Genomic DNA, 459,301 nt, shown 5'->3' with positions numbered 1-459,301 from the left:
CGACATTTCCTCCGGCGGTCTGGCGATCGCGCTCGCCGAAATGGCGATCAAGTCCGGCAAGGGCGCGAAGATCAGCCTGGAAGAAAGCCGCGGTCCGGCGCATGCGCTGCTGTTCGGCGAAGACCAGAGCCGCTACGTCATCGCGGTTCCGGCCGACCTTGCCAATTTCGTCTGCGCAAGCGCCGAAGGTTCCGGCATTTTCTTCCGCCGCATCGGCACGGTCGAGGGCACCAGCCTCGTTGTTGACGATCTCATCTCGCTGCCCGTCAGCCGATTGCACGAAGCCTATGAATCATGGTTTCCTTCCTACATGGACGGCAAGGGCGAACTGCCCGCCGCCGCCGAATAACAACAACAAGGGAAAGAACCGTCATGGCCATGAAACCAGGTGACATCGAAGACATGATCCGCTCCGGCATTCCCGGGGCTGTGGTCAAGATCCGGGATCTGGCGGGCGACGGCGACCATTATGCAGCTGAAGTCGTGGCGGAGGCTTTCCGCGGTAAGACCCGCGTCCAGCAGCACCAGATGGTCTACGACGCGCTGAAGGGAAACATGGGCGAAGCGCTGCACGCGCTTGCCCTGCAGACCTCCGCGCCGAAGTAAGCGGCGCGGCCGCAAGGGGGAGCGACAATGGCTGACTTGATGAAGGAACTGGTCGACGGCGTCGTCAAGAGCGTCGTCAGCGAAATCCTGAAGAAGACGGGGCTGACGGGCACGACCCGGCGCAAGAAGCGCACGACGACGAAGCGCAAGCCCGCCACCCGCTCGACAGTCAGCCGCACCTCCGGCACCCGCAAGAAGACGACGCGCTCGCCTGCAAAGAAGCAGGTCAGCCGGCGACGGACGGTCAAGGCCAGAAGCAAGCCGCGTCAGCGAGCGCGCTAGCCGGAAAGTCAGGCTCACGTATCTTTTTTAGACCGCCCTGCTGGAATTCCGTCCCGGGCATGTTATTTAGCGGCTACACAGTCAACATCGGGCCTTGACCCCGTATGTCAGAGGATATTTGCAATGAGCGCCATTCACGATTTTATCGACAATGAAGTGAAGTCGAACGACGTCGTCGTCTTCATGAAGGGAACGCCGCAGTTCCCGCAGTGTGGTTTTTCCGGCCAGGTCGTCCAGATCCTCGATTACCTCGGCGTCGACTACAAGGGCATCAACGTGCTCGAGGATATGGAAATCCGCCAAGGCATCAAGGATTACTCCAACTGGCCGACCATTCCGCAGATCTACGTGAAGGGCGAGTTCCTCGGCGGTTGCGACATCGTGCGCGAAATGTTCCAGGCCGGCGAACTGCAGACCCACATGCAGGAAAACGGTATCGCGGTGCGCGGCGCCGCCTGACATAATCGGTCCAACAGGCAAGCATGCAGGCCGGACCACATCCGGCCTGCATGCATTTTGGACACCCTCAAGACTTTCGATCCGCCTCCCCGCCCCCGATCCTGCCTTCGGCCCGGGCGTATCAAGACGACAATGACGAAACACCGGCCATCTGCCGCAGCTGCGAATTCCTGCCTGCGCCATGGCTTGCCGACCGAGAAAGCCAGACCATGACTGCCCTCGCGCCCCAGTCCTATCGGACATCGAAGACGGAATTCATCGCGCTCTGCGCCGGCCTGATGGGCATCAATGCTCTGGCGATCGACATTACGCTGCCGATCCTGCCGCATATCGGCGAAGCGCTGAACGTCATGATCGAGAACGACCGGCAGCTGGTGATTTCCGCCTATCTGTTCGGCTTCGGCATAGCGCAGCTGTTCTTCGGCCCGATCTGCGACCGTTTCGGTCGGCGCTGGCCGACGATCATCGGCGTCGGCATCTATGTGACGGCGGCGCTTGCCGCGATCTTCATGCCAACCTTCACGAGCCTGCTCGCCGTTCGCCTCCTGCAGGGTCTGGGCGCCGCCGCCACCCGCATCGCGCTGCAGGCGGCCATCCGCGACCGCTATGACGGCCGCGACATGGCGCAGGTCATGTCGCTCGTCTTTATGGTATTCCTTGTCGTCCCCGTCATCGCGCCCACGGTCGGCCAGCTTCTCTATCTGACAGGCCACTGGCAGGCGGTCTTCCTGTTCATGGGCTTCTTCGCGCTCCTCATCGGTCTCTGGAGCTACCTCCGCTTCGACGAGACCCTGCATCCGGAATATCGCCGGCCGATCAGCGTCGCGGCGATCTCGTCGGGATACATGACCGTCCTGAAGAACCGCTTTGCGCTGGCCTATGCGATTGCCGGCACCTGCATGATCGGCGCGCTGCTCAGCTTCATCAACACAGCCCAGCAGATCTATGTCGACGTCTACGGCCTCGGCGATCTCTTCCCGCTCGCCTTCGCCGCCGTCGCCGGGCTGATGTCGGTGTCGTCCTTCCTCAACTCGCGTGCGGTCGGCCGTTTCGGCATGCGGCGCCTGTCACACGGCGCCCTGCTCGCCTTCATCGGATTGAGCGGTGTCTGGTTCCTGCTCGCCTGGCTGGAGCTTCTGTCGTTCTGGCTGTTCTTCGGACTGTTCGCCTCGATCATGTTCATGTTCGGCTGGTGTTCGTCCAACATGAACTCCCTGTCGCTGGAACCGCTCGGCAGCCTGGCGGGCACGGCCTCGTCCGTGTTCGGCTTCCTGCAGACGGCCGGCGGTGCCGTCATTGGCGGATTGATCGGCCATACGTTCCAGGGGGACGTTCTTCCGATCGCTGCAGGCTTCTTCTTCCTCGGCCTGATCTGCCTTGTCTGCGTGCTGGTGGCCGAGAAGGGCAAGCTCTTCGGCGTCGGCGAGAAGTATGCCCATTCAGAGGTGGCGGAAGCCGGTCATTGACCGGCTTCCCAGCCTTCAGACGGTAAACACCTCACGGCGCAGCATCTCCCACGTCTCCTTGTCGGGCGCGATCAGAAGTCCGCCGCTCGTGTGTTGCGGGCGATAGGCGGAACCGTCGAAGCGCGCGGCATAGGCGCCCGCCTCCTGCGACATCAGCGTGCCGGCAAGGTGATCCCAAGGCATCAGCTTGTTGTACATCAGGAATTGGATATGGCCGCCGCAAAAGGCGCGGTATTCGTGTGCGGCGCAGCGATAGCTCGTCGCGTAGCGCGCCTTGGCGAGATTGGCCATGATTTCCGGACGCTTCTCCTTAGGCAGGAAACCGACCGAGGCGATACCCATCATCTCCTCAAGCGGAAGCGGCTCGGCGACCTTCGCCCGCTCGCTATGGCCGTCCGGCCGAACGAAATAGGTGCCGGCCCCCTTCTCGGCGATCATCCAGTCGTCGCCCATCGGATCATAGATGATGCCCGCGACCGTCTCACCACCCGAGATGACCGCAGCCATGACGCCGAACAGCGGCAGGCCGGAGGCAAAATTGAAGGTTCCGTCGATGGGATCGACCACGAGCGCCTTGTCTGCGGTCGCGAGTTTTCCGAGAAGGTCCGGATCGGCGGCCACGCTTTCCTCACCGACGAAGAGATAGCCGGGCGCCAGCGCTTCGAATTCTGCGCGGATCCTGCACTCGGCGGCTTCGTCCGCTTCGGTCACCAGATCGGTGAGTTCGCTCTTGATTCGAACGTCATCTCCGCCAAGCCGCCGGAACCGCGGCAAGATTTCCGCCTTGGCGGCGCTGCGCAGCAGGTCCGCAATGGATTTCACGTCCAAAGTCATAAATTACCTCTTCCGGTTTGATTGTGCGGCAAAGCAATGTGCAGCACTGCAGATAGCTTAAAGACGCGCGGCAGGTAACCATGCGCCGAAATCTTTTTGAATATCGCTCGGCGACGATCCGAAACTATTGTCTGCATTGATAAAAGATGCATGATCGCCGATGTTTCCAACCCATAGGAGCCCTTGCCCGCATGTATTCCCGACGCGCTATCCTGTCTTTCGGTGCAGCTCTTGCCGCGACGGCCGTGCTGCCGGGCGCAGCAGACGCCAAGACCGCCACGCCCGCCAAGGCGATCGACGGACAGGTCTACCTGATCCGCGGCCTTGCCAACATTTTCTCGACAGGCCTCGATACGCTTGGCCGCGAACTGAAGAAGCAGGGCATTCCTTCCGAAGTGGTTTCGCTTCGCGACAGCGACAGCTTCGCCAGCCAGATCGCGCAGAAATACGCCGCCTCCAAGGCCGGTCGACCGATTGTCCTGATCGGCCATTCCTTCGGCGCCGACGAAGCCTATAATGTCGCCAAGTATCTCAAGAGGCGCAATGTCCGCGTCGACCTGATCGTCACCTTCGATCCGACCGGCCAGGGTCCCGTGCCCTCGAACGTGCGGCGCGTCGTGAATTTCTACACGGGGTCCGACGCCCTTTGGGCACCGGTCAAGCCTGGCGACGGCTTCAAGGGCAAGCTCTCGAATATCAATGTGAGCAAGGGCGATGACGCGATCAAGGGCATAGGCCACTTCAACGTCGAAAAGAACGAAAAGCTGCACGCCCAGACCATCGCGGAAATCAAGAAGGTCCTGCGCATCCGCTGATCGACGCCGGGGAGCCTGGCGCTCCCCGCATCCCTCAGAACAGTCCTGGAACGATCCGCTTCGTGCGGGCGCAATAGGCGTCATATTCCGCGCCGAAGGTCGCCCGCATCATGGCCTCCTCGCGCGCCTGACGCTCGATGTAAAGGCAGGCGATCGCAAACAGGCCGGCAAGACCGGCAACCCAGTTGGCGATCAGCAGTGCCTGCGTCACACCCCACAGGAAGAATGACGCATACATCGGGTGACGGAGATACGAATAGACGCCATTCGTCACCAGCCGATGGCCTTCGCGGATTTCCAGCGTCACCGACCAGTTGCGCCCAAGATCCTTGTGGCTGCGGCGAAACAGCCAGAGAAAGACAATGCCGGTCACGACCCCGATGGCAATCGCCCACGGGTTCTGCGCGCGATCGGCAAAGCCGTGGAAGACGCCGATCCGCCACAGGACCGGAATGATCGATAGCCCCACCACGCACAGCGTCAGCAGGAAAATATCGAGCGGCGTACGGTTGTCGCGCGCGGTCTTCTGCTTGCGGGCGCGACGCATTGCCGGGTAGCGCAGCGCCGCCCATGCCGCCATGAAGGCGACCCAGATCCAGAACGACAATCCGAGCATCAGGCAACCTCTCGGCAGCCGGCACCGGCGACACCGCCGGGTTTGCTCTTTTCGGAAACCGCCGAGAGAGGCCGCGGACCACAGGTGATCATGAAGAAGTCGTAGAAATACTGCCGGTTGTTGGCCGAAATGAACTGATAATGCACGCGAAAGAAGTTCCTCTTGATGCGCTTGTACTGCTTGGCGTCCAGCATGCCCTTGAAGCGCACCTGATGGAGCTTGGGGAAGGCATCGCCGCGCTCATGGCGCAGTCCGGCCATGCGATAAGGATCGCACTTGTAGAAATTGATGATGTCGGTCAACGCCTGGAACTCCGTCCAGCGGATATCCGGGTAGTCGGCAAGGCTTGCGAGCCGTCGGCGCGCCTTCTTCGCCGCCGAATGCAGCGCCACCTTGAGCGAGGTGGAGCCGACCGTCATCAACGAAAAGTCGACCGGCCGTCCCTCCTGCCTAAGCTTTTCGGCAAGGATCGCTGCGAGATCGAGGATCAGCGCGCCGCCGGTGGAATGGCCGACCAGCAGCGCCTCGTCGTAGCGATTGGCGGCGATGCGATCGGCAATGCGCTCCGCCCACAGCGAATAGTGGGCTTCGATATCCTGCCGACGGCCCCTCAGATGTTCGCGGCTGAACGACCACAGGTCCATCAGGTGAAACACGAAGTAACGCTGTCCGAGATACCGCCCGACACCGACGGCCGCGGCGATACCGAGGAGCGCCGGGATGATCGGGCCTCCCGGCAGGCCAAGCAACGCAGTCAGCCTGTAGACCATCCAGCCGACGAATGCGAAGAAACAGAGCGAGGCGAAGGGGTAGAGGAAATACAGCGCAAACCGCCAGTTTGCGGCAAAGAACCGGAACATAGTGCCGCTGAAGATGTAGTCGAAGAAACCGGCGAGATAGACGGCCAGCCGGACGACGAAGGGTCGAGCACCGTCCTTCTTGACGATGTCGTCGAAGCTCAGAAATGTGAAATCGGTTTGGCAGGAGGCAGCGCCGTCTCCGTAGGAAATGCGTGCGGTCGCCATGTGCCCGGCATCATCGAAGGTCGGATCCGAGATTTCGGCGCGAACGGTCCAGCAGGCGGCAAAGCGCTGCAACTCCTTGGCGATCCGAGCAAAAAACCGGCGTGCGTCATTGCGCTCGTAGCCGCCGATCAGAAAGACCGCTCGCGTCGTTACCGAAGTGTCCAATTCCGCGGTCAAGTCAAAGCTTCCCTGCAATCCGTCTCTTCTGCAAACCAACAGACAGCAGCCAACCACCCATATGCGGCGGAAACCTGTCTGCAGCTCCATCGTTCCAAATAGGCTCCCGCCTCAAGACCGGCGAAGCCCCATCCCTGTGTCCTCAATAAAAGGAACCGCATGGATGGGAAAGACCCTATGTGGAAGAACCCTGTGATATTGCTGTCAGACCCGAGAAATCGAAAAGCGCCGGGTCGAGAAGATGCGACGGATTGACGTGCGACAGCGCCCGCAACATCGTGTCCTTGCGCCCCGGCATGCGCCGCTCGATATCGGCGAGCATCGACTTCATGGCATTGCGCTGCAGGCCGTCCTGAGATCCGCAGAGATCACACGGAATGATCGGGAACTGCATGGCCGCGGCAAATTTTTCGAGATCGTCTTCGGCCGCATAGGCAAGCGGTCGCAGGACAAAGAGATCACCCTCGTCATTGAGGAGCTTCGCCGGCATGGTGGCAAGCCGGCCGCCATGGAAGAAATTCATGAAGAAGGTCTCGAGAATGTCTTCGCGATGATGGCCGAGGACCAGCGCGTCGCAGCCTTCTTCGCGGGCGATCCGGTAGAGATGGCCGCGCCGCAGGCGCGAGCAGAGCGAACAATAGGTCGCCCCCGCCGGCACCTTCTCCGTCACCACAGAATAGGTGTCCTTGTATTCGATCCGGTGCTCCACACCGATCGAACTGAGGTATTCCGGCAAAACATGCTTCGGAAAATTCGGCTGCCCCTGGTCGAGATTGCAGGCCACAAGCTCCACCGGCAGCAGGCCGCGCCATTTGAGATCGAGAAGCAGCGCCAGCAGCCCGTAGGAATCCTTGCCGCCAGAAACCCCGACAAGCCAGCGCTTCTGGCCCTTCAGCATGTCGAAATCGCCAATCGCCTGGCGGACCTGTCTAAGCAGACGCTTGCGCAGCTTGTTGAAGGACACCGATCGCGGGGCTTCGGCGAACAGCGGATGTGCACCCTGCTCTTCCGCCGGCTCCTGTTCGTCCGTCTCGATCCTGTTCAACATTCGCATCGCTCCCAAGCGTCTTATACCGGCATGCCCTCTGGCAAGACCAAGATCAAGCCCTGCTTTCGCTGCCATGGCCGGCAAACACCGACCAGCCCGTTCGCGCAGCCAGCATTTCCAGCGCCACGGAGCCAAGGAGCGAGTTGCCGACCTTGTTGAGGCCCGGCGACCAGACGGCGATCGACGCCTTGCCCGGTGCGACCGCCAGAATGCCGCCGCCGACGCCGCTCTTGCCGGGCAGACCGACGCGGAAGGCAAAGTCGCCCGAGCCGTCATAATGGCCGCAGGTCAGCATGAGCGCATTGATGCGCCGCGCCCGCTTGGCGGATACGACGGAATGTCCGGTCAGCGGGTTCTTGCCCTCCGCCGCCAGGAACAGCCCGGCCCGGGCCAGCTGCGTGCAGGTGATCGACAGCGCACATTGATGGAAATAGACGCCAAGAACGTGCTCGGCCGGATGGTGCAGATTGCCGAAGCCGCGCATGAAATTGGCAAGCGCGAAATTGCGGTAGCCGGTCTCGTTTTCGGACCGCGCCACCTTGCCGTCGATGGTGATTGCGTCGTCATCGGCAAGCATGCGCATGAAGCGCAGATATTCGCCGATCGCTTCCTTCGGCTGGTAGCCAGCAAGTACGATGTCGGTGACCGCGATAGCGCCGGCATTGATGAAGGGATTGCGCGGAATGCCGTGCTCGTGCTCGAGCTGGACGATGGAGTTGAAGGCGGAGCCCGACGGCTCGCGTCCGACCCGGTTCCAGACCGCCTCGCCGACCTTGCCAAGCGCCAGCGTCAGCATGAAAACCTTGGAGATCGACTGGATCGAAAACGGCGTCGCCGCGTCGCCTACGGTAAAGAGCTGTCCATCAACGGTTGCGATCGCCATGCCAAACTGTTTCGGATCGACCTTGGCGAGTTCCGGAATGTAATCGGCGACCTTGCCCTCGCCGAGGCGCGGCGTGAGGTCGGAATAGATACCGTCTACGATGGATTGCAGGTCTGCCATCTGCGTCTTCCTTGCCCGGAATGCGAAAAAGCCGCCCCGAATGGAGCGGCTTTTCCAAAGAACGGATATCCGCCCGGATTAACGCGAATAGAATTCGACGACCAGGTTCGGTTCCATGACGACCGGATACGGCACGTCGGCGAGAACCGGAACGCGAGCGAAGGTGGCAACCATCTTGTTGTGGTCGACTTCGATGTAGTCCGGAACATCGCGCTCGGCGAGCTGGACCGATTCGAGAACCGTCACCAGCTGCTTGGACTTTTCGCGAACTTCGATGACGTCGCCGACCTTGCAGCGGTAGGAACCGATGTTGACGCGAACGCCGTTGACCGAAACGTGGCCGTGGTTGACGAACTGACGTGCAGCGAAGACGGTCGGAACGAACTTGGCGCGGTAGACGATGGCGTCCAGACGCGACTCGAGCAAGCCGATCAGGTTTTCACCGGTGTCACCCTTGCGACGGTTGGCTTCGTCGTAGGTGGCGCGGAACTGCTTCTCGCGGATGTCGCCGTAGTAGCCCTTCAGCTTCTGCTTGGCGCGCAGCTGCACACCGAAGTCCGAAAGCTTGCCCTTGCGGCGCTGGCCGTGCTGGCCGGGGCCGTATTCGCGACGGTTGACCGGGGACTTCGGACGGCCCCAGATGTTTTCGCCCATGCGGCGGTCAATTTTGTACTTGGACGATTCGCGCTTGCTCATCGCATTTCCTTTCAATCAGTTACACCGGTCTGTTGCCAAACCGGATCAAGGAAACACGCCCTCCTCTGAACCCCTTTTTCGAGCTCTGACAGGTCTCTGCACGATTACGCGACCGGAGAGACCACGGGACATGTCAATGAAAACACCGGGCTTTCGACCCGGCGTTGGCGCGGTCTTTAGGCGGAAACATGGGGCAAGTCAAGCGGCCCAGTCGGATATCATGAGCAAAAAGACCGCGATTGCGACTGTCTTCAAGGTCTCGTCAGCTTTGCCAGCTCGACATTCCGGATATAGCTGCCAAGCATGCACATGGACCGCCACGAGGTTAGCTCGCGGCGAATGCAGCGGCGCACGCCAAGGCGGACGGCTCGACGCATCTGCCTGCCGGGAGATCCCAACAATCGGCGGAACCGCGCATAGGCGGCAATGGCGCCCGACACCGTCTCAAACTTCAGTGGAACACCACGGCCACGGCTGAGGCCGATGATCTTCACATAACTGGAGCAGATGAGGTACGCCTCCTCTTCCGGAGCAAGGCCGGGAACCTGCCTTGCCATGTCCTCGATCGTCCGGCAATTGCAGATGACGTTGGCAAGATCCTGTGTGACCAAGATATCCGATAGTCCAGCAACTCGCCGCCGGACCGACAGCGCCGAAAGTTGCGAATAGAAGCCTTGAATTTCCCGATAGCTCCCGCTGACGCTGTCCGCATGGACCCGGTAGGCGCCAAAGATACACGGGAGATTGACGAGCCGCCCTCTCAGCCATAGTCGCCAGCAGAGATCTGCGTCTTCCGCGTAGACAATGTGACGATAGCCGCCAATTGCCCGCAAGGCATCTGTCCGCGTCATCATGAAAGGGTGTTTGAGATAAGGTTCCTTGGCCGGGATGAAAAAGGGATCGGCCACGTCCGGATCCCTGGAAGGGTACGATCTGGCACGCGACACCCCCGCGGCATTCATGTTGAAGTACGAGCCTGAAACAGCGATCACCTCGGCATTGTTCTCAAGGTAATCGAGCTGGATCTGTAATCGCCCCTCTGTCGAGACGTCATCGGCATCGTGCCGGGCAACATAGGGCGCCGTCACCAGTGAAATGCCGTGATTCAAGGTCGAAACGATGCCCGCATGCGGCAGATCGATGGTCATGAACCGTGCGTCACGACTGGAAAACTCCCGGGCAATGTCGAGGCTGCCATCGGTCGAGCCGTCATCCAGCACCAACACCCGAAAATCCGTGAACGACTGCGCGCTCAAACTTTCCAGCGACTGACGCAGATATTTCTCACCATTGAATACAGGTACGAGAATGTCGATTCTGGAATTCATAAAATAAGGTCACCATGTCCGGAAATATGCGGCACTCAATGCACAAAATTTCCGCCAGGCAATGGACCATTTTTGACGTCACGAAGAATTTCAGTGGCTCGAAATAGCGATCTTCGCGGTCACATCACGATGGTCGGCTTATCACGTCCCCGCGGCATCGACCTTCTTCAGCCAGCTCTGCAGGTGATCGCTCCAACCGTAGCTCGGCTTGCCCGGCTTGCTCATCCCGAAACCATGTCCCCCCTTCGGGAGCTCGACAAACTCGACCGGCACCTTGGCCTGCTCGCAGCACTGTTCCATGATCAGGCTGTGATGAACATTGGCGATCGGGTCATCCGCGGCATGGACAAGCAGCAGAGGCGGCGTGTCGGCATTCACATAGGTCTCGACGGACCATTCCGACACTTCTTCCGGTGTGGGATGCGGCCCCAGCATCTGCCGCCTGGTCGACGTGTGGTCATAGGGCGTCTTCAGCGTGATCACCGGATAGACGAGCGCGGTCCAGTCCGGGCGGTCCGGCTCGCTGTCGATATCATCGACCGGAACGTAGCTCTGGAAGTCGGAACGCACCGACGCCAGTCCGGCGAGATACCCGCCCGCCGAAAAGCCGAGGATGCCAACGCGCTCCTTCTCGATCCCGAAATCGGCGGCGCGTGCCCTGATCATCCGGATGGCACGCTGTGCATCGGCGAGCGGCGCCTTCGGCCCGGCGTGCCAGCCCTCGCCCGGCAGGCGGTATGTCAGCACGAAGGCCGTATAGCCAAGCGCATTCAGCCATTTCGCGGCTGTATATCCCTCCGCCTTGCGTGAGATCAGCCTGTAGCCGCCGCCGGCTATCACCAGCATCGCTGCGCCATTGGGCTTTTCCGGGCGGAACACGTGGATATCGGGCGTGCTGATATTGCTGACCACACCCCAGGGCGTTTCCTTCAGCGGACCATGCGGTCCGCCGCCACCCGGCGGCTCGCCCGGCCAGAGCCTAAGGATTTCCATGGCACCGCTCTCGGCCGCCGATACACCGCCGGCGATGCCAAGCGCTGCAAGGCCGGTCGCCGCGATGAAATGCCTGCGCGTCAACATCAGACGGTTCTCCGGTCGGAAAGGGACAAAAGCAGCGGCAATTTTCAGCAGTCATTTACTAACAATTCCTCAAATTTGGCGAATGTCATTTTGGCCGGGATGGCTCTGCGCCGCCTTCAGGCAACGGGTTTTCCCACAATGTTGCCGCATTGTGACAGTTCCTTGCAGGCAATCTGTTTCCCACGTCAGGCAGACGACGTTATACCCCTTCAATCGATTTCTTCCCGCCAATGGATTTGCCATGACCGATACCGTTCTTGACCGTTTTCTCCGCTACGTCGTCATCGATACGCAGTCCGATCCCCTCTCGACAGCCCAGCCATCCACCGAGAAGCAGAAAAACCTCGGCCGGCTGCTGGTCGATGAACTGAAGGCGATGGGGCTGGAGGATGCCCATATCGATAATCACGGCAATGTCTATGCGACGCTTGCCGCGAATACCGACAAGGACGTGCCGGTCATCTGCTTCTGCTCGCATATGGATACGGCTCCCGATTTCACCGGGACGAACGTCAAGCCGCAGATCGTCCGCAACTATGCCGGCGGAGATATTCAACTCTCAGGCGACCCCTCGCAGGTCATCCGCGTCGCCAGCCAGACGGAACTGACGAACCAGATCGGCAACGATATCGTCACCACCGACGGCACCACGCTGCTCGGCGCCGACGACAAGGCCGGCATCGCCGAGATCATGACGGCGGCGCGCTACTTCCTCGATCATCCAGAAGTCAGGCACGGCACGGTCAAGATCCTCTTCACCACCGACGAGGAAATCGGCCGCGGGGCCGACAAGGTCGACCTCGACAAGCTTGGCGCGAAATTCGCCTACACGATGGATGGCGGCACGGCCGGTGGGATCGAGAACGAGACCTTTTCCGCCGACGGCGTCGAGATCGAGATCACCGGTGTCGCCATGCATCCGGGTTACGCCAAGAACCGCATGGAAAATGCCATCAAGATCGCCGCCGAGATCGTCGCACGTCTGCCAAAATCGATCACGCCGGAGCGCACCGACGGCAAGGACGGCTTCATCCACCCGGTCTCCATGCAGGGCGCCATGGAAAAGGCGAGCCTCACCTTCATCATCCGCGACTTCGTCGACGAGAAGCTGAAGGAAAAGGAAGAGTTGCTCGAGGCGGTCGTCCGCACGGTCATGGCCGACTACCCGGGCTCAAGCTACATATTCAAGGTCCGCGAACAGTACCGCAACATGAAGGCCGTGCTCGACCGCGATCCGGAAATCGTCGACTATGCCGTCGAGGCCGTCCGCCGCGCCGGCATGGAACCGAAGCTCGGCCCCATCCGGGGTGGCACCGACGGCTCGCGCCTTTCCTATATGGGACTGCCCTGCCCCAACATTTTCACCGGCGGCCATGCCTATCACTCACCGCTCGAATGGGTGAGCGTGCAGGACATGGAAAAGGCGGTGCAGACGATCGTGGAACTGGTGAAAATATGGGAAGAACGCGCCTAGACGCCACAACAGCGCCGCAAAAATCCGATGCATCGTTGCGCTCTGCTGACCAGTCGCAAAAACTCCGCTATTGCTGATACGGCAATGCATTCACCCGGACCGTTACCGATGACCTTTTTCAAAAGTCGCCTGTTCAAGGGCATTGCTCTCGCCATCGCCTTGACCGTCAATGCCGGTGCCGCGCAAGCGAGCCGCGCGCATCTGGTTCTCGACGCCGACACCGGGGCCGTTCTCGAAGCGGAGAACGCCGACGTGGTGAACTATCCCGCCTCGCTCACCAAGATGATGACGCTCTACCTCACCTTCGAGGCGCTTCACGAGGGACACCTGTCGTGGGGCGGCAAGCTGGTGATGACGGAAAACGCCGAAAGCAAGGATCCGTTCAAATACGCGATCGGCGTGGGCCGCTCGATCACGGTCGAAGAAGCCGTCCTCGGCATGATCGTTCTGTCCGCCAACGACGCCGCCGTGGCGATCGCCGAAAAGCTGACCGGCTCGGAAGCGGCCTTCGGCAAGGTGATGACCGCGAAGGCGCGGGAACTCGGCATGAAGGACACAGTCTTCACCAATCCCGCCGGACTGCCGGACCCAAACCAGGTCACCACCGCCGCAGACCTCGCAAAGCTCGCCCAGGCGCTGATCCGCGACTATCCGGACGACTACAAGCTGTTTTCTACCCGCCGCTTCGAGTTCCGCGGCATGAAACTCCACGGCCACAACAACGTGCTCGCCCACTACCCCGGCGCCGACGGGATCAAGACGGGTTACACGGAGGCCGCCGGCTACAATCTGGTGACGTCTGCCACCCATGACGGCAAGCGGCTGATCGGCGTGGTTCTCGGCGCCAGGAGCGCCGCGGAACGGGACAAGGAAATGACCGCGCTGCTCGACAAGCATTTCGGCATCACGTCGAACGTGCCCGCACCGCCGGCGGATGAAGCCGGCGCGCCCGCGGTCGACCAATAAGCCTATTCAGCCGCCTGCTGCCCCGGCATGTCGGGCGCATCGGGGTTGCCCGGCGCGCTTTCGGCATCAAGGTCCGGAAACGCGGCAATCCGTTTGCCGGCGAAATCCGTGTGCAGGACGATCAGACCCTGTTCCTCGAAATAGCTCAAGAACCGGCGCGCGCGGCGGGCGGAATGGGTGCCGTACACGCGGGCTATCGCGGCATCCGGCGGGCATGGCTCGCGCCGGATCGCCGCCTTTGCCAGCATCAGGAACACGCCCTGAAGATCGTCGGTCACGGAGCGCGCCAGATCCAGCGCCTTCGCCCAGGTCTCCGTCCCGGCCGTCTCCTCGTCCACGCCCGAACGGGAGACCGCCAGCCGGTGTCTGAACTCGGCCAGCGACATCGGCGGTCCGGAAATGCGGCGCATGCGGGCTCTCACCAGAAAGTCCTGATAGAGTTCGGCGTCCGAGCGGAAGCCCGCATCCGGATTGCCGAGGATTTCGGCCAGCACGCCCTCTATCTTCTCGGCCCGCTCTTCGGGGTTGAGATCGAGCGTTGCCTGGCGCGGTGTCGGCTCGGCCTGTGCTGCCGGTTCGGCGCGCGCCAATTCGGCGAGAATGTCCGTCGTCGGACGCGGCTGCGGCGCGGCACGGCGCACGATCGGCCGGGTGAATTCTTCCGGATCCGGCGTGAAGATAAGATCCTCGACATCCTGCGGCGCATCCGGCAGCGGCATCAGCTTCGGGCTGGAAGAGCGCGCCGATGTTTCCACCGTACCGATCGAGATCGGCAGCGGCCGGCGTGACAGAGCCGGGCCGAGCGCGACGAAATTGCCACGCTTCAGGTCGCGAAACATTTCCGCCTGCCGACGGTCCATGCCCAGAAGATCGGCGGCGCGCGCCATGTCGATATCGAGGAAGGTGCGGCCCATCAGGAAGTTCGATGCTTCCGCCGCGACGTTCTTGGCGAGCTTCGCCAGGCGCTGCGTCGCGATCACGCCGGCAAGGCCGCGCTTGCGGCCACGGCACATGAGGTTGGTCATCGCCCCGAGCGAGATCTTGCGCGCGTCGTCGGAGACCTCGCCGGCGGCAGCGGGCGCAAACATCTGCGCCTCGTCGACCACGACCAGCACCGGATACCAGTATTCGCGATCGGCGTCGAACAGGCCGTTGAGAAAATGCGAGGCCGCACGCATCTGATCGTCGATTTCGAGACCTTCGAGCGTCAGGACGCAGGAGACGCGGTGCTGACGGATACGCGTGGCAATGCCGACGAGCTCGGCCTCCGTCCGCTCACCATCGACGACCACATGGCCGTACTTGTCGGCCAGCGTGACGAAGTCGCCTTCCGGATCGATGATGACCTGCTGAACCCAGGGAGCGGATTGTTCGAGCAGGCGGCGCAGGAGGTGTGACTTGCCGGAGCCGGAATTGCCCTGCACCAGAAGACGGGTTGCCAGCAGCTCCTCGATATCGAGCGTCGCAGGCTGTCCGCCCGAAACCGTGCCCATGTCGATGCCGACTTTCACCGCCTTGATAACCTCGCTCGAATTGAAACAGGATCGGCCCGCCAGCCGAAGTGCCACCTCTCTATCATCGAGACACAGGACGGCGGCAGGTCAAATTTCAGAAACCCACAGCCGATTCGCAAGCGGCAGACCGCATCTTTCTCACAGGATTTCCCCGGCCACAACCGGCTCGTGCTTCGGCGGTCGGCCTTTCGGCCGCAATGAACCGGTGAGGAACAGCGACAGGATGAGCGGCGGCAGAAGCATGGCGAGCCCTTCCCTGAGCCCCGAATATTCGGCGACGAAACCGATCATCGGCGGCCCGACCATGAAACCGGAGATTGCCACGAAGGTGAGGATGGCGACGCTCGACGCCGGCGGCCGATCCGTGAGGCTCGCGGCAGCGGTGACACCAAGCGGGAAGCCGACGGAAACGCCGAAGCCGATCAGGGCGAAGCCGGCAAAGGCAATCGCTGTGACGGGTGCCAGAAGAACGATGACGAGGCCGAACAACAAGGTCACGCCACAGAGCCGTGCCGTCATGACTGGTCCGAAGCGTCCCCGCATCCAGTCGCCGATAAACCTGCCGCCCGCCGCCGTCATCGAAAACAGCGCATAGCCGAGACCGGTCGCCACACCGCTCGTGAAGAAGATGTCGCGCAGATAGACGCCGGACCAGTCGGCGATCGCTCCCTCCGCCATCGTCACGCCAAACAGGAAGAAGCAGATGGCCAGAAGCGGCTTGCCGGGAAGCTGGAACCGCTTGACGGAGGTTGCATCATCCCCTGTCTCCGTCGCTTGCGGGACGGGCAATCGCATCGAGACATAGAGGCATATGGGCAGAGAGAGAATGGCCGCGATCAGCAGCGACCAGCGCGGTTCCAGCGTAAGCCCGGCAAAGCCCGCGCCAATCAGGCTGCCGGCCATCATGCCGAGGCTCCAGAAGCCGTGGCAACGGCTCATGATCGCCGATCCGGTCTCCTTCTCGATTGCGTCCGCCTCAACGTTCATGCCGAGCTCGATGATCGAGAGAGTCGCGCCCAAGACGGCCAGCGCCAGATAGAGCATCGGCCCGTTCCAGGCGAAACCGGGCAGGCAGACCGCGGCGAGATAGGCATAAAAGCCGTAAATGATCGTCGCCCGTCCGCCGATCGCGGAGGCCAGCCGTCCGGCAAAAGGAAGCGTCGCCAGCGTTCCGGTGGCGGTGCCGAGCAAGGTCAGCGCCAGCTCTGCCGGGCTCAGACCGAGCTTTTCCTGGATATCGGGAATCCGCGGGATCCAGCTGCCGAAGGCAAGCGCCTGCAGAAAAAACACGGCCATGATCAGTCTTTGTGGAGACATGGTGTAAACGTCCGGATCAGGAATGTGGGGTCACGGTCGGGCGGGATGCCGGACGGGGAATCGCTGCGATGGATTTCACAGCAAAAAGCAGCCACCGCATAGTGCGAATACTGACAATACGAGCGTTCTAACGTCAACTGCTGACATCATATGTCATCAGTGGTAACTGTCTCCCCAAGATGTCACGCTCGGAACGCCTTCTCGATCTTCTGCAAATCCTCCGCCGCCACCGCAACCCGGTCGCTGGACAGACGCTTGCCGACGAACTGCATATTTCGCTCAGAACCCTCTACCGCGACATCGCCACCCTGCAGGCGCAGGGCGCCGACATCGAGGGCGAAGCGGGCCTCGGCTACATATTAAAGCCGGGTTTCATGCTGCCGCCGCTGATGTTCACCGAAGACGAGCTGGAAGCCCTCGTGCTCGGCTCGAGATGGGTGGCCGGCCGAACCGACGGTGAACTGGCCTTCGCCGCCCGCAATGCACTCGCCAAGATCGCCAACGTCCTTCCGCAGGATCTTCGCGACAATCTCGACGCCAACAATCTGATGGTCATTCCCGGCGAACCGGTCGCCGCGGGCCCCGTGGATTTGGCGCCGATCCGGCGTGCGATCCGCGCGGAGCGAAAACTGGACATCACTTACCGCGACGAACGCGGCGCCGACACGCAAAGGGTTATCTGGCCCTTTGCGCTGGGCTTTTTCGAACGGGTGCGTGTCGCCGTTGCATGGTGCGAGCTGCGCCAGGATTTTCGCAATTTTCGCGTCGACAGGATCGCCGACCTGACCGTCACCGAGACACGCTATCCCAAAAGGCGCGCCGCGCTCCTGAAAGCGTGGAGAGAGAAGGAATTCACCGAACACGGCAAGCTCCGGCGCAAGCAATCAACCGGAACAGATACTGACAAAAACTGACAGTATCCGCACCTATGGTCTCCTCGTCACCAACAAGGAGCCCACCGATGCATACTCCCAATTTCAACATTCTCTACGTCGCCAATCCGACCGAAAGCGCCGCCTTCTACGGGGATATCCTCGGATGCAAGCCGGTCGAATCCTCTCCCGGCTTTGCCATGTTCGTTCTCGACGACGGCTTCAAGCTCGGCCTCTGGCTGAAGAATGCCGTCCGCCCGCCGGTCTCCGCCGAAGCCGGCGGCAGCGAGATGATCCTTGCCTGCGACAGCAACGATGAAGTCGACCGGGTGCATAACGCCTGGAAGCTGAAGGGCATCGCCATCCTGCAGGCCCCGGAAACGATGGAATTCGGCTACACCTTCACCGCGGCCGATCCCGACGGCCACCGTCTGCGCGTCTACTGCGTGTCGGAAAGCCCGATGTGAGGCGACAATGACCCGTTTCTGGATTGCCGTCGCCTCCGCCGACCATGTCCGCACCGGACTGACCGGAGGGTTCATGCAGGTCTGCCATGGCAAGGCATCGCCGCTTGCAAGGCTTCACCCCGGCGACGGGGTGGCCTACTACTCGCCGACAGCAAGCTTCGCCGGAAAGGAAAGGTTGCGGGCGTTCACCGCCATCGGCCGGCTGACTGAAGGCGCACCGTATCAGTTGGACATGGGCAACGGATTCCGGCCGTTCCGCCGCAATGTCGACTGGATGCCGGCAACCGAGGCCTGGATCGTTCCGCTGCGCGCCCATCTGGCGTTTGCCGCAGGCAAGGCAAACTGGGGCGCACCGTTCCGATACGGCCTGTTTGCCATCAGCCGGCCGGATTTCGACCTGATCCGGACCGCCATGAACGCGACCGACAGTCAGGCAATGCAGACGACGGATTATCGCCGCTCGGCGTGAGGGCTCAACTCCAGAAGGTCACGGGAAACGCCGAAGACTTCAGCGAAGCCCGCCTGCCCCTTCCGCGTCAGGGCCAGTGCCCGGCTGTCCGGCCTCCGCTTCAGCCAGTCGAGCTCGGTCGCCCGACGCAGCATATCGGCGCCCAGCCGCCCGCCGATATGATACCGCCGCTCGCTCCAGTCGAGGCATGCCCGGCACAGCGGGCGGCGGCCTTTTGCCTCTCCTTCCGTATCGATTCCGAAATCGCAGAAGAAGCGCTGCCCCTCGTCCGTCACCATGCCCGCCCCGTCGCCGAGCCGCAGCATACCCGTTTCGACCAGCCGGTCGGTCAGCGCCACCGCCAGTCCGCCGGCCATATGGTCGTAGCAGGTGCGGATGCGCCGCATGGCCTCGTCGCGCGGTCCCGTCGGCCGGTGGCGCCTGGGGCCGGCCGCGGCGAGCGCCGACAGGGCCTCGATGGCGCTGGCGATCTCGGCCGACGCCAGGCGGAAATAGCGGTGACGCCCCTGCTTCTCCGGAACGACGAAGCCGGCGTCCGACAGTTTGGCCAGATGCCCGCTGGCCGTCTGCGCCGTGACGCCGGCGCAATGGGCGAGTTCACCGGCCGTCAGCGCCCGGCCGCCCATCAGTTCGCACAGCATGTTGGCGCGCGCCGCATCGCCCATCATCGCGGCGATCTCGGCAATCGAATTGGCGGAAGCAAAATTGTTCATGGAGGAAGACTACCGGAAAGCGCCCGTCCCGGTCACGCGCTTTCGCTTCGGTCCTCGCCGAAGCATGGACCACGCCGGGACCGCTATGCCTCGGCCTCCCGATCACAGGAGGCTGCCGCCGATGTTCCCGTCAAACTTGAAAACCGCCCGCCTGACCTGGGTTACCATCCAGGCTTCGACAGTCCTGAACGCCCTTCAACGCCAGTTGCGGCTTTGGTGGCGCAACAGCTGGAGCCGCTCCCATCTGCGTGATCTCGACGATCATCTGCTGCGCGATGTCGGGCTGACGCGGAAGCAGGCCGAACGGGAATCGCTGAAATGGTTCTGGCAATAGCCGCAGTTCAGCGCGGATCGCGGCTCAGCCGCTTTTCCGCCAGTTCGCGTTCGTACTCGGAAAACAGCGTGTCGCCCTTTTCGCCGAGCTCGCGCAGATAGCTCCAGGTGAAGATGCCGCTGTCGTGCCGGTCGTCAAAGACGATCCGGACGGCATAATTGCCGACCGGCTGCACGGCGACAATGGTGATGTTGCGCTTCCCCGGAACGGTGACCTTCTGCCCGGGTCCATGGCCCTGCACCTCCGCCGAAGGGGACAGCACCCGCAGCATCTCCGCCGGCAGCGCAAACGTCCTGCCGTCGTTGAAAGTCACGGTCAGCGTGGTCTTCTCCCGGTTGACGCGCAGTTCGGTCGGCCACATATCGCTCATGAGCACTCAATTCCCTGTTATCCGGGTTTCAACTATGCCTCGACCACTGGAGGCGCAAGCGCAGTCTGCTATATATGAAGTCAGAACAGAGAAAGAAACCGATCGGAGGAGACGTGAACAGCGTTCCCGGAACATTCGACAAGGCGGCGGAACTTCCGCGCGCTGATGGACCGATGGTCGACCCGTTCGGTCGTCATGTCAGCTATCTGCGCGTATCGGTCACCGACCGTTGCGACTTCCGCTGCACCTATTGCATGGCGGAAAACATGACCTTCCTGCCGAAGAAGGACCTGCTGACGCTGGAAGAGCTCAATCGCCTCTGTTCCGCCTTCATCGCCAAGGGCGTGCGCAAGCTGCGCCTGACCGGCGGCGAACCGCTGGTGCGCAAGAACATCATGTTCCTCATCCGCGAACTCGGCCGGCATCTGGAAACCGGCGCGCTCGACGAGCTGACGCTGACCACCAACGGTTCGCAACTCGCCCGCCATGCGGAAGAACTCTACGACTGCGGCGTGCGGCGCATCAACGTCTCCCTCGATACCCTCGACCCCGAAAAGTTCAGGGCCATTACCCGCTGGGGCGATTTTTCCAAGGTCATGGAAGGCATCGAAGCGGCACAGAAGGCAGGGCTCAAGATCAAGCTGAACGCGGTGGCGCTGAAGGATTTCAACGAGCATGAAATCCCCGACATGCTGCGCTTTGCTCATGAGCGCGACATGGAGCTGACGCTCATCGAAACCATGCCGCTCGGCGAAACCGGCGAGGACCGTACCGAACAGTATCTGCCGCTTTCCAAGGTCCGTTCCGATCTCGAACGTCAGTTCACGCTGACCGATATCGCCAAGCGCACCGGCGGCCCCGCCCGCTACGTCTCGATCGCCGAGACCGGCGGAACGCTCGGATTCATCACGCCGCTGACCCATAATTTCTGCGAAAGCTGCAACCGGGTCCGCCTCACTTGCACCGGCACGCTCTACATGTGCCTCGGTCAGGAGGATGCAGCCGACCTGCGGGCGCCTCTGCGGGCCAGCGAGGATGATGCACTGCTTTTCCAGGCGATCGACGAGGCGATCACCCGCAAGCCGAAGGGTCATGACTTCATCATCGACCGCGATCATCGACGCCCGGCCGTGTCGCGGCACATGAGCGTCACCGGCGGGTGACGCAGGCGCAGGGGGGCGCCGCATGATGCACGTTTCGCAGATCGTACTGATTGCCGTCTCGGCGGCCTTGCTGGCTTTTGCCGGCGGCGGCCACGCGGCCGAAACCGCGCCGGGGGATGATCTGAAGGCTGCCGTCGCTTTCGTCTTCCAGGCCTTTCCCGGTCAATGCGACGAGCGCGACGACAGCGATGCCTCCGGACTGATCGAGGACGATCAGGCCTACGAAATGCGCTGGAAAAGCAGCTATGACGACAGCGGCGAGGAACAGAAGGCGACGCTCTACCGGATTTTCTGCTATGCGGGCGCCTACAACATCGCCAGCGTCTTCGCCATGCGTCCCGCCGACGGCGATCTGGCGCTCGTCTCCTTTGCCGAACCGACCTTCAAGGTCGACTATGTCGAGGGCGACGAGACCTACACGAAACTCAAGGCGGATCCGGCCGCGACGGGATTCGGAACTACCTATCTTCTGGTGAATGCCGATTTTACCCCCGAAAACAACACCATATCGAGCTACTCGAAATGGCGCGGCATCGGCGATGCCTGGACGCAGGGCGAATGGCGGCTGCGCGATGGTCAGTTCGTGCTTACCGGCTTCTCCATCGACCCGATCTACGAAGGCAATCTCGACAATCCGTCCGATGAAGAGATCGACAAGCATTTCCAGCTGTATCCGGAAACAAAATAAGATCATTTCGCAGGATGTCGCCTTGGCATCCATAGTATCGCAGGGCTATGACTTGGTCCGAAACTCACCGGACATGATTCATGGCACTTTCCAACAACGTCAAAGGCGCCCTCTACATGATGATGGCGATGGCGACGTTCACCTGCAATGACGCTCTGGTGAAATCGCTGACGCCGGTCATGAACACCGGCCAGATCATCTTCCTGCGCGGGCTGATGACCACCGTGCTCCTTCTGCTTTTGGCATGGAGGCTGAAAGCGCTTAGGCATCCGCGCGTGATGCTGCAGCCGGCCCTGATCGGCCGTACCATCTTCGACGCGCTGGCAACGGTCGCCTACCTCCTGGCGCTGCGCGACATGCCGATCGCCAACACCTCGTCGATCCTGCAGTCGCTGCCGCTTGCAGTCACCTTCGGCGCCGCCATCTTCCTGCACGAACCGGTCGGTTGGCGGCGCTGGACGGCGATCCTCGTCGGTTTCCTCGGCGTCCTGGTCATTCTCCGCCCGGGACCGGAAGGATACGGGCTCTCGGCCATATTCGTGGTTCTGACTGTGCTCTTTGCCGCCGGGCGTGATCTGACCACCAAACTGGTCCACGCCGACACGCCATCGACCACCGTCAGCGCCTACAGCTGCGCCATCATCACGCTCGTCGGCGCGGCACTGATCGAACCGCTTGGCGTCTGGCAGCCCGTCAGCGGCCATTCGTGGGCTGTTCTGGCGGTGACCTCCGTCCTCGTGCTCGGCGGTTATCAGGGCATCGTCATGGCCATGCGCACCGCAGAAATCTCCTTCATCGCCCCGTTCCGCTACACAAGCCTCCTCTGGGCCATCCTGATGGGTTATCTTATGTTTGCGGATATTCCGGATGTGTGGATGATTGTCGGCGCGACCATCGTCATCGGCTCCGGTCTCTACACGTTCTACCGCGAGAACAAGACCCGGTCGCAGAGCGCCGTCAGCCAGCGCGCCTCGGTCGGGCCGAATCCCTGGAAGGTCCGCCCGTAACACGACGGCTCAGGAAGGAGAGACAGCGATGCAATGCGCCCTGCCCCACGGAACGCGGCCCGGTCTTGTTCTCGCCGGCGGCCTGTCACGGCGGATGGGCGTCAGTAAGCCGGATCTTTCCTTCGATGGCTCCTCGCTTCTCGCGTTTGTCGCCCGCCGACTGGCCGCCCAGGTCTCCGACCTCGCGGTCAATGCCGACGGCGGCTCGGCCACCGAGCTGTCACTCCCCGTGGTCCCCGACATCATTCCGGGCCATGCCGGGCCATTGAGCGGGGTGCTCGCCGGTCTGCGCCACTTCGAGGCGCGTTGCCCTGCGGCGAGCCACATGATCACCGTTCCCGTCGATGGCCCGTTCTTTCCGGTCGATTTGGCCAACCGTCTCATGGAGTTTGCCGACGGTGATGCCATCGCGATTGCGACTTCGTCCGGCCGCGTCCATCCGGTCTTCGCAGCCTGGCCGTTTTCGCTCGCCGACGACCTCGGATCCTGGCTGGCCGACCCTGAAAACCGACGTTTGACCAGCTTTCTGGCCCGCCATCTGCACCGCGAAGTCGCCTTCCCGCTGATCGACACGCCGCTCAGACCGGTCGATCCCTTCTTCAATATCAACACGCCTGCCGACCTCGACGAGGCGGTTTCACTGCTGGATGCCATCCGATGACAACCCGACCTAAGATCTTCGGCATTGCCGGTTGGAAGAATTCCGGCAAGACAGGACTGATGGTCCGGCTTGTCGCCGAATTCACGGCCCGCGGCTTCAAGGTCTCTACCATAAAGCATGCCCACCACGACTTCGACATCGACAAGGTTGGCGCAGACAGCTACCGCCACCGCGAGGCCGGCGCGCATGAGGTCGCGCTGGTCTCCGGTACACGCTACGCCATCATGCACGAGTTGCGCGGTGCCGCCGAGCCGTCCTTCGAGGAAATACTGTCCCGGCTTGCGCCTTGCGACCTGGTCCTCATCGAAGGCTACAAGCGCGAGCCGGTGCCGAAGATCGAAGCCCGACGGATCGAGTCCCGGTGCAATGAGCCGCTGGCGCCGACCGACCCGCACATCGCGGCAATCGCCGCCGATCATGCAGTCCCCGATGCCGGCCTGCCGGTCTTCGACCTCGACGATACGATCGCCATTGCCGATTTCATCGCGGCAACCCTGGACCTTCGGGGGAGCCCGACGGACACCTGAAACCACGCCAAACGGAAAAGGCCGCCGGAATTGCTTCCGGCGGCCTTCCTGTTGTCGTTGCTGTCAGTCGCTTACTGGTTGGAAGCGACCGGACGAACCAGCGCGGTGATCCGGCGGATCGTGACGCGGCGGTTTTCCTGCGACGGACCATCCGTCTGGATCTTCAGATAGCGCTCGCCATAGCCCTGGGTCACCAGGTTTTCCGGCGGGATCTTGTAGAAGCGGCTCAGGACTTCCGCGACCGACTCGGCGCGTTCGTCCGAAAGCACCAGGTTCGATTCGTCGGAGCCGACGGCATCGGTATGACCCTCGATCAGGAAGGTCTCACCCGGATCCTTGTCGATGATCCGCTTCATCGCCTCGGCGACGTTTTCCAGCGAGTCGGCCTGATTCATGGACACGTCGGCACTGCCGGTGGCGAAATGAATCGTGTCGAGGTCGATGCGACGCATCTTGTCACGGACACGAGCCGAATAGCGGACTTCGTCCAGCGAGTAGACCCGTTCGACACGTTCGACCGGCGGCTCGCGCAGGAAGTCGTAGTAGTCACGATCCGGATCCTCGGCCGAATCGATGATGTACTGGTCTACCGGGATGCGCAGACGCATCGGCGGCAGGTCGAGACCCGGGTCACGATAGACGCGCTGCTCGTTTGGACGCTGGTTGAGCTCCGGCGAATAGAACAGCACCGTCTCGCGGCCGCGACGATCGATCCGCGAACGCTGGATGATGTCGCCGTAGCGGTTGCGGATCGTCACGATCTGCACGCCGTTCGGGCGGGTCACGATTTCACGGACACGGCCCTGCGAGAGCTGCTCGTAGGTCGTTTCGCGATCATCACCGAAGCGGCTCGAATCGTCGCTGCGAACGATGATCCGGCCATCGAGGCGCAGCACGTCACGGCCGCGGACCCGCTTCTCGACCTGCGCGCCCTGCGGCTCCTGGAAGTCCGGAGCACGGCGGATGCGCTTGCCTTCTTCCTGCGTGGCCTTCTCGATCACGATCGGCTTGGCCTGTTCGGCGCCAGCCTTCTGCGCATCGGCGTCAGACTTTGGTGCCGGCGGCGGCGGCGGAGCCGAAGCGTCGGGCGCCGGGGCGGCCTGCTGCGTGGCGGGCTCTTCACCGTCCTTGGCGCTGTCGAGTACCGGACGACGCTTGCCTTCGGCCGTCTTGTCGCGCTTGCGATCCTTGCGCGGCGTCGCGTCCTGCGTCTGATCGGGTGCCGGTGCAGCATCCTGCGTCTGCGGAATAATTTCCGGAGCCGGCTTTGGTTCGGGAGCCGGAGCCGGTGCCGCTTCCGGAGCAGGAGCGACTTCTGCTGGCTGCTCGTCAGCCGGCTTCTTCTTTTTCTTCATGGCCGGCTTTTCTTCCGGCGCGGGAGCGGCCTCGGGTGCCGGCGCGCTTGCTTCCGGCTGCGGCTTGGGCGCCTCGGCCTTGGGCTCCGGCGGCGGCGGCGGCGCCGGCGCGGCTTCCGGTGCAGGCGGGGCTTCGGCCGGCGGGGCTTCAGGTGCCGGTTCGGGGGCTGGGGCGGCTTCCGCCGGTGTCTGATCGTTCATCTCTGGCTTCTTGTCGCGCTTCTTGCGCGGGGCTTCTGCCTGGTCGGGCGCAGGTTCGGCTGCCGGAGCGGGTTCTGCCTGCGGCTGGCCCTGATCGGCATTCTGGTCGCCACCGGCCGTCTGCGCAGCCTCGAGTTCGGCTTCGGCCTGCTGCAGGGCTGCCTCGGCGCCTGCCACGTCTCCGCCGTTGGCCTTGGCGTCCTCAAGGTCCTTGCGAGCCCTGCGTACGGCCTGACGCGCCTCCTTGACGCTCATCGCCACCGTGACGACGGCGTTTTGCGAAATGCCCACCGCCGGCTTGACGACGGGCATCGCGGCGGCCGGCGACAGCATCAGCGGCACGCCAACGATCGGCATGAACACATGGGTAAGAAGCAATTTCTTGTTCGGCATTTGGGGTTTCCTCTTTTTATAATTCGGCACATTGGCTGCGCACTGCGAAAAACAGTTCGACCCAACTTTCGTCAGACTAAGTGGATGGCCGTGAACCCTGCATGAACGAGCAATACAGACGAAGTTCATGCGATCCGCGCGTTGACCAATGACAATTCATCCGCATGAACGCGGCACCTACCCGTGCGGTTCCCCGCAATCGCCATTGCAATTTCCCCAAAAAAGGTTTGATTATCACCGAAGTTGGTTGCTTTTTCTCAGCCAGCAGCTACGTCCGCATCGAAAAACAAGCAAACGGACGTCAACAGAGAGGAACTATTGAAAATGTCCAAACGTCTGATCGCGGTCGCATCCCTCATTGCGGCCAGCCTCTTCGCCGGCTCGGCTCTCGCCGATGGGGAGAAATATGTGATTGGCACCGATTCCACCTATCCGCCTTTCGAATACGTCGATTCCGCCGGCAACTTCCTCGGCTTCGACATGGATATCGGCCGGGCGCTCTGCGAAGAGATGAAGGCGGAATGCACATTCGTTTCGAACGACTGGGATGGCATCATCCCTGCCCTTCAGGCCAAGAAGTTCGACATGATCCTGTCGTCCATGTCGATCACCGACGAGCGCAAGCAGCTCGTCGACTTCACCGACAAGATCTACAACACGCCGCCGGCCATCGCCGTTCCGAAGGACAGCGACATCAAGAGCGTCGAAGACCTCGCAGGCAAGACCGTCGGCGCGCAGACCTCGACCACGCACGCCAACTATGTCGAAGCGCACCTGAAGGATTCCGAACTCAAGCTTTATCCGAGCTCGGACGAGTTCAAGCTCGACCTGTCGGATGGCCGCGTCGATGCCGTCATGGACGACGTCGTCGTGCTGACCGAATGGGTGAAGTCGAATGACGGCGCCTGCTGCAAGATCCTGACGACCATGCCGGTCGATCCGAAGATCAACGGCGCCGGCGCCGGTATTGCCGTACGCAAGGGCGACGACGCCCTGCGTGAAAAGCTGAATGCGGCCATCGCCGCCATTCGCGCCAACGGCAAGTACAAGGAAATCCAGGACAAGTACTTCGATTTCGACGTCTACGGCGCCGAATAAAGAGACAAGGAAGGGCGGGACGAAAAACATCCCGCCCTTTTCAAGAAATGCCAAATGGCAGACGGTAAGCGGCAACGACCGCAAGGGGAATTGGCATGAACGACATCCCGTCCGCGGGCATGTCCTGGTGGGACAGCGTTCTGTACTGGCTTGATCCGCTTTGCGGAAAAATCGGCCTCTTCACATGGCTCGGAGAAGGTCACCTCCTCTCCTGCGGCGACACCGGCTGGGGCGACGAACTGGCAAGCGGCGTGCTGATCACCGTGACGCTGGCGATTGCCACACTGCCGGTCGGCGTCATCCTCGGCTTCCTGATCGCGCTCGCCATGCGCTCGCAGGAAAAATCGCTCCGGCTTGCGGCCGGCATCTACACGACGATCTTCCGCGGCCTGCCGGAACTGCTGACCCTCTTTATAATCTATTACGGCGCGCAGATCCTGGTGCAATCGCTGCTGGCGAGCTTCGGCTACGACCAAGGCGTCGAGATCAACGCCTTCGTGGCCGGAATGGTGGCACTTGGCGTCGTCAACTCTTCGTATTTCTCCGAAGTCATCTACGCCGCGATGCAGGCGATCCCGAACGGCCAGTTCGAGGCATCGGCCTCCCTTGGCTTGAGCCGGGCCCGCACCTATCGGCTGGTGATCATCCCGCAGCTCGTGCGGATCGCCCTTCCGGGCGCGACGAACCTCTGGATGATCCTGCTCAAGGACACCTCCTACGTCTCGATCGTCGGCCTTGCGGAACTGTTGCGTCAGACATCCGTCGCGGTCCGCGTGACCAAGCAGGCCTTCTTCTTCTATTCCATCGCCTGCCTGATCTATCTCGTGCTCGCGGTTCTCTCCTCGTTTGCGCTGCGCTACATCGAAAACTGGGCGAAGCGTTCGGAGATCAGCCGATGAGCGTTGCAGAAAAGCTTGTTCCGGCTCAACCGGCGCCTCCCGTCCCGCCGCAGAAAATGTCTGGTGCGCGACTGACCGGCTATCTGCTCCTTCTCCTCTGGGGCATCCTCGCCGTCAGCCTCGTGCTGATGGTCGTCAACGGCTTCGATCCGGCGAAATTCGCCAAATACGGCCCGCGCTATCTGCACGGCCTGATGACGACGATCATCCTCGTCGGCATTTCGATGACCTGCGGTGCGATCGTGTCGCTGCCGCTGACCTTCGCGCGCATGTCGAAGAACCCGCTGCTCAGCGGCTTCGCCTATGGATATGTCTATGTCTTCCGCGGCACGCCGCTGCTGGCGCAGCTCTACCTCATCTATTACGGCCTCGGCAATTTCCGCCACGAGCTGGAAGCCGCCAATCTGTGGTGGTTCTTCCGCGACGCCTGGTATTGCGGCCTGTTCGCCATGTCGCTGAACACCGCCGCCTATCAGACCGAAATTCTCCGTGGCGCGATCCAGAGCATCCCGAAAGGCCAGCGCGAGGGCGCGTCCTCGCTCGCCATTCCGAAGGCTGTCACCTTCTGGAAGATCATCCTGCCGCAGGCGATGATCGTCGCGCTGCGCCCCTACAACAACGAGCTGATCCTCTTGATCAAGGGCTCGGCGGTCGTCGCCATCATCACCGTCTTCGACCTGATGGGTGAAACGCGCTACGCGTTCTCGCGCACCTTCGACTACCAGACCTATCTCTGGGCGGCGATCTTCTATCTGGCGATCGTCCAGACGCTCAGCCACGGCGTCGATTTCATCGAGGCGCGGCTGACCCGCCACCTCAAGCGCTGACGCAAAAAAGCCGGCTCACAGCCGGCTTTTTTCTGGACTAACATCCGGAAAATTCAGGCCCGACGGCGGTTCTTTTCGACGGCTTCGTAATAGCGCTGCTTCTCGCGGTACATTTCCGCATCCGCCCGCTTGACGACGTCTTCGATCTTCTCGTTCGGTTCGCTGGTTGCCGCACCCATGGAAACGCTGAGCGTCAGGTCGGAGTAGAACTTGTTGTTGATCTCCAGCAGCTTGTTGATGTTGTCGATCAGCGCAAGCGTCGCCGGACGATCGTAGCCGGGCAGCAGAATGGCGAATTCGTCGCCGCCGATGCGGGCGCAATGGTTCGGCGGCGTGACGACGCCGTTCAGCACCTCGCCGATGCGCCGCAACAGCGAGTCGCCGGCATCGTGACCCAACGTGTCGTTGGCTTCCTTCAACCCGTTGAGATCCAGCAGGATGGCCGAGACGGGCCTCAGCGACTTGCGCTCAAGCCGGTTCAGTTCGTCCATGTAGAAGGCACGGTTGTGGAGCTTGGTCAGCACGTCGTGCTTGCCGAGATATTCGAGATAGGCCTCAGCCTTCTTGCGGGCCGTGATATCGGTCAGCGCCACCTGCACCAGCGACCAATCCAGCTCATGGCCCGGCAGAACGGAAAACTGCAGCAGCACGTGGCGCTCGCTGCCGTCCAGGGCGTAATTGACCACTTCGCGGGAATGGAAAAGGTTGTTGTTCCAGAGCTCGATCAGCTGCTCGCGGAAGTGATGCTCCATCTCGTCACGGAAGACATCGCCCAGACGCTGCATGATCGTATGCTTGTCCGGCGCAGCGAAAAGGCTAAGCGTCGCCTTGTTGACGTCGATTAGCCGGATTTCGCTCATGCACTGGCGGACGAATTCGGGATGGACGTCGGTGAACACCCGGAAATCGACGATGCCGCGCGCCCTCACCTCCTCAAGCAGGATCTTGATCCGGCTGAAGTCCTCGACCCAGAGAGAAACTGGCGAGTGCTCGAAGATGCCTTCGGCATATTGCCGGCTCGCGAGTTCCTGACGGCGTGCCGACTCGCGTGCGGTCACGTCCTCGGTCGTCAGCAGGACCCGCTCGAGCGTCTCTTCCGATCCCGGCAGCACCGTGGCGCGCAACTGGATGTCAAGGCGCTTGCCCGACAGGGTGTAGTTGATCGCGGTCCCGGAGAACTGACCCTTGCCCTCCCAAAGCTGCGACAGTTCGCCGACGTGGCTTTCCAGCATTTCGTCCCGGAAGACCATTCCCAGATTGCCGACCAGTTGATCGAAATCGTCCGCCTCGAACAGCTCCAGCGTCGCGCGGTTGACCTTCAGAACCTTGATGGCCTGCGAGCTTGCCATGACACGCGACGGGTCTTCCCGTAGAAAAGCCTTGATATCGGTAACGCCCTCGACCTTCCAGCTATCGAGCAGGGCCTTGACCCCGCTGAAATCCTCCACCCACATCGCGATGGGTGCCAGATCAAAAGTGGTTTCCGCCGTATCAAGAACAGGCATGGTCAAATCTCTTCGGAATGTTGGATGTCAAAAATGGGCCGTTACTACATAAGCCTCAAACCTTACCGGGAAAGCTAAATATTTGTTAAACCTCAGGCTTTTTTCGGCCTCGAAATGCAGGAATTCCCAATCAATTTTGGTAATTGGACACGTCCGGCATCCAGCGCCTGCCAATGGACCACAGCAATGGCAGCACTCACCGGATGAGGATGCTAACATACTATAATTATTAAATAAAAGCCGATAATGACGGAATTGTAAAGCCTCGGGTAACCGTGGCATGTTCAAATCGCTGAAGACCGGGACAACCCGGCGACAAGAGCGGGAACCATTGTTGAACTGCGAGGTCATTGCATGAATCAGGACATGGAAATGCAACTGAAAGGCTATGGCGTGACCACGGCCGAAATTCTCTATCGCATGCCCGATCACCAGACCCTTCTGCAAAGCTATATCTGGCAGCATTACGATCTGGCGCCGGATTTCCCGGAAATGAAGAGCTTTCTCAAGTTCTGGCAGGAAAAACTGGACGGTCCGTTGCATTCCGTCCGCTACGTCCATCGCCGGCTGATATCGGCCAGCGAATGGCGGGCGCTGAAAGGGGAATTCATCCTCCACTAGCAGCAGAACTCCCGATTTCGGTTGCGCTGCCTAGCCGGGCCGCGTAGATCAGGCCGACTGCAATCAGGCACCGGAAACTGGGACCATGACCGCGAAAAAGATCGACGAAGACGCACTGGCCGAGGCCTACAACCGGGCGCTGGCGCTCGAAAAGGCCGGCGATATCGACGCCGCCGTGAAGGCCTATGAGGAGGTGCTCGCCATCGATCCGGAAGACCATGGCGGCGCGGCCGTGCGCATCGCCTCCATGGGTCGTGGCGAAACGCCGCCGAAAGCCCCGGACGCCTATGTCGAGACGCTGTTCGACCAGCACGCCGAAGCCTTCGAGGACATCCTCGTCGAGCAACTCGGCTACTGCGTGCCGCTGCTGATGCGCCAGCGCCTGCAGGCTCTCGAACTGACCGGCCCCTATGCCCGCATGCTCGATCTCGGCTGCGGCACCGGGCTTGCCGGCGGCGCCATGCGCGACATGGCCGGCGACATCACCGGCATCGACATTTCCGAAAACATGGTCGAGATCGCCCATGAAAAGGATCTCTACGAGACGCTCTACGTCGCAGAGGCGGAGGACTTCCTCGAAGACAACGACGAGGAGCCGTTCGATCTCGTCACCGCGACCGACGTGCTGCCCTATCTCGGCGCGCTCGAGCCGCTGTTCTTCGGCGCGGCCGAAAATATGAATTCCGGCGGCCTGTTCATCTTCTCCTCGGAGACCGGCAGCGACGAACTGATGGCCGGCCGCCCCTATGCCGTCGGACCGCATCAGCGCTTTCTCCATTCGGAAACCTACATTCGCGAACGTCTCTCCGCGACTGGTTTCGAAGTCGTAGAAATCACCGACATCAACGTCCGCATGCAGGACGGCGAACCGTCTCCCGGTCATCTGGTGATCGCTCGCCTGAGCTGACGATCGGCCGCCTCCGGGACTGGAATGTAATCAGACGAAGCGCGTCGGCGAGTATCTGGAAAATAGCGGTCATGGCGTGGGCTCCTTTTCAGGAGCTTATGCCGCCGCTTGCGCTTTCCGTTCAAACGAGCTTATCGTCGGCATCGATTGACTTCTGGTTATGTCAGGATGAGGACATGAAACGAGGACGCCTGCCGCTGACAGCGCTCAGGAGCTTCGAAGCCGCCGGCCGACTCTCAAGCTTTACCGCCGCGTCGGAGGAACTCTTCGTCTCCCAGGCGGCCATCAGCCGCCAGATTCGTCAGCTGGAGACGATGCTCGGAAAGCCCCTTTTCGATCGCCATCACCGTTCGGTGACGCTGACCGACACCGGCCAGAGCCTGCTCGCTGTGCTGACCTCGTCCTTCGACATGATCGGCGGCGTGATCGACGGAATTGTCGCGACACCCGCCCGCGGCCGCGTCAAGGTCAGTTGCGAGCCGGCCTTTGCCTCCAGCTGGCTCGGCCCGAACCTGCCGGACTTTCATCGCCGCCACCCCGATGTCGACGTTCTTATCGAATCCGACATGCGGCTGATCGCGTTTCGTGCCAACGAGGCAGATCTCGCCATCCGCTACGGCAAGTCCGACGAGACATGGCCCCGCACGCAGGCCCACCGCCTGACGGGGGTGGAAATGACCCCTGTCCTTTCTCCTGACCTGTTGCGGGCCGGCCCGCCGATCCAGACGCCAGAGGACATCCTGAAATACCCGCTGCTGCATGAAGACGACCGCGCGCTCTGGCGCGCCTGGTTTTCCGCCGCGGGACTTCCCTCTCTCGACGTTCCGCCGGGACCCTATTTCACCGATTCGGCACTGGTTCAGCAAAGCGCGCTCCGCGGCAGCGGTGTCGGTCTCGCGGACACCCGCCATGCGGCCGATGACATTGCCGCCGGAAGGCTGGTACGCCCCTTCGATCTGGCCATCGCCTATGGCGCCTATCACCTCGTTGCCCGGAATTTCAGCCGTCTTTCGCCGGCCGCCGCCCTCTTTGCCGCCTGGCTGGAAGGTCGGATCGGCTGGACCGAAACCATCAGCGCCGTCTGACGATCCATCACGAAATCTTATGCAAACACGGTTTCGGTTGCCAGCGGACCGCTCAACGCGTTTACTGACACCGCTAATATAAATTGCTCGACGTTCGTGGGAGGGGACCTGTCCACAAACGGCGATCATCAATAAGGAGAGGCACTTATGACTATCGTGAACTTCGCGAAGGCCGTCGCCGCGGGCGCGCTTGCCCTTGCGTCACTGTCGCTGACGGCATCCGCCCAGGATCTCAACTTCTTCACGATCGGTACGGGCGGCACCGCCGCCACCTATTATCCGGTCGGCGGCGTCATCGCCAACGCCATTTCCAACCCGCCGGGCTCGCGCCCCTGCGCCGAAGGCGGCAGCTGCGGCGTCGAAGGCCTGATCGCCTCCGCCGTCTCGTCGCGCGGTTCGGTCGACAACATCAACGCCATCGTCTCCGGCCTTCGCAATTCCGGCTTCGCCCAGTCCGACGTCGCCTACTGGGCCTACACCGGCACCGGCACCATGGAAGGCAAGGAACCGGCCAAGGATCTGCGCGCCATCGCCGCCCTGTTCCCGGAGCACATCCACCTCGTCGCCGGCAAGGATAGCGGCATCAATTCCGTCGCCGACCTCAAGGGCAAGCGCGTCTCGCTCGACGAACCGGGCTCCGGCACCTATGTCGATGCCAAGCTGATCCTGGAAGCCAACGGGTTGTCGACCGACGACATCGAAGCCGAAGCCCTGAAGCCCGACGCTTCGTCCGACGCGCTGCGCAACGGCAAGCTCGACGCCTTCTTCTTCGTCGGCGGCTATCCGACCGGCGCGATCGTCGAACTGGCGGCCTCCGCGCCGATCAAGCTCGTGCCGATCGACGGTGCTGCCGCCGATGCGCTGACCAGCGAATACGGCTTCTTCTCGGTCTCCGACATTCCGGCCGGCACCTATGAAGGCGTCGATACCGACACCTCCACGGTCGCCGTCGGCGCCCAGTGGCTGACCAGCGCCAAGGCCGATGACACGCTGATCTACAACATCACCAAGGCACTGTGGAACGACAACACCCGCAAGCTGCTCGACACCGGCCATGCCAAGGGCAAGGTGATCACGCTCGACACCGCGCTCGACGGTCTCGGCGTGCCGCTGCATGCCGGCGCAGAGAAGTTCTACAAGGAAGCCGGCCTGATCAAGTAAGGGCCTTTACGACGAAGAAGAGCCCGGAGCGTCACCGCCCCGGGCTCTTTCTGTCTTGATGATTGCGGGGACAAGAACATGACACACGACGCCACCGGTCACACCCTGACGGCCCAGGAACTCGAGGAACTCGAGCGCCGCTACGATCCGGAGACGGCCTTCCGACCGACCGGCCCGCAGATCGGCTTCTTCATTGCATCGGCGCTCGTCGCCATGTCGGTCTATCACTTCTATGCCTCGGGCTTCGGCAATGTGCCGGAACTCCTGCACCGCGGCATTCACCTGTCCTTCGTGCTCGGCCTGACCTTCCTGCTGTTCCCGTGGAAGAAGGCCAGCAGCAACGAGATTCCGCCGGCCGCCTGGTATCGCTTCCAGGGCGTGGCGATCGCCGATATCGTCTTCAGCATCCTCGCGGTCGCCGCCGCCATCTACCTGCCGCTGCTGCCGCCGCAGATCGTCGCCGAGCGCGTCGGCAATCCGTCGCCGTCCGACGTCTATCTCGGAACGGTGCTCCTTCTGGTGACGCTTGAAGCCGCAAGACGCTCGGTCGGCCCGACCCTGCCGGCGATCGCCATCATCTTCATCGGCTTCGCCATCTTCGGCCCATGGATGCCCGGCGCGCTGAAACACGGCGGCGCCAGCTGGCTCGCCTTCATCAACCACATCTACATGACCAACCAGGGGATCTACGGCGTCGCCATCGGCGTCATGGCCCAATACGTCTTCCTCTTCATCCTGTTTGGCGTGCTCGCAACCCGCATCGGCCTCGGGCAGCTGTTCATCGATCTCGCCATGGTGCTCGCCGGCCGCTATTCCGGCGGTCCCGCCAAGGTGGCGATCTGCGCTTCGGCCTTCATGGGCTCGATTTCCGGCTCGTCGATCGCCAATACGGTCACGACCGGCGCGCTGACCATTCCGGCGATGAAACGCATCGGTTATCCGGCGCATTTTGCCGGCGCCGTCGAGGCCACCTCCTCGACCGGCGGCCAGATCACCCCGCCGGTGCTGGGTGCCGCCGCCTTCATCATGGTCGAATACCTGCAGGTGCCGTTGCGCGACATTCTCGCGGCCGCCCTCATTCCTGCCCTGCTCCACTATTTCGGCATCTTCGTCATGGTCCATCTGGAGGCCAAGAAGCTCGGCCTCCGTGGCCTCACCAAGGACGAACTCCCGAACGCGCTGCTGGTGCTGAAGGAAAACTGGCTGGCGGTCGTGCCGCTGATCCTGCTCGTCTACTTCATCCTTTCCGGCCGGACGCCCGATTTCGCCGCCGTCTACGGGATCATCGCCTGCGTCGTCGTCGGCTTCCTGAAACCCACCAACCGGCTGACCGTCAAGGATCTCTGGAACGCGCTGGCCGATGGCGCCCGCAACACGATCGCGGTCGGCGCTGCGGCCGCCTGCGTCGGCATCATCGTCGGCATCGTCACCCTGACCGGCGTCGGTTTCCGGCTCGGCTTCATGGTCGTGCAGACGGCCTCCGACATGGGGTCGATGTTCTCGGCCATCTGGCCGCTGAGCTACATCCCGCTCAACGAGTGGACGCTGTTCTTCTCGCTGGTGCTGATCGCCTGCGCCTGCATCATCATGGGCGCCGGCATTCCGACGACGGCAACCTACATCATCCTCGTCGCGGTCGCCGGCCCCGCCCTGCAGCAGCTGCAGGTCCAGCAGCTCGTCGCCCACTTCTTCGTCTTCTATTACGGGGTGCTTGCCGATATCACGCCACCCGTGGCGCTCGCGGCTTACGCTGCGGCGGGGATCGCCGGCTCCAATCCGTTCACCACCGGCAACACCGCCTTCCGACTCGGCATTGCCAAGGCGCTGGTGCCGTTCGTCTTCGTCTACTCGCCGTCGCTCCTGCTGGTTGCCGACGGCTTCAGCTGGACCGCCTTCGTCATCACCGTCGTCGGCGCGGCCGCCGGCATCTCGCTGATCGGCATCGCCTTCTCCGGCTATCTCTTCGGCCGCATCGGACGCTGGCAGCGCTTGTGGACGGGGCTCGTCTCCTTCTTCTTCATCGCTCCCGGCCTGACGACCATGGCGATCGGCGCAATCCTCTTTGCACCGGTGCTGCTCTGGCAATTGAAGGCCAGCAAACCAGCCGGAGCGAACGGATAGCGGCCAGGAACGGCTTGGCCATTCCCGACCTTTTCTCTAAACCGGACAGCAAGACACATATCCAAGGGAGTGAATGCATATGGCAAAGGTTGCTTTCATCGGTCTCGGCGTCATGGGATATCCCATGGCCGGCCACCTGAAGAACAAGGGCGGACACGACGTCACCGTCTATAACCGCACCACCGCCAAGGCCGAGGCCTGGGCCAAGGAATTCGGCGGCACCTTTGCCGAAACGCCTGCCGCAGCGGCGAAGGATTGCGACTTCGTCTTCATGTGCGTCGGCAATGATGACGATCTGCGTTCGGTTTCGCTGACGGAGACCGGCGCGATCGCCGGCATGAAGTCCGGTGCCGTCCTGATCGACAACACCACAGCTTCCGCCGAAGTGGCCCGCGAGCTGGCCGAGGCGTGCCAGGAGAAGGGCATCGGCTTCATCGATGCACCCGTTTCCGGCGGACAGGCCGGCGCCCAGAACGGCGTGCTGACCGTCATGTGCGGCGGCGACGAGGAGACCTTCAAGAAGGCCGAGCCGGTCATCTCCGCCTATGCCCGCATGGTCGGCCTCATGGGTCCGGCAGGATCGGGGCAGCTTACCAAGATGGTCAACCAGATCTGCATCGCCGGCCTCGTCCAGGGCCTTGCCGAAGGCGTGCATTTCGGCAAGCGCGCCGGTCTAGACATCGAAAAGGTGATCGAGGTCATCTCCAAGGGCGCGGCCGGCTCCTGGCAGATGGAAAACCGCTACAAGACGATGAACCAAGGCAAATACGACTTCGGCTTTGCCGTCGACTGGATGCGCAAGGACCTGTCCATCGTCCTCAACGAGGCGCGCAACAACGGCGCCAAGGTGCCCGTCACCGCCCTCGTGGACCAGTTCTACGGCGACGTGCAGGCCATGGGCGGCAAGCGCTGGGACACGTCCTCGCTGCTCGCGCGTCTGGAGAAATAACGTCGTTCGCTGCGGTCTGCCGAGCGGACACGCGGACGATATAATGGCCGGCACAAGAGCCTAGCGCATCGTGCCGGCCATCCTTGCAAGCCTGACGTCGAACCCGGGGACGGCAAGCGATGTTCGATCACTTTATTGTCGCCCAGGCGCCGGTCTATGACACGGCATTCGCCGAAATCGAGGCCGGCCGCAAGCGCAGCCACTGGATGTGGTTCATCTTCCCGCAGATCGACGGCCTCGGCGCCAGCGAGATGAGCCGGCGCTTCGCCCTGCACTCGCTCGAAGAGGCCCGTGCCTATCTCGCCCATCCCGTGCTCGGCGAACGGCTCAATGCCTGCACGCGGGCCATGATGAAATACGCGGACCGATCCGCCCGCGAGATCCTCGGCTCGCCCGACGACATGAAATTTCACTCGTCGATGACGCTCTTCCACCGCGCGGCACCGAACGAACCGCTGTTTGCCGACGCTCTTGCCGCCTTCTTCGACGGCACGGAAGACACAGCCACATTGGCGCGGATCTGACAGAATCTCATCGCATGAGGTAAAGGGCGCTGGGCTGACCATCGTTCGCCACGCCCACAGCGCCTGTGGATTTCCGTTTCTCCTTCATTGCAATCCGTTATGTAACTTTATAACGTAACTAGCGATATAAAATTCATCACGCCTGAAGGAGGCAACATGCCGAAAAAACTTCCCGTCACGGTCCTGTCCGGCTTTCTCGGCGCCGGCAAGACGACCGTTCTCAACCATATCCTCAACAATCGCGACGGCCTGCGCGTCGCGCTCATCGTCAACGACATGAGCGAGGTCAACATCGATGCCGCCCTGGTCCGTAGCGGCGGCGCGGATCTTTCGCGCACCGACGAACAACTGGTGGAAATGACCAATGGCTGCATCTGCTGCACGCTGCGCGACGACCTGTTGAAGGAAGTCCGCCAGCTCGCCGAGCAGGGCCGGTTCGACTATCTGCTGATCGAATCCTCCGGCATCTCGGAGCCCCTGCCCGTCGCCACCACGTTCGACTTCCGCGACGAAGACGGCGAAAGCCTCTCCGATGTCGCGACCCTTGACACCATGGTCACCGTCGTCGACGCGGCAAACCTGCTCGCCGACTACGCATCGTCGGATTTTCTCGCCGATCGCGGCGAGACGGCTGGCGACGGCGACGATCGCACGCTCGTGGACCTTCTGGTCGAGCAGATCGAATTCGCCGACGTGGTGATCCTCAACAAGGCGTCCGCCGCAGGACCCGAGCGGCTGGATGCCGCCCGCAAGATCGTCATCGGCCTCAACCCCGACGCCCGTCTGATCGAGACCGATTTCGGCCGTGTTCTGCCGCAGGCGATCATGGGCACCGGCCGCTTCGACCTGATGAAGGCCCAGCAGCACCCGCTCTGGTTCAAGGAACTCTATGGCTTCAAGGACCACATTCCGGAAACGGAGGAATACGGCATCCGCTCTTTCGTCTACCGGGCGAAACGTCCCTTCGAGCCGGTGAAGCTGCGGCAGCTGCTCGACCGTCCCTGGCCCGGCGTGATCCGCTCCAAGGGACTGTTCTGGCTGGCGACGCGGCCGCATTACGTCGGCGAATTGAGCCAGGCGGGCCCGATGGTGCGGACGGGCAAGATGGGCCTCTGGTGGTCCGCCGTGCCGAAAGCGCAATGGCCGAAGGACAGTCAGTTCAAGGAGATCATCGGCCGCTTCCTCGATCCGGTCTGGGGCGACCGGCGGCAGGAACTGGTGTTCATCGGCGCTGATCCGATGGACGAGTCGAAAATCCGCGCAGATCTCGATGCCTGCCTGATCGCAGACACCGATTTCACCCCCGAACGCTGGCGCAACCTCGAGGATCCCTTCGCCAGTTGGTCGCCGCAGGCCGCCTGAGCCATTGCGACGACTGGGCCCGCCAAGGTCTCAGTCGTCGTTCGATTTCGACGCGTCGAGCACCATGTAGTCGAGCGGCAGTTCGGTCGTGTACTTGATCTGCTCCATCGCGAAGGCCGACGACACGTCGCGGATTTCAATCTTGGCAATCATCCGCTTGTAGAAGGCGTCATAGGCAGCGATGTCCGGCACGACGACCCTGAGGAGATAGTCGACGTCGCCGCTCATCCGGTAGAACTCGACGACTTCGGGGAATTCCCGCACCACTTCGGAGAAGCGCTTCAGCCATTCCACCGAATGGCTATTGGTGCGGATCGACACGAAGACCGTGACCTTGGTGTTGACCTTTTCCGGATTGAGCAGCGCCACGCGACGGCGGATGACGCCATCTTCTTCCATCTTCTGGATGCGCCGCCAGCAGGGCGTCGTCGACAGGCCGACCTTCTTGGCGAGGTCGGCAACGGCAAGGGTGGTGTCTTCCTGCAGGAGGCGCAGGATCTTCCGGTCAAGTCGATCCATCGGGAAAGAGCCTTTCGAATATTTTCCTCCCTATACCGCGATTCCGGCGCGGATGAGGAATGAATTTTCAATGCGTGAGCAGAAATACCTTCTCGCGCAATACCGGGAGAAGTTCGGTCTCGAACCACGGATTCTTCTTCAGCCACCCCGAATTGCGCCAGCTGGGATGCGGCAGGGGCAGCACCTGCGGCCGCGAGGAGCCTTCGAAGATCGCCCGCCAGTCCCGCACCGTTTCGGTCAGGTTGGCCCGCCGTTCACTGGGCATATGCCATGCCTGCGCATACTGGCCGATGGCCAGTATCAGTTCGATCTGCGGCATGGCATCCATCACGGTCTGCCGCCATTGCGGCGCGCATTCCCGACGCGGCGGCTTGTCGCCGCCCTTGGCGTCGTAGCCTGGAAAGCAGAAGCCCATCGGCACGACGGAGAACTTGGCCGGATCGTAGAACGTCTCGCGGTCAACGCCCAGCCAGTTTCTCAACCGGTCGCCGGAAGGATCGTTGAACGGTATGCCGCTGTCATGCACCCGGATACCCGGCGCCTGCCCCGCAATCAGGATTCGCGCTGTCGAAGACAGCACAGCGACCGGATTGGGTTTATGCGGCAATCGGTCGTCCGGCCCCTTGGCGGGATGGTCACGACAGAGACGGCAGGCCGCGATCTCGGCTGACAGTCGCTCGATATCAATAGTTTTTCTCACGTAACGTAATGCCCTTACGAAAGTCGGTATGTCGCACCGGTTTCCATCTGCTCTCGCCGCACCCCTCGCCTTATCCATGCCACAGGTCGAAACGAAACCTTGAAGAAGATGGCAAACAAAATCTTAGCTGGCAGCATCTTCTTAAGATTTCTCCGATAGCGTCCCATCATCCGGATTGTAGCTTGTTTGGAACGATGAGTAAGGGCGTAGTCAGTACCAGTACCGACAAGATCATTGTCGACAGAACGCGCGGCCACCGCAACAAGCCGGTGTCCAAGGCCGTTCGCGCGACGCGTGAGCGCCTGCAGTCCAGCCATTCGGGCGCGGGCGTATTCGATCGCGATGCGATGAAAATGTATGCGGAATCCTGCCTGCAGGGCGCCGCGATCGCCCCCCTTCTGATCATTCTGGTCACCATTTTCGGCCTCCACTTCACGAGAGATGTCAGCTTTATCGCGTGGGCAGTCTTCGCCCTGACAGCCAATTCTGCCAACCTCCTGATGATGCGCCGCATCAGCCAGATGGAACTGACCGCCGGCAACACCACGCAGACCCGCAGGCTGATGCTGATCGGCCAGGTTCTGATCGGCATCAGCTGGGCCGGTCTGGTCATCATCGACCATCCGGAACTTGGTCAGAACTATCAGTTCTTCAAGGGCGTGGTGCTGCTGATCGCGCTATCGGCCAATTCCATGTCCAGCTTCATGCTGCGGCAGGCAACATTGTTCTGCTTTGCGCCCGTCGTCGTCATCCTGGCCGTGCGCGCAGCGCTGAGCCAGGACCTTTCGGCCATCATCCTGACCTCCGGCTTCGCCAGCGCAGTTGTCTTCTTCCTCTACATCACCGACAAGCTCTACAAGTCCAACATGCGCCTGATCGCCATCCAGTCGGAGAAGGACGATCTCATCGCCGAACTGGAAGTGGCCAAATCCATGTCGGACGAAGCCCGCCGCCGCGCCGAGGAAGCCAACCTCGCCAAGTCCCGTTTCCTCGCGTCCATGTCGCATGAACTCAGGACGCCCCTGAACGCCATCCTCGGCTTCTCGGAAGTCATGTCGGCGGAAGTGATGGGGCCGCTCAACAATCCGACTTACAAGGAATATGTGGGCGACATCCACCGGTCCGGTCAGCATCTCTTGAACCTCATCAACGAAATCCTGGACCTGTCGCGCATCGAGGCCGGTCGCTACGAACTGAATGAGGCGTCTCTGTCGCTGACTGAAGTCGCCGAAGACTGCATCGGCATGGTGCAGCTCCGGGCACGCTCGAAGAACATCACCATCAACGAGCAGTTCGAGCCGGGCATGCCGGATGTCTGGGCCGACGAGAAGTCGATGCGCCAGGTGATCCTCAATCTCCTGTCGAACGCCGTGAAGTTCACGCCGCAGAACGGCATCGTCACCGTCAAGGCCGGCTGGACAGCCTCCGGCGGCCAGTACGTCTCGATCAAGGACAACGGACCAGGTATCCCGGAAGAGGAAATTCCGGTCGTCCTCTCCGCCTTCGGTCAGGGCTCGATCGCCATCAAGAGCGCCGAACAGGGAACCGGTCTCGGCCTGCCAATCGTTCAGGCGATCCTCTCCAAGCATGAGGGCAAGTTCGTGCTGAAGTCGAAGCTGCGCGAAGGCACCGAAGTCATTGCCATCCTGCCGGCCAACCGCGTGATGCAGGGTCTACCGGCGGCTGAAGAGGCCGTCGTCGTACCGCCGCGCAAGAAAAGCTTTGCCTGACTGACCGTTGTGCCCGACCGATCTGATCGGTCCGGACCACATGCTCAGGGCAGCAGGCTGGAAATCACCACATAGGCGGCGAACAGGCCGTTGGCGATCAGCATGCAGAAGACGGCAAACGAGCCGAGGTCTTTGGCATGCTTGCCGACCGACGAAATCTCCGGCGAAACGCGGTCGACAAGTTCCTCGATCGCCGTGTTCAGCGCTTCGGTGGCAAACAGCACCATCATCAGGACGACATAGATCAGAAACTCGATGATGGTCGCGCGGATAAGCGCAAACACGACGAGACCAACGACGAAGGCGAGCAGCTCGTGCCGGAAGGCCGATTCCTTCAGCAGCCTTACAAAACCCTGCTGCGAATATTGCGCGGCGGCAAAGAGGTGGCGCAGGCCGGTTTGCTTCTTGATCGGACCGGAGTCCATGGTCTTGTCCCTGACGTCGATTGTGGCGATGCCGGAGCCCCTGCCCCGGCATTGAGCCAAAAGAATGGCGATCGACGCGATGGCGTCAGTCCTTGTTGCTGACGCCGGCGCTTTCGAACGTGGCCATGCCCGAATGGCACGCCGCGGCCGCTTTGACAATACCTGCGGCAAGTGCCGCACCGGTGCCTTCGCCAAGCCGCATGCCAAGTGCGAGAAGCGGCGTCTTGCCGAGCTTCTCGATTGCGCGAAGATGGCCCGGCTCGGCGGACACATGGCCGATCAGGCAGTGGTCGAGCGCGGACGGGTTGGCCGCCTTCAGGATGGCCGCGGCCGACGTCGCGACATAGCCGTCGATCAGGACCGGGATCTTTTCCATGCGCGCCGCCAGGATCGCGCCGGCCATGGCGGCGATTTCGCGCCCGCCGAGACGCCGCAGCACTTCCAGCGGATCGTCGAGATGGTCCTTGTGGAACGCGACTGCCGTCTCCACCGCATGGATCTTCTTCTGCAGGAGTTCGCCATGCGAGCCTGTGCCCGGTCCGACCCATTCCTCGGCCGTGCCGCCGTAGAGTGCGAGGTTGATGGCCGCGGCGATCGTCGTGTTGCCGATCCCCATTTCGCCGATGCAGAGCAGGTCCGTGCCGCCGGCGATCGCCTCCATGCCGAAGGCCATGGTCGCCGCGCAGTCACGCTCCGAAAGGGCTGCCTCGCAGGTGATGTCTCCGGTCGGATAGTCGAGCGCCAGGTCGAACACCTTCAGGCCGAGGTCGTGGGTGACGCAGATCTGGTTGATCGCGGCGCCACCGGCGGAAAAATTGGCCACCATCTGCTTGGTGACTTCCGGCGGGAACGGCGTGATGCCGTGCTTGGTAACCCCGTGATTGCCGGCAAAGATCGCGACAAGCGGACGATTGACCGATGGCGTCCGGCCGGTCCAGGCCGCGAGCCACATGGCGATTTCTTCCATACGCCCGAGCGCGCCCGGCGGCTTGGTCAGTTGCGAATCGCGAGCTCTGGCTGCGGCGAGCGCCGCCGTGTCCGGACCTGGCAATTCCTTAATCAGGGCGCGAAAATCATCGAATGGCAGGCCGGTAACACTCATCGAACGACTATCCTTGTAATTCCATTTCAAATGGGCTCTGGTGGCCCGTCTTATCGAGAGGCGAACCGCCCCACAAGAGAACAATGAGCCGCAGATGTTCAGCGACTATGGCAAGGACATTGTCCGATCGATCGCCTTTTTGAGCCGGTTGCCGGTCCCGGCGCGACTCTTTGAGGGTCAGGACCACAGCCTGTCCGTGATGATCCGCGCCTTTCCGGCCGCCGGTTTCATCGTCGCCATGCCCGCCGCCCTGACGCTTCTCATCCTGTCTGCCGCTCACGCCCCGCCGCTGCTGGCCGCTCTCATCGCCCTTGCCGTAAACAGTATCGTCACCGGCGCGCTGCACGAGGACGGGTTGGCGGACGTCGCAGACGGCTTTGGCGGCGGCCAGCGCAAGGACCGCATCCTCGAAATCATGCGCGACAGCCGCATCGGCACCTATGGCGGGCTCGCCCTCATCCTGACGCTGGCGATCCGCGCAGCCGCGCTTTCGAGCCTCCTCGCCGTGATATCACCGATCGGTGCGGTGCTTGTGTTCCTCGGCGTTGCTACTGTCTCGCGCACAACGATGCTGTGCCATTGGTACGCCCTGCCGGCTGCCCGCAGCGATGGCGTGGCGGCGAAATCCGGCCTGCCGGATCGCACGGCACTCCTAACGGCACTCGTCGTTGGAGCCGTCATCGCGATCTGCTGCTTTTCACCCGTCATGCCGGTCTATTCCTGGACGACGGCCATCGTGATGGCCCTTGTATTGGCCGGCCTGTTCACCATCTTCTCAGACAGAAAGATCGGCGGCCACACGGGTGACACCATCGGCGCCTCGCAACAGATATCCGAAATGGCGCTGCTTGCCACGTTCGCCATCGTCGCCTAGCAACGGTCAAAAAGGCCCGGAAAGAAACGTAAGCCCTTGGAAACGCCCTGCATCAATGTCTGCATCATCGACAACCTGACCGGCTATTGCATGGGCTGCGGCCGCACGCAGACGGAAATCGGCGCATGGACAACGATGACGTCCGCGGAGCGCCGCGCCCTGATGGAGCGCCTGCCCGATCGCCTCACCGAGATTGCCGATACCCCGCGCCGGCCGCGCCGCATGACCCGGCGCCGGCAGATGGCCGACAAGGAGACCGGCGAATGAATGTCGTCACCATCGTCCTTGTGATACTGGGTGTCGGCCTCGCCGTCCTGATGTTCAACAACTCCGCCGGCCAGACTTTCGGCATGGACAACGACCGTTTTGCCAGCCTGCTCTATTTGCTGCCGATTGCCGCCATGATCTCTGTTGCCGTGCTGCGCAGCCGGCGATCGCTGAACCAGACGCTACAGCAATTCATGGTCTGGGTGGTGATCGTCCTGGCGCTGGTCACCGGCTATCTCTACCGCGACGAACTGCGCCCGGTGGCAGACCGCGTTCTCGCCGGCCTCATGCCCGGCAGGCCGGTGATTGCGACTGCGGTCGATGGCGGCAGCGAGGTCATCGTCCACAAGGGGTTGAGCGGGCATTTCCAGATCGAGACGACGGTCGACAAGACCTTCATCGACATGATGGTCGACACCGGCGCAAGCTCCGTCGTGCTCACCTATGACGACGCCAAGCGCGTCGGCCTGCCGGTCGACACGCTGAGCTTCACCATGCTGGTCTCGACGGCCAACGGCGAGGCCCATGCGGCCCCCGTTCGCCTCGACAGCATCTCGGTCGGTCCGATCACCCGGACCAACGTGACGGCGATCGTCACGGAACCCGGCAAGCTCGACAAGAGCCTGCTCGGCATGAGCTTCCTGTCGACGCTCTCGTCGATGCAGATGCAGCCCGACGAACTAAGGCTCAGGGACTGACGCCAAAATCCCTCGTCAGTTCTTCAGCCGGTAACCCGTCTTGAACATCCAGTAGACGATCGACAGGCAGACGACGAGAAACAGCGAGATCATGCCGAGGCTGATCAGCGGGTTGACGTCCGAGACCTCGTAGAAGCTCCACCGAAACCCGCTCACAAGATACAGCACCGGATTGAGGTGGCTGACCCACTGCCAGAACGGCGGCAGCATGTTGATCGAATAGAAACTGCCGCCAAGGAAGGTCAGCGGCGGGATGACCAGCATCGGAATGAGGTTCAGCTGCTCGAAATTCGTCGCCCAGATGCCGATGATGAAGCCGAGCAGGCTGAAGGAAACCGCCGTCAGCGCGAAGAACAGCACCATCAGGGCCGGATGGGCGATGGAAATGTCGACGAAGACCGTCGCCGTCAGGAGGATGATCGCCCCGATCATCATGCCTTTGGTCGCCGCGGCGCCGACATAGCCGATGACGATCTCCGTCATCGCCACCGGCGCCGACAGCACTTCATAGACCGTCCCGGTGAAGCGCGGGAAATAGATGCCGAACGAGCCGTTCGACACGCACTGACCAAGCAGCGTCAGCATGATCAGCCCCGGCGTGATGAAGGAGCCGTAGGACACCCCGTCGATCTGCTGGATGCGCGACCCGATCGCCGTGCCGAAGACGATGAAATAGAGCGAGGTGGTAATGACCGGCGAAATGACGCTCTGCAGGATGGTGCGGCGCGTGCGGGCCATTTCGAAGAAATAGATGGATTTGATGGCCTGGAAATTCATTACGCCTCTCCTACCAGCGATACGAAAATGTCTTCGAGCGAGCTCTGCCGGGTCTTCAAATCCTTCAGATGCAAGCCTTCGCTGGCCACATGTCCGAGCAGCGCGTTCATTTCGGCCTGCTCGCCGTTTTCGACATAGTCATAGGTCAGTTGATGCCCGTCTTCGGAAAGGCTCATGCCATAAGGCGCGAGCGTCGGCGGGATCGCGGCCAGCGGCTCGCTGAGCTCCAGGATCAGCTGCTTGCGTCCGAGCCGCTTCATCAGCGTGGTCTTGTCCTCGACCAGCAGCAGCTCGCCGCCGCGCACGACGCCGACCCGATCGGCGATCTCCTCGGCTTCCTCGATATAATGCGTCGTCAGGATGATCGTCACGCCGGTTTCCCTCAAGCGTTCGACGACGCGCCACATGTCCTTGCGCAGGCCGACATCGACGCCGGCGGTCGGCTCGTCCAGGAACAGGATCCGCGGTTCGTGCGACAGCGCCTTGGCGATCAGCACGCGCCGCTTCATGCCGCCCGAAAGTTCGCGCAGCATGTTGTCCTTCTTGTCCCACAACGACAGGTCGCGCAGCACCTTCTCGATGTACTGCGCATCCGGCTTCTTGCCGAACAGCCCGCGCGAGAAACTGACCGTGTTGAAGACCGTCTCGAACTGATCCGTCGTCAGTTCCTGCGGAACGAGTCCGATCAGCGCGCGGCTCTTGCGGAATTCCTTGACCACGTCGTGGCCGTCGACGAGGACCTGGCCGGAGGACGGATTGACCAGACCGCAGATGATCGAGATCAGCGTCGTCTTGCCCGCTCCATTGGGACCGAGAAGCGCCAGGATCTCGCCCTCACGAATGTCCAGATTGACGCCCTTGAGGGCCTCGAATCCATTGCCGTATCGCTTCGTCAGCTCTTTGACGGTGATGATGGATGTCATGATGTCTCACTGATGTTTCATGCGACAGACGCATGGAATGGGTGGGCTCGCTCTCTCCCCCGAAAGGTGCGCGCGGACACACATATAGAACGGCGGTCAGGGTTTGCCACCCGCTTTACCGAGAAAATCAACCAGACGCTGGATTTCAGGTGATCACGGAATAGAAGAAGCGCAGCGCGACGATCAGGAGGAAGATGCCGAAACCGATTTCGAGCTGCCGGCGGCTGAGCATGTGAGCAATCTTCGCGCCGATGGGTGCGGCGATCATCGTCACCGGAATGACCAGTGCGACCGCAGCCCAGTTGATGAAGCCGGTGGAGAACGGCGGCAGGCCGGGATCACCCCACCCGGCAATCACGTAGCCGACCAGACCCGGCAGCGAGATCAGAACGCCGACACCGGCCGATGTGGCGATCGCCTGATGGATCGGCCGACCATAGGTCGTCATGAAGGTGTTGTTGAGCACGCCGCCGCCAATTCCCATCAATCCGGACAGGAGGCCGATGATGCTGCCCGCCATAAACCGGAAGGGATTGGGCGGCAGGTCGTCGCCGAGCTTCCAGTGACTGCGGTTCGCCAGCATGCGGAAGGAAAGCAGCAGGGCGATGACCGCGAATGTGGCCCGCAGCACTTCGCTGGATGCGTAGGCGGCGATTGCCGAGGCCGCGACGACACCGAGCGGAACGGCGATGACCCAGCTCTTCAACAGCGCGGTGTCCGCAAGCCCGCGCCGGTAGTGCGACTGGAAGGAACGCAGCGATGTCGGAACGATGATGGCGAGCGAAGTGCCGACGCAAAGATGCATCCGTACGCTGTCATCGACCCCGGCAAGCGCGAAGATCTGGTAGAAGACCGGCACGAGGATCGCGCCGCCGCCGATGCCGAAAACGCCCGCAAGCAGCCCCGCGACGACACCCGCGGCGAGCAGCGCCACCACGAAGGGCGCAATTTCCGTGAACGAGGCCGTCATCCCACTCTTCTTCCGTTCGAACACACCCGGCAGCGCCAGACGAAGGATCGTCATCGCGCTGCAATCTTCTTAGGCCATGTTCGTGGGGCGACGGCAATGCTGCCACGGGCGATATCGGTACGCCGCCCCGATATCCGGCTGATGAAGCACTGTGTCATACGGCATGGCCATGAAACGACCGCCGATGAGAAACGTCGCGCCCGGGCCGTAGCAGCCCCCCGCCCCGACCGGGCACCTATTCAACCGGCTCTCGCAGCCGGTTGTTTTCTCAGGCACTCAGCCGCAATGCCGATAGCCGGACTTGCGGGCACGAAGGTCCAGATGGAAGTGATCCTTGTGATTGGGATCGCTGCCCGGGCCGAGAACGGTATTGAAATACTTGCAGCTGTCAGTCCGCACGGCCTTCAGCAGACCCTTTTCGCGAAAGGCGAAGAAGCCCTTCTTGCTTACATCGATCTCCTTGCCGTTGTTGAGCACGATGCTGCCGATGTCGATGGCGTTGCCATGCGCGTGTTCCGACCAGGGATTGGACGACCGGTTGTTCATCCGCCGGCAGGAATAGCCCCCCATGGAGACGATCTTCTTCACGCCGGAAAGGTAACGCGTGCGGGCGGCCGGAACCACCTCGTTGCGAACCCATTTCGTCAGCGTCAGCGCCATCTGACAGTTGAGCGTCGTGTCCGGCGTCACGTCAATGCCGCCGCCGAGCCCCTCGAGCTTGATCGGATGCGCGATGCCGCAGCTTCCGCCCTTCGAGATCGGGTCGACTTCATGATACTGGACGCCAAGCCGATCGAGCTCGCGACGGCATTGCAGCTCGGAGGCCGGCATCGGCTCGAATTGCGGCTCCGCCGGCGCGCCCAGCATCATCGGGTTCTGGGGACGCGACAGCATCGCCACCTGCCGCTCGCCGCCAGCCGGCTGCGGCGCAATGGAAACCTGGCTGTTCAGAAGCTGCGGGCTGTCCGTTCCGATGCCATCGACGACCGGCTCGCTGGTCGCACCTTCGGCAATCTGCAGCGTTCCGAGAGGCTGTGCCGGTACGCCCCTGCCGGGCGTAGCGACGGCATTGTCGATATTGATGCCTTCCGACGTCACGACGAGACCGTTCGCGCCGGCCTGCACCGGCGCCGGCATGGTCTGTGCGTGGCCGCCGTTCAGCGCCAGCGCCTCGTCGCTGTCGATCATCGGCAGGCCGGAGGAGCGGCGCGGTGCGGCCGCCTGCATTTGCGGCTGGGGCTCCATGGTCGGCGATGTCGCGAGATTGGGAGTGTCGAGGTAACCGAGCGTGCCATTGGTCCGGGCGACCGGCGCCGAACCGGAGGCGTAACCGATCTCGTTGACCATGCCGGCGTCGCGCATCGCCATGGGCTGCATGTGCGCGTCCGGTACCGGACGGATGGCGCTCACCTGTCCTCCATCGATCGGTGCCGGCGGCACCAGCGACGCCGCCGAGCAAGCCGAAAGACCGCAAGACATAAGAAGGACGATCGATCGCCGTCTAAGAAGGGTGGAATACGCCATACAGATTGACCACTTCTTCGCCAGACCGGATCGACGGCCCGCATTTTTAGAGAAATCCGGTGAATTTTAGGAAAAAGCGGTAAATGAACCGTTGCCGTCGCCAACGGCGTCCAAACACATCCGCAAACTGCCGGCTTGCATCCTGAAAACAGGCCGCCTACCCTCGCCGTCGACACGCGATTACCGACATGATTTCAGGGGGCTGCGAATGGTGGATAAGATTGGTCCGGCGGGTGAACTCACATTGCGCACACTTGCCATGCCGGCCGACGCCAATGCAGCCGGCGACATCTTCGGCGGCTGGGTCATGGCGCAGATGGACCTGGCCTGCGGCATCCGCGCCGCAGAACGCGCCCGTGGCCGCGTGGTCACCGCCGCCGTCAAGGAAATGGCCTTCGAGCTACCGGTCAAGATCGGCGATACGCTCTGCATCTATACCGATGTCGTGCGCGTCGGCCGCACCTCGATCACCCTCTGGGTCGAGGCCTGGGCGCAGCGCTATCTCACCCACACCATGGAGAAGGTGACCGACGCCACATTCGTCATGGTCGCCCTCGACAGCGACGGCAAGCCGCAGGCCGTACCCGCGGAGTAAATGCGTTTTCAGGGTTGATCTTTGTCAAGGCAGAAAACACCGTAGGTTTGCACTATATTCATATAGACAAACCGAAACGGCCTTCCCAAGGAGGAAACCGACATGTCCTACCGCACCATCCTGGCAATCCTCGACTCGGCTGCCGACGCAGCACAGACGACCGACTTCGCCGTGGCGCTTGCCCGGCAATTCGACGCCCATGTCATCGGTCTGCATGTGGAATCCTACGCGACGATGCCCGTCGCGGCGCCGATGGAAATTCCGGACCCGGCGGCGACGCTCGCCCTGCAGGAGCAGGAACACTCCGTGACCAGCGAAGTGGAGAAGATCTTCAAGGAAAAGGCGCGTCGGGAAGGCATTTCCCACGAATGGCGGACATTCGTCACCATGGGCGGCTACAGCGCCGCACAGGCGATCGACAGCGCCCGGTGCGCCGATCTGATCATCGCGCCGCAGCTCGACAAGAACAGCATGCGCAGCGATTACGACCAGCTGCTGCATGAAGCGGGCCGTCCGACGCTCTTCGTACCCTACATCCTCAAGACGCCGAAACTGGTGAAGAAGGCGCTGATCGCCTGGAACGGCTCGCGGGAAGCGGCCCGCTCGACCTTCGATGCCATCCCGCTCCTGAAGACCGCGGAAGACGTCGAGATCTACACCGTCGACGCCAAGGAAAGCGCCAGCCAGTCGGCGGAAACCATTGGCGCCGAGATCGCCTCCACTCTCGCGCGCCACGGTGTGAAGGTGACGCTGGAGAGCCAGAAGAGCGACGGCACCAAGCCCGCCGTGATGATCGAAAACCGGCTTGCCGATGGCAATATCGACCTGCTCGTCATGGGCGCCTACACGCATTCGCCCCTTTGGGAAGTGCTGTTTGGCGGCGTGACCAAGGAATTGCTGACCTCGATGCCGGTCATGACGCTGATGTCGCGCTGAACGCATCCGCGCCTGACCTCACAAACCTGATGAAAAGACCCGGCCACTCTGGACCGGGTCTTTTAGCAACATCCACGATCTTGCCTTTCGCCTGCAATTGTCGCTAAAGCTCTTTCCAACGACAGCCCGGCCAAGATTTGACGGACCGGGCCATGATGGACGATTTTCGACGGAGCAACGACATGTCCCTTCCCGACAAGGCCTTTCCGGTTTCCTGGGATCAGTTTCACCGCGACGCCCGCGCGCTCGCCTGGCGCCTCGCCGGCACGGGAACGGAGTTCCGGGCCATTGTCTGCATCACCCGTGGCGGCCTCGTGCCGGCGGCAATCATCTCGCGCGAACTCAACATCCGGCTCATCGAGACGGTGTGCATCGCCTCCTACCATGACTACGTCAACCAGGGTGATATGGTGCTCCTCAAGGGCATCGCCCCGGACCTGACGACCGATGGCGGCAAGGGTGTGCTCGTCGTCGACGACCTGACGGACACCGGCAAGACGGCGGCCGAAGTGCGCGCCATGCTGCCCGACGCCCATTTCGCCTGCGTCTACGCCAAGCCAAAGGGCGTACCGATGATCGATACCTTCGTGACCGAGGTCAGCCAGGATACCTGGATCTACTTCCCCTGGGACATGGGCTTCACCTATCAGGAACCGATCGCCAAGGGCCACAAGGGCTGATCGACATTTTTTGACAATCCGGTGCGCCTGAATCGACGGCGGTCAGCCATGACATCCGTCGCAAGGCACACCTGCGACCAGTTTTCAGCCATCAGAAAAAAGCCGCATGAATTAATGAGTGCTTAAAGATTCATGGTTCATTGTCGCACTCGAGACACAGTCAGACCTTGTCCGGCATGACGCCGGGCATGTCCGCCCCAGCACTGACCCTCATGAGACGTTCAAACGGCATGCTCCTGCTTCAGGCGGGTCCATGTAATTTTGCAATGCCAATGAGGTGTTTATGCGCCAGAATCCGTTCTCCCGCCTGTCCCTGACTGCCCGCATCGCCAGTATCATCATCGCCGTCAACGTCGTTGGCCTGGCGATCAGCGCCTATTTTTCGTGGTCTTCGGATGTCGCTACCGCCATAGAACGCGCAGGCGACGACTGGACCAAGAGCACTCGGCAGATTGCGGACGTCGCCCAGGGCGGCATCAAGTGGAAAAAGGCCGAGGTCGTCCAGGACGCCTATTCTCTCTATCGCAATGATCCGACGCTCGGCATGACCGACTTCATCGCCATCGGCGGCACCAGCGACGTGGTCGACAGATGGGCATCGACCGACAATGCCGAGGCCGATTTCGAGGCCAACGTCACTGGCGTCATTGCCGGCGACCCTCAGGACATCGTCGTTAAGCGCCAGTCCGGCCGTATCGATGTCGTCGTCCCGCTTGGCAAGAACAAGAAGGGCGAACAGGCAGGCTATGTTGCCACCTCGTGGTCGACGCAGCCGATCGTTCAGGCGGCCAACACCAAGGCCATGCTGTTTGCCGCCAAGCAGGCAGCCGTCATTGCCGCCGTTCTGATCGTCTTCCTCATCGCCATGCGCATTTATGTCAGCAAGCCGATGACCGCCCTGTCCGGCCGCATCCGCGCCTTCCAGGAGGGCGACTGGGAAACGCCGGTCCGCTACGCCGACCGCGCCGACCATATCGGCATCATCGCAAAGGCGATCCGCGACGCCATCGAAACGAGCCGCGCCAAGCACCAGCAGGAGCTGCAGGCGGAGACCGAACGCCGCGCCATCGACGAGGAACGCAGCCGCTTCACCGAGAAGGTACAGGAAACGGCCGCCCATCAGGTGACCATCGTCAACAATATCGGCGCCGCCCTCGCCGCGCTGGCAACCGGCGACTTCACCGTCGAACTGTCGGAACAGGGCGAGGAATTCGAGAAGCTTCGTCGCGACTTCCACCGCATGGTCCAGGCCGTTTCCGCGTCCCTGCAGGAAATCGCCGGCGCGACCGCCCTGATCGAATCGGGTTCTGCAGAGCTTGCCAAGGCGGCCGACCAGCTCGCCCAGCGCACCGAAACCCAGGCCGCGTCGCTCGAAAAGACCGTTGCCGCCGTCGACGAGATCACCGTCACCGTCCGCAATACGATGAACATGGCGAACGCCGCCGGCTCCCAGGTCTCGACCTCGCGCGAAAGCGCCCGCAAATCCGCCGACGTCGTCGGCCAGGCGATCGGCGCCATGGACAAGATCCAGACGTCCTCGCATGAGATCGGCGAAATCATCGGCGTCATTGACGATATCGCCTTCCAGACCAATCTCCTGGCGCTGAATGCCGGCGTCGAAGCCGCCCGCGCCGGGGATGCCGGCAAGGGCTTTGCCGTCGTCGCCCAGGAAGTCCGCGAACTCGCCCAGCGGACCGCCGAAGCGGCCAAGCAGATCAAGACGCTGATCTCCACGTCCGGCAGCGAAGTCGCCTCAGGCGTCGAGCTCGTCAACCGCACCGGCGAAGCGCTCCGGCAGATCGAGGTCCAGATTGCCGAGATCAACGACAGCATCGACGCCATAGTCGTCTCGGCACGCGAACAGTCCGCCGGTCTCGACGAGATCAATGGCGCGCTCAAGAACATGGACGCGACCACCCAGCAGAATGCGGCGATGGTCGAGGAAACCAACGCGGCCTGCCAGGAACTGCGGACACTCGGCAACAGCCTGAAATCGGCAGTCGGGCGGTTCTCGATCCCGGCATCCGGCGGCCACTCGGCGCCTGTCGCGAACCACCGGCCGGCAGCGCAGGCCCGTCCTGCGCCAAGCGCCCCGGCCCCGCGTCCGCGCGCTCCGGCAACCAGCTACCACGGTGCCAATGCGCTCGCCGCAGCCGCATCCGACTGGGAAGAATTCTGAGACCCCGTTTCGACCGACATGACCATCCGAAGCTTCTGAGAGGAGACACACCATGAAACTGCATGCCATTCTCGCATCCGCCGCCCTGCTGGCGCTCCCCATGCTTGCCCATGCCGAAGAACCCTACGTTGCCGCCGTCACCGACTATGTGAACAGCGACATCAAGCCCTGGCTGTCCGATCCGACGGTCATCGAGGCCATCAAGGCGCAGAACGCCGCCAATGCCAATCTGCAGCAGTCCGACATCGATGCCCTGGATCAGAAATGGCGGGCCGAAGTCGAAGGTGGCGACCATCCCATGATCGACGGCGTCCTTTCCAATGCGCTTTCGAAATTCCTCGCAGACAAGAAGGCAGGCTCCAACGGCGTCGTCACCGAAGTTTTCGTGATGGACAATCACGGGCTCAATGTCGGCCAGAGCGATCCGACCTCTGACTACTGGCAGGGCGACGAAGCGAAATTCCAGAAGAGCTACGGCGCCGGCGCCGATGCCCTCTTCGTCGACGACGCCGAGAAGGACGAATCGACCCAGATGCTGCAGTCGCAGGCTTCGATGACGATTGTGGATGAATCCGGTGCGCCGATCGGCGCCATCACCATCGGCGTCAACCTCGACGCTCTTTGAGCGCTCGTTCAGCATCCACGGCTAACATCCCGAGCAGGCGGCATTTTTGCCGCCTGTTTTCGTTTGTGCAAACGCACCCTGCCAACCGATTCGGGCGTCCTTCACAGTCCGCCGCCGACGCCAATACCGGGAAAGCGGGATCGGCGAATTTTTCGTCTGTTTTTCCTCCGCCGTTCACATTCAGGGTTAACAGCCGTCCAGCATCCACCCGCAAGCGGTTGATTCTAAAGGCCTGTCGCGCTGTCCCCGTTTTCCACAGCCTCCGACCACAACATCTAGTGTATAAAAATCTGACACAAACCAGCCCTTGACGAAGGGGGCCGAGTCAAACTTAATGGGCGTCATGTTGCGGCGGCGACTGGATCGGCATGAACGAGGCCGGTTCTTCCTCAAATCGCTGGGTGTTCAGCGGCTTTTTGGCCCATGACGGGCAAGACAGCCGGTGCGGTTTTGTGCGCTTTGAAAAAACGTCGCGACAATGGGGCTTGGGGACTGGCGCAATAATCTGTTAATACTATATTTAGTGTTTGCAGCCACCATCCACACAAGATACAGGGTCTTCATCTCACCGAGTGGAACCCGATGTGACACGGATTGAGCACTGGCTGCGCGGATGAAACCGGGCAGCCGGACAGGACATTTGCGCCCGGAAACACAAGCCGGCAACGCCAGACTTTTTAAGGGGATGAATACGATGCGGATCGAACGGCGATTCACCAAAGACGGCCAGTCACGCTATGCGGAGATCGAATTCCGCAAGGCGGTCAGCGAAATCAAGAACCCGGACGGCTCGATCGTTTTCCGTCTGGCCGACATCGACGTGCCGGCGCAGTTCTCCCAGGTCGCGACCGACGTTCTGGCGCAGAAATATTTCCGCAAGGCCGGCGTGCCGAAGATCCTGAAGAAGGTCGAGGAAAACGACGTTCCGTCGTGGCTATGGCGTTCCGTCCCCGATACCTTTGCCCTCGAAGCCCTGCCGGAAGACGAGCGTTTCGGCTCGGAAACCGATGCCCGACAGGTCTTCGACCGCCTCGCCGGCACCTGGACCTATTGGGGCTGGAAGGGCAAGTACTTCTCCACCGAGGAAGACGCCCTCGCCTTCCGCGACGAACTCGCCTACATGCTTGCCACCCAGCGCGTTGCCCCGAACTCGCCGCAGTGGTTCAACACCGGCCTGCACTGGGCCTATGGCATTGACGGTCCCGGTCAGGGCCATTTCTACGTCGACCCCTTCACCGGTGAACTCAAGCAGTCCGAATCCGCTTACGAGCATCCCCAGCCGCATGCCTGCTTCATCCAGTCCGTCGGCGACGACCTCGTCAACGAGGGCGGCATCATGGACCTGTGGGTTCGCGAAGCCCGTCTCTTCAAGTATGGCTCCGGCACCGGCTCCAACTTCTCCTATCTGCGTGGCGAAGGCGAACGGCTTTCGGGCGGCGGCAAGTCCTCCGGCCTGATGAGCTTCCTCAAGATCGGCGACCGCGCCGCCGGCGCCATCAAGTCGGGCGGCACGACCCGCCGCGCCGCCAAGATGGTCGTCGTCGATATCGATCACCCGGATATCGAGGAATACATCAACTGGAAGGTCAAGGAAGAGCAGAAGGTCGCAGCCCTCGTCACCGGCTCCAAGGTCGTCTCCAAGCACCTGAAGGCGATCATGAAGGCCTGCGTCAACTGCGAGGCCGACAACGACGCCTGCTTCGACCCGAACGAGAACCCGGCCCTGAAGCGTGAAGTCCGCGCCGCCAAGAAGGCGCTGGTTCCGGAAAACTACATCAAGCGCGTCATCCAGTTCGCCAAGCAGGGCTACAAGGACATCGAGTTCAAGACCTATGACACGGACTGGGATTCGGAAGCCTACCTCACGGTCTCCGGCCAGAACTCCAACAACTCCGTCTCGATCAAGGACGAGTTCCTGCGCGCTGTTGAAAACGATGGCGACTGGAACCTGACAGCCCGCCGCGACGGCCGCGTGATGAAGACGCTGAAGGCCCGCGACCTGTGGGACAAGGTCTCCTACGCCGCCTGGGCATCGGCCGATCCGGGCCTGCACTTCAACACGACGATGAACGACTGGCACACCTGCCCGGCGGCCGGCCCGATCCGCGCCTCCAACCCGTGCTCGGAATACATGTTCCTCGACGACACCGCCTGCAACCTGGCGTCTCTGAACCTCCTGCAGTTCAAGGACCAGGCCACGAAGAACATCGACATCGCCGACTACGAGCATGCCGTCCGCCTGTGGACCGTCGTTCTCGAAATCTCGGTCATGATGGCACAGTTCCCGTCGCGCCAGATCGCCGAACTCTCCTACAAGTACCGCACGCTCGGCCTCGGCTACGCCAATATCGGCGGCCTGCTGATGTCGTCCGGCATTCCGTATGACAGCGCCGAAGGCCGCGCCATTGCCGGGGCCCTGACCGCGATCATGACCGGCGTCGCCTATGCGACTTCGGCGGAAATCGCCTCCGAGCTCGGCCCGTTCCCGGAATATGCGCCGAACGCCGCCAACATGCTGCGCGTCATGCGCAACCATCGCCGCGCCGCCTATGGCGAGAAGCAGGGCTATGAAGGCGTTGCCGTCAATCCGGTCGCCCTCATCCACGGCGATTGCCCGGATGCCGACCTCATCGCCCATGCCAAGGCTGCCTGGGACAAGGCGCTGGAACTCGGCGAACAGCACGGCTACCGCAACGCCCAGTCGACCGTGATTGCGCCGACCGGCACGATCGGCCTGGTCATGGATTGCGACACGACCGGCATCGAGCCCGACTTCGCGCTGGTGAAGTTCAAGAAGCTTGCCGGCGGCGGCTACTTCAAGATCATCAACGGCGCCGTGCCGGAAGCGCTCCGCACGCTCGGCTACACGGAAAGCCAGATCGCCGAGATCGAGGCCTATGCCGTCGGCCACGGCAACCTCAACCAGGCGCCGGGCATCAACCCCTCGACGCTGAAGGCCAAGGGCTTCACCGACGAGAAGATCGAAGCCGTCAACGGCGCGCTGAAGGCCGCCTTCGACATCAAGTTCGTCTTCAACCAGTGGACGCTCGGCCCCGACTTCCTGAAGGACACGCTGAAGGTCTCCGACGAGCAGCTCGCCGACATGAGCTTCAACCTGCTCGACCACATGGGCTTCTCGAAGAAGGAGATCGAGGCTGCCAACATCCACGTCTGCGGTGCGATGACGCTCGAAGGCGCGCCCTTCCTCAAGGAAGAGCACCTCGCCGTCTTCGATTGCGCCAACCCGTGCGGCAAGATCGGCAAGCGCTACCTGTCGGTCGAAAGCCACATCCGCATGATGGCGGCCGCCCAGCCGTTCATCTCGGGCGCCATCTCCAAGACGATCAACATGCCGAACGAGGCAACCGTCGAGGATTGCGGCGCGGCCTACATGCTGTCCTGGAAGCTCGGCCTGAAGGCGAACGCCCTCTACCGTGACGGCTCCAAGCTGTCGCAGCCGTTGAACGCCTCGCTTATCGAGGACGAGGACGACGAGGATGATGCCGTCGAGGCGCTGGTTGCAGCCCCGGCTGCCGCCCAGGCCGTCACCGTCACCGAGAAGATCGTCGAGCGCATCGTCGAGAAGATCGTCCGCGACCGCGAAAAGCTGCCGAACCGCCGCCAGGGCTACACCCAGAAGGCCGTCGTCGGCGGACACAAGGTGTACCTGCGCACCGGCGAATTCGGTGACGGCCGCCTCGGCGAGATCTTCATCGACATGCACAAGGAAGGGGCTGCCTTCCGTGCGATGATGAACAACTTCGCCATCGCCGTCTCGCTCGGCCTGCAATACGGCGTGCCGCTCGAAGAATACGTGGAGGCCTTCACCTTCACCAAGTTCGAGCCGGCCGGCATGGTTCAGGGCAACGACGCCATCAAGAACGCCACCTCGATCCTCGACTACGTGTTCCGCGAACTGGCCGTCTCCTACCTGAACCGCCACGACCTTGCCCATGTCGACACCTCCGACTTCGGCAACACAGCGCTCGGCAAGGGCATCCAGGAAGGCAAGACCAACCTGATCTCGACCGGCTGGACCCGCGGCCACAAGCCGACACTGGTCTCTTCCGGCCACGGCCCCTCCTCCGAGCCCAAGGGTTCGGCGGCCGGCGCCCCGGCAACGGCGCGCGTCTCCGGCGGCAACGTCACCGCGATCGGCGCCACCGCGCGCAAGATCGATGCCGTCGCTGTGACCGAGACGGTCACCTCCACCTCGGAAGTCGTCGCCTTCAAGCGTGACTACGAGGAACGCGCTGCAGAACTGGCAGAGGAAATCGCCGACGAGGCCGCCCAGGAGGCAACCGCCCTGTTCTCCGACAAGGCCGCCGCCGACGCCGCCACCGCCAAGGCCGACGCCAAGAAGCTCGAGACCGAACGCCGCATGCGCTCGATCGCCCAGGGCTACACCGGCAACATGTGCTCCGAGTGCCAGAACTTCACGATGGTCCGGAATGGGACGTGTGAAAAGTGCGATACTTGTGGTGCGACGAGCGGGTGCAGCTGAGCAAGTTGTTGAAAACTGAGAAATTGATAGCCCGGGGGAAACTCCGGGCTTCTAACTCACAAAAACTCGCATCAGTATTTTGATACGAATACTGACTCTACGCAGCAGAAAAGAGTCACATTAAAGAAACAAAGATCACATTCAGTCAAATCAAAGGCCACCGGCGAATGACTCCCAGCACTTTATTTGTGCGAACAAAAATATAAATACCAAATCAATATAAGAGTTATCCACAGAACTCTGTTGACATTAGAAAAATCGCAAGCTAATGTGAGAAATAATTGAAATTTTATTACTAATTAATTGACTTATACACCAGCCTCGCACTAATATGATTCGCAGATGCAATGCGAATAGCCACGAAAGCGAGGTGATGATCGATGGCTACCAATCCCCCAAAAGGCGACGGGCACCGCATAGGTGCAGTAAGGGACCGCTCACAGGTCTACAATCCAAAGACTGAAACCTGGACCAAACGCGCTCCAGATGGAAAGTTCATGGATGGAAAGAAAGACGGCACTCCATTCAAAGGAGTGCGAAAAGAGAAGTGATCATTCGCATGTGCCGTGACCGAGCGCCAACTCGACCACGACACACCGCGAATAGCCAAAGCCTTCGCTAGGCAAAGAGACTAATGTCCCTATACCGTTGGCAAACGAATTATAGGCTGTTGGCTCTCCAAGTCGAGCGGGCTTTGGCACCTTATCCACTTTTGTAATCAAGAGGATTTGAGCATGCCACAAATACCGACGATGGGATTCTCTGCATTCTTAAAGCTGATATCTCTCAGCGACAAGAGGCAAAAAAGCACCATACGCGAGCGGCATAAGCCCTCCAAAGACAGCAAGCCATACGATCGCCACCGCAGCTTACGTCGTGCAATTCAAAAATTGGCAACGGGCACCCAAACTCCAGCAGAAGTTTTTGCTGCTACATCACTTATCAAGAACAAGGGAGAAAGGCGTTCCACTCGCCTAGGGATTATCCGCTTTCTAAAATGGCGAAAAGCAAATCCGGGCCAAATCAATTTCTGCGATGCAATCGTGATCCAAAGCCCCGGAGGCTTCTTTCGTATCCGCTTTGAAGCGAATTGTGTTATGGAAATGGGCGGGCGTCGAACAGCAATCCATATATGGAACACAAAGGAACCAAAACTTCAAAAAAGTATCGTGATTGCAGCCTTGACTTTGGTTCAGCGCAATTGGCCCAAAGAATCTGACTTAGTTGATGATTTTGCAATACTTGATCTTCGAAACATGCAACTTCACCGTTGGTCAGAAAATCCAAAAGCTTACTCAACTATCGTTGATGCTATAATGCAATATCTGGATCTGCAGTGCAAACTTTCACGTAATGAATTCGGGCTTCCGACAATCGGCCCCCAACCTAAGGGCCCACAACTGGAAACGTAACTCCCCTCACCAGTGATTTCTAACACTTAGCCTTTGGCTAAGACGTTGAAATCACGTCCTCTCCCGCAAGGGGAGAGGTGGAGCGTCGAGAGCGCCGCAAGTGCCCATCTCCCCCTTGGCGGGGGAGAATGGAATTTCAACATCTTAGCGAAGCTAAGTGTTAGAAATTCCAAGAGAGGGGGTCGGTGGGGGTGGTCGGACATATCCCCTCACCTGAAAAATCTAGCACTTAGCGCTACGCACTAAGACGCTGATTTTTCTTCCTCTCCCGCAAGGGGAGAGGTAGGATCCATCATTCCCCAGTATTCTTCAGCTCCAGCAATATCACCCGGCAGACATCAACAAGATTGCGTTCAATCTCGTCGTTCCAGAAGCGCAATACCCGAAAGCCGGCGTCGCGAAAATGGCGATCACGCTTGGCATCCCGGACGCTTTCGGCATGCTGGCCGCCATCTGCCTCGACGATCAGACGAGCCTCGAAGCAGACGAAATCGAGGATATAGCCGTCGAGCGGCACCTGGCGTTTGAACTTAAACCCGGCCAGCTGGCGGTTCTTCAGTGACTGCCACAACATTGACTCTGCCGCCTTGCTGTCGGCACGCATGGAGCGGGCAAAATTACGGTGATGGGGCGGAACGGGCTGGCGCATGTGGGGATGATTGCAAAGCATTTGCAGAATGCAACCCGTTTTGTGACCTGATCCCCTCACCAACAAAATCTATCACTTAGCCGAAGCTAAGATCATAATTTTGTATTCTCTCCCGCAAGGGGAGAGGCGAAGCGCCGAGGATGCCGCGGGCGCCCATCTCCCCCTTGGCGGGGGAGAATGGAATTTCAACATCTTAGCGAAGCTAAGTGTTAGAAATTCCAAGAGAGGGGGTGGCGCAGCGTGGGAAGGCATACCCCCTCACCTGAAAAATCTGGCGCTTAGCGCTATGCGCTAAGACACCGATTTTTCTTCCTCTCCCGCAGGGGGAGAGGAAAGTTCACCCGAACGTCGTCGTCAAGCTGATCGGCACCGCCGAAAGCGCCTTCGAAACCGGGCAGCCGGCCTTGGCCTTGTCGGCGATCTCCTTGAACTTGGCCTCGTCCATGCCGGAGACGGTGCCGGAAAGGGCGAGTTCGATGCCGGTGATGGCGAAGCCGTCGTCCTTCTTGTCGAGGGAGACGCTGGCGGTGGTTTCCAGGCTGTCGGCCTTGAAGCCCGCCTCTTCCAGCATCAGCGACAGCGCCATGGTAAAGCAGGCGGCATGCGCCGCGCCGATCAGTTCTTCCGGATTGGTGCCGGGCTGGCCCTCGAACCGGGTGCGAAATCCGTAAGGCTGCTTGTCGAGCACGCCGCTCTCGGTAGACACCTCGCCCTTGCCGTCCTTCAGTCCGCCGCTCCAGTGCGCCGAGCCCTTTTTGACGATAGCCATCGCTTCCTCCTGATCCGTTGTTGATGGGGTACAGTGTAATAATGGTCGGCGGCGCGTTCTGTTCCGAAATGCGAACCATTCAGGACGGAAATGCGCACGCCGCCACAAGGCGCAATGCTACACCGGTATCGTGACAGGGAGGAGACCCGAAAACGAACGGCCGAAGCCCGGCCCGGGGATCAGATGACGCCGAGCGACCAGGTGACGATCTGGCTGGCGATATCGGCAAAGGCGCGGTCGAGGCCATCGACGAAGGCCGGCGCCTCGGAGCCGGTGACCGGCGCGGTGGCGGTAAACAGCTTCGTCGCCCGCACGGAGCCGTTGCGGTCGTTGAGGATCTTGACGGAAATCGCGATATTCGCCTGCTTGACGCCGCCATAGGCCTGCACCTCGAAGGTGCGGATTTCGGTCACCACCTGCTCGTCGATCGCCAACCCCTGCCCCGGCACGCCGACGCCGCCGAGCTTGCCGGTCGCCTCGAAGGCCTGCACGAGCTTGGCCTGCACCATGCGCGGCAGCGTGTCACTCCATTGCGAGCCAGAGAGATACTGCACCTCGGACGGCGAGACGCGCACGACGATCTTCTCGCTGTTGATCGCCTTGATGGCGGTCGGCACCGGCACCAGGATCTGGCGGCGATGGGCCGAGCGATCGGTGGAGACGGCCGGCGCTGCAAGGTCGAACGTATCGCTGAGCGGCGTCGTAGAACAGCCGCTCATCAGCACGGCGGCCAGCGCCCCGGCAGCCAGTGCGGGCATTCCCTTGCGCATGATCGACACCCTTGCCACTCCGCTCATAAACTCACTCCTCAGCGACGGGTGCGCCCGTCATATTCCTTCACGCCGCCACCGCCGAACAAAAGCCGCTGCGGATTGTCGTCGAGATTGTTGATCGTGTCCTCAAGCGACTTCACCGTACGGCGCGCATCGTCCACGAGGCCCTCGACGTCGCGCAGACCGCTCGACGAGAACTTGTTGAGATTGGCGGCGATCGGACCGACCTGCGCATTCAGATTGTCGGCAAGCGTCTTGATCGACTTCAGCGTCTCGCTCGCCTGGGCGAACATGCCCTGGGAGTCGTCCGAGCTCACCATGCCGTCGACCTTGGCGAGAATGCCGTCGACGCGGTTCGAGGCCGCATTCAGCTTCTTGGCCATTTCGGTGACATTCTTGATGGTGTCGTCGATGTCCTGCTGATGCTTGTCGACGATATCGCCGACATTCTTGAACGAGGCGATCGCCACGCGGGCATCGGCGGCAGCCGCCGAAATATTGTCGACGGCCGTGCCGAGTTTCGCCGGATCGATCTTGACGATCAGCTTGTCGGCATTGTCCAGCACACTGGCCGCCTTGTCGCCGGCCTTGCTGATCGATTCCGCCGTCGTCTTGAAGCTCTGGACGGTCGACTTCAGCTCACCCGACGAGTCCGCCACATCCTTGCTGACCTTTTCGGCATTGGCGAGAATGTTGTTGATGCGCTCGGCATCCACAGCCTTCACCAGCTTCTCGATCGCGTCGAGCGTCGAGTCCAGTCGCCCGGAGAGACCGCTGACGCTGTCCGAGAGCGCCGAAACGCTCTGCAGGAACTTGTCGATACCGTCGGCATTGCGGGCAAGCGCATCGGAAAAGGTCTTGGCATTGTTGACCGTCTGCGTCAGCGGCTCGCGCGCATCGCTGATGAACCCCTGCAGCTGGCCGATCGCGTCGTCGGCCCGGTCGAGAATCTTGTCGGCGGTCGCAAGAAGGTTGGTCACGGACGACTGGTCGGCGACGATCACCGCCCGCTTGCCGCTCTCCGCCGCCTCCTGCAGGATGCTCTTCTTCGTCTTGTCGCCGCCCGAAAGCTCGATATAGGCGGCACCCGTGAGGCCCTGGATTTCCAGAACCGCCTTGGTGCTGGAATAGACCGGGGCATCGGCCCGGACTTCGGTGAAGGCGACGGTAAACCGCGGATCGTTGTCGATCCTCAGATCCCGCACGGAACCGATGGCAATGCCATTGAAGCGCACCGGCGATCCGACGCTCAGACCATTGGCGGAACCGGGAATGCGAACGAGTAGTTCAACCGTCGGCCCCTTGCCACCGAAACCGGACATCCAGTAGACGAAGCCGAACGCCGCCGCGATGATCAGCAGCGTGAAGATACCGACGATGGTGTAGTTGGCTTTCGTTTCCATTCAGTCCTTCCACTGTACCGACATGGCGCTCATGTCCGGCCGACGATCGAGCGGGCCCGCTTGCCGCGGAAATAGGATTGCACCCAGTCGTCCTCGAACGAGAGCATGTCTTCCAATGTTCCCTCGACCAATACCCGCTTCTGTCCAAGCACTGCAATACGGTCGCAGACGGAAAACAGACTATCGAGGTCGTGTGTCACCATGTAAACGGTCAAACCCAGCGTATCGCGCAGCCGGGCAATGAGTTCGTCGAATTCGGCGGCGCCGATCGGGTCTAGGCCGGAGGTCGGCTCGTCGAGGAAGACGAGGTCGGGATCGAGCGCCAGGGCGCGCGCCAGCGCCGCGCGCTTGATCATGCCGCCGGAAAGCTCCGACGGGAACTTGTCGGCCGCGTCCGGCGCCAGTCCCACCATCTGGATCTTCAGATAGGCGAGCTCGTCCATCAGTTCCTTCGGCAGGTCCAGATACTCGCGCATCGGAACCTGGATGTTTTCCTTGACCGTCAGCGACGAAAACAGCGCACCGTGCTGGAAAAGCACACCCAGCCGCATGTCGAGCTGGAAATGTTCGCTCTCGCTGAGCTCGTCGTAATTCTTGCCGAGAATGGTGATCTTGCCGGATTGCCGCGGCAGCAGGCGCAGAACCGTGCGCATCAGCACCGACTTGCCCGTCCCCGAGCCGCCGACAAAGCCGAGAATCTCGCCGCGATATACGTCGAGATTGAGCTTGTCGAGCACCAGCTTCTCGCCGAAGCCGACGGTCAGGTCGCGCACCGAGAGGATGACCTCCCGTTCGCCCTCGCTCGTCTTTTCCTGAGTGGCCTGATCCATCCCCGCGCCCTTTAAAAATCGATGGCCGCGTAGAACATGGCGAACAGCCCGTCCACGAGAATGACGACGAAGATGGATTTCACCACAGAAGCGGTCACGTGCTGGCCGAGCGATTCCGCGCTGCCGCCGACCTTCATGCCCTCGAGCGCCGCGACCACGCCGACAATCAGCGCCATGAACGGCGCTTTCACCATGCCGGAAATGATCGTCGAATAGTCGATGGCATCGCGCAGCCGTGTCAGGAACACTTCGAAGGTGATGCCGGAATAGACCCAGGCGATGATCGCCGCCCCCCCGAGCGCCGCGAAATTGGCGACGATCGTCAGCAGCGGCAGAGCGATGGTGAGCGCGACCAGGCGCGGAAAGATCAACACGCCCACCGGATTGAGCCCGATCACCTTCAGCGCGTCGATCTCTTCGCGCATCTTCATCGAGCCGATTTCGGCGGTGATGGCGCTGCCCGAGCGGCCGGCGATCATGATCGCGGTCAAGAGGACGCCGATTTCGCGCAGCTGCAGGATGCCGACCAGATCGACGACAAACACCTCGGCGCCGAAATAGCGAAGCTGGAAGGCGCCCTGCTGGGCGATGATCGCGCCGATCAGGAACGACATCAGCAGGATGATCGGGATAGCCCGAACGCCCATGCGGTCGACCTGGTTGGCAATCGCCGCCGGCGAGACGCCGCTGCCGCGCCCGAGTTTCATCTGCGCCCCGCGCACGGCGGAACCGAGAATGTACATCGACGCTTCGAAATCGCTCCAGAAGGCGATGGTCAGCCGGCCGACCGGAGCGAAGATGCGCTCCGTGAGCGCCACCTGGCGAGGTGCCGTCTTGCCGTCGGAGACCTTTTCGGGAATGGCGGCCAGCAGTTCCTTTAACCCGGCGCTTTCGCCCGTGACCGTCACGTCCGTGCCGGCCTCGCGGGCCTTCATCTCGATCCGTCGGATAAGCCAGGCACCCGCCGTATCGATACCGCCGAGACCCGAGACATCGATCACCAGCGCCCTGGGCAGTCCCTTGGCGGCGATTTCGCGCAGCGGATCGATGACCGGTGAAATCGTCGTGTTGCGCCAGTCGCCGGTCAGCACGAGCCGACTGGCACCAGACGCCCCGGGCGTCTCGAATACGAAGGCTGCAGGAGTACCCGTTTCGGCAGACAATATACGCCAATCTTCATTGCATTACTGAGTCTTGCCTGTTTACCCTCCGGCAGCACCGGTGTCACGGCTGCCGGCAGCCACAGTCCCGAATGTCGCGGCAAAATAACCTTCGCATTGCAAACGTGCCACTGTGGTCGCACCCTGCCGGGACAAGCCTTGGGGCTGTTCCCGGCAGCGGGCAAATCCGGCGCTCAGGCGGCCTTGTCGGACTGCAGCTTCAGCGGCGGAGCCAGCTGTATCGGCAAAGGTTCTTCAGCCGTGATCTGCTGCCAGGTGATCAGCTCGAACGTGCCGTCGTCATGCTCGGCAACGGCCGTGCAGCTTTCCACCCAGTCGCCGGTGTTGATGTAGCGGATGTCGTCCATGTCTTCCATGACGGCGTGGTGAATATGACCGCAGATGACACCGTCGACATTGTGACGGCGGGCTTCGTCGACGACACACTTCTGGAACTCGCCGATGAAGTTGACGGCGTGCTTGACCTGCAGCTTGGCCCATGCGGAGAACGACCAGTACGGCAGGCCGATGCGACGGCGGATGGCGGCAATCACGATGTTGAGCCGAATGGCGGCGTCATAGGCCCAGTCGCCGAGATAGGCGAGCAGACGGATGTTGCGAACGACGACATCGAATTCGTCACCGTGCAGGATCAGGTACTTGCGGCCGTCTGCCGCTTCGTGGATGGCCCGTTCCATCACCTCAATGCCGCCGAAATGCATGCCGGGGAAATCGCGCAGGAATTCGTCGTGATTGCCCGGAATATAGATGATGCGGGTGCCCTTGCGCGCCTTGCGCAGAAGCTTCTGAACCACGTCGTTGCAGTTCTGCGGCCAGAACCAGCTGCGCTTCAGACGCCAGCCGTCGACGATATCGCCGACGAGCACGATCGTTTCCGCCTCGTGATAGCGCAGGAAATCCAGAAGGTAGTCCGCCTTCGCGGCCTTCGAGCCCAGGTGCACGTCCGAAATGAAAAGGGTCCTGAAACGTCTGGCTTCCATCTTGTCATCCACCGATCGACTGGTTCAATCCAATTATGACTGTCAAAAACAGAGTCTTGTTTCAGGAAGATGACAATGGCGGCGGTGGGCTTCATACGAAGCTAAAATGCGCGCAATATCGCCGCTGAGACGATATTTTGGATACCCCCGGCGACAGGATTGATGTAACAGCCATCGCCAAAGCGCCACAAAAGACGGAGAAGCATGGGATGAACGCTCCAGACAAGCCGAACAACACCACTGGCCCGCGCAGCGGCGATCTGGACGAACAGGCCCTCTTCTACCACCGATATCCGTCCCCCGGAAAACTCGAGATCCAGGCGACCAAGCCGCTCGGCAACCAGCGCGATCTGGCGCTCGCCTATTCGCCCGGGGTCGCAGCCCCCTGCCTCGCCATCCGCGATAATCCGGAAACGGCTGCCGACTACACCTCACGCGCCAATCTCGTCGGCGTGATCTCCAACGGCACAGCCGTCCTCGGCCTCGGCAATATCGGCCCACTCGCCTCCAAGCCCGTGATGGAAGGCAAGGCCGTCCTCTTCAAGAAATTCGCCGACATCGACGTGTTCGACATCGAAGTGGCCGAACCGACCGTCGAAGGCATGGTGAGCACCATTTCGGCGCTCGAGCCGACCTTTGGCGGCATCAACCTCGAGGATATCAAGGCGCCGGAATGCTTCGAGGTCGAGCAGCAGCTGCGCGAACGCATGAACATCCCGGTCTTCCACGATGACCAGCATGGCACCGCCATCATCGTCGCCGCAGCCGTGCTGAACGGTCTGGAGCTTGCGGGCAAGGACATTGAAAAGGTCAAGATCGTCGCCTCGGGCGCCGGCGCGGCGGCACTTGCCTGCCTCAACCTGCTGGTGAGTCTCGGCGCCAAGCGCGAGAACATCTGGGTCCACGACATCGAAGGCCTGGTCTACGAGGGTCGCGAGGCCCTGATGGACCGCTGGAAATCGATCTATGCGCAAAAGAGCGACAAGCGGGTTCTGGCCGAGTCGATCGCCGACGCCGACGTCTTCCTCGGCCTGTCCGCCGCCGGCGTGCTGAAGCCGGAGCTGCTCGCCCAGATGGCGGAAAAGCCGCTGATCATGGCGCTCGCCAATCCGACGCCGGAAATCATGCCGGATCTCGCCCGTGAGGCGCGGCCCGACGCGATGATCTGCACCGGGCGGTCGGACTTCCCGAACCAGGTCAACAACGTTCTCTGTTTCCCGTACATCTTCCGCGGCGCACTCGATTGCGGCGCGACCACCATCAACGAAGAGATGAAGCTCGCCGCGGTTCGCGCCATCGCGGCTCTCGCCCGCGAGGAAGTCTCGGACGTCGCCGCCCGCGCCTATTCCGGCGAGACGCCGGTCTTCGGCCCCACCTACCTCATCCCCTCGCCCTTCGACCCGCGCCTGATCCTGCGCATCGCGCCTGCCGTCGCCAAGGCCGCCGAGGAGAGCGGCGTCGCAAGCCGTCCGATCGCCGATTTCGACGCCTATCTCGACCAGTTGAACCGTTTCGTCTTCCGCTCCGGCTTCCTGATGAAGCCGATCTTTGCCGCCGCCAAGAGCGCCGAGCGCAAGCGGGTGATCTTCTCCGAAGGCGAAGACGAACGCGTGCTGCGCGCCGCCCAGATCCTGCTTGAGGAAGGCATTGCCCGGCCGATCCTGATCGGTCGTCCGCAGATTCTGGAAATGCGCCTGAAGCGCTACGGCCTGAAGATCCGGCCCCATACCGATTTCGACGTGGTCAACCCGGAGGACGATCCGCGCTTCCGCGAATATGTGGACGACTATTTCGCGCTGGTCGGACGCCGCGGCGTCACTCCGGAAGCCGCGCGTACCATCGTGCGTACCAACACCACCGTCATCGGCGCGCTTGCCGTGAAGCGTGGCGAGGCGGATGCCCAGATCTGCGGCCTGGAAGGCCGCTACGACCGCCATCTTCGCGACATTCGCCAGATCATCGGCAAGAAGGATGGCGTCCTCGATTTCTCCGGCCTCAGCCTGCTGATCTCGCAGCGCGGCGCAACCTTCTTCACCGACACCTACGTCACCTACAATCCGTCGGCCGAAGAGGTCGCCGAAATGACGATCATGGCCGCGCAGGAAATCCGCCGCTTCGGTATCACGCCGAAGGCCGCTCTCGTCTCGCATTCCAACTTCGGCTCGCGCGATTCGGAAAGCTCGGCGAAGATGCGCCGCGCATTGGCGATCGTGGAGGAAAAGGCGCCGGAACTGGAAGTCGACGGCGAAATGCACGGCGACTCGGCGATATCGGAAGTCCTGCGCAAGCGTGTGATGCCGCAAAGCCGTCTGGCGGGCGAGGCCAATCTCCTTGTGTTCCCGAACCTCGATGCCGCCAACATCACGCTCGGCGTGGTCAAGACGATGATGGACGGCCTGCATGTCGGCCCCATCCTGCTCGGCGCCGCCCTGCCCGTGCACATCCTGTCGCCTTCCGTCACCTCCCGAGGCGTCGTCAACATGGCGGCCCTTTCCGTGGTCGAGGCCTCGCAGCCGCTCTGAGCCACAACTCTGGGCCGCCACTCTGAGCTACTGGGCAAGCTGTCCCGTATTGGTCAGCTTCCCGCAATGCCCGGCTGTATTATGATGGCCAAAGACGACCTGACCCGCTTCGCGGTGCGTAAAGGTCATCTGCGCGATGCGACTGCGCCATCCTTGAGAAACCGGAGACCTCCGACGTGGCTTTGAACCGGTTCGGACTTGCGTTCCTGTCCATCTGCCTCGCTTTGCCGGCGGCGGATCGGGCGCTGGCGCAGTCGGAAGAGGTTTGCGCGACGCTCTACCATCAGCTGACCTCCGGCATCGAAGTCATCGGCACCACCGTCCAGACGCGCGCGCTTCGCCGTGAATTGTCGGAAAAGGATCAGGAGATCCGGGCGGCCCGCCAGCGTCTGAGGGACATGGGGTGCTCATCGGGCAGCGTGGTTGTCATCGGCGGCGCCAACCAGGATGCCTGCAACGTCCAACAGGCGGCGATCGACGGCATGCGCCGGGCGCGGGACGAACTGGCCTCCGGCCGCCAGCCGATCTCCAACCGCAGCGGTGCGACGCGCGAACAACGGCAGAAGATCCTCGACGCCATCGCCGCCAACGGCTGCCACAGCGACACCTATCCAACGCTCGCCTCGACCGATCCCGACAGCGAAAGCGACGTCCGCCGGCCGGTCGAGACATTTATTCCACCTCTCGACGACAAGAAGCACTTCTGGCCATCGGCGATCCGTCCCACGCTCGGTTATGAGGTCGGCAGTCCGTTGAAGACGATCTGTGTCCGGACCTGCGACGGTGGCTTTTTCCCGATTTCGTCCAATGCTAGCCCCGCATCCTTCCAGCGGGATGCGGAGACCTGTGCGGCCATGTGCCCCGGAACGCAGACCGAGCTTTTCTACTCGTCACTCTACGATACCAATGCCGACGAGATGATCTCGGCCGCCACTGGCGAAACCTACGGGCAGATGCCGTCCGCCAACCTTTTCAAGCAGCGCAAGCCGGGTACGGATCCAAAGTGCGGCTGCGACATGGAGGCCTATTACAAGGACATCATGCGGCGCGAAAAATTACAGCAGACGCCAGCGGGGTCCGGCTATTCGACCATCACCGCCGTGCCGCCACCATCCGAGACGCCTCCACCGGCAGCAACAGCCTCGCCGCCGCAGCCGAGCCCAACGGAACGGGACTACGATCCGCAAAAGCGGCACATCCGTCAGGTGGGTCCGTCCTTCATCGTCGGGGACGAGACGACCGGGACACTGGAAAAGCAGGAAAACTGAGTGGAGACGGCTCAGGCGAAGAGCTTGACGCCGCCGGCCGCCGGGTGCTCGCCGGACATGATGGCGCAATTGCGCCCGGCGTCCTTGGCCGCGTAGAGAGCCTCGTCGGCAATCAGGACGAGTTCGCGCACAGACTTTGCCTGCGCGGGGAAGATCGCCGCCCCGGCGCTGCCGCCGACCTGCAGGATCACTCCGTCATGCAGCACGGGAACCTGAGCGTCCCGGACGAGCCCGGTGGCGATCGCCATGACTTCGTCGCGATCGGTAATCCCGTCGAGGAAGACCATGAACTCATCGCCTCCAAGGCGACCAACCAGCCCCTGCCTGCCGACGCGCTCCCTGAGCCGTCCGGCAATGTCCTTGAGAACCGCGTCGCCGGCGGCGTGCCCGTAACGGTCGTTGACCGCCTTGAACAGATCGAGGTCCATGGCAATCAGCGCGAACGGCCGTTGCTCGCCTGCCGCCTTGGCCAGCGTCTCGTCAAAGCCGCTGCGATTGGCAAGCCCGGTCAGGGCATCGTGATTGGCGAGGAAGCTGTTCTTCGCCTCGCTACGTTGTAGCGCCTGGACGACGGAACCGAAACGGACGGCGATATAGCCAAGCACCAGAACGGCGACCAGCACGGCCACCACCACCTTGGGGCCGGCCTTTGACCAGATATATGTGTCCGGCGTGTTGGGTGACCAGGCGACGATATAGGGCCCGTCGGTAAAGCCGTTGCCGACGGGGGTCGATGCATCCGCAGGGTCCTTGCCAGATTCACTGACGACATGCAGGTTGCGGATATGCAGGCGCTCGTTCATGCCGGCAAGCATGGCATCGGAGACCGGCTTGACGGTGACGAGCAGTGTCGGACCGTTGAAAAGAAGCGCACGGTCCGGGCTGCGGGGAATGACGGCCTGGACGACCACGATGCTCATATGGCCGAACAGCATCCGCATGTCGGATGCGTAGATGTCGGGACGGGGCAACTCGAGCAGATCCCGATCCGGCATCGAGCGCGCAATCGAAAGGCGGCCGCCCTCATCCTCCAGCGCGTCGCGGAATTTCTGCTTTGCATCGTAGATCAGGTCGTCGATCCAGAACATGAGATCGCCGGCGTCGCTGTCCTCGACGCGCTGGCCGTTCTTGACAGCAAGCAGCGGCGTGTTGTCGGCGGCCGTGAAAAGTACCCATGAAAATCCGAGATCGTTCCACAGCGAGCGCACAGTCGGGTCCGCGGCGAGAAGATCGATGCCGTCAGGAGCCAGCAGATTGCTGACGGTTCGGTCCGAATAGGACAGTTCCGCCTGCAGCTTGGCAACCTGATCGATCTGGTGCTGGAATTCCTGCTGCACCAGCTTGCGTTCGCTGGCGATCGCGAAGACCTCCGCCTGCTTGACGGAATAATCAAGGACCATGAAGCCCGCAGCCGCAAACACGCCAGCGATGACGGCGCAGGCAAGATAGATGACCGGAACCATCCGGCGATCCATCGCTCTGGCACTTCGATACTGCATACTGCCCCCAAGGCCACACACGGCGATGAGAGCATCATGCTCCAACGCCTGATTGTGGTCCAAACGTTAGCATGCAAGCAGCAACGAAGGCTTAAATTGAACAGTAAACAAACGCTAAAACGTCAAAAATCTCAGCGGTCGCGGAAGCGGTTGGTGATGGGATAGCGACGGTCGCGCCCGAAGTTCTTCTTGGTGATCTTGACGCCCGGCGCAGACTGGCGGCGCTTGTACTCTGCAATGTAAAGCAGGTGCTCCACCCGATGCACGGTCGCCGCATCATGACCACGTGCGACGATATCCTCGACCGACATCTCGCCCTCGACGAGGCACTCGAGAATGTCGTCGAGCACCGGATATGGCGGCAGCGAGTCCTGGTCCGTCTGGTCCGGCCGAAGCTCGGCGGACGGCGCCTTGTCGATGATGTTTTGCGGAATGACCTCGCCCGACGGGCCGAGAGCGCCCGGCGGCACATGGGTGTTGCGCCAGCGTGACAGCGCATAGACCTGCATCTTGTACAGGTCCTTGATCGGATTGAAGCCGCCGTTCATGTCGCCGTAGAGCGTGCAATAGCCGACCGACATTTCGGACTTGTTGCCGGTCGTCACCACCATCGAGCCGAACTTGTTGGAGATCGCCATCAGGATAGTACCGCGGGTGCGGCTCTGCAGGTTCTCCTCGGTGATCCCGGTTTCGGTGTCCTCGAATAGCTCTGAGAGCGCAGACAGAAAGCCGGCCACCGGCTCCTCGATCGCCACGATGTCGTAGCGGCAGCCGAGTGCCTGGGCGCAGGCCGCCGCATCCTTCAGCGAATCCTGCGATGTATAGCGGTAGGGCATCATCACGCAGCGTACCCGCTCCTCACCCAGCGCATCGACTGCGATCGCCGCGCAGATGGCGGAATCGATGCCGCCGGACAGGCCGAGAACGACGTTACGGAAGCCGTTCTTGTTCACATAATCGCGGAAACCGAGCATGCAGGCGCGGTAATCCGCCTCCTCCGCATCCGGAATCTTCGACATCGGACCGCCCTCGCAGCGCCAGCCCTCCTCGCCACGTCGCCAGGTGGTGACGGCAAGCGTCTCCTCGAACTGGCTCATCTGGAAGGCAAGCGTCTTGTCGGCGTTGAAGGCAAAGGACGCGCCGTCGAACACGAGCTCGTCCTGGCCGCCGATCTGGTTCGCGAAGATGAGTGGCAGGCCGCTTTCGATCACCTGGCGCAGCGCAACCTGATGACGGACGTCCAGCTTGTCGCGGTAGTAGGGCGAGCCATTCGGCACGAGCAGCAAATCCGCACCGGCTTCGGCAAGCGTCTCGCAGACGCCGGCATCGTTCCAGATTTCCTCGCAGATCGGAATGCCGATCCGCACACCACGGAAATTGTAGGGGCCGCTGATGCTGCCTTCGGTGAAGACGCGCTTCTCGTCGAACTCGCCGTAATTCGGCAGGTCGATCTTGTCGCGCAGGGCGACGATCTTGCCCCCGTCGAGGAGCGCTACCGAATTGTGGCGGCCCTTTTCACCCTGCCGCGGAAAGCCGATGACAACGCCCGGACCGCCATCGGCTGTTTCGGCCGCCAACTCCTCGACGGCCTTCAGGCACGCCCTGAGGAAGGCCGGCTTGAGCACCAGATCTTCTGGCGGATAGCCGGAGATGAAAAGCTCCGTCAGAAGCAGGAGGTCAGCCCCCTGCGCCGCCGCATCGGCGCGGGCGCTGCGGGCTTTCTGCAGATTTCCGGCAATGTCGCCAAGCGTGGGGTTGCCTTGCGCAATCGCAATTCGGAGCAGCTTTGGATCGGGCGTTTCTGTCGTCATGAGCGACGTTTAGCGCGACTTGCGCCGGCCTGCAACGCGAGATCAACACGCCCTTCGCATTTGCGTGTTTCGACCCTCTTTCATGCGGCAGCGCAACAGAATTGCCACGCACGAAATATTTCATTCATGCTCGGTTCAGGCGCCCTTCTGTAAGTTTCATGACAGTCGTATGACGCTTGCATGAAACTTTTGTGAAATCCGGAGATTTCCTTGGCCTATTTCATATCCGGCGCGCCTGCCCAGAATGCCTATCTTGACGACGGCGATACCGCTATCCGCCGCAGTCACAAGGCGATGGTTTTTGCATCGGCGATGATTGCCACGCTTTTCCTGTCGTTTGTGACCGTATTTCTCGTCGAATGGATCTCGCGCGGATCGCTGCCGGAAACCCTCTCCTATTTCGCAACCCTCAGCCAGCCGTCCTGGACGACCGTCGGCGTGGTCTTCCTCGCCTATCTGGCCGGTGACGCCCTGCTCGGCCGCGAGCACAAGGCCATCCTGATTTTCGCGCCGCTGCTGGTCGGCATGGCCATCGTCAACGCGCAGAAGCAGCTCTATTTGTCCGACCCCTTCTATCCGTCCGACATGCTGTTCGGCCGACAGATTATGGAACTGATGCCGGCGCTCGTCAGCGATCGGCCGATGACCGCGATCCTGCTTGCCGTCGGCACCGTCATTGTTGTCGCCGCCGTCATTGGTTCTTGGATCTTCGCCTGGCGCACCTTCCCGCGCCTGTCCGCCCGTCAGCGCATCCTGCGGCTCGCCGTCGCCCTGCCGCTCATCGCCGGCTTTGCCCACATGATGGACTATTCGAAGTTCTTCTGGCTGCGCGACCGCCTGCAGGCAATCCCGATGATGTGGGACCAGAAGGAAAACTACAAGCACAACGGCTTCATCCTCGCCTTCATCTTCAACGTGCCGATGGCCCATGTTGCCGCACCGGCCGGCTACGGCCCGGATGCGATCGGTGCGATCCAGAAGGAGCCGGTCGGCCTCGCCGTACCGGCGAACTACCGCCAGAAGCCGGACGTCATCGTGCTGATGAGCGAGTCCTTCTGGGATCCGACCCGGCTTCCGAACGTCAAGCTTTCGCCCGACCCGATGCCCTTCATCCGGTCGATCCAGGGCGGACACGTCTTCTCGCCGGAATTCGGCGGCATGACGCCGAACATCGAGTTCGAGGCGCTGACCGGCTTCTCCAATGCCTTCCTGCCGTGGGGCAGCATTCCCTACCAGCAGTATGTCCGCCGCCCGTTGCCGTCGCTCGCCACCTTCTTCAAGAGCGAAGGCTACACCACACGTGCCATCCATCCCTTCCAGGAATGGTTCTGGAACCGCTCGAACGTCTACAAGGACTTCGGCTTCGACGAATTCATGTCCGAAGACAAGATGCCGCCCATGGAAAAGCGCGGCATCTTCGCCTCCGACGAGTCGCTGATGAAGGAAATCATGCGCGAGGCGGACGACGTCGAGGAACCCTTCTTCTTCTTCGCCGTCACCCTGCAGGGTCACGGCCCCTATGAGCCGCACCGCTACAAGGTCAACACGATCTCCGTCGACGGCAATATTCCGGAAGACGACCGCGAGCGCGTCGCCACCTATGCCCAGGGCGTCAAGGAGGCCGACGACAGCCTCAAGCGCCTGACCGAATGGGCGAAGACCCGCGATCGCGAGACGATCATCGTCCTCTTCGGCGACCATCTGCCGCCGCTTGGAACCGCCTATGTCAGCGGCGGTTACATGGAGCAGCAGACCGCCCTGCGCCGTGCCCCTGCCGATCAAATGAAGCGGGAACACGAAACGCCGCTCCTGATCTGGTCGAGCAAGACCGGGCCGGTCAAGGACATCGGCACGATCAGCCCCGCGCTGCTGCCCTACCGCATCCTCAAGCTCGCCGGGCTGGAACATCCCTACTACACGGGCTTCCTCGGTGATGTCGCCAAGCACTACGATATCCTCGACCGCTACATGCTGGAACAGGTCTCGGGCGACGATGTCTCCGGATGGCAACAGAAGAAGGGCGTCGCACCGCTGATCCGTGACTACCGGTACCTGCAGCACGACATGATGTTCGGCAAGGAATACGGCTTGAAACGGTTCTTCCCGGAAAGGGCCGGTGCTATAGATACCGGCACCTGATCCCTCGCGCCCATCGGCCACAGACGGTTGACACCATGAAACCGATCGACCTTGCCCAGAAACTGTTCGGCAAATCGCATGAGCAACTCGGCGAATCCGAAAGACGTGTTCTGAAATACATCAGCGAGCGTCGGACGCTGTCGACGGATACCAACGAGGCTTTCGACGCCGACAAGACGTTCGGCGAGCGGCTCGCAGACAACATTGCCACCTTCGGCGGATCCTGGAGCTTCATCATGAGCTTCGGGGTCTTCATGGCCTTCTGGGTGATCGCCAACACGGTACTGCTCACCCGCGATGTATTCGACCCCTACCCCTTCGTTTTCCTCAATCTGGTCCTCTCCATGCTGGCGGCGCTCCAGGCGCCGATCATCATGATGTCGCAGAACCGGCAGGCGGCCCGTGACCGCTTCGAGGCAGCCAAGGACTACGAGGTCAACCTGAAGGCCGAACTCGAAGTGCTCGCCCTGCACCAGAAGATCGACATGCAGGTGCTGGGCGAGATCGCCAGGCTGCGCGAAGACGTCGCCCGACTTGCCCAGGCGCTCGAGCGACCGGTTGACGACGCAACCTTGCAATAGCGGATATCAGCCGGCGCTGGAGCCGGGAAACTGCGGCAGGTCGTCGCCGATCGCGTAGTAGTCGCCCTTGTCGGCGCAATAGATATGCCGCGTCAGAACAAGCGAAGTCGGCGGGTCGAACACGCCCGCTCCGACCGACGTATGGCTGCTGCCGTCCCTTTTCCAGAACAGGAATGACCCGCACACGCTGCAGAAGCCACGACCGATACCTGGCGTCGCGGAATACCAGGTGACCTTTTCTGCGCCATCGACCTCAAGCGCGTCGTCACGAACATCGGTCGATGCCCAGAAATGCCCCGATTGCTTTCGGCACTGGCTGCAGTGGCAGGCAACGACGCTGCCAAGCTCGCCATGGGCGCGAAAGCGGACTGCACCGCAAAGGCATCCGCCGGAATGGTTTTCACTGTTGGTCGGCATCGTTCTTATCCCCGCAAATGATGAAGGGCCAGCATCGCTGCCGGCCCTTCGAATGCAAGTTCAATCGACTGAAACGATCGATCAGCGCCGCTGATCAGCCGTTGACGACCATGCGCTTCTCGTCATGGGCTTCCTTCATGCGTTCGGCGAGCAGGAAGGCGAGTTCGAGCGCCTGGTCGGCGTTGAGACGCGGGTCGCAATGCGTGTGGTAACGGTCGGCGAGATCGTCGCCGGTCAGCGCGCGGGCGCCACCCGTGCATTCGGTGACGTTCTTGCCGGTCATCTCGAAATGAACGCCGCCCGGATGCGTGCCTTCCGAACGGTGGATCTGGAAGAAGCTTTCGACTTCCGACAGGACGCGTTCGAACGGACGGGTCTTGTAGCCATTGAGCGTGATCGTGTTGCCGTGCATCGGATCGCAGGACCAGACGACCTTGCGGCCTTCCTTTTCGACGGCGCGGATCAGGCGCGGCAAGTTGTCGGCCACCTTGTCGTGACCGAAACGGCAGATCAGCGTCAGGCGACCGGCTTCGTTGGCCGGGTTCAGGATGTCGATCAGCTCGATCAGGCCATCGGCGGTCATCGACGGACCGCACTTCAGACCGATCGGGTTCTTGATGCCGCGGCAGAATTCGACATGCGCATGGTCGGGCTGGCGGGTACGGTCGCCGATCCAGATCATGTGACCGGAGGTCGCGTACCAGTCGCCGGAGGTGGAATCGACACGCGTCAGCGCCTGCTCGTAGCCGAGCAGCAACGCCTCATGGCTGGTGAAGAAATCCGTCTCGCGCAGCGAGTGATTGTTCTCCGACGTAATCCCGATCGCCCGCATGAATTCCATGGTCTCGGAAATGCGGTCGGCGAGCTTGCGGTAGCGTTCCGCCTGCGGGCTGTCCTTGACGAAACCGAGCATCCACTGGTGGACGTTTTCGAGATTGGCGTAGCCGCCCATGGCGAAGGCGCGCAGAAGGTTCAGCGTCGCGGCCGACTGACGGTAGGCCATGATCTGGCGTTCCGGGCTCGGAATGCGGGCCTCCGGCGTGAACTCGATGCCGTTGATGATGTCGCCACGGTAGCTCGGCAGCTCCACATCGCCCTGCTTCTCGATGTTCGAGGAGCGCGGCTTGGCGAACTGGCCGGCAATGCGGCCGACCTTGACGACCGGCAGCTGTGCGCCGAACGTCAGCACGACGGCCATCTGCAGGAAGGCGCGGAAAAAGTCACGGATGTTATCGGCGCCGTGTTCAGCAAAGCTTTCGGCGCAGTCGCCGCCCTGCAGCAGGAAGCTGTCGCCATTGGCAACGCTTGCCAGCGCGGACTTCAAACGGCGTGCTTCACCGGCAAATACCAACGGCGGAAAAGTGGCGAGCCGGTCTTCCGTTGCCTTCAGAACTGCCTGATCCGGATAATCCGGCACCTGCTGAATGGGCTTGTTGCGCCAGCTGTCGGGTGTCCAAGTCTGTGCCATGTCAATCACCTACTCACGGTCCGGACCATTGAGCCCGGAGATACGTCCTCTTCAAGTGGGCGGCTTATAGCGCCTGACAGCCGCCATGTATAGCGCCAATCGAATGCACAGCCGACACGGGGCTCGGAAAGATTTTGTTAAGCAAGATGGCGACATTTGCCCCGTTTCTGCCACACTTAGCAACGCTTTAAGCTTTGTCGTGCTAACTCCGTCAATATAAAGGGATTTAAACAGCCTCAACGACATCGGGGCAAAGCGACGGCAAGATGAAGCGGGCAATCGGCAAACTCTGCTCGGATCGATCCGGCAATTTTGGCATGCTTTTCGGGTTGTGCCTTGTCCCACTTGTGGGGATGTCGGGCGCGGCCATCGATTTCGGTTATGCCTATTCGATTCACCAGGAAATCCAGAACTCTGCCGACACAGCAGTTGTCGCGGCCCTTTCCGAGCAGTCGATCGGCGTGGTGACCGGCATCAACAACGATATAAACGGCACCGTCAAGGTTGCCCAGAAGGATGCCAAGGCCCTGTTCCAGGCTCAGATGAGCGAACAAGCCAAATCCTTGATCGACAAGGTCAGCCTGACGGTCAAGCGCAAGAAGGGTGTGTTTACGGCGACGCTGACCTACCAGGCCCATGTCCCCACGACGTTGATGGGCATCCTCGGCTGGAAGCAGATCGCGATATCCGGCACGGCGACGTCCCGGTATGACGGCGCCACCTACATGGATTTCTACATGCTGCTGGACAATACGCCATCGATGGGCGTCGGCGCCACGACAGCCGATATTTCCACGATGGAGAAAAATACCTCGGATAGTTGCGCCTTCGCCTGTCACGACATGTCCAACTCGAATAGCTATTATAATCTCGCCAAGAAACTCGGCGTTCAGACGCGCATCGATGTCGTTCGCCAGGCAACACAGAACCTCACCACCACAGCCGACGAAACCAAGCGTTACGCCAACCAGTTCCGGATGGCAGTCTACACCTTCGGAAGCAAGGCCGAAGCTGCCGGCCTGACCAAGGTTGCAGATCTGTCATCCGATATGTCGAAGGTGCGCAAAGACGCCGACGCCGTCGATCTGATGACCATTCCGTATCAGAACTATAATGGCGACCAGCAGACCTCGATCGATACCGCAATGACAAAAATTGCCGTCGACATGGGCAAGGGTGGCGACGGTTCGAGCGCAAGCTCTCCCGAAAAAGTCCTGTTCTTCGTATCGGATGGCGTCGGCGACAGCTACAAGCCCTCTACCTGCACGCAACCCACGACAAACGGCCGCTGCCAGGAGCCAATCGATATCTCCTTTTGCAAGCCTTTGAAGGATGCGGGCATCAAGATCGCCGTGCTGTACACCACCTATCTGCCTCTGCCGAAAAATGGCTGGTACAATACCTGGATCAAACCGTTCCAGAGCAAGATCCCGACCCAGATGAAGTCCTGCGCCAGCGACGGCCTGTTCTTTGAGGTTTCCCCCACGGAAGGCATTTCCGACGCGATGAAGGCGCTCTTCCAGAAGGTGATCAACTATCCGAAGCTCACAGGCTGACGAGCGAGCCGATCAGACCCGCTCGCCGTTCCTGATCCGGTAGGTCGGCTGATACATCGTCACCAGTTCTTCGGACGCAGTCGGATGCACGGCCATGGTCCGGTCGAAATCGTCCTTCGTGCATCCGGCCTTCAGCGTGATGCCGAGAATCTGCGCCATTTCGCCGGCATCGTGACCCAGAATATGTGCCCCGACCACCTTACGGTCCGCCGCATTGACGATCAGCTTCATCAGCGTCTTTTCCGTTCGACCGGAAAGCGTCGCCTTCAGTGGACGAAACTCTGCCCGATAGACTTCGATTTCCTCGAACGCCTTGCTGGCCTCCTCCTCGCCGTAACCCACCGTGCCGATTTCCGGCTGCGAGAAGACGGCAGTGGCGATAAGGTCGTGATCGGGAGAGGTCGGATTGCCCTTGTATTCGGTTTCGATGAAGCACATCGCCTCGTGAATGGCGACGGGCGTCAACTGTACCCGATCGGTGACATCACCGAGAGCGAAGATTGAATGGACATTCGTCCGCGAATATTCGTCGACGACGATCGCGCCCTTGGCGTTCGTCTCGACGCCGGCATTTTCGAGCCCCAGCGTTTTCGTGTACGGATCGCGACCGAGCGCCAGCATGACCTGGTCGACGTTCAACACCTCGCCGCCCTTCAGCCGCGCGGTACGGGCACCGCTCGACGTCTCGCGCACCTCCTCGATTACATCGTGGCAGATGATCCGGACGCCCTTGGCTTCCATCGCCTCATGCAGCCGGCGCCTGAGGTCGACGTCGAAGCGCGACAGGATTTCCTTGCCGCGATAGACCAGCGTCGTCTCGACACCGAGCCCGTGGAAGATATTCGCAAACTCGACGGCGATATACCCGCCACCGGCGATGAGGATCGACTTCGGCAGCGCCTCCAGGTGGAATGCCTCGTTGGAGGAGATGCAGAGCTCGTGGCCCGGCAGCGCCTCGTGCGGGTTTGGCGCACCGCCGACGGCGATCAATATGCGCTCGGCGGTGACCACATGCCCCGTGCTGACCAGCCGCACCGCATTCGGCCCCTCGATCAGCGCCCGCGTCTCGAAGACCTCCGCGCCGGCATTGGTGACACCCTTGCGGTAGAGACCCTCCAGCCGTTCGATCTCCTTGTCCTTGGCGGCGATCAGCGCCTTCCAGTCGAACCGGCTTTCCCCGACCGTCCAGCCGAAGCCGGCGGCGTCCTCGAAGTGCTCGCTGAACTGCGAGGCATAGACAAAGAGCTTCTTCGGAACGCAGCCGCGAATGACGCAGGTGCCACCAAAGCGATATTCCTCGGCGATCGCCACCTTCTTGCCCATGGAAGCCGCCAGCCGGGCACTGCGCACGCCGCCGGAACCGCCACCGATGACAAAGAGATCATAATCAAAGGAAGGCATGGGCGACTCCGGAGTGCAGCAGGAAATTTGAATGTGAAACGCCTAAGCCATATGGGCCTGTCATGCAAAAAAGAAAAGCCCGGCGAACCGGGCTTTTCGAAACGCGCGTGTTAAGGCGATCAGGGCTTGGGGGCCGGAGCCGCGTCGGACGCGGCCGGAGCCGGCTGCTGGGCCTTGATCTTTGAATCCATTTCCTTGGCGACGGCGACAGACAGATCCCGTGAAACGCCCGAAGCCCAGATCTGGGCGGCCTTGTTCAGTTCGCGGGCGGCGATCGGATTGTACTTCAGGAACTTCTTGCCGAGGTCCGAAGAATAGAAGGCGGCGATCTGCTTGAGCTCGTCGAGGGTGAATTCCTTTGCGTAAACGACGGCCGCCTCATGCTCGAGGTCGCCGCGACGCTTGGCGATCACCAATGCCTGCTCGTCAACAATGTCGTTGATTTCCTTCTCCAGGTTCGGAGATGCCTGGATGAGCTGGGTCTTCAGGCTGGAGGCGATCTGCGGAAGGATGTTGTCAAACGGGGCGGTGGCGCCAAGTGCGTCGAGCACAGTGTAGGCCTCCTTGACCTGCGCTTCACTCGGGTCCTCGGCCCTAGCCACGGATCCGAACGCCAGACCGGAGAAAATAAGGGTCACGATTGCCGCGCGGCCAAGACCAGCGAATTTCATCATACGCTTCAAGCTCCTGTTTCCTATGTTGCCTGCAGGGTCCGCACGCCGTCGGCGCCGGCTATGATTGCAAGCGAAGCGATGTTGATAAACAGCCCGTGTTCCACCACACCGGCTATTGAAAAAAGTTCTGCCGACAAGGCCTCTGCATCACGAATACGGCCAAATGATGCATCCAGAATGTAGTGTCCGCCGTCGGTCGTAAACAGCTCGTCGTCCCGCGTGTGGCGCCATGTCAGGGCACCCGAAAGACCAAGCCGGGAGGCCGCTTTCTCGACGGCGAGAAGCGTTGAGGCACTGCCGAACGGATTGACTTCGATCGGCAGCGGAAAGGCGCCCAGCGTCTCGACCACCTTGCTCTCATCGGCAATGACGATCATCCGGTCGGAGGCCGTGGCGACGATCTTTTCGCGCAACAGCGCGCCGCCACCACCCTTGATCAGCCGCAGCCGGCTATCGAGTTCGTCGGCGCCGTCGATCGTCAGATCGAGATGGGGCAACTCGTCAAGGGATTTGAGTGGAACCCCGAGTTCCAGGCAGAGCCTTGCGGTCCGCTCGGATGTCGGTACGCCCTCGACGGCCATGCCGTCGGCAACCTTCTCGGCCAGCAGCCGGACAAACTCCTCGGCCGTCGATCCCGTACCGATGCCGAGACGCATTCCATTCTCGACGTGAGCAAGCGCCGCAGCAGCAGCCTTGATCTTCATTTGACGGGCGTCCATGCGCCGCGTTCCTCCCTTTATTGCACCGGACTGCTGTTTACACGGCTGAAGCGCCAAACGAAAGCCCCAAGAGCGATCGAAACCGGACATTGCATTCCGGCCCGCCATCCCTTACCGAACCTCAATCGCTCCCGCTCAAAAAGAAAGGCCGCCCATGACCTCGCCAGTCGTCGTCTTCGATCTCGATGGCACGCTCATCGATACTGCCACCGACCTCGTGACGACCATCAATTACACCATCGGCACGGCGGGCCTCGCGCCGGTCACCTATGAAGATCTGACCTTTCTTGTCGGACAGGGCGCACGCACGATGATCGAACGCGCCTTCTCCATGCGCGGAGAAAGCATCGACGAGGCCAGGCTGACCGAGTTGATGGGCGTCTTCGTCGAGCATTACCGTGCCGGCATGCCGGGAGAAAGCACGCCCTACCCCGGCGTCATCGCCGCCATGGAGCGGCTTTCGGGCGCCGGCTACAAGCTGGCCGTCTGCACCAACAAGATGGAATCGCTCGCCGTCCGGCTGCTGGACGGTCTCGGCCTGTCCGGGCATTTCGCCGCGGTCACCGGCGGCGACACCTTCCCGGTGCGCAAGCCCGATGCCCGCCACCTGACGGAAACCATCGCGCGCGCCGGCGGAACGCTCGGCGGCAGCGTGATGATCGGCGACAGCGTCAACGACATCATGGCCGCCCGCAACGCCAACGTGCCCTCGATCGCCGTGCCGTTCGGCTATTCGGACGTTCCGGTGGCGGAACTATCTCCCGGACGGATCATCACGCATTACGACGAGCTGACCCCCGGCCTCGTCAAAGAGCTGACCAGCGCTTGAAACGCCTGGACATCGATTGAAAAAGGCGGCCCGAGAGCCGCCTTTTTTATTCCGTTGCTTCCGCTTTCCGCTCAGCTGTTGGCGCGGGCGTCGCTCGTCGCCTTGAAGGCGCGGTCGAGATACATGTCGCGGCTGTAGACGTCGTCGAAATACTCAACGACACCGTCCTTGTTCGGCCATGCGGTGAAATAGGAGACGTAGACCGGGAACTTCTGCGGCAGCGGCACGGCGCGGTTCTGTCCGCTGGCAATTTCCTGGTTGACGTAATCGACGTTCTCGCCAAGCACCGCCGCTGCCATCTGGCGCGGTTCGGCAAGACGCACGCAGCCGTGGCTCAAGGCGCGGACATCGCGCTGGAAGAAGCTCTTGGCCGGCGTGTCATGCATGTAAATGGCATGCGCGTTCGGGAACAGGATCTTCAGGTCGCCCAGAGCGTTGCTGCTACCCGGCAACTGACGCACGTCGACGCGCGGTGCCCGGCTCCAGTCGATGGCCGACGACGAAACCTTGCGGCCGTTATAGCTGACCTCATAGCCGTTGCGGTCGAGATAGCTCGGGTCGCGGCGCAGCTTCGGCAGCATCTCGTTGATGATGATCGACTGCGGAACGCCCCAGTACGGATTGAACTCGACGGTCTGGATCTCGTCCTGGAAGAAATAGGTCTGGTGGTTCGGCTGGCCGACCACGACCTTCATCGACAGCTGCTCCTGGCCTCCATTGATGTAATAGGCCTTGTAGGCGGGCTGGTTGATGAAGACGTAGCGCGGGCCGAGATTGTTCGGCAGCCAGCGGGAACGCTCCATGGCGGCGACGATCTTGTTGATCTTCGCCTGGTTGGTTTCGCCGACCATCGCGTTGATCGTGTTCTTGCCGATGATGCCGTCAGCACCGAGGCCGGCTTCCTTCTGGAAACCCTTGACGAGGTCGACCAGCTCCGGCGTGTAGTCCGGTGTGCCCTGATAGCTTGCCAGCACCGGCGCGAAGCTGGTCTTCAGGTCTTCGGTGCCATGCTTGCGGATGGCGGCAACGACGTTCGCCAGTTCCGGATCGCTCATGCCGGGCTTGATGAAGGTACCGGGCGCGATCACGATCTGGTCCTGATCCTTTGCCTCGGCCTGCAGGCGGGCGAGCTCAGCCTTCAGTTCCTGGAAATGCTGCTCGGTCGGCTGACGCTTGTCGAGATAGCTCGCCACATCGGTCGACAGCGAAAGGATCGGCAGGATGGCCTTCAGGTTGACCGTCTTCAGCTTGAAATCGTGATAGCCGGAAATCTTGTTGGGATCGACGCGACCGCGAATGTCGTCCTGGACATAGGCAAGCACCTTGGTCGACAGTTCCAGTTCGAACTGCATGAGTTCCTGGTTGCGGGCAACGGGATCGGCAGCGTCAAAACTGTCTGAAGGCACCTTGACCGCATAGTCGGACGGGTCGAGCCCGACGGAGGCCGCATCCTCGAGCTTGGCGACGGCGGCCTTGGCCTTGTCGGTCACCTGCATGCCGGAAACCCAGATCAGCGGCTGGCCGCTGCCGTAATAGGCTTCGACGGCGCCGGCAATGTCATTGGTCGCCCGCACCCGCGCATCGGCCAGCGACTGGCGCTGATCCACGGCCGTATCGGTCGAGACCTTGACGACGCTGGATCCGTCCTCGTTGACGGAACCGGTGGTGATTTCATCGGTCCCCTTGTTGGCCTTGACGGCAATCTTCACCAGCCGCATCGCTTCCGGCTTGTAGGTGTAGTAGCGCGGCGAGGACACCGTCGGCGTGGGATCGTAATCGTCGGCACTGATCAGGTTGCGTGAGGACTGCGGCTGGACCTGGCCGGGAGCGGGCTGGGAAACATTACGCTCGCTGGTCCGGCCGCGGATGATGTCCATCAGCGTGAGCGCATGGGCCGGCGCCGCCGCACCCGCCGCCGCCGCGCAACCGAGCGCAATTGCCAACATGGATGCGGATGCATGTTTAGTAAGGGTCATACGTGTTTCCAGTTCCCGTAATTCAGTCCAGTTTTGGTGCCCGCCTCTTCCGGTCGGAAAGTTACAAGGCACCGTTTCAGTGGCATTCTGCGATGATTTTCCGGTTTGCCGCTGCCCAGGCAAGACCGCAACGCCCATCGGCCGCAAATCAGCCAGGACTCCCGTCGCCCTGTTTAGCCGATAAGACTTAAATTGAAAAGAAATTGGCAAAACCGTGACCGTTGTTTGACCTGTCACAATTCCGTGAAATGACTACACTCCATCCCGATTTCTTGGTTAATTTTATGAAAATACATCTTAATTTTTTATGAACACAAGAAGCCCCGGCTCGCCCCATTTCACTCAACGGCAGGCAGGCAAACCGCAAAGCGAAACGGCGTGTCAAAAATGGCACGATCAGAAGGCGAACAATTGCGGGCAGATGCCGTCAGAGGCTCAGCCGGCCGGCTTCGATCGAACCAGAAACCAGCGGCAGAACAGAAATGCCAGCAAAGCCGAAGCGAACTCAGCCGCGACGAAGGCCGGCGCATCGAGCGGACGAATGCCCGCAAACGTGCGCGATAAGGTGCGGGCGATCGTGACCGCCGGGTTGGCAAACGACGTCGACGCGGTGAACCAGTAGGCGGCTGTAATATAAAGCCCAACGCAGGCCGCCACCGCTTGCGGCCTGGCGTTCAATGCCCCGAGGATCACGGTCACCAGCCCGAAGGTGGCCACGCCCTCGGCAAACCACTGGCCGGGACCGCTTCTCACCTTGTCGGAATACTGCAGGAGATCGAGATCGAACATCAGATGCGCCGCCCAGACGCCGATGATAGCGCCTGTCACCTGCATGACGACATAGCCAAACGCCATCTCCAGGGAAACCTCCCTGCGAAGATGAAAGACCATCGTAACGGCAGGGTTGAAATTCGCACCAGAGACGGGGCCGAAAACTGTGATAAGCACAAAAAGGATCGCCCCGGTCGGGATCGTATTGCAGAGAAGGGCGATGGCGACATTTCCACCCGACAACCTCTCCGCCATGATGCCCGACCCGACGACGGTCGCCAGCAGCAGTGCTGTTCCCAGAAGCTCGGCCACAAGCTTGCGCGATGATGTCATGACGGCCTCGCGGTCAGCATTTGCGATCGCCGACCAGCGGCGCACAGACCGCGGGATCGCCTTTGCAGCAGTCTTCTGTCAGAAAGCAAAGCAGACCGGCCATCGTCGAAAGTTCGCTTCGATACCGAATTTGGCGGCCTTCCCGGACGCCGTAGATCAATCCGGCCTGCGACAGGATTGCCAGGTTGGCCGAAAGCGTGTTCGCTTTCATATTCAGCGCAGCAGCAATATCGCCGGCGACGAGCCCGTCCGGCTCCTCCGTCACCAGAAGACGAAAGATGTCCAGCCTGACATCGTGACCGAGCGCCGAGAGCGCCAAAAGGGCTGCCTTCTTTTCCATATTTCCAGAAATCATGAATTGTCGAATTATTCAACCGCGCTTTTTGTGGTGGCGAGCATTTTCAACAGGGGCGCGGCTGCCCTATATGTTCCCACAAAACATGATACGGAGAGTCAGCTATGAGCACGGACAAGACCACACGGACGGAGAGCGACACTTTTGGCCCGATCGAAGTCGACGCGAGCCGGTATTGGGGCGCCCAGGCCGAACGCTCGCGCGGCAATTTCAAGATCGGCTGGGAAAAGCAGCCGCCGGCCATCGTCCGGGCCCTCGGCATCGTCAAGCAGGCGGCGGCACTCACCAACATGGAGCTGGGCCAGCTCGACAAGGACTTGGCCAGGACGATCGCCGCGGCAGCACAGGAAGTCATCGACGGCAAGCTCAACGACCACTTTCCGCTGGTCGTCTGGCAGACGGGCTCGGGCACGCAGTCCAACATGAACGCCAACGAGGTGATCTCCAACCGGGCAATCGAAATGCTCGGCGGGGTCATGGGATCCAAGAAGCCGATCCACCCCAATGATCACGTCAATATGAGCCAGTCGTCGAACGACACCTATCCGACGGCGATGCACATTGCCTGCGCCGAGGAAACGGTCCGTCATCTGATCCCGGCGCTCAAGCACCTGCATGATGCGTTGGACGCAAAGGCAAAGGCCTTCGCCGATATCATCAAGATCGGCCGTACCCATACGCAGGACGCCACGCCGCTCACGCTCGGACAGGAATTTTCCGGCTATGCGGCGCAGGTCGCCTCCGCGATCAAGCGCATCGAGGCCACCCTGCCCGGCCTGTACGAACTTGCCCAGGGCGGCACCGCCGTCGGCACCGGGTTGAATGCGCCGGTCGGCTTCGCGGAAAAGGTCGCAAATCATATCGCCGAGATTACCGGTCTGCCCTTCGTGACCGCCCCGAACAAGTTCGAAGCACTGGCCGCCCATGATGCCATGGTCTTCGCCCACGGCGCGATCAATGCCGCCGCCGCGGCCTGCTTCAAGATCGCCAACGACATCCGCTTCCTCGGCTCCGGTCCGCGTTCGGGCCTGGGCGAACTGGCATTGCCGGAAAACGAACCGGGTTCGTCGATCATGCCGGGCAAGGTCAACCCGACCCAGTGCGAGGCGATGACCCAGGTCTGCGCCCACATCTTCGGCAACAATGCCGCACTTACCTTCGCCGGCAGCCAGGGGCATTTCGAATTGAACGTCTTCAATCCGATGATGGCCTACAACTTCCTGCAGTCGGTCCAGCTGCTTGGCGATGCGGCCGTCTCCTTCACCGACAATTGCGTCGTCGGCATCGAGGCCCGCGAGGACAACATCAAGGCCGGGCTCGAGCGCTCCCTGATGCTCGTCACCGCGCTCGCGCCCAAGATCGGCTACGACAATGCCGCAAAGATCGCCAAGACGGCACACAAGAACGGCACGACGCTGAAGGAAGAGGCGCTGGCGAGCGGACTGGTGAGCGCCGAGGACTACCATGCGATCGTCCGGCCGGAATTGATGATTGGGCCGAAGGATTGATATGAACTGGCTTATTCGAGCCAGTTATCGCGATCGCGCGCCCCGTGAACGACGGCAATGACAAAAATGCCGTCGTTCGTGGGCTCGTACAACACTATGTAATTCCCTTCGATCAGTATCCTGAGCCTTGGACTCACATCACTACGTGGTGACCCCATCTGCGGCTGCCCGGCCGCCAGCTCGATCTTGTCGAAGATGCGCATGAGCAACCTGTCCGCAGCATCCGGATTGTTTTCGGCAACGGCGCGCCAGATGTCTCGAAGGTCCTGCTCCGCCTTCGGACTGTAGTTGATGCGGGTCATGTTTTGTCGAAGGCAGCCTTCAACTCTGCCAGAAAGGCGGTGGGGTCGATTTCCCGTGGCTCGCCGCTCGCAATCCCATCTTCATAGGCTTTTCTAAGCAGCTTCACTTCAAGTCGCTTTTTCTCCTCCCGCTCCTCCCAAAGCCTGAGCGCATCGCGCACGACTTCGCTGTTGGAGGCGTAGGCGCCGGATTTCACTGCCCCTTGCAGGCGCAGCACCTGCTGGGGCGAAAGGGAGATGGTAAGGGTTTTCATCGGTTCGTTCTTCATGGGCGGACAATACAGCAGCTAACAAGAACTAACAATATTTGTTAGCATCGCTCTTTCCTGCCCGCCAACCGCCACCAGACAATCCTGCCGTTGAAGCAATTGCATTTGTGCACCGCAACGCATAGAGAATGCGGGATATTTCCCGCTTTCTCGGCATGAAAGGCATTGCATATGGCTGACGACCTTTTTCCGCTTGGCAAGGACGAAACCCCTTACCGCAAGCTCTCCTCCGACCATGTTTCGGTCGACACCTTCAAGGGGCAGGAAATCCTGACGGTCGAGCCGGAGGGAATGCGGCTGCTCGCCGAGGCTGCGTTTGCAGACATCAACCACCTCCTGCGTCCCGCGCACCTCAAGCAGCTCGCCTCGATCCTCGAGGATCCGGAAGCGACCGACAATGATCGCTTCGTCGCCTACGATCTCCTGAAGAACGCCAACATCGCCGCCGGCGGCGTGCTTCCGATGTGCCAGGATACTGGCACGGCCATCATCATGGGCAAGAAGGGCCGCCGCGTCTGGACGGAAGGCGGCGACTATTCGGCGCTCGCCAAGGGCGTTCTCGACGCCTACGAACACAAGCATCTGCGCTATTCCCAGCTCGCGCCGATCAAGATGTTCGAGGAAAAGAACACCAAGAACAACCTGCCGGCCCAGATCGACATATATGAGGAAGGCACCGACAGCTACGACTTCCTGTTCGTCGCCAAGGGCGGCGGCTCGGCCAACAAGACCTTCCTGTATCAGGGAACGCCATCGCTGCTGACCCACGACCGGATGATCGACTTCCTCAAGGAGAAGATCCTGACGCTTGGAACGGCAGCCTGCCCCCCCTACCATCTGGCGATCGTCATCGGCGGCACATCGGCCGAGATGAACCTGAAGACGGTAAAGCTCGCCTCCACCAAATATCTCGACGCTCTTCCGACCAGCGGCTCGGAATCCGGACACGCCTTCCGCGACGTCGAAATGGAGAAGGAAATCCACAAGCTGACCCAGCAGATGGGCGTCGGCGCCCAGTTCGGCGGCAAATATTTCTGTCACGACGTCCGCGTCATCCGCCTGCCGCGCCACGGCGCGTCGCTGCCGATCGGGCTTGGCGTTTCCTGTTCCGCCGACCGCCAGGCCAAGGGCAAGATCACCAGGGACGGGATCTTCCTCGAAGCGCTCGAAACCGATCCGTCGAAATACATGCCGGAGGTCGATGAGGCCGCCCTCTCCTCCTCCGTGGTCAAGATCGACCTCAACCAGCCGATGAGCGCCATTCTCGCCGAACTGTCGAAGCATCCGGTCAAGACGCGTCTGTCGCTGTCCGGCACGATCATCGTCGCCCGCGACCTGGCCCACTCGAAGATCCGCGAACGGCTGGAAAACGGCGAAGGCATGCCGGACTACATGAAGAACCACCCGGTCTACTACGCCGGTCCGGCCAAGACGCCGGAAGGCATGCCATCCGGATCGTTCGGGCCGACGACCGCGGGCCGCATGGACTCTTACGTCGACCAGTTCCAGTCATTTGGCGGCTCCATGGTCATGCTGGCCAAGGGCAACCGCTCGCGCCAGGTGCGCGAGGCCTGCAAGACGCATCGCGGCTTCTATCTCGGCTCCATCGGCGGCCCGGCTGCGCGCCTGGCACAGGACTGCATCCGCAAGGTTGACGTTTTGGAATATCCGGAACTCGGCATGGAAGCCGTCTGGAAAATCGAAGTCGAAGACTTCCCAGCCTTTATCGTCATTGATGATAAAGGCAATGACTTCTTTCAGGAACTGAACCTCGGTTAGTATATTACCCAAAAATGATCGCGGCGACCAAGATTACGGTCGCCGCGCTCATTCAGAAAAAGACAAATAAAGCCGTTTCATATCAATTATTTATTTCACAGCATATAACCGGTTGACGTTACGAAACGTCGGCAAGCGATGCTTCAGATTTCGCTGATTTAATCCTTTCCAAAGAATTTCTGCCTATGCTCGAAAATAATTGCATAAGCTGAATTCTTTCTTCGGAGCCTGTCATGAGTGGCCTACCAGCCTCCAAGGCGCATGTGCCTGACATCGCGGGGCAAGTCACCTACGCCATGCGGACAATGGGCGTCGCACCCATTCCCAGGAACTATGAACTATTCTACGAAGCCTATATCGGCTCCAATCCGACACTGACGAAGGAACTTGCGAGCCTCGGCGGCAAGGCAACCCAGGCGGAACTCGATTCGATCGGGGAACGATACTTCGCCGCCCATCAGCCGCGCGTCGTGGACAATGCTCACACACGCATCCTCGGAGAACTGGATTCGTTGATGCGCCTGCTCAAGCAGGAACAGTCCTCGCTGGAAAGCTACAGCAAGCTGCTCGGCGAGACCTACAGCCGCATCTCGACCAAGAACACCTCGAGCGCCGACCTTCTGCGCAACGCCATCCAGCTCTTGAGCGACGCCACCGGCAATACGATGGCTCACGGCGCCAAGACGGTGGAGAGCGTGGTCGTCAGGTCGCAGGAGATGGATCAGGTCCGGCAGGAGCTCGACGAATACAAGCGTATCGCCAACACCGATTCGCTGACGCGCCTCAGCAACCGCCGCGCCTTCGACGAGAAGCTGGCCTCGATCTACGACAGCCCTCTCGGCCGCAACAATGTCGGTCTGGTGATCGCGGACATCGACCACTTCAAGCGCGTCAATGACACCTACGGCCATCCGGTCGGCGACAAGATTCTCGCCACAGTCGCCAACGTCATCAAGGCCAACCTCCGCCGCGACGTCTTCGTCGCCCGCACCGGCGGCGAGGAATTCGCGCTTATCGTCGACGGCACCAGCGAGGAAGAACTCGTCAACATCTGCGAACGCATCCGCATGTCGCTCGAGCGCACGCCGTTCAAGAATTCCAAGACCGGCGTGAACTACGGACCCATCACCATGTCGCTCGGCTCATGCCTTGCCGGCCAGGCCGATGATCCGGGCGATCTCTACAACAAGTGCGACATCGCGCTCTATTGCGCCAAGAATGCCGGCCGCAACAAGTCGGCCCATTTCGAAGACGGCATGAAGAAGGAATTCCAGAAGGGCTGGCTGATCTACAAGCGGTAGAAACACGCGCCAGTGCACAAGCTTGGAAGCGCCCATCGTGGGCGCTTCTTGCGTTTTGGGTCGCGGCGTTCACAACCCTGTAGACCCGGCACGCGTCACCACATGGTCTTGCGGGCACGCTCCGGCCATTCGCGATCGTAAGTATCCTTGTCGAAGCCCGCCTTGGCTGCCTTGATCATCGCACCGGCGCTCGGCAATGCAGAGGCATCGTGAAACCGTTCCGGGTTCCAGAGATCGGCCCGCATGACGGCACGGGCGCACTGGAAATAGACCTCGTCTATCGTTGTGACGATCACGGTGCGTGGCTTTTTGCCATCGATCTCGAAGCGGTCGACGACCGACGGGTCGGTGGTGATCACCGCCTGGCCGTTCACCCGCATCACGGTGGCCGAACCGGGGATCAGGAACATAAGCGACACCCGCGGATCGCGCACGATGTTGCGCAGCGAATCGATCCGGTTGTTGCCGCGCCAGTCCGGCAGCAGAACCGTCCTGTCGTCCTCGATCGTCACGACGCCATCCGGTTCGCCGCGCGGCGAACAGTCGAGACCTTCCGGGCCGACAGTGGCGAGCGCCACGAAGGGCGAGGCTTCGATCATCTGCCGGTATTCCGCCGTCAGATGCGACGTCACCTTCGCCACCGATGCATCGGCAAGCCCGGACAAGCCGCCATAGATGGCCTCAAGCGCTTCGATCGACGTGATGGTGGACATGGAAACATCCTCGGATTGCAGAACGATGGCTGTTGCTATCACACTCGCCCGAGAACGGAAATCCGTCAGGCCACCGCGCTACCTTCAACCTGCCTCAAAAACGCGGTGACCTCGGCAATGACGGCCGCATCGCTGATGATCCGCCGATGGCCGAGGCCGTTTGCCCAGTAGAGGCGCACATCGCCACCGCTGTTGGCGTAGCGCAGGGCGTGCGAGGCCGCGACCTCCTTGTCGTCCTCGGCATGAACCGTCAGCACCGGGATCGACAGCCGGTCCATGCCGGCGGCAATGTCGAAGGCCTCGATGCCGACACCGGCGACATGCCGGACCCGCTCCATCATGTGGCCCAGCCCCTTCCGGGAAAGTCCGGCCATGCCGGCAAACCGCCGAAAGACACCCGCCATCTCGCTCGGCGAGGCGATCGTGACGATTTTTCCCGGCATTACCGGCGGGATGGAGGGGATGATTCCGCCGGCAGCGACCATCAGCGCCGCGCCGCCAAAGGAGTGTCCGACGGCACTGTCGAAGGGGCCGTACAAGTCCGCGGCTGCAGCAATCGCCTGCACCGCCTTCAGCATGTTGAATCGGTTGCCCGAGGAGCGGCCATGGCCCGGAAAGTCGATGACGATCACCTCGAAGCCCAGCTTGGCAATGGCCGCCGACAGCGGCGCCATATATTCCGCCCGCGAACCCCAGCCATGGACTACCACGACCGTCGGCGCAGTCTGGTTCCTTGCGCCAAACCGGTACCCGGCAACCCTGTCCTGACCGGTCGTAAAGCTGATTCTCTCCGCTGCAGAAAACAGGGCCTCGCCGGCCTGAAAGACACGTCTCGCCCGATCACCCTTCGGCTGTCGCGCCGGTGTCAGGCTGAACAATTCGAACGCCAGCCGTCCGGCAAGCCTCGGCGACACCTTTTCGGTTGCATGCAACGCCAGCCGGGTGACCTTCAACGAAAACGATGCCATAGTGAGAAATCCGATTAATGTTCAATGATGAACAATAAAGTACAACGATGAACAAAAATCAATCCCTGCCCTGGGATCATCCACGTTTCCGCAGCTGGATCGCCGTCGGACGGGCTTGCCAGCTGATGCAACAGGTTCTGACCCGCGCCCTGGCAGACCTCGACATCAAGCCGCCGCATCTCGATATCCTCGCCAATCTCTACAGGCACGATGGACTGACCCAGCAGGAACTTGCGCGCAAACTGCTGGTTGGCCGCTCCAACATGAGCATGCTGCTGCCGCAGATGGAAAAGCGCGGCCTGATCGAGCGCAAGGGCGATCCGCGCGACAAGCGCGTGCTGCGGCTGAGCCTGACGGAGCACGGTCGCGACATAGCTGAAAAGGCACTGAAAATTCAGACGGAGGTCATCGACAAGACCTTGTCGCCGACACCGATCGAGCAATGCCTGCAATTGGCAGAGGTCATGGAAGAGACCTTCCACCGTCTTCAGGACATGGAAGACCAGTACGACTGACCGATGCCCGGGGCACCTTTCCTAAAACCGCATTCCCCGACATGAAAAGAAGCCCCGGGCCGCCTTCGCAGCCCGGGGCATGAACAATCACCATCTGACGTCCCAGACGCTCAGCGGACGCATTCCGTTGAGTTGAGTGGGACCCCGCGGCTCGGCGGGCAGGCCGATGTCGCGCCGGAGACGATCATCCAGATGCGCCTCCCTCAGCTTGACGACGGTCTGGCGACGCCGATGCAGCGCCTTGGCGAATGCAGCGAGCATCTGCCACGCGCCGTGCTTGTTGATCATGTCATCCAGTGCGAAAGCGAGGCTGTCCGCACGAACAGTTTGCTGTTCCATAATGTTACCTTTTGCACCGGCCCGACGATGGACGGACCGGTCCCTTGTTGAGGTTGAAGTTTTGGACGGATCGCCGGAAATGAGGACACAATTGTCCCCTGTGGCGAAACGTCATTCAGGTTTTAGGAAGGTGCCCCGTGAGGCGATCACATGCGGGTGAGATAACCCGCAATGCCCACGACGATTCCGGCAGGGAAGCAGCCACGTCGAGAGGCGCCAACACCGAGGCGTGTCGTAGAAAAAGCATTAAACATCTTACGCCCCCTTCTGAGGTTGGTGTTGGATGATGGCAAGATACATGAGGACCGGCTTTGCACAAGCCGCCATTTCCCGCATCACGCGCATAGGCGCAACCTGTGGTTTTTCTGCCACAGACCTTATTGCGGGTGACTGGCGAGCATCATGCGCCGGCAGGCGACCCGGCCCTCACCGTGCCGCTACCTTGAGACCAAAACCCTGCATCAGCCGAACCGTCGAAAAGTCCGGACTGCCGGACGTGAAGAACGCGGTGTCCTGCGCTTCCCCTGCTCCGCCGCCAGCCGTTTCTGGCACCACACGGCGCACCTGCCGCGCAATCGCCTCGGCCGGGTCGAGCCAGTCCACCGGCCAGGGCGCCAGTTTGCGAAAGACATTCGCCATGAACGGGTAGTGAGTACAGGCAAGCACGACGATATCGGTCTTGCGGCCATCCTTTTCGAGAAAGCACTGGCTGATCTCGGAGAGCACGGCGTCAGTGTCGACGGGTTCGCGGCGAATATAGGCCTCTGCCATCGCTGCCAGATTGACCGAGCCGACGAGGCGGACATGGCACTGGCTGGCAAAGGACTGGATGAGGTCGCGGGTATAGGCGCGCTTCACGGTGCCCGGCGTCGCCAACACGGAGACGAGGCCCGAACGGGTCCGCTCAGCCGCCGGCTTGATGGCCGGCACGGTCCCCACGAATGTCATGTCAGGAAATGCCGCCCGGAGCGCCGCGCCCGCCAGCGTGAAGGCGGTGTTGCAGGCAATCACGCAAGCCACCGGATCATAGGTGGCGATCAGCTCGGCAAACAGGGTGAGAATGCGCTCCGTCAGCGCCGCCTCTTCCCAGTTTCCGTAGGGAAAACCGGCGTCGTCGGCGACATAGACGAACCGGCGCTCCGGGATCAGAACTCGCGCCTCGCGCAGGACCGTCAGCCCGCCAATTCCCGAATCGAACACCAGAACCGGTCGGTCGCCGCCATCACCCTGCGCATTCAATGCCATTGCCACCCGTCACCCCGCCATGGAAGGAGCATCGGCATCGGGATAGAAGCGCGTCAGTGTCGCTTCCAGCATGCCGAGACTGTCGCTTATCTTTCGCCTCTCGAAATTGGCAGTATCAAGGCGTGCGCTGGTGCGCAGCCGCTCAAGATAGAAACAATCCGCCTTTCGCTCCGCCAGCGCGTCGATCTCCGACAGCAGATCGCCGATCAGCGCGAGAAGCGGCTCCGTCCTCTTGGCATTTCCAACGGAAACATTGCGCGCGAACAACCTCGCCCAATAGGTCGCCGCGCGGTGCAGGGCCAGTGTCTGACGGACATGGCCTGGGCGGACCACCAGCTGCCATGGCGCGCCGAGCGGCCGCGCCGCCGTCACAAGTTTGCCATAGGCCTTGTCCAGCCGGTGCGACAGGTCGATCAACTCGGCACCGCGCTCCTCAGACCGCGTCGCCTCCAGCAAGGACTTCAATGCCGCATACCAGTCCGCTTCTGCCTTGTTGAGGGTCGCCCGCGTGCGCGTCGGAAAGACTGTCGCCGACACCAGAATGCCCGCGACCGAGCCGATCAGTGTTTCCTCGACGCGAAGCCACATCAGGTCGAGCGTCAGAACGCCCATCAGCGCATAGGCAAGCGCGATGACGATCGAGATGAAGAAGGTCATCCGGCCGTAGGAAACCGGCAGGTTGTAGAAGGCGAGGAAGATGCTGGCGAGCGCCAGGAAGGCGAGGATCAGCGGGTGCGCGCCGAAGGCAACGGCGAGGACAAGACCGGCAACGATGCCGACCGGCGTCCCGACCGCGCGTTGCACCGCCTTCATCGCCGTGTCGCCACGTGACTGGGTGTTGATGAACACGAGGAAGGCGCTGAGAACCGCCCAGAACCAGCGTTCGCGCGAAAGCGCCAGTCCAGCCGCCATGGCGATCGCCGCCGCAAGCGTGATCTGGATGGCCGTCCTGACCGCCGGATGCTTGAAGCTCAGCCGCACCGGTCCTGAACTGCCGGAGACTGGAGACGCCGATGCGAGAGCGGTGATTTTCGCCGCCTGCTGCAAGACATTCGATCGCGCATCCGCCAGCCAGGCGATGGTCGCAGCGCTCTGATCAGCCTCGGTACCGGACGCTTCGCTGTCGCCACCCTTGTTGCCCTGACCATCCCGGTTGAGGGCGGCCCGCAGAATGCTGCGGGGCGGCAGCGCCTTCTGCGCGGCAACGATCGCGCTTTCCGCCGCCAGCTGCAGTTCGATCAGCCCGACGCGAAGATCGACAACCGCCTCGTTCTGTCCGCCCTCATCCGGGCCGAGCGCGCCGATGGCGGACAACACCGTGCCCTTCAGCCGCTGCGCCTGCACACGAAGCGCGTCGCTGTCCGCCCTGGCAAGCACTCCGCCCCGCTCCGAGGCCTCTTCCAGCGTGACGAGGATTTCCTCGCAGCGATGCAGTGTCGCCCTCACCGCCCCGCGCATGCTGGCAATCGGGTTTTCACGAATGACGACGAAACGCACCGTCTGCGCGACGGCCGCCGATATCGCGATGCCGACGGTCGCCCACGGCACGTCTGCAAGGGCCGGATGAAAATAGGCGGCCATGAAGTAGGCCATGAAGGCATACATGCCGACGGCATTCCAGCGCGGACCGAAAGCGCGTCCGACGCAGGCGACGAAGATGACGGCGAGAAATGCAAGATCCGATACCAGCCGGTACTCTTCCAGCAGGGTCGCAAGCGTGACCGAAAGTCCGGCCGCGACAACGCCGGTCGCGCGGGTGACGAACTGCGCCGGACCCGTCGTTTCACGGACCATCAGCACGCCCTGGACGGACAGAATGATGCCGAGACCGTAGGCGGCCACCGGCAAGGCGTGCACATGGCTTGAAAACAGGTAGATCAGCCCGAGCGACAGGCAGACACTGACGACCACGCGACTGCCGAGGCGAAGCCGCATGAGGGTCGGATCTCCGGCAAGAAGCATGTTCCTCAAACGCAGGCGTTCGAGCATCGGTGGCGACTCCGTTTCACCTTGGGATGGAACAGACCCGGCAAAGGTCCGTCAAGGCCGCTCAGCCCTCGCTGTCGTCATCGACGGCTTCGGGCGCGCCTTTTCCCCGCGGGTTTTTGCGGCTGTAGCGGTCGAAGGTGGCGAACACGCCGCGCAGCACGCTGATCTCCTGCCCGGTAAAGGCGCGACGCGACAGCACCGCCCGCAAATTCTCGATCATTCGCGGCTTTTTGCCCTCCGGGCGGAAATAGCCGCGGGCATCGAGCGCCTCTTCCACCTGCCCGAACAGGCCGAACAGCTCCTCCTTCGTCGCCGGCCGCTGCTCGACGGCGGCAAACGGCGTCTCGCCCAGATCCTCCATGCCGGACTTCATCCATTCATAGGACATCAGCAGCACCGCCTGGGCGATATTGAGCGAGGCGAAGGCGGGATTGACCGGAAAGGTGACGATTTCGTCGGCGAGCGCCACCTCCTCGTTCGTCAGTCCCCAGCGCTCGCGTCCGAACAGGATGCCGGTGCGCTCGCCGGCCTTAAAGCGGCCCCGCAGCGTTGTCGCGGCGATCACCGGCGACCGCACCGGCTTGAACCCGTCGCGCTGGCGCGCCGTCGTCGCATAGACGAAATTGAGATCGGCGATCGCCTCCTCCAGCGTGTCGAAAACCCTGGTGGCGTCGATGACGTGATCGGCCTTCGACGCTGCCGATCGCGCCTTTTCCGACGGCCAGCCGTCGCGCGGATTGACCAGACGCAGCTCCGCCAGTCCGAAATTCGCCATGGCACGCGCCACCATGCCGATGTTTTCGCCAAGCTGCGGCTCGACGAGAATGATCGCCGGGCCTTCGGCCAGAAGTTCGCGTTCGCTGTTGGTGCCTGCCATCGGATGCCTTCGGTCTTTGCAAAATTCGGCGTCTCACTGGCACAGAACGGCGGGGAAATCAAAGGTTCCGCGAAGCCGGGCCGAGGTTCCGGGTGAAACCCCTCAATGCGCCGCGTGCTCTTCGCCCCACGCGTAAAGCTTAAGGAAGATCGGCCCCAGCGCCTCTCCGGATGCCGTCAGCGAATATTCGGTCTTCGGCGGCACGACCGCATAGACCCGGCGGTCAACGACGCCGGCATCCTCCAATTCGCGCAATTGCTGCGTCAATGTCTTGTGGCTGATGGTTGGGATCGCCTTCTGCAGCTCACCGAAACGCCGGACCCCGCCGCCGAGCGCGAAGAGGATTGCCGGCTTCCATTTGCCGCTGATCGTCTCCAACGCGCGGACCGCAGGACAGTTGAGGGGATCGAGCTTGTGCCACTCGCTGATGTCCATCGTTACCTCCGGGTGCGTTTCGCACAAAAAAGTGCATTCTTTTCAATGATTAAACGAGCATTTATCTGTGCTGCCGGCAGCCAGGCAGAAGGGATCCACTAGTGCAGCACAAGATCGTCCGAATTCCCATCGCACCTTTCTATATGATCAACGCCTATCTCGTCATCTCGGACGGCGGAGCGATCATCGTCGATACCGGCCTCCCCGGCTCGGCGCCCCGCTTCCTGACAGCCCTGAAGCGAGAGGGCCTGCGGCCGACCGATGTCAGGCTGATCGTCGTCACCCATGCGCATGTCGATCATGCCGGCGGCGCGGCACGCCTGCGCGAACTGACCGGCGCCCCGATCCTTGCGCACCGCGAAGACCGTTGCTTCTATGCTCAGGAAAGACCGGTGCACTATTGTCCGACCGGACCGTTCGGCCGCCTGTTCAAGGCCTCCGGCCTCGCCAGTGCCGCGTATGACGGTTTCGAGGCCGATATCGAACTTGCCGGTGCGGAAGTGTTTTCCCTACTCCCCTTCGGCATTGCCGGCAGCGTGCGCCATACGCCCGGCCATACCGGCGGGTCGCTCTCGGTCGAACTGGATGACCGTAACATGCTCGTCAGCGACCTGATCTCCTCCGGCATCTTGCTTGGCGGCATCATTCGCCTCAAGACGCCAAAGCGGCCGCCCTTCGAGGACGATCCAGCCCTTGTCGCCATGCAACTGCAATCGCTGCTCGATGTAGGCGGTCAACATTTTCATATCGGCCACGGCGCGATGCTCGGGCGCCAGCAAATCGCACGCCACATTCAAACCCTCGAAAGGCTGAGCCGCTAGTCACCATCCGGTGACTTACTGCTTCTGGGCGAGATAATCCTGCATGATCTTCTTGAACGAGTCCTGCTCTTCATCACCCCGCTTGACGACGATGTCGTCGATCACCGGCTTGCCGTTCTCCTCGATCACCCGGAAATGCGTCTGCGTCACCGCTTCGGAATCGTTGTCGTCGCCGAAGCAGCTCTCGGCCTTGAAGCTGGCGACCACATCGTAGACGCCGTCCTTTTCACCGGCGAGTTTCACGTCCACATCCTTCAGCGGGCAGAAATCCTGCGCACCGATGACCGGCTCGTAGTCGATGAAAGGTTCGTCCTTTTCCGCAGCCCGCTGCGAGCCCTCGCGGTAGAGCTTGGCGATCTCGGCGCTGAAATCGCGGTCGAGCCATTCGTCGGAAAGATAGTCGATATAGGGAATGTCGGAATCCTCGTCGCCGCCGTCGGTCGCCTGCGCGTCGCCACTGGCGCCCTGTGCCGACTGGTCGCCCGTCGACTGGTTGTCCGTCCCCGTGTCGCTGTCTTCGCCCGAGGCGCCGTCCGGCCCGGCATTGGTGACGACCGCCTGCATGACTTCCTTGACCGGCACGAGCGGATCGACGCCGGCCTGCGCGGCCACGGTCGAAGACAGCAGGGAAACAACAAAAAGAGCACAGAGGGATCCGGTTTTCATCAGTCTGACCTTCCTGAAAAAGGCGGCACCGGACGACATATCCGGCAACGCGGCGCGATCGCCCGTCGATTAGCAGCTTTTTGCGACGTTCCCTATCGGCCAGAAGGCCGCGGGCGGCAAAAAATCACCGGCCGTTGCAGCCGTGCACGCGGCCGGGGCAGCAAGAAGACAAATTGCCGGCAGCGGCCGCGATTTTCTCGCACTTTCGCCGCTCCTTATCTTTGCCTTGCCGCGTCACAATGCTATAGGCGACCGGATTTCATTCTTCCGGGCGTTGCGCCCCATTGAGCGAACAAGAAGAGGCATTCATGGAAAAGATCAAGGTAGCAAACCCTGTCGTCGATCTCGACGGCGACGAGATGACCCGCATCATCTGGCAGTTCATCAAGGACAAGCTGATCCTCCCCTACCTTGATCTCGAGATCGAATATTACGACCTCTCGGTCGAAAACCGCGACGCCACCGACGACCAGGTCACCGTCGATGCCGCAAACGCCATCAAGAAGCACGGCGTCGGCGTCAAGTGCGCCACGATCACGCCGGACGAAGCCCGCGTCGAGGAATTCGGCCTGAAGAAGATGTGGAAGTCGCCGAACGGCACCATCCGCAACATTCTCGGCGGCGTCATCTTCCGCGAACCGATCATCATGAAGAACGTTCCGCGCCTCGTTCCGGGCTGGACCAAGCCGATCATCGTCGGCCGTCACGCCTTCGGCGACCAGTACCGCGCCACCGACTTCAAGTTCCCCGGCAAGGGCAAGCTGTCGATCAAGTTCGTCGGCGACGACGGCCAGACGATCGAGCACGACGTCTTCGACGCGCCCTCCTCCGGCGTTGCCATGGCCATGTACAACCTCGACGACTCGATCAAGGATTTCGCCCGCGCATCGTTCAACTATGCCCTGCAGCGCGGCGTTCCCTGCTACCTGTCGACCAAGAACACCATCCTCAAGGCCTATGACGGCCGCTTCAAGGATCTGTTCCAGGAAGTCTTCGACGCCGAGTTCAAGGACAAGTTCGACGCCGCCAAGCTGTGGTACGAGCACCGCCTGATCGACGACATGGTCGCGTCCGCGCTGAAGTGGTCCGGCGGCTATGTCTGGGCCTGCAAGAACTACGACGGCGACGTCCAGTCCGACATCGTCGCCCAGGGCTTCGGCTCGCTCGGCCTGATGACCTCGGTTCTGATGACGCCGGACGGCCAGACGGTCGAAGCCGAAGCCGCCCACGGCACCGTGACCCGTCACTACCGCCAGCACCAGAAGGGCCAGGAAACCTCGACGAACTCGATCGCCTCGATCTTCGCCTGGACGCGTGGCCTCGCGCACCGCGCCAAGCTCGACGACAACGCAGCACTCGCCAAGTTCTCCGAGACGCTGGAAAAGGTCTGCATCGAAACCGTCGAATCCGGCTTCATGACCAAGGACCTGGCGCTGCTGATCGGCCCCGATCAGCCTTGGCTCTCCACCACCGCCTTCCTCGACAAGATCGACGAGAACCTGAAGAAGGCCATGGCAGCCTGATCGGGCTCACCATCGACTTTGACGGAAACCCGGCCTCGCGCCGGGTTTTCTTTTTTAACGACCGTCTTTTCTTCCACACACAAAGACGGCAAAGTCTCCCGAAAACGGACGGGAGGCCGGCATGGCGCAGATCATCTTCTATACGAACCCGATGTCACGCGGCCGCATCGCGCGCTGGATGCTGGAGGAGACCGGCGTTCCCTACGAAGCCCGGATCATCCCCTTCGGCCCGCCGATGAAGACGGACGCCTACAAGGCCGTCAATCCGATGGGCAAGGTGCCTTCCATCCTGCACGGCGATGCCGTCGTCACCGAATGCGCGGCGATCTGCGCCTATCTCGCCGATGCCTATCCCGAGGCCGGCCTTATACCTCGCCCGCACGAACGCGCCGCCTACTATCGCTGGCTGTTCTTCGCCGCCGGCCCGCTGGAAGCCGCCGTCACCAATCGGTCACTCGGTGTCGAAGTTCCCACCGAGCGGCGCGGCATGGTCGGCTACGGCAGCTTCGAAAGGGTCATGGATACGCTGGAAGCGGCCGTCTCTGCCCACCCGTTCATCACCGGCGACCGCTTCACCGCCGCCGACGTCTATGTCGGATCGCACATCGACTGGGGCCTGAAATTCGGCTCTATCGACGACCGTCCCGCCTTCCGCGATTATCATGCCCGCCTGTCCGCGCGGCCGGCCTATCAACGCGCCGAGGCGCTCGACAACGCAGCGGCCGCAGAGATGCAGAAGAACGCCTGACTTTCGATTGTCGCGGCGATCTGAGGCCCCTCCACCGTTCTGATTGAACCGCCTTCACGGTTGGAGCCCTCTTCTTATTCACGAGACTCTGGTGCATCATCGGTCATCTTTCATTGGCCTATGTCCCGGCCAATCTTTCAGGACCGAAGTTTAGCCATGACCGACCGCCTGGTTCCAAAACTCGTCACTGTGTTACAGGAAGGATATTCGTCGGCGCGCTTCAAGCAGGATGCGCTGTCGGGCCTGACGGTCGCGATCGTCGCCCTGCCGCTTTCCATGGCAATCGCCATTGCCTCCGGCGTCACGCCAGACCGCGGCCTGTTTACCGCCATTGTCGGCGGCTTCTTCGTCTCGGCGCTTGGTGGCAGCCGTCACCAGGTCGGCGGACCGGCCGGCGCCTTCATCGTTCTGGTCGCTGCGACGGTCAACCAGTTCGGCGTTGACGGGTTGTTGCTGGCGACAGCGCTCTCCGGCCTGATGATGATGGCCGCCGGCTGGCTGAAGCTCGGCAACTACATCAAGTTCATCCCCTATCCCGTCACTGTCGGCTTTACCGCCGGTATCGGCGTCATCATCTTTTCGAGCCAGATCAAGGATCTCTTGGGGCTGACGCTCGCCGCGCCGGAGGCCGGCCCCATCATTCCCAAATACCAGCAGCTGATCGCATCGCTCGGAACGCTGAACCCATCCGCGCTTGCCATCTCAGCCGGAACGATCCTGCTGATCCTCGCCGTCAAGCGGCTGCGCCCCAACTGGCCGAACATGCTGATCGCCGTGGCGCTCGCGTCACTCGCCGCGGCCCTCCTGTCGCTGCCGGTCGAGACCATCGGCAGCCGCTTCGGCGGCATTCCACGCACCCTTCCCGCCCCGAGCCTGCCGGAAATCAGCCTCGACAAAGTGCTGGCCGTCCTGCCGAGCGCCTTCTCCTTCGCGCTGCTCGGCGCCATCGAATCGCTACTCTCCGCCGTCGTCGCCGACGGCATGACCGGACGCCGCCATCGTTCGAACATGGAACTGGTCGCCCAAGGGGTCGCCAATATCGCCTCGCCGCTCTTCGGCGGCATCTGCGTGACCGGTACGATCGCCCGCACGGCGACCAATGTTCGCGCCGGCGCCACCAGCCCGTTTTCGGGCATGATGCATTCCATCTTCCTGCTTCTCTTCATGCTGATCGCCGCACCGCTCGCGGCCTACATTCCGCTCGCCGCGCTTGCCGGCCTCCTGGCCGTGGTCTCCTACAACATGATCGAGAAGCACGCCTTCGCCGCGCTCATGCGTTCGTCCCGCGGCGACGCCATGGTGCTGATCGTCACGCTGGCGCTCGTCATCTTCCGCGACCTGACGGAGGGCATCATCGGCGGCTTCGCGCTCGGCGCTATGTTGTTCATCAACAGGATGGGCAAGGCGATCGTCGTCAGCGAGGCCGCGCGACGCAATTTTGCGGTGGAGCTGAAAGACGAGGAAAACGAGAAGGAGCGCCCCGTTGTCGCCGACGATCCAGATACCGTCGTCTATCACATCAACGGCGTCTTCTTCTTTGGCGCGGCGGCCACGGTCGGCTCCGTTCTCGACCGCATCGCCGACCAGCGGCGCAACTTCCTGCTCGACTGCTCGTCCGTGCCGTTCATCGATTCCACCGCCGCCAATGTCATCGAAAGCTCGCTGCGCAAGGCCTCGCGTAACAACGTGTCCTACATGATCTGCGGGGCAAGTTACGACACGGCCAAGATGCTGCGTGCGCACGGGGTCGCGGAGCCGCGCGTGGCGTTCTTTGCCACGGTGGACGATGCCCTGAACGCCATCAGATCGTCGCGGTCAAGTGCTGATTGATAACCGTGGATCGCTGACCTGCCGTTCGTCATGCGCCTCAGCCTCCCCGATTGTCTGCAGCGCGTGAACCGGATCATAAAGACAGAGCTGATTGCGCCCCTGTCCCTTTGCCACATAAAGCGCCACGTCAGCGGCGGCCATGAGATTGTCGAAGCCCCCCAGGCCGGCGGCGGAGGTGACGGCACCGATGCTGACAGTTACTCCGGGCACACCTGCCAATATTCCCGGCTCCAGGCTTTCCGTCGCCATCCGGACCGCTTCCAGAACCCCGATCGCGGCCTTTTCCTCCAGTTCACCGATCAGCATCGCGAATTCCTCGCCGCCGATCCGGCCAAACATGGAGGCGCGCGGCAAATGCGCGCTCAGGAGCTCGGCGAATGCCTTGAGAACCTGATCGCCGGCCAGATGCCCGTAGCGGTCATTGATCAGCTTGAAATTGTCGAGATCCATCAGTGCGAAGACAAAAGGCTCGGTCTTGTTCGCGAGATACCGCTCCACGGAGTGAACGAAATGGCTGCGGTTCGGAGCCCCGGTCAGACTGTCGGTTTCCGCGGCAGTCCTGTACCTTGCCTCCGCCCGCTCCTTGATCAGCACGATGATCGACAGGGTCGTGAAAAGCACGTGCACGAAGGCTTCCAGCGTCAGGAATGCAAACCAGGGCGACCAGGCGGTGCCGAGATAAGGGTCGGCCGGACGAATGATGGCGAACGGGATGCGCACGAGATAGGTAACGCTATGGGTGAGGAAGAAAAGGCTGCAGACAAGCGCGGTCGGCAAGCGCTCCTGCTTCCAGCCCGCCCACGCCTCCAGGCAAATGGGCAGCGTATAGGCCGACAGAAGCAACGCCATCAGCATGATGCGATAATTGACGTCGCCGCGCACCCAATCGAGACCTGCAAGGCAACCAAACCAGACCAGCATGCCCAGAAAGGCAAAATGCCATTTCGGATCCTTGCCGAAGAACACCCGGAACCCCGTCCACAGCAGTCCGTATGCCGCAACGGTCAGACCATTGCCGAGACCCACCGTCAGCCAGAATGGCCAACTCGCCCGGAGGGCAAGGAGAACCATCGCGCCCGTCGCCATCCACATCGTCGCGGCCCACAACCGGATTGCCGTGTCCTGCGGGCGAAACACCGCATGAATGGAAAAACCTATTGCCATGAAAACCGTGATGATCGACGTACAGATCATCATCGTCGCGATATTGAGCAGATTTTCCAACTTTGCGCCTTCGGGTCTCGCCGCACACGCCTGTCATCAAGGCGACACGTCCGTCGCCTTCCTGCGAGCACTGATATATCTAACTTATCTCGAAGGCGTGAAAGATTGACTAACCGCCACGTATAAAACACCCGTGAAGCGGTGCCAGAAAGGCAAAAAGCCCGAAGGCTGACCATGTCTGCACGGTCCTTCGGGCCTATCAGGATTGCGCTATCTCTTAGCCGGCGAGCGCCTCGGCCACGGCCTCGATCGCTGCATTGGCCTTGCCCGCATCCGGCCCGCCGGCCTGCGCCATGTCCGGACGACCGCCGCCACCCTGGCCGCCAAGTGCTGCCGATGCCACGCGCACGAGATCGACAGCGCTGAAGCGGCCCGTCAGGTCCGGCGTGACCGCGACGACGGCGCTTGCCTTGCCGTCATCCGAAATGCCGATGAAGGTGACGACACCCGAGCCGAGACCGGCCTTGCCATCGTCCGCCAGACCCTTGAGGTCGCGCGGCGAGACGCCGTTGAGTACCTTGCCGAGATATTTGACACCGCCAACCTCACGGACATCGCCGGCGCCATCGCTCGATTTGCCACCACCGAGCGCCAGCTGACGCTTGGCCTCCGCCAGTTCCTTCTCGAGCTTGCGACGCTCGTCCATCATGGCGCTGACCCGCGACAGCACGTCGGCCGGCTGAACCTTGAGCGTCGCGGCGAGCGTCTTCACGCGTTCGTCCTGCTCGGCCAGATAGGCGCGTGCGCCCTCGCCCGTCACCGCCTCGATGCGGCGGACGCCGGCGCCGACCGCGCTTTCGGACAGAACCCGCACGAGACCGATCTCGCCGGTTGAGCCGACATGCGTGCCGCCGCAGAGTTCGACGGAATACGGCCGGTTGGACTTGGCGCCGCGCACGCCCGTGCCCATCGACACCACGCGCACCTCGTCACCATACTTCTCGCCGAACAGCGCCATGGCGCCCTCGGCGATCGCATCGTCGACGCTCATCAGGCGTGTCGTCACCGGCGAATTCTGCAGGATGATCTCGTTGGCCATGTCCTCGACGACCTTCAGCTCCTCGACCGACATGGGCTTGGGATGCGAGACGTCGAAGCGCAGCCGCTCGGGCGCCACCAGCGAGCCCTTCTGGGCCACATGCGTGCCGAGAACCTCGCGCAGAGCCTCGTGCAGCAGATGCGTTGCCGAGTGGTTGGCGCGCAGCCGCGACCGGCGGGCGTGATCGACGGTCAGAACAACTTCCTCGCCGCTCTTGACCACACCTTCGCTGACCGTGCCGTAATGGACGAAGACACCTTCGCCCTTCTTCTGGGTATCGGTCACCGTGATGGCGAAATCTTCACCTGAAATGACACCGGTATCGCCCATCTGGCCACCGGATTCGCCGTAGAACGGCGTCTGGTTCACGACGACCTGGACCGCGTCACCGGCCTTTGCTTCGCCGACGGCGGCGCCGTCGCGCACGACCGCCTGGATCACGCCTTCGGCGGTCTCCGTGTCGTAGCCGAGGAATTCGGTCGCACCGAACTTTTCCTTCAGCTCGAACCAGATCGTTTCGGTCGCCTTGTCGCCGGACCCGGACCAGCTGGCGCGCGCTTCCGCCTTCTGGCGCTCCATGGCGTCGGTGAAGCCGGCAATGTCTACGCCGATGCCGCGGGCGCGCAACGCGTCCTGCGTCAGATCGAGCGGGAAGCCGTAGGTGTCGTAGAGCTTGAATGCGGTTTCGCCGTCGAGCATGCCGCCCTTGGAAAGATCGGTCGTCGCATCGTTCAGGAGAACGAGTCCGCGCTCGAGCGTCTTGCGGAAGCGGGTTTCCTCGAGCTTCAACGTTTCGGAAATCAGCGCCTCAGCGCGCACCAGTTCCGGATAGGCGCGGCCCATCTCCTGAACCAGCGTCGGCAACAGGCGCCACATTAGCGGATCACGGGCGCCGAGCAGTTCGGCGTGGCGCATGGCGCGACGCATGATGCGGCGGAGCACATAGCCGCGACCTTCGTTCGACGGCAGGACACCGTCGGCGATCAGGAACGCAGCCGAACGCAGATGGTCGGCGATGACCCGGTGGCTCGCCCGTCTCTCGCCCTCGGCCTTGACGCCGGTTGCCTCTTCCGACGCCGCAATCAGGGCCCGGAACAGATCGATGTCGTAATTGTCGTGCTTGCCCTGCAGGAGGGCGGCAATGCGCTCCAGCCCCATGCCGGTGTCGATGGAGGGCCGCGGCAGGTCGAGGCGCTCTTCCTTCGTCACCTGCTCGTACTGCATGAAGACGAGGTTCCAGATCTCAATGAAACGGTCGCCATCCTCTTCCGGAGAGCCGGGCGGACCACCCCAGATATGATCGCCGTGGTCGTAGAAAATTTCCGAACAGGGACCGCAGGGACCGGTATCGCCCATCGCCCAGAAATTGTCGCTCGTCGGAATGCGGATGATCTTCTCCTCCGGCAGGCCAGCGATCTTCTTCCACAGGTCGAAGGCTTCGTCGTCCGTGTGATAGACCGTGACCATCAGCCGGTTGCGGTCGATGCCGAATTCCTTGGTGATCAGGTTCCAGGCAAGCTCGATCGCGCGATCCTTGAAATAGTCGCCGAAGGAGAAGTTGCCGAGCATCTCGAAGAAGGTGTGGTGACGCGCGGTATAGCCGACATTGTCGAGGTCGTTGTGCTTGCCGCCGGCGCGCACGCATTTCTGCGCGGTGACTGCCGTCGAATAGGGCCGGCTTTCCAGACCCGTGAAGACGTTCTTGAACTGCACCATGCCGGCATTGGTGAACATCAGCGTCGGATCGTTGCGCGGCACGAGCGGACTGGAGGCGACCACCTCGTGTCCGTTCGTCTTGAAATAGTCGAGGAATGTCGACCGGATGTCGTTCACGCCGCTCATGCTTGACCCTTCACTGCCACCCGCCGTGCAGGCGGATTATTCAACAAAACCACTGGCTTTTATCCAACGCCCCCATGACTGTCCAGAACAAACGGAAACGGCCGCACATCATCATGATGTGCGGCCGCAAAAGCCGGGAACAACGCTGTCCCTATGTTCAGCTGACCGGCGAAGAATTGGCCGCCAGCCCACTGACAGTCTCAGCCGTCGGCAGCCGCGTCGCCGTCGTCGTCCTCGCCGCCCTTGTCCAGGAACTGCTCAGCAATGAGACCGGCATTCTGGCGCAACGCCATCTCGATCTCGGCCATCGTGTCGGGATTATCGCGCAGGAACTGCTTGGCGTTCTCGCGGCCCTGCCCGAGGCGCTGGCTGTTATAGGAGAACCAGGCGCCGGACTTCTCGACGATGCCGGACTTGACGCCGAGGTCGATCAGCTCGCCGGTCTTCGACACGCCTTCGCCATACATGATGTCGAACTCGACCTGCTTGAAGGGCGGCGCCATCTTGTTCTTGACGACCTTGACGCGCGTCTGGTTGCCGACAACTTCGTCGCGGTCCTTGACGGAACCGATCCGGCGGATGTCGAGGCGAACCGACGCATAAAACTTGAGCGCATTGCCGCCGGTCGTCGTTTCCGGCGAACCGAACATGACACCGATCTTCATGCGGATCTGGTTGATGAAGATGACCATGCAGTTCGAACGCGAGATCGAGGCGGTCAACTTGCGCAGCGCCTGGCTCATCAGGCGCGCCTGCAGACCCGGCAGGCTGTCGCCCATTTCGCCTTCGATTTCGGCACGCGGCGTCAGGGCGGCAACCGAGTCGATGACGAGAACGTCGAGCGCACCGGAGCGCACCAGCGTGTCGGTGATTTCAAGCGCCTGTTCACCGGTGTCCGGCTGGGAGATCAGAAGGTTCTGAAGATCGACGCCGAGCTTGCGGGCATAGACCGGATCGAGCGCATGTTCGGCGTCGATGAAGCCGCAAATGCCGCCCTTCTTCTGGGCTTCCGCAATCGTCTGCAGCGCCAGCGTCGTCTTGCCGGAGCTTTCCGGTCCGAAGATCTCGATGATGCGGCCCTTCGGCAGGCCGCCGACGCCGAGCGCGATGTCCAGGCCCAGCGAGCCGGTCGGAATGGTTTCGATTTCGACGACATTCTCATTGGAACCGAGCTTCATGATCGATCCCTTGCCGAACGACCGTTCGATCTGGGAGAGTGCAGCTTCAAGTGCCTTGCTTTTATCCACGGATTTGTCCTCTACGAGCCGCAAAGAATTTTGTGCCATTTGATCCACCTTTAGGTTATTGAAGCCGCACAGGCAATGAAGCCGTCGATGACGAATATGTACACATTTTGTTCTCGTTGCGCAAGACCCATGCAAGCCAATGAAAGAAAATAACAATATGGCGTTTGTTCTCTTTTCGTTTTCGGGTGTGGAAACAAGGGCTTGCCGCAGCCGGCAAAGAACCTTCGGGATGCCTGTTTCGTCCGAATCGCGCATCTCCGGCAGGCTTAAATGAGCAAACGAATCCTCGTCATCGGCGGTGCCCATATCGACCGGCGGGCGCGCATTTCGACAGCGACCGTGCCGGGTGCCTCCAATCCGGGCCGCTGGTTCACCGAACCCGGCGGCGGTGGCTTCAATGCCGCGCAGAACCTGGCCCGGCTTGGCCATGCCGTCACGCTCATTTCTCCACGCGGCGGCGATCAGGCCGGAGAGATGGTGGCGGACGCCGCCGAGCGGGCCGGCATCGACGACCGTCCGCTCACCTTTCTCGACCGGCAGACGCCGAGCTATACCGCGATCCTGGAGAAGGACGGCAATCTGGTGATCGGCATCGCGGACATGGAGCTATACAGCCTCTTCTCTACGCGCCGCCTCTCCATGCGCCAGATCCGCGATGCGATCACGGCGGCCGACCTTATCCTGACCGACGGCAACATGCCCGCCGAGACGATCATCGCACTGGCGGACGTGGCGGCCAAGCGCGGCATTCCCCTTGCCGCCATCGCCATCTCGCCGGCCAAGGTCGTCCGCTTCAGATCTGCCCTTCCTCATCTGCACATGCTCTTCATGAACGAAGCGGAAGCCGAAGCGATTGCCGAAACAAGGCCGGACGATCCTTCAGGCTGGCCGGACCTGCTGCGCGGCCAGGGTTTGCGTGGCGCAGTCATCACCCGCGGCAAGAACGCGCTCGTCGCCTTCCGCGACGACATGGCCTGCGCCCTGGCACCACCGGCGTTACCCGAAATTGCCGATGTCACCGGCGCCGGCGATGCCTTTGCCTCCGGCGTGATCGCGGCGACCCTCGACGGCGAGAGGTTGCCTCAGTCCTTGCGCGCCGGCGCGGCAGCCGCCGTAATCACATTGCAATCGCCTCTGGCAGCCGCGGAAAATATGAGCCGTGCCACGCTCGATGCCGCCTTGGCGCTTGTACCCGAACCCCGCCTTCTGGCATGAACACCGAAACACGTCTGATGATGGATCCGATTATGACCACACCCGCCCACAATTTCCCGATCACCTATTCGAAGGAAGTCGCCGACGCCAAGGTGCAGGGTCTGCCGATCGTCGCACTCGAATCGACCATCATCACCCATGGCATGCCCTATCCGGGCAACCTGCAGATGGCGCGCAGCGTCGAGGCGATCATCCGCGCCGAGGGTGCGGTTCCGGCAACGATTGCGGTCATCGCCGGCAAGCTGCATGTCGGCCTGGAAGATGCCGAGCTGGAGGCGCTGTCGCAGACGACCGGCGCCATGAAGGTTTCGCGCGCCGACATCGCCTTCGCCATCGCCGAGCGGCGCACGGGAGCGACGACGGTTGCCGCGACCATGATCGCCGCCGCCCGCGCCGGCATCCGCGTGTTCGCCACCGGCGGGATCGGCGGCGTGCATCGCGGCGCGGAACTGAGCTTCGACATTTCCGCCGATCTTGAGGAACTGGCCCGGACGTCCGTCATCGTCGTCTGCGCCGGCGCCAAGGCGATCCTCGACATTCCGAAGACACTGGAAGTGCTTGAGACACGCGGCGTGCCGGTCGTTACCTATGGGTCGCACGAATTCCCCGCCTTCTGGTCGCGCTCCTCCGGCCTCAAAAGCCCGCTGATGCTCAACAGCCCCGAGGCGATCGCCCATTTCCAGAAAACGCGCGAGGCCCTGGTGCTTGGCGGCGGCATGCTGATTGCCAATCCGGTGCCGGAAGAAGACGAAATCCCGCGCAACGAAATGGAAATCTATATCAAGCGCGCGCTCGCCAATGCCGAGGATGCCGACATCAAGGGCAAGGAAGTCACGCCGTTCCTGCTCTCCGACATCTATCGTCTCACCGACGGCCGCAGCCTGAAGACGAACATCGCGCTCGTTGAAAACAACGCCCGCCTGGCCGCCGGCATCGCCGTCGCCATGGCAAGCTGACGGTAACGCATCACCGACGCAAACAAAAATGCCGGCCCTCGTGGCCGGCATTTTTTATCTCTGCAGAAGGCAGCGCGGTTGCTTAGCGACGCGATCAGTCCTTCTGGCCGAGCATGTCCCACACGGCTTCCGCCAACTGCTTCAACGAGAAGGGTTTGGGCAGGAAGCCGAACTTCGCATCCTCCGGCAGGTTCCGGGCAAAGGCGTCTTCCGCATAACCGGAAACGAAGATGAACTTCATGTCCGGGTAGATCTTGCGGATTTCTTTGAGCAGGCTCGGCCCGTCCATCTCCGGCATGACGACGTCGGAGACGACGATATCGACTTCGCCGTTCAGCTCCTCGATGATCTCAAGCGCCTCGACGCCGGAGCCGGCCTCGTGAACCGTATAGCCGCGGGTCTCCAGCATGCGCTTGCCGCCGCGGCGCACCGCTTCCTCGTCCTCGACGAGGAGAACGACGGCGGACTTGCCGGTCAGGTCCACCTGCTCCGGTGCCTTTGCCGGCGCCAACGGTGCGGCGCTGGCCGCCGCCTGCGCACCGTCGACTTCCACGACGGTCGGCTGCACCTCCGGAATGTGGCGCGGCAGGAAGATGCGGAAGGTCGTGCCCTTGCCGACTTCCGACTCCGGATAGATGAAGCCGCCCGATTGCTTGACGATGCCGTAGACCATGGCAAGCCCGAGACCCGTTCCCTTGCCCACTTCCTTGGTGGTGAAGAAGGGTTCGAAGATCTTGTCCATGATCTCCTTCGGAATGCCCGTACCGGTATCCGCGACCTCGACGGCGACCATCTCTTCGGCCGGCATGCCGGGGTAATTGAACGCGCCAACCTCGGCCGAAGACAGGTTCCGAGTCCGGATCGTCAGGGCCCCGCCCTCCGGCATGGCGTCACGGGCATTCACACAGAGATTGATCAGCACCTGCTCGAACTGCGACAGGTCGGTCTTCACCGGCCAGAGATCGCGGCCATACTCGACCGTCAGCTTGACGTTCGTGCCGGAAATCAGCCGTTCGACCAGCATGCGCAGGTCGCCGATGACGTCGGTCAGGTTGAGGATCGCCGGCCTCAGCGTCTGCTTGCGCGAGAAGGCGAGCAACTGACGGACGAGCACGGCAGCGCGGTTGGCGTTGCGCTTGATCTCCATCAGGTCGGAGAAGCTGGCGTCCGACGGACGCGCCTGCAGAAGCAGATGGTCGGAGGAGAGCAGGATCGCGGTCAGCACATTGTTGAAGTCATGAGCGATACCGCCGGCCAGCGTGCCCACGGCATTCATCTTCTGCGTCTGCGCCATCTGTGTCTCGAGCGCCTTCTGCTCGGTCACCTCGACCGCATAAACGATCGCCGCCTCTTCCGGCGCCTCGTCGCTCTGGTCGATGACGGCATTGACGTAGAAGCGGAAGTGCCGCGTCTCGTCGCCGGGATGGCGGCTGTCAATCGGCGCGATGTCGCCCTGCCGGTCGCGCGCGGCGGCCAGCGCCGCCTCCATCTTCGGACGCTCCAGTTTCGCCAGCACCGTCTCGATCATCGCGCCCTGATCGACATCGTCGCGGCTTACCAGATCGGAAAACAGCTTCAGGAACGGCGCATTGGTCCGGAGAATCCGTCCTTCGCCGTCGACGGAGGCGATCGCCATCGGCGTATTGTTGAAGAAGCGGGTAAAGCGCATCGAGGCGGCGGTGGCCGCGCCGTCACCGGAGGCGGATGCCTGCCGCGTCAGGATCACCGTGCGGCTTTCGCCCGGCGCACCATCACGCGTCGAGCGCACCTGATGGACCAGATGAACCGGCAGGCTGCGCCCGTCGGAACGGCGCATGTCGAGGTCCAGCGCTTCCGTCTTCTTGGTGCCAGGCTCGGCCTGCACCGAGTTGATGAGCGACAGCCCCTCGCCCGCCACCAGATCGGCAATCGCCATCGAACCCGGTGTGAACGTTGCAAGATCGAGCCCCAGCCACTCGGCAAGTGTGGCGTTGATGTAGAAGATCTCGCCCTTGCGGCCTGCAGAGAAGAAGCCGACCGGCGCATGGTCGAGATAGTCGATGGCGTTCTGCAACTCCTTGAAGAAGCGCTCCTGATCTTCCCGCTCTGCAGTGATGTCGGTGATCTGCCAGATGAACAGTTCGGGCTTTTGCGTGCCCTGCGTCGCAAGGGCGCGCGCCTTCAGCCTGTACCAGTGGGCGCCGGACCCCGACCCGGTGACCGCCCCGCCGAAGGGGCGCAGCAGGCGGAATTCCTCCTGGCCTTCGGTCTTTTCCCTCAACGCATTGGTCAGCTTGTAGAGCGCTTCATTGGATTCGTCGCTGCGCGACAACAGCGTCTCGAGCGTCTGCACTTCGGTCGCCTTTGTCGCCCCGGTCAATTGACCATAGGCGGCATTGGCATAGATCACCCGCCCGCGGATGTCGGTGATCAGCATTCCGTCGGGATGACTGTCGAGATAACCGCGCGCCAGCGTATCGGCAGACGCCGGCGGCATCACCGAAACGAAGCCGATCACGGTCGACACGAGAAAGAAGATCCCGACCATGGCGAGGATGCCGAGCAGGCCGAGCACCAGTTCGCTGTCGAGAGAGGCCTGGAAATACACGATCGCCGCCGCCGCCACGATCAGTGTCAGCGCCAGGAGAACGATGCGGAGGCCAAGTCCCGATTGAGCGCTCCGGTCAATCAACGGTGCGCGTCTTGTGTCGCCTGCTTGCAGTCTCGTCATCGAACCTCGTGTCTGGCGCCCTGTTCGTCCCAGCGAAGAAGGTGGCATGTGATGGAATCGGCGCAGCACCCCTGTTTAGCAATTTGTCAGAAGCGCCAAAAGCTTCCAATGCATCATTCGCGCACACATTCACAGACATTCATGACCTTTTGCCGATGTTGTTCGGACAAAAATCATCACGGCGCCTCTTTGCGGCCAATTTATCTCTGGACAAGTTTTCAAGGATGATTGCGCGATGCACCCAAAAAAGGTTCAATCGAACCGAGCGACACAGGAGTGACAGACTGAGATGGACGACGTGCTGGCAGGCTATGGCGGACGGTTCCTTCTTGCGACGGCGATCGTCTCGGTCGCCCTCATCGTTTTCATCGGCATGCTGTGGGTTCTGAAGCGCCGCGCGCCGACGTCCTTCGTCGCCCGGGTCAAGCGAAACAAGAAGAGCCGCCTTCAGGTCCTCGAGCACGCCGCCGTCGACACCCGCCGCCAGATCGTGCTGATCCGCCGCGACGACGTCGAACACCTCGTGATGATCGGCGGCTCGACAGACATCGTCATCGAAAGCAACATTCCCAACCGCTATTCCGCCGCAGACGGCCAGAATGCCGGCACGTTCGAAAATCCGAGCGCCGCCGACACCTTCGATATCGCCACGATACAGGCGGTAACACCGGTCGCAAAACCGGTTGCGGAAGCCGCACCGGACCAGGGCCCGGCAGACGACGACGTGACCGTCAAGAGGGTCGAGGATATGGAGCGCGGTCTGGACGAGGCCGTCAGCATGCTGCGCAGCGAAGCGGCGCTGTCGCGCGGCGCCGCGGAACCCGCCCCGGCTGTGTCCGCGCCGGATCAATCGGCAAGACCCGCCAATCCTGCTGCCCCGAATCCAGGTGGCCAGACGATGTCGGCGACCGTTGCGCCGCAGACGGGCGCATCACGGGGCAATCCCGTTTCGGTCGAGCCGATGGGCTTTTCCACACCGCCCATGCAGCCTGCCAAGACCATACTGACAGGCACGGGCAGCATCTTCACGGACGACGCGGAAGACGCCCTGGAGCGTGCCCGCCAGCGGATCATCAAGCCCGCGCCGCGCCCTCAAAGCGGGGCCAACCGCAATGCCGACACCCCCGAGACGTCGCCAGAGAGCAGGACGCAGGAACCTTGGATCCCGTCGCCAAGAAGCGTCGAGCCAGCCGCCTTTGACGCGCCCCCAAATGCCACGAACTTCGAAAGCATCCTCCAGGCGGAAATGGATCGAATCCCGCTGTCGCCCGAGCCAAAGCCGGCGCAAGCCCGGCCGGCCCAGGCGAATGTCGCCCCGCCGATCACCGGCGTCAGCCGCGACGAACAGATCCTCCAGAACGAGATCGCCAAGATCTTCGGCGAGATGACCTTCGACCGCAAGAAGACCTGACCACATCCGGTCCACACTGACGCTCACGCCGTCAGGATCAAACAAATAAAGGCCATGCATCCATCCGGACGCATGGCCTTTTCAATCTGCAATATGCCGCTTTGATATGGGCGATGGCCGAAAGCAAGAACATCGTTCCGCGAGACCTGATCAGTCTCGAAGACTTCAGCCCTCGCCAGAACCCGCCTGCCGACGGATCACTCGTCGCGGTAGACCTTCTCGCGCCGCTCGTGGCGTTCCTGCGCCTCGATCGACAATGTCGCGATCGGCCTTGCATCCAGACGGCGCAGCCCGATCGGCTCACCGGTCTCTTCGCAATAACCGTAAGTCCCGTCATCGATCCGCTGCAGGGCGGCGTCGATCTTGGAGATCAGCTTGCGCTGTCTGTCGCGGGCTCTCAGTTCGATCGCTCGGTCTGTTTCGGAGGATGCCCGGTCCGCAAGATCGGGATGGTTCGCGCTTTCCTCAGCGAGGTGGTCGAGGGTCTCGCGCGCTTCACGAAGGATGTCATTCTTCCACGCAACCAGTTTGGCCCGGAAGTATGCCCTTTGATTTGCATTCATGAACTCCTCGTCTTCCGAGAGCTCATAACTGCTAAGATCGATATTCTCACTCAACGCTTTTCTCCAGCAGAACATCTCACATGGCGGGTGTATATCCCAAGCAACATGCATTATTCAAGCCAAATGCCACTATCATCAACAATTTTGAAAGTAATATGAAAATCAGTAAGATAGATGACATATCATTCAAAAATTGTCCGAAGCTTGAGGCTGGCCGTGATCAATTTTAGGACAATCGGCCACTTTGAGACTTTCAGAGGCAAATTGCCGGAGAGAGTCGCTACGCGGTCGTTTTCCCAAATCATCTGATCCTGTCCGCCTGCCTCCGCCACGCTTCCACGGCCTAAAAATTCCGTGAGGCCGCGCAAAACGCGTTCCGGTTTCATCGCCGATACGCTAAGGCAAATGGAGTTGCACATCGGGACCGCTCCATGGATCTGCTGACACCACCTCCCTTCCGCCTCTATCTCATGCGCCATGCGAGCGCCGCCTGGCCCGGGCCCGGTCAGAGCGATTTCGACCGTCCGCTCGATGCGCGCGGCTATGCGGAAGCGGAACTGGTCGCCGAAAGGGCGGCGGATCTCGGATATCGTCCGGACCGGGTCATCGTTTCGACCGCGCGTCGCTGCCGCGAGACGGCCGAACCGCTGAGGCGCGCCTTCGACGAAGAGCTGGACATACGCTTTTCCGACTCGCTCTACCATGGCTCGGCGAGCGTCTACGCCGAGATCATCGCCGCTCAGAGCGATTGCCAGTCGGTTCTGCTGATCGGCCATAATCCGTCCATAGAAGAGCTCTTCGGCGATCTGGTCGGCCATGAGAAATCCGAACCCTATGCCGGCACCGGCTATCCGCCCGCAGGCTTCGCCGTTCTGGATTCGTCCGATGCCGGCTGGTCGATCACGCGCTTCCTGGCGGATAAGGACCGCTGAAATCGCTCTGGGCCTTTCGACGGTCGGCGACCTTTCCTATATGTTCAGTCATAACCGCAATGTGAAACGCTGACTGCCACCCTCGATGACCTCCTTTTCCGACGCCGCGCTGACCGCCCTCGACAATCTGGCCGATCGCGCCTCCAATCTGGTCAATCCGTCCGTTCGCCTGGGCGTGACCGGTCTGTCGCGCGCCGGCAAGACGGTGTTCATCTCCTCCCTCGTCCACAATCTGCTCCACGGCGGCCGCCTGCCGATGTTCGAGCCGTTGCAGTCCGGCCGGATTTCGTCGATCTGCCTTGAGCCGCAGCCGGACGACACCGTTCCACGCTTCCAGTACGAGGATCACATCAAGGCACTGGTCGAGGATCGCGTCTGGCCGGATTCCACCCGCGCCATTTCCGAACTGCGGCTGACCATCGCCTATGAAAGCGCCAGCACCTGGAACCGCTTGACCGGTCCCGGACGGCTGTCGATCGATATCGTCGACTATCCCGGCGAATGGCTTCTCGACCTGCCGCTTCTCGATCAGGACTACGACACCTTCAGCCGCAAGACGACCGAACTCGCCCGCACCGGCGTGCGCGCAGAGCTTTCCGAGGAATGGCTGCAACTGGCAGCCACCGTCGATGCCGACGCACCGGCCGACGAGATGCGGGCGCGCGCCTTGGCCGAGGCATTCACCCGCTATCTGAGGGCCTGCAAGACGGACGAGCGATCGCTCTCCACCCTCCCGCCGGGACGCTTCCTGATGCCCGGCGACCTCGACGGTTCGCCGGCGCTGACGTTCGCGCCGCTCCCGGATCTCGAAGAAAAGAGCGCCATCCGCGGCTCTCTTCGTGCGATGATGGAACGCCGCTATGAGGCCTACAAGACGTCGGTGGTGAAGCCCTTCTTTCGCGAGCATTTCGCCCGCCTCGATCGGCAGATCGTGCTCGTCGACGCGTTGCAGGCGATCAATCGCGGTCCCGAGGCCGTCGCCGATCTCGAACGGGCGCTGACGGACGTGCTTGCCTGCTTCCGCGCCGGCCGCAACACCTTCCTCTCCTCACTGGTAACCCGCCGCGTCGAAAAGGTCCTGATCGCCGCGACGAAGGCCGACCATCTGCATCACGAAAGCCACCGCCGGCTGGAAGTGCTGACCGCCCGCCTCGTCGACCGAGCCGTCAAGCGCATCGGCATGTCGGGCGCCGGCATCGACGTCATCGCCATGGCCGCCGTGCGCGCAACCCGTGAAGGCACGGTCAAGCATGACGGCCACGAACTGCCGGTCATCACCGGAACGCCGATCGCCGGCGAGACGATTGCCGGCAAGACGTTCGACGGCAATGAGAAAACCGCCATATTTCCCGGCGACTTGCCGGAGAATCCTGAATCATTCTTTCAACATATGGATGCCGACGCCGCCGGGTTTGGCAACTGGCAGAAGCCCGAGGTCAACGTCGTGCGCTTCCGTCCGCCGCATCTGGAGCAGACGGGCGAAGGCATCACGCTTTCGGTGCCGCACATACGCCTGGACCGCGCCATGCAATTCCTGTTCGGAGACCGCCTGGAATGACCGCCGACGAGAACAGACCGCGCCGCGCGCCGGCGTCCTTTCCGATGATGGAGGATCCGTCACCGTCGAAACCGCAGGCTGCCAAGCCGCGCCAGCCGGAAAGCTTTTCGGTCGAGGTCGTCCCGACGCCCGACCATGAAGACCCGTTCCTCTCCGAAGCCATAGCCGACGACAGGGTGCCGGTCGCCGTCCCCAAACCGCGCAAGCGCTTCTCCTTCGCCAAGCTCGCCGCCGGCGCGTTCGGCGCGGTGTTGTCGCTCGCCGTCTGGCTGTGGATCGACCAGCTCGTGCGTGACCTGTTCAACCGGGCCGACTGGCTGGGCTACACGGCGATCGCGCTGGTCTGCCTCGGCGTCCTGGGGCTGCTCGGTATCGTCCTGCGTGAAACCATCGGCATCGCCCGGCTGAACGCCGTCCAGAAAATAAAGCGTGAAACCGCGGAAGCGGCCACGCAGGCCAGTCCCCAGCCCGCCCGCAAGGCCGTCGCCCATCTCGCATCGCTCTCCGCCAGCCGACCGGAAACCGCCAAGGGCCGCGCGACATTGACTGCTACCGAAGGCGAAGTGGTGGATGGCGCCGACCTCATAAGACTTGCCGAGCGGGAACTGATGGGGCCGCTCGACCGGATCGCGGCAGCCGCCGTCCTGTCGTCGGCCAAGCGGGTGTCCGTCGTTACCGCCGTCAGCCCGCGCGCCATCGTCGACCTCGCCTACGTGCTCTACGAGGCCGCAAGACTGATCCGCACCATTGCCGATCTCTATGGCGGCAGGCCCGGCTCGCTCGGCATGCTGCGGCTGATGCGCGACGTGCTGGCCCACCTCGCAGTCACCGGCTCGATTGCCGTCGGCGACAGCCTCGTCCAGCAGGTCCTCGGCCACGGCCTGGCCTCGCGGCTCTCCGCTCGCCTCGGTGAAGGCGTCATCAACGGACTGATGACCGCGCGCATCGGCATCGCCGCCATGGACCTCTGCCGGCCGATGGAGTTCAAGGCACTGAAAAGGCCCGGAATTGGTGAATTCTTAACCAAGCTCGCTCCGGAATTCCGTTCGGGAAAGTCCGCGAAGGAATAGAAATAGCTTCTACGGCTCAATCACTTATGCCAATTTTCCGCGCAGCGCGCCGTCATCCGGCGCAACGATCCCAAAAGCCTTGGCTTGCAACGATTGAAACAAAGCATTAACCATTATCGTGCAAGTATCGGGGTACTTGCAAAGCTTGTTCATTCGGGGAATTTCCATGTTTTCGCACCGCTTCGTCAGTGCATCGGCCATAGTTGCGCTTACGCTCGCCCTGCCTCTGGCAAATGCCGGCAATGCGCTGGCCACCTCTCGTGACAAGGTCTTCTTCTCGTCCGTCTCGGGACAGTGGAAGGGCCCGGGAGAAATCGTTGCCGGCAAATACAAGGGCACGAAATTCACCTGCAACCTGACCGGCGAAACGCCCGACGACAAGATTGGCATGTCGCTCGACGGTTCGTGCCGCGTCGGCGTGTTCAGCCAGCCGATGAAGGCAGTCGTCGCCCAGGCCGGCAGCGGTTACAAGGGCAAGTTCCTCGACGGCGCCGCCGGCAAGGGTCTCGACATCGTTTCCGGCTCCGTGCGCGGCAACAGCGTCGTCATGGGCATCAATCGCCAGAAGCTGAACGGCGCGATGGTCGCCCGGATGGCCAGCGACAACACCATGAACATCACGATCTCGGTCAAGGTCGGCGAGACGCTCGTACCGGTGATTGGACTGACGCTGCAGCGCGATCCGGACTCGATTCAGGTCGGTGCCATCAAGTAAACCCGCCACAATCTCCGCGAATAGTGTTCAAGGCCGCAACAGCGGCCTTTTTCATGCGCTCTGCCACCAGTCGGCATCCGCATCGGCGACCTCGATGCCTGTGCGGTCCACGCCCGCCAGCCAGTCGCCCACCGATTTCCCAGAAACCGTCAGATCGGCCGCGATGTCGGCCAGCGGCAGCAGCACGAAGCCGCGCTCGGTCATACGCGGATGCGGAATTTCCAAGGGCTTGCTGGAGATTTCGAGGTCACCGTAGGTGAGGATGTCGATGTCGATCGTTCTCGGTCCCCAACGCTCCACCCTCACCCGCTTCATGTCGAGTTCGGTCGAAAGACAGAGCTCGAGAAGCTGGTCGGCTGCAAGCCTGGTCTTGATCAATGCGCAGGCATTGAAGAAGTCCGGCTGGTCGGTCTTGCCCCAGGGCGGCGTCCGGTAAAGCTTGGAGACCGCGACGACGGACGTGTCTTCGCGAGCGTCGATCGCCCGCAAGGCTTCGGCCATCGCATGCGGCGGATCACCGATATTGCCGCCGAGCCCGAGAGTGGCAGCAATGCGCCCGCCCTCAGACAAAGTGCTCAATGCTCACCTGCACGTAGTCGAGGACGCCAGGCACCGGAGCGCTGGGCTTGCGCACCGTGATGCGTGCGCGGCGGATCTGCGAGAATCGGTCGCAAAGCGCCTTGGCGATTTCCAATGCCAGCGCCTCGATCAGATAGCGCCGCTCGCCGGTGACGATCCTTTCGATGACCTGGAAGGCGACGCCGTAATCGACGGTCGAGGTGATGTCATCGGCCTCCAGCGCATCGCCCGGTTCCACATCGAGTTCCGCATCGACAAAGAAGCGCTGTCCGAGCACCTCCTCTTCGGTGTGCAGCCCGTGACGGGCGAAGAAGGCACAGTTCTTCAGGGTGATCGTGTAAATCTTGGTCATTGCTGCGGCCTCCCGGCCATGCGTTGTTTGGCGACCAGCATAGCATCCGCGACTGCGAGCGCATCCCGGTTCATTGCGACATTATGCACCCGGAAAATCGCCGCGCCCATCATCCGCAGCACCACGGTGGTCGCGGCCGTGCCGACATCGCGGTCGGCAGCCTCCCTGCCCGTCAGCGTGCCGATGAAGCGCTTTCGCGAGGTTCCGGCCAGAAGCGGCAGGCCCAACTGATGCAGCTCCTCGAAGCGGGCCATCAGGTCCATGTTGATCTCGACGGTTTCCTTGGCAAAACCGAAGCCCGGATCGAGCACGATTTGCGCAGGCGAGACGCCGGCCGCATCGGCAATGTCCAGCGACCGGGCAAAAAACGCGCGCTGGTCGTCGATGACGTCCGCCAGCACGTCGCGTCCGCGGCCGGTGTGCATCAGCACAAGGCCGGCGCCGGTCTCCGCCGCGACCGTGGCGATCTCCGGTTCACGCTGCGCGCCATGCACGTCATTGATGATGTGTGCACCAGCCTCGATCGCCAGTCGCGCGGTCTCCGCGCGATAGGTATCAACGGAAATCAGCACCCTCTCATGCCTGGAAAGCGCGCCAATAACGGGAAGGATGCGGTCCTGTTCCTCCCTCGCCGTCACGGATGCTGCACCCGGGCGGGTGGATTCTCCGCCGACATCGACGATCAGCGCCCCCTGTTCGCTACAGGCGAGCGCATGTGCGACAGCCGCTTCCGTCGCCTCGTAGAGGCCGCCATCGGAAAACGAGTCCGGCGTCACATTCACGACCGCCATGACATGGCCCGTCGCGCCCAGCGAGGCGCTGCGGCCGTGGGCCAGCCGCCACTCTCTTTCCCTGAGTGCCGTGGATGCGAAATCCGTCACTTCACCTGCCTCGTGAAATTATCTTCGCGCCATGTTGCGCTGTCCCCGGCTATGCAGCAAGCTCGGCTCAAGTGCAAGCACACGGAACCGATACATGCGCGACATCCGCAACCGGACCAGGGTCTCTATTCTTCTCGCGACGGCATTGATTGCGGCGATCGTCCTTCCCGCCCGTTCCGAGGCCCGGCCCGTCATCCAAAAGACCTATCGCTACTTCCCGATCCACGGCAAGACCGCCGAGGATCTGGACCGCGAGCTGATGCGCCGTGGCCCGAAGAGCCGGACAAGCGGGCTTCATCACCCTGGACTGACGCGCATCCGCTTTGATGGAAAGGCCACCTACCAGCAGGCCAACGGCCGCTGCCGCGTGACCAAGGCGCAGGTCATCCTCGACACGACCATCTATCTGCCGAAATGGACCAATCGCCGTCACGCCGACCGCAGCCTCGCCATCGTCTGGGATACGCTGTCGACGGACATCAGACGGCACGAGGAGCGCCACGCGGAAATTGCCCGCACGCACGCCTTCGAGATGGAACGCGCGCTGCTGGCCCTGCCGCCACAGCGCGATTGCGACCGGATGAAGGAAAAGGTGGATGCCGTCTCTGCCGAGATGCTGGCTGCCCATGACGCCGACCAGAACCGCTTCGACCGGGTGCAGGCCGCGACCTTCGACCGCCGGATGATTCGCATGCTGCGCATGAAGATCGGCCGCGGCAGCCAGTCTCAATAGATGGACATGTGAAACTACACCCGCAAGTTCTTCTAGTTTGAAGTTAAAGCTTATCTGAAACTTGCGGACAATACTGTGAATAACTGGTCAAAACTGGCGATGGATATTGCCAGCGGGTTCGTTTAGAAATCAAATCAACGAAGGCAGAAATTCACGAACGTTTTCAAAGTTCTCCTGGCGCGTCCTATGCCGCAGGTGTTTCCTCCCTCGCCTGAGCGGCGACGTGCCCGACTTGCCTCGCTCCCGTAAAAGAGCGAGGCTTTTTTTTGCTTGCGAAATCTGTGATCAGGCCTGCTTTTCAGGCGTATGGACGATGAGGCCGTCAAGCTCCGGCGTCATCTTGATCTGACAGGACAGCCGCGACGTCGGACGGACGTCATAGGCGAAATCCAGCATGTCCTCTTCCATTGGTTCTGGCGGCCCGACCTTGTCGGTCCACGCCTCGTCCACATAGACATGACAGGTGGCGCAGGCGCAGGCGCCCCCGCATTCTGCCTCGATGCCCTGCACGGAATTGCGAACGGCGTTTTCCATGACGGTCGAGCCGTCTGCCACGTCGAGATCGACCCGGCTGCCGTCGAAAGCGACAATAGTCAGTTTGGTCATTGCTACCCTTGTCCGACGAAATTGGGAGGATGTTATTATCCGAATGGTGTCTTCCGACAAAAATATCGGCCAGTCAACCATTCCCGAAGGCGATCACAGATCAGTAAGGAAACGCGCCGCGCCGTTCGCTCCGGCATGCCGCAACGCAGGCTTTGCGCAAGGCATTAAGACTTCATAAACCAAGTAAATGGGGGCCTGGGCAAAACCGGCAAAAGCCGCGCGGCGGACCGAACGCAATGGCGTCATTCGGCCAATCAGCACCAATTCGGCACGAAGACCCGGGATAGGCTCAGCGGTCGAGTGCCAATATGAAATTGTGCACGTCGATGACGGCGGCGCTGACGGCGGCAAGCAGCGCCGGATCGGCGGGCTTGGCCTCCAGAAGACCGGCCGCTTCGGCGAGCTCGAAGGCCCCGATCGACGCCGCCGACCCCTTCAGCCGATGCGCGGTCGCGGAGGTCTTCGCCCTGTCCGGGCCGGAGAGCTCTGTCATATAGATGCGGACTTGGCGCGCGAATGCACGCAACACCTCTATTTCCAAAGCCTTGTCGCCCATGGTCTGCCTGGAAAGATGGACCATATCGACCGGTCGCGCATTGGATGAAATGGCGCCCGCAGCGTTGTCCGGCGCCGCAAAGGCTATGTTATATGCCGCCATGACTTATCCTCGTGTCCTGTTTGCATGACCGAGTGTGACGCCGAATATGTGGCTTAAAGCTGAACTGGCTGAATTCGGGACAATGTTTTTGCCCGTATGGTTAACAATGTGTGAGTGCCCGTATTTCCTAGTGTTTTTGGGCTTAAGGATTGTTTATAAAGTCTTAACGACCAAGAATGGCCCTTCACCGCCACCGGGGGGTTGATTGTGTCTTCGATATGAATGTGTCAGTACGATACTGTTTGGGACACCCGGACTGGCATAGCGCGCCGTCCAGTGAAAAAAGCTTGGGAAACACGAGCTTCGGTCACATCGGCGCCAGAATGATGCTTGACGGCTGTGACATATGAAGCAGAAGCTTCTCGTTTGTCACTTCCATATGGGGTCCGGCCGCGTCAGCCGCCGGACGGAATGTGAAAGTACAAAGATGCCTGGCCGGTGAATATTGCCGACCGATTTGGAGTGAGGCGTAATCGAATGGCGAACAAGAAATCCAGCGGCTCTCTTGATGATGCAGCGTTCAAGGCTCTCGATGATGCCTTGAAGATCGATTTCGACGACGAAGACGATGCGGTTGTGGCCGCCGCGAGCGGCAAGCCTGCAGTTCAGCGCGCGCAGCCCCGCCCGCAGCCTTCACCGGGTCCGGCTCCGGCAGCCGAAGCGCCGCGCCGCGCCGCGACCCAACCGAAGTCTCCGTCGCTGGCACCCGCCAACGATCGCAGCCGCCGCAACCCGGCGGCCATCATGCGTTCGCTGGAAGGCACCGCAGCAGGCTCGGCCATTCTGAACGCCGTCATCGTGTCGCTCGTCTGGGTCGTCGCCTGCGTCGGCCTCGCTCAGCTGGTCTATGGTTCGGACATGTGGAAGGTCGGCTCCGCGGCCGGCTTCATGGCCCTGCCCGGCGCCATCGCCATCGTGCTGATCACCGTCATTCCCGTCATCATGTTCTTCGCCTTCGCGCTGATGATGGCGCGTGCCCAGGACCTGCGCAACACGGCCCGCTCTATGGCAGAGATCGCCATCCGCCTCGCCGAGCCGGAAACCTCTTCCGCAGACCGCATCATGACCGTCGGCCAGGCCGTGCGCCGTGAAGTCTCCGCCATGAACGAAAGCATCGAGCGCACAATCGCCCGCGCCACCGAGCTGGAATCCATGGTCCATTCGGAAGTCTCGGCACTCGAACGCTCGTTCTCCGACAATGAAATGCGCGTGCGTGGCCTTGTCCACGAGCTCGGCTCCGAGCGCGAAGCGATCGTCAACCACGCCGAGCGCATCCGTTCGTCGATCGTTCATTCGCACGAACAGCTCAAGGAAGACCTGTCGCTGGCGACCGAGGAGATCTCCGTTCGCCTGGCAACCTCCGGCGAAGCCTTCGCATCGCTGATCGACACCCGTGTCGCCACGCTGATGGAAAAGTCCGACGCGATCACGCAGGACATCGGTTCGCTGCTCTCCGAGCGCGCCGACGCCTTGCTCGACGTCATCAACAATTCCGGCTACGCGCTCACCAACGAATTCGACAACCGCCTGGATTCTCTTGCCGAGAAGCTTTCCAAGCGCGGATCGGAACTGTTGACCGAGTTCGAGACCCGCGCCTCGACCCTCGACGCCAATACCGAGCGCCTGAACGCCGCCCTGGTGGAACGCGCCCAGCAGTTCAATGAATCGCTGATGGCCCGCACCAAGGAAATCAACGACACGCTGACCGATGGCGGCCGCACGATCTCCGGCACGCTGGAAAGCGTTCTCAACAGCCTCAACACGCAGCTCGAAGACAAGTCGCAGAGCTTCCGCCAGAACCTGCAGGCCAGCGCCGAAGACGCCTTCACCGACTTCGACATCCGCTCCGGCATGATCGAAGGTCGTCTGCAGGGCACGATCAGCCAGCTCGCCACCATCTTCGACGACCGCATGTCGGAACTGACGCAGTCCTTCTCGGACCAGTCGGTGGCTCTCTCTTCCGCCCTGCAGAACGGCCAGTCCCTGTTCGACGCTGCCATGCAGAGCCAGACCGAGAACATCACCCGGACGATCGAAAGCACGTCCAGCCGCGCCGCAGCGGCCATGGAAAACAGCGCAGCCGCGCTCGGCTCGGCGATGGAAAACCGCACCGAGGAACTGTCGTCGGTCCTCTCCGGCTCGCAGCAGCGCATCGAGGAGATCCTGTCCGACCGCAGCGATTCCCTGCTCAAGCGCTTCGACGAGCGTCACGCACGCCTTGGCGAGACCCTGACCAGCAAGGCACACGTCATCGGCGAGACGATCGACGAAGCGGCCGCACAGCTGTCGCGCTCGATGGAAAGCCGGACCAGCGCGATCGCCCAGGCCCTCGCCGACGGTCAGCAGAACATCGACCTGTCGCTCGAAGTCCAGACCAGCACGCTTCTTGAAACCGTCAGCGAGGCTGAGACCCGGATTTCGTCGAGCTTCGCCGAGAAGGCCGACGGCATTCGCAGCGCCTATTCCGACGGCCAGGACCGCCTCGACAAGTCGCTGTCCAGCTACGGCGAAAATGTCTCAGACATGCTCGCCTCCGGTTCCAAGCGCATCGAGACGACCATCGGTTCGTCCACCGACCGCATAGAGAGCGTTCTCGGTTCCTCCACCAGTCACATCGACCAGTCTCTCGCCAACAACCTGTCGCGCATGGAAGGCAGCCTCAACAGCGGCCTCTCCCATCTCGATCACTCGCTCGAATCCGCCCACGACCGCATCGAGGCGACGCTGCAGGACCGCAGCGAAGCGATCACGGTCGCCCTCAAGGACGGCAACTCCGCCCTGCACATCACGCTCGGCGACCACGAAGCATCGCTGCGCGAAACCCTGCACAGCGCCAACAAGGACTTCGACGAGCAGCTCAACAGCACCGTCAAGGCCATCGACAACCGCATCGACAGCGCTGCGAAGTTCATCGACCAGAGCGCCGACAAGGCCGCAACCCGCGTCGAGCAGTCTGCGGCGGAAGTCGGCTCGCGCTTCGGTGCCCTCGAAAACCGCATCGAACAGAGCGTCGCAGGCGTTGCCGGCCACCTCGAGGACGGCGCGTCGAAGATCGACGAACGTCTCGCCACGATGGACCGTGCGCTCGAAATGGGCCTCAACAGCGTCCACCAGATGATCGACGGCAAGGCTGCAGGCCTCGCCAACACCCTCCGCAACTCTGTGATCGAGACCACGCAGGCCATGGACGAGCGCACCGCCGCCCTCGCCGAAACCCTGCGCACGAGCCTGATCGAGGTTACGGAGACCTTCGACGACAAGACGACCCGTCTTAACGACGTGGTCCGCTCCAACCTTCAGGAAACGACCGAAACCATCGATCGGAAGACCAGCCATCTCAATGATGTTCTGCGTTCCAACCTGCAGGAAACTGCGGAAACGATCGACGGCAAGACGCAGCACCTGAATGGCGTCCTGCGGAGCAACCTGCAGGAGACCGTCGAGACCATCGACGCCAAGACGCTGCATCTGAACGACGTCCTGCGCTCGAACCTCCAGGAAGCCGCCGAAACGATCGACGGAAAGACGCAACACCTGAATGGCGTTCTGAGGAGCAACCTGCAGGAGACCGTCGAGACCATCGATGCCAAGACGTTGCATCTCAATGATGTCTTGCGCTCGAACCTCCAGGAAGCCGCCGAAACGATCGATGCCAAGACGCTCGCGTTGTCGGAAGATCTGCGCAAGACCGTTTTCGACACCACGTTGACGATCGGCAGCGAGGCAGAGCGCACCGCCGCCCTGCTCTCCTCCACCGGCGCCGAATTCTCCGAGACTGTGCACAGCCGCAGCGAAGCCTTTGCCGAGAACGTCGAGGCCCGCAGCCGCCAGATCCTGGAGAACGTCGCGGACTCTCAGAACCGTCTGTCCGCGCAGGCAGCATCCGTCGCCCAGACCTTCGCCGAAGCCGGCAACTCGATCATCGGCAAGGTTGCCGAGGCCGAGACCGTCGTCACCGGCCACATCGCCAGCATCAGCCAGACGCTGGTCGATGCCGAGCAGTCGCTGGAAGACCGCAGCCACTCGATCCGCTCGACCCTGCTGTCGAGCACCGAGGAACTGTCCTCGACGCTCTCCAATGTCAATCGCGCCCTCGAAGAGCGCTCCAGCCGCATCCGCACCAGCCTCGAGGAAAACGTCCGCACGATCGACGCCTCGCTTGCCGACGTCGACAAGGCGCTCGAAGCCCGCGGCGCGGCAATCCGCTCCTCGATCGACGAACGCAGCCGCGAGCTTAACTCACTGCTGTCCGAACACTCCACGGAGCTTGCACGCATCATCGACGAGAAGGCCCGTCCGGTCGTCGACGAATATGCAACGATCGGCCAGACCGCGGCAGAGCAGATTTCTTCGGCTGCTGAGATGAGTGCCGAGCGCCTGCGCAGCGAGAACGCCGCCCTCATCGAGGCAATTTCGTCGCGCTCCAACAGCACGGCCCAGGCGATCAACGAACTGGAAGGCAGCCTGCGCGAAAGCGTCGATGCCCTCGTCGATCGCATCGACCAAAGCAATTCGGGTGTCGTCGACAGCATGCAGCGCGCCAGCGCGGAGTTCCTGTCCTCCAGCGAACACCTCGATGGCGTGTCCAACCGTTTCACCGAGACTGCCGGCCGCGCTGCCGACATGGTGTCCGCCTCGACCCGCCTTCTGGAAGGCAAGGTCGACAAGCTGGCGCAGCTGTCGGGCGACACGCTCACCCAGATCGGCGAAATCGTCGGCCGCTTCGACGATCACACCAAGGTTCTTGGCCGCGCGTCCGAGCTTCTCGGCGCCGCCCAGTCGAACCTCGCCAACACGCTGGAAGAACGCCAGGATGCCCTGCGCAGCCTGTCGACCGGCCTGGTGCAGCGTTCGGAGGAAATCGAGCGCAACATGCAGGGCCTCGCCACCATGATCGAAAACGCCTTCGCCGGCGCCGAGAACATGACGAGCGGCTTTGCAGACCGTCTGCGCGGCGGCGTGCAGGAATCGCTGACCGGCATCGGCTCGATGCTGGATGATGCGGACCGCAAGTCCGCCGACACCGCCAACAAGCTGCGCGAAACCATGCGTGAGGCCGTCGAGGAAGCGGCATCCCGCTTCGCCGGCGCCACCGACGACATCCGTCGCTCGGCGCAGGAAATCCGCAACGAGCTCGACATGACCCGCGGCGAACTGAAGCGCGGAGCCTTCGACCTGCCGGAAGAAGCCAAGGAAAGCGCTGCCGCCATGCGCCGCGCCGTTTCCGAGCAGATCCGCGCGCTGCAGGACATCGCCTCGCTCGTCGGCCGCTCCGGCCAGCAGATGGAAGTGTCCGGCCCGACGGTCAGCCAGCCGAAGCCGCGTGCCTACGCAACGGCTGCCGCACCGCAGCCTGCGCCCGCCCCGGCCGTCTCCGCGCCCGCGCCCGCATCCGCGGCACCGCAGATCGAGCGCACGGCGGCAACGATGCGCGGTACGCTGACCGGTGAAGCCCCGGCCCCGGCACGCGTGCCCTCGCCGGCACAGGCTCCGGCCGCGACGGCTCCGGCCGCAGCCCAGGGCCAGCAGGGTGGCTGGATCTCCGACCTACTGCGCGGCGCGTCTCGTGATGCACAGGCTCCGGCGCAGCAGCAGCCGGCCCGTCCGGCCGCTGCCGAAGCCCCGGCCCGCCAGGCCGGCGACAAGCGCAACCCGCAGCATGTCGTCGAATCGCTGAACTCGCTGTCCGTTGATATCGCCCGCGCCATCGATCACGATGCCTCGGTCGAACTGTGGCGCCGCTACCAGCGCGGCGAGCAGGACGTCTTCACCCGCCGGCTTTATACGCTGAAGGGCCAGCAGACCTTCGACAACATCAAGCGCAAGTACGAGACAGAGCCGGAATTCCGCAAGGCCGTCGACCGCTACATCGGCGATTTCGAAAAGCTGCTTGGCGACGTTGCCCGCAGCGATCCGGACAAGTCGATCACCCAGAGCTACCTGACCTCCGACACCGGCAAGGTCTATACGATGCTCGCCCACGCCGCCGGTCGCTTCGGCTGATCGGGCGGACAGGCCAGAACAGAAAACGGCGCGTCGAGAGACGCGCCGTTTTCATTTAGAGCTTTTAAGCGCAAGACGCTTCAGGCGCTGACGGCATCCGCAGGCGCGAAATCGAGCGCCGCAAAGGCATTGGCGATCACCTCCGGGCCGGCTCCGGGCCGGGTGGCATCCGTCGACAGGATCTGCCGGTACCGCCGCGCCCCGGCCACGCCCTGGAACAGGCCCACCATGTGGCGGGTGATGTGGGAGATCCGCCCGCCCCGGCCGACATGCTCTTCGGCATAGGCCATCATCCGGTCGCGCACCAACAACCAGTCCATGTCACGCGGCGCGGCAGCGTAGACGCGGTGATCGACATCTGAAAGCATCGCGGCATGATGATAGACCGCGCGACCGAGCATGACGCCGTCCATGTGCTCAAGGTGCGCCTCCGCATCGTCGAGCGAGAGAATGCCGCCATTGATGCCGATGAAAACCTCCGGGAAGCGCTGCTTCATCCGGTAGACGAGATCATAGTCGAGCGGCGGAATATCGCGGTTTTCCTTCGGGCTGAGACCCTGCAGCCAGGCCTTGCGGGCATGGACCCAGACCGCCGAAGCGCCGGCGTCGATCACGCGCTGCAGAAAATCGGGCAGGACGGTTTCCGGATCCTGGTCGTCGACGCCGATCCGGCACTTGACCGTCACCGGCAGATCGGTGGCCGCCTTCATCGCCCGGACTGCGGTCGCGACCGTCTCCGGTTCCTTCATCAGGCAGGCGCCGAAAGTGCCGGATTGCACGCGATCGGAGGGACAGCCGACATTGAGGTTGATCTCGTCATACCCGAAATCGCTGCCGATCCTTGTCGCCTCGGCCAGCTTGCCGGCATCCGATCCGCCAAGCTGCAGCGCCACCGGATGCTCGCTGTCGTCAAAGCCGAGCAGCCGCTCGCGGTCGCCATGCAGCACCGCATCCGCAACCACCATCTCGGTGTAGAGCAGCGCACGGGCCGACACCAGCCGATGCAGGAAACGGCAATGCCGATCGGTCCAATCGATCATGGGTGCAACCGCGAAAATCTTTTGGCCGGCTTTCAGGGCTTCAGCGTACATTCGTTCATCCTTTGGCCGGCCAGATAGCGCATGTCGCGGCAAAAAACCAGTTTTCATCGCTGTCCGCTTTGATGCTAGCATCCGTGACACAGACAGAAAAAGCAGCCGGAGGAATCGCATGCCGCTTTACGCGCTCGGAGACACTCAGCCGAAAACGCCGGAAGACGGCAAATACTGGATCGCTCCGGATGCTCAGGTCATCGGCAATGTTGTCATCGGCGAGGATGTGGGCATCTGGTTCGGTGCGGTCCTTCGGGGCGACAACGAGCAGATGACGATCGGCGCGCGCACCAACATCCAGGACGGCGTGGTCATCCATTCCGATCCCGGCGCGCCGGCGACAATCGGCGAAGGCTGCACCATCGGCCACCGCGCCATCGTCCATGGCTGCGTCATCGGCGACAATTCGCTGGTCGGCATGGGCGCCACCATCCTCAACCGGGCGAGGATCGGCAACAACTGCATCGTCGGGGCCAATGCGCTGGTGACGGAAGGCAAGGAATTTCCGGACAATTCCCTGATCGTCGGCAGCCCCGCGCGCGTGGTCCGCACGCTGGATGCAGACGCAGTGGAAGGGCTTAAGAAATCGGCCGCGCACTACGTAGCCAACTGGCAGCGGTTTGCGAAGGACCTGCGGTGTCTGGATTGAGCGGACAGGAGGCGTCCGTATAAAGCGCCCCTCATCTGCCTGCCGACACTGTCTCTCCGCATGCGGGGAGAAGGACGCGAGATAGTGGCGTTGCGTAATACAGAGGAAGGTCCGCATTCCCTCTCCCCGCCGGCGGGGAGAGGGTCAGGGTGAGGGGCAAGCAGAGAGAAAGGATCAGGCCCCCGCCGCACAGGCTTCGCAGAGGCCGCGGATTTCGACCGTGGTCTTGCTCGGCACGAACTTCTTGGACTGCGTCAGCGCGGCCAGCCGGTCCTCGAGCCCATGGTCGTGGAACTCGCTGACATGGCCGCATTTTTCGCAGATGGCGAAGGCGGCAATGCCGGCACCGTGGCCACCGCAGCAATCCTTGTGGCGATGGGCGCAGGCGATGAAGGCGTTGATGCTTTCGAGCCGATGCACCAGCCCCGATTCGGTCAGCTTCTCCAGCGCCCGGTAGACCTGCAGCGGCGCGCGAAAGCCGTCATCGCGCAGAAGGTCGAGGATCTGGTAGGCCGACAGCGCGCCATCCGCATCGGAAAGCGCGCCCAGCACCAGTTCCTGGTTCTTCGTCAGTTTGATCATCTCGTTCATGGTCATGCTCCAGTGCCGCTGCGGGCGAGTTTGCGTGACACCGGCAGCAGTGACAAGAGGAAGAGTATCAGCGCCGCGACGACGATCGACGGGCCTGACGGCGTATCGTAGGTCAGCGAGCCGTAGAGCCCGCCGGTCACCGCCAGGACACCGATGACGGAAGCGACCACCGCCATCATTTCCGGTGTCGAGGAGAATCGCCGCGCGGTTGCCGCCGGAATGATCAGCAGCGAGGTGATCAGCATGATGCCGACGATCTTCATGGCGATGGCGATGACGAGCGCCATCAGCACCATGAACAGGAAGCGCGCCCGCTCCGGCTTGAGGCCCTCGGCTTCGGCCAGTTCCGCATTGACGGTTGCCGCCAGCAGCGGCCGCCACAGCGCCACGATGCAGCCGATGACGATCGCTCCGCCACCCCAGACCATGGCGATGTCGGTCTTGTCGACCGCCAGGATGTCGCCGAACAGATAGGCCAGCAGGTCGATGCGCACCCAGGTCATGAACGCGACCAGCACGAGGCCGATCGCCAGCGTCGCATGCGAGAGAATGCCGAGCAGCGCATCCGCCGACAGCGCCTGGCGGCGTTGCAGCAGGATGAGGATGACGGAGATCGCCACGGCAACGGTGAACACGGCCGCCACCATGTTGAGCTGGAACATCAGATGCAGGGCAACGCCGAGCAGCGCCGAATGCGCCATCGTGTCACCGAAATAAGCCATCCGCCGCCAGACGATGAAGCAGCCGAGGGGGCCTGCCATCAGCGCCACCGCAATGCCGGCGATCAGGGCGCGAACGAAGAAATCGTCAAGCATGGCGCGAACCCTCTTCATGCGAATGCGGATGATGCCCGTGATCGTCGCCATCGTGATGGTGCCCATCATGATTGTGATCGGCATGATCATGATGAGGGTGATCGTGGTGATGGCCGTCATCGGGGTGGCAATGTTCCGTCACGCTGCCATCCGCGTGGCGTACGCGCCCGTCCGGCAGGTGCGTGTGGTCGTGTTCATGCGAATAGACCGCCAGCGTCTGCGCACCGCGCATACCGAACAGGCTCGCATATTCGGCGCTCTGGCTGACGCTCTGCGGCGTGCCTCGGCAGCAGACATGGCCGTTGAGGCAGATGACCGTATCGGTGGCCGCCATGACGATGTGCAGATCGTGCGAGATCATCAGGATGCCGCAGCCGGTCTGGTTGCGGATCTCGCGGATCAGATCGTAGATGGCGATTTCGCCGGAATAATCGACGCCCTGGACCGGTTCGTCCAGCACCAGAAGGTCGGGCTTGCGGGCGATCGCGCGGGCGATCAACGCGCGCTGGAATTCGCCGCCGGAAAGACCCTGCACCGCCGCATTCGCCATATGGGCGATCCCGGTCGCCTTCATCGCTTCCTCGATGTCGGCCGCCGGCAGCGGACCGGTCAGCGTCATCAACCGACGCACGCTCAGGGGCAGTGTCCAGTCGATGGCAAGCTTCTGCGGCACGTAGCCGACCTTAAGGCCCGCCCGGCGCGTCACCCTGCCCTCATCCGGCTTCAGGACGCCGATCGCCATCTTGGCGCTCGTCGACTTCCCGGAACCGTTCGGGCCGATCAGCGTGACGATTTCGCCCGGCGCGACACTGAACTCGACGCCGCGCACCAACCAGCGACCGTTGCGCGTGACGCCGGCATTGTCGAGCGAGACAAGAGGCCCGCCATCGCCATTCATTTTTTTCAGCATATTCGCTCTCATTCAATCTTGCAGGCTCATATCGCATACGTTATAGCATTACACAAGATATGTAACTTTATAACATATTGCCAAAGGAGCCTCCCATGAAACTGACTTCCCTCCTCGCCTCGGCAGCCATTCTGTTTGCCGCGGGCCAGGCCGCCGCCGCACCGAATGTCGTGGTCACGATCAAACCGATCCATTCGCTGGCCGCCGCCATCATGGAAGGTGTCGGCACGCCCGACATTCTCGTTGACGGAGCGTCCTCGCCGCACGCCTATTCCCTGAAGCCGTCGGATGCGACGAAGCTGCAGGACGCGAATGTCATTTTCTGGGTTGGCCCGACGCTGGAGTCCTTTCTCCAGAAGCCGCTTTCCTCCCTCTCCGGCAACGCAACCGTGACACAGCTCGACAAGGCCAAGGGCCTGATCAAGCTCCAGCCGCGCGAAGGCGGCACGTTCGAGGCGGATGATGACGGCGACGACGACGGTGCCTATGATCCGCACCTCTGGCTCGATCCGGAAAATGCCAAGGCGATCGCCCGCGACATGGCCGCGACGCTGGAAAAGGCTGATCCGAAAAACGCCGCGAAATACCGCGCCAACGAAGCCAAGCTCGAGAAGCGCCTCGGCGAACTGGACGCGCAGATCACCACGATCGTCGCCCCTATCAAGGACAAGCCCTTCATCGTCTTCCACGACGCTTACCACTATTTCGAAATGCGCTACGGCGTGAACGAAGCCGGCTCGATCACGGTCAGCCCCGAGACTGCACCGGGTGCGGCCCGCATCAAGGAAATCCACGACAAGATCGCCAGCCTGAACGCCACCTGCGTCTTCGCCGAGCCGGAATTCGAGCCGAAGCTCGTCAACGTTGTCATGGAAGGCACGAACGCCAAGGCCGCAACGCTCGATCCGCTCGGCGCCGCCATTCCTGACGGCCCCGATCTCTACTTCACCTTGCTGCACGGTGTCGCGACGTCGCTCAGCGATTGCCTTGGCGGCCAGTCCTAAGCCTCAGTCGAGGATCTGATACAGGAACCGGCTGAAATCGGCCGGTTTCCCCCTGCCCGTCATGTCGAAGGCGAACATGCCGGCAAAGGCGCCGGTAAACGAGCAATGCTCGCCAAGTCCGCCCTCGTCCGATATGACGCCTGCGTCAAGCATCGGCCCGATCGGCTGCCAATCATTCGCGCCTTCCGCCTTCCAGAAGAACCGCAGATCGTTGTCGCGCACCTCCAGGGCCAGATGCAACGGACCGTCCGGCACGGACGCGCCCATACCCACCGGATAGGAGAGCTTCATCGACGGATCACCGGCACAGGCGAGGATCGTCAGGCAACGCCCCAGTTCCGCATCCACGGTGGCGGCCAGCGCGAAGAGCTTGTTGCGGTTGTAGTAATGCGTCAGCCCGGCCATCTGCTGATAGGTGTCCGGAGAAAATTCCAGCACGGTCTCGGCCCGGAAGCAATGATGCTCCTGCCGCCGCGCCACCAGCGCCTGTTCGAACCACGAGCCGATGCTTTCCCGCCCAAAGAGGCGAAGGCGGCCGGGATGATCCGTCAGGCTGAAGATGCGCTCGGGTGCCGGTGTCCGCAGCCACTGGAAGTCGTCGGGCAGGTCTGGCGTGTCGAAGACATGCTCGATTGCCCTCGGCTCGTCCACCTTCTGGGCGCCGGAGAGCTCCGGCACTTCGAGGCGTGCGACCGGCGAACCGCTCAGCGGATAGAGCCAGCCGTCCTCCTTCCAGACACAGGCTTCCAGCCCCGTCTCCCGGCCGAGCGTGCAGCGGCGCAGCGGTGACAGTGGCCGTCCGCAGAGAAAGGTCGTTGCCGGTCGTCCGTCCGGCGTCTCGAAATACTGTCCGTGCCCGGTCCGCTGCAACGGCGCATCGCCGTGACCCTTGGCGCTCAGGAGATGCTTGTCCGGATGCGTTTCGTAAGGGCCGGTGATCGTGCGCGAGCGTGCCATGGTGATCGCGTGATCGTAGCCCGTACCGCCCTCGGCGGTGGTCAGATAGTACCAGCCATTCTTCTTGAAGATGTGCGGCCCCTCGACAAGGCCGCGATCCGTGCCGGGATAAATGTTGTGGATCGGCCCCTTGAGGCTCTTCGTTTCGGCGTCCCACTCCTGCAGCAGAATGCCGTCAAAGGCGGTGTTGCCGCCGACGGTGCCATGCGCCACCGGCAGATGGTTCCAGTGCATGTTCATGAACCATTTGCGCCCGTCGTCATCGTGAAACAACGACGGGTCGAAACCGGACGAATTGACATAGACCGGATCGGACCACTCGCCCGCAATCGACGTCGCGGTGACGATGTAGTTGTGCGCGTCCTTGAACGAACCGTCGAGCCGCTTGACGTCGGTGTAGACGAGCCAGAACTGTCCGTCGGCAAAGGACAGGCACGGCGCCCAGATGCCGCAGCTGTCCGGATTGCCGCGCATGTCGAGCTGGCTTGCGCGCTCCAGCGGGCGGCGGACCAGCCGCCAGTTCACCAGATCGCGCGAGTGATGGATCTGCACGCCCGGAAACCATTCGAAGGTCGAGGTGGCGATGTAGTAGTCATCGCCAACCCGGCAGATCGACGGATCCGGGTTGAAGCCCGGCAGGATCGGATTGCGTATCATCAAGGTCTCCTCCCAAAGGCCCGCCGACGTTACTTATGCTTACGCGGCGGTCCCTTCCGCTCAGCCGATGCGGCCCAGAGATTGATGTCCGCCTCGCGCGCATAACGGTCGATCTCGGCAAGCTCGTCTGCCGTGAAATCGAGCTTGTCGAGCGCCTTGACGCAATCCTCGACCTGCGAGGCTCGGCTGGCACCGATCAGCGCGGTGGTGATCCGGCCTTCGCGCAGCACCCAGGCAATCGCCATCTGCGCCAGCGTCTGGCCGCGGCGCTCGGCGATCCGGTTGAGGGCGCGGATGTTTTCCAGGTTCTTCTCGTTGAGGAAGTCGGGATTGAGCGACTTGTCCTGAGCCGCACGGCTGCTGTCCGGAATGCCGTTGAGGTATTTGGACGTCAGCATGCCCTGGGCGAGCGGTGAGAAGACGATCGAACCGATGCCGAGCGATTTCAGCGTGTCGATGAGGCCGTCCTCCTCGATCCAGCGATTGATCATCGAATAGCTCGGCTGGTGTATGAGGCAGGGCGTGCCGAGGCTTTTCAGGATCTCGGCAGCTTCCTGCGTGCGCCGCGAATTATAGGACGAGATGCCGACGTAGAGCGCCCTGCCCGACCGCACGATATGGTCGAGCGCAGCGCAGGTCTCTTCCAGCGGCGTATCCGGATCGAAGCGGTGGGAATAGAAGATGTCGACATAGTCGAGGCCCATCCGCTTCAGGCTCTGGTCGCAGGAGGCGATCAGGTACTTGCGGCTTCCCCATTCGCCGTAAGGTCCCGGCCACATCAGATAGCCGGCCTTCGACGAAATGATCATCTCGTCGCGATAGCCGCGGAAATCGTTGCGCAGGATCTCGCCGAAGGCGGTCTCGGCGGATCCGGCCGGCGGGCCGTAATTGTTGGCGAGGTCGAAATGCGTGATCCCGAGGTCGAACGCCTTGTGGCAGATGTCCTGCTTCGTCGAATGCGGGGTGTCGTTGCCGAAATTATGCCAGAGACCGAGAGAAATCGCCGGCAGTTTCAGGCCGGAATTTCCGCAGCGGTTGTACTTCATCTTTTCGTATCGGTCATCGGCCGGGTGCCATGCCATGACTGGTTCCTCCCTCATCGCTTCGGCGGCTAAACTAGTGCGCACGCCATCGATTTGGAACCACTGCCGAACAATTTTTTGAAAACGATTTCAAAGGGTGCGGAGGCGGACCGGAATCCGCCTCCGACAAACCGGACTTAGTTGCCGAAGATGCTGATGATCAGGCGTGTGCCGCTGTTGATCAGCATGTAACGGCCGTCGACATAGACCCATTCCTGGCCGCGCGGCGGGGTGCGCAGGTGATGACGGCGCCATTCGTTGCGCTCCACGACGCGGTAGGCATGACGGTCAAGCCTGTGACCGCGCTTGTAGGTCTTCTTCACCACCGTCTTCTTCTTGCCATTGTCCTTGTGAACGACGGTCTTTTCCTTGCAGACGGTCATGCGCGGGTTCTCCCGGCAGGTCGTCGTGGTGGTCGTCTTCATGTGCGGCTGGGCGGCCATGGCCATGGGGGCGCCAAGGACCGAAGCGGAGATGAGGGCTGCAAAGATCGCTTTCATTGGGTGTTTCCTTTCCCTTGTTGATGAGATGAGGCTAGCGCTCGGACGATGAACCGTATCTGAACGGGAACATTACAAATTCGTAACGTAAGATTTTGAATTCAATAACAAATTCGGCAGCCGATCGGGCCACCGCAAGCTCTTGCGATGGCCCGACGGAGGGGGACTGGGGATGAACATCAAGATGTTGGACGGGTCGCTTTACGGCGGCACAAGCAATATCGCGACCTGCTGGACCAATAACGCCACAACGGCTTCAAGGTTCCGTTGAGATTGTATCTTTACGCAACGGAATAGCAGGACTGCAGATCACGGACCGACACCAGCACCGGGCCATCCGCAACCGCCGGCGTAAACCGCACCGTCCTGGTCTCGCCGGCCGTCAGGTCGAAGACGTTGTCGCTGAAGGCGCCGGCCGTATCCGCTTCGAGAGTCACGAAAAGGGCGAGCCGCTCGGCACGGACAGTGACCTCGACGACGCCATCCTCGAGCGTATTCTGCTCGACGGTAAGCCCCGCCGGTTCAAGCTCCAGTGCCTTGTAGGTACCCTGGCAATAATGCCCCCCGCCGACCATGCCGTTGGCCCCGCTGAACCGCCAGAACAAAAGCTCTGTGGTGGCAAGTTCCCCGGTCGGAATGGCAATGGCCGCAACGGCCCGGTCAGCCGGTACATCAACGGTCATGGAGCGCAATTGGCGACGATTGCCGTTCAACGACACGGCATCGACGGTCAAGTCCAGCGACAGGCTTTCGCCCGTGTCGTTGACCGCCGACAGCGCGATCTCGCCGCCGTCGCCCGATGGGATTGCCGCCACGTTGAGCGGCTGGAAGAAGCGGCGGGCAAAATAGTGCAACGCTTTCCAGCTGCCGCCATAATCGAGGCCCGACCAGGAGGCCACTGGCCAGGTGTCGTTGAGCTGCCAGTAGAGTGTGCCCATGCAATGAGGCTTCAATGACCGCCAGAAATCGACAGCCGTCCTGATCGCCAGCGCCTGCTGGATCTGGCTCAGATAGACAAAATTCTCGAAATCCTTCGGGAAGCGGAAATAGCGGAACATCGTTCCGGCGATCCGCTCGTTGCCACCGGCATTCTTCTGGTGCAGTTCGATCACCGGCGAGGCGATATTCATGTCCTTCGCCGCAGCGAAATCACGGATGACCGGCATCGACGTGTAGGACTGGAAACCGAACTCAGAGCAGAAGCGCGGCCGGACGCTGCGATAATTGTCGAACGACTTGTTCTCGTGCCAGACCGACCAGTAATGCATGTCGCCGGAACCGTCGGCATGCCACGCGTCGTTGAAGTCGAGATAACCCGACGCCGGGCTCGACGGCCACCAGATGGCGTCCTTCGATGCGGCCTTGAGAGCTTGTTCGATCGTCCGGTTCAGCCGGTCGTAGGAAACGAGATAGCGGTCGCGGTCTTCGAGCGACTCCTTGAACCAGGTCAGCGCGCCGACGAGTTCGTTGTCGCCGCACCACAGCACGATCGACGGGTGCGAGATGAGCCGGCGGACCTGATAATCCACCTCGGCGGAGACGTTCTCCAGAAAGTCATTGGTCGAGGGATAGAGGTTGCAGGCGAACATGAAGTCCTGCCAGACCATCAGCCCCAGCCGGTCGCAGGCGTCGTAGAACCAGTCGTGTTCGTAGAAACCGCCGCCCCAGACGCGGATCATGTTCATGTTGGCGTCGGCAGCAGCCTGCAGAAGTGCTTCCGTCTTGTCCGGGCTGGTGCGAGAAAACAGCGCGTCCGCCGGGATCCAGTTGGCGCCGCGGCAGAAGATTTCGCGGCCGTTGACATTGAGCACGAAGCGGCTTCCGGCTTCATCCTTGTCGGTCACGAGTTCCACTTCGCGAAAGCCGATGAGCCGCGTCACGCTTTCAGACGCCGTGCCGACCATCAGCGTCGACAAAGCCTGCTCGCCGCTCCCGGCAGGCCACCAGCGCTTCGGATTGTCGACGCGGAACACGTGGCGGATCACCGTCTCGCCTGCGGAAATGCCGCAATCGAGCCGCACCCGCTCGCCGTCGAGATCGAAATGCACCGGCAGGATGCCCGGTTCGGCAGCGAAGACCGTCACCGACACATGCAGGTCGACGCCGTCCGCATCCCACACCTGCCGTGTCTCCACATATTCGATGCGGGCTGTTTCCAGCCTCTTCAGCGCGATCGTGCCATAGACGCCGAGCGGCGCAATCGCGATGTTCCAGTCCCATCCGAAATGGCATTGCGGCTTGCGCAGCATGTTGCCGTTGGGGATCGGCGAATTGGCCGTCTGGTAGGGAATGTAGAATGGCTGCGCATCCTGCCGCTGCGCACCGACGGCGATGCTGGAGCGGATGACAATGCGGATGGTGTTCTGGCCCACCTTCAGCGCCTTCGTCACGTCGGGACGATACCGGCGGAAGCAATTGTCCTCCTCGAGCACAGTGACGCCGTTGACGCTGACCGTCGCCACCGTATCGAGATAGTCGATGTCGAGATACCAGTCGCCGCCGACGTCATCGAGCGTGAAGTCGCGCTCCAGCGTCCAGTCGCGATGCGCCACCCATTGCACGACCTCTTCGTTGCGGCCGACATAGGGGTCGGGGATCACGCCGGCGGCTTCCAGCGCGGAATGAACGTCACCGGGTAGCGACATGGCGGCCATATGCTCGCCATCGCTCAGCCGCCATTCACCAGCCAGATCGACCGTCATGATCCCCTCCCAAGGTTGTCAGTGTAGTATCGTCGGAACCGGGGCCTTACGCCCCCGCTCCTGCCCCGCTGCCCCACGGACCATGGTGGCTGTCGGCACCGTCGACACGGTCGAAACCATGCGCACCGAAGAAATCGCGTTGCGCCTGGATCATGTTCGCCGTGCCGCGGCCGCGGCGGTAGCTGTCGAAATAGGTGAGCGCCGAAGCAAGCGCCGGAACCGGAAGGCCGGCGGCAAGTGCGGCGGTGACAACGCGGCGCAGGCTCGGCAGCGATTCCTTCAGCATGTCGGAGAAGGCCGGCGTGACGACGAGGTTCGCCGCATCCGGTGTTTCGGTGAAGGCCTTGGTGATCTCGTCGAGGAACTGCGAGCGGATGATGCAGCCGGCGCGCCAGATCTTTGCGATCACCGGCATCGGCAGCGACCAGTCGAATTCCTTCGACGCGGCGGACATCACGGCGAAGCCCTGCGCATAGGCGCCGATCTTGCCGGCAAACAGCGCCAGTTCGAGATCCTTCAGAAGATCCGGACCGTAGCTTGCCGGATAGGATGCGGATTCCAGGCCGAAGATCTTCTCGGCAGCCTCGCGCTCGCCCTTCATGGAGGAGAGCGAACGGGCGGCAACTGCAGCTTCGATCGCGGTCGCCGGAATGCCCATCTGCTGGCTTTCGATCACCGACCACTTGCCGGTGCCCTTCTGGCCGGCCTTGTCGAGGATCATGTCGACCATCGGCTTGCCGGAAATCGGATCGGCGGCCGACAGCACCTTCTCGGTGATTTCGATGAGGTAGGAATTGAGGCGGCCCTTGTTCCAGTCGCCGAAAACGTCGGCCATCTCGCCGGCCGTCTTGCCGAAACCGTCGCGCAGGACGCCGTAGATTTCGGCGATCATCTGCATGTCGGCATATTCGATGCCGTTGTGGATCGTCTTGACGAAATGGCCGGCACCGTTCTCGCCGAGCCAGGCGCAGCACGGATCGCCATCATACTTGGCGGCGATCGAGGTCAGCACCTTCTCGACACGCTTGTAGGAGGCTTCCGTTCCGCCAACCATGATCGACGGTCCGTGGCGCGCGCCCTCTTCGCCACCGGAAACACCCATGCCGATGAAGGTCAGCTCGGTGTCCTTCAGCCGGTCGAAACGGGCCATCGTGTCGCGGAAATTGGCGTTGCCGGCATCGATCATGATGTCGCCGGACGAGAGATAGGGCTTCAGGTGCTCGATCTGCTGATCGACAGCCTCGCCGGCCTTGATCATGATGATGATTGGCCGCGGCGGGCGGATGGCGGCGACGAAATCCTCGATGGTCTCGCACGGAATGATCTTGTCCTTCAGCGCGCCCGCATCCTTGAAGAACTCGTGCGTCTTCTCGACGGTCCGGTTAAACACCGCGATCTTGTTGCCCTTTTCGGCGATATTGAGCGCGAGGTTCGCGCCCATGACACCGAGACCGATCAAACCGATTTCTGCCTGTTCCACGTCTTCAATCTCCCTAGAGTCTTGCGGGGGAGTTGTGGCACTTAGGGCCGGACACCACAAGTGTCAAAATAATCGATTTAAAGAGGAAGGCCGATCAGCCTGCGGCAGGCCTGTCGTCATCGTCGTCGAGCACCCGCCAGGCCGCACCGTCGAGATCGTCGTACTGGCCGCTCTTCAGCGACCACAGGAAGGCGAAGAGACCGAGACCGCCGAGAAACAGCGCAATCGGGATCAAAAGGACGAGATTGCTCATGACAAGGCCGCCTTGGCATCAACCTTCGGCGCCGCCGACGAACCAGCCTTGGGCTTTGCGTCTCCCTGCGCCCTCGCACGGCCAAGACGGTTCAATCGCAGCGCATTCAGGACGACGATGATGGACGAGGACGACATGGCTATGGCGGCGATCAGCGGCGTCGCCAGCCCCATCAGCGCGATCGGCACGGCAATCACGTTGTAGACGATCGCCAGACCGAAATTCTCGCGGATCAGCCGCCCGGCCCGCCGCGAAACGGCAATCGCCAGCGGCACGGCTTCGAGGCTTTCATGCATGAAGACGAAGTCGGCGGCCTGCCGGCCGATATCGGCGGCGGTTGCCGGTGCCATCGACACATGCGCGGCAGACAGCGCCGGCGCATCGTTGATGCCGTCGCCGACCATCAACACCGTGCGCCCCTCGCGCTTCAACGCTGCGCAATGCTCCGCCTTGTCCTTCGGCGACATCCCGGCTTGCCAGTCGGCGATGCCGAGACGCGCGGCGAACGCCTTGACGACCGGCTCGCGGTCGCCGGAAATCATCGCCGTTCGCATGCCCTTTGCAGCAAGCTCCGTGAGAACCTCGCCGGCATCGGCACGCATGTGATCGCGGAACCGGAAGACCTCCAGCTCGCGACCGTCGAGCGACAGGACGACCTCCGAATAGGCCTCCGCCGAAGTGTCCGCATGGGCGCCCGCACCGCAGGCGAAGAGACGGCTGCCGAGCCGGTAGACGCCTTCCGCCGTTTCCGCTTCGAGCCCGGCGCCGGGGATTTCCCGAATGGCATCGAACCGTTGCCCGCTCGCCCGGCCGTGCCGCGCCAGCGCCGCCGACAGAGGGTGGTTGGAATGCCCGGCAAGCTCGGCGGCGATATCGAGATAGCCGGCATTGAGCTCGGCCTTATCGACCAGTTCCGGCCGACCGGCCGTCAGTGTACCGGTCTTGTCGAAGAGAACCGTGTCAATTTCCGCAAGCCGCTCCATGGCCGAGCCATCCTTGACCATGATGCCGTTCTTGAACAGACGGCCGGCGGCAACAACCTGGACAACCGGCACGGCCAGTCCAAGCGCGCATGGGCAGGTTATGATCAGCACCGCGATCGCCACCAGAAGCGCGTGCTTCCAGTCGCCGCCATAGAGCCCCCAGAAGAGGAAGGCGCCGAGGGCCAGAAGATGGACGGCAGGCGCGTAGATTTCCGCGGCGCGGTCGGCGATGCGGCGATAGCGCGCCCTGCCCCCCTCGGCCGACTCCATCAGGCCGATGATTTCCGCCAGAAAGGAATCGCGCGCCGTCGCCGTCGCCTTCAGCACGACGGGGCCGGTCAGGTTGACGACGCCGGCCTGCAGCGCATCTCCCGCTGCCACACGAACCGGCACGCTCTCGCCGGTGACGATCGACTTGTCGAGATCGCTGACACCGCTTTCGATCACGCCGTCGACGGGCACGCGCTCGCCCGCGGCAACGGCGATCCGGTCGCCGGGCCGGACATCCTCGATCGGGCGGTATTCGCGACCGCCCTCTTCCGTGACGATCATTGCGCCGCGCGGCGACAGTTTCGCCAGTCCGGTGATCGCCGAGCGCGCCCGGTCTCGCATCATATGGTCGAGCGTGCGGCCGATCAGCAGGAAGAACAGGAGTGTGACGGAGGCGTCGAACCAGGCATGCGCACCGTGATGCATCGTCTCCCACAACGACATGCCGTAGGCCAGGATGACGGCCAGCGAAATCGGCACGTCCATGTTGGCGCGGCCATGCTTCAGCGCACCCCAGGCCGAGATGAAGAAGAAGCGGCCTGAATAGATGAGCGCCGGCCCGGCAATCATCGCCGAGATCCAGTGGAACATGTCGCGGGTCGCGGCTTCGGCGCCGGACCAGACGGAGACCGACAGCAGCATGATGTTGGCGGCGGCAAAGCCGGCAACCGCAACGGCGCGCAGCAACTGGTTCAGCATGCCGCGGCTTTCATCCTCGCCCGGCACGAAGAGATGCGCCTCGTAGCCGGTATTGGCGATCGCCGATGCGAACGCCAGCGGATCGGTCCGCTGTCCGTCGACGTCCTCGCGCCAGACGAAGGAAACGCGCTTCGACGACAGGTTCACGCGCGCCCGCACGATCCCCTTCTGCTTCCGCAAGGCGTTTTCGACCGTCGAGATGCAGGCACCGCAGTAGACGCCCGGCACGCTGAGGTCGGTCTGGCGCTCGCCCTGCCCCAGATCGCGGGAGGCAAGCCACAGCTCTTCGCGCGACGGCAGGCTGTGACTGGCCTGTTCGGCCTCCAGTGCGGCTTCGGTTCCCGGCGCGCAGCAGCTCATCGGGTCATGCTCCTGTCGGTTTCAGTTCGGCTTCACGTAGAAGCGGCGGGCTTCGTGCATCACCACGTCCTCGCCGCGTTTGGCGATGATCTCGACGATCCACTGGCCGGCGGGAATCTCGCGGGTCGCGGTGAACTCGCCGGGGCCGACTGGCGTCAGCGCCATCGAGAAATCCTGATGTTCGCCGACCGGGCGGCGGAAATTCGCCTTCACGTCGTCGGCCACCACCGGCCCCTCACCGGGGATCGCCAGCGAGTAATGGATATCGGGGCTCTTGACGACCAGCACGCCCTTGACGCCAGTTTCTGCGATCGCCCGCATGGCCGCCGCGCGTTCATTGAACTTCTGACTGGCGACATAGGTGTCCTGGTCGACCAGCCCGCTCCAGCTGGAGCTGGCGAAATAGGCCATGGTGAAATTCACCGCGAAGATGACGCCGAAGAAGCTCAGCATGATCGCCAGCATGTGCCAGCCGGTAAAACGGGATTCACGTTTGGAATTGACGGCTATACTCATTTCGCGCCCTCCGGAGCGTTGAAGACGGCTTCGTAGCTATCCTTCTCGAAGCTCGACTTATCCTCGGCGATGAAGTGGAATTCGGAAACGGTGCCCGAGACGCGGTCCTTTGGCACTGTCACGAAGACCTTCAGCGGATCGGCCTTGTCCGGCTGGACGGGAATGGCGAAGCTCACACCCTCCGGCTGGTCTATGCCGTTGACTTTCATGGTCGCGCCCGGCAGCCCTTCGATCGACAGGAAGATCACCCGCGGTTCGGGGATCATGTTGAGGATCTTCAGGGTGTAGCCGTTGCGGATGGATCCATCGGATTCCATCACATATTGCGGGTTGCGGTCGTGCAGCACGTTGAGGCCAAGCCGGTCGCGCGACAGAAGCGCCACCAGAAGACCGATGCCGACGGCCGACCAGACGCCCATGTAAAGAAGCGTACGGGCGCGGAAGATGACCCGCCAGTTGAAATGGCGGATGTTCGGGTTGAAGGTGCCGTCCTCCGCACGAATGTTCGACGGCGTGATCGGCAACGCGCCGTTGCTGGTGGCGAGCGCCATGTTCGACTGGTACTCGTCGAGCGTCGCATAGGCGATCAGGCCGCGTTCCTTGCCGATCTTGTCCATGACGCCGTCGCAGGCGTCGATGCACAGCGCGCAGGTGATGCATTCGAGTTGCTGGCCGTCGCGAATGTCGATGCCCATCGGACAAACCGCGACGCAGGCGTTGCAGTCGACGCAATCGCCGACCGGCTGGCCGGCGGCCGCCATCTTCTTGGCATGCCGCGACCGCGGTTCCCCGCGCCAGTCATTGTAGGTGACGACCAGTGAATTCTCGTCCAGCATCGCCGCCTGGATGCGTGGCCACGGGCACATGTAGGTGCAGACCTGCTCACGCATCAGGCCGCCGAAGACGTAAGTGGTGGCTGTCAGGATGGCGACGGTCATGTAGGCAACCGCCGGCGCATTGCCTTCGATGAAACTCAGGGCGAGAGACGGCGCGTCGGCGAAGTAGAAGATCCAGGCACCGCCGGTGGCGATGCCGATCATGATCCAGATCGCGTGCTTGCTCACCCGCCGCCAGAGCTTGTCGAAGCTCCAAGGTGCCTTATCGAGCCGCATGCGGGCATTGCGATCCCCCTCGATCGCCCGCTCGACGACCAGGAAGAGGTCGACCCAGACGGTCTGCGGACAGGTGTAGCCGCACCAGGCGCGTCCGACGGCGGAGGTGATCAGGAACAGGCCGAATCCGGCCATCACCAGAAGCCCGGCGACGAAGAAGAACTCCTGCGGCCAGATTTCGATGAAGAAGAAATAGAAGCGGCGGTTGGCAAGGTCGACCAGAACGGCCTGATCCGGCGCATAGGGCCCGCGGTCGAACCGCAGCCACGGCGTCAGGTAATAGATGCCGAGCGTGATCAGCATCACGATCCATTTGAATCGACGGAAACGCCCCTCGGCGCGCTTCGGAAAGATCTTTTTCCGCGCTTCATAGAGCGGCTTGCGCACCTTGGCGGAATTGACCGGCTGCGCCTCTAGCCGTTCAACAGTGTCCGTCTCTTTTTCGGACGTGTCGGCGGAGTATATGTTCATGGAAACAGACCTCGTGAATCTGTCGCCTTTCTCCCATCGGCACCGCTTTATCGCCTTGACTTATGTCAAGCTGCGGCAAAGCGCCACAAACATATGATTTTTGCAATATTAAAGCCGAAATGATGATCGACAGTTGCTTGTCTTGCCGATCCGTACACTTGAGACGATAGACGGAACGACGAATTTTGCGCCGCGATGTCCATCGCAGCGACAAGGGATACTGGTGCGAACATGTCACAATCGCCCCGCAATTGCACCAGGCTTTCCGCACATTTAATCAATTGATTATTTACAAGCGAAACCCGCCATTTATATAGTGCGCCGCAACATGCCCCTCAGCATATTCAATTTTTTCCGATTTCGACTTTAGACAGGGTGACGATTCATGTTTTCAAATTTCCCCAAAACGTCCGGCATGACTGCGTGGCTCGCCATGCTGGCGGCCATGCTGACGGCGGCTCCCGCTTCCGCCCAGCAGGCGCCGCCGCCGCCCGCCGTGACCGTCATGGACATCAAGCCGCAGACCGTTCCCCTGTCGTTCCAGTATGCCGCCCGCATCTCCGCCTACAGCAATGTGGAGGTCCGTGCGCGGGTGGGTGGCATCCTGCTCAAGCGCAACTTCATCGAAGGGTCCGAAGTTCAAAAGGGCGACGTTCTCTTCAACATCGATCCGGCCCCTTACGAGGCAGCGCTCGCTCAGGCGAAGGCGCAGCTGCAGCAGGCACAGGCCCAACTCGATCAGGCCAGGCGCGAGGAGACCCGTGCCACCAGCCTGTTCGATCAGAAGGTCGGCAGCGAAAAGTCGCGTGACGACGCCATTTCATCGCGCGAACTTGCCGAAGCGTCCGTCGCCGCGGCCAAGGCAACGGTGCAGACGGCCGAGCTCAATCTCGGTTACACCTCCGTCACAGCGCCGATCAGCGGCATCACCAGCCTGCAGCAGGTTCCGGAAGGCAGCCTTTTGAGCACCAGCGAGTTTCTGACCAGCATCACCCAGCTCGATCCGGTCTACGTCAACTTCTCCTTCTCCGACAGCGAGGCCGCCGAGGTTCGCCATCTGCTCGACATGCGCAAGGCGAATGGCGAAGAACCCAAGCTGACCGTCGACATTTCGTTCGGCGACGGCACGGAATATGACAAGAAGGCGACCGTCGACTTCACCTCCTCGTCGATCGATGTCGAGACCGGCACGCTGCAGGCTCGCGCCATCGTGGCAAATCCGGAAAAGCGCCTTCTGCCGGGCCAGTTCGTGCGCGCCACGGTCACCGGCGTTTCGCTCGACGACGCGATCCTCATTCCCGAGGTCGCGCTGATGCAGGGCGCCCAGGGACAGTTCGTCTACACCGTCGGCGAAGACGGCAACGCCAAGATCTCGCCGGTCACCCTCGGCCGCAAGGTCGCGGAAGGCTGGATAGTCGACAGTGGCCTGAAGGCTGGCGACAAGCTGATCGTTGAGGGCATCATCAAGGTACGGCCGGGCGGCCCCGTCCAGCCGACACCGGCAGCCGGCGCCGAGAAGGTGGCGGAAAGCAAATGAATTACCGCTTCTTCATCGACCGGCCGGTCTTTGCCGCCGTTATCTCCATCGTCATCGTTCTCGCCGGTTTCATCACCCTGCGGCTTTTGCCGATCGCCCAGTATCCGGAACTGACGCCGCCGCAGGTGGTCGTCACTGCCAACTATCCCGGCGCCAGCGCCGAAACCGTCGCCCAGACCGTCGCCGCCCCGCTCGAACAGCAGATCAACGGCGTCGAGAACATGCTCTACATGCAATCGTCCAGCACCAATGCCGGCACGATGCAGCTGACCGTGACCTTCGAGCTGGGCACCAATGCAGACCAGGCGGCCATCGACGTCAACAACCGCGTCCAGCGTGCCACGCCGACCCTGCCGCAGGACGTGACCCGCCTCGGCGTGGTGGTTGCCAAGCGCTCCACCTCGATCCTCGGCCTCGTCGCCATGTATTCGCCGGACAACAGCTATGACCGGACCTATATCGGCAACTACGCGCTCCTGAACGTCATCGATGACCTTAAGCGCATCCCCGGCGTGGGAGATGCACAGCTGCTCGGCGATATCGACTATTCGATGCGTATCTGGCTGCGGCCCGACAAGCTGGCGCAGTTCAACCTCACGCCCAGCGATGTCGCCAACGCCATCCGCGAACAGAATGCCCAGTTCGCAGCCGGTCGTTTTGGCGAACAGCCCGACCCCAACCAGCTGGCCTTCACCTATTCCGTGACCACACAAGGGCGGCTGCCCGACGTCGGCGCCTTCGGTGACATCATCCTGAAGTCGGATTCGAACGCCGCCACGCTCCGCCTGAAGGACGTGGCCCGCATCGAGCTCGGAACGAAGAGCTATGCGGTCTCCAGCACCCTGAACGGCACGCCGGCGATCCCGATCCTGATCTACCTGCAATCCGGCGCCAACGCGCTGGACACCATGACCGGCGTCAGGACCAGGCTCGACGAGCTTCAGACCGCCTTCCCCAAGGGCATCACCTACCAGATCCCGTACGACACCACGAAGTTCATTCAGGTTTCGATCGAGGAGGTCATTCACACCTTCATCGAGGCGATCATCCTGGTTGTCGCGGTCGTCTTCATCTTCCTGCAGAACTGGCGGGCGACCCTCATCCCCGTCATCGCCGTGCCGATCTCGATCATCGGCACCTTCGCCGGCATCTACATCCTCGGCTTCTCGATCAACCTTCTGACGCTTTTCGGCCTCGTGCTGGCAATCGGCATCGTGGTTGACGACGCCATTGTCGTGCTTGAAAACGTCGAGCGCCTGATGTCGCAGGAAAGGCTGCCGCCAAGACAGGCAGCGATCAAGGCGATGAGCGAGGTGACCGGCCCGGTCATCGCGATCGTGCTGGTGCTTTGCGCGGTGTTCATTCCGGTCTCGTTCATGGGCGGCCTCGCCGGCGCCATGTACAAGCAGTTCGCGGTGACGATCGCCATTTCCGTCGTCCTCTCGGGCATTGTCGCCCTCACCCTGACGCCGGCGCTCTGCGCGCTGATCCTCAAGCCCGGCCATCAGGAACCGATGCTGCCGTTCCGCCTCTTCAACCGGTTCTTCGACCGCGTCACGGCGGGCTACACGGCCGGTGTCCGGTTCCTGCTCAAGCGTTTCGTGGTCGGTCTCGTCCTCGTCTGCGGCCTTCTGGGCGCGACCGCCTACATGTTCACCACCCTACCCGGCTCGCTGGTTCCCTCGGAGGACCAGGGCGTGCTGTTCCAGATCGGCATTCTGCCCCCGGCTGCATCATTGAGCCGCGCCGAAGCCGCCATGGAACAGTCGAGCCAGATCACCCGGCAGCATCCGGCCGTCAAGGACGTCTTCTCGGTCGCCGGCTTTGACCTGATCTCGGGCGGCCTGAAGACCAATGCCGGCACGGCCTTCGTGACCCTGAAGGACTGGGACGAGCGCAAGACGCCCGATCTCGACGCCCGCAATCTTGCCGGCCCGCTGATCGGCATGAACATGGGCATCAAGGACGCGCTGATCCTGACCTTCAACCCGCCGCCGATCCTCGGTCTTTCGACCACCGGCGGCTTCGAAACCTACCTGCAGGACCGCACCGGGCAAGGTGTTGCCGGTCTTGCCGACCAGACGCAGAAGCTCGTCGCCGCGGCGGCCAAGCGTCCGGAACTGACGAACGTCCGCACCACCTTCGATGCCAACGTGCCGCAGTTCCGCGCCGATCTCGACCGCGCCAAGGCCAAGGCGCTCGGCGTTCCGATCAACTCGGTGTTCGAAGCCATGCAGGCAACCTTCGGCAGCCTCTACGTCAACGACTTCACGCTTTACGGCCGCAACTACCAGGTCAACCTGCAGTCAGAGGCCCTCTTCCGCGAATCGCCCGACGATCTGCGTCAGGTGTTCGTGCGCTCCGACAGCGGCAAGATGATCCCGCTCGACTCGCTTGTCAGCGTCAAGCGCATCGTCGGACCGGACCAGCTGGAGCGCTTCAACGCCTTCATCGCCGCCAAGATCACCGGCGAGCCGGCCCCGGGCTACACCTCCGGCGACGCCATCAAGGCCATGCAGGAGGTTGCGAAGGAAAGCCTGCCGACCGGCTACAACATTGCCTGGACAGGCTCCGCCTATCAGGAGCTTGAAACCAGCGGCTCTGGAAATCAGGCAATGATCTTCGGCGTCATCATGGTCTTCCTGATCCTGGCGGCGCAGTACGAGAAGTGGAGCCTGCCGCTCGCCGTCATCACGGCCATCCCGTTCGCCCTCTTCGGCGCACTGGCGGCAACGATGCTGCGGGGTCTGACCAACGACGTCTACTTCCAGATCGGCATGGTCACGCTGATCGGTCTGGCGGCGAAGAATGCGATCCTGATCGTCGAGTTCGCCGTTCTGAAGCGACAGGAAGGCAAGAGCGCGGTCGACGCCGCGCTGGAGGCAGCAAGGCTGCGCTTCCGGCCGATCGTCATGACCTCGCTCGCCTTCATCCTCGGCGTCGTGCCGCTGGCGATTTCCACCGGCGCAGGCTCGGCGAGCCGCCACGCGATCGGCACCGGCGTCATCGGCGGCATGCTGGCGGCAACCTTCATCGCCACCTTCTTCATTCCGATGTTCTACCGGCTCATTGCCTGGAAGGACCCGAAGAAGGTCGACGAGCACGACACCGCGCACCTGCCGCACGGCGCGAAGGCCGATCCGCAGCACTGAGCGGCGGATCGACGGACAAGAACAAGGCCGCCCGGCTTCAACACCGGGCGGCCTTTTTGCTTTCGCCATCGCCAACGGCTGGAAACAGTCCAGACCATGGACGCATCATTCCCTCACCCTTTCCGCCCGCACGCCATCCAATCCGCATGGGAGCAAGTCAGAGCCGGAAAACGATGGGCGACAAGATCGGCCTGCCGCACCAATGAAGTCCCCACGCAAAAGCCGCCCGGCGATCACCGGGCGGCTTCCTGTCTTGGTCTGTCGGGGACGAAGCCTTGGCTTATTCGCCGCCGCCCAGCGAATGGACGAAGACGGCCAGTTCCTTGACCGTGGTATCGCCGAGACGCGCCGTCCAGGCCGGCATGACGCCGTGCTTGGGAGCGGCGACCTGGGCCGCGATACCGGCCTCGCCGTCCGCCTTCAGCCAGATGGCATCGGCAAGGTTCGGCGCACCGAAGTCACGTCCGCCCTTCGCGTCCTCGCCATGGCAGGCTGCGCAATTTTCGGCGAAGACCTGCTTGCCGGGCTCGACCAGCGCCGGATCAGACGGCGTATTGGTCAGGCTCCAGACATAGGCTGCGACTTCCTTGACCTGCTGCGGTTCGAGAATGTCAGCGAAGGCCGGCATTTCGGAGACCCGGGTGTCCGGATCCTGGTCGTAGCGGATGCCGTGCGCGATCGTGGTGTAGATCGCGTTGATGTCGCCACCCCACAGCCAGTCGTCGTCGTTGAGGTTCGGATAGCCCTTGCCGCCGGCTGCACCCGAGCCGTGGCACGGCGCGCAGTTGACCTTGAACGCAGCCGCACCGCCGGCAATCGCAAACTGCGACAGCTCGGGGTCGGCGGCGATCTGATCCACCGGAGTTGCCGCGATCTTGTCGAGATACACGGCCTGCGCCGCCTTGGCGTCGGCCATCTGTGCGGCAAAATCGGACCGGTTGGTCTGGTTCAGGACACCCTTGGTATTTGACGTCAGAAGCGGCCATGCCGGATAGAAGATCGTATAGGCGATCGCCCACAGGATGGTTGCGTAGAACGTCCAGACCCACCAGCGCGGCAGCGGGTTGTTGAGCTCGCGGATCCCGTCCCACACGTGGCCGGTGGTCTCGACGCCGCTCAGGTCGTCGACATGTTTGTCATGTTTGTCCGACATCTCTTAGTCCTCCTTCAGAGGGATGGATGCGGCCTCGTCGGCGGCCTTCTTGCCGCCGGGGCGTAGGGTGAAAAGGATCACGCCGGTGAAGAACAGGAGCATGGCGAGCAGCCCCCAACTGTCGGCGAAGTGACGCATGGCGGTATAGGTTTCCATGGATCAGACCTCCTTACCGGTAGCCCGAGGCATCGTCGTAGGTCGAGAAATCGACCAGCGTGCCGAGCATCTGCAGATAGGCAACCAGAGCGTCCATTTCGGTCAGCTCCTTGGGATTGCCGTCGAAGTCCGCAAGCACGGCCTTCGGGTAGCGGGCCTCGAGACCGGAGGTATCGGCATCCGGATTGGCCTGCGCTTCCAGGTCGGCCTGGGCATTGTCGATCATCTCCTGGGTATAGGGAACGCCGACCATCGCATTGGCCTTCAGATGTCCTGCGACATCCTCGAACTTCAGCGGCGTGGTCTTCAAGAACGAATAGCTCGGCATCACCGATTCCGGCACCACGTCACGCGGTTCCGTCAGGTGCTGGACGTGCCACTCGTTCGAGTAGCGGCCGCCGACGCGGGCGAGATCCGGACCCGTGCGCTTCGATCCCCACTGGAAGGGATGGTCGTACATGGATTCGGCTGCCAGGCTGTAATGGCCGTAGCGCTCGACCTCGTCGCGGAACGGGCGGATCATCTGGCTGTGGCAGACATAGCATCCTTCACGGATGTAGATGTCACGGCCGGCAAGCTCAAGCGGCGAGTAAGGCCGCATGCCCTCCACCTTTTCGATGGTGTTCTGGAGGTAGAAGAGCGGAGCGATTTCCACGATACCGCCGATCGTGACCACCAGCAGGGACGAGACCAAGAGCAGGGTCGCGTTGCGTTCGATGACGCCGTGTTTTTCAAGTATGGACATGGGTCCGGCTCCTTATTCTGCGGCCTGCATCGCGGGTTCCGCACCGGGAATGGGTGCTTCGTTCCGCTGATGGCCAAGAATGGTCATGGTGACGTTGAAGGCCATGATCAGTGCCCCGGCCAGGTACATGGCGCCACCGACGGCACGCAGCACGTAGTAGGGGAACATGGCGGCGACCGACTCGGCGAACGAGTAGACCAGGAAGCCCTGGCTGTCGTATTCGCGCCACATCAGGCCCTGCTGGATGCCGGCGACCCACATGACGGCGGCGTAGACCACGATGCCGAGGGTTGCGAGCCAGAAGTGCCAGTTGACCAGGCGCAGGCTGTAGAGGCGTTCGCGGTTCCACAGCTTCGGCACCAGGAAGTAGATCATGCCGAACGAGATCATGCCGACCCAACCGAGCGCACCCGAGTGAACGTGACCGATGGTCCAGTCCGTGTAGTGGCTGAGCGAGTTGACGGCCTTGATCGACATCATCGGGCCTTCGAAGGTCGACATGCCGTAGAAGGCGATGGCCATGACCATCATGCGGATGATCGGATCGGTGCGGATCTTGTCCCATGCGCCCGAGAGCGTCATCAGGCCGTTGATCATGCCGCCCCAGGAGGGCATCCACAGCATGATCGAGAACACCATGCCCAGCGTCTGCGCCCAGTCCGGCAGAGCGGTGTAGTGCAGATGGTGCGGACCGGCCCAGATGTAGAGGAAGATCAGCGCCCAGAAGTGCACGATAGACAGCCGGTAGGAATAGACCGGACGGTTGGCCTGCTTGGGAACGAAGTAATACATCATTCCGAGGAAGCCGGCGGTCAGGAAGAAGCCCACCGCATTATGGCCGTACCACCATTGTGTCAGTGCGTCCTGCACGCCCGAGAAGGCCGAATAGCTCTTCACGCCGAGGAAGGAGACCGGCACGGCCATGTTGTTGACCAGGTGCAGCATGGCGATGGTGACGATGAAGGACAGATAGAACCAGTTGGCCACGTAGATGTGGCTCTCCTTGCGCGTCAGGATCGTGCCGAGGAAGACGACGAGATAGGCGACCCAGACGAGCGTCAGCCAGATATCGACATACCATTCCGGCTCTGCATATTCGCGGCCCTGGGTGATGCCCAGCAGATAGCCGGTCGCGGCCATGACGATGAACAGCTGGTAGCCCCAGAAGACGAACCAGGGAAGCGAACCGCCGAAAAGACGGGCGCGCGAGGTCCGCTGCACGACATAGAAGGACGATGCGATCAGCGCGTTGCCCCCGAAGGCGAAGATCACTGCGGACGTGTGCAGCGGACGCATGCGGCCGAAATTGAACCATGGCTCGATGTCGAGATCCGGAAAGGCCAGCTGCAGCGCAACGACGACACCGACCAGAAAGCCGACGACGCCCCAGAAGACGGTGGCGATGACGCCGTAGCGCACGACATCGTCGAAATATTCAGACTTCGCGGCGGCGGCGGAAGCGCCGACCGGAGCGAATGTCACCCGCCGCAACATGACGATCGTCGCGGCAAGCAAACAGAAGAACGCCACCCACATATGGGCGGCAAACAGACTGTCATGGGCAAAGGCCACCCCGAGGAGTGCAAGAAATGCCCCCAAGGCCAATGCCACTGTTTCCAAAGTATAATTCATTGTTGGTACCCCCAACGGCTTAAGAAATTCGCGTTGGGACCGATTCCGCCGAATGCCGGACTCGCCCCCTTCGTCCAGCGAACACTTCTCATTCCGGGGCCGCAGCCACCTTGATCCAAATCAATGTTGGGAGCCGCTTTTCAATCGATACAGAAGCCCTGGGGGAACTGATTTGCCTGCATCATCACGACCGGAGGGTGAAAATGATAAACACGGGTGAAGGAAACGAAGGTGGTGCGCTGCCCGTCGGAAACCTGCGTTCACCGCAGACCCGGCCTCTGGCCTGGCTTCTGGGCGTTCATCGCGAGCAGCTTTCGCTCTGCGACCAGCTGGAAGAAATTGCCGACTCCCTGCCGTCGAGCGTCAACCGGCAGAAATGCATCTATGCCGCAAAGGCTCTGGGACCGCTGATCAAGGGTGCCCATCACTACGAGGAACATGTCCTCTTCCCGTGGCTGGAACAGTCGTCACCTGAAGATGAGTCGCTTCGCGAAACGGTCTCGCGGCTGAAGTTCGAACACTGCGAGGACGAGTGCTTCGCCGAGGAACTGACCGACGCGCTGCTGCGGCTGGGATCGGGAAACCCGGTCAACATAGAGGCGACCGGCTACATGCTGCGCGGCTTCTTCGAAACCATGCGCCGCCACATCGCCTTCGAACGGGAACATCTCCTGAAGAAATATTCGGCGGACACATTGGTCTCAGCACCGCAAGGTCCGAACCAGTCGGACACGCACTGACACACGGGGCCGGGGGACAGGTCTCCGGCCTTTATTTGCGCTTCTTCGGCTTGCTCTTCTTGTTGAGGCCGAGCTTGCCCTTGCCCTGCCAGCGGTCGTGATACCACAGCCACTGCTCGGGATATTCCCGCACCCAGCTTTCAACCTTGTCGTTCAGCATCTGTGCCGTCGCCGTCACGTCGACCGAGCCGGCCGCGGTGCGCGGTACCTCCACCTTTTCCTCGATCTCCAACCGGTAACGGTTGCCCGGCAGGCGGATGCAGCGGGCCGGATAGACGTCGCAGTTGAACTGGCGCACCAGCTTGGCGAGCAGTGGATTGGTCTTCACGTCGCGATCGAAGAACTGGGTGACGAGCCCCTTGCGGAACTTCTGGTCGACCAGCACGCCAACGCCGCCGCCGCGATCGAGTTCGGCGGCGAGTGCGAAGGAAGATCCGGCATGCGACGGCACGAGATTGCCCATGCGGGCGGCGCGGAACTGGAAGATCTTGTCCGCCACATAGGGATTGTTCGGCGGACGGAACAGCACGGAGACGTGCAGGCCATAAGCCGCGCCGGCAACTGGCAGCATCTCGAAACACCCTGTGTGGGCGGTGAACACGATGAAGGGCCGGCGGTTTTCCATGAGGTCGAGGAAGATCGGCACGCCGCCGACTTCCACCCTGCCCTCGCCCGGACGCTCGGGATCGAAATCGAAAAGCCGGTCGAGATAGACGTATTCCGCCGCCATGCGGGCCATGTGGCCCCAGCTGCCGACGGCGATCGCCTCGATCTCTTCCTTGCTCTTTTCCGGAAACGCCTCGGTGAGATTGTAGATCATCAGCCGGTGGCGCTGCAGTTTCGGACCGAACTTGCGACCGATGGCATCGGCGAAATTGATCGCGGCGTCCGCCGGAAAGATCTTCAGGATCGTCAGGAACCCGAACAGCGCCTGCGCCGCCGCCCATTGGCGGAAGCGATAGAGCGCGACCGCCCACCGATAGAGAAGCGATTTCAGGACCTTCATCGGTTTCAATCGATCTTCAGGACGATCTTTCCGAAGACCTGCCGGGTCTCCATCCGCTCCAGCGCCTTGTCGATGTCGTCGAAGCCGACTTCCGTGTCGATGACCGGATGCACGAGGCCGCGCGCCATCTTCTGCATGGCGTTCGCCATGTTCTCCATCCGGCAGCCGAACGAACCGAACAGCTTCAGCTGCTGCTGGAACAGCATCATCAGGTTGATGTCGGTGGAGACGCCCGACGTCGAGCCGCAGGTGACCAGACGGCCGCCGCGCTTCAGCGAGAACATCGATCCCGCCCAGGTGTCCTTACCGACATGTTCGAAGACGACGTCGACGCCCTTCTTCTTCGTCAGCTTGCGCACCACGCCTTCGAAGCGGTCGGTACGGTAATTGATGACGTGGTCGGCGCCGAGCGCCTTGGCGCGCTCGATCTTGTCGTCGGAGCCGACGGTGGTGATCACCGTGCAGCCGATCTTCTTCGCAAGCTGGATCGCCGCCGTGCCGATGCCGGAACCGCCGGCATGGATGAGGATTGTTTCACCGGGCTCGAGCTTGGCATTATCGAACAGCATGTGCTCGACCGTGCCGAAGGTAACCGGGGCAAGTGCCGCGCCGACCGCATCGACGCCGGGCGGTGCCGGCACGAGGAGACGGGCCGGAAGGTTCACCTTCTCCTGGGCAAAGCCGTCGAGATGGAAACCATGCACGCCACCGACATGTTCGCAGAGATTGTCGCGGCCTTCGCGGCACGCACGGCAAAGGCCGCAGGTGCGCGCACCGTAGATCGACACGAGCTGTCCCGGCAGGACGTTCGACACGCCAGGCCCGATCGATTCGACCACGCCCGCAGCCTCGGCACCGATGACCAGCGGCATCTTGCGCTTGGCAAACGCCATGCCGCGCCAGCCCCAGACGTCGATGTGGTTGAGTGCGACCGCCTTGACCCTCAGCGTCACCTCGCCGACGGCCGGAGCATCCGGCTCGGGAAGATCGGTGATTTCGAGTTTGCGGTCGTCGACCAGTTGCAGTGCACGCATAGACAAATCCCTCGCCCCGTTGGGCGTGATGTTTTCCGTTCGTTTCGTGGTTGTCCGCTTACGCCGGTTCCAGCGTCATGACAAGGCTGGCATTCTGCCCGCCGAAGCCGAAGGAATTCGACAGGACCGCGTTGACCTGCGTATCCCGCTTGACGTTCGGAACCACATCCAGCGCGATCGTCGGATCCGGATTGTTGTAGTTGATCGTCGGCGGCAGCGTGCCCGTCAGCATGGACTGGAACGAGAAGACCGCCTCGACCGCACCGGCCGCCGTCAGCGTATGACCGATCATCGACTTGTTCGACGAGACCGGGATGCCGGTCAACCGATCACCGAAGACGGCCAGCATGGAACCGTATTCCATCTTGTCGTTTTCCGGTGTCGATGTGCCATGGGCGTTGATGTAGCCGATCTGGTCTTCCGACAGGCCGGCATCTTCGAGCGCGGCGCGGATCGTCGCGATCGCCGGACCGCCGTCCGGGGACGAGCGGGTGCGGTGGAAATGGTCGGCCTTCTCGCCGCAACCCTTCATGATGCCAAGCACCTTGGCACCACGGGCAATGGCCGATTCCAGCGATTCCAGCACCAGCGTCGCCGATCCTTCTGCGATGACGAAACCGTCGCGGTCCTTGCTGAAGGGCTTGGAGGCCTGCTGCGGCGGATCGTTCTGGGTCGACAGCGCCGACAGTAGCGAGAAGCGAATGACCGCCTCGGCGCTGATCGATCCGTCGGTGGCAACCGTCAGCGCACGGGTCGCACGACCCTGGCGGATCGCCTCGACGCCGAGCTGGATAGCGGTGGCGCCGGATGCGCAGGCCGTCGACAGCGTGACCGGCAGGCCGCGCGTGCCGAAGCGGTCGGCGAGCCGCTCGGAGATCGCACCGAAGAGTGCTGCCTCATGGAACGCCGGATCCGGACGCTCATGCATGGCCGCCAGGAAACGGGCGTAGACATCACCGGCTTCTGCCGGCGGGGCCGAGCGGTCGGCCAGCTCGAAGCGGGCGCTCCATTCGGGCTCGATCGGCGGTGCGGCGAGGAACAGCGGGCCGCCGAAATCGCCGGAAAGACCCGCCTGCGCCAAGGCCTCGACGGTCGTATCGCGCGCCATGGCGTAGGACCGCTCGACCGCGTTCGGCACGGGAATGTCGATGAAGTCGACCGAACCGCAGATGCGGGTGGACAGCTGGTCAGTCGGGAACCGGGTGATCGTGTGAATGCCGGAGACGCCGGAGGTCAAAGCCTTCCAGTTGTCGGCAAGCCCCTGTCCGAGCGATGTGATGACACCCATGCCGGTGACAGCGACGATCGGCCGGCCGAGATGATCGAGATAAGCGGATTGGCTCATGCTACCGGTCCTTTCAAGCGTTTGCAGACAAAAGCGCGGCACCTTCGCCGCGCACATGGCCGACGGTGGTGACCACGGCCTTGGTCGCCGGCGCAGTCATTAGGGCTTCATGGTCCGGATCGAATGCCGGCACGGCTGCCTTTTCGTCGAGAGCCAGTGCTGCGAGCGCCAACCCGAGCGGGAACTGCACCTCGATGGAGTGGCCGAACAGGCCGCCATAGCCGCGCACCGGCACATCCGGCAGCTTATCGCCAAGCACCGTCAGTTCACGGGACGACAGTGACGGGAAGCCTGTGGCACCGCTGAAGATGACGCCATTGGCAGCGGAAACACCGGCGGTCGTATCGTCGAGCAGACGGCCGAGGCGGGCCTCGAACTTGCCTTCGTCACGACTGCCGCGATCCCCCTCGATACCATCGAGAGAGGCATAGATATGCGCGCCCCGCGCATTGGCATGGGCACGCGATTCCAGCACCAGTAATGCGCCGACGGAACCATAGATCATGCCACCGTCTTCGCCTTCGCGCGACCAGAGCGGCGTCCAGTCGCCCGCCACCAGGCCGCGGATCGATTCGACCAGTAGCAGCGCGTCGGCCCGTTCGGCGACGAAGGCGCCGCCGACGAGCGAATGGGTCGACTGTCCGGCCTTGATGCGCGCGAACGCAGTCTCGACGGCGGAAATGCCGGCGCCCTCCTCGCCCATGAAGGTGCGGGACGACCCGGTGACCTTGTGGACGATGGAAATATTGCCGGCCAGAAGATTGGACAACTGGGCGAGAAACAGCGTCGGGCGCAGTTCCGTCGTCAGCTTTTCGTTGAGCAGGACTTCGCGGTCGTTGCGCTTCAGCGCCTCGTCGGCGATCAGCGTGTCGACATTGATGTCGCGCTCGCCGCCGCCGGCAGACACGATCATGTCCATGGTGCCGCAAGCCTCGGCGTCGTCCTTCAGGCCGGCATCGGCCAGCGCCAGGCCGGCCGCGAACACGCCGGTGCGCTGCCAGTTTTCCATCTGCCGCTGATCGCCGCGCTTCGGGATCTGTTCGGACCAGTCGATTTCCGGCAGCGGATGCACCGGATACGGCTTCAGCCGCTCGGCATCGACGACGGGAACAGGCGTATCCTTGGCCGTCAGCACCGCGACATGCGGCGCCTTGCCGACGCCGAGGCTGGTGACGATCCCCACACCGGTGATGACGACATCATTGTCCGCTTTGGTCATGCATTATCCTCTTTAAGCGCGTGCGGCGTCGATCGCCTTGATGAGCCCCACCTCTTCGGCGCGCTTGCGCACGATGCCGGCAAGCGGCACCTCGTCGAACGGCATGGTCCTGAGCTTGAGCTGCGCATCGCAGACCTTCTTGCCGGCCGCGGTGATCTTGGCTTTCGTCACCGCGAACCCGGAACCGTCATGCTCCAGAAACGCCTCGATGTCGAGCACGGTCTCCGGTTCGACAAAGGTCCGCATCTTCGCGCCGTCGACAGACATCAGGAAAGGCATGGCGGCGAAGTTGGAATGGGCGAGCACGAGAAAACCGGAGGCCTGCGCCATCGTCTCGATCAGAAGCACGCCGGGCACAAGCGGCATTCCCGGAAAATGGCCCTCGAAAACGGGGCTTTTTGCCGGCACCACGGAGCGGACCTTGATCCGCGCCTCGCCTGCATCAAGGCTCAGCGCCTCCACCTCGTCGATCATCTGGAAATATTCCAGCAGCATTCACGCCTCCGGTATCACAATTACCAAAAACCCCGAAAAGTACATGTTCGACTTTTCGAGGCCCCGGTTTTCCATGCATTACAGGCAGTTTGTCGCCGTGTCAGCCCTTGGCTGCGCGCAACTCGTCGATCTTCGCACAGAGGTTCTTCAGGACGAAGTACTCTTCAGTGGAAACCTTGCCTTCGTTGACTTCCTGCGTCCACTGCTCGAGCGGAATCTTGATGCCGAATTCCTTGTCGATGGCGAAGACGATATCAAGGAAGTCGAGACTGTCGATCCCCAGATCGTCAATCGTGTGGCTTTCCGGAGTGATCGTCTCGCGATCGATTTCGCTCGTTTCGGCGATAATGTCAGCGACCTTGTCGAATGTAGCAGTCACGCCCATACCTCTTGATCATAATAGATTCTGCCCCCTCATAGGGAAATATGGCGGGATTGCCAATGCTTTCTGCCGGTCCGCCGGAAATTTGCTGACACAGTGTTGCACCTGCGCAAAGGTTGGCCGCCGGGCGTCAGACGGCAAGCGAGTGCCTGCCCTTGCCATTGGCGAGATAGGCGTCGAACACGGCGGCCACGCTGCGGGCGAACGGCCGGCCGTCATCCGTCAGCAAAAACACGTCGCCGTCGAGCCGGCAGACCTCCGGCAGATCGCGCGCAGCCACCCTCGCCTCGGCAATCACGGTCTCGGCGATTCTCGGGTAGAGCGTGCGCAGTTCGGCAATGGAAAATCCGAAGTTGCACATTAGCCGCTCGATGACCCATGCCCGCATCCGGTCGCCATCGGTCAATGCGATGCCGCGGACGGCGGCAAGGCCGGTCTCGTCGACCATGCGCTGATATTCGGATGTCGCATGCATGTTCTGGACGTAACCCTGCGGCAACTGGCCGATCGAGGACGCACCGAGCCCGATCAGCGCGTTTGCCGGATCATCGGTATAGCCTTGGAAATTACGCCGAAGCTCGCCGTTTCGTTCGGCATTAGCGAGACTGTCGTCAGGTTTCGCGAAGTGATCGATGCCGATCGGCTGATAGCCGGCCTCGACCAGCATCCGCGCCGCCTCCTGCATCTGCAGGAACCGTTCGGCCGTGTCCGGCAGCGCGGCTTCCGGAATCATCTTCTGATGCTTCTTCATCCATGGCACATGCGCATAACCGAACAGCGCAATGCGGTCCGGGCCGAGGCTGACGATGTCCGAAATCGTCTCGCGCAACGTCTCCAGCGTCTGGTAGGGCAGTCCATAGAGAACATCGCAGTTGACCGAGCGCACCCCCCTCGCCCGCACCGCCTCGACGACCGATCTGGTCTGCTCGAAGGTCTGGATCCGGTTGATGGTCTCCTGCACCTTGGGATTGAAATCCTGGACGCCGAGGCTTGCCCGCGTCATGCCGATCGCGGCCAGCGCATCATAACGGGGCTCATCGAGATCGTTCGGATCCATCTCGACGCTGATTTCGACCGAGTCGGAAAAGGTGAACGCAGCACGCAGATCCACCATCAGCGTCGTCATGTCCTCGGGAAGCAACATGGTCGGCGAGCCACCGCCGAAATGCACGGCAGTGACAACAGCATCCTTCGACACGTTCTGGCCGATTTCGGCGATCTCGCGCTTCAGCGAGGTGAGATAGGCGCGGATCGGCTCATACTTCAACGTGTGCTTGGTATGGCAGGCACAGAACCAGCAAAGCCGGTCGCAATAGGGAATGTGCAGGTAGAGCGACAGCGTCTGTCCGGCACCGAGCGCCCGCAACCACTGGCGATAGACACTGCTGCCGATGCCTTCATGGAAATGTGGCGCGGTTGGGTAGCTCGTATAGCGCGGCACGGCACCGGAGAATTTTTGAAGAAGAATCTGGCTCACAATTGCGACACTCGTTCCCGTGTAAAGACAGGAACAGTAGATAGGCGATTGCACTGCGGGCGCGATTGATATCGATCAATTCCACAGTCGGAATCGAATTCTGGGAGCCAAGACACCCGCATCCCCAGATTTGACCATGGTCAAAAAACCATGAGGGAATAGGATAGTACTGGTTCTGCTAATGCAACCGGACTAAGGATGACGGGGATGATGATGAGTACTGTAACGGCCATGCGCGAACGGGAAGACATTCACAACTCTGCAATTCCGGTTGTCTGCCGCGCCTGCGAGGCCCGCCACGGCGGTCTTTGCGGCGTTCTCTCACCCGAACAGTTGCAGGAACTCAACCGGCATTCGAGCCGCAAGGCCGTCGAGGCCGGCCGCGAGATCATCGCCCAGGGCGAGGAAATCACCTCCTACTCCAACATTCTGAAGGGCGTGGTCAAGCTCTCGAAGATGATGGCGGACGGCCGCCAGCAGATCGTCGGACTGCAGTTTGCCCCGGATTTCATGGGTCGCCCGTTCCTGGAAGAAAGCGCACTCACGGCCGAATCGGCCACCGACACCGAGATCTGTACCTTCCCGAAGGCGGTGGTCGACCGGATGCTGACCGGCACCCCGAAAATGGAGCATCGCCTTCATGCCCAGTCGCTGAAGGAACTGGACGAAGCCCGCGAATGGATGCTGACGCTGGGCCGCAAGAGCGCGCACGAGAAGGTCGCGAGCTTCCTGTACCTCATAGCCACGCATATCGATCCCGAGCACGGAAGACGGAATGCCTTCGAGCTGCCCTTGTCGCGCGCCGATATCGCCGACTTCCTCGGCCTGACGATCGAGACTGTCAGCCGGCAGATGACCAAGCTGCGCAAGGATGGCGTTATCGTCATCGAGAACAACCGTCATGTGACCGTGCCGCATCTCGACCGCCTCGCCTGGGCGGCCGGCAACGACTGACTGCAACGAGAAAACGCTCCCGAAATCGAAAAAGCCGCGGTCCGATGCCGCGGCTTTTGCTTTGCCAAGATGCGCGAGCGTCAGCGCTGAATGATGATGCGCGTATTGCTGAGCCCGTTGGCCTGGGTCAGCGAATAGAGCACTGCCGCGTTTTGCGGGTGTAGGCGCACGCAGCCATGCGATGCCGGCGTGCCCAGCCGACGAATGTCCGTGGTGCCGTGCACGGCATAGCCGCCATTGAAGAAGATGGAGAACGGCATCGGCGCATTGTTGTACTTGCGCGAGCGGTGGTTCTTGGAAAGCCACTTGGCCGAATAGGAACCGGTCGGCGTACGATATCCGCTGCGCGCCGTGGATACCTTCCAGCGATACATCGTCCGGCCGTCCTGGATAACGGTCATCGTCTGCGTGGAAAGATTGATCTTGGCGATCAGGTTCGCCGCACTGGCGTCGATCGTGAAAAACTGCGCGCATAAAAGCGTCGCCGCAGCAGCAAGAAGTTTACGCATGAAAGCCCCCTCGGCCTGTTGTTGGAACATCCGGTTATCCGCACGGTCACGCACGAATGGACCGTATATCCCGTTCCACTTCTAGAAATGGTGAAGACCGCCCCAGCAGCCCGGGAGAATTTTGAAATATCATAAGCTAAAAGTAAATATGACCAGTACGATTACTGTCAGGGCACAGCATGCGAGCAAGTAGATCCGCAATGCCGTTTCGATATCCTTGACCGATGCATGCGTCCTGCCGGCGCCGTTCAGCATGGGCTCCATGACGACTTCGCCGTGATAACGCCGCGGCCCGGCAAGCTGCAGGTCGAGCGCGCCCGCCATGGCCGCTTCCGGCCATCCGGAATTCGGCGAACGGTGCAGGTTGTTGTCGCGGAGAGCGATCCGGACCGTGTTGACGGCCGCATCACTGCCCTTCGCCGCAAGCGCGCCCAGTGCGATCAGCAGGACGGAAAGACGTGCGGCAGGCCAGTTGGCAAGATCGTCGGTGCGGGCAGCCGCAAAGCCGAAATCGCGGTAGCGCTCCGTCTTGTGGCCGATCATCGAGTCGGCCGTGTTCAGCATCTTGTAGGCAAACAGTCCCGGCAGCCCGGCGATCGCAAACCAGAAGGCCGGCGCGACGGTCCCATCGGAAAAATTCTCTGCAAGGCTCTCGATCGCCGCCCGGCATATGCCGGGCTCATCAAGCGACTTCGGATCGCGCCCGACGATCATGGCAACGGCCTGCCGACCGCTTTCAAGGCCGCCGGTCCGCAATCCGACGGCGACAGCCCGGACATGGTCCGAAAGGCTCTTCTGCGCCAGGAACACCGATGCGACGACGGCTTCCAGCAGAATGCCGACGACACCCAGCTTCAGGAAGAAGGCGTGCATCAGGATGCCGGCAAGGCAGGCGCCGAGAAGCAGGATCGCCAAAGCGACGAAACCGTTCTGCCGGCGCGTCTCAGCGGCAAGCCGATCTCCGTTCAACAGCTTCTCCAGGCTTGAAATGGCCTTGCCGAACCAGACGACCGGATGCGGATAGCGCCACCACAGCCGGTCTGGATCGCCGACGACGAGGTCAATGACGAGCGCCAGCAGCAGGGTCAGGAAATGCGCGGCCATCAGAACCCCCGGAAACCGGCAAGCGCAGCGGCGAGACGCCGGTCGCCCGCCTCGTCAGCAGCCAGGCCGACCCTGAGCCAGTCATCTTGATAGTCGAAGCGGCGGACGAGGATGTGGTTTTCCGCAAGATGCCGCCACAGCCTCTGCGCATCGGCCGTCTCCACCAGCGAGAACAGCGCGGTACCGCCGACCGTCGCAAGACCGGCATTTGTCAAAACCGCATCCAATGCGGCCTTGCGGCCGAGAATGCGGTTTCGCACCGCATCCGTGTCCGACCCAAAGAGATCCGCTGCAATCGCCAGCGCCGGCCCGGACACCGCCCATGGACCGAGCCAGTCCGCAAGATTATCGAGCAGATCCTGCCCGCCAATGACGAAGCCGAGCCGCAATCCGGCGAGACCGAAGAACTTCCCGAAGGAGCGCAGCACGACGAGACCCGGCATCGCTGAGACTTGGCCCGCGACGCTCATCTCCGGCAGCACGTCGCCGAAGGCTTCGTCGACGATCAGCAGCCCGCCATCCGCCTGCAGCCGGTCATGAAGGGCTGCGAGGTCGTCACGGCACCACCTGCGTCCATCCGGATTGTTCGGATTGACGACCACGGCAGCCGCATAGCCGCTGCCGATATCCGCGATCGAGCCGACGGTATCGACCGCAAATCCGTTGGCGGAAAAGACTCGCGCATACTCCCCGAAAGTCGGGGAAACGATGGCGACGCGGCCGGTGGACCCGGCAAGGCGCGGCAGCAACTGGATGACCGCCTGCGTGCCGGGTGTGGGAAGGGGCAGGATCGCTCCGCTGCCGTAATAGGCAGCAGCCGCCTGCCGTGCCGCATCGAAGAGATCGCTGTCGGGCAACCGGTGCCAGACGTTTGACGGAAGAGCCGGCGTTTCGCATGGAACGGGGTTGATCCCGGTCGAGAGATCCAGCCAATCGGCCGGGCGTCCTCCGAACCGGCGTGCCGCGGCGGCAAGCCCGCCCCCATGGACGATCCCGCCGGTCACCGGCTCTCTCCCGCAAGGTCGATGAGGTGCATATAGGACCCGCAGACATTGCCGCGCACGAGCCCCGCTTCACCGAGATCGGCACCAAGCGCGTCGCTGACGCGGAAAAGCCGGCCGCCGTCGCCTTCGCTGACCACGGTCGAATAATGGAACTCATGTGCCGTCATCGGCCCTTCAAAGGGCGCGCCGGCAAGCGGAACGACGCGCCGATAGCCGAGATGCCGCTTTCTGTCGGCAAAGCTGGTCACCAGCGGCAACAAGCCGAGCATGGCATGCCGGGCGCCCGCCGCGTCGATCAATCCGTCGCCGAGCACCATATAGCCCCCGCACTCGCCATAAATCCGTGCGCCGCGCAAAGCAGCGCCCTGCATCCCCTGCCGGAACACGGATGCCGCCGCGAGCGTGGCTGCATGCAATTCCGGATAGCCGCCCGGCAGATAGACCGCATCCGCCTCCGCAGACGGCGCTTCGTCGGCGAGCGGCGAAAAGAGCCGGATCTCGGCCCCGGCAGAACGCCAGCCCGCCAGCACATGTTCGTAGGAAAATGCAAACGCCATGTCGCGGGCAACGGCAATGGTCTGACCAAGCGGCCTCATCGGCTCGCCTTCGACGGTGGCTGCCGACGTCAATCGGGATGGTGCAAGACCATCAAGCGTCTCGAAATCGAAAGAGGCGTCGATCGCGTCTGCGGCCCGCTCGATAAAAGCCTCGAGCCCGGCATGCTCGCCGGCCTGAACGAGACCCAGATGCCGCTCCGGAAGCGCCAGCCCGGCATCCTGCCGGATGACGGCGAGGATCGGCAGACCAAGGGGGTTCAGCGCCTCCCGCAGCATCGCCTCGTGACGGTCGCTGCCAACCCGGTTGAGGATCAGCCCGGCGACACGGATGTCGCTGCGGTGGCCCGAAAACCCGCGCACCAGGGCGGCCACCGAATGGGACATCTTGGCGCAATCGACGACCAGCAGCACCGGCAGGCCGAGAAGCGCCGCAAGATCGGCGGGAGAACCGCTACCGTCCGCCGCTCCGTCGAAAAGCCCCATCATCGCCTCGATGACGAGAAGCCCGCCGCCCGCCTGCAGATGCGCGGCCTGACCGGCAAGCAATTGCCGACGCATGGCCCAGGGATCGAAATTGAAACAGGCCTCGCCGCAGGCCGCCGCATGGAAGGCCGGGTCGATGTAATCCGGTCCCACCTTCCCCGGCTTTACCGCCAAGCCCCGGCGCTTGAGCGCGCGCAGCAGTCCGAGCGTCACGGTCGTCTTGCCGGCGCCGGACGACGGCGCGGCGATCATGATACCGCTCATTCGGCGGCCTTTCGCATCAGGGCAGGCTCGAACCAGGACAGCGATGGACGCAGCTTCACCACATCGCCGACGACCACGATGGCCGGCGGCTCAAGCCCCGATGCGACGAGATCGGCGGCAGCCCGCCCAAGCGTGGTCACCAGCACGTGCTGATCGTCCGTCGCCGCGTTGCAGACGAAGGCGACGGCTTCGTCCGGCCGTCGGCCCCCTGCCATCAGCTTGTCGGCGATATGCGCCATGTGCTTCATCGCCATGTACATGACGATGACCCGGGAACCGCGCGCGATTGCCTCCCAGTCGATCTGGTCCGGCACGACGCCGGACGAATCATGTCCTGTCAGGAAGGTGACGGCGTGGTTGACCTCGCGATGCGTGACCGGGATGCCGGCATAGGCCAGCCCGCCGATACCTGCCGTGATGCCGGGAACGATACGGAACGGCACCTTGTGGGCGAGAAGTGTCAGCGCCTCTTCGCCTCCCCGTCCGAACACGAAGGGATCGCCGCCCTTGAGCCGCAGCACGCGCTTGCCCTCTTTGGCAAGCTCGACCAGTCGCAGAGAAATGTCGGCCTGCCTCGCGGAAGGCTTCCCGCCCCGCTTGCCGGCATATTCCAGGATTGCGTCGGCGCGAGCGAGCTTCAGGCAGCTTTCATTGACCAGCGCATCGTAGACGATTGCATCCGCCTCACCGAGCGCCTTCGCCGCCAGCAGCGTCAAAAGCCCCGGATCGCCAGGCCCCGCCCCGGCCAACCAAACATGTCCCGGCTCCATCGATGCAAGCCCGGAAAGAAGAATGTCGTTCATCACTCAAGCTCTATGAAGAACCAGGCAAAAATGCAATCTGGCTCGCACCCATCTTCATCTTTCTCTCCGCTTCCGCCTCGCCTATAACCATGCCATGACCAGCGAACCCGACATAGCCGCATCCCCCGAGGAACCTGCGCGCGAGCCCAAGCCCGAAGGCGAGCTTCGGCGGGGGTGGACGACGGGCGCCTGCGCTACGGCGGCAAGCAAGGCGGCGCTGATTGCTCTCATCACCGGCGAGTTTCCCGATCCCGTCACAATCCGCTTGCCGAAGGGCGAGGAGCCGGCGTTTCCGCTGGCCTTCGAAAGCCTTGGCGACGGCTACGCCGTGGCGGGCATCGTCAAGGACGCCGGCGACGATCCGGACGTCACCCATGGCGCCACGATAATCGCCATGGCCCGGCCGCTCCCGCCCGGAAGCGGTATCCGCTTTGCCGCCGGCGACGGGGTCGGCACGGTGACGAAACCCGGCCTGCCGATCGCGGTCGGCGAACCGGCGATCAACCCCGTGCCGCGCAAGATGATGACCGAGATGGCAGAGGAAATCTGCGCCGAATTCGGCCTGCCCGCCGACCTCATGATCACCATCTCCATTCCGGGCGGCGAGGAGATCGCGGAAAAGACCTGGAACCCCCGGCTCGGAATTCTCGGCGGCCTCTCCATCCTCGGCACCACCGGCATCGTCCATCCCTTCTCCTGCTCGGCCTGGATCCATTCGATCCACCGCGGCATCGATGTCGCCCGCGCCGAAGGACTGACGCACGTGCTCGGCGCGACAGGGTCGACCTCGGAGAAAGCCGCGCAGGACCTCTACGGCCTGCCGGACGGCGCGCTCCTCGACATGGGCGATTTCGCCGGCGGGCTGCTCAAATATCTGCGCCAGCATCCGGTTCCCCGCCTCACGATCGCCGGCGGCTTTGCCAAGATGACCAAGCTCGCCCAGGGCGCGCTCGATCTCCACTCCGGCCGCAGCCAGGTGGATATGAGCTTTTTCGAGAAGCTGATGGAAGGCGACGACCTGAATCAATCTCTGAAGGACCGAATTCAATCTGCGAACACTGCGCTCGAAGTGCTTGAAGCGACTCAGGGAACCGGCATCGATCTGCCCGCCCGCATCGCCGGGAAGGCGTTGCAAACGGCGCGAGAAACGCTGCGCGACGCTCCCATCTCGATCGACATCGTCATCACCGACAGGCAGGGAAAGATCATCGCCCGTGCCGGATAGGATCCTCATCCTCGGCGGCACGCGCGAAGCAGCCGCATTGGCCGAGACGCTGTCAAAAACCGCCGACGTCACGACGTCGCTTGCCGGACGGACCAGGGAACCCGCGCCCCTTTCCGGCGCGGTGCGCAGCGGCGGCTTCGGCGGCATCGAGGGTCTGGCTCGCTACCTCTCGGAAAACGCCATCACCAAGGTCATCGACGCCACCCACCCGTTTGCCCGAACCATATCGGCCAATGCGGTCGAAGCCTGCCGGCGCGCCAACGTACCGCTGGAAGTCCTCACCCGCCCGCAATGGAAGGAGCTACCCGGCGACGACTGGACGGAAGTTGCCTCCATCGAGGCGGCCGTCAAGGCCCTGCCCGCCGCCGCTCGGGTACTGCTTGCGCTCGGTCGGCAGCATATCGAACCCTTTGCCGCCCGCACCGACTGCCACTTCGTCATCCGCATGGTCGACCCGCCGGAAATGCCGCTCTCCTTCACCCGGCACGACCTCGTCCTCGCAAAACCGTCAAGCGATCCCGACGACGAAAAAAGGCTGATGCAGCATCACCGCATCAGCCATCTCGTTGCGCGCAATTCCGGTGGCGACGGCGCCTATGCCAAGATCATCGCTGCAAGAGACCTCGGATTGCCGGTGATCATGATCAGCAGGATCAAGGCCTGAGGCCTAGTCAATCAGGCCGCAATGTCCCCGACAAGCGCACCGGCGGGTATACCCCACGCCTTGCTCAGCTTGCGGATCTGATCGAGATTGATTTCCCGTTTGCCGTTCAGGAGATCGGCGGCCCGGGACTTCGAGCCGATGACAGCGATCAGATCGGCGCGGCTGTAATTGTTGGCCTCCATCACCGACTTCACGACGTCGACCGGCTTTGCCCGTGGAATTTCAAAATGCCGCCTTTCATACTCCTCGATCAGGAGCACCAGCGCATCGAAATGCGCGGCAGCATCCGTGCCTTCAGCCGGTTCCCTCTCAAAAAAGGGCCGGACAGCGATCAGCGCCTCCTGATATTCCGCCTCGCTCTGAAAGGTTTTGAAGTCATCAAGTTTCATGGGTCACCTCAAAGCTTCGCCACGTCGATCTTGTCATAATCCGCATGCGTCCCGACGAAGAGCACGAAGATGCGTTTGGTCCGATAGGCGACCAGACCGACGATACGGTACTTGTTGCCACCAACGTCAAACACCACCTTTCCGTCTGCCACGTAGTCGGCAGAGTTGAAGGTCTTCTTCAAGTCATCAAAATGGTTCCACTGGGCATCCGGTGCCGTCGTGTACCATTCCATCATGGCCGCCTGCGCCGCTTTGCGGGGCGATCCCGCCGGCTGACCTTCCCAAAACCGAACAAGGGCCGACTTGGCGATCACATTCATGAGGAGAATATATAGCGTTCCCAGATTGGAAACAAGGGCATTTCCAACCTGGGAATCAATCGAATGACCGTTCGCTCTCGATCAACCGTCGACAAGCGTCGTCTTGATCAGGTCGAGAACGCGGTCCTGCTGGATGTCGATGCAGGCCTTCTGGCTGGGGTGGCCATCCCATTCGCTGGGGCCGAAGGACTGGCCGTCCGGCTTCTGGATCGTCTGCCCGTCGGCGACCGAGCCGCAGACGACGCGGATCGGGCCCGAACGCGTCTTGAAGAGTTCGGGGGCGACGACATAAACGCAGGCGCAGCTATCGTGCACCGCCATCGTGTCCTTGACCCAATGCTTGTAAAAGTCGATGTAGAACTGCGAGATGTCGGACAAGAGCTTCACGTCCTTGCCGCCCTTCTCCACCATTTCGGCGAGATCGGTCCGCGACATCAGCGTCTTCATCGTCACGTCGAGACCGACGACGACGACCGGCCATTCGGCCGTCAGGATGAAATCGGCGGCTTCCGGATCGCCATGGATATTGGCTTCGCCGGCCGGCGTGATGTTGCCATTGACGTCGAAGGCGCCGCCCATGATCACCACCTGCTTGACGAGCTTGGCGATCTCCGGCTCGCTCATAAGCGCATTGGCAAGATTGGTCATGCGGCCGACGGCGACCAGCGTCACCTCGCCGGGATGGGCCTTGACCGTATCGATGATGAACTGGTGCGCCGGGCGCGGATCCGGATCGAGGTCGATCTCGGCCGGCACGCCGATATTGCCGAGCCCGTCGTCGCCGTGGATGTGATACGGGAAGTCACCGCTGCTCTTGCGGTCGGGATTGAAGGTCTTGTCCGCGCCCTTGGCGACCGGGCAGTCGATCCCCCATTCGCGCTTCAGGAACAGCGCGTTGCGCGTCGTCGTCTCGATCGAGGCGTTGCCGAAGACGGTGGTGACGCCGACGAGATCGATCTCGGGGTGGCGATGCAGGAACAGCAGGGCCATGGCATCGTCGACGCCCGGATCCGTATCGAAAATCACCTTGTGCATGGCGGATAATCCTTGTCTCTTTTCTTTTTGTTGAAGGCGAGGATTAGCCACGGCGCTCGAAAAATTTCAAGAGACATCGGCCGGTGTCCGAAGCCGGTAGTGCGCGCGCCTAGAAGTCCGATTCCGCGAATTCCGCCAGCAACCGCGGAAAGTCCTCCCGCTCGGGAAACTTCTCGAAGCTGTGCCTTGCCGGTGTCTCGGCCCAGGCGAGCTTCTCGCAGGTATAGGATTCGATGAAGGGACGGTACGACTGGCAATCATCGAGCATCGTGGAACGAACGTTGACGAACGGCCCCATGCCCTCCCAGCGAGTAAAGACCCAGCTCATGCAGCTCGGGCAGAAGAAATGCTTGAGGTCGGCGCGAAGGCCGCCGATCACCGGCTCGCCACTCAGAAGCTCGAAGACCGTTTCCGGGTAAAGCGAGCTCAGCGAAAACGCGCTAGCCGTCATGCGCTGACACCCGGTGCAGTGACAGGCCATGGTGATCATCGGTCGGCCATGCACCTTGAACCGCAGGGCCCCGCAGCGGCAACCACCTTCATGCACAGCATCCGACTCACTCATGGCAATCTCCCTGTTGTTCGGACGAACACTATCCCGTCAGTCCTGACTTTCAACCTTGGCGGGCTTTTTCTTGCCGCGATTGCGCAGAACGTGGCTGAAGCCGGAATTGTAGAGGTCGCTGTCGCGGAACTCGGCTTGCCCGAACACCTTGCCGACCATGAGCAACGCCGTCCGGGTGATCTTTGCCTTGCGCACTTCGTCTGCCATGTCCTTCAGCGTCGTGCGGATGAAGAGTTCGTCCGGCCATGTCGATCGATAGGCGACGATCACCGGGCAGTCCTCGCCGTAATAGGGCGCCAGCGTGTCACGGATATGCGGCAGGTTGCGGATCGACAGGTGGATGGCAAGCGTCGCCCGCGACTTGCCGAGGATCTCCAGCGTCTCGAATTCCGGCATCGACGATGCCTTCATCTCGGTTCGGGTGATGATCACCGTCTGGGCAATCTCCGGCAGCGTCAGCTCTGTCTTGAGCCGGGCCGCCGTCGCTGCGAACGCAGGCACGCCAGGCACGACGTCATAGTCAATGCCTAGCGCATCAAGCCGACGCATCTGCTCGGCGATTGCTCCGTAGATCGACGGATCGCCGGAATGGACGCGCGCCACGTCCTCGCCGCGCTCGTGGGCCGCTTTCATCTCCTCGACGATCTCATCGAGATGCATCGGCGCCGTGTCGCGCACCAGCGCCCCCTCCGGCGCCGCCTTGACGATTTCCTCCGGCACCAGCGAACCGGCATAGAGGCAGACCGGGCAACGTTCGATCAGCTTCAGACCGCGCACGGTGATGAGATCCGGCGCCCCGGGACCTGCTCCGATAAAATAGACGGTCATTCCGCTGCATCCTTGTTCGTTGTCATTCCCGTGTCGGCCTTTCCGGAATAGCCGCGTGGCGTGTAGACCCAGGTCCGGCCTTCGCCGGTCTTCACGGTCCGGCTTTCCGAGGATCCGACGACGACGACGGTCAGCATGTCGACCTCGTCGACATCGAGGCTTCCGAGCGGCACCACCCGGACGCGCTCGCCCTCGCGGCCGAGATTGGTGGCGAGGATCACCGGCGTGTCGTCCGGCCGGTATTTCAGGAGTTCGTCACGCGCATAGGCGAGCTGCGTCCGCCGCTTCATCGACACCGGATTGTAGAAGGCGATGACGAAATCGCCTTCACCGGCGGCCTTCACCCGGCGCTGGATATGTTCCCACGGCGTCAGCAGGTCGGAGAGCGAGATCGTGCAGAAATCATGCCCGAGCGGCGCGCCGATGCGCGCGGCGGCGGCCTGGAGCGCGGAAATGCCGGGCGAGACCTGAATGCCGATCCGCGAGGCCGCATCCGAGATGCCGCCCTTGTCCAGAAGCTCGAACACCAGCGTCGCCATGGCATAGATGCCGGCATCGCCCGAGCAGACCAGCGCCACCGATTTGCCCTGGCCGGCAAGCTCCATGGCATGCACGACGCGCGCCTCTTCCTTGCCGAGATCGAAATCATGGCGCACCTTGCCATCAGCCAGCGGTCCGAGCAGGTCGAGATAGAGCGAATAGCCGACGAGATCGGTAGAGGCCGAGACCATCGCCGAGACCTCTGGCGAGCGCCACTGATCGGCGCCGGGGCCGATGCCGACGACATAAAGCATGCCGCGCGCCCGGCCCTTCGCCGAAGCGTCGACGATCGTCGCGGACCGGGCGATCGCCGCCGTCGCGCCCTTCGACTTGATCTTGGCGACTGCCAGTTCTGCCTCCTCGCCAGCCATTGCCAGCGCCGCGCCCTCCGCCACGCCGTGGCAGCCGACCTCGGCGAAGACGACATCCGATGGCGTCTTCAGCCGCGGCGTTTCCGCTTCCAGCGTTGCGGCATCGAAGAATCGCGCTGGCACACCGAAATGCGCAGCAACCGCATGAATGGCAGCCTCGTCGGCTTTCAGGTCAAGCGAGGCTACGCAGGCGAGGCTTTCCCGTGCGAAACCGCCCTTCGCCAAGGCCTCTTCCGCCAGAGCTATCGCTTCAGCCGCATCGCAGCCGCGCTCGCAGCCCATGCCGAGCACAAGCGTGGCGGGGTGATAGACGAGTTCGAGCGGGGCGGCGTGATGAGCCTGATCGGTGACGGTCAGCGTCACTGCTCCGTCGTCAGCAAAGGGGATGCGGGAGGACTGGAGCCAGGAGGCTCCGTCCCCTCTCCCCGCCTGCGGGGAGAGGGTCAGGGTGAGGGGCAAACTTGTATCATTGCCCTGCCCCTCATCCGCCCTTCGGGCACCTTCTCCCCGCGCGCGGGGAGAAGGAAGAACCAACCGCGCGCTCGCACCCGCCACCAGTTCCGCCATCAAAGCCTTGGCATTCTCCGCATTGCCCAGCCTCAAGCCAGCCGGCGGCTGGTCGAGCGCGATGCCGAAACGGAGATCACCGGCCGTCGTGACCGCGGCATGACTATCGAGAGCACCGGCGATCTGCCGCGCCAAGTCGTTCGCGCCATGATGCCCGCCAAGGAGCGGCACGACCGAAGAACCGTCTTCGGCAATGGCGATCACCGGCGGTTCGCTCGTCTTGTAGGCCAGCGCCGGCGCCAAAAGACGGATCAGCGCACCGGAAGCCATAACGGCAATGATCGGACGGCCGGCGCGAAACAGCGCCTGCACATGCACCTTCGTGTCATCGAACGGAACGGCCACGTCTGCACAACGCGCACGCAGGCCATGCAGCTCACCGTCGACAAGCTTCGCCACGCGCTCGGCCAGAGTTTTCGCCGCGTCGGACAGGATGACGACAGCCGGTCTTGTTTCATTCACCATCGGAATTGTCCCTGGCTGCGGGCAGGTCCAGATCGGAAATCCAGCCCTCTTGCCCCTTGTAGATCAGGATGATCGAGAAATACGGCGCGCTCGCCGCGTCCACCGCTTCGAGCGGCAGAATGCGCTGCTCGGCGAGGCTGATGCGTTCGAGATAGCCGGCCTTGCCGACCAGATTCATTTTCTGAAGAAGGTTGCGTATGCGGTTGAAATGACGCCCGACCTTGATGATGGCCACCGCGTCGGCGCTTGCAATCCGCGCTTCCATGTCCTCGTCCGGCAGCGGGCCCGGCACCACCGACAGCACGTCGTTGCGCGCGGCCAGAGGCCTGCCGAGTGCCGCCGCACCGGCCATGATCGAGGAAACGCCGGGCACGATTTCCGTCTCGTAGCGCGCCGAAAGACGCTCGAAGACATACATGAAGGACCCGTAGAAGAAGGGATCGCCCTCGCACAGCACGGCGACATCGCTGCCGGCGAAGAGATGATGGGCAAGCTCCTCACAGGCCTTGTCGTAGATTTCCTGCGCCGGATAACGCTCGACGCGCATCGGCATCACCATCGGAATTTCCAGCTGATCGGACCTGATCCACTGCGCGGCAATCTGCCGGGCGAAGCTCGGGCCGGTATCCGGTGCAGGATAGGCAATCACCGGCACGCTCGTCAGGATCCGATGCGCCTTCAGCGTCAGGAGTTCCGGGTCGCCGGGACCAAGCCCGAGGCCGTAGAGTTTACCCGTCATGGCGTTCTCCCGAGAAAGTCCCCCTCTGGCCTGCCGGCCATCTCCCCCACAAGGGGGGAGAAAGCCCGCGGCTCCCATTCCTCATACTGCGGAGAACGGCTGCGGCGCGGCTAGCCCCTCCCCCTTGTGGGGAGGGGTTGGGGAGGGGCAAGTTACCGAGACTGCTCATGCCGACCATTCCTTTTCCACCGCCCAGATCGTCACAGGCATCAACGGCTTCCAGCCGGAAAAGCGACCGACGGGCTCGACGCGGGCGACGGAGAGCCTCACCATGTCGCCGCCAAGCTGCGCATGCAGCGAGGTCAGCGCCATTTCGCCCTCCAGCGTCACCGCATTGGCGACGAGCCGCCCGCCGGGCCGCAGCGCCTCCCAACAGGCCTCGAATACACCCTCGGCCGTCATGCCGCCGCCGATAAAGATCGCGTCCGGCGTTTTCAGCTCCGCCAGCGCATCCGGCGCACTGCCTTCGACGACGGTGACGCCGGGAACGCCGAGATTGGCGGCATTCTGGGTGATCATGGCGCAGCGGTCCGCGTTCGCCTCGACGGCGACGGCGCGGCCACCGGCCCGCATCCATTCGACCGAGATGGACCCGCAGCCGGCCCCGACATCCCAGAGGAGTGCGCGCTGGTAGGGCTTGAGATAGGCCATCGTGACCGCCCTCACCTCGCGCTTCGTCAGCTGACCGTCATGGACGAAGGCGCTGTCTTCGATGCCGCCGGTCAACGCATGGAACGGCGCTTCGCGCACGCAGTGGATGCCGATCGTGTTGAAATCGGCGAATTCCTCCTGGCTGTCGAGCACCTCCTCGACGGTGAAGCGCCGCACCCGCTCGCCGGTGCCGCCCATATGTTCCAGGACATGGATGAAAGAGCCGCCGAAGCCCTGCGCCTGCATGATCGTCGCCACGTTTCGGATCGTCTCGCTGTCGGATGTCAGCGCCAGAAGTCGCGCCGCCGGCTGCAGATACCGGGAAATGGCTTCCACCGGCCGGCCGTGCAGCGAAATCTGGTCGACGTCCTGCAGCGCCCAGCCCAGGCGCGCGGCGGCCAGCGAGAAGGCCGAGGGGGACGGAATGATCCGCATCTCCTCCGGCGGAAAATTCCGCCTGAGCGTCGCGCCGATGCCGAAATGCATCGGATCGCCCGTCGCCAGGATGGTGACCGGATGGCCGCGCAGGTCGATGATCTTGTCGAGCACGGTCTTGTAGCCTTCGGCCCAGGACAATATCGCCTTTGGCGGCAGCCCTTCCAGGATCGCGTCCAGCCGCTCGGCTACAACGATCGTCTCGGCCTCCCAGACGAGGGACAGCGCCTCCGGCGTCAGGCTGGAAAGCCCGTTGTCGCCCATGCCGATAATGGTGAGCCAGGGGCCGTCTTCGATCTCAGCCATTGCCGCCAAGCCCTCCGGCGAGCGCGTTGACCGCAGCCGACGCCATGGCGGAACCGCCACGCCGACCGCGCACAGCGATATAGGGAACGCCGAACACGCCGTCGATCAGCGCATCCTTGGATTCCGCCGCGCCGACGAAGCCGACCGGAAAGCCGAGGATCAGCGCCGGTTTCGGTGCCCCGTCGCGGATCAGCTCCAGAAGCCGGAACAGCGCTGTGGGCGCGTTGCCGATCGCAACCACGGATCCCTCCAGACCCGGCTTCCACAGGTCGACCTGGGCGGCAGACCGCGTCGTCCGGTTCCAGGCGGCAAGCGGCTTCACCCGCATGTCGTTCAACAGGCAGACGACCTCGTTTTCGGCCGGCAGCAGCTTGCGGATAATGCCGCGATCGACCATTTCCGCATCGCAGAAGATCTGGGCTCCAGCCTTCAACGCCACTTCTCCGGCTTCCGCCGCACCGTCGGAAAAGGCGATATCGGCGGCGAGATCAACCATGCCGCAGGCATGAATCAATCTGACAGCAAGCTTCTCCATGCCATTGGAAAACCGCGAAAGATCGGCCTCCGCCCGGATCGTCTCGAACGACCGGCGGTAGATCTCGTCGGGATCGCGGATGTAGTCGAGTTCGGCCAAGGTCATCAGGGCTTCTTCATGGACTTGGGACCGAGCGGATGATCCGCATGCGGATACGGCGCATGATGATGGTCGTGGCCGTGGTCATGGCTATGATGGTGGTGATCATGCGCGTGGTCATGGTGGTGATCATGCCCGTGACTGTGATCGTGATGATGCCCGTGGGCATGCTTCTTCGGGCTCTCGGCAGAAAGGATGGCGTCGATGTCGTCTCCGACCTCCGCCGTTTCGAGACCGGCATAGCGGCCGCCGAGCGTGATCGACATCGTGTAGTCGAAAGCCGGCGCCAGATCGTTCGGCTCGGCATGCGAATGAACAGGCGTCCACGGCAGACCGTGCTTCCTGCAGAAATCCTCGTCACGGCAGGAGGCATCGCAGTCGCCGCCGCAGGGACAGTTTTCCAGCCCGCCGCCGATGCCTTCGACGTGGTGGTGGTGGCTTTCCTGCGGCTGGCCGATATCGGCCTCGAAGCCCAGCACCTGTTCGCGGTACTTGCACATCTGGCAGTTCATCACCGCCGCACCCTCGAGGATTTCGCCGACCCGGTCCTGGAAGGCGTCGAGCACCAGCGGATGGTCGTTGAGATAGCCGGCCTTGACGAACTGGATATCGGGATGCTTTGTGGCCACCTCGTCGGTGTAGCTGTAGATGCGTTTGACCAGCACGCCGGTGAACAGGAAGTACGGAAACACGATGATGCGCCTGTAGCCGAGCTTGGCGGCGTGCGTCAGGCCCGGCTCGACCAGCGGGAAAGTGACGCCGGAATAGCAGGTCTCGCCCCAGCCGAAGCCCATGCCTTCCCAGAGCATGCGCATGACCTTCGTTGCATTGGAATTGGCGTCCGGATCGGACGAACCGCGACCCACCACCATCAGCAGCGTCTCGTGCTTGTCGACGAAGCCGTGCTCGGCATTGGCCGCATCGACGGCTTCCTGGATGCGGTCGCCGGCGGCCCGGATCATCTTGAGATCAATACCGAGTTCGCGCCCGTAATTGATGACGAAACCGGGATGGCGCGCCTGATAGGTATTGAGAACCGACGGAATGTCGTTCTTGGCGTGGCCGGCGGCAAACAGCATGCCGGGCACCGCCAGCACGCGGGTCACGCCCTTTTCGCGCAGCTTGTCGAGCCCTTCGGCGATCACCGGATTGCAGAATTCGAGATAGCCGTATTCGACCGGCAGATCGGGATTGCGGGCGCGCAGCCCCTCGGCGATGACGGCGAATTCGCGCGCCGCATTCTGATTGCGGCTGCCATGTCCGCACACCATGATTCCGAGTTTTTCCGCCATTTCGGGCCTCCCTGCTTCGTTTTCTCTGCCTGTACGAAGCGCCGGCAAACCGTCGCAAGACGGAAGCCAAGGCCAATTCGGACAGCTCCGGAATTGGCTCCCTGCTTGGGTCAGCCGCACCGGACACGCTCAGCCTCTTGAAAGAGGCGCCGTCGCACATGGCCCGATGCTTAAACGAAGCGGCATATGGGGTCAAACCAGAATGCGACGCTCAGATGAAAAGCTGCGCCGTTTGGCAGAATTGCAAATTGCGGACCGACCGCAGAGGTGATTAAAGGCAATTCGTCCCGCGCGTCCCTCCAATTCGAGTTCCCCCTGTGCACGACCTTGCGCCGCATCTGATCGTCTTCCTGTTTGCCGCCGCCTTTGCCGCCGGCTTCATCGATTCCATCGCCGGCGGCGGCGGCCTCGTCACCATTCCCGCCATGCTGATCGCCGGCATTCCGCCGCTCGAAACGCTCGGCACCAACAAGCTGCAGGGATTGTTCGGCTCGGGCTCGGCGACCATCGCCTATGCCGCCAAGGGCCATGTGCATCTGCGTTCGCAATTGCCCATGGCGCTGCTGTCATTTCTCGGATCGGCCGTCGGCGCGGCGCTCGCGACCATCATTCCGGCCGACATCCTCAAGGGCGGCCTGCCCTTCCTGCTGATTGCCATCGCGCTCTACTTCGGCCTGAAGCCGAATGTCGGAGACATCGACCGCCACCAGCGCATGCGTCCCTTCCTGTTCGGCCTGACTCTGGTGCCGGCGATAGGCTTCTATGACGGCTTGTTCGGGCCCGGAACCGGCTCCTTCTTCATGCTCGCCTTCGTCTCGCTTCTCGGCTTCGGCATGCTGAAGGCGACCGCACATACCAAGCTTCTGAACTTCGGCTCGAACCTCGGCGCCTTCGCCGTATTCGCCGTCAATGGCGTGATCATGTGGAAGCTTGGCCTACTTTTGGGTGTGGCGCAGTTCCTTGGCGCGCAAGCCGGCTCGCGTCTCGCCATGAGGAACGGTGCGAAGATCATCAAGCCACTTCTGGTCATCACCTGCCTGATTCTGGCAATCAAGCTGATCAGCGACCCCGCCAATCCGATCAGGGCGTGGCTCGGCCTCTAGAAGACCGCCAGCACGACCGCGCCAACGGCGATCATTCCCACGCCGAACCAATGGACGAGGCTCAGCTTTTCGCCAAGGAAGACGACGCCGAAGATGGCGACCAGCACGATAGACAGCTTGTCAATCGGCGCAACGCGGGAGGCTTCCCCCAGCTTCAGCGCGCGGAAATAGGCAAGCCATGAGGCTCCGGTCGCAAGACCGGAGAGCGTCAGGAACACCCAGGTCTTCTGCGGAATGGACGAGAGCGGCTGCCATTGCCCAGTTGCAAACACAATGCCGGCGGTGACACAGAGGATAATGGCGGTGCGGATGAAGGTGGCAAGATCGGAATTGATCGCCGAAATGCCGACCTTGGCGAAAATCGCCGTCAGCGCCGCGAAGACGGCAGCAATCAGCGCCCAGAACTGCCAGCTGCCGACCATCGCCGTCCTCCTAATATTCGATGCCCTGCTGCGCCTTGATGCCGGAGCGGAACGGATGCTTGATCAGTTCCATCTCCGTCACAAGATCGGCAATCTCGATCAGTTCGTCCTTGGCGTTGCGGCCCGTCAACACGACATGCGTCATATGCGGCTTCTGCGTCGCCAGGAATTCCACCACCTCGGCGATATCGATGTAGTCGTAGCGGATGGCGATGTTGACCTCGTCGAGCAGCACCATGGACTTCTCGCCGGAGGAAATGAGCTCCTTGGCTTTCGCCCAGGCCGCCTGCGCCATTGCGACATCGCGCGCCCGGTCCTGCGTTTCCCAGGTAAAGCCCTCGCCCATCGTGTGGAACTCGCAGAGATCGGAAAAGCGCTCGATGATCAGATCGCGCTCACCAGTCGACATGCCGCCCTTGATGAACTGCACGACGGCACACGGCATGCCGTGGGCGATATGCCGGAAGATCATGCCGAAGGCCGCCGTCGACTTGCCCTTGCCCTTGCCGGTGTGGACGACGATCAGCCCCTTCTCGTCGGTCTTGGTCGCCATGATCTTGTCACGCGCGGCCTTCTTCTTCGCCATCTTCTCGGCGTGACGGGCGTCCAGATCGGCCTTAATATCGGAATCTGTCATTCAATTTCTCTCTCGCTCGGTCGGCCCGCGCTTACCAACCAGTCTCACGCAGCGGTTTGAACCGGCCTGACCTTGTCCAGTTTCTTCTTTACATCATCAGAATGCAGAGCGTTCCACAGATCCAGTCTGCGCTGAACGTTCAGCCAGAAATCCGCACTTGTACCAAACACCTTGGCAAGCAGCAGTGCAGACGACACCGTGACGGCGCGCCGCCCGGTGCAAAGCTCGTTAATATGCTTGCGCGGAACTCCCATGGCGTCAGCAAGGTGACCCTGCGTCAGGTTGAGCGGCTCCAGAAATTCCTCGATCAATATCTCACCGGGAGAAACCGGCCTTCTCTTCGTTACAGTCATGAACGTCACTCCTAGCGGTAGTCGTGATTATCGAGGTAAAGGTCCGACGCCTCACCGGCTCCGTCATCCCATCTGAAGATCAAGCGCCACTGCCGGTTGATGCGAATTGAACAATAGCCGTCGAGATGCCCCTTCAGCTTCTCGAAATGGTTACTCGGCGGCATACGCAGATCCCGATCGTCCGCCGCATCGTCGATCATCTGAAGCTTGCGAAACAGGCGGGCATCGATCTCGGAGGGCAATTTTCGGCTACGCACGTCATCTACGAAATAGGCTCTAAGCCACTCATCGCGAAAACTTCTGATCATAGAGCGCCCTGATTTGTTGAGTTATTGTACCGCCCAACGGGTCTAACGTCAACTCGATCCGAACTCGGAAGCCAACCTTTCCAGTTCGAACCGCGCCGAATTACTTCTAGGGATCCACAATCCGCGATCGATTGCTTCCAGAAAACGCTCCGCCAGTTCTTTCAGCGCCGCGGCGTTCTTGTCGGCCATGAAATCGCGGACCGTCTCATCCATGATGAAGGCCTGATAGGCGGCCTCGAAATGGTAGTCCTTGACGGCTCCTGTGGTGGCGGCGAAAGCGAACATGTAGTCGACCGTCGCGGTGATTTCGAAAGCGCCCTTGTAGCCGTGACGCATGACACCGGCGATCCATTTCGGATTGACGACGCGGCCGCGCACCACGCGGCCGATCTCTTCTTCGAGCGACCGGATCACCGGCTTTTCCGGCCGCGAATGGTCGTTGTGGTAGATCGCCGGCCGCTCGCCTTTCAGATGCTCGACGGCGGCCGTCATGCCGCCTTCAAACTGGTAGTAGTCGTCGCTGTCGAGCAGATCGTGCTCGCGATTGTCCTGGTTCTGCACGACGGCCTGGACGCTGCGCAGCCGCTCTTCGAACAGCCCACGCTCGGCCTTGCCCTCTTCGCCGGCGCCATAGGCGTAGCCGCCCCAGACGAGATAGCTTTCGGCCAGATCGGCCCGCCTATCCCAGCCCTTCTCGTCGATCAGCGCCTGCAGGCCGGCGCCGTAAGCGCCCGGTTTCGATCCGAAGACCCGGTAGCCGGCCCGACGCTCCGCTTCCGTTTCGCCGAGCCCCCGGGCCACCAATTCCGCCCGCTCCCGCTTCATCCGGGCGGCGACGGGGTTGTCGGCCTCGTCCTCTTCCAGCGCGCCGACAGCGCGCACCGCACGATCGAACAGCGAGATCTGCTCCGGAAAGGCATCGCGGAAAAAGCCCGATATGCGCAATGTAACATCGACGCGCGGCCGGCCGAGCTTTGCCATCGGGATGATCTCGTAGCCGGTCACCCGACGCGACGCCATATCCCATACCGGTTTCACGCCGATCAGCGCCAGCGCTTGCGCAATGTCGTCGCCGCCGGTGCGCATGTTCGACGTGCCCCAGGCCGTCAGGCCGAGGGATGTCGGCCAATCGCCGTGATCCTGGACATAGCGGGTGATCAGCATTTCCGCCGACTTGCGGCCAAGCTCGTAGGCCGCCGGCGTCGGCACAGCCCGGCTGTCGACGGAATAGAAGTTCTTGCCCGTCGGCAGCACATCCGGTCGCCCCCGTGTCGGCGCACCGGATGGCCCGGGCGCGACGAAGCGACCGGAAAGCCCGGTCATGATCCCGGCGATTTCCGCCTGACCCGACATGACGATGGATGGCTTCAATCGCGTTTCGATCTCGGCAAGCACCGCCCGCGTCGCCGCCCAGTCATCGGGGCAGATGATGTCGCCGGACACCAGCGCGGCGGCCAGCAACTCGATGCGCTCGACGGTGTCACCATTCGTCCGCCACGGGTCATCGGAGAGGCCCGCGAGAATGTCCGGTCTCGGCCCGGTCCAGGGCGCGGCCATATCGCAGTCTAGGGGGTCGAATGGAGCGTCAGGCTCACCCCCCTCTGTCACTTCGTGACATCTCCACCACAAGGGGGGAGATTGGAGCTCCGCCGCTGGCCTCTCATCGATCTCCCCCCTTGTGGGGGAGATGCCCGGCAGGGCAGAGGGGGGTAAAATTGGTCGCAGGTCTGACAATCCCAGATCCCCCGCAATCGCCCGCTGAAGGCTGGCATCGCCACCCTCACCCACACCGCGCGGCACGCGGGCGAGCGCAACCGTCAGATCGGTCAGCAGCCGTCCCTCAGGCGCAAGGCCGAAAATGTGCAAGCCGTCGCGGATCTGCATTTCCTTAAGATCGCAGAGCCAGGCGTCGAGCTTTTCGAGCGCCGCATCGTCGCTGTCGCCCTTGGCAATGCCGGCATCCTGATCGAGGCCGATGTCGGCAATGAGTTCGAGGATCTGTTTCTTCAGGAGCTTCAACCGTCGCGGATCGCCGCCCGCCGCCTCGTAATATTCATCGACCAGAGCTTCCAGATCCTTCAGCGGTCCGTAGCTTTCCGCCCGCGTCAGCGGCGGCGTGAGATGATCGATGATGACGGCCGAGGTCCGGCGCTTGGCCTGCGTGCCCTCGCCAGGGTCGTTGACGATGAATGGATAGACATGCGGCAAGGGACCGAAGACGGCCTCCGGATAGCAGGTTTCGGAGAGCGCCAGCGCCTTGCCCGGCAGCCATTCAAGATTGCCATGCTTGCCCATGTGGACGATTGCACCGGCGCCGAATTCTTCGCGCAGATGCGCATAGAACGCGAGATAGCCGTGCGGCGGCACGAGGTCGGGCGAATGGTAGGTTTCCTTCGGGTCGATATTGTAGCCGCGGGCCGGCTGGATGCCGACCATGACGCCGCCGAGCCGGCTTAGCGGCAGCGCGAACACGTCTCCGACCACATAAGGATCGCCTTCCGGCGCGCCCCAGCGGGATGTTACCTCGTCCTGAATCTGTTTGGGAAGACTCGCGAAGAAGACCTTGTAACGGGAGAGGGAAAGCGTCTCGCGGATCTCCCGTCCGTCATTGCCGGCATTGGTCGGTCCGGCCATCAGATGCGCCATCAGTGCGTCGCCGTCAGCCGGCACATCGGAGACCGGATAGCCCGCCGCCGCCATCGCCTTCAGGACCTCGATCGTGCCAGCTGGCGTGTCCAGGCCAACGCCGTTGCCAAGCCGTCCGTCGCGGTTCGGATAGTTCGCGAGGATGATGGCCACGTTGCGCTCGGCAGCCGGCTTGCGCCTCAGCCGCGCCCAGTTGGCCGCTAGCTTGGCAACGAAGGCGGCCCTGCCCGGCTCGGGTTCGTGCGTGACGATATTCGCCTCGACATTTTCGTCGAAGGATGCTGCCGACTTGAAGGAGACGGCGCGAGAGAGCACGCGGCCGTCCACTTCCGGCAACGCAACGTTCATCGCCAGATCGCGGGCGGAAAGCCCCTGCGCCGAACTCTCCCAGGCATCTCTCGACGACGCTGAGAAAATTGCCTGCAGCACGACCGCCCCAGAGGCTTCGAGGACCGTGCCCTTCGTCTCCGCACCGGGTGCCGACACCGCAAAGCCTGTGGCGTTGATCACCACATCCGGTGCGACATCGGAAAAGACGGCTTCCACCGTTCCGGCTGACACCGGATCCTTGAGGCTGGAAACGAATACCGGCAGCGCCTGAACGCCTTCGGCCGCCAGTGCCTCGATCAGTGCCTCCACCGGCTTCGTCTCGCCGCTCTGCACCAGCGCGCGGTAGAAGCAGATGGCGGCGGTTGCGGTACTCCCTCTCCCCGCCTGCGGGGAGAGGGCTGGGGTGAGGGGCAAATTAGCGTTTGCATCCCTCTGCCCCTCATCCGCCCTCCGGGCACCTTCTCCCCGCATGCGGGGAGAAGGAAGAGCGGCAAGGTCTTGCCACTCCGAAACCGAAACCACACCCCTGCCCGACCACCAGAGCCCTGCCTTCAACAGCGGCTTGGCTGGCTCCGGCCTTTCCCCGCCGTTGAGCAGCGCCGCGCAATAATCGAGAAATCCGCGCGCATTCTCCTCGCCGCCTTCGATCAGGTAGGACCAGAGCGCCGCGTGATCGTCGACATCGAGATTGGAATAGGGCAGCAAGCCGTCGTCGGGCTTGTCGTCTCCCGGCAGCACGGCAATCAGCGCACCGCTCCGGCCTGCTGCGGCATGCAGCGCCTCGAGCGCATACTGGAAGTAGCTCGCCCCGCCGAGCGCCCGCACCACGATCAGCTTCGCATGCCGCGCCGTGCGCTCGACATAGGTGTCGACCGACATCGGGTGCTTGAGGCTCATCAGGCTGGCAAGCCTCAGGCTCGGCCCCTCGCCATGGCGCCGGTGCGCGCCGGCAATCGCGGCGAGCTCCGTGTCGGCGGCGGACAGGAAGAGGATATCGCCCGGCGACTGGCCGAGATCGATTGCCTCTTCGCTATCGGCAATCGAGCCTTTCTGGGCGAGCAGCAGATGCATGTTTCAGTCCTTCAGGCTCCTGCCCCTCATCCGCCTGCCGGCACCTTCTCCCCGTTCACACGGGGAGAAGGGCAAACTCGGCGCCGCCCAGGCCCCCCTCCCCGTTTGCGGGGAGAGGGCTGGGGTGAGGGGCAAGTGTCAGGCAGGCGCAACGGCTTTGCCATTCTCTTATGCCGCGGCGGCGATCGCCGCGCGTACCGCTTCCTCGTCGATTTCGTGCAGACCGATCACCACAAGACGCGAGCCCCTGGTCTCGCCCGGCTTCCACGGCCGGTCGAAATAATGCTCGATCCGGCTTCCGACGGCCTGGATGACGAGGCGCATGGCCTTGCCGGGCACTTCGACGAAGCCCTTGAGGCGCAGGACATCATGGGCGTCGATGACACCCTTCAGCTTCTCGAGGAAGGCCGCAGGATCGGCAAGCGCACCGAGTTCGACGACGAAGCTTTCGAATTCGTCGTGATCGTGGTGGTGATCATGCTCCTCGCCGGAGGCGTGCAGCGCCTCATGCTCCAACTCGTGGTGGGACTTGCGGTTGACGATATCGTCTTCCGAGCCCGCACCGATCCCGAGCAGCACGGCCGCCGGCACTTCGCCGCCTCGCGCCTCGACCATCTTCGGCTTGCGTGAGATCGAGTTCGTCACGGTCTCACGCACCAACGCCAGACCGGCGGCGTCAAGCAGGTCGGCCTTGTTGAGGATGATCAGGTCGGCGGCGGTCAGCTGATCCTCGAACAGTTCTTCCAGCGGGCTCTCGTGGTCCAAGTTGTCGTCCTGCACGCGCAGCGCATCGACCTTGTCGTGATCGTCGGCAAAGCGGCCGGCGGCGACCGCCGCGCTGTCGACAACAGTCACCACGCCATCGACGGTCACCTGCGTCTTGATGTCCGGCCAGTTGAAGGCGGCGACCAACGGCTGCGGCAGTGCCAGACCGGAGGTCTCGATGACGATATGGTCGGGGCGGTTTTCCCGCTCCAGAAGCTTCGTCATCGCCGGAATGAAATCGTCGGCGACGGTGCAGCAGATGCAGCCATTGTTGAGCTCGACGATGTCGTCCTCGGTGCAATTCTCCGCGCCGCAGCCCTTCAGCACTTCGCCATCCACGCCGAGATCGCCGAATTCGTTGATGATCAGCGCGATCTTCCGGCCATTGGCATTCATCAGCATGTTGCGGATCATCGTCGTCTTGCCGGCGCCGAGAAAGCCGGTGATCACCGTTGCCGGGATTTTTTCCTTCATCATGATCCTAACCCTTCATTTTCAGCGGCAATCCCGCCGCGATAAAATAGACTTCGGCCGCCTTTGCCGCAGCCATCTGATGGAGCCTGCCGGCGTGGTCGCGAAAGGCGCGCGCCATGGCATTTTCCGGCACGATGCCGAGACCGACCTCGTTCGACACCAGGATGATGCGACCCATCGCCTGCGGCAGGTAGTCGGCCAGCGCCCGCGAGGCCGCGTCGATATCCGCCTCCGCCATCATCAGGTTCGACACCCAGAGCGTCAGGCAATCGACGAGAATAACACGGCCCGGATCGTCGACCGAGCGCAGGCAGCCGATGAGGTCGACCGGCTCCTCATGCGTCGTCCAGCCGTCGCCGGCCCGCTCATGCTTATGGCGCGCGATGCGATCGCGCATCTCGTCGTCATAGGCCTGGCCCGTCGCCAGATAATGGTGGTCGAGACCGGACTGTCTGGCCAGCCCTTCGGCGAACCGCGACTTGCCCGAACGGGCGCCGCCCAGCACCAGGACGGCGCCGGGCGGTGTCGTCATCATGCGGCAGCTCCCACGATCTTGCGGTTTGCAAGACCCATCAGCAGGCCAAGCACGAGCCAGAAGACCAGCGTCGTGGCCAGCGCGGCAACAGCAAACTCGGCGGCAAGAATGGCCGGGACGGCGCTGTCGATGCTGTCGGGCTGCGGCGCACCCCAAAGATGCGGAGCGGCAATCAGCACGAGGCCGAGAACCTTGGCCCAAGACTCTTCACGCAGGGCCAGAAGCCAGATGCCGGCACCCGAAAGCACCACCGCGCTCAGCCACCAGACCTGGCGGGCGTCGAGATCCGCGGCCGGAAAGCCGGGCAGTTCCGGCGGCAACCCAAGCGAGGGCAGCATATGCACGGCCAGCCAGGCGCAGGCACCCCAGAAGATGCCGTTGGCCAGCGTGATATCGCGTCCTGACACGAGGCTGATGCCGGCCAGAAGCAGCGCGAAGCCCGCCCCGGCCACGAGATTGGCCATCAGCGTTCCGCCGAAGCGGCTGACTCCGAAGAGCAAACCGCCGTCCTCGTGATCATGCTCTTCAGCCCCATGGGCAAGGGCCGGAGACGGCAGGAAGAGCGAGCCGGCGAGTTCGCCGAATGTCGAGTTTTCAGCCTTCGCAGAATGCTCGTGCGCGGGCGCCCCGCCTTCATATTCTTCTGCATGCAGAATCAAGGGCACGACTTTGACCTGCTGCGCGACGGTCATCACACCACCGGCAACAAGCCCGGCCACCAGAGCGGCCAGGAGATATCTGACAATCATGACAGGTGACCTTCGTCCTTAATGGCAGGGAAAGCCATAGGCGTGGCGCACGTCATGGGCGGTATCGTGCAGAACCGCCGAATGCGCGAGACCGACGCCGAACACCAGGAACGCGCCGAGAAGCAGCGCGATGAAACCGGCCTTCTGACGGTCGGACACCGAGAGGGTAGAAGAAGATGCGATCGTAGCCATGACAACCTCCGTGCTGGCGTACTGGAGGAGCCTCCTCCGAGGTTTGGGCGAATGCCCGGCACGATATGGCAGGTCTCCTGGCTCGCGGTTTCAGGCATTTCTGCCAGCAGGTCTCCCTCGCCTTCCCGGAGTTTGATGGCAGATCGCGAAAGGCGGACGATTCGTAGACAATAGAGGCGTCCAACCCCGGTTCACGCGACTGCCACTCCAGTGGCTTTTTCCGCCGATGGTCTTTCCTGCCCGCCTGCCGATAGTGCAGACAGCCGGCAGTGCGGCCCATCGGTGGAACGGAAGACCCTCGCCACTCTACAGTCGCGGGGTCGGCTGCGATTGGAACGCCCTGCTTGGGTCCGTCCCGTCACATTCCCTTTTGATCCCGATTGGCGCTTGCCGCTCGGGAACCATCCGTAATTAATGATGATTATGGATTCCCCTGCCGCCTGTCAATTGCGCGTGAGCGACAGAGACTGTCCTCTCACCGCGATTTCCGACATTCGCAAATCCCACTTGCCCACCCGCCTAACCGGTGCGACCTTCCCTCTCGCAGCACATCGGGATGGCAAAGGATTGCGCATGACGAAAAACAGCTACGACTCCGGACGGTTGAACCTGCCCTTCGTCGGCATTTCCACCTTCGGCAAACGTCCATACGAACCGGACTGGTCGAAGATTGCCGCCGATGTCGCCGTCATGGGCGCGCCCTTCGATTTCGGCACGCAATGGCGGGCCGGCGCGCGTTTCGGACCGCGGGCGATCCGCGAGGCCTCGACACTGTTTTCCTTCGGCCATGCCGGCGCCTATGACCATGACGACGGCGTTACCTATCTCGACGACGTGACGATCGTCGACATCGGCGATGCCGACATCATCCACACCAACACCGAAATGAGCCACGCCAATATCGAAAAGGGTGTGCGGGCCATCCTTGCGGCCGGCGCGCTGCCGGTCGTGCTGGGCGGCGACCATTCGATCAACATCCCCTGCATCAATGCCTTTTCCGATCAGGGCCCGATCCATCTCGTGCAGATCGACGCCCATCTCGACTTCGTCGACGAACGGCACGGCGTGCGCAACGGTCACGGCAACCCGATGCGCCGCGCGGCCGAGAAGGATTACGTCACCGGCCTCTCGCAGATCGGCATCCGCAATGTCTCCTCGACCGCGAAGGAAGGCTATGAAACCGCGATCTCAATGGGATCGGACATCATCACCGTTCGCGGCGCCCGCAGGCTCGGCACCGAGGCGCTGCTTGCCCGCATTCCGGAAGGCGTGAACTACTATCTGACGATCGACATCGACGGTTTCGATCCATCGATCGCGCCGGGCACCGGCACGCCAAGCCACGGCGGCTTCCTCTATTACGAGGTTCTCGACATCATCGCCGGCCTCGCCGAACGCGGCAACGTCGTCGGCATAGACCTCGTCGAGGTCGCACCCGACTACGACCACACCGGCACCACTGCGATCCTCGCCGCGCAGGTGCTGCTGAACACGATCGGGCGGATCTTTCATTTCCGGAAGTTGAGGGCTGGTGGGTAAGGACATCGCAATTTGCAAACGCCCCCCTCTCTTGGAATTTCTAACACTTAGCTGGCGCTAAGATGTTGAAATTCCATTCTCCCCCGCCGAGGGGGAGATGGGAGCCCGCGGCGATCTCGACGCTTCGCCTCTCCCCTTGCGGGAGAGGATACAAAATCATGATCTTAGCTTCAGCTAAGTCATAGATTTTGTTGGTGAGGGGATATTTTTGGCGACGTCACCCGCCTGCCATCACCCCATCAAGCCAGTCCTTGTCCAGGACCGCCTCCAGCTCCGCCGCCACCTCGTCTAGCGCCGCATCGACGCTCGCCGCGTAGTTCGTGCGTTCGCCCGAAAGCCCGAAGCTGGACAACAGGCCGGCGCGGTAGGTATCGCTGGAAAAGAGCCCGTGCAGATAGGTGCCCATCACCTTGCCGTCTGCCGATAGTGCCCCGTCCGGCCGGCCGTCGATGGTCACCGGCGCCCGCGCGCAGTCCGCGCCACGGGTTTCGCCGAGATGGATTTCGTAACCGGCCAGTGACGCATCATATTCGGTCGACCAGGCCGAAGCGTTGCGCACCGTCTTTTCCGGCGCCATCACCGTCTCGACGTCGAGAAGGCCGAGGCCCGGCGCCGCGCGCACATCCCCCTCGATCCCGTCCGGATCGTGCACCACGCGCCCAAGCATCTGGTAGCCGCCGCAAATGCCGATCACCCGCCCGCCGCGCCGATGGTGCCGGACGATGTCGCCATCCCAGCCCTGCGCCCGGAAATCGCCAAGGTCACCGATCGTTGACTTGGACCCGGGAATGACGACCAGCGCCGCGTCGGCCGGAATGCGTTCGCCCGGCCTGACGAAGACCAGCTCGACATCGTCTTCCGCCGCCAGCGGATCGAGATCGTCGAAGTTGGCAATGCGCGAGAGAACCGGCACGGCAACCTTCAGCGCCCCCGTCCCGCGTCGCGCCAGCCGCTCCAGCACGACGGAATCCTCCGCCGGCAGGCGCGCCGCCGACTTCAGCCACGGCACCACGCCGAAGCACGGCCAGCCTGTAAATTCCTCGATCGCGGTAATGCCGTCACCAAACAGTGACACGTCGCCGCGAAACTTGTTGATGATGTAGCCGGCGATCATTGCCCGGTCTTCCTCCGGCAGAATGGCATGCGAACCGACGAGCGAGGCGATCACCCCGCCGCGATCGATATCGCCGACCAGCACCACCGGCACCTTCGCCCGCGTGGCAAAGCCCATATTGGCGATATCGCCGGCCCTCAGATTGATTTCCGCCGGCGACCCCGCCCCTTCCACGATGACGAGGTCCGCCCCCTCGCCGGTGATACGAAAACTCTCCAGAACCGCGTCCAGCAATTGCGGTTTCAGCCGCTGGTAATCGCGTCCTTTCGCCTGGCCGAACACCCGGCCCTGCAGGATGATCTGGCTGCCGACGTCCGACTGCGGCTTCAAGAGCACCGGGTTCATGTGGACGGAAGACGGCACGCGCGCCGCCATTGCCTGCAGCCATTGCGCCCGGCCGATTTCGCCGCCGTCATCGGAAACGGCGGCATTGTTGGACATGTTCTGCGGCTTGAAGGGACGGACCTTTAGGCCCCGGTTGGCGGCAATCCGGCAGAGGCCCGCGACAAGGACCGTCTTGCCGACGTCCGATCCCGTCCCCTGCAGCATGATTGCTTTCGCCATGGTCGCTTCATCCCTCCGTCAAAGGCTGAAAGGGATAATGCGATCGCGGGCAATTGCAATTGCCCAATGCGGAAAAGATGAAGGGAGGAGCGACATCGCCAGCCCTGAAACGCCAAGGCCGCGCAATCTCCAGAGGAGACGCGCGGCTCTTCGGCAACAGTGACGGCACGTACTTCAAACTAAAGCCGTTCAATCTCCGGTACGCAATACCCGATCCGGAGACTTGGAGCGGTTTGAGCCGCTGAAATGGAGTTATATCGGCAGTTCGTTACCGGAGAGTTAGCGGCGAATTGCCAAAAACCCCATATGACAATTTAAAGTCCCAATTCGCGGAAAAATCGACATAAGTACATGTTTTCAAACATATATTATTTTTTACCGAAAGACCGGCTGCCGCCTGCCACGCTCGGTGGCGAGTTAACGCCGGCCATCGCGGTTGATTTATTGCCGACATGACCTACCCTTAATGTCGAGCAGGCCGGAAATTGCGCCAGGGGAACGAGCGCGCGACCATTTCCGGCGCCGTTTTCGCCACCGTTCGTAGCCTTCGCGGGTCTTTCGGACGCGACAGGCAGACGGAAGATTGCCCCAAGGGTCGGTTGGCTTGCAGTGGCCGCCATGACCGATAAGGACGAGCTGCAGGAGGTTGGAGGCCCCACATGACGATGAAGACGATCATCACCGCCGCAGCATTCGCCGGCGCGGCATGCGCCATGTCAGGAACGGCGAAGGCAGCCGAATGCGGCGATGTCTCGATTGCCGAAATGAACTGGGCGTCGGCGGGCGTCGCCGCCAATATCGACAAGATCATCCTCGACAAGGGCTATGGTTGCAACGTCACGCTGGTGACGGGCGACACCATCCCGACATTCACATCCATGAACGAAAAGGCCGAGCCGGACGTGGCCCCGGAAATGTGGGTGAACTCCGTGCGCATCCCGCTCGCCGAGGCCGCCAAGGAAGGCAGGCTGATCCAGCTGTCGCAGATCCTGTCGGACGGCGGCGTCGAAGGCTGGTGGGTACCGAAATACTTTGCCGACGCCCATCCGGACATCAAGACGGTCAAGGACGCGCTCAATCACCCGGAACTCTTCCCCGCCCCCGAAGACCCGTCGCGCGGCGCCGTCTTCAACTGTCCGTCGGGCTGGGGCTGCCAGATCAACAATGTCAACCTCTTCAAGGCCTTCAAGGGCGAGGAACACGGCTTCGACCTGGTCGATACCGGCTCCGCCGCCGGCCTCGACGGTTCGATCGCCAATGCGTTCGAAAACCAGAAGCCGTGGTTCGGCTACTACTGGGCGCCGACCGCCATCCTCGGCAAGTACGACATGGTCCGCCTGAGCTTCGACGTCGATTTCGACAAGCAGGCCTGGGACAGCTGCATCACCGTCGTCGATTGCGCCGATCCGCAGCCCAACACCTATCCGGTCTCCGACGTCTACACGCTCGTCACCAAGAACTTTGCCGACAAGGCAGGCGTTGCGATGGAGTACATGAAGAAGCGAAAGTGGGCCAACGAGACGGTCAACAAGGTGCTGGCATGGCAGGCCGACAAGCAGGCATCCAACGAGGACACCGCCTACTACTTCCTGGAAACCTATCCGGATGTCTGGAAGGCCTGGGTCGAGCCGGATGTCGCCGAAAAGGTCAAGGCAGCCCTGTGAGGCCCTGAAGACCGACAGTCACACAATCCAACGGGCCGGAGACGCGTCTCCGGCCCGTTGGCAATGAAGAAGACAAGAGGGCACGACATTGGCAATTCAATGCACCTTGTTGCCGGACCTGTTCTGCAATTTCCCCGAAATCGACGGCAGTACCATGCGCACGGTCAAGCGCAGCATCGACACCGGCTTCAAGGCGCTGGTGCGCCAGTATGGCGATGCCATCGACAATGCCGTGCAGCCGCTGCAGTGGTTTCTCAACTGGTTCCAGAAGCTGCTGGTTGACACGCCCTGGGTCGTCATCATCGCCGTTGTCCTGGCAATCGTCTTCATCGCCTCACGCAGCTGGAAGATCACCCTCGGAACGGCACTCTCCATGCTGGCGATCGGCGCCGTCGGCCTTTGGGAAGACACGATGATCACGCTGGCCATGGTCACCGTCTGCACCCTGCTCTCCATCGTCGTCGGCATCCCGATCGGCATTCTGATGGCGCGCTCCGATCGCTTCCAGGCCGTCGCCACGCCCATTCTCGACGTCATGCAGACCATGCCGAGCTTCGTCTATCTGATCCCGGTCGTGATGATCTTCGGCATCGGCAAGGTTCCGGGCCTCATCGCGGTCGTCATCTACGCCATCCCGCCGATCATCAGGCTCACCAATCTCGGCATCCGCCTCGTCGACAAGGAAGTGCTGGAAGCGGCAAACGCCTTCGGCTCGTCGGCCCGCCAGAAGCTGATGAACGTGCAGATCCCGCTGGCCCTGCCCACCATCATGGCCGGCATCAATCAGACCATCATGATGTCGCTCGCCATGGTCGTCATCGCCTCGATGATCGGCGTCGGTGGTCTCGGCCGCAACGTGTTGCAGGCGATCACCAACCAGTATTTCACCGTCGGTTTCCTGAACGGCTTCGCCCTCGTCGCCATCGCCATCATCTTCGACCGCGCCAGCCAGGCCTATGGCAAACGCCTGCAGAAGCATTCCGAGGTCGTCCATGGCTAGTCAGGACATCGACATCCGCAATCTCTTCAAGATTTTCGGCCCTAACGGCGCCCGCTATATCGATGACGTCAGGCGCGGCCTCAGCAAGGCCGACCTGAACGAGAAGCACGACCACGTGCTCGGCCTCAAAGACATCAGCATCACCATGCCGGCCGGCAAGATCACTGTCGTCATGGGACTGTCGGGCTCCGGCAAATCGACGCTGATCCGCCACATCAACCGGCTGATCGACCCGATGGCAGGCGAAGTGTTCTACGAAGGCCGCGACATCTGCACGATGAACGAACGTGAGCTGCGCGATTTCCGCCGGCACAAGACGGCCATGGTGTTCCAGAAATTTGCCCTTCTGCCGCATCGCACGGTCATCGAAAACACGGTCTACGGCCTCGAAATACAGGGCGTCCCCGCCGCCGAACGGCGCAGAAGAGGCCGCCACTGGATCGATCGTGTCGGCCTTGGCGGCTATGAGAACCACTACCCCAACCAGCTTTCGGGCGGCATGCAGCAGCGTGTCGGCCTGGCCCGGGCACTTGCAAATGACGCCGACATCCTGCTGATGGACGAGGCCTTCTCGGCGCTCGACCCGCTGATCCGGGTCGACATGCAGGGCGTGCTCCTCGAACTGCAGGCCGAACTCAACAAGACCGTCGTGTTCATCACCCATGACCTCGACGAAGCGCTGCGGCTCGGCGACAAGGTGGCGGTGTTGAGGGATGGCGAAATCGTCCAGCAAGGCAGCGGCCAGGAGATCGTCCTGTCTCCGGCCGACGACTACATCGCCTCCTTCGTCAAGGAGGTAAACCGTGGCCGGGTCATTCAGCTGAAGACCATCATGTCGCCGCCGGCGGATGAGCCGCTGGGCATCCCGCTCGACAGCCGCACCGTGCTCGAGGACGCCGCCCGGCAGATGACCGAGGCCGGCGCCTTCTCCACCCATATCCAAGACGAAAGCGGCAATACCATCGGCACCACCGATCTCTCCGCCATCATCAGCGCCATGGTGACCCCGGTCGGGCATAATCACCATGAAACACAGGCGGCCCGCTGAAAGGCAGGGCCGCCTTCCATCGGCTCCTCAGTACAGCAGGCGCGTGCGGATGGTGCCGGGGATCTCGCGCAGCGCATCGAGGATCTCGTCCGCCTGGCTACCGACATCATCGGCCTCGATCACCACATAGCCGGTATCGCCATGAGTCTGCAGGAACTCGCCGGAGATGTTGACGCCGCGCGACGAGAAGATGGTGTTGAGGCTGTTGAGCATGCCCGGCCGGTTCTGGTGCACGTGAATGAAGCGCGTGCCGTTCGGATGCGGCGCCAGCTGCACCTGCGGGAAATTGACCGCGCCGAGCGTCGAGCCAACGTCTGAATATTCCACCAGCTTGCGCGACACCTCGCCGCCGATGCGTTCCTGCGCCTCTTCCGTCGAGCCGCCGATATGCGGGGTGAGAATGACATTCTCCAGCCCCTGCAACGGGGTGACGAACCGCTCCTTGTTTGACGCCGGCTCCTTCGGGAAGACGTCGACGGCGGCACCGGCCAGATGTCCGTCCTTCAGCACCCTTGCCAGCGCGTCGAGGTCGACCACCGTGCCGCGCGAATTGTTGATGAAGATGCCGCCCTTCTTCATCCGACGCAGTTCCGCTTCGCCGATCATGTTCTGCGTCGAAGGCGTTTCCGGCACGTGCATCGTCACGAAGTCGGAGATTTCCATGAGCTCGCCGAGCGAAGCCATCGATTCCGTGTTGCCGTGGCGCAGCTTGTCGGAAAGGTCGAAGTAGCGCACGTTCATGCCCATGCTTTCGGCGAGAACGCTGAGCTGCGATCCGATGTTCCCGTAGCCGACGATACCGAGCGTCTTGCCTCGCACCTCATGGCTGCCGACCGCGGACTTGTCCCAGCCGCCGTCATGGGCAGAGACGGAGCGCGAATAGATGCGCCGGGCGAGCATGATGATCTCGCCGATCACCAGTTCCGCCACCGAGCGGGTGTTCGAATAGGGCGCGTTGAACACCGGAATGCCGCGTTTGCGGGCGGCTTCGAGGTCAACCTGGTTCGTCCCGACCGAGAAACAGCCGACGGCGATCAGCTTCTTGGCGGCATGATAGACCTCTTCGGTCAGCTGGGTGCGCGATCGGATGCCGATCATGTGCGCCTCGGAAATCAGTTCCTTCAGCTCGCTGTCGTCCAGCGCCTTCGGCAGATGCGTCAGATTGGTGTAGCCGGAGGAGCGGAAATAATCGACGGCGCTCTGGCTGATGCCTTCGAGCAGAAGGACGGAAATGCGGTCGCGGGAAAGTGAGAGATGCCGGGTCATCAGACTGCTTTCAGTTCGTCAATGGGGCGACGCTAAGGTCGCATGGGGCCGAAAGGGTATGGCTGCCGCGTGGTTTAGCGGCCCTGCCCCCACTCCCGCAAGGGCAAACTCCGCCAAACGCCCAGCATGGGAGCCTATGCCGCAACCGTTATCACCCGCGATCATGGCAGTCGCATAAAGGCGTGCCGGTCAGATCGGCCGAGACCGGATCCGAAACCCCGCAAGTCGACGCACCGTCGCGATTGCGGTGCGGCTATCGTCGCCGCGCGTGCCACGCCCCCCAGAAGAGACTTGAGAAGAATTTGAGCGGTGCGTCGAAGCCGGCGGCATCCAGCAAATCCGCAACATGCTGCTCGGATCGCGGTGGGACCGCGCCGGACATGATGGTGGCAAGCTTGGCGTCCGCCTCCTCCCCTGCGGCCCCAAACAGCTGCCATCGCCGACCCCAGGCTGCGCCAAGCAGGGGCTCCGAAGCGTACGGACGATAGTTGCCCGCGAGGATCAGCGATCCGCCGGCTTTGAGCCGCGCCCCCGTCTCGCGCAACAGCGCCGCCTTTTCCATGTCGACGGCGATATGATGCAGGACACCGATCATCAGGGCCCCGTCAAAGGCCGGCTCGCGCGGCAAGGTCGCCAGATCGCCGTTGACGAACCGCACCCGTCCCTCAAGCCCGTCCGCCTCGATCCGCGACCTGGCGAGATTAAGCATCGGCTCCGATGGATCGACCGCAACGAACGTCCAGCTCTGCTCGAGCGTGGCCGTCGTGATGATCTCGCCCGCCGTCCCGCCGGCGCCGACGACGAGGATGGACGCGTCACGCCGACCGTCGAGCGCGGCGGAAAGGATGCACGCGCAAAGCTCGTGGCAGGCATCATAGCCGGCAAGGGCAATGCGCGCCTGCTGCGCGTACTCACCTGCCCGGCCCTCATCAAACTTTGCATGCGAGGACGATGTCATGTCCCAACCCTTTCCATTTTGTCTGCGGAGCATGATAACGAACGTGCGGAACCACATTTCGGGAATCTCATGACTGAAAATTCCAAAGCACAAAGAAAGCATGACCGCCTGTTCGCGTTCCTGCGCGCCTTCCCGCTCGAGGCCCATCCCTGCCCTCATCCCGATTCGGCAAACCTTCTGGTCCTCGGCGCCGATGGCGGAGATCGGCCGACACGCCTCATCTACCGCCCCCGCGCCGGTGGACGGTGCGACGGCATGACGGTTCTGGCAGCGGCAAGTCTCAGCTTTGGCGGCAGTCAAAACCCGCTGGTCGGTGCCCTCCCGCCCGAAATCGCTTTCGATCTGGCCGACGAGCCGGAACTCGATGTCCTGTCGCGCATGCTGATGTCCGAACTCACCGTATCGAGGTGTGGCGGCGGCTTCATCGAAACGCGCCTCAGCGAGATTGTCGTCGTGCACGCGATCCGGCGGGCGATCGCCAATGGCACGGTCAATGCCGGCTTGATGGCCGGGCTTGCGCATAAGGATCTTAACCCCTGCCTTGTCGCCATGCATGATGATCCCGGACATCCATGGACGATCGGCAGCCTATCGGAGATTGCCGGAATGAGCCGAAGCCGCTTCATCCGGACCTTCACCCAAACCGTCGGACAACCGCCGCTGGCCTATCTCACCCAATGGCGATTGACGCTCGGGCGTGTGGCTCTGGTCGAAGGACATACGGTGAAGGTTGCAGCCGGCAAGGTCGGATTTTCAAGCGCGGCAGGCTTCTCCCGCGCCTTTTCGCGGGTCTTCGGCCATGCGCCAAGCACCGTGGCGTCGCATGATGCTTGAGCCACACCGGCACCGGGTCGCAAATGCGACAGCCGCGCGCGCATCCACCGTTGCAATCATATAAAGAAATCTTTATATCCTCTTTCAAACGATATTCGAGGACAGATCATGACCGCACCCAACCCGCTTCAGGACCTTCTCGCCGAAAAGGGCATTCTGCTCGCCGACGGCGCCACCGGCACCAGCCTGTTCGCCATGGGCCTGGAATCGGGGGAAGCGCCCGAACTGTGGAACGAGGCGCAGCCGGAAAAGATCACCAAGCTGCACCAGGACTTCGTCGACGCCGGCGCCGATATCATTCTCACCAATTCCTTCGGCGGCACGCGTCAGCGGCTGAAGCTGCATCACGCACAGGACCGCGTCCACGAACTGAACAGGAAGGCTGCGGAAATTGCCCGTGCCGTCGCCAGCAAGGCGCCGCGCAAGGTCATCGTTGCCGGTTCCGTCGGACCGACCGGCGAACTCCTGCAGCCGCTTGGTGCTCTGACCTTCGATGAAGCCGTCACCTCGTTTGCAGAACAGATGGCGGGCCTCAAGGAAGGTGGCGTCGACATCCTCTGGATCGAGACCATGTCGTCTCCCGAAGAAATTCGCGCTGCGGCGGAGGCCGCCGTAAAGACGGGCATGCCATACGTCTACACCGGCTCCTTCGATACGGCCGGCAAGACGATGATGGGCCTTGCGCCACGCGACATCCACGGCGTTGCAGCCGATATCGGCGACGGCCCGACGGCGGTCGGGGCCAATTGCGGCGTCGGCGCATCGGACATTCTCGCGAGCCTTCTCGACATGACGGAGGCCGATCCGAATGCGGTCGTCGTCGTCAAGGGCAATTGCGGCATCCCGGAATTCCGCGGCACCGAAATCCACTATTCCGGCACGCCGCCGCTGATGGCTGAATACGCTCATCTGGCCGTCGATGCCGGCGCCAAGATCATCGGCGGCTGCTGCGGCACCACCTGCAACCACCTCGCCGCCATGCGCCAGGCGCTCGACGCCCATACGCCCGGCCCGCGCCCGACAATCGACACCATCGTCGAGAAGATCGGCCCGCTGCGCAACAAGACGGCCGATGACAGCGCGCCGTCGCGTGAACGCAAGCGCCGTCGCGGCTGAGACCCGACCAATATCCGCCGGCTCACTCTGACGACTTGCAGTCGGCGGCTTTCGCCCGGAAGATCCGGAACACACCCGCGACCTGCTTGTGGAAGTAGAGCGCGCAGCCATCCGGCGCGACGCTCGGTGCTTCGACATAGCCTTCGATCGCCGCGATACGCTCCGGCTTGCCGAAGCGATCGGACGTCGACGAGCGGGTGGCGACATAGATCGCGAATTCCTGGCCGATTCCGGTCTCCCGCGCCTTGCGGTCGGCGCGGGTGAAATAGAGCGTTAGCTCGTCCGCCGACGTACTCGGCGCATATTCAAACCGGCCAGTATTGATGTTCTTGAACAGGTCATCGACCCGCTTGGGGCGCTTGAAACTGCCGTCACCCTGCCGATCGGCGAGCAGGATATCGGAACTCTCGAGCTTGCGGTCGATCAGCCCCAGATGATTTTCGGTGAAATAGAGGGTCTTGCCGTCGGCACTGATCTCGTCGTCTATGTTGATCCATTGCGGCTGCCGCTTCTGCGCGTCGCCCCGGACATGCGCCACATCGGTCACGGCCTCGTCGGCGAACTTGCCCTGCCAGAGCGTATCCTCTGAGCGCTGATAGTCGCGCGGCGAGATGAAGTAGATGTTGCCGTCCTTGTCCATCGACGCGGAATCATCGACTGCCGTTGAATTCAGGCCTTTCAGGGCTCCGACGAAAGTGAAATGCGTGTCGTCGACCTTGGTGGCGAAATAGATGTCCGTCCCGTCGCCCGGCCGGTTGCGGTCGTTGAAGAACAGATATTTGCCGTCGCGCGAGATGAACGGCTGCATCGCCTGGCCGCTGTAGCCGGAAATCACCACCGGCTGCGGCGTTTCGAAATCCGCAGGCCCGGCGAGCGCGGCGTCACCGACCGTCAGGAGACCGAGGAAGCCGCAGAGCGCGATGACCGTGCGCCTGCTCATCTAGCGCACCATCGCCTGGCGGAAGAAGTGGATATAGCCGTCCTTGAGCCCCGGCCTCAGGCGCTCGACCATCAGCAGGGCGAACTGGAAGATTTCCATCTCGTCAGAAGATTTCATCGCCAATTCGCAAAGATAGCGGACTTCGGGATCGTAGCTCTCCGGATGTTCCGCAACCTGCTTTGCATAACCGCGCAGATAGCCGGTCACCGTCTCCTTTGCGGTTTCCAGCGCCAGCTGCGGTCCGAGCGGCGATGACGCCCTGGCCACCAGGATGAAGGTGTCGAGATAGCGAAGCAGCCCCAGATATTGTTTGTAGTTTTCGCCGAGTCCGGCATCGACGAAGAGCTTCTTCTCCGCCTCCTTGACCAGGTCCGGCGTGCTCCACTGGTGGAAATTGTAGCGGAACAGGATCGACGGGTCGTAGGCCATCTTGCCCGAGGAAAACATCGCCTCGACCTGCGACCAGTCGCAATAGCCGCCCCGCGTCGGATGGCTGCTGTCGAAGAGCTGGAAGAGCCGCAGATACGGCTCGCGCCGGAAGATGCTGTAGAAGGCGGAATTGTCGCCGCCGGCAACCCCCAGATATTCGTGGATGCGTGCGCCCGGCTTGCTGGCGTTGATCGCATATTCCTTGCGCCGGATCGTGCCCTTGCCGGGAATGAACACCTCCGTCATCGGTCGAACGCCGATGCAGTCGGCCGGAAGCTCTGCCAGATTGTAAGGTTCGGCGGTATCGAGCGCGTAGAGAAAATCGTCGTCGCCCATCGGCAGCACGAACGGTGTCGTCGCCTGGCCGATGGCGAATGTGAAGTTGGCGGTGGCATCCGGAGCGCTCGATTCCACCCGAATGACGAAGGGCGCCAGGGTGGCCAGATAGGCCGCCTTTTCCGGATCGCCGGAATTGTCGGCAACGACCGCCACGGCGCCCCGTGCCTTGCAAAACGCATGGGCGCTGTCGATCGACGGACGGCTCCCCTCAAGATTCCTCTTGCTCGGCATGCAAATGGTCAGCAGCGACATCCCCGGCCCTTCGATCTCTTGTCCAGCATGGCGTCGACTCATTGACAGCCCGATCGCCGAAGCCTTTCCCGTGGCGCCGGTCCTGTCAACTCGGAAGGGACAAAAGCCCTGAGCCAGCTTGAATGCTATCATCGCGCTCAAACGGAAAGGATTCGCCGGAATGTCGGCTCTCTTGCATCAAGCGCTGGTCTTCTACAAGGCAGGCGATTTCGCCCGCGTCACCGGCGAGATCGCACCGGACGCCATCGGCCTCACGAAGCCTGAGCCGCAGCTGTCGCTCGTCCTGGCGCAATCCTTCATCAAGCAGGACCTGAAGGCCGAAGCCGCCGACTGGTACTGCCGCGCGGCGGGTCCGATGGGGGAGAAAGGCGCGCAGCTGCTGACCCTCGCAGCAGACCTCTATGCCCGCTGCCGCAAGCCATCGCTGGCGATCGAGGCCGCACGCGGCGCCATGCGACTGACCCCGTCCGATCCGAAGACGTGGGACATCTACAGGAAGTGCCTGCGCGAATATCTGCTGTTCGAGGAATGCGCGGCCAGCAATGCCGATCTCCTTCGTCGGATGAAGGCCGGCGATCCGCCGGCGCTGGCTCTGGAAAAGCCGCTCGACCATATTTCCTGGTGCGCCGCCGAGGCGATCAATGCCCGGATCACGCGGATGGACGGAGACCCGTTCGATCCCGCCGTCCGTGCGGCCCGCCATACCCGGCCGCATCGCTGGGGCGACCGGATCCGGATAGGTTACCTTTCCAACGACTTTTCCAGCGCGCATGCAACCATGATCCTCATGCAGGGCGTGCTGGCCGCGCATGACCGGACCGAATTCGACATTACGCTCTTCTGCCATACGCCGGATGCGCTCGTCGCACGTGACAGCGGACTGAGGGCGACCTACGGCCGGATCGTGCCGGTGGGCCATCTGACCGATGAGGACGCCGCCGGGCTGATCCGCGCGGAAGAAGTCGACATCCTGGTGGACCTGAAGGGACACACCAAGGATGCGCGCCTCGGCCTCGTCAATTCGGGTCTGGCGCCGATCCAGGTCGCATGGCTCGGCTTTCCGGGCTCCGGCACCGGCATCGACTGCGACTATGTCATCTCCGACAGGATCGTCACGCCCGAGACGTCGAAGCCGCATTATCACGAGAAGCTGTGCCGTCTGCCCGACTGCTACCAGCCGAACGACAGCCGTTACCGTCCCCTGCCAGCCGCCGCCGACCGGTCGACACTCGGACTGCCGGCGGACCGCTTCGTCTTTGCCTCCTTCAGCGAACAGCGGAAGATCACCCCCGAAACGTTCGACCTCTGGATGCGGATCCTGCGGGCGACCGGCGACAGTCTCCTGTGGTTGAAGGTCGAGGACCCGTTCGTCCGACAGAATGTCCTTGACGCGGCCGGAAGGGCGGGCATCGCGCCAAACCGGATCGTCTTCGCCGGCTGGGCAGCCTACGGGGACCATCTCGCACGACTGCAGGCTGCAGACCTTTGCCTCGACACCTTTCCCTATAACGGTCATACGACGACGTCCGACGCGCTCTGGGCCGGGCTGCCGGTGGCAACACGCAAGGGATCGCACTTTGCCGCGCGCGTCTCCGAAAGTCTTCTGTCTGCCGTAGACCTTGCTGGCGATCTCGTCGCCGAGGACGATGACGGTTTCGTCGACCTCTGTGTGGCGCTCTATCGAAATCCCGAACGTCTGGCCGAACTTCGTCGAAGGCTGACGACAAACCGGACCCGCGCACCGCTCTTCGACACGTTGCGCTTCACCCGCCATCTGGAGAGCGCCTATCGGATGATGGTCGAGCGCGCCCGGTCGGGCCTTGCGCCGGATCATATCGACGTTCCCGCGATCGACGGACCGCCGGCCACATGAGTTCTATTCTGGAAGAAGCGCTGACCGCCTACCGCGCCGGCGACCTGACACGGATCACCGCTGAAATCGCCCCGCGGGCGGAAGGCGAGGTCAGTCCCGACAGTCAGCTCTGCCTCGTGATCGCCCAGGCCTTCGCCAAGCAGGATGCCGGCGTGAAGGCGGCACAATGGTATATCCGCGCCGCCCTGCCGCTCGGTGCGAAGGGCGCCGCACTCTTCGTGCTGGCCGCCAACCTCTTTCGCGGTGCCGGCCATCTGAAGCCGGCGCTCGCGGCCGCCCGGCAGGCGGTGGCCTTCGCGCCGAACAACGGTCCAGCCCTCGAAGTGCACCGCAAATGCCTGCGTGTCGCCCTCGCCTTCGACGAGATGGCCGAAAGCAACCGGCTGTTGCTCGATCGCCTCCGGAGCGGCGATCAGGCCGCCAATGCCGTCGACACGCCGCACTTTCACGTCTGTTGGTGCGCCGACGAGGCGATCAACGTCCGCGTTCGCGATGCGCATGGCCCCGCCCCTTTCACCGCGGAAAGCCGCGCGGCCAGACGCGCCTTTCCGCACCGCTTTGGCGACAGGATCCGGGTCGGCTATCTCTCCAACGATTTTTTCAGCGCCCATGCGACGATGATGCTTTTATCGGGCGTCCTGCGCCGGCATGACCGCAACCGCTTCGACATCACGCTCTTCTGCCACACGCCGCCCGATCTGGTCGCCAAGGACGATGGCCTGCGCCACTCCCTTGGTACCATCGTGCCGGTCGGCCATCTCGGGCCAGAGGACGCCTGCCGGCTGATCCGCGAACACGGCATCGACATCCTCGTCGACCTCAAGGGCCACACGAAGGGCGCGCGCATCGACATCCTCAATGCCGGCGCAGCACCGATCCAGGCTTCATGGCTCGGCTTCCCGGGTTCGGGCTCCGCCATCGATTGCGACTATCTGATCGGCGACCCGGTGGTCACGCCGGCAGGTTCGGCGCCCTTCTATCACGAGAAACTCTGCCGCCTGCCGGAGAGCTACCAGCCGAACAACAGTCTCGATCGGCCACGGCCGTCGGCAGCAGACCGGCAGGCACTCGGCCTGCCGGAAGACCGCTTCATTTTCTCATCCTTCAACTCGTCCTGGAAGATCTCCCCCGAGACCTTCGCGCTCTGGAGCCGTATCTTAAAAGAAACCGGCGACAGCCTTCTCTGGACGATGGTGACGGAACCGCTGGCGCAGGAAAACCTGCGGAACGCGATGGCAAAAGCCGGCGTCGACCCGGCCCGCATCCTGTTTGCCGGTCCGGAGCCCTACGAGCGCCATCTTGCCCGCGCCCAGGCGGCCGACCTGCACCTCGACCCCTTCCCCTGCAACGGGCATACCACCACCTCCGACATGCTCTGGGCCGGCGTTCCGGTCGTCACCATGAAAGGATCGCACTTCGCCTCCCGCGTCTCGGAAAGCCTGCTGCGGGCGCTGGACATGCCGGAGCTCGTCGCCGACAGCCCGGACGGTTACGTCGATCTCTGCACCTCGCTTGCGGAAAACCCGCAGGCATTACTGAGCCTGAGGAGCAAGCTCTCGGCGAACCGTGGCCGCGCCGCGCTCTTCGACACGGAACGCTTCACGCGCCATCTCGAAGATGGCTATTGCCTGATGGTCGAACGCGCCAAGGCGGGCCTGGAACCCGACCACATCGACGTCCCGGCCCGGCCGGTAAGACGAGAGCCGTTCATTTGAATGAGCCCGCGGCGTTTGGTTGCCGCAGCGGGTCGGGTATCCTGTCCTGGCAAGAACTGATTCCCGTAGATGACATGAGAGGCCGACATGCCCGGAAAATCCCTGCCCTTTCCCGATCGTGAAACGGTCGCGGCAAAGCTGTCGGCGCTCGGCGAGGATGATGTCGCCTATCTCAACCTGCTGTTTGAAAATTTCCAGCAGGACGAGAACCTCCTCGACGGTCTGGACTTCTATCTGAACAAGGCCGTGCAGGCCCCCTTCCTCAACTCGCTGAAACTGGAAAAATGCGGAGAATGGCTGGGAACGAACGCGCCATCGCGCCTGCAAATCCGCCTGATGGAACTCGCGCGCTCCAGCCAGCATCCCGCCTATGAGGCGTTCAGAAAGGGACTGACACGCTCCGGCGGTCTGGAGAACGCCTTCCCGAAGGTGTGAGACGACTTATGCGAGCCTACAACGACTTATTTCACTGCCCGTTAGCAGATTGGTCCTTATTGATTTGGCCTAGAAGCATCCTTCTTTTGGCATCCCTATAAAATAGGTAGATGATGAAAACGGCCAGACAGACACCGACAAAGAACAAAATCAAAAACATGACATCAGGCTTTTTGCCAGCATAGCTTAGATATCCGTCGTAGGTGAGGATGGGCACTACAGCGATAAAGAGCATCTGAAGCTTCTCCTTCAAAGTGACGTGGCGGAGAAATATGTCGAACACTTCTTTCAAGGAGGCTTTCGCCATTTTTGTCGCACGCCCTGTTATTCGATTTTACCCACTAACCGACACTAAAGGGAATTTTCCCACAAAGGCTACACCTGATGCTCAAGGCAGGCTCCCGACAACCGCGATGATCGTGCCGAGCGGAAACAGCGTGTCCTGCCGCTTCATCTCAGGAATGAACTGGCTGGATATGGTCCCGTCGAGGAACAGCGCATTGTCGCAGTCGAGCACATCGCGGTAGAGCAGCCCGAAATCATAGAAGCGAACCGGATTTTCCGAGGTGGCGAACACCACCCGCCCCTCGCCATCAACACCGACACCATTTCGGACCTTGAAACTGTCGCTGTCGGCGAGGAAGCGGGGATGCAGCTTGCCGTCGATCACCAGCATTGGCCCGGATTGCGTCGCGTAATCCGGCTTCAGGCCGCTTCCCGCATAGGCCTGCGTTTCCATCACCCCCGCCTTGCCGTCACCGACATAGAAGACGCCGTTCGGCAGCAGATGGAAATTGCCCCATCCGCCGCGGGTGCTGAGCGCCGAACGCTCGACGCCCTTTTCGATGAAGAGGCCGACCGGCGACATGTCGTAGTGATACATGCCGCCATTGACGGCAAAGCGCATGACCTCGCGATCGCGCCACAGCGCCTTGCCGAGCGCCGCGAAGCTACCATAGGGCTCGCCGCTCTCGTCGACATTGAAGATGCGGATATCCGCCTTGGCCGGCTCGTAGGTGCAGACGGTATACTCCGCCCCCATGTGATCGATCCTCCGGCAGGCGTCGCCTTCAGCCATGGTCAGACCGGTTGAACAGAACAGCATCAGCATCGAAAGCGCCAGAAAACGGCGGACCATAAGCACACTCCAGGAGAATCGTCTGGTGACTATATCGTCATAAATTGCGTCAAAGGCTGGAGCGGTTTCAGATTTTCAGCGCCTGCATGTGAAAACGCAATTGCGCTTCGGGATAACGATAGTCGCTGCCGACCGGACAGGCCTCGCGCGCCAGACAGCCGCCATCCAAGCAACCAGCCTGCCCTTCGGCAGTTGCGAGCCACTGCCGGCAAGGGGTGACCGCAAAGCCCGAGGCAGAGACCGCGCCGGCCGGACAACGCGATATGCAAGGCTTCCCTTCACAGTCGTCACAGGGATGGCCGCCCGCCGGTCCGTCCCACTCCCGCAAATGCGTCGCAAAGCCGATCGCACCCCGATAGCCGTGCCAGAGGCCATACTGCGGATGGATGAGGATGCCGAGCGGCGACGCCTTCAACCCTTCGGCCTGCCTCGCCCATTGCTGGAACGGCTGCCATGGTGGGTCCGACGGGAAATAGGCAGTACCGCCGAGAGCGATGGCGACCGGCGAAATCACTTCCTTGGACCATGCATCCAGCGGATCGCCGCCGCCACAATCCAACTGCGTGTTTCGCCAGCTGTCGAAATGCGACCAGAGCGAACCACCGATATTGCCGATCAGAATAACGGACCTGGCAGCACCGCCGTCGGCAAGGCGCGGCGCTGTTTCCTCGTCGTCAAAATTGACGGTGCCCCGAACGAAAACGCCGTGCGGCTGCAAGGCCGCACGGACGCTGTCGATCAGGCTTTTTTCGCCCATCATTTTCCGCTCTCGTTACGCCAGGGTTGCCATATGCCCTTCTGGACGAAGTCGGCAACCAGCGCGGCGCCGCCTTGCTCCCTGGCGGCGTCGGGCTCCTTTCAAGTAAAGGCGTCCGGCATCGAATCCTTCTTCTTCGTCACGAACTCGATAAGCGCCTCGTCGATCGCGGGATCGAGATACGGCGCCTCGTAGCTGTCGAGCCAGGAGCGGCAGAGCGCGTTGGCGCGTTCTTCCATGCGCTTCTGGCCTTCCAGCTCCCACTGTTCGAAGGAGTTGTTGTCCATCAGCGGCGAACGATAGAAGGCCGTCTGGAAATTGGCGCGGGTATGGTCGCAGCCAAGATAGTGGCTGCCCGGTCCGACCTCTCGGATCGCGTCCATTGCCTGGCCGTTTTCCGAAAGGTCGACGCCTTCGGCCATCTTTTGCAGCATGCCGAGCTGGTCCTGGTCCATCATGAACTTCTCATAGGAGGAGACCAGGCCGCCTTCGAGCCAGCCCGCGGCGTGCAGCACGAAGTTGGTGCCGGCAAGTAGCGTCGTGTTCAGCGTATTGGCGCTTTCATAAGCGGCTTGAGCATCCGGAACCTTGGAGCCGCAAAGGCCGCCGCCGGTACGGAACGGCAGACCGAGACGACGGGCAAGCTGCGCTGCACCGTAAGAAACGAGCGACGGTTCCGGCGTGCCGAAGGTCGGCGCACCCGACTGCATCGAGATCGAGGCCGCGAACGTGCCGAACAGAACCGGCGCGCCCTTGCGGATCAGCTGCGTGAACGAGGCACCGGCGAGCACTTCGGCAAGGATCTGCGTCAGCGTTCCGGCAACCGTGACCGGGCTCATCGCGCCCGACAGGATGAACGGCGAAAGCACGCAGGCTTGATTGTGCCTGGCATAGACCTTGAGCGCACCGACCATGGTCTCGTCGAACACCATCGGCGAGTTCGCATTGATCAGGTTCAGCGTCACGGTATTGTTCTCGACATAGTCGTCGCCGAACACGATCTTTGCCATCGCGATCGTGTCTTCGGCGCGCTCTGGCGCGGTCACCGAACCCATGAACGGCTTGTCGGAATATTTGATGTGGCTGTAGATCATGTCCAGGTGACGCTTGTTCACCGGAACGTCGACCGGCTCGCAGACCGTACCGCCGGAGGAATGCACGGAAGGCGCCATGTAGGCGAGCTTCACGAAATTGCGGAAATCCTCGATCGTCGCATAGCGGCGGTTGCCGTCGAGATCGCGCACGAAGGGCGGGCCGTAGACCGGTGCGAAGATCGTCGCCTTGCCGCCGACCTGGCAGTTGCGCTCCGGATTGCGGGCGTTCCACGTGAAGGTGCTCGGTGCCGTCTTCAGCAGTTCCCGGCAAAGGCCCTTCGGGAAATGCACACGCTGGCCCCTGACGTCGGCCCCGGCTTCCTTCCAGAGCGCCAGCGCCTCGGCGTCATCGCGGAACTCGATGCCGGTTTCCTCCAGAACGGTGTCTGCATTCTTCTCGATGAGTGCCAGACCTTCCTCGTCGAGGACCTCGTACTCCTTGATCTTGCGCTGGATATAGGGCTGGGAAACGCCCGGACCGCCGCCGGAGCGCGATGCGCGCCGTGCTGCTGCTCCGCGTCCTTCGCTGCGCGACCGCCGTCCGCGGCCTTCCGAGCTGCCTTCCAGTTCAACCGGTGTATCGTTCATGGTGCTTCCTCAATCCAGCGTCCGAAAAATCTCGATCGGCGCGTCCTCTCTTTCACCAATGCTATCCGTTTTGAAAGAGGAAACATTTCTCAATGCGCCAAGGACTGCCGCAAGGCGGACATTCGACGTCTGAAAACGACCTCACGCTCCGTCGTATTTTTGCAAGTCGCACGTCGTTTTCGAAATGCGTTTTTCCGCGAACACGTTTAGACTGCTGCCATCTGTCATGGAAATCACTGGTTTCCATAGGTTTTGTCGCAATGGGAGGCATGCATGTCTGACGATGAAATCATTCTTTCGGAACTGTCGGACGACGATCTTGTCCTGCAGATGCATGACGATCTCTATGACGGCCTGAAGGAAGAGATCGAGGAAGCGACACGCATCCTTCTCGACCGCGGCTGGACACCTTACGACATCCTGACCAAGGCGCTGGTCGAAGGCATGCGAATCGTCGGCATCGACTTCCGCGACGGCATCCTCTTCGTTCCCGAAGTGCTGCTGTCGGCCAACGCCATGAAGGCCGGCATGTTCATCCTGCGGCCCCTGCTCGCCGAAACCGGCGCACCGAAACTCGGCAAGATGGTCATCGGCACCGTCAAGGGCGACATCCACGACATCGGCAAGAACCTCGTCGGCATGATGATGGAAGGCGCCGGCTTCGACGTCGTCGATCTCGGCATCAACAATCCGGTCGAGAAATATCTCGAAGCGCTGGAAACGGAGAAGCCCGACATTCTCGGCATGTCCGCCCTGCTGACGACGACCATGCCCTACATGAAGGTGGTTATCGACACGATGCAGGAAAAGGGCATTCGCGATGAATATATCGTCCTCGTCGGCGGCGCGCCGCTGAACGAGGAATTCGGCAAGGCCGTCGGCGCCGACGCCTATTGCCGCGATGCCGCCGTCGCAGTGGAAACGGCCAAGGACCTGATTGCCCGCAAGCACAACACCCTGGCATCGCGGGCCTGAAGGCAGGCAATCATCATGAAAAAGGCGCGGTCCCGGACCGCGCCTTTTTCATATTCCGAAGAGCTTTGACTGTCACATCGAATGCGCGACGTCCTCGCCTGCATCCTTTGTCGCATCGACCATGTTGGCCGTATCCCGGCCAAGGCCGCGTATGGTGTTGCCGCACGAGGACAGCGCCGCCGCAAGGGCGAAGAAAACAAGCAGAGCTTTGATTGAATGGCCGAGCCTGAGCATTTGATCTCCCTGAATCACGGTGAACGACCGAGATATGACAGAGAAACCAGACGAAAAGCGAGCCAAATCTGACGGCCGGTCGCAGCTTTCAGGAAGCGGCGAACCGGCGTCTGATCAGTTTGCCGAACGGGCCACGTCGTTGCCGGCCGCCTGCGTGGCGTTGACGGCGTTCGCCGTATCCCGGCCGACGCCGCGGATCGTGTTGGCGCAGGATGCAAGCGACAGAACGCCAGCAGCAGCGACACCGGCGATGATTATGCGTTGAGCTTTCGACATGTTAGCCTCCTATGTTGCCTTGAGAACAGACCGACGGCGACCGCCCCGATCATGGTGCCTCATAACGTTAAACGGAGAAAGTCGATGTCGGTTCCATCGATACGTGTAATTGCCTGCGGCGCATTGGCGCGGGAGATCCTGGCGGTCTGCGAAGCCAACGGATTGTCACATGTCGACCTCATCTGTCTGCCGGCAATTCTGCACAATCATCCGGAGAAAATCGTTCCCGGCCTGGAAAAGGCGATCGCCGAGGCGCGAAGCGAAGGCTTCGACCGGATTTTCCTTGCCTATGCCGATTGCGGCACGGGCGGCGCCATAGACAGGCTGTGCGAAAAGGAGGGCGTGGGCCGTCTCGCCGGACCGCATTGCTATTCCTTCTTCGTCGGCAACGAGGCCTTCGCCAAAAAGTGGGACGACGATCTCTCGGCCTTCTTCCTGACCGACTTTCTCGCCCGCCAGTTCGAGGCCTTCGTCGTCGAACCGCTCGGCCTCGACCGCCACCCGGAACTGCGCGACGCCTATTTCGGCCACTACACCAAGCTCATCTATCTTTCGCAGGTCGAGGATACCGCTCTTCAGGAGAAGGCGAGAAGGGCCGCAGACTTTCTCGGCCTTACCTACGAATATCGCTTCACCGGCTATGGCGATCTTGCCACCGACATCCTACATGTTGCCGAAGAAGCACGAAGCGACTGATTTTTTGGCGCCCGGCCTCCTGCCTTAATAGCTTAATAATCGGCCTGTAAGACAATTCAGAATACGAAAGCCCCACCAGAAGGTCGAGAAGGCGTAAGACGAGTGACCGACAGTACAGCATCGTTTTCCGGTATGACGGCAAAGACAACGACCGAAGAGCATCCGCCGAGCCTTTCCGATCTGTTACAGCACATTGCCATGAACGCCGGGCCGAAAATCAGCCTGCGCGATCTGGCCGTCGCCTTGGAAGACCGCTCCTTCGGCGCCTTCCTCGTCGTCTTTGCGCTGCCGAACCTCGTACCCATGCCGCCGGGCGCCACCCTGCTCCTCGGCCTGCCTCTGATCTTCGTTGCCTGGCAGATCCTCTCGTCCAACCAGACCCGGATCTGGCTGCCGCGTCGCATCGCCGACTACACGATGGAGAAGGAGACCTTCGTCCGCATCGTCGGCCGTGTCGTCCCCTGGCTGCGCTGGATCGAGACCTGGATCAAGCCGCGCTTCTGGTTTCTCGAAACCCGCTGGTCCGAGCGCCTGCTCGGCATATTCACCCTGGTCTTTGCCATCGTTGTCTTCCTGCCGATCCCCTTCGGCAACTGGCTGCCGGCACTGGCGCTCGCCATCATCGGGCTTGCGATGACCGAACGCGACGGCGTCGGCGTCATTGCCGGCGCGATCATCGGCGTCATCTCCACGATCATCGCCACGGCCGTGGCGCTCGCCGCCAAGGCGATCTTCATGGCGATCTTCTGACCGGATGAGCGAGGCGTCGTTCGAACAGCCGATCGCCATCGTGACCGCGGGCGGCATGAACCCGCAGATCATGATCAACGCGCTTGCCGCACGGTTCCCGAATGTGACCGTCATCGAGGAGCAGCCCGAACCGAAGTCGGTCCTCCTGAAGCGTCGGGCCAAGAAACTCGGGTGGATCAACGCCGGCGGACAGCTCGCCACCATGATCGTGTCCCGTCTCGGCAAGAAGTTCGCCGCCGCACGCCAGACCGAGATTCTCAAGGAATTCGCCGTCTCTGCCGAGCAGAACCCGCATGTACCGGTGATACACGTCGCCTCGGTCAACACCCCGGATTTCCTTGATGCTGTCCGAACCGTCTCGCCGGCGGTGATCTTTACCGTCAGCTGCCGCATTCTGAGCGCCAGGACCCTGGCAGCCCTGCCCTGCCCGGTCATCAACTTTCACGCCGGCATCAATCCAGCCTATCGGGGCCAGATGGGCGGTTACTGGTCGCTGGTCTCCGGCGATGCCAACAATTTCGGCGCGACGGTGCATCTCGTCGATGCCGGTATCGACACCGGCGAAACGCTTTATGAGAAGCGCGTGACGCCCTCGAAATCCGACACCATGCTGACCTATCCGCTGCTGCTGACTGCAAGCTGCACGGACATCGCCATCAAGGCTGTCGAGGACGTGCTCGCCAGCCGGGCGGCAACCTACAAGCCGTCGGGTCCGTCGAAAATGTACTACAATCCGCCGATCTGGACATGGCTCTGGAACGGCGTCAGCAAGGGCATCTGGTAGGCGCCGACAGCGGCGCGTCTCCCGAAATCTCAGCATTTTTCATCAACGTCGCTTTTCAGCGATTGCGACGTCGTCAAAAGCGTAGTCAGCCGACCGGCAAGCGTGCATTCTGCCTCCAATTGGGAGAGCAAAGACATGGCGGATCTGATCGTCGTCTACTGGCGGGACATACCTGCCCAAATCATCGTCAAGAAGGGCCGGACCAACGCCAAGCGCGAGCTGTCGCAGCGCTTCGCGGAGGCTATCGACATGGCCGCCATGCGCTCCGGCGCATCGGAGACCGACGACTATCTGGCCGAATGGCGCAAGGCCGATCCGGTTCCCGTTTCCGACGACCTCGAAGCGGAAGCCGACAAGGCCGCAGCTGCACTGGAGGCCGCCTACGACAAGGAGCGGATCGTCGCTCTCGTCAAGGCCGGGGGCCGAGCCAATGGCTGACGCAAAACCCGCCAAGGGCAACGCCGCCCCCGAGAAGAAGCAGGCAGCGGGCGCCTTCACGCCGGCCGGGGTGTCGCCGAGCCGACGCCAGCGCCGCCGCTACACCATCCGGCTTTGGTCGGTGCGCCACTCCCGCGCGCTGGAATGGCTCTACGCCCACTTCGCCGACATTTTTCTGCTCCTCCATCCTGTCTGGAAGAAGCTCGGCTACCAGCGTGTCGAGCGACCCGTCACGTTCCTGGAGCGCAACGTCAAGGGGCTGCTCTTCGACTGTCGCATGTGCGGCCAGTGCGCGCTTTCGTCGACCGGCATGTCCTGCCCGATGAACTGCCCCAAGCAGCTCCGGAACGGCCCGTGCGGCGGCGTCCGCGAGAACGGCCATTGCGAGGTCGAGCCGGACATGCCGTGCGTCTGGGTGCAAGCCTGGAAGGGCTCACAGAACATGGTCAATGGCGATGCCATCCTGACCGTCCAGAAGCCCGTCAATCAGGCGCTGCGCGAAACATCCGCATGGCTGCGCGTGACCGCCGAAAAGGCCGCCGCCAAGGAAGCGGCAAAGCAGGCAGGCAAGGGAGACGCGGCATGATAAACGACATTCATCCGGCCGACCCGAGCCTGCCGCTCGATCCCCTTCCCGGCCACTCCTCGCGCGGCCGCCTCGAGCGCGTGCTGCGCCGGGGCGAATTCGCGGTCACCACCGAGCTCAACCCGCCCGACAGTGCCGATCCGCAGGACGTCTACGAACGCGCAGCAATCTTTGACGGCTGGGTGGACGGCATCAACGCCGTCGACGCCTCCGGCGCCAACTGCCACATGTCTTCCGTCGGCATCTGCGCGCTCCTGACCCGCATGGGCTATGCGCCGGTCATGCAGATCGCCTGCCGTGACAAGAACCGTATCGCGATCCAGGGCGACGTGCTTGGCGCCGCCGCCATGGGCGTGCAGAACATCATGTGCCTGACCGGCGACGGCGTGCAGGCCGGCGACCAGCCGGGCGCCAAGCCCGTCTTCGACCTCGACTGCATGTCGCTTCTGGAAACCGTGCGCACCATGCGCGACGAAGGCAAGTTCCTGTCGGGCCGCAAGCTTTCGACGCCGCCGGGCGTCTTCCTCGGCGCGGCGATCAACCCCTTCGCGCCGCCCTATGATTTCCGTCCCTACCGGCTGGCAAAGAAGATCGCCGCCGGAGCGCAGTTCGTCCAGAGCCAGTACTGCTTCGACGTGCCGATGTTCCGCGACTACATGGCCAAGGTGCGCGATCTCGGCCTGCACGAAAAATGCTTCATCCTGGTCGGCGTCGGTCCGCTGGCATCGGCCAAGACCGCCCGCTGGATTCGCTCCAACGTGCCCGGAATCCACATTCCCGACGCCATCATCAAACGGCTGGAGGGAGCGCAGAATCAGAAGGAAGAAGGCAAGCGCCTGGCGATCGACATCATCAACGAGGTGAAGGAGATCGAAGGGGTTTCCGGCATCCACGTGATGGCCTACCGTCAGGAGGAATACGTCGCCGAGATCGTGCATGATTCCGGCGTGCTGAAGGGCCGCAAGCCCTGGAAACGCGAACCGGCACCGGACGCCGCGCTGATCGCCGGACGCCTGGAGGAAATTCAGGATCGGCCGGTCGAGCACCAGCAGGAGCTCGCCGAGGTCGCCGCCCATATCGCGCCGGAACACTGAGCTTCAGGCGCTGACAGTTGAAGATGGCGCTTAGCGCCGAGGAGAGGAATACGTAACATGACCCGCACCATCGTCGCATCCGCAACCCGCGAGATCGTCATTGGCTTCGACCAGCCGTTCTGCGTCATCGGCGAGCGCATCAATCCGACCGGCCGCAAGAAGCTGGCGGCCGAAATGGTCGAAGGCAACTTCGACACCGTCCGGAAGGACGCGATCGAACAGGTCGCCGCCGGCGCCACCATGCTGGACGTCAATGCCGGCGTCACGGCCGTCGATCCGAACGCAACAGAGCCGGCGCTCCTCGTCAAGACGCTGGAAATCGTCCAGGAACTGGTCGATGTCCCGCTGTCGATCGACAGCTCGGTGACTGCCGCCATCGAGGCTGCGCTCAAGGTCGCCAAGGGCCGTCCGCTGGTCAACTCCGTGACCGGCGAGGAAGAAAAACTTGAAGCCATCCTGCCGCTGATCAAGAAGTACAACGTGCCGGTCGTCGCCATCTCCAACGACGAGACGGGCATTTCGATGGACCCTGACGTCCGCTTCGCCGTCGCCAAGAAGATCGTCGAGCGCGCCATGGACCATGGCATCAAGCCGGAAGACATCGTCGTCGATCCGCTCGTCATGCCGATCGGTGCGCTGGGCGACGCCGGTCGTCAGGTCTTCGCCTTGCTGCGCCGCCTGCGCGAGGAACTGAAGGTCAACACCACCTGCGGCCTCTCCAACATTTCCTTCGGCCTGCCACACCGCCACGGCATCAATGCCGGCTTCATCCCGATGGTGATCGGCGCCGGCATGACGTCTGCAATCATGAACCCGTGCCGCCCGCAGGAAATGGAAGCCGTGCGCGCCGCCAACGTGCTGAACGGCACCGATGCGAACTGCGCCAACTGGATCATGACCTACCGCGACTACAAGCCGGCGGCAGCCGGCGAGGCCGCCGCCTCACCGGCTCCTGCCGCCGGTGGACGTCCCGCCCGTCGCGGCGGCCGCGCCGGCCGCGTTGGCGAAGGCGGTTCCGCGGAATAAGAGCGTATTGGAAGTGCGATGTTGAAAACCCAACAAGTTAGGTTATTTTGGTAACCGTTCTTCGACAGAACGGCATGCGGTTCGTGATCTACGCAGCCGATCACGAGCCGCCTCATGTTCATGTTTACGGAGACGGAGAAGCGCGGATCGATATCGAAACGTTGAAGGTGCTCACCCAGGGAGCCCTTTCTGATCGAGACGTGCGACGGGCGGTCGATATCGTTGAAGCGCATCAGGCGCTTTTTCTGGATACGTGGAGAAAATATCATGGCTGATGTCAGCGATCATGAATTGGCCGCAGCCAAACTGCGCTGGCAGCTGGAGCGTGGCGAAAGGCCGGTTCCCGCCAGCGTTCGGTATGAAAGTGCATCCGGCCGTATCGTGGTCGAATTTTTGAACGGCGCTGCCTTCATGGTTCCTGCCCGGCAGATTGAAGGTCTCGAGAATGCAACGGACGAGCAACTCGATGAAGTCGAACTGCTGGGAGAAACCGGCCTGCATTGGGAGAGCCTCGACATAGATTATTCTATCGCCGGCCTGATGAAAGGCATATTCGGCAGCAAAGCCTTCATGGAAGCCCAGCGCCGCGGCGGTCAGTCGCGGTCGCCGGCAAAGGCGGCCGCCAGCCGTCGCAACGGTGCAAAGGGCGGACGACCGAAAAAATCCGCACAAAATTCCTGACATTTGTCTGAAAGCCCCGCCCCATGTCGAATGCCTCCGATCCCCTCGTCCTCTTCATGCCTTCCGGCAAGCGCGGCCGTTTTGCCAAGGGTACCGCCGTCCTCGAGGCCGCCCGAGAGCTTGGCGTCTATGTCGAGAGCGTCTGCGGCGGCCGCGGCATTTGTGGGCGCTGCCAGATCGACGTTCAGGAAGGCCAGTTCGCCAAGCACGGCATCACCTCTTCCCTTGACCATATTTCCCCCTTCAGCCCCAAAGAGGCGCGCTACAAACAGCTGCGTGACCTGAAGGACGGACGCCGGCTGTCCTGCTCGGCGATGATCGAGGGCGACCTCGTCATCGACGTGCCGCAGGACGTGGCCGTCAATGCGCAGGTCGTGCGCAAGGCTGCCGACGAGCGCATCATCGAACGCAATCCCGCCGTCCACATGTGCTACGTCGAAGTCGACGAGCCGGACATGGAAAAGCCGCTTGGCGACCTCGACCGGCTGAAAGCCATGCTGCATCGGGACTGGGGGTTCGAAAACCTTGAGGTGGACGCCCACCTTCTGCCCCGCGTGCAGTCGATCCTGCGCAAGGGCGAGTGGAAGGTGACCGCCGCCGTCTGGCGCGATGACGAAGCCGGCAGGCCGCATCTGATCGCGCTCTATCCAGGCCTGAAGAACGAGGCCTACGGCATTGCCTGCGACATCGGCTCGACGACGATCGCCATGCACCTCTCCTCGCTGCTGTCGAACCGCACCGTCGCCTCGGCCGGCGCCTCCAATCCGCAGATCCGCTTCGGCGAAGACCTGATGAGCCGCGTCTCCTACGTGATGATGAACCCGGACGGGCGCGAAGGCATGACGAAGGCGGTGCGCGAAGCGATCAACGAGCTGATCGGCAAGGTCTGCGCCGATGGCGGCGTCGACCGCGCGGACATTCTCGACTGCGTCTTCGTCGGCAATCCGATCATGCACCACCTCTTCCTCGGTATCGACCCGACCGAGCTTGGCGGAGCCCCCTTTGCGCTCGCCGTTTCCGGTGCAGTGCATGTCAAGGCGAGCGAGATCGACCTGGTAATGAACGCCGGCACGCGTGTCTACACGCTGCCCTGCATCGCCGGCCATGTCGGTGCCGATGCCGCCGGCGCGACGCTGTCGGAAGGCGTGCACCGCCAGGACGAGATGATGCTGATGGTCGATATCGGCACCAATGCCGAAATCGTGCTCGGCAATTCCACCCGCACGGTTGCCGCATCTTCGCCCACCGGTCCGGCCTTCGAAGGCGCCGAAATCTCCTGCGGCCAGCGCGCAGCGCCCGGCGCAATCGAACGCGTGCGCATCGACCCGGCAACGCTGGAACCCCGCTTCCGCGTCATCGGCATCGAACCCTGGTCCGACGAGCCGGGATTCGAGGAAGCCGCCGCCAAGGTCAAGGTCACCGGCATCTGCGGTTCCGGCATCATCGAGGTGATCGCCGAGATGTTCCTGGCCGGCATCATTTCCGAGGACGGGGTGGTCGATGGATCGCTTGCCGCCCGCTCGACCCGTATCGAAGCCAATGGCCGCACCTTCTCCTATGTCCTGCAGGACGGCGCCCCGAGGATCGCGATTACCCAGAACGACGTTCGCGCCATCCAGCTCGCCAAGGCGGCCCTTTACGCCGGCGTCAAGCTCCTGATGGACAAGCAGGAGGTGGAGAAGGTCGATCGCATCAGCCTGGCAGGCGCCTTCGGCACCTTCATCGATCCGAAATATGCGATGGTTCTGGGCCTCATTCCCGATTGCGACCTCGACAAGGTGAAGGCGGTGGGCAATGCCGCCGGCGCCGGCGCGCGCATGTGCCTCCTGAACCGCGGCTACCGCCGCGAGATCGAGGAGACCGTCAGCAAGATCATCAAGATAGAGACGGCGCTTGAATCAAAGTTTCAAGGCTATTTCGTCGACGCCATGGCGATGCCGAACAAGACGGATCCCTTCCCGGAACTGTCCAGGGCCGTGACCTTGCCGGAGAAAAGCCAGTCATCGGACGGTGGAGAGGCCGGCGGGCGTCGGCGCCGGCGCGCACGCTGATCACGTCGAGGCAATTTCCTCCAGCCGCGTCTTCGTGCGCTCGGAGAATGCCTGCGATCGCCGCGTCTGGTGATGCATCTGCACGACGACCGTCGTAGCAAAGGCCGCGCACCGGCCATTCTGGAACACCGCCTGCTCCAGGCGGACCGAAGACCGGCCAACGGCGATGATCCGCGTGCCGATGTCGACGGTTCCCGGCCACCGGATTTCGGCCCTGTAATCCAGATCGAGCTTGGCGAGCACGAAACTGCATTCGGGATCCGTCATCGGGTCTTGCGGATTGAAGATCGCCTCGACGCGTCCGGTCTCCATGAAGGTGGCGAAAACCGCATTGTTGACGTGCCCCTGCCGGTCGGTGTCGCCGAACCTCAGCTTGTCGTAAGATCGAAACGGAAAATCCTCGAGCCGCATGTCGTCACGGGTTCTGGCCGCGCTCTTGTCTGCTGAAACATCCATGTATACGGCCTCAGGCGGCTGCGGCGTGAGTCAGTCCGGAAAAGGCATAGCGGATGCTTTCCGCCACCGCTTCGCCGGCACTGTTCATCTCCGCTGCCTGCAGCAGCCGCACTTCGAAATAGCCAAGCTCCGGCAAACCGTCGGCATCACCCAGCGCCTCCATCTGATCGCCGAGATAGCTACGCGGAATGGGAGCGATCGCGAGATCGGCCACCACCGCCGCGCGCTGCGCCATGGTGTGGGCACTGAGATAGGCGATCCGGTAGGCGCGCTTCGACTTGTCGAGCCGCGCCAACGCGTCGGCGCGCCAGCAGCACCCCTCTTCCCAGATGGAGATCGGCAGCGGATCCTTGCGGAAGGCGTTGCCACATTTGGCGCCTGCCCAGACGAGCTTCTCGCGCAGCACGACTTCCTCGCCGTCGCCGCCGGTGCCCGGATAGGAGTTGACCAGTGCCAGGTCGAGCCGGCCCTCCTGAAGCCGCTTGCGCAGGTTGGTGGAGGAATCGATCGTCACATCCACCAGAATTCCCGGGCAGGCTTCGGCAAAGCGCTTCAGGATATTCGGGAGGATGCGCTCACCGGAATCGTCCGTCGCACCAAGCCTGACGACGCCGCTCATTTCCGGAAACCGGAAGCGCGACACCGCCTCGTTGGAGAGAGACAGGATCTGCCTGGCATAAGCCAGAAGCATCTCGCCATTCTCCGTCAGGGACACCGAACGCGCGTCCCGGCGAAACAGCGTCGCCCCGAGCTGCTCTTCCAGCTTCTTGATCTGCATGGACACCGCCGACGGTGTCCTCAGCACCATGTCGGCTGCGGCGGAGAAACTGTTGGTCTCGGCAATCGAGACGAACGTCCTGAGGATGTCGGTCTCAAGCAGCGGCAAAGGCTGACGGAATACGACGTTCACGGCGGCATCCTTTCAATTTTTTTGACTTTAAGATGGATATCATTTCGTTTGATTGAATGTCAACTCTCCCCGATATTGATCCCAGCAGCGCACCTGCTGCCCCCAAGCACAGGAGAACGACGATGTTTCTGGGAAGTGTATTTGTAAGTTTCACGCGGGCATGGAACGGTTGGAGCCATGCTCCGACATCCTCGCACAAAGACATTGATGGCCTGCCCTACTGGTTGCGCGACGACGTCGGCCTCGAGGAGGACGAAACCGCAATCAAGCAGGAACGCCGCAAGCTCGCCGACTGGACCCGGCATTTCCGGGCCTTCGTCCGCTGAGGACAAAGCATTGCTCCCGCACGCCGGCAAAGCGACCGCATGCGGGAGCCGGAGAATTTTCACATTGCCTGCCCCGCCCCCTCTTCCATGGCGGGTTCTTCCATGTCAGTGTCGCATTTGAGACATCCAGGTCAGTGTTTTCGCGGTGAGACATTCAACCTGGAAACCGTGAGCATGGAAAAGCCTCTCTCATGAGCAAAACGCCGGACACAAAACGCTCTATCGTATTCTTTCTCGTCCCCAACTTCTCGATGCTGCCGTTTACCGCTGCAATCGAAGCCCTCCGGATCGCCAATCGCATGCTCGGCTACAGCGCCTATAAATGGCGCATGGTGTCGACCGACGGCAAGCCGGTTTTTTCATCCTCCGGCATAGCAATCGAAGCCGACCTTCCGCTTGTCGAGGAGCGACGGTTTCTGTCGAGCGACACACGGCCCGACATGGTGCTGCTCTGTTCGGGCATCAATGTCGAGGAGTTCCAGAACAAGTCGGTCTTTGCCTGGCTGCGCGAGATCTACAATCGCGGCGTTGCCGTCGGCTCGCTCTGTACGGGCGCCTATGTTCTGGCCCAGGCCGGCCTCCTGAAGGGCAAGCGCTGCGCCATCCATTGGGAGAATCTCCCGGGCTTCTCGGAGAAATTCCCGCAGGCCGAAGTCTATGCCGATCTCTACGAAATCGACGGCAATCTGTACACCTGTGCGGGCGGAACCGCATCGCTGGACATGATGCTCGACATCATCGGCCGGGATTTCGGCGAAAGCCTTGTCAACCGCATCTGCGAGCAGGCGCTCACCGACCGCGTACGCAACCCGCACGACCGTCAGCGCCTGCCGCTGCGCGCCCGGCTCGGGGTCCAGAACGCCAAGGTGCTGTCGATCATCGAACTGATGGAAAATCATCTGGCCGAGCCGGTGTCGCTGCTCGACATTGCCGACAGCGCCGGTCTTTCGCGCCGCCAGATCGAGCGCCTCTTCCGCCAGGAAATGGGCCGATCGCCGGCTAGGTACTATCTCGAAATCCGCCTGGACCGCGCCCGGCACCTGCTGGTCCAGTCCAACATGCCGATCGTCGAGGTGGCGGTCGCCTGCGGTTTCGTCTCCGCATCGCACTTCTCCAAGTGTTATCGCGAAGTCTACAATCGGTCCCCGCAGCAGGAACGCGCCGACCGCAAGATGACGCTCGCCGCATCCAGGGCGTCCTGACGTTCCGAGTCAATAGATAGAAGAGCCGCCCTATTCGGCAGCCGAGACGGAAGCGGCCATCAGCGCGTCGGAATAGACCCGGTTGCGTCCCTGATGCTTGGCCATGTAGAGGAACTGGTCGGCAGCGTTGAGGTGATTGTCGAAGGTTTCGTCGCCCTCGATGCCGCTGACGCCGATCGATACGGTGATCGTCAGATCCTCGTCGTCGGCAACGATGCGAACACGCGACAGTTCGTGCCGCAGCCAATCGCAATAATCGGTGCCGGCGGCGGAATCGAGCCCGGTCATCAGGATGCCGAACTCCTCGCCGCCCAGTCGCGACAGAAGATGCGGCGAACCGTCGAGCAGGTTTTCCAGCTTGTGCGCCACCGCGATCAGCACCCGGTCACCGATTTCATGGCCGTAGGTGTCGTTCAACTTCTTGAAATGGTCGATGTCGAGGATGGCGATGCTGCAGGGGATGGATTCGCGCTGGCCGATGCCGATCTGACGTGGCCCACGGTCGAAGAAATAGCGCCGGTTGAAGAGACCGGTGAGATAGTCGCAGGCGGCCGCGCGCTTGAGGTTGCGGATCTGCTGCAGCATGTCGAGGCTGTTGGCCACGCGGCAAAGAAGCTCCTCCTCGACGAAGGGACGATAGATGAAATCATTCGCCCCGGCCTTCAGGAAATTCGCGGACAGCAGCCTGTCTGACGAAGAGGAAATGCCGATGATGCCGAGTTCGTCGGTTTCGAACATTCGCCGGACGCGCTGCGTGAGCTCATAGCCGTCCATGTCCGGCATCACGTAATCGGTGATCATGAGCTCGACTTCCGGAAACCGGTTCAGCACATCGAGCGCCTCGAGTCCGGTTCCAACACCGATCACGTTGTATTGCTGCAATTTCAGGAGTTCCACGAGATTGCTGCGCACGGAACTCATGTCGTCGACCACGAGAATCGTGTTCGACTGATTGTTGAAGAACCGCTTGACCGTGTTGACGACCGAATTGATCGCCCTCTCACTATCCTTGATCACATAGTCGACGACCTTGCGCCGCATCAGCGCATTGCGGATATCGCGATCGAAGCGACCGGTGAAGACCACAGTCGGAATGCCATTGTCGGAGGTATAGTCCACGACCTCGCCGTCGGATGAATCCGGAAGAGTCAGATCGACCACCGCAAGCTCGAAGCGGTTGCCACCCTCGACCAGTTCCTTCAATGCGGCAAGAGATGGGACATGCGCAACGGAAAGACCAAGCTCGTCGCTGAACCGGTGACTGAGCACTTTTGAAAAAAGCCGGGTATCCTCAACCAGAACAACGGTGCCCCTGACACGGCTCCCGCCTTCCAGCCCAACTGCCGTCACGTCGCCGTTAAATGACATTTTCCCCTCATGTCTTCACCGAACAGTTGAAACTCAGGCAAGCCGTGCGCCAGATATCACGTCGCCTCCCGCGATATTCTCCGATATCTTAGCAGGAAAAGCGAGAACGCTTTATCTTAACACGCCAGAATTTTCAACCTATAGCAGCAGACAATTGAGAAGTGGTTACGGAACCTGCATCGAAATTCGTGCGGATTTGCGCCAATGTATCGAGATTCTGGTTCACGCGGCAGTAGAATTCCTCGTCCACGAAGGGACGGAGAATGAAATCATTGCCGCCGGCTTTCAGGAACCGCGCCGACATCAGCCGGTTGGTGGAAGACGAAACCCCGATAATGCGCAGTTGATGCGAACCGATGCTCGCGCGGATGCGGCGCGTCAATTCAAAGCCGTCAATGTCCGGCATGTTGTAGTCGGTTATCATCAGGCCAATATCAGGATTCTGCTTCAACAGTTCCAGCGCCTTCATGCCGCTTTCGGCCTGGCTGACACGGAAATTGTAGCGTCGCAGTCGCGTCGACAGAAGTGCCCGCGCCGTCGGACTGTCGTCGACGATCAGCACATGGTGACGCTGGTTGGTGAGATACCGGCAGACGCTTTCCGCCAGCATGTCGACGGCGAACATGTTGTCCTTGATGACGTAATCGACGATTTCCTTGGCCAGAATTTCCTCGCGGATCTTCTCATGGAATGCACCGGTGAACACGATGGTCGGCACGCTGAGATCGACGAGATAGCTCAGCGCCTCGCCGCTCTCGGCCCCCGGGAGGTTCATGTTGGTGATGGCGATAGCGACCGGATCGCTGGAGCGCTCGTAGACATACTGCAGCTGCTCGAAATTGCGGCAGACTTCGACGTCGATGTCGAAAAGCTCCTTGAGCCGCTTGCCGATCATGGAAATGTAAACATTGGAATCTTCCGCCAGGAGCACTCTGTGTCCCTTCAAAGAAGCGCCGGAGTAATGCATTCCGGAAATTCCCAAAAACGCCATGCGAACCCATCCCCTCAAGTCATTTCAGGATGTTATAGCTTTGACGTTTTTAAAAATGTTTAATCCCTGCCAGCGGTTCGACATTCGACTTGTGAAGATATTCGCAGAGCGATTGCCAAGGGGATCAGCGGCGGTGCGCATCACGCACCGCCGACAAAGCTTACTTGACCTGGGCCGAGCCCTTTACGATGTCGACGGTCTCGCCGCCACTCAAGCCGACGCGGTCGCCGTTCGGCAGCGTGACGAAGCAGCCTGCCGGGCAGATGGTTTCGGTGGCGCCTGCATCGATCGGCACGTCCATGCGGTTTCCGCCTTCGACGACCACCAGGACCACAGTTTCGCCATCCTTGTTGGTCACGGTCGCAGCGTGCGCAAAGGTTGATCCGGCTCCGGCAATCAGCAGTGCAACAAGAAATCTTTTCATGTCTCTACGGCACACGTGGCGCCGCCCTCTGTTGTCGTTCCTGTGTCTGGCACAGAGCATGCCACACACGTCATGGTCTTATCCATAGCCGATCGTTGATGAATGTTGCCTGAATGATGGCTTGACCGTGACTATTGCTGGTTCTCGCCGTCGCTCGCATCCTCGATATGGCCGTCGCCCTCAGGAATGTCCGGATGCCCCTCGTTCTCGAGATCGGAAATATCGGCGGCCGGCCGCTTGCCGCGTTTGCGGCCGGAAAACTCCTCCGGCCACCGCCCCACGTCGCGCGCGGCCCGCACGGCCTCTGCGATCTTCTCCGACTTCATGTTGATGTTCAGATCGCGCTGCGGGAACGGTATCTCGATACCCTCTGCCTTGAAGCGCTCGTAGATCTGCAGACGGATTTCCGTCCTGACCCCCAGTCCGTCGAGGACGTCCGCGAGATAGCCGCGCAACTCGAAATCGAGTGACGAATCGCCGAAATTGGCGAAGACCACCATCGGCTCAGGGAAATGCAGGAGCTTGGGATGGGCGTCGGCGATCTCCTTGAGGATTTCCAGTACCCGGCGCGGATCCGAGTCATAGGCGACGCCGACCATGATCTCGATCCGGCCGATCTTGTTGCGGTGCGTCCAGTTGCCGACCGAGCTGTTGATGAACTCCGAGTTCGGCACGATGATCGTCTGGCGCTGGAACGTCTCGATCTCCGTGGCGCGCACCGAAATACGGCGGACGAAGCCTTCCGTCGTTCCCGTCACCACCCAGTCGCCGACCTTGAACGGTCGCTCGGCAAGCAGGATCAGCCCCGACACGAAATTCGAGACGATGTTCTGCAAGCCGAAACCGATACCGAGCGAGAGGGCACCGGCGACGAGCGCGAGGTTCGACAGGCTGATACCGGCCGCCGACAGCCCGATCATGATGGCGATGCCGATGCCGAGATAGCCGACGCCCGTCTTGACCGAGTTGCGAACCCCGGCATCCATGTAGGTGCGGCCGAGCACGTTCCGGTCGAGCCAGTTCTCGAAGAAGCGCGAAATGACGAGCGCTATGGCGAAGATGATCAGACCGCCGAGAATGCCGACGATCGAAATCGAGAAGCTGCCGATCGTGATGTTGGTGAATATGCGATAGACCCAGCGCTCGATGTCGGAGAACTGGAAGCCCCAGGACAACAGGATGAGCGGAATGCCCACGAGCAGCGCAAAGAGATAGATGCAGAAGCCGACCGCGAGGCCGAGCTGATCAAGCGTCTTCGCCTCGATGTTGAACCGCTCGCCGATGTAACCCCCGACGGCGGTCCGCGGAAAGCCGTTCTGCTCCGACACCGCCCTGCCCGACAGGATGCCGATGTAGATGGTGATGACGACAGCACCTGTGACGATCAGCTGTGTGGAGAGGAAGCGCGCCAGACTGACGTAGCCGGCAAGGCAGAGCAGTATGATCGCCACACCGCAGAGGCGCAGAAGGATCGCCGCGAAATGCGGCAACGGCCGGCCCGGATCCTTGGGATCGCCGCTGCTGTTGAGGATGGGCCGCGAAAACGACAGCGCGATCAGCAACAGCCCGATGATCACCGAGGCGATCAGGCTTTTCACCACCGTCAGGATCAGGTCGGAACCGGCGGTGGTGCTGACGGCTTCCAGCACATAGTCAAGGCCGTTGACCGCCGCCATGAGCGTGAAGAGATGGACCAGAGCGCTGGCGCCGCTGTTCGAGACACGCACCAGCCGCCATTGAACATCGACCGGCGCCAGCGTCGCCTTGCTCAGCCGCCAGATGAAGAAGACGAGGCCGATCATGCCGAGACAAGCGGAGATGATCGGCGCCACATCTTGCCTCAGAACATTGAGCCGGTCGAAAAGCGCGTAGGAGACCGTGAGAAATGCGGCAAAGGACAAGGTGGTAATCGTCGTCGACCAGAAGGCGACCGACAACCGGCTGAGATAGCTCGGCGTCTCCTTCATCGGGTCCCGGCGCACGAGCGACCCGAACAGCCGCCTCACCGTCACCATCAGCACCAGGGCAAAGGCGAGCGAGCCCATGACCGCACCGCCGAAATAGACGGCCTTGAAGCGCCAGATGAACGAGGTCCAGCTGCCGAAGGTGCGCTGCAGGGTGGAGGCTTCCCGTCCGGCCATATCCCAGGCCGTCTCGAACAGGCCAAGCGAGATATCCCGCCGCGCCAGCAGTTTTTTCGAGAACAGGTCCCGGCGTGCGATCATGATGGCTGTGCCAAGCCGACTTGCCTCGCTCGACAGCGACTCGGCCTGGCCGGTCAGGGCGTTGATCTCCGCGCGCTCCGATTTCAGCCGGTTGCGCTCGTCGGTGACGATCTGCGCTTCCGGCGGCTGGCCCTCTGCCGGCGGATCGCCGAGCTGGTCGAGGCGGCTTTTCAGCTGATCGAAGCTTGGGCGCAGATCCACGGAAATCTGGATGACCGCACGACTGACCTTTTCCACCTGGTCCATCATGTCGACAAGCTTGTCATCGTCGCCGATCGACGGCGTCAGTTGCTTCTCGATCGCCGAAAGCTGCTGCTTGGCCTGGTCCAGTTGCTGGCGCGCGTCGTCGACCGGGTTCACCGCGGCCTTGGCGGCCTGCTCGGCAGCCGCGGGCGCAGCCTGCGCGAACGATGCGGAAGGCGACAGCCCCACACCGGCGGCGAGCAAAAGCAGGAAGGCGATCAGGGCCGGAATACGCCCGGAGACAACGGACATGCTGCGCAAACGAATACCTCATCCGTCATGGAAACGGTCATGCGCTGGTTGGCACATTTTCGACCGCGAGGAAACCCGTGCCGTTGCGCGATCCCGGACAGACTAGAAGCCGGCGCCGGGTTTCGCCAGATAGGATTCCTCCGCGGCGGTGGACTGACGCCCAAGTATGGCATTTCGATGGGGAAAACGACCATATTCGGCGATCACGTCCCGGTGCCGCCGGGCATAATCGAGAAACTCTTCATTCCCCAGCGTTTCCATCAGCTCCACGCAGCGCGTCTGATCCTCGATAGACTCGGAATGCTCGTACGGCATGTAGACGAACACCCGCCGCTCGATCGGGATCTTCCGGTCCACGCCGGTCTGTACCGCGAGCTTCGCCTGGCGAAGGGCCAGGCCGTCCGTTGCGAAGGCCAGCGGCGTGGCGCGGTACATGTTGCGCGGCAACTGATCGAGAACGATGATGGCAGCCAGAAAGGCCTCGGGCGTTTCGTGCCACTCCTCGCTGATGTGCTTGGCAAGCGTCAGATGCGTTTCTGCAAAACGCTTGCGGATGCTGGCATCGAGCTCCGGTGACGAATTGAACCAGTCTTCCCGCGTCAGTTCCTCGAACCAGAAATGCAGAATTTCCGCCGGCGATGCGATTGCGACATAGTCGGACATCCCAGTCTCCTCCGTGCTTGTCATGCCGTCGGCGGCACCACCGACATTAGCCTTGGATTGGGATGTGGGGTCAACCCGCCATATCGATCTGCGAGGGAGCGACTTGATTGCCGAGACAATCAGACTTCCGGTGTGGTCAGCCTCTGCGTGACGGAGCCGAAGACAAGGCTTCCCTCACAGGCGGTCATCGCAAACAAGACGACTGACGACCAGCATCGGCACAAGACCAGGCCTGATGAAAAGCATTTTTCCGCGCCATCGAGCGGCGCAGAAACTGCTTTAATTAATCAGCGGAAGACTTTGGTTTTCAAAGAAGAATTTGGTGGGTGATCACGGGCTCGAACCGTGGACCCGCTGATTAAGAGTCAGCTGCTCTACCAACTGAGCTAATCACCCACACCCTGCGTTGCTGCAGTGTGTGGGCGATATAGACAGGTTCTTTTTTAATGTCCAGAGACAAAATCATCTTTTTTTCGCAGCTGCGCAAAAGGCCCGGAAACGCGGTGAAAAACGACAGTCTTGCTGTTGGCCACACCCGTGGTTGATCAGACGTCGAGCGTGCCGGAGGCGATGCGGACCGCCTGCCCGCCGATTCTTGCGGTCGCGATCGCGCCGCCCGCGACACTCATATGCAGATGGATGAAGGACGGACGGCCCATTTCCACCCCCTGCTCCACCACCAGGCTGTGATGGCCGTCATTGAGGTCGTCATAGAAGCGGATCGCTCCCGAAAGCGCGGCCACGGCGGCCCCCGTCGCCGGGTCTTCGGCAATTCCCATGTCCGGCGAAAACATGCGAGCGTGGAAGTTGGCGTGGTGATGGACGCCCCCACGCGTGTAGACATAGGCGGAGGCGAGCCGTCCTTCGACGAAGGGCACCGCCCGTTCCCAAAGACCCGGATCGAACTCGATCTGCGAGGCCGTCGCGACATCATGGACGGGAACGAGGAGAAACGGCACCCCGGCGCTCCAGATGCTGATCTGATGGTTTTCGAAGCCGATCTGCGCCGGATTGAGGCTCAGTGCTTCGGCAATGCCATCCTTCTCCAAGGGAAGAGCGATGCTGTTCGACTTGCGCGGCAGGTCGAATTCGGCAAAGCCGGCGCCGTCCGAACGCAGCTTGACGGCGCAGCGCACCGGACCGACCTCTTCTTCCAGAACGGAGACGACGTCGATATCCGTATTGCCGTTGCGCTCATGCTTGTCTTCGGCCAGCGCCACGGCGGAGCCGACGGTCGGGTGCCCGGCAAACGGCAATTCGCGGCCGGGCGTGAAGATGCGGATCTTTGCGGTATGGGCGGGATTGTTCGGCGGCAGCACGAACACGGTCTCCGACAGGTTCATTTCCCGGGCGATGGCCTGCATCGCCTCATCGGAAAGGCCTTCCGCCTCGAATATGACGGCCAGCGGGTTGCCGGCGAGTTTCTTGTCCGTGAACACGTCGTAGATACTGTAAGCCCGCGGCACACCTTACCTCCTGAATCAAGAACCGGCTGCACCGTGCATTACGGGCCATCGCCGCGCAACCCCTTGGTCGCTACCCCCGGTCTGACCCGAAATAATGGTGAAGAATTGGCAACATCGCCCGCGAATAGCGATGCGCATCCGGCCGGCCCGAGGTGATCGCCACGGCATCGGCGATCTCGTCCTCATGCCCGTCGGCGATATGCCCGCGAATGTCATCGATCAGCGAATCGGCTGTGCGGCCAAAGTGAAAATAGCGGAAGACGGTAAAGTGCCGGCCGAGGCGGAAGACGTGCAGCCCATCCGCCGCCCGCGCCTCGTCGAGCCTCAACCCGGTTTCTTCCAGAACCTCCCGCGCCATGTTGCCCGCCAGATCGCAACGTCCGTCGACAACATCGCTGTCGTCGATGCCACCGGCCGGACAGTAAACATAGCCGCCGTTCAGCGTGTGCTCCGACATCTTCACCGCGATCAGGGCGCCGTCGCTCGAGACCGGCACGGGAAAGCCGAAGAGATGAAACCCGGCCTTCGGCTCGGCATGACGCCGCCACCACAGAAAGGTGGCATAGTCGACGACAAACCCCTCGGCGCGCAGCACCCGGCCCTCGATGGCGACGCGATCCTGAAACACCACGCGCCCGTTGAAGAGCGCCGGTTTCGCCGCCTTTTCCCTTTCCCAGTTCTCGCCGATCGCAACGCGGTTATCCCGCTCGACCGGATGAACGCCATCGACAACGCGCAGATCGAAGGCGTCGATTTCGATCACCTCGCCCTCACCCGGCAGGTCACGCCATCTGTCGCTCATATGATGTCCAGCGTGATGGCGATCGGGCAATGGTCGGACGCCTTCGGCCTGTCCCAGCCGGTGCGCGGATAGCGCTCCACTTCCTGGCCCGGCGGAAAGATCGTTCGGTAGGGTTGCCCATTGCGGATGATGTCCGGCACCCGCATGGCGTTGTCGGCGGCCAGCTTCGGCGACAGCCAGATATAGTCGAGCTGGCAGAGATGGCGCTCCTGCGGCCCGCGCGAGTGATAGAGCGTCCAGCGATCCATCACGTCGCGACGCAGAAGCGCGTTCTCGGTAAAACCGTCCCGCGAAAACACATTGAGCGCGCTTTCCGCCTCCGCCACGGGGTCGAAGGCGTAACCGTTCAGCCTGTCGCCGCTGATGACGATCTTTTCCTGATAGTCGTTCATGTCGCCGCAGATCGCGAACCGCTTGCTGGCGCTGCCGCCGCGGCCGAAGCGCTGTTCGATGATATGGCGCACAGCCTTTGTTTCGGCCTCCCGGATCGCCATGGTGGCGACGCGGCTGTCCATGCCCTGCCGCCCACCGCCGCTCATCGACTTCAGGTGCACGACGTAGAGCGTGAACGGCTTGCCGCCGATTCTCATATCCATTTCCAGGCAGTCACGGCGAAAGATGCGGTCATCCGGCCGGTTGGTTTCGGCAATTTCCGGCGTGTAGAGGTCGAGGTCGCGATAGGTCAGCGCCGCATGGCTCTTGATGTCGGAGACCTCGATCGGTTCGCCATCCGCCGTTTCCTCGCGCATCATCACGGCGACGTCGATGCCCCGGCTGTCATTGCCCTCGATCAGATATTTTTGCCGATAGCCGGCGCCGACCATGCGGAACAGATAGCCGTATTCGAATGCCTTCAGGGCAGCGATATTGTCGACCTCCTGCAGGCAGATGATATCGGCACCGGTGTCGGCGATCGCCAGCGCGGTCAGCTGCCGCGTGTCGTCGGCCGAGGCGACCATCCGTGCCTCTTCGAGCCGCCGGTACTGCGCCTCGTTGTCGACGTCGAAGAGCCGCAACGCCCGGTCGCGATTGAGTTCGTTGCGAAAGCCCGAGAAATCGAAGCGTTCCATCAGGTTTTCGACATTGAACGTGGCAAGGCGCAGCGACATGAAGTCAGTCTCCGGCTGGGATTCGAAAGACGTGACCGGACCCTAGGCGGAAAAGGCGAACCGATCCAGAGCCCGGCAACGGTTTCCGCGAACCGATCCGTTTCGCTGGCCGCTGCCCTTGGCAAATGCGTGCCGCTTGCTACTTCTACCCTCGAAAACGAAGGAGGACTCACATGCAATATCGCCAGCTTGGAAATTCCGGTCTCAAGGTTTCGGTGCTGACCATGGGCACGATGACGATCGGCGGCCAGGGCGCGTTCAAGGCGACCGGCAATACCGGCAGCAACGGGGCCGAACGGCAGGTCGACATCTGCCTCGATGCGGGCATCAACCTGATCGATACGGCGGACGCCTATTCGGCGGGTACCTCGGAAGAGGTGATCGGCGATATCCTGTCGCGCAACGGCCGCCGCCAGAAGTCGCTGATCGCCACCAAGGTCCGCTTTCCGATGGGAGACGGCCCGAACGATCGCGGCCTTTCGCGCCATCACATCATCAGCGGCTGCGAAGCGAGCCTGAAACGCCTGAAGACCGATACGATCGATCTCTACCAGGTCCATGAATGGGACGGCCTGACGCCGGTCGAGGAAACCATGGAGGCGCTCGACATTCTGGTGAAGCACGGCAAGGTCCGTTACGTCGGCTGCTCCAATTTTGCCGCCTGGCACATTATGAAGGGCCTTGGCTTCAGCGAGCGCAAGGGGTTGTCGCGCTTCGTCAGCCAGCAGATCCACTACACGCTGGAAGCCCGCGAGGCAGAATACGAGCTCGTGCCGCTGTCGGTCGATCAGGGTCTCGGCATCCTCGTCTGGAGCCCCCTTGCCGGTGGCCTTCTGTCTGGCAAGCATCGCCGCAACAAGGAGACGCCGGAAGACAGCCGCCAGTTCGCCGGCTGGACCGAACCGCCGATCCGCGACGAGAACCGGCTGTGGGACATCGTCGATACGCTGGTGGAGATCGGCGACGCGCATGGCGTTTCCGCCGCGCAGGTGACGCTCGCCTGGATGCTGTCGCGCCCCTGGGTCACTTCGCTCGTCATCGGCGGACGCACCGAGGCCCAGTTCAAGGACAATGTCGCAGCTGCAGAGCTGAAGCTTTCGCAAGACGAGATCGACCGCCTCGAAAAGGTCAGCCGCCCGCCGCTCCTCTATCCCTACTGGCACCAGGCCAATACGGCGAGCGACAGGCTCGGCCCTGCCGATCTCGCCTTGCTCGGACCGTTCCTGAAGGATGCCTGATCACCTCGCCTCCGGCCCTTGCCGGCCGGAGGCCAAACTGCAGCGCTCCGGCCTGTGGGTCCGGTGACTATCCAGCCAGTTCCGCTAAGAGAAGCCGGCCAAGGCGCTCTATGCCGGTGTCGATCATCTGGTCGTCGGCACACGAGAAGCTGAGCCGAAGCGTGTTGGCGCCCGATCCGTCGGCGTGAAATGCCTTGCCGGGAACGAAGGCGATGCGATGATCGCGGATTGCCTTGGCCAGAAGATCGGCGCCGTCCATGCCGTCAGGCAGCGTCACCCAGAGAAACATGCCGCCCTCCGGCTTCGTCCAGCTGACACCCTTCGGCATATGCCGCTCCATCGCCCGCAGCATGTGCGTGCGCCTGTGGCCATAGGTCTGTCGCAGTGTGGCGACCTGCTCGTCGAAGGTGTTTTTCGCGACCTCGGCGACGACCATCTGATTGATCGTCGAGGAATGCAGGTCGGAGGCCTGCTTGATCAGCACCATCTTGGAGATGACCTGCTTCGCGGCCACGACCCAGCCGACGCGGAGCCCCGGCGCCAGCGTCTTGGAGAAGGTGCCGCAATAGAGCGTGCGCGTCTTTTCGATGTCGCCGCCATTGCGGGCGATGTCGAGCGCCAGGATCGGCGCGACGCTTTCCCCGTCATAGCGCAGTTGCTGGTAGGCGGCGTCCTCGATCACAGGAATGTCGAGCGCCTCGGCCAGGTCGAGGATTTTTTCGCGCGCGGCGACCGGGATCGTCTCGCCAGTCGGATTGGAAAATTCCGGCACGCAGTAGGCGAATTTCACGCCCCCGCCCGCCTTCTCCGCAGCCTCGACATAGGAGGTCGGTTCGCGGTTGGCGAGAATATCCAGCCGGTCATAGGTCGGCTCGTAGGCGTTGAAGGCGCCGAGCGCACCGAGATAGGTCGGCCATGAGACAAGCGCCGTATCCTTCGGCGACAGGAAAAGCTTGCCGGCATAATCCAGTACCTGCTGCGAACCCGATGTGATCAGCACGTTCTCGGCGGTGCAGTCTATGCCGATCGCCTGCATGCGCGTGACGATCCACTCCCTGAGCGGGCGATAGCCTTCGCTCACCGAATATTGCAGCGCGGCATTCGCCTGTTCGCCGCCAAGCACCTTGGCAAACGCGGCATTTACCGCCTCCTTGGGAAACAGCTTGGCATCCGGAATGCCGCCGGCAAACGAGATGATATCCGGCTGTTCCAGAAGCTTCAGAAGCTCGCGGATTTCCGATGCCTTCATGCGCGACGCGCGCGTGGCGAAGACGCTTTCCCAGTCCATGACGTGTGTTTCCTGTTTATCAGTTATCACACGATATCAGCATGCAAACCCATATATGTCAACAATGCTGACCTATGTGGGTTTGTCGTTATTTTGGAATGAGTTAATGCCGTTTCGTCGACGCCGATATGCGCCGAAACTCACTTGTGAGTGTTGGCCAGAACGCCTGCAAGCAACATCCGCGCCGCCCAGACGGACACCTCCCGCGCCTTGGCTGGAGAGAGTTCACAGATGTCCTTCAACACCACCTGCGTCTCGATGCCCGTCATCAGCGACAGGCCGTGGATCAGCCGTTCATAGTCTTTCGCGGGCAAGTCCTTTTTCAATGGCTCAAGCGCCTGGCGCAGCCAGATCAAGCGTCGACCGCCACGCTTGGTCGCACTCTTGCCGGTGGCGGAACTCGCGAGAAGCGCGCGAAACATCGGTTCGTTGTCTTCCACCATTCCAAAGATCTGGTCGACGACATCCGCGAGTCGGTCTTCTGGGCCCTTGTCGACATCGACGGCATTCGGCAATTCGAAGGTGATGTTGCGCGCGACCGCATCCAGCGCCGCCTCCCGGATCAACTCCTCCGGCGTCGAGAAGTAGCGATACGCGGTCGCACGCGAAATGCCGGCATGATCCGCCACTTCCGCAACGGACGGCTGAAGCCCCTGCTCCGTCATTTCCTGTGCGGCCCGCAGCAATTCGGCACGCGTCCTGCGCTTCTGATTCACGCGCTCATGGCTCTTGTCTTGACTCGTCATGCAATCCTCTTTATGAGACATTTATCTCATTACGAGTTCAACGTATCACAATCATGGAAAGATACAAACATGCAAAACGCCACATCTGAATGCCCATCCGCACCGCCGAGAGGTCAAACCATCGTTCACTTCCTCGGGAACCTTCTGACCTTCCGCGCCATGACCCGTGACACCGACGGGTCCTTCACGCTCACCGAGTGCCTGACCGCACCCGGCGCAGGTGCCCCCCTGCACCGCCAGGACGACGAGGAGGCCTTCCTCGTGCTCTGCGGGCGCTATGAAATCACCATCAATGGCGAAACCCGCATCTGCGAGGCTGGCGACTTCGCCTATGTACCGCCTAAGGCCGTTCACACCTTCCGCAATCCGGGCGACAAGCCGGCCAAGATGCTGATCGTCAACCTGCCGGGCGGCATGCATGAGGGCTTCTTCATGACGGTGGGCGACCCGGTGAAGGCCGGAGATACCGCCTATGAGGACATGGGGCCGCCCGATTTCGGCCTTCTGGCACAGACCGCCGCCCGGTTCGGCATCGAGATCCTGCCGCCGCAAGCGGCATGACGGCGTGTCACCGGAGAGGGACCAACCATGCATAAACTCGCGCATTTCTGCTTCGTTTCGGCCGCCGTCTACGCCTTCCTCGGCATGGCGCTCGGAATTACCATGGCCGCGTCGCACGACCACACGCTGACGCCGGTGCATGCCCACCTCAACCTGCTCGGCTGGGTATCGATGGCGATTTTCGGACTGTTCTATCAGGCTGCCCCGCACATCGCCGGACGCCGGATCGCCCGCATCCATGTCGGCTTCGCAACGCTATCGATCTGGCTGCTCATCCCCGGCATTGCGCTTGCCAATCTGGGCATGACCGAGGGTCTCGCCATCATCGGCTCATTTGCGACCATCCTGTCGATGGGCCTGTTCGTCGCGATTACGCTGATGGCACGGAAGTCGAATGTCACCGAAAAGTGACTGACATTATAATGGGACTATCAATGCTGCCGGAGATGGCGACCTCTCCGGCTTTTTTTCTTTCCGCCGTTTGGTGACTTTTGCTCAGTTACCTATCCTCCTCTCACCCCGCTTCACATGTCTCCAGACCGAAACCGTTTCCCGTTTTGCGGACAGTCGGATAGCGTTGGACAACGACAAGCAGAAAGGAAACACCCATGGCTTCAGAGCGCCGCTCCCAACGCCTCGCCGTTCTCATCGACGCCGACAACACCTCGGCGAAGATCGCCAATGCGCTGTTTGAGGAGGTCGCCAAGATCGGCGAAGCGAGCGTGCGCAGAATTTACGGCGACTTTTCCAGCACGCGAATGAAATCCTGGTCCGACGTGCTGTCTCAGCACGCCATCATTCCCCAGCAGCAATTCGCCTATACGACCGGCAAGAACGCTTCCGACATCACGCTGGTCATCGACGCCATGGACCTCCTGCACAGCGGCAGGTTCGACGGCTTCTGCCTCGTATCATCCGACAGCGACTTCACCCGCCTTGCCTCCCGTATCCGCGAACAGGGCATTGATGTCTTCGGCTTCGGCGAGCAGAAGACGCCCGAGAGTTTTCGCCAGGCCTGCAAGCGCTTCATTTATACAGAAAACCTGCTGCCCGGCGCTGCAAACGGCACGACAGACGAACAGAATCCTGAAAAGCATCCTCTTCAGCCACCGTCGGCCTCAGTTCCGATCATCCGGAAAGTTTTGAAGCAAATGGACTCCGAGGATGGCTGGGTACCGCTCGGCACTGTCGGCCAGCAACTCTCCAATCTCGCTTCCGATTTCGATCCCCGCACCTATGGAACAAGCAAGCTCAGCGATCTGGTGCGAAAGACCGGCGCCTTTGACTTGGAGCAGCCGCAGGGCGGTGCGCTAAGGATTCGCATAAAGATGGCGCCGGGTAAAAAGAAACCAGCTTAGCCGCCTGCTATGGATGCCACTCGGTGGAGAACAAGCCGCGGTATTCTTTGAAACAAAAAGGCCGGGGAAGTCGCCCTCCCCGGCTTCGTCATTCGCAGTATGCGAAAAAGATCAGTTGCGGGCCTTGTCGACCAGCGCGCCCTTCTTGATCCAGGGCATCATGCCACGCAGCTTTTCGCCGACTTCTTCGATCTGGTGCTTGTCGTTCATGCGGCGGATGCCCTTGAAGCGGGCTGCACCCGAATGCCATTCCTGCATCCACTCGGAGGTGAACTTGCCGGTCTGGATGTCGTGCAGGACGCGCTTCATTTCAGCCTTCGTTTCAGCCGTGATGATGCGCGGGCCGGTGACGTATTCGCCCCACTCGGCCGTGTTCGAGATCGAGTAGTTCATGTTGGCGATGCCGCCTTCATAGATCAGGTCGACGATCAGCTTCACTTCGTGCAGGCATTCGAAGTATGCCATTTCCGGAGCATAGCCGCCTTCGACCAGCGTTTCGAAGCCGGCGCGGATCAACTCGACGAGACCGCCGCACAGAACGACCTGCTCGCCGAACAGGTCGGTTTCGCATTCTTCCTGGAAGCTGGTTTCGATGATGCCGGAACGGCCGCCGCCAACGCCGCAGGCGTAGGACAGGGCAACTTCAAGAGCATTGCCGGAAGCGTTCTGGTGAACGGCGACCAGGCACGGCACGCCGCCGCCCTTCTGGTATTCGCCGCGAACGGTGTGGCCAGGCCCCTTCGGCGCGATCATGACGACGTCGACCGAAGCCTTGGGCTCGATCAGGCCGAAATGTACGTTGAGGCCGTGGGCGAATGCGATGGCGGCGCCGTCGCGGATGTTCGGAGCGATTTCCGACTTGTAGATGCCGGCCTGCAGCTCGTCAGGCGTCGCCATCATCATCAGGTCGGCCCAGCCGGCCGCTTCGGCAACCGTCATGACCTTGAAGCCGTCGGCCTCTGCCTTCTTGGCGGTGGCGGAACCGGCCTTCAGGGCGATTGCCACGTTCTGGGCACCCGAATCCTTCAGGTTCAGCGCATGGGCGCGGCCCTGCGAACCGTAACCGATGATGGCAACCTTCTTGGCCTTGATGAGATTGAGATCTGCATCCTGATCGTAATAGACGCGCATTGAATTTTCCTTCCCTTTGCTGTCCGTTATCTGTTCATTCCCGCACGCGACATCACATCGCGGCAATTGTCTTCTCCGTGCCGTAGAGCTTGAGGAAGGCGGTGACCGCCTTCTCCGCCCGCGCGGCATAGGTCTTCGTGTCGATCGTTTCGCCGAGCAGCATGCGCACATGCAGGTCGGCGACGATCAGGCCGTAGAGCGCCTCATAGGCCTCGGCGCCGCTTTCAAACTGCAGTAGCCCGTCGCGGCGGCCGTGGTCGAGCAGCGCCCGCGCCCTGCGATCGATCTGCCGGCGCCCGCGCTCGAGAAGCAGCTCGCCCAGCTTGGCGCCGTCGCGGCTCGTCTGGCCGATCGCCAGCCGGTTGAGCGCCAGTGACACGTCTCCATGGAGCACGTCAAGCAGATCGCTGGCAAAACGCAGAAGATGCTTGCGCAAGTCATCCGTCGACAGCCGCTCGCCCGCCGGCTCGTAAGCCCTGACCTTGGCGGCCTGATGAGTGATCATCGCCGACAGGAGACCGTCGCGGTCGCCGAACCACTTATAGAGACTCTCCTTCGAGCAGTTCGCCGCGCGCGCCAGGCCGGACGTGGTCAGAGCCTTTTCGCCACCGGCGACAAGCAGGTGCAGCGCCGCTTCCAGCACTTCATTCTGCCTGGGAGAGAACTCCCCTGTATTTGCGGATCCGTCGAGCACGTCAACTCCTCAAGGTACCGTACGGTACGGTTCTGTCGTTTATGCTTCATACCGCCACCTTTCGTCAAGCCCCCTTAAGCGGCCGACAATGCCTAAACATAATGACATCCAGTCGGCGGCCATCCTGCGATGCCAGGTGAAGCCGCTCCGAAACGACAGGCTTCGTCCGCCATCGATGCGTGAGAAGAATTTTATCGCTCCAGCGGACACATTGCCGAAGCCGGTTTCGCAGCGGATCGGACCCGCTCCGCGATTCCCTCGCCCTCAAATCCGCTTCAACCCAAAAGCGAATCTCGCCGGGCGGGGAATTTCATGGCCGATGGCGTGTTTGAGGACACCGGAATGGCCTAGAATAGAGATTGTTTAACGCTGAACACAGCGTTCAGAAGATCCGAACAACATATTTTTCAATCATACGATTGAGTTATTTTTCCATATTTTTCAAGCACTTCCCTTCATATGGCTGTCACAGAAGCCGGGCGAAAACGCAGAATCTGACAAAAAATTAATAAGGGAGACGATTGAAAATTCTGAAAATGAGCATATTTCTTATTCAGTCGCTTGATTAAAACGACTGGCCACGAAGGCCACAAGATACTGAAAGGAATAGAGAAATGAAAAAGCTTATTGCAGCAACCCTCGTTATCGCAGCCGCTGGCGCTTCCTCTGCATTCGCTCTGGAGCCCATCAAGGGCAGCCTCAACTACGGCAACTCGAACGAAGTGCATCTGACCAAGGCTCCGGCCGGCAGCGTCTTCACCCACCAGTTCTACGACGAACAGGGCAATCAGGTGAACGAACTCTACAAGGTTCAGCAGGGCGGCACGGTCGACCTCGTCAACCGCCAGGTGACCGACAACTAAGTCGGTCCCTCCCCTCAAAAGACAGACATTGAAATCAAAAGGAATAGAACAATGAACAAGCTTATTGCAGCAACCGTCCTCATCGCCGCAGCCGGCGCTTCCTCCGCCTTCGCTCTGGAGCCGATCAAGGGCAGCCTCAACTACGGCAACTCGAACGAAGTGCATCTGACCAAGGCTCCGGCCGGCAGCGTCTTCACCCACCAGTTCTACGACGAACAGGGCAATCAGGTGAACGAACTCTACAAGGTTCAGCAGGGCGGCACGGTCGACCTCGTCAACCGCCAGGTGACCGACAACTAAGTCGGTCCCTCCCCTCAAAAGACAGACATTGAAATCAAAAGGAATAGAACAATGAACAAGCTTATTGCAGCAACCGTCCTCATCGCCGCAGCCGGCGCTTCCTCCGCCTTCGCTCTGGAGCCGATCAAGGGCAGCCTCAACTACGGCAACTCGAACGAAGTGCATCTGACCAAGGCTCCGGCCGGCAGCGTCTTCACCCACCAGTTCTACGACGAACAGGGCAACCAGGTGAAGGAACTCTATAAGGTGCAGCAGGGCGGCTCCGTCGACCTCGTCAACCGCCAGGTGACCAACGACTAAGTCGGTCCCTCCCCTCAAAGACAAACATTGAAATCAAAAGGAATAAGACAATGAAGAAGCTTATTGCAGCAACCGTCCTCATCGCAGCAGCTGGCGCTTCCTCGGCTTTCGCTCTGGAACCCATCAAGGGCAGCCTCAACTACGGCAACTCCGACGAAGTTCACCTGACCAAGGCTCCGGCCGGTAGTGTTTTCACCCACGAATTCTACGACCAGCAGGGCAACCAGGTGGAAGAACTCTACAAGGTGCAGCAGGGCGGCTCCGTCGAACTGGTCAATCGCACCACTCTGAACGACAAGTAAGCATTGATCGCTTGCCGACCTCAAAGCCCCGGGCCTGCGCCCGGGGTTTAATGTTTTCCGTTCCGCTTCGGGATCTGCCGGCCCGAATTATTCGGCCTGCGCCAAGGCATCATAATGCGAACGCAACTGCTTGATGTGGCCGTGATTGCTTTCCGCCCACACCACGAGCGCCTTTAGCGGCGTCATGAACGAGCAACCGAGATCTGTCAGCGCGTATTCGACGCTCGGAGGCTGCGTCGGATAGACCGTCCGCGAGATATAGCCGTCCCGCTGCAAGTCCCGCAATGTCTGCGTCAGCATCCGCTGCGAGATGTCGGGCACCAGCCGCCGCAGTTGACCGAAACGCATCGGCCCGTCATCGAGCGCGAGCAGCAGCAATGAACTCCACTTCCCGCTGATCTTGTCCATCACGTCGCGCACGGGGCATTGTCCTCCGTCGAACGTCTTGCCGCGCATGAATCCGTTGCCGTCGATCACCATGCCGGACTTCGCCGCGAGTGCTGTTTTGTTCATGCCATGGTTCCCTGCGTGTAACCTTCTTACCCCAACATGCCTTCTTTACACAGGATATGGAAGCGATATCTAGAGCTGGTCTCGAAATGAGACCATAACCACATCGAATAACCGATACCCGCCATCGGCGAGAAGGATGAACATGACTGAGACATTGCTCGTAACGGGCGCCTCCGGAAAACTCGGCCGGGCCGTCGTCCACCATCTGCTGGATGCTGGCCATCCTGCCGGCACGATCATTGCCACCACGCGCGACGTCACCAAGCTCTCGGACCTCGCCGACAAAGGCGTCGTCGTCCGTCCGGCGACGTTCGACGATCCGCAATCGCTTCTGACGGCATTTGCCGGCGCCGACCGGCTGTTGCTGATCTCCACCGACGAACTCTCGACGCCCGGCAAGCGTCTGGTCCAGCACACCAACGCAGTCGAGTCCGCCGCCAAGGCAGGCGTGAAGCACATCGTCTATACGTCGATGCCGAAGCCGGAGCCGGGCAACGCCGTTCTCTTCGCGCCGGATCATTACGGAACGGAACAGGCGATCATTGCCAGCGGCATGGGCTACACCATCCTGCGCAACACCTGGTATCAGGAAAACCTGTTCCTGGTTCTGCCCGACGCCTTCAAGTCCGGCACGCTCTATACGTCTGCAGGCGATGGCAGGATTTCCCACATCGCGCATGCCGATTGCGCCAAGGCCGCAGCCGCCGCCCTTGCCTCGACCAGCAATGAAAACCACATCCTGACACTGACCGGGCCGGAACTCTTCACGACTGCGGAGATCGCTGCGCTGGCATCATCCATCGTCGGCAAGCCGCTTTCGGTCGTCAACCTGACCGACGAGCAACTGATCGGCGGCATGGTCGCCCATGGGCTGCCGGAACCGGTGGCGAAGGTCTTCACCTCGTTCGACATCAACACCCGCCAGGGCGGCTTCGACATCGTCACCGGCGATTTCGAAATGCTGACCGGCGAGAAGCCGCGCCCCCTCAAGGCATTCTTTGAACAGGTGAAGAGTCAGTTCTGATCGCCCGCAGACCCCATACATGAAAACGGCCGCCTCTCATCGGGCGGCCGTTTTCACGTTGAAAGACAGTATGGAGGCGCGTCAGACCGCCTCCCCGCAAGCCCGGCGATACCGGCGGACCGTTTCGGCCATGCCGTATTGAAGCGCATCGGCCGTCAGCGCGTGACCGATCGAAACCTCGGCAAGGTCCGGGATGTGCTTTATCAGAAGCGGCAGGTTTTCAATGGTGAGATCGTGTCCGGCATTGACGCCAAGGCCGAATTCGCGGGCGTACCCCGCCGTCCGCCCTAGGGTCTCGGCCCATTGCCGCGCCTTGTCGGGATCGTCGTAGCAACCGCCATAGGGCCCCGTGTAGAATTCCACGCGATCCGCACCGGTCGCCTTCGCCGCCTCCATCTGCTCGCGGCTGCTGTCTCCGTCGGCAAACAGCGACACCCGCATGCCGGCCGCCTTCAACCGCGACACGACTGTCTTGAGAAACGCCATGTTCGCGAGCACATCCCAGCCATGGTCGGAGGTTGCCTGCGCCGGATCGTCGGGGACCAGCGTCACCTGTTCCGGCTGGTTTTTCTCGCAGAGCGCCAGAAACTCTTCGCTCGGATAGCCCTCGATATTGAACTCGGCGCTCGGATATTCGTCATCGATCAACGCCCTGAGAACCGGCAAGTCGGAAAAGCGGACATGCCGCTCGTCCGGCCGCGGATGCACCGTCAATCCGTATGCCCCCGCGGCTAGCGCGATACGACCAAGCTCCCGCACGCTCGGCCATGGCAGGTCGCGACGGTTTCTCAGCATGGCGATGGCATTCACATTGACGGAAAGTTTAGCGGTCATCGGCATCTCACTTGCGGATCGGGAACCATGGTGCTGGGGCGCACCAACAGCGTTTTAGGTCTTCGCGCCCCTGCAAACCAATGAAAAACGCAAATGCACCTGTGGATAAGTTTGATCACCTGCGACACCGGTCCCACTATGGCACGGCGCGACCCCGAAAACCGACCCGCAATAACGCTTCGTTGACCCTGTCACCAATAGCGGCTCGAATGTGAAGGCGAGTTCATATAGCGAAAATTATAACGATTACGACGGAAACCGAAGTGAACGCCGAACTAAAGGGGTGACAATCGCCCTCCCCAACGCATACACTGTTTCCATTCGCCTTGCTTTGAGGTCTTGATCGGGAGCGATTGGAATGGAACGCCGGTAATCCGGCATTGATGCGTGCGGAAATGGACCAGTTTGGCGGCAAAGATTGTGGGGATCGAAATGCCGGATCTGAGCAAACGCTTGCAGAAGAACGGCTCGGCAAAGAGAGCCCGCAAGACGTTTCGGTTCATGCCGTCCGTCCCGGTTCCGCCTGAACTCGACCGGGAAACCATCGCCATTGCCGACATGGCCAATGCCTTCGGCGTCACCCACCGCACCCTGCATTTCTACGAGGAAAAAGGCCTGCTGGCCTCTGACCGCGCCGGGCTGATGCGCATCTATCATGCCTCGGACGCCCGCCAGATGGCGGTCGTCAATCTCTGCCGCGAAGTCGGCATGCCCGTCGCCGACATTCAGGACCTGCTGGAACGCATCCGTTCGGCGGAAAGCCAGGAGGATGCCGACGAGACCTTTCAGGAGGCGCTGGAAGCCCGCCGGCGCGAACTGACGGCAAACATGTCGGCGCTTCATCGGCAGATGCAGCAGATCACCGATTATCTCGAGGGCGAGACCGGCGCCTCCCCCACGAACGACAACCGCACGGAACACGACCTGTCGGATGCCGAGCGCGAATGTCTCGAACTGATGGCGGAAGGCTACACGCTGACCCGCCTTTCGAGGGCGATGCAGATTTCTCCTGAAAAGGTCCAGGAGCTGGAAGTGTCGATCATTCGCAAGTTCGACGCCAACAATCGCTTCCAGGCCGTCGCCAAGGCCGTGCTGCTGGGCATCGTCAAGACCTGACACGACGGCGGATCATCCTGCCGCAGCCTTTGATCATTGTCATTCATTACAAGGATTTAACTGGCCGAGTTCTGCCGTGCGATCTACATCAGTGTCGTCTGATATTTGATGTTTTTTTGCCTAAGGAGCGCCAGAATGCCGACCCTGTTTCAACGATATGCGACCCCGTTCATCACCGGTCTCTTTCTCGTTTCCCTCATCTCCGGCATTGCGCTCTTCTTCCATTTTGGATCGGCCTATTTCCACGGGATGCACGAATGGCTCAGCATGGTGCTGATCGCCCCCTTCCTGCTGCATATCTGGAAAAACTGGCGGCCTTTCCTGAACTATCTCAAGCGTCCGCCCATGGCGATCGCTTCCGGCCTGTCCCTGGCCGCTGCCGTTGCCTTCGCCGTTCCGGCCATGACCGCGACCACTGGTGCGGGCGGCAATCCACTGGTCGCTGTCTCGCAGGCCATTACCGGCAGCACGGTCGCCAATGTCGCTCCGCTCTTCGGCCACACGCCGGAAACGCTCTCCGCGGCACTTCAGGAAAAGGGCCTGACGGTGTCCTCGACCGAAAGCACGATTGCCGACGTCGCCAAAGCGTCCGGCATCGGCGAGCGCGACATGATCTCCTACCTGGCGTCGAGCCGCAAATGATCCCATTCGGCGAGCGGAGGTCGCGCGGCTATTCGGCAGCCTCCGCTGACCGATAGGCTGCTTCGCCCGCCGGTCTGCCGCCGTCCTCCTCGTCGAGACGATCGGCGGCATGACGCGCATATTGGCGCGGCGCGCAACCCAGGACGCGCTTGAAGGCAACGCCGAAGGCGCTTTCGGATTCATAGCCAAGCCCGAGAGCGATCGACGCGACGGACACGCCGGAATGGACCAGCCGGTCGGCTGCCAGACGCATGCGCCAGAGGGCGAGATAGTCCATTGGCGACTTTCCGGTGGCCTGCTTGAACCTTTCCGCAAAGACGGTGCGCGACATGCCGGCCAGTCCGGCCAAAGCCTGCAGTGTCCAGCGGCGGGCGGGATCGGCGTGCATCGCGGCAATCGCGGCACCGAGACGCTTGTCGGTCAGGGCGAACAACCAGCCGACACCGCCGTCCGCGCCCCTGTTCATATGCAGGCGAAGGGCTTCGATCAGGATCATGTGCGCGAGATGCTGCGTGACCAGGAAGCCTCCCGGCTGCGCCGCCCGCAATTCCTGCATCATCCGTTCCACCGACCAGCGCAGCACGCCGCTGTCTTCCCGCCGACGGATGTGCACGATCGGCGGAAGCATGCTCAGCAAGATATGCGCATGGTCTCCGGCAAGCCCGAACCGGCTGCTGACGAGCAGGAAATCGCCGCCGCCGTGGAGCGTGACCACGCCGCCGCTCCGGGCCGGAGCGAAGACGTCGGTCGCCGGGACTGCGGGAACAGACATGTCGCTCGCCATCAGGAACGGTCGGCCGGCGGCCAGCAGAAAGGAATCCCCCTCCTCGAGAAGCACCGGCGCCTCATTTTCGACAGCCAGCCAGCATCGCCCGCGAACCACGGTGCCGCATTTGATCGATTTGTGCTGATCGGGAAATTGTATCGCCCAATCGCCCTTTACATCGAAGCCGGCCGACAAGTGGTTCTTCGGCTTCAACAAGGACAGGACATCGGAAAGCGGATCCATCACCATCTCCGGACGATCGCAAGAATAATACGAACTTCAGAACATGGATCGTACCACGACTATTTTCTATGACCAGCCGGCAACATTCCATCCCCAGGTATCGAAGGAGATTTTCCATGCGGGTCTTTGTTACGGGTGCTTCCGGTTTTGTCGGATCGGCGGTTGTCGGAGAACTGATTGCAGCAGGCCATGCGGTTGCGGGGCTCGCCCGCTCGGAGGCATCCGCCAAGGCCATATCGGCGATGGGCGCCGAGGTCATTCACGGCGACCTCACCGACCTCGACAGCTTGAGGCTCGGCGCTCGAAACGCCGACGGCATCATCCACACCGGTTTCGTCCACGATTTCTCCAGGTTCAAGGAATGCTGCGAAATCGACGTCCGGGCCATCGAGGCCATGGGCTCGGTGCTCGCCGGCTCGGATCGCCTCATGCTGGTGACTTCGGGAACGGGCATCCTCACATCCGGGGTCCTGGCGACGGAAAGCAGCGTCGCATCCGGACACATTCCGCGAATGTCAGAGCAGACGGCGTTTCGGATGCTGGAATCGGGTGTGCGGGCTTCCGCAGTCCGGCTAGCCCCCTCCGTCCACGGCGTCGGCGACCACGGCTTCGTGCCGCTGCTCATCAATCTGGCCCGTGAAAAAGGCGCAGCCGCCTATATCGACGCGGGCGACAATGTCTGGCCGGGCGTCCATCGCCTTGATGCAGCGCGTCTCTATGGTCTGGCGCTTGAGAACGGCACCTCGGGCGTCGCCTATCATGCCACGGGGGAACCCGGCGTTCCGTTCCGCAAGATCGCCGAAGTCATCGGCCGCCGGCTCGGCCTGCCGGTCGTCTCGAAATCCGGTCAGGACGCCATCGATCATTTCGGCTGGTTTGCCCATTTTGCCGAGCTCGACAATCCGTCCTCGAGCGAATGGACCCGGCAAGCGCTCGGCTGGACGCCGACAGGTCCGGATCTTCTGACGGACCTGGATCAGCCGGCCTATTTCGAAGGTTAGCGAACGATCGTCAGGGTCTCGGCGGCGCGGGTGACGGCGGTGTAAAGCCAGCGCTCGCGCGTGTCGCGAAAGGCAAAGCTCTCGTCGAAGAGCACGACATTGTTCCACTGCGAACCCTGCGCCTTGTGCACGGTCAGCGCATAGCCGTAATCGAACTCGTCATAACGCTTTCGCGTCGACCACGGGATTTCCGTATCGACATCCTCGAATGCGGCCTTCAAGAGCTTGATCTTCGCCGCACCGCGATCCATGTCGTCGTCTTCCGGCTTGATCAGCAGATTGATGCCGGGCTTCACCGTCTCGCGCGACGATGTCATCACCTGCCACAAGGAACCGTTGAGCAGGCCCTTGACCTGATCGTTGCGCAGGCAGACGAGCTTGTCGCCGGCCTGCGGATAGGATGCAGTAAAGCCCTTGAGCTCGCGCAGGCGCATGTTGTAGCGGCGGCGGGTCCGGTTGGTACCGACCAGCACCTGGTCCGCCTCCAGCACCAGATCCTGCGTCACCTCGTTCTTGGAAATCACCTGGGCGGTGCCGTAATCGCCATACATGATCTCCTTGCCCTCACGCACCTGCATGGCAAGCTGGATGATCGGATTGTCTCGCGCCTGGCGATGAATGTCCGTCAGCAGGTAGTCGGGCTCCTGATTGGTGAAGAAGCCGCCGCCCGAAACCGGTGGCAGCTGCCCCGGATCCCCGAGCACCAGGATCGGCGTTCCGAAACTCATCAGGTCCTGCCCGAGCTGCTCGTCGACCATCGAGCATTCGTCGATGATGATCAGCGCGGCCTTGGCAAGCGGGCTCTGGCGATTGATCGAAAACATCGGCGAAACCGAGGTCTTGCCTGTCTCCTCGTCCTCGACCGTCTCCTCGCCGCGCGGCCGGTAGATCAACGAATGAATGGTCTTGGCATTGGAAGCACCGCGCGAACGCAGCACCTGGGCGGCCTTGCCGGTAAAGGCGGCAAACAGCACGTCGCCATCGACATGTTCGGCAAAATGCCGGGCAAGCGTCGTCTTGCCGGTTCCGGCATAGCCAAACAGCCGGAACACCGGCTGCCGGCCTTCCTTCAACCAGCGCGATACGGCCTTCAGCGCCTCATCCTGTTGCGGAGCAAATTGCATGGCGCGACTTGGCAGGATTCGCCGGAACAAAGCAAGTCCGCATAATGTGAAGCGTCTTGAGAGAGCGCAATCTGTGGATGCGATCGGCAATCAGTGAGAGCCGGTGTCGGCAAAACGCTATGACGTGTCAGCCCCGACCGCCGTCCCAATAGGGAATCCGCATCGACACGAACGGGCGCCTGATGAACTCGCGAACCGCGCAGCCCAGCATCCAGCCTTGCATTGCGATCCGCCGCATCTCTCTTGCCGCCTTCACGACTGGACCTGAAGCGGTGGCCGGCAGCCGGGACATCTGCATGACCTGCCTGTCGCGTCGCTCCAGTTGGATGTCGCTGCGCCAAAGCCCCTCTTTCTCGCGCGTCGAACTGCCGGGGGCACATAATCCTGGGATGACCTGCAGCGTATCCACGTCATGGAAGCTCGGGCAATCGGGATCGAAAAACGTATGGTCGATCGGAAATTCAAAAAGCCGCGGGTCGGACATGAAGCGTCGGGCGCAAGAAGCACGCATGATGTAGCCACCGAAACCGAACTGCAGCGTGAAGAAGCGCCGCAACTCGACCCCGCAGGACAGAGCGGCCGTATCCCGGCTCAATCGCACGCGGTCCAAACGGGTTTCAAGCCTGAGAATGTCGAATGGCATCGCCAGATCTTCGGCGTCTTTCAGGAATGCAGGCAACAAGGGCGATAGTCGCATGTCATCTTCCAGAAACAGAGCTTGTTCCGACCCCTGGTCAAGCATGGCCTGCCAGGCCTTGCGATGGCTCAGGACGCATCCGATCTCGGCCGGAGCCAGTCGATTGAAGTTGAATGCCTCTACATCAATCGCGACGCCGCAAGACTTGACGTCTTGTGACGAAATCGCGGCCACGCGCTCCGCGGTCAGCGCGCATTTCGCCAACTCGGCTTCCATGAAGGCCCGCCGGTCCGGGCGGCTATCGAGATTGATATAGAAAATTCTCATTCACATGCGACCCGCGTCGAAAACATAAAATTGACGCTGACTTATTTGACGTAAACTCGGCCTTCGCCATACGTCCATTTTTGACAGACAGGCTGGTCTTCCGCGTGCGAAAGCGAGGCGCGCCGGCATTGTCTGTTACCGTACATGCATCAAAACGGATCAGGTTTTTTAACCAATTGTCCCTAGCCTGCAATTTTGACGAGCTTAGCTCAGAGATAAGCTGCTGTGTATCGGGTGGAGACATGAAACGACTGACATTCCGGCGTCCGGGAATCCGCGCCACGCTTATTGGCACGATTGGCGGGCTTGCGGCCCTCTCGGCCGTCATTTCCTGGGCATCGACCCAGTCCATGGAAACGATCAACACCAACAGCAGTGCGATTACCGAGACCTGGCTGCCGAGCGTTTCGATTTCCAAGGATCTCGTGATCGCCGCCGGCAAGCTGCGCGAAACCTATGCGGCCCATGTGCTCGCTGCCGACAAGAACGCCAAGGCCGCCGCCGAAAAGAAAGTCGCGGCCGCCAACGCGGACCTGGACGGACTTCTCGACAATTATGCCGCGAGAACCACTGACGAGAAGACCGCCAAGTCGATCGACCAGTTGAAGAACCAGATCGCCTCCTACAACAAGATGGGCAAGACGGTCCTCTACTATTCCGGCGCCGGCCGCGACAAGGAAGCCAAGATGTATCTTGGCACCATGAGTAATATTGGCAACACGATCGAGAAGATCGTCGGCCAGCTGGTCACCGACAGCGAGAACGGAGCGGCAGCAACAGCGACGAAAAACCAGGAGCTGATGCGCTCGGCTACCCAGCTCAATTATATCCTCGCCGCCATAGCCCTCATCGGTGCGCTTCTGGCCGTCGTGTTCGTGGTCAAGAGCATCGCCGCCCCGATCCGCCGCATCACCCGATCCATGCGTGATCTCGCCAACGGCGATACGGCCAGTGAAATTCCCTTCGTCGGCCGGTCCGACGAGATCGGCGCCATGGCCGGAGCCGTCGGCGTCTTCCGCGAAGCCGCCATCGCCAACCGCCGGCTGGAGCAGGAGGCTGCGGACAACCGGGCCAAGGCCGAGGCCGAACGCATCGAAGCCGAACAGCATGCGGAAGCGGCTGCGGCAGAGCGGCTTCGCATCGCCACTTCCGGCCTTGCCGAAGCGTTGAAGCGGTTGGCCGCCGGCGACCTCGCCTTCCAGATTACCGAGCCTTTCGCGACCGACTTCGAGCCACTGCGCCACGACTTCAACCAGTCGGTCCAGCAGCTCGGCCGGACGCTCACCGACATCACCCAGTCGATCTCGTCGCTCGAAAACGGCACACACGAGATCGCCTCGGGCATCGACGACCTGTCGAAGCGGACCGAGCATCAGGCCGCCTCGCTGGAGGAGACCTCCGCCGCGCTCGACGAAATCACCGCCAACGTGAACAACTCCGCCCAGCGCACAGAAGAAGCCCGGACCATTGCGTCCGAGGCCAACAGGTCGGCGGTCCAGTCGGCCGAGGTGGTCAGCCACGCCGAAGAGGCCATGCGCCGAATCGAGGAAGGCTCGCAGAAGATCTCCAACATCATCGGCGTCATTGACCAGATCGCCTTCCAGACCAACCTGCTGGCGCTGAATGCCGGGGTCGAAGCCGCACGCGCCGGCGATGCCGGCAAGGGCTTTGCCGTCGTCGCCCAAGAAGTCCGCGAACTGGCGCAACGCTCGGCCCATGCCGCCAAGGAGATCAAGGAACTGATCGGCCGTTCGGCCGGCGACGTCGAAGGCGGCGTCAAGCTGGTCCGCGACGCCGGACAGGCACTGACGACGATCGGCGGCTTCATCGTCGAGATCAACAGCCATGTCGAGGCGATCGCCGTCTCCGCCAAGGAACAGGCGACCGGTATCGTCGAGGTCAATGCCGCCATCAACGCCATGGATCAGGCGACCCAGCAGAACGCCGCCATGGTCGAGCAGTCGAACGCCGCCTCGGCATCACTGGCCGGTGACGCACAACGCCTGCGCTCTCTTGTCCAGCAGTTCCGTCTGGAAGATGGCGCGTCCGCCCAGGCCGGCGCCCTTCGCCAGACGGCGGCAAGCATGGCCGCCCGGCCCGCCGCGCCGAAAGCTCCCAGCCAGGCGCCGGCGCCGCGACGCGTCGTCGCCAGAGGCAATACGGCGGTGGCATCAGACAGCTGGGAAGAGTTCTGAGAATTTCTCGTCAAATCGATGACTGACCCAAGGGCCGCGCGGCAATGCTGCGCGGCCTTTACCGTTATAGGTCTGTCCTATTCAAGCATCGGCCACAAACTCACCACCAGCAGCACCGCCATGGCGATGTTGAACCATTTCAGCCGCACCGGATCGGCAAGCCATTCCTTGAGCAGCGTGCCGAAGCCCGCCCAGGTCGACGCGGTGAAGACACCGACCGCCATGAAGGCGGCACCGACGATCAATACGGGAATGAAAGTCGATGCCCCGCCCTCGGCAACGGCGTAGGTCGACATCGCGCCCACGGCCATGACCCAGGCCTTCGGGTTGACCCACTGGAAGGCGGCTGCCTGTGCGAAGGTCATTGGCGTTCCCGATATCCGCCCCTCTGAAAGCCGGCGCGTCGTCGCGATTTTCCAGGCGATATAGAGAAGGTAAGCCGCGCCGGCCGCCTTGAGGAACCAGTAGAGCCTCGGCGCGGCCTGCAGGACGGCGCCGAGGCCGAGACCGACGGCGACCAGCAGCGCGAAGAAGCCCGCCTCGATACCCACCAGGTGCGGCAAGGTCCGCCGGAAGCCGAAGTTGAGACCCGATGCGAACAGCATCATGTTGTTGGGACCCGGCGTGATGGATGTGGTCAGGGCAAACAGAAACAGGGCAAACAGAGTATCGACGGCCATGGACTTCTCCTGAAACGCCCGCAGGAGGTAATCGAACTCCGCCGCGCGTACCACGCAAACCTTGTCACCGCAACAAGTTTGACCAAATGCTGAAAAGACAGAGAAAAGAGCGCTCGCGCCCTTGTGTCCGAATGAAACAGTCACGATTTCATGGTAAGCTTACGTTGAAGTTGGCGCCTTTGAACTGTGACGCGTGAAAGAGGTCCAGATGTCTCGCAGGTATCCGTTGGTGACATTCCCGAACGGCAGGTCGGTTCCCGCGCTTGGCCAGGGCACCTGGCAGATGGCGGAAGGAAAGGCACCCAAGCCGCAGGAGATCGACAGTCTCCGGCATGGGCTCGATCGTGGCCTCACCCTGATCGATACGGCGGAAATGTATGCCGATGGCGGCGCCGAACGGCTGGTGGCCGAAGCGATCGCCGGTCGCCGCAGCCATGCGTTCCTGGTCTCCAAGGTCTATCCGTGGAACGCGAGCGCCCACGGCGTTCCGGAGGCCTGCGAGCGCAGCCTCAAGCGCCTGCAGGTGGATTTCATCGACCTCTATCTCCTCCACTGGCGCGGCAGTCATCCGTTGGAAGAGACGGTGGAAGCCTTCGAGCGCCTGAAGACGCAGGGCAAGATCGGCGCCTGGGGCGTATCCAACTTCGATGTCTCCGACATGAAGGAACTCCTGTCCGTGCCGGGCGGCGATCAAGTCGCCGCCAATCAGGTGCTCTACAATCTCAACAGCCGCGGCATCGAATATGACCTCCTGCCCTTCTGCCGCGAGCGCTCCATCCCGGTCATGGCCTATTCGCCACTCGGCCAGGGCGAGTTCCTCGAAGATCCGGACCTGATCCACATGGCGAAGGCCTATCAGGCCACCCCGGCGCAGGTAGCCCTTGCCTTCGTCCTGCGCCAGGATGGCGTCATCGCCATTCCCAAGACCGGCCAGGCCGCCCGCGTCGACGAGAACATCGAGGCTCTGGCCCTGGAATTGACGGCTGCCGATCTCAAGAGTCTCGATGCCGCCTTCCCGCCGCCCTGGAAAAAGCAGCCGCTGGCGATGATCTGAGAAGCCAACCGCTCCCCCGAATGTTGACTTTTGCAAAATACGTTTATATCAACGTATGTGTTCAGAATGAAAAATGGGGGAGAAAGCAGCCATGACCTATGTCGACGGGTTCGTATTGCCGGTACCGCGTGACCGCATGGAGGAATACCGCAAACTCTCAGAGGGCGCCTCGGTCCTCTTCAAGGAGTTCGGCGCCATTCGCCATGTCGAATGCTGGGAAGAGGATGTTCCAGACGGCAAGGTGACGGATTTCCGTCGCTCTGTTGATCTCAAGCCGGATGAAATCCTGGTCTTCAGCTGGATCGAATACCCTTCGAAGGAGGTCCGGGACGACGCCAACCAGAAGGTCATGAGCGATCCGCGCATGTCGGAGATGTTCGACGAAATGCCCTTCGACGGCCGCCGCATGATCTATGGCGGCTTCGTCCCCTTCCTCGATCGCTGACGGGCGGCCATGCCGCTCAATGATATTTCAGGCGTTCGCGTCCGAGAATGGCCGGGGCATCGAGCCCTGCGATCCGCTGGCCGAGATCGGTCGATATATCGCCGGAAAGCTGCAGATCGAGATAGCGCGCGCAGCAGACCCTGAGAAACGAGGTGAAATTGCCGAGATCGTGTCCGGCATCGATCGATTCATGATGGAGCTTGGTGATCAGTTGCACCACGTTCATCCCGTCTCGCCGGCCGATCTCCTCGAGTTTCGACCAGAAGAAGTTCTCCAGCCGCACGCTCGTCACCATGCCGTCGATCCTCAGCGATCGGGTGGTGCTTTCCCAGAGAGCCGCATCGGCCTTGATGAAAAGTTCGCACATCTCCTGCCTCCCATGGCCTGCGCGTCACCAACATACACCCAATTTGCCGCAACAGACAGCTTTCGCAGACGGGCAGCGGTCCCTCCGGTTTAACGAAGGGACCGTTCACCGACAGACCGCTATCAGGCAGCGTCCGACAGCGCGCCGGCGTCGAGCACAGCCATGAACTGGCGCAGCCATGCCGGATGCGCCGGCCACGCCGGTGCCGTCACCAGCTTGCCGTCCGCCACGGCGCCGTCGATCGCGATATCGGCATAGGTGCCGCCGGCAAGCTCCACCTCAGGCCGGCAGGCCGGATAGGCCGAGCAGGTCCTGCCCTTCAGCACGCCGGCAGCCGCCAGCAGTTGCGCGCCATGGCAGATGGCGGCAACCGGCTTGTCCGCCTTGAAGAAGTACTGAACCATCTTGATCACGTCGGCGTTGAGCCGCAGATATTCCGGCGCCCGACCACCCGGGATCACCAGCGCATCGTAATCTTCGGCGCGAACGCTGGAAAAGGTCGCGTTGAGCGTGAAGTTGTGACCACGCTTTTCCGAGTAGGTCTGGTCGCCCTCGAAATCATGGATCGAGGTCGCCACCGTCTGGCCGGCATTCTTGCCGGGGCAGACCGCGTGCACCTCATAACCGCAAGCCAGCAGTGTCTGGAACGGTACCATGGTCTCGTAGTCTTCGGTGAAATCACCGGTGATCATCAGAATTTTCGCCTGAGCCATCGTCTTCCTCCCTCGGTCGCAACGATGAAGGGAGTGTAGCAAAACGTCGCCCGGCACGGGTATTACGCGGATACTACATAGCCGATGGCGTGGCGGATGACGTCGCCGGAAACGACAGAGAGGGCGGCCTTTCTAAAAGGCCACCCTCCCCGATGCGTTCTGGCAGGCTGCGGACGATCAGAACTCCTGCCAGTCGTCTGCCTTCAGCGCCGTGTTGCCGACGGTCGCCGCAGGCCGCGGGCGGCTGGCAGCCGGCCTGGCCGGAGCACTGACGGCTGGCGCGCGCGTGGTCATGGTTTCCCCGCCGCGGCCGGAGCCTTCCGACAGGCGGAAGCGGCCGATCATCTGGCGCAGCATGTCGGCCTCCTGGGCCAGCGTCGCGCTGGCTGCGGTCGATTCTTCGACCATGGAGGCGTTCTGCTGGGTCATCTGGTCCATCTGGTTGACGGCCGAGTTGACCTCGGACAGGCCGGTCGACTGCTCACGCGCAGAGCTTGCGATCGCCTGCATATGGTCGTTGATGGCAACGATACGGTCCTGGATGGTCCGCAGCGCTTCGCCCGTCTCGCGCACCAGCTTGACCCCGGTCGTCACCTCGTTCGACGAATTGCGGATCAGGTCCTTGATTTCCTTGGCGGCCTGCGCCGAGCGCTGGGCCAGCTCGCGGACTTCCTGGGCAACGACGGCAAACCCCTTGCCGGCCTCGCCGGCACGGGCGGCTTCGACACCGGCGTTCAGAGCCAGCAGGTTGGTCTGGAAGGCGATGTCGTCGATCACGCCGATGATGTTGGAGATCTGGCCGGACGACTGCTCGATGCGATCCATCGCACCAACGGCGTCGGCGACGATCTGGCCGGAGTGCGACGCGTTCTTGTCGGCCTCCTGCGTTGCGACCCGGGCGTCTTCCGCCCGCTGCGAGGCGTTCTTGACGTTGACGGTGATCTCGTCGAGCGCCGCCGCCGTTTCTTCCAGCGAAGCGGCCTGCTGTTCGGTACGCTTGGAGAGATCGCTGGCGCTGTGGCTCATTTCGCGCGATCCGCTGTCGATCAATTCCGCCGATCGGGCGACCGACGACAGCGTGTTGTTGAGCTGGCTGACCGCTTCGTTGAAATTCTTGCGCAGCGCTTCGAAGTCGGCAGCGAAAGCCCGGTCGATCGAAACCGTCAGGTCGCCGCCGGCAACCCGGTTCAACGCCTCGCCGATGGTGTCGACGGCATAGACGCGCTCGGTCACGTCCATGGCATACTTCACAACCTTGGCTACCTTGCCCTTCTCATCGAAGATCGGATTGTAGGAGGCGTTGATGACGACACGCTTGCCGTTCTTGCCATAGCGCACGAACTCGGCCGCCTGGAACTTGCCGGCCCGGAGGTTTTCCCAGAACTGTCTGTAATCGTCCGAGGCGACATAGGCCTTGTCGACGAACATGCTGTGGTGACGACCCTTGATCTCGTCGAGCCGGTAGCCGAGCGCATCGCAGAAATTCTGGTTGGCGGTCAGGACTTCGCCTTCGGGGGTAAACGCGATGATCGCCTGCACGCGGCTGATCGCTTCCATCTGGTTCTGATAGTCGAGGTTGAGCAGGCGTTCCTTGGCGTTTGCCCATTCGACGACGAAACCCTTCACCGTGTCGCCGTCCTTGATGGGCGTGACCAGCAGATCAAAGGCGCGGTTGCCGACGTAGATCGTCGCCTTGTGCTGGCTCCTCAGAGCCGTCAGCATGCCGCGCTGATGGGCAGGGTTCTTGTGAAAAATGTCGATGTTGGCGCCGATCAGCGTCGCCATGTCGAACCGTGGCAGTTCCTTCTTCAGGTCGCTTTCAGCTTCCTGCAGCAGCCCGCGTACGGCATCATTCATATAGGTGATGTTGAGCTTCGCATCAGCGATCATCACATTCGCGCTGATCGTATTCAGTGCAGTCAGCTTTGCCTTCTCGGCACTACCCAATCCAAACATGCGCATCCACTCCTTAGTCCGAAAACAGATCCATGTCGCTGTTCGACAAAGATGGGGACCGGCGCGCGCTCCAGAGAAAGGGAGTTTTACGCTGCTCTGAGGAATACAGCTTCACTGCAAGAAATAGGATAAAATCATTTATGAAAAATTAAGCGTAAGCCACGCGGGAAGCCAGATACATGAAACAAAACAACAAATACTGTGTATCGCACAATATTGCGCCTTACTTCAGTCAGAAATTGACAAATATCAAGCAGAAAAGGCGGAAAAGACGACAGAATTGCAAGAGCGTGATCTGATCGACAGTCCGTCGTGTCGCAACAAAAAAGGCCGGCAGCAATCTCGTGCGGCCAGCCTTTCAGATCATTGCGCCTGAACCGGACGATACCCGGATTTACATGCCCTTCGGACCGCGATTCATCGCCGCCACGCCGGTGCGGCAGATCTCGATCAAACCGAGCGGCTTCATGATGGCGATGAACTGGTCGATCTTGGAGACCTTGCCGGTCAGTTCGAAGATGAAGTGTTCGGTCGTGGCATCGATCACCTTGGCATGGAAGGCGTCTGCGAGACGCAGCGCCTCCAGCCGATCCTCGCCCTGCCCCGACACCTTGATCAAGGCGAGCTCGCGTTCGATCGGCCGGTCATGGCCGAGCTCACGGGCGCGGACGGACAGGTCGACGACGCGATGAACCGGAACGATGCGCTCCAGCTGCGCCTTGATCTGCTCCAGCACGTGCGGCGTACCGCGCGTGACGATGGTGATGCGCGACAGATGCGCCTCGTGCTCGGTCTCCGACACGGTGAGGCTTTCGATATTGTAGCCCCGGCCGGAGAAAAGGCCGATGACGCGGGCGAGCACGCCCGGCTCGTTGGCAACGAGAACGGAGAGCGTGTGGCTCTCGGCGGCCTCGGTTTCCTTGGCGATGAAATAGGCCGAACCCGTCGGTTGAAGATGTGCGTTCATGGTTCCTGTTCCTTCCTCAGACGAGCTGGCGGCCCTTGGCGTCGATCGCATTGGCGACGGCCTCGTCGGTGGCCTCGTCCGGCAGCAGCATTTCGTTATGCGCCTTGCCCGAGGGGATCATCGGGAAGCAGTTGGCGAGATTGGCGACACGGCAGTCGAAGATCACCGGCTTGTCGCTGTCGATCATCTTCTGGATGGCCGCATCGAGCTCCTTGGGATCGTCGCAGGCAATGCCGACGGCGCCGTAGGCTTCGGCGAGCTTGACGAAGTCCGGCATCGCTTCCGTATACGAGTTCGACAGCCGGTTGCCGTGCAGGAGCTGCTGCCACTGGCGCACCATGCCCATGTACTGGTTGTTGAGGATGAAGATCTTGATCGGCGCGTTGTGCTGGATCGCCGCCGACATTTCCTGGATGCACATCTGGACGGACGCGTCGCCGGCAATGTCGATGACGAGCGCTTCCGGATGGGCGATCTGGACGCCCAGCGCTGCCGGCAGGCCGTAGCCCATGGTGCCGAGGCCGCCGGACGTCATCCAGCGGTTCGGCTGCTCGAAGCCGAAGAACTGCGCCGCCCACATCTGGTGCTGGCCGACTTCGGTCGTGATGTAGACATCGCGATCCTTGGTCATCTCGTAGAGCCGCTCGATGGCATATTGCGGCATGATGACATCGTTGCTCGGCGCATAGGCAAACGAGTTGCGGGCCCGCCAGCGCTGGATCGAGGTCCACCAGTCTTCCGTCTGCGCGGCGTCCGGCTTCTTGTCCATGGCCCGCCACAGGCGGACCATGTCCTCCAGAACCGTTCCGACATCGCCCAGGATCGGGATGTCGACGCGGACGTTCTTGTTGATCGAGGACGGGTCGATGTCGATGTGGATCTTCTTGGAATTCGGCGCGAACGCATCCAGGCGACCGGTGATGCGATCGTCGAAGCGTGCGCCGATGCAGACCATGACGTCGCAATCATGCATCGCCATGTTGGCCTCGTAGGAGCCGTGCATGCCGAGCATGCCGAGCCAGTTGTCGCCGGAGGCCGGATAGCAGCCGAGACCCATCAGGGTCGAGGTGATCGGGAAGTTGGTGAGCGAAACCAGTTCGCGCAGCAACGTCGAGGCTTCCGGACCGGAATTGACGACGCCGCCACCAGAATAGATGACCGGCCGGCGGGCCTTCGCCATCAATTCGACGGCAGCCTCGATCGCCTTGATGTCACCCTGCTTCTTCGGCTTGTAGCTCGGCTCGGCGACATGCGCCGAGGGGGCAACATAGGTGCCGGTGGCAAACTGGACGTCCTTCGGGATGTCGACGACGACCGGACCCGGGCGACCCGTCTGGGCAATCCGGAAGGCCTCGTGGATCGTCTCGGCCAGCTTGTTGACGTCCTTGACCAGCCAGTTGTGCTTGGTGCACGGCCGCGTGATGCCGACGGTGTCGCATTCCTGGAAGGCATCCGAGCCGATCAGCGTCGTCGGCACCTGGCCCGTCAGACAGACGAGCGGGACGGAATCCATCAGCGCGTCCTGCAGCGGCGTGACTGCATTGGTCGCACCCGGACCGGAGGTGACCAGCATGACGCCGACCTTGCCGGTCGAACGCGCATAGCCCTCGGCAGCATGGCCGGCGCCCTGCTCGTGACGCACGAGAATGTGCTGAATGTCTTCCTGCTGAAAAATCTCGTCATAGATCGGCAGCACCGCACCGCCGGGATAACCGAAGATGTGCTCGACGCCGTTATCCTTCAAAGCCTGCAGAACGATTTCCGCTCCCGTCATCCTGTTCTCTGTACCCGTCATCAGTTCCGTTCCGTTCGTCTTCTTGCTCGCCGGTATTTCCCGGCCCTGTTAGCCTGTTTGCGGACATAAAAAAAGGCTCCTTTGGGAGCCTGGTTTACCGCGCATGGGTGGCTATCGCCGGATGGTTACACCATCCTGCCCATGCGCCGTCCCACCACGAGAATAACTGCCGAATTTTTCATGGGACGGATTGATAGACACAAACCGCAGAGCCGTCAACGCGCCCTGACCAAAAAAACGGCGTTGCGCCTGAAAACGGTGCATCGGCCCGTATCCTTCAGTTTTTCCGTCCTGTTTCGACACACGCACTCTCTCCATGTGCCGATAATTTACACCCCGTGTTAATCCCCCCTTGTTATTGAACAGGTTGGGATTCCTTCGGGAGAGATGTATTGCGTAACGAAGACTTTCAGCCTGCGGCAGGTGACAGCGGACCGGAACGCCGGGATACGATGCATCCCGGCAATCGCTTTCTCGGCCGCGTCGTGGCCTGCAACGGAGCGCGCGCGACAATCGCCGCAGTCGCCCAGTCGGGCGAAACCGATCTGACCGAACTCTGGTCGGTCGGCCGTCTCATATCCATTTCCGTCGGAGAAAACCGCGTCGTCGCGCTCGCCTATGCGATGAACACGGAGAGCGGCGCCTGGGCCGAAGGCATCGACAATACCTTCCTGATCGAGGTCGAACTGCTTGGCCAGGTCTACAAGAACCCCGAAGGCAAGGAAGTCTTCACCACCGGCATTTCGCGCTATCCCTATCTCGGCGCCATCGCCCATCGCATTCGCGCCGCGGACCTCGTGCGCATCTATGACAGCGGCCACAAGGATGTCTGCACCATCGGCCGGCTGACCCAGGACGAGAGCCTCGACGCGGCCATCCACATCCCCTCCATGCTGTCGAAGCACTTCGCCGTGGTCGGCTCCACCGGTGTCGGCAAGTCGACCGCCGTCTCGCTGCTCCTTCACAAGGCGATCCAGTCGGACGAGAAGCTTCGCGTGCTGATCCTCGATCCGCACAACGAATTCGCCGCCGCCTTCCCCAAGCATGCGGTCGTCATCGATACCGAGACGCTCGACCTGCCCTTCTGGCTCTTCCGGCTGGAAGAATTTGCAGAAGTCGTCTTCCGCGGCCGTCCGCCGATCGCAGAGGAGATGGACATCCTGCGTGACCTGATGCCCGAGGCCAGAAAGGCCTTCCGCGGCACCGACAGCACGCTGATGCGCAAGCATACGGAAAAGAACTCGATCACCGCCGACACCCCCGTGCCCTACCGCATGGCCGACCTCCTGGCCCTGATCGACGAACGCATCGGCAAGCTGGAAGGCCGCGAGGAAAAGCCGTTCCTGCGCTCGCTGAAGATGCGCATCCTCGGCGCCATCAACGATCCGCGCTACCATTTCATGTTCTCCAACAACACGATCAACGACACGATCCTGGAGACGATCTCGCGCATCTTCCGCATTCCCGGCGACGACCGGCCGATCTCGACCTTCCAGCTCGCCGGCATCCCGTCGGAAGTCGTCAACTCGGTCGCCTCGGTGCTCTGCCGCATGGCCTTCGAACTGGCGCTGTGGTCGAACGGCGCGATCCACATGCTGGTGGTCTGCGAGGAAGCGCACCGCTACGTGCCGTCGGACCCGACGCTCGGTTTCTTCCCGACCCGGCAGGCCATTTCGCGTATCGCCAAGGAAGGCCGCAAATACGGTGTCTCGCTCGGCGTTGTCACCCAGCGTCCCGGCGAACTCGACCAGACGATCCTGTCGCAGTGTTCGACGCTGTTTGCCATGCGGCTTTCCAACGACCGCGACCAGGAAATCATCCGCTCGGCGATCCCCAACTCCTCGATCTCGACGACCAACTTCATCTCGTCGATCGGCAACGGCGAAGCCATCGCCTTCGGCGAGGCGATCGCGGTGCCGATGCGCATGCGCTTCGAGCGCGTGTCCGACGACCTGCTGCCGAAGGCGAACGGCATCGACGTCAAGACCTCCGAGGTCTCGCCCGACACGATCGACCTGCGCCAGATCGTCAACAAGCTGCGCAACATTTCCGGCCCCGATCTCGCCTCCTTCCCCGAAGGCTTCATGCCGCAACAGGGCGATCGTCCGCACTCCGGCGCCTATGCCGACAGGGATGAGGACGAAGCGGAATCCTATCATCCCGGCATGCTGCCGGGTGACGAACCGTCATTCGCACCCGAACCGCCGCCCGCGCCCAGTCATCAACCAGCGCCCAGCCATCAACCGGCCCCCAGTCATAACCCGGCACCGCGTCCTTCTTTCGAGCGCCCTGCCTATGAGCGCCCGCCTGTCTTGCGGCAGACGATGGAACGCACCCCTGCCCTCAATGGTGCCAGCGCGAATGGTGGCACTAGCCCTCGCGACACGGCGTTCGCTCGCCCGCAGCCGGGCGACCAGCCGAGCCTGCGCCGCGATCCCGGCACGCCGTCCCTGCGCGACAGCATCCTAAAAAAGCCGCTCAGCAGTCTGTACAAGAAAGATTGAGAATAGGGTCTTGCGGGTGTGTCGCTGGATGATTCACGAGTTCCGACACCCGCGAACCTTAATTCCAAAAGACGCTCTGCAACCCTGCGAAACATTCTCCAAGCATTAACCATCCAAATACAACCTTAGGTGAAAGAAAAAGCAGAAAACCAATTTTTAAGTTGGTTGTGCGAATTTCGGCTAACTTTACTTGCCCCGCTCCGGGGAGAGACATTGCCAGCAAAGTTATCGGCAGCAAGAAGGGTGCGATTGTTGAAGACGATATTGCGAAAAGCGGCGACCTTCATGTCGGTGCCGGCCGGCAATCCGGAGCTTTTGAAGGCGCAATATCAGTCCTTCTCGCGTCAGCTTCCGATGATGTATCTGATCCTGATGACCAGCACCTGGGCGCTGGCGGCCACCCACATGAGGATCGCGCCCCTGTGGCTCACCGTCGTCGTGCCGGTGATCTTCACGATCGGTACTGCGCTGCGTGTCATTCACTGGTGGAAGTCGATCGGCCGCAAACCGACGCCCGAACTGGCGCTGAAGGCGCTGACCCGCACCAACCGTCTCGCCTTCCTCATCGCCATTGCCTTCGCCGGCTGGTCCTACATGCTTCTGCCCTATGGCGACGCCTATACCCGCTCGCATGTTGCATTCTACATGGCGATCACCGTCATCAGCTGCATCTTCTGCCTGACGCATCTGCGTTCGGCCGCGATTACCGTCACGGTGATCGTCAATGGCTCTTTCGTCGCCTATTTCGCTACGACCGGAGAGCCGACCTTCGTCGCCATCGCCATCAATATCGCGCTTGTCAGCATCTGCATGCTGTTCATCCTGTTCGTCAATTACGCCAACTTCAATCAGATGGTGCTGTCGCGCCAAAGAAGCGAGGCCCTCGGCAACGAGAACATGCGCCTCGCCAACAGCGACAGCCTCACCAACCTGCCGAACCGCCGCGCCTTCTTCGCCAGTCTGCAAAGCGCCTTCACGGTCGCGTCGGAAGGCGGCACGCGGCTTGCGGTCGGCATTGTCGATCTTGATGGTTTCAAGCCGGTCAATGACGTCTATGGCCACGCGACGGGTGACCGGCTGCTCGTCGAGGTCGGCGCACGGCTCATGGATCTGCAGTCGAAGCATGGCGCTACATTTTTCCGCCTCGGCGGCGACGAGTTTGCCGTCATGATCCCGTCTGCCGGCGACGACGCCGAAATCACGGCTTTTGGCGACAGTATCTGTGCGACGCTGCAGCGTCCCTTCCTGCTGCCGGAAGGCCGCATCATGATTTCCGGCTCGGCCGGCATCGCCGTCTATCCGGACAATGCCGCAGCCTATGAAGACCTCTTCACGCGCGCCGACTACGCCCTCTATCACGGCAAGCGCATGCGGCGCGGGCGTGTCTCGCTGTTTACCGAAGCGCTTGACGCGCAGATCGTGCGCGAAACCCGCATCGAGCAGGCACTGAAGCAGGCCGATCTCGCAATGGAGATGTCCGTCCTGTTCCAGCCGATCATCGATATCCGCTCGAACCGCCCGGTCGCCTTCGAAGCCCTTGCACGTTGGCAGAGCCCCGTCCTCGGCACCGTGCCGCCGGTCGAGTTCATCGCCATCGCCGAGCGCACCGGCCTGATCATTCCTCTGACCCGCGTCCTCATGAAGAAGGCTCTGGCTGCGGCCGCCGGATGGCCGGCAGACATCCGTCTGTCCTTCAATCTCTCTCCTCACGATCTCAATACGCACGAGAACGCGCTGACGCTGCTCGCCATCATCGAGAATTCGACGGTCGACGCGAGGCGCCTCGACCTGGAGATCACCGAGACCGCCTTCACCCTTGATTTCGATCAGGTGCTGCGCTCCGTGGAACTGCTGCGCGGCATCGGCTGTGGCATCTCGCTCGATGATGTCGGCACCGGCTACTCCAGCCTCACCCGCCTGCACGCCTTGCCGCTGACGAAGATAAAGATCGATCGCAGCTTCGTCACGGACCTCGATCGCAAGCCGTCGAGCTACAAGATCGTCAAATCACTGCTGGCGCTCAGCCGCGACATGCAGCTCGACTGCGTCATCGAAGGCGTCGAGACAGCAGAGGAACGCGCGGCCCTTCTCCAGCTTGGCGCCTCGCTCCTGCAGGGCTATCTTTATTCACGACCGCTGCCCGCAGATGAAACCGAAGCCTTCCTTGCCCGCCCCGTTGCGGAGATGGCCAGCGCGGTTTGACGCAGACGCGGTCACGCCTGCCGCTCAGACCGTTGCACGGCGTTCCCAGCTTTCATCCATCTGATTGCGAAACCACGTCATCTGCCGCTTGGCATATTGCCGTGTCGCGGCACTCGCCTGCTCGCAAGCCTGCTTGCGGGTCAGCTCGCCGGAAAGCATGGCCGACAGTTCGCGCACGCCGATCGCCTTCATCACCGGCATCTCGGGCGGCAGGTTCAAGGCGAGAAGCGCCCTGACCTCGTCCGCAGCCCCATGCTCCAGCATCGCTTCGAAGCGACGGTTGATCCGCTCGTGCAGCACCGTCCGATCGGGATCGATAACGATCTTCAGCGCTCGCGCAGGATCGATGATCATCGGTCCGGAGCGCCCCTGGAATTCACGGATCGGCTTGCCTGTCGCCTCCAGCACCTCCAGCGCCCTGACGATCCGTTGACCGTCCTGCGGGTTGAGCGCCGCCGCCCCTTCAGGATCCTGCCGGGAAAGTTCAAGGTGAAGAGCCTCGGGCACCTCGGCGAAAAGCCGCCCACGCCAACGCGTACGAATGGCATCGGGTATCTCCGGCATATCGGAGAGCCCGCCAGTGAGCGCCTTGAAATAAAGCCCCGTCCCACCCGCGAAGACCGGCAGCCGTCCCTCCGTCTTCAGCCTCGATATCAACGCTTGCGCCTCGCGCAGCCACGCCCCGGTCGAATAGGCGGATCCGGCGGGCACGTGGCCGTATAGGAAGTGCTCGACGCCCTGCATGTCCGTCAATGACGGGCGCGCCGTCAGCACCGACAGCGTGTCGTAGACCTGCATGCTGTCGGCATTGATGACCACGCCGCCGGCTTTGCGCGCCAGATCAACCGCCAATGCGGACTTGCCGCTGGCGGTCGGCCCGGCTATCAGGATCGCGTCGAATTCACCAATAGGACTCTTGCTCATGGCTCTCGTTGCCACGCTTATCGCCAATCCGTCAAATCCGGTGCTGACGCCGGCACTCGCCGAGGCGGTCGAAAAGGCCGTTTCGGCCTCCGGTCTCTACTGGCTTGCCGACGGAGTTGCCTGCGATCTGCCGCTGCGTGACGGCGTGTCCGCGGCCGCCGCAGAGACCGCCATCCGCGCGGCGATCGGCTCCGAGAAGATCGACGTCGCCGTTCAGGACGCCGACAGCCGTCGCAAGCGACTGCTGATCGCCGACATGGATTCGACCATGATCGGCCAGGAATGCATCGACGAACTGGCGGCCGAAGTGGGCCTGAAGGAAAAGGTGGCGGCCATCACCGCCCGCGCCATGAACGGCGAGATCGAATTCGAACCGGCGCTGCGCGAACGCGTCGCGCTCCTGAAAGGCCTCGCCGCGACCGTCGTCGACGAGGTGATCGAAAAACGCATCACGCTGACCCCGGGCGGCAAGGAACTTGTCGGCACCATGAAGGCCAGGGGCGGCTACACGGCGCTGGTGTCGGGCGGCTTTACCGTCTTCACCAGCCGAATCGCGGCGATGATCGGCTTTGACGAGAACCGCGCCAATCTGCTGATCGAGGAAGGCGGGCTGCTAATCGGCGAGGTCGCGGAACCGATCCTCGGCAAGCAGGCGAAGGTCGACGCGCTCCTCGACATCACCGCAAGACTTGGCATCTCTCCCGACGATGCGATTGCCGTCGGCGACGGCGCCAATGACCTCGGCATGATCGAGCTTGCTGGCAGCGGCGTCGCGCTGCATGCCAAACCCTCGGTCGCGGCCCAGGCCAAAATCCGTATCGATCACGGCGATCTCACCGCGCTTCTCTATCTGCAGGGCTACCGGCGCCACGACTTCGTCACCGCCTGACGGATCCCATCGCACTGTCGCGAAGACGCCCACAGGGGGACGCAATGCCGCTCGTCATACTGGAAACGCCGCGCCTCGTCGTCCGCAACTGGGAAGAAGCCGATCGCGCGCTGTTTCACGAGATCAATTCGGACGAGCGCGTCATGGAATTCTTCCCCTGGCGTCGCAACCGCACGCAATCGGACGAGATGATGGACTTCATCGCCGCCCGCATCCGGGAAACCGGGTACGGCTTCTATGCCCTTGAGGACAAGGCATCCGGCGATGTCATGGGGTTCTGTGGCCTCTGGCAACCGGATCTCGCACCGATCCTGCCTGCGGGAACGGTGGAGATCGGCTGGCGGCTGGCCGAACGCTATTGGGGCAAGGGTTATGTCACCGAAGCCGCGGAAGCGCTCCTGCACCACGCATTCGTGGACAAGGGCCTGCCCGAGGTCGTGTCCTTTGCCGTTGCCGACAATCATCGCTCCACCGCGGTGATGAAACGGATCGACATGACCCATGACCCGAAGCGCGATTTCGACCATCCGAAAATTCCGGACAGCCACCCGCATCTGAGGCGCCACGCGCTCTACGCGATCACCCGCGAGCAGTTTCTCGCCCGCTAGGGACCGAACCGCCTATTCGAGCGGTACGGCCACCAGCCGCAGGTCGCCGTTCGGCGAGGCGATCATCATGTAGGCGTTGCGCCGGCCCTCGTCGATCAGCTCCTGCAGCTTGTCGGCAACCGCCTGCGGGTTTGACACGAAGTCCTGCGCGATCTCGACAATCACGTCGCCCGTCTTCAGACCCTTTTCCGCTGCAGCGGAACCGGGATCGACGTCGGAAATCACCACGCCTTCGACGCTCGGCGCGATCTTGTAGACCTCGCGGGCATCATCATCGAGTTCGGCGAGCGAAATGCCGAGGATGCCGGTCTGGTCCTCCTCGTCGCCGGAGCCATCGTCCTGCGCCTTGTCGCCGCCCTTGTCATTGTCGGTCTCGGCGCCCTCGTCGGTCTGTTGCTGCTGCTGGTCGTCATCGGCGTTGGCGGCCGCTTCCTGAGCCGCGGTCAGCTGGCCGAGTTTGACGTTGACGGTCTGCTTCTTGCCCTCGCGGACGATCTCGACCGCAACTTCCTTGCCGACCGGGCTTTCGGCGACGATGCGCGGCAGATCGCGCATTTCATGAATGGGCTTGCCGTCGAAGCTCAGAATGATGTCGCCGGCCTTGATGGTCCCGTCATCGACCGGCCCGCCCTTGATGACGCCGGCAATCATCGCACCCTGCGTGTCCGGCAGGCCATTGGTGTCTGCGATATCGGTCGTCACCGGCAGGATGCGAACACCGAGCCAGCCACGATGCACGTCGCCGAATTCGCGGATCTGCTGGATGACGTTTTCGGCGATCTCCGACGGCACCGCGAAGCCGATGCCGATCGAGCCGCCGCTCGGCGAAATGATCGCCGTATTGATGCCAATGACCTCGCCGTTCATGTTGAACAGCGGACCGCCGGAATTGCCCTTGTTGATCGCCGCATCCGTCTGGATGAAATTGTCATAGGGGCCGGCATTGATGTTGCGGCCGCGCGCCGAGATGATGCCGAGCGTCACCGTTCCGCCGAGGCCGAAAGGATTGCCGATCGCCATCACCCAGTCGCCGATGCGCATGACGCGGGAATCGCCGAAGTGGACGGCGGCCAGCTTCTTCTTCGGTTCGACCTTCAAGAGCGACAGGTCGGTCTTGGTGTCCGTGCCGATCAGCTTGGCCTTCAGCGTGGTGCCGTCGGCGAAGTTCACCTCGATGTCGTCGGCACCCTCGATGACGTGATTGTTGGTAACGATATAGCCGTCCGGATCGATCACGAAGCCGGAGCCGAGCGAATTGACCGTGCGATTGCCCTGATTGTCCTTGTTCTTGAAGAAGTCGTTGAAGAACTCTTCGAACGGCGCGCCCTCCGGCACGTTCGGCAGCGGCCCCTCGCCCTCCGATTTCACATTCTGCGAGATGGAGATGTTGACCACCGCGCCGAGAAGCCCTTCCGCGAGATTTGCGACCGAGGACGGGCCGGCCGGAACCGGTGCCGCCTGAAGGCCCGAAACGCTTGCCGACCACGTCATCGCCGCGATCGACATCACGGCAAGGGTCTTGGCGAAGGGTGAAGGCGAAATCCGCACCATGGGGCTTCCTCTTAAATGGACATTCCGATCATTCAATCCCGACCATAGGGCGGAATCACGACAGGAAAAAACAATCTTTCGCGAGCGGCCGGAGAACCCGCTCAACCGCGAATGAGCCAGACCAGCGCCACGCCGGCTGCGACAGCCCCAAGGCCGAAATACCGCAGGCGCTGTTCGGGAATTGATGGCAAAACCTTCGCCATTTCAACGAGAAATCGAGGGGCCAGTGCGTACACCAGCCCCTCGATGATCAGAAAGAATGCCAGACCGGTCAAAAAGTCGGACATTGCCGGAAATCAGTTCCCGCTGCCGGTCGCCGGCTGAGGCGCTGCCGCTTCCGGAGCCCCCGCCTGCGGCATGGCCTGCGGAACCCGGTCGGAAGGCGTGGCGCCATCGGCCTGATTGAAGTAGCGGAAGAATTCCGAATCCGGAGACAGAACCAGCGTCGTCGAATCGGAGCTCATCGACTTCGAATAGGCGTCCATCGACCGATAGAAGTCGAAGAAGGCCGGATCACGTTTGAAGGCGTCGGCGAAGGCCTTGTTTCGGGCCGCGTCACCTTCACCCCGGATGATCTCGCCATCGCGCTGCGCTTCCGCCTGGATTTCGACGACCTTGCGGTCGGCGACAGCACGGCGGCGTTGGCCTTCTTCCGAACCGCGGGCGCGGATCAGCTCGGCCTCGGCGAGACGTTCGGCCTTCATGCGGGCATAAGTCTGCTGCGAGACTTCCTGGGTCAGGTCCGTCCGGCGGATACGCACGTCCTCGATGCTGATGCCAAGCGATTCCGCATCAGGACGCAGGTCGTCACGGACCTCCTGCATCATGGACGCACGGGCGTCGGAGAGCGCGGATTCGAAGCCGCGTAGACCGTAGACACGACGAAGCGAGGCGTCGAGACGGGTGCGCATGCGCGATTCCGCCGAGATGCGGTCGCCGGAGACGGTTTCGCGGAAGCGGGCCGCATCGGTGATCTTGTAGACCACGAACGCGTCGACTTCGTAGAACTTGCCGCCGGAAACCTGGACGCGGATGTCGTCGAGGTCGAAGCGCAGTTCCTGCTTGGGAACGTACTGCACACGGTCTGCATTGGCGAAGGCGAAGGGCAGCTTGAAGTAGAGACCCGGCTCGGTCTTGACCGACCGGATTTCACCAAAGCGGATGACCACGGCCTGCTGGCGGGCATTGACGACGAAGATCGAGGAATAGCCGAGGAACAGGATGACGCCGACGGCAACCAGGATTGCGGGAAGACGATTGGAGTTCATCACTTGCCTCCCTGCTGCTTGGTCGAGCCGAGGTCGGTGAGCGGCAGGTAAGGCAGAACCCCCTGCTTCTCGTCGATGATGACCTTCTTGGAGTTTTCCAGAACCTTCTCCATGGTTTCGAGATAGAGGCGCTTGCGGGTCACGTCCGGCGCTTCCTTGTATTCGTCATAGATCGAGATGAAGCGCTGGGCCTCACCTTCGGCTTCCTTGACGACGCGATCCTTGTAGGCGGCTGCCTCTTCGCGGATCTGCGCGGCCTGGCCACGGGCGCCGCCGAGTACCTTGTTGGCGTACTGGTTGGCTTCCTCGACGAGGCGGTCCTCGTCCTGTTCGGCGCGCTGCACTTCGTCGAAGGCATCGGCGACTTCACGCGGCGGGGCCGCATCCTCGATCGCCACGGCATTTATGGAAATGCCGGCGCCGTAGCTGTCCATAGTCGACTGGATGATCGACTTCACATCGGTAGCGATCCCCTGACGGGCATCACGGAAGATATCCTGTGCCGGACGGCGGCCGACCACTTCGCGCATCGCGCTTTCGGCGACCTGCTGCAGCGTCTGTGGCGGAGATTCGAGATTGAAGAGGTAGGCGCTCGGATCGGTAACGGTGAAGAGCACCGAGAACTGCACGTTGACGATGTTCTGGTCGCCCGAAAGCATCAGGCCGACGGCCGAGGTAGATGAACTGCCGGCGCCGATATTGAGCTGCTGCTCGGTGACCTTGACGATCTCGACGGTCTCGATCGGCCAGAAGTGGAAATGCAGGCCCGGCATGGAGATTTCTTTTTTCGGCTGGCCGAAGCGCAGTTCCACGCCTCGCTCGTCCGGCTGCACGGTATAGACCGACTGGAAAATCCAGAAGACCGCAATAATCGCGGCGACGATGAGGACTACGCCACCATTCGCGCCACCGGGCACGATGCTCTTGAGCCGGTCCTGCCCGCGACGGATCAGATCTTCCAGATCCGGCGGAGCGCCGTTATTGCCGCCATTGTTGCGCGGACGGTTCGGACCTTGACCCCAGGGGCCTTGATTATTGCCGCCGCCGCCGCCCCAAGGACCGCCGCCGCCGCCATTCTGATTGCTCCAGGGCATTCATACCTCTTGTCTAGAAACAACTCCCTATGCCCTCGCCGATCAGAGATCGCCCGGGCACAGCCACTGCCCGTTTATAGGTATGCGGGAAGGCGCTTTCAATGTAACGGCAGACGGAAGGCAGGTTTTATTGGAAAAATTGTTTGAGTCCCGCGTCAACGGCGCCTGTAAACGGCATAGCGGGTCGGAAAATTGTCCTTTTCCCCTGCAGGAACCGATGTCTCGCTCTGCTTCTCCCAGACCCTGGGATCGAGCGGCGGGAAACGCGTGTCGCCATCGAGCTCGGCGTCCACATGGGTCAGATGGACAACCGTCGCCAAGCCGGCCTCGATCGCCTGGCGATAGATCTCGCCGCCACCGACAATGCAGATTTCATCCAGGCCCTCTTGCCGCGCCTCGTCTTCGGCGAGCGCGACCGCGGACGACAGCGACGAAGCCGTGACACACCCTTCCGCCTCGAAGGCCGGATCCCGCGTAACGATGATGTTCAGGCGACCCGGCAGAGGCTTGCCGATCGACTGGAAGGTCTTGCGCCCCATGATCACCGGCTTTCCGAGCGTCAGCGACTTGAATCGCTTCAGATCGGTCGAAAGCCTCCACGGCATGTCGCCGTCACGACCGATGACGCCGTTGGAGGAAACCGCGACGACAAGGGAAATGTCCATCAATTCGAATACCTTGGCTTGAAAACCGGACTCAGACTGCGATCGGCGCCTTGATGCTTGAATCAGCTTCGTAGTTTTCGAGCGTAAAGTCCTCGAACTTAAAGGCAAAGAGATCCTTTACCTCCGGGTTGATGCGCATCGTCGGCAGCGGCTTCGGCGAGCGCTGTAGCTGCAGCCGGGCCTGCTCGAAGTGATTGTGATAGATGTGCGTGTCGCCGAGCGTATGGACGAACGTGCCGGGCTTCAGGCCTGTCACTTGCGCGATCATCATGGTCAGCAACGCATAGGAGGCGATGTTGAACGGCACGCCGAGGAAGACGTCCGCGGAGCGCTGATAGAGCTGGCAGGAGAGTTTGCCGTCGGCGACGTAGAACTGGAACAGGCAGTGGCACGGCGGCAGCGCCATCTCGTCGACGAGAGCGGGGTTCCAGGCAGACACGATGTGCCGGCGCGAATTCGGGTTCTTGCGGATGCTCTCGACCACGGCAGCGATCTGATCGACATGCCCGCCATTGTAATCCGGCCACGACCGCCACTGCGCGCCGTAGACCGGTCCGAGATTTCCGTCCTTGTCGGCCCACTCGTCCCAGATGCTGACACCGTGTTCCTTGAGGTAGGCGATGTTGGTGTCGCCCTTCAGGAACCACAGGAGTTCATGGATGATCGAGCGCAGATGCAGCTTCTTCGTCGTCAGGACCGGAAAGCCTTCGCCGAGATCGAAGCGCATCTGGTAACCGAAGACGGAGCGCGTGCCCGTACCCGTGCGGTCGCCGCGGTCCGTGCCGGTCGAAAGGACATGATCGAGGAGATCGAGATATTGCTTCATGGACGCTGCCCGTAGATTCGTTCGTCGCGTATTGTAGGTCACGGCGACGCCGCGGCCAACAGACAAGCGGCATTGTCCAGCGGTTTTGCTCACGGTATCGAAAGGCCGCCCGGTGAGCGGCCCTTCTGCATGCGGCACGGCTTCAGGCAAGGATCAGAGATCGCCGAGTTTCCCGAGTTCCTTGGCGACGAGATAGTAGAAGGTGACGCGCGACTTGGTGCGGTCGGCGGACATGGCAGCGCAGACGGCTTCCACCGCCTTGTCGGCATCGGCTCCCTCGACGCCGAGCTTCTTGCCGCACCAGCTTGCCTTGACGCGATCGAGTTCCTTCGGATCGGAACAGGATACGAGCGAGGAATCCCTGTTGCGAAGAGCGATGCCAAGATGACGCTCGATCTTCTTGACAATATCCGCATCCGCGGCGCCATCGTACTTCTTCACATCTGCAAGGTAGTCCGTCATCTTCTGTTCCTTCCCAAGAAATAATCTTTACAGAGGATCGATTAAACTGCACCGGCAGAATGGTCTGCGCACATGACTTCGTCAAGCTGACAGGGGATTTTGTCGCACCATGTCGACCGGCCCCCCTTTTCACGGGCGACGGAAACACCTATATCAGGTCTGCCGGCTTGCCCGGCTATGGTGATAAACAGCGATGTAATAAACCTATTGGACCCGGGGGCGGTACCCGGCGCCTCCACCACAAACCGGCGGAACGGCTGATGCAATGGCCGGCTTGTGATGGGGGCGATATAGGATCGACAAGGGCGTAAAGATCGACTTTTTACCCGGCATGATACCACCGTTATCGGGTCACTAGAGTAGTTGCAAACGACAACAACGCTCAGGGTTACGCTCTCGCTGCCTAATGGCGGTGCGGGAAACCCAACCTAAGTCCTTGAGGGTAGCACTTTAAGGCGGGGTCCGAAGGCACCTGGCAACAGAAGCCTTCACCTACACCCCCGTCACCTACTCCCATTCTCGCTCTTTATGGTGTAAGAGGATTCGAAGAACCGGCTGAGGTAAGATTCCTCGCTGAATGCAATGCTCTAGCCGGCAACTGCGCGCCTTGGTACGGTCGCGCTCGTGATGATGAAGGAATGAATGCACGATGGGCCATGACCATATCCGTTACGATATTCTGACACAGGATGCGCTGCGTGGAGTGATCCGCAAGGTCCTGTCCGAAGTCGCCGCAACGGGCCGCCTGCCGGGTGAACACCACTTCTTCATCACCTTCCTGACCGGCGCGCCGGGCGTGCGGATTTCCCAGCACCTCAAGGCGAAATATGCCGAGCAGATGACCATCGTAATCCAGCACCAGTTCTGGGACCTGAAGGTGACCGATACACAGTTCGAGATCGGCCTCTCCTTCTCCGACACGCCCGAAAAGCTGGTGATCCCCTTTGCGGCCATCCGCGGCTTCTACGATCCCTCCGTCAATTTCGAGGTCGAATTCGACGTGCCGGTAGTCGAGGAAGAGGCAGGCGGAGAAGTGACCGCCTACCCGGCGCCCGCAGCGCCCAAGGCCGAAAACGAATCCGAGACGCCCGGCGAAGATCCGGGCCCTGACGGCGACGGCGGCGGCAAGCCATCCGGTTCCGTGGTCTCGCTCGATGCGTTCCGCAAGAAACAGTAAGAACCAGGGGAGCGCGGCTCCCCTTTTTCATGGTCGCATGAACCCTATGGGGCCGCACGAGGCAGGAGACCAACTGGACATGACCGCCGAGATCGTCAATCTGCGCATGGCGCGCAAGCAGAAGACCCGGCAGGAAAAGGAAAAGACTGCCGAGCAGAACCGCATTTCCTTCGGACGCACCAAGGCCGAAAAGGAACTGACGACGGCCCGCAACATGCTGGAACGCAAACGCCTGGACGAAGGCCGCCGCGAGACGGACGACGGCTCCAAGGACTGAGCGCTGCGACCGCCGAAAGAAACAATGCCTTCAGCTGGTTCCGGCGGGAAACGGACTCATTTTCTCAAGCGGCCGACGCCCCTTCCCCGAGCCATTCTGTAGCCCCAAGCAGGCACACCGATGATCCGCAAACATTCCGCAACCCTGCACGGCCACCGCACCAGCTTCACGGTGGAAGACGTGTTCTGGGAAGAACTGAAGGCGATCGCGGACCGGCGGGCAATGTCGCTCGCGGCACTGATCGCCGAGATTGACGATCATCGCTCCGAGGACGCAAACCTGTCATCGTCCCTCCGCGTCTATGTCCTGGAATGGTACCGCAGTGGCGGCGAACCGCCCGCCGCTCAATAGCTGGTGCAACTGCGCAGCAACGCTTCGTTCGGATTGTGCCCGTGTGCCCCGAACTCCTGCTCGCAGGCCGACACCCAACGCATCAGATAACTCTGCGGATCGGACGATTGCGGTACGGCCGGGCTGGAAATCGCAACCGCTGCGGTGTGCGGTGACGCGCTCGTCACGGGAAATTTCTGACTCGTCTGAAGAAATCCGGCCGTCGCCAGAAAAATCGCGACTGCCCCTACCAAACGCACTACGCCACGCCACGACATCACAAGCCCCCTGGATGCGACAAACTCAGGACGAAGCACACACCCGCATGGAGTCCAGACTGACTATCCGGCACCATATTTCCCCGATTTTCGTATTTTAGCGGGCCGCCCCACGACCTGAAATCATCATGGCATGAATCAGCGCAAATTCAACCAGGAATCCAACTTAAGGTTACCTCCGCCGGCAGCCGGTTCCTCTTTCGGCGCCGGTGCCTCGGCCTTCGGCTCGGCCGGTGGCGGCGTCTGAACTGCAGGCGGCTGCACGATGATCGGCTCGGCCCGTTGCAGGGGCACGACGTCGAACACCGGCACATTGTCTTGCGGGTTCTGTGCCGCCGCCTCCGCCGCCCGCTTTGCGGCCTCGAGCTCGGCATTGCGCTTGTCCAGGGCCTTCTTCTCCTGATCGGCAAGCTCCTTGAGGTGCTGTTCCACCTCAAGGCGGATGGCGTCCTGTTTCTTCGCCTCTTCGGCGCGACGCTCATCCATCGCCTGATAAAGGGATGCCTCGCGCCGCAGCCGCTGCTTTTCGAGCACATTGGCCTGAAGATGCTCGACGCGACGCCGCTCGCGGTCGAAGGCCCGAAGCGAGAGGTAATTGGTCAGTCCCGTCACATCGGCCTTCATCTGCGGTGCATTCAGCTGACCGGAATATTGCAACGTCAGATTGGCGTTGGCGCCGGCAACGTCGTCTTTGCCCGTGGCAAAGGCGATCTGCAGCGCACCTGACATGTCGCGATCCTGAACGTCGAAATCGGCCGCCCCCGACAATTGCGCCGTTGCGGTGGTGGCCGAAAGGTTGTTGGCCCGCCAGCGACCGTTGGTGATGCTGAACGGAACCTTGAGGTCACCGACGGCACTGCTGCCGTTCAGGAGCAGCGGCAGGACTTCACCGGCCACGCTCTCGTTGGAAATGTTGTCGCCGGTGGATTGCTCGTTGGCAGCGAGCAAGGTCGGCAGGATGGAAAGGTCCAACCCGTTGATCTTTGCGCCGGCCACATCGAGTTCACCGGAACCGCCGAGTGTCCTTGCAAGCGCCGAAAGGGTTGCGCCGCTCGTCTCGACCGTCACATTGCCGGTGAGACCGCCCTCGATCACCGGCTTGCCGCCGCGGCTCCAGAACAGACGCTTGGCATCGGCGCCGGCGAGTTCAAGGCCTGCCTGCAGCGATCCGGTTCCATTGCTGTTGGCCAGCCGGAGATGGCCGCTGACCTTGCCGCCAAACAGCTCGCCCGTCAGCTCCTCGAAATTGAGCACGCCATTGCGGCTCGTCAGCGTTCCGGTGACCGAGCGAACCGGCTCGCCAAGCCCGACAGGCACTTCCCCGGCCTTCAGCGTCAGATCGATGTCGGCGACCGAACTCATCGGCGGCTCGAACGGGGCATTGGTGTAGTCGCCGGTCGAAACATCATAGAGCGGACCATAGACCGTTTCGGCCAGCCAGTAGGGATCGAGGCTGTCGAATGCCAGATTGCCGCCGATGGTCAGCACGGGCTGCCCACGCTTGACGGAGAGCATGCCGCTGAAGGCATCGCCGCTGACATTTCCGGCGAGCTTGTCGAATGTGACGGTATCGGGGGCAACCGACACGCTCGACGTCATGTCGATCGGAAGACCGTCGCCGAGCCCTGGCAGAGCCACGCCGTTCAAGATGAGATAGGGCTCGATGTCGTCGCTCTTGAGTGTGAGGTTGAGATCGCCCTGCAGGAAGTCGTCCGCCGCCAGGCTGACATTGCCATCGGCGGCGAGATGCGTGCTTCCGGCGTCGAAGGTCACCTGCGTGCGCCCCTTCTCGCCGTCGGCCCCATTGAAGACCAGGCGAACGCGTCCATCCTCGAGCCCGCCGACCGGCAGTGGCGCAAAGCCGAGCTGGCCGAACAGGATCGACGAGCGAGGATTGGTCAGCGTCAGGTCGAGTGACAGTCCCGTGTGGTCGGCAAGCGCCGCGACTCTCTTCAGTCCGATCCGGGCGGTCACATTACTGCCGTTGGACGTGCCGCGAATATCGGCGGAAATTCCGCTCCTGTCGCCGCCACCGACCGACAGCGCCACGTCGAGTGCCGTGTTGTCGAACCAGGAACTGTTTTCCGCCAGACGTGCGAGAACCGGATGCGCCGGCATGCTCTTCTCAAGCATTTGCAGGAACGGACCGGCATCGGCAACGTCGAAATGCACGTCGCCGCTGCCAGACATGCCGGAAACGGACCCTTCCGCTTCACCCGAGGTACTGACCTTGGCGCCGCCGATATTGCCGATGTCGAGCGTCTTGACCGAGAGCGCGCCATTCGACAGCGAGAAGGCGGCATCGACCTGCTGCGCTTCCACCCCGAAAGCCGTCAGTCGGCCGGCAGCCAGATGGGCATCGATGTCGTGTCCCAGAAGCCCGCTGCCGGTGTCCTGGCCCATCATCAGGCTCGTCAACGCCCGCAACACGTCGAGATCGATGCGCTCGCCGGCAAGATCGACGGTCAGGGCCGGCACCTGTCCGCTGAGCGATACGCGGCCGATCCGGCCCTTCATGGTCGCACCGCCGGTGATGACCTCGAGATTGTCGAAATTCTGCACTTCCGGCGAAAGGCTGACATCGGCGGAGAAGCCGGCCGTCCTGAGGTTGCGGATTTCCGGTGCGACGCTGCCGGTCAGCCAGTCGGCGACACCCGAAGGCTGGCGCGACGCCACGGTCAGGTGGCCGTCGAAGACCGCGCTGCCGACAAGGGTGAGCTTGCCGGAGCCCTCGATCTTCGTCCGACCCGGCAATGTCGCCTCGGCATTGTCGATCGTCCACCCCTTGCCGTTCGGCTCGACCTTCAAGAGCACGTCGCGGACCGTCGTGTCGCCGGCAACGATAGCCGGCAGCTTGACTTCGGCGCGTCCCGGCACGCTCGGGATCGGAATGCGGCGCGCCAGACCGATCAGCGTGGCCAGCCGGTCTGCGGCGCTGAGGCGCTGCGTACCGGGCCGCGCGGTCTTCTGGGCCGGACCGGTGTCGAGCCGCGCCACATCGATCTGCTGACCTTCCGCCTTGAGGAAGAAATCGCCCTTGGTTCCCGTGTCATAGGTCGCCTCCCCGGTCACCACATAGGGATCCCTGAGCGATCCCACTTCGAGACGGTATTCGGGGATGCGGATGCGCTCGTTGTTGAGCTCGAACTTGCCCTTGACGCGCGGCGGCAGGTTGCGGGACTTCTCCCCGCCTTCCGCCTTGTCCTCGACCTCCGCCATCATCGACGCCGTGAACTGTCCGTCATAGCGGGGCCGGTCATCGACGATCGCCAGGTCGCCGTCCGTCTCCACGGTCACCGGAACCGCCTCGGGCTTGATGGTGGTGTGAACGCGGATCGTGCCATTCTTCTCGTCGGGCGCGCTCGACGAGAAGGAGAAATGCGACGGATGGCCATCGAAAACGGCGTCTCCATCCGCCCGCCAGGGGCCGGCCAGCGAACGCGCCGACATTTCCGTGTTGATGTCGGAGACAACCCGGTCGCGACCGGTCTGGTCGTCGACGAAGGCCACCTCGCCGTCGATAATGAAGACCTTTTCGAGAACGACCGTCTTGGCCGGAATGGAGGAATGGCTGCCGCGCATCCAGTCGAGCGTGCCGTCCTGCAGGAGCTTCAGGCGGGCGCGCGGCTGATCGATGCGCATCTCGACGATGCGCGCCTCGCCGGAAAGGAACGGCGCCAGTTCCATGTCCATGGAGAAGTTGGCCACCTGGATCAGCGGATTGCCGTCTTCGTCCCGGCCGACCTGCACGTCGTGCAAGGTCACGGTCGGGAACGGCAGGATGCGCACCTGGACGTCGCCGTTGACCACCACCTTCTTGCCGAGAATACGGCTGGCCTGATCCTCGAACTGGGTTCGAAAATCATTCCAGGTGATGAACATCGGTGCGATCAGCGCCGTAAACAGTACGACGACGAGAAGTCCCGCAAAGAACAGGATGATCCGTCCGAGCAAACTGCCTTACTCCCTTGTCCGCCTCTTCGGCCCGAAAATCCGGAGCCTTCCAAGCATGAAATTTTCCGGCGCCGCGATCAAGCCGGATCGAAGATCTTCCCGGGATTGAAGATGCTGTCGGGATCGAGCGCCTGCTTGATCTGCCGCATCAAATCCACCGCGCCGCCAAGTTCCTCGACGAGAAAACCCTTCTTCCCCTGCCCGATCCCGTGTTCGCCGGTGCAGGTGCCGTCCATCGAAAGCGCCCGTTGCGCCAGCCGGGCGATGAACGCCTCGACCTTGGCGACATCGGCCTCATCCTTGTCGTCAAACACGACGGAGGTATGAAAGTTACCGTCACCGGCATGACCGACGATCGGCGCGTACAGGCCGTGCTCGAGAATATCGCGGTGCGTTTCGGTGACGCAATCGGCGTAGCGCGAGATCGGCACGCAGACGTCCGTTGCCAGGATCGCCTTGTCCGGCGCCGTCGCCTTCACCGACCAGTAGACGTCATGGCGCGCCTTCCACAGCTTGGCGCGCTCCTCGGCGTTCACGGTCCAGCGGAATTCGCCGCCTCCAAACTCGGCCGCGATTTCGGCAAACTGTTCCGACTGTATGGCAACCGTCTGCTCGTTGCCGTGGAATTCGAGAAACAGCGTCGGCTTCTCTTCGTTGCTGAGGCCGGAATAGGCGTTGCAGGCGCGCACCTGAAGCGCATCCAGAAGCTCGATTCGGGCGACCGGAATGCCAAGCTGAATGGTCATGATGACCGCGTTGCAGGCCGATTCGATATCCGGAAAGGCGCAAACGCCGCCGGCGATCTTTTCCGGGATGCCCTGCAGGCGCAGCGTGACCGAGGTCAGTACGCCGAGCGTACCTTCGGCGCCGACGAACAACCGCGTCAGGTCGTAGCCGGTGGAGGACTTGCGCGCCCGCTGAGCGGTCCGGATTTCCTCGCCATTGGCCGTGACGGCGGTGACCGAAAGCACATTGTCCTTCATCGTGCCGTAGCGCACCGCATTTGTGCCGGAAGCCCGCGTCGACGCCATCCCGCCGATGGAGGCGTTGGCGCCCGGATCGATCGGGAAGAACAGGCCGGTATCGCGCAGATAGGTATTGAGGTCTTCGCGGGTGATGCCCGGCTCCACCGTGCAATCGAGGTCTTCGGTATTGACGGAAAGTACCTTGTTCATGCGCGAGAAATCGATGGAAATGCCGCCGCTCGGCGCATTCACCTGGCCCTCGAGCGACGTGCCGGCGCCGAAGGGAATGACCGGAACCTTGTGCTCGGCACAGGCCTTGACGATCACTTTCACCTCGTCGGCGTTTTCAACGAAGGCGACGCCGTCCGGCAACTGCGCCGGAAGATAGGTGGTGGTGTGCGTATGCTGGGCGCGGAAGGCTTCACCGGTCTGGAAGCGCTCGCCGAAGCTCTGCTTCAAAATGCCGAGAACCGCAGCGATACCGTCTTCGTTGCGGACACCCGGTCTTGCATGTTCACGCGCCAATGGGTCTTCCTCCATGTCCATTTTGGAGTGCAGGTATGGGACAGCCGGCGCGGCTTGTCCAGCGGGCATAACGCCCGCCGGACAGTTCGTCACGATCTCTACGCTCAGCCTTCGCGCAGTGGCGAAATCTGCACTTCGACGCGGCGGTTCTGGGCGCGGCCTTCAGCCGTCGCATTGGTTGCGATCGGCTGATTCGGGCCAAAGCCCATGGCCGACATACGGCGGGCGTCGACGCCCTGGCCGGCCAGGTAGTTGGCGACCGAAGTGGCACGCTGCTGCGACAGTTCCATGTTGTGCTGAAGCGAGCCGGTCGAGTCGGTATGACCGTTGACGTCGACCAGCGTCTTGTTGAACTTGTTCAGCACGATCGCGACCGAGTTCAGCGTCGGATAGAAGGCCGGCATCACCGCATACTGGTCCGTCGGGAAGGTAATGTTCGACGGCATGTTGAGAATGATGTTGTCGCCGTTGCGGGTGACCGAGATGCCGGTACCCTGCAGCTGGGCGCGAAGCTCGGCTTCCTGGCGGTCCATGTAGTTGCCGATCGCACCGCCGGCCAGCGCGCCGATGCCGGCTCCGATCAATGCACCGTTGCGGCGGCTGGTGGGGCCGTTGCCAAGCAGCAGGCCGCCGACGGCGCCGGCTGCAGCACCGAGCGCCACGCCGCCCGCCGTGTTGGAAACCTTCTGCTCACCGGTATAGGGGTCGGTGGTGGTGCAGGCGCTGAGGAAGGTGCCAGCGAGGGCAAGTATGGCAATACGCTTGAGCATGGAAGTGAAGTCTCCGAGATCCTTGTGCTGTCATCTGCCTCTTACCACGAAATACGGCAATTGGTTGACCGCAAATCGCGCAAAGACACAAAGCAACGGGTTTATTCGCCGGCCTGAAGCTCGTGTGCCGCAGACATCTCGCGATGCAGGCGCTTTTCCTCGTCCGCATGCGGTTTGGCGAATCGCGCCAGCAGCAGATAGGCGACCGGCGTGACGAACAGCGTGATGACCGTTGCCATCCCCAATCCTCCGACCATGACCCAGCCGAGCGCGATGCGGGCTTCCGCCCCTGCGCCATGCGCAAGTACCAGCGGCACACCGCCGAGCACGGTCGAGATCATCGTCATCATCACCGGCCTCAGGCGGAGATTGGCGGCCTCCTCGATGGCCCGGCGCACGTCGTAACCCCGATCGCGCAGCTGGTTGGCGAACTCGACCACGAGAATGCCGTTCTTCGCCATGACGCCGACCAGCAGAACCAGTCCGATCTGGCTGTAGACGTTGAGCGACGAGCCAGTCATCAGCATGGCGAAGACGGCGCAGGCGAGGCCAAGCGGCACGGTGGCCATGATGATGATGGCGGAGAGCACGCTTTCGAACTGCGCGGCCAGCACGAGAAAGATGATGATGATCGCAAAGCCGAACGTCACCGCCATGCCGTTCGAGTTTTCGCCGAGGCTGGCGGCTTCGGCGAGCGGCAGGACGCGAGCGCCCGGCGGCAGGATCGGGGCCGCGATCCGGTTGAGTTCGGAAAGCGCGGCGCCCAGCGAAACGCCGTCGGCGAGATTGGACTGCAGGCCGACGGAGGCGAGCTGGTTTTCGCGCGACAGGCTCGGCGCCACCGACCGCTCCTCCAGCGTGGCGATCGTCGACATCGGCACGTATTTGCCGTCACCCGTCTTCAGGAACACGTTCTCGAGATCGGTCGGATCATCGATCGGATGCGTGTCCGAGGTCAGCATCACGTCATAGGAATGGCCATCGACATAGACGTCGCCGACCGACCTTCCGTCGAGCAGCGACTGCAGCGCCGCCGAAAGCCCTGAAATGTTGATCCCGAGATCCGAGGCGCGCTCACGGTCGAGGACGACGGAGAGCTGACCCTGGCGGGCGTCGTTGGAAAGCCGCGGATTGGAGAAGAACGCCTTGTCGTCCTGCATCGCGTCGGCAAGCTTGATGGCGGCCTCCGACAGGATTTCATGTGTCGCGCCAACGATCGCGAAGGACAGCCCGTTGCCGGCACCGCGGATATGCAGGCTGTTCGGCTGCATCGCAAATGCGCTGACGGCCGGTATCGCCGCCGTCGCCTTGTTGACGTCCGCAGCGATCTCGTCCTGCGAACGCGTGCGCTCGCCCCAGGGTGCCAGCTGCATGACCATGAAGCCGGAATTGGTGTTGGAGCCGAAGCCGGAAATCGAGAAGATGCTCTGGATTTCGCCGCTGTCGACGAGTGGCTTCAGCCGCTCCTCGACCTGCTGCATCTGGTCCCGGGTGTAATCGAGGCTGACGCCCTGCGGCGCAGAGACGCGCATAAGCAGCATCGACCGGTCTTCCTTCGGTGTCAGTTCGCTGGTCAGGAGACCGAACGTGCCGAGGGCTGCGAGAGCAAAGAGCGCACCGGCGATCAGGATGACCATCGGCGCATCCAGCGCCGCCTTCAGAAGCACCCGGTAGAGCCCGCCGAGCCGGTTGCCCAGATTGGCGAGCATGCCGCCATGCCTGACGGAATGCGAGGTGAGGATGCGCGAGGCGAGCATCGGACAGAGCGACAGCGCCACCACCGACGAGATGAGGACCGAGAAGGCCAGCACGAAGCCGAATTCGCGGAACAGGCCGCCGATCTGGCCCGGCAGGAAGGACAGCGGCACGAACACGGCCGCCAGCGTCGCCGTCGTCGCGATGACGGCGAAGAACACCTCGCGCGTGCCGAGCACGGCTGCCGCCCGCGGTCCCATCCCCTCGCCGCGCCGCCGGACGATGTTTTCAAGCACGACGATGGCGTCGTCGACCACCATGCCGGTCGCCAGCACGATCGCCAGCAGCGTCAGGATGTTGACGGAAAACCCGACAATGTAGATTGCCGCCAGCGTGCCGATCAGCGCCACCGGCATGGTGACCGCGGGAATGATCGTTGCCCGCCAGTCGCGCAGGAAGAGGTATATGATCGCGACGACGATCACGGCTGCCAGGATCAGCGAGCGGATGACCTCCTCGATCGATCCCTGGATGAAGACCGCGTCGTCGCTGCTGATGCGCATCGATGTGCCTTCCGGCAGCGTCTTCTGGATCTCTTCGACCGCCTTGTGAACGCCCGCCGAAATCGACAGCGTGTTCGACTGCGCCTGCCGGATGATGCCCATGCCGACGCCGGGCTTGCCGTTGGCCCGCAGCGTCGTCGAACCGGTGTCCGGCCCGAAGGTCACGGTCGCCACGTCGCCAAGGCGCACGCGGTCGTTGATCAGGATATTGGCGAAATCCTCCGGCTTCGTCAGCGACGCGGTGGCGCGCACCACGATATCCTGCTTCAGGCTGGTCAGGGATCCCGCCGGTACATCGAGCGCCATGGAGGAAAGCGCCGTGCTGATGTCGGCAATCGTCAGCCCGCGGCTCGCAAGCTCAGACTGGCTGACATCGACCTTGAACACCTTGTCCTGGTCGCCATAGACCTCGACGTCCGCAACCCCCTCGACGGAGGCAAGCCGGTCGGCGATCTGGTCGTTGACGAGCTGCGTCAGGTCCTCGATCGACAGTGTGTCGGAGGTCAGCGCCAGTCGCATGATCGGCTGCGAATCCGCATCCGCCTTGACGATGCGAGGATCGTCCACGTCGTCCGGCAGCTGGTTCGTGACCCGGCTGATCGCATCACGCACATCCATCGAGGCGACGTTGAGATCGGTGGCATCGGTGAATTCCAGCGTCACGCGGCTGGAGCCGAAGGACGAGGTCGAGGACATCGACTTCAAGCCCGAAACGCGCGCGACCGCCCCCTCGATGACCTGGGTGATCTCGCGGTCGACCGTCTCCGGCGATGCGCCGGTGAAGGTGGTGCGCACGGTGATGACCGGCTGGTCGACGTCCGGCAGTTCGCGCACCTCAACGCCGAAATAGGCGGCAAGCCCCGCAACGACGATCAGCGCATTGAAGACCAGCGCCAGGATCGGCCGGCGCACGAAGAGCGCCGTCGAGCCGTGTTCGGTTGTCGGGGTTTCCTCTGCCGCCATTTAAGCACCCCGCTCGGCTGTCGGCGCCTTCACCTCGGCTTCGGGAACGGTCTTGCCGTCCTCGGCTTTCGGCTTCTCGGCTTCCGGCGCCCCGGCGACCTGCACCTCGGCGCCCTCGCGCAGCCGCTGCAAGCCGGCGGTGACGATGCCGTCGCCCTTGGCGATATCGGCCTTGACCAGAACCACGTCCGGATTGCGCTGGATGATGGCGACGCGGACCTTCTCCACCTTGCCTTCGGTCACCCGCCAGACATAGGAGCCGTCGGAATCCCACTGCACGGCAAGCGGGTCGACGGAGGGATAGCTGTCACCGCCGAATTTCATCGACACCGTAAACGCCATGCCGGCGCGCAGCTTGTCGTCGGCATTGGGAATGCGGGCGCGAACCTTGAAGGTGCGGCTGGCCTCATCGATGCGGTTGTCGACGGCTTCGATCTCGCCGGAAAACACCTCGCCGGGCCGCGCCACCGCCGTCGCCTGCACCGGCTGTCCGGTCGCCATACCCGCCGCGAACCGCTCGGGCGCCCAGAAATCGACCAGCAGTTCGGAGCGGTTGTCCACGGTTACGATCGCGGTCGAGGTCGTCACGTAATCGCCGACGCTGACCGGAATGATGCCGGCGATGCCGTCGATCGGTGAAACGATATCGCGCCGCTTCAGCGTCAGCTCGGCATTGTCGAGGGCGAGCTTCGCCGACTTCGCGGCAATCTCGGTTTCCACCAGGCTCACACGCGACACGGTCGACTTCGCGTTCTTGTAGATCGACAGCTTCTCTTCGGCGCTTTCGAGCGCCACCTGTGCCTGGTCGCGGGCGATCACCTGTTCCTCGCGATCGAGGCTGGCGATCACCTCGCCCTTCTTCACCCGGTCGCCCGAGCGGATATTGACCGTGGCGATATTGCCGGAGGCCTGCGGCGCGATGACGACGGATTCGATCGCCTCGCCATTGCCGATAGCCGTCAACTGGTCGTTGACGACGCCCTCTCCGGCCGGAGCGGTAACGACAACCGTGGGGCCGTTGCGAAATCCGCCGCGGCCGCGCCCCTGCCCTGTTGCGGGCGCACCTTCACTCTTGGGAGCAATGGCGGCGACCACCTCCTGCGAAAGGCCCATCTTCTCGAGCAGCGCACCGGCGCCGGGCACGAAAGTCACCCACACATAAAGACCGGCACACAAAACGATCAGGCTCAAAACAAGCTGTTTCCACAGACGCATCAATTTCTCCGGGGGGTGGCGGAGTTCTGCTGCGACCTTTGGTTCCGCCCCTGGTCGCCCGCTCCGCTCACAGTCAGTCAGTCTGCATTATGATTTAATCCCAAATTGCGACAAGCGAAACAAGATTACAATTTGGTCATGTTCGATCACACTTCCGTTTGATCTCACCGTAAACCCCATCAATTCACGGGGTAAGTGCGCCTTTTGTTCTCTTTCTTTTGCCTTTTGGAACCGAATCACTACATTGAGCCGCATGATCGGTGGTTATGACGATATTCCCTTTTTCGACGAGGAACCCGAACCCAGGACGCCCGCTCCCCATGCGCCGGCGTCCGGCGGCATCGCCGCCCGTGCGATGGCCGCTCGCGGCCAGCATCGCGCCCCGGATTACCTCGCCGGCCTGAACCCGGAACAGCGCGATGCGGTAGAGACGACGGAAGGCCCGGTGCTGGTTCTGGCCGGCGCCGGCACGGGCAAGACCCGCGTGCTGACCACCCGCATCGCCCATATTCTCTCGACCGGACACGCCTTCCCCTCGCAGATCCTTGCCGTGACCTTCACCAACAAGGCGGCGCGCGAGATGAAGGAGCGCATCGGCCTGCTGCTCGGCGACGCCGTCGAAGGCATGCCCTGGCTCGGCACCTTCCACTCGATCGGCGTCAAGCTGTTGCGCCGCCACGCCGAAGTCGTCGGCCTCCGGTCCGATTTTTCCATCCTCGACACCGACGACGTCATCCGGCTGATCAAGCAGATCATCCAGGCCGAGGGTCTCGACGACAAGCGCTGGCCGGCCAAGCAGTTCGCCGGCATGATCGACAACTGGAAGAACAAGGGGCTGACGCCGGAGCAGATTCCCGAGGGCGACGCCCGCGCCTTTGCCAATGGCAAGGGCCGCGAACTCTACAAGGCCTATCAGGATCGGCTAAAGACGCTGAACGCCTGCGATTTCGGCGACCTGCTTTTGCATCCGATCCACATCTTCCGCAGCGAGCCCGGCATCCTCAAGGATTACCATCGCCGCTTCAAATACATCCTCGTAGACGAGTATCAGGACACCAACACCGCCCAGTACATGTGGCTGCGGCTTCTGGCCCAGCGGCCGAAGGGCGAGCCGATCAATGTCTGCTGCGTCGGCGACGACGACCAGTCGATCTATGGCTGGCGCGGTGCCGAGGTCGACAACATCCTGCGCTTCGAGAAGGATTTTCCGGGAGCCAAGGTCATCCGGCTCGAACGAAACTACCGCTCGACCGAGCATATTCTCGGCGCTGCCGGCCACCTGATCGCCCACAACGAGGGGCGCCTGGGCAAGACGCTCTTCACCGACCGCACCGATCCGGACGACGACAAGGTGCAGGTCCACAATGCTTGGGATTCGGAGGAAGAGGCCCGCGCCATCGGCGAGGAAATCGAGCAGCTCCAGCGCGAGAAGCACGAGCTCAACGACATGGCGATCCTGGTGCGCGCGTCCTTCCAGATGCGCGAATTCGAAGACCGCTTCGTCACGCTCGGCCTCAACTACCGCGTCATCGGCGGCCCGCGCTTCTACGAGCGGCTTGAGATCCGCGACGCCATGGCCTATTTCCGCCTCGTCTGCCAGCCGGCCGACGACCTCGCCTTCGAGCGCATCATCAACACGCCGAAGCGCGGCCTTGGCGACGCCAGCGTCCGCCAGCTGCACGATTACGCCCGCGCCCGCGACATTCCGATGCTGGCCGCCGCAGCGGCAGTGATCGAGACCGACGAGTTCAAGCCGAAGCCGCGCAAGGCGCTGTTCGACGTCGTCACCGATTTCCGCCGCTGGCAGTCTTTGCTGGAAAACACGCCGCATACCGAACTTGCCGAACAGATCCTCGACGAGAGCGGCTATACGGCCATGTGGCAGGCCGACAAGTCGGCTGAAGCGCCGGGCCGGCTGGAAAACCTGAAGGAACTGATCCGCTCGATGGAGGGGTTCGAGTCGCTGCGCGGCTTCCTCGAACACGTCTCGCTGGTCATGGATGTCGAGCAAAACGAAAACCTCGACGCCGTGTCAATCATGACGCTGCATTCGGCCAAGGGGCTCGAATTCGACACCGTCTTCCTGCCCGGCTGGGAGGAAGGCCTGTTTCCGCACCAGCGCTCGCTCGATGAAAGCGGCCGCGCCGGACTGGAGGAAGAGCGCCGCCTCGCCTATGTCGGCATCACGCGGGCCAAGCGCCGCTGCCATATCTGGTTCGTTAACAACCGCCGCATTCACGGCCTCTGGCAGTCGACCATCCCGTCACGCTTCCTCGACGAACTGCCGACGACCCATGTCGAGGTCGCCGAGGTCGAGACCTCCTATGGCGGCTATGGGCGCGGCAGCTACGGCCAGTCGCGCTTCGACACGGCCGACCCTTTCAGCAATTCCTATTCGACGCCCGGCTGGAAGCGCGCCCAGGCCAACCGCTCCGAGGCGACCCGCTCGAACTGGGGCAACCGCTCCGGCCACGCCGTCGAACGCATCGGCTACGGCGAAGCCGGCCCGCGCGGCCGCACCATCGACGGCGAACTCGTCGCCAAGTCGACCACCGACACCCCGTCCGCCTTCACCGTCGGCGACCGCGTCTTCCACCAGAAATTCGGCAACGGCAACGTCTCCGCCATCGAGGGCAACAAGCTCACGGTGGATTTCGACAAGGCCGGGCAGAAACGCGTGCTGGACGGGTTCGTGGCGCGGGTGTGAGGGAACTGCGCACTCACGTTTAAGCTAGTTCTTCTCGGCTCGTGGACACGAGCCGGCTGGATCCCCGGGACAAGCCCGAGGATGAGGGCAGAGTTTTTGGCGCCTCTTGTGCCAGAAGACAGGTCGTGCTTGCCGTGATGTGATTACCCTATCGTTCACCCGTCTCCAAGCAATGGAGCGGATATTGCTGGTCGAGGTGCATCCCCATGCTCCCTCATCCTCGGGCTTGTCCCGGGGATCCAGCAGCGCGAAGTCTTTCGCGCGAAAGAATCTCATTTGCAATTCAGAGACGCACCCATCATGCTCTTCCCATGAAGGGTTACGTCTATATCCTCGCCTCAAAACGCAACGGCACGCTCTACACCGGTGTCACCCGTCATCTGCCCACGCGTCTCTAAGAACACCAGAACGAACTCACTCCCGGCTTCACGTCGAGATATGGGGTAAAGACACTGGTCTGGTTCGAGGAGCATGACCTGCTGATCGATGCCATTCAGCGCGAAAAGAACATCAAGAAATGGCCGCGCGCGTGGAAACTGAACCTGATCGAGGAAAACAATCCGCAGTGGGAGGACATCTCGAGCTATTTGCTTGGGCTGTGAAGGACTGGACTCACGTCACTCGCCCGGATGCAGGCGGTGCCTTCCCGCACGTTCATTGAGGCGCACGGCGATCCATCCGGCAAGAACGATACTGGCCGGCAGGACGAGGTAGAAAAAGATTTCCATTCCGGTCATGACTGCAATCCTCCTAGGGACCGTCTTGCCAGTAAATGTAGTGCAACTGCGGCCAAAAGCCAAATCACGGTTCCGGCGACATTGCCCCAGGAGAACGCAGGCGCCGACGACGAATGATTGACGATCGCGGAGGCCGGCGCAATCAGACCCGCGACGACGCAGGCGGTCGAGGTTCGGTCAAGGGAATTTGCCAGCATTTTTGTCCGCTCGTTGTGAATCAGGCTCATGGCAGGATGATAGCCGGTTTTGCAATTCAGGGTAGCCTCACCCGCCCGCCTTCACCGCCCCCGCATCATCCTCCGGCACATCCGCCAGCCGCACGAAGCGATAACCCTTCGCCCGCAGCGTCTCGATGCCCTTGACCACGCCCTCGCCGGCGGCGTGAGTCGGCTGGTTGATGTGGGCGATGACGATGTCGCCGTCCTTGGCCGAGCCGATGCGGCGGGCCGAGGCCGAAGCGCCGAGCAGCGAGCCGCCGTCGCCGTTGACGGAGAAGCCGGCGACGCGGTAGCCAAGCGCCTTGATCTCGGTGATTGCCGACGGGCTGTAGACGGCGGTGGCGTCGCGGTACCATTTCGGCTGCGGCGCGCCGGCGGCGGTGATCGCCTTAGCCCCGCCCTCCACCTCACGGCCGATCGCCTCGGTCGAGCCGGCCGCCTTGATTCCGTAGATCGAGATCGGCCGATCGACCGCCGGAATGTGGTTCTCGCCGTGGTCCTCGATCTCGAACAGGTCCGGATGGGCGCGCAGGACATCAAAGGACGCCCGGTTGTATTTCAGCCAGCGGGCAGTAACAAAGATCGTCGCCGGTATCTTCTTCTCGACAAGTTCGCCGAGAATGCGCGGATCGGTGCGGCCCATGCAGGCGTCGAAGGTGAGCGCCACGGTCGGTGTCTGGTGCGGACCGGAAAGATGCAGGACCGGCTCCACCAACCCTTGATGGGTATAGCTGTCGGCAAGAGCGGGCACGGTGACGGCGGCGAGGATGGCAAGAGCGAGGACGAAGCGCATGGGAAATCCAGGATAGCGTGGGACGGTCACTCCATCGCTCTTATCGCGGCTTAATTGCGGCAGGCTGATGCGGCATTTTTGGCCGTTGCGCACCTTGATCCCTGCCCCGACCCTTGGCATCGTGCGGCCCTGTCAAAGAGAAGGACATGCCCCGTGACCAAAGCCCTGCTGCTGATCGACATCCAGAACGGTTTCTGCCCCGGCGGCAACCTGCCCGTGCCGGACGGCGACCAGGTGGTGCCAGTCGCCAACGCCCTGATCGACAGCGGCCGCTACGATCTGATCGTCGCTTCGCAGGACTGGCATCCGGCCGGCCACGGCTCGTTCGCCTCCGCCCATCCGGGCAAGGCGCCGTTTGAAATTGGCGAACTCTCCGGCAAACCGCAGATGATGTGGCCAGACCATTGCGTCCAGGGCACCGCGGACGCCGAACTGCGTCCCGACCTTCATGCCGACCGGATCGACTTCATTCAGCAGAAGGGCCAGAACCCCGCCGTCGACAGCTATTCTGCCTTCCGCGACAACGACCAGGCGGCGCTGACCGGCCTTGCCGACTACATGAAGGCGATGGCAGTAACCGAGATCGATCTCCTGGGTTTGGCCACCGACTACTGCGTCAAGTTTTCCGCGCTCGATGCCGTCGACATGCTGCCGGGCGTCGCAATCCGCTTTGTCGAGGACGGCTCGCGCGGCATCGATCCGGAAGGCGTCCGCCAGGCGATCGAGGAGATGCGGGCAAAAGGCGTCGAAATCGTCTCCAGCCGCTCCCTGTTGGCCGAATAGCTCGGCGTACCCATATCAGCCCCGATGCAATTGCCTTTTTGCAGCGCACAGGTTAGGGAATCGCCGCATCTTTTTTGTGCATCCGTCGGCATGGGAGGACGGACGTGAAGACACTCAAGACCATCGCGGATCTGAGGGAAAGCCTGGCGCCGCACCGCGCCGCCGGCCGCAGCATCGGCTTCGTGCCGACCATGGGCTACCTGCATGTCGGCCACATGGAGCTGGTGCGCCGGGCGCGCGCCGAAAACGACATCGTCGTCGCCTCCATCTTCGTCAATCCGCTGCAGTTCGGCGCCAACGAGGATCTGGCGAAATATCCGCGCGACCTCGCCCGCGACAGCGCCATGCTGGCCAAAGCGGACGTCGATTTCCTGTTCGCGCCGGGCGTCGAGGACATGTATCCGCGGCCGATGGAAACCGTCGTCGACGTGCCGAAGCTCGGAAGCGAGCTGGAGGGCGAGGCTCGCCCCGGCCATTTCGCCGGCGTCGCCACCGTCGTCTCGAAACTCTTCAACATCGTCCAGCCGGACAGCGCCTATTTCGGCGAAAAGGACTACCAGCAGGTCACCATCATCCGCCGCATGGTGGAGGATCTGGCAATCCCCGTCCGAATCGTGCCCGTGCCGACGGTAAGGGAAGCCGACGGCCTCGCCTGCTCCTCGCGCAACGTCTACCTCTCGCCGGAAGAGCGAAAGACTGCCGTCATCGTGCCGCGGGCGCTGGCCGAGGCCGAACGGCTGATCGCCTCGGGCCTCGAGGACGTCGCAGCGCTTGAAGGTGCCATCCGCGATTTCATCCGGGCCGAGCCGCTGGCCAATCCGGAGGTCGTCGCCATCCGCGACGCTGCCACGCTGCAGCAGCCGGGCAATCTCAAGGACAGGCCCGTCCTGCTCCTGCTTTACGTGCGCATCGGCACGACCAAGCTCCTCGACAACCGCGTGCTCGGCCTGAACGCCGGCGCCAAAGCTGCCTGACAGCAAGCGAGTATATGCCATGAGTGTCACCGTCCGCGAAAAGCGGCTCACGCCCGCCGCCATCACCGCCCTCAAGGGCGAGCGTCCGATCGTCTCGCTGACCGCCTACACGACGCCGATCGCCAAGCTGCTCGATCCGCACTGCGATTTCCTGCTGGTCGGCGATTCGCTCGGCATGGTGCTCTACGGCCTGCCGACGACGGTCGGCGTGACGATGGAGATGATGATCGCCCACGGCCAAGCCGTCATGCGCGGCGTCAGCCATGCCTGCGTCATCGTCGACATGCCGTTTGGCTCCTACCAGGAATCCAAGGAGCAGGCCTTCCGCAATGCCGCCCGCATCATGAAGGAAACCGGCTGCGACGGTATCAAGCTTGAGGGAGGCGAGGAAATGGCAGAAACCATCCGCTTCCTGACCACCCGCGGCATTCCGGTGCTGGGCCATATCGGCCTGATGCCGCAGCTCGTCAATGCGACCGGCGGCTACCGCTCGCTCGGGCGCACGGACGAAGAGGCCGACAAGATCCGCCGCGATGCCCGCGCCGTCTCGCTGGCCGGTGCCTTCGCCATGGTCGTCGAAGGCACGATCGAGCCGGTCGCCCGTGAACTCTCCGACGGCAATGCCGCGCCGACGATCGGCATCGGTGCATCGCCCGCCTGCGACGGCCAGATCCTCGTCGTCGACGACATGCTCGGTGTCTTCAACGATTTCAAGCCCCGCTTCGTCAAGCACTTCGCCGAGCTGGCGCCGCAGATTTCGAAAGCGGTTGAAGACTATGCAAGCGAAGTGAAGGCCCGCTCCTTCCCCGGTCCGGAGCATACGTTCCAGATGAAGAAGCAGAAGATCTAGGACGCCGTCAGGCCTCCCGCTCCAGAAGAGAGATCGCCTCGACCACGTCTTCCATCTTCGCGGTTACGAACGCCTGCGCGTCTCTGAGGCCGCGATTGTAGAAGTGGATGCCGATCTCCTTGGCAATGAACTCGAGAAGGAATTCCGCTCCGAGCTGGCCGATATCGACGTCGGCCTCCTCCTGCAGATAGTCCTGCAGACGCCTGGCCAGCGCCAGCTTCTCCTCTTTGGGAAATTCGATCGGTTTCATGGTCGCCTTCACAGATTTTCGGCACGCAACTGCTGCGAGAGCCGTCAGAACCCAATGATGGTTCAATTGTTTGAAAGCGATCATAAGAGAACTGAATTGCTTTGGAAGCCTTAGCGTCCTAAGCCTTGAGCAAAGGGGACAAAAATGAACTCAAGAGAGTTTCTTCTCGGCGTGCGCGGCGGACTGCCGGTGCTGGCCTCGGCACCGTTCGGTCTCCTGTTCGGAGCGCTCGCGACAGCCAACGGCGTGACCTTCGGCGAGGCATCGCTGATGAGCGCGACGATCTATGCCGGCGCCAGCCAGATCGTCGGTATCGAACTGTTCGGCCAGCATGTCCCAGCATGGCTTGTGGTTCTGTCGGTCTTTGCCGTGAATTTCCGCCACATTCTCTATTCCGCGGCTCTTGCGCCTTTCGTGCGCGAATTCGGCGTCCTCCAGCGCGCCCTCACCTTCTTCCTGCTCACCGATCCGCAATTTGCCGAATCGCTGCGTCATTACGAGAAGACGAAATCGCTCACCTTCACCTGGTATCTCGGCTGCGGCACGCTGATCTACGGGCAATGGCTGATCATGACCATGGTCGGAGCCTATTTCGGCCAGCTGATCGGCGATCCGCACGCGCTCGGCCTCGACGTCCTGCTGCCCGTCTATTTCCTCGGGCTCGTCATCGGCTTTCGCAAGCGAAGCCGCTTCCTGCCGATCGTCGGCACCAGCGCCATAGCTTCGACGCTCGCCCTCAAGCTGGTGGGTTCGCCCTGGCACGTCAGCATCGGGGCGATCGCGGGCGTCGCGGTCGCCGCCCTGCTGCCAGTCAGGACCACGCCGGATCAAAATGGCGCTCAGCCGAAGGCGGTGGTCGAATGAGCGACCAGTTTCATCTCGATATGGTTCTGCTGATCCTGGCGTCCGCCATAGTGACCTACCTCACCCGCATCGGCGGATATGTCCTGATCACCCGGCTGAAGACCATGCCGCCACGGCTGGAAGCGGCGCTGAACGCCGTGCCGGCGGCGGTGCTGACGACGCTCTGGGCACCAGCATTCGTCTACGGCGGCTACGATGTGAAGATCACCATAGCCGCCGCACTTGTGATTGGCTTGCGCTACTCGCAGATCGTGACGATCGTCGCCGCACTGGCGATCATCCTCCTCCTGCGGCACGGCTTCGGCCTTTGATCGCCGCGCCTCAGGCGTCGGCGACGAAGGTCTGCTTCTGGCTGCCGAGGCCCTCGATGCCGAGTTCGACGACTTCGCCGGGCTTCAGGTAACGCGGCGGCTTCATGCCCATGCCGACGCCTGGGGGCGTGCCGGTGGAAATGATGTCGCCCGGCTGCAGGCTCATGAACTGGCTGAGATAGGACACCAGGAACTTCACGCCATAGACCATGGTTGCCGAAGAACCGTTCTGCATCGTCTCGCCATTGACCTTCAGCCACATGTTGAGCGCCTGCGGATCGGCGATTTCGTCCTTGGTCACCAGCCAGGGACCGACCGGGCCGAACGTGTCGCAGGACTTGCCCTTCGTCCACTGGCCGGACCGTTCGGTCTGGAAGGCGCGTTCGGACACGTCATGGCTGACGCAGTAGCCGGCGACGTAGTCGAGCGCATCGGCTTCGCTGACATATTTCGCCGTCTTGCCGATGACGACGCCGAGCTCGACTTCCCAGTCGGTCTTTTCAGAGCCGCGCGGGATCAGCACGTTATCGTAGGGGCCGCAGATCGCCGAGGTCGCCTTCATGAAGATCACCGGCTCTGGCGGCACCGCCATGCCGGATTCGGCGGCGTGGTCGGAGAAGTTCAGGCCGATGCAGATGAACTTGCCGGTACCGGCAACGCACGGGCCTACACGCCCGTCGATGACCGGCAGGCTCGAGAGATCGATCTTGGCGATCTTGGCCAGCCCTTCCGGCGAGATGGCGTCGCCGCCGATATCGGCCACGTGGCCGGACAGGTCACGGATCTTGCCGTCACCATCGACAATGGCGGGCTTCTCGGCACCCGGCGCACCGACACGCATCAGTTTCATCTTGTTTCCTCCTTAGCGAGTTCTCGATTTCACTGCAGCGATCTCTACCGCTTGCCCGCATGATGACAAGGCCAGAATCCGGCAAAATTGTCCGGTCAGGCACGAAAACACCTTTTCACGAATGAACGGAAAACGGCGTCGTTGCAGCGTCCAGCCAGGCCCTGACGGCCATCTCGTCGATGAAGGGCATCAGCTTCTCCCGAACCTCGGCGTGATAAGCATCGATCCATTGCAGCTCCTCGCGGGTCAAGAGATCGGTGACGATCAGCCGCTTGTCGATCGGGCAGAAGGTGATCGTCTCGAAGCCGAGCATCGGCCTGTCGCCGCCGGCGATCTCTACCTCTTCCCGGACGACGATCAGGTTCTCGATGCGGATGCCGAAGGCGCCCGGCCGGTAATAGCCCGGCTCGTTGGAAAGGATCATGCCGGGTAGCAGCTCCTGCGTCGAGAGCCGGGAGATGCGCTGCGGACCCTCATGCACCGAGAGATAGGCGCCGACGCCGTGACCGGTGCCATGGCCGTAATCCGCCCCCGCCTTCCACAGCGCGATGCGGGCCAGCGGATCGAGGTCGCAGCCGCGCGTGCCCTTGGGGAAGCGGGCGAGCGAAATGGCGATCATGCCCTTCAGGACCAGCGTGAAGAAGGTCTTCTGCTCCTCCGGCACCTCGCCGATCGCGACCGTCCGGGTAATGTCCGTCGTGCCGTTGACATATTGCGCGCCGGAATCCACGAGATACATCTCGCCGGCCTTCAGCGGCCGGTCGGTCGCCGTCGTCACTCGGTAGTGAATGATCGCCGCGTCCGGACCGGCGCCGGAAATCGTCTCGAACGATACGTCCTTCAGCGCGTTCTGCATCCGCTCGCCGACCCTGGCGCGGGCAGCCTCCAGCGCCTTCGCCGCCGCGATTTCCGTCACGTCGCCCGGCTCGGACGTATCGAGCCAGTGGAGAAAGGCGCACATGGCCGCACCGTCCTGCAGATGCGCGGCGCGCGAACCGTTGAGCTCGGCCGCATTTTTGCAAGCACGCGGCAGCTGCGCCGGATCGCTGCCCTCGACCGCCTCACCGCCCGCATCGCGTATGGCCTGCGTCAGGAAATAGGACGCCGAACCGCTGTCGACCAGAATACGGCCACTGTCGACGGCAATCGCTGCCAGCCGCTTCGAAAGCGTATCCGGAGGAAACAGCGTGGCGAGCGCCGAAAGATGATCCATCGCCGCACCCTTGATCTTCTCGCCGTCACAGAACAGCTCCGCCCGCCCGTCGGCATGGATGATCGCCCGTGCCAGCGGATGCGGCGTGTGCGGCACGTCGTTGCCGCGGATATTGAATGCCCAGGCGACCGAGGACGGATCGGACAGCAGGACGGCCGAACATTTCTCCTCCGCCAGCCCCTCGGCGATCGTCGCGATCTTCTCGGCGGCCGGCTTTCCGGCGATGTGCTCCGGCTGAACCGCAATCGGCTCGCAGGGCTCGGCCGGGCGATCGTCCCAGATCGCATCGACCGGGTTCTCATCGAGGATCACCAGCGTACCGCCACTTTTTTCCAGCGCCTTTTCGAGCCTGCGCACGTCGGCGCCCGTATGAAGCCTCGGATCGATGCCGACCCGCAAGCCCGGCGCCGCGTGCGTCTTCAGCCAGACATGCGGCGGTGCATTCACCAGATCCCCCCCAGAAAAGACCTCGCCATCGACTTGGCTGACAAGCTGCGTCGTGTAGCGACCGTCGACGAAGACGACCGCCTCGTTGCGCCCGATGAAGGCAATGCCCGCCGATCCCGTGAACCCCGTCAGCCAGGACAGCCGTTCGGCCGAGGCCGGCACATATTCCCCCTGATATTCGTCCGCCCGCGGCACCAGAAAAGCATCGATGCCGAGCCCGTCGAAACGGGCCCGCAAGGCCTCGACCCGGGCGCGGCCGAATTGCGGTGTGGAGGTGACATCAAAGGATTGAAACATGGACGGGGCCTTTCGGCGGCAATGGGATGTCTGTGCGGACTATCTACCTAGCACATCCGTCCGCAGGGAAAAGAGCATGGTGGGAGCTCCATGTAGCTCGACCATGCCTTCTTGCACGAAACCGCACTTTTCCAGCACACGCCGCGAAGCTCCATTTACCGGACGGACGAGACCGACAATCCGACTGCGACGCAAATGCACAGTCCCGTAAGACACTGCGGCTCTGGCCAGCTCGACAGCATATCCACGCCGCCAGAAAGCGGGATCCAGATGATAAGATAGGTTCAATGCATCATAGTGCTCCGATTGCGTGACGCCACCAAATCCGATCAGTTCGCCATCTGCCTCGGCTGCCCATCTTCCGAAGCCAAACTTCCTCCAATGAGAAATCTCGCGCGCCAGCCTGGCTTTCGTCACAACGCGACTGTCCGGCGTAGGATCGGGTCTGTGTGCAACGAGTTCCGGTTTTGCGAAGAGCGCCGTCATGAAAGACAAGTCACGCTGGTCCGGCGGCCGAAGTGTCAATCTGGATGTATGGATGATCAGATTTCGAAAATCGGAGGCTGGATGCGACATAGGAAAGGGCCAACTCTCAAGTTCCAGTTGCGGGTACACTGATCGCATCCATCGGCGGCGGCAAGTTCGATAATGAAAGCCCTGCAAAAATGTACAACCCGCCGATAAATGCTGCACCGCACTATGCGTTTGCTGCATAGCACCCATGACCTAAACCCCCTGCCTGAAGCCGAAAGGATTCACTATCTTCCAATCATCGAACGGGGCAACAAACACCCGGTATGAAAGGAATTCGAAATGAGCAACTCCTTCTTCCGCGCAGCTTACAACAATCTGGTTTCGGCACGCGAACGTCAGGTCCGCCGCTATGTCAACGGCGCGCTTCTCAACCTCGACGACGAATCGCTGAAGGCCATGGGTACGTCCCGCGAAGAACTCCGCCGCAAGGGCGCAACGAGCTACGTATTCTGATTAACGCCGTCTCGGCTCTCCTCCTCCTCCCAAACCGGGACGGTTAAAGGAATACGCTAGAGCCCGCTTGAGCATCCTCCTCCTCCCAGCTCGCGGGCAACAACAGGAAAGGCGGCACCTCCTCCCGGTGCCGCCTTTTCCTTTTGAGCTTTCAAATACCAGTCAGATCAGATCAGTTCAGCACCGATCCAGATGGATCGTCACCCAGCCATTGCGCCAGATCGTGCGCACATGGCGCAGGCCTGCGCCGTTATAGGCGGAGAGCACCTTCCAGCGCTGGCTGGCCAGGATGCCGGACAGGATGACCGAGCCGCCGGGCGCCAGATGGCCGACGAGCTGCGGCGCCATCTTCATCAGCGGCCGCGCCAGAATGTTGGCGATGATCAGGTCGAACGGGCCGTGGTCGACAAAGGCCCGCGAATGGAATCCCGGCGCCGTCACCAGATCGATGCCCGACCGGATTTCGTTGAGACGGCAATTCTCCTTCGCGACGTCGACGGCGACCGGATCGATGTCGGTCGCAAGAACCGGCACGCGCTTCAGCCTTCTCACGGCAATCGCGAGCACACCGCTGCCGGTGCCGAGGTCGAGCGCGTTGGTGACGCGTCTGGCCCGAATGACCGAATCGATCATCTCCAGGCAGCCGGCCGTCGTGCCGTGGTGGCCGGTGCCGAACGCCTGGCCCGCGTCGATCTCGATCGGCAGGTCGCCCGGCAGGACCTTGTCGCGATCATGCGAACCATGGACGATGAAGCGCCCCGCCCTCACCGGCTTCAACCCTTCGAGCGACTTGGCGATCCAGTCGATCTCGGGCAGCACTTCCTTCTCGATGGACAGCTTGGCAAAACCCGGCGCCAGCAGGCAGGCGAATTCCGCGCGAATGTCGGCCTCTTCTTCTTCCTGCAGGTAGACGCTCGCCTCCCAGAGGTCGCGCTTCTCGTCGATCTCCATTGTCGCGATCGCATAGCCGCGATCCTCGAAGACATCGGTCATCAATCCGAGAATGACATCAGCGTCACGTTCGGAGGTCGTCACGTAGAGGCGGATCTGGCTCACTGTCTAAGGTCTTTCCCGGTCTCAGCCGGCAATCAGGTTCTGAAGCTTCTTGATGGCGACGTCGGTGTCCTCGCCATAGGCGATAGTACCCGAAAAGCGACCGCCGCCGTCAAGCAGGAAGACGGATGCCGTATGGTCCATCGTATAGTCGCCGTCCGGCGCATTCGGATCGATCGGCACCTTCTTGGCATAGATGTGGAACTCGCGAACCATGTCGCCGATCTTGTCGGCAGGTCCTGATATGCCGGTGATCCGCTTGGAAACGTTCGACACATACTGGTTCATGGTCTCCGGCGTATCGCGCTCGGGATCGACGGAAACAAAATAGGCCTGCAGCTTGTCGCCGTCCGGATCGACCTGCTTCAGCCATCCGTCGAGCTCGAACAGCGTCGTCGGGCAGACATCCGGGCAATGCGTGTAGCCGAAGAACAGCACCGTCGGCTTGCCGTCGCGAAACGCCGCTTCGGTGATCTTCGAACCTTGCTGCGTCACCAGTTCGAAGGGGCCGCCATAGGGTCCTTCGGCAAGCTTGCTGCTGGATCTTGTGTATTCCATCGCGAACCAGCCGGCGAGCCCGACGAGAACGACGGCAGATACGATGACCGCTAAGAGCCTTGGTTTCATCACAGACCTTCCAAAATCCGGGCGCCACACGCCACAATCAGCGTCGTCATACTTGCAGAGCGCCATCGAGGCAACAGGAGCGAGCGCGTCATAAAGCCCCTGCCATCCAAGGGAAACGAAAACCCGCGTTTCGCGTGGTTAGCGCTTCGTTAAATGATTATGGCGATAATTGGACTCCGGGCGCTCTCTGCGGAGAGTCGCGGGTGGGAACAGTATTCGACGTGGGAACCAACGTGAGCACCAGTGTGAGCAAGAACATTACGGTCAGCCGCCGCCTCTGGATGGCCGGCTTCGGCGCTTTTGCCGGCCTTGGCGCGACCATTGCAATTTCGGCCTATGGCAACATATCCGTCAACAAGGCCCTCAGCGGCTCGGTGGCAGCCGAACAGTTCAACCAGCAGATCACGGGCATGCGGCTCGCCAACACCGAGCTCGTCCTTGCAGCGATGGATTCGATCATCGACGCGGATGCCAAGGCGATCCCTGCCGATCGCATGAACATCATCACGCAGAATTCCGAACTCCTGAAGAACGGCACATCCGAACTCGTCGGCCTGGCCAAGTCACAGGGGCTGACGGACATCGCCGACACCCTGACCAACGATATCAACGCCCTGACGGCAGCCATCCAGACCGATCTCGTCACCATGATCCAGACGGGCGCCGACCCCAGCGCCTACGCCAAGATCGACGATGTCATCGACGGCGCCGGCGAGCGGGTGACGCAATCGCTGGCGACGCTGGCCGAAGCCGCCGGAAAGCTCCAGTTCCAACACATCCAGAACGCGGGCAACTCCGTCACCAGCTCCTTCTACATCCAGCTTCTGGCGGGCCTTGCCGCGCTGGCCGCGGTATCGCTGATCGTCTCCTGGCAGTCACGCAACATCCTGCGGGGCATCCGCAATCTCCGCGACAGCCTGCAGCATATCGCCAGCGGCGATTACGACAGCGCCGTCGGCAGCATCGAGCGCGGCGACGAGATCGGCGACATGGCCCGTTCCGCCGATATCCTGCGCGCAGCAGCCCTCGAAAAGCGCCGGGTCGAAGCCGATGCGGCGCTTGCCCGCAATCAGCGCGAAGCCGAACAGAACCAGCGCGTGGCGACCCATGAACGCGAGGAAGCCGAAATCCGCCATGCGGTCGACGCCCTTGCCGCAGGTCTCACGAAACTTGCCGACGGCGATCTGAGCCATGACATCGCCGAGCCGTTCCGGGCCGACCTCGAGCGCCTGCGGACCGACTACAACAGCGCACTTATCAAGCTGCGCGGCGTCATGCAGGTCATCCGCGAACAGTCGAGCGCCATCCATGCCAATGGCAGCCAGATGCGCACTGCAGCCGATGATCTCGCCCGCCGGACCGAGCAGCAGGCCGCCTCCCTCGAAGAAACCTCCTCGGCGCTCGACCAGATCACCGCGACCATGCGCAATGCCACGGCCCGCGCCGAAGAAGCGACCCGCCTCGTCGGTCATACCAAGTCGCGCGCCGAACATTCGTCGACTGTCGTCACCGAGGCGATGGAAGCGATGGGCCGCATCGAGACCGCGTCCGCCGAAATCGGCAAGATCATCAACGTCATCGACGAGATCGCCTTCCAGACCAACCTCCTGGCCCTGAATGCCGGCGTCGAGGCTGCCCGCGCCGGTGAAGCCGGCAAGGGCTTTGCCGTCGTCGCGCAGGAAGTCCGCGAACTTGCAGGCCGCGCAGCAGGTGCTGCCAAGGACATCAAGCATCTCGTCGCCCGCTCCAGCGGAGAGGTGCAGACCGGCGTCCAGCTGGTAACGGCCACCGGCACGGCTCTCAGCGAAATCCGCGGAGATGTGGTCCAGATCAACGATCACATGCAGTCCATCGTCGTCGCGGCCCGCGAGCAGAGCGCGGGCCTCAACGAAATCAACACGGCCGTCGGCCAGATGGACCATGTCACCCAGCAGAACGCCGCCATGGTCGAAGAGACCAATGCGGCAAGCCACACGCTGCATCAGGACACGGTCAGGCTCGAGGAGGTCGTCGGCCAGTTCCGGCTCGGCGATCGCAACGAAGCCTTCGTCCGGCCGTCGGTGGCAACGCATTCGGCCGCGCCCGCGGCGAGCCCTCGTCCGGCCGCCTCAGCGCCGAAACCTGCCCCCTTCCGCACACCGGTCAAGGCCGCCGATCCGGCTGCCAACCGACCGCGCAATTCGCCAGCACATTCGTTGATGGGCAAGGTTGCCTCCGCCTTCAACGCTCCAGCCAAAACCTCAAGCTCAACGGACAATTGGGAAGAGTTCTGATCATGACCAATGCCATCAAACAAACCGGTTCCTATCTCGAAATCGTCTCTTTCCATCTTGGCGAGCAGGAGTTCTGCATCGACATCATGGCCATCCGCGAAATCCGCGGCTGGGCACCGGTCACCCCGATGCCGCACACGCCGGATTACGTGCTGGGCCTCATCAACCTGCGCGGCGCCGTGATCCCCGTCATCGACATGGCCTGCCGCCTCGGCATGCCGATGACCGAGCCGTCCGAACGTTCGGCCATCATCGTCACGGACATCAACGGCAAGCTGGTCGGCCTGCTGGTCGAACAGGTCTCCGACATGATGACCATCAAGTCGGAAGCCCTGCAGCCGGCGCCGGAAATCATCCCGGAAGTCCAGCGCGATTTCTGCCGCGGCATCGTCGCTCTCGAAAAGAGCATGGTCTGCTTCCTGAACCTCGACACGGTCATCGCCGAACAGTTGCAACAGGCAGCCTGAAGCCTGACATGATCGCGCGATCGCAAACCGGGGGCCCGCGCCTCCGGTTTCTTCGTTTTCATGCCCGGAATGAAAAAAGCGGCAGGTGGAGAGGTGATCCAACCTGCCGCATGAGCGAGATACAGACAGTCGTCGGATTTTCACCCGTGAGCCAATCCCGTATCTCTGCCAGAATTGCCACAACGACCGTCGCGTTAAAATGACAAACGCACCAATTGCTGGTTGATCAAGGATATTTGATCGCCGCGATCGCCCTTCTACACCATATGGGTGAAGGCGATGAAAATGCGGGAACCGGGATCACTTCTTCTCCCACTGCACATCCTGGCCGAACAGAGGCACCGTCGAGATCGCCATCTTCGCAGAACCATCCGTGACCTGGCGCGAATGCACGAGGTAGATCAGCGTGTTGTTCGGCTTGTCGTAGATCCGGTTGACCACCAGCTTCTTCCAGATCAGCGAGCGGCCTTCCTTGAACACCTCTTCTCCCTCCTCCCCCATGTCGATGTCGCCTATCTTGATCGGGCCGGTTTGACGGCAGGCGATCGAACTGTTGGAGGGGTCCTCGAACCAGTTGCCCTTGCTCAGGCGATCGATGATCGACCGGTCGAAATAGGTCACGTGGCAGGTCACGCCCTCGATCTTCGGATCGCTCAGCGCATCGACGATGATGTCGTTGCCGACCCAGTCGACACCGACCTTGCCGACCACTTCGGCACTGGCGGACGCGGACAGACCGGCGAAACCGGCAATGAGGGCCATGGCGGCAATTTTGAAGCGCATCCTGATCTCCTTTGGACGTGATGATCCATAGGTAAGGCCGGCCCGCCGTTTTGCAAGATTGCCTGCCGTTGCCGCGTTTTCGAAATATCCGCTGTACATTCGGGCCTTTGACGGCTAGGAACGCTGCAAATTGGCCGGCGGACGGCAATGCTGTCCACCACGCGAGACGTGCGTGCAAGGGTCCACCAAACCCCTTTATTCGAAAGACTGATCCATGACTGATATTGACGGCATCGTTTCGACGATCGCCGAGGCCCTGCGCAAGCGCGGCTACGACACCCTCACCCCGGTCCAGACCGCGATGATCGATCCCGATCTCGTCGACCGCGACGTCCTCGTCTCGGCCCAGACCGGCTCCGGCAAGACGGTTGCCTTCGGCCTGGCGCTGGCGCCGAACCTGCTCGAGGAAGACGGACGCTTCGAACGCGCGGCAACGCCGCTGGCACTCGCCATCGCCCCGACCCGCGAACTGGCCATGCAGGTCAAGCGCGAACTCGAATGGCTCTACGAGATGACCGGCGCGAGCCTTGCCACCTGCGTCGGCGGCATGGACGTGCGCACCGAGCGCCGCGCGCTGGAACGCGGCGCCCATATCGTCGTCGGCACGCCGGGCCGCCTGCGCGACCACATCACCCGCGGCGCGCTCGACCTTTCCGACCTGCGCGCCGTCGTTCTCGACGAAGCCGACGAAATGCTCGACCTCGGCTTCCGCGAAGACCTCGAATTCATCCTCGAAGCCTCGCCCGAGGATCGCCGCACGCTGATGTTCTCGGCCACCGTGCCGCGTTCGATCGCCGATCTCGCCAAGACCTACCAGCGTGACGCCCGCCGTGTCGAAACGGTGTCGGAGAAGAAGCAGCACGTCGATATCGAGTATCGCGCCCTCGTCGTCGCCAATCCCGACCGCGAAAACGCCATCATCAACGTCCTGCGCTATTACGAAGCGAAGAACGCCATCGTCTTCTGTTCGACACGCGCCGCGGTCAACCATCTGACCGCAAGGCTGCACAATCGCGGCTTCTCGGTCGTGGCGCTGTCCGGCGAACTGACGCAGAACGAGCGTACCCACGCGCTGCAGGCCATGCGCGACGGCCGCGCCCGCGTCTGCATCGCGACCGACGTAGCCGCCCGCGGCATCGACCTGCCCGGCCTCGAACTCGTCATCCATGCCGATCTGCCGACCAATTCGGAAACGCTGCTGCACCGCTCCGGCCGCACAGGCCGCGCCGGCAACAAGGGCGTCTCTGCCCTGATCGTGCCGATGAGCGCCCGCCGCAAGGCCGAACGCCTGCTGATGGGCGCCAGCGTCAAGCCGACCTGGGCCCTGCCGCCGACCGCCGACGAGGTGATCGAGCGCGACAACGAGCGCCTGCTCGTCGATCCGTCCCTGAACGATGCCGTCAGCAATGACGAGGCGCCGCTGGTCGCGCGTTTGCTCGAAGCCCACGGCGCCGAAAAGCTCGCCGCAGCCTTCCTGCGCCTTCAGAGCGGCCACCGCTCCGCGCCGGAAGACCTGATCCCGGTCACGCTCGAGCCGCAGAAGAAGCGCCGCGAGGGCGAGGATTTCCCCGTCCAGACGACGAAGGGCCGCGACGCCGATTTCGGCCCGAGCCGCTGGTTCTCACTCGCCGTCGGCCGCAACCAGCGCGCCGAGCCGCGCTGGCTGATCCCGATGCTCTGCCGCCACGGCAACTTGACGAAGCGCGACATCGGCCGCATCAAGCTGATGCAGGAGGAAACCTTCGTCGAGATCGCCGAAGCTTCCGCCGAAAGCTTCCTCGTCTCGCTCGGCCCAAACAAGACCATCGACCGCGGCATCAATGTCCGCCCTGTCGACGGCATGCCGGATTTCGCCGCTCCCGAGAGGGAGCGCGCTCCCCGTCCGCCGCGCGACAACGCCGACCGCCCCCGCCGCGATCGCGATGACGCCTACGACAAGCCGCCGCGCAAGGACTGGAAGAAGGACAAGCCGTCAGGCGGCGATTTCGCCGGCAAGAAACCCTATGCCGGCAAGCGCCGCGACGACGACATGCGCAAGGCCGACAACGAGGTCTGGGGCGATCCGAAGCCCGCGGGCGACAAGCCCTTCCGCAAGAGCGACGACAATGCGCCGTGGAAGAAGGCGAAGCCCGCCGGCGGCAAATCCGCCTTCGCTGGCCGCGACAACGGCGACCGCAGAGGCGACAAGCCCGCCTATGCCGGCAAGCCCAAGGGCGGCCCCGGCGGCAAGGGCAAGCCCGGTGGCAAGCCGTTCGGCGGAAAGCCCTTCAAGGGGAAGAAGAAAGGCTAGCGCCAGTTGACATAAACCAACGCGACAGAACTCTATTGAGGCACTTCACTTCCCGTCAGCTGGATGTCGACGTGATTTCACTCTTGGTAAAAACTCTGGAGAGTGAAATGGCCGGTCCCTCGCAGATCAAGAGCAATATCCAAGCGGCGGTCAAAGAAGTGCCGATCTGTACGACCATTGCTGCAGCCATCACCACGCTGTAAGGCATTCCCCATGCGTGCAATGCAAGCGCACATTTGGCGGTACTTGAAATGAGCAAAGGCACATGGATCAAATACAAGGGAAATGACAATTCACCCAAAAATGTAAATGGACGTGCAGACAAAAGTCTTTGCGCGGGCCCATAATTTAGCACTGTAACGAAAATAATTATTGCAGCAATGGCAGAATAAATATCGACGATATTCTTTATTGGGAATGGCAACACATAAGGAAGAGCGAACATCGGAATTGCGAAATCAATTCCCCACCACGGATAAGCACTCCAAGGAACGCTTCCAAACAAAAATCCTAGCGCTAGAAGCGCCGAAGCAGTCAACGAACCTATGGGCTTTGCCCTTGGGTTACATGCGAGAAATGCCCCACACGCGAACAATCCCAGATAAGAGAATGATAAAGCGATCGCGAGTAGCAAAAAAATGTAGGTCCGCAAGTTCGGGCGGGTATAAGGGTCACCCCCTACAAAACGAGTTGCCCGAAAAATAGCAAACAAAAGTAAGGAACCAGCAAACTCGATAGCCATCGTCCAAAGGCTAGGATTGTAGGATAGGGGTTGCGGTACAAGGCCGAGCAATGCTCCATAGGTTCCCTCTGCCAGCGCTGCAGGCAACGATGCCTCCTGCTGATAAATTGTTGTCAGCCAAGTCGATTTTGTAAGCTGAGCCAAATTCGGTTCAAAGGCGATTAGAAATAGAATATAAGAAAATATTGTCGTCACAAGAATTGGCAAACCGAGTCTAATATAGCGGCGCAACACCAAAAATAAGAGATTGACATCTACTCGAATAAGAAACTTACTAATCACATATCCGCTCAACACGAAAAATATCATTACCGGCAATCCCCCTCGCGTAAAAAAAACAAAAGGGGCACCCGCAAAATTGATTTCCCATCCAAAATGAGCTTCTATTGGGGCGCCTGAGACAATCGCGCGATCAAAGCACAATATTGTATGAAATATGACAACGATGACCGATGCAACACCACGAAGACCGTCTAAATGTCGATATCGAAAGTCTTCATTTCTCTGCAAAATTGCCATAGTAATTAATGTCTCCAAAGATGCTTTATTAAACAGACGAGTTGGCAATTCAGAGAATTCAGGTTTTGGAATTCACTCCAACTAAAGAAACGGAAATACCCACAGTGTTGCTCGGTCTGCAGAGACCGCGATAGCGTGCCAAATTATCCGAACGGTACCCTCACCCGCCGATCAGCGCCAGCCACTCGTCCTCATCCATCGTCTGGATGCCGAGTTCCTGGGCCTTGGTAAGCTTGGAACCCGCGCCGGGGCCGGCGACGAGGATGTCGGTCTTCTTCGACACCGAGCCCGCCACCTTGGCGCCGAGGCTTTCGGCCCTTGCCTTGGCTTCGTCGCGGGTGAACTTTTCCAGCGAGCCCGTGAAAACAACCGTCTTGCCGGCGACCGGACTGTCGGTCGTGGTGGGCATCTCGGCGGCCTCGGGGGTCACCTCGGCGAGAAGCCGTTCCAGAACCTCCAGGTTGCGCGGCTCCTTGTAGAATTCGACAATCGATCGCGCGACCACCTCGCCGATCCCGTCGATGTTGTTGAGATCGTTCCAGGCATCCCCGGAGAGGCTACCGGCTTCCTTCATCGCAGCCGCAAAGGCCTCATAGGCGCCGTAGGAGCGCGCGAGCAGCTTGGCAGTGGTCTCGCCTGCGTGGCGAATGCCGAGCGCGTAGATGAAGCGATGCAGGGCGATGGAGCGCCGGTCGTTGATGGCGGCATAGAGCTTCGCCACGCTGACCTTGCCGAAACCGTCAATGTTTTCGAGCTTGGTCAGCTCCGACTGCGCCTGGCGCTTTTCCAGCGTGAAAATGTCGGGTGCGGTCCGGATCTGCAGGGACGGATCCTCGTTCTCGAAGAAGAAGTCGACCTGCTTGGAGCCGAATCCCTCGATATCGAAGGCATTGCGCGAGACGAAGTGCTTGAGATGCTCGACGGCCTGCGCGCGGCACACGAATCCGCCCGTACAGCGCCGCACGGCGTCGACCTTGCCAGTCTTCTCGTTGACTTCCCGAACAGCATGGCTGCCGCAGACCGGACAGGTCGTCGGAAACCTGTAGGCTTCCGCATCCGCCGGCCGCTTCTCTTCCACGATATCGACGACCTGCGGGATAACGTCGCCAGCCCGCTGGACGATAACCGTGTCGCCGACCCGGATGTCGCGGCCCTCGCGGATTGGCTCGCCGGAATTGCCGATGCCCTTGATGTAGTCCTCGTTGTGCAGCGTCGCATTGGTGACGACGACGCCGCCGACGGTAACGGGCTCAAGCCGCGCGACAGGCGTCAGCGCCCCGGTGCGGCCGACCTGGATGTCGATGCCGGTCAGCTTCGTAAACGCCTGTTCGGCCGGGAACTTGTGCGCCGTCGCCCAGCGCGGCGAACGCGAGCGGAAGCCGAGCCGCTCCTGCAGGTCCAGCCGGTCGACCTTGTAGACGACACCGTCGATGTCGTAGTCGAGATCACCGCGCTTCAGGCCAATATCGCGGTAATGGGCGAGCAGATCGTCGATGGAGGACAGCCGCGCCATCAGCGGATTGACCGGAAAGCCCCAGTCTTTCAGCACCATAACCATGTCGTATTGCGTACGGGCTGGCATTTCCGACATCTCGCCCCAGGCATAGGCGAAGAATCTCAGTTTGCGGCTGGCCGTCACCTTCGGGTCGAGCTGGCGTAGCGAGCCGGAGGCGGTGTTGCGCGGATTGACGTAGGTCGGCTTGCCCTCTTCCTCCATCAGCTTGTTGAGCGCCAGGAAATCGGACTTGGCCATGTAGACCTCGCCGCGCACCTCGACGACTGCCGGAACCCCTGGCGGCAACCGGTCGGGTATCTGCGATATGGTGCGGATATTGGCGGTCACGTTCTCGCCGGTCGTGCCGTCGCCGCGCGTGGCCCCCGTCACCAGCCGGCCGTTCTCGTAGCGCAGCGACATGGAAAGCCCGTCGATCTTCGGCTCGGCGGTAAAGGCGATCGAATTATCCGGCAGCTGCCCAAGGAAGCGATAGACCGAGGCGACGAAGTCCTGCACGTCCTCATCGGAAAACACGTTGCCAAGCGACAGCATTGGGCGGGCATGGGTGACAGGCGCAAAGGTGTCGGACGGCGCCGAACCGACCTTCTTCGACGGGCTGTCGGCGCGGATCAGATCGGGAAACCGCTCCTCGATCGCATCGTTGCGCCGCTTCAGCGCGTCATAATCCGCATCGCTGATCTCCGGCGCGTCCTTGCCATGGTAGAGCGCATCGTGGCGGGCGAGCTCGGCGGCCAGAAAGGCGAGTTCGTTCTCGGCCTCTTCGCGGCTAAGGGTTTCGACGGGACGGGGCTCAGTGGTGTCGGACATCGGGTCGCCTCATGCAGAATTCCGCATTTTGTTTAGCCGTGAAGTCCAAGGAAGAAAACTGCCTTCCGCTCCGCCAAGACACTTTGCCCCCGACTTCAGCCGCCGGCCCGGTCGAGATTCACGACACCGGTCAGCGGCAGGTGGTCGGAGGCGATGCGCGACAAGGCGCTGTCATGCACCGCCAGTCCCTGCACAAGCCCCTGACGGTTGCCGAGAATGCGGTCGAGCGACAGCATCGGCAGGCGCGACGGGAAGCTCGGCACCGGCTGCGGCAGCGGTCCGAAATCCGCCTGCAGCGCCGACAGCGCCGAGCGTTCGCCAAGCCGCCATTCGTTGAAGTCACCCATCAGCACGGTGGCGATGTCCGGGCCGTTGCGCATCAGCGCGGCGATCGCATCCACCTGCCGCAACCGCGCCCAGCGCAACAGGCCGAAATGGGCGGCGATGAAGCGCAGGGCGGAGCCAGTCTCCAGTTCGACCTCGGTCACCAGCGCGCCGCGCGGCTCGATCCCCGGCAGGTTCATCTGGTGGATGTCGCGGATGATCGCCCTGCGCACGAAGAGCGCATTGCCGTGCCAGCCATGGGCGCGCGACAGCCCCGTGATCGGCACTGCCGTCAGGCCGGTCTCCACCTGCAGGCGTTTGACATCGAGAAGTCCGGTTCGCTCGCCGAAGCGCGTATCCGCCTCCTGCAAGGCAATCACGTCGGGATCGATCTCGCCGATCACCTTCAAGATGCGTTCGGGATCGAAGCGCCCGTCGGTGCCGACGCATTTGTGGACATTGTAGGAGGCGACGCGCAATTGGCCGGTCTCGACGGCGACCTTCTCCGCCGGCCGGCTCACCCGCCGTGTCCGTAGCGAGGTGATGATCGTCGAGGTCAGATTGTCCTTGCGCTGCCTTCGCATTGCCATCCTCTCGCGGCCCTCCTGCATCTTCCGGCTATAGATAGGGCGAACCCAGCCAAAGGATACGGTCAAAGAGCCGCAAGAGGAATGGTCGCCTGTGCAGGCTCTTCAGCGTCACGGGCTCCCCGCGCTCGATCACCGCGCCGATCCGCTTGGAGATCATATTCGCGAAATCTGCGTCGAACACTTCCAGGTCGATCTCGAAATTGAGCCGCAGCGACCGCGAATCGATATTCGAAGAGCCGACGAAGGACCAGCCGCCGTCGATGCAGAGCAGCTTGGAGTGGTTGAAGACGCCACCGCTCCGGTAGATGCGGCAGCCTTCCTTGATCAACTGGTCGAACTGCGCGGTCATGGCCCGGTCCACCAACATGAGATTATTGAGCGACGGCACGATGATCTCGACGTCGACGCCGCGCCGCGCCGCCGTCGCCAATGCACTGATCAGCTCCTTGTCCGGCAGGAAATAGGGCGACATGATTCGGATTGAATGCTTGGCGACCGAGAAGGCACCCAGCAGCATCTTCTGGTTGGCCTCCAGATGCCGGTCCGGACCGGACTGCACGGCGCGCATGAACACCGGGGATTTCGCCGCCGCATCGCCTGCCGCCACCTTCCAGGCCGGACCGTCCAGCGTCTCGCCGGTGGCGAAATGCCAGTCCTCGGCAGCACAGGTGAACAGGCTGCCGACGATGGGGCCGCGCACGCGGAAATGCGTGTCACGGGCGGAATCGGGCCCGCGAAAGGCGTCGCGGATGTTCATGCCGCCGACGAACCCGACCGAGCCGTCGACAGTCAGGATCTTCCGGTGAACGCGCAAGTTGGCATAAGGCAATCGCAGACCGACGATGACATTGCCGTTGAAGACATCGGCGCGCACCCCCTTGGAACGCAGATAGCCGAGGATGCTCGGCGTCGAGTAACGCGCGCCGACGGCATCGACGAGCACCCTCACCTCGACGCCGCGGCTCACGGCCTCGCCCAACCGGTCCGCCAGTGCCTTGCCGATCCCGTCGCGATCGAAAATATAGGTTTCCATCAGGATGCTGCGCTCGGCCTTGGCGACAGCATCCAGCATGGCCGCATAGGTTTCGTCGCCGGACGACAGGAGTTCGATGCTGTTGCCGGACGTGACCGGCCAGCGAGTCACGTGGTCGCCGAGCCGGACCATCGCGGCGGCGCGTTCGCCGAATATCGGCTCCAGTTCCCCGTCGGTCACTTCGAACTGTCTTGCATCGACATCCAGCACGTTATCCAGCGGATGACGCCGGTCGCGCAACTGCTGACGGCGGATCCGGTTGATGCCGGCGATGTAATAGAGCAGCGCGCCCACCACCGGTGAAAGCAGGATGATGCCGACCCAGCCGACGGCGGAGCGCACGTCATCCTTGGTCATGGCGGCATGGATTGCGGCAGGAGCACCCAAAAGAACGGAAAGGACGGCAAGGATGTGCGGCCAATAATGCGCAATGATGTCGATCATCGAACTCCTTTTCCCGTAGCCGGAACGACCGCAGGCAGAATGTCAGGTTCGGGTCGGGCCGCAAGCCGCCCCGAACGGCCGGCGGTCGCTCAACCGCCGGACAGGAGCTTGGCCGCCGCGGCCCTCGCCTCGTCGGTCACGGTGGCGCCGGCGAGCATGCGGGCGATTTCCTCCATTCGCGCCTCGCGCGCCATGCTGGCGACACGGGTGGCGATCCGGTCTTCCTTGCCGCTCGTCGGGGCCTTGGAAATCAGATAGTGCGTCGAGGCCCGTGCTGCCACCTGTGGCGCATGCGTCACGGACAAAACCTGCACGCGTTCGGAAAGTCGCTTCAGTCGCTGGCCGATGGCATCGGCCACGGCACCGCCGACGCCCGTGTCGATTTCGTCGAAGACCAGCGTCGGCGCCGATCCGCGATCGGCAAGCGCCACCTTCAGCGCCAGCAGGAAGCGCGAGAGTTCGCCGCCGGAGGCAACCTTCATGATCGGTCCCGGCCGGGTGCCGGGGTTGGTCTGCACATGGAATTCGATCGTGTCGATGCCGTCGGCGGACGCCTTTCCGGCATCCGTATCGACCTCGACGGTAAAGCGCGCCCGCTCCAGTTTCAGGGCAGGCAGTTCGGCCATGACGGCTCCGGCGAGCGCGTCGGCGGCGTTGTGACGCTTGGCCGACAGCGCCTTTGCCTTCAAGCCAAACGCTTCCCGGGCCGCGGCTTCCGCGCCTTCCAGAGCCGCGAGCTTTTCAGCCCCCGCATCGACATCGGCGAGATCCGCAATCATTCGCACCGCCAGCGCCGGCAGTTCGCTGACCGGGACCGAAAACTTGCGGGAGGCGGCCCGCAGCGCGAACAGCCGCTCTTCCACCCGTTCGAGTTCCCGCGGATCGAATTCCGTCCGACGCAGCGCTGTCTCGACCGACATTTGCGCTTCGGAAAGGCTGTTGAGGGCGGCGTCCAGCTGCTCGACGGTCTCCTCCAGCAGGCCGGGCGCTTCGTGCGACTTGCGCTCGAGCCGGCGCACCAGCGAGGCGATCAGCGGCACCGGCGACGCATTGCCGTTGAGGATTTCGCTCGCTTCCGAAATATCGCCGGCGATCCGCTCGGCCTTCATCATGTCGGCGCGACGCTCGGCAAGCTCCTCTTCCTCGCCATCGGTGGGTCCGAGCGATTCGAGTTCCTCGACCGAGGCGCGGAGATAATCGGCCTCGCGCGCGGCATCCTCGACACGCTGGCGCTGCTTCTTGACCGCCCGCTCCGCCTCGCGCATCGCCGCGTAGGCATGGGCCACATCCTCCGCTTCGGCCGTGAGGCCGGCAAAGGCGTCCAGCAGAGCCCGGTGCGCGTCGGTGTCGACAAGAGCGCGGTCATCGTGCTGGCCATGGATTTCCACCAGCATCTGGCCGCATTGGCGCATCAGCTGCACGCTGACAGGCTGGTCATTGATGAAGGCACGCGTGCGGCCGTCGGCGGACTGGACGCGCCGAAAGATCAGATCGCCGTCATCATCGATGTCGTTGTCGCGCACCAGACTGCGGGCGGGATGATCCATGCCGACATCGAAGACGGCCGTGACCTGCCCCTTGTCCTCGCCGTGTCGCACGAGGCCGCCATCGCCCCGGCCGCCAAGCGCCAGCGACAGACTGTCGAGGAGAATGGATTTGCCGGCACCGGTTTCGCCGGTCAGAACCGAGAGACCGTTTTCAAAGGCAAGGTCCAGCCGTTCGATCAGTACGATATCGCGGATCGAGAGCTGTGTAAGCATTCACCGTATGCCTTAGGTTCCGAGAAGCAGCTTCTTGCCGGCGCGCGAAATCCAGGAACCGGCATTTTCGCGCGGCTCGAGGCCGCCCGACTGCAACAGCTTATAGGAGTCGGCGTACCACTGGCTATCCGGATAATTGCGTCCGAGAACTGCCGCGGCCGTCTGCGCTTCGCTGGTGATGCCCATCGCGTAATAGGCCTCGACGAGACGCGCCAGCGCCTCTTCGATCTGGTTCGTGTTCGAGTATTTCTCGACGACGATCCGGAAGCGGTTGATGGAGGCGAGATATTCCTTGCGCTCCAGATAGTAGCGGCCGATCTGCATTTCCTTGCCGGCAAGGTTGTTGCGGGCATAACGGATCTGCTTCTGCGCTTCGTCGGCGTACTGGGACTGCGGGTAGTTGTCGAGCAGCTCCTGGCAGATATCGACGGTGCGCTGCGCATTGCGCTGGTCCTGCGTCACGTCGACGATCGTCCGGGCCGCAGACTGGCACATCAGGTAAAGGACATAATCGCTGTCGTCGGAATTGCTGTACTGCTTCATGTACCGCTTGCCGCTCTGGATCGCGGTCTCGTAGTCGCCCTGGCGGTACTTGATGAAGGTCGACATCACGAGCGCCTTGCGGGCCGAGTCGGTAAAGGGATGCTCGCGATCGATCGCGTCGAACTTGCGGCCGGCCTCGGTCATGTTGCCGGCCTTGATGTTGGCCAGACCCTGATTGTAGAGCTCTTCCGGCGGATCGGTCTGCACGCCGAGCTTGGTAATGTCGATATCCTTGTCGGACTGGCAGCTCGCCACGAGGGTGCCGGTGCCGAGCATCAAGGCGGAAACCAATGCCAGCCGAACGGTATTCTTTCTGGCAGATGACACTACATACTTCATCGAACAATCCCGTTTGTGCCGCATCGAAACAAGCGGCGTACTGTCTGGCGCATGAGACCGATGGCGTTTCTAGACCGAGATGCGCTTAAATGAAAGCAATAATGCAATTTTAAGGCAGGCGGCAGGCTTCCGGCCCATTTCCCCCATGGAATTGATTTATTTCCGTCTTCACGCATCCCCTCCCCGTCCCGGGCAAGGAAAAGGCCGCCTCCAGGGAAGCGGCCTGATGCGCGGCGATTCTCAATTCCTGCCCGGATCAAGCCGACCAGGGCGCAAATTCCGGGGCGTTGATCGCGACCATTTCGCGGGCCCGAACGGTCGGTGCCGGCACCTGCGTCTCGACCACTTCATAGGCCGTCGGATCGCTGAGGAGCGCCTTCAGCGCCTTGGCATTCATCTTGTGGCCGCCGCGGTAGGAACGGTAGAGGCCGATGAACTGCGCGCCGGCAAGGGCCAGATCGCCGACGGCGTCGAGCGTCTTGTGACGCACGAACTCGTCGACCGGGTAGCGCAGGCCTTCCGGATTGATGACCGTATGATCGTCGGAAATGACGACCGAGTTCTCAAGCGAGGAACCGAGCGCCAGACCGGCGGCCCAGAGGCGTTCGACATCGCGCATGAAACCGAAGGTGCGGGCAGCGCACAGCTCGTCCTTGAAGGTCTGCGCCGTCAGATTGCCTTCCCACTTCTGGCGGCCGATCAGCGGCGTGTCGAACTCGATCTCGACTTCGAAACGGGTGCCGTCATAGGGAAGAAATTCGCTCCAGCTCTGGCCTTCCTCGTAGCGGACCGGCTTCAGAACGCGAATGTAGCGGCGCTTGACGCCAAGATTGACGATGCCGGCTTCCTCGATGGCTTCGATGAACATCCGCGAAGAGCCGTCCATGATCGGCATTTCGGCGCCGTCGCATTCGATGACGACATTGTCGAGGCCGAGCGCGTAGATGGCAGCCATGACATGTTCTACGGTCGCGACCGAATGGGCCGGCGAGAAACCGAGAACCGTGCAGAAGTCGGTGTTACCGACCTGCGAGGAAACCGCCTTGAGTTCCGTCGACGTGCCGTCGGCATGCATGCGCTGGAAGATTACGCCGGTTCCGGCCTCGGCCGGGTTGAGCGTGATGCTGACCGGCTTGCCGGAATGAACACCGGCTCCGGAAATCGTCACCGGCTCTGCAACAGTCGTTTGAAAACTCAGCAAGCCAATTGCCATTCTCTTGTACCCTTTTAGCGCCGAGACCAGCTGGCACCCGCACCTATTGCCCCGAAATAAATCAAGTATGAGTTTCGGCCGACAAACGGCCGTTACGTCACCCACACGTCCCAGTGCATGTTTACGAGCGCCCGCGGGGAATTCCAAATCACTGTTTCTTTCCAATTGTTACGAACGCAAGCCATTGAATTAATTTCGGAATTGCGTCTCAAAACAAGGGCCTGAAACAAGATGGCCCGGGCATGTCTGCCCGGGCCATCGATACCGATCAGGAATCACTCGGTGTTAGTTGGACTGCCGGCGAAGGAAGGCCGGGATTTCCAGGTGATCGTCGTCGCGAGACGCGCTGGACTGCGGAGCCGCACGGCCGTGATCGTCGAGCTGGCCGCGACGCGGTGCGTAGAGGCTTGCCTCCGGCGAAAGCGCGCGGCGCTGCTGGACCGAGGGCTGTGCGGCCGGAGCCGGAGCCTCTGCCCGTGCATCGTCCTCTTCGTCACGACGCGACAGCGAGCTGGTGATCTTCTTCAGAAGACCCATCGGACCGCGTTCGTCGGCGTCGGGCGCATGGATGGTGTGCGCACGATGTTCGATCTCAGCCTTCAGGACCGGCGGAAAATCCTCGACCTTCGGCATGCGGACCGGTTCGACCATCTGGTTCATGGACGGCTCGCTGCGCAGCGTCGGCTGCGGAGCGACAGGTGCCGGTGCCGGAGCCCGCGGCATGACAGGTGCCGGTGCCGGAGCTGCAGCCATCGGCTGCGGCTGGGGCTGCGGCATCGGACGGACCGGAGCCGGCTGCGGCGCTTCAGCGACGGGTGCTGCGCCTACAAATAGCTTGCTCTGGGGGCGAAAGGTCTCGTCCTGCTGGACGACCTGCCTTTCTTCCTGAGAAGCCTGATGATGACGGTTGGCGATCTCGAGCTCGCGTTCCATCTCGGCTTCGGCAGAACGGATCGTGTCGGCGATCGGATCGGCAGGCTTCTGCTGAACCGGAGCCGCCGGAGCCGGCTGCTGCATCATTTGCGGCTTGGCAGCCGGGCGGACGATCGGGCGGGAAGCGATTTCCTGCTGATAGGCCTGGTTGATCTCGCGGTCGATGCCGGTGGCGACGACCGACACGCGGATGATGCCTTCCAGCGATTCGTCGAAGGTCGCGCCGAGGATGATGTTGGCGTCCGGATCGACTTCTTCGCGAATGCGGGTTGCAGCCTCGTCGACTTCGAAGAGGGTCATGTCGCGACCGCCGGTGATCGAGATCAGCAGGCCCTGAGCGCCCTTCATCGAGGTTTCGTCAAGCAGCGGGTTGGCGATTGCGGCTTCGGCTGCAGCCATTGCACGGCCTTCGCCGGATGCCTCGCCGGTGCCCATCATTGCACGGCCCATCTCGCGCATGACCGAGCGGACGTCGGCGAAGTCGAGGTTGATCAGGCCTTCCTTGACCATGAGGTCGGTGATGCAGGCGACGCCCGAGTACAGAACCTGGTCGGCCATCGCGAAGGCGTCGGCGAACGTGGTCTTGTCGTTGGCGATACGGAAGAGGTTCTGGTTCGGAATGACGATCAGCGTGTCGACCGACTTCTGAAGTTCCTCGATGCCCATCTCGGCGAGACGCATGCGGCGCGCGCCTTCGAAGTGGAACGGCTTGGTGACGACGCCGACGGTCAGGATGCCTTTGTTGCGGGCGGCCTGGGCCACGACCGGAGCTGCACCCGTGCCGGTGCCGCCGCCCATGCCGGCGGTGACGAAGCACATGTGGGTGCCGTTCAGGTGATCGACGATCTCGTCGATGCATTCTTCAGCGGCTGCGCGGCCGACTTCCGGCTGGGAACCGGCACCGAGACCTTCGGTGACCTGTACGCCGAGCTGGATGATGCGTTCGGCCTTGGACATCATCAGCGCCTGGGCATCCGTGTTGGCGACAACGAAGTCGACGCCCTGGAGGCCGGCGGTGATCATGTTGTTGACGGCGTTTCCGCCACCGCCACCGACACCGAATACGGTGATGCGGGGCTTCAGCTCCGTAATGTCTGGCTTCTGCAGCTTGATAGTCATGTACCCAGTTCCTTCTCGATTATGGCCGCATCGCCACGCCGGCCAATTCCTTGTGTTCCGTTAAAAACTCTCTTTCAGCCACTGTCCCATCCGCGCCAGACGGCCGTTGCCGCCGGACAGGGAGGACAGAAGACCGCCACCTGACGCGTGGGCTTCCTGACCGGCTGCCTGCGGATAGATCATCAATCCGACCGCAGTGGAGAAGGCCGGTCCCTTGGCCGCCGTCGGCAGCCCGGAGACACCCATCGGACGACCGACGCGGACGTTGCGGGCGAGGATGCGCCGTGCAACTTCCGGCAGGCCGGTCAGCTGGCTTGCGCCGCCGGTCAGCACGACCCGCTTGCCAACGATCGGGGAGAAACCCGAACGCTGGATGCGGTCCCGGATCAGTTCCAGCGTTTCCTCGACGCGGGCCCGGACAATGCGGGACACCAGCGCGCGCGGCACGTGGGTGGGAAGATCACGGTCATCGTCGCCAATCGGCGGAATGGTTATGACGTCGCCATCGTCGGCACCTGCCGGCAGAGCCGTCGCATGCACCGCCTTCAGGCGTTCGGCATCGTCGATGCGGCAGGAAAGCCCGCGCGCTAGATCGGTTGTGACATGGTGGCCGCCAAGGCTGATGGCGTCGGTGTGCACCAGCTTGCCTTCGGCGAAGACGGAAATCGTCGTCGTGCCGCCCCCCATGTCGATGGAGGCGCAGCCGAGCTCGATCTCGTCGTCAACGAGAGAGGCAAGACCGCTGGCATAAGGCGTTGCAACCATCGCCTCGACCGACAGGTGGGCGCGATTGACGGCAAGCTCCAGGTTCTTCAGCGACGGCACTTCGGCGGTCACCACATGCATGTCGACGCCGAGCAGGTCGCCGTACATGGCCAGCGGATCGCGGATGCCGCGCTCGCCGTCGAGCGTGAAACCGGCCGGGATCGAATGCAGCACGGTGCGCTCCTGGCGCATCGACTGCTGGGCCGCCAGCGACAGGACCTTGCGAAGGTCGTTCTCGACGACTTCCTGGCCGCCGAGATCGACGGTCGCGGTGTAGATCTCGCTGGCAAGACGACCGGCCGATACGTTGACGATCAGGCTGTCGACCGTGAGGCCGGCCATGCGCTCGGCCGAATCGACGGCGAGACGGACGACGTTTTCCAGCGCGTCCAGATCGACGATGACGCCGGTCTTTACACCACGCGAGCGCTGGTGGCCGATGCCGATGATTTCGATGCTGTGCGTGCGGCCCGGAAGGATCTCACTTTCCTGGCGCGGCGTCAGCCGGCCGATCATGCAGACGACCTTCGTCGAACCGATGTCGAGCACGGACACGACATGGGAGCGCTTCAGCGAAAGCGGCTTCATGCGAGGCAGGCCAAAACTCTGTGACCCGAAAAGGCTCATATCTGCCGCTCCGCTTTCTTCAGTTCTTTGAGGCGCACTGCAACGGCCGCATCGCGGCGCTTGGCGGCATCCGGGGTGAGTTCGATGGTGGTCCGGTCGGCAAGACGGAAGTCGACCGAAGTGATTTCACGCTCGAGCAGCTGCTGCGTCCGCTCCATGTCGGAGAGCTCGGCGAGCGCCTGATCGATGCCTTCGTCCGGCAGCTTCACGATGACGCCGTTGTTGAGATAGAGATCCCAGCGACGACCGCCGACGCGAACATAGGCCCTCACCCGCGCCTTGACGTCGGGCCAGGCTGCGAAATCCGCGTCGAATTCGCGGGCGGCCACTTCGGCATCACGACCGACGAGCAGCGGAAGGTTGACGAACTTGCCATCCTTGAGCGGCGCAATGACGGAACCGCTCTTCTCGATCAGGGAGAGATCCGAACCGTGCTGCCAGATGGCATAGGCCTGACGCTCGACCAGCCGAACATCGACGGTCTTGGGATAGATTTTGCGGACCTCGGCCTTCTCGACCCAGGGCAGCTTCTCGAGATTGCTCTTTGCCGCCTCGGCGTTCAGCGCCATCAACGAGGTTGCGCCGTCAAGGCCAAGCACCTGCAGGATCTCGATCTCGGACGTCTGGACGTTGCCGGAGACCTTGACGTCCTCGATGGCGAAGCCGGCCGCGGTCGTCGTCGCCTGGGCAACGGCATCCGCATGTCCACCCAGGACCATGCCGTAGATGCCGACAGAGGCGAGAAATGCGATCGCCGAGACGGTTCCGACGTGCTCCGGAATATGCACCCGTCCACCGGCGAGGCTCGACATGAAGCGAACCACGCGCCGAACCGGACGCGGCAGAACCATCACCTTCTGCTGCGACACAGGAGCGACAGGCTCCCGCCCCGATTGTCTCTTCAGACTTTGCAGCTTCAACGCAGGCACGACGCGTCCTCCACCATCCAACGGAGAAATTCACCAAAGGAAAGACCCTTGTGCTGGGCCATTTCCGGTACGAGCGAGGTCGCGGTCATGCCGGGCTGCGTGTTCACTTCCAGCCAGATAATCTCACCTTCCCCACCAGCGCTATCGTCGAACCGGAAGTCCGAGCGGCTGACGCCGCGACACCCGATGGCACGATGCGCCTGGAGAGCCAGTGTTTGTATTTTTTGGTAAATAATCGGTGAAATTTCCGCCGGAAGGACATGTTTTGATCCACCCGGCGCATACTTCGACTCGTAATCATAAAATGTGTTGCCCTGCGGCAATACTTCCGTCACGCAGAGCGCCTCGTCACCCATGACGCCACAGGTCAATTCCCGTCCGGGAATGTAACGCTCGACCATGACGCGGTCGCCGTACTTCCACTCCGATGAGGCCAGGAACTGCGGCGGATGCGACTGGTCTTCCTTGACGATGACGACACCGAAGGACGAACCTTCCGTGACCGGCTTGACCACATAAGGCGGCTCGATCGGATGCTTTTCGCCGATCTCGAAGCGGTTCATCACGCGGGCCGGCGCGACCGGAATGCCGTGCGCCATCGCCACGCATTTCGCCTGCTGCTTGTCCATGGCCAGCGCCGAGGCAAGCACGCCGGAATGAGTGTAGGGAATCTGCAGGTATTCGAGCACACCCTGGATGGTGCCATCCTCGCCGAATGGACCGTGAAGCGCATTGAAGGCGACATCGGGCTTGAGTTCGGCAAGAACGGAGGAGACGTTGCGGTCGACATCGACGCGTGTGACGCGATATCCCACCTGCTCGAGCGCATCCGCGCAGGCGTTGCCCGAAGAAAGGCTAACGGGCCTTTCGGAGGAAAACCCTCCCATCAGGACAGCCACGTGCTTGGCACTCATAAATACCCCCAAACTAGACTTCTCAACCTATGCGCCGACGCTTGCGTCAGACTGGCGGCTTCGTGAATCGGTTAACGGCAATCGCCTGAAACCCACTTCAAAACCATTATGGTTAATATTGCGTTTACTTTCGTTAACTGATGTAGCGATTGAGGAAATTCATCCTCCGCAATAGGTCGGTTCAGTACCGCCTCTCTCATACAAATCAGACACTTGCATGGCAAAAGAGACTCAAGACATGAGCACGAAAAGAAACACCCCTGATCCGGCTGGCAGACAGGGGTGTTAACGATCGGATTAACGAATTCGAGGCCTACGGGGTAAAGATTTCAACCTCGCGTCCCGGCATGAAATTGCCGATCCGCTTGATCTCCCATTCCAGCAGAATGCCCGAATTCTCGTAGACCCGGCGGCGCACGGTCTCGCCGAGGCTTTCGAGATCGTAGGCGGTCGCCTGCCCCGTATTGATCATGAAATTGCAGTGCAGCGACGACATCTGCGCGCCGCCATAAACGAGACCGCGGCAGCCCGCCTCGTCGATCAGTTTCCAGGCGGAATGGCCGGGCGGGTTCTTGAACGTCGAGCCGCCGGTCTTTTCGCGAACCGGCTGTACGGTTTCGCGATGCTCGCGAACGGCGTCCATGTCGGCGCGAATCTTCGCCTTGTCTTCCGCATAGCCCTCGAAGGTCGCAAACGTGAAGATCAGGTCGGCCGGCGCTTCCGAGTGGCGGTAGCTGTAGCCCATGTCGGCATTGGTAAGCCGGACCGGATTGCCCTTGCGGTCGACGGCTTCGACCTCGACCAGACGCTCGCGCGTTTCCGAGCCATTGGCGCCGGCATTCATGCGCACGGCACCGCCGATTGCGCCAGGAATACCGTAATAGAACGCAAAGCCGCCAATGCCATTGTCGAGCGCCATGGCGGCGATGTTCTTGTCCGGGCAGATTGCGCCGGCACGGATGCGGTTGTCGCCGGCGAGATCCACCGATCCGAACCCCTTCGCAGACAGCCGGATGACAACGCCCGGAATGCCGCCGTCGCGCACCAGAAGGTTCGACCCCACGCCGATGATCGTCACCGGCACGTCATCCGAAAGGCTCTTCAGAAACGCCGAGAGATCTTCGACATCATGCGGCTGGAACATCAGTTCGGCAAAGCCGCCGGCACGGAACCAGGTCACGCGGTCCATCGGCGCATTCGGCGTCAGCCTGCCCTTCAACCCATTCACGCTGTCGCCAAGCGAGGCGAGCAGCTTTTCACCATCTACAGTCTTCATTCACCAGCTCCGGGAAGAGCAGCCAGTTCGCCTTCGAGCGCCGCTGCCCAGTATGTAATGCTTCCTGCCCCCAGAAATACGACGTAGTCGCCCGGCCGGGCAAGCTCGGCGACGATCGGGGCGATGTCCGCCGGCGTCGCAACGTAACGCGCATCGCGGTGCCCGCCGGCACGGATCGCCGAGACCAGCGCTTCGCCGTCGGCACCCTCGATCGGATCCTCGCCGGCCGCATAGACCGGCGCGATCAGGATGCTGTCGGCATCGTTGAAACAGGCCGAAAAATCATCGAACAGGCTCGACAGGCGAGAATAGCGATGCGGCTGGTGGATGGCGATGATTCGGTTGGGGCATGCATCGCGCGCGGCGCGCAGGACCGCCTTGATCTCGACCGGGTGATGGCCGTAGTCGTCGAAGATGTGAACGCCGTTCCATTCGCCCACAGGCGTAAAGCGCCGCTTGACGCCGCCGAAGGAGGCGAGCCCCTTCTTGATGTCCTCTTCCGAAATGCCGAGCCGGTTGGCAACGGCAATCGCAGCCGTGGCGTTCGACACGTTGTGCCGCCCGGGCATGGGCAGGACAAGATCCTTGAATTCGAAGATGCGTCCCGTGCGCCGACGACGGATGACCACGTCGAAGATCGCACGCGCGCCTTCGGTGCGCACGTTCATGAAGCGCACGTCGGCCTGCGGGTTTTCACCATAGGTGATGACCTTGCGGTCTTCGATGCGGGCGACCAGCGCCTGCACTTCCGGATGATCCAGACACATGACGCCGAAACCGTAGAAAGGCACGTTCTCGACGAACTGCCGGAAGGCGGCGCGCACGGCATCGAAGGATCCGTAATGGTCAAGATGCTCGGGATCGATGTTGGTCACGACGGCGACATCGGCCGGAAGTTTCAGGAAGGTGCCGTCGCTCTCGTCGGCCTCCACCACCATCCACTCGCCCTCGCCCATGCGCGCATTGGTGCCGTAGGCGTTGATGATACCGCCATTGATGACGGTCGGATCGAGGTTGCCGGCTTCGAGAAGCGTGGCGACCATCGAAGTCGTCGTCGTCTTGCCGTGAGTGCCGCCAATGGCGATCGCATTGCGGAAACGCATCAGCTCGGCCAGCATCTCCGCCCGGCGGACGATCGGCAGCGATTTCTCGCGCGCGGCGATGAGCTCCGGATTGTTCTTCTTGATGGCGGTCGAAACGACCACGACTTCGGCATCGCCGAGGTTCTCCGCCTTGTGGCCGATGAACACTTCGATGCCCTTGTCACGCAGACGCTGCACGTTGGCGCTGTCGTTCTGGTCGGACCCCTGAACCTTGTGGCCGAGATTGTGCAACACTTCGGCAATGCCGCTCATGCCGATGCCACCGATGCCGACGAAGTGTACGAGGCCGATGGCCTGCGGCATTTTCATGCGACTGCTCCCTTGAATTTCTGTACGCCCTGCCTGTCGGCAATAGCTTCAACCATATCGGCAAGCAAGTCCGCAGCGTTCGGCTTCCCCGTCCCTTTCGCGGCCAGCGCCATTTCGGCAAGCCTTTCGGGGTCGTTCATCCAGTCGGCAATCATGCCCGACAGGCGCTCCGGCGACAGATCGCGCTGCTGGATCACCTCCGCGCCGCCCTTGGCCGCGAGCGCCGCCGCATTGGCCGACTGGTCGTGGTCAAGCGCATGCGGATAGGGCACGAGGATGGCCGGACGGCCGATGACCGAGATTTCCGAGACGGTCGACGCGCCGGAACGGCAGATCAGCATCTGCGCCGAGGCAATGCGCTCCGCCATGTCGGTGAAGAAGGGCGAGACGTCGGCCGGAACGCCAAGGCCGGCATAGGCCGCGATGACCGCATCCTTGTCCTCGGGCCGGGCCTGCTGGGTGATCTTCAAACGCGCCCTCAGTGCGTCCGGCAACTGTTCGACGGCGGCAGGCAGCGCCTGCGAGAAATACTGGGCGCCCTGGCTGCCGCCGAAGACGACGAGATGGAAGGGCTGGCCTTCGCCCGAAGCAGCATAGGGGATCTCGGACGCCGCGATGACGGCCGGACGAACGGGATTGCCGGTCGTCACCGTCTTCTCCGAGAACGTGCCGCCCTGCTCGGGCAGAAACCCGCCGGCGATCGCCTGGACGCGGGCGGCAAGCGCCTTGTTGGCCCGACCCATCACGGCGTTCTGCTCATGGATCATCGACGGCACATGCAGCGCGGTCGCAGCCAGAAGCGGCGGGACTGTCGGATAGCCGCCGAAACCGACGACCACCTTCGGCTTGACCGAAAGGACCATGCGCTTGGCCGTGCGGTATCCGGTCCACAGCGTCAGCAGGGATTTGGCGACGGAAGCCGGGTTCTTCGAGGCGATCGTCGCCGACGGCACCACATGCAACTCGTCGGCGGGGAACTTGCCGGCATAGCGTTCGGCGCGGCTGTCGGTGACCAGATGGACGCTGTAGCCACGCGCCTTCAGCGTGTGCGCCAGCGCTTCGGCCGGAAACAGATGACCGCCGGTCCCGCCGGCGGCCAGCATGACGATACCTTTTGAACCCGTCATCGATTACTCCGCTGCTACGCTTTCCTGGACGCGAAACATGCTGCGCTCCTGCGCCCGCCGTTCGGGCCGGTAGCGGGTCAGCGCCAGGATGAAGCCGGCCGTCACCGCGATCGCCACCATCGACGATCCGCCGTAGGAAATGAAGGGCAGCGTCATGCCCTTGGCCGGCAGCAGTTCGAGATTGACGCCGATGTTGATCATCGACTGGATGCCGAGCTGCAGCACCAGGCCGGCAATCGCAAACCGCTGGAAGTCGTTCTTCTCCTTCAGCGCATGCGACAGGCCGCGCATGACGATGAAGGCGAAGATCAAAACGATGAACATGCAGAAGATGATGCCGAACTCTTCGGCCATCACCGCAAAGATGAAGTCGGTATGGCTGTCGGGAATGATCCGCTTGACGGTGCCCTCGCCCGGCCCCTGGCCGAGAAAGCCGCCGCGCATGATCGCATCGCGCGCCGCATCCACCTGGAACGTGTCGCCCTCGCCGGTCAGGAACCGGTCGACGCGCCCCGTCACGTGCGGCAGCATGTAATAGGCCGTCATGAAGCCGACAACGCCGAGACCGCCGAGAACGCCGATCCACAGCCACGGAACGCCGGCCATGAAGAACATGCCGCTCCATACGAGACTGGTCAGGATCGTCTGGCCAAGGTCCGGCTGGGCGACGAGCAATGCCGCGACGATGACGAACAGGATCATGGCGAAGAAATTGCCCGGAATCTCCGGCTGGCGGGCATGTTCGGAAAACAGCCAGGCACAGATGACGATGAAGGCAGGCTTCATGAATTCGGACGGCTGCAGCGAGAACGAGCCGATATTGATCCAGCGCCGCGAGCCCTTGACCTCGACGCCGAAGAACAGCGCGATCAGCATCAGTGCGATCGCCGCCACCAGCATGATCAGCGCGGTGCGACGCACCTGCCGCGGCGTCAGGAACGACAGCCCGATCATCACCGCGATCGACGGAACCAGGAAGACCGCATGGCGGATGACGAAATGGAAGCTGTCATAGCGCAGCCGCTCGGCCACCGCCGGCGATGCCGCGAACGACATCATCATGCCGATCCCCATCAGCAGCACGAACACTGCCAGGAGATATCGGTCTATGGTCCAGAACCAGTCGGCGACCGGCCCGCGCTTCGCTCGGCTCATCACCATGTCAATTTGCTCCCGTTTCCTGATCGATCAGCATCGCCACGCCATCGAGTGCCCTGACATGCCCGACAAAGGCGTCACCGCGCACTTCGAAGTTCTTATACTGGTCGAAGCTTGCGCAAGCCGGGGATAAAATGACCGCTACGGGCCCATTTCCATCTTTTTCGGCATCCTTGGCCGCATGCGCGACCGCCTTTTCCAGCGTGCCGGAAATTTCATAGGGCACAGCCTCGCCGAGCGTCGCGGCAAAGGCCGGCGCCGCTTCGCCGATCAGATACGCCCTGGCGATCTTCGGGAAGAAGCCCGTGAGACTGGTAATCCCCCCCTCTTTCGGCAGTCCGCCGGCAATCCAGTAGATGCGGTCGAAGCTCGACAATGCCGGCGCCGCCGCATCGGCATTGGTGGCCTTGGAATCATTGACGAAGACGACGTCGCCACGTCGGCCGACCGGCTGCATCCGGTGCTTGAGGCCGGGGAAGGAATTGAGGCCGGCGACGATCTCCTCTTCGGAGACGCCGACCGCCCGGCAGGCGGCAATCGCGGCGGCCGCATTCTGCGCATTGTGGGCGCCGCGCAGCGTCTGGATGGCGGAGAGGTCTGCCACCTTGTGCGTCGCGCCACTATCAGCTTCGACGATCCCGCCCTTGTCGAGATAATAGCCATCCGCCAGCACCTGCCGGCTGGAAATGCGCCTGACGGTCACGCCGGCACGCTCGATGCGGTCGGCGATCATCACGCAGTAGCTGTCGTCGACGCCGACGACGGCCGTCCTGCTGCCGGCGACCAGCCGTTCCTTGATGTCGGCATAATGCTGCATCGTGCCATGCCGGTCGAGATGATCCGGCGTCAGGTTGAGAAGCACGCCGGCGGTCGGATCGAGCGTCGGAGCAAGGTCGATCTGGTAGGACGAGCATTCGACGACGAAGAACCGGCCGTCCTTCGGCGGATCGAGCGTCAGCACGGCCGTGCCGATATTGCCGCCAAGCTGGGTGTCGCGCCCGCTCGCTTTCAGGATATGGGCGATCAGCGCCGTCGTCGTCGACTTGCCGTTGGTGCCGGTGATGGCGATCAGCGGGCAGTTCGGCGCAAGGGCGCGCCGTTCGCGAACGAAGAGTTCGACGTCGCCGATGATTTCGACGCCCGCCGCCCGGGCAAGGTCGACGGTCCAGTGCGGCTTCGGATGCGTCAGCGGAACGCCGGGAGAAAGAACGAAGGAGGCGACCGAAGACCAGTCGATGCCGCGCAGATCGGCAGTCGGAACGCCGGCCTTGTCTGCCCTCTCGACGCTTGCCGGGTTGTCGTCCCAGGCGATGACATCTGCACCGCCGTCGACCAGCGCTTTCGCCGTCGCAAGACCGGAACCGCCGAGCCCGAAGAGAGCAACCGTCCTGCCCTTGAAGGAATTGACCGGGATCATCGCGCCCTCAACGGATCTTGAGGGTCGAGAGGCCGAGCATGGCGAGCGCCATGGCGATGATCCAGAAGCGGATGACCACCTGGCTTTCTGTCCAGCCGAGCTTTTCGAAATGATGATGGATCGGCGCCATCAGGAAGACGCGCTTGCCGGTCATCTTGAAATAGCCGACCTGGATGATGACCGACAGCGTTTCCATGACGAACAGGCCGCCGATGATGGCCATGACGATCTCGTGCTTGGTGGCAACGGCGACGGTGCCGATGAGGCCGCCGAGCGCCAGCGAACCGGTGTCGCCCATGAAGATGGCCGCCGGCGGCGCATTGAACCACAGGAAGCCCATGCCCGCGCCGATGACCGCGCCGAGCACCACCGCCAGCTCACCCGTGCCGGGCACGAAATTGATCTGGAGATAGTTGGCGAAGACGGCATTGCCGGCAAGATAGGAGATCGCGCCGAAGGAGGCGGCGGCAATGATCACCGGCACGATGGCCAGGCCGTCGAGGCCGTCGGTGAAGTTGACGGCATTGCCGGCACCGACGACGACGAACCCGCCGAACAGGATGAAGAACCAGCCGATATCGAGGACGAAATCCTTGAAGAACGGAAACGCGATCGAGGTCGCAAGCTTCGCGCCGTTCGGCTCGCTGTGCTCCGACATCAGCATCATCGCCAGGACGGCGATGGCGGCGATCACGAACTCGATGCCGAGACGCGCGCGCGCCGAAAAGCCCTTCTCCGTCTGCTTCGTCACCTTCAGGTAGTCATCATAGAAGCCGATGGCGCCGAAGCCGAGGGTGACCAGCAGCGTTGCGACCACGTAGATGTTGGACAGATCCGCCCACAGCATCGACGAACCGATGATGCCAGCCAGAATCATGAGACCGCCCATGGTCGGCGTGCCGGCCTTCTTGAAATGGGTCTGCGGCCCGTCGGCACGGATCGGCTGCCCCTTGCCCTGCCGGATGCGCAGGGAGGAAATGATGCTCGGCCCGAACAGGAAGACGATCATCGCCGAGGTGAAGACGGCGGCGCCGGTGCGGAAGGTAATGTAGCGGAAGAGATTGAAGAATTGCAGGTGATCCGCAAAGTCCACGAGCCAGAGAAGCATAAGAAACCTTTCAGAAAGAGGTCATGCGTTGCCGCCCGTGTCGGAAAACGCGGAGTAATTGTCAAGGAGCGCGGACACAATCTTGCCGAATCCGGTGCCAAGCGACGATTTTACCATAAGCACATCGCCAGGACGGATGGATCCGACGACGAATTCCGCCAGATCCTCAGTTTTTTCCCGGTATTCTACTTGCACGTTGGACGGCAGCGCGTCTCTCAGCGCCGCCATGTCCGGCCCTGCGAGCCAGACATCGGAAATTCCCGCAGCGAGCAGCGGCGTGGCGAGCTCGGCGTGGACATCATGGGAGAACGCGCCCATTTCGCGCATGTCGCCGAGGACGGCGATCCTCCGCCCCTCACCCGTCGGTTTCGACGAGGCCAAAAGCGCGATGGCCGCCCGCATGGAGGCCGGATTGGCGTTGTAGCTCTCGTCGATCAGCGTGAACGTGCCGCCGGCAATCGCAAGGCTGTGGCGCTCGCCGCGCCCCTTGACCGGCGACAGCGCACCGAGGGCGGCGATCGCCGCGTCGAGATCGGCACCGGCGAGCTTGACCGCGCCGAGAACCGCCATGGCGTTTTCGGCGACGTGCCGGCCGGCGGCTCCGATGACGACATCGCGCATCTGGCCGTCGATCTCGGCCACCACGAGACCGCTTTCGCCATCGCCTTCGTATTCCACAAGACGATAGTCGGCCTTGGCATGCTGGCCGAAGGTATGGATATGCGCCACGCCCGCGGCAAGCGCCGCGTCATCCAGGAAATCGAACTGGGCGTTGTCGCGGTTGAGGATGGCGTGGCCGTTGGGTTCGACACCTTCGAAGATCTCCGCCTTGGCGGCGGCGATCTCCTCCAGGCCGGAGAAGTTGCCGAGATGCGCGGCGGCGATCGTCGTGATGATCGCCACATGCGGCCGCACCATCTTCACCAGCGGGCGGATCTCGTTCGGGTGGTTCATGCCGATCTCGAAGACACCGTATTCGGTGTCGGCCGGCATGCGGGCAAGCGTCAGCGGCACGCCCCAGTGATTGTTGAACGAGGCGACGGCGGCATGCACACGGCCGGACGGCGCGAGCGTGTGACGCAGCATCTCCTTCGTGGTCGTCTTGCCGACGGAACCGGTGACACCGATGATCCTTGCTGCGGTGCGGGCGCGGGCCGCCACAGCCAGACGGCAGAGCGCCGCCAGAACGTCATCGACGACGATCATCGGCGCGGTCAGGCGTCCGAGCGCCGGAAGCTTGCCCTCCGAGACCACCAGTAGCGCCGCGCCGCCGGCAACCGCCTTCGTCGCAAAGTCGTGCCCATCGACGCGGTCACCCTTGATGGCGAAGAAGGCCTCTCCGGGCCCGATCGAACGGCTGTCGATCGAAATGCCGGAAATCCCCTCGGGCAAATGCCCGATAGGACGCCCGGTCATGGCCTTCATCATGTCGGAGATGGTCCAGAGATGGCTCAAGCTTTCAAACCTTCCAATGCCTTGAGAATTTCCTTGTGGTCGGAGAATGGCACCGTGACGCCGTTTGCCGTCTGCCCTTCCTCGTGTCCCTTGCCGGCCACGATCAGCGTGTCGCCCGCGCCGAGCATAGCGACGGCATGGCGGATCGCCTCGCCGCGATCGGCGATTTCTGTTGCCGAGGGCACGGCGGCCATGATCTCGCTCCGGATCGTCTGCGGCACTTCGGAGCGCGGATTGTCGTCGGTGACGATCACGACATCGGCCAGCCGTCCGGCGATCTCGCCCATGATCGGCCGCTTGCCCTTGTCCCGATCGCCGCCACAGCCGAACACGACGACAACCTTGCCGGTCGTGAACGGACGAACGGACGAGAGCACGTTTTCCAGCGCATCCGGCTTGTGGGCGTAGTCCACATAGGCGAGCGCGCCGTCCTTCGTGTGGCCGACCAGTTCCAGCCGCCCGGCAGCGCCCTCGAGCTTTTCCAGCGCCCGCATGGCGACCTTCGGAGCGACGCCGGTTGCGATCGCCAATCCGGCGGAAACGAGCGCATTGGCCACCTGAAAATCGCCGGCCAGCGGAATATCGACTTCATAGATGTCGTCGCCGTGATGGATCTCGGCGACCTGCTTGTGGCGGAAATGCTCGACGCGCTTCAGCGACAGGAAATTGCCCTTGCGCCCGACGGTCAGGACCTCGTGTCCGGCCTCACGCGCCACGGCAATCGCCTTTTCCGACCACGCATCGTCGGCGTAGATGACCGCCGGCGATCCTTTTGGCAGCAGCACGCGGAACAGCCGCATCTTGGCATCCATGTAGTCTTCGACGGTCGGATGGTAGTCCATGTGGTCGCGGCCGAGATTGGTGAAGGCCGCCGCTGCCAGCTTGACGCCGTCGAGACGGCACTGATCGAGACCGTGGCTGGAGGCTTCCATTGCCGCATGGGTAACGCCGGCATCGGCCAGTTCTGAAAGGATGTGATGTAAGGCAACCGGATCGGGCGTCGTCAGAGAGCCGTATTCGTTGCGGCCGGGCGCCACGACCCCGGTGGTTCCGATCGATGCCGAAGACAGGCCCGCGGCTGTCCAGATCTGCCGGGTGAAGGAGGCGACCGACGTCTTCCCGGCGGTTCCCGTGACGGCGATCATGGTCTCGGGCTGCGCCCCGAAGAAATTGGCGGCGGCGATTGCCAGGAACCTGCGCGGTTCGAAGACGACGAGGATCGGAACGGAAAGACCGGGGATATCCACGCCGGAAACGATGGCGACCGCGCCGTTCTTTTCGGCATCGGCTGCAAAGGTCGCGCCATCCGCCTTGGTGCCGGCGAGTGCCACGAACAGCATGCCGGGAGAGACCTTGCGGCTGTCGGAAGAAAGACCAGTGACGGCAAGGTCACCCTCCGCGCCACGCAGTTTCGCATCGATTTCCGGAAAGCCGTTTCCGGCCAGGTCCCGCAGTTTCATATGACGTCTTGTCCCACGCTTTGTTCGGGCTGCGTCCCCGCGACTCGCCCGCCGGGCTCATTCATCCATAATCAATAAGACACAAGCAAGGCTTCGCCATCGGGTCCGAATTTCGGCTGAACGCCAAGGAGAGGCGCCGCGCGGCGGATGATTTCGCCGACCATGGGGGATGCCGTCGATGCCGCAGTATTATCGCCGCGCGCGCCTGTCTTCGGGTCGTCGATGAAGGTGAGAACCACATATTGCGGATCGTCAATCGGAAACGCGGCGAGGAATGCGTTGAAGTTATGCTTGCTGGAATAGCGTCCATTGATGACCTTGTCGGCCGTGCCGGTTTTGCCGCCGACATCGAAACCGGTAATGTTGGCCCGCTTACCGGAGCCGAGAACGGCATTGGCACGGAACAGGTAACGCATGTTGGCAACGGTCGTGGGCTTCAAGACCTGTGTGGCCACTTCGTCGGCCTGTGCCTCAGTACGCGGCAGGAACGTCGGTTCAATGAGCTTGCCGCCATTCATGATCGCCGCGCCGGCAACCGCGGTCTGCAACGGCGTCGTCGCAACGCCGTGGCCGAAGGCGATCGTCATGGAGTTGATCTTCTTCCAGACCTTCGGTTGGGTGGGCGTCGCCACTTCCGGCAATTCGGTGTCCATTCGGCTGAGCAAGCCCAGCCGCGTCAGGAATTCCTTGTGGCCGTCAATCCCGACCACGTCTGCCATGCGCGCGGATCCGACGTTGGAGGAGTGCACGAACACATCCTTCACCGACAGCGCTCGGCCAAGATTATGGTAGTCGTGGATGGCAAAACCACCAATGTAGAGCGGCTTCGACGCATCGAACATGTCCGACATCTTCACGAGTCCGGAATCAAGACCCATGGCAATGGTAAACGTCTTGAACGTCGAACCCATTTCGTAGACGCCAGCCGACATGCGGTTCAGCCGGTCCTTTTCGAGGGCGTTGTAGGGATTGTTCGGATCGAAATCCGGGATGGAAGCCATAGCCAGGACTTCGCCGGTCTTGGCATTAAGAACGACACCGCCGGCCGCAATGGCCTCGTAACCTTCTTTCGCGTCTACCAGCACGTCGTGCAGGATCGACTGGACGCGCAGATCGATGGACAGGCGGACGGGTTCAAGCGGAGCGTTGGAGGTCAGGCCGGCGGCGGCAAGCGCGCCGAGCCCCTGGCCGTCGATATACTTCTCCATGCCGGCAATGCCGCGGTTGTCGATGTTGACGAGACCGAGGATATGCGCGGCGACGGGGCCTCCGGGATAGAAGCGGCGCTTCTCGGGACGGAAGCCGATGCCAGGAATGCCAAGCGACAGGATCTGGCTCTGCTGCTTCGGCGTCAGCTGCCGGCGCAGCCACTGGAAATAGGTTTTCGACGAAAGCTTTTCATAGGTCTTCTTGATGTCGAGGTCCGGCAGAACGGTCGAAAGCAGTTCGACGGCTTCGTCCGGATCGACGATCTTGTTCGGCTCGGCATAGAGCGAAACGGTACGGATGTCGGTCGCCAGCACCTCGCCGTTGCGGTCGAGGATGTCGGGGCGCGACGCCATCAGCTGATCGGCCGGACCGATCGACGACACGGTTTCCGACGGCGTCATTCCGTATTGCACAAGGCGGGCGCCGACGACGCCGTAGACGGCGACGAAGCCTGCCACGATGATGATCAGCCGGTTGCGCGCCAGCTGGCTTCGCATCTTGACGGCGCCGTCGAAACTGCTGTCGACGGAGCGGCCGCGCTGGCCGGTCGAAACATGGGCACGGCTCTTGAGGGTCATCACGCGCGAGAGGAAGGACATCAGCGTTTCACCGATCCGGTTGCGATAGCATCGACGGGGCTCTTTTCACCCTCAGCAGTCTGGGGCGCATCTTCGCGGATGCGCGGCAGCTCGTTCGGCTGGACGATCTGTTCCGGCTTCGTCTGTTCCAGGTGCAGCTGATCGACATAGGTGTTGGCCAGCGCCTCCAGTCGGGTCGGCTGCGTCAGCAGCGCCCAGTCCGCCTTCAGAAGGTCGATGGTGTCCTTCTCCTGCTTTATCTTCGTCTCGAGTTCGTGGACCTTGTCGACTTTCTGGTCCGTCTGGTGGCGGACCGAATAGGTCACCGCCGCCATTCCGGCCATGATCGCGATCAACATAAAGTCAAGGCTACGCAACATGCCTCAAGCTCCAATCTTTGAAAGACTTGCGAGGGAAGGAAGTTTGAAGAGGGACAGATCGGGCTTGCCGGCCGGTGCAGCCGTTCGGATCCCTGCCCTGAGCTTGGCCGAGCGCGCCCGCGGATTGCGGGCCGCCTCGGCCTCGCCGGCAGCCACCATCGGCTTGCCGGCATATTCGAAGACGGCGGCCTTTTCCGCGACCATCGGCATGTGACGCGAACCCGACGCCTTGCCGGACCGGTCGCCGAAGAACGTCTTGACGATGCGGTCTTCCAGCGAATGGAAGGTGACGACGACCAGCCGCCCGCCGGGCTTCAGCGACCGCTCGGCGGCAAACAGCGCCTGGGCAAGCTCGCCGAGCTCGTCGTTGACGAAGATGCGCAGCGCCTGGAAGACGCGCGTCGCGGGATGGATCTTGTCCTGCGCCTTGCGCGGCGTGACCTTCTCGATCAGATGCGCGAGGTCGAAGGTGGTGCGGAACGGCTGCTCCTCCCGCTTCTTCTCGATGGCGCGCGCGATGCGGCCGGCCTGCTTTTCCTCGCCGAGGAAGGAGAAGATGCGGATCAGGTCGTTGACCTTGGCGCGATTGACGACGTCGGCGGCGGACACGCCGGAAACGGCCATGCGCATGTCGAGCGGACCGTCCTTCTGGAAGGAAAAGCCGCGTCCCGCCTCATCGATCTGCATGGAAGACACGCCGATATCGAGCACGACACCATCGAGGCCGCCCTCCGGCGCAAAATCGTCCAGCTTCGAGAATTCGGTCTGCTCGAGCCTCAGCCGTCCGGCACTCCTTTCGACGAGCGCCTGCCCGGCGGCAATCGCCGTCGGGTCGCGGTCGAGAGCGATGACGTCGGCACCCGCCTCCAGAATGGCGGAGGTATAGCCGCCGGCGCCGAAGGTGCCGTCGATGATGAGTTTGCCCGGCGCCGGCTGAAGCGCCTCGAGCACCTCAGCCAGCATCACGGGTATGTGACGAACCGGTCCGCCATCGGCGCCAGAGTGATCCGTGCCTTGATTCGCCGCCATTTCTGTCCCTCGTGCATTCAGGTACGCCCGCCGCCTAGCCCGCGCACCCGCCTCGCCTCTGCCTGGGCCGCCTGAAACGTGTTCGGCTCCCAAAGCTGAAAATGATCCGCCCTGCCGACGAACGTCACATCCGTCGTGATGCCGGTGAAATCCCGGATGAAATCCGTGATCATCAACCGCCCTTCGGCATCGAGCTTCATGTAGACGCCGCCGCCGTGAATGAGCAGCGACATCTGGTTGGCTTCCGGCGAGAACGGATCGTCCGCCACGATCTGCCGCTCGAAACGATCCAGAAGCTCCGGACCGCCGGCACTGATCGCCGGAAATACAAAATCCTGGAAGCAGAACAGCTCCCCGATCTTCCGTTCGGCAAGAACCGAACGAAACGGCGCCGGAACCGAAACACGGCCCTTGGCGTCGATACGATTGGTAATATTCGAAAGAAAGCGGTTCATGACGCGAGACTGCCGCCCCCTCGAACGAGACCCCCCTCAAGGCATCCCGGACAATCAACACAAAAATGCTCGAATCGCCGGCTTTTCCGCCAGCCGAATTCCGGGCCGCTCCGTTTCGGGAAGCCCAGGATTTTCGCGATTTGCGGGCCAAAACTCGCCCTGTGAAAGTGTGCTCTTGGGATACCATGGGTGCATATGGGCGTCAATGGGAACAGCCGCCACCGAGCAGCTGCGCGTCCCATCATTCATAAGCCATTAAGCTTAACGAAAGATTAGGGAATGCCGGGACTTAGGCGCCTTTGTGCAAGCGCGATTCCTTAAGCGACAGAGAGTGTGAAATGAGGGGAAAATGCAGTTTTATCGTTTTCTTTTCATAGACTTGTCATTTTCCCGAACCGCAGGAAAAATTGCGCCAGTTGGCCTGTAAGCCGGGTTCTGTATGGCCCCGGATTTCGCCGGGACGTGGCAGCCATTCATCTGGGACAATGCTTGCGCACTGCCTCGCGCAACCCACCCGAACGACCGGCCCGGAAACGGGCTGTACCGTCTTGCGACGGCCACGTCGTTCCTATTCGGTTTTGCTCCCGGTGGGGTTTACCGTGCCGCTTCCGTTACCGGTCGCGCGGTGGGCTCTTACCCCACCCTTTCACCCTTACCCGGCCAAGCCGGGCGGTTTGCTTTCTGTGGCACTTTCCCTGGGGTCGCCCCCGCCGGACGTTATCCGGCACCGTGTTTCCGTGGAGCCCGGACTTTCCTCACCTCACCGCCTTTCGGCATTGGTGAAGCGCGGCTGCCCGGCCAACTGGCAGGGCGTCCATAGCCGAGCAAAGAGAGGAATGCCACCGAAATATCGGCTCAGAGAAAATCCGCGCGAAAATCAGTCGTGTAGGCGTGGTCCTGGATTCTGCCTGTGAAGATCAGTTCGGCGCCGAGACGGCCGATTTCATCCGAACTCTTGGCCGCCGCTCCGGCCCCACCGGTCAGCACTGCAATGCGCGGCGACGAGGTGAACGCGATCGCCGGACAACCGGTCGGCGTGAACGACGTCACGCAGGCCGCGGAATGGCTGCTTTGCGCCTTCAGGCTGGGGATGAGATTGCACATGATGCGGGTCAGGTGCTGGCGGGCGCTCTCGCGGCCATCACCCCTGAACCAGGCTTTCAGCGCCTTCTCGTCGGACAGCAGGAGATCGTCCGGCTCGCCGCCGATCTTGATATAGACCCGCCCATCCGGATAACGCACCGGCGGCAGGACATAATAGAACTCGTGCTCGGAATAGGGTTTGCCGATGACCGACGGCATATCGACAAGGCGATCCGCCTCCTCCGGCCCCAGTTCGAAGAACTGCACGGTGCGGCCATAGACCTTGAGGTCGAGCGGCCGCGGCATCAGCCGGTTGGCGTTCTGGAAACCGCCGGCGGCAACAAGCACCTTTTCCGCCGTGTAGGACTTGCCCTTCGACGTCAGCACACGCACCGCGCCGCCCTCGTCCTTGACCTCGGACACCTCCTCGCGGATCACCACGGCGCCATTCTTCTCGGCGAGGCGGCATTGTGCGGCTACCAGCCGGCGCGGATTGATGTGACCTGCCCCTTTCGCCTCCCAGACCCCCTGCGCCTCCCTCGGCAGATGGAAATACGGGAAACGGCTTTGAAGCCCTTCATGATCGAGATGTTCGACCTTGGCCCCGAGCCTCGTTGCCGCATCAAGGGCACCCTTCACGTATCCCGCACCCGCACCACTTTCCACGCCCCAGATCAGGCAGCCGACCTCGTGGTAGAAATCGATGCCGCTCTCGCGGGCGATCTCGCCGTAGCGGGCTATCGACCGGTTGGCGAAAGTCGCCCAGTTCGGATCGGAATCTATCGTTCGCGTGATCCGCGCCTCGTCGTAGTGGCTGGCGAATACGCCGTTATGGGCGGATTTGACCTCCGGCTCGGCAGGTCCGATCAGCGCCACGCCGCTATCCATGGAGGCCAGATGGCGGGCGGCGGCCGACCCCATCATTCCGGCGCCGATGATAATCGTCTTGTATTCCGTGACCATGATTTGCGAGACCTGCCAGTGAACCGTTGAAAGGGATCGTCGAACCTGAGCCGGTGGCTGAATCGGTTCCTGAGAAAACAGGCACAAGCGACTCTCAAACCAGCACTTTAGAGGAGTGCCGCGCCTGATCGTCGTTCGCAAGGGGCGCAGACGCCGAAATCGATCTGGAAAGGAAGCCGGCATGCCGAAACCGAACAGGTTTCGGCTATCCGGTGGATGGGAGGAACGCCTGAAGGCGTCAGTCGAGCAGGGCCAGCACCTTGCCGCAATAGCGCTTGGAAACCGGGTTCATTCGCTTGGCCGCATGGCCGGCATTGTACTTGAGGATCGTCGAGCAGGTCTTGCCGTCGCCGAGATCCTGGGCCATCGCCAGATACTTCATGCCGAAGTTGAGGTTGGTCTCGGGATTGTAGAGGCCCTTGGAGCTGCCCTTGTAACCCATCATACGCGCCGTCGCCGGCTTGATCTGCATGAGGCCGATTTCTCCGGCACTGCCCCGCGCCTTCGGATTGAAATTGCTCTCGACCCGGACCACGGCATGGGCGAGCGAGACCGGAACGCCGTACTTCTTGGCGTAGCGGGTGATCAGCGCGGTATACGGGCTGTCGGAAAAGTCCGGGGCATCCGCATCGGCAAGGTTGCCGTCGGAAATCGACCCCGTCGACATCATGTCGACCAGCGTCTCGCCGCCGTCCTGAGCGCGCACAGCTCCGCCCGCGGCAACCAGCATGGCCGTCGCCGCTACAGCAATCATCAGCTTATTCATGAACTTTATTCTACTCCAGACAAAGGATCACCAAGCCCGCGTCATGTAAAAAGACGCGAGCGGAGGAATGCTTTCTTTGGGATGTCCCCGTAAGCCTGACCCTATCGATTAAACGTACATCCCGTTAGCATCGCTTTGCTTGACGGGCGCGGTTCAGTGGCTTCGTTAGAACAATGCAATGAGAAAAATATGTGGCAACGCAATAATTTGCCAATGACGACCGAAATCCGGCCGTCGCGCGACTGCGCATTTTCATGGTTTCAGGAGGTATAGCGCGGCAGCGAAGTCAGAAGCCGATGAAGCGTATCGATCGTTGAAAAATCCGCAATTCCGTCAACCAGAGCGGGCCGGAAATGACGCTGGAAAGCAGCCACGACGCCTTCGGTTTTTTCGCAGAATCGGCCAGTGATTTCAATGCCATACCCGTAGAAGGACAGCATCGACTGCAACGCCTCCACCGGCTGCCCCTCGTCACCGCGCTGGAAAAAGCGTCCACCGGTGATAGATGAAGGCTCGACCCAGTGGCCAACGCCCGAATCATGCAATTTGTTCCATGGGAAATTTTCGCCCGGATCGACCTTGCGAACAGGGGCGATATCGGAGTGACCGAGCACCCTTTCAGGGGCTATTTGCCACCGTTCGACACAATTCCTGCACAATTCGACGACCGCCGCGATCTGTCTTTCCGGAAAATCCGGCAGTCCGCCAGGGTGACCGGGATTGGCGATTTCGATGCCGATCGAGCAGGAATTGATGTCCGTGCGACCGGCCCAGAGACTTTTGCCCGCATGCCACGCACGCCGTTCTTCCGGAACGAGCTGCGAGATGACGCCCGCCTCATCGACGAAGTAATGGCTGGATACTTCGCTCTCGACATTCCTCAGCCAGCCGAGAGCCGCTTCCGCCGTCGGCATGCCGGTGTAATGCAGGATGATCATGTCCGGCGTCTGACCGTCGCGGCGCTCGCCATGATTGGGCGACGGCAGAACGGTCGCGCCCGGAAAATCGGCCTCGAATGCCGTCATGCTGCCCGGCGTTCCTTCTCGATCGCCGCATAGGCGGCATTCAGCGCCGCCATCTTGTCATTGGCGAGCGCATGAAACTCTTCCGGAATGCCGCGGGCGGTAAGCTTGTCGGGATGGTTTTCGGACACCAGCACCCGGTAACGCGCCTTGATCTTCGAAAAGTCGTCGTTCGGCGAAACACCAAGAACAATGTAAGGGTCCCTGCCCTCGACATAGACGTGGCGCGCCAAGATCTGCTCGAAGCGCAGCTCATCGATACTAAATATCTCCGCCACCCGCTCGAGGAAGGCCAATTCCTTCTCGTGCAGGAGACCGTCGGCCTTGGCGATGTGAAACAGCCCGTCGATCACATCCTCGAGGATCGCGCAATTCGTATCGCATGACGTGCACATGGCGGCGAGCCGCTCGGCATAGGATTCGAAGCCGGCAATATCCTGGCGGGCAAGATTGTAGAGACGCGCGACATTCTTCGCTTCGCTCTCCGGAAAGTCGAAGATCCGCCGGAACGCGTCGACCTCGTCCATCGTGACGATACCGTCTGCCTTTGCCATCTTGGCGGACAGCGCTATGACAGCCACCGAAAAGGCGACCTTGCGGCGGGTTTCGGGATCACCCTCGAACTTGGTCCGCACGGCTTCGATCAGCGCGGACAGCGCCGATGACGCGGTCAGCGTCACCGAGTTCAAAAGCCGTTCCCACAAAGACATTCCGGCCGCCTGCGGCACAACATTGTTTTCCATGCGATCAGATTGACCAAATTCGCATGTGATTTGCAAGGCGGATCGGTTTCAACCATGGGGCCATCGCGATCACATATTTGCTATCATCCTTTGAAATTTGGTCTGAATTTCTTCAAAACTTCACTTTACAGCGCTTGCGCAGTGCAGCATCCATGCCACCGTCGGCGGCTGGGGTTAGCGACGCCGGACGAAAGGGAGATTTCATGGCAAAGCAGAAGGTGGGAATTTTGACGGCGGGCGGGCTTGCGCCTTGCCTTTCCTCCGCGGTCGGCGGTCTGATCGAACGATATACCGACATCGCGCCCGATGCCGAGATCGTCGCCTACAAGTCGGGCTATCGCGGCCTGCTGATGGACTACAAGATCGAGATCACAAGCGAGATGCGCGAGAAGGCGCATGTACTACACCGCTATGGCGGCTCGCCGATCGGCAACAGCCGCGTCAAGCTGACCAACGTCGCGGACTGCCTCAAGAACGGCCTGATCAAGGAAGGCGAAAACCCGCTTCATGTCGCAGCCGAGCGCCTCGCCAAGGACGGCATCACCATCCTTCACACCATCGGCGGCGATGACACCAACACCACGGCGGCCGACCTCGCCGCCTATCTCGATGCTAACGGCTACCGGCTGACCGTCGTCGGGCTGCCGAAGACGGTCGACAACGACGTCGTACCGATCCGCCAGTCGCTCGGCGCCTGGACGGCAGCCGAAGTCGGCGCGCGCTTCTTCGACCACGTGTCGAACGAGCAGAGCGCCGCTCCCCGTTCCCTCGTCATCCATGAAGTCATGGGCCGCCACTGCGGCTGGCTGACGGCGGCGACCGCCAAGGCCTATATCGATCGTACCCGCAACAACGAGTACATCGAGGGCATGATGATGAACACCGAGCTGAAGAACATCGACGGCCTCTACCTGCCGGAGATGCACTTCGATCTCGACGCGGAAGCGGACCGGCTGAAGGAACTGATGGACCGCACCGGCTTCGTCACTCTGTTCGTCTCGGAAGGCGCCTGCCTCGACCAGATCGTCGCCGATCGCGAGGCAGCCGGCGAAGAGATCAAGCGCGACGCCTTCGGCCATGTGAAGATCGACACCATCAATGTCGGTAACTGGTTCCAGAAGCATTTCGCCAAGCTCCTGCAGGCCGAACGCTCGATGGTGCAGAAGTCCGGCTACTATGCCCGCTCGGCCCCCGCCAACGCCGAGGATCTGCGCCTGATCCACAGCATGGTCGACCTCGCCGTCGAATGCGGCCTCAACAAGATCTCCGGCGTGACCGGTCACGACGAAGGCCAGGGCGGCAAGCTCAGAGCCATCGAATTCCCGCGCATCAAGGGCGGCAAGGCGTTCGACGTGACGGTGCCGTGGTTCAAGGACGTGATGGACGATATCGGCCAGAAGATCACACCGGCCAAACACTGACGCCCGAGACAGAATGAGGCAGCCCGCCCCGCTTGACGGGGCGGCGCTTTGGTGGCTTGCTCTCAACTACACCCAAATCGCGTCCGGAGATGAGCAATGCAGATCGAAACCTGGCTGGCCTTTGTCGTTGCATCCGCCGTGATGCTGGCAATTCCCGGTCCGACGATATTGCTGGTCATTTCCTATGCGCTCGGCCATGGCCGCAAGGTCGCGACGGCGACCGTCGCCGGCGTAGCACTCGGCGACTTCACGGCCATGACCGCCTCAATGCTCGGCATGGGCGCGGTTCTCGCCGCCTCGGCCTCGCTGTTCACGGTCTTCAAGTGGATCGGCGGCGCCTATCTGGTCTATCTCGGCATCAAGCTCTGGCGTGCACCGGTCATCAAGGGCCCGATCGCGGAAAACGACAACCTGCCCGACCAGCGGCCGCTGCATATCCTCGCCCACACCTATGTCGTGACCGCTCTCAATCCGAAGAGCATCGTCTTCTTCATCGCCTTCGTTCCGCAGTTCCTGAGCCCCGACCGGCCCTATTTCGAGCAGATGGCGATCATGGAAGCCACCTTTCTGATTCTCGCGTCGCTCAACGCCTTCCTCTACGCGCTGCTTGCCGACACCGCCCGCGGCTTCATCCGCAAGGCGTCGGTGCAGAAGGCCGTCAACCGCACCGGCGGCACGCTTCTGGTCGGCGCCGGCATAATTACCGCGGGATATCGGAACGCGGCCTAAATTCGGCCATGAATGCGCCCCAAAGCCTCGTATGGTTAATATGCCTTGGCAATCGGGGATTCGGCTGCTATCGCATTTCGGGGAAATTAGGAACAAGCACGGCGTAATGGCTGCACGCTTAACACCAGCGCGGTTCGGCGCAATCGGCCTGATCATGGCAGCCGGCATGGCCGCTACAGGTTGCACGAGCACCACACAGGAGATGTCGGCAGTCGCCGCCTCGCCCGTTGCCGACTCCGCTGCAGTGTCCGGGACAGAAGCTGCAGCATCGACGGATACCGCGTCCGCCGCGCCGATCGACCCGACCGCCCCTCGCAAACTTGTCTCAGCCGATAGCGAAAGTGCCAGCGAAGCCGCAGGCGTCGTTGGAATGGCCAAGGACGATGGCACCGGGCAAAGTCAGCTCGCCTATGCCAGCACGAATTCTTCTTCGGCAACCGGTGCGGTCAGCGCGCTGGCCTACGCCACGCCGGACCGCGACACGGAGCTTCTCACCGCCTCCATTCCGGTGGCGCAGGCGCTTGCCGCCGAGGAAGCGACCTATATCGACACCGGCAACGATGACGACAGCATCCCCGATCAGCCGAATTCGAACACGCTGGAAGGCCTGATCAAGCAGTACGCCGATATCTACAAGGTGCCGCTCAATCTGGTGCGCCGCGTCGTCCACCGCGAAAGCCGCTACAACCCGTCTGCCTATCATCGGGGCAATTACGGATTGATGCAGATCCGTTACAACACGGCCAAGGGGCTCGGTTATGACGGCGAGCCGAACGGGCTTCTCGACGCCGAGACCAATCTGAAATATGCGGTGAAATACCTCAAGGGCGCCTGGCTCGTCGCCGACAAGGACGAAGACAAGGCCGTCAGCCTGTATGCGCGTGGCTATTATTACGACGCCAAGCGCAAGAACATGCTCTACGTTCTCGAGGAATAACCCTCTCTCCTCCCTTCAGCGATTGCTCAGCACGTTCGAGACCGCCCGCACCAGCGGCACCGGATCGTAACCGAGCCTGCGCGGCGTCATGCCCATCCTGACCACCACGAGACCGGCCGACGGCGACACCGCCACCGATTGCCCATCATGGCCTTCGAGCCAGAACATGTCCGCCGGCAGGCCCCTGGCCTCATCGCCCGTCTTCTTCCACGCCTGCAGCTGCGTGTATTCCCCGTTGGACGTCTCCGTGGGCGTCCCCATAGCCGCAACGAACCCTTCCGGCAGGCGCCGCTCTCCGTTCCACACCCCGTCCTGGGCGAGGAACAGGCCGAAGCGCGCCCAGTCGCGCGGGGTCGCGTAGAGATAGGAACTGCCGACATAGGTGCCCTTCTCGTCCGCCTCGAAGACGGCGCTCGTCATGCCGAGCGGATTGAAAAGACGGCGCCAGGGATAGATCAGCGCCTGTTCCGGCGAAGTCAGCCGCCCCATCCACAGGCGCGACAGCAGGACGGCCGTACCGCTCGAATAGCTGAACTTGGTGCCCGGATCGGCGCCCAGCGGCTTGCCCAGCGCGAAATCGGCCATGTCCGGCTCGAGGTAGAGCATGCGCGTCACATCCGTGACCGCGCCGTAATCCTCGTTGAACGCGAGCCCGCTTTCCATGGCGAGCAGGTTGGCGAGCGTGATCTTCTGCCGTCCGTCCGTCCATTCGGGGAAGAGACCGGCCTCGTCGAGCGCGATCATCCGGCTCTGGATCATGGTGCCGATGATGGCGGCATTGACCGTCTTGGTCATCGACCAGCCGAGCTGCGGCGTATCGGCGTCAAAGCCCTTTCCATACATTTCGCCGACGATCCGTCCGTCCTTCACGACGACAACGGCGCGCATGCCGGGACCGGTCAATGCCTGGTCCGAGAGCAGGATCGAGATCGACGGATCGTTCTCGGCGGGCACGTAGCTGCCCTGCGGCCATGGCGTGTCCGCCGCAAGCTCCGGCATCGGCGGCCGTTCGGGCATGCTGACGGCGCGCGCCGCCGCGACATTGCCATCCGGAACCGACGTGCAGCCGAGCCCTTCGCGGTAGACCGCCGTGCTCGGCGCGAAGACGGCGAACAGCCGGGCCGTGACGCTCTTCTGCGACTGGTTCACGCCTAGCGTCGTGATGTGGAAGATCGGATGACCCTGCGGGCGGATATCGCGGCGGTAGACGTCGGCCGGCTCGCGGCCCGATACGAAGATGCCCGAGCAACCCATCTTGGCCGCATAGCCGGTGGCGACCATCAGCAGCGTGGGCGGGAAATAGAGAAGCCAGAAATATGCGCCGACAAGAGCCACCACCAGAACGAAGACGAGACGCCTGACCAATCTTTTCAACCAGCGAAACACCAGACCCTCCGTACGCGACGCATGTGCGAACATGCAATCAGGAATGCGCAGCGAGGGGAAGTGTCAAATATGCGGTTATCAACCGCTCAGTCTTTGCGCGCCCACGCCCCCGGGCCCACGTCATCAAACTGTAGCAGACTCCCTTTAAACGCCGCTCAACCGGACAAACCGGCTGGAAACAGGGACGATCTGACGATGAGCGATATCGCGACGGACACCGGAATAGACCGCAATCGCAAGCTCAAGGCCGCGCTGCTGCGCCACAAGACCTTCACCAAGGCGGGCTTCTCCGAACGTCTCTTCGGCCTCCTCTTTTCCGGCATGGTCTATCCGCAGATATGGGAAGATCCCGAAGTCGACATGGCGGCGATGGAGCTTCAGCCGCATCACCGGATCGTCACCATCGGCTCGGGCGGCTGCAACATGCTGGCCTATCTCTCCGCCTCGCCGGCCTCGATCGACGTGGTCGACCTCAATCCGCACCATGTCAACTTGAACCGCCTCAAGCTCGCCGCGTTCCGCCATCTTCCCGACCACCGCTCGGTCGTCCGCTTTCTCGGCACCGCCAATGATGCGGAAAACAGCGCCAACTATCACCGCTATATCGAGCCGCACCTGGATGGCGCCACGCGCAAATACTGGAGCGGCCGGCATCTGAACGGCAAGCGCCGCATCCGCGTCTTCGACCGCAACATCTACCGTACCGGGCTGCTCGGACGCTTCATCGGCGCCGGCCATTTCATCGCCCGCGCGCATGGCGTGAAGCTCGAAGAGTTCACCCGTTGCAAGTCGGTCGATGAACAGCGCGTGTTCTTCGAAAGCCGCATCGCGCCGCTCTTCGAAAAGCCGGTCATCCGCTCGATGACGAAGCGCAAGAGCTCGCTGTTCGGCCTCGGCATTCCGCCGCAGCAGTATGACGAACTGGCAAGTCTCTCAGCGGACGGCACCGTCGCACCGGTTCTGCGCCACCGACTGGAGAAGCTCGCCTGTCATTTCCCGCTCCAGGACAACTACTTCGCCTGGCAGGCCTTTGCACGCCGGTATCCGGGAGATGGTGAAGGCACCCTCCCCGATTATCTGAAGCCCGAGCGCTACGAGGCGATCCGCGCCAATACCGCCCGCGTTTCGGTCCACCATGCCAACTTCGTCGAGCTCCTCAATACGAAGGCCGATCATTCGCTTCACCGCTTCGTGCTGCTCGACGCCCAGGACTGGATGAACGACGAGCAGTTGAACGCGCTGTGGAGCGAGATCACCCGAACCGCCGGCGGCGACGCCCGCGTCATCTTCCGCACTGCCGCGGAAAAGAGCATCATCGAAGGCCGCCTCGATCCGGCGATCCGCAGCCAGTGGCGCTATGACGAGGAGCGCTCGCGCGAGCTCGGCAGCCGCGACCGTTCGGCGATCTATGGCGGCTTCCATATCTACGAGCGGATCGTCCAGTGACCACCGGCACCGACACGCTCGACCATCGCCATGCCGGCCTCATGGACCGCATGTATCGCTACCAGCGGCATATCTACGACCTGACGCGCAAATACTACCTGCTCGGCCGCGACAGCACGATTTCCGGACTGAATGTCCCCGTCGGCGGCTCGCTTCTCGAAGTCGGATGCGGCACCGGCCGCAACCTGCTGCTCGCCGCCCGGAAATATCCGGGCGCGCGCCTCTCCGGCCTCGACATTTCCGCCGAAATGCTGGCAAGCGCCGAAAAGAAGCTGGCCGGCTGCGATCATAACCCGATGCTTCGGTTGGCAGACGCCACCGCCTTTTCGCCCACGCAGTTCGGCGAGACGGGCTTCGACCGGGTCATGATCTCCTATGCGCTCTCGATGATCCCGGACTGGCAGAAGGCGATCGACGCCGCGATTGCCGCGCTCGCCCCCGGCGGCGAACTGCACATCGTCGATTTCGGTCAGCAGGAACGCCTGCCGGGATGGTTTGCGGCCCTGCTCAAGGGATGGCTCGCCCGCTTCCACGTCACACCGCGCAAGGAACTGCGTGACGTCCTCGAACAGCACGCCGCGTCCAACCGCGCGACGCTTGCATTCAAGGCATTGAATGGGGGCTATGCCTGGCATGCGGTCTACCGCGCCGCTGCCCGGTCCGAAGCAGGCCAGCCCGACGAAAGCCTCGTCCGTTAAACACCGGTTAACCAAGAAATCTCACCGTTTCTTTAGGATACCGGGAGCAGGATGGACCGTGTATAGTTCCTCTGCACCGAAGTGGATCGGTCTTGAGGGGAAATCCGGTTTCATTGTTGCCAAACGGGACATTCATGCTGCGGCTCATCACCGTCCTACTGCCAATTCTTGCACTGCTTGGCGGTTGCTCGTCCACGACCTATGACCTGATGGACACCAAATCCATCAAGAAGATTTCGCATCCCAGCCGTTTCGGCGATACCGATCCGCATGATTTCGGCTACAACTATCCCGACCGCCTGAAGGTCCACGGCATCGACGTGTCGAAATGGCAGGGCGATATCGAATGGCGCAAGGTCAAGGCGTCGGGCGTCTCCTTCGTCTTCATCAAGGCGACCGAAGGCAAGGACGTCATCGACCCGCGCTTCGACGAATACTGGCGCGAGGCGCGCGCCGCCGGCCTCGCCTATGCGCCGTACCATTTCTACTATTTCTGCTCGACGCCGGACGAACAGGCCGACTGGTTCATCCGCAATGTGCCTGCCGCAGCCGTCGGTCTGCCGCCCGTGCTCGACGCCGAATGGAACCCGTCGTCCAAGACCTGCAAGCGGCGGCCAGATCCCGAAACCGTGCGCGCAGAGCTGAAGCGCTTCATGGATCGCCTCGAGGCCTTTTACGGCAAGCGTCCGATCATCTACACGTCCGTCGACTTCCATCGCGACAATCTGGTCGGCGCCTTCCAGGACCACCATTTCTGGCTGCGCTCCGTCGCCGGCCACCCGGGCGAAGTCTACCCCGACCGGCGCTGGGCCTTCTGGCAGTACACATCGACCGGCGTCGTGCCGGGCATCGACGGTCCGATCGACATCAACGCCTTTGCCGGATCGTCCGACAACTGGCGCAACTGGGTCGCGTCGATCCAGTGAAGCCGGATTGACGGGTCGCCGCGTCGTGACCCGGCAACCGCCTCCGCGACCTGTCGCCCCGATAACGCGTCGTGTCTTGCTTCGGTCACACTCATTGGCAAGAACAATCCGCAAAACCGGAAGAACAATCAGGAAGGATCTCCCTCACATGCGTCATACACTCAGCATCCCGCTCGCCGCCGCGGCCCTGTCGCTGGCCGTCGCCGCCTCCCCCGCGGCAGCCCAGCAGGCGCAGTGCGGTGGCGACCTCGGCGCCTTTCTTGCGGGCGTGAAGGCTGAGGCGGTCGCCGACGGCATTCCGGCCGATGTCGCAGACCGGGCGCTGGCGGGCGCGCAGATCGACCCGAAGGTCTTGAAGATGGACCGGGCGCAGGGCGTCTTCCGCCAGACCTTCCTCGAATTTTCCCAGCGTACCGTCAGCCAGGCGCGCCTCAATATCGGCCTGCAGAAGATGAAGCAGTTTGCCGACGTCTTTGCCCGCGCCAAGCAGGAATACGGCGTGCCGGCCGGCGTCATCACCGCCTTCTGGGCGATGGAAACCGATTTCGGCGCTGTCCAGGGCTCCTTCAACACTCGCAATGCGCTCGTCACGCTCGCCCATGACTGCCGCCGTCCGGAACTCTTCCGCCCGCAGCTGATCGCCCTGATCAAGATGGTCCAGCATGGCGACCTCGACCCGCAGACCAACACCGGCGCCTGGGCCGGCGAAGTCGGCCAGGTGCAGATGCTGCCGAAGGACATCGTCGCCTTCGGTGAAGACGGCGACGGTGACGGCCATGTCCGCCTCAAGGAGAGCGGTCCCGATGCCATCATGACCGCGGCGAAATTCATCGCGCATCTTGGCTGGAAGGCCGGCGAGCCCTGGCTGCAGGAAGTCTCCATCCCGGACAACCTGCCGCTGGAACAGTCAGGCCTCGACAGCACGATGACCGCAGGCGACTGGTTCAAGCTCGGCGTCAAGCCGCGCGACGGCAACACGTCTTTCGGCAACCTGCGCGGTGACCTCCTGCTGCCGCAGGGCCGCAAGGGACCTGCCTTCATCGCCTACCCCAACTTCGCGGTCTATCTGGAGTGGAACAAGTCCTTCATCTACACGACCTCGGCCGCCTATTTCGCCACCCGCTTCGAGGGCGCGCCGAAATATGACGTCGGCAATCCCGAACCGGGTCTTGACGGTACGGCCATGAAGCAGCTGCAGGAAAAGCTCGACAGCATGGGCTACGATGTCGGCGAGGTCGACGGCATCCTGGGCTCCGGCACGCGTGACGCCGTGCGCAAGGAGCAGATCCGCCTTGGCCTTCCGGCGGATGGCTGGCCGACGCCGGCATTCCTCGCCGCCCTCAAGTAAGCGTCAGCCCGACAAGCATCACTCCGCGCCGCCCGCCTTCTTCGTTTGGCGGGCGGCGCTTTCCTTTTCGAGCTTTGCCTTGCGCGCCACCGCGCGCCGATGGAAGACCGCGAGACGCACAGCCCGGTAGCGTACATGTCCCTCATGCAGGACATGCGCGACCGCATCGCGCGACCGGCTGACCTCGTGCAGCTCGTGCGAATAGGCGGTCGCCAGCGCCTTTCGGTAATCCTGAAGCCCTTCGGTCGCGATGTTCTCCAGCCGGTGCATGACGCTGACCCAGAGCGGCGAGACCAGCAGCGAGACGGCGGTCACCGCAATCGCGATACGGTAGAGATCGATGCCGAGCGCGCCGACGGAAAAACCCGCCGCCGCGAGCACGAAGGAAAACTCCCCGATCTGCGCCATCGACAGGCCCGCGACCAGCGCCGTTTGCGGGCTGGACCCGGTCTTGCGCAGAAGCACGATGTTCAGGACCGTTTTCACCGCGACCACCAGCAGCGAGATGAAGATCACCGACCAGATGTTCTCCCAGATGAAGTTGAGGTCGATCAGCAGACCGATCGACAGGAAGAAGACCACGAGCAGGATGCTCTGGATCGGCTCGATGACCGGAATGACGCGGCTTCGAAGCGTCGAATTGCCGACAACGATGCCGGCGAGAAAGGCGCCGTAGACTGGCGACAGGCCTTGAGAACCGGAGATCGCCGCCGCGGCAAAGCAGGCCGCCAGCGCGCCGAGCGCCAGGATCTCCGTCTTGTCCTCGATCTTCTCGGCAAATGGAATGCGGATCTTGCCATGGGTGGCGAGCCACCACATCAGCCAGGCCATGGCGCCGACGGCAACCGCCATCTTGCCGATGATCGACCAGACATCCATGCTGCCGCCGCCGAGGCTGGAGACGAAGATCAGCATCGGCACGACGGCGAGGTCCTGCGCGATCAGCACGCCGACCGCCACCCTGCCCGCCTCGCCGCGCAGCATGCCCATCTCGTCGAGCATCTTCATCGCCACCACGGTCGAAGACAGCCCGATGATGAAGCCAAGAATGACGGCTTCCGAGAGCGATGCGCCGGTGAAGAAAGCCGTCGCCAATCCCAGCAGCATCGCGGCCAGCAACTGGCCGCCGGCCACCTTCAGCGCCTGTCGGATCGACAGGATGAAGGCCTTGATCGACAACTCCATGCCGATGAAGAAGAGGAGCACAATGACGCCCATTTCGGCGAGCAACTGAACGTTTTCCGAGTTCTCGATCAGCCCTGCCCCGGTCGGCCCGAGCGCCACCCCGGCGATGATGAAGCCGACGAGCGGCGGCTGGCGAAGCCAGAGAAACCCGAGACCGAGAATGGCCGCGACGGCGACGACAGCGGCGATGGAAACGAGATCGGCGCCATGGCCCGCCGATTGCGAAATGGTGTCTGTGACAGTCGGATCCAGCGGTCCGTCCTTCCTTCATTGTTTCCTTGCCGCCCCGATTGCGAAGCGCCGGTTTATGATGCACAGCAGGTATCGGGTGGCAATCGTCAATTGCGTTTTCTAGCGTGACGCCAACAGCCACCCGAGAGGATCCCACGATGACCGCCGCGCCTGCCAACAAGCTGACCATGACCGCCTGGACCCTTCTCTTCGTCCTGGGCCTGCTCTGGGGCGGCTCCTTCTTTTTCGCCCGAATCGCAGTCGCCGAAGTGCCTCCCTTCACACTGGTCTTCCTGCGTCTCTCGATTGCAGCCCTGGCCTTGCATGTCTATCTGCACGGCCGGCATGGGCTCTATCCGGCGCTTGCCGGCCGCTGGCGGCAGTTCCTGCTGCTCGGCCTGATCAACAACGCCATCCCGCACACCTTCATCTTCATGGGTCAGACCGAGATCGGCGCCGGCCTCGCGTCGATCCTCAACGCCACGACACCGATCTGGACGGTGATCATCGCGCAGTTCCTGACCAGCGACGAGAAGCTGACGGGCGCGAAGCTCGCCGGCTGCGGGCTTGGCCTTGCCGGCACGGTGGCGCTGATCGGCCCGAGCGCCTTCGAGCACACGGATATCCCGCTCTGGGCACTCGCCCTTCCCTTGGGCGCGGCCATATCCTATGGATTTGCGAGCATCTACAGCCGGTCTTTCCGTGACCTGAACTCTTCGGTGACGGCGACGGGTCAGCTGACGGCATCGAGCCTGATCATGCTGCCGACATCACTCCTGATCGATCATCCCTGGACCATTGCCATGCCATCGCCCGCAGCGGTCGCGTCGATCCTGGCGCTGGCGCTCGCCTCGACCGCTTTCGGCTACATTCTGTTCTTCCGGCTGATCGGGCTTGCCGGCGCGACGAACACCTCGCTCGTCACCCTGCTGGTGCCGCCGAGCGCCATTCTTCTCGGCGCCCTTTTCCTCGGCGAAGTGCTGAGCACCGCCGACTGGATCGGCATGCTCCTGATCGGCGCAGGTCTGGTGGTTCTCGACGGCCGTGTGCTGAAACGACGCCCGCGGATGGCATGATGCCGCCGGCAATTTCAACCGAAATTTCCCGTTAAGGTTGAAATCAATTATGTCCAAATCATGACGCGGGCATCGCGCTGTTCGAGCGCGCTGCTCCAAGGCGGGAATGGCTGAACCAACCGGCCTACGCCATTCACCAAACGTTAGTCATATGCATAAACCATGCGAATTATTTTCAGTATGGAAATCAGAGGATTAGCCAGCCTCACCAAAGGGAAGTTGGTGCGACTTATTGCAGCGCAGCACAAAATCCGCTTTCCAATTTTAATGAATTCTGCCTATCATCTGACTGTCAACTCAGGGAGACAGCTATGGGACTTACAACTTCTCTGAACGTCCTTCTGATCAGTGCAGCCTTCGTTTTCATCGCAAGCATGCTCTTCATCTGATCAGATTGCAGTCTTGAAATTCAGTCGCAAAGACGAACCCTAACAAAAATCAGTTCTGCTTAGAAATTTACAGCAAGCGCATCCCATGACCTCCGGATGCGCTTGCTTCATATCTACAGTCTGGTTTTTGCCGCTCAGGCAGCAGCGCCGGACTTCAATTCGCTCTTGCGCGAGAAGCCGAGCCGTTCAAGCACCATCGACGACAACGTCGCCCGGTTCATCGAATAGATGTGGAACTCGGTAACGCCACGGCGCACGAGATCGGCAATCTGCTCGGCGGCGACGTCGGCCGCGACTTCGAGCCTTGCGGCGGGATCGTCGTGACGTCCCTCGAATCGCGCGTCGAGCCTCGCGGGAACACTCGCGCCGCACATGGAGGCGAAGCGCTTCAGCTGCGTCAGGTTCTGGATCGGCATGATGCCCGGCACGACCGGGATCTTCACGCCGGCATCGCGCACCTTGTCGAGATAGGCCGAGAAGCGGTCATTGTCGAAGAAGAACTGCGTCAGAGCGCGGTCGGCGCCATTGTCCGCCTTGCGCTTCAGCATGTCGATGTCAGCCGCCTCGTCGGTGCTTTCCGGATGCTTTTCCGGATAGGCCGAGACGGAGATCTCGAAATCGCCAAGCGCACGAAGCCCGGCCACCAGCTCGGCTGCATTGGCATAGCCGCCCGGATGCGGCTTGTAGGCATGGCCGATGCCGCCGGCCGGGTCGCCCCGCAGCGCAACGAAATGGCGAACGCCGGCTGCCTTGAACTGGTCGACGACGGCATGCACCTCTTCCCGCGTCGCGCCGACGCAGGTCAGGTGCGAGGCTGTCGCAAGTGGTGTCTTGGCAATCAGACGCGAGACGGTCGCCAGCGTGGGCGCCTGCGTTGTGCCGCCGGCGCCATAGGTCACGGAGACGAACTCCGGGCCCCACTGGGCAAGCTGGTCGACCGTTTCCCACAACTGACCTTCCATTTCCTCCGACTTCGGCGGAAAGAACTCGAAGGAGAAGCGGACATTTTCCCGTTCTGTGGCGATAAGGGGCTGGAACGCCATTGATCAAATACTCCCGGACATTTCGGGGAGTGCGTCGGTCTCTCCGGCCATCAGAAGACGCGGATCGCGCGCCAGCCAGATCGAGACCGTCAGCGCCGCATCGGCGCCCTCCCCCGGATGGATATCGATGGCCTGCTCGGCATTCAGCCCCGCCTTCTTCAGCCAGTCGTTCATGACCTGGTGAGAAAAGCCGAGACGCTGATGCGCATGCTCATCACGAAGATATTCGTGCCCGTGCGGCGCCAGGTCGATGACCACGAGACGTCCGCCGGGCCGAAGCATTCGCGCCGCTTCAGCGATCGCGAGTTCCGGCTGCGGCAGGAAGTGCAGCACCTGGTGGATGATGACGAAATCGAAGTCCTGGCCGTCGACCGGCAGGTTGAGGATATCGCCGTGACGCACGGAGGCGCGGGTGATCCCGGCCTTGTCGAGATTGGCGCGGGCGACCGCCAGCATCTCGCGGCTGGCATCGATGCCGATCGCGCGACGGTAGCGGTCTTTCAAAAGGGTCAGAATACGGCCTGTGCCGGTACCGAGATCGAGCAGCGAATCGATCGGATTGGCGCCGATGATCTTGATCAGCTGCCGGTCTATCTCTTCCTCGTTGACCTGCAGACGGCGCATCTCGTCCCACTCGCCGGCATGACGGCTGAAATAGGATTGCGCGCGTTCGGCCCTCTGCGCCTTGACCGCGCCGAGCCGCTCGCCGTCGCGCGACAAGACCGGATCGCCGTCATTGACCGCCGACAGCAGCGCCGAGGCGAGCCTGACGGCTTCGCCTTCCTGGCGCAGACGGAAATAGGCCCAGGCGCCTTCCTGATAGCGCTCGATCAGCTCCGCTTCGGACAGCAGCTTCAGGTGCCGGGAAATGCGCGGTTGGGATTGGCCGAGAATTTCGGTAAGATCGGTGACCGTCAGGTCGCCCTTAGAAAGGAGCGCAAGCAGCCTCAGCCGGGTCGTTTCCCCCGCCGCTTTCAGCGTCTCCACCAAAGGTTCCAGTCCCAGCGCCATCAGCCGCCCTCGCCTCAATCAAGATATAAAGATATCTTTATGTGATTTGAGCGAGATGCGCAAGCGGGAATTGCCAACGACAGTGACATCCATCAACGGAAAAGGGCCCCGGTTTACCGGAGCCCTCGACAAATCATGTTTTCGACGAAACCGCCTTACCGCGTCAGGCGCTTGTAGGATTGGCTGCCCGGATTGAGCGCATCCGGACCCAGACGACGGATCTTGTCCTGTTCGTAGTCTTCAAAGTTGCCTTCGAACCATTCGACATGGCCGTCGCCTTCGAAGGCGAGGATATGCGTCGCCAGACGGTCGAGGAACATGCGATCGTGGCTGATGATGATGGCGCAGCCGGCAAAGTTCTCAAGTGCCGTTTCAAGTGCGCCGAGCGTTTCCGTATCAAGGTCGTTGGTCGGTTCGTCGAGAAGCAGAACATTGCCGCCGGACTTCAGCATCTTGGCCAGATGCACGCGGTTGCGCTGACCGCCGGAGAGATTGCCGACCTTCTGCTGCTGATCACCACCCTTAAAGTTGAAGGCGCCGCAATAAGCGCGGGAGTTCATGTCGAACTTGCCGAGCTTGATGATTTCGGCACCGCCCGAAATCTCTTCCCAGACGGTCTTGGAGCCATCCAGTGCGTCGCGGCTCTGGTCGACATAACCGAGATGGACGGTATCGCCGATGCGGATCGAACCGGCATCGGGCTTTTCCTGGCCGGTGATCATCTTGAACAGCGTCGACTTGCCGGCGCCGTTCGGACCGATGATGCCAACGATGCCGCCTGGCGGCAGCTTGATCGAAAGATCGTTGATCAGCGTGCGGCCTTCAAAGCCCTTGGTGATGCCGTCGAGCTCGATGACGACATTGCCGAGACGTTCCGAGACGGGGATGATGATCTGTGCATCGCCCGGCCGAATGCCCTCGGCCGCATCCACCAGCTGTTCATAGGCCTTGATACGCGCCTTCGACTTGGCCTGGCGGGCCTTGGGGCTCGATGCGATCCACTCCTGTTCACGCGACAGCGCCTTCTGGCGGCCGGCCTCTTCGCGGTTTTCCTGCTGCATGCGCTTCGCCTTCGCCTGCAGGTAGGCAGAGTAGTTGCCTTCGTAGGGAATGCCACGGCCGCGGTCGAGTTCGAGGATCCAGCCGGTGACGTTGTCGAGGAAGTAGCGGTCGTGGGTGATCATCATCACAGCGCCCGGATAGTCGCGCAGGTGCTTTTCAAGCCAGGCGATCGTCTCGGCGTCGAGGTGGTTGGTCGGTTCGTCGAGCAGCAGCAGATCCGGCTGCGACAGAAGCAGACGGCAGAGCGCGATACGGCGACGCTCACCACCCGACAGCACCGTGACGTCGGCATCCTTCGGCGGGCAGCGCAGCGCTTCCATCGCCATTTCGACCTGCTGTTCCAGGTCCCAGAGGTTCTGGCTGTCGATGATGTCCTGCAGCTGCGCGCCCTCTTCCGCCGTCTCGTCGGAATAGTTCATCATCAGCTCGTTGTAACGGTCGAGCACGGCCTGCTTGTCTGCCACGCCTTCCATCACGTTTTCGAAGGCGGTCTTAGCCGGGTCGAGATGCGGTTCCTGCTCAAGGTAACCGACGGTCGCGCCCTCGGCGAGCCAGGCTTCGCCTGTGTATTCCTTGTCCTGACCCGCGATGATGCGCAGAACGGTCGACTTACCGGCGCCGTTCGGGCCGAGGATACCGATCTTGGCATCCGGATAGAAGGACAGGTGGATGTTCTCGAGGATCTTCTTGTTGCCGTAGGACTTGTTGAGCCCGGCCATGTGGTAGATGAACTGACGTGCCATGCTGGTCCGCGCGCTCCATTTGAAATTCAGGGAAATCTGCCGCCCATGTAGGCGATTTAGGGTCCGCAGGCAATGGCCGAGTGTTGATCCGGCGGGGATTGCTTCCGGCCGAATGGCGGACGACAAGCGGATATCCGGCGATCGACACAGTGCAATCGGCCCGCTCGTGGAGTTGGCGGAATAATCATGCAAGCCCATTGCCCCGACCTTCAAAATCGCCAATGCTCGCTTCGCTTGGTGACGCGGAGGAGACATGTTCAGCGAGTTTGAATTCTTGGAGGCGCCGTCGGGTGCGCGGATCGCCTATCGCCACCAGCCGGCTGCAGGTGACGCTATCGGCACCGTTCTGATCTGCCACGGTCTTGCCGAACATTCCGGGCGCTACGCGCCGTTTGCGGATGTGCTCTCCAACAACGGCTTCCATGTCTATGCGCATGACCATCGCGGCCATGGCGAGACGCGGGCTCCGGATGCGCCGATCGGGCGTTTTGCCGGCAGAGACGGCGTCGACAAGGTGATTGCCGACGTGATCGCCATGCGCGATCTGGCCGCCGCACGCCATCCCGGCCTGCCGGTCATCCTCTTCGGCCATTCCATGGGCGGCCTCATCAGCTTCAATACCGCGGTCGCCCATCCCGAGAAATTTTCGGCCGTGACCGTTTGGAACTCCAATTTCCACCTCGGCGCCGGTCGATATGTGGCACTCGGCGTGCTGAAGACCGAGCGCATGCTGATGGGATCGGACGTCCCAAGTTTCGTGATGCCGAAGGCGACTTTCGAGGCCTGGGGCCGGTCCATTCCCGGCAATCATCCTGCCTCCGCCTGGCTTTCGCGGATCCCCGAGGAAGTCGACAAGTATGACGCCGATCCGCTCTGCGGCTTCGATGCCAGCATTTCGATGTGGCTTGATGTGATGGAGCTTTCCGCCCGGCCGCTGCGCCCGGACAAACTCTCCCGGCTGCCGAAGGATTTTTCCATCCACCTCGTCGGCGGCGGCGAGGATCCCGCGACCAACAAGGGCAAGGCGATCCGCTGGCTTTCCGATCACCTGAAACGTCTCGGCTACCGCGATGTCACAACGATCATCAACCCCGAGGCGCGCCACGAGACGCTGAACGACATCGGCCGGGAAAAGGCCGCTGCCGACTTTGCCGCCTGGTGCGTCAACGTTTGCAAACCAAGCCCGGGCGCGAGAGCCTAGCAATATCTCGATCCATCACCCCCATCCGCGCAAACGGCATGAACCGATGAGAGAAAATCACATGCCGTTGCCGGGCCGCGAGGCTATAGGAAGACCATGAGTTCGCCATCCGCTGACAAAATTCCGGCCGTTGCGTCTCCCATCCTGCAGGGCATGGGACTGATGGTGATTTCGACGCTGCTGGCGCCCGGCATCGACATTTTCGCCAAGCTTGCGACCGACAGCGTTTCGCCGGGCGTCATCACGCTCGCCCGTTTCGTCTTCCAGGCCCTGTTCATGCTGCCGCTGGTGATCGTCAACGGCAGCTGGCGACGCTTTTCGATTCGCCGCAGCCTCATCCATGCGGCCCGTGCCGCTGTGATCGTCATAGCCATGGTCTGCTTCGTCACGACGCTGGCCGAGATGGCCGTCGCCGATGCCATCGCCATCTTCTTCGTCGAGCCGATCATCCTGACGGTGCTTGCCAGCATCTTCCTCGGCGAGACGATCGGCTGGCGCCGCTACACGGCCTGCGCCGTCGGTTTCCTCGGCGCCGTCATCGTCATCCGCCCGAGCTTCGCCGATGTCGGCTATGTCGCCCTGCTGCCGATCGTCACCGCCTTCTGCTTCGCCATTTTCGGCCTGATCAACCGGACGGTGTCGCAGCATGAGGACACCTGGTCGATGCAGTTCCAGATGGCGCTCTGGGGCGTGCCCATGGCGGCGCTCTTGCTGTGGGCAGGTCATGCCGCCGGCATGGCCGTGCTCGAACCGTCCTGGCCGTCGGGTACCGCCTTGATCTGGCTCTTTGGCGTCGGCGTCGTGGCAGCGCTTTCCGGTTTCCTCAGCGTCAGCGCCTACCGCCTGGCGCCGGCCTCCGTGCTCGCCCCGCTGCAATATATCGAAATCGTGTCGGCAACCGTGTTCGGCTGGCTGGTATTCGGCAATTTCCCCGATGCCGTCAAATGGCTCGGCATCGCCATCATCATCGGTTCCGGCCTCTACATCGTCTTTCGCGAGCGCCAGCTGCAGCGGGGTGTGGTGTCGGAAACCAAACCCGTTCCGCCCTGATCGGCGTTCGACAAACACTCGCCCGTTGTGGGCGCAAGACTGAAAGAGAGATAGGACATGAAGAAGACGGGCGGCCAGCTCATCGTTGAGGCGCTTGAAGCCAATGGTGTCGAGCGCATCGCCAGCGTTCCCGGCGAGAGCTTCCTTGCCGTCCTCGACGCGCTCCACGACAGCAAGATCGAGATGATCGTCTGCCGGCAGGAAGGCGGCGCGGCGATGATGGCGGACTGCTGGGGGCGGCTGACCGGAAAGCCCGGCATCTGCATGGTCACGCGGGGCCCCGGCGCGACCAACGCCTCGGCCGGCCTGCACATCGCCATGCAGGATTCGGTTCCGATGATCCTCTTCATCGGCCAGGTGCAGCGTGATGCCCGCGAGCGCGAGGCATTCCAGGAAGTCGAGTTCCGCCGCGCCTTCACCGAATTCGCCAAATGGGTGGGCGAAATCGACGATGCCGCACGCATTCCCGAATTCGTGACGCGCGCCTTCGCCGTCGCCACGTCCGGACGCCCCGGTCCGGTGGTTCTGACGCTCCCCGAAGACATGCTGCGCGACGAGGTGGAGGCGCCTGAGGCAAAATCCTTCACGCCCGTTTCCGCCCATCCCGGCCCCACCCAGATCGCCGACCTCCGTGACCGGCTGCAGAAGGCCGAGCGCCCGATGATCATTCTCGGCGGCACACGCTGGAACGAGGAAGCCGTTGCCGGCATCCGGGCCTTCGCCGAACGCTGCGACCTGCCCGTCGGCTGCTCCTTCCGCCGCCAGATGCTGTTCGATCACCTGAGCCCCTCTTATGCCGGCGACGTCGGCATAGGCATCAATCCGGCGCTCGCCAAGGAGGTCAAGGAAGCCGACCTGCTGATCCTCATCGGTGCCCGCATGTCGGAAATGCCGTCCTCCAGCTACACTCTGATCGATATTCCCTATCCGAAGCAGACGCTTGTCCACGTGTTCCCCGACCCGGAAGAACTCGGACGCGTCTACCGGCCTGATCTGGCGATCTGCGCCGCGCCGTCGGACTTCGTCGCCGCCCTGGCCGGGTTCGAGCTTGCCGACAGCGAACGCTTTGCCGAACGCACCCGCGCCATGCATGACGCCTATCTCACCTGGTCGACCCCGCCGAAGACCGGCCCCGGCGCCGTCCAGATGGGACCGATCATGGAATGGATCGAGGAAAATACCCCCGCCGATGCAATCTTCACGAACGGCGCCGGCAACTACGCGACTTGGCTGCACCGCTTCCACCGCTTCCATGCCTTCAACACGCAGGCCGCCCCCTGCTCCGGCTCCATGGGCTACGGCTTGCCGGCGGCGGTTGCCGCCAAGGCGCTGTTTCCCGAACGCGAGGTCATCTGCTTTGCCGGCGACGGCTGCTTCATGATGCACGGCCAGGAATTCGTCACCGCCGTGCGCTACGGCCTGCCGCTGATCACCCTCGTCATCAACAACAACACCTACGGCACCATCCGCATGCATCAGGAACGGGAATATCCGGGCCGCGTCTCCGGCACCGATCTGGTCAATCCGGATTTCGCAGCACTCGCCCGCGCCTATGGCGGCCATGGCGAAACGGTGGAGACGACGGCAGACTTCGCACCGGCCTTCGAACGCGCGAGAGCGAGCGGCAAGCCGGCCATCATCGAGATCAAGCTCGATCCGGAAGCCATCACGCCGACGCGAACGCTGAGCGAAATCGCAGCAGCGGGCAAGCGGTGAACGTCAAGCGGGTTCAATCACTTGCCCGGGGAAACGGAATCGATTTCCGAAGGCGTTGACTCAGCCTCTCAAACCAAAAAGCCCCGGCGCGAATGCACCGGGGCTTTTTTTGCGATCTCAGGCCGGTGGCGCTTAGAGCGCAGCCGTCACCACGAATTCGACCTTGTACTTCGGCGCAGCCAGCGGAGCGCCGCTGGTGGCGCGGGCCGGCGTGTTGGCCGGATCGACCCATTCTTCCCAGACAGCGTTCATTTCGGCGAACGTCGACATGTCGGAAAGGTAGATGATCGTCTGCAGGATCTTCGACTTGTCGGTGCCGGCAGCGGCCAGCAGGCGATCGACTTCAGCCAGTGCGTCCTTGGACTGCTCGGCAACGGTCTCGCCTTCGCCGACCTGGCCTGCGAGATAGACGGTATTGCCGTGAACGACGGCCTGGCTCATACGGGCGCCGGCTTCGATACGCTTGATGCTCATCATGGTCTCCTTGATGAATGGAAGGTGGAAAAGGAAACGGGGCAGCGCCTGCACTGCCCCGGAAAAACGAACGGGCCGAAGATTATCCGCGCATATGGACGGTCTGCTCGTAGATGCGGGTCGAGCGCGCGCCGGACCGGCAATAGCCGAGCATCGGCCGCGGCAGTTCGTCAAGCGCGTCGACCATGCCTTCGACCGCTTCTGCGGTCACGCCCATGGGCCCGACCGGGATATGCCGGGTTTCGATGCCGAGTTCGGCGGCGCGGGCAGCAATGTCGGCAAACGCCGGCTGGCCAGCGTCTTCCTGGTCCGGACGGTGGCAGACGATCGACTTGAAGCCCATGTCCTTGATGGCATCCAGTTCCTCGATCATGATCTGGCCGCTCACCGAGTATTCGTCGTTGATCTCGCGGATATCCATAAGCCTCTCCTCGAATTGGTTTGGCAGTTGTCTACGCGCAAGCGCCCGCTCGCGTCAATCTTCGTAGCGTCAATCAGGCGCGCATCAGTCTTCAAAGACGAAGCTGATCGAATAGTCGCGGCTCTCGCCGGGCTGCAGGCGATCGAGTTCGCCCGCGGCCAGGAGCTCGGCACGCGATACCCAGCGATGTGAGACTGGCTCGATCCCGAGCACATGCGCCGGGCGCTCCTGGTTGCGCCACATCTGCAGATGGGGGAGCGTATCGACGGAGAAGGCAACCTTCAGAGTGCGACCGGCAATGCCGGCAATCGGCCCGAGCGCCATGGCGGCCTCCTCATGACCGGGCTCGACGGTGGCGGGAACGCAGAACACCTTCATGTCCGTGTTTCCGAATTTCCAGCCGATCGAACCGTCCTCGAACATGGCGCCGTCGAGCCGCGTGCGGTCGTCGAAAAGATGTGCGCCGATATTCATATGATACATGAAGACCGGCGGAAACGGGGTGTCTCCGATATTGACCACCCGGTCGCTCAGCGTAGTTGCGCCGCTAGCGCCATCCATCGTCCAACGGCGCTCCAGACGCGCGGCTCCGCCCTGGGCGAGTTCGACGACGACGGTGGCGCTGATTTCCGCGCGACTGCTCGACTGTTCGTTCGAAATGACGACTGCGGGGGTGCCGGCAAGTGAGCCATGCAACGGGAACTTCCTGCCGTCCGTCCGGCCCTCGATCGGTTCGGGATGCCGGATGTGATCCGGACCGCAGGTGAAGAGAAAACCGCCGACCGAATGGAGAATGCGCGGATCGCCGTCATCCGGAACGGCCTTGCCGGGCGCAATGTCCACCCCGCCAACAACACATCCCTGCACATCCAGCGCAGAGGCTTCGTCGAGAAAAAGATGTGGGCCCCGGCCTACATGAAATTCAATCATCGGCTATCCTGTCCGTTAGGGGAAGGCGATTCCCGTTTGCCATTGGATTCTTAGGGCTTATCCTTGCCTTCGGGAAACGAAAATCCATATTCGGGCCAAATTCGGGCGCTACAGAAAATAGTCTTTGAAAGAATGGTACTGCTGCAGTGATCAAAAACGCAAAAACTCTTCTGCCTGCCTTGCTGCTCATCGGAACCCTCGCGGGGACCGCAACAGCCGATGCCCGCGACCTCTGGGGTGGCGGTGGCCGCAGCCAGGTGGTCCTCGTCACCCCGCAGGGCGATATCCTGGACTACGTGCCGGAGGAAGGCGAAGTGACGACCCGCTTCGACACCTATGGCCGCCGCGTCCTGATCGACCGTTACGGCGTGCTGATCGCGACCGAGGTGCCCGCAGACCAGTATTACAGCTGGCTGGAGGAGCAGGGTCGTCGCAATTCACGCGTCACCGTTCGCGAAACGCCTTCGGACGGTTATGGACAGCAGCAGGAGATCATCACCGGCACGGTGCCGAACCGCGGCACGGTTGATCGCGAGCCGCTGGCCCCGACCTATCCGGATGCGCCAGCACCCGATGACCAGGCCGACCAGGCGAACGAGGATGTTCCGCAATACGCCAACACGCTGCCCAAGCCCTATACGCCGCCGAAGTCGGTCGAGCCGGCCTTGCAGCGCGACGATCCGAACCTGACGCTGAGCAAGCGTTCGAAGCCGGAAGTGGTGGCCCTGCAGGTCTTCCTCGACCGTGAGGGCTTTTCGCCGGGTGTCATCGACGGGCGCATGGGTTCGAACGTCCAGAAGGCGGTCGCCGCCTATGAGCACACGACGGGCGAGAAGCTCAACATCAACGACCTGAACGACGACGAGACCGTCATGCAGAACCTCCGGCTCTCCGGCGGCCTGCCGATCGTCAACTACACCATCACCGCCGCCGACGCGGCCGGACCGTATGTCGCCGAAATCCCGAGCGATTACAGCCAGAAGGCCAAGCTGCCGGCGATGTCCTACACGTCGACGTCGGAAATGCTGGCAGAGCGGTTCCACATGGATGAAGACTACCTGAAGGAGCTGAACCCTGGCGTCGACTTCTCCATTCCCGGCACCATCATCAAGGTGGTCAATCCCGGCAATCCGAAGAAGGGCAACGTCACGCGCATTCTCGCCGACAAGGCGAAGAAGCAGGTGCTCGCCTATGGGGAAGATGGCGGCCTGATCGCTGCCTATCCGGCGACGATCGGTTCCTCAGACACCCCCTCGCCGTCCGGAACCGTGACGGTCGAGCGCGTCGCGCTGAACCCGGGCTACACCTACAATCCGAAGATCAACTTCAAGCAGGGTGAGAACAACCAGATCCTGCAGATCAACCCCGGCCCGAACGGTCCCGTCGGCAATGTCTGGATCGCGTTGTCGAAGCCGACCTACGGCATTCACGGCACACCCGAACCGTCGCAGATCGGCAAGACGGCCAGCCACGGCTGCGTGCGCCTGACCAACTGGGACGCCAACGAGCTCGCCAAGATGGTCAAGCCCGGCGTCACCGTCGAATTCGTCGACTGATCGCCGGCGACGTTGCCGCTCAGGCGATCGACAGGCTTTTGGATGGAACCGATCGCATCTTGCGCTTGTCCCGGACGAAGTGACGGATCTTGGCCTGCCGGGGCAGCACGCCGCGCACCTCTTCGGCAAACATCTGTGCATTTTTCTGCGCCTTCAGGAGGTTGCTGACGCGCAACGGGTCCATCGTGAAGAGCGTGCCGCGGCAGCCGAACATCTCACGAAACGCCACCCGCTCGATTATCGCCGTGTCGAGCACATGGACACCCCGCTGCGCGAGCAGCGCCTTCACAGCCGCCAGCGCCCGTGTCGTCACCATCGGCGGGACGCGCGTCAGCACAACCGAATGTGCGATATCGATGCCGGCCTGTTCCTTGAAGGTGTTGAGCATGTCGAGGATCTGTGCGGCCCCCTTCGCGTCCATGGCGCACCCCTGAACGGGTATGAGCACGTGATTGGACAGTCCGAGAACGGTCGTCACCAGCGGATCGCTTGCGCCTGCAAGGTCGATGACGAGATATTCCACACCGGCCATGCGCGCATCGTTGATATGACAGGGGACGGAAGACGTGGAGACATCGGCGATCACCGACAGATTATCGATCGTGCCGGCTTCCTCGCTCCACCGGGAAACCCACCGCTGCGGATCGGCATCCAGTATCATGACGCGGTGTCCCGCTCTCGCCAGAGCGGAAGCCAACAGCAAGGCTGCCGTCGTCTTGCCGGCGCCGCCCTTCGCATTGGCGAAGGTTATCACATCCATTTCCTCATATCCTCCTGGTCATTCCATTAGCGACAAATCAAAAACACTCGTTTAAAGCGCACGCTGCCCGCGCCGAAGAGCCTCATATATCAGAATGGACCGACACACGGACATGCGCAATGGCGTCCCCTGCAAAGGAAAAATTTCCATTTGAAATCCACAACTATATGAACAAGAAGCGAGGATTTCCGCTCGCGACCAGACCTATATCATGATCGAAATTGGTGAACAATCGATTAGCCGGCTAAATTGCAACGACAAGAATCGCGCCTCAAGACGCACGAACAAACTCAACCTGGGGGTGTGTATATTATGACAGATCCTCCCGGCCGCACCCGGAGGAGATGTCGCTAAACAGCAGACGAGGAAGGCGGCCTTTCAAGAAACCGCACAGGCCACAAGCAGCAGGCGCCCGGCCTGATGACCGGGCGCCTGTTGTTCGGCCGAGCTTGGGAGGAGATCAGGCCGCAGATTTGGTCCAGAAGCCGAAGCGTCTTTCCGGCTGAACCTGGGGAACACGGCCGCACGGCCGGGCCTTGACGCGCGCCGGCATGAGCGTGAGGACCTCCTGTGCAAAGGCCCTCGCATTTTCCTGTGCCTTGTCGAGGTTGCTGACCTTGGCGGCGTCCATCGTGTAGAGCGTCCCGCCGCAATCGAACACTTCGCGGAAGGCGGTCCGTTCGACGATCGCGGTATCAAGCACGTTCACGCCGCGCGCGGACAACAGGTCCTTGATTGCGGCGAGCGCCCGCGTGGTGACCATCGACGTTACCCGCGTCAGCACCACCGAATGCGGGATGTGGATGCCCGCCTTTTCCTTCAAGAGCTTGAGGAGGTCGAGGATCTGCGCGGCGCCCCTTGCATCCATCGCGCAGCCCTGCACGGGGATCAGCACATGATTGGAAAGGCCGAGGGCGGTGGTCACCAGCGCGTCACGCGCGCCGGCCAGGTCGATGATAAAATAGTCGACACCTGCCATGCGGGCATCCTGAATGTGACAGGGTAGCGAGGCCGTGCTGACTTCGGAAATCACCGAGAGATTGGCAATGATGCCGCCGGCCTCGTGCCAGGAGGAGATCCAGCGCTGCGGATCGGCATCAAGCACGACCACCTTGTGCCCTGCCCGTGCGAGTTCGGTGGAAAGAAGGAGGGACGCGGTAGTCTTGCCGGCGCCGCCTTTTGCGTTTGCGAGGGTAATTACTTGCATACTGTATTCTCCGCCTGCTGAACCGCGAGCCCCATCTCGCCCTCTTTGAATGCACCGGGAAGCATGGTGCGAGGTTAACCAAGTGTTACGGAGCACGGTTAACGAGGCGTTAACGGCCACCACCACCTTTCCACTCGTGAGAATTGGGGGATAACCATCGGAAAAACTGGCAAAAATCGATGATGAGAAGATCCTAATGGACCGCCGCATTTGACGTCCATCAAGTCAGGAATGCCTGACGGAAGGCTCGACGGTTCGGCAGCCTCGCATTCATGAAACGCCCGGCACGCAGCCTGTTGCGGCTGTCGACGGCCGCTGACGTGCGCGCCGAACGCTGATGTTTTCCCGCTTGACAAAGCCCCTCATGTCGGACTTCATATCAAAATCCAATAAAAAGGACATGTGTCCGATATTTTGGACATTCAAACTTCACAACGAAGCAAGGGGAACCAGGATGAACACTTTCACCCGCATCAGTTCGATCACACTCGCCTCAACCATGCTGCTGACCGCCATGTCGACACTGGCCTTCAGCGCCGACAGCAAGCTGGACGAGGTCCTCGCGCGCGGCCATCTCGTGATGGGCACCGGCAGCACGAACCCGCCGTGGCATTTCAAGAGCGTTGACGACAAGCTGCAGGGCTTCGACGTCGACATGGGCCACATCGTCGCCAAGGCACTCTTCGGCGATCCCGACAAGATCGAGTATGTCGACCAGTCTTCCGACTCGCGCATCCCGAACATCACGACCGGCAAGGTCGACATCACCTGCCAGTTCATGACGGTCACCGGCGAGCGCGCCCAGCAGGTCGCCTTCACCATTCCCTACTACCGCGAAGGCGTCGGCCTCATGCTGAAGGCTGACAGCAGCTATGCCGACTACGCCGCCCTGAAGGCTGCCGGCTCCGGCGTGACGATCGCCGTGCTGCAGAATGTCTATGCCGAGGACATGGTCCATGCGGCCCTGCCCGACGCCAAGGTCGACCAGTATGATTCGCAGGACCTCATCTATCAGGCGCTGAATTCCGGCCGTGCCGACGCGACCGCCACCGACCAGTCGTCGATCGCCTGGTACATGACCCAGAACGCCGGCCAGTATAAGGACGCCGGCTACGGCTGGAACCCGCAGACCTATGCCTGCGCGGTGCGCCGCGGAGACCAGGACTGGCTGAACTTCGTCAACACGGCACTGCATGAAGCCATGACCGGCGTCGAGTTCGACACCTATGCCAAGTCCTTCAAGACCTGGTTCGGCAAGGACCTCGCACCGCCGCAGATCGGCTTCCCCGTCGAATTCAAGTAATTGAGAGGCGGGGCGGGAGCATGTGGCTTCCGCCCCGCCGTTTTCATCTGCTCTGACAGGAATATCGATGGGCTATACCCTTAACTTCTCGGCGGTCTGGCGCAATTTCGACCAGTTGCTCGCAGGCCTCCTGCTGAGCCTGGAGCTCGCCTTCGTTGCGCTTCTGATCGGCGCCGGCATCGGGCTTGTGGTCGCCTTCGCGTTGACCGGTCGCAATGCCTGGATCCGCCGGCTGGCCGCTCTCTACGTCACGGTCATCCGCAATCTGCCGATCCTCGTTCTCATTCTCTTCGCCTATTTCGCCTTGCCGCAAATGGGCGTTCGCCTCGACAAGATCTCGAGCTTTATCGTCACACTGGCGATCTATTCCGGCGCCTATCTCGCCGAGGTCTTCCGTGCCGGGCTCCTGTCCATTCCCGTCGGACTGAAGGAAGCCGGGCTGGCGATCGGCCTGACACCGGGCCAGATCCGCCGCTCCATCATCATTCCGCTGATGCTGCGCAACGTGCTGCCGTCGCTCTCCTCGACCCTGATTTCGTTGTTCAAGGACACCTCGCTCGCCGCCGCGATCGCGGTCCCCGAACTCACATTCGAGGCGCGCAAGATCAATGTGGAGACCTTCCGCGTCGTCGAGACATGGCTCGTCGCGTCCGGACTTTACGTTGCGACATGCTCCATCCTGGCCGCGCTGATGCGTGCCATCGAACGCCGACTGACGATTGGGAGGTAGGCCATGCACGAGTTTTCAGCTTTCCTCGACCAGGTCTGGCTTGCCCGCTTCGTCATCTTGAAGGGCCTCGGCCTGACGGTGTCGATCTCGTTCGCCTCCATCGCCGCCGGATCGATCCTCGGCGTGGTCCTCGGCCTTACGCTCGTCTACGGCAACCGGTTCGCCCGGCTGATCGCCAGAGGTTATACCGACTTCGTGCGCGGCACCCCGGTGCTGGTTCTGGTGCTTGCCAGCTACTACATCCTCTCCACGGTCGGCATCAATCTCGACCCGTTCGAGGCCGGCGTGCTGGCGCTGTCCGTATTCTGCTCGTCGCATGTCGGTGAAATCCTGCGCGGCGCGCTGCAGTCGATCCACAAGGGACAGACAGAGGCGGCCAAGGCCATCGGCCTGACGTTTTCGCAGACCTTCGCCTACGTGCTCTGGCCGCAGGCGCTGCGACAGATGTTGCCGACATGGGTCAACACCGCGGCCGAAATGGTCAAGGCGTCGACACTCCTGTCGGTCATCGGCGTGGCGGAACTGCTGTTGCGCACGCAACAGATCATCTCCCGCAATTTCATGAGCCTCGAATTCTATTTCTTCGCTGGCTTCCTCTACTTCGTCATCAATTACGGCATCGAGCGTTTCGGCAAATACGTCGAGCGCAAGACCGCCATCAGTTCGTGAGGAGCACGGCCCATGAGCACAGCTGCGAACAACACACTTCTGGACATCAAGAACCTGCACAAGCGCTACGGCGACCTGGAGGTCCTCAAGGGCGTCGACTGCTCCATGCAGCAGGGCGAGGTCATCTCCATCATCGGTTCCTCCGGCTCCGGCAAGACGACGATGCTGCGTTGCATCAACATGTTGGAGGAATTCCAGGGCGGCCAGATCCGGCTCGACGGCGAGCAGATCGGCTATATCGAGGAAGGCGGCACCCGCAAGCGCCGCAGCGAGAAGGACATTGCTCGCCAGCGGTCGATGACCGGTATGGCGTTCCAGCAATTCAACCTCTTCCCCCACATGACCGCTGCCGGCAATGTCATGCTCGGTCTCGTCAAGGTGAAGAAGATGCCGCGCGACGAGGCCCGGGCGCTGGCCGAGAAATGGCTCGCACGCGTCGGCCTCGCCGAGCGGGCGGACCACTATCCCGGGCAGCTCTCCGGCGGCCAGCAGCAGCGCGTCGCCATCGCTCGCGCGATCGCCATGAACCCGCGCCTGATGCTCTTCGACGAAGTGACGTCGGCGCTCGACCCAGAACTGGTCGGCGAAGTGCTGCAGGTCATCAAGGGGCTGGCGTCCGACGGCATGAGCATGCTGCTCGTCACCCACGAGATGCGCTTTGCCTACGAAGTCTCCCACCGCGTCATCTTCATGAACAAGGGTGTCATCGCCGAAGAGGGCGACCCCAAGGAGATGTTCCACCGGCCGAAGACGGAGCGTCTGGCCGAATTCCTGAAAACTTCCAGTTTCAACTAGAAAATTAAAGCGAGGAAATATGACGATCAAGCGCATTGGAGCCGGCGAAAAGGGTGCCGGCGGACAGCCCCTGCCCTTCGCCCGGGCCGTCCAGGCCAATGGCTGGCTTTACGTATCTGGCCAGGTGCCGATGGAAAACGGCGAGATCGTCCGCGGCAGCATCGTGGACGAGACCCGCAGGACGATCGAGAATGTCATCAAGATTCTCGATGAGGCCGGATACGGATTGGAAGACGTCGTGCGCGTCGGCGTATGGCTCGATGACCCGCGCGACTTCTGGTCCTTCAACGGTGTTTACGCCGAGTATTTCGGCGCCAACCCGCCGGCGCGGGCTTGCGTGCAATCGCGGATGATGGTCGATTGCAAGGTGGAAATTGATTGTGTCGCGTTTCGCGCGGATAAGATGTAGTCAGGCACAAGACGTGGCGCAGGAGCGGGATGGCATATGGCTGGACAGGTAACGGACGAGGCAGGTTCCAAGAGAGCGCGCGGACTTGATCGCGCCTTCGAAATTCTGGAATATCTGCGCGCCCATCGCCAGCCGATCCGCCCCAATGAACTGGCGATCGCGATGGAGGCGCCGCGCTCCTCCATCTACGAGCTGGTCAATCTTCTCTTGCGCCACGGCATGCTGGAATACTCCGGCGGCGACGGCCGGGTCTATCTCGGCCGCAAGCTCTATTTTCTGGGCAACGCTTATTCGGACCACTTCGACCTGATGCGCGAATGCGACATCTCGCTCACTCATCTGGCCGAGCAGACTCGCGAGACCGCACAGATGTGCCTGCTCGAAGGCAACAAATACACCGTCGCCATGATGCGCGAGGGCCTCCGCCCGTTTCACATCTCCTCGGCCGTCGGCGAACTCGTCTCGATTCCCTGGACGGCGTCGGGCCGTCTGCTGATCGGCCACATGAGCGATCAGGAAATCCTCGACTTCATTCCGCCGGAAGACTTCGTCCTCCCGAATGGCCGGCATCTGGATCCGGCCCAGTTCATCGCGGAGGTCCGCGCGGCCACCGCCGATGGCTTCTTCACCTTCAACAGCGTGGTCGAGAACTACACCTATTGCTTCGCCGTACCGGTGCATCAGGCCGACGGCACGCCGATCGCCACGCTCTGCCTCGTGACCCCTCGCGAGGACGGGCTAAAGCATCGGGAAGCCTATCTCGACCGCCTCCTGAGCGAAGCCCGCGACCTCTCCGAACGACTAGGCTACAAGCCGACCCCCGCCATCAAGCGCTCATCCCTCTGAAATCACCGCGGCATTTCCGCGACCGGTAACCGGTTCCATCTTCGCACATAGCAGCAAAAAGCCGGGCACGGCGAGTTACGGCGCGCCCGGCTCTTGTTTGTCAGATTGTCAGATGCACTCGCCGAAAAGCTTCTTGGCCGCATCCAGCGTCAGTTCGACCGGATTGCCGCCGGCCGTCGGGTCGACGATCGCCATTTCCGACATCTCGTCAATGCGGCTGGTGTCGACACCGAGCGCCGACAGGCGGTCCGGCACGCCGAGCTCTTCACGAAGCTGCAGCACGTAATCGTAGAAGCCGTTGAAGCCGCCGGAAATGCCGAGATAGGCGGCCGCAGCGGCAATCTTGTCCTCGATTGCCGGACGGTTGAAACGCAGCACCGGCGGCATCACGACGGCATTCGTCATGCCGTGGTGGGTATTGTAGATCGCGCCGACCGGATGCGACAGCGAGTGGATGGCGCCGAGCCCCTTCTGGAACGCGACGGCACCCATGGCGGCAGCCGACATCATGTGCGCACGCGCTTCGATATCCGTGCCGTCGGCATAGGCGCGCGGCAGGTATTCCTTGACGAGGCGCATGCCTTCGAGCGCGATACCCTGGCTCATCGGATGGTAGAAGGGCGAGGAATAGGCTTCCAAGCAATGCGCGAAGGCGTCCATGCCAGTGCCGGCGGTAATCACCTTCGGCATGCCGACGGTCAGTTCCGGATCGCAGATCGTGATCGACGGCAGGAACTTCGGATGGAAGATCACCTTCTTCGTGTGTGTCGCCGAATTGGTGATGACCGAGGCACGGCCGACCTCCGAGCCGGTGCCGGCGGTCGTCGGCACGGCGATGATCGGCGCGATGCCGTCGGAATTGGCGCGCGTCCACCAGTCGCCGACGTCTTCGAAATCCCAGACCGGACGGCTCTGGCCGACCATGAAGGCGACGCACTTGCCGAGGTCGAGGCCCGAGCCGCCGCCAAAGGCGATAACGCCGTCATGGCCGCCGTCCTTGAAGGCCTTCACGCCGGCCTCAAGGTTCTTGTCGTTCGGGTTCGGATCGACGTCCGCAAAGATCGCCCGGCCGAGGCCGCCTGCGTCGAGAATGTCGAGCGCCTGCGCCGTGATCGGCAGGCTGGCAAGGCCGCGGTCGGTGACCAGAAGCGGCTTCTTGATGCCGGTCGCCTTGCAATGATCGGCGAGTTCCTTGATGCGCCCTGCCCCGAACTTGATCGCGGTCGGATAGCTCCAGTTGGCGGTAATGGTCATGTCAGTCATGCCTTCTTGAGATGATAGGATTTCGGGCGGGTCAGGTTGTGGAAGCCGATGACGGAGAGCGAGCCGCCCTTGCCGGTTTCCTTGCAGCCGGTCCAGCAAAGTGCTGGGTCGAGGTAGTCGGCGCGGTTCATGAACACGGTCCCGGTTTCGATCTCGCGGCCGATGCGGGCGGCGCGCTCCGCATCCTTGGTCCACAGCGATGCCGTCAGGCCGTATTTGCAGTCGTTCATCAGTTCGAGCGCTTCCGCGTCGTTCTTGACCTTCATGATGCCAACGACCGGACCGAAGCTTTCCTCGGTCATCACGTCCATCGTGTGATCGACGTCGACGAGGACCTGCGGCGCGAGATAGGCACCACCGTCATCTTGCGGGAACAGCTTCGGATCGACCAATGCCTTGGCGCCCTTGGCGACGGCCTTCGACACCTGGTCGCGCACGGTCGCTGCAAACCGCTTGTGGGCCATCGGGCCAAGCGTCGTTTCCTGCTCCAGCGGATTGCCGAGCTTGTAGGACGAGGCAAAGGCGACGGCCTTTTCGACGAAGGCGTCGTAGAGGTTCTCGTTGACGTAGATGCGCTCGATGCCGCAGCAGCACTGTCCGGAATTGAACATCGCGCCGTCCATCAGCGTGTCGACGGCCGCATCGAGATCGGCGTCTTCCATGACGTAGCCCGGATCCTTGCCGCCAAGCTCGAGACCGACATTGGTGAAGGTGCCGGCCGCAGCTCGTTCGATCGAACGGCCGCCTTCGACGGAGCCGGTAAAGTTGACGAAGCCGAAGCTCTTCTCGCCGATCAGCGCCGAGGTCGTGTCATGGTCGAGGAAGACGTTCTGGAACACATCCTCCGGCACGCCGGCCTCGTTGAAGGCGCGCACCATGCGCTCGCCGACGAGGATCGTCTGGCTGGCATGCTTGAGGATGACGGTGTTGCCGGCCATCAGCGCCGGAGCGACCGTGTTGATCGCCGTCATATAGGGATAGTTCCACGGCGCGATGACGAACACGACACCATGCGGCTCGCGCTCAATGCGGCGCTCGAAGGAGGCGCTGTCCTCGATGACCAGCGGCGCCAGAGACGACGCGGCGATCTCGGCGACGTAGTTGGAGCGCTCGTTGAAGCCCCTGAACTCGCCGCCGTAACGCACCGGCCGGCCCATCTGCCAGGCAAGCTCGGTGACGACCTCGTCGGCCATCTCGTTCAGGCGTGCAACGCCCTTGAGGACCAGCTGGACGCGGTCTTCCAGCGGACGGGCCGCCCATGCCTTCTGCGCCTTCTTCGCACGTGCCACCGCCGCGCGGGCATCATCCAGCGCCAAAGCCGGACGCTCGGCATATACTTCGCCGTTCACCGGCGAAATGCATCGGATCATGGTCATGATCTTCACTACCTTTTGCTGGGTTCTGCTGCGAACCCGTTTCTTTCGTTAGGCTCTCTCGAAGCCGCGCGCGACTTCCCAGTCGGTGACGCGGCGGTCGAATTCTTCCTGCTCCCATTCCGCCGCCCGGACGTAATGGTCGATGACGTCGCTGCCGAGCGCCTCGCGCAGCATCTTCGACCCCTTCAGGGTCTCGATCGCCTGGCGGAGCGTCTTCGGCACCTCGCGGACATTGGCCGCGCCATAGGCGTCGCCTGTGTACGGCGCTTCGAGCGTCATCTTCTTCTCGATGCCGTCGATGCCGGCGGCCAGCAGCGCCGCAAACGCAAGATAAGGATTGAGGTCGGCGCCTCCAATGCGGCATTCCACCCGCACACCCTTCGTGTCTTCGCCGCAGAGACGGAATCCGGCCGTGCGGTTGTCCTTCGACCAGACGATCTTCGTCGGCGCAAAGGTGCCGGCGATGAAGCGTTTGTAGGAATTGATGTAGGGCGCCAGGAAATAGGTCATCTCCTCGGCATGCGCCAGAAGCCCGGCGATATAATGTTCCATCAGTTCCGACATGCCGGATTCACGCGCCGGATCGTGGAAGAGCGGCTTGCCATCGAGGCTCCAGAGCGACTGGTGTACATGCGAAGAGTTGCCGGCGGCCTGCCCGTGCCACTTGGCGAGGAAGGTGATCGCCTTGCCCTTTTGCCAGGCGATTTCCTTGGCGCCGTGCTTGGCGATCGAATGATTGTCGGCAGCCAGCATAGCCTCGGCGTAGCGGACGTTGATCTCTTCCTGGCCGGCAGACGCCTCGCCCTTGGTGTTTTCGACCGGAATGCCGGCACCGTAGAGGCCGTTGCGGATCGCCCGCATGACATTCTCGATCTTCGTGGTCTGGAGGATGTGGTAGTCCTCGTTATAGGCGCTCGAAAGCTTCAAGTTGCGGTAGCCGGCGGCATTGGCGCTCTCATAGCTCTCGTCGAACAGGAAGCACTCCAGCTCGGTCGCCATGAAGGCCTTCATGCCCATCGCTTCCAGGCGCTTGATCTGCTTTTTCAGGATCGAGCGCGGCGACAGCGGCACTTCCGCATGCGTGTGATGATCGTAGAAATCGGAGAGCACCATCGCCGTGCCTTCGAGCCACGGGATCTTGCGCAAGGTCGAAAGGTCCGGCTTGACGGTATAGTCGCCGTAGCCCGCCGACCAACTGGCCGAGGTATAGCCCGGCACCGTTTCCATCTCGATGTCGGTCGCCAGCAGGTAGTTGCAGCAGTGGGTTTCCTCATAGGCGCTGTTGATGAAGTGCTCAGCGTGGAAACGCTTGCCCATCAGACGACCCTGCATGTCCACCTGTACGGAAAGGACGGTATCGATGCGCCCTTCGGCGACATCCTTCTTCAATTCATCGAACGTGTAGGTGGCGGTCATCTGGGTTCCTGCCTCGAGCGTTTTGTCCATCAACTGCAAACGGTCCGGAGCGCGCATGCTCCGGACCGCGATCTCTTATATAGCGGCGATCAGCCTTCGCGGTAAGGCGAACCTGCCTTGGCCATGACCGCCTGGTAGTCCTTCAGGATCTTGACGACCTTGGCATTGCGTTCGCTCTGGGTGGCGATTTCGTCCCAGAACTCCATGGCCTTGTCTTCGACCGTCTTCCACTCTTCGGCCGGAATGGTGGTGAGTTCGAGCGGCGATCCGCCGGCGCGAAGCGCTGCTTCGCCACCCCAGTACCAGTGCAGCCGGTGGTAATGCGAGGAGTCCATGCAGACGCTCCACAGCGTCTTCAGGTGCTCCGGCACTTCCTTCCACCGGTCGGCATTGGCGAAGAACGAGCCGCACCAGCCGCCGGAGATGTTGTTCGTCAGGAAGTACTTCACCGTGTCTTCCCAGCCGACGGTGTGCACTTCGGTAATGCCCGACCAGGCGACCGCGTCGATTTCACCGGTTTGCATCGCAACCGGCGTGTCTTCGTAGGGGATCGTCACCGGAATGACGCCGAACTGTTCCAGGAACTTGCCGGCCGTCGGGAAGGTGAACACGCGCAGGCCCTTCAGGTCGGCAAGCGACTTGATCGGCTTGTTGGTGGAGAAGTTGCACGGGTCCCAGGCGCCGGCGGACAGCCACTTCACGCCGACTTCGGCATAGGCCTCGTCCCAGATCTCGGCGAGACCGTACTTGTAGAACAGGGTCGGCACGTCGAGCGAAAACTTCGAGGCGAACGGGAAGTAGCCGCCGAAAACCTTGATGTCGACCGGCGAGTTCATCGAGTCGTCGTCGGACTGGACGGCGTCGATCGTTCCCTGCTGCATGGCGCGGAACAGTTCGCCCGTCGGCACCAGCTGGTCGGCCGTATAGAGCTCGATTTCCATTTGGCCATTGGCGGCCTTGTTGAACTTCTCGACGCAGGGCTTGACCACTTCTTCGGCAAGCGCCGCGCCGGCATAGGTCTGGAGGCGCCACTTGATCGGCGCCTGCGCCTTCACATAGGGAGCGGCAAGCGTAGCAGGACCGGCGGCGGCAACGGCAACCCCGGCCTTCTTCAGGAATTCGCGTCTGCTTTTCATGTTGGTATCCCTCTAAAGCTTCTCTGGTTTGTCTTATCGGCAGCGAAATCCCCCGCCACCGGTCTCACAGTCCGGCCCCTTCTGTCGGGGGCCTTCAAAAATCCGTGCGCGGCACCTAGCCCCGGACCGCCACCTTTTCCGGCAGCCACAGCGCGATCTGCGGAAACAGCATCACGATGACGAGCCCGATGATCATCAGTCCTACAAACGGCCAGACCGACTTGTAGATGTCCTTCAGCGCAATTTCCGGCGGTGCCATGGCGCGCATCAGGAACAGGTTGTAGCCGAACGGCGGCGTCATGTAGGCGATCTGGCAGGTGATCGTGTAGAGCACACCATACCAGACGAGATCGAAGCCGAGCGCCCGGACCAGCGGAATGTAGAGCGGCGCGACGATGACCAGCATGGCGGTATCGTCCAGGAACGTCCCCATGATGATGAAGGAAATCTGCATCAGGATGAGGATTTCCCAGGGACCGAGGCCGAGCTTGTCCTGGAAGATCGACGAGATCGTCTTTACCGCGCCGAGACCGTCGAACACCGCACCGAAGCAGAGCGCCGCCATGATGATCCACATGAACATCGCGGTGATGCCGAGCGTCTGCTCGAGCGTGCGGTTCCAGACCTCCTTGGTCAGGCGACCCTTGTACCAGGCGGCCAGCAGCGCGGAGGCCGCACCGATCGCCGAGCTTTCGACAAGGCTGGTGACGCCCATGATGAACAGGCCCATCATCAGGAAGAAGATCAGGAAGGGAATGATCCCCGCCCGCAGAAGCTTCAGCTTTTCCCTCATCGGAACATTGCGTTCCTCGGGCGACAGCATCGGCGCCAGTTCCGGCTGCATCTTGCAGCGGATGATGATGTAGATGGTGAAAAGCGCCGCCAGAAGCAGGCCCGGGAAGGCACCGGCCAGCCAGAGCTTGCCGACCGGCTGGCGGGCAATCATGCCATAAAGAACGAGCACGACCGACGGCGGCACGAGGATGCCGAGCGAGGAGCCCGCCTGAATCACACCCGAGACCATGATCTTGTCGTAGCCGCGCTTCAGAAGTTCCGGCAGCGCGATCGTCGCGCCGATCGCCATGCCGGCGACCGACAGGCCGTTCATCGCCGAGATGATGACCATCAGCCCGATCGTGCCGACAGCGAGACCGCCGGGCAGCCCGCCCATCCAGACGTGGAACATCTTGTAGAGGTCTTCGGCAAGACCGGATTCAGACAGCAGGTAGCCCATGTAGATGAACAGCGGCAGCGTCACGAGCGCGTACCATTTCATCAGCTTCATGCCGGCGGAAAAGCCCAGTTCCATGCCGCCGGGACCCCAGAGGAGCGCGGCAGCGACGACGCCCACGACACCGATCGCGGCGAACACCCGCTGACCGGTAAACATGGTCAGCATCATCGACAGGAACATGAAGAAGGCGATCAACTCATACGTCATCGATCGGCTCCCCTCTCCAGATGGCGACGTCCTTGATCAGGATGGAGATCGACTGCAGGATCATCAGGAAAATGCCGAGCGTCATGGCAATCTTGATCGGTGCCATGTAGGGCGACCAGGACGAATAGCTCGTCTCGCCGTATTCCAGCGCATACATGGTCGACGAAATGCCGCCATAGAGCATGAAGCCGAGATAGGCGAGCAGCAGGAAGATGGTGAAGCAGTCGACGATCGCCTTGGTGCGCGGCGACCATCGGCCATAGATCAGATCCATGCGCACATGGCTGTCGAGCTGCATGGAATAGGGACCGCCGAGCAGGAAATAGGCGATCATGATGAACTCCGCCATTTCCAGCGTCCAATTAGCCGGCAGGAAGAACACCTTTGAAATCGATGAATACAAGAGCACGCCCATCAGGACGAAGACGAGATACATCACAATTCGGCCGAGACGCCGGTTGAACCGGTCGACGCGACGCACATAGGTTTTCAAATAATCAGGCATCGACGCCCCCGCGCCGTGATCTGCCTGCATCCCTCAAAATCGTCATTTCCCTCTCCAGTTCGGATCGTGACCCGCGCCTTACCTCGTCCTGACTGTTCCCCGTACCCTACAGCTCTTCTTGTCGTTCAGCTGCTTTTCTGCAGGGCCTGTTTCAAAAGATCTTCCAGATAGCCAGCCGCCCTCGCCTGACCGGCCTCGTCGGCGATCAGGTCGTTGCGCACCTCGATCATCACGTTCAGCATGCCGCGCGCCTTGGCGTGCAGGTTCAGCGTATGCGTCACGCCGTCGGCCGGGCCGTAAGGCTCATTGCGTCTGACGCGGTACGGGCTGTCGAGATCGTCGCAGGCGGACAGCATGGCATCCGCAAACCGCGCATCGTCGTCGTGCAGGATGCCGATCTCGACCTCCCGCTGCTTGCCGAAATAGACCGGCGTGAAACTGTGCATGGTGACAAGCACCGTGCCGCACCCCGCAGCCACCCTCGCCTCGATCACCTCTTCGACCCGGCGATGAAACGGCAGATAAAGCGCCTCGGTCCGCGCATCACGCTCCTGTTCAGACAGGTTGCGGTTGCCGGGAATCTCATAAATCTCACTAGTCTCCGGCATGGCGCCCGGCGATTCCGGCGGACGGTTGCAGTCGTAGACCAGCCTCGAAAACTGCTGATAGACCAGCGGCGCATCAAAGGCTGCCGACAGGCGTTCCGCAACGGCCAGCGCGCCCGGATCCCAGGCGACATGGCTTTTCAGCACATCGTTCGTCAGGCCGAGATTGCCAACGCTTGCAGGCAGGCGCCTCGACGCATGCTCGCAGACGATCAGGATATCGCCCGCACCGTCGGGATTGACCATCCCGACGGGATCGCCTTCCGATCGCGTCAACAATCCGGCATGATGCAGCATGAAACCGGGGCCTTTCCGCACTGACTTTCGAATTTATGAAGAGAATTCTTCACAATCCTGTCACTGTCAATGGCGACAGAAAAATTCTTTACATTTTTATTGACTCGCTGATCAACACCGTTTTTAGTGATAAAAAGAAGGCACCGGCAAAAGCCGGGCGGGGAACAAAACATCAGTGTCGGATACGTCGCCAAGAACAGTTGCAGACGTGATTCATGCCAATTTCGGCGGGTTGACGCGCGCCGAGCGCATGCTTGCGGACCGTATTCTGGAAAACTACCCGGTGTCGGGGCTCGGAAGCATCACGGCGATCGCCGAACAGGCCGGCGTGTCGACGCCCACCGTCGCCCGCATGGTGCAGAAGCTCGGATACAAGGGCTATCCGGAGTTCCAGGCACATCTGCATCACGAGCTTGAGGAAACCCTGTCCAATCCCATCGCCAAGCATGACCGCTGGGCGGCAAACGCGCCGGACACGCACATTCTCAACCGCTTCGCCGATGCGATCATGTCGAACCTGCGCCAGTCGCTGACCGGCATAGACACGGCGACGTTCGACAAGGTGGCCGCACTTCTGGCCGACCGCGACCGCTCCCTCTACTTCGTCGGCGGCCGCATCACCGGCGCCATTGCCGAATATCTCTTCACCCATATGCAGGTCATCCGCCCGCGCGCGACGCTGATGACCTCCAACTCCTCGTCATGGCCGCAATACGTGCTGAACATGGCGAAGGGCGACGTACTGGTGATCTTCGACATCCGCCGCTATGAGGAAGAACTCGTCCGCCTCGCCCGCGCGGCCGCGGAAAGCGGCATCGAGATTGTCGTCTTCACGGACCAATGGGCCTCGCCCGCCGCCAAGCATGCGAGCCATGTCTTCCGCATCCAGATCGAGGCGCCCTCCGCATGGGACTCCTCCGTCGTCATCCTGTTCGTCGTCGAGGCACTGATCGAAGCCGTGCAGAACGACAGCTGGGACGAAACCCGGGAACGCATCAACACCCTGGAAAGCCTGTTCGAACAGTCCAGGCTTTTCCGGAAGGCAAGATAGGGAGAACGAAGGTTGCAGCAAACAGGCCGCAGGCCGCAGGACAAACGTTGAGACAGGAGAACTGACGGCGTCCGCAATGTACGAAACTCACGCAACGGAAACCGTCACACAGGATTCACACAAGTTCAATAACGCCGAGCAAGCCGTTCGGCCGTAGCTCACAAGAGGAGAAACAGAAGTGACCAACACCCTGCACCGCATGCTGTCGCTGACGACAGCGATCATGGTGGCATCCGCACCTTTCGCATATGCGGATTCCATGGACGACCTCGTTGCCGCCGCCAAGAAGGAAGGCAAGCTGACCACCATCGCCCTGCCGCATGACTGGTGCGGTTATGGCGCTCTGATCGACGGCTTCAAGGCGAAGTACGGCATCGAAGTCAACGAACTGAACCCCGACGCCGGCTCCGGCGACGAAATCGAAGCCATCAAGGCCAACAAGGGCAACACCGGCGACCAGGCTCCGGACGTCATCGACGTCGGCCTGTCCTTCGGTCCGTCCGCCAAGGCTGACGGCCTCGTGCAGCCCTACAAGGTCTCGACCTGGGACGAAATCCCGGATTCCGCCAAGGATGCCGACGGCTACTGGTACGGCGACTACTACGGCGTCATGGCCTTCGAAGTGAACAAGGACATCGCCACGGAAAGCCCGAAGGACTGGGCCGACCTGCTGAAGCCGGAATATGCCAACATGGTGGCACTTGCCGGTGACCCGCGCACGTCGAGCCAGGCCATCTCGGCTGTCTTCGCGGCTGGTCTTTCGGCTGCCGGCGGCGACGTCGCCAAGGCCGGCGACGCTGGTCTCGAATTCTTCAAGGAACTGAACTCCAAGGGCAACTTCGTTCCGGTCATCGGCAAGTCGGCTCCGCTCGCACAGGGCACGACCCCGATCATCCTGCGCTGGGACTACAACGCGCTCGCCGACCGTGACACGCTGAACGGCAACCCGCCGATCGACGTCGTCATCCCGGAAACCGGCGTCATCGCCGGCGTCTACGTCCAGGCGATCTCGGCTTATGCCCCGCACCCGAACGCTGCCAAGCTGTGGATGGAATACCTGTATTCCGACGAAGGTCAGCTCGGCTGGCTGAAGGGCTACTGCCACCCGATCCGCTTCAACGCGATGGCGAAGGCTGGCAAGATCCCGCAGGAAATGCTCGACAAGCTGCCGCCGGCAGAAGCCTATGCAAAGGCTATCTTCCCGACGCTCGAAGAGCAGGACGCCTACAAGAAGACGATCACCGAAAACTGGGATTCGGTCGTCGGCGCCAGCGTTCAGTAATACTGAAACCGACAATGCCGCGGGGAGAAAACTCCCCGCGGCACTTGATTGTTTGAAGACTTTTCGAAAGCGCCCGCCCCATGCAAGCTAACCGGTCCGCCGCCGTGCAGAAGAAGGTCGTCGATTGGCTCGGCATCGCGCCGTTCATGATCTTCGCGGTGATGTTCCTGATCGCCCCGACGCTCTATCTCCTGATCGGCGCGTTCCTCAATCAGGACGGCCAGTTCACGCTGGAAAACATCCGCGGGCTGTTCACCGACAAGATCCTCGCCTCCTATCTGATCTCGCTGAAGGTATCGGTCGCCTCGGCGCTCGGCGGCGGGCTCGTCGGCTTCTTTCTCGCCTGGGCCGTGGTGCTCGGCGATCTGCCGAAATTCATCCGTTCGCCGATCATGACATTCTGCGGCGTGGCATCGAACTTCGCCGGCGTGCCGCTGGCCTTCGCCTTCCTCGCCACGCTTGGCCGCACCGGTCTTCTGACGCTGATCCTGAAGGAAACCGTCGGGCTGAACATCTACGCCCACGGCTTCAACCTGCTTAGCTTCACCGGCCTGACGATCACCTACATGTACTTTCAGATACCGCTGATGGTGCTGATCATCACCCCGGCCCTCGACGGCATGAAGAAGGAATGGCAGGAGGCCGCCCAGAGCCTTGGCGCCACCACCTTCCAATACTGGACCCGCGTGGCGCTGCCCATCCTGTTCCCGAGCATCCTCGGCACGCTGCTCCTGATGTTCGCCAACGCCTTCGGCGCGATCGCCACCGCCTACTCGCTGACCGGCTCGACCTTCAACATCGTGCCGATCCAGCTCTATGCCCAGATCCGCGGCGACGTGCTGCACAACCCCAATCTCGGCTATGCGCTGGCCTTCGGCATGGTGGTCATCACCGGCATTTCGAACCTCATCTACATCTGGCTGCGCGTGCGCGCCGAAAGGTGGCAGAAATGAATGCGAAGAATATCGGCGCCTGGTTTGCCGTCTTCATCGGCTCGCTCTACTTCATCGTCCCATTGATCGGCACGTTCGAATTCTCGCTGCGCATGCGCCGCGGCGAATATTCCTTCGACGCCTACCGGTCGGTATTTTCGGACGTCAACTTCCACGAATCCTTTTCCTATTCGATCGTCATGGCGCTGCTGACGATCTTTTTCGGCATGCTGCTGGTCGTTCCGACCGCCTACTGGGTACGCCTGCGCCTGCCGCAGATCCGCCCCGTCGTCGAGTTCCTGAGCCTCATGCCGCTGGTCATCCCGGCCATCGTCGTCGTCTTCGGCTATCTGCGGCTCTACAATTCGTCGTCGCTGATCCCGTTCACCGGCACGACGCGCGGCACCGATGCGCTGCTGATGTTCGCCTTCATGACGCTGTCGCTGCCCTATATGTACCGCGCCGTCGACACAGCGATGCGCGCGATCGACGTCAACACGCTGACCGAAGCCGCCCAGAGCCTCGGCGCCTCTTGGCCGATGATCATGTTCCGCTGCATCTTCCCGAATGTCATGAGCGGCGTGCTGTCCGGCTCGTTCATCACGTTCGCGATCGTCATCGGCGAGTTCACCCTGCCCTCGCTGCTCAATCGACCGGCCTTCGGCCCCTATCTGCAGCTGATCGGCGCCAACCGGGCCTATGAACCGCCGGCGCTCGCCATCATCGCATTCGCCGTCACCTGGCTCTCCATGGGCCTGATCCAGCTCGTTTCGCGCCTCTCCCGCTCCAGCGCACGCCTCGCCTGAAGGAACTGAAAACCAATGTCTTTTCTAGAACTCACCAACATCCAGAAAAGCTTCGGCCCGGTCAAAGTCGTGCACGACTTCAACATGGCGATCGACGAAGGCGAGTTCATCTCCTTTCTCGGGCCGTCGGGCTGCGGCAAGACGACCATCCTGCGCATGGTCGCCGGATTCGAAATCCCGACAGGCGGAATGATCACCATCAACGGCGTCGACCAATCTCGGTTGAAGCCGAACCAGCGCAACATCGGCATGGTGTTCCAGGCCTACGCGCTGTTTCCCAACATGACCGTCTTCGACAACGTCGCCTTCGGCCTGAAGATCGCCGGCATGAGCAAGGCCGACATCCAGAAGCGGGTGAAGGAAATGCTCGGCCTTATCCATCTCGAGCATCTCTCCGACCGGTTCCCCTACCAGATGTCCGGCGGCCAGCAGCAGCGCGTGGCGCTTGCCCGCGCGCTAGCTCCAAGCCCCAAGGTTCTCCTGCTTGACGAGCCGCTCTCGGCGCTCGACGCCAAGATCCGCGTCTCGCTGCGCGAGGAAATCCGCGCCATCCAGCGAAAGCTCGGCATCACCACGATCTTCGTCACGCACGACCAGGAAGAGGCGCTGTCGATCTCCGACCGCATCGTCGTCATGAATGCCGGCCGCGCAGACCAGATCGGCTCGCCGTCAGACGTCTACAACACGCCGGCGACGCGCTTCGTCGCGAGCTTCGTCGGCACGCTCAACATCATCGAGGCAAAGGTCGCCGATCCCGCGGCCAACACCATCACCATCGGCGACCAGACGATCAGCCTGACGGAATCGCTCGGCGCTATGAACGGCGGCGACAAGATCTCGCTGGCACTGCGTCCCGAAGCCGGTTCGCTCAATTCGTCCGAGGGCGACACGGCGCTGACCGGCAAGGTCATCTCGACCAACTTCCTCGGCTCCGTCATCCGCACCAAGATCGATGTTGGCGGCAATGCGATTTCCTTCGACATGTTCAACAATCCCGGCCTCAAGCCGCCGGCGATCGGCGACATGGCGACGCTGCATTTTGCCGCTGCGGATCTGCTTGTCATCCGCGAATAATCGGAACACAAACGGCGTCTGAAAGCACCGCTTGCCGCCCGGCGGGGCCGGCGTCCTTCAAGCCCCGCCACCGGAGCATTCATCATGCCGTTGTCCGCCTTTTCCGCCCCCGGCCGCTTCCATCGCGGCAATCTGCACACGCATTCCACCCTGTCGGACGGCATTCTGGCGCCCGAAGAAGTCTGCCGGCGCTACAAGGTGGAAGGCTATGACTTCATCGCGCTGACCGATCATTTCGTCGGCCGCTTCAACTATCCGATCGCCGACACGAAGCCCTTCCGCGACAACACGTTCACCACCATACTCGGCGCCGAACTCCATTCCGGCGCCATGCAGAACGGCGAACTCTGGCATATCCTCGCCGTCGGCCTGCCGGAGGATTTCGCCCCGTCGCACACGCCGGAATTCACACCCGTCGAAGGCCAGGAAACAGGGCCGGAGATCGCCAGGCGCGCCCGCGACGCCGGCGCCTTCGTGGCCGTCGCCCATCCGCAGTGGTCGGGCATGACGCTCGATGACGCCCGCTCGATCGACGCCGCCCACGCCGTCGAGGTCTACAATCACGGCTGCGCCATGGGCTGCGACCGGCCGGACGGCTTCCACACCGCCGACCTCCTGCTCTCCGAAGGCCGCCGGCTGACACTGATTGCCACCGATGATGCGCACTTCAACGAGCCGGACCATTTCGGCGGCTGGGTGATGGTCAAGTCCGAGGCCAACACGCCGGAGCTTCTGCTCGAAGCCCTGAAGCGCGGCGACTTTTATTCGAGCCAGGGCCCGGAAATTCGCGGCGTGTCCCTGTCGGCGTCCGCCGTCACCGTCCAGTCGACCGCCGTCGCCTCCGTCATCGTCCAGGGCCACGGCACCGCCGCCGTCGCCACCCACGGCCACTCGATGAGCGAGGCCAGCATCCCGCTGCAGCGCTTCGCAAGATCCCCGTGGATCCGCATCACGGTGATCGACGCCGCCGGCAAACGCGCCTGGACCAACCCGATCTGGCTGTGAGGCTGGAAAGGGATTCTGAAACAGGGCCTTGGAGCAAAAAGCGGAATCGGATGCTCAACAGGTTGAATCGGTTTGCGAAGAATAATCGCTAGCGCGAGTTCCCCTCCCCAACCCCTCCCCACAAGGGGGAGGGACTAACCTCCGGCAACGCATTCCCACCCTGCAAACCTCGAACTGATTTTAAGGTCTGTGGGGGAGAACAAGCGCGTGGCGGCGAAGCCCCTCCCCCTTGTGGGGAGGGGCTGGGGAGGGGCATGTCCAAACGGCGTAAGTTACGCCGCGTCGTCGACCGCCCCTGCCCCGCTCGGCACGTAGTTCAGCACCGGCGCCAGCCAGCGTTCGGCCTCTTCCACGCTCATGCCCTTGCGATTGGCGTAGTCTTGCACCTGGTCTCGCTCGACCTTGGCGACGCCGAAATAGTAGCTGTCGGGATGACCGATATAGAGGCCGGAGACAGACGAGCCCGGCCACATGGCAAAGCTCTCGGTCAATTCCACGCCGGTCGCCGCAGTCGCGTCGAGCAGATTGAACAGCGTCGTCTTTTCCGTGTGGTCCGGCTGCGCCGGATAGCCCGGCGCGGGCCGGATGCCGCCATAGGTTTCCGCGATCAGCTCGTCGCTCGTCAGGTTTTCGTCTGAGGCATAGCCCCAGAATTCGCGGCGCACCCGCTCGTGCATGCGTTCGGCGAAGGCTTCGGCGAAACGGTCGGCGAGCGCCTTGACGAGGATCGAGGAATAATCGTCGTTCGCTCGTTCGAAACGCTCGGCGATCGCCACTTCCTCGATGCCCGCCGTCACCACGAAGCCGCCGACATAGTCCGGCTTGCCGGAAGCTTCCGGCGCAACGAAATCCGATAGCGCCACATTCGGCCGGTCGCCGCGCTTGGACAGCTGCTGGCGCAGCGTATGCAGCATGGCCAGCTCGTCCTTGCGGGCATCGTCCTTGTAGAGGCGGATGTCGTCGCCGACGGAATTGGCCGGCCAGAAGCCGATCACCGCGCGCGGCCGGAACCATTTTTCCGCGATGATCTTTTCGAGCATGCTTTGAGCATCGGCAAAGAGCTGGCGTGCCGCCTCGCCCTGCTTCTCGTCTTCCAGGATCGCCGGATAACGCCCCTTCAACTCCCAGGTCTGGAAGAACGGCGTCCAGTCGATGTAGCGGGCGAGCTCGGCGAGATCATAATCCTCGAACACCTTTGTGCCGGTAAAACTCGGCTTCACCGGCTGGTAGGCCTCCCAGTCGAGCTTCACGGCATTGGCGCGGGCGGCTGCGATCGGCAGGCGCTGCTTCTCGCGTTCGGCGCGCTCGTGGGCTTCCGCCACCTTGCGGTATTCGGCCCGGATCTGCTCGACATAGCCGTCGCGCGCCGTCCTGGAGAGAAGCGTCGAGACGACGTTGACGGCGCGGCTGGCATCGGTGACGTAGACGGCCTGGCTGCGCTGGTAGCGCGGATGGATCTTGACGGCAGTGTGGACACGGCTGGTCGTCGCACCGCCGATGAGGAGGGGAATATCAAAGCCCTGCTTCTCCATCTCGGAAGCCACATGCACCATCTCGTCGAGCGATGGCGTGATGAGGCCGGAGAGACCAATGATGTCGACCTTTTCCTTCACCGCCGTTTCCAGGATCTTCGTGGCCGGCACCATGACGCCGAGATCGATGATCTCGTAATTGTTGCAGGCGAGCACGACACCGACGATGTTCTTGCCGATGTCGTGGACGTCGCCCTTGACGGTCGCCATCAGAACCTTGCCGGCGCTTTCGCGGCCGTCGCCGCCATTCGCCTTCTTTTCCTCTTCCATGTAGGGCAGCAGCACGGCAACCGCCTGCTTCATCACGCGGGCGGATTTGACCACCTGCGGCAGGAACATCTTGCCGGCGCCGAACAGATCGCCGACCACGTTCATGCCGGCCATCAGTGGCCCCTCGATCACATGCAGCGGGCGCTCGGCGGCAAGGCGCGCCTCCTCCGTGTCGGCGTCGATATATTCGGTGATGCCGTTAACGAGCGCGTGCTCCAGCCGCTTTTCGACCGGCCATTCGCGCCAGGAAAGATCCTGCTCGCGCGGTCCCTTGGTGCCGGTGCCGCGATAGCGCTCGGCGATCTCCAGCATCCGCTCGGTGGCGTTCGGGTTGCGGTTGAGAACCACGTCCTCGCAGGCCTCGCGCAGCTCCGGTTCGATGGTCTCGTAGACGGACAGCTGGCCGGCATTGACGATGCCCATGTCCATGCCCGCCTGGATGGCGTGATAGAGGAACACGGCATGCATGGCCTGGCGCACGGGCTCGTTGCCGCGGAAGGAGAAGGAGAGGTTCGACACCCCACCGGAAATATGCACGTGCGGCAGCGTCTCGCGGATCGTCCGCGCCGCCTCGATGAAGGCGACGCCGTAATCATTGTGTTCCTCAATGCCGGTCGCCACCGCGAAGACGTTCGGGTCGAAGATGATGTCTTCCGGCGCGATACCGACCTTCTCGGTCAGGAGCTTGTAGGCGCGCGTGCAGATTTCGACCTTGCGCTCGTAGGTATCCGCCTGCCCCTGCTCATCGAAGGCCATGACCACGACCGCGGCACCGTAGCGGCGCACGAGTTCGGCCTGCTTGAGAAATGCTTCCTCGCCCTCCTTCATCGAGATGGAGTTGACCAGCGCCTTGCCCTGCACGCATTTCAGGCCCGCCTCGATGATCGACCATTTCGAACTGTCGATCATCACCGGCACGCGTGCGATGTCCGGCTCGGCGGCAATTAGGTTGAGGAACTCGACCATCGCCTTTTCCGAGTCGATCAGGCCTTCGTCCATGTTGATGTCGATGATCTGGGCACCGTTCTCGACCTGGTCGCGGGCGACATCGAGTGCGACATTGTAGTCGCCGGCGGTGATCAGCTTGCGGAACTTGGCCGAGCCCGTGACATTGGTCCGCTCGCCCACATTGACGAAGGGGATTTCAGGCGTCAGCACGAAAGGCTCCAGGCCGGAAAGCGACATGAAGGGCCTGTGCTCAGGAACGGCGCGCGGGCTGAAAGTCGAGACGGCGTCCCGAATCGCAGCGATATGCTCGGGCGTGGAGCCGCAGCAGCCGCCGACGACGTTGACGAGGCCTTCTTCGGCAAAGCCCTTGATCTGGCGGGCCATGTCGTCCGGCGTCTCGTCATACTGGCCGAAGGCGTTCGGCAACCCGGCATTCGGATAGGCGCAGATGAAGGTGTCCGCCACACCCGACAGCTCCTGCAGGTGCGGCCGCATCGCATCCGCGCCGAGCGCACAATTGAGGCCGATCGTGAACGGGTTGGCGTGGCGTACGGAATTCCAGAAGGCAGACGGCGTCTGGCCGGACAGCGTGCGGCCGGAAAGGTCGGTGATCGTGCCGGAAATCATCACCGGCAGACGGATGCCCTTCTCGGCAAATGCCTCTTCCGCCGCAAAGATCGCCGCCTTGGCGTTCAGCGTGTCGAAGATGGTCTCGATGAGAATGATATCCGCGCCGCCGTCAATCAGTCCGACGATCTGCTGCCCGTAGGCCTGGCGCAGGCCGTCGAAGGTGACGGCGCGGTAGCCGGGATTGTTGACGTCCGGCGAGATCGACGCGGTGCGGTTCGTCGGCCCGACGGCACCGGCGACGAAACGGCGCTTGCCGTCCTGCTTCTCGGCGCGGATCGCCGCGCGGCGGGCAAGCCGGGCGCCATCGCGGTTGAGGTCGTAGACGATGTCTTCCATCGCATAGTCGGCCTGGGCGATCACCGTCGAGGAGAAGGTATTGGTTTCCAGGATGTCAGCGCCCGCCATCGCATAGCGGTAATGCACTTCCTCGATCGCCTTCGGCTGGCTGAGGATCAAGAGGTCGTTGTTGCCCTGCTGATGGCACTCACAGCCGATGAAGCGATCGCCGCGGAAATGGTCCTCGTCGAAGCCGAGCCCCTGGATCTGCGTGCCCATGGCGCCGTCGAGGATCAGGATGCGCTCGCTGGCGGCCTTCTTCAGGGCCGCGGCGATCTCCCTGCCGTCGCGCTTTTCTCCCTCGGGGCCAAAGAGATCATCGAACATGGGCATTCTCCTCGTGTGCATGCATAAGCACTGCAGATCACATAAAGATATCTTTATGTCAACATGTCCATCGCAAAACTTGATCAACGACAAGGGTGCCGCAACGGTGACATCGGCGGGCAAAAGCGATAGATGGTGGACCGATTTGATGACGCCAGCATAACGGGAGAAGACGATGGGTCAAATTGCGGAAGCCAATCCGGAAAAGTGGAAAGACCGCCCCTATCACCGCCGCTGGCTGATGGGCCAGGCCGACAACCTGTTCAACTTCTTCGAAGGCGCGATCATCAATCCCAAGGGTGGCTTCTTCGAGCTAAACCTCGACGGCAGCGTGCCGAAAGCGGATAATCCGGTACGCGGCATCCACGTCACCTGCCGGATGATCCATTGCTTCGCGATCGCCCATCTGCTCGGCCGCCCCGGCGCCTGGGACATCGTCGACCACGGCATGACCTTCCTCTGGAACCGCCACCGCGACACCGAACACGGCGGTTATTTCTGGCGGGTCGATGACAATGGACCGGTCGACGCCTCCAAGCAGGGCTACGGCCACGCCTTCGTGCTGCTGGCCGCCTCATCCGCCAAGGCCGTCGGCCATCCGCTGGCCGACGAGTTGCTGGCTGATATCACCGCCGTCATCAACAACCGCTTCTGGGAAGACGCCCACGGCGCCATCGCCGAGGAATTCGAACGCGACTGGTCGGCCAAGGACGGCGGCACCTATCGCGGCCAGAACTGCAACATGCACCTGACGGAGGCCCTGATGGCGGCCTTCGAGGTGACCGGCGAGCGCGACTATCTCGCCAAGGCCGAGCGCATCGCCGACCTGATCATCAACCGCAAGGCTGCCGAACTCAGCTTCCGCGTTCCCGAGCATTTCGACGCGGACTGGACCGTCGACCAGGATTACGACGGCGACCAGATGTTCCGCCCGTCCGGCTCGACGCCCGGCCACTGGCTCGAATGGGCCCGCCTCGTCCTGCAGCTCTGGACACTCGGCGGCAGAAAGCACGACTGGATGCCGGAAGCCGCAAAGGCGCTGTTCTTCCAGTCCATGGCGCTCGGCTGGGACCGTGACCGCGGTGGCTTCGTCTACACCATCGGCTGGGACAATGCAGTCTCCCGCGCCTTCAAGCTCTGGTGGCCGATGGCCGAAGGCGCAGGTGCTGCGCATTTCCTCAACGAGCACGCATTCGGCGACTTCCACGAGGAGAGCTACCGCAAGATCTGGGACACCATCGCCCGCCACTTCGTCGATCGCGAGAATGGCGGCTGGCACCAGCAATTGTCGGAAGACATGAAGCCGGAAGCCGAACTCTTCCCGACCCGCGACGACATCTATCATGCGCTGCAGGCCTGCCTGATCCCGCTCTTCCCGGCCGATGGCAGCCTGACGAAGATGATCGCCGAACACGGCGCGGCACTCTGAACGGAAAAGGGCGGCCCGTGGGCCGCCCGACATCATTCCCTATCGAGAAAAATCAGGACGACAGCGTCCGCGCGGCACCCGAGAGCGCATCAGAGCGCAACAGGGCGCGGTAGCGGGCCTGGCTGCCTTTCAGGTGCCGGCGCATCGCCTCGCGCGCGCCCTCCTCGTCGCCGTTGGAAATCGCCACCACGATCGCCTCGTGCTCGGCGCAGATCCGCTTGGCATAACTCATGTCCTGCGCATCGCCGCTCTCGGTCTGCAGTGCGGCGCGCGGAATGATCTGCGTGCCGAGCCGCGACAGGAATTCCGGGAAGCGCGGATTGTTCGTGGCGCTCGCGATCGCCAGGTGGAAGGCGAAGTCTTCTTCCGAGGTTGGCCGTTGCGCCTCGATGCAGGCGACCACAGCGGCGTGACAGCTGAAGATGCGGTCTTCCTGCGCGGGAGACCGGCGCTGGGCGGCAAGACCTGCCGCCTCGACCTCGACGGCCGTGCGCAGTTCCAGAAGCTCGATCATCGAGGAGACGCGCGCCTGGTCGATGCGCTGTTGCGGGAAAAATGGCACGGACGAGGATTCCAGAACGAAGACGCCGGCCCCCTGTCTTGCTACGACAAGGCCGTCCGCCCGCAAGGCTGCGATCGCCTCGCGCACCACGGTGCGGCTGACGCCATAGGTCTCGGTCAGTTGCACTTCGCTCGGCAGCTTTTCGCCGGGCGAGAATTTTCCGGACTGTATGGCGCGCCTCAGCTCTTCGCCAATTTTCGAGACAAGCGTGCCCTTGCCCTTGTTGGCGAACTTCGCAAACCCTTCCACGGTCTTCTTTCTCCCCGGCATCTCTTCAACTGCCCCTTCTCCGAAGGCCCTCGGCAAGGCTTTGTCAAGAAAATCCTTTTTGACGCGACCTGGTGCCTCTCCGACTCCAGTTTATATTCATACATATACGCTATACTTGTATGATAAATTAAGCAAACAGGTCGTCGCCGCCGTTCAGACAAAAGCCACTCGGTCGGCAGCAAGCCGTTCACTGTGCCGCCGCCCGCCGCTTCAAAAATGCGAGCGCCGCCTGCCGCATGGCCGGGCTTTCCTTGTGGCCATCGCCATCGCCGAGAAAGCAGTCGAGCGCGCTCTCGGCGCCTGCCGCCTGATAGGCCGCCTTGAGTTTCGCCAGAGCCGCATCCCGGGCGGACGGCGGCGTCAGATGATCGCCCCGTTTGTGACCGACGAACTGCGGGCGCGGCGCAATCAGTCCGGCGACATCGCCCATATCAGCCAAGGCAAGCAGGCCAGGCACGGTGAGATAGATGCCGTGCCGGTCATGAACGCCAAGCGCGATCAGCTCCTGGATGTCGGCAAGCATGCAGAGATCGGCAACGGCTGAAATCCGGCTGTCCAGTGCGCCCAGCCAGGATGCCAGCGCTCCGCCCATCGATATGCCGAGCGCCGCAATCCTTTGCCCGTCGACCTCCGGCCGCGCCGCCAGATAGCCGAGCGCCGCCGCCTGGCACTTCAGCATCTCGCTAAACAGGCTGTCGCCGCGCCAGAGCGCCGCCTTGGCCATGGCGCTTTCGCTTCCCTCGCCCCGCCGCGATCCGAAGCCCGGCGTGTCGACGGACAGGACAGCAAAGCCGAGCTGGAGGAGATCCTCCGCATAGGGTCCGGCAAGATACGGTGCGCCGGTCAGAAGCTCGTCCGCCCCCTGCTCGTAGTTGCCACCATGGGCGTGGCAGTAAAGGATCGCCGGGCAAGGCAGGCGCTCGGGCAGAAGCAGGATGCCGGGAACGTCGCGGCCATCGACCGACAGAACGACCGATTGCCGGCTGCCACCACCCGTCATGGCTACGGTCTCGATCGCCCGGCCGGTGGCTGCCACGCCATCCCGCCATCCGATCAGCGCCGCAATCCGGCTACGCAACGTCTCCTGCGCCTCGGCCATGCCTCACCCTCAGCAATGTGCGGTCGAACCGTCGGGGCGGATCGGCAGCTTGCGCTCCCAATGCACGTAGCGGTCGGTTTTCAGATACTCCTCGTCGATCTCCACGCCCCAGCCGGGCCGATCGGGCCTGAGCTCCAGGTAGCCGTCCTTCGGCACATAGGGATCGACGACATAGCCGACCCGCTCGTCGCCGCTCATGCCGTCGCTGTGATAGGCGGCGCCGACCGGCAGGCGATATTCGAGGATCTTGAAGTTCGGCTGCGAGGCGGCGAAATGCAGGTTGACGGCCGTCGCCAGCGGCCCCATCGGATTGTGCGGCGCGACGCTGACATAATGGGCCTCGGCCATCGCCGCGATCTTGCGCATCTCGAGAAGCCCGCCGATGACGCAGATGTCCGGCTGGATGATGTCGGCGCCCGAGACCTGCAGCAGACGCAGGAATTCGAACTTGGAAAACAGGCTCTCGCCCGTGGCCAAAGGCACCTTCAACTGCGATTTGAGCCTGCCCCACGCCTCGAAATTCTCCGGCCGGATCGGCTCCTCGTAAAACAGCGGGTTGAACTGCGCCAGCACGTCACCAAGCTGCACCGCCTGCCAGGACTCGTAAATCTTGGCATGGGCGTCGAAGGCGAACTCCACATCCTCGCCGCAGGCTTCCGTAACCTTCTCGACCCAGTCGCCGGTGGTCCTCAGAACCTTGCCCCACGGGTTGGCATGAATGTCGATCCGGTAGGGCGACAGCTTGAAGGCGGTGAGCCCGTAGCTCTCGCGCATCTCGATGCAATGGTCGCGGATGCGCTCGGGTTCCGGCGCTGTGTAGACGCCCTGATAGACACGCACCCGATCGCGCACATTGCCGCCGAGCAGCATGTAGACCGGCACGTTCAGCGCCTTTGCGGAAATATCCCAGAGCGCGTGGTCGATGGCCGAGATCGCCGCAAGGCCGAGAGCGCCCGGGGGAAAACGGCTCTGCTGCATGAGCTTCAGGACAAGGGCTTCGATCCGTCTCGGATCCTGGCCCTCAATCTGCAGATAGAGGTAGTCGAGAAGCGGCGGCAAAGCCCGGTCGGGACCGTGATTGTAGCACTCGCCCCAGCCGGTGATACCCTCGTCGGTGTCGATGGCGACCAGCACGCGCGGCCGATCCCGGTCGCAACTCATGAACGAACGCAGAGCGGTAATCTTCATAATCGTTATCCTGCAAATGGGGTTTGAGCTACGCCCCGGACACCAAGTCCGGTTATGGCGAAAAGGCCGCCGGCGCATGGCTGCCGGTCTTCAGTCCCCGGCGTCTTCTCGATGCCGAAACTGGTCACATAGAGTGTATCGAGGTCGGGCCCGCCGAACATGATCTTCGTCGGCCGTTCCGCCGGCATGTCGATGATCCGGTCGATCGTGCCGTCCGGCGTGTAGCGCACCAGCTGCCAGCCGCCGACGCCCGCCATCCAGTAACAGCCCTCGGCATCCACCGTACCGCCATCCGGCCGGCCCTCGACCGCGCGTGTATCGAAGAAAACCCGCCGATTGGACGGCGTTCCGGTCTCGCTGTCGTAATCGCAGACCCAGATGGTGCGCACGGCAGGGTTGGAATCGGAGAAATACATCCGCTTCCCGTCGGCGGAAAACGCCAGCCCGTTGGGGGTGAATATCTCGCTGAACCAGGCCGTGCAGGTGCCGTCCGGATCAAGCCGGTAAATGGTGCCCTCCGGCACCGGCCCGCCGCCCTCGCGCATGGTCCCCGCCCAGAACCGCCCCTTGCAGTCGGTCGCGCCGTCATTGAAGCGATTCTTCGGCAAATCGGGCTCGGGGTCGACGATCAGCGTCTTCTCGCCGGTCTCGAAATCGAAGCGGAAAATGCCGTTCCGCCCGGCGACCACCAGTTTGCCGTCAGCCGTCGCAGCAAGACATCCGGCAACTTCGCCGAAGTCGCGCGAACGGTTTTCCCCATGAGCCGGATCAAAGCGATGAACCTTGCCGGCAGGGATGTCGACCCACCAAAGGCATTGCTGTCCGACATCCCAGAAAGGTCCCTCGCCCACAATGCTGCAAGGCTCCAGGACACAGTCAATCCGCATGCATTTCCTCCCGTCTTCCGGCCCGTCCCTATCGAAATCGTCAGGCAGGCGGATACTCGCACTGGTTAAGATGCGACGCAACATGTCATACATCATTTGAAATTTGTTTGACAACATGGCCTCTATGATGCCAGCTTGCCAGATGCGGCACGTCCAATCGCCGCGCCTTAGAGGAGGAATCATGAACAACATTTGGTGCAGGATGCGCCGGCCGCTGATGGCGTCAGCCGCTGTCGCGCTGATGCTGACCCCGCTGAGTGCCTGGGCCTACCAGGACGCTCCCATGCTCGAGGAACAGGTGAAGGCAGGCAAACTGCCTCCCGTCGACCAGCGACTGCCGGAAAAACCGGACGTCATAACGCCGCTCAACGAGACCGGCACCTATGGCGGCACGCTGCGCCGCATGCTCGGCGGCTCGAACGACCACAACTCCATCCTGCGCATCGTCGGCCCCCAGGGCCTGACGCGCTGGAAGGCCGACTGGTCCGGAATTGAACCGAACGTCGCGGAGAGCTGGGAGGCCAATGCCGACGCAACCGAGTTCACATTCCATCTGCGCAAGGGCATGAAGTGGTCGGATGGCGAACCCTTCACCGCCGACGACGTCATGTTCTTCGTCGACGATCTCCTGAACAACGAGGAATTCTATCCGTCCGCGCCGTCGAACTATGTCGTCGACAACAAGCGCATGCAGGCGGAAAAGATCGACGACTACACCGTCAAGTTCAAGTTTGCCGGCCCCTATGGCCTGTTCCTGCAGCTTCTGGCCACCCCACTCGCCCAGGAACCCGTCTTCTGGGCCAAGCACTACTGCAAGCAGTTCGTGCCAAAGTACAATCCGGACGTCGACAAGATGGTCAAGGAGACCCCCGGCGTCGAGGACTGGCCGTCGCTGTTCAAGCTGAAGTGCGGCGAACTGGAATCGCCGGCCCGCTGGGGCAACCCTGCCCGTCCGACGCTTGATCCGTGGATCATGACGGACCAGGCCTACACCGCCGGCACGACCCGCGTGGTCATGACCCGCAACCCCTATTTCTGGCAGGTCGACGACAAGGGCAACCAGCTACCCTACACCGACGAAGTCACCATGGGTGTCGCTCCCGACAACCAGGCGCTCCTGCTCGAAGCCGTTGCCGGTCATGTCGACATGCAGCGCCGCAAGATCGATACGCTCGCCAACAAGCCGGTGCTCGCACAGGCCATGGAAAAGGGTGGCTTCCACTTCTATGAAGCAACCCCGTCCAGCTCGAGCACGATGACGATTCACCTGAACCTGACACACAAGGATCCGGTGATGCGCAAGCTGCTGAACGACAAGAATGTCCGCATCGCCCTGTCGCTCGGCATCGATCGTGAGGAGATCATCGACATCGTCTATCAGGGCGTCGGCCAGCCATGGCAGATCGGTCCGCTGGAGCAGAGCCCGCTCTACAACGAGCAGCTGTCGCACCAGTTCACCGAATACGACCCCGACAAGGCCAACGAGCTGCTCGACGCCGCCGGCCTCGACAAGAAGGACGCCCAGGGCTACCGCCTGCGCCCGGACGGCAAGCGGTTCACCTTCAACGTCAACTACACCGGTATCGAGCAGCCCGACTGGGGCGATGCGCTCGAAATCATGAAGGAGCAGTGGCAGAAGATCGGCGTCGAACTGAACGCCACCTCGGTCGAGCGCTCGATCTACTATTCGCGCGGCGAAGCCAATGACTACGACTTCATGGTCTGGCAGTCTCCGGGCGGTCTCGATGCCTATTTCGATCCGCGCGACTACTTCCCGATCCATCCGCAGGGCTCCTGGCAGGCGATCCCGTGGGTGCGCTGGTACCTGACCGGCGGCAAGGAAGGCGAGGAACCGGACGCATCGAACAAGGAACGCCTGAAGCTCTATGACGAGTTCAAGGGCGCCGCCGACCCGGCCAAGCAGGAGGAAATCTTCAAGAAGATCCTGCAGATCGCCGCCGACCAGTTCGAAATGTTCTCGATCTCCTCGGCAACCAGCACCTTCGGTGTGGTCAACAACAAGCTGATGAACGTTCCGGACAAGATCCCGTCCTCGTGGATGTATCCGGATCCGGCTCCGACGCTTCCGCAGACCTACTTCTACAAGAAGTAAAGACGCGCCCGAGAGTGCCGGCCCTCCCCAACCGGGGCCGGCACTCCATCCGAAAGACCTGAAACGAACCGAACGGACGGCTCTTAGCCATGCTCTGGCGCTATATTCTCAAACGGCTCCTCTGGATGATCCCGTTTCTCTTTGCGGTCTCCGTGGTATCCTTCCTGCTGATCCAGGCACCGCCCGGCGACTACCTGACCACCTATATCGCCAAGCTTGCTGAATCCAACGAGATACTCGACCAGTCCGCGATCGACAATCTGCGCGAGCGCTTCGGCCTCGACCAGCCGATCTACGTCCAGTACTTCAAGTGGATCGCCAACCTGCTGCATGGCGACTTCGGCATGTCGTTCGAATGGCGCCAGCCGGTCTCGGAGCTCATCTGGGAGCGCATGGCGCTGACGCTGATCCTGTCGTTTGCCACCCTTCTGTTTTCCTGGGCCATATCCCTGCCGATCGGCATCTATTCGGCCGTCCGCAAGTATTCGATCGGCGACTACGTCGCCTCGACGCTGGGCTTTCTGGGCCTGGCGACGCCGAACTTCCTGCTGGCGCTGGTGCTCATGTATATCGGCGTCGTCTATTTCGGCTCCGATGTCGGCGGGCTGTTTTCGAACGAATACGTCAACGCCCCCTGGTCCTGGGGCCGGTTCATCGACCTTTTGAAGCATCTGTGGCTGCCCGTGGTCGTGCTCGGCACCGGTGCCACCGCCAGCCTGATCCGCATCATGCGCGCCAATCTGCTCGACGAATTGAACAGGCCCTATGTCGACACCGCCCGCGCCAAGGGCATGTCCGAATTCTGGCTGATCATGAAATATCCGGTTCGCGTAGCATTGAACCCCTTCGTCTCGACGATCGGCTGGGTGCTGCCCAACCTCGTCTCCGGCGCTGTCGTCACCGCCATCGTCTTGAGCCTGCCGACCGCCGGCCCGCTGATGCTGCAGGCTTTGCTGTCGCAGGACATGTATCTCGCCGGCGCCTTCGTGCTGCTGCTCTCATCGCTGACGGTCGTCGGCATGCTGATCTCCGACATCCTGCTCGTGCTGCTCGACCCGAGGGTGAAATATGACTGATTCCGTGAATGCAAGCCTCGAGAGCGGCAGCGGCAATGACAAGGTCGCGATTGCCTCGCAGTGGCAGCTGACCTATTGGGCCTTCAAGCGCCACAAGCTGGCCGTCGTCGGCTTCTGGGTCATCGTCCTCTTCTATCTGGTCGCCCTCTTTGCCGAGGTCATAGCCCCCGACGACCCGACCGACCAGAACCGCCGCGCCGTCTTCCAGCCGCCGCAGGCGATCCACTTCATCGACCATGCCGAGGACGGCATGCACTTCAGGCCCTATGTCTACGAGATGAAGCGCAACCGCGACCCGGTCTCCCTCCAGGTGACCTATGAGCGCTCCGACACGAAGATCTATCTGCGCCTGTTCGGCGAAGGTCCGGCCTACGAGCTCTGGGGCATCTTCCCGATGAAGACGCATCTGTTTGCGAGCGAGAACCCGCGCGACCGCTTCTACTTCTTCGGTGCCGACCGTCTCGGTCGTGACATGTTCAGCCGCGTCGTCTACGGCACGCGCATCTCGATGTCGATCGGCCTCATCGGCGTCGCCATCAGCCTTTTCCTCGGCATCACGCTCGGCGGCATCTCGGGCTATTACGGCGGCCGCGTCGATGCGGTCATCCAGCGCTTGATCGAATTCGTGCTGAGCCTTCCGACCATTCCGATCTGGCTGGCGCTGGCGGCCGCACTGCCCGCCTCCTGGCCGATCTACCAGCAGTATTTCGTCATCACCCTGATCGTCAGCCTCGTCGGCTGGACGGAACTCGGACGCGTGGTGCGCGGCCGCTTCCTGGCGATGAAGCATGATGACTTCGTCATCGCTGCCCGCCTCGACGGCGCGTCGGAGGCTCGTATCATCTACCGCCACATGCTGCCGTCGCTGACCTCGCACATCATCGCCTCGCTGACACTGGCGATCCCGCTAATGATTCTGGCCGAAACCAGCCTCTCCTTTCTCGGCCTCGGCCTGCAGCCGCCGGCTATCAGCTGGGGCGTGCTGCTGAAGGAAGCACAAAATCTCCGCTCGGTGACTCAGGCGCCCTGGTTGTTCATCCCCGGCGGCTTCGTGGTGCTTGCGGTTCTGGCATTCAACTTCCTCGGCGATGGCATGCGCGATGCCGCCGACCCCTACGGCCATTGAGACGAGGAATGGACATGACGAAACCCGTAATCACCGTCGACAATCTGACCGTCGGCTTCAACATGCGCAAAGGGCTCTACGACGTCCTGCACGGCGTCAGCTTCGAGCTCCATCGCGGCAAAACCACCTGCATCGTCGGCGAAAGCGGCTCCGGCAAATCGGTGACCGCCCGCACGATCCTCAACATGGTCCCGCGCCCGGGCGTCATCAATGGCGGCCGCATCCTGTTCAATCCGGACGGTGACAACGAGCGTGACATCTCGGCGCTCGATCCGCGCGGCAAGGAAATCCGGGCGATCCGCGGCGGCCGCATCGGCATGATCTTCCAGGAGCCGATGAGCTCGCTGTCGCCGGTGCATACGATCGGCAACCAGATCATCGAGGCGATCCGCCTGCACCGCGACGTCTCCAAGCAGGAAGCTCGCAAGATGGCGGCCGAGCTTCTGGCGCAGGTGGAAATCCCCAACCCCGACAAGGCGCTCGACAAATACGCCTTCGAATATTCCGGCGGCATGCGCCAGCGCGCCATGATCGCCATGGCGCTCTCCTGCCGTCCGGACGTGCTGATCGCCGACGAACCGACGACGGCGCTCGACGTGACGACACAGGCGGAAATTCTCGACCTGATGCGCAACCTGCAGCGCGAACTCGGCATGGCCATCATGTTCATCACCCACGACATGGGCGTGGTGGCCGAGATCGCCGACGAGGTCGTGGTCATGGAGAAAGGCTACGTCGTCGAGCGCGGCGACGTCCACCAGATCTTCAGCGCGCCGCGCCATCCCTACACGCAAAAACTCCTCGGCGCCGTCAAACGGCTGGAGGAACCGGCAACCGAGAAGGTCCGCCCTGCCCCGAACGCGCAGCCCATCCTCAAGGTCGACCAGCTGAAGCTGCATTTCGAAAAGCGTGAGGGCTTTCTCCAGCGCGTTACCGAAGTCACCAAGGCGGTCGACGGCATCTCGTTTGAGCTGAAGCAGGGCGAAGCGCTCGGCATCGTCGGCGAAAGCGGCTCCGGCAAGACGACCGTCGGCCGCTGCATCGCCCGCGTCTACGACCCGACCGATGGCGTCATCGACTATCAGGGCGCCGACATCGCCAAACGGCCGACCAAGGCGCTGAAGGAGTATCGCCAGCAGGTCCGGATGATCTTCCAAGATCCGTTCGCCTCGCTCAATCCGCGCATGACGGTCAAGCAGATCATCGCCGAGCCGCTTATTATCAATGGCATCTCCAACGGCTCCGAACTGGAGGACCGCGTCGCCAAGCTCCTGCGGGAGGTCGGCCTGTCGCCGGACATGATGGAGCGCTATCCGCATGCCTTCTCCGGCGGCCAGCGCCAGCGCATCGTCGTGGCCCGCGCCATCGCACTGGAACCGAAGCTGGTGATCGCCGACGAGCCGACATCGGCGCTCGACGTCTCGATCCGCACCCAGGTTCTCGACCTGCTTCTGCGGCTGCAGGCGGAAATGGGCCTGAGCTTCATCTTCATCAGCCACGATATGGCGGTGATCCGCTATTTCTGCGACCGTGTGGCGGTCATGTATCACGGCCGCATCGTCGAGATCGGCGAGACCGAGCAGATCATCACCGATCCGCAGCACCCCTATACCAAGGCCCTGCTCTCCTCCGTGCCGATCGCCGACCCGGCGCTGCGCGGCACCCGCCAGCGGCATCGCTACCGCGAGGAGGCATAGGTGATCATAGGGCGGCGGCGCGCGGAGACGATGGACTTCGCGCCGGGAATGGCTGAGGTTCTGGCAGAAGACGCGCGCCTGTCTCCGCTCGGCGACATGGCGGCCGCCACCTTCTGGGCCGAAGGTGCCCGCCATGTGGCCGACATCCGCGACCTGACCTTCGAAGGCGCTGCGGGTCAAGCACAAGCGGCCCGCCTCTACCGCAGCCGCGAGGGCCGCACACCGGTCCTCCTTTACATCCATGGCGGCGGCTGGTCGGGCGGCTCCATTGCGCTGAACGAGCGCGCCGCCCGCGAACTTGCGGCCGAAAGCGGCTGGAGTGTCCTCAGCATCTCCTATCGGCTGGCCCCGGCACATCCCTTTCCCGCCGGGCTGGACGATTGCCGCGCGGCACTGGCATGGCTGAGGCGCGAAGGCCCTGCCCTGGGTCTCGACACCGACAGGATCGCTGTCGGCGGAACCTCGGCCGGCGCCAATCTGGCGATGGCAACGGCACTCGCCGAAAAGCAACAGGGCCTCGCCAAATTGCTGCTGTTCTATGGGGTGTTCGGCGCCGACTTCTCGACCCCGAGCTATGAGCGTTTCGCGGCTGGCCCGGGCCTGACGCGCGAGCGCATGCAGCATCTCTTCTCGCTCTACGATCCGCAAGGCGAGCGTGACCGCGAGCCTTTGATCACGCCTCTCCTCGCCGACCTTGCCGGCCTGCCGCCCGCCCTGCTGATCGCCGCCGAATGCGACGTGCTTTGCTCGGACAGCGAACGGATGGCCGACGCGCTTCGGCGGGCCGGCGTGGAAACAAGCCTTCACATAGAGCCGGGCGTGACGCACGGCTTCATCAACCGCGGAAGACTGCTGCCGGCAGCCACCGCTGCACTTCACCGCGCCGCCGGCTTTCTTGCCGGCCGCCCATGACACAGGGACGGATCATGAAGATCGAGACCATCACGACGACGAAGTTCCGCTACATCACCAACAAGGTGAAGGACACCGACGGCCACACCCACCCCGGCCCCGAACGGGAAACGCAGTCGGCGCTTCTGACGATCACGACCGACGACGGCTCCACCGGCGATATCGTCACCAGCTACGGCGACATCGAGGAACAGCTGATCGAGAAATTCGTCCGGCCGGTCCTCGTTGGCGAAGATCCCCTGCGCATCGAGAAACTTTGGCAGGCGCTCTACAAATGGCAGCGCGGCTCGTCGATGAAGCTGACCGACCGCACGCTCTGCGCCGTGGAACTGGCGCTCTGGGACCTCGCCGGCAAGGCGAGCGGCCAGCCGGTCTGGAAACTTCTCGGCGGCTACCGCGACAAGATCCTCGCCTATGGCTCGACCATGTGCGGTGACGACCTGGAAAACGGATTGGCGACGCCGGAAGATTACGGCCGCTATGCCGAATGGCTGGTCAAGACCCGCGGCTACAAGGCCGTCAAGCTGCACACCTGGATGCCGCCGATCCCCGGCGCCCCGAACGTGCGCATGGATTATGCCGCCTGCGCCGCCGTGCGCGAGGCTGTCGGCCCGGACATTCCGCTGATGCTCGACCCCAACCACTGGTATTCGCGCGCCGACGCCCTCTGGCTCTGCCGCAAGCTCGAGGAGCTCGACTTCTACTGGATCGAGGAAATGATGGAGGAGGCCTCGCTGTCCTCCTACCAATGGCTGACGGCCCGCACGCCGAAGCTCAACATCCTCGGCCCAGAATCCATGACCGGCAAGCACTGGACCCGCGCGGAATGGGCGGCCAAGGGCGCCTGCGACATGCTGCGCACCGGTGTGTGGGACGTCGGCGGCATCGGCCCGGCGATGAAGACCGCCCATCTCGCCGAAAGCTTCCACATGTCCTGCGAGGTCCATGGTACCGGCGCCGGCAATCTCGCCGTCGCCGCGGCGATCCCGAACACCAGCTACTACGAGCGCGGGCTGTTGCACCCGTTCCTCGATTACGACAAACCGTCGGCCTATCAGAATCGCATCGACGATGAGATGGACCAGGACGGTTACGTCCATTGCCGCAACACGCCCGGACTGGGGCATGATTACAACCTGGACTACATTGAGGCCAACCGTGTCTGATACCCGTATTGCCGAACTGCGCGTCACTCCCATCGCGTTCTACGATCCGCCGCTCTTGAACAATGCCGGCTGCCACCAGCCCTTCGCGCTCCGCTCGATCATCGAGGTAGAGACCGAGGACGGCGTTATCGGGCTAGGCGAATCCTACGGCACCAAGCCCGTGCTCGACGGGCTGAAGGAGCTCGCGCCCATGCTGGTCGGCATGGACATCACCAACATCAACGGCCTGTGGGCGCGCGCCCGCAAGGCCGTCACCACCTCCATGCGCGGCTATGTCGAGAAGGAAGCCGTGCTGCCGCGTGTCGTCGGCGCGGTCGAGGTTGCGCTCTGGGATGCGCTTGGCAAATCGACCGGCCGGCGCGTCTGCGACCTGCTCGGCGGCCCGGTGCGCGAACGCGTCCCCTTCTCCGCCTACCTCTTCTACAAGTTCGGCCACCACATCGACGAGACGAAGGACGACGAATGGGGTGCGGCGCTCGACCCGAAGGGCATGCTCGAACAGGCCCGCAAGATGATCGGCGAATACGGCTTCGAGGCGATCAAGCTGAAGGCCGGCGTCTTCGAGGCCGAGGAGGAGATTGCCGCACTCGAAGCGCTGCGCGAAGCCTTCCCCAAGGCCCCCTTGAGGATCGATCCGAACGGCGGCTGGCACGTCCATACGACGCTGAAGCTGCTGCCGCGGCTGACCGGCCTGATCGAGTATCTGGAAGACCCGACGCTCGGCATTCCCGCCATGTCCGTCGTGCAGGCGGCCACCGACATTCCGCTCGCCACCAACATGTGCGTCGTCGAAACCGCCCACATTCCGCCGGCAATCGCCAAGGATGCGGTGCGCGTCATCCTCTCCGACCACCATTACTGGGGCGGCCTGATGGCAAGCCGCCATCTCGCCAACATCTGCGACGTCTGGGGCATCGGCCTGTCGATGCATTCCAACTCGCATCTCGGCATCTCGCTCGCCGCCATGACCCATCTCGCCGCCGCCACGCCGAACCTCACCTATGACTGCGACACCCATTATCCCTGGGCAATCGACGAGGTGATCGAGGGCGGAAAGCTCAAGTTCGAGAAGGGTTCGCTCGCCATACCGGACGGCCCCGGCCTCGGCGTCACGCTCGACCGCAGCGAGCTGAAGCGCCTGCACCAGAACTATCTCGACAACGGCTACGGCGAACGCAACGACGAAGCCGAGATGCAGCGTCACCTTCCCGACTGGAAGTTCGGTCGTCCGAAGTTCTAGGCATTCCGTGCAAACGAAGAGGGCGGCCCCGGAGACCCCGGGACCGCCCTTTTTCGTCAATCAGACTTCGGCCCTATCAGGCCAGTTCGACCGGCTTGCCGGTCTGCCAGGAGAGCGTCGCCGCTTCGGCGAGCTTCTGCGCCTGCAGGCCGTCGAAGCCGGACGGACGCGGGCTCTTGTTGCCGGCGTCGATCGCCTCGATGAAGGTGTTGATCTCGTTGGCATAGGCCTGGGCGTAGCGCTCCAGGAAGAAGTGCTGCACCGGATCGCCCTTCACACCGTCGGCATTCGACATCTCGACGCTGGTGTTCTGGATGTTCTTGGCCGCCAGCATGCCGCCGGCCCCGTGCACTTCGATGCGTTGGTCGTAGCCATAGGTAGCGCGGCGCGAATTGGTGATGACGGCGATGCGGCCGGACGCCGTCTGCATCTGCACGGCGGCGGTATCCACATCGCCTTCCGCACCGATCGCCTTGTCGACGAGAGCCGAGCCGAGCGCGTTGACGACGACGAATTCCTCGCCCATCAGGAAACGGGCCATGTCGAAGTCGTGGATCATCATGTCGCGGAACAGGCCGCCCGACGACTTGACGTATTCGGCCGGCGGCGGCGACGGATCGCGGCTGGTGATGGTGACGATCTCGATCGCGCCGACATCGCCGCGGCGAAGACGGGCCTCGACGCTAGCGAAATTCGGGTCGAAGCGGCGGTTGAAGCCGATCATCAGCGTCGTGTTCGTCTTGGCGACCACCTCGAGGCACTGGTCGATCCGCTCGACCGACATCGACACCGGCTTTTCGCAGAGCACCGCCTTGCCGGCCTTGGCACCCGCCTCGATCAGATCGGCGTGGCTCGGCGTCGGCGTGGCGATCAGGATCGCGTCGACATCGCTCGCCGCAATGATCTCCTCGACGCTTTTTACCTCAGCACCCGTCTGGGCGGCCAGCGCCTCGGCAGACGCCGGAAACGCATCGGCGATATAGACGAGCTTTGCCTTCGGGTTTGCCGCGATCGTTGCGGCATGCACCTTGCCGATACGGCCCGCGCCGAGCACTCCGAACCTGATCATGTCTTTATTCTCCATAAGATTGAAGGGCACGCCTCGTGCCCGGTCGTAACCTGTCAGATGATGGCCTCGCCTTCAGGCATTTTGGCGGCATGGCCGGCGTCGCACTCAGGCGCCCCGCCAGCTCCATTCCGGCCTGCATTCGTTCGCCCCGTAGGCAAGCGAAACACGATCCTCGAATGACTGAAGTCGGTGAAAAATTTCCAGGCGGCCCATCGCCGCCGAATGCGCCGCCCACCGGCGACCCGTCTCCTCCCAGAACACCCGAACGCCTTCCGGGCCCGCGCACACTACGTCTTCACCACAAAAAATCAAGCATCCATTCCGTGAATATCAAGAATGGAATTTTTGTTTCAATTCAATCAATGCCCTCGTGAAAACAACCGTGGACAAGGTGAGCGCCTAGAATCGGCTAACCTTCCGGCTAACCGCATATTAAATGATTGATGTTAAAGATATTTGGTGGGCCCGGAGGGACTCGAACCCCCAACCAAGCGGTTATGAGCCGCCGGCTCTAACCATTGAGCTACAGGCCCGGCGCGGCAGGCGCGCGATGCGCGGGGAGCAATGGTTCCGCCCGTGCGGGTTTCGCTCTAGCCGATAATGCCGCGCCCGGCAAGCGGTTGCCGCAATCGCTTCACAATCGCCATGCAGAAGCTTATGAGCGGTTGCTGAAAGCCGCTCATGCAACAGGAGGATTGATCTTGAGTTCCATTCTTGCCCGCCGCACGTTCTTTGCCGCCCTTGGCGCCGCAGGCCTTGCCATCTCGTCCTCCGCCTTCGCCGCCGATCCCGGTCCGAAGGAGGCTCTGCTCTCCGTCAGCGGCACCGGCGAGGCCGCGACAGCACCCGACATGGCGATCGTCGACCTCGCCGTCCTGCGCGAAGCGGATACGGCGCGCGAGGCGCTCGATGCCAACAACAAGGCGATGAGCGACGTTCTCGCGGCGCTGAAGAAGGACGGCATCGCCGACAAGGACCTGCAGACCTCCGGCCTGTCGATCCAGCCGAAATACGACTATTCCAAGAATGACGGTTCGGCGCCGAAGCTCACCGGCTACCAGGTCACCAACAGCCTGACTGTTCGCATCCGCGATCTGACGAAGCTCGGCGCCGTTCTCGACGAATCCGTCACGCTGGGCGTCAATCAGGGCGGCGGCATCCGCTTTGCCAACGACAAGCCGGACGCCCTGCTCGACGCTGCCCGCACGGATGCGGTCAAGAACGCGATCGCCAAGGCCAAGACGCTGTCGGAAGCTGCCGGCGTCAAGCTCGGCCGCATCGTCGAAATCAGCGAGGCTTCCGCCGCGCCGATGCCCCAGCCCATGGTCCGCATGTCGATGGCCAAGGAAATGGCCGATGCCAGCGTCCCGGTCGCAGCCGGCGAAAACAGCTATTCGGTCTCGGTCAACGTGACCTTCGCGCTCGAACAGTAGTCGTCAGAAAAGAGACCAAACATGAAAACCGCCCTCCGCAGATCTGCGGAGGGCGGTTTTTTGTGTCCGCCTTGAGAGACGGTTCGGCCTTAGCGACCGATCAGCGGGCAACCGCGGACATTCGCGAAGACCATCCGCACGTGATGGCGGTGATGGCGGCCCTTGACGACGACGCGACGATGGTCGGCGCGCACGATGCGGGCATGGCGGACGCCGTGACGTTCGGCCTTGCGCAGCGCCTGGCCGGGGAAGCAACCACGGCGGTCATGATGACGGTGGCCACTGTAGTAGTGATGGCCGGGCGTACCGAAATAGATGCCGAAGCCGACATCCGGGCCGCGTGCGGCGGCGGTCGAGGTGGTGCCGGCAATGGCGCCGAGCGAGATCAGAAGGGCAATACCTGCCTTGGCGATGAAGTTGGTCATGGTCTCTCTCCTTGAGTTGACGTTGGGTTTCGAAGACTGCTCTCCTCAATCACTCGTCCCAAGTGATTGACCTGACGATATCGCCCCCCGCCTGAACCAAAACGGAACCGGCCGTTCATCCGCCATTCATGAAAAAGCCACGATCTCGGCCGTGCAAACGCCGCATTTCGAAACTGGCCTGGAAGCATCTCTCGCAGGCGACAAGACGCAGAAAGCCGCCCTTTGCGGGAAGACAAAGGGCGGCTTAAAGACTCCGGCCCCTGGACGGGAAGTAGGTGGCTGGAGAATGCGATGTCTGGTGAGTTAGCGGATGACCGGGCAGCCGGGCACGTTCGCAAACACGATCCGCACCGGACGGTGATGCCGGCGGCCATCGACGACGACGGCGCGGCGGCTCATGTCGACGACATGGGCATTGCGGACACCGAAGCGTTCGGCCTTGTCGACGGCCTGCCACGGGCGGCAGGCAGGACGGCGGCCGAAGTCGCGGCCATAATCGCGACCGTCATCGCCCCAGCGGCCGTCGCCGCGGCCGCCCCAGCGACCGTCGCCGTCACGGTAACCATCGTGATAGCCGGGGCTGTCAATGTAGATACCGAAACCGTAGCCCGTGTCACGGGCGGAAGCGGTGGACGCGATGCCGGTAACGGCTGCGATGGAAACCAAAGCTGCAATGCCTGCCTTTGCGATAAAGTTGGTCATGGTCTCTCTCCGAAAAACGTCCGTTCGTGACGTTGGCTGATCCTGTTGCACTCCCCCTTTCGAAGGGATTGAGTGGAGATTAGTCCAGCCAATCTGAACCGATCCGGAACCGGATATTCATCTGCCGTTCACGAAGCGAAAAAGATGTCAGGCGGACAGATGCAGCACGATCTGGCGGCTGTGCGGGCGGGCGCGGTGCTCGAAGAGATAGAGCCCCTGCCAGGTCCCGAGCGCCAGCCGGCCATCGGTGACCGGAATGCCGATCGAGGTCTGGGTCAGCGCCGCCTTGATGTGCGCCGGCATGTCGTCCGGCCCCTCCATGGTGTGGACGATCCAGCGCATCGACGGATCGTCGGATGCGGGCACCAGCCGGCGGAAGAACTCGCTCAGATCACGTTGGACGTCCGGATCGGCATTTTCCTGGATGAGAAGCGAACAGGAGGTGTGGCGGACGAACACGGTCAACAGCCCCTCGCCCGCCGCATTGGCGCGCACGAAGGCCTCGGCCTCGCGCGTGAACTCGTAGAGCCCGGCGCCACGGGTCGAAAGCGAAAGCATGGTCTGCGGCATGAGGGCCTCCTGTCGTCACCTGACGGAGACTTGGCGCGAAGCGATCCCGATTGCAAGGTCGCGCGCCGTGCCCCTTTCCCGTTGGCACGCCTGCAGGTAACATCCGGAGAAAACGAGGAGACATTCATGGCCGACACGGAAGACCTCTTGGAAACGCTGGCCGCACAGGAAAAGGCGCTGGTCTTTGCCACCTTCAACGAATCGACTGCGCTGCAGGTCGGGCTGGCGATCATTCAGGCGGCGCAGGCGCAGTATGCGCCGGTCGTCATCGACATCCGCACGCCCAACCGCACCCTCTTTCACGCCGCCCTTCCCGGTTCCGCCCCCGACAATGACGAGTGGGCACGACGCAAGTCGAACACGACGCTGCGCTTCCACCGCGCCTCCTTCGCCGTCGGCGAAGGCATGCGCCGGAAGGGACGCACGCCCGGACCCGACATCGGCATCGACCTGATGGAATACGCCACCCATGGCGGCAGCTTTCCGGTCCGCGTCGAAGGCGTCGGCGTGGTGGCGGCGATTACCGTTTCCGGCCTGGCGCAGGCCGAAGACCACCAGATGATCGTCGACGCGCTCGAGACATACCTGGCGCAATAGGGAGAGAACGATGAACAGCCTGGCGAAGACGGCAAGCGTCGCTGCAGCAGGTCTCCTAACGGTGACATGCCTGTGGCCAATTTCGGCTCCGGCCGCCAATGCCGCCTCGCCGAGCTTCGACTGCACCAAGGCGAGCCACGAGATCGAGACGCTGATCTGTGGCGACGGCGGCCTGGCGGCGCTCGACCGCAAGCTGCAGGATACCTTCAGGAAGGCGGTCGACGTGGTCCAAAAAATGCCGAACCACGGATCGGCGCTGAGCGAGATGAAGGCCTATCAGCGCGGCTGGATCAAGGGCCGCGACGACTGCTGGAAGGCGGACGACAAGCGCCAGTGCACGATGGACGCCTACCGCAATCGGATCGCCGAGCTGCAGGCGCGCTACGTGCTGATCAAGGGCCACGCACCGGTGTTCTACACCTGCAACGGCAACCCCGCCGACGAGGTCGTCGCCACCTTCTTCGACACCGATCCCCAGTCCGTCCGGCTGGAACGGGGCGATACCACCGAAATCGCCCTGCAGGCCATCTCCGCCTCCGGCGCCCGCTACGAAGGCGACTTCGGCCTGCAGTTCTGGATCAAGGGCGACGAGGCGATGGTGACCTGGCCGCAAGGCAACGACTTCACCTGCAAGGTGAGGCAGCAGTAGGCCTTCAAAACGCCGGGAAACCCCTCTCCTTCCACTTAGCCCTCGGCACGGGGTCGCCGACGGCGTAGGCGAAGGAGACGACGCGGGTGGCGTCCTTGTCGACCTCGCAGCGGAAGGACAGGTCGAACCATTGCCCTTCGGCCCGGAAAGCCGCCTTGCGGACAGCCAGCACGGTGCCGCTCGGCAGATTGTAGGCCGGCAAGAGTTCGGGCTGGTAGGAGGGATCGCCGTGGCGCAGCTGCTCGCGCAGCTCCGTCACGCAGAGGCGGCTCGCGCGCTCCGATGGCGCAATGCCGTTGGCGGCAATCATCGCCTCCTCGGCGGTGGTGTCCGAATTCGAGTAGAGCTTGCCCGCCCGCTTCAGATCCGGGGCATCCTCGAGCTTGGCGGCATCCTCCGCCTTTTCGTCCGGCTTTGCCTCGCCCTTGGCCGCGTCGGCCTTCTTCTCGTCTTCCGCCGGCGGCACAAGCGCGGCGACCGCCTCTTCCGTGGATTTCGCATCCGCACCGGACTTTGCCGCCGTCAGGGTTTGCGGCAACGGCTTCGGCTTGGGGTCCGCAGCCTTCTTTTCGGCCTCCGATGGTGCCGGCTTGCCGCCGGCCGTCTCCTGCGGCTTGTCCTCCGGCTTGGCATCGGCCGTTTCGAGCTTGCGCGCTGCATCGCCGTCGAACGCCTTCTTCGGGCCGGCATCCTTGTCTCCGAAGCGATAGGCGGGATTGAGAACGGGGATCGGAATGCGCGTTGCCTGCTTCGGTTGGCCGGGCGGCGGCGTCTGCGGCTTCGGTGCAGGTTTCGGCGGCGTGGTCTGTTCCTCGGGCTTTTCCTCAGCCTTCGGCGGCGCCGGCGTCTTTTCCGGCGGCGGCACAAGGGCCACCTGCACGGCCTGTTGGTGCTCCTCCTGCTTTTCGGGGAACTCCGGCAGGCCGAAGAGGAAGACCGCCAGCAGGGCTAGGTGCAGCGCCACCGACACGACGGCACCGGCGGTCACCTGCCGACGCCGACGGCGCTGCAACTGGTGATCCTCGATGTCGGCCGTCAATTCGCTCATGGTCAGATTGATGTGGGTCGCAATGGGGCCCAATCAAGGCAGTAACAGAAGAAAGAACCGCCCCTCACGCCGCTTTCAGCACCATGACGCCGGCGGCGATGACACAGGCGGCTGCGATGCGGGCGCGGCCGACCTTTTCGTGCAGGACGAAATAGGAGATCAGGGCGCCGAACAGGATGGAGGTTTCGCGCAGCGCGGCAACGACGGCGACCGGCGCGATCGTCATCGCCCAGAGCGCAAGGCCGTAGGAGGTCGATGTGCCGATGCCGCCGACGAGGCCGCCAAGCCAGTTGCGCTTCAGATAGTCGAAGAACATCGCCTTGTAGGCGAGAACCGCCCAGAGCGTCAGCGGAATGCCCGTCAGCAGGAAGACCCAGAGCGTGTAGGCCGCCGGCGCGCCCGAGAGCCGCACGCCCATGCCGTCGATCAGCGTGTAGGTGGCGATCACGCAGGCATTCATCAGCGCCAGCGCCGCCCCTTGCGCATTGCCGCGCGAATTCAGCGCCATCGTCAGGATGCCGCAGCAGATGACGGCGATGCCGACCCATTCCAGCGGCACCAGTTTCTCGGCAACGAAAAAGGCCGAAACCAGCGCCACGATCAGCGGCGCCGTGCCGCGCATCAGCGGATAGGCCTGGCTCATGTCGGCCACATGATAGGTGCGCGCCACCATCATGTAATAGACCACCTGGCAGCAGGTGGAGGCGACGATGAACGGCCAGCTTTCCCGCGCCGGCTGCGGCAGGAACGGCAGCAAGACCATCGCCAGAACCGAGGAGAACGCGGAAACGAGAACAGCGGTCAGCACCTTGTTGCCGCCACCCTTGACGATCGCGTTCCAAGAGGCGTGCAGAAGAGCGGCGAAGAGGACGACGGCGAAGACGCTGAGGGGCATTGCGCGGACAATGTCTCTGGATGGTGACAAAGAAAGAATGGCCGCCTGACAAATGAGCGGCCAGCCGACGTTATAGCAGTGCCTGCGGACTGTCGAGCGACGACGCTGCTCTCCTCATTCCTCACTCCGCGTCAGATCTGAAAGTCCTCTTTCAGCCAACATCAATGCTGGGGGACGAGTGCGGCGGCGCGGACCTCTTTCAGAACTTCGCGCATCTGACCCTGAAGATCCTGGCGACGGATGACGATACCCTTGAACTTCACCCGCGCCGCCCGATCGCGTGCCGCAGTCACCGCCGCGGCGAACGCAAGATCGTAGGTATGGAACCGTGGAGAGGTGCGCCCTGCGAGTTCATAGGTCCAGCCGTCGCAATCCGGCAGAATGTCACACAATACGTCTTTCATCGTTTCTCCTCCAATAAACGTTGCGCCAGACCTCCTCCGGTCATTTGCGCCTGTCGCTGCGACCACCGGCTTCTACGCCTTGCGAAAGATCGCGATCGAGCGGGATTTCATCTGGAATTCGCTGCCCGGCTCGTAGTTCGAGGCCTCAGGCTCCGTTGCGTCGGTGGAGAGCGCCAGCGACCAGCGATGATCCTCGAGACGCCCCGGCATCCGGAACGTGACATCCTCCGCCGAGGGATTGCAGAAGATCAGCGCCTCATTCCAGGCATTGCGGCTCTGGTACTTCTTCGCGCTCGCCAGATGCAGCTGGAAACAGTTTGAAGCCGCCCAGGACTCCGCCGACTTGTCGCCGCCATCCGCGTCGAACCAGTTGATGGCCATGCCGTCGCGCCAGTTGCGGCGGTGCAGGAGCGGCTGCTGCTTTCTCATCTCGATGAGGCGGCGGGTGAAGCGTGTCAGATCGTGACCGGCGTCGTCGATCTTCTCCCAGTCGAGCCAGGTGATGTCGTTGTCCTGGCAGAAGCCGTTATTGTTGCCACGCTGCGTGCGCCCGAACTCGTCTCCGGCGAGGATCATCGGCGTGCCGTGCGAAAACAAGAGCGTCGCCAGAAAGTTCTTCGCCTGGCGAAGACGGATGTCGTTGATGCCGGGATCGTCGGTCGGTCCCTCGGCGCCATAGTTGCAGCTGTGATTGTTGTCGTGGCCGTCGCGATTATCCTCGCCATTGGCCTCGTTATGCTTGCCCTCGTAGCTCAACAAATCATGCAGCGTATAGCCGTCATGCGCCGTCACGAAATTGACGCTCGCCCAGGGCCGGCGGCCGCTGTGATCGTAGATGTCGCCAGACCCGAGAATGCGGGCGGCGATATCCGAGGCGGCGCCTTCGTCGTTGCGCCAGAACTGCCGCACGCCATCGCGGTACTGGTCGTTCCATTCCGCCCAACCCGGCGGAAATCCACCGAGCTGATAACCGCCGGGGCCGAGATCCCATGGTTCGCCGATCAGCTTCATCGCCGACAGGACCGGGTCCTGCATCACCGCATCGAAGAAGCCGCCGCGGCGGTCGAAGCCCTCCGGTTCCCGTCCGAGGATCGACCCCAGATCGAAGCGGAAGCCGTCGACTTCCATCTCGCTTGCCCAGTACCGCATGGAATCCGTGATCATGCGGATGACGCGCGGATGGGAGGTGTTGACCGTGTTGCCGGTGCCGGTGTCGTTGATGTAGTAGCGCGCCTCGTCCGGCATCGTGCGGTAATAGGAGAAGTTGTCGATCCCCTTGAACGACAACGTCGGGCCCATTTCGTTGCCCTCGTTGGTGTGGTTGTAGACCACGTCGAGGATGACCTCGATGCCGGCGTCATGGAAGGCGCGCACCATGTCGCGAAACTCGCGCCGGCCGTTCTCGACGACATAGCGGTTTGCCGGGGCGAAGAAGCCCATCGTGCTGTAGCCCCAGTAATTGGTAAGGCCGCGATCGAGGAGATGGCCGTCATCGGTGAAGGCATGGACGGGCAAAAGCTCGACCGCCGTCACGCCGAGGCTCTTGATGTAGTCGACGACATTCGGGTGCGCCATGCCGAGGAACTTGCCGCGCTCCCGCTCGGGCACATCGCCCTTGAGCGCCGTAAAGCCTTTCACATGCGCCTCGTAGATGATGGTCAGCGGCCACAGCACCGGCCGGCGATGCGGGCGGCCCTCGCCCCCCTCCGACAGCGGCGCACAGACCCGCGCCCTGGGCACGAAAGCGGCACTGTCGAGGTCGTTGAAGGACAGGTCGCCAGCCTCGTCGCCGAAGCGGTATCCGAAGACCTCTTCCGACCACTTGACGTCGCCGACGATCTCGCGGGCGTAAGGGTCGAGAAGAAGCTTGTTCGCATTGAACCGGTGGCCGGCCATCGGGTCGAAGGGACCGTGCACGCGGAAACCGTAGATGGTCCCCGGCGCCAGCCCCGGCACATAGCCGTGCCAGATCTCGTTGGTGTATTCCGGCAGCGTCAGCCTTGCGACCTCGACCTGCCCGCTGGTGTCGAACAGGCAGACCTCGACACGCTCCGCATGCGCCGAAAACAGCGCGAAATTGACCCCTTCCCCATCCCAGACTGCACCCAGTTCGGTCCAGTGACCGGCTTCGATGACGTATTTTCCAGCTTCAGCATTCATGAGTGATGACCGCCCGAAATTGTGACGAGGAATCTGAGAATATGAATTTCAAGAAGATGTCTCATGCCGGAGCGGTCCGGGTTCGACCCGCCTCACCCGATGGCTTGTCCTGCAGCAGTTGAGGCTTCATCGCGGCTTTCTCGATTGAAAAGTTGCGCCGCTTTGTGCCTTCGGCGAAAGAGACAGCAGGACTGGCTCTTCGCTGGCATAACTCCGGGGATCAAGACTTGTTCCGTGCCCTGCTGAAAATTGGACGGCGGGAAGCACGCGAGACACCTTAGCGGCTTCAATCGCGTCAGACGTGTTTCAATAACAAAAAACCCGGCGTGCAGAACACGCCGGGTCTTTGATCGATATCCGATGCGGAGCGCTTAGCTGTCCAGGAACGAGCGCAGCTTGCGCGAGCGGCTCGGGTGCTTGAGCTTGCGCAGCGCCTTTGCCTCGATCTGACGGATGCGTTCGCGGGTAACCGAGAACTGCTGGCCCACTTCTTCGAGCGTATGGTCGGTGTTCATGCCGATGCCGAAGCGCATGCGCAGCACGCGTTCTTCGCGCGGGGTGAGCGATGCCAGAACGCGGGTCGTCGTCTCACGCAGGTTCGCCTGGATGGCGGCGTCGATCGGCAGCAGCGCATTCTTGTCCTCGATGAAATCGCCGAGATGCGAATCCTCTTCGTCACCAACCGGCGTTTCCAGCGAGATCGGCTCCTTGGCGATCTTCAGGACCTTGCGGACCTTTTCGAGCGGCATGGCGAGCTTCTCGGCCAGTTCTTCCGGCGTCGGCTCGCGGCCGATTTCGTGCAGCATCTGGCGCGAGGTGCGGACGATCTTGTTGATCGTTTCGATCATGTGCACCGGAATACGGATCGTGCGGGCCTGGTCGGCGATCGACCGGGTGATCGCCTGACGGATCCACCACGTCGCATAGGTCGAGAACTTGTAGCCGCGGCGGTATTCGAACTTGTCGACCGCCTTCATCAGGCCGATATTGCCTTCCTGAATGAGATCGAGGAACTGCAGGCCGCGGTTCGTGTACTTCTTGGCGATCGAGATGACGAGACGCAGGTTGGCCTCGACCATTTCCTTCTTGGCGATGCGGGCTTCGCGCTCGCCCTTCTGCACCATGTGCACGATGCGACGGAATTCCGTGACCGAAATACCCGTCTCGGTCGCCAGATTCTGGATCTCGCCGCGGATGTCGCGGATCGCCTGGTTTTCCTCGCGGGCGAAATCCTTCCAGCCCTTGGCGGCAAGGTTGGCGATCGACTTCATCCAGTTCGGATCGAGTTCGGCGCCCTGATACTGCTCGAGGAACGAGTCACGCTTGACGCCGTAGCTTTCGGCGAGACGCAGGAGACGGCCCTCGTTCTGCACGAGACGCTTGTTGATGTCGTAGAGCTGCTCGACCAGGAGGTCGATGCGGTTCTGGTTGAGCGACAGCGACTTGACCGCCGTGATCAGCTCGTCCTTCAGTTCCTTGTAGCGACGCTCCTGGGCGGACGACAGCGTGCCGGTGGCGGCCAGACGGGCCTCCACCTGCTGGTCCTGCAACTTGCGCAGCTTCTTGTAGGTGTCGGCGATATGGTCGAGCGTCATCATCACCTGCGGACGCAGTTCGGCTTCCATGGCCGCCAGCGACAGGTTGCTCTCGTCCTCGTCTTCCTCTTCCTCTTCCGGCTGGCCCATCTCGCCGCCGACATTGGTGATGTCGTCGTCACCGGAGGAAGAAGCCCGCGCCCGGCGCGTGTTTTCCTTCTCTTCGGCCGCCTTGCGGTCGGCTTCGATCTTTTCCGGGCTCTGGAACTGCGGCGCGGCCTTCGCCTCGGGACCGGAATAGGTCGTTTCGAGGTCGATGATTTCGCGCAGCAGCGTCGTGCCTTCGTTCAGCTCGTCACGCCAGATGATCAGGGCCTGGAAGGTCAGCGGGCTCTCGCAGAGACCGCCGATCATGGTTTCGCGGCCGGCCTCGATGCGCTTCGCAATGGCGATTTCGCCTTCGCGCGACAGCAGTTCGACGGATCCCATTTCGCGCAGATACATGCGCACCGGATCGTCGGTACGGTCAGTCGGTTCCTTCTTCTTGGCCGTCGTCAGCGCGCCGCTCGACGGCGCGGCCAGAGCGCCGCCTTCGTTCTCGTCGTCGTCGCTGTCGTCGGAATTCTGATTGGCGTTCTCGTCGACCTCGTCTTCGTCCTCGATGACGTTGATGCCCATGTCGGACAGCATCGCCATGGTGTCTTCGATCTGCTCGGACGTGACTTCCTCGGACGGCAGGACGGCATTGAGCTCGTCCATCGTCACATAGCCGCGCTTCTTGGCGGCCTTGATCATCTTCTTGACCGCGTCGGCGGAAAGATCGAGAAGCGGACCATCCTGCGAGCTATCGCGTTCCGATTCGGCTTCTTCGTTTTCTTTGACCTTGGTTGCCATATTGCCTTGTCGCTTTCGTTGACGCTTTCAATTGCCCAGACGGTAAACGTCGCCCGCGCCTGCCGGATCGATCACGATACGGAGGTCATGCGAACGAATCGCCTTTCGCCAGCTAATGGAACGACATTTAATGCCAGATTAACCACACTCTCGGACGTCTGCCCACCGGTCGACATTTGCGACCGCTTGTTGCCAGTCATGGTTACCTGATCCGCCCGATACCGTTCACCAAACCTTTAGAGATGGTGATTCCCACAATTTTTTCGTCCGTCAAGCTTCGAGCGCAAAAAAGCATCGAATTTACGGAAAAAACCTTTAACAACCGGGGTCCGGACCTTCACCATCCATCTGGACCCTAATGTAGGAGCGCCGGATGCAAAGACAAGTGCAGAGGCGATCACGCAATCTTGGCCCCCGAAACCTTGCGTCAATGCCCGCCATCCGGACCCGCTCTCGGCGATTGCATAAGGCCGCATATCCGGCACCGCCGTCGACGCTCTATTTCTTGCCCGCAACGCCCTTGACGCGACCGGACATGACCCCGAACCCCTCGATGATCGCCTCCTGGTTTTCCAGCCGCAAGCCTTCCTGATGGACCTCCTGAAGCGCCAGCATCAGCTGCATCATGCGGTTTTCGTCACCCGCCTCCGTCGCCTCGGCGATCTCGCGTTCCAGCTCCACCTTCTGCCGTGAAAGGGCCTTCGTCCGCTTGTGCAGAGCGATCGTCTGCAGGTAGCCGTCGCGGGCATCTTCTTCCGCCGCTTCCGCCGTCGCCGTCCACAGCCGGGCATTGCGCACCTGCTGCTCGAGGCTGGCGATCAGCGAGGCAAAGCCTTGCCGCTCGAGCTCCTCCATCAACAGTTCGCGCGAAAGCTTGGGCCCGAGCGCCGCCGCCGTACCAAGGAGTACCGGCCACAGGCGCTGCAGCTCGCGGTTCTCGTAGAGAATGGTCGACACCTCGTCATATTCCGACAGAAGCAGGCCCGGATGATTGGCAATCGTCAGCGCCAGAACGCTTTCGCGCAGTGCCGGTTGCGAATGATGGCCCTTGACCATGCCCGAGCCCGACAGGCTCTGGGAGGCGAGCGTGGACTTGACCGGCGGCATCCCCCTGCCCCCGCCGCGGCGCGGGCCGGCATTGCGGCGGTCGCCGCCGCCGGAAGAGGCAAATTGCGGACGGAAGAAGGCGTTCAGCCGGTCGCGCATGTCCTGCTGGTAGTGCCGGCGGACATTCTCGTCGGCAATGACCGCGGTGATCTGGCGAAGCCGCGCCTCCAGCTCGGCCCGCTTTTCTGGCGTGTCGTATTGCCCCGCCTGCACTTCGCGGTTCCACAGCATTTCCGACAATGGCAGCGATTGCGCGGCCATCCGGTCGAAAGCGGCGCGACCGTCGTCACGCACGAGATCATCAGGATCCTTGCCGTCCGGCAACAGGATGAAGCGCACGGAACGGCCGGGCTTGATGTGCGGCAGTGCCAAGTCGGCGGCACGGTTGGCTGCGCGATTGCCGGCGCCGTCGCCGTCGAAGCAGAGCATCGGCTCGGGCGTCATCCGCCACAGAAGTTCCAGCTGGTTCTCGGTAAGCGCCGTGCCGAGCGGCGCAACGGCGTTCTCGATGCCCGCCTGGTGGAGGGCGATCACGTCCATGTAGCCTTCGACGGCGATGACAGTGGATGCCCCCTCGGCCCCGCCGAGAGCTCGGCGGGCGCGAGCGAAGTTGAACAGAACATTGCCCTTGTGAAAGAGCTCGGTCTCGTTCGAGTTCAAGTATTTTGCCGGCGCATCCGGCGACATGGCGCGGCCGCCGAAGGCGATCACCCTTTCGCGTGACGACAGGATCGGAAACATGATCCGGTCGCGGAACCGGTCGTAGGAAACGGGAATGTCCGGGCCATGGACGACGAGGCCGCAGGCCTCGATCTGTTCCTTCGCCACGCCCTTGCCGGCGAGATGCTCCTTCAGCGCATTGCGGCTTTCCGGGGCAAAGCCGAGGCGGAAGGTCTCGATCGTCCGCCCTGAGAGCCCGCGTTCGCGCAGATAGGCCCGCGCCCGCGCGCCGGCGGCCGATTGCAGCTGGTCCTGGAAGAACTGCGTCGCCATTTCCATGACGTCTTCAAGCGTGGCGCGTTGGCGTTCGCGCCGCTCCGCCTGGATGTCGGGCTTCGGCATCGGCACGCCGGCCATGTCGGCGATCTGCTCGACCGCTTCGGGAAACGGAAGGCCGTCGAGCTCGGTCAGGAAGCGGAAATGATCGCCCGACACGCCACAGCCGAAGCAATGGTATCGCCCCTTCCTGTCCTCGCAGTGAAAGCTCGGAGACTTCTCGCCGTGGAATGGGCAGCAGGCCCAGTAGTCGCCGCGCGACGGGTTGGTCTTCTTGCGGTCCCACGTCACCCGACGTCCAATGACGCTCGAGATCGGCACCCGATCTCTGATCTCGTCAAGGAAGGAAGGGGAAAAGCGCATCGCGGCTCCGAAATTCGCAGACAGAGAATTTACATGAATACGGCAGTGCCATCATCCGATATTCGCCGGCAGTCAACAGCAATTTGGAGGCCGGCCGAACCCTCCTTATACCGTGGCGCTCCGGCTTACCAATTTGTAATCTGATTACCGATAATTAATTTGAATGGGCCGGGGTCGGGTCGTACTGTCTTCATCACCGGACAGGGTTTACCCCACCCCCACACGCAGACCCCAGTCCGGTCGTTGCCGATGCTGCTGCACATCCCCGCCAACCTGGCAGCGCTCGGAAAGACAAAAGGGCAGGAACGACCCCGTTCCTGCCCCTTGTTTTTTTCTGAAGGCCGGAGCCCTGAGCGTTTCGCGGCAGCCGCCTACTTCAACATATCCTTGACGACACCCGACGCCTTGCCGAAATCCATCTGGCCGGCATAGCGTTCCTTGAGCGCGCTGATGCACTTGCCCATGTCGCGCAGGCCCTGTGCGCCGGTTTCGGCCACGACGGAAGCGCAGACTTCGCGGATCCTGTCCTCGGAGAGCTGCTGCGGCATGAAGGACCGGATCACCTGGATTTCCGCCAGTTCCTGGTCGGCGAGCTCCTGGCGGCCGGCTTCCTGGTAGATCTTGGCGGATTCCTCGCGCTGCTTGATCATCTTGGCGAGGATCTGCAGGATCTCGTCGTCGGAGACGGGGTCCTTGCCGACGCCACGATTGGCGATATCCCGATCCTTGATCGCGGCCTGAACCAGCCGGATCGTGGAAATCCGCGGCGCATCCTTCGCCTTCAAGGCGTCCTTCAATTGATTCGATAGTTCTTCACGCATTGTTGGTTCACTCCTGGCAGAAACGGATGGCCCGGCGCCCGCGTGGAGCTGCCCGCCAAACATCGTTCGTTCCTGCTGTCATTTCGCCCTATTTCGCCGTCTCATAGACCAGAGGCCGAGCAACAATCAAATCAAAAGCACAAGCCCTTGAAACGATTGAAATTCATCAATCGCAAACTTGTCGCTTCCGTTGCGCTGGACACCGGTCCGATGATTTTTCCTTCAAAGAATGCCAAGTGCCGATTGACCGCCCGCCGGGCTTTCACTATTTACCGTCACCTGCACAGAATTCAAAAACGGCTTTGTCCCGCGGGAGTTCCCTCGGGGCCTTTTGCTGCAGCTATAAATGGCCCGGGCGGCTCGATCTTTCAAGATCGTCCGCCGGCGGGCCGGAAACGGATAGTGATGACCGCGACCCCAGCATGGACTCCCAAGAAGCCGACCGCCCTCCTCGTCCTGGCGGACGGAACGGTGATCGAAGGCACAGGCATCGGCGCGACCGGCAAGGTGCAGGCGGAAGTCTGCTTCAACACGGCGCTGACCGGTTACGAGGAAATCCTCACGGATCCCTCCTATCTCGGCCAGATCGTCACCTTCACCTTCCCGCACATCGGCAACATCGGCACCAATGACGAGGACATCGAGGACCTGACGCCGGCGGCCCGCCGCGGCGCGGTCGGCGTCATCTTCAAGGCCGACATCACCGAACCGTCCAACTATCGCGCCGCCAAGCATCTCGACGCCTGGCTGAAGGCCCGCGGCATCATCGGCATGTGCGGCATCGACACGCGCGCGCTGACCGCCTGGATCCGCGAACACGGCGCGCCGAACGCCGTCATCGCCAACGATCCCTCCGGCGTCTTCGACATCGAGACCCTGAAGGCCGAAGCCAAGGCCTGGAGCGGGCTGGAAGGCCTCGACCTCGCCAAGGAAGCCACCGCCGGCCAGTCGTCCGCCTGGACGCAAACGCCCTGGGTCTGGAATGAAGGCTACGGCGAACTGGATGCCGACAAGGCCGCCTATCACGTCGTCTGCATGGATTTCGGCGTCAAGCGCAACATCCTGCGCCTGTTCGCCGGCCTTGACTGCAAGGTCACCGTGCTGCCGGCAACCGCGACCGCCGAAGACGTACTTGCCCACAAGCCGGACGGCATCTTCCTGTCGAACGGCCCGGGCGACCCGGCCGCAACCGGCGAATATGCCGTCCCGGCGATCAAGGGACTGATCGACAGCGGCATCCCGATCTTCGGCATCTGCCTCGGCCACCAGATGCTCGGCCTCGCCGTCGGCGGCACGACGATGAAGATGCACCAGGGCCACCACGGCGCCAACCATCCGGTCAAGGACTATACCACCGGCAAGGTCGAGATCGTCTCGATGAACCACGGCTTCGCGGTGGATTCGAACTCCTTGCCGGAAGGCATTGAGGAGACTCACGTTTCGCTGTTCGACGGCACCAATTGCGGCCTGCGCATCACCGGCAAGCCGGTGTTCTCGGTCCAGCACCATCCGGAGGCCTCCCCCGGCCCGCAGGACAGCCACTACCTCTTCCGCCGCTTCGTCAATCTGATCCGCGAGCAGAAGGGCGAGCCGGCATTGGCCGAACGCTGAGCCTTTCAGGTATTCGCAAATATCGAAGCCCGGAGCGATCGGATCACTCCGGGCTTTTTCTTGCGCAGCCCGCTTGAGCTAAACCTTGCTTGAGGCCGTACACCTCTCGTTGCAGACATCGCCCTCATGAATCGAAAGGTGAGAAGATGAGCGGAAGCCTCTACAGGATCGACAAGTTTTCAGTTCCCGCCGCAGCCCGCGACGAATTCCTCGTCAATGTCAGGCGCATGGAGCGCATTCTGAACGGATTGGACGGCTGTCTCGGCCACAGGATACTCGAACAGGTGAGCGGCCCCGGCGAGTTCAACGTGGTGACGATTGCCGAATGGGAAAACGAGAATGCTCTGGCCAAAGCCCGGGACACGATGGCGGAAGTCCAGGCGGCGATGAACTTCGACCCGAAGGAACTGATAGCCCGGCTCGGCATTCGCGCCGACATTGCCAATTACGCCGAGGTCAGCGGCTGACGGCCGCCATCTCGTTCATCCACCGCTTCTCGCGCTTCACCAGCAGGTAGAAGCGCACGAGAAGCGCCGTCGCGGCCGTGCCGAGCCCGACCATGAAGCCGTACCAGATGCCCGCGCCGCCAAAGCCGAACTTGAAGGCAAGCACATAGGCAAGCAGCAGTCCGATAGGCCAGTAGGAAATAAGCGCCAGGATCATCGGGATGCGGGCATCCTTCATGCCGCGCAACAGTCCGGCGCCGACGGCCTGCATGCCGTCCATCAGCTGGAACACGGCCGCGATCATGATCAGCTTCGTCGCATAGTCGAGCACTGCCGACGCCTCCGGCAGCGACGTGTCGAGATAGAGGCTTCCAAGCAAGCGCGGCATCGTGGCAAACAGCGCCGCCCCCGTGCACTGCGTGACGACGGTCAGGCCGAGGATGGTCAGAGACGCCCTGACCAGCCCTTCGAAATCGCTTCGACCGTGCGCAACGCCGACTCGGACGGTCGCGGCCTGCGACAGCCCGAGCGGGATCATGAAGGCGATCGAGGCAAGCTGCAGCGCGATGCCGTGTGCGGCGAGTTCGATCGTGCCGATCCAGCCCATCAGCAGCGAGGCGGCGGTAAACAGGCTGACTTCGGCGAGAATGGTGATGGCGATCGGCATTCCGAGCCGCACGACCTCGATCAGGCCCGGCCAGTCCGGCCGCCAGAAGCGGACGAAAAGCTCATAGGCCCGCGTTTCCGCCCGCGTCTGCACGTAAAACACCAGAATGAGGAAGCCGAGCGTGTGGACCGAGGTCGCGACGATCGCCGCGCCCTGCAGTTCGAGGCGCGGCAGGCCGAAATGACCGAGCACGAGGGCATAGGCGAGCGCCGCATTCGAGACCAGCATGACCAGCGTCACATAGAGAATGATCCCCGCCCGCCCGATGGCGCTCACCAAAGAGCGCAGCACGTTGAAGGCGAGCGCCGGGAAAATGCCGATGCCGGCAATCTTCAGGAATTCGCCGGCAAGACGGGCGACCTCGGGCACCTGGCCCAAGGCCAGCAGGATCCTCTCGGCATTGAAGAACAGCACCAGCGACAGAAGCGAATAGGCAATCGACGCCCACAGCCCCATGCGCACCGACCGGCGGATGGCGACTGCGTCATTGCGTCCATAGGCCTGCGCGACCATCGGCACCACCGCATAGGAGAAGCCGGAACCGAAGATCAGCAGCGTGAAGAAGAACTGGCTGCCGAGCACGATCGCGGCAAGCTTCTCCGCACCGAGCTGGCCGACGATGATGACGTCGGTGGTGTTGATGCCGACCTGCGCGAGCTGGGCGCCGATCAGCGGCAGGCCCAGCAACAGCGTCGCCTTCAGATGCGCGGACCAGCGGTTATCATCCGCCGTCGCGACCGCCTGAGAACCGGCCATGGACATTGCTGCTCCTCCAAATGCGAAAACGCCGATCCCGGGAATGATCCGGAATGCGGCGCGCATCTGCCCTTAATATATCCCCGTCAGCCCGGCCAGCAAAAACGGCCAAAGGTCAAAACAATTGATCCGCAATTCAGCGGCCCTGATGGAACGCAATACAAAGCCTGAACGGATCGGCAACCTGCCCGCCGCCTGTCGCCCTCACCCCTTGGCGCCAGCCTTGCCGGCCTTGTTCTTCTTCAAATGGGCGCGATTGTAGGCGATCGCGGCAACCACCAGATCCTTCAGCGCATCGGCATCCAGAGCCGCCCCTTCCACAAGATCGATGGAGCGGCGCGTATTGCCCCTGTCGTCGCCGTTGAACAACCCCTTGGGATCGGCAAGATGGGCCCCATAGGCAAAGGTCAGCTTCACCTTCTTCTTGTGCGCATTGCCGACCGCGATCATGCCGTCGCAAGACCAGGTCGGGCTGCCCATCCACTTCCATTCCTCGACGATGTCGGGAGCGGCGGCGAGAATGGCCTTCCGCGCGGCAGACAGCATCGTGCCGCGCCAGTCGTCGAGTTCGGCGATCGCCTGGTCGATCTTCGCCTTGTCATCCATTTCTTCCTCCCATCTCGCTCAGCCGGCCTCGCCATTGTGGCGCAGCCTGCGTTCCCGGTCCCGATTGTCCGCCTTGATGAAATCGACGAAGGCGCGCAGCGGTCCCGGCATGAACGCCCGACTCGGATAATAGAGAAACGGTCCGGAAAACCAGAGGTCGTATTCGCTAAGAATGGGGATCAGCCGTCCATCGGCGATGGCCGGCGCCAGAAACTCCTCGAACGTGTGGACGATGCCGATGCCCGCGATCGCCGCGGCCAGCTCCATGTCGACATTGCCGGATATGATCCGGCCGGCCGGATGCAGGGCAATCTCGCGGCCGTCCTCCTGAAACTCCCATGGCACGATGCGGCCGGAATCGAACCGGTGCAGGATACAGTCATGACGCATCAGATCTGCCGGAACCGTCGGCACGCCGCGACGCGACAGATAGTCCGGCGACGCGGCCGTCATCGACCGTTGCCGCGGCGGACCGATCGGAATGGCAATCATGTCCTGATGCAGCGCTTCCTCGTAGCGGACACCGGCATCGAACCCCTCCGCCAGAACATCGACAAGCGCATCGTTGGTCGTCACCTCCATGGAAACCCGCGGATGTTCGACAAGAAAGCGGCAGGCAAGCGGCGGCAGGACTTCGCGTGCGACGATGCCGGGGACGTTCAACCGCAGGCGGCCGGCCGGCTCGTCGCCCTGCTCATGAACGGCTTCCAGTGCGGCCTCGATCCCCGCCAGCCCGGGCCGCAGCCGTTCCAGCAGCCTCTCGCCGGCATCCGTCAGCGTTACCGACCGGGTCGTGCGATTGAAAAGCCGTATCTCCAGCTGCGACTCCAGCCGGCGCACGGCTTCACTGAGCGCAGACGCCGATGCGGCCCGCAGCCGCGCCGCCTTGCGAAAGCTGCGCGCCGCCGCCACCGCGGCAAAGGCATCGAGATCGGCAAGCGGCAACTGGTTCATTGTGCAAAATTCCAAACAGGCTGTCTCGTATTGCCCGTATTATCGCACAGACGCAAAGGCGGTAAAAGCTCTTTCCAGCGGCGCAGGTGAAGCGCCCAACCAAGGAGTGACCATCAATGATTGCAAGAACCACGCTCGGCAAGACCGGCCCCAACGTCTCCCGCATCGGTCTCGGTTGCATGGGAATGTCCGCCCTTTACGGCCCCGCGGATCGCACCGAAGCGATCGCCACCATTCACGCCAGCCTCGAGGCCGGCATCAACCTGCTCGACACCGGCGATTTCTACGCCATGGGGCACAACGAACTGCTAATCGCCGAGGCCCTGAAGGGCCGCAAGCGGGAAGACGCCGTCATCAGCGTCAAGTTCGGCGCACAGCGCGACCCGGCGGGCAACTGGCTCGGCTACGACGCCCGGCCGCAGGCGGTCAAGACCGCTCTCGCCTACACGCTGCAGCGTCTCGGCACGGACTATATCGACATCTACCGCCCCGCCCGTCTCGACCCGAACGTCCCGATCGAGGAAACGGTCGGCGCCATTGCCGACATGGTCAAGGCCGGCTATGTCCGCCACATCGGCCTCTCGGAAGTCGGCGCCGCAACCATCCGCAAGGCGGCGAGCGTCCATCCGATTTCGGATCTGCAGATCGAGTATTCGCTGATCTCGCGCGGCATCGAGGATGCGATCCTGCCGACCTGCCGCGAACTCGGCATCGGCGTCACCGCCTACGGCGTGCTCTCGCGCGGCCTGATCTCCGGTCACTGGCAAAAGCAGCAGGCCTCCGGCAGTGACTTCCGCGCCCATTCGCCGCGATTCCAAGGCGAGAACGAGGAGAAGAACCTGGCGCTGGTCGAAAGGCTGCGCGCGGTCGCGGAGGCAAAGGGCCTGACGGTCGCCCAGACCGCCATAGCATGGGTTTCGGCACAGGGGGAAGACATCGTTCCGCTGGTCGGCGCACGTCGCCGGGACCGTCTCGCCGAGGCGCTCGGCAGCACCGATGTCACCTTGACGGCGGCGGATCTCGCCGAGATCGAGAGCGCCGTACCCAAGGGCGCGGCGGCCGGCAGCCGCTATGCGCCCGCACAGATGGCGTCGCTCGACAGCGAGCGCTGATCCGACTGTCCGCCTCATTATACAATCGGGGCCGGCTTCCATCCGGAAGCCGGCCCCGACCCTGTTCGCTTCGGCACTTCAGACCGGATTGGAAAACGTGTCGCAGGATTCGAGATTGCCGGTGTCGAAGCCGCGCTTGAACCATTTGACGCGCTGCGCCGAGGTTCCATGCGTGAAGCTGTCGGGAACGGCATAGCCCTGCGCGCTCTTCTGCAGCGCGTCGTCGCCGATCTGGTTGGCAGCCTTCAGCGCCTCTTCCAGGTCGCCCGGATCCATGTAGCCCTTGTCCTTTTCGGCCCGCCCGAAAATGCCGGCAAAGCAATCGGCCTGCAGTTCGACGCGGACGGAGAGCCTGTTGGCCTCGTCCTGGCCCATCTTCTGGCGCATGCGGTGATATTCCGGAAGGATGCCGAGCAGGTTCTGTACGTGATGGCCCACTTCGTGAGCGATCACATAGGCATCGGCGAAATCGCCGGCCGCGCCAAAGCGCTGCGACAGTTCGTCGAAGAAGTCCATGTCGAGATAGACCTTGCTGTCGGTCGGGCAGTAGAACGGCCCCATGGCCGAGGACGCCTGCCCGCAGGCGGACGGATAAGCCCCGGAAAACAGCACCAGCTTGGGCGCCACATAAGTCTGGCCGCTCTGGTCGAGGATCTTCGTCCAGGTGTCTTCCGTATCGGCAAGGACGGTCGCCACGAAGGCCTTTTTCTCGGCGCTGACGGTGCTGCCGGAGGGCGACGTGCTCTGCTCGTAGCCCGACCCGCCGACGGAGCCGCCACCCTGGTTCAGAAGCTGCAGCACGTCGATGCCCATCGCCTTCAGCACGAAGAAGATGATCACCAGCACCACGATAGAGCCGATGCCGCCGCGGCGGCCACTTCCGCCGGAAGACGGGAAACTGATCCCGCCCCGTCCGAAGGGGCTGCGTCCAAATCCGCCCTGGCGCGAACTGCCGCGGACATCCTCGACATTGTCGGACTGACGGCGTCCCTTCCATTCCATGCTGTGCTCTCCCGAATGTACCCTTGCAACGATTATAGGCTTCGCTTTTTACTTTGGTAGAGCCCAACAAGCTCCACCCCGGCTCTTATTGCTGCTGCGGCATGAAGGCCGGTACCGCGGCAAGAACGATGCGGATGGCGCAGTGGTTCCACTGCGCGCTTCGAGCAATGGAAAGCATGCGGCATTCGGTCCGCAATCGCCCCGAACCTTGACCGGCATCGGCTCACCTGCGAATGACGGCTTGAGTTCAAACGTGATGATCAGTTTCGCATGATACGCCACATCGTCTTCTTCACCGCCAGCAATCCGCAGGACCGCGAGGCCGTCTATGAAGGACTGGCGCTGCTCACCGGCATTCCGGACAAGCTGCATCTGGAAATCGGCCGCAATTTCCGCAACGACCCGATCAGCCCCGGCGGTCCGGATTTCATCGTCTATGGCGAATTCGAGGACGAGGAGCAGCTCGCCCGCTACAAGGCGCATCCCCTGTATCAGACGTCGATCGACATCGTCCGGCCGCTGCGCGACATGCGGATCGCGGCGGATTTCACATCGTCCTGATCCCGCCCGCTCTAGGGGATGAGGTCAGTCTTCGGACGCATTCCGGATGGTGACTTCGAACTCGTCCACGAACCGCGGAAACAGGCGGGCAAAATGGTCGACATCCTGTTTGGACCAGTTCGCCACCACGCTTTCGAGCACGCGGCGCTTGACCGCGTGCATGTCGCGCTTGAACGCCTCGCCTTCCGTCGTCAGCTCGACGACGCTGCGGCGGGCATCCGCCTGCGAAACCGTGCGCTGCAATATGCCGCGCTGAACCAGGTCGGCGATCAGCCGGCTGGCGCGCGAATGATCGACCCGCATCATCTCCGCCACGGCGCCGACGGTCGCTTCGCTTTCCGCCGTGCTGCGTTTGACGGCCTCGATCACGTCAAGATGCGAGAGATCGAGATCCGGCGCCGACTTGCTGATCATCAGCCGTCCCAGGATACGCCTGCCGATCATGAGCCGCATGCGCGACAGGGCGTCGGAAATGGCCTCCACGCCTGATGCGGCAGTGTCTTCCGCACGCGAGCGGACAAGATCGGCGGTTTCAGTCATTTCGGCTCCGTCAGTCAGGACAAATCAACAGTGTCGTTTCCGGTATAGCGCAATTACGTGCATTTGTCACTGATTTGTGTATTGACATTTATGTGCAAAAGTCACATAATTCAAGCCTGCCCTATCAAGAGAACGCGAAACGGTCCCTCCCATGGATGCCATAACGAACACCGCCGCCATCAGGCCGGCGCAGCACCAACCGCTCGTCAGCGATCCGCGCCAGCGCATCATCGTCTTTCTGATCCTGCTCACCGGCATGTTCATGGCGACGCTCGACAACCAGATCGTTTCCACCGCCCTGCCCACCATCGTCGGAGAGTTCGGCGAACTGGAACGCTTCGGCTGGGTCGGCTCGGCCTATCTGCTTGCCTCCAGCGCCGTCATGCCGATCTACGGCAAGCTCGGCGACCTGTTCGGTCGCAAATATGTGATGATGGCGGCGATCCTGATCTTTACCGTCGGCTCGCTCACCTGCGGCCTGGCCGTGTCGATGAACACGCTGATTGCCGCGCGCGTTCTGCAGGCGCTCGGCGGCGGCGGCATTATGGTGTCGATCTTCTCGATCAATGCCGACCTCTTCGAGCCGCGCGAACGCGCCCGCTACCAGAGCTATGCGAGCCTCGTTCTGATGATTTCCGGCGCCATCGGCCCGACGCTCGGCGGCACGATGAGCGATCTCTTCGGCTGGCGCTCGATCTTCCTCGTCAACCTGCCGATCGGCATTGCCGTCTTCATCGGACTTGCCATCCTGCTGCCCTACAAGAAGCCGGTCAGGAAGCCGAAGATCGACTATGCCGGCGCGGCCCTGCTGGCCGGCGCGATCGCCAGCGTCGTGCTCTGGGCCGACAGTTCCGAACTGTTCGGCGGCCTGCTCGCGCCGAAGAGCCTCGCGGTCATCGCCTTCGGCCTCGTCTGCCTTGCGGGCTGGATCATGGTCGAGCGGCGCGCGCCCGAACCGGTCGTGCCGCTGACGCTATTTTCCAACACCACGGTCAGCCTGCTGCTCTACATCTCGCTGATTTCCGGCGCGATCGGCATCGGCATGTCGAACTATTATGCGCTCTACCTGCAATCGGGCCTCGGCATGTCGCCGACGGTCGCCGGGCTGTTCTTCATTCCGCTGACAGGCGGCATCGCCATCGGCTCACTGTCTGCCGGCCGCATCATATCCCGCACCGGCGACTACAAGATCTTTTCGATCCTCTCGACGGCAACCGGTCTCGTCACCTTGACCGCCGTCGCCTTCTTCGGAGCCACCGTGCCGCTCTGGACGCTCGTTGCACTGCTTCTCGTCCAGGGGCTCGGCATCGGCTGCGGCCAGCAGGTGCCGGTTCTCGGGGTCCAGAATGCGGCGCGCCGCTCCGACACGGGTGCTGCAACCTCGACGGTGACGCTGACCCGCATGGGCGGCGCGTCGATCGGCATCTCCATCTATGGCGCCATCCTGTCGGCCGGCGTCGCCAGCCATGCTGTTCCGATCCCCGGCGTCGAAGACATCGAGAAGCTCACGCCTGCCGCCGCTTCCGCCCTGCCCGCAGCGGCGCAGCACACGATCGCGCAGATCTATCTGGCGGCCTGCGAGCCCCTCTTCCTCACGGCCGCCTTCATCAGCCTCACCGGCCTGATCGCAGCCCTCTGCCTGAAGAACATAAAGTTGCCGGTCAAGCACGAAGGCGGCGATTGAGGACCACGCCGACATCCCTCTGATGCGACGAAAAAAGCGGCGCCTGCAAACCTTGCAGGCGCCGCTTGTTCGTTGGGGTTAACCCCTGCAGGATGAACCTGGGTCCATGGACCTCAGTTCATGTCGTTCATGTCGAAGCTGTCGAGACGCTGACGGTCGACGATCGTGACCGTGCCGTTCGGCTCGACGCGATAGAGTTCCTTGTAGTGATTGCCGTCGCTGCGGAACTCGTGGGTGAAGAGGCTGCCGGCCGGAGCCTTGGTCAGGCGCACTTCATTGGGATTGGTATAGGTGATGCTGCCCTTGATCGGCTGGATGGCGAAAGCAGAAGAGGCACCGATAGCGGAAACGGCAAGCGTAAGAGCAATAATCTTTTTCATCATCTTTTCCTTTCTTCGCACTAGTGGAGAACTCGGCCACGAGGGGGCTGGCCGGTTCCGCGCCCGACAATCGGACGTCTGATAGAGGTACTCATAAGCCCCCGGAAAAGTTTCACGATCCGGCATATTTTTTTAAGACACTCCGACGCTCACCTTGATTATCCGGACGCTCACGTCCGTTTTTTTCTCGCCGCGCGAGCATCAGGACACGCGGCCAACCTGGCAGGTAGTGGTTTCTTCAAAGCCAGGCTGAAACTTCGATAGAATTAACGAAAATCAAATTTTAGCATGCAAGAAATTGCGCATGTAGGCCTCCATCCAAGGGAGTGCGATCCGCACCATGCAGCATATGTGGCAAACCCTCATCGGCAATCTGGCAGTTATCGGGCTCATCCTGTCCGTATGGGCGCATCTCTCCGGAGCGAACAAGAATTCCACCCGTTCCCGTGAAAAGTTGATGCTCGGCCTGTTCCTTGGCCTTGCGACTTCGGCGTCGATGATCATGTCCTTTCCAATCCGACCGGGCGTACTCGTCGATTTGCGGGCAGGTCTCATCGCGCTCGCGGGATTGGAGGCGGGGCTCCCCGGCCTTGCAATCGCCGCGGCCGTCTCCGCGCTGACGCGCCTGATGCTCGGCGGAGAAGGTTTGGCACTGGGAATGGAATCGTTGGCCATATTCTCCGCAGTCGGGCTGACCGTGCGCCATCTCACGGCAAACAGATTCCAAACAGTGGGCAAGATCATCTCTCTGGCGGGCGGCGTCTCTCTGGTCATGACGGTCAGCATGTGGACGGTTGCGATCTTGCGGGAAGCTGATGCATTCAAGACGGTTGCGATCCCGCTCCTGTCTCTCAATGTCATCAGCATAGTCATCTGTGGCTCGATCATCCATTTCGTCAAGACACGCAATCTCGACAACGCCATTCTGGCAGCAGCCCTCGCTCAATCGCCGGATTATCTCTACATCAAGAACCGTGACAGCCGCTTTCTGCACGTCAACAACAACACGGCTGCACACAACGGGTTTGAAAGATCGGGCCAGATGGCCGGTCTATCGGACTTCCACATCGCCCCTCAGATGCGAGCCGAGACCCTATTCCTTTCGGAACAGGACCTGATGCGCAACCGGCAGGAACTCGTCGACCACCGCGAAGAGGTGGGCGGTAAGGTTTTCATGACCTCGAAGTACCCGCTCTGCGACACGGACGACAGGGTGATTGGCCTTATCGGCATCAGCCGCGACGTGACGCAGAAGGAAATGCTTGAGCGGGAGCTTGCCGAAAGCAGAACCACCCTCAGCGACGCTTTGGAGGCACTGCACGACGGCTTGGCCATCTTCAACCATGACGGTGTGTTGCTTCGCTGCAACCGACAGTACCAGGCAGCATTTCCAAAGACCGGCTCGGCTAGACAGCCAGGGGAAACCCTCGCGAACCTGCTCGACGACTGTGCCAGGGCCGGCGAATTTACCGCTCTCAGCGAAACACAGCTCGCTGACTGGAAGCGTGCCGTGACGAGGCGCAGTTCCGGCAGCAGCGCCGTGGAACTGCACCTCTTCAACGACATATGGCTGAAACTCAAGGTCCATTGGTCCGGCCAGGGCGCCGTCGTGCTGGCAACCGATATAACCGATACCAAGCGACAGGAAGCAATCCTGCGCGACACGGCACAGGCCTATCGCCTGCTCGCAGAAACCGATCCCTTGACCGGCTTGCTCAACCGGCGCGCCTTCGATGACCGTGCCGCGGTCGAGATGGCCAGGCATGGACGCAGCAGGTCGCCACTTTCCGTCATGATGATCGACGTCGATCTGTTCAAGGCGTTCAACGACAGTCATGGCCATCATGAAGGCGACGAGTGCCTGAAAAAGGTCGCGAACTGCCTGCGTGACGCGGCCAAACGTCCTGCCGACATCGTGGCGCGTTTCGGGGGTGAGGAATTCATTGTTCTTTTGCCCGACACCGACGAGAGCGGCGCAGCGGCCGTCGCCCGCGATTTCGCAGCGATCCTGACACGCCGCGACATCGGCCATCTGTCCTCACCTCATGGCAGGGTGACAGCGAGCATCGGCATCGCATCGGTCTCCGCACAATCCGGCAGCTACGACAAGAGCGCTTTGATCAGGCAGGCAGACACTGCCCTCTATGCCGCCAAGCGCAAGGGCAGGAACAGAGCTGAGGTCTGGTCCCGCACGTTTGAGCAAATGGATCAGCAATCGCTCGACGCGCTAAACTCCTTCGTCATCTGACGGAAGTTGAACCTCGCCAGTACGGCACGGATATTTCCGGCCAAGTTGAATGAGGACGGCATCCTGCATCACCGAAAGGGCGGTTGCCAAACCTCGCATTCCCGAAAACGCCCCACCGGACGCCCCTTATCGGATCGCAACGCGCCACTGCTTTAGCGGAGGTTCAGGAGGCAAATCGCCGCCGTCGGATATTTCCCCTGCGTTCTTCATTTTCGGGGTTCCGTTCGCCAAAACATTTGCCTATAAGGCCCACCTAGCCTTTAGACAGATACGCCCTGCATCCGGCCGGTTTCAACCGCGCCGGCTTTTCATGCAGGCTGGACACATAAAAGACGGAAAACGCCCATGCCGAAGCGCCAAGATATCAAGTCCATCCTCATCATCGGCGCGGGGCCAATCGTCATCGGCCAGGCCTGCGAGTTCGACTATTCGGGAACTCAGGCCTGCAAGGCGCTGAAGGAGGAAGGATACCGGGTCATCCTGGTCAACTCCAATCCGGCCACCATCATGACCGATCCGGGCCTCGCGGATGCGACCTATGTCGAGCCGATCACCCCGGAAGTCGTCGCCAAGATCATCGCCAAGGAACGCCCGGACGCGCTGCTGCCGACCATGGGCGGCCAGACGGCGCTCAACACTGCGCTGTCGCTCAAGCGCATGGGCGTGCTCGAGCGCTACAATGTCGAGATGATCGGCGCCAAGCCGGAGGCGATCGACAAGGCCGAAGACCGCGCGCTGTTCCGCGAGGCGATGGCCAAGATCGGGCTCGAGACCCCGAAGTCGATGCTGGCCAACGCCACCGACATCAAGGATACCGACCGCAAGACGCATGAAGCCCGGCGCGCCGAACTGCGTGGCAAGCTTTCGGGCGACGCACTCGACAAGGCGCTGGACGAGCTCGAAAACCAGTGGAACCTCGGCGAGAGCGACCGCAAGCAGCGCTACATGAGCCATGCCATGGCGATCGCCGCCCAGGCGCTCGACGAGATCGGCCTGCCGGCCATCATCCGCCCGTCCTTCACGCTCGGCGGCACCGGCGGCGGCATCGCCTACAACCGCTCGGAATTCTTCGACATCGTCTCGGGCGGCCTCGACGCCTCTCCGACCACCGAAGTCCTGATCGAGGAAAGCGTGCTCGGCTGGAAGGAATACGAGATGGAAGTCGTCCGCGACAAGGCGGACAACTGCATCATCATCTGCTCGATCGAGAACATCGATCCGATGGGCGTCCATACGGGTGACTCGATTACGGTCGCGCCGGCGCTGACGCTGACCGACAAGGAATACCAGATCATGCGCAACGCCTCGATTGCGGTGCTGCGCGAGATCGGCGTCGAAACCGGCGGCTCGAACGTGCAGTTCGCCGTCAATCCCGATAACGGCCGCCTCGTCGTCATCGAAATGAACCCGCGCGTGTCGCGCTCGTCGGCGCTGGCTTCGAAGGCGACCGGCTTCCCGATCGCCAAGATCGCCGCGAAGCTCGCCGTCGGCTATACGCTCGACGAACTGGAAAACGACATCACCGGCGGCGCGACGCCGGCCTCGTTCGAACCGTCGATCGACTATGTCGTCACCAAGATCCCGCGCTTTGCCTTCGAAAAGTTCCCCGGCGCCTCGCCGGTTCTGACGACTGCGATGAAGTCGGTCGGTGAAGTCATGGCGATCGGCCGCACCTTCGCCGAATCGCTGCAGAAGGCGCTGCGCGGCCTCGAAACGGGTCTCACCGGCCTCGACGAGATCGAGATCCCCGGCCTCGGAGAAAGCGACAGCGGCGACGACAAGAACGCCATTCGCGCCGCGATCGGCACGCCGACGCCGGATCGCCTGCGCATGGTTGCCCAGGCGCTGCGTCTCGGCATGTCGCCTGAGGAAGTTCATGCCGGCTGCAAGATCGATCCGTGGTTCATCGCCCAGTTCAAGGCGATCGTCGACATGGAAGCCCGCATCCGCGAGCACGGCCTGCCGAAGGACGCCGAAAACCTGCGCATGCTGAAAGCCATGGGCTTCTCCGACGCCCGCCTCGCCTCCTTGACCGGCGGCAAGCCGAAGGACGTCGCCATGCTGCGCAATTCGCTGGGCGTGCGCCCGGTCTTCAAGCGCATCGACACCTGCGCGGCCGAGTTCGCCTCGCCGACCGCCTACATGTATTCGACCTACGAGACGCCCTTCGTCGGCGCCACGCGTTCGGAAGCCCAGGTCTCCGACCGCAAGAAGGTCGTCATCCTCGGTGGCGGTCCGAACCGCATCGGCCAGGGCATCGAATTCGACTATTGCTGCTGCCACGCCGCCTTCGCGCTGAAGGATGCCGGCTTCGAGGCGATCATGGTCAACTGCAACCCGGAAACGGTCTCGACCGACTACGACACCTCCGACCGCCTCTATTTCGAGCCGCTGACGGCCGAAGACGTGATCGAGATTCTCCGCGCCGAGCAGGAGAAGGGTGAACTCGTCGGCGTCATCGTCCAGTTCGGCGGCCAGACCCCGCTGAAGCTTGCCGAAGCGCTCGAAAAGAACGGCATCCCGATCCTCGGCACCGCGCCGGACATGATCGATCTCGCCGAAGACCGCGACCGCTTCCAGAAGCTTCTGATGAAGCTCGACCTCAATCAGCCCAACAACGGCATCGCCTACTCGGTCGAGCAGGCGCGCCTGGTGGCGGCCGAAATCGGTTTCCCGCTCGTCGTGCGCCCCTCCTATGTTCTGGGTGGCCGCGCCATGCAGATCATTCATTCGGAAGGCCAGCTGCAGAGCTACCTGCTCGATACCGTTCCGGGCCTGGTGCCGGAAGACATCAAGCAGCGCTACCCGAACGACAAGACCGGCCAGATCAACACGCTCTTGGGCAAGAACCCGCTGCTGTTCGACAGCTACCTGACGAACGCCACGGAAATCGACGTCGACTGCCTGTGCGACGGCAAGGACGTCTTCATCGCCGGCATCATGGAACACATCGAAGAGGCCGGCATCCACTCGGGCGACAGCGCCTGCTCGCTGCCGCCGCGCACGCTGGCTCCGGAGATGATCGCCGAGCTTGAGCGCCAGACAACGGAAATGGCGAAAGCCCTGAACGTCGGCGGCCTGATGAACGTCCAGTACGCCATCAAGGACGGCGTCATCTACGTGCTTGAGGTCAACCCGCGCGCCTCGCGCACCGTACCTTTCGTCGCCAAGACCATCGGCGCGCCGATCGCCAAGGTCGCCGCCCGCGTCATGGCCGGCGAAACGCTCGACACCGCGATCGCGGCCTATGGCGACAAGCCGGATGTGAAGAACCTGAAGCACATCGCGGTCAAGGAAGCCGTCTTCCCCTTCGCCCGCTTCCCCGGCGTCGACACGCTGCTCGGCCCGGAAATGCGCTCGACCGGCGAGGTCATCGGCCTAGACACGGATTTCGCGCTCGCCTTCGCCAAGTCGCAGCTCGGCGCCGGCGTCGACCTGCCGCGTGACGGCGCAGTCTTCATCTCGGTGCGCGACGAGGACAAGGACCGCATGCTGCCGGCAGCGAAGATCCTGTCCGAGATCGGCTTCAAGGTGCTGGCGACCGGCGGCACCCAGCGCTATCTCGCCGAAAAGGGCATCGAGGCGGTGAAGATCAACAAGGTTCTGGAAGGCCGCCCGCACATCGAGGACGCCATCCGCAACCGCCAGGTCCAGCTGGTCATCAACACCACCGACGGCAACAAGGCGATCTCGGACTCGAAATCGCTGCGCCGCGCCGCGCTGATGCAGAAGGTGCCCTACTACACCACCCTTTCAGGCGCCCAGGCCGCCGCCGAAGCGATCCGCGCCCTGAAGGCCGGCAACCTCGAGGTGAAGTCGCTGCAGAGCTACTTCTGAGCAAATCTCGCTTAAAGCTGTCCACGTATGACAAAGCCGGAACTCAAAATTCCGGCTTTGTCGCTTTTAGGAGCAGGCAATTAGATCGATTGCCTGGCCTCGATTGCTACCTATCTTTAATTGCAGTAATATTATTCCGCAACATAAGGAGGTAGACATGAAAGTTACTCCGTTTCCAATTTTTCTTTGTCTGGCTCTGCTTCAGTCGGATATAGCCAGTGCAAACGACCAAACAGGCGTAAGTGAAATCAAGAAGATCGCCAGGCAATCATCCTGTGCGGCGACGGATTGGAAAAACAGAGGGCTTGCAAAAGAGGCCTATTACGAAGGAATAGCGCTGGTTTTCGCAAAGGCAATTTGTAACCCCGAACGCACCGATGTCCAGCTTGTCGCGCAGAAGAGGGGAGCTCCGGGCTCAAAGTCGGACAAGACGGATGCATTAACTTGGTATGACTCAATTTTTCGCAGTCTCTCAATGACGAATGACGTCTCAGGCAATGACACTTTACGCCACGCCTACACCCTGCTCATCGGGTTGGGCATGAGAGAATCATCTGGTCAATATTGTGTAGGTCGCGACCGCAGCGCAAACTTCAGTAGCGCGGACTCCGCTGAAGCTGGACTTTTTCAGACATCATGGGGCGCGCATGCTGCAAATGAAACGCTGTCCGCGCTCAATGACCATTATAGCGCCGATCGAAGCCAGTGCCTTCTGGATGTATTCTCAAACGGTGTTCATTGCAGCGCCTGGGATGCTAAAATATGGGGAACCGGCAAAGGTGCGGACTGGCAAAAACTAACCAAGTCCTGCCCAGCCTTCGCGACAGAATATGCTGCCGTCCTTTTGCGTGTCCGCGGCGGCAGCAAAGGCGAGTTCGGTCCTTTGCGTAGGCATCAGGCCGAAGTGAAGGAAGTCTGTGATTCCATGTTATCTCAGGTAGAGAAGTATGTGGAAACTCATCCCGAGACGTGTTCCGCTCTAGACTAGATTTGGCGCTTTGACAGAAGCGGCGTTTGGAGCGCTCACCCCCGCCGCTTGCGCTTGGCAACGATCGCGAAGGCGATACCGCCCAACACGAAGAGGCTGGCGATAACGAAGCGCAACGTGATCCCTTCATTGAGGAAGAGGATTGCTCCAAGCGCTGCGATCACCGGTACGGAGAGCTGCACCAGCGCCGCCTGAAAGGTCGAAAGCCCGCCGAGCGCCCGGTACCAGAGCGAGTATCCAAGTCCGGAGGCAACGACGCCGGAGACGATGGCGAGACCGGCGCCGCGCAAGGTGGCATTGCCAGCCACCAGCGCGTAGATCGCCAGCGGCACGCAGAAGGCCGAGGCCCGCAGGAAATTGCCAGCCGTTTCCTTCAAGGGGTTGGCCGAGCCACGACCGCGAAGCGTGTAGATGCCCCAGGAGATGCCGGAGATCACCATCAGCAGGCTGCCGAGCGGATCCGGCGTGCCGATGCCGGGCAGGATCAGGTAGACGAAGGCGAGAAAGGCGACGGTGAAGCCGGCCAGCTCGAACAGGCTCATCCGCTCGCCCCTGATGAGGCTGAAACCGACCATGGTCGCCTGTACGGACGAGAAAAGGATCAGCGCGCCGGTCGCCGCACCCAGCATCAGGTAGGCGAGCGAAAAGGCAATCGCATAGGCAAACAGGGCGCCGGCCGCAATCCAGTTGCCGGGAATGGCAGGCATCTTCACCTGACCAGGTTGGCGACACAGGAAGAAGAACAGGAACAGCGCGCCGGAGACGATGCGGAGCGCGGTATAGCTTGCGGCATCGATAGACCCTGCCCCAAGCGCCAGCCGCGCGAGAAGCGAATTTGCGGCGAACGCGATCATCGCCGCGACTGTCAGTCCCACCACCGGATTCATCTCGCCCTCCCGACCGGTCAGACGCATCCTCCCGGCTCCCCTCTGCCAACACAGTATCCGCCCGGGCCTGTTCACCGTCAATCAGCGCCCTGTCGACACCCGGGCTATGACATTCGTCCACATTGCCTTAGCTGTTTGCCGGACACATCGCAGTCCGCTAATATTCCCGCAGCACACGCTTGAGGGGAGCGCGCATGCCATGGCCAAGACCATCGTCATCCTGTTCGACGGCACCTCGAACGAGATTTCCGCAGACCGATCCAACATCCTCCGGCTCTACGGCTGCCTGCGCCGGACCGAGAGCCAGCTCGTCTACTACGACCCCGGCGTCGGCACCTTCGGCGCCGACAATGCCTGGTCGAAACTCTGGCGCAAGACGGTCGAGGTCTGGGGACTGGCGACCGGCTGGGGGCTCGACCAGAACGTCAAGGAAGCCTATCGCTTCCTCGTCGAGAACTATCAGCCCGGTGCCCGCGACAAGAGCGGCAAGCGGCTGGAGGAAGACGACCGGATCTTCATCTTCGGCTTTTCGCGGGGCGCCTATACCGCACGCGTGCTAGCCGGCTTCATCCATGCGCTCGGCATCGTCAAGCCGTACCAGTTGAACCTCGTCGACTATGCCTACCGGACCTACAAGGCGATCAGCGACAGCGAGACGACGGCGGTGACCGAAATCTCCGCCGAGGAGGAAAAGGGCGGCGAGGCACCTCCTCCGTCCGCCTTTGCGACAATGCGTCTCTACGAGCGGACGCTGAAACCATACCGCCCGGCGATCAAGTGCCTCGGCCTGTTCGACACGGTCGCCTCCGTCATCGAGATGGGCAAATATTTCCCGCGGCTAAAGACGCATCCCTTCACTGACAGGAACCGCAGCGTCGAATATGTCCGCCACGCGCTGGCGATCGACGAGCGCCGGACGATGTTCAACCCGCAGCCCTGGCCGGCCGGCGAGCCCTATTGGGGTGGTCCGTTCAGGCCGCGCGACGAAAAGAAGGTGCATCTCCAGAACGTCGAGGAAGTGTGGTTTGCCGGCGTGCACGCGGATATCGGAGGCGGATATCCGGAAGACGAAAGTGGCCTCGCCAAGCTGCCGCTTCTGTGGATGATCGAGGAAACGAAACCGCTCGGCCTCGACTACGCCACCCGCACGGTCAACGAAATCGTCCGCGGCAAGCGCGGCAAATATATCGAGCCCAATCCGCTGGCCGCGCGTCATAATTCCATGCGCCGCCTCTGGCCGGCCGTGGAGTTCCTTCCGCGCCGCATGCCCAAAACCTCATGGCGTGGCGGCCCATCGCTGTTCGGCTGGTACTTTCCCTGGTTCGACCGCCGCCGGATCGAGGACGGGGCGACGTTGCACACATCCGTGATCGAAAGGATGAACGGCATCCCAGTCGACGGCCCCTACATGCCGCCGAACCTGCCGGAAACCTATCGGACCGCGCCGCCGTCCCTGCCGAAGAAGAAGATGCCGGCTCCTTCGCTGGACATCGCCACGGTCAAGCAGAAGCAGGCAAAGGCACGCTCCGCCGCAAAGGCGCAAGAGCCACCCGGCCAAACATAAAAACAGTCACCGGGAATTCGCCCGAATATGGATCGGAACAATCCGTTTGAAGAACCGTTGCCTCTTTGGAAGAAGGGGAAAACGCATGCACGATATCTGGACGAAAACCGGCATGGCTCTCTTGATGGCGCTGGGCATGGCGTGGAAGACGGGCTGGTCGCTCGTCCTTGGCTTCACCATTTCCTCCGTCATGCAGTCGCTGGTGCCCTCGTCGAAGATGAAGGACTATCTCGGCAAGGGAACGGCGAAGGAAATCGTGCTCGCCTCCGCGGCCGGCGCCGCCAGTTCCTCCTGCTCCTATGCCTCCGCCGCCATCATGCGCACCCTGTTCAAGAAAGGCGCGGCGCTCGTCAATGCGCTTGCCTTCCTGTTCGCCTCCACCAATCTCGTCATCGAACTTGGCGTCATCCTGCTCCTGCTCATGGGCTGGCAGTTCATGCTCGGCGAATGGATCGGCGGCGTCGTGCTGATCACCATCATGGCGGTGCTCGTCAAGCTCACCTACCCGAAGAAGCTGGTCGAGGAAGCCCGCAACCACGAGGAGAGGAGCAAGGGCCACGAACATATGTCGATGGCCGTGGAGGGTGACACCTGGCGCGATCGGGTGAGGAACCCGAAGATGAAGGTCAGCGTTGCCCAGAACTTCGCCATGGAGTGGTCGATGCTGTGGAAGGACATGCTCGCCGGCTTCGTCATTGCCGGCTTTCTGGCCGCCTTCGTCCCGGACAGCTTCTGGAAGGCCCTGTTCCTGACCGACGCCTCGGAATGGATCAAGGTTCCGGTCAATGCCGTCCTTGGTCCGGTGATTGCGGTGCTAACCTTCGTCTGCTCGATCGGCAACGTGCCCTTCGCCGCGATCCTCTTTTCCGGCGGCATATCATTCGGCGGCGTGCTCGCCTTCCTTTATGCCGACCTCATCATCCTGCCGCTGATCAACACCTATCGGCGCTATTTCGGCTGGAAGTTTGCAGCCTATATGGCGGGCATCCTGTTCGTCACCATGGTGGCTGCAGCGCTGATCATGGATGTCGCCTTCTCCCTGCTCGGCATCATTCCGGAAGGAACGATCGACATCCGCAACCGGCTGACCGAGTTCAGCCTCGACTACACCTTCTGGCTCAACATCCTCTTTGGCGCACTTGCCGTCTGGCTGTTCCGGCTCAATCACAAGCACCCGATGGATCATAGCCATAACCACGATCATGACGGCCATGATCACGGCGCTCATGATCACCATGCACACATGCACCATCAGCACGGTCATTGAGATGGATTGACGATCGGCGCCCGGTCCAAGGCCCGGGTGCCGACCGGGAAGGTCTGCGTTTTACGCCCTCAAGGCCTGCACCGGCGACTGGCGATAGGCCATCAGCGCCGGCAGCAGCGAGAAGATGGCCGCCGCCAGAAACAGCGCACCGATGGGACCGAGATCGGCGCGGGCGAAGACGACCGGCAGCTGGATGCCGCTGTCGGCCATCAGACGCCCGGCAATCAGGCGGGCGGCGGCAAAGCCGACCCCGAGACCCGCCGCGACGCCGATCGCGATCAGCCCGAACAGTTCCAGCCAGACGATGCCGAAAACCGCCTCGCGCGGCGCACCGAAGGCCCTGAGCGCACCGATCTGCTTGCGCCGCTGCGTCACATGCATGACGGTGACCAACATCAGCGCGCAGGCAACCAGGATCTGCGCCCCGATGGCGACGGCGGACAGCACCTGACGCACATCGCCGAGCGTCGCATAGAGCCGCGTCAGCACTTCGGCCGGGAACACGGCAAGAGTCGTTTCGTGCCGGTACTGCTGGCGCAGCTTGTAGGCGTCACCGATGGACTTCGGCTTGACGACGACCGCCGGCAGTCCCGGCAGCGCATGGTCGAAATCCTCGTCGATGGCCGCATCTGCATCGATGTGGTGATGCTCGTGCTCTTCATGCTCGTCGCCGCCATCATGGCTGATTTCAGCAGCGACAGGCGTTGCAGCCGGCATAGCCGCCGCATCGCCATTGCCGGCGGGTTCAGCCTGTCCGTCGTGATCTTCGTGATCGTCATGGTCGGGGTCGTCGTGATGACCAAGGCCGTGAATATCCCAGACCGCCTGGATCGGCACCATGATCGCCTTGTCCCAGGCGCTACCGGACGACTGCAGGCGACCGACGACCGTATAGGCGAGCTCGGTATGTGTGTGCCCGCCCTCCTCCTCGGTGCCGTGCAGCGGCTTCACCGTCGCGCCGATCGGCAGATCGACGGCGGCGCCGATCACGGCCTCGCCCTCATGCGCAAAGACCTGCCCTTTGGCAACGCCCGGCGCCAGGTTGGCAACGAGCTTCGTCGTCGTCCCGACGATTGGATAATGGCCGTAGAAATCGCCAAACCCGATCGGCGCCGCCCAGGCGACGCGCGGATCATTGTCGAGGTCCTTCAGGACGTTGCCGTCCATCAGCGGCAGCGGCGAGGCCTGGAGGAACACCGACGACAGGACGAGCTGCGTCTCGCTGCCCGCCGCGCCGATGATCAGGTCGAACTTCTCGGCGGCCCGCGCGGAGCCGAGCCGAAGCGCCCTTTCCTGCAACGTGACCGCAACGCCGAGCGCGACGGCAAGCGCGACGATCAGCACCACCACGACGGCGCCAAGGCGGAAACGGGTGAGATCGGCCAGAATGAAGCGGAACATGTCAGGCCTCCTCGGTGGCAAGCTGGGCGGACTGGATACGGCCGGCAGAAAGCTGCATGCGCCGGTCGAACCGCCCGATCAGCCGCTCGTCATGCGAGACGACGATCAGCGTGCATTTCTCCTGGTCGGCGATCGACAAGAGCAGGTCGGCGACCTGCGCGCCGCTCTCGACGTCGAGGCTGGCGGTCGGTTCGTCCGCGACGACGACGCCGGGCTTGCGCAGCACGGCGCGGGCAACCGCCACACGCTGCATTTCACCGCGCGACATGGTCTCGACCTTCTGGTCCGGACGCGACAGCCCGACCGTCTCGATCAGGTGGCGCGCCCGCTCGACAGTCCCGGTGCCGGCTGCACCGGAAAGCCGCGCCGGCAGGAGAATGTTGTCGAGCGCCGACAGACCTTCGAAGAGATGGAAATCCTGCATGACCAACCCGACATGGGCACCGCGCCAACGGTCGCGCCGGCTTTCGGAAAGCCCCGAAAGCTCGGTGCCGGCCCAGCGGACCGAACCGCTTTTCAGCGCCTGCAGGCCGCAGATGACGTTGACGAAGGTGCTCTTGCCCGAACCGGACGCTCCGGTGACCGCCAACCGCCCGCCGGCCGGCAGGTCAAAGGAGTCGATCGCGAGCACGGGTGCCGGCAGGCCCGGATAACCGACCTCCAGGTCATTCACTTTCAGATCGATCATGGAAACCTCAGCTTTCCCAGAAACGGGCGTCGCGCAGGCGCAGACGGCTCAGGAAACCGGTGTCCGGATCGACCCAGGAGCCGACCTCCATCCGCCCCTCGACGGCGATCCGCGTGCCGCCGGGCAGAAAGGTCTGCTTGTCGCCGAGATAGATGACGACGATATTGTCCGGCCAGTCGGCATCCGACGAGCAGAACGGGCAGAGCGCCATCGGAATTTCGGTCAAAACGAAGAAATTGGCTTCAGCTTTGAGCGGCGGCGCCATGAATCCGCCCATTGTCACCGGCTTGCCGTCGAGCGATTTCACCTTGTCGGAAAACTCCAGCCCGAGCACAGTCACCTTGCTGTAAAGCTCGTCAAACGTCAGATCGGTCGCCGCGAAGGCCGGTCGCGTCAAGGCCGCGAGCGGCATGCCGGCGGCAAGCGCCATCAGGCGTCTGCGGGAGAGAGTGAATGGAGAGGGTTGACGGTTCATCTCCGCCTCCTGGTCTTTGATTTCCGGTCGTCGCTCACGTCAAAAGCGGTTCCGGGCGACCGTGCCGCCCGGAACCAGTTTATCCGATGGTCGCGATTACATCGACTGCGAGCCGAGCGCGAAGGTGTCCATCAGGACCTTGTAGACGTCGCTCTGCTCCATGTAGCCCTTGAACTCTTCCGAGCCGGGGCCGGTGGCCTGCAGCACGACGTCGTCAACGGTATGGGCAGCGGTGTCGCCGTCGGACGGGATGTTGGCCGGCATCAGCACGGCGCCGGGGACATCCTTGTAGGCCGGGTTGGCGACATACTTGCCGTCCGCATTCTTGATCGACGGCTCGAACGGACCATCCATCTTCGGACGGAAGGTCTCGTAGTATTCCGGATGGTTGCCGGCATACATCTGAATGCGGCGGGACACGTCCACCTTGTCCGGATAGCCGTCGCCATTCTCGTCGGTGTAGTTCGGGAAGCCGGCGTCGTCATAGGTGCCAACCTTCTCGCTCATCACGTCGCCCGGCTTTTCGTCATCGACGGTGCCGACGATCGACACGCCGTGCGTATGGTCGCCGGTGACGACGATCAGCGTATCGGGATGGGTCTTGGCGAACTCCATGGCAGCGCCGACGGCCTGGTCCATCTCGATGACGTCGAATTCGGAGCGTTCCCAGTCCATCGGGTGAGACATCTTGTCGACGGAGGCAGCTTCAACCATCAGGAAGAAGCCTTCCGGGTTCTTCGACAGCTGGTCGAGGGCGGTCTTGGTCATGTCGACGAGGCCCGGCTGGTCGGGGAACTTGTCGACGGTGCCCTTCTTCAGGAACATGCGGTCGAGCGCGACGTCCATGTTGCCGGTGTGGAACAGGCCAAGCAGCTTGCCGGTGTTGGTACCGGCGGCTGCATCCAGTTCCGTCTTGGAGGTTGCGAGCGTGTAGCCGGCATCCTTGAACTGGGCGATGTAGTCGTTGTCGTCCTTGCGCTTGGAGCCGGGGACATCCTTCGACAGGAAGTAGGCCGAACCGCCTCCGAGGATGACGTCGGGCTGGGTCTTCATGAACATGCCGACGATCTCGGCCTTGTCGGCACGCTTGCGGGTGTGGGCGATGACGGCGGCCGGGGTCGCGTCTTCGATTTCGGCGGTGGAAACGACGCCGATCGACTTCTTGGTCGTGCGGCGCAGCGCTTCGGCGATCGTCTCGACCTTCGGATCGTCAAGGCTTGCCGGGGTGCGGTCGGCATAGACGCCAAGGGCGTTCACGCGCGACTTGTGGCCGGTCATGTAGGCCGACATGGTGTTGGCCGAGTCGGTGGCGATCGAATGGGTCGACGAGGTGCCGATGAAGGCCATGTGATCGAGATCGTCGATGTTCAGACGACCGTTGGCCTTACCCTCGGTCATGCCCTTCGACATGATGCGGGCGGCGGTGCGGTGGGCGACCGAAAGGCCGTCACCGAGGAAGAAGATGATGTTCTTGGCCTTCGGCGCAGCCGGGGTGCCGTAGACGTTCCAGGTAACCGACTTGGTTTCATCGCCGGCCTTGACTTCGACGGTGTAATCGCCGGCCGAGGCAAGCGCCAGATCGCGCAGGATCAGGGCCGAGCCGAGGACGGCGTCGTCCTTGCCCTTTTCTTCGGCGACGAATTCGGCCGGCTTGCCGAAGACTTCGGCATAGGGCTTGCCGTTGACGGTGACAGCGACATCACCCTCACCGTAGACCTTGTCGAGCTCGACCTTGAAGTCGAACGGCGAGTTGACGAGGATCGTGGCACGATCGAGCGGATAGACGGTGGCGGCATGCGCGGCACCGGCCAGCATGGTTGCGGCGGCAAGCGCCGAAAAACACTTCATCATGGTCTCTCTCCTTAGGCAGGGAATTGCGACACACGTCGGATAGTCCCTGACCATGACACTTGGATGAAGGCCACATCCCCTGACGGGCAGGGCAAGAGCCGGCACGGGAGCCGGAGTTGGCTAAAAAAAACTCGCATTTGACCGGGCGAGTCTGCTATAAACGCTCAAGTTGACAGTTTGACTGGTTCCGAAGTTCCTCTTCGGAACCTGTTTTCTTTTGTCCCTATGCACAACGAACGGGACGCGCAGTAAGGAAAAGGAAATGGTTGAGAAAGTTCCGATGACCCCGGGTGGTTTCACCAAGCTCAACGAAGAGCTTCGCTGGCGCCAGCAGGAGGAACGCCCGAGAATCATCGAGGCGATCGCCGAAGCGCGCGCCCATGGCGACCTTTCGGAAAACGCAGAGTACCACGCCGCCAAGGAAGCGCAGAGCCACAATGAGGGCCGCATCGGCGAGCTGGAAGACCTGATTGCCCGTGCGGAAGTCATCGACCTCACGAAAATGTCCGGTTCCACCGTCAAGTTCGGCGCGACCGTCAAGCTCGTCGATGAAGACACCGAAGAGGAAAAGACCTACCAGATCGTCGGCGACCAGGAAGCCGATGTGAAGGCGGGCCGCATTTCCATCTCGTCGCCGATAGCCCGCGCACTGATCGGCAAGGAGGAAGGCGATTCCATCGAAGTGAACGCCCCCGGCGGCTCCAAGGCCTACGAAATCCTCGCCGTCAGCTGGGGCTGAGCGCGACCGTGACGGTCGCAAGCAAGGCCACCGCCCATCAAGGCGCGGTGGCCGATCTCCGCGAAATCGACATCATCGCGCCGAACTTCAAGCAGCGGCTGTCGGGGGTCACCTCGACGATCATCCAGCTCGTTCCGGTGCAGCGCCGGCTCGGCCAGCGCATTGCCGTTCTCGGATCCGGCCTGCCGGCCACCCTGCCCCATATCCGCTACCGCGACCTCTGGCGCCTGTGGACGCCGCCGAAGGGCAAGCGCTTCCGCGTCTGGCACGCGCGGCGCAACATCGAGATGCTGCCGGCGATCATCCTGCGCGACCTCCTGCGCATGCCATTGAAGATCGTCTTCACCTCCGCCTCGCAGCGCCGCCACACCGGCTGGACGAAATTCCTGATTTCGAAGATGGACGCGGTGATCGCCACCAGCGCCAAGACGGCGGCCTATCTTGAGGTCGAAAGCACCGTAAGCCTGCATGGCATCGACACGACGCGATTTTCGCCGCCGGCCGACAAGGCCGAGGCAAAGCGCGCACTCGGCCTTGATCCGGCGCAGAAGATCGCCGGCTGCTTCGGCCGTGTTCGCCGCCAGAAGGGAACCGATCTCTTCGTCGACACCATGATCCGGCTTCTGCCGCAGCGGCCAGACTGGTCGGCGATCATCGCCGGCCGCGCCACCCCGCAGCATGTAGAATTCGAAAACGGCCTGAAGGAGAAGGTGAAGGCAGCCGGCCTTGCCGACCGGATTTTGTTTGTCGGCGAGCACACCAACATCAACGACTGGTACCGCGGCCTCGACCTCTTCATCGCCCCGCAGCGCTGGGAAGGTTTCGGCCTGACCCCGCTCGAAGCCATGGCCACCGCCGTCCCCGTCATCGCCACCGACGTCGGCGCCTTTCCGGAACTGATCGAGACGGGAGACGCCGAAACCGGCACCATCATCCCCCGCGACAACCTCGACGCCATGGCGGAAGCGACCGCTCAGTTCATGGACGACGAACCAAGGCGCGAACGGGCGGGAGCGAATGCGCTCGCCCACGCGCGCCATAACTTCGCGATCGAAAGCGAGGCGGAGCGGCTTGGGGCGGTTTATGCGAAGGTGATGGGCGGTTAGGCGAACGAGCGTCGACAAAATAGTGCCTTATGAGCAGGCGCCACCACCGCAGTACCAAACGCGGCCAGGCGTCGAAAGGCGCAAAAGGACGGCTACAAAGGTTCGCCGACCTCGCAAAAGATTACGTTAGCCCTATTCTTCTTGATCCACCGGTAAAGCGCGACATCCGCCTTTTCGTGAAAATTGTCATGCGCATGGGCCTGGTCATAAAAATGCCCGCCGGTCCACTTCACACCAATCCCACAAACATGAATTTTGTCAGCGTCAGGGAAGCGCCTCATCGCATATTCGACAGCAAGCATGCCTGTCGATAGCCGACTGCCGGCAAAATACGCAGGCATGCCAACCCTGTGTTTTTTGAAGGCGTGCCACCAATTCCGTGGGTTGGCAATCGCGACAAGCCATCGGACAAAAGAATAGTGGCAGTAATTGAACCACCACTGCTCCCAATTGCTGAGCTCCTTGCCAGTCTTGTATTTGAAGTTGACATCCTTGAGCCAATCCTTGCCGACCGGATCCCAATAGACCAACTCATCAAGCTCGACGCCCTCTACCGCGTCTCGATCTGCTCTGTTCTGAACGCCCCGGCTCTGGCGACAGAAATTCAGTGACGCAAAACCAATGCAATGAGCGGCGGAGAAGCGGTCCCTGGCGTAGGCGATCGCACCATTGGCGAGAATTACGACATCGGGCTGAACCGCCGGCCAATGCGGGTTGGGTTTGGAGCCGACCACGAAAATCTGCACCTTGGACTTCTCCTTTGCGGCGGACCCTGGACCAGGCAGGTACGATCAAGCCGGCCTTCCCTGTAAACACACCCAAATCATCTCGAAATGCAAGAGACTGCGGAAGGCGCTGGATAGGGATCCGAATAATAGGTCTCTCAAGGCTTTCTGGCAAAGAGCGCCATATACGCATCGACGATCGCATCTTCCGAAAATTGCCCCAATACGGTCTGATGACCGCCGGCAGCAACCTTGGACGCAAGAGCCTCGTCATTGATCAGCGTCTCGATCGCAGTCGAAAAACCGTCCGTATCGCCGATATCAACCAGCAGACCATTTTCGCCGTGGCGCATGAACCAGGAAGGCCCTTCCGAGCGCGACGACACAACCGGTCGCTTCTGAGCCCAGGCTTCCAGAACGACATTGCCGAGTGGCTCGTGACTGGACGGCATAACGAAAATGTCGCAAGCCGCCACATAAGGTCGCGTATCTTGCAGCCAGCCAAGGAAGCGAACCCGTTCACTGATGCCCAGATTCGCGGCCATTCTTTCCAGATTTTCACGTTCTTCGCCGTCGCCGGCCAACCAGAGATACGCGCCAGGCAACTTGGCAACAGCCGCGATCAGCAACGCGAATTCCTTGCGTGAAACGAACCGTCCCATCGACATGACCACTGGCACGCCTTCCGGCGTATCGACGCTGGCGCGCGTGATGGGAGCGACCGCCGTCACATCGGTGAAATTCGAGATCACCTCGACGCCACGATCCCAACCCAGTGTTTCGCGGACATGCTCTGCAATGCCCGGAGTGTTGCACACCAGAACGTCGGTATTCTTGAAATAGCTGAGGTTCGTCGGGTAGTCGCCGAGCCGCGATATCTTGATAGCGCCCTCATAGGCCGGGATCAGCCTGCTGGCCCGGGTGGCCCACGAAAACAGGGCGTCGGGCTTTTCCCGCCTGACGATCCGCCCGATCCTCATCGGCAGGAGAATGCGATCCGGATGCGCGTTCCGGAAATTGCTCTCGATGATGCGGGCGACGGGTTCAATATCCTTCTTCCACAGTCTCTTCGGCCGTATCACGCAGGTCTGTTCGACGCCGCGCCGGGCCAGACCATTGACCAGATGGACGAAGAATTTCTCGGCGCCGCCGTCCTTGCCGAGGTGGTAGTGCATCACTTTCATGGGCAGAGACTGCTCCTAATGTCTTTCTGCGTCGTCCGCATTCGGACGCGCCCTCAAAGCATGGCGCTGGTAAATCTTGGCCTGGGTCAGAAAGGCATATACCGCACCGGTCATCGCTTCGATAAAGCCGGAAGCGCCACAGCGCCATAGGCCATTTCTAAAATAGAGGCGAAAAAAATAGAGCGGCGGGCTGAAAACGAGGCTGGCGACATTTGCGCGCCGCCCTTCCAAAACACGCTGATCGGCCTTCAACGTCGAATATTTGTTTTCCTTCAGGATCTGCTCATCGATGATGAGAGGCCGAAAATGCAACAGGCTGCCGGTGGGCGATTTGCGGACCTGGCCGTCCGGCACGATTCCCTCATGCACAGCCTGTGAAAGATCATAGCTGCCCTTGCCCTTGCGGATGAGACGCAGGTTCTTGCGTTCCATGACATTTTCCGGAGTGTATCCATATCCGATAAGATAAGGACGGCGGGCAACGCGCCAACCGACGATGTCCTCGGAAACACCGACGAGCTCAGGAAGGCGTTTCAACAAGGCGGCATCCACGCGCTCGTCGGCATCTATATTGAAGCACCAGGGTTGGGCACACTGCTCCAGCGCAAATTGTTTCTGGCCTGCATATCCCCGCCACGGTTCGTACAGGAACCGGATCGGCCAGCCTTTGGCTATGTACCCCTCAACCAGGGTCTTGGTGCCATCGGACGAACCTGAATCGACGATGACAATCTCGGCGAAGCCCACGAGGCTTTCGATGCACTTGCCGAGGTATGCTTCCTCATTCAGGCAAATGATGTAAGCGGATATCGGCAAAAGCATCGACAACACAATCCTGACGGAACCAGAGCCTCACGTCCTCCCCGCCCTCCGTGGTCAGCGGGCTGCGACTGCCAGAGAGACTTTTGCCACCTCAAACCAATCACGTCCTGGCCCGGATCAAATATCCGCAGAGGTGTTGTCACCAAAGATCAGCCTGCTGACCTCGAACTCGGCGTCGCGCGGCTCGAACGTTCCGAAGGCACCCTGGTGGCAATGCGTCATCTCACCGACAAGGAGAGTTTCATCATTGCTGTAGAGGTCGATCCTCACGAAATCAAATGCTGATGCAAGCTTTTCCGCCACATCAATCATATTATCCAGGTTCGGCGGCTTCTGTTTCAGAAAATCCGGACGTGGATGATGGAGCTCAAACGGCAACTCCTGCCAGTCGGCCGTGAACAGGCTCCGCCGGTGATCGGAGTAGCGATCAAAATCACACTCGATCATTTTGACGCGGCCATTATAGCAGAACAGCTTTATGTCCTCGATGTTATCAGAATCAAAAGCGAGGGACTCAACGATGACCTTGGGCTTAAGATATTTGTAGTTCCATTCCCGGCCTCTCGCATAATAGTCGAGCTTGAACCACTTGCGAATCCTCAGACGGTCGATTTCCTCGCCGTCTCTTCGGATAATCACTTCTCCCGAAGCATGGGTCGGCTTGATGACGCATCGCCGGGGAAACTCGAAATCGTCGACGTCCTCAGGTCGACGAATGACCGCCAGTGTGGGCACGTTATACCCGGGACCCAGCACGGATTCGACATAGAGCTTCACAAGTTCCTTGTCGGTGGTGAAGGTTCGCTCCGGTCGCATGATTTCATCGGAAAACCGTATCTGGAAAAGGCGATCATTGAAAAGGTTCGGGTCTGCGGGAACACGACCATGGTGTCTCTGAAATTGCCTCAAACCGACAAGAAAATCGCCGAGCGCCGAATGCCCAGACGACACTCTCAAGATGTTGAGAAGCGGCTTGCTCCATGAAAATCTACTCAACCGAAGAATGCGGGACTGCCAAGTATCTTTCACGTACATTTATCTCACGACGCAGCAGAACAACCCGATAAAAATTACCATTTCCGCCAATCAGAATACCTTCATCGGCCTGTATTTGCGCAACAGCCTTTTAAGCGGCGTCATACGATCCAGTCCATGCCAGTGATATATGCGCGGTTTCAGCAGCATGGCGTCCTTCGGCCCCTTCTGCCGCTTGACCATCTTGTCCCTGATCCGGAGATTGCGGACATTGAATTCCGGTGGCAGCGAATGGATGCGGAGATCGCTTTCCCACAATGCGATGCGAAAGGACGCCTGATCCTGCCCCTTGCTCTTTTCCATGTGCTCGTAGAACCGTGAGGCCCAGAGGGCGAAGAACTCCGTCACAGCCGGGTTGTTCCTGAAGAAGATGACGCCCGAATTGAACTCCGGGAAGACATAGGGAATATCTCTATAGCTTTCGATGACGCTCGCCCAGCGGCTCGATTTTCGCGAGAAGTCCTGCGCGCAGGCGATGTCAAATCGATCTAGAATACTGAGATCATCGTCTATATTTTCGAGAATTTCGGTGTCGTTGTCGAGGTATATTGTATAATCATAGGGACTTTGACTGATGTAGTCGACTTTTGCCCTCTTGTGACTTGGGTTTATCAAGATAAGATCATCGATATTGCGGTCATCAACCTTTGCATCAGCAAAAAGAGTGACTGAGAGATTATTATGCCGCTTCAAGGACGCCGCTGAATGAAGCGCCTCGCGAATATGCTGCTCTCCAAATGCGATGTATATTGCACCGCGCGATGACATCCGACTTCACCCAATTCTGGTTAACATTTATACGTGCATTATCCGGGCAACAACCCAAGCATTGCCCAATCAAAAATCAACACCCTTCACCGCGGTTCGGTAAAGGCAATATTCTTCCGGAATGCAATAACGGGCTGTCTGATGGTTGGTAGTGGCGCTCGAGACGGACGGCTTGCATGGGAAAAGCGAGTACCATCAAGGGTACGTCACTGCAACGCCAAGTCGCGTATGCCCCAAATTTGGTCGGATATAATGGGCGATACACGCGCAAGCGGAATACCGGCAAATAGGGCGAATTTATTCGAAGCTGATCCACAGGCAACCCATGGAAACTGCCTGCATACATCGCGGAGAAACCGACTGGATCATTGCATGAAGCCGAGACTCGCCAATTGATCGACCCCCTCGAAGCGACGTGACACATCGTCATGAAAAGTGACGTACGTTTCACTTTCGACCTGTTCCAACATCTCGCGGTATGCCGCGGCATTCCCGAAATGCTGTTCGTCCTGCACCGTTTCCTGGATCTGCCGACGATAATCGGAAAAGAACTTAAAATGGAGAAGAACGCCGCGAATAGGAATGAAGTTTCGAACGAACGGCGCGGGGCTATGGATACTGGTTACAAGGCTGCAAGACTCATCCCAATAGACCAGCGGGTACTTCATGAGCTCGACTGCCGTACCGAATTTCCGGTGACGCAATCCTCCACGCAGATGAAGACCTCGTTTGCCGAGAGACAAACGATAGCCTTCCGCATCGAAATGATCAGCCACTTCCCATGGCATGCGCTCCGACGTCCCGTCGAAAGTCGCTCCCGACATGTTGCCAGCCGGGAACATGTCGAGCATGGGCGCAGCAAGCCTCCACTCGCCATTGCTTTCCAGCCTGGCTGCAAGCTCCTTCAGCGAAAGCGTTCCACAGTCCCGGAAGAGGAGATATTCGTCTGAATCAACATTGACGTACCACCGCCCTTTTCCATAGGTCGCGAACAGCTGCATCCGCCACAAACGGCCCCGTCGTGCTTCCTTGTATCGGACGGGGGAAGTCCAGAGATCGACATCCGGTTGATCTGCCAGAAACTCCGACGTGCCGTCGGAAGACTGATCATCGACACATATGAAGCGCGTCACGCCCAATGTGCGATAATGCGCGAGGAATGACGGAAGGTACCTTCGATCGTTGCGCGTCAGAAATATCAGCGGCATGTCGGATGCCGAAAGCTTGGAAGGCCCCCCTTTCCGTTCGCAACGCATCTCAATGTCGAGTGCCATCCGCTTTTCGCGACGACGAATGCGCCGTGTCTCCAGGCGCGCGAAAAGCAATTGCAGGAACGATGAACTGGCAACTTTGGTCTCGTCGCGGGGCGATCCAAAGGGGTATTGTATGGCCTTGGTCATTAGAGAAATCGAATTAACAGATGCGGCGAGATTTCACAACAAGCACATGGTTGAAACGAAATTCAATCCCCCTTCCCTGTTGGTAACCCATACCCACCCCTGATTAAATTCGGCAAGCATTCATAAATGAAGGTGGATATTTGGTCGGCTTTGCCTCAGGGTGCTGGCGCCGGTCGCCTATGATGTTCCGTCCCGTTGAAGGGCCTTGAAAGGAAATGCCATGACCGTGCGTGATACCAAGGCCTTGATTATCGGGTCCGGATCGGCAGGCTATACGGCGGCAATCTATGCTGCGCGCACCAAACGCCGCGGCTGATGATCCAGCAGGCCGAGCCTTTGGGCGCCGAATTTGTATATGAACACATTTCTGCATTCGCGAATGATGTGGTCATATCATCGCGACGACGATCGACATTATTTTTCTAGCGTTATAATCGCGTCCATTATTTTCGGACCGCTTATGATAAACAAACTTTAATTTCCAGCAGCTCGCGACCTCGCTTCAAATACCCCTTTCCCAACGCAAATACATCGGAGTGATTTCACTCGACAGAAATACTGTCTAAAATGAACATTTATGGAAACAGTGGATTAATTTCTCAGCACCCGCACACTTCCAGACATGCTCTGTAAAGTAAACCGCCAAAACTGACAAAATATCTGATTGTTCGAAACAAATAAGGGCGCAAGGAGTAAATTGATGTATGATTTGGCGATTTACGGTTCCGGATTCGCCGCTTACGCCGCCGCCCAGGCTGCAGTCCGACGCGGATTAAAGGTTGCGGTTATCGACAAGGGTGGGCGAGACAGCCTGAAGCAGTCCCTCGAAATGTCTCAAGTTTCTGGAAATTGGGAGCCCATTCGCTCGGGTGGTTTTGACTTCGGGGCGGCGGACTTAAAGAAATTCTCGCATTCGCCTCGTTTCGTCGGCTTGGGCGGAACTTCCGCAATGTGGTCGGGAAAGTGGCGACCGCTTGATGCGATTGACTTTGATAGAGAAATTAGCGGCCGCAAATGGCCAATTTCCTATCAAGACATGCGACAGAACTATCAGGTGGTCGAGAAATTGTTCGGCTTCTCAACCTTCACAGAGCCACAGCTGCTGGAAAGCTTCAAAGAATTGCAATCTTGTGGCATCAGAGTAGTCCCGTTTGCCCAAGAACATGAAGTCACACGTCTGAAACAGCGCTGGATAGACTTACAGGCGACCTCCAAGGTGTCGCTTTATGAGGGTGCCACCTCAATTGAATTTCTAGCGGACAAAGGTTCTGTCAGGAGCGCGCGCATTCGCCATGACACCTCGAACCCACTGGAGGTTTCCGCACATAATCACCTTATAGCAGCAGGATGCATTGGCTCGACAGAGCTCATCTCCGCCTTAATATCAAAAGCGCCATGTTCAAAAAATACCAAATACACAGGATACATGGATCATCCGAAAGGTCCGATTGGAAAGCTCATACCGCGCAAAAACCTAGATTGTCTCGACGCAATACTGAGTCCAACTCACCCGTATATCCGGTTTGCGCTGGCCTTGCCGGAAGAGGAACTCCTGAAAACAGGGCTGCCAAATTCAACTATATTTCTTTGGGGCCAATCTGGCTATGGCGCAAAATTGGCACACTGGTACAACCGACGTAGCGTTTCGCTGATTGTTAATGTTGATCAATTCCCGGAAGCTGACAATCGCTTGGAGGTGGAACCCTTCACGCGCGCCAACTGGCGGATCAACGGAAATACGAGGCGTATGCTTGACCGCTTCCTCGACCTCTTCATCCCCCGAATTGAGATGGCATTCGGACGCGTCGAAAGATTGGCCTGGGTACCGCTTCGCGCATCCAGCCACCCGGCCGGCACGACCCCCCTTTCAAAATTCCCGAAGGAGGATTGGGAGCTCACCGCTGAGGGCCGCGTATCAAAGTTTGAAAATATATTCTGCGCTTCGTCTTCCGCATTCCCGGTTTGCGGTTCGGCCAATCCAACGATGACCGTCGCTGCACTGGGTAATCACATCGTACACCGCTTATTGTGACTCATCATGGAAAAAATAGACAAGAAATTTTTGATTATTGGCGCCGGCTGGCGAGTTAAGGAGTTCATAATACCAGCACTTAAGTGCTGCTCTATAGAGCCAAAAAATATCTGTATATTGCGCAAGTCAACTCCTGAATATTCTGGAATACTCAGCGACATAGAACAATTAAACAGCTCTTCTGAGCTGAAAGAGAATTATGAACTTATTTTGAATTGCGCGCCAGCGGAAATAATGCTTGACCTTCAGACTTCAGCTCTAGAAATGTATCCAAACGCCATCAATTTTTGTGACACGCCAGTTATCTCATCTTTATTTCAATATACGAAGGCCAGAAGGTTATCGCGTAAATTTCAGATGTTTTCTCTTGAAGACTGGCCATACATGCCAAACCTGCAACCGCTGGAGAATTTCGCGAAGGTTTCAAAAAAAGCTATGCACTTTAAGTTCATGCATTTTGGCGTAGCAACTCACTTTTTGTCTGCGACAAGAAAACTGATGCAACACAGAATCGAAGACAGAAAGTTTCGGATCAAGCGTTCGAAAACGGCGTTACAATTGGAAACCGTCAACGGCAATGAACTTTCATTTGCTCACATTCTCCCCAAAGATCCAACTAAGAGCAAAATCTCTGCTTGGGATGGTGAGAATCTCCTGGAGGACTTTTTCGAACTGACAACGGATAGCAATGCCAACTTAGCGACTACGGATGGGGAAACGATATGGAGAAGGGCTCAATCCGATAAGGTACTGTATTTCCATGGAAACAAATGCTTTTTTGAGGCCCCGATTACATCTGACATTTATCAAAGCTTGTGTAAAATGAACGACAGAATGAGCGTTCACCAGCTTGATAAGATCATGGGACTGACAAGAATCATTGGTTCAGCACTCACCGGTGACGTCGAAGGCTATTCTTATCTTGCGTCGGCAGGCGATGCGACAATAGACAAGCTTAGCCGCAGGCTGCGCCGTTTCAACATCAATCTTTAGCAAGATACTACCCGAAGAACTTTTTCAAATTGTCAAATCGCAATCACTACGCCTCGATTGTGACACCCCTTCCCTGTTGGTAACCCATACCCCGCCCTTGAATAAACACGGCAAGCATTCATAAATGAAGCTGGATATTTGGTCGGATTTGCCTCCGGGTGCTGGCGCCTGTCGTTTATGATGCGCCGCTCCGTTGAAGGGTGTTGAAAGGAAATGCCATGACCGTGCGTCATACCAAGGTCTTGATTATCGGGTCCGGCCCGGCCGGCTATACGGCGGCGGTCTATGCCGCGCGTGCCATGCTGTCGCCGGTGCTGATCGCCGGCATGGAACAGGGCGGCCAGCTGATGATCACCACGGACGTCGAAAACTATCCGGGCTTTGCCGATCCGGTCCAGGGTCCGTGGCTGATGGACCAGATGCGCCAGCAGGCCGAGCATGTCGGCGCCGAGCTCGTGTCCGACATCGTCACCGAGGTCGACCTTACCCATCGTCCGTTCACCGCCAAGACCGATTCCGGTACCGTGTGGACCGCAGACACGCTGATCATCGCCACCGGTGCGAAGGCCAAGTGGCTCGGCATCGAGAGCGAGCAGACCTTCCAGGGCGGCGGCGTTTCGGCCTGCGCCACCTGCGACGGCTTCTTCTACCGTAACCGCGACGTCATCGTCGTCGGCGGTGGCAACTCCGCCGTCGAAGAGGCGCTCTATCTGTCGAACATCGCCAAGTCGGTCACCGTCGTGCACCGCCGCGACGCCTTCCGCTCGGAAAAGATCCTGCAGGAACGCCTGTTTGCCAAGGAAAACGTCAAGGTCATCTGGGACTCGACGCTGGACGAGATCACCGGCGTGAAGAACAAGGGCCCGTTGCCGCCGACCGTGACCGGCGCAAGGCTGAAGAACGTCAAGACCGGCGAGATCACCGAGGTTGCCACCGACGGCGTCTTCGTCGCGATCGGCCACGCCCCGGCGACTGAGCTCTTCAAGGGCAAGCTGAAGCTGAAATCCAACGGCTATCTGTGGACGGCCCCGGATTCGACGGCGACCGACATCGACGGCGTGTTCGCCGCCGGCGACGTGACGGACGACATCTACCGCCAGGCGGTCACGGCAGCCGGCATGGGCTGCATGGCGGCCCTCGAGGCAGAACGCTATCTCGCCGGCCATCAGCCGGTGGCGATCGCAGCAGAATAACGGAGGCGTAGAGCCAGGTGGGTGTACCTCTCGATTGGGACAAGCTGCGAATTTTCCACGCAGCCGCCGAAGCCGGATCTTTCACCCATGCGGCCGACAAGCTGCACCTTTCGCAATCCGCCATCAGCCGTCAGGTCAGCGCGCTGGAAATGGAAGTCGGCGTCAAGCTCTTTCATCGCCATGCGCGCGGACTGATCCTGACCGAACAGGGCGAACTTCTTTATCGCACCGCCAACGAGGTCTTGCTGAAGCTCGAGACTGCCCGCGCCCAGTTGACGGAGACCAACGAGAAGCCGAGCGGCAAGCTTCGGGTGACGACGACCGTCGGCCTCGGCCAGGGCTGGCTCACCGACAAGGTCCAGGAGTTCCTGCAGCTTTATCCGGACATGCAGGTCCAGTTGATTCTCGACAATGAGGAGCTGGACGTGAACATGCGCCAGGCCGACTGCGCCATTCGCCTGCGCCAGCCGCAGCAATCGGATCTCATCCAGCGCAAGCTGTTCACCGTGCACATGCACGTCTATGCCGCGCCGTCCTACATCAACAAGCACGGCGAACCGCGCAGCATCGAAGAACTCGACAATCACCGCGTCATCACCTTCGGCGAACCGGCACCGAACTATCTCCTGAACGTCAACTGGCTGGAAATCGCCGGGCGCTCGCCCGACAATCCGCGCCTCCCCCATCTGCAGATCAACAGCCTGACGTCGATCAAGCGCGCCTGCCTGCTAGGAATCGGCATTGCCATGCTGCCGGACTACATCGCCGGCCGCGATCCGGGCCTCATTCAGCTCGTGACCAGCGCAGACGTTCCCTCCTTCGATACCTATTTCTGCTATCCGGACGAGATGAAGAACGCCGCCAAGCTGAAGGCTTTCCGCGATTTCATCGTCGCCAAGGCGCGCAACTGGAATTTCTGATCCTTTTTTCACAGGCCGGAATGCGGCAATCTTGTGAACCGTTGCGCAGAGCGTGTTTGGCCATCCGACATCAAGCGTTTGATTTGCAAACGCTTTTCCGTGGCGTCAGGCCCTGGCATATGGAGGTTATCGGATGTTTCAAGGGCTAGAAATTGTTAGCGATGCAACGACTGCATGGCTGTCATGCACAAATATTGGTTGAAGGCTGCACAAAAAAGCACCATATCGCACACAGCTGATGCACACGGCGGTCTTTTTCCTCCCAGTACCGCCGCACCAGCTGTTCCCCTCTGGAGGTTTTTTGACCTTCTAACTTATAAAGGGCCCTGGTTTTCCGGTGGCCCTCTTTTTTTGCCTTCTCGCCAGCCCCTCACTTATTTTTCGCACTCGATCTTGAAACATCGATCTTCGACGATACCTATATCGATGTATCGCGATATACAGAAATGAGCACGATGGACAGGGACGAAATCTTCAAGGCGCTTTCCAGCCCGGTTCGCCGGCAGATTCTCGAATGGCTGAAGGATCCGCAGGCGCATTTCGGCGGCAAGGGTCATGTATCCGACTTTGGCGTTTGCGCCGGCGGCTTCGAATGCTGCGGCCTGTCGCAATCCACGGTCTCCGCCCATCTCGCAACCCTGCAGCGCGCCGGTCTCATTGAAGCCGAGAAGGTCGGACAATGGATCTACTATCGCCGGAACGAAACCCTCATCGAGGCGTTCAGGTCAGAGGTTGCCTCCAGCCTGTGACCGGCCGACGCGCCGCTTCCCCCTTCCCTCCCCAAACAAGACATCAAAAGGACTTCCAATGACCAAGCTGTTCGAACCCTTCAAGCTCGGAGACATCAAGCTGAAGAACCGCGTCGTCATGGCGCCGCTGACCCGCAACCGCTCGCCGAACGCCATTCCCGGCCCCCATGCGGTCGAATATTACCGCCAGCGCGCCGGCGCCGGCCTGCTGATCACCGAAGGCACCGCCATCACCCACCAAGGCCAGGGCTATGCGGACGTTCCGGGCCTCTACAAGGCCGAGGCCATTGAAGCCTGGAAGAAGGTGACGGACGCGGTTCACAAGGCCGGCGGCCACATCTTCACGCAGATCTGGCATGTCGGTCGCGTCTCGCACACCTCGCTGCAGCCGAATGGTGATGCGCCGGTCGCGCCGTCGGCAGTCACCGCCAAGTCTAAGACCTACGTCATCAATGCCGACGGTTCCGGTGGCTTCGTTGAGACCTCCGAACCCCGCGCACTGACGCTGGAGGAAATCAAGACCACGGTCCAGGATTACGCCCATGCCGCCAAGGCCGCGATCGAAGCCGGCTTCGACGGTGTCGAAATTCATGGCGCCAACGGTTACCTGATCGGCCAGTTCCTGAAGAGCGGCGCCAACAAGCGCATCGATGAATATGGCGGCCCGATCGAAAACCGCGCCCGCTTCCTCGTCGAGGTCGTGGAAGCCGTTGTGGCTGCTGTCGGCGGTGCCCGCACCGGCCTGCGCCTGTCGCCGGTCACCCCGGCCAATGACATCTCCGACGACGATCCGCAGGCGCTCTATGATTATGTCGCGAAGGCGATTGCCGCGCATCCGCTGGCCTATGTCCATGTGATCGAAGGCGCGACCGGCGGCGACCGGGACTTCACCCAGGGTCCGAAGCCGTTCGACTATGCCGCGTTCAAGAACGCCTACCGGCAGGCCGGTGGCAAGGCTGCCTGGATGGTCAACAACGGCTACACCCGTGACCTCGCGATCGATGCCGTCGACAGCGACCGCGCCGATCTCGTCGCCTTCGGCAAGCTCTACATCGCCAATCCGGATCTGGCCGAGCGGCTTGAGAAGAACGCCCCGCTCAACACACCCGACCAGCAGACCTTCTATGGCGGCGGCGCCAAGGGCTACATCGACTATCCGTCGCTGAATGAAAGCAACGCGGCCTGATCAAAGGCGGGGGCAGAGCGGCAAAATCGCGCTCTGCCCCTCCTCATTGTCACCATCATGCCCTAAGCTTCTCAAGGGACAGGACAATCACGCGAGAAGGGGCAGGCATGGCCGGCAGACTGAAACAGGAACTGGCGTTTGGCATCGCGCTGATCGCGGCTTTGGCCGCCTATTTCCTCGAACACTCCGGCACGCATCTTTCCCAGACCGTCAACCTGATCGCCGCAGCGGTGCTGATCGCCGCCATTGTCGGCGTGTCCATCCGCGTGGCCCACCATGCCGAGGCGATCGCCGCCAAGGTCGGCGATCCTTACGGCACGATGATCCTGACTTTGTCGGCGGTGGTCGTCGAAGTGGTGATCCTCGCCATCATGATGAGCGCGGAAAGCTCGCCGACACTGGCCCGCGACACCATCTATTCGGCGGTCATGCTGGATATCAACGGCATACTCGGCCTCGCCGCCCTGCTCGGCGGACTGAAGCACGGGGAGCAGGCCTACAATGACGATTCCGGCAAGACCTATTCGGTAATGATCCT

General features: G+C 62.0%; 421 protein-coding genes, 2 tRNA genes, 2 other RNA genes, 1 pseudogene and 1 riboswitch (2 of these 427 running past the window's edge). Of the genes and pseudogenes, 181 read left to right on the top strand and 245 right to left on the bottom strand.

Features of this window, described 5'->3' with window-relative positions; all coding sequences use genetic code 11:
* From purL to NN662_RS09175, 5 genes are all read left to right on the top strand, one after another.
* Positions 1-349, top strand: the 3' end of a protein-coding gene (gene purL, locus NN662_RS09195) for a phosphoribosylformylglycinamidine synthase subunit PurL (RefSeq protein WP_261929982.1). 1,889 nt of this gene lie to the left of the window's left edge; only the last 349 of its 2,238 coding nucleotides appear in the window; the start codon falls outside the window, past its left edge; the stop codon is at positions 347-349.
* Between the two features lie 23 nt (positions 350-372).
* Complete coding sequence (locus tag NN662_RS09190) at positions 373-606, top strand: BolA family transcriptional regulator (RefSeq protein WP_261929981.1); 234 nt, start codon at positions 373-375, stop codon at positions 604-606.
* 27 nt (positions 607-633) lie between these two features.
* Positions 634-888: a hypothetical protein gene (locus NN662_RS09185; protein ID WP_261929980.1), complete on the top strand. Its 255-nt coding sequence runs from the start codon at positions 634-636 to the stop codon at positions 886-888.
* A gap of 123 nt (positions 889-1,011) precedes the next feature.
* Positions 1,012-1,347, top strand: a complete 336-nt coding sequence (gene grxD / locus NN662_RS09180; protein WP_261929979.1) for a Grx4 family monothiol glutaredoxin — start codon at positions 1,012-1,014, stop codon at positions 1,345-1,347.
* 209 nt (positions 1,348-1,556) lie between these two features.
* Complete coding sequence (locus NN662_RS09175; protein WP_261929978.1) at positions 1,557-2,813, top strand: multidrug effflux MFS transporter; 1,257 nt, start codon at positions 1,557-1,559, stop codon at positions 2,811-2,813.
* A gap of 15 nt (positions 2,814-2,828) precedes the next feature.
* Here the strand turns inward: NN662_RS09175 and NN662_RS09170 are convergent, their stop codons facing one another.
* Positions 2,829-3,647, bottom strand: a complete 819-nt coding sequence (locus NN662_RS09170; protein WP_261929977.1) for an inositol monophosphatase family protein — start codon at positions 3,645-3,647, stop codon at positions 2,829-2,831.
* Positions 3,648-3,838: 191 nt separating this feature from the next.
* On the opposite strand from NN662_RS09170, the gene NN662_RS09165 reads away from it, so the two are divergent.
* Positions 3,839-4,462, top strand: a complete 624-nt coding sequence (locus NN662_RS09165; RefSeq protein ID WP_261929976.1) for a virulence factor — start codon at positions 3,839-3,841, stop codon at positions 4,460-4,462.
* A 34-nt stretch (positions 4,463-4,496) separates the two neighbouring features.
* On the opposite strand, the gene NN662_RS09160 is transcribed toward NN662_RS09165, so the two are convergent.
* From NN662_RS09160 to NN662_RS09130, 7 genes are all read right to left on the bottom strand, one after another.
* Entirely contained in the window at positions 4,497-5,078 is a 582-nt protein-coding gene (locus NN662_RS09160; RefSeq protein ID WP_261929975.1) for a protein-S-isoprenylcysteine O-methyltransferase, read from the bottom strand.
* On the bottom strand, positions 5,078-6,280 hold the full coding sequence (locus NN662_RS09155) for an alpha/beta fold hydrolase (RefSeq protein ID WP_261929974.1): 1,203 nt from the start codon (positions 6,278-6,280) through the stop codon (positions 5,078-5,080). The genes NN662_RS09160 and NN662_RS09155 overlap by 1 nt, the downstream gene beginning before the upstream one ends.
* A 175-nt stretch (positions 6,281-6,455) precedes the next feature.
* Complete coding sequence (ttcA, locus tag NN662_RS09150; RefSeq protein ID WP_261929973.1) at positions 6,456-7,328, bottom strand: tRNA 2-thiocytidine(32) synthetase TtcA; 873 nt, start codon at positions 7,326-7,328, stop codon at positions 6,456-6,458.
* A 52-nt stretch (positions 7,329-7,380) separates the two neighbouring features.
* On the bottom strand, positions 7,381-8,331 hold the full coding sequence (locus tag NN662_RS09145) for a glutaminase (protein WP_261929972.1): 951 nt from the start codon (positions 8,329-8,331) through the stop codon (positions 7,381-7,383).
* A 78-nt stretch (positions 8,332-8,409) separates the two neighbouring features.
* Entirely contained in the window at positions 8,410-9,027 is a 618-nt protein-coding gene (rpsD, locus tag NN662_RS09140; RefSeq protein WP_261929971.1) for a 30S ribosomal protein S4, read from the bottom strand.
* Between the two features lie 251 nt (positions 9,028-9,278).
* Positions 9,279-10,355, bottom strand: a complete 1,077-nt coding sequence (locus NN662_RS09135) for a glycosyltransferase family 2 protein (RefSeq protein ID WP_261929970.1) — start codon at positions 10,353-10,355, stop codon at positions 9,279-9,281.
* A gap of 141 nt (positions 10,356-10,496) precedes the next feature.
* On the bottom strand, positions 10,497-11,435 hold the full coding sequence (locus tag NN662_RS09130; RefSeq protein ID WP_261929969.1) for an alpha/beta hydrolase: 939 nt from the start codon (positions 11,433-11,435) through the stop codon (positions 10,497-10,499).
* Positions 11,436-11,676: 241 nt separating this feature from the next.
* Here NN662_RS09130 and pepT point away from each other — a divergent pair, with 241 nt between their 5' ends.
* On the top strand, positions 11,677-12,909 hold the full coding sequence (pepT, locus tag NN662_RS09125) for a peptidase T (RefSeq protein WP_261929968.1): 1,233 nt from the start codon (positions 11,677-11,679) through the stop codon (positions 12,907-12,909).
* 108 nt (positions 12,910-13,017) lie between these two features.
* Complete coding sequence (locus tag NN662_RS09120) at positions 13,018-13,875, top strand: D-alanyl-D-alanine carboxypeptidase family protein (protein WP_261929967.1); 858 nt, start codon at positions 13,018-13,020, stop codon at positions 13,873-13,875.
* Positions 13,876-13,877: 2 nt separating this feature from the next.
* Here the strand turns inward: NN662_RS09120 and NN662_RS09115 are convergent, their stop codons facing one another.
* Both NN662_RS09115 and NN662_RS09110 read right to left on the bottom strand, forming a co-directional pair.
* Positions 13,878-15,386 (bottom strand): ATP-binding protein, encoded by a 1,509-nt coding sequence (locus tag NN662_RS09115; protein ID WP_261929966.1) that lies wholly within the window; start codon positions 15,384-15,386, stop codon positions 13,878-13,880.
* A 141-nt stretch (positions 15,387-15,527) separates the two neighbouring features.
* Complete coding sequence (locus tag NN662_RS09110; protein ID WP_261929965.1) at positions 15,528-16,685, bottom strand: MFS transporter; 1,158 nt, start codon at positions 16,683-16,685, stop codon at positions 15,528-15,530.
* 200 nt (positions 16,686-16,885) lie between these two features.
* Here NN662_RS09110 and NN662_RS09105 point away from each other — a divergent pair, with 200 nt between their 5' ends.
* Genes NN662_RS09105 through NN662_RS09095 form a run of 3 tightly spaced genes read left to right on the top strand, consistent with a single transcriptional unit; the run spans position 16,886 to position 18,514 of the window.
* Positions 16,886-17,620 carry a helix-turn-helix transcriptional regulator gene (locus NN662_RS09105; protein WP_261929964.1) on the top strand — a complete coding sequence of 245 codons (735 nt, stop codon included), beginning with the start codon at positions 16,886-16,888 and terminating at the stop codon, positions 17,618-17,620.
* A 47-nt stretch (positions 17,621-17,667) separates the two neighbouring features.
* The gene (locus NN662_RS09100) at positions 17,668-18,045 is read left to right on the top strand and encodes a VOC family protein (RefSeq protein ID WP_261929963.1); all 378 of its coding nucleotides are present in this window, start codon (positions 17,668-17,670) and stop codon (positions 18,043-18,045) included.
* A gap of 7 nt (positions 18,046-18,052) precedes the next feature.
* On the top strand, positions 18,053-18,514 hold the full coding sequence (locus NN662_RS09095) for an EVE domain-containing protein (RefSeq protein ID WP_261929962.1): 462 nt from the start codon (positions 18,053-18,055) through the stop codon (positions 18,512-18,514).
* Here NN662_RS09095 and NN662_RS09090 read toward each other — a convergent pair.
* The gene (locus tag NN662_RS09090; RefSeq protein WP_261929961.1) at positions 18,496-19,227 is read right to left on the bottom strand and encodes an ArsR/SmtB family transcription factor; all 732 of its coding nucleotides are present in this window, start codon (positions 19,225-19,227) and stop codon (positions 18,496-18,498) included. The genes NN662_RS09095 and NN662_RS09090 overlap by 19 nt on opposite strands.
* A 121-nt stretch (positions 19,228-19,348) precedes the next feature.
* On the opposite strand from NN662_RS09090, the gene NN662_RS09085 reads away from it, so the two are divergent.
* Positions 19,349-19,561: a DUF1127 domain-containing protein gene (locus NN662_RS09085; protein WP_261929960.1), complete on the top strand. Its 213-nt coding sequence runs from the start codon at positions 19,349-19,351 to the stop codon at positions 19,559-19,561.
* A gap of 7 nt (positions 19,562-19,568) precedes the next feature.
* On the opposite strand, the gene NN662_RS09080 is transcribed toward NN662_RS09085, so the two are convergent.
* Positions 19,569-19,931: a DUF971 domain-containing protein gene (locus NN662_RS09080; protein WP_261929959.1), complete on the bottom strand. Its 363-nt coding sequence runs from the start codon at positions 19,929-19,931 to the stop codon at positions 19,569-19,571.
* 173 nt (positions 19,932-20,104) lie between these two features.
* Here NN662_RS09080 and moaA point away from each other — a divergent pair, with 173 nt between their 5' ends.
* The 5 genes from moaA to mobB all read left to right on the top strand — a co-directional run bounded on the left by moaA (position 20,105) and on the right by mobB (position 23,977).
* On the top strand, positions 20,105-21,094 hold the full coding sequence (gene moaA, locus NN662_RS09075) for a GTP 3',8-cyclase MoaA (protein WP_261931916.1): 990 nt from the start codon (positions 20,105-20,107) through the stop codon (positions 21,092-21,094).
* A gap of 22 nt (positions 21,095-21,116) precedes the next feature.
* Complete coding sequence (locus NN662_RS09070; protein WP_261929958.1) at positions 21,117-21,782, top strand: DUF1176 domain-containing protein; 666 nt, start codon at positions 21,117-21,119, stop codon at positions 21,780-21,782.
* Positions 21,783-21,862: 80 nt separating this feature from the next.
* Positions 21,863-22,789, top strand: a complete 927-nt coding sequence (locus tag NN662_RS09065) for a DMT family transporter (protein WP_261929957.1) — start codon at positions 21,863-21,865, stop codon at positions 22,787-22,789.
* A 28-nt stretch (positions 22,790-22,817) separates the two neighbouring features.
* Positions 22,818-23,450 carry a molybdenum cofactor guanylyltransferase MobA gene (gene mobA / locus NN662_RS09060; protein WP_261929956.1) on the top strand — a complete coding sequence of 211 codons (633 nt, stop codon included), beginning with the start codon at positions 22,818-22,820 and terminating at the stop codon, positions 23,448-23,450.
* Entirely contained in the window at positions 23,447-23,977 is a 531-nt protein-coding gene (gene mobB, locus NN662_RS09055; protein WP_261929955.1) for a molybdopterin-guanine dinucleotide biosynthesis protein B, read from the top strand. Before mobA ends, mobB begins: the two co-directional genes overlap by 4 nt.
* Positions 23,978-24,048: 71 nt before the next feature.
* Here the strand turns inward: mobB and NN662_RS09050 are convergent, their stop codons facing one another.
* A complete protein-coding gene (locus NN662_RS09050) occupies positions 24,049-25,926 on the bottom strand; it encodes an OmpA family protein (protein WP_261929954.1) in 1,878 nt (625 codons plus the stop codon).
* Between the two features lie 324 nt (positions 25,927-26,250).
* Here NN662_RS09050 and NN662_RS09045 point away from each other — a divergent pair, with 324 nt between their 5' ends.
* From NN662_RS09045 to NN662_RS09035, 3 genes are all read left to right on the top strand, one after another.
* Positions 26,251-27,024, top strand: a complete 774-nt coding sequence (locus tag NN662_RS09045) for a transporter substrate-binding domain-containing protein (protein WP_410010920.1) — start codon at positions 26,251-26,253, stop codon at positions 27,022-27,024.
* A 95-nt stretch (positions 27,025-27,119) separates the two neighbouring features.
* Positions 27,120-27,923 carry an ABC transporter permease gene (locus tag NN662_RS09040; RefSeq protein WP_261929952.1) on the top strand — a complete coding sequence of 268 codons (804 nt, stop codon included), beginning with the start codon at positions 27,120-27,122 and terminating at the stop codon, positions 27,921-27,923.
* A complete protein-coding gene (locus tag NN662_RS09035; protein ID WP_261929951.1) occupies positions 27,920-28,750 on the top strand; it encodes an ABC transporter permease in 831 nt (276 codons plus the stop codon). The genes NN662_RS09040 and NN662_RS09035 overlap by 4 nt, the downstream gene beginning before the upstream one ends.
* Before the next feature lie 53 nt (positions 28,751-28,803).
* Here the strand turns inward: NN662_RS09035 and NN662_RS09030 are convergent, their stop codons facing one another.
* Positions 28,804-30,255, bottom strand: a complete 1,452-nt coding sequence (locus NN662_RS09030) for a sensor domain-containing diguanylate cyclase (RefSeq protein WP_261929950.1) — start codon at positions 30,253-30,255, stop codon at positions 28,804-28,806.
* Between the two features lie 354 nt (positions 30,256-30,609).
* On the opposite strand from NN662_RS09030, the gene NN662_RS09025 reads away from it, so the two are divergent.
* From NN662_RS09025 to NN662_RS08990, 8 genes are all read left to right on the top strand, one after another.
* Positions 30,610-30,876: an usg protein gene (locus NN662_RS09025; protein ID WP_261929949.1), complete on the top strand. Its 267-nt coding sequence runs from the start codon at positions 30,610-30,612 to the stop codon at positions 30,874-30,876.
* Positions 30,877-30,961: 85 nt separating this feature from the next.
* Positions 30,962-31,783, top strand: a complete 822-nt coding sequence (locus NN662_RS09020) for a class I SAM-dependent DNA methyltransferase (protein WP_261929948.1) — start codon at positions 30,962-30,964, stop codon at positions 31,781-31,783.
* A 176-nt stretch (positions 31,784-31,959) separates the two neighbouring features.
* Positions 31,960-32,868, top strand: coding sequence for a LysR substrate-binding domain-containing protein (locus tag NN662_RS09015; RefSeq protein WP_261929947.1), 909 nt, complete (start codon positions 31,960-31,962; stop codon positions 32,866-32,868).
* A gap of 147 nt (positions 32,869-33,015) precedes the next feature.
* A complete protein-coding gene (locus NN662_RS09010; RefSeq protein ID WP_261929946.1) occupies positions 33,016-34,029 on the top strand; it encodes a TAXI family TRAP transporter solute-binding subunit in 1,014 nt (337 codons plus the stop codon).
* Positions 34,030-34,107: 78 nt separating this feature from the next.
* Positions 34,108-36,150 (top strand): TRAP transporter permease, encoded by a 2,043-nt coding sequence (locus NN662_RS09005; RefSeq protein WP_261929945.1) that lies wholly within the window; start codon positions 34,108-34,110, stop codon positions 36,148-36,150.
* A gap of 79 nt (positions 36,151-36,229) precedes the next feature.
* Positions 36,230-37,099 carry an NAD(P)-dependent oxidoreductase gene (locus NN662_RS09000; RefSeq protein ID WP_261929944.1) on the top strand — a complete coding sequence of 290 codons (870 nt, stop codon included), beginning with the start codon at positions 36,230-36,232 and terminating at the stop codon, positions 37,097-37,099.
* A gap of 119 nt (positions 37,100-37,218) precedes the next feature.
* Positions 37,219-37,623 (top strand): DUF1810 domain-containing protein, encoded by a 405-nt coding sequence (locus NN662_RS08995; protein WP_261929943.1) that lies wholly within the window; start codon positions 37,219-37,221, stop codon positions 37,621-37,623.
* A gap of 156 nt (positions 37,624-37,779) precedes the next feature.
* On the top strand, positions 37,780-38,985 hold the full coding sequence (locus NN662_RS08990) for a GTP-binding protein (protein ID WP_261929942.1): 1,206 nt from the start codon (positions 37,780-37,782) through the stop codon (positions 38,983-38,985).
* Between the two features lie 30 nt (positions 38,986-39,015).
* Here the strand turns inward: NN662_RS08990 and NN662_RS08985 are convergent, their stop codons facing one another.
* Entirely contained in the window at positions 39,016-39,504 is a 489-nt protein-coding gene (locus NN662_RS08985; protein WP_261929941.1) for an Lrp/AsnC family transcriptional regulator, read from the bottom strand.
* A 67-nt stretch (positions 39,505-39,571) separates the two neighbouring features.
* Positions 39,572-40,204, bottom strand: coding sequence for a uracil-DNA glycosylase family protein (locus tag NN662_RS08980; RefSeq protein ID WP_261929940.1), 633 nt, complete (start codon positions 40,202-40,204; stop codon positions 39,572-39,574).
* A 194-nt stretch (positions 40,205-40,398) separates the two neighbouring features.
* On the opposite strand from NN662_RS08980, the gene NN662_RS08975 reads away from it, so the two are divergent.
* Complete coding sequence (locus NN662_RS08975; RefSeq protein ID WP_261929939.1) at positions 40,399-41,934, top strand: sensor histidine kinase; 1,536 nt, start codon at positions 40,399-40,401, stop codon at positions 41,932-41,934.
* Between the two features lie 44 nt (positions 41,935-41,978).
* Here NN662_RS08975 and NN662_RS08970 read toward each other — a convergent pair whose 3' ends face one another.
* Both NN662_RS08970 and cobT read right to left on the bottom strand, forming a co-directional pair.
* The gene (locus NN662_RS08970) at positions 41,979-42,359 is read right to left on the bottom strand and encodes a diacylglycerol kinase (protein WP_261929938.1); all 381 of its coding nucleotides are present in this window, start codon (positions 42,357-42,359) and stop codon (positions 41,979-41,981) included.
* An 85-nt stretch (positions 42,360-42,444) separates the two neighbouring features.
* Positions 42,445-43,461, bottom strand: coding sequence for a nicotinate-nucleotide--dimethylbenzimidazole phosphoribosyltransferase (gene cobT, locus NN662_RS08965; protein WP_261929937.1), 1,017 nt, complete (start codon positions 43,459-43,461; stop codon positions 42,445-42,447).
* Between the two features lie 94 nt (positions 43,462-43,555).
* Between cobT and cobS the strand changes: the two genes are divergently transcribed.
* Genes cobS through NN662_RS08950 form a run of 3 tightly spaced genes read left to right on the top strand, consistent with a single transcriptional unit; the run spans position 43,556 to position 45,300 of the window.
* On the top strand, positions 43,556-44,335 hold the full coding sequence (gene cobS / locus NN662_RS08960; protein ID WP_261929936.1) for an adenosylcobinamide-GDP ribazoletransferase: 780 nt from the start codon (positions 43,556-43,558) through the stop codon (positions 44,333-44,335).
* A 36-nt stretch (positions 44,336-44,371) separates the two neighbouring features.
* On the top strand, positions 44,372-44,602 hold the full coding sequence (locus tag NN662_RS08955) for a DUF1289 domain-containing protein (RefSeq protein ID WP_261929935.1): 231 nt from the start codon (positions 44,372-44,374) through the stop codon (positions 44,600-44,602).
* Positions 44,599-45,300, top strand: coding sequence for a TIGR02281 family clan AA aspartic protease (locus NN662_RS08950; protein ID WP_261929934.1), 702 nt, complete (start codon positions 44,599-44,601; stop codon positions 45,298-45,300). The genes NN662_RS08955 and NN662_RS08950 overlap by 4 nt, the downstream gene beginning before the upstream one ends.
* A gap of 15 nt (positions 45,301-45,315) precedes the next feature.
* Here the strand turns inward: NN662_RS08950 and NN662_RS08945 are convergent, their stop codons facing one another.
* The 4 genes from NN662_RS08945 to NN662_RS08930 all read right to left on the bottom strand — a co-directional run bounded on the left by NN662_RS08945 (position 45,316) and on the right by NN662_RS08930 (position 49,380).
* Positions 45,316-46,077, bottom strand: a complete 762-nt coding sequence (locus NN662_RS08945; protein ID WP_261929933.1) for an ABC transporter permease — start codon at positions 46,075-46,077, stop codon at positions 45,316-45,318.
* Positions 46,077-47,000: an ABC transporter ATP-binding protein gene (locus NN662_RS08940; protein ID WP_261929932.1), complete on the bottom strand. Its 924-nt coding sequence runs from the start codon at positions 46,998-47,000 to the stop codon at positions 46,077-46,079. The genes NN662_RS08945 and NN662_RS08940 overlap by 1 nt, the downstream gene beginning before the upstream one ends.
* 145 nt (positions 47,001-47,145) lie before the next feature.
* Complete coding sequence (locus tag NN662_RS08935) at positions 47,146-47,970, bottom strand: sulfite exporter TauE/SafE family protein (RefSeq protein ID WP_261931915.1); 825 nt, start codon at positions 47,968-47,970, stop codon at positions 47,146-47,148.
* Between the two features lie 276 nt (positions 47,971-48,246).
* Positions 48,247-49,380, bottom strand: a complete 1,134-nt coding sequence (locus tag NN662_RS08930) for an extensin family protein (protein WP_410010919.1) — start codon at positions 49,378-49,380, stop codon at positions 48,247-48,249.
* 322 nt (positions 49,381-49,702) lie between these two features.
* On the opposite strand from NN662_RS08930, the gene NN662_RS08925 reads away from it, so the two are divergent.
* The 7 genes from NN662_RS08925 (at position 49,703) to NN662_RS08895 (ending at position 60,425) form a co-directional block, all read left to right on the top strand.
* Positions 49,703-50,089: an acyl-CoA thioesterase gene (locus tag NN662_RS08925; RefSeq protein ID WP_261929930.1), complete on the top strand. Its 387-nt coding sequence runs from the start codon at positions 49,703-49,705 to the stop codon at positions 50,087-50,089.
* Between the two features lie 102 nt (positions 50,090-50,191).
* Complete coding sequence (locus tag NN662_RS08920) at positions 50,192-51,025, top strand: universal stress protein (protein ID WP_261929929.1); 834 nt, start codon at positions 50,192-50,194, stop codon at positions 51,023-51,025.
* A gap of 182 nt (positions 51,026-51,207) precedes the next feature.
* Positions 51,208-51,705 (top strand): xanthine phosphoribosyltransferase, encoded by a 498-nt coding sequence (gene gpt, locus NN662_RS08915; RefSeq protein WP_261929928.1) that lies wholly within the window; start codon positions 51,208-51,210, stop codon positions 51,703-51,705.
* A gap of 283 nt (positions 51,706-51,988) precedes the next feature.
* Positions 51,989-53,884 carry a methyl-accepting chemotaxis protein gene (locus tag NN662_RS08910; protein ID WP_261929927.1) on the top strand — a complete coding sequence of 632 codons (1,896 nt, stop codon included), beginning with the start codon at positions 51,989-51,991 and terminating at the stop codon, positions 53,882-53,884.
* A gap of 52 nt (positions 53,885-53,936) precedes the next feature.
* The gene (locus tag NN662_RS08905; RefSeq protein WP_261929926.1) at positions 53,937-54,509 is read left to right on the top strand and encodes a hypothetical protein; all 573 of its coding nucleotides are present in this window, start codon (positions 53,937-53,939) and stop codon (positions 54,507-54,509) included.
* A 694-nt stretch (positions 54,510-55,203) separates the two neighbouring features.
* Positions 55,204-59,013, top strand: coding sequence for a vitamin B12-dependent ribonucleotide reductase (locus NN662_RS08900; protein ID WP_261929925.1), 3,810 nt, complete (start codon positions 55,204-55,206; stop codon positions 59,011-59,013).
* A gap of 734 nt (positions 59,014-59,747) precedes the next feature.
* Complete coding sequence (locus NN662_RS08895; RefSeq protein ID WP_261929924.1) at positions 59,748-60,425, top strand: hypothetical protein; 678 nt, start codon at positions 59,748-59,750, stop codon at positions 60,423-60,425.
* A gap of 292 nt (positions 60,426-60,717) precedes the next feature.
* Here the strand turns inward: NN662_RS08895 and NN662_RS08890 are convergent, their stop codons facing one another.
* From NN662_RS08890 to NN662_RS08860, 7 genes are all read right to left on the bottom strand, one after another.
* Complete coding sequence (locus NN662_RS08890) at positions 60,718-61,074, bottom strand: endonuclease domain-containing protein (RefSeq protein ID WP_261929923.1); 357 nt, start codon at positions 61,072-61,074, stop codon at positions 60,718-60,720.
* 337 nt (positions 61,075-61,411) lie between these two features.
* Positions 61,412-61,843 (bottom strand): OsmC family protein, encoded by a 432-nt coding sequence (locus tag NN662_RS08885; protein WP_261929922.1) that lies wholly within the window; start codon positions 61,841-61,843, stop codon positions 61,412-61,414.
* Between the two features lie 179 nt (positions 61,844-62,022).
* Positions 62,023-62,640 carry an ABC-type transport auxiliary lipoprotein family protein gene (locus NN662_RS08880; RefSeq protein ID WP_261929921.1) on the bottom strand — a complete coding sequence of 206 codons (618 nt, stop codon included), beginning with the start codon at positions 62,638-62,640 and terminating at the stop codon, positions 62,023-62,025.
* An 11-nt stretch (positions 62,641-62,651) separates the two neighbouring features.
* Entirely contained in the window at positions 62,652-64,019 is a 1,368-nt protein-coding gene (locus NN662_RS08875; protein ID WP_261929920.1) for an MlaD family protein, read from the bottom strand.
* 29 nt (positions 64,020-64,048) lie between these two features.
* Positions 64,049-64,849 (bottom strand): ABC transporter ATP-binding protein, encoded by an 801-nt coding sequence (locus tag NN662_RS08870; RefSeq protein WP_261929919.1) that lies wholly within the window; start codon positions 64,847-64,849, stop codon positions 64,049-64,051.
* An 11-nt stretch (positions 64,850-64,860) separates the two neighbouring features.
* On the bottom strand, positions 64,861-66,015 hold the full coding sequence (locus tag NN662_RS08865; protein WP_410010973.1) for an ABC transporter permease: 1,155 nt from the start codon (positions 66,013-66,015) through the stop codon (positions 64,861-64,863).
* Positions 66,016-66,203: 188 nt separating this feature from the next.
* Positions 66,204-67,010 carry a UDP-2,3-diacylglucosamine diphosphatase gene (locus NN662_RS08860; RefSeq protein ID WP_261929917.1) on the bottom strand — a complete coding sequence of 269 codons (807 nt, stop codon included), beginning with the start codon at positions 67,008-67,010 and terminating at the stop codon, positions 66,204-66,206.
* 209 nt (positions 67,011-67,219) lie between these two features.
* On the opposite strand from NN662_RS08860, the gene NN662_RS08855 reads away from it, so the two are divergent.
* Positions 67,220-69,532, top strand: a complete 2,313-nt coding sequence (locus tag NN662_RS08855; protein ID WP_261929916.1) for an NADP-dependent malic enzyme — start codon at positions 67,220-67,222, stop codon at positions 69,530-69,532.
* 176 nt (positions 69,533-69,708) lie between these two features.
* Positions 69,709-70,800 carry a DUF2865 domain-containing protein gene (locus NN662_RS08850; RefSeq protein ID WP_261929915.1) on the top strand — a complete coding sequence of 364 codons (1,092 nt, stop codon included), beginning with the start codon at positions 69,709-69,711 and terminating at the stop codon, positions 70,798-70,800.
* 11 nt (positions 70,801-70,811) lie between these two features.
* Here NN662_RS08850 and NN662_RS08845 read toward each other — a convergent pair whose 3' ends face one another.
* Both NN662_RS08845 and NN662_RS08840 read right to left on the bottom strand, forming a co-directional pair.
* Positions 70,812-72,299 carry a sensor domain-containing diguanylate cyclase gene (locus tag NN662_RS08845; RefSeq protein WP_261929914.1) on the bottom strand — a complete coding sequence of 496 codons (1,488 nt, stop codon included), beginning with the start codon at positions 72,297-72,299 and terminating at the stop codon, positions 70,812-70,814.
* A gap of 131 nt (positions 72,300-72,430) precedes the next feature.
* Positions 72,431-74,110, bottom strand: coding sequence for an NAD+ synthase (locus tag NN662_RS08840; RefSeq protein ID WP_261929913.1), 1,680 nt, complete (start codon positions 74,108-74,110; stop codon positions 72,431-72,433).
* Between the two features lie 210 nt (positions 74,111-74,320).
* Between NN662_RS08840 and NN662_RS08835 the strand changes: the two genes are divergently transcribed.
* Positions 74,321-76,249, top strand: a complete 1,929-nt coding sequence (locus tag NN662_RS08835) for an LTA synthase family protein (protein ID WP_410010918.1) — start codon at positions 74,321-74,323, stop codon at positions 76,247-76,249.
* A 35-nt stretch (positions 76,250-76,284) separates the two neighbouring features.
* Positions 76,285-76,830 (top strand): DUF1003 domain-containing protein, encoded by a 546-nt coding sequence (locus tag NN662_RS08830; protein WP_261929912.1) that lies wholly within the window; start codon positions 76,285-76,287, stop codon positions 76,828-76,830.
* Between the two features lie 6 nt (positions 76,831-76,836).
* Here the strand turns inward: NN662_RS08830 and NN662_RS08825 are convergent, their stop codons facing one another.
* Positions 76,837-77,247: a GFA family protein gene (locus NN662_RS08825; RefSeq protein WP_261929911.1), complete on the bottom strand. Its 411-nt coding sequence runs from the start codon at positions 77,245-77,247 to the stop codon at positions 76,837-76,839.
* Between the two features lie 94 nt (positions 77,248-77,341).
* Positions 77,342-78,715 carry a class II 3-deoxy-7-phosphoheptulonate synthase gene (locus tag NN662_RS08820; protein WP_261929910.1) on the bottom strand — a complete coding sequence of 458 codons (1,374 nt, stop codon included), beginning with the start codon at positions 78,713-78,715 and terminating at the stop codon, positions 77,342-77,344.
* Between the two features lie 266 nt (positions 78,716-78,981).
* Between NN662_RS08820 and NN662_RS08815 the strand changes: the two genes are divergently transcribed.
* On the top strand, positions 78,982-80,271 hold the full coding sequence (locus NN662_RS08815) for a TadE/TadG family type IV pilus assembly protein (RefSeq protein WP_261929909.1): 1,290 nt from the start codon (positions 78,982-78,984) through the stop codon (positions 80,269-80,271).
* 12 nt (positions 80,272-80,283) lie between these two features.
* Here NN662_RS08815 and gor read toward each other — a convergent pair whose 3' ends face one another.
* From gor to rpiA, 3 genes are all read right to left on the bottom strand, one after another.
* A complete protein-coding gene (gor, locus tag NN662_RS08810) occupies positions 80,284-81,672 on the bottom strand; it encodes a glutathione-disulfide reductase (protein ID WP_261929908.1) in 1,389 nt (462 codons plus the stop codon).
* A 119-nt stretch (positions 81,673-81,791) separates the two neighbouring features.
* Complete coding sequence (locus tag NN662_RS08805; RefSeq protein WP_261929907.1) at positions 81,792-82,346, bottom strand: DUF2059 domain-containing protein; 555 nt, start codon at positions 82,344-82,346, stop codon at positions 81,792-81,794.
* A gap of 20 nt (positions 82,347-82,366) precedes the next feature.
* Positions 82,367-83,065, bottom strand: coding sequence for a ribose-5-phosphate isomerase RpiA (gene rpiA / locus NN662_RS08800; RefSeq protein WP_261929906.1), 699 nt, complete (start codon positions 83,063-83,065; stop codon positions 82,367-82,369).
* 154 nt (positions 83,066-83,219) lie between these two features.
* Here rpiA and NN662_RS08795 point away from each other — a divergent pair, with 154 nt between their 5' ends.
* The gene (locus tag NN662_RS08795) at positions 83,220-83,894 is read left to right on the top strand and encodes an HAD family hydrolase (RefSeq protein ID WP_261929905.1); all 675 of its coding nucleotides are present in this window, start codon (positions 83,220-83,222) and stop codon (positions 83,892-83,894) included.
* A gap of 71 nt (positions 83,895-83,965) precedes the next feature.
* Here the strand turns inward: NN662_RS08795 and NN662_RS08790 are convergent, their stop codons facing one another.
* The 3 genes from NN662_RS08790 to NN662_RS08780 form a co-directional block, all read right to left on the bottom strand.
* Entirely contained in the window at positions 83,966-85,870 is a 1,905-nt protein-coding gene (locus NN662_RS08790) for a murein L,D-transpeptidase (RefSeq protein ID WP_261929904.1), read from the bottom strand.
* A gap of 435 nt (positions 85,871-86,305) precedes the next feature.
* On the bottom strand, positions 86,306-86,974 hold the full coding sequence (locus tag NN662_RS08785; protein ID WP_261929903.1) for an aquaporin: 669 nt from the start codon (positions 86,972-86,974) through the stop codon (positions 86,306-86,308).
* Positions 86,975-86,987: 13 nt separating this feature from the next.
* Positions 86,988-87,293: a metalloregulator ArsR/SmtB family transcription factor gene (locus NN662_RS08780; RefSeq protein ID WP_315972588.1), complete on the bottom strand. Its 306-nt coding sequence runs from the start codon at positions 87,291-87,293 to the stop codon at positions 86,988-86,990.
* Between the two features lie 140 nt (positions 87,294-87,433).
* On the opposite strand from NN662_RS08780, the gene fumC reads away from it, so the two are divergent.
* The gene (fumC, locus tag NN662_RS08775) at positions 87,434-88,837 is read left to right on the top strand and encodes a class II fumarate hydratase (RefSeq protein WP_261929901.1); all 1,404 of its coding nucleotides are present in this window, start codon (positions 87,434-87,436) and stop codon (positions 88,835-88,837) included.
* An 11-nt stretch (positions 88,838-88,848) separates the two neighbouring features.
* On the opposite strand, the gene NN662_RS08770 is transcribed toward fumC, so the two are convergent.
* Both NN662_RS08770 and NN662_RS08765 read right to left on the bottom strand, forming a co-directional pair.
* Positions 88,849-89,139: a type II toxin-antitoxin system RelE/ParE family toxin gene (locus NN662_RS08770; protein ID WP_261929900.1), complete on the bottom strand. Its 291-nt coding sequence runs from the start codon at positions 89,137-89,139 to the stop codon at positions 88,849-88,851.
* Complete coding sequence (locus tag NN662_RS08765; protein WP_261929899.1) at positions 89,136-89,393, bottom strand: type II toxin-antitoxin system ParD family antitoxin; 258 nt, start codon at positions 89,391-89,393, stop codon at positions 89,136-89,138. Before NN662_RS08765 ends, NN662_RS08770 begins: the two co-directional genes overlap by 4 nt.
* A 186-nt stretch (positions 89,394-89,579) precedes the next feature.
* On the opposite strand from NN662_RS08765, the gene NN662_RS08760 reads away from it, so the two are divergent.
* Both NN662_RS08760 and NN662_RS08755 read left to right on the top strand, forming a co-directional pair.
* Positions 89,580-91,187 carry a fumarate hydratase gene (locus tag NN662_RS08760; protein ID WP_261929898.1) on the top strand — a complete coding sequence of 536 codons (1,608 nt, stop codon included), beginning with the start codon at positions 89,580-89,582 and terminating at the stop codon, positions 91,185-91,187.
* Between the two features lie 233 nt (positions 91,188-91,420).
* On the top strand, positions 91,421-92,488 hold the full coding sequence (locus NN662_RS08755; protein ID WP_261929897.1) for a GGDEF domain-containing protein: 1,068 nt from the start codon (positions 91,421-91,423) through the stop codon (positions 92,486-92,488).
* A gap of 95 nt (positions 92,489-92,583) precedes the next feature.
* Here the strand turns inward: NN662_RS08755 and NN662_RS08750 are convergent, their stop codons facing one another.
* The gene (locus NN662_RS08750; RefSeq protein ID WP_261929896.1) at positions 92,584-93,201 is read right to left on the bottom strand and encodes a pyridoxamine 5'-phosphate oxidase family protein; all 618 of its coding nucleotides are present in this window, start codon (positions 93,199-93,201) and stop codon (positions 92,584-92,586) included.
* Between the two features lie 65 nt (positions 93,202-93,266).
* Complete coding sequence (locus tag NN662_RS08745) at positions 93,267-94,169, bottom strand: alpha/beta hydrolase (RefSeq protein ID WP_261929895.1); 903 nt, start codon at positions 94,167-94,169, stop codon at positions 93,267-93,269.
* A 47-nt stretch (positions 94,170-94,216) separates the two neighbouring features.
* On the opposite strand from NN662_RS08745, the gene NN662_RS08740 reads away from it, so the two are divergent.
* A complete protein-coding gene (locus tag NN662_RS08740; RefSeq protein ID WP_261929894.1) occupies positions 94,217-94,684 on the top strand; it encodes a MarR family winged helix-turn-helix transcriptional regulator in 468 nt (155 codons plus the stop codon).
* An 87-nt stretch (positions 94,685-94,771) separates the two neighbouring features.
* Here NN662_RS08740 and NN662_RS08735 read toward each other — a convergent pair whose 3' ends face one another.
* From NN662_RS08735 to NN662_RS08715, 5 genes are all read right to left on the bottom strand, one after another.
* Positions 94,772-95,023, bottom strand: a complete 252-nt coding sequence (locus NN662_RS08735) for a hypothetical protein (RefSeq protein ID WP_261929893.1) — start codon at positions 95,021-95,023, stop codon at positions 94,772-94,774.
* A gap of 426 nt (positions 95,024-95,449) precedes the next feature.
* Positions 95,450-96,268, bottom strand: coding sequence for a glutamate racemase (gene murI / locus NN662_RS08730; protein WP_261929892.1), 819 nt, complete (start codon positions 96,266-96,268; stop codon positions 95,450-95,452).
* 9 nt (positions 96,269-96,277) lie between these two features.
* Positions 96,278-98,257 (bottom strand): FUSC family protein, encoded by a 1,980-nt coding sequence (locus NN662_RS08725; protein WP_261929891.1) that lies wholly within the window; start codon positions 98,255-98,257, stop codon positions 96,278-96,280.
* Between the two features lie 61 nt (positions 98,258-98,318).
* Positions 98,319-99,134: an RNA methyltransferase gene (locus NN662_RS08720; protein WP_261929890.1), complete on the bottom strand. Its 816-nt coding sequence runs from the start codon at positions 99,132-99,134 to the stop codon at positions 98,319-98,321.
* A 102-nt stretch (positions 99,135-99,236) separates the two neighbouring features.
* Positions 99,237-99,569, bottom strand: a complete 333-nt coding sequence (locus NN662_RS08715; RefSeq protein ID WP_261929889.1) for a winged helix-turn-helix transcriptional regulator — start codon at positions 99,567-99,569, stop codon at positions 99,237-99,239.
* A gap of 101 nt (positions 99,570-99,670) precedes the next feature.
* Here NN662_RS08715 and NN662_RS08710 point away from each other — a divergent pair, with 101 nt between their 5' ends.
* Positions 99,671-100,390 carry an MBL fold metallo-hydrolase gene (locus NN662_RS08710; protein ID WP_261929888.1) on the top strand — a complete coding sequence of 240 codons (720 nt, stop codon included), beginning with the start codon at positions 99,671-99,673 and terminating at the stop codon, positions 100,388-100,390.
* 15 nt (positions 100,391-100,405) lie between these two features.
* Here NN662_RS08710 and NN662_RS08705 read toward each other — a convergent pair whose 3' ends face one another.
* Entirely contained in the window at positions 100,406-101,056 is a 651-nt protein-coding gene (locus NN662_RS08705; protein WP_261929887.1) for a hypothetical protein, read from the bottom strand.
* A 308-nt stretch (positions 101,057-101,364) separates the two neighbouring features.
* Between NN662_RS08705 and NN662_RS08700 the strand changes: the two genes are divergently transcribed.
* The 3 genes from NN662_RS08700 to NN662_RS08690 all read left to right on the top strand — a co-directional run bounded on the left by NN662_RS08700 (position 101,365) and on the right by NN662_RS08690 (position 105,157).
* The gene (locus NN662_RS08700; protein ID WP_261929886.1) at positions 101,365-102,579 is read left to right on the top strand and encodes an NADP-dependent isocitrate dehydrogenase; all 1,215 of its coding nucleotides are present in this window, start codon (positions 101,365-101,367) and stop codon (positions 102,577-102,579) included.
* 121 nt (positions 102,580-102,700) lie between these two features.
* Complete coding sequence (locus NN662_RS08695; protein WP_261929885.1) at positions 102,701-103,327, top strand: glutathione S-transferase family protein; 627 nt, start codon at positions 102,701-102,703, stop codon at positions 103,325-103,327.
* A 156-nt stretch (positions 103,328-103,483) separates the two neighbouring features.
* A complete protein-coding gene (locus NN662_RS08690; protein WP_261929884.1) occupies positions 103,484-105,157 on the top strand; it encodes a SulP family inorganic anion transporter in 1,674 nt (557 codons plus the stop codon).
* Here the strand turns inward: NN662_RS08690 and NN662_RS08685 are convergent.
* The 3 genes from NN662_RS08685 to recA form a co-directional block, all read right to left on the bottom strand.
* Positions 105,143-106,381 (bottom strand): GGDEF domain-containing protein, encoded by a 1,239-nt coding sequence (locus NN662_RS08685; RefSeq protein WP_261929883.1) that lies wholly within the window; start codon positions 106,379-106,381, stop codon positions 105,143-105,145. The genes NN662_RS08690 and NN662_RS08685 overlap by 15 nt on opposite strands.
* A 217-nt stretch (positions 106,382-106,598) precedes the next feature.
* Entirely contained in the window at positions 106,599-109,262 is a 2,664-nt protein-coding gene (gene alaS, locus NN662_RS08680; protein WP_261929882.1) for an alanine--tRNA ligase, read from the bottom strand.
* A gap of 200 nt (positions 109,263-109,462) precedes the next feature.
* Complete coding sequence (recA, locus tag NN662_RS08675) at positions 109,463-110,548, bottom strand: recombinase RecA (protein WP_261929881.1); 1,086 nt, start codon at positions 110,546-110,548, stop codon at positions 109,463-109,465.
* Positions 110,549-110,779: 231 nt separating this feature from the next.
* Here recA and NN662_RS08670 point away from each other — a divergent pair, with 231 nt between their 5' ends.
* The gene (locus NN662_RS08670; protein ID WP_261929880.1) at positions 110,780-111,724 is read left to right on the top strand and encodes a carbohydrate kinase family protein; all 945 of its coding nucleotides are present in this window, start codon (positions 110,780-110,782) and stop codon (positions 111,722-111,724) included.
* Between the two features lie 32 nt (positions 111,725-111,756).
* Positions 111,757-112,680, top strand: a complete 924-nt coding sequence (locus tag NN662_RS08665; protein ID WP_261929879.1) for a pseudouridine-5'-phosphate glycosidase — start codon at positions 111,757-111,759, stop codon at positions 112,678-112,680.
* A gap of 94 nt (positions 112,681-112,774) precedes the next feature.
* Here NN662_RS08665 and cckA read toward each other — a convergent pair whose 3' ends face one another.
* The gene (gene cckA, locus NN662_RS08660; protein ID WP_261929878.1) at positions 112,775-115,390 is read right to left on the bottom strand and encodes a cell cycle histidine kinase CckA; all 2,616 of its coding nucleotides are present in this window, start codon (positions 115,388-115,390) and stop codon (positions 112,775-112,777) included.
* Positions 115,391-115,679: 289 nt separating this feature from the next.
* Between cckA and NN662_RS08655 the strand changes: the two genes are divergently transcribed.
* Entirely contained in the window at positions 115,680-116,801 is a 1,122-nt protein-coding gene (locus NN662_RS08655; RefSeq protein ID WP_261929877.1) for a flagellar biosynthetic protein FliO, read from the top strand.
* A gap of 197 nt (positions 116,802-116,998) precedes the next feature.
* On the opposite strand, the gene dksA is transcribed toward NN662_RS08655, so the two are convergent.
* Positions 116,999-117,418 carry an RNA polymerase-binding protein DksA gene (gene dksA, locus NN662_RS08650; RefSeq protein ID WP_261929876.1) on the bottom strand — a complete coding sequence of 140 codons (420 nt, stop codon included), beginning with the start codon at positions 117,416-117,418 and terminating at the stop codon, positions 116,999-117,001.
* A 377-nt stretch (positions 117,419-117,795) separates the two neighbouring features.
* Here dksA and NN662_RS08645 point away from each other — a divergent pair, with 377 nt between their 5' ends.
* From NN662_RS08645 to NN662_RS08630, 4 genes are all read left to right on the top strand, one after another.
* Positions 117,796-118,296 carry a SixA phosphatase family protein gene (locus NN662_RS08645; protein ID WP_261929875.1) on the top strand — a complete coding sequence of 167 codons (501 nt, stop codon included), beginning with the start codon at positions 117,796-117,798 and terminating at the stop codon, positions 118,294-118,296.
* 73 nt (positions 118,297-118,369) lie between these two features.
* Complete coding sequence (locus NN662_RS08640; RefSeq protein ID WP_261931913.1) at positions 118,370-119,854, top strand: YcjX family protein; 1,485 nt, start codon at positions 118,370-118,372, stop codon at positions 119,852-119,854.
* Complete coding sequence (locus tag NN662_RS08635; RefSeq protein WP_410010917.1) at positions 119,851-120,924, top strand: YcjF family protein; 1,074 nt, start codon at positions 119,851-119,853, stop codon at positions 120,922-120,924. The genes NN662_RS08640 and NN662_RS08635 overlap by 4 nt, the downstream gene beginning before the upstream one ends.
* A 166-nt stretch (positions 120,925-121,090) precedes the next feature.
* Entirely contained in the window at positions 121,091-121,639 is a 549-nt protein-coding gene (locus NN662_RS08630) for a hypothetical protein (protein WP_261929874.1), read from the top strand.
* A 51-nt stretch (positions 121,640-121,690) separates the two neighbouring features.
* On the opposite strand, the gene folK is transcribed toward NN662_RS08630, so the two are convergent.
* From folK to folP, 3 genes are read right to left on the bottom strand one after another with little or no spacing between them, the layout of a single operon-like run.
* Complete coding sequence (folK, locus tag NN662_RS08625) at positions 121,691-122,209, bottom strand: 2-amino-4-hydroxy-6-hydroxymethyldihydropteridine diphosphokinase (protein ID WP_410010972.1); 519 nt, start codon at positions 122,207-122,209, stop codon at positions 121,691-121,693.
* On the bottom strand, positions 122,202-122,570 hold the full coding sequence (gene folB / locus NN662_RS08620) for a dihydroneopterin aldolase (RefSeq protein ID WP_261929872.1): 369 nt from the start codon (positions 122,568-122,570) through the stop codon (positions 122,202-122,204). Before folB ends, folK begins: the two co-directional genes overlap by 8 nt.
* Positions 122,567-123,451: a dihydropteroate synthase gene (gene folP, locus NN662_RS08615; protein ID WP_261929871.1), complete on the bottom strand. Its 885-nt coding sequence runs from the start codon at positions 123,449-123,451 to the stop codon at positions 122,567-122,569. Before folP ends, folB begins: the two co-directional genes overlap by 4 nt.
* Before the next feature lie 94 nt (positions 123,452-123,545).
* On the opposite strand from folP, the gene NN662_RS08610 reads away from it, so the two are divergent.
* Entirely contained in the window at positions 123,546-124,184 is a 639-nt protein-coding gene (locus NN662_RS08610) for a DUF922 domain-containing Zn-dependent protease (RefSeq protein WP_261929870.1), read from the top strand.
* A gap of 285 nt (positions 124,185-124,469) precedes the next feature.
* Here NN662_RS08610 and NN662_RS08605 read toward each other — a convergent pair whose 3' ends face one another.
* The gene (locus NN662_RS08605; protein ID WP_261929869.1) at positions 124,470-124,790 is read right to left on the bottom strand and encodes a (2Fe-2S)-binding protein; all 321 of its coding nucleotides are present in this window, start codon (positions 124,788-124,790) and stop codon (positions 124,470-124,472) included.
* Positions 124,791-125,079: 289 nt separating this feature from the next.
* The gene (locus tag NN662_RS08600) at positions 125,080-125,448 is read right to left on the bottom strand and encodes an Hpt domain-containing protein (RefSeq protein ID WP_261929868.1); all 369 of its coding nucleotides are present in this window, start codon (positions 125,446-125,448) and stop codon (positions 125,080-125,082) included.
* A 477-nt stretch (positions 125,449-125,925) separates the two neighbouring features.
* Between NN662_RS08600 and NN662_RS08595 the strand changes: the two genes are divergently transcribed.
* The gene (locus NN662_RS08595; protein ID WP_261929867.1) at positions 125,926-131,451 is read left to right on the top strand and encodes a hypothetical protein; all 5,526 of its coding nucleotides are present in this window, start codon (positions 125,926-125,928) and stop codon (positions 131,449-131,451) included.
* Between the two features lie 80 nt (positions 131,452-131,531).
* Here the strand turns inward: NN662_RS08595 and dusA are convergent, their stop codons facing one another.
* Positions 131,532-132,542 carry a tRNA dihydrouridine(20/20a) synthase DusA gene (dusA, locus tag NN662_RS08590; RefSeq protein WP_261929866.1) on the bottom strand — a complete coding sequence of 337 codons (1,011 nt, stop codon included), beginning with the start codon at positions 132,540-132,542 and terminating at the stop codon, positions 131,532-131,534.
* 118 nt (positions 132,543-132,660) lie between these two features.
* Between dusA and NN662_RS08585 the strand changes: the two genes are divergently transcribed.
* Positions 132,661-133,191, top strand: a complete 531-nt coding sequence (locus NN662_RS08585) for a gamma carbonic anhydrase family protein (RefSeq protein ID WP_261929865.1) — start codon at positions 132,661-132,663, stop codon at positions 133,189-133,191.
* Between the two features lie 174 nt (positions 133,192-133,365).
* On the opposite strand, the gene NN662_RS08580 is transcribed toward NN662_RS08585, so the two are convergent.
* Genes NN662_RS08580 through NN662_RS08570 form a run of 3 tightly spaced genes read right to left on the bottom strand, consistent with a single transcriptional unit; the run spans position 133,366 to position 135,507 of the window.
* Positions 133,366-133,788 carry a Fur family transcriptional regulator gene (locus NN662_RS08580; protein WP_261929864.1) on the bottom strand — a complete coding sequence of 141 codons (423 nt, stop codon included), beginning with the start codon at positions 133,786-133,788 and terminating at the stop codon, positions 133,366-133,368.
* Positions 133,785-134,597 (bottom strand): zinc ABC transporter permease subunit ZnuB, encoded by an 813-nt coding sequence (gene znuB, locus NN662_RS08575; protein WP_261931911.1) that lies wholly within the window; start codon positions 134,595-134,597, stop codon positions 133,785-133,787. Before znuB ends, NN662_RS08580 begins: the two co-directional genes overlap by 4 nt.
* Entirely contained in the window at positions 134,590-135,507 is a 918-nt protein-coding gene (locus NN662_RS08570; protein WP_261929863.1) for a metal ABC transporter ATP-binding protein, read from the bottom strand. Before NN662_RS08570 ends, znuB begins: the two co-directional genes overlap by 8 nt.
* A gap of 95 nt (positions 135,508-135,602) precedes the next feature.
* On the opposite strand from NN662_RS08570, the gene NN662_RS08565 reads away from it, so the two are divergent.
* On the top strand, positions 135,603-136,511 hold the full coding sequence (locus NN662_RS08565) for a zinc ABC transporter substrate-binding protein (protein WP_261929862.1): 909 nt from the start codon (positions 135,603-135,605) through the stop codon (positions 136,509-136,511).
* A gap of 3 nt (positions 136,512-136,514) precedes the next feature.
* Here the strand turns inward: NN662_RS08565 and NN662_RS08560 are convergent, their stop codons facing one another.
* The 9 genes from NN662_RS08560 to ccoG all read right to left on the bottom strand — a co-directional run bounded on the left by NN662_RS08560 (position 136,515) and on the right by ccoG (position 148,553).
* A complete protein-coding gene (locus NN662_RS08560; protein ID WP_261929861.1) occupies positions 136,515-138,125 on the bottom strand; it encodes a glycoside hydrolase family 43 protein in 1,611 nt (536 codons plus the stop codon).
* A 29-nt stretch (positions 138,126-138,154) separates the two neighbouring features.
* Entirely contained in the window at positions 138,155-139,207 is a 1,053-nt protein-coding gene (gene mgrA, locus NN662_RS08555) for an L-glyceraldehyde 3-phosphate reductase (RefSeq protein ID WP_261929860.1), read from the bottom strand.
* Positions 139,208-139,344: 137 nt separating this feature from the next.
* The gene (locus tag NN662_RS08550) at positions 139,345-139,707 is read right to left on the bottom strand and encodes an RcnB family protein (RefSeq protein ID WP_261929859.1); all 363 of its coding nucleotides are present in this window, start codon (positions 139,705-139,707) and stop codon (positions 139,345-139,347) included.
* A gap of 281 nt (positions 139,708-139,988) precedes the next feature.
* Positions 139,989-142,409 (bottom strand): beta-mannosidase, encoded by a 2,421-nt coding sequence (locus NN662_RS08545; protein ID WP_261929858.1) that lies wholly within the window; start codon positions 142,407-142,409, stop codon positions 139,989-139,991.
* 46 nt (positions 142,410-142,455) lie between these two features.
* Positions 142,456-143,889, bottom strand: coding sequence for an NADP-dependent phosphogluconate dehydrogenase (gndA, locus tag NN662_RS08540; RefSeq protein WP_261929857.1), 1,434 nt, complete (start codon positions 143,887-143,889; stop codon positions 142,456-142,458).
* A 94-nt stretch (positions 143,890-143,983) separates the two neighbouring features.
* Positions 143,984-144,142 carry a cbb3-type cytochrome oxidase assembly protein CcoS gene (ccoS, locus tag NN662_RS08535; protein ID WP_261929856.1) on the bottom strand — a complete coding sequence of 53 codons (159 nt, stop codon included), beginning with the start codon at positions 144,140-144,142 and terminating at the stop codon, positions 143,984-143,986.
* The gene (locus NN662_RS08530; protein WP_261929855.1) at positions 144,139-146,454 is read right to left on the bottom strand and encodes a cation-translocating P-type ATPase; all 2,316 of its coding nucleotides are present in this window, start codon (positions 146,452-146,454) and stop codon (positions 144,139-144,141) included. Before NN662_RS08530 ends, ccoS begins: the two co-directional genes overlap by 4 nt.
* Before the next feature lie 21 nt (positions 146,455-146,475).
* Complete coding sequence (locus NN662_RS08525) at positions 146,476-146,970, bottom strand: FixH family protein (protein WP_261929854.1); 495 nt, start codon at positions 146,968-146,970, stop codon at positions 146,476-146,478.
* Positions 146,967-148,553: a cytochrome c oxidase accessory protein CcoG gene (ccoG, locus tag NN662_RS08520; RefSeq protein ID WP_261929853.1), complete on the bottom strand. Its 1,587-nt coding sequence runs from the start codon at positions 148,551-148,553 to the stop codon at positions 146,967-146,969. Before ccoG ends, NN662_RS08525 begins: the two co-directional genes overlap by 4 nt.
* Positions 148,554-148,938: 385 nt before the next feature.
* On the opposite strand from ccoG, the gene NN662_RS08515 reads away from it, so the two are divergent.
* Both NN662_RS08515 and NN662_RS08510 read left to right on the top strand, forming a co-directional pair.
* Complete coding sequence (locus NN662_RS08515; RefSeq protein WP_261929852.1) at positions 148,939-150,090, top strand: efflux RND transporter periplasmic adaptor subunit; 1,152 nt, start codon at positions 148,939-148,941, stop codon at positions 150,088-150,090.
* Positions 150,087-153,242 carry an efflux RND transporter permease subunit gene (locus tag NN662_RS08510; protein ID WP_261929851.1) on the top strand — a complete coding sequence of 1,052 codons (3,156 nt, stop codon included), beginning with the start codon at positions 150,087-150,089 and terminating at the stop codon, positions 153,240-153,242. The genes NN662_RS08515 and NN662_RS08510 overlap by 4 nt, the downstream gene beginning before the upstream one ends.
* A 280-nt stretch (positions 153,243-153,522) precedes the next feature.
* Here NN662_RS08510 and ccoP read toward each other — a convergent pair whose 3' ends face one another.
* The 4 genes from ccoP to ccoN are packed head-to-tail and all read right to left on the bottom strand — an operon-like array spanning position 153,523 to position 156,928.
* Positions 153,523-154,395, bottom strand: a complete 873-nt coding sequence (ccoP, locus tag NN662_RS08505) for a cytochrome-c oxidase, cbb3-type subunit III (protein ID WP_261929850.1) — start codon at positions 154,393-154,395, stop codon at positions 153,523-153,525.
* 3 nt (positions 154,396-154,398) lie between these two features.
* A complete protein-coding gene (locus NN662_RS08500) occupies positions 154,399-154,551 on the bottom strand; it encodes a cbb3-type cytochrome c oxidase subunit 3 (protein ID WP_261929849.1) in 153 nt (50 codons plus the stop codon).
* A gap of 13 nt (positions 154,552-154,564) precedes the next feature.
* Positions 154,565-155,296, bottom strand: a complete 732-nt coding sequence (gene ccoO / locus NN662_RS08495; protein WP_261929848.1) for a cytochrome-c oxidase, cbb3-type subunit II — start codon at positions 155,294-155,296, stop codon at positions 154,565-154,567.
* A 12-nt stretch (positions 155,297-155,308) separates the two neighbouring features.
* Positions 155,309-156,928 carry a cytochrome-c oxidase, cbb3-type subunit I gene (gene ccoN / locus NN662_RS08490; RefSeq protein ID WP_261929847.1) on the bottom strand — a complete coding sequence of 540 codons (1,620 nt, stop codon included), beginning with the start codon at positions 156,926-156,928 and terminating at the stop codon, positions 155,309-155,311.
* A 203-nt stretch (positions 156,929-157,131) separates the two neighbouring features.
* On the opposite strand from ccoN, the gene NN662_RS08485 reads away from it, so the two are divergent.
* Complete coding sequence (locus NN662_RS08485) at positions 157,132-157,668, top strand: hemerythrin domain-containing protein (protein WP_261929846.1); 537 nt, start codon at positions 157,132-157,134, stop codon at positions 157,666-157,668.
* A gap of 31 nt (positions 157,669-157,699) precedes the next feature.
* On the opposite strand, the gene NN662_RS08480 is transcribed toward NN662_RS08485, so the two are convergent.
* The 7 genes from NN662_RS08480 to hemN form a co-directional block, all read right to left on the bottom strand.
* Positions 157,700-158,674 (bottom strand): lipid A biosynthesis lauroyl acyltransferase, encoded by a 975-nt coding sequence (locus NN662_RS08480; protein ID WP_261931910.1) that lies wholly within the window; start codon positions 158,672-158,674, stop codon positions 157,700-157,702.
* Positions 158,675-158,679: 5 nt separating this feature from the next.
* The gene (locus NN662_RS08475; protein ID WP_261929845.1) at positions 158,680-159,708 is read right to left on the bottom strand and encodes a zinc-binding dehydrogenase; all 1,029 of its coding nucleotides are present in this window, start codon (positions 159,706-159,708) and stop codon (positions 158,680-158,682) included.
* A 58-nt stretch (positions 159,709-159,766) separates the two neighbouring features.
* On the bottom strand, positions 159,767-161,053 hold the full coding sequence (locus NN662_RS08470; protein WP_261929844.1) for a beta-ketoacyl-ACP synthase: 1,287 nt from the start codon (positions 161,051-161,053) through the stop codon (positions 159,767-159,769).
* Positions 161,054-161,066: 13 nt separating this feature from the next.
* Positions 161,067-162,272, bottom strand: coding sequence for a beta-ketoacyl-ACP synthase (locus NN662_RS08465; RefSeq protein WP_261929843.1), 1,206 nt, complete (start codon positions 162,270-162,272; stop codon positions 161,067-161,069).
* A 12-nt stretch (positions 162,273-162,284) separates the two neighbouring features.
* Complete coding sequence (locus tag NN662_RS08460; protein WP_261929842.1) at positions 162,285-162,767, bottom strand: 3-hydroxyacyl-ACP dehydratase FabZ family protein; 483 nt, start codon at positions 162,765-162,767, stop codon at positions 162,285-162,287.
* 100 nt (positions 162,768-162,867) lie between these two features.
* Positions 162,868-163,152, bottom strand: a complete 285-nt coding sequence (locus tag NN662_RS08455; RefSeq protein WP_003495848.1) for an acyl carrier protein — start codon at positions 163,150-163,152, stop codon at positions 162,868-162,870.
* A 127-nt stretch (positions 163,153-163,279) separates the two neighbouring features.
* The gene (gene hemN, locus NN662_RS08450; RefSeq protein ID WP_261929841.1) at positions 163,280-164,626 is read right to left on the bottom strand and encodes an oxygen-independent coproporphyrinogen III oxidase; all 1,347 of its coding nucleotides are present in this window, start codon (positions 164,624-164,626) and stop codon (positions 163,280-163,282) included.
* Positions 164,627-164,857: 231 nt separating this feature from the next.
* On the opposite strand from hemN, the gene NN662_RS08445 reads away from it, so the two are divergent.
* Positions 164,858-165,580 (top strand): Crp/Fnr family transcriptional regulator, encoded by a 723-nt coding sequence (locus tag NN662_RS08445; protein WP_261931909.1) that lies wholly within the window; start codon positions 164,858-164,860, stop codon positions 165,578-165,580.
* Between the two features lie 80 nt (positions 165,581-165,660).
* On the opposite strand, the gene NN662_RS08440 is transcribed toward NN662_RS08445, so the two are convergent.
* The 5 genes from NN662_RS08440 to cobA all read right to left on the bottom strand — a co-directional run bounded on the left by NN662_RS08440 (position 165,661) and on the right by cobA (position 170,304).
* Positions 165,661-166,089: a L,D-transpeptidase gene (locus NN662_RS08440; protein ID WP_261929840.1), complete on the bottom strand. Its 429-nt coding sequence runs from the start codon at positions 166,087-166,089 to the stop codon at positions 165,661-165,663.
* A gap of 129 nt (positions 166,090-166,218) precedes the next feature.
* Positions 166,219-167,193, bottom strand: coding sequence for an adenosylcobinamide-phosphate synthase CbiB (cbiB, locus tag NN662_RS08435; RefSeq protein ID WP_261929839.1), 975 nt, complete (start codon positions 167,191-167,193; stop codon positions 166,219-166,221).
* Positions 167,193-168,197, bottom strand: coding sequence for a threonine-phosphate decarboxylase CobD (gene cobD, locus NN662_RS08430; protein ID WP_261929838.1), 1,005 nt, complete (start codon positions 168,195-168,197; stop codon positions 167,193-167,195). The genes cbiB and cobD overlap by 1 nt, the downstream gene beginning before the upstream one ends.
* Positions 168,194-169,501, bottom strand: a complete 1,308-nt coding sequence (locus tag NN662_RS08425; RefSeq protein WP_261929837.1) for a cobyrinate a,c-diamide synthase — start codon at positions 169,499-169,501, stop codon at positions 168,194-168,196. The genes cobD and NN662_RS08425 overlap by 4 nt, the downstream gene beginning before the upstream one ends.
* The gene (gene cobA / locus NN662_RS08420; RefSeq protein ID WP_315972587.1) at positions 169,498-170,304 is read right to left on the bottom strand and encodes a uroporphyrinogen-III C-methyltransferase; all 807 of its coding nucleotides are present in this window, start codon (positions 170,302-170,304) and stop codon (positions 169,498-169,500) included. Before cobA ends, NN662_RS08425 begins: the two co-directional genes overlap by 4 nt.
* A 94-nt stretch (positions 170,305-170,398) precedes the next feature.
* On the opposite strand from cobA, the gene NN662_RS08415 reads away from it, so the two are divergent.
* Both NN662_RS08415 and NN662_RS08410 read left to right on the top strand, forming a co-directional pair.
* Positions 170,399-171,529 (top strand): cobalt-precorrin-5B (C(1))-methyltransferase, encoded by a 1,131-nt coding sequence (locus NN662_RS08415; protein ID WP_261929836.1) that lies wholly within the window; start codon positions 170,399-170,401, stop codon positions 171,527-171,529.
* The gene (locus NN662_RS08410) at positions 171,519-172,193 is read left to right on the top strand and encodes a cobalt-precorrin-6A reductase (protein ID WP_261929835.1); all 675 of its coding nucleotides are present in this window, start codon (positions 171,519-171,521) and stop codon (positions 172,191-172,193) included. The genes NN662_RS08415 and NN662_RS08410 overlap by 11 nt, the downstream gene beginning before the upstream one ends.
* 11 nt (positions 172,194-172,204) lie before the next feature.
* Here NN662_RS08410 and NN662_RS08405 read toward each other — a convergent pair whose 3' ends face one another.
* The 10 genes from NN662_RS08405 to NN662_RS08360 all read right to left on the bottom strand — a co-directional run bounded on the left by NN662_RS08405 (position 172,205) and on the right by NN662_RS08360 (position 181,330).
* Positions 172,205-172,582: a type II toxin-antitoxin system HigA family antitoxin gene (locus NN662_RS08405; protein ID WP_261929834.1), complete on the bottom strand. Its 378-nt coding sequence runs from the start codon at positions 172,580-172,582 to the stop codon at positions 172,205-172,207.
* An 8-nt stretch (positions 172,583-172,590) separates the two neighbouring features.
* A complete protein-coding gene (locus NN662_RS08400) occupies positions 172,591-172,818 on the bottom strand; it encodes a type II toxin-antitoxin system HigB family toxin (protein WP_261929833.1) in 228 nt (75 codons plus the stop codon).
* 165 nt (positions 172,819-172,983) lie between these two features.
* Positions 172,984-173,937, bottom strand: a complete 954-nt coding sequence (locus tag NN662_RS08395) for a nucleoside hydrolase (RefSeq protein WP_261929832.1) — start codon at positions 173,935-173,937, stop codon at positions 172,984-172,986.
* A 109-nt stretch (positions 173,938-174,046) separates the two neighbouring features.
* Positions 174,047-174,502, bottom strand: a complete 456-nt coding sequence (locus tag NN662_RS08390) for a GFA family protein (protein WP_261929831.1) — start codon at positions 174,500-174,502, stop codon at positions 174,047-174,049.
* A 36-nt stretch (positions 174,503-174,538) separates the two neighbouring features.
* Entirely contained in the window at positions 174,539-175,330 is a 792-nt protein-coding gene (gene cobM / locus NN662_RS08385; protein WP_261929830.1) for a precorrin-4 C(11)-methyltransferase, read from the bottom strand.
* On the bottom strand, positions 175,327-177,273 hold the full coding sequence (gene cobJ, locus NN662_RS08380) for a precorrin-3B C(17)-methyltransferase (protein WP_261929829.1): 1,947 nt from the start codon (positions 177,271-177,273) through the stop codon (positions 175,327-175,329). The genes cobM and cobJ overlap by 4 nt, the downstream gene beginning before the upstream one ends.
* Positions 177,263-178,012: a precorrin-2 C(20)-methyltransferase gene (cobI, locus tag NN662_RS08375; RefSeq protein WP_261929828.1), complete on the bottom strand. Its 750-nt coding sequence runs from the start codon at positions 178,010-178,012 to the stop codon at positions 177,263-177,265. The genes cobJ and cobI overlap by 11 nt, the downstream gene beginning before the upstream one ends.
* A 165-nt stretch (positions 178,013-178,177) precedes the next feature.
* Entirely contained in the window at positions 178,178-179,404 is a 1,227-nt protein-coding gene (gene cbiE, locus NN662_RS08370; RefSeq protein ID WP_261929827.1) for a precorrin-6y C5,15-methyltransferase (decarboxylating) subunit CbiE, read from the bottom strand.
* The gene (locus NN662_RS08365; protein WP_261929826.1) at positions 179,397-180,044 is read right to left on the bottom strand and encodes a precorrin-8X methylmutase; all 648 of its coding nucleotides are present in this window, start codon (positions 180,042-180,044) and stop codon (positions 179,397-179,399) included. Before NN662_RS08365 ends, cbiE begins: the two co-directional genes overlap by 8 nt.
* Positions 180,044-181,330 carry a sirohydrochlorin chelatase gene (locus tag NN662_RS08360; protein ID WP_261929825.1) on the bottom strand — a complete coding sequence of 429 codons (1,287 nt, stop codon included), beginning with the start codon at positions 181,328-181,330 and terminating at the stop codon, positions 180,044-180,046. Before NN662_RS08360 ends, NN662_RS08365 begins: the two co-directional genes overlap by 1 nt.
* 317 nt (positions 181,331-181,647) lie before the next feature.
* On the opposite strand from NN662_RS08360, the gene NN662_RS08355 reads away from it, so the two are divergent.
* The gene (locus NN662_RS08355; protein WP_261929824.1) at positions 181,648-182,433 is read left to right on the top strand and encodes a TSUP family transporter; all 786 of its coding nucleotides are present in this window, start codon (positions 181,648-181,650) and stop codon (positions 182,431-182,433) included.
* On the opposite strand, the gene NN662_RS08350 is transcribed toward NN662_RS08355, so the two are convergent.
* The 9 genes from NN662_RS08350 to NN662_RS08310 form a co-directional block, all read right to left on the bottom strand.
* On the bottom strand, positions 182,430-182,855 hold the full coding sequence (locus tag NN662_RS08350; RefSeq protein WP_261929823.1) for an EamA family transporter: 426 nt from the start codon (positions 182,853-182,855) through the stop codon (positions 182,430-182,432). The two genes, NN662_RS08355 and NN662_RS08350, sit on opposite strands and share 4 nt — an antisense overlap.
* A gap of 10 nt (positions 182,856-182,865) precedes the next feature.
* Positions 182,866-183,492, bottom strand: a complete 627-nt coding sequence (cobO, locus tag NN662_RS08345) for a cob(I)yrinic acid a,c-diamide adenosyltransferase (protein ID WP_261929822.1) — start codon at positions 183,490-183,492, stop codon at positions 182,866-182,868.
* A 44-nt stretch (positions 183,493-183,536) separates the two neighbouring features.
* Entirely contained in the window at positions 183,537-183,845 is a 309-nt protein-coding gene (locus NN662_RS08340; RefSeq protein WP_261929821.1) for a HigA family addiction module antitoxin, read from the bottom strand.
* A gap of 11 nt (positions 183,846-183,856) precedes the next feature.
* A complete protein-coding gene (locus tag NN662_RS08335) occupies positions 183,857-184,153 on the bottom strand; it encodes a type II toxin-antitoxin system RelE/ParE family toxin (RefSeq protein WP_261929820.1) in 297 nt (98 codons plus the stop codon).
* 48 nt (positions 184,154-184,201) lie between these two features.
* On the bottom strand, positions 184,202-188,200 hold the full coding sequence (cobN, locus tag NN662_RS08330) for a cobaltochelatase subunit CobN (RefSeq protein ID WP_261929819.1): 3,999 nt from the start codon (positions 188,198-188,200) through the stop codon (positions 184,202-184,204).
* A gap of 168 nt (positions 188,201-188,368) precedes the next feature.
* Complete coding sequence (gene cobW, locus NN662_RS08325) at positions 188,369-189,442, bottom strand: cobalamin biosynthesis protein CobW (protein ID WP_261929818.1); 1,074 nt, start codon at positions 189,440-189,442, stop codon at positions 188,369-188,371.
* A 4-nt stretch (positions 189,443-189,446) separates the two neighbouring features.
* The gene (gene cobU / locus NN662_RS08320) at positions 189,447-189,974 is read right to left on the bottom strand and encodes a bifunctional adenosylcobinamide kinase/adenosylcobinamide-phosphate guanylyltransferase (RefSeq protein WP_261929817.1); all 528 of its coding nucleotides are present in this window, start codon (positions 189,972-189,974) and stop codon (positions 189,447-189,449) included.
* Complete coding sequence (locus tag NN662_RS08315; protein ID WP_261929816.1) at positions 189,971-190,723, bottom strand: CbtA family protein; 753 nt, start codon at positions 190,721-190,723, stop codon at positions 189,971-189,973. Before NN662_RS08315 ends, cobU begins: the two co-directional genes overlap by 4 nt.
* 18 nt (positions 190,724-190,741) lie before the next feature.
* Positions 190,742-190,915 (bottom strand): CbtB-domain containing protein, encoded by a 174-nt coding sequence (locus NN662_RS08310; RefSeq protein ID WP_261929815.1) that lies wholly within the window; start codon positions 190,913-190,915, stop codon positions 190,742-190,744.
* Positions 190,916-190,964: 49 nt separating this feature from the next.
* A riboswitch (cobalamin riboswitch) is annotated at positions 190,965-191,336 on the bottom strand.
* Between the two features lie 152 nt (positions 191,337-191,488).
* Between NN662_RS08310 and speB the strand changes: the two genes are divergently transcribed.
* Entirely contained in the window at positions 191,489-192,454 is a 966-nt protein-coding gene (speB, locus tag NN662_RS08305) for an agmatinase (protein ID WP_261929814.1), read from the top strand.
* A gap of 217 nt (positions 192,455-192,671) precedes the next feature.
* Here speB and NN662_RS08300 read toward each other — a convergent pair whose 3' ends face one another.
* Complete coding sequence (locus NN662_RS08300; RefSeq protein WP_261929813.1) at positions 192,672-194,132, bottom strand: cobyric acid synthase; 1,461 nt, start codon at positions 194,130-194,132, stop codon at positions 192,672-192,674.
* Between the two features lie 665 nt (positions 194,133-194,797).
* Between NN662_RS08300 and NN662_RS08295 the strand changes: the two genes are divergently transcribed.
* From NN662_RS08295 to NN662_RS08285, 3 genes are all read left to right on the top strand, one after another.
* Complete coding sequence (locus tag NN662_RS08295; protein ID WP_261931908.1) at positions 194,798-195,796, top strand: ABC transporter substrate-binding protein; 999 nt, start codon at positions 194,798-194,800, stop codon at positions 195,794-195,796.
* 154 nt (positions 195,797-195,950) lie between these two features.
* Positions 195,951-196,796 (top strand): ABC transporter permease, encoded by an 846-nt coding sequence (locus NN662_RS08290; RefSeq protein WP_410010971.1) that lies wholly within the window; start codon positions 195,951-195,953, stop codon positions 196,794-196,796.
* Entirely contained in the window at positions 196,789-197,844 is a 1,056-nt protein-coding gene (locus NN662_RS08285) for a glycine betaine/L-proline ABC transporter ATP-binding protein (protein WP_261929811.1), read from the top strand. Before NN662_RS08290 ends, NN662_RS08285 begins: the two co-directional genes overlap by 8 nt.
* Before the next feature lie 27 nt (positions 197,845-197,871).
* Here the strand turns inward: NN662_RS08285 and serA are convergent, their stop codons facing one another.
* Positions 197,872-199,110, bottom strand: coding sequence for a phosphoglycerate dehydrogenase (serA, locus tag NN662_RS08280; RefSeq protein ID WP_261929810.1), 1,239 nt, complete (start codon positions 199,108-199,110; stop codon positions 197,872-197,874).
* A 253-nt stretch (positions 199,111-199,363) separates the two neighbouring features.
* Positions 199,364-200,068, bottom strand: a complete 705-nt coding sequence (locus NN662_RS08275) for a class I SAM-dependent methyltransferase (protein ID WP_261929809.1) — start codon at positions 200,066-200,068, stop codon at positions 199,364-199,366.
* A 69-nt stretch (positions 200,069-200,137) separates the two neighbouring features.
* On the opposite strand from NN662_RS08275, the gene NN662_RS08270 reads away from it, so the two are divergent.
* Both NN662_RS08270 and bmt read left to right on the top strand, forming a co-directional pair.
* Positions 200,138-200,902: an AraC family transcriptional regulator gene (locus NN662_RS08270; protein WP_261929808.1), complete on the top strand. Its 765-nt coding sequence runs from the start codon at positions 200,138-200,140 to the stop codon at positions 200,900-200,902.
* A gap of 108 nt (positions 200,903-201,010) precedes the next feature.
* Complete coding sequence (bmt, locus tag NN662_RS08265) at positions 201,011-202,018, top strand: betaine--homocysteine S-methyltransferase (protein ID WP_261929807.1); 1,008 nt, start codon at positions 201,011-201,013, stop codon at positions 202,016-202,018.
* Positions 202,019-202,040: 22 nt separating this feature from the next.
* On the opposite strand, the gene NN662_RS08260 is transcribed toward bmt, so the two are convergent.
* Together NN662_RS08260 and NN662_RS08255 are read right to left on the bottom strand one after the other, a co-directional pair.
* Positions 202,041-202,958 (bottom strand): TolB family protein, encoded by a 918-nt coding sequence (locus tag NN662_RS08260; RefSeq protein WP_261929806.1) that lies wholly within the window; start codon positions 202,956-202,958, stop codon positions 202,041-202,043.
* The gene (locus NN662_RS08255; protein ID WP_261929805.1) at positions 202,959-203,957 is read right to left on the bottom strand and encodes a hypothetical protein; all 999 of its coding nucleotides are present in this window, start codon (positions 203,955-203,957) and stop codon (positions 202,959-202,961) included.
* 181 nt (positions 203,958-204,138) lie between these two features.
* Here NN662_RS08255 and NN662_RS08250 point away from each other — a divergent pair, with 181 nt between their 5' ends.
* The 3 genes from NN662_RS08250 to NN662_RS08240 all read left to right on the top strand — a co-directional run bounded on the left by NN662_RS08250 (position 204,139) and on the right by NN662_RS08240 (position 208,001).
* Positions 204,139-205,851, top strand: a complete 1,713-nt coding sequence (locus tag NN662_RS08250) for a hypothetical protein (RefSeq protein WP_261929804.1) — start codon at positions 204,139-204,141, stop codon at positions 205,849-205,851.
* Entirely contained in the window at positions 205,848-207,566 is a 1,719-nt protein-coding gene (locus NN662_RS08245) for a glycosyl transferase (protein WP_261929803.1), read from the top strand. Before NN662_RS08250 ends, NN662_RS08245 begins: the two co-directional genes overlap by 4 nt.
* A gap of 87 nt (positions 207,567-207,653) precedes the next feature.
* Entirely contained in the window at positions 207,654-208,001 is a 348-nt protein-coding gene (locus NN662_RS08240; RefSeq protein WP_261929802.1) for a hypothetical protein, read from the top strand.
* A 31-nt stretch (positions 208,002-208,032) separates the two neighbouring features.
* On the opposite strand, the gene NN662_RS08235 is transcribed toward NN662_RS08240, so the two are convergent.
* The 4 genes from NN662_RS08235 to NN662_RS08220 all read right to left on the bottom strand — a co-directional run bounded on the left by NN662_RS08235 (position 208,033) and on the right by NN662_RS08220 (position 211,578).
* Positions 208,033-208,308 (bottom strand): hypothetical protein, encoded by a 276-nt coding sequence (locus NN662_RS08235; RefSeq protein ID WP_261929801.1) that lies wholly within the window; start codon positions 208,306-208,308, stop codon positions 208,033-208,035.
* A gap of 81 nt (positions 208,309-208,389) precedes the next feature.
* Entirely contained in the window at positions 208,390-209,139 is a 750-nt protein-coding gene (locus NN662_RS08230) for a phosphodiester glycosidase family protein (protein ID WP_410010916.1), read from the bottom strand.
* A gap of 67 nt (positions 209,140-209,206) precedes the next feature.
* On the bottom strand, positions 209,207-209,899 hold the full coding sequence (locus NN662_RS08225; protein ID WP_261929800.1) for a ferredoxin: 693 nt from the start codon (positions 209,897-209,899) through the stop codon (positions 209,207-209,209).
* A gap of 98 nt (positions 209,900-209,997) precedes the next feature.
* Positions 209,998-211,578 carry a trimethylamine methyltransferase family protein gene (locus NN662_RS08220; RefSeq protein ID WP_261929799.1) on the bottom strand — a complete coding sequence of 527 codons (1,581 nt, stop codon included), beginning with the start codon at positions 211,576-211,578 and terminating at the stop codon, positions 209,998-210,000.
* 273 nt (positions 211,579-211,851) lie between these two features.
* Here NN662_RS08220 and NN662_RS08215 point away from each other — a divergent pair, with 273 nt between their 5' ends.
* Entirely contained in the window at positions 211,852-212,553 is a 702-nt protein-coding gene (locus tag NN662_RS08215) for a corrinoid protein (RefSeq protein ID WP_261929798.1), read from the top strand.
* A 72-nt stretch (positions 212,554-212,625) separates the two neighbouring features.
* Here NN662_RS08215 and NN662_RS08210 read toward each other — a convergent pair whose 3' ends face one another.
* Both NN662_RS08210 and NN662_RS08205 read right to left on the bottom strand, forming a co-directional pair.
* On the bottom strand, positions 212,626-212,787 hold the full coding sequence (locus NN662_RS08210) for an entericidin (protein ID WP_261929797.1): 162 nt from the start codon (positions 212,785-212,787) through the stop codon (positions 212,626-212,628).
* Positions 212,788-212,901: 114 nt separating this feature from the next.
* Complete coding sequence (locus tag NN662_RS08205; RefSeq protein ID WP_261929796.1) at positions 212,902-213,063, bottom strand: entericidin; 162 nt, start codon at positions 213,061-213,063, stop codon at positions 212,902-212,904.
* An 84-nt stretch (positions 213,064-213,147) separates the two neighbouring features.
* Between NN662_RS08205 and NN662_RS08200 the strand changes: the two genes are divergently transcribed.
* The 10 genes from NN662_RS08200 to NN662_RS08155 all read left to right on the top strand — a co-directional run bounded on the left by NN662_RS08200 (position 213,148) and on the right by NN662_RS08155 (position 221,169).
* Positions 213,148-213,759 carry a DUF1638 domain-containing protein gene (locus NN662_RS08200; RefSeq protein ID WP_261929795.1) on the top strand — a complete coding sequence of 204 codons (612 nt, stop codon included), beginning with the start codon at positions 213,148-213,150 and terminating at the stop codon, positions 213,757-213,759.
* Between the two features lie 102 nt (positions 213,760-213,861).
* Entirely contained in the window at positions 213,862-214,509 is a 648-nt protein-coding gene (locus NN662_RS08195; RefSeq protein ID WP_261929794.1) for an exopolysaccharide biosynthesis protein, read from the top strand.
* 4 nt (positions 214,510-214,513) lie between these two features.
* Positions 214,514-215,293, top strand: a complete 780-nt coding sequence (locus tag NN662_RS08190) for a formyl transferase (protein WP_261929793.1) — start codon at positions 214,514-214,516, stop codon at positions 215,291-215,293.
* A 135-nt stretch (positions 215,294-215,428) separates the two neighbouring features.
* Complete coding sequence (locus NN662_RS08185; RefSeq protein ID WP_261929792.1) at positions 215,429-215,731, top strand: virulence factor; 303 nt, start codon at positions 215,429-215,431, stop codon at positions 215,729-215,731.
* On the top strand, positions 215,724-216,317 hold the full coding sequence (locus NN662_RS08180; protein WP_261929791.1) for a methylenetetrahydrofolate reductase C-terminal domain-containing protein: 594 nt from the start codon (positions 215,724-215,726) through the stop codon (positions 216,315-216,317). Before NN662_RS08185 ends, NN662_RS08180 begins: the two co-directional genes overlap by 8 nt.
* Positions 216,314-217,411 (top strand): methylenetetrahydrofolate reductase, encoded by a 1,098-nt coding sequence (locus NN662_RS08175; RefSeq protein ID WP_261929790.1) that lies wholly within the window; start codon positions 216,314-216,316, stop codon positions 217,409-217,411. Before NN662_RS08180 ends, NN662_RS08175 begins: the two co-directional genes overlap by 4 nt.
* 57 nt (positions 217,412-217,468) lie before the next feature.
* Positions 217,469-218,437, top strand: coding sequence for a methyltetrahydrofolate cobalamin methyltransferase (locus NN662_RS08170; RefSeq protein ID WP_261929789.1), 969 nt, complete (start codon positions 217,469-217,471; stop codon positions 218,435-218,437).
* A 74-nt stretch (positions 218,438-218,511) separates the two neighbouring features.
* Positions 218,512-218,712 (top strand): DUF4160 domain-containing protein, encoded by a 201-nt coding sequence (locus tag NN662_RS08165; RefSeq protein WP_261929788.1) that lies wholly within the window; start codon positions 218,512-218,514, stop codon positions 218,710-218,712.
* Positions 218,705-219,118: a DUF2442 domain-containing protein gene (locus tag NN662_RS08160; RefSeq protein ID WP_261931906.1), complete on the top strand. Its 414-nt coding sequence runs from the start codon at positions 218,705-218,707 to the stop codon at positions 219,116-219,118. Before NN662_RS08165 ends, NN662_RS08160 begins: the two co-directional genes overlap by 8 nt.
* A gap of 23 nt (positions 219,119-219,141) precedes the next feature.
* Positions 219,142-221,169: an ASKHA domain-containing protein gene (locus NN662_RS08155; protein WP_261929787.1), complete on the top strand. Its 2,028-nt coding sequence runs from the start codon at positions 219,142-219,144 to the stop codon at positions 221,167-221,169.
* Here NN662_RS08155 and NN662_RS08150 read toward each other — a convergent pair whose 3' ends face one another.
* Positions 221,170-221,625: an acyl-CoA thioesterase gene (locus tag NN662_RS08150; RefSeq protein ID WP_261929786.1), complete on the bottom strand. Its 456-nt coding sequence runs from the start codon at positions 221,623-221,625 to the stop codon at positions 221,170-221,172.
* 10 nt (positions 221,626-221,635) lie between these two features.
* Entirely contained in the window at positions 221,636-222,535 is a 900-nt protein-coding gene (locus NN662_RS08145) for a LysR family transcriptional regulator (RefSeq protein ID WP_261929785.1), read from the bottom strand.
* Between the two features lie 122 nt (positions 222,536-222,657).
* On the opposite strand from NN662_RS08145, the gene NN662_RS08140 reads away from it, so the two are divergent.
* Positions 222,658-222,861 (top strand): hypothetical protein, encoded by a 204-nt coding sequence (locus tag NN662_RS08140; RefSeq protein WP_261929784.1) that lies wholly within the window; start codon positions 222,658-222,660, stop codon positions 222,859-222,861.
* 191 nt (positions 222,862-223,052) lie between these two features.
* Positions 223,053-224,063 carry a GlxA family transcriptional regulator gene (locus NN662_RS08135; RefSeq protein ID WP_261929783.1) on the top strand — a complete coding sequence of 337 codons (1,011 nt, stop codon included), beginning with the start codon at positions 223,053-223,055 and terminating at the stop codon, positions 224,061-224,063.
* A 30-nt stretch (positions 224,064-224,093) separates the two neighbouring features.
* Here NN662_RS08135 and NN662_RS08130 read toward each other — a convergent pair whose 3' ends face one another.
* From NN662_RS08130 to NN662_RS08090, 9 genes are all read right to left on the bottom strand, one after another.
* Positions 224,094-225,431: a diguanylate cyclase gene (locus tag NN662_RS08130; RefSeq protein WP_261929782.1), complete on the bottom strand. Its 1,338-nt coding sequence runs from the start codon at positions 225,429-225,431 to the stop codon at positions 224,094-224,096.
* A gap of 133 nt (positions 225,432-225,564) precedes the next feature.
* Complete coding sequence (locus NN662_RS08125; protein WP_261929781.1) at positions 225,565-226,422, bottom strand: response regulator; 858 nt, start codon at positions 226,420-226,422, stop codon at positions 225,565-225,567.
* Between the two features lie 160 nt (positions 226,423-226,582).
* Complete coding sequence (locus tag NN662_RS08120; protein WP_261929780.1) at positions 226,583-226,846, bottom strand: hypothetical protein; 264 nt, start codon at positions 226,844-226,846, stop codon at positions 226,583-226,585.
* Positions 226,847-226,977: 131 nt separating this feature from the next.
* Positions 226,978-229,566 (bottom strand): mechanosensitive ion channel family protein, encoded by a 2,589-nt coding sequence (locus tag NN662_RS08115; protein ID WP_261931905.1) that lies wholly within the window; start codon positions 229,564-229,566, stop codon positions 226,978-226,980.
* Between the two features lie 102 nt (positions 229,567-229,668).
* Entirely contained in the window at positions 229,669-230,229 is a 561-nt protein-coding gene (locus NN662_RS08110; RefSeq protein ID WP_261929779.1) for a DUF924 family protein, read from the bottom strand.
* A 320-nt stretch (positions 230,230-230,549) separates the two neighbouring features.
* Positions 230,550-230,625 (bottom strand) — tRNA-Lys (locus NN662_RS08105).
* Positions 230,626-230,774: 149 nt separating this feature from the next.
* On the bottom strand, positions 230,775-231,695 hold the full coding sequence (locus tag NN662_RS08100) for a PhzF family phenazine biosynthesis protein (protein ID WP_261929778.1): 921 nt from the start codon (positions 231,693-231,695) through the stop codon (positions 230,775-230,777).
* Between the two features lie 70 nt (positions 231,696-231,765).
* On the bottom strand, positions 231,766-232,497 hold the full coding sequence (locus NN662_RS08095) for an NUDIX hydrolase (protein ID WP_261929777.1): 732 nt from the start codon (positions 232,495-232,497) through the stop codon (positions 231,766-231,768).
* Positions 232,494-233,606 (bottom strand): endonuclease/exonuclease/phosphatase family protein, encoded by a 1,113-nt coding sequence (locus tag NN662_RS08090; protein ID WP_261929776.1) that lies wholly within the window; start codon positions 233,604-233,606, stop codon positions 232,494-232,496. The genes NN662_RS08095 and NN662_RS08090 overlap by 4 nt, the downstream gene beginning before the upstream one ends.
* 173 nt (positions 233,607-233,779) lie before the next feature.
* Between NN662_RS08090 and NN662_RS08085 the strand changes: the two genes are divergently transcribed.
* Positions 233,780-234,844: an aldo/keto reductase gene (locus NN662_RS08085; protein WP_261929775.1), complete on the top strand. Its 1,065-nt coding sequence runs from the start codon at positions 233,780-233,782 to the stop codon at positions 234,842-234,844.
* A 67-nt stretch (positions 234,845-234,911) separates the two neighbouring features.
* On the opposite strand, the gene NN662_RS08080 is transcribed toward NN662_RS08085, so the two are convergent.
* Both NN662_RS08080 and NN662_RS08075 read right to left on the bottom strand, forming a co-directional pair.
* Positions 234,912-236,132: a PLP-dependent aminotransferase family protein gene (locus NN662_RS08080; protein ID WP_261929774.1), complete on the bottom strand. Its 1,221-nt coding sequence runs from the start codon at positions 236,130-236,132 to the stop codon at positions 234,912-234,914.
* A 140-nt stretch (positions 236,133-236,272) separates the two neighbouring features.
* Positions 236,273-236,899, bottom strand: coding sequence for a TetR/AcrR family transcriptional regulator (locus NN662_RS08075; protein ID WP_261929773.1), 627 nt, complete (start codon positions 236,897-236,899; stop codon positions 236,273-236,275).
* Positions 236,900-237,037: 138 nt separating this feature from the next.
* Between NN662_RS08075 and NN662_RS08070 the strand changes: the two genes are divergently transcribed.
* The 3 genes from NN662_RS08070 (at position 237,038) to NN662_RS08060 (ending at position 238,797) form a co-directional block, all read left to right on the top strand.
* Positions 237,038-237,439, top strand: a complete 402-nt coding sequence (locus NN662_RS08070) for a cupin domain-containing protein (RefSeq protein WP_261929772.1) — start codon at positions 237,038-237,040, stop codon at positions 237,437-237,439.
* Between the two features lie 27 nt (positions 237,440-237,466).
* Positions 237,467-237,850 carry a hypothetical protein gene (locus NN662_RS08065; protein WP_261929771.1) on the top strand — a complete coding sequence of 128 codons (384 nt, stop codon included), beginning with the start codon at positions 237,467-237,469 and terminating at the stop codon, positions 237,848-237,850.
* 197 nt (positions 237,851-238,047) lie between these two features.
* Positions 238,048-238,797: an NYN domain-containing protein gene (locus tag NN662_RS08060; protein WP_261929770.1), complete on the top strand. Its 750-nt coding sequence runs from the start codon at positions 238,048-238,050 to the stop codon at positions 238,795-238,797.
* 111 nt (positions 238,798-238,908) lie between these two features.
* Here NN662_RS08060 and ilvC read toward each other — a convergent pair whose 3' ends face one another.
* Together ilvC and NN662_RS08050 are read right to left on the bottom strand one after the other, a co-directional pair.
* Positions 238,909-239,928: a ketol-acid reductoisomerase gene (gene ilvC / locus NN662_RS08055; RefSeq protein ID WP_261929769.1), complete on the bottom strand. Its 1,020-nt coding sequence runs from the start codon at positions 239,926-239,928 to the stop codon at positions 238,909-238,911.
* Between the two features lie 52 nt (positions 239,929-239,980).
* A complete protein-coding gene (locus NN662_RS08050) occupies positions 239,981-240,622 on the bottom strand; it encodes a TetR/AcrR family transcriptional regulator (RefSeq protein ID WP_261929768.1) in 642 nt (213 codons plus the stop codon).
* A gap of 614 nt (positions 240,623-241,236) precedes the next feature.
* Between NN662_RS08050 and NN662_RS08045 the strand changes: the two genes are divergently transcribed.
* Genes NN662_RS08045 through NN662_RS08030 form a run of 4 tightly spaced genes read left to right on the top strand, consistent with a single transcriptional unit; the run spans position 241,237 to position 242,387 of the window.
* A complete protein-coding gene (locus NN662_RS08045) occupies positions 241,237-241,485 on the top strand; it encodes a hypothetical protein (RefSeq protein ID WP_261929767.1) in 249 nt (82 codons plus the stop codon).
* Positions 241,486-241,536: 51 nt separating this feature from the next.
* A complete protein-coding gene (locus NN662_RS08040) occupies positions 241,537-241,785 on the top strand; it encodes a hypothetical protein (RefSeq protein ID WP_261929766.1) in 249 nt (82 codons plus the stop codon).
* 51 nt (positions 241,786-241,836) lie between these two features.
* Entirely contained in the window at positions 241,837-242,085 is a 249-nt protein-coding gene (locus NN662_RS08035) for a hypothetical protein (protein WP_261929765.1), read from the top strand.
* Positions 242,086-242,135: 50 nt separating this feature from the next.
* Positions 242,136-242,387, top strand: a complete 252-nt coding sequence (locus tag NN662_RS08030) for a hypothetical protein (protein ID WP_261929764.1) — start codon at positions 242,136-242,138, stop codon at positions 242,385-242,387.
* An 87-nt stretch (positions 242,388-242,474) separates the two neighbouring features.
* On the opposite strand, the gene NN662_RS08025 is transcribed toward NN662_RS08030, so the two are convergent.
* Complete coding sequence (locus NN662_RS08025) at positions 242,475-242,867, bottom strand: winged helix-turn-helix transcriptional regulator (protein ID WP_261931904.1); 393 nt, start codon at positions 242,865-242,867, stop codon at positions 242,475-242,477.
* A gap of 175 nt (positions 242,868-243,042) precedes the next feature.
* Between NN662_RS08025 and NN662_RS08020 the strand changes: the two genes are divergently transcribed.
* The gene (locus NN662_RS08020) at positions 243,043-243,924 is read left to right on the top strand and encodes an SDR family oxidoreductase (RefSeq protein ID WP_261929763.1); all 882 of its coding nucleotides are present in this window, start codon (positions 243,043-243,045) and stop codon (positions 243,922-243,924) included.
* Positions 243,925-244,005: 81 nt separating this feature from the next.
* Here the strand turns inward: NN662_RS08020 and NN662_RS08015 are convergent, their stop codons facing one another.
* Entirely contained in the window at positions 244,006-244,758 is a 753-nt protein-coding gene (locus NN662_RS08015) for a pyridoxine 5'-phosphate synthase (RefSeq protein WP_261929762.1), read from the bottom strand.
* Between the two features lie 432 nt (positions 244,759-245,190).
* On the opposite strand from NN662_RS08015, the gene NN662_RS08010 reads away from it, so the two are divergent.
* Together NN662_RS08010 and NN662_RS08005 are read left to right on the top strand one after the other, a co-directional pair.
* Positions 245,191-245,874: a MerR family transcriptional regulator gene (locus NN662_RS08010; RefSeq protein ID WP_261929761.1), complete on the top strand. Its 684-nt coding sequence runs from the start codon at positions 245,191-245,193 to the stop codon at positions 245,872-245,874.
* 135 nt (positions 245,875-246,009) lie between these two features.
* Positions 246,010-246,516 carry a DUF4405 domain-containing protein gene (locus tag NN662_RS08005; protein ID WP_261929760.1) on the top strand — a complete coding sequence of 169 codons (507 nt, stop codon included), beginning with the start codon at positions 246,010-246,012 and terminating at the stop codon, positions 246,514-246,516.
* A 28-nt stretch (positions 246,517-246,544) separates the two neighbouring features.
* On the opposite strand, the gene NN662_RS08000 is transcribed toward NN662_RS08005, so the two are convergent.
* Positions 246,545-247,525 (bottom strand): AraC family transcriptional regulator, encoded by a 981-nt coding sequence (locus tag NN662_RS08000; RefSeq protein WP_261929759.1) that lies wholly within the window; start codon positions 247,523-247,525, stop codon positions 246,545-246,547.
* 116 nt (positions 247,526-247,641) lie between these two features.
* Here NN662_RS08000 and NN662_RS07995 point away from each other — a divergent pair, with 116 nt between their 5' ends.
* The gene (locus NN662_RS07995) at positions 247,642-248,526 is read left to right on the top strand and encodes an SDR family oxidoreductase (RefSeq protein WP_261929758.1); all 885 of its coding nucleotides are present in this window, start codon (positions 247,642-247,644) and stop codon (positions 248,524-248,526) included.
* Here the strand turns inward: NN662_RS07995 and NN662_RS07990 are convergent.
* Both NN662_RS07990 and NN662_RS07985 read right to left on the bottom strand, forming a co-directional pair.
* Entirely contained in the window at positions 248,523-249,650 is a 1,128-nt protein-coding gene (locus tag NN662_RS07990; RefSeq protein WP_261929757.1) for an ATP-dependent RecD-like DNA helicase, read from the bottom strand. The genes NN662_RS07995 and NN662_RS07990 overlap by 4 nt on opposite strands.
* A 127-nt stretch (positions 249,651-249,777) precedes the next feature.
* Positions 249,778-250,614 (bottom strand): glycosyltransferase family 25 protein, encoded by an 837-nt coding sequence (locus NN662_RS07985; RefSeq protein WP_261929756.1) that lies wholly within the window; start codon positions 250,612-250,614, stop codon positions 249,778-249,780.
* Between the two features lie 242 nt (positions 250,615-250,856).
* Between NN662_RS07985 and NN662_RS07980 the strand changes: the two genes are divergently transcribed.
* Positions 250,857-252,809, top strand: a complete 1,953-nt coding sequence (locus NN662_RS07980; RefSeq protein ID WP_261929755.1) for a methyl-accepting chemotaxis protein — start codon at positions 250,857-250,859, stop codon at positions 252,807-252,809.
* Positions 252,810-252,886: 77 nt separating this feature from the next.
* Here the strand turns inward: NN662_RS07980 and NN662_RS07975 are convergent, their stop codons facing one another.
* Positions 252,887-253,489: a LysE family translocator gene (locus NN662_RS07975; protein WP_261929754.1), complete on the bottom strand. Its 603-nt coding sequence runs from the start codon at positions 253,487-253,489 to the stop codon at positions 252,887-252,889.
* A gap of 208 nt (positions 253,490-253,697) precedes the next feature.
* Between NN662_RS07975 and NN662_RS07970 the strand changes: the two genes are divergently transcribed.
* Positions 253,698-254,543, top strand: a complete 846-nt coding sequence (locus tag NN662_RS07970; RefSeq protein ID WP_261929753.1) for an aldo/keto reductase — start codon at positions 253,698-253,700, stop codon at positions 254,541-254,543.
* A gap of 91 nt (positions 254,544-254,634) precedes the next feature.
* Positions 254,635-254,988, top strand: coding sequence for a DUF1428 domain-containing protein (locus tag NN662_RS07965; RefSeq protein ID WP_261929752.1), 354 nt, complete (start codon positions 254,635-254,637; stop codon positions 254,986-254,988).
* A gap of 16 nt (positions 254,989-255,004) precedes the next feature.
* Here NN662_RS07965 and NN662_RS07960 read toward each other — a convergent pair whose 3' ends face one another.
* The 5 genes from NN662_RS07960 to NN662_RS07940 form a co-directional block, all read right to left on the bottom strand.
* A complete protein-coding gene (locus NN662_RS07960) occupies positions 255,005-255,355 on the bottom strand; it encodes a ribbon-helix-helix domain-containing protein (RefSeq protein WP_261929751.1) in 351 nt (116 codons plus the stop codon).
* Between the two features lie 122 nt (positions 255,356-255,477).
* On the bottom strand, positions 255,478-256,068 hold the full coding sequence (locus NN662_RS07955; protein ID WP_261929750.1) for a DJ-1/PfpI family protein: 591 nt from the start codon (positions 256,066-256,068) through the stop codon (positions 255,478-255,480).
* Positions 256,069-256,245: 177 nt separating this feature from the next.
* A complete protein-coding gene (locus NN662_RS07950) occupies positions 256,246-258,024 on the bottom strand; it encodes a methyl-accepting chemotaxis protein (protein ID WP_261929749.1) in 1,779 nt (592 codons plus the stop codon).
* Positions 258,025-258,418: 394 nt separating this feature from the next.
* Entirely contained in the window at positions 258,419-258,991 is a 573-nt protein-coding gene (gene ilvN, locus NN662_RS07945) for an acetolactate synthase small subunit (RefSeq protein ID WP_261929748.1), read from the bottom strand.
* 16 nt (positions 258,992-259,007) lie between these two features.
* Positions 259,008-260,786 (bottom strand): acetolactate synthase 3 large subunit, encoded by a 1,779-nt coding sequence (locus NN662_RS07940; protein ID WP_261929747.1) that lies wholly within the window; start codon positions 260,784-260,786, stop codon positions 259,008-259,010.
* A gap of 452 nt (positions 260,787-261,238) precedes the next feature.
* On the opposite strand from NN662_RS07940, the gene NN662_RS07935 reads away from it, so the two are divergent.
* Both NN662_RS07935 and NN662_RS07930 read left to right on the top strand, forming a co-directional pair.
* Positions 261,239-263,290: an ATP-binding protein gene (locus tag NN662_RS07935; protein ID WP_261931903.1), complete on the top strand. Its 2,052-nt coding sequence runs from the start codon at positions 261,239-261,241 to the stop codon at positions 263,288-263,290.
* A 285-nt stretch (positions 263,291-263,575) separates the two neighbouring features.
* The gene (locus NN662_RS07930; protein ID WP_261931902.1) at positions 263,576-265,492 is read left to right on the top strand and encodes a putative bifunctional diguanylate cyclase/phosphodiesterase; all 1,917 of its coding nucleotides are present in this window, start codon (positions 263,576-263,578) and stop codon (positions 265,490-265,492) included.
* A 24-nt stretch (positions 265,493-265,516) separates the two neighbouring features.
* Here NN662_RS07930 and miaA read toward each other — a convergent pair whose 3' ends face one another.
* Positions 265,517-266,416, bottom strand: a complete 900-nt coding sequence (gene miaA, locus NN662_RS07925) for a tRNA (adenosine(37)-N6)-dimethylallyltransferase MiaA (RefSeq protein ID WP_261929746.1) — start codon at positions 266,414-266,416, stop codon at positions 265,517-265,519.
* Between miaA and serB the strand changes: the two genes are divergently transcribed.
* Positions 266,415-267,305 carry a phosphoserine phosphatase SerB gene (serB, locus tag NN662_RS07920; RefSeq protein ID WP_261929745.1) on the top strand — a complete coding sequence of 297 codons (891 nt, stop codon included), beginning with the start codon at positions 266,415-266,417 and terminating at the stop codon, positions 267,303-267,305. The two genes, miaA and serB, sit on opposite strands and share 2 nt — an antisense overlap.
* Before the next feature lie 44 nt (positions 267,306-267,349).
* On the top strand, positions 267,350-267,913 hold the full coding sequence (locus NN662_RS07915) for a GNAT family N-acetyltransferase (protein WP_261929744.1): 564 nt from the start codon (positions 267,350-267,352) through the stop codon (positions 267,911-267,913).
* A 12-nt stretch (positions 267,914-267,925) separates the two neighbouring features.
* On the opposite strand, the gene NN662_RS07910 is transcribed toward NN662_RS07915, so the two are convergent.
* The 7 genes from NN662_RS07910 to NN662_RS07880 form a co-directional block, all read right to left on the bottom strand.
* Entirely contained in the window at positions 267,926-269,464 is a 1,539-nt protein-coding gene (locus tag NN662_RS07910) for a Do family serine endopeptidase (protein ID WP_261929743.1), read from the bottom strand.
* Positions 269,465-269,565: 101 nt separating this feature from the next.
* A complete protein-coding gene (locus NN662_RS07905) occupies positions 269,566-269,751 on the bottom strand; it encodes a DUF2065 domain-containing protein (protein ID WP_261929742.1) in 186 nt (61 codons plus the stop codon).
* Positions 269,752-269,760: 9 nt separating this feature from the next.
* On the bottom strand, positions 269,761-270,732 hold the full coding sequence (gene hflC, locus NN662_RS07900; protein WP_261929741.1) for a protease modulator HflC: 972 nt from the start codon (positions 270,730-270,732) through the stop codon (positions 269,761-269,763).
* Entirely contained in the window at positions 270,732-271,826 is a 1,095-nt protein-coding gene (gene hflK, locus NN662_RS07895) for an FtsH protease activity modulator HflK (RefSeq protein ID WP_261929740.1), read from the bottom strand. The genes hflC and hflK overlap by 1 nt, the downstream gene beginning before the upstream one ends.
* Positions 271,827-271,981: 155 nt before the next feature.
* A complete protein-coding gene (locus NN662_RS07890) occupies positions 271,982-272,491 on the bottom strand; it encodes a dihydrofolate reductase (RefSeq protein WP_261929739.1) in 510 nt (169 codons plus the stop codon).
* Positions 272,492-272,522: 31 nt separating this feature from the next.
* Positions 272,523-273,317 (bottom strand): thymidylate synthase, encoded by a 795-nt coding sequence (locus tag NN662_RS07885; RefSeq protein ID WP_261929738.1) that lies wholly within the window; start codon positions 273,315-273,317, stop codon positions 272,523-272,525.
* Positions 273,318-273,470: 153 nt separating this feature from the next.
* Complete coding sequence (locus NN662_RS07880; RefSeq protein WP_261929737.1) at positions 273,471-273,779, bottom strand: DUF2853 family protein; 309 nt, start codon at positions 273,777-273,779, stop codon at positions 273,471-273,473.
* A 122-nt stretch (positions 273,780-273,901) separates the two neighbouring features.
* On the opposite strand from NN662_RS07880, the gene ssrA reads away from it, so the two are divergent.
* From ssrA to NN662_RS07860, 4 genes are all read left to right on the top strand, one after another.
* Positions 273,902-274,272: a transfer-messenger RNA gene (ssrA, locus tag NN662_RS07875) on the top strand.
* Positions 274,273-274,428: 156 nt separating this feature from the next.
* Positions 274,429-274,956, top strand: a complete 528-nt coding sequence (locus NN662_RS07870; protein WP_261929736.1) for an SspB family protein — start codon at positions 274,429-274,431, stop codon at positions 274,954-274,956.
* Between the two features lie 79 nt (positions 274,957-275,035).
* On the top strand, positions 275,036-275,233 hold the full coding sequence (locus NN662_RS07865; RefSeq protein WP_261929735.1) for a DUF4169 family protein: 198 nt from the start codon (positions 275,036-275,038) through the stop codon (positions 275,231-275,233).
* A gap of 120 nt (positions 275,234-275,353) precedes the next feature.
* The gene (locus NN662_RS07860; protein ID WP_261929734.1) at positions 275,354-275,584 is read left to right on the top strand and encodes a ribbon-helix-helix domain-containing protein; all 231 of its coding nucleotides are present in this window, start codon (positions 275,354-275,356) and stop codon (positions 275,582-275,584) included.
* Here NN662_RS07860 and NN662_RS07855 read toward each other — a convergent pair.
* The 6 genes from NN662_RS07855 to NN662_RS07830 form a co-directional block, all read right to left on the bottom strand.
* Positions 275,578-275,841 (bottom strand): hypothetical protein, encoded by a 264-nt coding sequence (locus NN662_RS07855; protein WP_261929733.1) that lies wholly within the window; start codon positions 275,839-275,841, stop codon positions 275,578-275,580. The two genes, NN662_RS07860 and NN662_RS07855, sit on opposite strands and share 7 nt — an antisense overlap.
* Before the next feature lie 138 nt (positions 275,842-275,979).
* Positions 275,980-279,795: an AsmA family protein gene (locus tag NN662_RS07850; protein ID WP_261929732.1), complete on the bottom strand. Its 3,816-nt coding sequence runs from the start codon at positions 279,793-279,795 to the stop codon at positions 275,980-275,982.
* Between the two features lie 77 nt (positions 279,796-279,872).
* The gene (locus NN662_RS07845) at positions 279,873-281,300 is read right to left on the bottom strand and encodes an FAD-binding oxidoreductase (RefSeq protein WP_410010970.1); all 1,428 of its coding nucleotides are present in this window, start codon (positions 281,298-281,300) and stop codon (positions 279,873-279,875) included.
* Between the two features lie 89 nt (positions 281,301-281,389).
* Positions 281,390-282,055, bottom strand: a complete 666-nt coding sequence (locus NN662_RS07840; RefSeq protein ID WP_261929730.1) for an OmpA family protein — start codon at positions 282,053-282,055, stop codon at positions 281,390-281,392.
* Positions 282,056-282,156: 101 nt separating this feature from the next.
* The gene (locus NN662_RS07835; RefSeq protein WP_261929729.1) at positions 282,157-285,276 is read right to left on the bottom strand and encodes an efflux RND transporter permease subunit; all 3,120 of its coding nucleotides are present in this window, start codon (positions 285,274-285,276) and stop codon (positions 282,157-282,159) included.
* Positions 285,277-286,491: an efflux RND transporter periplasmic adaptor subunit gene (locus NN662_RS07830; protein WP_261929728.1), complete on the bottom strand. Its 1,215-nt coding sequence runs from the start codon at positions 286,489-286,491 to the stop codon at positions 285,277-285,279.
* A 253-nt stretch (positions 286,492-286,744) separates the two neighbouring features.
* On the opposite strand from NN662_RS07830, the gene NN662_RS07825 reads away from it, so the two are divergent.
* A complete protein-coding gene (locus NN662_RS07825; RefSeq protein WP_261931901.1) occupies positions 286,745-289,198 on the top strand; it encodes an ATP-dependent helicase in 2,454 nt (817 codons plus the stop codon).
* A 311-nt stretch (positions 289,199-289,509) separates the two neighbouring features.
* Positions 289,510-289,800 (top strand): annotated as a pseudogene (locus NN662_RS07820) (GIY-YIG nuclease family protein).
* Positions 289,801-290,199: 399 nt separating this feature from the next.
* On the opposite strand, the gene NN662_RS07815 reads toward NN662_RS07820, so the two are convergent.
* Entirely contained in the window at positions 290,200-290,946 is a 747-nt protein-coding gene (locus tag NN662_RS07815) for a polysaccharide deacetylase family protein (protein ID WP_261929727.1), read from the bottom strand.
* A 153-nt stretch (positions 290,947-291,099) separates the two neighbouring features.
* Between NN662_RS07815 and pncA the strand changes: the two genes are divergently transcribed.
* The 3 genes from pncA (at position 291,100) to panB (ending at position 293,553) form a co-directional block, all read left to right on the top strand.
* On the top strand, positions 291,100-291,729 hold the full coding sequence (gene pncA, locus NN662_RS07810; RefSeq protein ID WP_261929726.1) for a bifunctional nicotinamidase/pyrazinamidase: 630 nt from the start codon (positions 291,100-291,102) through the stop codon (positions 291,727-291,729).
* Positions 291,730-291,833: 104 nt separating this feature from the next.
* Entirely contained in the window at positions 291,834-292,703 is an 870-nt protein-coding gene (panC, locus tag NN662_RS07805) for a pantoate--beta-alanine ligase (RefSeq protein ID WP_261929725.1), read from the top strand.
* A 19-nt stretch (positions 292,704-292,722) separates the two neighbouring features.
* The gene (panB, locus tag NN662_RS07800) at positions 292,723-293,553 is read left to right on the top strand and encodes a 3-methyl-2-oxobutanoate hydroxymethyltransferase (protein ID WP_261929724.1); all 831 of its coding nucleotides are present in this window, start codon (positions 292,723-292,725) and stop codon (positions 293,551-293,553) included.
* A 7-nt stretch (positions 293,554-293,560) separates the two neighbouring features.
* On the opposite strand, the gene NN662_RS07795 is transcribed toward panB, so the two are convergent.
* Positions 293,561-293,803 (bottom strand): DUF2164 domain-containing protein, encoded by a 243-nt coding sequence (locus NN662_RS07795; protein ID WP_261929723.1) that lies wholly within the window; start codon positions 293,801-293,803, stop codon positions 293,561-293,563.
* Positions 293,804-293,947: 144 nt separating this feature from the next.
* Between NN662_RS07795 and NN662_RS07790 the strand changes: the two genes are divergently transcribed.
* Entirely contained in the window at positions 293,948-294,667 is a 720-nt protein-coding gene (locus NN662_RS07790) for an AzlC family ABC transporter permease (RefSeq protein ID WP_261929722.1), read from the top strand.
* A complete protein-coding gene (locus NN662_RS07785; RefSeq protein ID WP_261929721.1) occupies positions 294,664-294,978 on the top strand; it encodes an AzlD family protein in 315 nt (104 codons plus the stop codon). Before NN662_RS07790 ends, NN662_RS07785 begins: the two co-directional genes overlap by 4 nt.
* 10 nt (positions 294,979-294,988) lie before the next feature.
* Here NN662_RS07785 and NN662_RS07780 read toward each other — a convergent pair whose 3' ends face one another.
* From NN662_RS07780 to NN662_RS07770, 3 genes are all read right to left on the bottom strand, one after another.
* A complete protein-coding gene (locus NN662_RS07780) occupies positions 294,989-295,828 on the bottom strand; it encodes a fumarylacetoacetate hydrolase family protein (protein ID WP_261929720.1) in 840 nt (279 codons plus the stop codon).
* Between the two features lie 115 nt (positions 295,829-295,943).
* Complete coding sequence (locus NN662_RS07775) at positions 295,944-297,785, bottom strand: aminopeptidase P family protein (protein WP_261929719.1); 1,842 nt, start codon at positions 297,783-297,785, stop codon at positions 295,944-295,946.
* A 39-nt stretch (positions 297,786-297,824) separates the two neighbouring features.
* On the bottom strand, positions 297,825-298,361 hold the full coding sequence (locus NN662_RS07770) for a GNAT family N-acetyltransferase (protein ID WP_261931900.1): 537 nt from the start codon (positions 298,359-298,361) through the stop codon (positions 297,825-297,827).
* 237 nt (positions 298,362-298,598) lie between these two features.
* Between NN662_RS07770 and NN662_RS07765 the strand changes: the two genes are divergently transcribed.
* Complete coding sequence (locus NN662_RS07765; RefSeq protein ID WP_261929718.1) at positions 298,599-298,772, top strand: hypothetical protein; 174 nt, start codon at positions 298,599-298,601, stop codon at positions 298,770-298,772.
* A 177-nt stretch (positions 298,773-298,949) separates the two neighbouring features.
* Here the strand turns inward: NN662_RS07765 and NN662_RS07760 are convergent, their stop codons facing one another.
* Together NN662_RS07760 and NN662_RS07755 are read right to left on the bottom strand one after the other, a co-directional pair.
* Positions 298,950-299,828: a 50S ribosomal protein L11 methyltransferase gene (locus tag NN662_RS07760; protein ID WP_261929717.1), complete on the bottom strand. Its 879-nt coding sequence runs from the start codon at positions 299,826-299,828 to the stop codon at positions 298,950-298,952.
* 21 nt (positions 299,829-299,849) lie between these two features.
* Positions 299,850-300,452, bottom strand: coding sequence for an SCO family protein (locus NN662_RS07755; RefSeq protein ID WP_261929716.1), 603 nt, complete (start codon positions 300,450-300,452; stop codon positions 299,850-299,852).
* 233 nt (positions 300,453-300,685) lie between these two features.
* Between NN662_RS07755 and NN662_RS07750 the strand changes: the two genes are divergently transcribed.
* The gene (locus NN662_RS07750) at positions 300,686-302,725 is read left to right on the top strand and encodes a HAMP domain-containing methyl-accepting chemotaxis protein (RefSeq protein ID WP_315972586.1); all 2,040 of its coding nucleotides are present in this window, start codon (positions 300,686-300,688) and stop codon (positions 302,723-302,725) included.
* Positions 302,726-302,727: 2 nt separating this feature from the next.
* The gene (locus NN662_RS07745; RefSeq protein ID WP_261929715.1) at positions 302,728-303,192 is read left to right on the top strand and encodes a chemotaxis protein CheW; all 465 of its coding nucleotides are present in this window, start codon (positions 302,728-302,730) and stop codon (positions 303,190-303,192) included.
* 300 nt (positions 303,193-303,492) lie between these two features.
* Here the strand turns inward: NN662_RS07745 and NN662_RS07740 are convergent, their stop codons facing one another.
* On the bottom strand, positions 303,493-303,975 hold the full coding sequence (locus NN662_RS07740; RefSeq protein WP_261929714.1) for a CreA family protein: 483 nt from the start codon (positions 303,973-303,975) through the stop codon (positions 303,493-303,495).
* Positions 303,976-304,189: 214 nt separating this feature from the next.
* On the opposite strand from NN662_RS07740, the gene NN662_RS07735 reads away from it, so the two are divergent.
* Positions 304,190-306,265, top strand: coding sequence for a DEAD/DEAH box helicase (locus NN662_RS07735; protein WP_261929713.1), 2,076 nt, complete (start codon positions 304,190-304,192; stop codon positions 306,263-306,265).
* Between the two features lie 55 nt (positions 306,266-306,320).
* Here the strand turns inward: NN662_RS07735 and NN662_RS07730 are convergent, their stop codons facing one another.
* The 28 genes from NN662_RS07730 to NN662_RS07595 all read right to left on the bottom strand — a co-directional run bounded on the left by NN662_RS07730 (position 306,321) and on the right by NN662_RS07595 (position 339,990).
* Complete coding sequence (locus NN662_RS07730) at positions 306,321-307,526, bottom strand: acyltransferase family protein (protein WP_261929712.1); 1,206 nt, start codon at positions 307,524-307,526, stop codon at positions 306,321-306,323.
* Between the two features lie 160 nt (positions 307,527-307,686).
* Complete coding sequence (ligA, locus tag NN662_RS07725; protein WP_261929711.1) at positions 307,687-309,849, bottom strand: NAD-dependent DNA ligase LigA; 2,163 nt, start codon at positions 309,847-309,849, stop codon at positions 307,687-307,689.
* Between the two features lie 95 nt (positions 309,850-309,944).
* Complete coding sequence (locus NN662_RS07720) at positions 309,945-310,763, bottom strand: endonuclease/exonuclease/phosphatase family protein (protein ID WP_261929710.1); 819 nt, start codon at positions 310,761-310,763, stop codon at positions 309,945-309,947.
* A gap of 28 nt (positions 310,764-310,791) precedes the next feature.
* Positions 310,792-312,240 carry a cardiolipin synthase gene (cls, locus tag NN662_RS07715; protein WP_261929709.1) on the bottom strand — a complete coding sequence of 483 codons (1,449 nt, stop codon included), beginning with the start codon at positions 312,238-312,240 and terminating at the stop codon, positions 310,792-310,794.
* An 89-nt stretch (positions 312,241-312,329) separates the two neighbouring features.
* On the bottom strand, positions 312,330-314,000 hold the full coding sequence (gene recN, locus NN662_RS07710; protein ID WP_261929708.1) for a DNA repair protein RecN: 1,671 nt from the start codon (positions 313,998-314,000) through the stop codon (positions 312,330-312,332).
* A 12-nt stretch (positions 314,001-314,012) separates the two neighbouring features.
* The gene (locus NN662_RS07705; protein ID WP_261929707.1) at positions 314,013-314,882 is read right to left on the bottom strand and encodes an outer membrane protein assembly factor BamD; all 870 of its coding nucleotides are present in this window, start codon (positions 314,880-314,882) and stop codon (positions 314,013-314,015) included.
* A 256-nt stretch (positions 314,883-315,138) separates the two neighbouring features.
* Positions 315,139-316,095, bottom strand: coding sequence for a UDP-3-O-acyl-N-acetylglucosamine deacetylase (lpxC, locus tag NN662_RS07700; protein ID WP_261929706.1), 957 nt, complete (start codon positions 316,093-316,095; stop codon positions 315,139-315,141).
* 285 nt (positions 316,096-316,380) lie between these two features.
* A complete protein-coding gene (ftsZ, locus tag NN662_RS07695; RefSeq protein WP_261929705.1) occupies positions 316,381-318,147 on the bottom strand; it encodes a cell division protein FtsZ in 1,767 nt (588 codons plus the stop codon).
* Between the two features lie 60 nt (positions 318,148-318,207).
* Complete coding sequence (gene ftsA, locus NN662_RS07690) at positions 318,208-319,539, bottom strand: cell division protein FtsA (RefSeq protein ID WP_261929704.1); 1,332 nt, start codon at positions 319,537-319,539, stop codon at positions 318,208-318,210.
* Entirely contained in the window at positions 319,536-320,390 is an 855-nt protein-coding gene (locus NN662_RS07685) for a cell division protein FtsQ/DivIB (RefSeq protein WP_410010969.1), read from the bottom strand. Before NN662_RS07685 ends, ftsA begins: the two co-directional genes overlap by 4 nt.
* Positions 320,391-320,455: 65 nt before the next feature.
* Positions 320,456-321,382 (bottom strand): D-alanine--D-alanine ligase, encoded by a 927-nt coding sequence (locus tag NN662_RS07680; RefSeq protein WP_261929703.1) that lies wholly within the window; start codon positions 321,380-321,382, stop codon positions 320,456-320,458.
* A gap of 313 nt (positions 321,383-321,695) precedes the next feature.
* Complete coding sequence (gene murB, locus NN662_RS07675; protein ID WP_261929702.1) at positions 321,696-322,658, bottom strand: UDP-N-acetylmuramate dehydrogenase; 963 nt, start codon at positions 322,656-322,658, stop codon at positions 321,696-321,698.
* A complete protein-coding gene (gene murC, locus NN662_RS07670) occupies positions 322,655-324,070 on the bottom strand; it encodes a UDP-N-acetylmuramate--L-alanine ligase (RefSeq protein ID WP_261929701.1) in 1,416 nt (471 codons plus the stop codon). The genes murB and murC overlap by 4 nt, the downstream gene beginning before the upstream one ends.
* Positions 324,067-325,197, bottom strand: a complete 1,131-nt coding sequence (gene murG, locus NN662_RS07665) for an undecaprenyldiphospho-muramoylpentapeptide beta-N-acetylglucosaminyltransferase (protein ID WP_261929700.1) — start codon at positions 325,195-325,197, stop codon at positions 324,067-324,069. The genes murC and murG overlap by 4 nt, the downstream gene beginning before the upstream one ends.
* Before the next feature lie 3 nt (positions 325,198-325,200).
* On the bottom strand, positions 325,201-326,355 hold the full coding sequence (gene ftsW / locus NN662_RS07660; protein ID WP_261931897.1) for a putative lipid II flippase FtsW: 1,155 nt from the start codon (positions 326,353-326,355) through the stop codon (positions 325,201-325,203).
* A gap of 4 nt (positions 326,356-326,359) precedes the next feature.
* Positions 326,360-327,772 carry a UDP-N-acetylmuramoyl-L-alanine--D-glutamate ligase gene (gene murD / locus NN662_RS07655; RefSeq protein WP_261929699.1) on the bottom strand — a complete coding sequence of 471 codons (1,413 nt, stop codon included), beginning with the start codon at positions 327,770-327,772 and terminating at the stop codon, positions 326,360-326,362.
* A 7-nt stretch (positions 327,773-327,779) separates the two neighbouring features.
* Entirely contained in the window at positions 327,780-328,880 is a 1,101-nt protein-coding gene (gene mraY, locus NN662_RS07650) for a phospho-N-acetylmuramoyl-pentapeptide-transferase (RefSeq protein WP_261929698.1), read from the bottom strand.
* 21 nt (positions 328,881-328,901) lie between these two features.
* Positions 328,902-330,335, bottom strand: a complete 1,434-nt coding sequence (locus NN662_RS07645; protein ID WP_261929697.1) for a UDP-N-acetylmuramoylalanyl-D-glutamyl-2,6-diaminopimelate--D-alanyl-D-alanine ligase — start codon at positions 330,333-330,335, stop codon at positions 328,902-328,904.
* On the bottom strand, positions 330,332-331,795 hold the full coding sequence (locus NN662_RS07640) for a UDP-N-acetylmuramoyl-L-alanyl-D-glutamate--2,6-diaminopimelate ligase (RefSeq protein ID WP_261929696.1): 1,464 nt from the start codon (positions 331,793-331,795) through the stop codon (positions 330,332-330,334). The genes NN662_RS07645 and NN662_RS07640 overlap by 4 nt, the downstream gene beginning before the upstream one ends.
* A 71-nt stretch (positions 331,796-331,866) precedes the next feature.
* Positions 331,867-333,603: a peptidoglycan D,D-transpeptidase FtsI family protein gene (locus tag NN662_RS07635; RefSeq protein ID WP_261929695.1), complete on the bottom strand. Its 1,737-nt coding sequence runs from the start codon at positions 333,601-333,603 to the stop codon at positions 331,867-331,869.
* Entirely contained in the window at positions 333,603-333,962 is a 360-nt protein-coding gene (locus NN662_RS07630; protein ID WP_261929694.1) for a hypothetical protein, read from the bottom strand. Before NN662_RS07630 ends, NN662_RS07635 begins: the two co-directional genes overlap by 1 nt.
* Before the next feature lie 3 nt (positions 333,963-333,965).
* A complete protein-coding gene (gene rsmH / locus NN662_RS07625) occupies positions 333,966-334,991 on the bottom strand; it encodes a 16S rRNA (cytosine(1402)-N(4))-methyltransferase RsmH (RefSeq protein ID WP_261929693.1) in 1,026 nt (341 codons plus the stop codon).
* 17 nt (positions 334,992-335,008) lie between these two features.
* Positions 335,009-335,446, bottom strand: a complete 438-nt coding sequence (mraZ, locus tag NN662_RS07620; RefSeq protein WP_261929692.1) for a division/cell wall cluster transcriptional repressor MraZ — start codon at positions 335,444-335,446, stop codon at positions 335,009-335,011.
* 408 nt (positions 335,447-335,854) lie between these two features.
* Positions 335,855-336,252: RNase P RNA component class A (gene rnpB, locus NN662_RS07615), an RNA gene on the bottom strand.
* 49 nt (positions 336,253-336,301) lie between these two features.
* Positions 336,302-337,492: an NAD(P)/FAD-dependent oxidoreductase gene (locus tag NN662_RS07610; protein WP_261929691.1), complete on the bottom strand. Its 1,191-nt coding sequence runs from the start codon at positions 337,490-337,492 to the stop codon at positions 336,302-336,304.
* Positions 337,493-337,730: 238 nt separating this feature from the next.
* A complete protein-coding gene (locus NN662_RS07605) occupies positions 337,731-338,258 on the bottom strand; it encodes a lytic transglycosylase domain-containing protein (protein WP_261929690.1) in 528 nt (175 codons plus the stop codon).
* Positions 338,259-338,518: 260 nt separating this feature from the next.
* The gene (locus NN662_RS07600) at positions 338,519-339,283 is read right to left on the bottom strand and encodes an N-acetylmuramoyl-L-alanine amidase (RefSeq protein ID WP_261929689.1); all 765 of its coding nucleotides are present in this window, start codon (positions 339,281-339,283) and stop codon (positions 338,519-338,521) included.
* Complete coding sequence (locus NN662_RS07595) at positions 339,280-339,990, bottom strand: J domain-containing protein (RefSeq protein WP_261929688.1); 711 nt, start codon at positions 339,988-339,990, stop codon at positions 339,280-339,282. Before NN662_RS07595 ends, NN662_RS07600 begins: the two co-directional genes overlap by 4 nt.
* A gap of 236 nt (positions 339,991-340,226) precedes the next feature.
* On the opposite strand from NN662_RS07595, the gene NN662_RS07590 reads away from it, so the two are divergent.
* The 3 genes from NN662_RS07590 to NN662_RS07580 all read left to right on the top strand — a co-directional run bounded on the left by NN662_RS07590 (position 340,227) and on the right by NN662_RS07580 (position 343,110).
* Complete coding sequence (locus NN662_RS07590; protein ID WP_261929687.1) at positions 340,227-341,444, top strand: pyrophosphate--fructose-6-phosphate 1-phosphotransferase; 1,218 nt, start codon at positions 340,227-340,229, stop codon at positions 341,442-341,444.
* Between the two features lie 96 nt (positions 341,445-341,540).
* Complete coding sequence (locus NN662_RS07585; RefSeq protein WP_261929686.1) at positions 341,541-342,173, top strand: LysE family translocator; 633 nt, start codon at positions 341,541-341,543, stop codon at positions 342,171-342,173.
* Between the two features lie 106 nt (positions 342,174-342,279).
* The gene (locus tag NN662_RS07580) at positions 342,280-343,110 is read left to right on the top strand and encodes a lytic transglycosylase domain-containing protein (protein WP_261929685.1); all 831 of its coding nucleotides are present in this window, start codon (positions 342,280-342,282) and stop codon (positions 343,108-343,110) included.
* A gap of 15 nt (positions 343,111-343,125) precedes the next feature.
* Here the strand turns inward: NN662_RS07580 and NN662_RS07575 are convergent, their stop codons facing one another.
* The gene (locus NN662_RS07575; RefSeq protein WP_261929684.1) at positions 343,126-344,484 is read right to left on the bottom strand and encodes a serine hydrolase domain-containing protein; all 1,359 of its coding nucleotides are present in this window, start codon (positions 344,482-344,484) and stop codon (positions 343,126-343,128) included.
* 207 nt (positions 344,485-344,691) lie between these two features.
* On the opposite strand from NN662_RS07575, the gene NN662_RS07570 reads away from it, so the two are divergent.
* The 4 genes from NN662_RS07570 (at position 344,692) to NN662_RS07555 (ending at position 348,914) form a co-directional block, all read left to right on the top strand.
* Complete coding sequence (locus NN662_RS07570) at positions 344,692-345,942, top strand: DUF3419 family protein (RefSeq protein WP_261929683.1); 1,251 nt, start codon at positions 344,692-344,694, stop codon at positions 345,940-345,942.
* A gap of 41 nt (positions 345,943-345,983) precedes the next feature.
* Positions 345,984-346,640, top strand: coding sequence for a class I SAM-dependent methyltransferase (locus tag NN662_RS07565; protein ID WP_261931896.1), 657 nt, complete (start codon positions 345,984-345,986; stop codon positions 346,638-346,640).
* Between the two features lie 134 nt (positions 346,641-346,774).
* Positions 346,775-347,566 carry a glycoside hydrolase family 25 protein gene (locus tag NN662_RS07560; RefSeq protein ID WP_261929682.1) on the top strand — a complete coding sequence of 264 codons (792 nt, stop codon included), beginning with the start codon at positions 346,775-346,777 and terminating at the stop codon, positions 347,564-347,566.
* 148 nt (positions 347,567-347,714) lie between these two features.
* Positions 347,715-348,914: a lytic murein transglycosylase gene (locus NN662_RS07555; protein WP_261929681.1), complete on the top strand. Its 1,200-nt coding sequence runs from the start codon at positions 347,715-347,717 to the stop codon at positions 348,912-348,914.
* 18 nt (positions 348,915-348,932) lie between these two features.
* Here NN662_RS07555 and NN662_RS07550 read toward each other — a convergent pair whose 3' ends face one another.
* Positions 348,933-350,288 (bottom strand): cation:proton antiporter, encoded by a 1,356-nt coding sequence (locus NN662_RS07550; protein ID WP_261931895.1) that lies wholly within the window; start codon positions 350,286-350,288, stop codon positions 348,933-348,935.
* 200 nt (positions 350,289-350,488) lie between these two features.
* Between NN662_RS07550 and NN662_RS07545 the strand changes: the two genes are divergently transcribed.
* A complete protein-coding gene (locus tag NN662_RS07545; RefSeq protein WP_261929680.1) occupies positions 350,489-351,406 on the top strand; it encodes a DMT family transporter in 918 nt (305 codons plus the stop codon).
* 523 nt (positions 351,407-351,929) lie between these two features.
* Here the strand turns inward: NN662_RS07545 and metF are convergent.
* From metF to ettA, 3 genes are all read right to left on the bottom strand, one after another.
* A complete protein-coding gene (gene metF, locus NN662_RS07540) occupies positions 351,930-352,838 on the bottom strand; it encodes a methylenetetrahydrofolate reductase [NAD(P)H] (RefSeq protein WP_261929679.1) in 909 nt (302 codons plus the stop codon).
* 3 nt (positions 352,839-352,841) lie between these two features.
* Entirely contained in the window at positions 352,842-353,849 is a 1,008-nt protein-coding gene (locus NN662_RS07535) for an ArsR/SmtB family transcription factor (protein WP_261929678.1), read from the bottom strand.
* Between the two features lie 155 nt (positions 353,850-354,004).
* Positions 354,005-355,654, bottom strand: coding sequence for an energy-dependent translational throttle protein EttA (ettA, locus tag NN662_RS07530; protein WP_261929677.1), 1,650 nt, complete (start codon positions 355,652-355,654; stop codon positions 354,005-354,007).
* A gap of 253 nt (positions 355,655-355,907) precedes the next feature.
* Here ettA and NN662_RS07525 point away from each other — a divergent pair, with 253 nt between their 5' ends.
* The 3 genes from NN662_RS07525 (at position 355,908) to NN662_RS07515 (ending at position 359,621) form a co-directional block, all read left to right on the top strand.
* Complete coding sequence (locus NN662_RS07525; protein ID WP_261929676.1) at positions 355,908-356,855, top strand: alpha/beta fold hydrolase; 948 nt, start codon at positions 355,908-355,910, stop codon at positions 356,853-356,855.
* Between the two features lie 96 nt (positions 356,856-356,951).
* On the top strand, positions 356,952-357,905 hold the full coding sequence (locus NN662_RS07520) for a DMT family transporter (RefSeq protein ID WP_261929675.1): 954 nt from the start codon (positions 356,952-356,954) through the stop codon (positions 357,903-357,905).
* Between the two features lie 57 nt (positions 357,906-357,962).
* The gene (locus NN662_RS07515; protein WP_261929674.1) at positions 357,963-359,621 is read left to right on the top strand and encodes a thiamine pyrophosphate-binding protein; all 1,659 of its coding nucleotides are present in this window, start codon (positions 357,963-357,965) and stop codon (positions 359,619-359,621) included.
* Between the two features lie 132 nt (positions 359,622-359,753).
* Here the strand turns inward: NN662_RS07515 and NN662_RS07510 are convergent, their stop codons facing one another.
* The 3 genes from NN662_RS07510 to NN662_RS07500 all read right to left on the bottom strand — a co-directional run bounded on the left by NN662_RS07510 (position 359,754) and on the right by NN662_RS07500 (position 361,446).
* On the bottom strand, positions 359,754-360,095 hold the full coding sequence (locus NN662_RS07510) for a RidA family protein (RefSeq protein ID WP_261929673.1): 342 nt from the start codon (positions 360,093-360,095) through the stop codon (positions 359,754-359,756).
* An 82-nt stretch (positions 360,096-360,177) separates the two neighbouring features.
* Positions 360,178-360,516, bottom strand: coding sequence for a TIGR01244 family sulfur transferase (locus NN662_RS07505; RefSeq protein WP_261929672.1), 339 nt, complete (start codon positions 360,514-360,516; stop codon positions 360,178-360,180).
* A gap of 84 nt (positions 360,517-360,600) precedes the next feature.
* Positions 360,601-361,446, bottom strand: coding sequence for a DUF4432 family protein (locus NN662_RS07500; protein WP_261929671.1), 846 nt, complete (start codon positions 361,444-361,446; stop codon positions 360,601-360,603).
* Positions 361,447-361,592: 146 nt separating this feature from the next.
* On the opposite strand from NN662_RS07500, the gene NN662_RS07495 reads away from it, so the two are divergent.
* Positions 361,593-363,002, top strand: coding sequence for a L,D-transpeptidase family protein (locus NN662_RS07495; RefSeq protein WP_410010915.1), 1,410 nt, complete (start codon positions 361,593-361,595; stop codon positions 363,000-363,002).
* A gap of 19 nt (positions 363,003-363,021) precedes the next feature.
* On the opposite strand, the gene NN662_RS07490 is transcribed toward NN662_RS07495, so the two are convergent.
* Positions 363,022-363,762 carry a ParA family protein gene (locus NN662_RS07490; RefSeq protein ID WP_261929670.1) on the bottom strand — a complete coding sequence of 247 codons (741 nt, stop codon included), beginning with the start codon at positions 363,760-363,762 and terminating at the stop codon, positions 363,022-363,024.
* 460 nt (positions 363,763-364,222) lie between these two features.
* Positions 364,223-364,969 (bottom strand): ParA family protein, encoded by a 747-nt coding sequence (locus NN662_RS07485; protein WP_261929669.1) that lies wholly within the window; start codon positions 364,967-364,969, stop codon positions 364,223-364,225.
* A gap of 499 nt (positions 364,970-365,468) precedes the next feature.
* On the opposite strand from NN662_RS07485, the gene NN662_RS07480 reads away from it, so the two are divergent.
* From NN662_RS07480 to NN662_RS07455, 6 genes are all read left to right on the top strand, one after another.
* A complete protein-coding gene (locus NN662_RS07480) occupies positions 365,469-366,272 on the top strand; it encodes a transporter substrate-binding domain-containing protein (RefSeq protein WP_410010968.1) in 804 nt (267 codons plus the stop codon).
* Positions 366,273-366,339: 67 nt separating this feature from the next.
* Entirely contained in the window at positions 366,340-367,002 is a 663-nt protein-coding gene (locus tag NN662_RS07475; protein WP_261929667.1) for an amino acid ABC transporter permease, read from the top strand.
* A gap of 3 nt (positions 367,003-367,005) precedes the next feature.
* Positions 367,006-367,671 carry an amino acid ABC transporter permease gene (locus NN662_RS07470; RefSeq protein ID WP_261929666.1) on the top strand — a complete coding sequence of 222 codons (666 nt, stop codon included), beginning with the start codon at positions 367,006-367,008 and terminating at the stop codon, positions 367,669-367,671.
* A gap of 12 nt (positions 367,672-367,683) precedes the next feature.
* Positions 367,684-368,466, top strand: coding sequence for an amino acid ABC transporter ATP-binding protein (locus NN662_RS07465; RefSeq protein ID WP_261929665.1), 783 nt, complete (start codon positions 367,684-367,686; stop codon positions 368,464-368,466).
* Between the two features lie 19 nt (positions 368,467-368,485).
* Positions 368,486-368,875 carry a RidA family protein gene (locus NN662_RS07460; RefSeq protein WP_261929664.1) on the top strand — a complete coding sequence of 130 codons (390 nt, stop codon included), beginning with the start codon at positions 368,486-368,488 and terminating at the stop codon, positions 368,873-368,875.
* A 36-nt stretch (positions 368,876-368,911) separates the two neighbouring features.
* On the top strand, positions 368,912-369,721 hold the full coding sequence (locus NN662_RS07455) for an IclR family transcriptional regulator (protein WP_261929663.1): 810 nt from the start codon (positions 368,912-368,914) through the stop codon (positions 369,719-369,721).
* Positions 369,722-369,829: 108 nt separating this feature from the next.
* Here the strand turns inward: NN662_RS07455 and NN662_RS07450 are convergent, their stop codons facing one another.
* The 7 genes from NN662_RS07450 to NN662_RS07420 all read right to left on the bottom strand — a co-directional run bounded on the left by NN662_RS07450 (position 369,830) and on the right by NN662_RS07420 (position 377,760).
* Complete coding sequence (locus tag NN662_RS07450) at positions 369,830-370,975, bottom strand: iron-containing alcohol dehydrogenase (protein ID WP_261929662.1); 1,146 nt, start codon at positions 370,973-370,975, stop codon at positions 369,830-369,832.
* Positions 370,976-370,980: 5 nt separating this feature from the next.
* On the bottom strand, positions 370,981-372,360 hold the full coding sequence (locus tag NN662_RS07445; protein ID WP_261929661.1) for an aldehyde dehydrogenase family protein: 1,380 nt from the start codon (positions 372,358-372,360) through the stop codon (positions 370,981-370,983).
* Positions 372,361-372,408: 48 nt separating this feature from the next.
* Positions 372,409-373,776 (bottom strand): glutamine synthetase family protein, encoded by a 1,368-nt coding sequence (locus NN662_RS07440; protein WP_261929660.1) that lies wholly within the window; start codon positions 373,774-373,776, stop codon positions 372,409-372,411.
* 89 nt (positions 373,777-373,865) lie between these two features.
* A complete protein-coding gene (locus NN662_RS07435) occupies positions 373,866-374,912 on the bottom strand; it encodes a TRAP transporter substrate-binding protein (RefSeq protein WP_261929659.1) in 1,047 nt (348 codons plus the stop codon).
* Between the two features lie 115 nt (positions 374,913-375,027).
* Positions 375,028-376,353, bottom strand: coding sequence for a TRAP transporter large permease subunit (locus tag NN662_RS07430; RefSeq protein WP_261929658.1), 1,326 nt, complete (start codon positions 376,351-376,353; stop codon positions 375,028-375,030).
* Entirely contained in the window at positions 376,343-376,858 is a 516-nt protein-coding gene (locus tag NN662_RS07425) for a TRAP transporter small permease subunit (protein WP_261929657.1), read from the bottom strand. Before NN662_RS07425 ends, NN662_RS07430 begins: the two co-directional genes overlap by 11 nt.
* Before the next feature lie 125 nt (positions 376,859-376,983).
* The gene (locus NN662_RS07420; RefSeq protein ID WP_261929656.1) at positions 376,984-377,760 is read right to left on the bottom strand and encodes an N-formylglutamate amidohydrolase; all 777 of its coding nucleotides are present in this window, start codon (positions 377,758-377,760) and stop codon (positions 376,984-376,986) included.
* 175 nt (positions 377,761-377,935) lie between these two features.
* Between NN662_RS07420 and NN662_RS07415 the strand changes: the two genes are divergently transcribed.
* The 6 genes from NN662_RS07415 (at position 377,936) to NN662_RS07390 (ending at position 383,910) form a co-directional block, all read left to right on the top strand.
* On the top strand, positions 377,936-378,811 hold the full coding sequence (locus tag NN662_RS07415; protein ID WP_261929655.1) for a MurR/RpiR family transcriptional regulator: 876 nt from the start codon (positions 377,936-377,938) through the stop codon (positions 378,809-378,811).
* Between the two features lie 199 nt (positions 378,812-379,010).
* On the top strand, positions 379,011-380,093 hold the full coding sequence (locus tag NN662_RS07410; RefSeq protein WP_410010967.1) for an ABC transporter substrate-binding protein: 1,083 nt from the start codon (positions 379,011-379,013) through the stop codon (positions 380,091-380,093).
* 80 nt (positions 380,094-380,173) lie between these two features.
* A complete protein-coding gene (locus NN662_RS07405; protein WP_261929653.1) occupies positions 380,174-381,046 on the top strand; it encodes an ABC transporter permease in 873 nt (290 codons plus the stop codon).
* Positions 381,043-381,831: an ABC transporter permease gene (locus tag NN662_RS07400; RefSeq protein ID WP_261929652.1), complete on the top strand. Its 789-nt coding sequence runs from the start codon at positions 381,043-381,045 to the stop codon at positions 381,829-381,831. The genes NN662_RS07405 and NN662_RS07400 overlap by 4 nt, the downstream gene beginning before the upstream one ends.
* 15 nt (positions 381,832-381,846) lie before the next feature.
* Positions 381,847-382,905, top strand: coding sequence for an ABC transporter ATP-binding protein (locus tag NN662_RS07395; RefSeq protein WP_261929651.1), 1,059 nt, complete (start codon positions 381,847-381,849; stop codon positions 382,903-382,905).
* Positions 382,906-382,989: 84 nt separating this feature from the next.
* Positions 382,990-383,910: a PHP domain-containing protein gene (locus NN662_RS07390; RefSeq protein WP_261929650.1), complete on the top strand. Its 921-nt coding sequence runs from the start codon at positions 382,990-382,992 to the stop codon at positions 383,908-383,910.
* A 272-nt stretch (positions 383,911-384,182) separates the two neighbouring features.
* Here NN662_RS07390 and metH read toward each other — a convergent pair whose 3' ends face one another.
* A complete protein-coding gene (gene metH, locus NN662_RS07385; protein WP_261929649.1) occupies positions 384,183-387,953 on the bottom strand; it encodes a methionine synthase in 3,771 nt (1,256 codons plus the stop codon).
* A gap of 175 nt (positions 387,954-388,128) precedes the next feature.
* Here metH and NN662_RS07380 point away from each other — a divergent pair, with 175 nt between their 5' ends.
* Complete coding sequence (locus NN662_RS07380; RefSeq protein WP_261929648.1) at positions 388,129-389,382, top strand: AGE family epimerase/isomerase; 1,254 nt, start codon at positions 388,129-388,131, stop codon at positions 389,380-389,382.
* A 52-nt stretch (positions 389,383-389,434) separates the two neighbouring features.
* Here the strand turns inward: NN662_RS07380 and NN662_RS07375 are convergent, their stop codons facing one another.
* From NN662_RS07375 to NN662_RS07360, 4 genes are all read right to left on the bottom strand, one after another.
* Positions 389,435-390,214, bottom strand: a complete 780-nt coding sequence (locus NN662_RS07375; protein WP_410010914.1) for a FadR/GntR family transcriptional regulator — start codon at positions 390,212-390,214, stop codon at positions 389,435-389,437.
* A gap of 187 nt (positions 390,215-390,401) precedes the next feature.
* On the bottom strand, positions 390,402-391,313 hold the full coding sequence (locus NN662_RS07370) for an alpha/beta hydrolase (protein WP_261929646.1): 912 nt from the start codon (positions 391,311-391,313) through the stop codon (positions 390,402-390,404).
* A gap of 9 nt (positions 391,314-391,322) precedes the next feature.
* A complete protein-coding gene (locus tag NN662_RS07365; protein WP_261929645.1) occupies positions 391,323-392,501 on the bottom strand; it encodes a mandelate racemase/muconate lactonizing enzyme family protein in 1,179 nt (392 codons plus the stop codon).
* A gap of 5 nt (positions 392,502-392,506) precedes the next feature.
* The gene (locus NN662_RS07360; protein WP_261929644.1) at positions 392,507-393,580 is read right to left on the bottom strand and encodes an SMP-30/gluconolactonase/LRE family protein; all 1,074 of its coding nucleotides are present in this window, start codon (positions 393,578-393,580) and stop codon (positions 392,507-392,509) included.
* Here NN662_RS07360 and NN662_RS07355 point away from each other — a divergent pair.
* The 7 genes from NN662_RS07355 to NN662_RS07325 all read left to right on the top strand — a co-directional run bounded on the left by NN662_RS07355 (position 393,570) and on the right by NN662_RS07325 (position 402,718).
* On the top strand, positions 393,570-395,501 hold the full coding sequence (locus NN662_RS07355; protein WP_261929643.1) for an ABC transporter substrate-binding protein: 1,932 nt from the start codon (positions 393,570-393,572) through the stop codon (positions 395,499-395,501). The two genes, NN662_RS07360 and NN662_RS07355, sit on opposite strands and share 11 nt — an antisense overlap.
* Positions 395,502-395,590: 89 nt before the next feature.
* A complete protein-coding gene (locus NN662_RS07350; protein WP_261929642.1) occupies positions 395,591-396,577 on the top strand; it encodes an ABC transporter permease in 987 nt (328 codons plus the stop codon).
* On the top strand, positions 396,570-397,703 hold the full coding sequence (locus tag NN662_RS07345) for an ABC transporter permease (protein ID WP_261929641.1): 1,134 nt from the start codon (positions 396,570-396,572) through the stop codon (positions 397,701-397,703). Before NN662_RS07350 ends, NN662_RS07345 begins: the two co-directional genes overlap by 8 nt.
* An 8-nt stretch (positions 397,704-397,711) precedes the next feature.
* On the top strand, positions 397,712-399,400 hold the full coding sequence (locus NN662_RS07340) for an ABC transporter ATP-binding protein (RefSeq protein ID WP_261929640.1): 1,689 nt from the start codon (positions 397,712-397,714) through the stop codon (positions 399,398-399,400).
* Positions 399,401-400,312, top strand: a complete 912-nt coding sequence (locus NN662_RS07335; protein WP_261929639.1) for an alpha/beta hydrolase — start codon at positions 399,401-399,403, stop codon at positions 400,310-400,312.
* Positions 400,313-400,326: 14 nt separating this feature from the next.
* Positions 400,327-401,478: an enolase C-terminal domain-like protein gene (locus tag NN662_RS07330; protein WP_261929638.1), complete on the top strand. Its 1,152-nt coding sequence runs from the start codon at positions 400,327-400,329 to the stop codon at positions 401,476-401,478.
* The gene (locus NN662_RS07325; RefSeq protein ID WP_261929637.1) at positions 401,471-402,718 is read left to right on the top strand and encodes an enolase C-terminal domain-like protein; all 1,248 of its coding nucleotides are present in this window, start codon (positions 401,471-401,473) and stop codon (positions 402,716-402,718) included. The genes NN662_RS07330 and NN662_RS07325 overlap by 8 nt, the downstream gene beginning before the upstream one ends.
* 76 nt (positions 402,719-402,794) lie before the next feature.
* Here NN662_RS07325 and iolG read toward each other — a convergent pair whose 3' ends face one another.
* Positions 402,795-403,787 (bottom strand): inositol 2-dehydrogenase, encoded by a 993-nt coding sequence (gene iolG, locus NN662_RS07320; protein WP_261929636.1) that lies wholly within the window; start codon positions 403,785-403,787, stop codon positions 402,795-402,797.
* 457 nt (positions 403,788-404,244) lie between these two features.
* Positions 404,245-404,320 (bottom strand) — tRNA-Ile (locus tag NN662_RS07315).
* Between the two features lie 168 nt (positions 404,321-404,488).
* Here NN662_RS07315 and NN662_RS07310 point away from each other — a divergent pair.
* A complete protein-coding gene (locus NN662_RS07310; protein ID WP_410010913.1) occupies positions 404,489-405,220 on the top strand; it encodes an SIMPL domain-containing protein in 732 nt (243 codons plus the stop codon).
* Between the two features lie 89 nt (positions 405,221-405,309).
* Here the strand turns inward: NN662_RS07310 and NN662_RS07305 are convergent, their stop codons facing one another.
* From NN662_RS07305 to NN662_RS07295, 3 genes are all read right to left on the bottom strand, one after another.
* On the bottom strand, positions 405,310-405,645 hold the full coding sequence (locus NN662_RS07305; protein WP_261929635.1) for a hypothetical protein: 336 nt from the start codon (positions 405,643-405,645) through the stop codon (positions 405,310-405,312).
* A gap of 303 nt (positions 405,646-405,948) precedes the next feature.
* Entirely contained in the window at positions 405,949-406,347 is a 399-nt protein-coding gene (locus NN662_RS07300; RefSeq protein WP_261929634.1) for a hypothetical protein, read from the bottom strand.
* A 147-nt stretch (positions 406,348-406,494) separates the two neighbouring features.
* Complete coding sequence (locus NN662_RS07295) at positions 406,495-406,917, bottom strand: secondary thiamine-phosphate synthase enzyme YjbQ (RefSeq protein WP_261929633.1); 423 nt, start codon at positions 406,915-406,917, stop codon at positions 406,495-406,497.
* A 126-nt stretch (positions 406,918-407,043) separates the two neighbouring features.
* Between NN662_RS07295 and NN662_RS07290 the strand changes: the two genes are divergently transcribed.
* On the top strand, positions 407,044-407,514 hold the full coding sequence (locus tag NN662_RS07290; protein WP_261929632.1) for a heme-degrading domain-containing protein: 471 nt from the start codon (positions 407,044-407,046) through the stop codon (positions 407,512-407,514).
* A gap of 10 nt (positions 407,515-407,524) precedes the next feature.
* Positions 407,525-408,163 (top strand): MliC family protein, encoded by a 639-nt coding sequence (locus tag NN662_RS07285; RefSeq protein ID WP_261929631.1) that lies wholly within the window; start codon positions 407,525-407,527, stop codon positions 408,161-408,163.
* A 4-nt stretch (positions 408,164-408,167) separates the two neighbouring features.
* Here NN662_RS07285 and NN662_RS07280 read toward each other — a convergent pair whose 3' ends face one another.
* The 7 genes from NN662_RS07280 to NN662_RS07250 form a co-directional block, all read right to left on the bottom strand.
* Positions 408,168-409,211, bottom strand: coding sequence for a DUF930 domain-containing protein (locus tag NN662_RS07280; protein ID WP_261929630.1), 1,044 nt, complete (start codon positions 409,209-409,211; stop codon positions 408,168-408,170).
* Positions 409,212-409,275: 64 nt separating this feature from the next.
* Entirely contained in the window at positions 409,276-410,106 is an 831-nt protein-coding gene (locus NN662_RS07275) for a DMT family transporter (RefSeq protein WP_261929629.1), read from the bottom strand.
* Positions 410,107-410,267: 161 nt separating this feature from the next.
* Complete coding sequence (locus tag NN662_RS07270; RefSeq protein WP_261929628.1) at positions 410,268-410,510, bottom strand: hypothetical protein; 243 nt, start codon at positions 410,508-410,510, stop codon at positions 410,268-410,270.
* Positions 410,511-410,582: 72 nt separating this feature from the next.
* The gene (gene glgX / locus NN662_RS07265) at positions 410,583-412,670 is read right to left on the bottom strand and encodes a glycogen debranching protein GlgX (RefSeq protein ID WP_261929627.1); all 2,088 of its coding nucleotides are present in this window, start codon (positions 412,668-412,670) and stop codon (positions 410,583-410,585) included.
* A gap of 371 nt (positions 412,671-413,041) precedes the next feature.
* The gene (rpoD, locus tag NN662_RS07260; RefSeq protein ID WP_261929626.1) at positions 413,042-415,099 is read right to left on the bottom strand and encodes an RNA polymerase sigma factor RpoD; all 2,058 of its coding nucleotides are present in this window, start codon (positions 415,097-415,099) and stop codon (positions 413,042-413,044) included.
* Positions 415,100-415,597: 498 nt separating this feature from the next.
* The gene (dnaG, locus tag NN662_RS07255) at positions 415,598-417,565 is read right to left on the bottom strand and encodes a DNA primase (RefSeq protein ID WP_261929625.1); all 1,968 of its coding nucleotides are present in this window, start codon (positions 417,563-417,565) and stop codon (positions 415,598-415,600) included.
* 371 nt (positions 417,566-417,936) lie between these two features.
* Positions 417,937-418,386: a GatB/YqeY domain-containing protein gene (locus NN662_RS07250; protein WP_261929624.1), complete on the bottom strand. Its 450-nt coding sequence runs from the start codon at positions 418,384-418,386 to the stop codon at positions 417,937-417,939.
* A gap of 405 nt (positions 418,387-418,791) precedes the next feature.
* On the opposite strand from NN662_RS07250, the gene carA reads away from it, so the two are divergent.
* Positions 418,792-419,997 carry a glutamine-hydrolyzing carbamoyl-phosphate synthase small subunit gene (carA, locus tag NN662_RS07245; RefSeq protein WP_261929623.1) on the top strand — a complete coding sequence of 402 codons (1,206 nt, stop codon included), beginning with the start codon at positions 418,792-418,794 and terminating at the stop codon, positions 419,995-419,997.
* Positions 419,998-420,143: 146 nt separating this feature from the next.
* Positions 420,144-420,464, top strand: coding sequence for an antibiotic biosynthesis monooxygenase family protein (locus tag NN662_RS07240; RefSeq protein ID WP_261929622.1), 321 nt, complete (start codon positions 420,144-420,146; stop codon positions 420,462-420,464).
* Here NN662_RS07240 and NN662_RS07235 read toward each other — a convergent pair.
* From NN662_RS07235 to NN662_RS07225, 3 genes are all read right to left on the bottom strand, one after another.
* Positions 420,454-421,872, bottom strand: a complete 1,419-nt coding sequence (locus tag NN662_RS07235; protein WP_261929621.1) for an MATE family efflux transporter — start codon at positions 421,870-421,872, stop codon at positions 420,454-420,456. The genes NN662_RS07240 and NN662_RS07235 overlap by 11 nt on opposite strands.
* Positions 421,873-422,070: 198 nt before the next feature.
* The gene (locus NN662_RS07230; protein ID WP_261929620.1) at positions 422,071-422,472 is read right to left on the bottom strand and encodes a DUF1801 domain-containing protein; all 402 of its coding nucleotides are present in this window, start codon (positions 422,470-422,472) and stop codon (positions 422,071-422,073) included.
* Positions 422,473-422,490: 18 nt separating this feature from the next.
* Positions 422,491-423,426 (bottom strand): LysR substrate-binding domain-containing protein, encoded by a 936-nt coding sequence (locus tag NN662_RS07225; RefSeq protein WP_261929619.1) that lies wholly within the window; start codon positions 423,424-423,426, stop codon positions 422,491-422,493.
* A 116-nt stretch (positions 423,427-423,542) separates the two neighbouring features.
* Between NN662_RS07225 and NN662_RS07220 the strand changes: the two genes are divergently transcribed.
* Positions 423,543-424,538, top strand: a complete 996-nt coding sequence (locus NN662_RS07220; RefSeq protein WP_261929618.1) for an aldo/keto reductase — start codon at positions 423,543-423,545, stop codon at positions 424,536-424,538.
* Positions 424,539-424,616: 78 nt separating this feature from the next.
* Here the strand turns inward: NN662_RS07220 and NN662_RS07215 are convergent, their stop codons facing one another.
* The gene (locus NN662_RS07215) at positions 424,617-425,540 is read right to left on the bottom strand and encodes a neutral zinc metallopeptidase (RefSeq protein WP_261929617.1); all 924 of its coding nucleotides are present in this window, start codon (positions 425,538-425,540) and stop codon (positions 424,617-424,619) included.
* A 270-nt stretch (positions 425,541-425,810) separates the two neighbouring features.
* Between NN662_RS07215 and NN662_RS07210 the strand changes: the two genes are divergently transcribed.
* Positions 425,811-426,101, top strand: coding sequence for a Dabb family protein (locus tag NN662_RS07210; protein WP_261929616.1), 291 nt, complete (start codon positions 425,811-425,813; stop codon positions 426,099-426,101).
* Between the two features lie 24 nt (positions 426,102-426,125).
* On the opposite strand, the gene NN662_RS07205 is transcribed toward NN662_RS07210, so the two are convergent.
* Positions 426,126-426,641 (bottom strand): MarR family winged helix-turn-helix transcriptional regulator, encoded by a 516-nt coding sequence (locus tag NN662_RS07205; RefSeq protein ID WP_261929615.1) that lies wholly within the window; start codon positions 426,639-426,641, stop codon positions 426,126-426,128.
* Positions 426,642-426,792: 151 nt separating this feature from the next.
* Between NN662_RS07205 and NN662_RS07200 the strand changes: the two genes are divergently transcribed.
* Positions 426,793-428,325, top strand: coding sequence for an MDR family MFS transporter (locus NN662_RS07200; protein ID WP_261929614.1), 1,533 nt, complete (start codon positions 426,793-426,795; stop codon positions 428,323-428,325).
* A 113-nt stretch (positions 428,326-428,438) separates the two neighbouring features.
* Here NN662_RS07200 and NN662_RS07195 read toward each other — a convergent pair whose 3' ends face one another.
* Positions 428,439-428,705 (bottom strand): hypothetical protein, encoded by a 267-nt coding sequence (locus NN662_RS07195; RefSeq protein ID WP_261929613.1) that lies wholly within the window; start codon positions 428,703-428,705, stop codon positions 428,439-428,441.
* A gap of 340 nt (positions 428,706-429,045) precedes the next feature.
* Here NN662_RS07195 and NN662_RS07190 point away from each other — a divergent pair, with 340 nt between their 5' ends.
* The 3 genes from NN662_RS07190 (at position 429,046) to NN662_RS07180 (ending at position 435,778) form a co-directional block, all read left to right on the top strand.
* Complete coding sequence (locus tag NN662_RS07190) at positions 429,046-430,953, top strand: diguanylate cyclase (protein WP_261929612.1); 1,908 nt, start codon at positions 429,046-429,048, stop codon at positions 430,951-430,953.
* Positions 430,954-431,298: 345 nt separating this feature from the next.
* Positions 431,299-434,790 carry a carbamoyl-phosphate synthase large subunit gene (gene carB / locus NN662_RS07185; protein ID WP_261929611.1) on the top strand — a complete coding sequence of 1,164 codons (3,492 nt, stop codon included), beginning with the start codon at positions 431,299-431,301 and terminating at the stop codon, positions 434,788-434,790.
* Between the two features lie 157 nt (positions 434,791-434,947).
* Positions 434,948-435,778 (top strand): hypothetical protein, encoded by an 831-nt coding sequence (locus NN662_RS07180; RefSeq protein ID WP_261929610.1) that lies wholly within the window; start codon positions 434,948-434,950, stop codon positions 435,776-435,778.
* 35 nt (positions 435,779-435,813) lie between these two features.
* Here NN662_RS07180 and NN662_RS07175 read toward each other — a convergent pair whose 3' ends face one another.
* Positions 435,814-436,692 carry a DMT family transporter gene (locus NN662_RS07175; protein ID WP_261929609.1) on the bottom strand — a complete coding sequence of 293 codons (879 nt, stop codon included), beginning with the start codon at positions 436,690-436,692 and terminating at the stop codon, positions 435,814-435,816.
* A gap of 172 nt (positions 436,693-436,864) precedes the next feature.
* Here NN662_RS07175 and NN662_RS07170 point away from each other — a divergent pair, with 172 nt between their 5' ends.
* Positions 436,865-438,229 (top strand): T6SS phospholipase effector Tle1-like catalytic domain-containing protein, encoded by a 1,365-nt coding sequence (locus NN662_RS07170; protein ID WP_261929608.1) that lies wholly within the window; start codon positions 436,865-436,867, stop codon positions 438,227-438,229.
* Between the two features lie 85 nt (positions 438,230-438,314).
* Complete coding sequence (locus tag NN662_RS07165; protein WP_261929607.1) at positions 438,315-439,496, top strand: permease; 1,182 nt, start codon at positions 438,315-438,317, stop codon at positions 439,494-439,496.
* A gap of 60 nt (positions 439,497-439,556) precedes the next feature.
* Here the strand turns inward: NN662_RS07165 and NN662_RS07160 are convergent, their stop codons facing one another.
* From NN662_RS07160 to NN662_RS07145, 4 genes are all read right to left on the bottom strand, one after another.
* Entirely contained in the window at positions 439,557-440,897 is a 1,341-nt protein-coding gene (locus NN662_RS07160) for an ABC transporter permease (protein WP_261929606.1), read from the bottom strand.
* Position 440,898: 1 nt separating this feature from the next.
* Complete coding sequence (locus NN662_RS07155) at positions 440,899-441,585, bottom strand: ABC transporter ATP-binding protein (RefSeq protein WP_261929605.1); 687 nt, start codon at positions 441,583-441,585, stop codon at positions 440,899-440,901.
* 7 nt (positions 441,586-441,592) lie between these two features.
* Complete coding sequence (locus NN662_RS07150; RefSeq protein ID WP_261929604.1) at positions 441,593-442,060, bottom strand: hypothetical protein; 468 nt, start codon at positions 442,058-442,060, stop codon at positions 441,593-441,595.
* A gap of 96 nt (positions 442,061-442,156) precedes the next feature.
* A complete protein-coding gene (locus NN662_RS07145) occupies positions 442,157-443,911 on the bottom strand; it encodes an alkaline phosphatase (RefSeq protein WP_261929603.1) in 1,755 nt (584 codons plus the stop codon).
* A gap of 262 nt (positions 443,912-444,173) precedes the next feature.
* Here NN662_RS07145 and greA point away from each other — a divergent pair, with 262 nt between their 5' ends.
* Both greA and NN662_RS07135 read left to right on the top strand, forming a co-directional pair.
* Positions 444,174-444,650 (top strand): transcription elongation factor GreA, encoded by a 477-nt coding sequence (gene greA / locus NN662_RS07140; RefSeq protein ID WP_261929602.1) that lies wholly within the window; start codon positions 444,174-444,176, stop codon positions 444,648-444,650.
* A 47-nt stretch (positions 444,651-444,697) separates the two neighbouring features.
* Complete coding sequence (locus tag NN662_RS07135; RefSeq protein ID WP_261931892.1) at positions 444,698-445,756, top strand: glycosyltransferase family 4 protein; 1,059 nt, start codon at positions 444,698-444,700, stop codon at positions 445,754-445,756.
* 92 nt (positions 445,757-445,848) lie between these two features.
* On the opposite strand, the gene NN662_RS07130 is transcribed toward NN662_RS07135, so the two are convergent.
* The 6 genes from NN662_RS07130 to NN662_RS07105 all read right to left on the bottom strand — a co-directional run bounded on the left by NN662_RS07130 (position 445,849) and on the right by NN662_RS07105 (position 451,564).
* Complete coding sequence (locus NN662_RS07130) at positions 445,849-446,502, bottom strand: hypothetical protein (protein ID WP_261929601.1); 654 nt, start codon at positions 446,500-446,502, stop codon at positions 445,849-445,851.
* A gap of 137 nt (positions 446,503-446,639) precedes the next feature.
* Positions 446,640-447,665 (bottom strand): glycosyltransferase, encoded by a 1,026-nt coding sequence (locus NN662_RS07125; RefSeq protein ID WP_261929600.1) that lies wholly within the window; start codon positions 447,663-447,665, stop codon positions 446,640-446,642.
* A 15-nt stretch (positions 447,666-447,680) separates the two neighbouring features.
* Entirely contained in the window at positions 447,681-448,487 is an 807-nt protein-coding gene (locus NN662_RS07120; RefSeq protein ID WP_410010912.1) for a glycosyltransferase family 2 protein, read from the bottom strand.
* 117 nt (positions 448,488-448,604) lie between these two features.
* Positions 448,605-449,516: an ATP-grasp fold amidoligase family protein gene (locus tag NN662_RS07115; protein WP_261929598.1), complete on the bottom strand. Its 912-nt coding sequence runs from the start codon at positions 449,514-449,516 to the stop codon at positions 448,605-448,607.
* A gap of 57 nt (positions 449,517-449,573) precedes the next feature.
* A complete protein-coding gene (locus tag NN662_RS07110) occupies positions 449,574-450,290 on the bottom strand; it encodes a putative nucleotide-diphospho-sugar transferase (protein ID WP_261929597.1) in 717 nt (238 codons plus the stop codon).
* A gap of 365 nt (positions 450,291-450,655) precedes the next feature.
* On the bottom strand, positions 450,656-451,564 hold the full coding sequence (locus NN662_RS07105; protein WP_410010966.1) for a glycosyltransferase family 2 protein: 909 nt from the start codon (positions 451,562-451,564) through the stop codon (positions 450,656-450,658).
* A gap of 826 nt (positions 451,565-452,390) precedes the next feature.
* On the opposite strand from NN662_RS07105, the gene NN662_RS07100 reads away from it, so the two are divergent.
* The 7 genes from NN662_RS07100 to NN662_RS07070 form a co-directional block, all read left to right on the top strand.
* A complete protein-coding gene (locus tag NN662_RS07100; protein WP_261929595.1) occupies positions 452,391-453,722 on the top strand; it encodes a GMC oxidoreductase in 1,332 nt (443 codons plus the stop codon).
* 6 nt (positions 453,723-453,728) lie between these two features.
* The gene (locus NN662_RS07095) at positions 453,729-454,715 is read left to right on the top strand and encodes a hypothetical protein (protein ID WP_261929594.1); all 987 of its coding nucleotides are present in this window, start codon (positions 453,729-453,731) and stop codon (positions 454,713-454,715) included.
* Positions 454,716-454,933: 218 nt separating this feature from the next.
* The gene (gene trxB / locus NN662_RS07090) at positions 454,934-455,908 is read left to right on the top strand and encodes a thioredoxin-disulfide reductase (RefSeq protein WP_261929593.1); all 975 of its coding nucleotides are present in this window, start codon (positions 454,934-454,936) and stop codon (positions 455,906-455,908) included.
* Between the two features lie 17 nt (positions 455,909-455,925).
* A complete protein-coding gene (locus NN662_RS07085) occupies positions 455,926-456,828 on the top strand; it encodes a LysR family transcriptional regulator VtlR (RefSeq protein WP_261929592.1) in 903 nt (300 codons plus the stop codon).
* 455 nt (positions 456,829-457,283) lie between these two features.
* Positions 457,284-457,577 carry an ArsR/SmtB family transcription factor gene (locus tag NN662_RS07080; protein ID WP_261931891.1) on the top strand — a complete coding sequence of 98 codons (294 nt, stop codon included), beginning with the start codon at positions 457,284-457,286 and terminating at the stop codon, positions 457,575-457,577.
* Positions 457,578-457,635: 58 nt separating this feature from the next.
* On the top strand, positions 457,636-458,763 hold the full coding sequence (locus tag NN662_RS07075; RefSeq protein WP_261929591.1) for an alkene reductase: 1,128 nt from the start codon (positions 457,636-457,638) through the stop codon (positions 458,761-458,763).
* A 107-nt stretch (positions 458,764-458,870) separates the two neighbouring features.
* On the top strand, positions 458,871-459,301 hold the 5' end (the start) of the coding sequence (locus NN662_RS07070; protein ID WP_261929590.1) for a calcium:proton antiporter. 676 nt of this gene lie beyond the right edge of the window; 431 of the gene's 1,107 nt are visible here — the first part of the coding sequence; the start codon lies at positions 458,871-458,873; its stop codon lies beyond the right edge, outside the window.

It is taken from the genome of Rhizobium sp. NRK18 (assembly GCF_024385575.1).
GTDB lineage: Bacteria > Pseudomonadota > Alphaproteobacteria > Rhizobiales > Rhizobiaceae > JANFMV01.
The sequence above is the reverse complement of the archived record's forward strand: the minus strand, read 5'-3'. Positions and strand labels throughout refer to the sequence as shown.

Excerpts from the sequence above, each read along its gene's own strand:
- cobW (WP_261929818.1), bottom strand. The coding sequence starts at position 189,442 with ATGATGAAGGAAAAAATCCCGGCAACGGTGATCACCGGCTTTCTCGGC.
- NN662_RS07915 (WP_261929744.1), top strand. The coding sequence starts at position 267,350 with ATGCCGCTCGTCATACTGGAAACGCCGCGCCTCGTCGTCCGCAACTGG.
- NN662_RS08140 (WP_261929784.1), top strand. The coding sequence starts at position 222,658 with ATGTTTCTGGGAAGTGTATTTGTAAGTTTCACGCGGGCATGGAACGGT.
- NN662_RS07940 (WP_261929747.1), bottom strand. The coding sequence starts at position 260,786 with ATGACGGGTACAGAGAACAGGATGACGGGAGCGGAAATCGTTCTGCAG.
- NN662_RS08215 (WP_261929798.1), top strand. The coding sequence starts at position 211,852 with ATGTCTGACGATGAAATCATTCTTTCGGAACTGTCGGACGACGATCTT.
- NN662_RS08935 (WP_261931915.1), bottom strand. The coding sequence starts at position 47,970 with ATGACGGCCTCGTTCACGGAAATTGCGCCCTTCGTGGTGGCGCTGCTC.
- NN662_RS08390 (WP_261929831.1), bottom strand. The coding sequence starts at position 174,502 with ATGAGTGAGTCGGATGCTGTGCATGAAGGTGGTTGCCGCTGCGGGGCC.
- NN662_RS08585 (WP_261929865.1), top strand. The coding sequence starts at position 132,661 with ATGCCGCTTTACGCGCTCGGAGACACTCAGCCGAAAACGCCGGAAGAC.
- recN (WP_261929708.1), bottom strand. The coding sequence starts at position 314,000 with ATGCTTACACAGCTCTCGATCCGCGATATCGTACTGATCGAACGGCTG.
- NN662_RS08715 (WP_261929889.1), bottom strand. The coding sequence starts at position 99,569 with ATGGACATCAGCGAGTGGCACAAGCTCGATCCCCTCAACTGTCCTGCG.
- NN662_RS07685 (WP_410010969.1), bottom strand. The coding sequence starts at position 320,390 with ATGGTTCTGCCGCGTCCGGTTCGGCGCGTGGTTCGCTTCATGTCGAGC.
- NN662_RS07815 (WP_261929727.1), bottom strand. The coding sequence starts at position 290,946 with ATGCGCTTCGTCCTCGCTCTTGCCATCCTCGCCGCCGTCACCGTGCCC.
- NN662_RS08455 (WP_003495848.1), bottom strand. The coding sequence starts at position 163,152 with ATGGGCGTGACTGCTACATTCGACAAGGTCGCTGACATTATCGCCGAA.
- NN662_RS08445 (WP_261931909.1), top strand. The coding sequence starts at position 164,858 with ATGCGCGAACGGGAAGACATTCACAACTCTGCAATTCCGGTTGTCTGC.
- NN662_RS08515 (WP_261929852.1), top strand. The coding sequence starts at position 148,939 with ATGTTTTCAAATTTCCCCAAAACGTCCGGCATGACTGCGTGGCTCGCC.
- NN662_RS07470 (WP_261929666.1), top strand. The coding sequence starts at position 367,006 with ATGCACGAGTTTTCAGCTTTCCTCGACCAGGTCTGGCTTGCCCGCTTC.
- NN662_RS07490 (WP_261929670.1), bottom strand. The coding sequence starts at position 363,762 with ATGGATGTGATAACCTTCGCCAATGCGAAGGGCGGCGCCGGCAAGACG.
- NN662_RS09065 (WP_261929957.1), top strand. The coding sequence starts at position 21,863 with ATGGCACTTTCCAACAACGTCAAAGGCGCCCTCTACATGATGATGGCG.
- NN662_RS08840 (WP_261929913.1), bottom strand. The coding sequence starts at position 74,110 with ATGACGACAGAAACGCCCGATCCAAAGCTGCTCCGAATTGCGATTGCG.
- NN662_RS08745 (WP_261929895.1), bottom strand. The coding sequence starts at position 94,169 with ATGGCATCGTTTTCGTTGAAGGTCACCCGGCTGGCGTTGCATGCAACC.
- ftsA (WP_261929704.1), bottom strand. The coding sequence starts at position 319,539 with ATGAGCCTTTTCGGGTCACAGAGTTTTGGCCTGCCTCGCATGAAGCCG.
- NN662_RS08335 (WP_261929820.1), bottom strand. The coding sequence starts at position 184,153 with ATGATCAGAAGTTTTCGCGATGAGTGGCTTAGAGCCTATTTCGTAGAT.
- NN662_RS07610 (WP_261929691.1), bottom strand. The coding sequence starts at position 337,492 with ATGGTCACGGAATACAAGACGATTATCATCGGCGCCGGAATGATGGGG.
- rpsD (WP_261929971.1), bottom strand. The coding sequence starts at position 9,027 with ATGAGCAAGCGCGAATCGTCCAAGTACAAAATTGACCGCCGCATGGGC.
- NN662_RS08860 (WP_261929917.1), bottom strand. The coding sequence starts at position 67,010 with ATGGAAGCCAGACGTTTCAGGACCCTTTTCATTTCGGACGTGCACCTG.
- rpoD (WP_261929626.1), bottom strand. The coding sequence starts at position 415,099 with ATGGCAACCAAGGTCAAAGAAAACGAAGAAGCCGAATCGGAACGCGAT.
- NN662_RS07235 (WP_261929621.1), bottom strand. The coding sequence starts at position 421,872 with ATGTCCATGGCCGGTTCTCAGGCGGTCGCGACGGCGGATGATAACCGC.
- NN662_RS08880 (WP_261929921.1), bottom strand. The coding sequence starts at position 62,640 with ATGAGCGGAGTGGCAAGGGTGTCGATCATGCGCAAGGGAATGCCCGCA.
- NN662_RS08635 (WP_410010917.1), top strand. The coding sequence starts at position 119,851 with ATGACCGCCGACGAGAACAGACCGCGCCGCGCGCCGGCGTCCTTTCCG.
- NN662_RS07595 (WP_261929688.1), bottom strand. The coding sequence starts at position 339,990 with ATGTCTTTGTGGGAACGGCTTTTGAACTCGGTGACGCTGACCGCGTCA.
- NN662_RS08065 (WP_261929771.1), top strand. The coding sequence starts at position 237,467 with ATGCATAAACTCGCGCATTTCTGCTTCGTTTCGGCCGCCGTCTACGCC.
- cobT (WP_261929937.1), bottom strand. The coding sequence starts at position 43,461 with ATGAGTGTTACCGGCCTGCCATTCGATGATTTTCGCGCCCTGATTAAG.
- NN662_RS07950 (WP_261929749.1), bottom strand. The coding sequence starts at position 258,024 with ATGTTTGGATTGGGTAGTGCCGAGAAGGCAAAGCTGACTGCACTGAAT.
- NN662_RS08530 (WP_261929855.1), bottom strand. The coding sequence starts at position 146,454 with ATGAGCTGCTGCGCGCCGGGAACCGAAGCCGCACTGGAGGCCGAACAG.
- NN662_RS09160 (WP_261929975.1), bottom strand. The coding sequence starts at position 5,078 with ATGCTCGGATTGTCGTTCTGGATCTGGGTCGCCTTCATGGCGGCATGG.
- NN662_RS08260 (WP_261929806.1), bottom strand. The coding sequence starts at position 202,958 with ATGAGCAGGCGCACGGTCATCGCGCTCTGCGGCTTCCTCGGTCTCCTG.
- NN662_RS08985 (WP_261929941.1), bottom strand. The coding sequence starts at position 39,504 with ATGGATCGACTTGACCGGAAGATCCTGCGCCTCCTGCAGGAAGACACC.
- NN662_RS08570 (WP_261929863.1), bottom strand. The coding sequence starts at position 135,507 with ATGCTGAAAAAAATGAATGGCGATGGCGGGCCTCTTGTCTCGCTCGAC.
- NN662_RS08870 (WP_261929919.1), bottom strand. The coding sequence starts at position 64,849 with ATGGATCAGGCCACTCAGGAAAAGACGAGCGAGGGCGAACGGGAGGTC.
- NN662_RS07460 (WP_261929664.1), top strand. The coding sequence starts at position 368,486 with ATGACGATCAAGCGCATTGGAGCCGGCGAAAAGGGTGCCGGCGGACAG.
- NN662_RS08690 (WP_261929884.1), top strand. The coding sequence starts at position 103,484 with ATGACCGACCGCCTGGTTCCAAAACTCGTCACTGTGTTACAGGAAGGA.
- NN662_RS07785 (WP_261929721.1), top strand. The coding sequence starts at position 294,664 with ATGAGCGACCAGTTTCATCTCGATATGGTTCTGCTGATCCTGGCGTCC.
- NN662_RS08255 (WP_261929805.1), bottom strand. The coding sequence starts at position 203,957 with ATGCCGAGCAAGAGGAATCTTGAGGGGAGCCGTCCGTCGATCGACAGC.
- NN662_RS08970 (WP_261929938.1), bottom strand. The coding sequence starts at position 42,359 with ATGGACTCCGGTCCGATCAAGAAGCAAACCGGCCTGCGCCACCTCTTT.
- NN662_RS08580 (WP_261929864.1), bottom strand. The coding sequence starts at position 133,788 with ATGACCATGAACGAGATGATCAAACTGACGAAGAACCAGGAACTGGTG.
- NN662_RS08205 (WP_261929796.1), bottom strand. The coding sequence starts at position 213,063 with ATGTCGAAAGCTCAACGCATAATCATCGCCGGTGTCGCTGCTGCTGGC.
- NN662_RS07345 (WP_261929641.1), top strand. The coding sequence starts at position 396,570 with ATGACTGATTCCGTGAATGCAAGCCTCGAGAGCGGCAGCGGCAATGAC.
- NN662_RS07175 (WP_261929609.1), bottom strand. The coding sequence starts at position 436,692 with ATGCGTCTGACCGGTCGGGAGGGCGAGATGAATCCGGTGGTGGGACTG.
- cobI (WP_261929828.1), bottom strand. The coding sequence starts at position 178,012 with ATGACGGGTAAACTCTACGGCCTCGGGCTTGGTCCCGGCGACCCGGAA.
- NN662_RS08115 (WP_261931905.1), bottom strand. The coding sequence starts at position 229,566 with ATGTCCGTTGTCTCCGGGCGTATTCCGGCCCTGATCGCCTTCCTGCTT.
- cobS (WP_261929936.1), top strand. The coding sequence starts at position 43,556 with ATGTTCAGCGACTATGGCAAGGACATTGTCCGATCGATCGCCTTTTTG.
- NN662_RS07705 (WP_261929707.1), bottom strand. The coding sequence starts at position 314,882 with ATGAAGTATGTAGTGTCATCTGCCAGAAAGAATACCGTTCGGCTGGCA.
- ligA (WP_261929711.1), bottom strand. The coding sequence starts at position 309,849 with ATGTCCGACACCACTGAGCCCCGTCCCGTCGAAACCCTTAGCCGCGAA.
- cobU (WP_261929817.1), bottom strand. The coding sequence starts at position 189,974 with ATGATGACGACACCGCCCGGCGCCGTCCTGGTGCTGGGCGGCGCCCGT.
- NN662_RS09100 (WP_261929963.1), top strand. The coding sequence starts at position 17,668 with ATGCATACTCCCAATTTCAACATTCTCTACGTCGCCAATCCGACCGAA.
- NN662_RS08035 (WP_261929765.1), top strand. The coding sequence starts at position 241,837 with ATGAACAAGCTTATTGCAGCAACCGTCCTCATCGCCGCAGCCGGCGCT.
- NN662_RS07590 (WP_261929687.1), top strand. The coding sequence starts at position 340,227 with ATGGCAAAGCAGAAGGTGGGAATTTTGACGGCGGGCGGGCTTGCGCCT.
- NN662_RS08230 (WP_410010916.1), bottom strand. The coding sequence starts at position 209,139 with ATGGTCCGCCGTTTTCTGGCGCTTTCGATGCTGATGCTGTTCTGTTCA.
- NN662_RS07080 (WP_261931891.1), top strand. The coding sequence starts at position 457,284 with ATGGACAGGGACGAAATCTTCAAGGCGCTTTCCAGCCCGGTTCGCCGG.
- NN662_RS08400 (WP_261929833.1), bottom strand. The coding sequence starts at position 172,818 with ATGATGGAATGGTACACGACGGCACCGGATGCCCAGTGGAACCATTTT.
- dnaG (WP_261929625.1), bottom strand. The coding sequence starts at position 417,565 with ATGCGCTTTTCCCCTTCCTTCCTTGACGAGATCAGAGATCGGGTGCCG.
- NN662_RS08150 (WP_261929786.1), bottom strand. The coding sequence starts at position 221,625 with ATGGATGTTTCAGCAGACAAGAGCGCGGCCAGAACCCGTGACGACATG.
- NN662_RS07375 (WP_410010914.1), bottom strand. The coding sequence starts at position 390,214 with ATGCCGGGGAGAAAGAAGACCGTGGAAGGGTTTGCGAAGTTCGCCAAC.
- NN662_RS08165 (WP_261929788.1), top strand. The coding sequence starts at position 218,512 with ATGCGGTTCGTGATCTACGCAGCCGATCACGAGCCGCCTCATGTTCAT.
- NN662_RS07910 (WP_261929743.1), bottom strand. The coding sequence starts at position 269,464 with ATGGTGCGGATTTCGCCTTCACCCTTCGCCAAGACCCTTGCCGTGATG.
- NN662_RS07630 (WP_261929694.1), bottom strand. The coding sequence starts at position 333,962 with ATGTTGCGTAGCCTTGACTTTATGTTGATCGCGATCATGGCCGGAATG.
- NN662_RS08030 (WP_261929764.1), top strand. The coding sequence starts at position 242,136 with ATGAAGAAGCTTATTGCAGCAACCGTCCTCATCGCAGCAGCTGGCGCT.
- NN662_RS07390 (WP_261929650.1), top strand. The coding sequence starts at position 382,990 with ATGCCGTTGTCCGCCTTTTCCGCCCCCGGCCGCTTCCATCGCGGCAAT.
- NN662_RS07370 (WP_261929646.1), bottom strand. The coding sequence starts at position 391,313 with ATGGCCGAGGCGCAGGAGACGTTGCGTAGCCGGATTGCGGCGCTGATC.
- NN662_RS07410 (WP_410010967.1), top strand. The coding sequence starts at position 379,011 with ATGCTGTCGCTGACGACAGCGATCATGGTGGCATCCGCACCTTTCGCA.
- serA (WP_261929810.1), bottom strand. The coding sequence starts at position 199,110 with ATGACCCGGCATCTCTCACTTTCCCGCGACCGCATTTCCGTCCTTCTG.
- NN662_RS07300 (WP_261929634.1), bottom strand. The coding sequence starts at position 406,347 with ATGACCAACTTTATCGCAAAGGCAGGCATTGCAGCTTTGGTTTCCATC.
- NN662_RS08190 (WP_261929793.1), top strand. The coding sequence starts at position 214,514 with ATGAGCGAGGCGTCGTTCGAACAGCCGATCGCCATCGTGACCGCGGGC.
- NN662_RS07905 (WP_261929742.1), bottom strand. The coding sequence starts at position 269,751 with ATGTCCGACTTTTTGACCGGTCTGGCATTCTTTCTGATCATCGAGGGG.
- hflC (WP_261929741.1), bottom strand. The coding sequence starts at position 270,732 with ATGAACTCCAATCGTCTTCCCGCAATCCTGGTTGCCGTCGGCGTCATC.
- NN662_RS07420 (WP_261929656.1), bottom strand. The coding sequence starts at position 377,760 with ATGCTGCATCATGCCGGATTGTTGACGCGATCGGAAGGCGATCCCGTC.
- NN662_RS08725 (WP_261929891.1), bottom strand. The coding sequence starts at position 98,257 with ATGCTCGAACGCCTGCGTTTGAGGAACATGCTTCTTGCCGGAGATCCG.
- NN662_RS07455 (WP_261929663.1), top strand. The coding sequence starts at position 368,912 with ATGGCTGGACAGGTAACGGACGAGGCAGGTTCCAAGAGAGCGCGCGGA.
- NN662_RS07105 (WP_410010966.1), bottom strand. The coding sequence starts at position 451,564 with ATGGCACTCGACATTGAGATGCGTTGCGAACGGAAAGGGGGGCCTTCC.
- NN662_RS07955 (WP_261929750.1), bottom strand. The coding sequence starts at position 256,068 with ATGGCTCAGGCGAAAATTCTGATGATCACCGGTGATTTCACCGAAGAC.
- cbiE (WP_261929827.1), bottom strand. The coding sequence starts at position 179,404 with ATGGCTGAGATCGAAGACGGCCCCTGGCTCACCATTATCGGCATGGGC.
- lpxC (WP_261929706.1), bottom strand. The coding sequence starts at position 316,095 with ATGGCAATTGGCTTGCTGAGTTTTCAAACGACTGTTGCAGAGCCGGTG.
- NN662_RS07545 (WP_261929680.1), top strand. The coding sequence starts at position 350,489 with ATGACCGCCGCGCCTGCCAACAAGCTGACCATGACCGCCTGGACCCTT.
- NN662_RS09005 (WP_261929945.1), top strand. The coding sequence starts at position 34,108 with ATGACACACGACGCCACCGGTCACACCCTGACGGCCCAGGAACTCGAG.
- mobA (WP_261929956.1), top strand. The coding sequence starts at position 22,818 with ATGCAATGCGCCCTGCCCCACGGAACGCGGCCCGGTCTTGTTCTCGCC.
- NN662_RS07425 (WP_261929657.1), bottom strand. The coding sequence starts at position 376,858 with ATGCCTGATTATTTGAAAACCTATGTGCGTCGCGTCGACCGGTTCAAC.
- NN662_RS07970 (WP_261929753.1), top strand. The coding sequence starts at position 253,698 with ATGTCTCGCAGGTATCCGTTGGTGACATTCCCGAACGGCAGGTCGGTT.
- NN662_RS07570 (WP_261929683.1), top strand. The coding sequence starts at position 344,692 with ATGAGCGATATCGCGACGGACACCGGAATAGACCGCAATCGCAAGCTC.
- ftsZ (WP_261929705.1), bottom strand. The coding sequence starts at position 318,147 with ATGACTATCAAGCTGCAGAAGCCAGACATTACGGAGCTGAAGCCCCGC.
- NN662_RS07285 (WP_261929631.1), top strand. The coding sequence starts at position 407,525 with ATGAACAGCCTGGCGAAGACGGCAAGCGTCGCTGCAGCAGGTCTCCTA.
- panB (WP_261929724.1), top strand. The coding sequence starts at position 292,723 with ATGAGTGTCACCGTCCGCGAAAAGCGGCTCACGCCCGCCGCCATCACC.
- NN662_RS08600 (WP_261929868.1), bottom strand. The coding sequence starts at position 125,448 with ATGGCGGCATATAACATAGCCTTTGCGGCGCCGGACAACGCTGCGGGC.
- NN662_RS08080 (WP_261929774.1), bottom strand. The coding sequence starts at position 236,132 with ATGGACTGGGAAAGCGTCTTCGCCACGCGCGCGTCGCGCATGAAGGCA.
- mraY (WP_261929698.1), bottom strand. The coding sequence starts at position 328,880 with ATGCTTCTCTGGCTCGTGGACTTTGCGGATCACCTGCAATTCTTCAAT.
- miaA (WP_261929746.1), bottom strand. The coding sequence starts at position 266,416 with ATGAGCAAGAGTCCTATTGGTGAATTCGACGCGATCCTGATAGCCGGG.
- NN662_RS08285 (WP_261929811.1), top strand. The coding sequence starts at position 196,789 with ATGGCTAGTCAGGACATCGACATCCGCAATCTCTTCAAGATTTTCGGC.
- NN662_RS08760 (WP_261929898.1), top strand. The coding sequence starts at position 89,580 with ATGGCTGACGACCTTTTTCCGCTTGGCAAGGACGAAACCCCTTACCGC.
- NN662_RS09070 (WP_261929958.1), top strand. The coding sequence starts at position 21,117 with ATGATGCACGTTTCGCAGATCGTACTGATTGCCGTCTCGGCGGCCTTG.
- NN662_RS07165 (WP_261929607.1), top strand. The coding sequence starts at position 438,315 with ATGCACGATATCTGGACGAAAACCGGCATGGCTCTCTTGATGGCGCTG.
- alaS (WP_261929882.1), bottom strand. The coding sequence starts at position 109,262 with ATGAGCGGCGTGAACGACATCCGGTCGACATTCCTCGACTATTTCAAG.
- NN662_RS08110 (WP_261929779.1), bottom strand. The coding sequence starts at position 230,229 with ATGTCCGACTATGTCGCAATCGCATCGCCGGCGGAAATTCTGCATTTC.
- NN662_RS09090 (WP_261929961.1), bottom strand. The coding sequence starts at position 19,227 with ATGAACAATTTTGCTTCCGCCAATTCGATTGCCGAGATCGCCGCGATG.
- NN662_RS08020 (WP_261929763.1), top strand. The coding sequence starts at position 243,043 with ATGACTGAGACATTGCTCGTAACGGGCGCCTCCGGAAAACTCGGCCGG.
- NN662_RS09145 (WP_261929972.1), bottom strand. The coding sequence starts at position 8,331 with ATGGCAGACCTGCAATCCATCGTAGACGGTATCTATTCCGACCTCACG.
- NN662_RS08210 (WP_261929797.1), bottom strand. The coding sequence starts at position 212,787 with ATGCTCAGGCTCGGCCATTCAATCAAAGCTCTGCTTGTTTTCTTCGCC.
- gor (WP_261929908.1), bottom strand. The coding sequence starts at position 81,672 with ATGCCTTCCTTTGATTATGATCTCTTTGTCATCGGTGGCGGTTCCGGC.
- NN662_RS08645 (WP_261929875.1), top strand. The coding sequence starts at position 117,796 with ATGGATCTGCTGACACCACCTCCCTTCCGCCTCTATCTCATGCGCCAT.
- NN662_RS09130 (WP_261929969.1), bottom strand. The coding sequence starts at position 11,435 with ATGTTGACGCGCAGGCATTTCATCGCGGCGACCGGCCTTGCAGCGCTT.
- NN662_RS07435 (WP_261929659.1), bottom strand. The coding sequence starts at position 374,912 with ATGAAAAGCAGACGCGAATTCCTGAAGAAGGCCGGGGTTGCCGTTGCC.
- carA (WP_261929623.1), top strand. The coding sequence starts at position 418,792 with ATGACCGCGACCCCAGCATGGACTCCCAAGAAGCCGACCGCCCTCCTC.
- NN662_RS07795 (WP_261929723.1), bottom strand. The coding sequence starts at position 293,803 with ATGAAACCGATCGAATTTCCCAAAGAGGAGAAGCTGGCGCTGGCCAGG.
- NN662_RS07935 (WP_261931903.1), top strand. The coding sequence starts at position 261,239 with ATGCATCCCGGCAATCGCTTTCTCGGCCGCGTCGTGGCCTGCAACGGA.
- cobN (WP_261929819.1), bottom strand. The coding sequence starts at position 188,200 with ATGCATCTGCTGCTCGCCCAGAAAGGCTCGATTGCCGATAGCGAAGAG.
- NN662_RS08360 (WP_261929825.1), bottom strand. The coding sequence starts at position 181,330 with ATGGCGGAAAAACTCGGAATCATGGTGTGCGGACATGGCAGCCGCAAT.
- ilvC (WP_261929769.1), bottom strand. The coding sequence starts at position 239,928 with ATGCGCGTCTATTACGATCAGGATGCAGATCTCAATCTCATCAAGGCC.
- NN662_RS07155 (WP_261929605.1), bottom strand. The coding sequence starts at position 441,585 with ATGATCGATCTGAAAGTGAATGACCTGGAGGTCGGTTATCCGGGCCTG.
- cobM (WP_261929830.1), bottom strand. The coding sequence starts at position 175,330 with ATGACCGTCTATTTTATCGGAGCAGGTCCCGGGGCGCCGGATCTCATC.
- NN662_RS08005 (WP_261929760.1), top strand. The coding sequence starts at position 246,010 with ATGCCGACCCTGTTTCAACGATATGCGACCCCGTTCATCACCGGTCTC.
- carB (WP_261929611.1), top strand. The coding sequence starts at position 431,299 with ATGCCGAAGCGCCAAGATATCAAGTCCATCCTCATCATCGGCGCGGGG.
- NN662_RS07520 (WP_261929675.1), top strand. The coding sequence starts at position 356,952 with ATGAGTTCGCCATCCGCTGACAAAATTCCGGCCGTTGCGTCTCCCATC.
- NN662_RS07205 (WP_261929615.1), bottom strand. The coding sequence starts at position 426,641 with ATGACTGAAACCGCCGATCTTGTCCGCTCGCGTGCGGAAGACACTGCC.
- NN662_RS07830 (WP_261929728.1), bottom strand. The coding sequence starts at position 286,491 with ATGCGTCTGTGGAAACAGCTTGTTTTGAGCCTGATCGTTTTGTGTGCC.
- NN662_RS07295 (WP_261929633.1), bottom strand. The coding sequence starts at position 406,917 with ATGCCGCAGACCATGCTTTCGCTTTCGACCCGTGGCGCCGGGCTCTAC.
- NN662_RS07995 (WP_261929758.1), top strand. The coding sequence starts at position 247,642 with ATGCGGGTCTTTGTTACGGGTGCTTCCGGTTTTGTCGGATCGGCGGTT.
- greA (WP_261929602.1), top strand. The coding sequence starts at position 444,174 with ATGGTTGAGAAAGTTCCGATGACCCCGGGTGGTTTCACCAAGCTCAAC.
- NN662_RS07280 (WP_261929630.1), bottom strand. The coding sequence starts at position 409,211 with ATGAGCGAATTGACGGCCGACATCGAGGATCACCAGTTGCAGCGCCGT.
- NN662_RS07190 (WP_261929612.1), top strand. The coding sequence starts at position 429,046 with ATGCAGCATATGTGGCAAACCCTCATCGGCAATCTGGCAGTTATCGGG.
- mobB (WP_261929955.1), top strand. The coding sequence starts at position 23,447 with ATGACAACCCGACCTAAGATCTTCGGCATTGCCGGTTGGAAGAATTCC.
- NN662_RS08750 (WP_261929896.1), bottom strand. The coding sequence starts at position 93,201 with ATGTCCACCATCACGTCGATCGAAGCGCTTGAGGCCATCTATGGCGGC.
- NN662_RS08235 (WP_261929801.1), bottom strand. The coding sequence starts at position 208,308 with ATGGCGAAAGCCTCCTTGAAAGAAGTGTTCGACATATTTCTCCGCCAC.
- grxD (WP_261929979.1), top strand. The coding sequence starts at position 1,012 with ATGAGCGCCATTCACGATTTTATCGACAATGAAGTGAAGTCGAACGAC.
- NN662_RS08185 (WP_261929792.1), top strand. The coding sequence starts at position 215,429 with ATGGCGGATCTGATCGTCGTCTACTGGCGGGACATACCTGCCCAAATC.
- NN662_RS08525 (WP_261929854.1), bottom strand. The coding sequence starts at position 146,970 with ATGAGTATAGCCGTCAATTCCAAACGTGAATCCCGTTTTACCGGCTGG.
- NN662_RS08740 (WP_261929894.1), top strand. The coding sequence starts at position 94,217 with ATGAACAAAAATCAATCCCTGCCCTGGGATCATCCACGTTTCCGCAGC.
- NN662_RS07500 (WP_261929671.1), bottom strand. The coding sequence starts at position 361,446 with ATGATTGAATTTCATGTAGGCCGGGGCCCACATCTTTTTCTCGACGAA.
- NN662_RS07770 (WP_261931900.1), bottom strand. The coding sequence starts at position 298,361 with ATGTCGCATCCAGCCTCCGATTTTCGAAATCTGATCATCCATACATCC.
- NN662_RS07180 (WP_261929610.1), top strand. The coding sequence starts at position 434,948 with ATGAAAGTTACTCCGTTTCCAATTTTTCTTTGTCTGGCTCTGCTTCAG.
- NN662_RS08795 (WP_261929905.1), top strand. The coding sequence starts at position 83,220 with ATGACCTCGCCAGTCGTCGTCTTCGATCTCGATGGCACGCTCATCGAT.
- NN662_RS08855 (WP_261929916.1), top strand. The coding sequence starts at position 67,220 with ATGAACGCTCCAGACAAGCCGAACAACACCACTGGCCCGCGCAGCGGC.
- NN662_RS08425 (WP_261929837.1), bottom strand. The coding sequence starts at position 169,501 with ATGAGCGGTATCATGATCGCCGCGCCGTCGTCCGGCGCCGGCAAGACG.
- NN662_RS07580 (WP_261929685.1), top strand. The coding sequence starts at position 342,280 with ATGGCTGCACGCTTAACACCAGCGCGGTTCGGCGCAATCGGCCTGATC.
- hflK (WP_261929740.1), bottom strand. The coding sequence starts at position 271,826 with ATGCCCTGGAGCAATCAGAATGGCGGCGGCGGCGGTCCTTGGGGCGGC.
- NN662_RS08500 (WP_261929849.1), bottom strand. The coding sequence starts at position 154,551 with ATGGAAACCTATACCGCCATGCGTCACTTCGCCGACAGTTGGGGGCTG.
- NN662_RS08135 (WP_261929783.1), top strand. The coding sequence starts at position 223,053 with ATGAGCAAAACGCCGGACACAAAACGCTCTATCGTATTCTTTCTCGTC.
- NN662_RS08270 (WP_261929808.1), top strand. The coding sequence starts at position 200,138 with ATGACTGAAAATTCCAAAGCACAAAGAAAGCATGACCGCCTGTTCGCG.
- NN662_RS07845 (WP_410010970.1), bottom strand. The coding sequence starts at position 281,300 with ATGGAGGAAGACCCATTGGCGCGTGAACATGCAAGACCGGGTGTCCGC.
- NN662_RS08025 (WP_261931904.1), bottom strand. The coding sequence starts at position 242,867 with ATGGTGATCGACGGCAACGGATTCATGCGCGGCAAGACGTTCGACGGA.
- NN662_RS07330 (WP_261929638.1), top strand. The coding sequence starts at position 400,327 with ATGAAGATCGAGACCATCACGACGACGAAGTTCCGCTACATCACCAAC.
- NN662_RS07860 (WP_261929734.1), top strand. The coding sequence starts at position 275,354 with ATGATCCGCAAACATTCCGCAACCCTGCACGGCCACCGCACCAGCTTC.
- NN662_RS07825 (WP_261931901.1), top strand. The coding sequence starts at position 286,745 with ATGATCGGTGGTTATGACGATATTCCCTTTTTCGACGAGGAACCCGAA.
- NN662_RS07780 (WP_261929720.1), bottom strand. The coding sequence starts at position 295,828 with ATGAAACTGATGCGTGTCGGTGCGCCGGGTGCCGAGAAGCCCGCCATT.
- NN662_RS08770 (WP_261929900.1), bottom strand. The coding sequence starts at position 89,139 with ATGACCCGCATCAACTACAGTCCGAAGGCGGAGCAGGACCTTCGAGAC.
- NN662_RS07275 (WP_261929629.1), bottom strand. The coding sequence starts at position 410,106 with ATGCCCCTCAGCGTCTTCGCCGTCGTCCTCTTCGCCGCTCTTCTGCAC.
- NN662_RS07365 (WP_261929645.1), bottom strand. The coding sequence starts at position 392,501 with ATGAAGATTACCGCTCTGCGTTCGTTCATGAGTTGCGACCGGGATCGG.
- NN662_RS08845 (WP_261929914.1), bottom strand. The coding sequence starts at position 72,299 with ATGCAGTATCGAAGTGCCAGAGCGATGGATCGCCGGATGGTTCCGGTC.
- NN662_RS07100 (WP_261929595.1), top strand. The coding sequence starts at position 452,391 with ATGTATGATTTGGCGATTTACGGTTCCGGATTCGCCGCTTACGCCGCC.
- NN662_RS08995 (WP_261929943.1), top strand. The coding sequence starts at position 37,219 with ATGTTCGATCACTTTATTGTCGCCCAGGCGCCGGTCTATGACACGGCA.
- NN662_RS08945 (WP_261929933.1), bottom strand. The coding sequence starts at position 46,077 with ATGAATTTCCAGGCCATCAAATCCATCTATTTCTTCGAAATGGCCCGC.
- NN662_RS08010 (WP_261929761.1), top strand. The coding sequence starts at position 245,191 with ATGCCGGATCTGAGCAAACGCTTGCAGAAGAACGGCTCGGCAAAGAGA.
- NN662_RS08735 (WP_261929893.1), bottom strand. The coding sequence starts at position 95,023 with ATGGAACAGCAAACTGTTCGTGCGGACAGCCTCGCTTTCGCACTGGAT.
- speB (WP_261929814.1), top strand. The coding sequence starts at position 191,489 with ATGACGAAAAACAGCTACGACTCCGGACGGTTGAACCTGCCCTTCGTC.
- NN662_RS08350 (WP_261929823.1), bottom strand. The coding sequence starts at position 182,855 with ATGGTCGGCAGCTGGCAGTTCTGGGCGCTGATTGCTGCCGTCTTCGCG.
- NN662_RS08365 (WP_261929826.1), bottom strand. The coding sequence starts at position 180,044 with ATGACCTTGGCCGAACTCGACTACATCCGCGATCCCGACGAGATCTAC.
- NN662_RS07465 (WP_261929665.1), top strand. The coding sequence starts at position 367,684 with ATGAGCACAGCTGCGAACAACACACTTCTGGACATCAAGAACCTGCAC.
- NN662_RS07290 (WP_261929632.1), top strand. The coding sequence starts at position 407,044 with ATGGCCGACACGGAAGACCTCTTGGAAACGCTGGCCGCACAGGAAAAG.
- NN662_RS07880 (WP_261929737.1), bottom strand. The coding sequence starts at position 273,779 with ATGACGGACTACCTTGCAGATGTGAAGAAGTACGATGGCGCCGCGGAT.
- NN662_RS07555 (WP_261929681.1), top strand. The coding sequence starts at position 347,715 with ATGCGTCATACACTCAGCATCCCGCTCGCCGCCGCGGCCCTGTCGCTG.
- NN662_RS08485 (WP_261929846.1), top strand. The coding sequence starts at position 157,132 with ATGATAAACACGGGTGAAGGAAACGAAGGTGGTGCGCTGCCCGTCGGA.
- NN662_RS08315 (WP_261929816.1), bottom strand. The coding sequence starts at position 190,723 with ATGATTGTCAGATATCTCCTGGCCGCTCTGGTGGCCGGGCTTGTTGCC.
- NN662_RS09170 (WP_261929977.1), bottom strand. The coding sequence starts at position 3,647 with ATGACTTTGGACGTGAAATCCATTGCGGACCTGCTGCGCAGCGCCGCC.
- NN662_RS07145 (WP_261929603.1), bottom strand. The coding sequence starts at position 443,911 with ATGATGAAGTGTTTTTCGGCGCTTGCCGCCGCAACCATGCTGGCCGGT.
- NN662_RS09045 (WP_410010920.1), top strand. The coding sequence starts at position 26,251 with ATGTCCAAACGTCTGATCGCGGTCGCATCCCTCATTGCGGCCAGCCTC.
- NN662_RS08310 (WP_261929815.1), bottom strand. The coding sequence starts at position 190,915 with ATGGCTACGATCGCATCTTCTTCTACCCTCTCGGTGTCCGACCGTCAG.
- NN662_RS08120 (WP_261929780.1), bottom strand. The coding sequence starts at position 226,846 with ATGAAAAGATTTCTTGTTGCACTGCTGATTGCCGGAGCCGGATCAACC.
- NN662_RS08085 (WP_261929775.1), top strand. The coding sequence starts at position 233,780 with ATGCAATATCGCCAGCTTGGAAATTCCGGTCTCAAGGTTTCGGTGCTG.
- NN662_RS08300 (WP_261929813.1), bottom strand. The coding sequence starts at position 194,132 with ATGGCGAAAGCAATCATGCTGCAGGGGACGGGATCGGACGTCGGCAAG.
- cobO (WP_261929822.1), bottom strand. The coding sequence starts at position 183,492 with ATGACAGATTCCGATATTAAGGCCGATCTGGACGCCCGTCACGCCGAG.
- NN662_RS07125 (WP_261929600.1), bottom strand. The coding sequence starts at position 447,665 with ATGAAAGTGATGCACTACCACCTCGGCAAGGACGGCGGCGCCGAGAAA.
- NN662_RS07510 (WP_261929673.1), bottom strand. The coding sequence starts at position 360,095 with ATGAGCATCAAGCGTATCGAAGCCGGCGCCCGTATGAGCCAGGCCGTC.
- NN662_RS07475 (WP_261929667.1), top strand. The coding sequence starts at position 366,340 with ATGGGCTATACCCTTAACTTCTCGGCGGTCTGGCGCAATTTCGACCAG.
- NN662_RS08125 (WP_261929781.1), bottom strand. The coding sequence starts at position 226,422 with ATGGCGTTTTTGGGAATTTCCGGAATGCATTACTCCGGCGCTTCTTTG.
- NN662_RS08630 (WP_261929874.1), top strand. The coding sequence starts at position 121,091 with ATGTTTTCGCACCGCTTCGTCAGTGCATCGGCCATAGTTGCGCTTACG.
- NN662_RS08015 (WP_261929762.1), bottom strand. The coding sequence starts at position 244,758 with ATGACCGCTAAACTTTCCGTCAATGTGAATGCCATCGCCATGCTGAGA.
- NN662_RS07755 (WP_261929716.1), bottom strand. The coding sequence starts at position 300,452 with ATGAAACCAAGGCTCTTAGCGGTCATCGTATCTGCCGTCGTTCTCGTC.
- NN662_RS07200 (WP_261929614.1), top strand. The coding sequence starts at position 426,793 with ATGGATGCCATAACGAACACCGCCGCCATCAGGCCGGCGCAGCACCAA.
- NN662_RS09040 (WP_261929952.1), top strand. The coding sequence starts at position 27,120 with ATGAACGACATCCCGTCCGCGGGCATGTCCTGGTGGGACAGCGTTCTG.
- NN662_RS07270 (WP_261929628.1), bottom strand. The coding sequence starts at position 410,510 with ATGAAAGACGTATTGTGTGACATTCTGCCGGATTGCGACGGCTGGACC.
- NN662_RS07525 (WP_261929676.1), top strand. The coding sequence starts at position 355,908 with ATGTTCAGCGAGTTTGAATTCTTGGAGGCGCCGTCGGGTGCGCGGATC.
- NN662_RS08070 (WP_261929772.1), top strand. The coding sequence starts at position 237,038 with ATGACCCGTGACACCGACGGGTCCTTCACGCTCACCGAGTGCCTGACC.
- ccoG (WP_261929853.1), bottom strand. The coding sequence starts at position 148,553 with ATGAACATATACTCCGCCGACACGTCCGAAAAAGAGACGGACACTGTT.
- NN662_RS08130 (WP_261929782.1), bottom strand. The coding sequence starts at position 225,431 with ATGTCATTTAACGGCGACGTGACGGCAGTTGGGCTGGAAGGCGGGAGC.
- NN662_RS08060 (WP_261929770.1), top strand. The coding sequence starts at position 238,048 with ATGGCTTCAGAGCGCCGCTCCCAACGCCTCGCCGTTCTCATCGACGCC.
- rsmH (WP_261929693.1), bottom strand. The coding sequence starts at position 334,991 with ATGGCGGCGAATCAAGGCACGGATCACTCTGGCGCCGATGGCGGACCG.
- NN662_RS08240 (WP_261929802.1), top strand. The coding sequence starts at position 207,654 with ATGCCCGGAAAATCCCTGCCCTTTCCCGATCGTGAAACGGTCGCGGCA.
- NN662_RS08460 (WP_261929842.1), bottom strand. The coding sequence starts at position 162,767 with ATGCTGCTGGAATATTTCCAGATGATCGACGAGGTGGAGGCGCTGAGC.
- NN662_RS07585 (WP_261929686.1), top strand. The coding sequence starts at position 341,541 with ATGCAGATCGAAACCTGGCTGGCCTTTGTCGTTGCATCCGCCGTGATG.
- NN662_RS07230 (WP_261929620.1), bottom strand. The coding sequence starts at position 422,472 with ATGGATGACAAGGCGAAGATCGACCAGGCGATCGCCGAACTCGACGAC.
- metH (WP_261929649.1), bottom strand. The coding sequence starts at position 387,953 with ATGTTCGATGATCTCTTTGGCCCCGAGGGAGAAAAGCGCGACGGCAGG.
- NN662_RS08805 (WP_261929907.1), bottom strand. The coding sequence starts at position 82,346 with ATGATGAAATTCGCTGGTCTTGGCCGCGCGGCAATCGTGACCCTTATT.
- NN662_RS07870 (WP_261929736.1), top strand. The coding sequence starts at position 274,429 with ATGGGCCATGACCATATCCGTTACGATATTCTGACACAGGATGCGCTG.
- NN662_RS07765 (WP_261929718.1), top strand. The coding sequence starts at position 298,599 with ATGAGCAACTCCTTCTTCCGCGCAGCTTACAACAATCTGGTTTCGGCA.
- NN662_RS07930 (WP_261931902.1), top strand. The coding sequence starts at position 263,576 with ATGTCGGTGCCGGCCGGCAATCCGGAGCTTTTGAAGGCGCAATATCAG.
- NN662_RS08250 (WP_261929804.1), top strand. The coding sequence starts at position 204,139 with ATGTCGGCTCTCTTGCATCAAGCGCTGGTCTTCTACAAGGCAGGCGAT.
- NN662_RS07240 (WP_261929622.1), top strand. The coding sequence starts at position 420,144 with ATGAGCGGAAGCCTCTACAGGATCGACAAGTTTTCAGTTCCCGCCGCA.
- NN662_RS08610 (WP_261929870.1), top strand. The coding sequence starts at position 123,546 with ATGCGCGACATCCGCAACCGGACCAGGGTCTCTATTCTTCTCGCGACG.
- NN662_RS08905 (WP_261929926.1), top strand. The coding sequence starts at position 53,937 with ATGAAACTGCATGCCATTCTCGCATCCGCCGCCCTGCTGGCGCTCCCC.
- NN662_RS09095 (WP_261929962.1), top strand. The coding sequence starts at position 18,053 with ATGACCCGTTTCTGGATTGCCGTCGCCTCCGCCGACCATGTCCGCACC.
- NN662_RS08545 (WP_261929858.1), bottom strand. The coding sequence starts at position 142,409 with ATGACGGTCGATCTGGCTGGTGAATGGCGGCTGAGCGATGGCGAGCAT.
- NN662_RS08045 (WP_261929767.1), top strand. The coding sequence starts at position 241,237 with ATGAAAAAGCTTATTGCAGCAACCCTCGTTATCGCAGCCGCTGGCGCT.
- NN662_RS08220 (WP_261929799.1), bottom strand. The coding sequence starts at position 211,578 with ATGAACGATACACCGGTTGAACTGGAAGGCAGCTCGGAAGGCCGCGGA.
- NN662_RS08670 (WP_261929880.1), top strand. The coding sequence starts at position 110,780 with ATGAGCAAACGAATCCTCGTCATCGGCGGTGCCCATATCGACCGGCGG.
- NN662_RS07110 (WP_261929597.1), bottom strand. The coding sequence starts at position 450,290 with ATGTCATCGCGCGGTGCAATATACATCGCATTTGGAGAGCAGCATATT.
- NN662_RS09030 (WP_261929950.1), bottom strand. The coding sequence starts at position 30,255 with ATGCCTGTTCTTGATACGGCGGAAACCACTTTTGATCTGGCACCCATC.
- ettA (WP_261929677.1), bottom strand. The coding sequence starts at position 355,654 with ATGGCACGTCAGTTCATCTACCACATGGCCGGGCTCAACAAGTCCTAC.
- NN662_RS08975 (WP_261929939.1), top strand. The coding sequence starts at position 40,399 with ATGAGTAAGGGCGTAGTCAGTACCAGTACCGACAAGATCATTGTCGAC.
- NN662_RS09135 (WP_261929970.1), bottom strand. The coding sequence starts at position 10,355 with ATGAATTCCAGAATCGACATTCTCGTACCTGTATTCAATGGTGAGAAA.
- NN662_RS08405 (WP_261929834.1), bottom strand. The coding sequence starts at position 172,582 with ATGAAACTTGATGACTTCAAAACCTTTCAGAGCGAGGCGGAATATCAG.
- ccoP (WP_261929850.1), bottom strand. The coding sequence starts at position 154,395 with ATGTCGGACAAACATGACAAACATGTCGACGACCTGAGCGGCGTCGAG.
- gpt (WP_261929928.1), top strand. The coding sequence starts at position 51,208 with ATGTCCCTTCCCGACAAGGCCTTTCCGGTTTCCTGGGATCAGTTTCAC.
- NN662_RS08825 (WP_261929911.1), bottom strand. The coding sequence starts at position 77,247 with ATGCCGACCAACAGTGAAAACCATTCCGGCGGATGCCTTTGCGGTGCA.
- NN662_RS09010 (WP_261929946.1), top strand. The coding sequence starts at position 33,016 with ATGACTATCGTGAACTTCGCGAAGGCCGTCGCCGCGGGCGCGCTTGCC.
- cobJ (WP_261929829.1), bottom strand. The coding sequence starts at position 177,273 with ATGGTGAATGAAACAAGACCGGCTGTCGTCATCCTGTCCGACGCGGCG.
- mraZ (WP_261929692.1), bottom strand. The coding sequence starts at position 335,446 with ATGAACCGCTTTCTTTCGAATATTACCAATCGTATCGACGCCAAGGGC.
- NN662_RS08090 (WP_261929776.1), bottom strand. The coding sequence starts at position 233,606 with ATGTCGCTGCGCCTTGCCACGTTCAATGTCGAAAACCTGATGGAACGC.
- iolG (WP_261929636.1), bottom strand. The coding sequence starts at position 403,787 with ATGATCAGGTTCGGAGTGCTCGGCGCGGGCCGTATCGGCAAGGTGCAT.
- NN662_RS08415 (WP_261929836.1), top strand. The coding sequence starts at position 170,399 with ATGACCAGCGAACCCGACATAGCCGCATCCCCCGAGGAACCTGCGCGC.
- NN662_RS07150 (WP_261929604.1), bottom strand. The coding sequence starts at position 442,060 with ATGAACCGTCAACCCTCTCCATTCACTCTCTCCCGCAGACGCCTGATG.
- NN662_RS07215 (WP_261929617.1), bottom strand. The coding sequence starts at position 425,540 with ATGGAATGGAAGGGACGCCGTCAGTCCGACAATGTCGAGGATGTCCGC.
- NN662_RS08605 (WP_261929869.1), bottom strand. The coding sequence starts at position 124,790 with ATGACCAAACTGACTATTGTCGCTTTCGACGGCAGCCGGGTCGATCTC.
- NN662_RS08395 (WP_261929832.1), bottom strand. The coding sequence starts at position 173,937 with ATGCACAAGGTGATTTTCGATACGGATCCGGGCGTCGACGATGCCATG.
- NN662_RS07395 (WP_261929651.1), top strand. The coding sequence starts at position 381,847 with ATGTCTTTTCTAGAACTCACCAACATCCAGAAAAGCTTCGGCCCGGTC.
- NN662_RS09165 (WP_261929976.1), top strand. The coding sequence starts at position 3,839 with ATGTATTCCCGACGCGCTATCCTGTCTTTCGGTGCAGCTCTTGCCGCG.
- NN662_RS08655 (WP_261929877.1), top strand. The coding sequence starts at position 115,680 with ATGGACGACGTGCTGGCAGGCTATGGCGGACGGTTCCTTCTTGCGACG.
- NN662_RS08225 (WP_261929800.1), bottom strand. The coding sequence starts at position 209,899 with ATGATGGGCGAAAAAAGCCTGATCGACAGCGTCCGTGCGGCCTTGCAG.
- NN662_RS07965 (WP_261929752.1), top strand. The coding sequence starts at position 254,635 with ATGACCTATGTCGACGGGTTCGTATTGCCGGTACCGCGTGACCGCATG.
- dusA (WP_261929866.1), bottom strand. The coding sequence starts at position 132,542 with ATGTACGCTGAAGCCCTGAAAGCCGGCCAAAAGATTTTCGCGGTTGCA.
- murG (WP_261929700.1), bottom strand. The coding sequence starts at position 325,197 with ATGACGGGTTCAAAAGGTATCGTCATGCTGGCCGCCGGCGGGACCGGC.
- NN662_RS07960 (WP_261929751.1), bottom strand. The coding sequence starts at position 255,355 with ATGTGCGAACTTTTCATCAAGGCCGATGCGGCTCTCTGGGAAAGCACC.
- NN662_RS08700 (WP_261929886.1), top strand. The coding sequence starts at position 101,365 with ATGGAAAAGATCAAGGTAGCAAACCCTGTCGTCGATCTCGACGGCGAC.
- ilvN (WP_261929748.1), bottom strand. The coding sequence starts at position 258,991 with ATGAACGCACATCTTCAACCGACGGGTTCGGCCTATTTCATCGCCAAG.
- NN662_RS08720 (WP_261929890.1), bottom strand. The coding sequence starts at position 99,134 with ATGGCAGGCACCAACAGCGAACGCGAACTTCTGGCCGAAGGCCCGGCG.
- NN662_RS08595 (WP_261929867.1), top strand. The coding sequence starts at position 125,926 with ATGGCGAACAAGAAATCCAGCGGCTCTCTTGATGATGCAGCGTTCAAG.
- NN662_RS07720 (WP_261929710.1), bottom strand. The coding sequence starts at position 310,763 with ATGGCAATGCGAAGGCAGCGCAAGGACAATCTGACCTCGACGATCATC.
- NN662_RS07535 (WP_261929678.1), bottom strand. The coding sequence starts at position 353,849 with ATGGCGCTGGGACTGGAACCTTTGGTGGAGACGCTGAAAGCGGCGGGG.
- NN662_RS08920 (WP_261929929.1), top strand. The coding sequence starts at position 50,192 with ATGTCCTACCGCACCATCCTGGCAATCCTCGACTCGGCTGCCGACGCA.
- NN662_RS08785 (WP_261929903.1), bottom strand. The coding sequence starts at position 86,974 with ATGACATCATCGCGCAAGCTTGTGGCCGAGCTTCTGGGAACAGCACTG.
- ttcA (WP_261929973.1), bottom strand. The coding sequence starts at position 7,328 with ATGTTGAACAGGATCGAGACGGACGAACAGGAGCCGGCGGAAGAGCAG.
- NN662_RS07865 (WP_261929735.1), top strand. The coding sequence starts at position 275,036 with ATGACCGCCGAGATCGTCAATCTGCGCATGGCGCGCAAGCAGAAGACC.
- NN662_RS08950 (WP_261929934.1), top strand. The coding sequence starts at position 44,599 with ATGAATGTCGTCACCATCGTCCTTGTGATACTGGGTGTCGGCCTCGCC.
- NN662_RS07405 (WP_261929653.1), top strand. The coding sequence starts at position 380,174 with ATGCAAGCTAACCGGTCCGCCGCCGTGCAGAAGAAGGTCGTCGATTGG.
- mgrA (WP_261929860.1), bottom strand. The coding sequence starts at position 139,207 with ATGGCATGGCACCCGGCCGATGACCGATACGAAAAGATGAAGTACAAC.
- NN662_RS07735 (WP_261929713.1), top strand. The coding sequence starts at position 304,190 with ATGACTGATATTGACGGCATCGTTTCGACGATCGCCGAGGCCCTGCGC.
- NN662_RS09020 (WP_261929948.1), top strand. The coding sequence starts at position 30,962 with ATGACCGCGAAAAAGATCGACGAAGACGCACTGGCCGAGGCCTACAAC.
- murC (WP_261929701.1), bottom strand. The coding sequence starts at position 324,070 with ATGAAAATGCCGCAGGCCATCGGCCTCGTACACTTCGTCGGCATCGGT.
- NN662_RS07885 (WP_261929738.1), bottom strand. The coding sequence starts at position 273,317 with ATGAAGCAATATCTCGATCTCCTCGATCATGTCCTTTCGACCGGCACG.
- NN662_RS07855 (WP_261929733.1), bottom strand. The coding sequence starts at position 275,841 with ATGTCGTGGCGTGGCGTAGTGCGTTTGGTAGGGGCAGTCGCGATTTTT.
- cbiB (WP_261929839.1), bottom strand. The coding sequence starts at position 167,193 with ATGGCCGCGCATTTCCTGACCCTGCTGCTGGCGCTCGTCATTGACCTC.
- NN662_RS08175 (WP_261929790.1), top strand. The coding sequence starts at position 216,314 with ATGATAAACGACATTCATCCGGCCGACCCGAGCCTGCCGCTCGATCCC.
- NN662_RS09110 (WP_261929965.1), bottom strand. The coding sequence starts at position 16,685 with ATGGCCGTGTTTTTTCTGCAGGCGCTTGCCTTCGGCAGCTGGATCCCG.
- NN662_RS09080 (WP_261929959.1), bottom strand. The coding sequence starts at position 19,931 with ATGAGCGATATGTGGCCGACCGAACTGCGCGTCAACCGGGAGAAGACC.
- NN662_RS08765 (WP_261929899.1), bottom strand. The coding sequence starts at position 89,393 with ATGAAAACCCTTACCATCTCCCTTTCGCCCCAGCAGGTGCTGCGCCTG.
- NN662_RS07480 (WP_410010968.1), top strand. The coding sequence starts at position 365,469 with ATGCTGCTGACCGCCATGTCGACACTGGCCTTCAGCGCCGACAGCAAG.
- NN662_RS07835 (WP_261929729.1), bottom strand. The coding sequence starts at position 285,276 with ATGGCGGCAGAGGAAACCCCGACAACCGAACACGGCTCGACGGCGCTC.
- NN662_RS07355 (WP_261929643.1), top strand. The coding sequence starts at position 393,570 with ATGAACAACATTTGGTGCAGGATGCGCCGGCCGCTGATGGCGTCAGCC.
- NN662_RS07400 (WP_261929652.1), top strand. The coding sequence starts at position 381,043 with ATGAATGCGAAGAATATCGGCGCCTGGTTTGCCGTCTTCATCGGCTCG.
- NN662_RS07985 (WP_261929756.1), bottom strand. The coding sequence starts at position 250,614 with ATGAGAATTTTCTATATCAATCTCGATAGCCGCCCGGACCGGCGGGCC.
- NN662_RS08830 (WP_261929912.1), top strand. The coding sequence starts at position 76,285 with ATGAAACCGATCGACCTTGCCCAGAAACTGTTCGGCAAATCGCATGAG.
- NN662_RS08245 (WP_261929803.1), top strand. The coding sequence starts at position 205,848 with ATGAGTTCTATTCTGGAAGAAGCGCTGACCGCCTACCGCGCCGGCGAC.
- NN662_RS08160 (WP_261931906.1), top strand. The coding sequence starts at position 218,705 with ATGGCTGATGTCAGCGATCATGAATTGGCCGCAGCCAAACTGCGCTGG.
- NN662_RS08890 (WP_261929923.1), bottom strand. The coding sequence starts at position 61,074 with ATGCGCCAGCCCGTTCCGCCCCATCACCGTAATTTTGCCCGCTCCATG.
- NN662_RS07680 (WP_261929703.1), bottom strand. The coding sequence starts at position 321,382 with ATGAGTGCCAAGCACGTGGCTGTCCTGATGGGAGGGTTTTCCTCCGAA.
- NN662_RS07600 (WP_261929689.1), bottom strand. The coding sequence starts at position 339,283 with ATGACGGCATTCGAGGCCGATTTTCCGGGCGCGACCGTTCTGCCGTCG.
- NN662_RS07340 (WP_261929640.1), top strand. The coding sequence starts at position 397,712 with ATGGACATGACGAAACCCGTAATCACCGTCGACAATCTGACCGTCGGC.
- NN662_RS07730 (WP_261929712.1), bottom strand. The coding sequence starts at position 307,526 with ATGGCAATTTTGCAGAGAAATGAAGACTTTCGATATCGACATTTAGAC.
- NN662_RS09190 (WP_261929981.1), top strand. The coding sequence starts at position 373 with ATGGCCATGAAACCAGGTGACATCGAAGACATGATCCGCTCCGGCATT.
- glgX (WP_261929627.1), bottom strand. The coding sequence starts at position 412,670 with ATGAATGCTGAAGCTGGAAAATACGTCATCGAAGCCGGTCACTGGACC.
- NN662_RS09185 (WP_261929980.1), top strand. The coding sequence starts at position 634 with ATGGCTGACTTGATGAAGGAACTGGTCGACGGCGTCGTCAAGAGCGTC.
- NN662_RS08820 (WP_261929910.1), bottom strand. The coding sequence starts at position 78,715 with ATGGCACAGACTTGGACACCCGACAGCTGGCGCAACAAGCCCATTCAG.
- NN662_RS09105 (WP_261929964.1), top strand. The coding sequence starts at position 16,886 with ATGTCACGCTCGGAACGCCTTCTCGATCTTCTGCAAATCCTCCGCCGC.
- NN662_RS08040 (WP_261929766.1), top strand. The coding sequence starts at position 241,537 with ATGAACAAGCTTATTGCAGCAACCGTCCTCATCGCCGCAGCCGGCGCT.
- NN662_RS09035 (WP_261929951.1), top strand. The coding sequence starts at position 27,920 with ATGAGCGTTGCAGAAAAGCTTGTTCCGGCTCAACCGGCGCCTCCCGTC.
- NN662_RS07195 (WP_261929613.1), bottom strand. The coding sequence starts at position 428,705 with ATGAAAAAGATTATTGCTCTTACGCTTGCCGTTTCCGCTATCGGTGCC.
- NN662_RS07360 (WP_261929644.1), bottom strand. The coding sequence starts at position 393,580 with ATGTTGTTCATGATTCCTCCTCTAAGGCGCGGCGATTGGACGTGCCGC.
- NN662_RS07775 (WP_261929719.1), bottom strand. The coding sequence starts at position 297,785 with ATGTTTCAATCCTTTGATGTCACCTCCACACCGCAATTCGGCCGCGCC.
- znuB (WP_261931911.1), bottom strand. The coding sequence starts at position 134,597 with ATGCTTGACGATTTCTTCGTTCGCGCCCTGATCGCCGGCATTGCGGTG.
- NN662_RS09025 (WP_261929949.1), top strand. The coding sequence starts at position 30,610 with ATGAATCAGGACATGGAAATGCAACTGAAAGGCTATGGCGTGACCACG.
- NN662_RS07445 (WP_261929661.1), bottom strand. The coding sequence starts at position 372,360 with ATGACCATGATCCGATGCATTTCGCCGGTGAACGGCGAAGTATATGCC.
- NN662_RS07505 (WP_261929672.1), bottom strand. The coding sequence starts at position 360,516 with ATGGATATCCGCGAGATCAACGACGAATACTCGGTGAGCGGCCAGATC.
- NN662_RS08340 (WP_261929821.1), bottom strand. The coding sequence starts at position 183,845 with ATGACTGTAACGAAGAGAAGGCCGGTTTCTCCCGGTGAGATATTGATC.
- NN662_RS08815 (WP_261929909.1), top strand. The coding sequence starts at position 78,982 with ATGAAGCGGGCAATCGGCAAACTCTGCTCGGATCGATCCGGCAATTTT.
- cobA (WP_315972587.1), bottom strand. The coding sequence starts at position 170,304 with ATGAACGACATTCTTCTTTCCGGGCTTGCATCGATGGAGCCGGGACAT.
- NN662_RS07640 (WP_261929696.1), bottom strand. The coding sequence starts at position 331,795 with ATGAAACTGCGGGACCTGGCCGGAAACGGCTTTCCGGAAATCGATGCG.
- NN662_RS09085 (WP_261929960.1), top strand. The coding sequence starts at position 19,349 with ATGTTCCCGTCAAACTTGAAAACCGCCCGCCTGACCTGGGTTACCATC.
- NN662_RS08295 (WP_261931908.1), top strand. The coding sequence starts at position 194,798 with ATGAAGACGATCATCACCGCCGCAGCATTCGCCGGCGCGGCATGCGCC.
- bmt (WP_261929807.1), top strand. The coding sequence starts at position 201,011 with ATGACCGCACCCAACCCGCTTCAGGACCTTCTCGCCGAAAAGGGCATT.
- NN662_RS07350 (WP_261929642.1), top strand. The coding sequence starts at position 395,591 with ATGCTCTGGCGCTATATTCTCAAACGGCTCCTCTGGATGATCCCGTTT.
- trxB (WP_261929593.1), top strand. The coding sequence starts at position 454,934 with ATGACCGTGCGTCATACCAAGGTCTTGATTATCGGGTCCGGCCCGGCC.
- serB (WP_261929745.1), top strand. The coding sequence starts at position 266,415 with ATGGCTCTCGTTGCCACGCTTATCGCCAATCCGTCAAATCCGGTGCTG.
- murI (WP_261929892.1), bottom strand. The coding sequence starts at position 96,268 with ATGGCATTGAATGCGCAGGGTGATGGCGGCGACCGACCGGTTCTGGTG.
- NN662_RS07980 (WP_261929755.1), top strand. The coding sequence starts at position 250,857 with ATGAAACGACTGACATTCCGGCGTCCGGGAATCCGCGCCACGCTTATT.
- NN662_RS07890 (WP_261929739.1), bottom strand. The coding sequence starts at position 272,491 with ATGGACATTTCCCTTGTCGTCGCGGTTTCCTCCAACGGCGTCATCGGT.
- NN662_RS07450 (WP_261929662.1), bottom strand. The coding sequence starts at position 370,975 with ATGACCATTACCGCCAACTGGAGCTATCCGACCGCGATCAAGTTCGGG.
- NN662_RS09000 (WP_261929944.1), top strand. The coding sequence starts at position 36,230 with ATGGCAAAGGTTGCTTTCATCGGTCTCGGCGTCATGGGATATCCCATG.
- fumC (WP_261929901.1), top strand. The coding sequence starts at position 87,434 with ATGAGCACGGACAAGACCACACGGACGGAGAGCGACACTTTTGGCCCG.
- cls (WP_261929709.1), bottom strand. The coding sequence starts at position 312,240 with ATGATCGACATCATTGCGCATTATTGGCCGCACATCCTTGCCGTCCTT.
- moaA (WP_261931916.1), top strand. The coding sequence starts at position 20,105 with ATGGTCGACCCGTTCGGTCGTCATGTCAGCTATCTGCGCGTATCGGTC.
- NN662_RS08940 (WP_261929932.1), bottom strand. The coding sequence starts at position 47,000 with ATGACATCCATCATCACCGTCAAAGAGCTGACGAAGCGATACGGCAAT.
- NN662_RS07250 (WP_261929624.1), bottom strand. The coding sequence starts at position 418,386 with ATGCGTGAAGAACTATCGAATCAATTGAAGGACGCCTTGAAGGCGAAG.
- NN662_RS07220 (WP_261929618.1), top strand. The coding sequence starts at position 423,543 with ATGATTGCAAGAACCACGCTCGGCAAGACCGGCCCCAACGTCTCCCGC.
- NN662_RS08470 (WP_261929844.1), bottom strand. The coding sequence starts at position 161,053 with ATGAGCCAATCCGCTTATCTCGATCATCTCGGCCGGCCGATCGTCGCT.
- NN662_RS07740 (WP_261929714.1), bottom strand. The coding sequence starts at position 303,975 with ATGCGCTTCAAAATTGCCGCCATGGCCCTCATTGCCGGTTTCGCCGGT.
- NN662_RS08705 (WP_261929887.1), bottom strand. The coding sequence starts at position 101,056 with ATGAAAACCGGATCCCTCTGTGCTCTTTTTGTTGTTTCCCTGCTGTCT.
- metF (WP_261929679.1), bottom strand. The coding sequence starts at position 352,838 with ATGGCGTTCCAGCCCCTTATCGCCACAGAACGGGAAAATGTCCGCTTC.
- NN662_RS07170 (WP_261929608.1), top strand. The coding sequence starts at position 436,865 with ATGGCCAAGACCATCGTCATCCTGTTCGACGGCACCTCGAACGAGATT.
- NN662_RS08900 (WP_261929925.1), top strand. The coding sequence starts at position 55,204 with ATGCGGATCGAACGGCGATTCACCAAAGACGGCCAGTCACGCTATGCG.
- NN662_RS07515 (WP_261929674.1), top strand. The coding sequence starts at position 357,963 with ATGAAGAAGACGGGCGGCCAGCTCATCGTTGAGGCGCTTGAAGCCAAT.
- NN662_RS08790 (WP_261929904.1), bottom strand. The coding sequence starts at position 85,870 with ATGACCCTTACTAAACATGCATCCGCATCCATGTTGGCAATTGCGCTC.
- NN662_RS08475 (WP_261929845.1), bottom strand. The coding sequence starts at position 159,708 with ATGCGTGCACTGCAACTGGTCGACGACCGCAAACTCGAAATCACCGAT.
- NN662_RS09120 (WP_261929967.1), top strand. The coding sequence starts at position 13,018 with ATGACCTTTTTCAAAAGTCGCCTGTTCAAGGGCATTGCTCTCGCCATC.
- NN662_RS08755 (WP_261929897.1), top strand. The coding sequence starts at position 91,421 with ATGAGTGGCCTACCAGCCTCCAAGGCGCATGTGCCTGACATCGCGGGG.
- NN662_RS08155 (WP_261929787.1), top strand. The coding sequence starts at position 219,142 with ATGTCGAATGCCTCCGATCCCCTCGTCCTCTTCATGCCTTCCGGCAAG.
- NN662_RS09175 (WP_261929978.1), top strand. The coding sequence starts at position 1,557 with ATGACTGCCCTCGCGCCCCAGTCCTATCGGACATCGAAGACGGAATTC.
- NN662_RS08440 (WP_261929840.1), bottom strand. The coding sequence starts at position 166,089 with ATGCGTAAACTTCTTGCTGCTGCGGCGACGCTTTTATGCGCGCAGTTT.
- NN662_RS08695 (WP_261929885.1), top strand. The coding sequence starts at position 102,701 with ATGGCGCAGATCATCTTCTATACGAACCCGATGTCACGCGGCCGCATC.
- NN662_RS08885 (WP_261929922.1), bottom strand. The coding sequence starts at position 61,843 with ATGGCTATCGTCAAAAAGGGCTCGGCGCACTGGAGCGGCGGACTGAAG.
- NN662_RS07430 (WP_261929658.1), bottom strand. The coding sequence starts at position 376,353 with ATGACGTATGAGTTGATCGCCTTCTTCATGTTCCTGTCGATGATGCTG.
- NN662_RS08875 (WP_261929920.1), bottom strand. The coding sequence starts at position 64,019 with ATGGAAACGAAAGCCAACTACACCATCGTCGGTATCTTCACGCTGCTG.
- NN662_RS09015 (WP_261929947.1), top strand. The coding sequence starts at position 31,960 with ATGAAACGAGGACGCCTGCCGCTGACAGCGCTCAGGAGCTTCGAAGCC.
- NN662_RS07745 (WP_261929715.1), top strand. The coding sequence starts at position 302,728 with ATGACCAATGCCATCAAACAAACCGGTTCCTATCTCGAAATCGTCTCT.
- NN662_RS07160 (WP_261929606.1), bottom strand. The coding sequence starts at position 440,897 with ATGTTCCGCTTCATTCTGGCCGATCTCACCCGTTTCCGCCTTGGCGCC.
- NN662_RS08895 (WP_261929924.1), top strand. The coding sequence starts at position 59,748 with ATGCCACAAATACCGACGATGGGATTCTCTGCATTCTTAAAGCTGATA.
- NN662_RS07485 (WP_261929669.1), bottom strand. The coding sequence starts at position 364,969 with ATGCAAGTAATTACCCTCGCAAACGCAAAAGGCGGCGCCGGCAAGACT.
- NN662_RS08170 (WP_261929789.1), top strand. The coding sequence starts at position 217,469 with ATGACCCGCACCATCGTCGCATCCGCAACCCGCGAGATCGTCATTGGC.
- NN662_RS08990 (WP_261929942.1), top strand. The coding sequence starts at position 37,780 with ATGCCGAAAAAACTTCCCGTCACGGTCCTGTCCGGCTTTCTCGGCGCC.
- NN662_RS08200 (WP_261929795.1), top strand. The coding sequence starts at position 213,148 with ATGTCGGTTCCATCGATACGTGTAATTGCCTGCGGCGCATTGGCGCGG.
- NN662_RS08480 (WP_261931910.1), bottom strand. The coding sequence starts at position 158,674 with ATGAAGGTCCTGAAATCGCTTCTCTATCGGTGGGCGGTCGCGCTCTAT.
- NN662_RS07210 (WP_261929616.1), top strand. The coding sequence starts at position 425,811 with ATGATACGCCACATCGTCTTCTTCACCGCCAGCAATCCGCAGGACCGC.
- NN662_RS08290 (WP_410010971.1), top strand. The coding sequence starts at position 195,951 with ATGCGCACGGTCAAGCGCAGCATCGACACCGGCTTCAAGGCGCTGGTG.
- ccoS (WP_261929856.1), bottom strand. The coding sequence starts at position 144,142 with ATGAGCAATCTCGTCCTTTTGATCCCGATTGCGCTGTTTCTCGGCGGT.
- murD (WP_261929699.1), bottom strand. The coding sequence starts at position 327,772 with ATGATCCCGGTCAATTCCTTCAAGGGCAGGACGGTTGCTCTCTTCGGG.
- NN662_RS08275 (WP_261929809.1), bottom strand. The coding sequence starts at position 200,068 with ATGACATCGTCCTCGCATGCAAAGTTTGATGAGGGCCGGGCAGGTGAG.
- NN662_RS07990 (WP_261929757.1), bottom strand. The coding sequence starts at position 249,650 with ATGCAATTTGCTCCGCAACAGGATGAGGCGCTGAAGGCCGTATCGCGC.
- murB (WP_261929702.1), bottom strand. The coding sequence starts at position 322,658 with ATGAAGACTGTAGATGGTGAAAAGCTGCTCGCCTCGCTTGGCGACAGC.
- NN662_RS07605 (WP_261929690.1), bottom strand. The coding sequence starts at position 338,258 with ATGAATAAGCTGATGATTGCTGTAGCGGCGACGGCCATGCTGGTTGCC.
- NN662_RS08910 (WP_261929927.1), top strand. The coding sequence starts at position 51,989 with ATGCGCCAGAATCCGTTCTCCCGCCTGTCCCTGACTGCCCGCATCGCC.
- NN662_RS09050 (WP_261929954.1), bottom strand. The coding sequence starts at position 25,926 with ATGCCGAACAAGAAATTGCTTCTTACCCATGTGTTCATGCCGATCGTT.
- NN662_RS07790 (WP_261929722.1), top strand. The coding sequence starts at position 293,948 with ATGAACTCAAGAGAGTTTCTTCTCGGCGTGCGCGGCGGACTGCCGGTG.
- NN662_RS08550 (WP_261929859.1), bottom strand. The coding sequence starts at position 139,707 with ATGAAAGCGATCTTTGCAGCCCTCATCTCCGCTTCGGTCCTTGGCGCC.
- NN662_RS07635 (WP_261929695.1), bottom strand. The coding sequence starts at position 333,603 with ATGTCCTTCCTCTCGCGCGTGATGACCCTCAAGAGCCGTGCCCATGTT.
- recA (WP_261929881.1), bottom strand. The coding sequence starts at position 110,548 with ATGGCACAAAATTCTTTGCGGCTCGTAGAGGACAAATCCGTGGATAAA.
- ccoO (WP_261929848.1), bottom strand. The coding sequence starts at position 155,296 with ATGTCCATACTTGAAAAACACGGCGTCATCGAACGCAACGCGACCCTG.
- NN662_RS08560 (WP_261929861.1), bottom strand. The coding sequence starts at position 138,125 with ATGATACGCAATCCGATCCTGCCGGGCTTCAACCCGGATCCGTCGATC.
- NN662_RS08925 (WP_261929930.1), top strand. The coding sequence starts at position 49,703 with ATGGTGGATAAGATTGGTCCGGCGGGTGAACTCACATTGCGCACACTT.
- NN662_RS07075 (WP_261929591.1), top strand. The coding sequence starts at position 457,636 with ATGACCAAGCTGTTCGAACCCTTCAAGCTCGGAGACATCAAGCTGAAG.
- NN662_RS07120 (WP_410010912.1), bottom strand. The coding sequence starts at position 448,487 with ATGCTTTTGCCGATATCCGCTTACATCATTTGCCTGAATGAGGAAGCA.
- NN662_RS07305 (WP_261929635.1), bottom strand. The coding sequence starts at position 405,645 with ATGACCAACTTCATCGCCAAGGCAGGTATTGCCCTTCTGATCTCGCTC.
- NN662_RS07440 (WP_261929660.1), bottom strand. The coding sequence starts at position 373,776 with ATGACCGCCACCTACACGTTCGATGAATTGAAGAAGGATGTCGCCGAA.
- NN662_RS07975 (WP_261929754.1), bottom strand. The coding sequence starts at position 253,489 with ATGGCCGTCGATACTCTGTTTGCCCTGTTTCTGTTTGCCCTGACCACA.
- NN662_RS08180 (WP_261929791.1), top strand. The coding sequence starts at position 215,724 with ATGGCTGACGCAAAACCCGCCAAGGGCAACGCCGCCCCCGAGAAGAAG.
- NN662_RS07565 (WP_261931896.1), top strand. The coding sequence starts at position 345,984 with ATGGACCGCATGTATCGCTACCAGCGGCATATCTACGACCTGACGCGC.
- cckA (WP_261929878.1), bottom strand. The coding sequence starts at position 115,390 with ATGACGAGACTGCAAGCAGGCGACACAAGACGCGCACCGTTGATTGAC.
- NN662_RS08075 (WP_261929773.1), bottom strand. The coding sequence starts at position 236,899 with ATGTCTCATAAAGAGGATTGCATGACGAGTCAAGACAAGAGCCATGAG.
- ccoN (WP_261929847.1), bottom strand. The coding sequence starts at position 156,928 with ATGAATTATACTTTGGAAACAGTGGCATTGGCCTTGGGGGCATTTCTT.
- rpiA (WP_261929906.1), bottom strand. The coding sequence starts at position 83,065 with ATGGACGCCCGTCAAATGAAGATCAAGGCTGCTGCTGCGGCGCTTGCT.
- NN662_RS08095 (WP_261929777.1), bottom strand. The coding sequence starts at position 232,497 with ATGAGCGACAGATGGCGTGACCTGCCGGGTGAGGGCGAGGTGATCGAA.
- folB (WP_261929872.1), bottom strand. The coding sequence starts at position 122,570 with ATGACCAAGATTTACACGATCACCCTGAAGAACTGTGCCTTCTTCGCC.
- NN662_RS08465 (WP_261929843.1), bottom strand. The coding sequence starts at position 162,272 with ATGACCAAAGCGGACAATGATGTCGTCATCACCGGTGTGGGGATCGTC.
- NN662_RS08000 (WP_261929759.1), bottom strand. The coding sequence starts at position 247,525 with ATGGATCCGCTTTCCGATGTCCTGTCCTTGTTGAAGCCGAAGAACCAC.
- NN662_RS08510 (WP_261929851.1), top strand. The coding sequence starts at position 150,087 with ATGAATTACCGCTTCTTCATCGACCGGCCGGTCTTTGCCGCCGTTATC.
- NN662_RS08665 (WP_261929879.1), top strand. The coding sequence starts at position 111,757 with ATGACCACACCCGCCCACAATTTCCCGATCACCTATTCGAAGGAAGTC.
- NN662_RS08565 (WP_261929862.1), top strand. The coding sequence starts at position 135,603 with ATGAAACTGACTTCCCTCCTCGCCTCGGCAGCCATTCTGTTTGCCGCG.
- NN662_RS07560 (WP_261929682.1), top strand. The coding sequence starts at position 346,775 with ATGCTGCGGCTCATCACCGTCCTACTGCCAATTCTTGCACTGCTTGGC.
- NN662_RS07380 (WP_261929648.1), top strand. The coding sequence starts at position 388,129 with ATGGGTCAAATTGCGGAAGCCAATCCGGAAAAGTGGAAAGACCGCCCC.
- NN662_RS07840 (WP_261929730.1), bottom strand. The coding sequence starts at position 282,055 with ATGCTCAAGCGTATTGCCATACTTGCCCTCGCTGGCACCTTCCTCAGC.
- NN662_RS07225 (WP_261929619.1), bottom strand. The coding sequence starts at position 423,426 with ATGAACCAGTTGCCGCTTGCCGATCTCGATGCCTTTGCCGCGGTGGCG.
- NN662_RS07095 (WP_261929594.1), top strand. The coding sequence starts at position 453,729 with ATGGAAAAAATAGACAAGAAATTTTTGATTATTGGCGCCGGCTGGCGA.
- pepT (WP_261929968.1), top strand. The coding sequence starts at position 11,677 with ATGACCGATACCGTTCTTGACCGTTTTCTCCGCTACGTCGTCATCGAT.